At 63.4% G+C, this 456382-nt stretch carries 432 protein-coding genes and 5 pseudogenes; 206 read left to right on the top strand and 231 right to left on the bottom strand.

What is annotated here, in order from left to right:
* Window positions 1-138 precede the first annotated feature (138 nt).
* Complete coding sequence (thiD, locus tag N551_RS0109850) at window positions 139-939, bottom strand: bifunctional hydroxymethylpyrimidine kinase/phosphomethylpyrimidine kinase (protein WP_027566842.1); 801 nt, start codon at window positions 937-939, stop codon at window positions 139-141.
* 129 nt (window positions 940-1068) lie between these two features.
* Between thiD and N551_RS0109845 the strand changes: the two genes are divergently transcribed.
* Window positions 1069-1314, top strand: coding sequence for an Lrp/AsnC family transcriptional regulator (locus N551_RS0109845; RefSeq protein ID WP_007602021.1), 246 nt, complete (start codon window positions 1069-1071; stop codon window positions 1312-1314).
* 24 nt (window positions 1315-1338) lie between these two features.
* On the opposite strand, the gene N551_RS0109840 is transcribed toward N551_RS0109845, so the two are convergent.
* On the bottom strand, window positions 1339-2265 hold the full coding sequence (locus N551_RS0109840) for a cytochrome c (RefSeq protein WP_027566841.1): 927 nt from the start codon (window positions 2263-2265) through the stop codon (window positions 1339-1341).
* 155 nt (window positions 2266-2420) lie between these two features.
* On the opposite strand from N551_RS0109840, the gene N551_RS0109835 reads away from it, so the two are divergent.
* Entirely contained in the window at window positions 2421-2837 is a 417-nt protein-coding gene (locus N551_RS0109835) for a CHRD domain-containing protein (RefSeq protein ID WP_027566840.1), read from the top strand.
* A gap of 77 nt (window positions 2838-2914) precedes the next feature.
* On the opposite strand, the gene N551_RS0109830 is transcribed toward N551_RS0109835, so the two are convergent.
* From N551_RS0109830 to N551_RS39225, 10 genes and pseudogenes are all read right to left on the bottom strand, one after another.
* Window positions 2915-4210 (bottom strand): cystathionine gamma-synthase family protein, encoded by a 1296-nt coding sequence (locus N551_RS0109830; protein ID WP_027566839.1) that lies wholly within the window; start codon window positions 4208-4210, stop codon window positions 2915-2917.
* Between the two features lie 285 nt (window positions 4211-4495).
* The gene (locus N551_RS0109825; RefSeq protein WP_007602016.1) at window positions 4496-4942 is read right to left on the bottom strand and encodes a cytochrome c; all 447 of its coding nucleotides are present in this window, start codon (window positions 4940-4942) and stop codon (window positions 4496-4498) included.
* A gap of 121 nt (window positions 4943-5063) precedes the next feature.
* The gene (locus tag N551_RS0109820) at window positions 5064-7373 is read right to left on the bottom strand and encodes a xanthine dehydrogenase family protein molybdopterin-binding subunit (RefSeq protein ID WP_027566838.1); all 2310 of its coding nucleotides are present in this window, start codon (window positions 7371-7373) and stop codon (window positions 5064-5066) included.
* A gap of 277 nt (window positions 7374-7650) precedes the next feature.
* Window positions 7651-7908, bottom strand: a complete 258-nt coding sequence (locus N551_RS0109815) for a DUF1127 domain-containing protein (protein ID WP_245287753.1) — start codon at window positions 7906-7908, stop codon at window positions 7651-7653.
* Window positions 7909-8214: 306 nt separating this feature from the next.
* Entirely contained in the window at window positions 8215-8631 is a 417-nt protein-coding gene (locus tag N551_RS0109810) for an SRPBCC family protein (RefSeq protein ID WP_027566836.1), read from the bottom strand.
* A gap of 163 nt (window positions 8632-8794) precedes the next feature.
* A complete protein-coding gene (gene murJ / locus N551_RS0109805; RefSeq protein ID WP_027566835.1) occupies window positions 8795-10321 on the bottom strand; it encodes a murein biosynthesis integral membrane protein MurJ in 1527 nt (508 codons plus the stop codon).
* A 43-nt stretch (window positions 10322-10364) separates the two neighbouring features.
* Window positions 10365-11516 carry a DegT/DnrJ/EryC1/StrS aminotransferase family protein gene (locus N551_RS0109800; RefSeq protein ID WP_035961200.1) on the bottom strand — a complete coding sequence of 384 codons (1152 nt, stop codon included), beginning with the start codon at window positions 11514-11516 and terminating at the stop codon, window positions 10365-10367.
* Window positions 11517-11549: 33 nt separating this feature from the next.
* Window positions 11550-12554: a Gfo/Idh/MocA family protein gene (locus N551_RS0109795; RefSeq protein ID WP_027566833.1), complete on the bottom strand. Its 1005-nt coding sequence runs from the start codon at window positions 12552-12554 to the stop codon at window positions 11550-11552.
* 184 nt (window positions 12555-12738) lie between these two features.
* A complete protein-coding gene (locus N551_RS0109790; protein WP_027566832.1) occupies window positions 12739-14151 on the bottom strand; it encodes a mannose-1-phosphate guanylyltransferase/mannose-6-phosphate isomerase in 1413 nt (470 codons plus the stop codon).
* A 7-nt stretch (window positions 14152-14158) separates the two neighbouring features.
* A pseudogene (locus N551_RS39225) lies at window positions 14159-14436 on the bottom strand (UDP-glucuronate 5-epimerase); the annotation flags it as partial.
* Between N551_RS39225 and N551_RS38695 the strand changes: the two are divergent.
* From N551_RS38695 to N551_RS0109775, 3 genes are all read left to right on the top strand, one after another.
* Window positions 14344-14541, top strand: coding sequence for a hypothetical protein (locus N551_RS38695; RefSeq protein WP_197031117.1), 198 nt, complete (start codon window positions 14344-14346; stop codon window positions 14539-14541). The pseudogene N551_RS39225 and the gene N551_RS38695 overlap by 93 nt on opposite strands.
* 150 nt (window positions 14542-14691) lie before the next feature.
* On the top strand, window positions 14692-15651 hold the full coding sequence (locus N551_RS0109780) for a lysylphosphatidylglycerol synthase transmembrane domain-containing protein (protein WP_027566831.1): 960 nt from the start codon (window positions 14692-14694) through the stop codon (window positions 15649-15651).
* Window positions 15648-16667, top strand: a complete 1020-nt coding sequence (locus N551_RS0109775) for a glycosyltransferase family 4 protein (RefSeq protein WP_027566830.1) — start codon at window positions 15648-15650, stop codon at window positions 16665-16667. The genes N551_RS0109780 and N551_RS0109775 overlap by 4 nt, the downstream gene beginning before the upstream one ends.
* Here the strand turns inward: N551_RS0109775 and N551_RS0109770 are convergent.
* The 6 genes from N551_RS0109770 to rfaD all read right to left on the bottom strand — a co-directional run bounded on the left by N551_RS0109770 (window position 16655) and on the right by rfaD (window position 24632).
* Window positions 16655-17602 carry an NAD-dependent epimerase/dehydratase family protein gene (locus tag N551_RS0109770; protein ID WP_027566829.1) on the bottom strand — a complete coding sequence of 316 codons (948 nt, stop codon included), beginning with the start codon at window positions 17600-17602 and terminating at the stop codon, window positions 16655-16657. The two genes, N551_RS0109775 and N551_RS0109770, sit on opposite strands and share 13 nt — an antisense overlap.
* A complete protein-coding gene (locus tag N551_RS0109765) occupies window positions 17599-18819 on the bottom strand; it encodes a glycosyltransferase family 4 protein (protein ID WP_027566828.1) in 1221 nt (406 codons plus the stop codon). The genes N551_RS0109770 and N551_RS0109765 overlap by 4 nt, the downstream gene beginning before the upstream one ends.
* 2 nt (window positions 18820-18821) lie before the next feature.
* Entirely contained in the window at window positions 18822-20735 is a 1914-nt protein-coding gene (locus N551_RS0109760) for a nucleoside-diphosphate sugar epimerase/dehydratase (protein WP_027566827.1), read from the bottom strand.
* 137 nt (window positions 20736-20872) lie between these two features.
* On the bottom strand, window positions 20873-22159 hold the full coding sequence (locus tag N551_RS0109755) for an O-antigen ligase (RefSeq protein ID WP_027566826.1): 1287 nt from the start codon (window positions 22157-22159) through the stop codon (window positions 20873-20875).
* On the bottom strand, window positions 22156-23640 hold the full coding sequence (rfaE1, locus tag N551_RS0109750) for a D-glycero-beta-D-manno-heptose-7-phosphate kinase (protein WP_027566825.1): 1485 nt from the start codon (window positions 23638-23640) through the stop codon (window positions 22156-22158). Before rfaE1 ends, N551_RS0109755 begins: the two co-directional genes overlap by 4 nt.
* A gap of 11 nt (window positions 23641-23651) precedes the next feature.
* Window positions 23652-24632, bottom strand: coding sequence for an ADP-glyceromanno-heptose 6-epimerase (gene rfaD / locus N551_RS0109745; protein ID WP_027566824.1), 981 nt, complete (start codon window positions 24630-24632; stop codon window positions 23652-23654).
* Window positions 24633-24792: 160 nt separating this feature from the next.
* On the opposite strand from rfaD, the gene waaF reads away from it, so the two are divergent.
* Entirely contained in the window at window positions 24793-25863 is a 1071-nt protein-coding gene (waaF, locus tag N551_RS0109740; RefSeq protein ID WP_027566823.1) for a lipopolysaccharide heptosyltransferase II, read from the top strand.
* A 169-nt stretch (window positions 25864-26032) separates the two neighbouring features.
* Here waaF and N551_RS0109735 read toward each other — a convergent pair whose 3' ends face one another.
* A complete protein-coding gene (locus N551_RS0109735; protein ID WP_027566822.1) occupies window positions 26033-27070 on the bottom strand; it encodes a glycosyltransferase family 4 protein in 1038 nt (345 codons plus the stop codon).
* A gap of 125 nt (window positions 27071-27195) precedes the next feature.
* Between N551_RS0109735 and galE the strand changes: the two genes are divergently transcribed.
* The 3 genes from galE to N551_RS0109720 all read left to right on the top strand — a co-directional run bounded on the left by galE (window position 27196) and on the right by N551_RS0109720 (window position 30866).
* Window positions 27196-28209: a UDP-glucose 4-epimerase GalE gene (gene galE / locus N551_RS0109730; protein WP_007612473.1), complete on the top strand. Its 1014-nt coding sequence runs from the start codon at window positions 27196-27198 to the stop codon at window positions 28207-28209.
* Between the two features lie 117 nt (window positions 28210-28326).
* On the top strand, window positions 28327-30129 hold the full coding sequence (locus N551_RS0109725; RefSeq protein WP_027566821.1) for an ABC transporter ATP-binding protein: 1803 nt from the start codon (window positions 28327-28329) through the stop codon (window positions 30127-30129).
* Between the two features lie 35 nt (window positions 30130-30164).
* On the top strand, window positions 30165-30866 hold the full coding sequence (locus N551_RS0109720; RefSeq protein WP_027566820.1) for a fumarylacetoacetate hydrolase family protein: 702 nt from the start codon (window positions 30165-30167) through the stop codon (window positions 30864-30866).
* Window positions 30867-30943: 77 nt separating this feature from the next.
* Here the strand turns inward: N551_RS0109720 and N551_RS0109715 are convergent, their stop codons facing one another.
* A complete protein-coding gene (locus tag N551_RS0109715) occupies window positions 30944-31402 on the bottom strand; it encodes a nuclear transport factor 2 family protein (RefSeq protein ID WP_027566819.1) in 459 nt (152 codons plus the stop codon).
* 131 nt (window positions 31403-31533) lie between these two features.
* Between N551_RS0109715 and N551_RS0109710 the strand changes: the two genes are divergently transcribed.
* Both N551_RS0109710 and N551_RS0109705 read left to right on the top strand, forming a co-directional pair.
* Complete coding sequence (locus tag N551_RS0109710) at window positions 31534-32076, top strand: hypothetical protein (RefSeq protein ID WP_027566818.1); 543 nt, start codon at window positions 31534-31536, stop codon at window positions 32074-32076.
* A gap of 28 nt (window positions 32077-32104) precedes the next feature.
* Window positions 32105-32341, top strand: coding sequence for a hypothetical protein (locus tag N551_RS0109705; RefSeq protein ID WP_027566817.1), 237 nt, complete (start codon window positions 32105-32107; stop codon window positions 32339-32341).
* Between the two features lie 20 nt (window positions 32342-32361).
* Here N551_RS0109705 and N551_RS38690 read toward each other — a convergent pair whose 3' ends face one another.
* Both N551_RS38690 and N551_RS0109695 read right to left on the bottom strand, forming a co-directional pair.
* The gene (locus N551_RS38690) at window positions 32362-32517 is read right to left on the bottom strand and encodes a hypothetical protein (protein WP_007612486.1); all 156 of its coding nucleotides are present in this window, start codon (window positions 32515-32517) and stop codon (window positions 32362-32364) included.
* 146 nt (window positions 32518-32663) lie between these two features.
* Complete coding sequence (locus tag N551_RS0109695) at window positions 32664-33587, bottom strand: LysR family transcriptional regulator (protein ID WP_027566816.1); 924 nt, start codon at window positions 33585-33587, stop codon at window positions 32664-32666.
* A gap of 213 nt (window positions 33588-33800) precedes the next feature.
* Here N551_RS0109695 and N551_RS0109690 point away from each other — a divergent pair, with 213 nt between their 5' ends.
* Both N551_RS0109690 and N551_RS35295 read left to right on the top strand, forming a co-directional pair.
* Entirely contained in the window at window positions 33801-34511 is a 711-nt protein-coding gene (locus tag N551_RS0109690; RefSeq protein WP_027566815.1) for an SDR family NAD(P)-dependent oxidoreductase, read from the top strand.
* 31 nt (window positions 34512-34542) lie between these two features.
* A pseudogene (locus N551_RS35295) lies at window positions 34543-35780 on the top strand (YbfB/YjiJ family MFS transporter).
* Window positions 35781-35799: 19 nt separating this feature from the next.
* Here N551_RS35295 and N551_RS0109680 read toward each other — a convergent pair.
* From N551_RS0109680 to N551_RS0109655, 5 genes are all read right to left on the bottom strand, one after another.
* Window positions 35800-37266, bottom strand: a complete 1467-nt coding sequence (locus N551_RS0109680; protein WP_027566814.1) for an NAD(P)/FAD-dependent oxidoreductase — start codon at window positions 37264-37266, stop codon at window positions 35800-35802.
* A gap of 184 nt (window positions 37267-37450) precedes the next feature.
* Complete coding sequence (locus N551_RS0109675; RefSeq protein ID WP_155809577.1) at window positions 37451-38845, bottom strand: DUF6056 family protein; 1395 nt, start codon at window positions 38843-38845, stop codon at window positions 37451-37453.
* Window positions 38846-39189: 344 nt separating this feature from the next.
* A complete protein-coding gene (gene ahcY, locus N551_RS0109665; RefSeq protein ID WP_027566812.1) occupies window positions 39190-40611 on the bottom strand; it encodes an adenosylhomocysteinase in 1422 nt (473 codons plus the stop codon).
* A 120-nt stretch (window positions 40612-40731) separates the two neighbouring features.
* Window positions 40732-41928: a methionine adenosyltransferase gene (gene metK / locus N551_RS0109660; RefSeq protein WP_027566811.1), complete on the bottom strand. Its 1197-nt coding sequence runs from the start codon at window positions 41926-41928 to the stop codon at window positions 40732-40734.
* Between the two features lie 61 nt (window positions 41929-41989).
* Window positions 41990-43345 (bottom strand): hypothetical protein, encoded by a 1356-nt coding sequence (locus N551_RS0109655; protein ID WP_027519010.1) that lies wholly within the window; start codon window positions 43343-43345, stop codon window positions 41990-41992.
* Between the two features lie 175 nt (window positions 43346-43520).
* Between N551_RS0109655 and N551_RS0109650 the strand changes: the two genes are divergently transcribed.
* Window positions 43521-45239 carry a caspase family protein gene (locus tag N551_RS0109650; protein ID WP_027566810.1) on the top strand — a complete coding sequence of 573 codons (1719 nt, stop codon included), beginning with the start codon at window positions 43521-43523 and terminating at the stop codon, window positions 45237-45239.
* 141 nt (window positions 45240-45380) lie between these two features.
* Here N551_RS0109650 and N551_RS0109645 read toward each other — a convergent pair whose 3' ends face one another.
* The 6 genes from N551_RS0109645 to N551_RS0109620 all read right to left on the bottom strand — a co-directional run bounded on the left by N551_RS0109645 (window position 45381) and on the right by N551_RS0109620 (window position 51242).
* Window positions 45381-46499 carry a cobalamin-independent methionine synthase II family protein gene (locus N551_RS0109645; RefSeq protein ID WP_027566809.1) on the bottom strand — a complete coding sequence of 373 codons (1119 nt, stop codon included), beginning with the start codon at window positions 46497-46499 and terminating at the stop codon, window positions 45381-45383.
* Between the two features lie 19 nt (window positions 46500-46518).
* Window positions 46519-47235, bottom strand: coding sequence for an ABC transporter ATP-binding protein (locus tag N551_RS0109640; protein ID WP_027566808.1), 717 nt, complete (start codon window positions 47233-47235; stop codon window positions 46519-46521).
* Window positions 47228-47983: an ABC transporter ATP-binding protein gene (locus N551_RS0109635; protein ID WP_027566807.1), complete on the bottom strand. Its 756-nt coding sequence runs from the start codon at window positions 47981-47983 to the stop codon at window positions 47228-47230. The genes N551_RS0109640 and N551_RS0109635 overlap by 8 nt, the downstream gene beginning before the upstream one ends.
* The gene (locus tag N551_RS0109630) at window positions 47980-49008 is read right to left on the bottom strand and encodes a branched-chain amino acid ABC transporter permease (RefSeq protein ID WP_027566806.1); all 1029 of its coding nucleotides are present in this window, start codon (window positions 49006-49008) and stop codon (window positions 47980-47982) included. Before N551_RS0109630 ends, N551_RS0109635 begins: the two co-directional genes overlap by 4 nt.
* A gap of 8 nt (window positions 49009-49016) precedes the next feature.
* The gene (locus tag N551_RS0109625) at window positions 49017-49886 is read right to left on the bottom strand and encodes a branched-chain amino acid ABC transporter permease (RefSeq protein WP_027566805.1); all 870 of its coding nucleotides are present in this window, start codon (window positions 49884-49886) and stop codon (window positions 49017-49019) included.
* Window positions 49887-50051: 165 nt separating this feature from the next.
* A complete protein-coding gene (locus N551_RS0109620) occupies window positions 50052-51242 on the bottom strand; it encodes an ABC transporter substrate-binding protein (protein WP_027566804.1) in 1191 nt (396 codons plus the stop codon).
* Between the two features lie 518 nt (window positions 51243-51760).
* Between N551_RS0109620 and N551_RS0109615 the strand changes: the two genes are divergently transcribed.
* Complete coding sequence (locus N551_RS0109615; protein ID WP_027566803.1) at window positions 51761-52045, top strand: hypothetical protein; 285 nt, start codon at window positions 51761-51763, stop codon at window positions 52043-52045.
* Between the two features lie 37 nt (window positions 52046-52082).
* Here the strand turns inward: N551_RS0109615 and purU are convergent, their stop codons facing one another.
* Complete coding sequence (gene purU / locus N551_RS0109610) at window positions 52083-52946, bottom strand: formyltetrahydrofolate deformylase (protein WP_027566802.1); 864 nt, start codon at window positions 52944-52946, stop codon at window positions 52083-52085.
* A 141-nt stretch (window positions 52947-53087) separates the two neighbouring features.
* Between purU and N551_RS0109605 the strand changes: the two genes are divergently transcribed.
* Window positions 53088-53930 (top strand): uroporphyrinogen-III synthase, encoded by an 843-nt coding sequence (locus tag N551_RS0109605; RefSeq protein ID WP_027566801.1) that lies wholly within the window; start codon window positions 53088-53090, stop codon window positions 53928-53930.
* 123 nt (window positions 53931-54053) lie between these two features.
* Window positions 54054-55316: an MFS transporter gene (locus tag N551_RS0109600; protein ID WP_027566800.1), complete on the top strand. Its 1263-nt coding sequence runs from the start codon at window positions 54054-54056 to the stop codon at window positions 55314-55316.
* Here the strand turns inward: N551_RS0109600 and N551_RS0109595 are convergent.
* Window positions 55313-55987: a Crp/Fnr family transcriptional regulator gene (locus N551_RS0109595; protein ID WP_027566799.1), complete on the bottom strand. Its 675-nt coding sequence runs from the start codon at window positions 55985-55987 to the stop codon at window positions 55313-55315. The two genes, N551_RS0109600 and N551_RS0109595, sit on opposite strands and share 4 nt — an antisense overlap.
* A 333-nt stretch (window positions 55988-56320) precedes the next feature.
* Between N551_RS0109595 and N551_RS0109590 the strand changes: the two genes are divergently transcribed.
* From N551_RS0109590 to N551_RS0109565, 6 genes are all read left to right on the top strand, one after another.
* Window positions 56321-57142 carry an ABC transporter ATP-binding protein gene (locus N551_RS0109590; RefSeq protein ID WP_027566798.1) on the top strand — a complete coding sequence of 274 codons (822 nt, stop codon included), beginning with the start codon at window positions 56321-56323 and terminating at the stop codon, window positions 57140-57142.
* Window positions 57139-59070, top strand: coding sequence for a long-chain fatty acid--CoA ligase (locus tag N551_RS0109585; RefSeq protein WP_027566797.1), 1932 nt, complete (start codon window positions 57139-57141; stop codon window positions 59068-59070). The genes N551_RS0109590 and N551_RS0109585 overlap by 4 nt, the downstream gene beginning before the upstream one ends.
* Window positions 59071-59290: 220 nt before the next feature.
* The gene (locus tag N551_RS0109580) at window positions 59291-60184 is read left to right on the top strand and encodes a branched-chain amino acid ABC transporter permease (RefSeq protein ID WP_027519025.1); all 894 of its coding nucleotides are present in this window, start codon (window positions 59291-59293) and stop codon (window positions 60182-60184) included.
* Window positions 60185-60187: 3 nt separating this feature from the next.
* Window positions 60188-61261, top strand: a complete 1074-nt coding sequence (locus N551_RS0109575) for a branched-chain amino acid ABC transporter permease (protein ID WP_027519026.1) — start codon at window positions 60188-60190, stop codon at window positions 61259-61261.
* Between the two features lie 46 nt (window positions 61262-61307).
* Complete coding sequence (locus N551_RS0109570; protein WP_027566796.1) at window positions 61308-62591, top strand: ABC transporter substrate-binding protein; 1284 nt, start codon at window positions 61308-61310, stop codon at window positions 62589-62591.
* A 160-nt stretch (window positions 62592-62751) separates the two neighbouring features.
* Window positions 62752-63594: an ABC transporter ATP-binding protein gene (locus N551_RS0109565; RefSeq protein ID WP_027566795.1), complete on the top strand. Its 843-nt coding sequence runs from the start codon at window positions 62752-62754 to the stop codon at window positions 63592-63594.
* Here the strand turns inward: N551_RS0109565 and N551_RS0109560 are convergent.
* Window positions 63591-64745, bottom strand: coding sequence for an AGE family epimerase/isomerase (locus tag N551_RS0109560; RefSeq protein ID WP_027566794.1), 1155 nt, complete (start codon window positions 64743-64745; stop codon window positions 63591-63593). The genes N551_RS0109565 and N551_RS0109560 overlap by 4 nt on opposite strands.
* Window positions 64746-64830: 85 nt before the next feature.
* Here N551_RS0109560 and N551_RS0109555 point away from each other — a divergent pair, with 85 nt between their 5' ends.
* Window positions 64831-66054: a phenylacetate--CoA ligase family protein gene (locus N551_RS0109555; protein ID WP_027566793.1), complete on the top strand. Its 1224-nt coding sequence runs from the start codon at window positions 64831-64833 to the stop codon at window positions 66052-66054.
* A 153-nt stretch (window positions 66055-66207) separates the two neighbouring features.
* Here the strand turns inward: N551_RS0109555 and N551_RS36535 are convergent, their stop codons facing one another.
* From N551_RS36535 to N551_RS0109535, 4 genes are read right to left on the bottom strand one after another with little or no spacing between them, the layout of a single operon-like run.
* Window positions 66208-67440 carry a Gfo/Idh/MocA family protein gene (locus tag N551_RS36535; protein WP_027566792.1) on the bottom strand — a complete coding sequence of 411 codons (1233 nt, stop codon included), beginning with the start codon at window positions 67438-67440 and terminating at the stop codon, window positions 66208-66210.
* Between the two features lie 48 nt (window positions 67441-67488).
* A complete protein-coding gene (gene rfbG / locus N551_RS0109545) occupies window positions 67489-68586 on the bottom strand; it encodes a CDP-glucose 4,6-dehydratase (RefSeq protein WP_245287752.1) in 1098 nt (365 codons plus the stop codon).
* Window positions 68568-69341 (bottom strand): glucose-1-phosphate cytidylyltransferase, encoded by a 774-nt coding sequence (gene rfbF, locus N551_RS0109540; RefSeq protein WP_027566790.1) that lies wholly within the window; start codon window positions 69339-69341, stop codon window positions 68568-68570. The genes rfbG and rfbF overlap by 19 nt, the downstream gene beginning before the upstream one ends.
* A gap of 55 nt (window positions 69342-69396) precedes the next feature.
* A complete protein-coding gene (locus N551_RS0109535; RefSeq protein ID WP_027566789.1) occupies window positions 69397-70662 on the bottom strand; it encodes a class I SAM-dependent methyltransferase in 1266 nt (421 codons plus the stop codon).
* A 262-nt stretch (window positions 70663-70924) separates the two neighbouring features.
* Between N551_RS0109535 and N551_RS0109530 the strand changes: the two genes are divergently transcribed.
* The 32 genes from N551_RS0109530 (at window position 70925) to N551_RS0109375 (ending at window position 108440) form a co-directional block, all read left to right on the top strand.
* On the top strand, window positions 70925-71989 hold the full coding sequence (locus N551_RS0109530; RefSeq protein WP_027566788.1) for a glycosyltransferase family 2 protein: 1065 nt from the start codon (window positions 70925-70927) through the stop codon (window positions 71987-71989).
* Window positions 71986-72693 (top strand): class I SAM-dependent methyltransferase, encoded by a 708-nt coding sequence (locus tag N551_RS0109525; protein WP_027566787.1) that lies wholly within the window; start codon window positions 71986-71988, stop codon window positions 72691-72693. Before N551_RS0109530 ends, N551_RS0109525 begins: the two co-directional genes overlap by 4 nt.
* A gap of 112 nt (window positions 72694-72805) precedes the next feature.
* The gene (locus N551_RS0109520; protein ID WP_027566786.1) at window positions 72806-75673 is read left to right on the top strand and encodes a hypothetical protein; all 2868 of its coding nucleotides are present in this window, start codon (window positions 72806-72808) and stop codon (window positions 75671-75673) included.
* Between the two features lie 111 nt (window positions 75674-75784).
* Complete coding sequence (locus N551_RS0109515) at window positions 75785-77152, top strand: CBS domain-containing protein (protein ID WP_027566785.1); 1368 nt, start codon at window positions 75785-75787, stop codon at window positions 77150-77152.
* Between the two features lie 13 nt (window positions 77153-77165).
* Entirely contained in the window at window positions 77166-78020 is an 855-nt protein-coding gene (locus tag N551_RS0109510; RefSeq protein WP_197031116.1) for a bifunctional 2-polyprenyl-6-hydroxyphenol methylase/3-demethylubiquinol 3-O-methyltransferase UbiG, read from the top strand.
* 8 nt (window positions 78021-78028) lie between these two features.
* Window positions 78029-79942 carry an N-acetylneuraminate synthase family protein gene (locus N551_RS0109505; RefSeq protein WP_027566783.1) on the top strand — a complete coding sequence of 638 codons (1914 nt, stop codon included), beginning with the start codon at window positions 78029-78031 and terminating at the stop codon, window positions 79940-79942.
* The gene (locus tag N551_RS0109500) at window positions 79942-80631 is read left to right on the top strand and encodes an acylneuraminate cytidylyltransferase family protein (protein ID WP_027566782.1); all 690 of its coding nucleotides are present in this window, start codon (window positions 79942-79944) and stop codon (window positions 80629-80631) included. The genes N551_RS0109505 and N551_RS0109500 overlap by 1 nt, the downstream gene beginning before the upstream one ends.
* Entirely contained in the window at window positions 80624-81388 is a 765-nt protein-coding gene (locus N551_RS0109495) for an SDR family oxidoreductase (RefSeq protein WP_027566781.1), read from the top strand. Before N551_RS0109500 ends, N551_RS0109495 begins: the two co-directional genes overlap by 8 nt.
* A complete protein-coding gene (locus N551_RS0109490; protein ID WP_155809576.1) occupies window positions 81385-82233 on the top strand; it encodes a sugar phosphate isomerase/epimerase in 849 nt (282 codons plus the stop codon). The genes N551_RS0109495 and N551_RS0109490 overlap by 4 nt, the downstream gene beginning before the upstream one ends.
* Window positions 82230-82991 (top strand): SDR family NAD(P)-dependent oxidoreductase, encoded by a 762-nt coding sequence (locus N551_RS0109485; RefSeq protein WP_027566779.1) that lies wholly within the window; start codon window positions 82230-82232, stop codon window positions 82989-82991. The genes N551_RS0109490 and N551_RS0109485 overlap by 4 nt, the downstream gene beginning before the upstream one ends.
* Window positions 82992-83004: 13 nt before the next feature.
* Window positions 83005-83844, top strand: a complete 840-nt coding sequence (locus tag N551_RS0109480) for an SDR family oxidoreductase (RefSeq protein WP_027566778.1) — start codon at window positions 83005-83007, stop codon at window positions 83842-83844.
* A 351-nt stretch (window positions 83845-84195) separates the two neighbouring features.
* The gene (locus tag N551_RS0109475; RefSeq protein ID WP_155809575.1) at window positions 84196-85893 is read left to right on the top strand and encodes a hypothetical protein; all 1698 of its coding nucleotides are present in this window, start codon (window positions 84196-84198) and stop codon (window positions 85891-85893) included.
* A 274-nt stretch (window positions 85894-86167) separates the two neighbouring features.
* Window positions 86168-87037, top strand: coding sequence for a hypothetical protein (locus N551_RS0109470; protein ID WP_155809574.1), 870 nt, complete (start codon window positions 86168-86170; stop codon window positions 87035-87037).
* 75 nt (window positions 87038-87112) lie between these two features.
* Window positions 87113-88576, top strand: a complete 1464-nt coding sequence (locus tag N551_RS0109465; protein WP_027566775.1) for a DUF6418 domain-containing protein — start codon at window positions 87113-87115, stop codon at window positions 88574-88576.
* A gap of 74 nt (window positions 88577-88650) precedes the next feature.
* Window positions 88651-89853, top strand: coding sequence for an HAD-IIIA family hydrolase (locus tag N551_RS0109460; RefSeq protein WP_027566774.1), 1203 nt, complete (start codon window positions 88651-88653; stop codon window positions 89851-89853).
* A gap of 132 nt (window positions 89854-89985) precedes the next feature.
* Window positions 89986-91005: an NAD-dependent 4,6-dehydratase LegB gene (locus N551_RS0109455; RefSeq protein ID WP_027566773.1), complete on the top strand. Its 1020-nt coding sequence runs from the start codon at window positions 89986-89988 to the stop codon at window positions 91003-91005.
* Window positions 91006-91009: 4 nt separating this feature from the next.
* Window positions 91010-92209: a LegC family aminotransferase gene (locus N551_RS0109450; protein ID WP_027566772.1), complete on the top strand. Its 1200-nt coding sequence runs from the start codon at window positions 91010-91012 to the stop codon at window positions 92207-92209.
* A complete protein-coding gene (neuC, locus tag N551_RS0109445; protein ID WP_027566771.1) occupies window positions 92202-93371 on the top strand; it encodes a UDP-N-acetylglucosamine 2-epimerase in 1170 nt (389 codons plus the stop codon). The genes N551_RS0109450 and neuC overlap by 8 nt, the downstream gene beginning before the upstream one ends.
* Complete coding sequence (neuB, locus tag N551_RS0109440; protein WP_027566770.1) at window positions 93368-94435, top strand: N-acetylneuraminate synthase; 1068 nt, start codon at window positions 93368-93370, stop codon at window positions 94433-94435. The genes neuC and neuB overlap by 4 nt, the downstream gene beginning before the upstream one ends.
* Window positions 94432-95430: a methionyl-tRNA formyltransferase gene (locus N551_RS35285; protein ID WP_051462664.1), complete on the top strand. Its 999-nt coding sequence runs from the start codon at window positions 94432-94434 to the stop codon at window positions 95428-95430. The genes neuB and N551_RS35285 overlap by 4 nt, the downstream gene beginning before the upstream one ends.
* Window positions 95431-95514: 84 nt before the next feature.
* Window positions 95515-96561 (top strand): nucleotidyltransferase family protein, encoded by a 1047-nt coding sequence (locus N551_RS0109430; protein WP_027566769.1) that lies wholly within the window; start codon window positions 95515-95517, stop codon window positions 96559-96561.
* On the top strand, window positions 96558-97466 hold the full coding sequence (locus N551_RS0109425) for a Gfo/Idh/MocA family protein (protein ID WP_027566768.1): 909 nt from the start codon (window positions 96558-96560) through the stop codon (window positions 97464-97466). The genes N551_RS0109430 and N551_RS0109425 overlap by 4 nt, the downstream gene beginning before the upstream one ends.
* Complete coding sequence (locus N551_RS0109420) at window positions 97463-98179, top strand: cytidylyltransferase domain-containing protein (RefSeq protein ID WP_027566767.1); 717 nt, start codon at window positions 97463-97465, stop codon at window positions 98177-98179. The genes N551_RS0109425 and N551_RS0109420 overlap by 4 nt, the downstream gene beginning before the upstream one ends.
* Window positions 98176-98994 (top strand): SDR family oxidoreductase, encoded by an 819-nt coding sequence (locus N551_RS0109415; RefSeq protein ID WP_245287751.1) that lies wholly within the window; start codon window positions 98176-98178, stop codon window positions 98992-98994. Before N551_RS0109420 ends, N551_RS0109415 begins: the two co-directional genes overlap by 4 nt.
* A 12-nt stretch (window positions 98995-99006) precedes the next feature.
* Entirely contained in the window at window positions 99007-100530 is a 1524-nt protein-coding gene (locus N551_RS0109410; protein ID WP_027566765.1) for an oligosaccharide flippase family protein, read from the top strand.
* A 24-nt stretch (window positions 100531-100554) separates the two neighbouring features.
* A complete protein-coding gene (locus N551_RS0109405; protein WP_027566764.1) occupies window positions 100555-101439 on the top strand; it encodes a class I SAM-dependent methyltransferase in 885 nt (294 codons plus the stop codon).
* Complete coding sequence (locus N551_RS0109400) at window positions 101436-102368, top strand: hypothetical protein (RefSeq protein WP_051462662.1); 933 nt, start codon at window positions 101436-101438, stop codon at window positions 102366-102368. The genes N551_RS0109405 and N551_RS0109400 overlap by 4 nt, the downstream gene beginning before the upstream one ends.
* Window positions 102369-102393: 25 nt before the next feature.
* Window positions 102394-103788, top strand: a complete 1395-nt coding sequence (locus tag N551_RS0109395) for a surface carbohydrate biosynthesis protein (RefSeq protein ID WP_027566762.1) — start codon at window positions 102394-102396, stop codon at window positions 103786-103788.
* Window positions 103785-105188, top strand: coding sequence for a capsule biosynthesis protein (locus N551_RS0109390; protein ID WP_027566761.1), 1404 nt, complete (start codon window positions 103785-103787; stop codon window positions 105186-105188). The genes N551_RS0109395 and N551_RS0109390 overlap by 4 nt, the downstream gene beginning before the upstream one ends.
* An 8-nt stretch (window positions 105189-105196) precedes the next feature.
* Window positions 105197-105949 carry a glycosyltransferase family 2 protein gene (locus N551_RS0109385; protein ID WP_245287750.1) on the top strand — a complete coding sequence of 251 codons (753 nt, stop codon included), beginning with the start codon at window positions 105197-105199 and terminating at the stop codon, window positions 105947-105949.
* A gap of 157 nt (window positions 105950-106106) precedes the next feature.
* The gene (locus tag N551_RS0109380; protein WP_027566759.1) at window positions 106107-107069 is read left to right on the top strand and encodes a UDP-glucuronic acid decarboxylase family protein; all 963 of its coding nucleotides are present in this window, start codon (window positions 106107-106109) and stop codon (window positions 107067-107069) included.
* 42 nt (window positions 107070-107111) lie between these two features.
* Window positions 107112-108440: a hypothetical protein gene (locus N551_RS0109375; RefSeq protein WP_027566758.1), complete on the top strand. Its 1329-nt coding sequence runs from the start codon at window positions 107112-107114 to the stop codon at window positions 108438-108440.
* Between the two features lie 20 nt (window positions 108441-108460).
* Here the strand turns inward: N551_RS0109375 and N551_RS0109370 are convergent, their stop codons facing one another.
* The 10 genes from N551_RS0109370 to N551_RS0109325 all read right to left on the bottom strand — a co-directional run bounded on the left by N551_RS0109370 (window position 108461) and on the right by N551_RS0109325 (window position 119471).
* A complete protein-coding gene (locus N551_RS0109370; RefSeq protein ID WP_027566757.1) occupies window positions 108461-109564 on the bottom strand; it encodes a DegT/DnrJ/EryC1/StrS aminotransferase family protein in 1104 nt (367 codons plus the stop codon).
* A gap of 8 nt (window positions 109565-109572) precedes the next feature.
* Complete coding sequence (locus N551_RS0109365) at window positions 109573-110034, bottom strand: acyltransferase (protein ID WP_027566756.1); 462 nt, start codon at window positions 110032-110034, stop codon at window positions 109573-109575.
* Window positions 110031-111092, bottom strand: a complete 1062-nt coding sequence (locus tag N551_RS0109360) for a Gfo/Idh/MocA family protein (RefSeq protein ID WP_027566755.1) — start codon at window positions 111090-111092, stop codon at window positions 110031-110033. Before N551_RS0109360 ends, N551_RS0109365 begins: the two co-directional genes overlap by 4 nt.
* Before the next feature lie 144 nt (window positions 111093-111236).
* Complete coding sequence (locus N551_RS0109355) at window positions 111237-112433, bottom strand: glycosyltransferase family 1 protein (protein ID WP_027566754.1); 1197 nt, start codon at window positions 112431-112433, stop codon at window positions 111237-111239.
* A complete protein-coding gene (locus N551_RS0109350) occupies window positions 112426-113358 on the bottom strand; it encodes an NAD(P)-dependent oxidoreductase (protein ID WP_027566753.1) in 933 nt (310 codons plus the stop codon). The genes N551_RS0109355 and N551_RS0109350 overlap by 8 nt, the downstream gene beginning before the upstream one ends.
* A 76-nt stretch (window positions 113359-113434) precedes the next feature.
* A complete protein-coding gene (locus N551_RS0109345) occupies window positions 113435-114055 on the bottom strand; it encodes a DapH/DapD/GlmU-related protein (protein WP_027566752.1) in 621 nt (206 codons plus the stop codon).
* Between the two features lie 110 nt (window positions 114056-114165).
* Window positions 114166-115254: a glycosyltransferase gene (locus tag N551_RS0109340; protein ID WP_027566751.1), complete on the bottom strand. Its 1089-nt coding sequence runs from the start codon at window positions 115252-115254 to the stop codon at window positions 114166-114168.
* Between the two features lie 3 nt (window positions 115255-115257).
* Window positions 115258-117096, bottom strand: a complete 1839-nt coding sequence (gene asnB, locus N551_RS0109335; RefSeq protein ID WP_027566750.1) for an asparagine synthase (glutamine-hydrolyzing) — start codon at window positions 117094-117096, stop codon at window positions 115258-115260.
* Between the two features lie 3 nt (window positions 117097-117099).
* Window positions 117100-118653, bottom strand: a complete 1554-nt coding sequence (locus tag N551_RS0109330) for a lipopolysaccharide biosynthesis protein (protein WP_245287748.1) — start codon at window positions 118651-118653, stop codon at window positions 117100-117102.
* Window positions 118654-118856: 203 nt separating this feature from the next.
* Complete coding sequence (locus N551_RS0109325) at window positions 118857-119471, bottom strand: hypothetical protein (protein ID WP_245287747.1); 615 nt, start codon at window positions 119469-119471, stop codon at window positions 118857-118859.
* A gap of 394 nt (window positions 119472-119865) precedes the next feature.
* On the opposite strand from N551_RS0109325, the gene N551_RS0109320 reads away from it, so the two are divergent.
* Window positions 119866-123468 carry an autotransporter domain-containing protein gene (locus N551_RS0109320; RefSeq protein ID WP_027566747.1) on the top strand — a complete coding sequence of 1201 codons (3603 nt, stop codon included), beginning with the start codon at window positions 119866-119868 and terminating at the stop codon, window positions 123466-123468.
* Window positions 123469-123496: 28 nt separating this feature from the next.
* Here the strand turns inward: N551_RS0109320 and gspM are convergent, their stop codons facing one another.
* From gspM to N551_RS0109275, 9 genes are all read right to left on the bottom strand, one after another.
* Complete coding sequence (gene gspM, locus N551_RS0109315) at window positions 123497-124090, bottom strand: type II secretion system protein GspM (protein ID WP_245287746.1); 594 nt, start codon at window positions 124088-124090, stop codon at window positions 123497-123499.
* Entirely contained in the window at window positions 124087-125124 is a 1038-nt protein-coding gene (locus tag N551_RS0109310; RefSeq protein ID WP_027566745.1) for a PilN domain-containing protein, read from the bottom strand. The genes gspM and N551_RS0109310 overlap by 4 nt, the downstream gene beginning before the upstream one ends.
* Before the next feature lies 1 nt (window position 125125).
* Window positions 125126-126040 (bottom strand): general secretion pathway protein GspK, encoded by a 915-nt coding sequence (locus N551_RS0109305; RefSeq protein ID WP_027566744.1) that lies wholly within the window; start codon window positions 126038-126040, stop codon window positions 125126-125128.
* The gene (locus N551_RS0109300) at window positions 126037-126741 is read right to left on the bottom strand and encodes a hypothetical protein (RefSeq protein WP_027566743.1); all 705 of its coding nucleotides are present in this window, start codon (window positions 126739-126741) and stop codon (window positions 126037-126039) included. Before N551_RS0109300 ends, N551_RS0109305 begins: the two co-directional genes overlap by 4 nt.
* 11 nt (window positions 126742-126752) lie before the next feature.
* A complete protein-coding gene (locus N551_RS0109295) occupies window positions 126753-127148 on the bottom strand; it encodes a type II secretion system protein J (protein ID WP_027566742.1) in 396 nt (131 codons plus the stop codon).
* Window positions 127126-127620 carry a prepilin-type N-terminal cleavage/methylation domain-containing protein gene (locus N551_RS0109290; protein WP_027566741.1) on the bottom strand — a complete coding sequence of 165 codons (495 nt, stop codon included), beginning with the start codon at window positions 127618-127620 and terminating at the stop codon, window positions 127126-127128. Before N551_RS0109290 ends, N551_RS0109295 begins: the two co-directional genes overlap by 23 nt.
* On the bottom strand, window positions 127583-128038 hold the full coding sequence (gspG, locus tag N551_RS0109285) for a type II secretion system major pseudopilin GspG (RefSeq protein WP_051462659.1): 456 nt from the start codon (window positions 128036-128038) through the stop codon (window positions 127583-127585). Before gspG ends, N551_RS0109290 begins: the two co-directional genes overlap by 38 nt.
* A gap of 63 nt (window positions 128039-128101) precedes the next feature.
* On the bottom strand, window positions 128102-129313 hold the full coding sequence (locus N551_RS0109280) for a type II secretion system F family protein (protein WP_027566739.1): 1212 nt from the start codon (window positions 129311-129313) through the stop codon (window positions 128102-128104).
* A gap of 5 nt (window positions 129314-129318) precedes the next feature.
* A complete protein-coding gene (locus N551_RS0109275; protein WP_371180055.1) occupies window positions 129319-131019 on the bottom strand; it encodes a GspE/PulE family protein in 1701 nt (566 codons plus the stop codon).
* A gap of 139 nt (window positions 131020-131158) precedes the next feature.
* Between N551_RS0109275 and gspD the strand changes: the two genes are divergently transcribed.
* Window positions 131159-133534, top strand: coding sequence for a type II secretion system secretin GspD (gene gspD, locus N551_RS0109270; RefSeq protein WP_035961194.1), 2376 nt, complete (start codon window positions 131159-131161; stop codon window positions 133532-133534).
* A 4-nt stretch (window positions 133535-133538) separates the two neighbouring features.
* Window positions 133539-134135, top strand: coding sequence for an A24 family peptidase (locus tag N551_RS0109265; protein ID WP_027566736.1), 597 nt, complete (start codon window positions 133539-133541; stop codon window positions 134133-134135).
* Window positions 134136-134379: 244 nt separating this feature from the next.
* Here the strand turns inward: N551_RS0109265 and N551_RS0109260 are convergent, their stop codons facing one another.
* The 3 genes from N551_RS0109260 to N551_RS37815 all read right to left on the bottom strand — a co-directional run bounded on the left by N551_RS0109260 (window position 134380) and on the right by N551_RS37815 (window position 141134).
* Window positions 134380-134886, bottom strand: coding sequence for a tetratricopeptide repeat protein (locus N551_RS0109260; RefSeq protein ID WP_081747810.1), 507 nt, complete (start codon window positions 134884-134886; stop codon window positions 134380-134382).
* Window positions 134887-135012: 126 nt separating this feature from the next.
* On the bottom strand, window positions 135013-138276 hold the full coding sequence (locus N551_RS36530) for a S8 family serine peptidase (protein WP_081747809.1): 3264 nt from the start codon (window positions 138274-138276) through the stop codon (window positions 135013-135015).
* Between the two features lie 209 nt (window positions 138277-138485).
* Window positions 138486-141134, bottom strand: a complete 2649-nt coding sequence (locus tag N551_RS37815; protein ID WP_027566734.1) for a M10 family metallopeptidase C-terminal domain-containing protein — start codon at window positions 141132-141134, stop codon at window positions 138486-138488.
* 199 nt (window positions 141135-141333) lie between these two features.
* Between N551_RS37815 and N551_RS0109245 the strand changes: the two genes are divergently transcribed.
* The gene (locus N551_RS0109245; RefSeq protein WP_027566733.1) at window positions 141334-141648 is read left to right on the top strand and encodes a hypothetical protein; all 315 of its coding nucleotides are present in this window, start codon (window positions 141334-141336) and stop codon (window positions 141646-141648) included.
* A gap of 134 nt (window positions 141649-141782) precedes the next feature.
* A complete protein-coding gene (locus N551_RS0109240; protein WP_027566732.1) occupies window positions 141783-142976 on the top strand; it encodes a CaiB/BaiF CoA-transferase family protein in 1194 nt (397 codons plus the stop codon).
* A 167-nt stretch (window positions 142977-143143) separates the two neighbouring features.
* Here N551_RS0109240 and N551_RS0109235 read toward each other — a convergent pair whose 3' ends face one another.
* The 8 genes from N551_RS0109235 to N551_RS0109200 form a co-directional block, all read right to left on the bottom strand.
* Window positions 143144-144013, bottom strand: a complete 870-nt coding sequence (locus N551_RS0109235; protein WP_027566731.1) for an outer membrane protein — start codon at window positions 144011-144013, stop codon at window positions 143144-143146.
* 387 nt (window positions 144014-144400) lie between these two features.
* Entirely contained in the window at window positions 144401-145324 is a 924-nt protein-coding gene (locus N551_RS35270) for a right-handed parallel beta-helix repeat-containing protein (RefSeq protein WP_155809571.1), read from the bottom strand.
* 239 nt (window positions 145325-145563) lie between these two features.
* Complete coding sequence (locus tag N551_RS0109225) at window positions 145564-147075, bottom strand: tripartite tricarboxylate transporter permease (RefSeq protein WP_027566730.1); 1512 nt, start codon at window positions 147073-147075, stop codon at window positions 145564-145566.
* Window positions 147076-147087: 12 nt separating this feature from the next.
* Complete coding sequence (locus tag N551_RS0109220; protein WP_027566729.1) at window positions 147088-147630, bottom strand: tripartite tricarboxylate transporter TctB family protein; 543 nt, start codon at window positions 147628-147630, stop codon at window positions 147088-147090.
* A 176-nt stretch (window positions 147631-147806) separates the two neighbouring features.
* The gene (locus N551_RS0109215; protein WP_027566728.1) at window positions 147807-148781 is read right to left on the bottom strand and encodes a tripartite tricarboxylate transporter substrate binding protein; all 975 of its coding nucleotides are present in this window, start codon (window positions 148779-148781) and stop codon (window positions 147807-147809) included.
* A gap of 219 nt (window positions 148782-149000) precedes the next feature.
* A complete protein-coding gene (locus N551_RS0109210; RefSeq protein ID WP_051462652.1) occupies window positions 149001-152891 on the bottom strand; it encodes a VCBS domain-containing protein in 3891 nt (1296 codons plus the stop codon).
* 622 nt (window positions 152892-153513) lie between these two features.
* The gene (locus tag N551_RS0109205; RefSeq protein ID WP_027566726.1) at window positions 153514-154311 is read right to left on the bottom strand and encodes an enoyl-CoA hydratase/isomerase family protein; all 798 of its coding nucleotides are present in this window, start codon (window positions 154309-154311) and stop codon (window positions 153514-153516) included.
* A 44-nt stretch (window positions 154312-154355) separates the two neighbouring features.
* Window positions 154356-155555, bottom strand: a complete 1200-nt coding sequence (locus tag N551_RS0109200; protein ID WP_027566725.1) for an alanine--glyoxylate aminotransferase family protein — start codon at window positions 155553-155555, stop codon at window positions 154356-154358.
* A 231-nt stretch (window positions 155556-155786) separates the two neighbouring features.
* Between N551_RS0109200 and N551_RS0109195 the strand changes: the two genes are divergently transcribed.
* Entirely contained in the window at window positions 155787-158798 is a 3012-nt protein-coding gene (locus N551_RS0109195; RefSeq protein WP_051462649.1) for an FAD-binding and (Fe-S)-binding domain-containing protein, read from the top strand.
* Window positions 158791-159219 (top strand): heme-binding protein, encoded by a 429-nt coding sequence (locus N551_RS0109190; RefSeq protein ID WP_027566723.1) that lies wholly within the window; start codon window positions 158791-158793, stop codon window positions 159217-159219. Before N551_RS0109195 ends, N551_RS0109190 begins: the two co-directional genes overlap by 8 nt.
* A 195-nt stretch (window positions 159220-159414) precedes the next feature.
* Here the strand turns inward: N551_RS0109190 and N551_RS0109185 are convergent, their stop codons facing one another.
* Window positions 159415-160197, bottom strand: coding sequence for an enoyl-CoA hydratase/isomerase family protein (locus N551_RS0109185; protein ID WP_027566722.1), 783 nt, complete (start codon window positions 160195-160197; stop codon window positions 159415-159417).
* A 133-nt stretch (window positions 160198-160330) separates the two neighbouring features.
* On the bottom strand, window positions 160331-162421 hold the full coding sequence (locus tag N551_RS0109180) for a molybdopterin-dependent oxidoreductase (protein WP_027566721.1): 2091 nt from the start codon (window positions 162419-162421) through the stop codon (window positions 160331-160333).
* A gap of 252 nt (window positions 162422-162673) precedes the next feature.
* Between N551_RS0109180 and N551_RS0109175 the strand changes: the two genes are divergently transcribed.
* The 4 genes from N551_RS0109175 to N551_RS0109160 are packed head-to-tail and all read left to right on the top strand — an operon-like array spanning window position 162674 to window position 166943.
* On the top strand, window positions 162674-163630 hold the full coding sequence (locus N551_RS0109175; RefSeq protein WP_197031120.1) for a tripartite tricarboxylate transporter substrate binding protein: 957 nt from the start codon (window positions 162674-162676) through the stop codon (window positions 163628-163630).
* 15 nt (window positions 163631-163645) lie between these two features.
* Window positions 163646-164116: a (2Fe-2S)-binding protein gene (locus tag N551_RS0109170; RefSeq protein ID WP_027566719.1), complete on the top strand. Its 471-nt coding sequence runs from the start codon at window positions 163646-163648 to the stop codon at window positions 164114-164116.
* Window positions 164113-166248: a molybdopterin cofactor-binding domain-containing protein gene (locus tag N551_RS0109165; RefSeq protein ID WP_027566718.1), complete on the top strand. Its 2136-nt coding sequence runs from the start codon at window positions 164113-164115 to the stop codon at window positions 166246-166248. Before N551_RS0109170 ends, N551_RS0109165 begins: the two co-directional genes overlap by 4 nt.
* Window positions 166245-166943 (top strand): substrate-binding domain-containing protein, encoded by a 699-nt coding sequence (locus N551_RS0109160; RefSeq protein ID WP_027566717.1) that lies wholly within the window; start codon window positions 166245-166247, stop codon window positions 166941-166943. Before N551_RS0109165 ends, N551_RS0109160 begins: the two co-directional genes overlap by 4 nt.
* 9 nt (window positions 166944-166952) lie before the next feature.
* On the opposite strand, the gene N551_RS0109155 is transcribed toward N551_RS0109160, so the two are convergent.
* The 4 genes from N551_RS0109155 to N551_RS0109140 form a co-directional block, all read right to left on the bottom strand.
* Entirely contained in the window at window positions 166953-167759 is an 807-nt protein-coding gene (locus N551_RS0109155; protein ID WP_027566716.1) for an SDR family NAD(P)-dependent oxidoreductase, read from the bottom strand.
* A 24-nt stretch (window positions 167760-167783) separates the two neighbouring features.
* Window positions 167784-169076: a TRAP transporter large permease gene (locus N551_RS0109150; protein WP_027566715.1), complete on the bottom strand. Its 1293-nt coding sequence runs from the start codon at window positions 169074-169076 to the stop codon at window positions 167784-167786.
* The gene (locus N551_RS0109145; protein WP_027566714.1) at window positions 169067-169615 is read right to left on the bottom strand and encodes a TRAP transporter small permease; all 549 of its coding nucleotides are present in this window, start codon (window positions 169613-169615) and stop codon (window positions 169067-169069) included. Before N551_RS0109145 ends, N551_RS0109150 begins: the two co-directional genes overlap by 10 nt.
* Before the next feature lie 85 nt (window positions 169616-169700).
* Window positions 169701-170672: a TRAP transporter substrate-binding protein gene (locus N551_RS0109140; protein WP_027566713.1), complete on the bottom strand. Its 972-nt coding sequence runs from the start codon at window positions 170670-170672 to the stop codon at window positions 169701-169703.
* A gap of 322 nt (window positions 170673-170994) precedes the next feature.
* On the opposite strand from N551_RS0109140, the gene N551_RS0109135 reads away from it, so the two are divergent.
* Window positions 170995-171771 (top strand): cyclase family protein, encoded by a 777-nt coding sequence (locus N551_RS0109135; RefSeq protein WP_027566712.1) that lies wholly within the window; start codon window positions 170995-170997, stop codon window positions 171769-171771.
* Here N551_RS0109135 and N551_RS0109130 read toward each other — a convergent pair.
* Window positions 171768-172496, bottom strand: coding sequence for a Crp/Fnr family transcriptional regulator (locus N551_RS0109130; protein ID WP_027566711.1), 729 nt, complete (start codon window positions 172494-172496; stop codon window positions 171768-171770). The two genes, N551_RS0109135 and N551_RS0109130, sit on opposite strands and share 4 nt — an antisense overlap.
* 496 nt (window positions 172497-172992) lie before the next feature.
* Entirely contained in the window at window positions 172993-173703 is a 711-nt protein-coding gene (locus N551_RS0109120; RefSeq protein ID WP_027566710.1) for a helix-turn-helix domain-containing protein, read from the bottom strand.
* Between the two features lie 148 nt (window positions 173704-173851).
* Here N551_RS0109120 and N551_RS0109115 point away from each other — a divergent pair, with 148 nt between their 5' ends.
* Window positions 173852-174169 (top strand): c-type cytochrome, encoded by a 318-nt coding sequence (locus N551_RS0109115; protein ID WP_027566709.1) that lies wholly within the window; start codon window positions 173852-173854, stop codon window positions 174167-174169.
* Between the two features lie 6 nt (window positions 174170-174175).
* Here N551_RS0109115 and N551_RS0109110 read toward each other — a convergent pair whose 3' ends face one another.
* The 3 genes from N551_RS0109110 to N551_RS0109100 are packed head-to-tail and all read right to left on the bottom strand — an operon-like array spanning window position 174176 to window position 177189.
* Complete coding sequence (locus N551_RS0109110; protein ID WP_027566708.1) at window positions 174176-175279, bottom strand: ABC-type transport auxiliary lipoprotein family protein; 1104 nt, start codon at window positions 175277-175279, stop codon at window positions 174176-174178.
* A gap of 3 nt (window positions 175280-175282) precedes the next feature.
* Window positions 175283-176050 (bottom strand): ABC transporter ATP-binding protein, encoded by a 768-nt coding sequence (locus tag N551_RS0109105; RefSeq protein ID WP_027519252.1) that lies wholly within the window; start codon window positions 176048-176050, stop codon window positions 175283-175285.
* Window positions 176051-176052: 2 nt separating this feature from the next.
* Entirely contained in the window at window positions 176053-177189 is a 1137-nt protein-coding gene (locus N551_RS0109100) for an ABC transporter permease (protein ID WP_027566707.1), read from the bottom strand.
* 175 nt (window positions 177190-177364) lie between these two features.
* On the opposite strand from N551_RS0109100, the gene N551_RS0109095 reads away from it, so the two are divergent.
* Together N551_RS0109095 and N551_RS0109090 are read left to right on the top strand one after the other, a co-directional pair.
* Window positions 177365-177640 (top strand): hypothetical protein, encoded by a 276-nt coding sequence (locus tag N551_RS0109095; protein ID WP_027566706.1) that lies wholly within the window; start codon window positions 177365-177367, stop codon window positions 177638-177640.
* Window positions 177641-178129 carry a hypothetical protein gene (locus N551_RS0109090; RefSeq protein ID WP_027566705.1) on the top strand — a complete coding sequence of 163 codons (489 nt, stop codon included), beginning with the start codon at window positions 177641-177643 and terminating at the stop codon, window positions 178127-178129. It abuts the gene before it with no gap.
* Window positions 178130-178136: 7 nt separating this feature from the next.
* Here the strand turns inward: N551_RS0109090 and N551_RS0109085 are convergent, their stop codons facing one another.
* Together N551_RS0109085 and N551_RS0109080 are read right to left on the bottom strand one after the other, a co-directional pair.
* The gene (locus tag N551_RS0109085; protein WP_027566704.1) at window positions 178137-180830 is read right to left on the bottom strand and encodes a bifunctional acetate--CoA ligase family protein/GNAT family N-acetyltransferase; all 2694 of its coding nucleotides are present in this window, start codon (window positions 180828-180830) and stop codon (window positions 178137-178139) included.
* A gap of 70 nt (window positions 180831-180900) precedes the next feature.
* On the bottom strand, window positions 180901-181740 hold the full coding sequence (locus N551_RS0109080) for a universal stress protein (protein WP_027566703.1): 840 nt from the start codon (window positions 181738-181740) through the stop codon (window positions 180901-180903).
* A 193-nt stretch (window positions 181741-181933) separates the two neighbouring features.
* Here N551_RS0109080 and N551_RS0109075 point away from each other — a divergent pair, with 193 nt between their 5' ends.
* The gene (locus tag N551_RS0109075) at window positions 181934-183466 is read left to right on the top strand and encodes a bifunctional aminoglycoside phosphotransferase/ATP-binding protein (RefSeq protein WP_027566702.1); all 1533 of its coding nucleotides are present in this window, start codon (window positions 181934-181936) and stop codon (window positions 183464-183466) included.
* Window positions 183467-183478: 12 nt separating this feature from the next.
* Window positions 183479-184450: a CHAD domain-containing protein gene (locus N551_RS0109070; protein ID WP_027566701.1), complete on the top strand. Its 972-nt coding sequence runs from the start codon at window positions 183479-183481 to the stop codon at window positions 184448-184450.
* On the opposite strand, the gene N551_RS0109065 is transcribed toward N551_RS0109070, so the two are convergent.
* Window positions 184447-186294, bottom strand: a complete 1848-nt coding sequence (locus N551_RS0109065) for an alpha/beta hydrolase (protein ID WP_027566700.1) — start codon at window positions 186292-186294, stop codon at window positions 184447-184449. The two genes, N551_RS0109070 and N551_RS0109065, sit on opposite strands and share 4 nt — an antisense overlap.
* Window positions 186295-186484: 190 nt before the next feature.
* Here N551_RS0109065 and N551_RS0109060 point away from each other — a divergent pair, with 190 nt between their 5' ends.
* A complete protein-coding gene (locus N551_RS0109060) occupies window positions 186485-187213 on the top strand; it encodes a CBS domain-containing protein (RefSeq protein WP_027566699.1) in 729 nt (242 codons plus the stop codon).
* A 32-nt stretch (window positions 187214-187245) separates the two neighbouring features.
* Here N551_RS0109060 and N551_RS0109055 read toward each other — a convergent pair whose 3' ends face one another.
* From N551_RS0109055 to N551_RS0109045, 3 genes are all read right to left on the bottom strand, one after another.
* Window positions 187246-187704: a RidA family protein gene (locus tag N551_RS0109055; protein ID WP_027566698.1), complete on the bottom strand. Its 459-nt coding sequence runs from the start codon at window positions 187702-187704 to the stop codon at window positions 187246-187248.
* Between the two features lie 21 nt (window positions 187705-187725).
* A complete protein-coding gene (locus tag N551_RS0109050; RefSeq protein ID WP_027566697.1) occupies window positions 187726-189417 on the bottom strand; it encodes a benzoate-CoA ligase family protein in 1692 nt (563 codons plus the stop codon).
* A gap of 146 nt (window positions 189418-189563) precedes the next feature.
* Window positions 189564-190055 carry a MarR family winged helix-turn-helix transcriptional regulator gene (locus N551_RS0109045; RefSeq protein ID WP_027566696.1) on the bottom strand — a complete coding sequence of 164 codons (492 nt, stop codon included), beginning with the start codon at window positions 190053-190055 and terminating at the stop codon, window positions 189564-189566.
* Between the two features lie 277 nt (window positions 190056-190332).
* Here N551_RS0109045 and N551_RS0109040 point away from each other — a divergent pair, with 277 nt between their 5' ends.
* Window positions 190333-191508 carry an ABC transporter substrate-binding protein gene (locus N551_RS0109040; RefSeq protein WP_027566695.1) on the top strand — a complete coding sequence of 392 codons (1176 nt, stop codon included), beginning with the start codon at window positions 190333-190335 and terminating at the stop codon, window positions 191506-191508.
* A gap of 29 nt (window positions 191509-191537) precedes the next feature.
* On the top strand, window positions 191538-191993 hold the full coding sequence (locus N551_RS0109035; protein ID WP_027566694.1) for a cupin domain-containing protein: 456 nt from the start codon (window positions 191538-191540) through the stop codon (window positions 191991-191993).
* 9 nt (window positions 191994-192002) lie between these two features.
* Here the strand turns inward: N551_RS0109035 and N551_RS0109030 are convergent, their stop codons facing one another.
* From N551_RS0109030 to N551_RS0109015, 4 genes are all read right to left on the bottom strand, one after another.
* Window positions 192003-193253: a flavin-dependent oxidoreductase gene (locus N551_RS0109030; RefSeq protein ID WP_027566693.1), complete on the bottom strand. Its 1251-nt coding sequence runs from the start codon at window positions 193251-193253 to the stop codon at window positions 192003-192005.
* A gap of 55 nt (window positions 193254-193308) precedes the next feature.
* The gene (locus tag N551_RS0109025) at window positions 193309-195660 is read right to left on the bottom strand and encodes a bifunctional salicylyl-CoA 5-hydroxylase/oxidoreductase (protein WP_027566692.1); all 2352 of its coding nucleotides are present in this window, start codon (window positions 195658-195660) and stop codon (window positions 193309-193311) included.
* A 94-nt stretch (window positions 195661-195754) separates the two neighbouring features.
* Window positions 195755-196591: an enoyl-CoA hydratase family protein gene (locus tag N551_RS0109020; protein ID WP_027566691.1), complete on the bottom strand. Its 837-nt coding sequence runs from the start codon at window positions 196589-196591 to the stop codon at window positions 195755-195757.
* Window positions 196592-196634: 43 nt separating this feature from the next.
* Complete coding sequence (locus tag N551_RS0109015) at window positions 196635-197396, bottom strand: SDR family NAD(P)-dependent oxidoreductase (protein ID WP_027566690.1); 762 nt, start codon at window positions 197394-197396, stop codon at window positions 196635-196637.
* Window positions 197397-197612: 216 nt separating this feature from the next.
* On the opposite strand from N551_RS0109015, the gene N551_RS0109010 reads away from it, so the two are divergent.
* Genes N551_RS0109010 through N551_RS0108990 form a run of 5 tightly spaced genes read left to right on the top strand, consistent with a single transcriptional unit; the run spans window position 197613 to window position 203319 of the window.
* The gene (locus N551_RS0109010) at window positions 197613-198410 is read left to right on the top strand and encodes an alpha/beta fold hydrolase (RefSeq protein ID WP_051462646.1); all 798 of its coding nucleotides are present in this window, start codon (window positions 197613-197615) and stop codon (window positions 198408-198410) included.
* A 12-nt stretch (window positions 198411-198422) separates the two neighbouring features.
* Window positions 198423-199712, top strand: coding sequence for an acyl-CoA dehydrogenase family protein (locus tag N551_RS0109005; protein WP_027566688.1), 1290 nt, complete (start codon window positions 198423-198425; stop codon window positions 199710-199712).
* A 2-nt stretch (window positions 199713-199714) separates the two neighbouring features.
* On the top strand, window positions 199715-201238 hold the full coding sequence (locus tag N551_RS0109000) for a class I adenylate-forming enzyme family protein (protein ID WP_027566687.1): 1524 nt from the start codon (window positions 199715-199717) through the stop codon (window positions 201236-201238).
* Entirely contained in the window at window positions 201235-202323 is a 1089-nt protein-coding gene (locus N551_RS0108995) for an NAD/NADP-dependent octopine/nopaline dehydrogenase family protein (RefSeq protein WP_027566686.1), read from the top strand. Before N551_RS0109000 ends, N551_RS0108995 begins: the two co-directional genes overlap by 4 nt.
* Before the next feature lie 3 nt (window positions 202324-202326).
* Window positions 202327-203319: a 3-hydroxybutyryl-CoA dehydrogenase gene (locus N551_RS0108990; protein ID WP_027566685.1), complete on the top strand. Its 993-nt coding sequence runs from the start codon at window positions 202327-202329 to the stop codon at window positions 203317-203319.
* Here N551_RS0108990 and N551_RS0108985 read toward each other — a convergent pair.
* The 6 genes from N551_RS0108985 to N551_RS0108960 all read right to left on the bottom strand — a co-directional run bounded on the left by N551_RS0108985 (window position 203316) and on the right by N551_RS0108960 (window position 209667).
* A complete protein-coding gene (locus N551_RS0108985; protein WP_027566684.1) occupies window positions 203316-204362 on the bottom strand; it encodes a hypothetical protein in 1047 nt (348 codons plus the stop codon). The genes N551_RS0108990 and N551_RS0108985 overlap by 4 nt on opposite strands.
* Before the next feature lie 35 nt (window positions 204363-204397).
* Window positions 204398-205165 carry an ABC transporter permease gene (locus tag N551_RS0108980; protein WP_027519277.1) on the bottom strand — a complete coding sequence of 256 codons (768 nt, stop codon included), beginning with the start codon at window positions 205163-205165 and terminating at the stop codon, window positions 204398-204400.
* On the bottom strand, window positions 205162-205947 hold the full coding sequence (locus N551_RS0108975; RefSeq protein WP_027566683.1) for an ABC transporter permease: 786 nt from the start codon (window positions 205945-205947) through the stop codon (window positions 205162-205164). Before N551_RS0108975 ends, N551_RS0108980 begins: the two co-directional genes overlap by 4 nt.
* The gene (locus tag N551_RS0108970) at window positions 205944-206789 is read right to left on the bottom strand and encodes an ABC transporter ATP-binding protein (RefSeq protein ID WP_035961189.1); all 846 of its coding nucleotides are present in this window, start codon (window positions 206787-206789) and stop codon (window positions 205944-205946) included. Before N551_RS0108970 ends, N551_RS0108975 begins: the two co-directional genes overlap by 4 nt.
* Window positions 206790-206910: 121 nt before the next feature.
* Window positions 206911-208605, bottom strand: coding sequence for a dihydroxy-acid dehydratase (ilvD, locus tag N551_RS0108965; protein WP_027566681.1), 1695 nt, complete (start codon window positions 208603-208605; stop codon window positions 206911-206913).
* 78 nt (window positions 208606-208683) lie between these two features.
* Entirely contained in the window at window positions 208684-209667 is a 984-nt protein-coding gene (locus N551_RS0108960) for an ABC transporter substrate-binding protein (RefSeq protein ID WP_027566680.1), read from the bottom strand.
* Window positions 209668-209776: 109 nt separating this feature from the next.
* Here N551_RS0108960 and N551_RS0108955 point away from each other — a divergent pair, with 109 nt between their 5' ends.
* Window positions 209777-210760 (top strand): NAD(P)-dependent oxidoreductase, encoded by a 984-nt coding sequence (locus N551_RS0108955; protein WP_371180056.1) that lies wholly within the window; start codon window positions 209777-209779, stop codon window positions 210758-210760.
* Window positions 210761-210785: 25 nt separating this feature from the next.
* Here N551_RS0108955 and N551_RS0108950 read toward each other — a convergent pair whose 3' ends face one another.
* The 9 genes from N551_RS0108950 to N551_RS35260 form a co-directional block, all read right to left on the bottom strand.
* The gene (locus N551_RS0108950) at window positions 210786-211331 is read right to left on the bottom strand and encodes a flavin reductase family protein (protein WP_027566678.1); all 546 of its coding nucleotides are present in this window, start codon (window positions 211329-211331) and stop codon (window positions 210786-210788) included.
* A gap of 9 nt (window positions 211332-211340) precedes the next feature.
* Window positions 211341-212570, bottom strand: coding sequence for an acyl-CoA dehydrogenase family protein (locus tag N551_RS0108945; RefSeq protein ID WP_027566677.1), 1230 nt, complete (start codon window positions 212568-212570; stop codon window positions 211341-211343).
* A gap of 105 nt (window positions 212571-212675) precedes the next feature.
* Window positions 212676-213944, bottom strand: a complete 1269-nt coding sequence (locus N551_RS0108940) for a CaiB/BaiF CoA-transferase family protein (RefSeq protein ID WP_027566676.1) — start codon at window positions 213942-213944, stop codon at window positions 212676-212678.
* Window positions 213945-214181: 237 nt separating this feature from the next.
* Entirely contained in the window at window positions 214182-214610 is a 429-nt protein-coding gene (locus N551_RS0108935; protein ID WP_027566675.1) for a GNAT family N-acetyltransferase, read from the bottom strand.
* A gap of 48 nt (window positions 214611-214658) precedes the next feature.
* Entirely contained in the window at window positions 214659-214958 is a 300-nt protein-coding gene (locus tag N551_RS0108930; protein WP_027566674.1) for a hypothetical protein, read from the bottom strand.
* Entirely contained in the window at window positions 214955-215179 is a 225-nt protein-coding gene (locus N551_RS39220; protein WP_035961186.1) for a hypothetical protein, read from the bottom strand. The genes N551_RS0108930 and N551_RS39220 overlap by 4 nt, the downstream gene beginning before the upstream one ends.
* Window positions 215180-215339: 160 nt before the next feature.
* Window positions 215340-215582 (bottom strand): hypothetical protein, encoded by a 243-nt coding sequence (locus N551_RS0108920; protein WP_027566673.1) that lies wholly within the window; start codon window positions 215580-215582, stop codon window positions 215340-215342.
* Window positions 215582-215731: a hypothetical protein gene (locus tag N551_RS38685; RefSeq protein WP_197031115.1), complete on the bottom strand. Its 150-nt coding sequence runs from the start codon at window positions 215729-215731 to the stop codon at window positions 215582-215584. The genes N551_RS0108920 and N551_RS38685 overlap by 1 nt, the downstream gene beginning before the upstream one ends.
* Before the next feature lie 73 nt (window positions 215732-215804).
* Window positions 215805-216419 carry a hypothetical protein gene (locus tag N551_RS35260; RefSeq protein WP_245287744.1) on the bottom strand — a complete coding sequence of 205 codons (615 nt, stop codon included), beginning with the start codon at window positions 216417-216419 and terminating at the stop codon, window positions 215805-215807.
* Between the two features lie 63 nt (window positions 216420-216482).
* On the opposite strand from N551_RS35260, the gene N551_RS36875 reads away from it, so the two are divergent.
* Window positions 216483-217211 (top strand): FkbM family methyltransferase, encoded by a 729-nt coding sequence (locus N551_RS36875; RefSeq protein WP_081747808.1) that lies wholly within the window; start codon window positions 216483-216485, stop codon window positions 217209-217211.
* Here N551_RS36875 and N551_RS35255 read toward each other — a convergent pair.
* The 10 genes from N551_RS35255 to N551_RS37805 form a co-directional block, all read right to left on the bottom strand.
* On the bottom strand, window positions 217204-217962 hold the full coding sequence (locus tag N551_RS35255) for a phage tail protein (RefSeq protein WP_155809567.1): 759 nt from the start codon (window positions 217960-217962) through the stop codon (window positions 217204-217206). The genes N551_RS36875 and N551_RS35255 overlap by 8 nt on opposite strands.
* A gap of 303 nt (window positions 217963-218265) precedes the next feature.
* Window positions 218266-218481, bottom strand: coding sequence for a hypothetical protein (locus N551_RS0108895; protein ID WP_035961184.1), 216 nt, complete (start codon window positions 218479-218481; stop codon window positions 218266-218268).
* Window positions 218453-218941, bottom strand: a complete 489-nt coding sequence (locus N551_RS0108890; RefSeq protein ID WP_027566670.1) for a hypothetical protein — start codon at window positions 218939-218941, stop codon at window positions 218453-218455. The genes N551_RS0108895 and N551_RS0108890 overlap by 29 nt, the downstream gene beginning before the upstream one ends.
* On the bottom strand, window positions 218938-219639 hold the full coding sequence (locus N551_RS39215; RefSeq protein WP_245287743.1) for a hypothetical protein: 702 nt from the start codon (window positions 219637-219639) through the stop codon (window positions 218938-218940). Before N551_RS39215 ends, N551_RS0108890 begins: the two co-directional genes overlap by 4 nt.
* A 472-nt stretch (window positions 219640-220111) precedes the next feature.
* Window positions 220112-220570 (bottom strand): hypothetical protein, encoded by a 459-nt coding sequence (locus tag N551_RS0108875; protein ID WP_027566667.1) that lies wholly within the window; start codon window positions 220568-220570, stop codon window positions 220112-220114.
* 228 nt (window positions 220571-220798) lie between these two features.
* Entirely contained in the window at window positions 220799-221995 is a 1197-nt protein-coding gene (locus N551_RS0108870) for a hypothetical protein (protein ID WP_027566666.1), read from the bottom strand.
* Window positions 221996-221997: 2 nt separating this feature from the next.
* Entirely contained in the window at window positions 221998-222861 is an 864-nt protein-coding gene (locus N551_RS0108865) for a hypothetical protein (protein WP_027566665.1), read from the bottom strand.
* 79 nt (window positions 222862-222940) lie between these two features.
* Window positions 222941-223399 carry a hypothetical protein gene (locus tag N551_RS0108860; protein WP_245287742.1) on the bottom strand — a complete coding sequence of 153 codons (459 nt, stop codon included), beginning with the start codon at window positions 223397-223399 and terminating at the stop codon, window positions 222941-222943.
* Between the two features lie 606 nt (window positions 223400-224005).
* Window positions 224006-224440, bottom strand: coding sequence for a hypothetical protein (locus tag N551_RS0108850; protein ID WP_027566662.1), 435 nt, complete (start codon window positions 224438-224440; stop codon window positions 224006-224008).
* A 118-nt stretch (window positions 224441-224558) separates the two neighbouring features.
* Window positions 224559-225404 carry a hypothetical protein gene (locus tag N551_RS37805; RefSeq protein ID WP_210164561.1) on the bottom strand — a complete coding sequence of 282 codons (846 nt, stop codon included), beginning with the start codon at window positions 225402-225404 and terminating at the stop codon, window positions 224559-224561.
* A gap of 631 nt (window positions 225405-226035) precedes the next feature.
* Between N551_RS37805 and N551_RS37800 the strand changes: the two genes are divergently transcribed.
* A complete protein-coding gene (locus tag N551_RS37800; protein ID WP_155809565.1) occupies window positions 226036-226281 on the top strand; it encodes a hypothetical protein in 246 nt (81 codons plus the stop codon).
* Window positions 226282-226285: 4 nt separating this feature from the next.
* Here N551_RS37800 and N551_RS0108840 read toward each other — a convergent pair whose 3' ends face one another.
* The 15 genes from N551_RS0108840 to N551_RS37790 form a co-directional block, all read right to left on the bottom strand.
* Window positions 226286-227758 carry a hypothetical protein gene (locus tag N551_RS0108840; RefSeq protein WP_027566660.1) on the bottom strand — a complete coding sequence of 491 codons (1473 nt, stop codon included), beginning with the start codon at window positions 227756-227758 and terminating at the stop codon, window positions 226286-226288.
* Between the two features lie 16 nt (window positions 227759-227774).
* Entirely contained in the window at window positions 227775-228386 is a 612-nt protein-coding gene (locus N551_RS0108835) for a hypothetical protein (RefSeq protein ID WP_027566659.1), read from the bottom strand.
* A 3-nt stretch (window positions 228387-228389) separates the two neighbouring features.
* The gene (locus tag N551_RS0108830) at window positions 228390-228821 is read right to left on the bottom strand and encodes a hypothetical protein (RefSeq protein WP_027566658.1); all 432 of its coding nucleotides are present in this window, start codon (window positions 228819-228821) and stop codon (window positions 228390-228392) included.
* Window positions 228822-228832: 11 nt separating this feature from the next.
* On the bottom strand, window positions 228833-229666 hold the full coding sequence (locus N551_RS39210; protein WP_081747806.1) for a hypothetical protein: 834 nt from the start codon (window positions 229664-229666) through the stop codon (window positions 228833-228835).
* Between the two features lies 1 nt (window position 229667).
* Window positions 229668-230099 (bottom strand): hypothetical protein, encoded by a 432-nt coding sequence (locus tag N551_RS0108820; protein ID WP_027566657.1) that lies wholly within the window; start codon window positions 230097-230099, stop codon window positions 229668-229670.
* A gap of 20 nt (window positions 230100-230119) precedes the next feature.
* Complete coding sequence (locus N551_RS0108815; protein WP_027566656.1) at window positions 230120-230773, bottom strand: hypothetical protein; 654 nt, start codon at window positions 230771-230773, stop codon at window positions 230120-230122.
* Complete coding sequence (locus N551_RS0108810; RefSeq protein WP_027566655.1) at window positions 230770-231102, bottom strand: hypothetical protein; 333 nt, start codon at window positions 231100-231102, stop codon at window positions 230770-230772. The genes N551_RS0108815 and N551_RS0108810 overlap by 4 nt, the downstream gene beginning before the upstream one ends.
* Window positions 231102-231413: a hypothetical protein gene (locus N551_RS0108805; protein WP_027566654.1), complete on the bottom strand. Its 312-nt coding sequence runs from the start codon at window positions 231411-231413 to the stop codon at window positions 231102-231104. The genes N551_RS0108810 and N551_RS0108805 overlap by 1 nt, the downstream gene beginning before the upstream one ends.
* 1 nt (window position 231414) lies before the next feature.
* Window positions 231415-231777, bottom strand: coding sequence for a hypothetical protein (locus N551_RS0108800; RefSeq protein WP_027566653.1), 363 nt, complete (start codon window positions 231775-231777; stop codon window positions 231415-231417).
* 68 nt (window positions 231778-231845) lie between these two features.
* Window positions 231846-232742: a DUF5309 domain-containing protein gene (locus tag N551_RS0108795; RefSeq protein WP_245287741.1), complete on the bottom strand. Its 897-nt coding sequence runs from the start codon at window positions 232740-232742 to the stop codon at window positions 231846-231848.
* A gap of 261 nt (window positions 232743-233003) precedes the next feature.
* Entirely contained in the window at window positions 233004-233252 is a 249-nt protein-coding gene (locus N551_RS39640) for a M23 family metallopeptidase (protein WP_081747805.1), read from the bottom strand.
* Window positions 233253-233346: 94 nt separating this feature from the next.
* Window positions 233347-234450 carry a hypothetical protein gene (locus tag N551_RS0108790; protein ID WP_155809564.1) on the bottom strand — a complete coding sequence of 368 codons (1104 nt, stop codon included), beginning with the start codon at window positions 234448-234450 and terminating at the stop codon, window positions 233347-233349.
* A 70-nt stretch (window positions 234451-234520) separates the two neighbouring features.
* Complete coding sequence (locus tag N551_RS0108785) at window positions 234521-234820, bottom strand: hypothetical protein (protein WP_027566650.1); 300 nt, start codon at window positions 234818-234820, stop codon at window positions 234521-234523.
* On the bottom strand, window positions 234813-236489 hold the full coding sequence (locus tag N551_RS0108780) for a hypothetical protein (protein WP_027566649.1): 1677 nt from the start codon (window positions 236487-236489) through the stop codon (window positions 234813-234815). The genes N551_RS0108785 and N551_RS0108780 overlap by 8 nt, the downstream gene beginning before the upstream one ends.
* A gap of 56 nt (window positions 236490-236545) precedes the next feature.
* Window positions 236546-237232 carry a hypothetical protein gene (locus N551_RS37790; RefSeq protein WP_155809563.1) on the bottom strand — a complete coding sequence of 229 codons (687 nt, stop codon included), beginning with the start codon at window positions 237230-237232 and terminating at the stop codon, window positions 236546-236548.
* Between the two features lie 76 nt (window positions 237233-237308).
* Between N551_RS37790 and N551_RS0108775 the strand changes: the two genes are divergently transcribed.
* Window positions 237309-237707 carry a hypothetical protein gene (locus N551_RS0108775; protein ID WP_027566648.1) on the top strand — a complete coding sequence of 133 codons (399 nt, stop codon included), beginning with the start codon at window positions 237309-237311 and terminating at the stop codon, window positions 237705-237707.
* 1554 nt (window positions 237708-239261) lie between these two features.
* Here the strand turns inward: N551_RS0108775 and N551_RS0108760 are convergent.
* From N551_RS0108760 to N551_RS0108735, 5 genes are all read right to left on the bottom strand, one after another.
* The gene (locus N551_RS0108760; protein ID WP_027566645.1) at window positions 239262-239837 is read right to left on the bottom strand and encodes a hypothetical protein; all 576 of its coding nucleotides are present in this window, start codon (window positions 239835-239837) and stop codon (window positions 239262-239264) included.
* A 54-nt stretch (window positions 239838-239891) separates the two neighbouring features.
* Window positions 239892-240953 (bottom strand): hypothetical protein, encoded by a 1062-nt coding sequence (locus N551_RS35245; RefSeq protein WP_197031114.1) that lies wholly within the window; start codon window positions 240951-240953, stop codon window positions 239892-239894.
* A 123-nt stretch (window positions 240954-241076) separates the two neighbouring features.
* Entirely contained in the window at window positions 241077-241421 is a 345-nt protein-coding gene (locus N551_RS0108750) for a hypothetical protein (protein WP_027566644.1), read from the bottom strand.
* A 390-nt stretch (window positions 241422-241811) separates the two neighbouring features.
* A complete protein-coding gene (locus tag N551_RS0108740; RefSeq protein WP_027566642.1) occupies window positions 241812-243098 on the bottom strand; it encodes a PBSX family phage terminase large subunit in 1287 nt (428 codons plus the stop codon).
* Window positions 243099-243201: 103 nt separating this feature from the next.
* Complete coding sequence (locus N551_RS0108735) at window positions 243202-243546, bottom strand: hypothetical protein (RefSeq protein WP_027566641.1); 345 nt, start codon at window positions 243544-243546, stop codon at window positions 243202-243204.
* Window positions 243547-243990: 444 nt separating this feature from the next.
* Between N551_RS0108735 and N551_RS0108730 the strand changes: the two genes are divergently transcribed.
* From N551_RS0108730 to N551_RS0108715, 4 genes are all read left to right on the top strand, one after another.
* Window positions 243991-244191, top strand: a complete 201-nt coding sequence (locus N551_RS0108730; RefSeq protein ID WP_027566640.1) for a hypothetical protein — start codon at window positions 243991-243993, stop codon at window positions 244189-244191.
* A 141-nt stretch (window positions 244192-244332) separates the two neighbouring features.
* Complete coding sequence (locus N551_RS0108725) at window positions 244333-244677, top strand: response regulator (RefSeq protein WP_027566639.1); 345 nt, start codon at window positions 244333-244335, stop codon at window positions 244675-244677.
* Between the two features lie 260 nt (window positions 244678-244937).
* A complete protein-coding gene (locus N551_RS0108720; protein ID WP_027566638.1) occupies window positions 244938-246488 on the top strand; it encodes an FAD-dependent monooxygenase in 1551 nt (516 codons plus the stop codon).
* A gap of 156 nt (window positions 246489-246644) precedes the next feature.
* The gene (locus N551_RS0108715; protein ID WP_027566637.1) at window positions 246645-247091 is read left to right on the top strand and encodes a GNAT family N-acetyltransferase; all 447 of its coding nucleotides are present in this window, start codon (window positions 246645-246647) and stop codon (window positions 247089-247091) included.
* Between the two features lie 399 nt (window positions 247092-247490).
* Here N551_RS0108715 and N551_RS0108705 read toward each other — a convergent pair whose 3' ends face one another.
* Both N551_RS0108705 and N551_RS0108700 read right to left on the bottom strand, forming a co-directional pair.
* Window positions 247491-247838, bottom strand: coding sequence for a hypothetical protein (locus N551_RS0108705; protein WP_027566636.1), 348 nt, complete (start codon window positions 247836-247838; stop codon window positions 247491-247493).
* Between the two features lie 242 nt (window positions 247839-248080).
* Window positions 248081-248269 (bottom strand): DUF3606 domain-containing protein, encoded by a 189-nt coding sequence (locus N551_RS0108700; RefSeq protein WP_027566635.1) that lies wholly within the window; start codon window positions 248267-248269, stop codon window positions 248081-248083.
* A gap of 134 nt (window positions 248270-248403) precedes the next feature.
* On the opposite strand from N551_RS0108700, the gene ligD reads away from it, so the two are divergent.
* The 5 genes from ligD (at window position 248404) to N551_RS0108675 (ending at window position 251012) form a co-directional block, all read left to right on the top strand.
* A complete protein-coding gene (ligD, locus tag N551_RS0108695; protein ID WP_027566634.1) occupies window positions 248404-249327 on the top strand; it encodes a non-homologous end-joining DNA ligase in 924 nt (307 codons plus the stop codon).
* On the top strand, window positions 249327-249557 hold the full coding sequence (locus tag N551_RS0108690; RefSeq protein ID WP_027566633.1) for a hypothetical protein: 231 nt from the start codon (window positions 249327-249329) through the stop codon (window positions 249555-249557). Before ligD ends, N551_RS0108690 begins: the two co-directional genes overlap by 1 nt.
* Complete coding sequence (locus tag N551_RS0108685; protein ID WP_155809562.1) at window positions 249535-249783, top strand: hypothetical protein; 249 nt, start codon at window positions 249535-249537, stop codon at window positions 249781-249783. Before N551_RS0108690 ends, N551_RS0108685 begins: the two co-directional genes overlap by 23 nt.
* Before the next feature lie 107 nt (window positions 249784-249890).
* Window positions 249891-250304 carry a hypothetical protein gene (locus tag N551_RS0108680; protein WP_027566631.1) on the top strand — a complete coding sequence of 138 codons (414 nt, stop codon included), beginning with the start codon at window positions 249891-249893 and terminating at the stop codon, window positions 250302-250304.
* A 15-nt stretch (window positions 250305-250319) separates the two neighbouring features.
* On the top strand, window positions 250320-251012 hold the full coding sequence (locus tag N551_RS0108675; protein WP_027566630.1) for an SOS response-associated peptidase: 693 nt from the start codon (window positions 250320-250322) through the stop codon (window positions 251010-251012).
* A 6-nt stretch (window positions 251013-251018) separates the two neighbouring features.
* On the opposite strand, the gene N551_RS0108670 is transcribed toward N551_RS0108675, so the two are convergent.
* Complete coding sequence (locus tag N551_RS0108670) at window positions 251019-251795, bottom strand: DUF4261 domain-containing protein (RefSeq protein ID WP_027566629.1); 777 nt, start codon at window positions 251793-251795, stop codon at window positions 251019-251021.
* Window positions 251796-252298: 503 nt separating this feature from the next.
* On the opposite strand from N551_RS0108670, the gene N551_RS0108665 reads away from it, so the two are divergent.
* Both N551_RS0108665 and N551_RS0108660 read left to right on the top strand, forming a co-directional pair.
* Window positions 252299-252499 carry a hypothetical protein gene (locus N551_RS0108665; protein WP_027566628.1) on the top strand — a complete coding sequence of 67 codons (201 nt, stop codon included), beginning with the start codon at window positions 252299-252301 and terminating at the stop codon, window positions 252497-252499.
* Complete coding sequence (locus tag N551_RS0108660) at window positions 252496-252702, top strand: hypothetical protein (RefSeq protein WP_027566627.1); 207 nt, start codon at window positions 252496-252498, stop codon at window positions 252700-252702. The genes N551_RS0108665 and N551_RS0108660 overlap by 4 nt, the downstream gene beginning before the upstream one ends.
* On the opposite strand, the gene N551_RS0108655 is transcribed toward N551_RS0108660, so the two are convergent.
* Window positions 252696-252965, bottom strand: coding sequence for a hypothetical protein (locus tag N551_RS0108655; protein WP_027566626.1), 270 nt, complete (start codon window positions 252963-252965; stop codon window positions 252696-252698). The genes N551_RS0108660 and N551_RS0108655 overlap by 7 nt on opposite strands.
* A 322-nt stretch (window positions 252966-253287) precedes the next feature.
* Between N551_RS0108655 and N551_RS0108650 the strand changes: the two genes are divergently transcribed.
* A complete protein-coding gene (locus N551_RS0108650; protein ID WP_027566625.1) occupies window positions 253288-253848 on the top strand; it encodes a hypothetical protein in 561 nt (186 codons plus the stop codon).
* 128 nt (window positions 253849-253976) lie between these two features.
* Here N551_RS0108650 and N551_RS0108645 read toward each other — a convergent pair whose 3' ends face one another.
* Window positions 253977-254225: a hypothetical protein gene (locus N551_RS0108645; protein ID WP_027566624.1), complete on the bottom strand. Its 249-nt coding sequence runs from the start codon at window positions 254223-254225 to the stop codon at window positions 253977-253979.
* Window positions 254226-254859: 634 nt separating this feature from the next.
* Here N551_RS0108645 and N551_RS0108630 point away from each other — a divergent pair.
* Window positions 254860-255636, top strand: coding sequence for an EAL domain-containing protein (locus tag N551_RS0108630; protein ID WP_027566623.1), 777 nt, complete (start codon window positions 254860-254862; stop codon window positions 255634-255636).
* A gap of 19 nt (window positions 255637-255655) precedes the next feature.
* Here N551_RS0108630 and N551_RS38680 read toward each other — a convergent pair whose 3' ends face one another.
* Window positions 255656-255832: a hypothetical protein gene (locus tag N551_RS38680; RefSeq protein WP_197031113.1), complete on the bottom strand. Its 177-nt coding sequence runs from the start codon at window positions 255830-255832 to the stop codon at window positions 255656-255658.
* Between the two features lie 257 nt (window positions 255833-256089).
* Between N551_RS38680 and N551_RS0108620 the strand changes: the two genes are divergently transcribed.
* A complete protein-coding gene (locus N551_RS0108620; RefSeq protein ID WP_027566622.1) occupies window positions 256090-256293 on the top strand; it encodes a hypothetical protein in 204 nt (67 codons plus the stop codon).
* Between the two features lie 18 nt (window positions 256294-256311).
* Here N551_RS0108620 and N551_RS0108615 read toward each other — a convergent pair whose 3' ends face one another.
* The 3 genes from N551_RS0108615 to N551_RS0108605 form a co-directional block, all read right to left on the bottom strand.
* A complete protein-coding gene (locus N551_RS0108615; RefSeq protein ID WP_027566621.1) occupies window positions 256312-256515 on the bottom strand; it encodes a hypothetical protein in 204 nt (67 codons plus the stop codon).
* Window positions 256516-256651: 136 nt separating this feature from the next.
* Window positions 256652-256828, bottom strand: coding sequence for a hypothetical protein (locus N551_RS38675; protein ID WP_197031112.1), 177 nt, complete (start codon window positions 256826-256828; stop codon window positions 256652-256654).
* A 118-nt stretch (window positions 256829-256946) separates the two neighbouring features.
* The gene (locus N551_RS0108605) at window positions 256947-257210 is read right to left on the bottom strand and encodes a hypothetical protein (protein WP_027566620.1); all 264 of its coding nucleotides are present in this window, start codon (window positions 257208-257210) and stop codon (window positions 256947-256949) included.
* A 256-nt stretch (window positions 257211-257466) separates the two neighbouring features.
* Here N551_RS0108605 and N551_RS0108600 point away from each other — a divergent pair, with 256 nt between their 5' ends.
* Complete coding sequence (locus N551_RS0108600; protein WP_027566619.1) at window positions 257467-257652, top strand: hypothetical protein; 186 nt, start codon at window positions 257467-257469, stop codon at window positions 257650-257652.
* Window positions 257653-257935: 283 nt separating this feature from the next.
* A complete protein-coding gene (locus N551_RS0108595; protein ID WP_027566618.1) occupies window positions 257936-259222 on the top strand; it encodes an NRAMP family divalent metal transporter in 1287 nt (428 codons plus the stop codon).
* A gap of 143 nt (window positions 259223-259365) precedes the next feature.
* Here N551_RS0108595 and N551_RS0108585 read toward each other — a convergent pair whose 3' ends face one another.
* On the bottom strand, window positions 259366-259554 hold the full coding sequence (locus N551_RS0108585; RefSeq protein WP_027566617.1) for a hypothetical protein: 189 nt from the start codon (window positions 259552-259554) through the stop codon (window positions 259366-259368).
* Between the two features lie 174 nt (window positions 259555-259728).
* Here N551_RS0108585 and N551_RS0108580 point away from each other — a divergent pair, with 174 nt between their 5' ends.
* A complete protein-coding gene (locus tag N551_RS0108580; RefSeq protein ID WP_027566616.1) occupies window positions 259729-260943 on the top strand; it encodes a mandelate racemase/muconate lactonizing enzyme family protein in 1215 nt (404 codons plus the stop codon).
* 6 nt (window positions 260944-260949) lie between these two features.
* Here the strand turns inward: N551_RS0108580 and N551_RS0108575 are convergent, their stop codons facing one another.
* From N551_RS0108575 to rocF, 4 genes are all read right to left on the bottom strand, one after another.
* The gene (locus tag N551_RS0108575) at window positions 260950-261246 is read right to left on the bottom strand and encodes a hypothetical protein (RefSeq protein ID WP_035961179.1); all 297 of its coding nucleotides are present in this window, start codon (window positions 261244-261246) and stop codon (window positions 260950-260952) included.
* 97 nt (window positions 261247-261343) lie between these two features.
* Window positions 261344-261886 carry a c-type cytochrome gene (locus N551_RS0108570; protein WP_027566614.1) on the bottom strand — a complete coding sequence of 181 codons (543 nt, stop codon included), beginning with the start codon at window positions 261884-261886 and terminating at the stop codon, window positions 261344-261346.
* Window positions 261873-263144: a sulfite dehydrogenase gene (gene soxC, locus N551_RS0108565; RefSeq protein WP_027566613.1), complete on the bottom strand. Its 1272-nt coding sequence runs from the start codon at window positions 263142-263144 to the stop codon at window positions 261873-261875. Before soxC ends, N551_RS0108570 begins: the two co-directional genes overlap by 14 nt.
* 161 nt (window positions 263145-263305) lie before the next feature.
* Window positions 263306-264283 (bottom strand): arginase, encoded by a 978-nt coding sequence (gene rocF, locus N551_RS0108560; RefSeq protein WP_027566612.1) that lies wholly within the window; start codon window positions 264281-264283, stop codon window positions 263306-263308.
* A 243-nt stretch (window positions 264284-264526) separates the two neighbouring features.
* Here rocF and N551_RS0108555 point away from each other — a divergent pair, with 243 nt between their 5' ends.
* Window positions 264527-264811 (top strand): hypothetical protein, encoded by a 285-nt coding sequence (locus tag N551_RS0108555; protein ID WP_007612789.1) that lies wholly within the window; start codon window positions 264527-264529, stop codon window positions 264809-264811.
* A gap of 12 nt (window positions 264812-264823) precedes the next feature.
* On the opposite strand, the gene N551_RS0108550 is transcribed toward N551_RS0108555, so the two are convergent.
* On the bottom strand, window positions 264824-267565 hold the full coding sequence (locus tag N551_RS0108550; RefSeq protein ID WP_027566611.1) for an EAL domain-containing protein: 2742 nt from the start codon (window positions 267563-267565) through the stop codon (window positions 264824-264826).
* A gap of 59 nt (window positions 267566-267624) precedes the next feature.
* Window positions 267625-268905 (bottom strand): FecR domain-containing protein, encoded by a 1281-nt coding sequence (locus N551_RS0108545; RefSeq protein WP_027566610.1) that lies wholly within the window; start codon window positions 268903-268905, stop codon window positions 267625-267627.
* Window positions 268906-269034: 129 nt separating this feature from the next.
* Here N551_RS0108545 and N551_RS0108540 point away from each other — a divergent pair, with 129 nt between their 5' ends.
* The 3 genes from N551_RS0108540 to N551_RS0108530 all read left to right on the top strand — a co-directional run bounded on the left by N551_RS0108540 (window position 269035) and on the right by N551_RS0108530 (window position 272427).
* Entirely contained in the window at window positions 269035-270831 is a 1797-nt protein-coding gene (locus tag N551_RS0108540) for a ShlB/FhaC/HecB family hemolysin secretion/activation protein (protein WP_027566609.1), read from the top strand.
* Window positions 270832-270985: 154 nt separating this feature from the next.
* Window positions 270986-271816 (top strand): alpha/beta fold hydrolase, encoded by an 831-nt coding sequence (locus tag N551_RS0108535; protein WP_027519306.1) that lies wholly within the window; start codon window positions 270986-270988, stop codon window positions 271814-271816.
* A 293-nt stretch (window positions 271817-272109) separates the two neighbouring features.
* Window positions 272110-272427: a cytochrome c gene (locus N551_RS0108530; RefSeq protein ID WP_027566608.1), complete on the top strand. Its 318-nt coding sequence runs from the start codon at window positions 272110-272112 to the stop codon at window positions 272425-272427.
* Window positions 272428-272624: 197 nt separating this feature from the next.
* On the opposite strand, the gene N551_RS0108525 is transcribed toward N551_RS0108530, so the two are convergent.
* The 3 genes from N551_RS0108525 to N551_RS39525 form a co-directional block, all read right to left on the bottom strand.
* The gene (locus N551_RS0108525; protein ID WP_027519308.1) at window positions 272625-272966 is read right to left on the bottom strand and encodes a phasin; all 342 of its coding nucleotides are present in this window, start codon (window positions 272964-272966) and stop codon (window positions 272625-272627) included.
* 142 nt (window positions 272967-273108) lie between these two features.
* The gene (locus N551_RS38670; protein ID WP_027566607.1) at window positions 273109-273294 is read right to left on the bottom strand and encodes a hypothetical protein; all 186 of its coding nucleotides are present in this window, start codon (window positions 273292-273294) and stop codon (window positions 273109-273111) included.
* Between the two features lie 368 nt (window positions 273295-273662).
* On the bottom strand, window positions 273663-273794 hold the full coding sequence (locus N551_RS39525; RefSeq protein ID WP_256378960.1) for a hypothetical protein: 132 nt from the start codon (window positions 273792-273794) through the stop codon (window positions 273663-273665).
* Between the two features lie 243 nt (window positions 273795-274037).
* On the opposite strand from N551_RS39525, the gene N551_RS0108510 reads away from it, so the two are divergent.
* Window positions 274038-274394, top strand: coding sequence for a hypothetical protein (locus N551_RS0108510; protein ID WP_007612800.1), 357 nt, complete (start codon window positions 274038-274040; stop codon window positions 274392-274394).
* Between the two features lie 46 nt (window positions 274395-274440).
* On the opposite strand, the gene N551_RS0108505 is transcribed toward N551_RS0108510, so the two are convergent.
* Complete coding sequence (locus tag N551_RS0108505; protein ID WP_027566606.1) at window positions 274441-275016, bottom strand: hypothetical protein; 576 nt, start codon at window positions 275014-275016, stop codon at window positions 274441-274443.
* Window positions 275017-275062: 46 nt separating this feature from the next.
* A complete protein-coding gene (locus tag N551_RS0108500; RefSeq protein WP_027566605.1) occupies window positions 275063-275590 on the bottom strand; it encodes a GcrA family cell cycle regulator in 528 nt (175 codons plus the stop codon).
* A 166-nt stretch (window positions 275591-275756) separates the two neighbouring features.
* On the opposite strand from N551_RS0108500, the gene N551_RS0108495 reads away from it, so the two are divergent.
* Together N551_RS0108495 and N551_RS0108490 are read left to right on the top strand one after the other, a co-directional pair.
* On the top strand, window positions 275757-276365 hold the full coding sequence (locus N551_RS0108495; protein ID WP_007612810.1) for a S24 family peptidase: 609 nt from the start codon (window positions 275757-275759) through the stop codon (window positions 276363-276365).
* A gap of 96 nt (window positions 276366-276461) precedes the next feature.
* Complete coding sequence (locus tag N551_RS0108490) at window positions 276462-276737, top strand: hypothetical protein (protein ID WP_027566604.1); 276 nt, start codon at window positions 276462-276464, stop codon at window positions 276735-276737.
* A 39-nt stretch (window positions 276738-276776) separates the two neighbouring features.
* On the opposite strand, the gene N551_RS0108485 is transcribed toward N551_RS0108490, so the two are convergent.
* The gene (locus N551_RS0108485; protein ID WP_027566603.1) at window positions 276777-277751 is read right to left on the bottom strand and encodes a quinone oxidoreductase; all 975 of its coding nucleotides are present in this window, start codon (window positions 277749-277751) and stop codon (window positions 276777-276779) included.
* Window positions 277752-277975: 224 nt separating this feature from the next.
* Between N551_RS0108485 and N551_RS0108480 the strand changes: the two genes are divergently transcribed.
* The 3 genes from N551_RS0108480 to N551_RS0108470 all read left to right on the top strand — a co-directional run bounded on the left by N551_RS0108480 (window position 277976) and on the right by N551_RS0108470 (window position 280653).
* Complete coding sequence (locus N551_RS0108480; protein WP_027566602.1) at window positions 277976-278176, top strand: hypothetical protein; 201 nt, start codon at window positions 277976-277978, stop codon at window positions 278174-278176.
* A gap of 147 nt (window positions 278177-278323) precedes the next feature.
* Window positions 278324-279271, top strand: a complete 948-nt coding sequence (locus tag N551_RS0108475; protein WP_007601482.1) for a MoxR family ATPase — start codon at window positions 278324-278326, stop codon at window positions 279269-279271.
* 5 nt (window positions 279272-279276) lie between these two features.
* On the top strand, window positions 279277-280653 hold the full coding sequence (locus N551_RS0108470; RefSeq protein ID WP_027566601.1) for a VWA domain-containing protein: 1377 nt from the start codon (window positions 279277-279279) through the stop codon (window positions 280651-280653).
* 18 nt (window positions 280654-280671) lie between these two features.
* Here the strand turns inward: N551_RS0108470 and N551_RS0108465 are convergent, their stop codons facing one another.
* Window positions 280672-280854: a hypothetical protein gene (locus N551_RS0108465; protein ID WP_027519316.1), complete on the bottom strand. Its 183-nt coding sequence runs from the start codon at window positions 280852-280854 to the stop codon at window positions 280672-280674.
* A gap of 351 nt (window positions 280855-281205) precedes the next feature.
* Here N551_RS0108465 and N551_RS0108460 point away from each other — a divergent pair, with 351 nt between their 5' ends.
* Both N551_RS0108460 and N551_RS0108455 read left to right on the top strand, forming a co-directional pair.
* A complete protein-coding gene (locus N551_RS0108460) occupies window positions 281206-281427 on the top strand; it encodes a hypothetical protein (RefSeq protein WP_027566600.1) in 222 nt (73 codons plus the stop codon).
* A gap of 216 nt (window positions 281428-281643) precedes the next feature.
* Entirely contained in the window at window positions 281644-282963 is a 1320-nt protein-coding gene (locus N551_RS0108455; RefSeq protein WP_018456682.1) for a dicarboxylate/amino acid:cation symporter, read from the top strand.
* 10 nt (window positions 282964-282973) lie between these two features.
* Here N551_RS0108455 and N551_RS0108450 read toward each other — a convergent pair whose 3' ends face one another.
* Both N551_RS0108450 and N551_RS0108445 read right to left on the bottom strand, forming a co-directional pair.
* A complete protein-coding gene (locus N551_RS0108450) occupies window positions 282974-284344 on the bottom strand; it encodes a hypothetical protein (protein ID WP_027566599.1) in 1371 nt (456 codons plus the stop codon).
* A 97-nt stretch (window positions 284345-284441) separates the two neighbouring features.
* A complete protein-coding gene (locus N551_RS0108445; RefSeq protein ID WP_027566598.1) occupies window positions 284442-285701 on the bottom strand; it encodes an allantoate amidohydrolase in 1260 nt (419 codons plus the stop codon).
* A 403-nt stretch (window positions 285702-286104) separates the two neighbouring features.
* Between N551_RS0108445 and N551_RS0108440 the strand changes: the two genes are divergently transcribed.
* The 6 genes from N551_RS0108440 to N551_RS0108415 are packed head-to-tail and all read left to right on the top strand — an operon-like array spanning window position 286105 to window position 291977.
* The gene (locus N551_RS0108440) at window positions 286105-287217 is read left to right on the top strand and encodes a BMP family ABC transporter substrate-binding protein (protein WP_027566597.1); all 1113 of its coding nucleotides are present in this window, start codon (window positions 286105-286107) and stop codon (window positions 287215-287217) included.
* Window positions 287214-288326, top strand: coding sequence for an ABC transporter permease (locus tag N551_RS0108435; RefSeq protein ID WP_027566596.1), 1113 nt, complete (start codon window positions 287214-287216; stop codon window positions 288324-288326). Before N551_RS0108440 ends, N551_RS0108435 begins: the two co-directional genes overlap by 4 nt.
* 1 nt (window position 288327) lies before the next feature.
* On the top strand, window positions 288328-289254 hold the full coding sequence (locus tag N551_RS0108430; protein WP_027566595.1) for an ABC transporter permease: 927 nt from the start codon (window positions 288328-288330) through the stop codon (window positions 289252-289254).
* Between the two features lie 11 nt (window positions 289255-289265).
* On the top strand, window positions 289266-289949 hold the full coding sequence (locus tag N551_RS0108425; RefSeq protein WP_027566594.1) for a cysteine hydrolase family protein: 684 nt from the start codon (window positions 289266-289268) through the stop codon (window positions 289947-289949).
* The gene (locus N551_RS0108420; RefSeq protein ID WP_027566593.1) at window positions 289946-291478 is read left to right on the top strand and encodes an ABC transporter ATP-binding protein; all 1533 of its coding nucleotides are present in this window, start codon (window positions 289946-289948) and stop codon (window positions 291476-291478) included. Before N551_RS0108425 ends, N551_RS0108420 begins: the two co-directional genes overlap by 4 nt.
* A 13-nt stretch (window positions 291479-291491) precedes the next feature.
* Complete coding sequence (locus N551_RS0108415; RefSeq protein ID WP_027566592.1) at window positions 291492-291977, top strand: nucleoside deaminase; 486 nt, start codon at window positions 291492-291494, stop codon at window positions 291975-291977.
* Window positions 291978-292111: 134 nt separating this feature from the next.
* Here the strand turns inward: N551_RS0108415 and N551_RS0108410 are convergent, their stop codons facing one another.
* Window positions 292112-293221 (bottom strand): hypothetical protein, encoded by a 1110-nt coding sequence (locus N551_RS0108410; protein ID WP_027566591.1) that lies wholly within the window; start codon window positions 293219-293221, stop codon window positions 292112-292114.
* Between the two features lie 571 nt (window positions 293222-293792).
* Between N551_RS0108410 and N551_RS0108405 the strand changes: the two genes are divergently transcribed.
* The 4 genes from N551_RS0108405 (at window position 293793) to N551_RS0108390 (ending at window position 298497) form a co-directional block, all read left to right on the top strand.
* Window positions 293793-295364 carry an ABC transporter ATP-binding protein gene (locus N551_RS0108405; protein WP_027566590.1) on the top strand — a complete coding sequence of 524 codons (1572 nt, stop codon included), beginning with the start codon at window positions 293793-293795 and terminating at the stop codon, window positions 295362-295364.
* A complete protein-coding gene (locus tag N551_RS0108400; RefSeq protein ID WP_027566589.1) occupies window positions 295348-296439 on the top strand; it encodes an ABC transporter permease in 1092 nt (363 codons plus the stop codon). Before N551_RS0108405 ends, N551_RS0108400 begins: the two co-directional genes overlap by 17 nt.
* The gene (locus N551_RS0108395; protein WP_027566588.1) at window positions 296426-297343 is read left to right on the top strand and encodes an ABC transporter permease; all 918 of its coding nucleotides are present in this window, start codon (window positions 296426-296428) and stop codon (window positions 297341-297343) included. The genes N551_RS0108400 and N551_RS0108395 overlap by 14 nt, the downstream gene beginning before the upstream one ends.
* Window positions 297344-297420: 77 nt before the next feature.
* Window positions 297421-298497 carry a BMP family ABC transporter substrate-binding protein gene (locus N551_RS0108390; protein WP_027566587.1) on the top strand — a complete coding sequence of 359 codons (1077 nt, stop codon included), beginning with the start codon at window positions 297421-297423 and terminating at the stop codon, window positions 298495-298497.
* A gap of 112 nt (window positions 298498-298609) precedes the next feature.
* Here the strand turns inward: N551_RS0108390 and N551_RS0108385 are convergent, their stop codons facing one another.
* Window positions 298610-299959: an 8-oxoguanine deaminase gene (locus N551_RS0108385; RefSeq protein WP_027566586.1), complete on the bottom strand. Its 1350-nt coding sequence runs from the start codon at window positions 299957-299959 to the stop codon at window positions 298610-298612.
* Window positions 299960-300111: 152 nt separating this feature from the next.
* Between N551_RS0108385 and N551_RS0108380 the strand changes: the two genes are divergently transcribed.
* The 3 genes from N551_RS0108380 to N551_RS0108370 are packed head-to-tail and all read left to right on the top strand — an operon-like array spanning window position 300112 to window position 305079.
* The gene (locus tag N551_RS0108380; protein ID WP_027566585.1) at window positions 300112-300939 is read left to right on the top strand and encodes an FAD binding domain-containing protein; all 828 of its coding nucleotides are present in this window, start codon (window positions 300112-300114) and stop codon (window positions 300937-300939) included.
* Entirely contained in the window at window positions 300936-303659 is a 2724-nt protein-coding gene (locus N551_RS0108375) for a molybdopterin-dependent oxidoreductase (protein ID WP_027566584.1), read from the top strand. Before N551_RS0108380 ends, N551_RS0108375 begins: the two co-directional genes overlap by 4 nt.
* A 22-nt stretch (window positions 303660-303681) precedes the next feature.
* A complete protein-coding gene (locus tag N551_RS0108370) occupies window positions 303682-305079 on the top strand; it encodes a nucleobase:cation symporter-2 family protein (RefSeq protein WP_027566583.1) in 1398 nt (465 codons plus the stop codon).
* On the opposite strand, the gene uraD is transcribed toward N551_RS0108370, so the two are convergent.
* The 4 genes from uraD to N551_RS0108350 all read right to left on the bottom strand — a co-directional run bounded on the left by uraD (window position 305076) and on the right by N551_RS0108350 (window position 307696).
* Window positions 305076-305963, bottom strand: coding sequence for a 2-oxo-4-hydroxy-4-carboxy-5-ureidoimidazoline decarboxylase (uraD, locus tag N551_RS0108365; protein WP_027566582.1), 888 nt, complete (start codon window positions 305961-305963; stop codon window positions 305076-305078). The genes N551_RS0108370 and uraD overlap by 4 nt on opposite strands.
* Before the next feature lie 5 nt (window positions 305964-305968).
* Window positions 305969-306904, bottom strand: coding sequence for an allantoinase PuuE (gene puuE / locus N551_RS0108360; protein WP_027566581.1), 936 nt, complete (start codon window positions 306902-306904; stop codon window positions 305969-305971).
* Window positions 306905-307318: a DUF3830 family protein gene (locus tag N551_RS0108355; RefSeq protein ID WP_027566580.1), complete on the bottom strand. Its 414-nt coding sequence runs from the start codon at window positions 307316-307318 to the stop codon at window positions 306905-306907. It lies immediately after the preceding gene.
* A gap of 99 nt (window positions 307319-307417) precedes the next feature.
* Window positions 307418-307696 carry a hypothetical protein gene (locus N551_RS0108350; RefSeq protein ID WP_035961174.1) on the bottom strand — a complete coding sequence of 93 codons (279 nt, stop codon included), beginning with the start codon at window positions 307694-307696 and terminating at the stop codon, window positions 307418-307420.
* 228 nt (window positions 307697-307924) lie between these two features.
* Here N551_RS0108350 and N551_RS0108345 point away from each other — a divergent pair, with 228 nt between their 5' ends.
* Window positions 307925-308143, top strand: coding sequence for a hypothetical protein (locus N551_RS0108345; protein ID WP_027566578.1), 219 nt, complete (start codon window positions 307925-307927; stop codon window positions 308141-308143).
* Between the two features lie 923 nt (window positions 308144-309066).
* On the opposite strand, the gene N551_RS0108340 is transcribed toward N551_RS0108345, so the two are convergent.
* A complete protein-coding gene (locus tag N551_RS0108340) occupies window positions 309067-309456 on the bottom strand; it encodes a hypothetical protein (RefSeq protein WP_027566577.1) in 390 nt (129 codons plus the stop codon).
* A gap of 288 nt (window positions 309457-309744) precedes the next feature.
* On the opposite strand from N551_RS0108340, the gene N551_RS0108335 reads away from it, so the two are divergent.
* On the top strand, window positions 309745-310002 hold the full coding sequence (locus N551_RS0108335) for a DUF2798 domain-containing protein (protein WP_027566576.1): 258 nt from the start codon (window positions 309745-309747) through the stop codon (window positions 310000-310002).
* A 50-nt stretch (window positions 310003-310052) separates the two neighbouring features.
* Here N551_RS0108335 and N551_RS0108330 read toward each other — a convergent pair whose 3' ends face one another.
* From N551_RS0108330 to N551_RS0108320, 3 genes are all read right to left on the bottom strand, one after another.
* Window positions 310053-311840 (bottom strand): chloride channel protein, encoded by a 1788-nt coding sequence (locus tag N551_RS0108330; RefSeq protein ID WP_027566575.1) that lies wholly within the window; start codon window positions 311838-311840, stop codon window positions 310053-310055.
* A gap of 12 nt (window positions 311841-311852) precedes the next feature.
* The gene (locus tag N551_RS0108325) at window positions 311853-312506 is read right to left on the bottom strand and encodes a class II aldolase/adducin family protein (RefSeq protein ID WP_027566574.1); all 654 of its coding nucleotides are present in this window, start codon (window positions 312504-312506) and stop codon (window positions 311853-311855) included.
* Window positions 312507-312663: 157 nt separating this feature from the next.
* The gene (locus tag N551_RS0108320) at window positions 312664-313290 is read right to left on the bottom strand and encodes a MarC family protein (protein ID WP_027566573.1); all 627 of its coding nucleotides are present in this window, start codon (window positions 313288-313290) and stop codon (window positions 312664-312666) included.
* An 89-nt stretch (window positions 313291-313379) separates the two neighbouring features.
* Here N551_RS0108320 and N551_RS0108315 point away from each other — a divergent pair, with 89 nt between their 5' ends.
* The 5 genes from N551_RS0108315 (at window position 313380) to N551_RS38665 (ending at window position 317367) form a co-directional block, all read left to right on the top strand.
* Entirely contained in the window at window positions 313380-313586 is a 207-nt protein-coding gene (locus N551_RS0108315; RefSeq protein ID WP_027566572.1) for a hypothetical protein, read from the top strand.
* Between the two features lie 100 nt (window positions 313587-313686).
* Window positions 313687-314253: a ferritin-like domain-containing protein gene (locus N551_RS0108310; protein ID WP_027566571.1), complete on the top strand. Its 567-nt coding sequence runs from the start codon at window positions 313687-313689 to the stop codon at window positions 314251-314253.
* A gap of 155 nt (window positions 314254-314408) precedes the next feature.
* Window positions 314409-314792: an Hsp20/alpha crystallin family protein gene (locus tag N551_RS0108305; protein WP_007601432.1), complete on the top strand. Its 384-nt coding sequence runs from the start codon at window positions 314409-314411 to the stop codon at window positions 314790-314792.
* 8 nt (window positions 314793-314800) lie between these two features.
* Window positions 314801-317206, top strand: a complete 2406-nt coding sequence (gene lon / locus N551_RS0108300; RefSeq protein ID WP_027566570.1) for an endopeptidase La — start codon at window positions 314801-314803, stop codon at window positions 317204-317206.
* A 5-nt stretch (window positions 317207-317211) separates the two neighbouring features.
* Window positions 317212-317367 carry a hypothetical protein gene (locus N551_RS38665; protein ID WP_197031111.1) on the top strand — a complete coding sequence of 52 codons (156 nt, stop codon included), beginning with the start codon at window positions 317212-317214 and terminating at the stop codon, window positions 317365-317367.
* A gap of 71 nt (window positions 317368-317438) precedes the next feature.
* On the opposite strand, the gene N551_RS0108295 is transcribed toward N551_RS38665, so the two are convergent.
* From N551_RS0108295 to N551_RS0108250, 9 genes are all read right to left on the bottom strand, one after another.
* Window positions 317439-317741: an HU family DNA-binding protein gene (locus N551_RS0108295; RefSeq protein WP_007601427.1), complete on the bottom strand. Its 303-nt coding sequence runs from the start codon at window positions 317739-317741 to the stop codon at window positions 317439-317441.
* Window positions 317742-318096: 355 nt separating this feature from the next.
* On the bottom strand, window positions 318097-319329 hold the full coding sequence (locus N551_RS0108290; protein ID WP_027566569.1) for an acetyl-CoA C-acetyltransferase: 1233 nt from the start codon (window positions 319327-319329) through the stop codon (window positions 318097-318099).
* Between the two features lie 149 nt (window positions 319330-319478).
* Window positions 319479-320942: a GH1 family beta-glucosidase gene (locus N551_RS0108285; RefSeq protein ID WP_027566568.1), complete on the bottom strand. Its 1464-nt coding sequence runs from the start codon at window positions 320940-320942 to the stop codon at window positions 319479-319481.
* A gap of 699 nt (window positions 320943-321641) precedes the next feature.
* Window positions 321642-322049, bottom strand: coding sequence for a hypothetical protein (locus N551_RS0108275; RefSeq protein ID WP_027566567.1), 408 nt, complete (start codon window positions 322047-322049; stop codon window positions 321642-321644).
* A 59-nt stretch (window positions 322050-322108) separates the two neighbouring features.
* Window positions 322109-322276 (bottom strand): hypothetical protein, encoded by a 168-nt coding sequence (locus tag N551_RS38660; RefSeq protein ID WP_197031110.1) that lies wholly within the window; start codon window positions 322274-322276, stop codon window positions 322109-322111.
* A gap of 164 nt (window positions 322277-322440) precedes the next feature.
* Window positions 322441-322674, bottom strand: coding sequence for a hypothetical protein (locus tag N551_RS38655; RefSeq protein ID WP_027566566.1), 234 nt, complete (start codon window positions 322672-322674; stop codon window positions 322441-322443).
* Window positions 322671-322970, bottom strand: a complete 300-nt coding sequence (locus N551_RS38650) for a hypothetical protein (RefSeq protein WP_027566565.1) — start codon at window positions 322968-322970, stop codon at window positions 322671-322673. The genes N551_RS38655 and N551_RS38650 overlap by 4 nt, the downstream gene beginning before the upstream one ends.
* A 151-nt stretch (window positions 322971-323121) precedes the next feature.
* Window positions 323122-325632: a TonB-dependent receptor gene (locus N551_RS0108255; protein ID WP_027566564.1), complete on the bottom strand. Its 2511-nt coding sequence runs from the start codon at window positions 325630-325632 to the stop codon at window positions 323122-323124.
* A 153-nt stretch (window positions 325633-325785) separates the two neighbouring features.
* A complete protein-coding gene (locus tag N551_RS0108250) occupies window positions 325786-327144 on the bottom strand; it encodes a histidine kinase (RefSeq protein WP_027566563.1) in 1359 nt (452 codons plus the stop codon).
* 145 nt (window positions 327145-327289) lie between these two features.
* Between N551_RS0108250 and N551_RS0108245 the strand changes: the two genes are divergently transcribed.
* Complete coding sequence (locus N551_RS0108245; RefSeq protein WP_007612921.1) at window positions 327290-327910, top strand: response regulator transcription factor; 621 nt, start codon at window positions 327290-327292, stop codon at window positions 327908-327910.
* A 70-nt stretch (window positions 327911-327980) separates the two neighbouring features.
* The gene (gene fghA, locus N551_RS0108240; RefSeq protein ID WP_027566562.1) at window positions 327981-328826 is read left to right on the top strand and encodes an S-formylglutathione hydrolase; all 846 of its coding nucleotides are present in this window, start codon (window positions 327981-327983) and stop codon (window positions 328824-328826) included.
* Window positions 328827-328850: 24 nt separating this feature from the next.
* Here fghA and N551_RS0108235 read toward each other — a convergent pair whose 3' ends face one another.
* Window positions 328851-329423 carry a DUF3280 domain-containing protein gene (locus N551_RS0108235; RefSeq protein WP_027566561.1) on the bottom strand — a complete coding sequence of 191 codons (573 nt, stop codon included), beginning with the start codon at window positions 329421-329423 and terminating at the stop codon, window positions 328851-328853.
* A 59-nt stretch (window positions 329424-329482) separates the two neighbouring features.
* Here N551_RS0108235 and N551_RS0108230 point away from each other — a divergent pair, with 59 nt between their 5' ends.
* The 6 genes from N551_RS0108230 to N551_RS0108205 all read left to right on the top strand — a co-directional run bounded on the left by N551_RS0108230 (window position 329483) and on the right by N551_RS0108205 (window position 334337).
* Window positions 329483-330664: an ABC transporter substrate-binding protein gene (locus N551_RS0108230; protein ID WP_027566560.1), complete on the top strand. Its 1182-nt coding sequence runs from the start codon at window positions 329483-329485 to the stop codon at window positions 330662-330664.
* Window positions 330665-330672: 8 nt separating this feature from the next.
* The gene (locus tag N551_RS0108225; RefSeq protein ID WP_027566559.1) at window positions 330673-331641 is read left to right on the top strand and encodes a YVTN family beta-propeller repeat protein; all 969 of its coding nucleotides are present in this window, start codon (window positions 330673-330675) and stop codon (window positions 331639-331641) included.
* Window positions 331638-332444: an ABC transporter ATP-binding protein gene (locus N551_RS0108220; protein ID WP_027566558.1), complete on the top strand. Its 807-nt coding sequence runs from the start codon at window positions 331638-331640 to the stop codon at window positions 332442-332444. The genes N551_RS0108225 and N551_RS0108220 overlap by 4 nt, the downstream gene beginning before the upstream one ends.
* On the top strand, window positions 332441-333289 hold the full coding sequence (locus N551_RS0108215; RefSeq protein ID WP_027566557.1) for an ABC transporter permease: 849 nt from the start codon (window positions 332441-332443) through the stop codon (window positions 333287-333289). The genes N551_RS0108220 and N551_RS0108215 overlap by 4 nt, the downstream gene beginning before the upstream one ends.
* Window positions 333286-333900, top strand: coding sequence for a hypothetical protein (locus N551_RS0108210; protein WP_027566556.1), 615 nt, complete (start codon window positions 333286-333288; stop codon window positions 333898-333900). Before N551_RS0108215 ends, N551_RS0108210 begins: the two co-directional genes overlap by 4 nt.
* Window positions 333901-334037: 137 nt before the next feature.
* Window positions 334038-334337 (top strand): copper-binding protein, encoded by a 300-nt coding sequence (locus N551_RS0108205; RefSeq protein ID WP_027566555.1) that lies wholly within the window; start codon window positions 334038-334040, stop codon window positions 334335-334337.
* Between the two features lie 127 nt (window positions 334338-334464).
* Here the strand turns inward: N551_RS0108205 and N551_RS0108200 are convergent, their stop codons facing one another.
* Both N551_RS0108200 and N551_RS0108195 read right to left on the bottom strand, forming a co-directional pair.
* On the bottom strand, window positions 334465-335022 hold the full coding sequence (locus N551_RS0108200) for a PQQ-dependent catabolism-associated CXXCW motif protein (protein ID WP_027566554.1): 558 nt from the start codon (window positions 335020-335022) through the stop codon (window positions 334465-334467).
* A 10-nt stretch (window positions 335023-335032) separates the two neighbouring features.
* A complete protein-coding gene (locus N551_RS0108195; RefSeq protein ID WP_027566553.1) occupies window positions 335033-335914 on the bottom strand; it encodes a substrate-binding domain-containing protein in 882 nt (293 codons plus the stop codon).
* A gap of 129 nt (window positions 335915-336043) precedes the next feature.
* Here N551_RS0108195 and N551_RS0108190 point away from each other — a divergent pair, with 129 nt between their 5' ends.
* Together N551_RS0108190 and N551_RS0108185 are read left to right on the top strand one after the other, a co-directional pair.
* A complete protein-coding gene (locus N551_RS0108190) occupies window positions 336044-336970 on the top strand; it encodes a quinoprotein relay system zinc metallohydrolase 2 (protein ID WP_027566552.1) in 927 nt (308 codons plus the stop codon).
* Between the two features lie 50 nt (window positions 336971-337020).
* Window positions 337021-337839: a quinoprotein dehydrogenase-associated SoxYZ-like carrier gene (locus N551_RS0108185; protein WP_027566551.1), complete on the top strand. Its 819-nt coding sequence runs from the start codon at window positions 337021-337023 to the stop codon at window positions 337837-337839.
* Between the two features lie 67 nt (window positions 337840-337906).
* Here N551_RS0108185 and N551_RS0108180 read toward each other — a convergent pair whose 3' ends face one another.
* Window positions 337907-338266, bottom strand: a complete 360-nt coding sequence (locus tag N551_RS0108180; protein WP_027566550.1) for a hypothetical protein — start codon at window positions 338264-338266, stop codon at window positions 337907-337909.
* 87 nt (window positions 338267-338353) lie between these two features.
* On the opposite strand from N551_RS0108180, the gene N551_RS0108175 reads away from it, so the two are divergent.
* The 4 genes from N551_RS0108175 to N551_RS0108160 are packed head-to-tail and all read left to right on the top strand — an operon-like array spanning window position 338354 to window position 341174.
* Window positions 338354-339334, top strand: a complete 981-nt coding sequence (locus N551_RS0108175; RefSeq protein ID WP_035961171.1) for an ABC transporter substrate-binding protein — start codon at window positions 338354-338356, stop codon at window positions 339332-339334.
* A 1-nt stretch (window position 339335) separates the two neighbouring features.
* Window positions 339336-340073: an ABC transporter permease gene (locus N551_RS0108170; RefSeq protein WP_027566548.1), complete on the top strand. Its 738-nt coding sequence runs from the start codon at window positions 339336-339338 to the stop codon at window positions 340071-340073.
* Window positions 340063-340773 (top strand): ABC transporter ATP-binding protein, encoded by a 711-nt coding sequence (locus tag N551_RS0108165; protein ID WP_027566547.1) that lies wholly within the window; start codon window positions 340063-340065, stop codon window positions 340771-340773. Before N551_RS0108170 ends, N551_RS0108165 begins: the two co-directional genes overlap by 11 nt.
* Window positions 340774-340820: 47 nt before the next feature.
* Window positions 340821-341174: a hypothetical protein gene (locus N551_RS0108160; protein WP_027566546.1), complete on the top strand. Its 354-nt coding sequence runs from the start codon at window positions 340821-340823 to the stop codon at window positions 341172-341174.
* Between the two features lie 169 nt (window positions 341175-341343).
* Here N551_RS0108160 and N551_RS0108155 read toward each other — a convergent pair whose 3' ends face one another.
* The 4 genes from N551_RS0108155 to N551_RS0108140 form a co-directional block, all read right to left on the bottom strand.
* Complete coding sequence (locus N551_RS0108155; RefSeq protein WP_027566545.1) at window positions 341344-341553, bottom strand: hypothetical protein; 210 nt, start codon at window positions 341551-341553, stop codon at window positions 341344-341346.
* Between the two features lie 131 nt (window positions 341554-341684).
* Window positions 341685-342590, bottom strand: coding sequence for a hypothetical protein (locus N551_RS0108150; protein WP_027566544.1), 906 nt, complete (start codon window positions 342588-342590; stop codon window positions 341685-341687).
* A 32-nt stretch (window positions 342591-342622) separates the two neighbouring features.
* A complete protein-coding gene (gene pqqA / locus N551_RS35240) occupies window positions 342623-342703 on the bottom strand; it encodes a pyrroloquinoline quinone precursor peptide PqqA (protein ID WP_018460299.1) in 81 nt (26 codons plus the stop codon).
* A 171-nt stretch (window positions 342704-342874) separates the two neighbouring features.
* The gene (locus N551_RS0108140; protein WP_027566543.1) at window positions 342875-343267 is read right to left on the bottom strand and encodes an EF-hand domain-containing protein; all 393 of its coding nucleotides are present in this window, start codon (window positions 343265-343267) and stop codon (window positions 342875-342877) included.
* A 343-nt stretch (window positions 343268-343610) separates the two neighbouring features.
* Between N551_RS0108140 and N551_RS0108135 the strand changes: the two genes are divergently transcribed.
* The 6 genes from N551_RS0108135 to N551_RS0108110 all read left to right on the top strand — a co-directional run bounded on the left by N551_RS0108135 (window position 343611) and on the right by N551_RS0108110 (window position 349502).
* Window positions 343611-345275: a methanol/ethanol family PQQ-dependent dehydrogenase gene (locus tag N551_RS0108135; protein ID WP_027566542.1), complete on the top strand. Its 1665-nt coding sequence runs from the start codon at window positions 343611-343613 to the stop codon at window positions 345273-345275.
* A gap of 10 nt (window positions 345276-345285) precedes the next feature.
* On the top strand, window positions 345286-345642 hold the full coding sequence (locus N551_RS0108130; RefSeq protein WP_027566541.1) for a cytochrome c: 357 nt from the start codon (window positions 345286-345288) through the stop codon (window positions 345640-345642).
* Window positions 345639-346568, top strand: coding sequence for an ABC transporter substrate-binding protein (locus N551_RS0108125; protein WP_027566540.1), 930 nt, complete (start codon window positions 345639-345641; stop codon window positions 346566-346568). Before N551_RS0108130 ends, N551_RS0108125 begins: the two co-directional genes overlap by 4 nt.
* 261 nt (window positions 346569-346829) lie before the next feature.
* Window positions 346830-347846, top strand: a complete 1017-nt coding sequence (locus N551_RS0108120; protein ID WP_027566539.1) for an FUSC family protein — start codon at window positions 346830-346832, stop codon at window positions 347844-347846.
* 110 nt (window positions 347847-347956) lie between these two features.
* Window positions 347957-348946: a tripartite tricarboxylate transporter substrate binding protein gene (locus N551_RS0108115; protein ID WP_027566538.1), complete on the top strand. Its 990-nt coding sequence runs from the start codon at window positions 347957-347959 to the stop codon at window positions 348944-348946.
* A gap of 130 nt (window positions 348947-349076) precedes the next feature.
* Window positions 349077-349502, top strand: a complete 426-nt coding sequence (locus N551_RS0108110) for a hypothetical protein (protein WP_027566537.1) — start codon at window positions 349077-349079, stop codon at window positions 349500-349502.
* Between the two features lie 56 nt (window positions 349503-349558).
* On the opposite strand, the gene N551_RS0108105 is transcribed toward N551_RS0108110, so the two are convergent.
* Window positions 349559-350527, bottom strand: coding sequence for a helix-turn-helix domain-containing protein (locus N551_RS0108105; protein ID WP_027566536.1), 969 nt, complete (start codon window positions 350525-350527; stop codon window positions 349559-349561).
* 511 nt (window positions 350528-351038) lie between these two features.
* Here N551_RS0108105 and xoxF5 point away from each other — a divergent pair.
* The 7 genes from xoxF5 (at window position 351039) to N551_RS0108070 (ending at window position 358947) form a co-directional block, all read left to right on the top strand.
* On the top strand, window positions 351039-352844 hold the full coding sequence (xoxF5, locus tag N551_RS0108100; RefSeq protein ID WP_027566535.1) for a lanthanide-dependent methanol dehydrogenase XoxF5: 1806 nt from the start codon (window positions 351039-351041) through the stop codon (window positions 352842-352844).
* Window positions 352845-352953: 109 nt separating this feature from the next.
* Entirely contained in the window at window positions 352954-353442 is a 489-nt protein-coding gene (locus N551_RS0108095; protein WP_027566534.1) for a c-type cytochrome, methanol metabolism-related, read from the top strand.
* Between the two features lie 61 nt (window positions 353443-353503).
* Complete coding sequence (locus N551_RS0108090) at window positions 353504-354613, top strand: S-(hydroxymethyl)glutathione dehydrogenase/class III alcohol dehydrogenase (protein WP_027566533.1); 1110 nt, start codon at window positions 353504-353506, stop codon at window positions 354611-354613.
* A 33-nt stretch (window positions 354614-354646) separates the two neighbouring features.
* On the top strand, window positions 354647-355210 hold the full coding sequence (gene gfa, locus N551_RS0108085; protein WP_027519384.1) for an S-(hydroxymethyl)glutathione synthase: 564 nt from the start codon (window positions 354647-354649) through the stop codon (window positions 355208-355210).
* Window positions 355211-355862: 652 nt separating this feature from the next.
* Window positions 355863-356315: a (2Fe-2S)-binding protein gene (locus N551_RS0108080; RefSeq protein ID WP_007601363.1), complete on the top strand. Its 453-nt coding sequence runs from the start codon at window positions 355863-355865 to the stop codon at window positions 356313-356315.
* Window position 356316: 1 nt separating this feature from the next.
* Window positions 356317-358629: a molybdopterin cofactor-binding domain-containing protein gene (locus tag N551_RS0108075; protein ID WP_027566532.1), complete on the top strand. Its 2313-nt coding sequence runs from the start codon at window positions 356317-356319 to the stop codon at window positions 358627-358629.
* Window positions 358630-358686: 57 nt separating this feature from the next.
* Window positions 358687-358947, top strand: a complete 261-nt coding sequence (locus N551_RS0108070; protein ID WP_027566531.1) for a hypothetical protein — start codon at window positions 358687-358689, stop codon at window positions 358945-358947.
* 306 nt (window positions 358948-359253) lie between these two features.
* On the opposite strand, the gene N551_RS0108065 is transcribed toward N551_RS0108070, so the two are convergent.
* The 5 genes from N551_RS0108065 to N551_RS0108045 form a co-directional block, all read right to left on the bottom strand.
* Window positions 359254-360981 carry a methanol/ethanol family PQQ-dependent dehydrogenase gene (locus N551_RS0108065; protein ID WP_027566530.1) on the bottom strand — a complete coding sequence of 576 codons (1728 nt, stop codon included), beginning with the start codon at window positions 360979-360981 and terminating at the stop codon, window positions 359254-359256.
* 116 nt (window positions 360982-361097) lie between these two features.
* Entirely contained in the window at window positions 361098-361751 is a 654-nt protein-coding gene (locus tag N551_RS0108060; protein ID WP_027566529.1) for a ubiquinol-cytochrome c reductase iron-sulfur subunit, read from the bottom strand.
* Between the two features lie 265 nt (window positions 361752-362016).
* Window positions 362017-362481, bottom strand: coding sequence for a group III truncated hemoglobin (locus N551_RS0108055; protein WP_035961167.1), 465 nt, complete (start codon window positions 362479-362481; stop codon window positions 362017-362019).
* 135 nt (window positions 362482-362616) lie between these two features.
* Window positions 362617-363528, bottom strand: a complete 912-nt coding sequence (locus N551_RS0108050) for a 3-hydroxybutyryl-CoA dehydrogenase (RefSeq protein WP_155809552.1) — start codon at window positions 363526-363528, stop codon at window positions 362617-362619.
* A gap of 200 nt (window positions 363529-363728) precedes the next feature.
* Entirely contained in the window at window positions 363729-365207 is a 1479-nt protein-coding gene (locus N551_RS0108045) for an FAD-binding oxidoreductase (RefSeq protein ID WP_027566526.1), read from the bottom strand.
* Between the two features lie 225 nt (window positions 365208-365432).
* Between N551_RS0108045 and hisC the strand changes: the two genes are divergently transcribed.
* Together hisC and N551_RS0108035 are read left to right on the top strand one after the other, a co-directional pair.
* The gene (gene hisC, locus N551_RS0108040; RefSeq protein ID WP_027566525.1) at window positions 365433-366485 is read left to right on the top strand and encodes a histidinol-phosphate transaminase; all 1053 of its coding nucleotides are present in this window, start codon (window positions 365433-365435) and stop codon (window positions 366483-366485) included.
* 237 nt (window positions 366486-366722) lie between these two features.
* On the top strand, window positions 366723-367421 hold the full coding sequence (locus N551_RS0108035; protein WP_027566524.1) for an ABC transporter permease: 699 nt from the start codon (window positions 366723-366725) through the stop codon (window positions 367419-367421).
* Here N551_RS0108035 and N551_RS0108030 read toward each other — a convergent pair.
* Complete coding sequence (locus N551_RS0108030) at window positions 367395-368204, bottom strand: substrate-binding domain-containing protein (protein WP_027566523.1); 810 nt, start codon at window positions 368202-368204, stop codon at window positions 367395-367397. The genes N551_RS0108035 and N551_RS0108030 overlap by 27 nt on opposite strands.
* Before the next feature lie 173 nt (window positions 368205-368377).
* Here N551_RS0108030 and N551_RS0108025 point away from each other — a divergent pair, with 173 nt between their 5' ends.
* The 3 genes from N551_RS0108025 (at window position 368378) to N551_RS0108015 (ending at window position 370323) form a co-directional block, all read left to right on the top strand.
* Window positions 368378-368650 (top strand): hypothetical protein, encoded by a 273-nt coding sequence (locus N551_RS0108025; protein WP_027566522.1) that lies wholly within the window; start codon window positions 368378-368380, stop codon window positions 368648-368650.
* 299 nt (window positions 368651-368949) lie between these two features.
* Complete coding sequence (locus tag N551_RS0108020; protein WP_051462640.1) at window positions 368950-369987, top strand: hypothetical protein; 1038 nt, start codon at window positions 368950-368952, stop codon at window positions 369985-369987.
* Between the two features lie 63 nt (window positions 369988-370050).
* The gene (locus N551_RS0108015) at window positions 370051-370323 is read left to right on the top strand and encodes a TonB-dependent receptor plug domain-containing protein (protein ID WP_027566520.1); all 273 of its coding nucleotides are present in this window, start codon (window positions 370051-370053) and stop codon (window positions 370321-370323) included.
* A gap of 10 nt (window positions 370324-370333) precedes the next feature.
* Here the strand turns inward: N551_RS0108015 and N551_RS0108010 are convergent, their stop codons facing one another.
* On the bottom strand, window positions 370334-371650 hold the full coding sequence (locus N551_RS0108010; RefSeq protein WP_027566519.1) for an esterase family protein: 1317 nt from the start codon (window positions 371648-371650) through the stop codon (window positions 370334-370336).
* Window positions 371651-371928: 278 nt separating this feature from the next.
* Between N551_RS0108010 and blaBJP the strand changes: the two genes are divergently transcribed.
* Window positions 371929-372813, top strand: coding sequence for a BJP family subclass B3 metallo-beta-lactamase (gene blaBJP, locus N551_RS0108005; protein WP_027566518.1), 885 nt, complete (start codon window positions 371929-371931; stop codon window positions 372811-372813).
* 321 nt (window positions 372814-373134) lie between these two features.
* Window positions 373135-375144 carry a bifunctional diguanylate cyclase/phosphodiesterase gene (locus tag N551_RS0108000; protein ID WP_027566517.1) on the top strand — a complete coding sequence of 670 codons (2010 nt, stop codon included), beginning with the start codon at window positions 373135-373137 and terminating at the stop codon, window positions 375142-375144.
* Between the two features lie 2 nt (window positions 375145-375146).
* On the opposite strand, the gene N551_RS0107995 is transcribed toward N551_RS0108000, so the two are convergent.
* Genes N551_RS0107995 through N551_RS0107960 form a run of 8 tightly spaced genes read right to left on the bottom strand, consistent with a single transcriptional unit; the run spans window position 375147 to window position 383509 of the window.
* Window positions 375147-375866, bottom strand: coding sequence for an ABC transporter ATP-binding protein (locus N551_RS0107995; RefSeq protein ID WP_035961163.1), 720 nt, complete (start codon window positions 375864-375866; stop codon window positions 375147-375149).
* The gene (locus tag N551_RS0107990; RefSeq protein ID WP_027566515.1) at window positions 375859-376614 is read right to left on the bottom strand and encodes an ABC transporter ATP-binding protein; all 756 of its coding nucleotides are present in this window, start codon (window positions 376612-376614) and stop codon (window positions 375859-375861) included. Before N551_RS0107990 ends, N551_RS0107995 begins: the two co-directional genes overlap by 8 nt.
* Window positions 376611-377609, bottom strand: coding sequence for a branched-chain amino acid ABC transporter permease (locus N551_RS0107985; RefSeq protein WP_027566514.1), 999 nt, complete (start codon window positions 377607-377609; stop codon window positions 376611-376613). The genes N551_RS0107990 and N551_RS0107985 overlap by 4 nt, the downstream gene beginning before the upstream one ends.
* The gene (locus N551_RS0107980; RefSeq protein ID WP_027566513.1) at window positions 377606-378481 is read right to left on the bottom strand and encodes a branched-chain amino acid ABC transporter permease; all 876 of its coding nucleotides are present in this window, start codon (window positions 378479-378481) and stop codon (window positions 377606-377608) included. Before N551_RS0107980 ends, N551_RS0107985 begins: the two co-directional genes overlap by 4 nt.
* Window positions 378482-378491: 10 nt before the next feature.
* A complete protein-coding gene (locus tag N551_RS0107975; RefSeq protein WP_027566512.1) occupies window positions 378492-379733 on the bottom strand; it encodes an ABC transporter substrate-binding protein in 1242 nt (413 codons plus the stop codon).
* A gap of 22 nt (window positions 379734-379755) precedes the next feature.
* Window positions 379756-382131, bottom strand: a complete 2376-nt coding sequence (locus tag N551_RS0107970; RefSeq protein ID WP_027566511.1) for a xanthine dehydrogenase family protein molybdopterin-binding subunit — start codon at window positions 382129-382131, stop codon at window positions 379756-379758.
* Window positions 382128-382652 (bottom strand): (2Fe-2S)-binding protein, encoded by a 525-nt coding sequence (locus N551_RS0107965; RefSeq protein WP_027566510.1) that lies wholly within the window; start codon window positions 382650-382652, stop codon window positions 382128-382130. Before N551_RS0107965 ends, N551_RS0107970 begins: the two co-directional genes overlap by 4 nt.
* On the bottom strand, window positions 382649-383509 hold the full coding sequence (locus tag N551_RS0107960; RefSeq protein WP_027566509.1) for a xanthine dehydrogenase family protein subunit M: 861 nt from the start codon (window positions 383507-383509) through the stop codon (window positions 382649-382651). Before N551_RS0107960 ends, N551_RS0107965 begins: the two co-directional genes overlap by 4 nt.
* A gap of 254 nt (window positions 383510-383763) precedes the next feature.
* Here N551_RS0107960 and N551_RS0107955 point away from each other — a divergent pair, with 254 nt between their 5' ends.
* Entirely contained in the window at window positions 383764-384384 is a 621-nt protein-coding gene (locus tag N551_RS0107955) for a TetR/AcrR family transcriptional regulator (protein ID WP_027566508.1), read from the top strand.
* Window positions 384385-384390: 6 nt separating this feature from the next.
* Here the strand turns inward: N551_RS0107955 and hutU are convergent, their stop codons facing one another.
* Genes hutU through hutI form a run of 3 tightly spaced genes read right to left on the bottom strand, consistent with a single transcriptional unit; the run spans window position 384391 to window position 388845 of the window.
* Entirely contained in the window at window positions 384391-386061 is a 1671-nt protein-coding gene (hutU, locus tag N551_RS0107950) for a urocanate hydratase (protein WP_027566507.1), read from the bottom strand.
* Between the two features lie 13 nt (window positions 386062-386074).
* Window positions 386075-387634: a histidine ammonia-lyase gene (hutH, locus tag N551_RS0107945; RefSeq protein WP_027566506.1), complete on the bottom strand. Its 1560-nt coding sequence runs from the start codon at window positions 387632-387634 to the stop codon at window positions 386075-386077.
* A complete protein-coding gene (gene hutI / locus N551_RS0107940; protein WP_027566505.1) occupies window positions 387631-388845 on the bottom strand; it encodes an imidazolonepropionase in 1215 nt (404 codons plus the stop codon). Before hutI ends, hutH begins: the two co-directional genes overlap by 4 nt.
* 84 nt (window positions 388846-388929) lie before the next feature.
* Between hutI and N551_RS0107935 the strand changes: the two genes are divergently transcribed.
* The 7 genes from N551_RS0107935 to N551_RS0107905 all read left to right on the top strand — a co-directional run bounded on the left by N551_RS0107935 (window position 388930) and on the right by N551_RS0107905 (window position 397214).
* A complete protein-coding gene (locus N551_RS0107935; RefSeq protein ID WP_027566504.1) occupies window positions 388930-390288 on the top strand; it encodes a formimidoylglutamate deiminase in 1359 nt (452 codons plus the stop codon).
* Complete coding sequence (gene hutC / locus N551_RS0107930) at window positions 390285-391013, top strand: histidine utilization repressor (RefSeq protein WP_027566503.1); 729 nt, start codon at window positions 390285-390287, stop codon at window positions 391011-391013. Before N551_RS0107935 ends, hutC begins: the two co-directional genes overlap by 4 nt.
* Before the next feature lie 105 nt (window positions 391014-391118).
* Window positions 391119-392063 carry an ABC transporter substrate-binding protein gene (locus N551_RS0107925; RefSeq protein WP_027566502.1) on the top strand — a complete coding sequence of 315 codons (945 nt, stop codon included), beginning with the start codon at window positions 391119-391121 and terminating at the stop codon, window positions 392061-392063.
* 73 nt (window positions 392064-392136) lie between these two features.
* A complete protein-coding gene (locus N551_RS0107920; RefSeq protein ID WP_027566501.1) occupies window positions 392137-392910 on the top strand; it encodes an ABC transporter permease in 774 nt (257 codons plus the stop codon).
* Window positions 392907-393692: an ABC transporter ATP-binding protein gene (locus tag N551_RS0107915; protein ID WP_027566500.1), complete on the top strand. Its 786-nt coding sequence runs from the start codon at window positions 392907-392909 to the stop codon at window positions 393690-393692. The genes N551_RS0107920 and N551_RS0107915 overlap by 4 nt, the downstream gene beginning before the upstream one ends.
* The gene (locus N551_RS0107910) at window positions 393685-394917 is read left to right on the top strand and encodes a Zn-dependent hydrolase (RefSeq protein ID WP_027566499.1); all 1233 of its coding nucleotides are present in this window, start codon (window positions 393685-393687) and stop codon (window positions 394915-394917) included. Before N551_RS0107915 ends, N551_RS0107910 begins: the two co-directional genes overlap by 8 nt.
* A gap of 1157 nt (window positions 394918-396074) precedes the next feature.
* Entirely contained in the window at window positions 396075-397214 is a 1140-nt protein-coding gene (locus N551_RS0107905) for an MFS transporter (protein ID WP_027566498.1), read from the top strand.
* 6 nt (window positions 397215-397220) lie between these two features.
* Here N551_RS0107905 and N551_RS0107900 read toward each other — a convergent pair whose 3' ends face one another.
* Window positions 397221-398210, bottom strand: a complete 990-nt coding sequence (locus N551_RS0107900; RefSeq protein ID WP_027566497.1) for a tripartite tricarboxylate transporter substrate binding protein — start codon at window positions 398208-398210, stop codon at window positions 397221-397223.
* Window positions 398211-398506: 296 nt separating this feature from the next.
* On the opposite strand from N551_RS0107900, the gene N551_RS0107895 reads away from it, so the two are divergent.
* A complete protein-coding gene (locus tag N551_RS0107895; RefSeq protein WP_027566496.1) occupies window positions 398507-401347 on the top strand; it encodes a winged helix-turn-helix domain-containing protein in 2841 nt (946 codons plus the stop codon).
* A 23-nt stretch (window positions 401348-401370) separates the two neighbouring features.
* On the opposite strand, the gene N551_RS0107890 is transcribed toward N551_RS0107895, so the two are convergent.
* From N551_RS0107890 to N551_RS0107875, 3 genes are all read right to left on the bottom strand, one after another.
* Window positions 401371-402309 carry an aldo/keto reductase gene (locus N551_RS0107890; protein ID WP_027566495.1) on the bottom strand — a complete coding sequence of 313 codons (939 nt, stop codon included), beginning with the start codon at window positions 402307-402309 and terminating at the stop codon, window positions 401371-401373.
* Between the two features lie 93 nt (window positions 402310-402402).
* A complete protein-coding gene (locus tag N551_RS0107880; RefSeq protein WP_027566494.1) occupies window positions 402403-403899 on the bottom strand; it encodes an MDR family MFS transporter in 1497 nt (498 codons plus the stop codon).
* Window positions 403896-405041, bottom strand: a complete 1146-nt coding sequence (locus N551_RS0107875; protein WP_027566493.1) for an HlyD family secretion protein — start codon at window positions 405039-405041, stop codon at window positions 403896-403898. Before N551_RS0107875 ends, N551_RS0107880 begins: the two co-directional genes overlap by 4 nt.
* A 143-nt stretch (window positions 405042-405184) precedes the next feature.
* On the opposite strand from N551_RS0107875, the gene N551_RS0107870 reads away from it, so the two are divergent.
* The gene (locus N551_RS0107870) at window positions 405185-405817 is read left to right on the top strand and encodes a TetR/AcrR family transcriptional regulator (protein ID WP_027566492.1); all 633 of its coding nucleotides are present in this window, start codon (window positions 405185-405187) and stop codon (window positions 405815-405817) included.
* Between the two features lie 49 nt (window positions 405818-405866).
* On the opposite strand, the gene msrA is transcribed toward N551_RS0107870, so the two are convergent.
* From msrA to N551_RS0107835, 7 genes are all read right to left on the bottom strand, one after another.
* Window positions 405867-406382 (bottom strand): peptide-methionine (S)-S-oxide reductase MsrA, encoded by a 516-nt coding sequence (msrA, locus tag N551_RS0107865; RefSeq protein ID WP_027566491.1) that lies wholly within the window; start codon window positions 406380-406382, stop codon window positions 405867-405869.
* Between the two features lie 29 nt (window positions 406383-406411).
* Entirely contained in the window at window positions 406412-406852 is a 441-nt protein-coding gene (locus N551_RS0107860) for a cupin domain-containing protein (RefSeq protein ID WP_035961161.1), read from the bottom strand.
* 25 nt (window positions 406853-406877) lie between these two features.
* Window positions 406878-407300 carry an OsmC family protein gene (locus tag N551_RS0107855; RefSeq protein WP_027566489.1) on the bottom strand — a complete coding sequence of 141 codons (423 nt, stop codon included), beginning with the start codon at window positions 407298-407300 and terminating at the stop codon, window positions 406878-406880.
* 109 nt (window positions 407301-407409) lie between these two features.
* On the bottom strand, window positions 407410-408258 hold the full coding sequence (locus N551_RS0107850) for an enoyl-CoA hydratase/isomerase family protein (RefSeq protein ID WP_027566488.1): 849 nt from the start codon (window positions 408256-408258) through the stop codon (window positions 407410-407412).
* 61 nt (window positions 408259-408319) lie between these two features.
* Window positions 408320-409633 carry an epoxide hydrolase family protein gene (locus N551_RS0107845; RefSeq protein ID WP_027566487.1) on the bottom strand — a complete coding sequence of 438 codons (1314 nt, stop codon included), beginning with the start codon at window positions 409631-409633 and terminating at the stop codon, window positions 408320-408322.
* 259 nt (window positions 409634-409892) lie between these two features.
* Window positions 409893-410618 carry a VOC family protein gene (locus tag N551_RS0107840; RefSeq protein WP_027566486.1) on the bottom strand — a complete coding sequence of 242 codons (726 nt, stop codon included), beginning with the start codon at window positions 410616-410618 and terminating at the stop codon, window positions 409893-409895.
* Window positions 410619-410651: 33 nt separating this feature from the next.
* Complete coding sequence (locus N551_RS0107835) at window positions 410652-411323, bottom strand: sensor histidine kinase (protein WP_027566485.1); 672 nt, start codon at window positions 411321-411323, stop codon at window positions 410652-410654.
* Between the two features lie 335 nt (window positions 411324-411658).
* Between N551_RS0107835 and N551_RS35235 the strand changes: the two are divergent.
* From N551_RS35235 to N551_RS0107815, 4 genes and pseudogenes are all read left to right on the top strand, one after another.
* Window positions 411659-414494 (top strand): annotated as a pseudogene (locus tag N551_RS35235) (winged helix-turn-helix domain-containing protein).
* Between the two features lie 118 nt (window positions 414495-414612).
* Entirely contained in the window at window positions 414613-415320 is a 708-nt protein-coding gene (locus N551_RS0107825) for a hypothetical protein (protein ID WP_027566484.1), read from the top strand.
* A gap of 185 nt (window positions 415321-415505) precedes the next feature.
* Window positions 415506-416206, top strand: a pseudogene (locus N551_RS35230) (type 1 glutamine amidotransferase domain-containing protein).
* Between the two features lie 141 nt (window positions 416207-416347).
* Window positions 416348-417304 (top strand): alpha/beta fold hydrolase, encoded by a 957-nt coding sequence (locus N551_RS0107815; RefSeq protein ID WP_027566483.1) that lies wholly within the window; start codon window positions 416348-416350, stop codon window positions 417302-417304.
* A 50-nt stretch (window positions 417305-417354) separates the two neighbouring features.
* Here the strand turns inward: N551_RS0107815 and N551_RS0107810 are convergent, their stop codons facing one another.
* A complete protein-coding gene (locus tag N551_RS0107810; protein ID WP_027566482.1) occupies window positions 417355-420237 on the bottom strand; it encodes a winged helix-turn-helix domain-containing protein in 2883 nt (960 codons plus the stop codon).
* A 353-nt stretch (window positions 420238-420590) separates the two neighbouring features.
* Between N551_RS0107810 and N551_RS0107805 the strand changes: the two genes are divergently transcribed.
* A complete protein-coding gene (locus N551_RS0107805; RefSeq protein WP_027566481.1) occupies window positions 420591-421574 on the top strand; it encodes a helix-turn-helix domain-containing protein in 984 nt (327 codons plus the stop codon).
* 81 nt (window positions 421575-421655) lie between these two features.
* On the opposite strand, the gene N551_RS0107800 is transcribed toward N551_RS0107805, so the two are convergent.
* Complete coding sequence (locus N551_RS0107800) at window positions 421656-423977, bottom strand: molybdopterin guanine dinucleotide-containing S/N-oxide reductase (RefSeq protein ID WP_027566480.1); 2322 nt, start codon at window positions 423975-423977, stop codon at window positions 421656-421658.
* Between the two features lie 328 nt (window positions 423978-424305).
* On the opposite strand from N551_RS0107800, the gene N551_RS0107795 reads away from it, so the two are divergent.
* Window positions 424306-424656 carry a RidA family protein gene (locus N551_RS0107795; protein ID WP_027566479.1) on the top strand — a complete coding sequence of 117 codons (351 nt, stop codon included), beginning with the start codon at window positions 424306-424308 and terminating at the stop codon, window positions 424654-424656.
* Between the two features lie 69 nt (window positions 424657-424725).
* On the opposite strand, the gene N551_RS35225 is transcribed toward N551_RS0107795, so the two are convergent.
* From N551_RS35225 to N551_RS0107770, 4 genes are all read right to left on the bottom strand, one after another.
* Window positions 424726-425934, bottom strand: a complete 1209-nt coding sequence (locus N551_RS35225; RefSeq protein WP_051462638.1) for a multidrug effflux MFS transporter — start codon at window positions 425932-425934, stop codon at window positions 424726-424728.
* Between the two features lie 180 nt (window positions 425935-426114).
* The gene (locus N551_RS39205; protein WP_245287740.1) at window positions 426115-427290 is read right to left on the bottom strand and encodes a helix-turn-helix transcriptional regulator; all 1176 of its coding nucleotides are present in this window, start codon (window positions 427288-427290) and stop codon (window positions 426115-426117) included.
* Between the two features lie 412 nt (window positions 427291-427702).
* Window positions 427703-428461 carry a methanethiol S-methyltransferase gene (gene mddA / locus N551_RS0107775; RefSeq protein WP_027566476.1) on the bottom strand — a complete coding sequence of 253 codons (759 nt, stop codon included), beginning with the start codon at window positions 428459-428461 and terminating at the stop codon, window positions 427703-427705.
* Window positions 428462-428590: 129 nt separating this feature from the next.
* Window positions 428591-429493, bottom strand: a complete 903-nt coding sequence (locus N551_RS0107770; protein ID WP_245287739.1) for a class I SAM-dependent methyltransferase — start codon at window positions 429491-429493, stop codon at window positions 428591-428593.
* A gap of 209 nt (window positions 429494-429702) precedes the next feature.
* On the opposite strand from N551_RS0107770, the gene N551_RS0107765 reads away from it, so the two are divergent.
* Together N551_RS0107765 and N551_RS0107755 are read left to right on the top strand one after the other, a co-directional pair.
* Window positions 429703-430653: an AraC family transcriptional regulator gene (locus N551_RS0107765; RefSeq protein WP_027566474.1), complete on the top strand. Its 951-nt coding sequence runs from the start codon at window positions 429703-429705 to the stop codon at window positions 430651-430653.
* 640 nt (window positions 430654-431293) lie between these two features.
* On the top strand, window positions 431294-432076 hold the full coding sequence (locus tag N551_RS0107755) for a Crp/Fnr family transcriptional regulator (protein ID WP_027566473.1): 783 nt from the start codon (window positions 431294-431296) through the stop codon (window positions 432074-432076).
* On the opposite strand, the gene N551_RS0107750 is transcribed toward N551_RS0107755, so the two are convergent.
* Complete coding sequence (locus N551_RS0107750; RefSeq protein ID WP_245287738.1) at window positions 432051-433010, bottom strand: hypothetical protein; 960 nt, start codon at window positions 433008-433010, stop codon at window positions 432051-432053. The genes N551_RS0107755 and N551_RS0107750 overlap by 26 nt on opposite strands.
* A 12-nt stretch (window positions 433011-433022) precedes the next feature.
* Window positions 433023-433310, bottom strand: a complete 288-nt coding sequence (locus N551_RS0107745; RefSeq protein WP_027566471.1) for a hypothetical protein — start codon at window positions 433308-433310, stop codon at window positions 433023-433025.
* Between the two features lie 354 nt (window positions 433311-433664).
* Between N551_RS0107745 and N551_RS0107740 the strand changes: the two genes are divergently transcribed.
* The 15 genes from N551_RS0107740 to N551_RS0107670 all read left to right on the top strand — a co-directional run bounded on the left by N551_RS0107740 (window position 433665) and on the right by N551_RS0107670 (window position 449361).
* Window positions 433665-434765 (top strand): inositol-3-phosphate synthase, encoded by a 1101-nt coding sequence (locus N551_RS0107740; RefSeq protein ID WP_027566470.1) that lies wholly within the window; start codon window positions 433665-433667, stop codon window positions 434763-434765.
* Window positions 434765-435361, top strand: coding sequence for a histidine phosphatase family protein (locus N551_RS0107735; RefSeq protein WP_027566469.1), 597 nt, complete (start codon window positions 434765-434767; stop codon window positions 435359-435361). Before N551_RS0107740 ends, N551_RS0107735 begins: the two co-directional genes overlap by 1 nt.
* Window positions 435358-436461 carry a glycosyltransferase gene (locus N551_RS0107730; RefSeq protein WP_027566468.1) on the top strand — a complete coding sequence of 368 codons (1104 nt, stop codon included), beginning with the start codon at window positions 435358-435360 and terminating at the stop codon, window positions 436459-436461. Before N551_RS0107735 ends, N551_RS0107730 begins: the two co-directional genes overlap by 4 nt.
* Window positions 436462-436463: 2 nt before the next feature.
* Window positions 436464-437273: a nucleotidyltransferase family protein gene (locus N551_RS0107725; protein ID WP_027566467.1), complete on the top strand. Its 810-nt coding sequence runs from the start codon at window positions 436464-436466 to the stop codon at window positions 437271-437273.
* Window positions 437270-438037, top strand: a complete 768-nt coding sequence (locus N551_RS0107720; RefSeq protein WP_027566466.1) for a TIGR04290 family methyltransferase — start codon at window positions 437270-437272, stop codon at window positions 438035-438037. The genes N551_RS0107725 and N551_RS0107720 overlap by 4 nt, the downstream gene beginning before the upstream one ends.
* A complete protein-coding gene (locus N551_RS0107715) occupies window positions 438034-438987 on the top strand; it encodes a beta-xylosidase (protein ID WP_027566465.1) in 954 nt (317 codons plus the stop codon). Before N551_RS0107720 ends, N551_RS0107715 begins: the two co-directional genes overlap by 4 nt.
* The gene (locus tag N551_RS0107710) at window positions 438975-440180 is read left to right on the top strand and encodes a phosphopentomutase (protein ID WP_027566464.1); all 1206 of its coding nucleotides are present in this window, start codon (window positions 438975-438977) and stop codon (window positions 440178-440180) included. Before N551_RS0107715 ends, N551_RS0107710 begins: the two co-directional genes overlap by 13 nt.
* Before the next feature lie 209 nt (window positions 440181-440389).
* Window positions 440390-441502 carry an NAD-dependent epimerase/dehydratase family protein gene (locus tag N551_RS0107705; protein ID WP_027566463.1) on the top strand — a complete coding sequence of 371 codons (1113 nt, stop codon included), beginning with the start codon at window positions 440390-440392 and terminating at the stop codon, window positions 441500-441502.
* On the top strand, window positions 441502-442566 hold the full coding sequence (locus N551_RS0107700; RefSeq protein WP_027566462.1) for a GDP-mannose 4,6-dehydratase: 1065 nt from the start codon (window positions 441502-441504) through the stop codon (window positions 442564-442566). The genes N551_RS0107705 and N551_RS0107700 overlap by 1 nt, the downstream gene beginning before the upstream one ends.
* Window positions 442563-443849, top strand: coding sequence for a TIGR04295 family B12-binding domain-containing radical SAM protein (locus N551_RS0107695; protein WP_027566461.1), 1287 nt, complete (start codon window positions 442563-442565; stop codon window positions 443847-443849). Before N551_RS0107700 ends, N551_RS0107695 begins: the two co-directional genes overlap by 4 nt.
* Entirely contained in the window at window positions 443846-444949 is a 1104-nt protein-coding gene (locus N551_RS0107690) for a glycosyltransferase family 4 protein (RefSeq protein ID WP_027566460.1), read from the top strand. Before N551_RS0107695 ends, N551_RS0107690 begins: the two co-directional genes overlap by 4 nt.
* The gene (locus N551_RS0107685) at window positions 444946-446076 is read left to right on the top strand and encodes a glycosyltransferase (RefSeq protein ID WP_027566459.1); all 1131 of its coding nucleotides are present in this window, start codon (window positions 444946-444948) and stop codon (window positions 446074-446076) included. The genes N551_RS0107690 and N551_RS0107685 overlap by 4 nt, the downstream gene beginning before the upstream one ends.
* Window positions 446073-447161, top strand: a complete 1089-nt coding sequence (locus N551_RS0107680) for a glycosyltransferase (RefSeq protein ID WP_027566458.1) — start codon at window positions 446073-446075, stop codon at window positions 447159-447161. Before N551_RS0107685 ends, N551_RS0107680 begins: the two co-directional genes overlap by 4 nt.
* Complete coding sequence (locus tag N551_RS0107675; protein ID WP_027566457.1) at window positions 447158-448282, top strand: glycosyltransferase; 1125 nt, start codon at window positions 447158-447160, stop codon at window positions 448280-448282. Before N551_RS0107680 ends, N551_RS0107675 begins: the two co-directional genes overlap by 4 nt.
* 11 nt (window positions 448283-448293) lie before the next feature.
* Entirely contained in the window at window positions 448294-449361 is a 1068-nt protein-coding gene (locus N551_RS0107670) for a UDP-glucuronic acid decarboxylase family protein (protein ID WP_027566456.1), read from the top strand.
* A 24-nt stretch (window positions 449362-449385) separates the two neighbouring features.
* On the opposite strand, the gene N551_RS35220 is transcribed toward N551_RS0107670, so the two are convergent.
* Both N551_RS35220 and N551_RS0107655 read right to left on the bottom strand, forming a co-directional pair.
* Window positions 449386-449646, bottom strand: coding sequence for a hypothetical protein (locus tag N551_RS35220; RefSeq protein WP_027566455.1), 261 nt, complete (start codon window positions 449644-449646; stop codon window positions 449386-449388).
* Window positions 449647-449755: 109 nt separating this feature from the next.
* A complete protein-coding gene (locus N551_RS0107655) occupies window positions 449756-450253 on the bottom strand; it encodes a ferritin-like domain-containing protein (protein ID WP_026234016.1) in 498 nt (165 codons plus the stop codon).
* 228 nt (window positions 450254-450481) lie between these two features.
* Here N551_RS0107655 and N551_RS0107650 point away from each other — a divergent pair, with 228 nt between their 5' ends.
* From N551_RS0107650 to N551_RS0107635, 4 genes are all read left to right on the top strand, one after another.
* Window positions 450482-451069, top strand: coding sequence for an NADH-quinone oxidoreductase subunit B family protein (locus N551_RS0107650; protein WP_027566454.1), 588 nt, complete (start codon window positions 450482-450484; stop codon window positions 451067-451069).
* 29 nt (window positions 451070-451098) lie between these two features.
* A complete protein-coding gene (locus tag N551_RS0107645; RefSeq protein WP_027566453.1) occupies window positions 451099-451968 on the top strand; it encodes an MBL fold metallo-hydrolase in 870 nt (289 codons plus the stop codon).
* A gap of 73 nt (window positions 451969-452041) precedes the next feature.
* Window positions 452042-452395, top strand: coding sequence for a hypothetical protein (locus N551_RS38645; protein ID WP_197031109.1), 354 nt, complete (start codon window positions 452042-452044; stop codon window positions 452393-452395).
* 203 nt (window positions 452396-452598) lie between these two features.
* Entirely contained in the window at window positions 452599-453486 is an 888-nt protein-coding gene (locus N551_RS0107635) for a manganese catalase family protein (RefSeq protein ID WP_027566451.1), read from the top strand.
* 53 nt (window positions 453487-453539) lie between these two features.
* Here N551_RS0107635 and N551_RS0107630 read toward each other — a convergent pair whose 3' ends face one another.
* Window positions 453540-453773 (bottom strand): hypothetical protein, encoded by a 234-nt coding sequence (locus tag N551_RS0107630; protein WP_027566450.1) that lies wholly within the window; start codon window positions 453771-453773, stop codon window positions 453540-453542.
* Between the two features lie 26 nt (window positions 453774-453799).
* The gene (locus tag N551_RS0107625; RefSeq protein WP_027566449.1) at window positions 453800-454996 is read right to left on the bottom strand and encodes an NADH-quinone oxidoreductase subunit D; all 1197 of its coding nucleotides are present in this window, start codon (window positions 454994-454996) and stop codon (window positions 453800-453802) included.
* Window positions 454997-455157: 161 nt separating this feature from the next.
* Between N551_RS0107625 and N551_RS36830 the strand changes: the two genes are divergently transcribed.
* Window positions 455158-455394, top strand: a complete 237-nt coding sequence (locus N551_RS36830; protein ID WP_155809547.1) for a DUF3551 domain-containing protein — start codon at window positions 455158-455160, stop codon at window positions 455392-455394.
* Window positions 455395-455547: 153 nt separating this feature from the next.
* Here the strand turns inward: N551_RS36830 and N551_RS35210 are convergent.
* A pseudogene (locus N551_RS35210) lies at window positions 455548-456352 on the bottom strand (SIR2 family protein).
* Window positions 456353-456382: the final 30 nt, after the last annotated feature.

Raw genomic sequence — 456382 nt, 5'->3', positions numbered from 1 at the left:
CGAATCGCGCTTGCCTCGCCCACCCCGCGAATATCAGTCGCATGCGACAATCAGGCGACATCGCGTCGCAGCGCCCTCCGCAACAACCCGGAACTGCATGGGCTCGATGGGTTGACGGCGGCGCGCTCGCGAGCGGCGTCAGTAAAATTTGTGGAAGTGATGGATCGGGCCGTGGCCGTGGCCGACGCTGAAGCGGTCGGCGGCCGCGATCGCCGCGCTGATCCAGAACTTGGCGTTGCGCACGGCGCGCTCGAGATCCTCGCCTCTGGCGAGCCCGGCGGCGACCGCCGAGGACAGCGAGCAGCCGGTGCCATGGGTGTTGCGAGTGGCAACGCGCGGCGCGGCCAGCGCGATCGTGGTGCTGGCATCGACGAAATAGTCGATGCTCTCGGCGCCCTCGCCGTGCCCGCCCTTGATCAGGACCGCCCGGCAGCCGAGCGCCATCAGCCGGCGCCCCTGGCTCTCGATCTCGGCCTCGCTGGCCGCGACCGGTTCGCCGAGCAGAGCCGCGGCCTCTGGCAGATTGGGTGTGATCACCGAGGCCAGCGGCATCAGCTTGATGCGCAGGGCGTCGACCGCTTCGGAGGCGAGCAGGCGATCCCCCGATGTCGCCACCATCACGGGATCGAGCACGATATGCCGGGGCGCCCAGCGCGACAGCGCGGCCGCGATCGCATCGATGCTGGCGGCTTGCGCTACCATGCCGATCTTGACCGCGCCGACCTCGAGATCGGAAAACACCGCATCGATCTGCGCGGTGACGAATTCGGCGGGCACCGCATGAATGCCGGTGACGCCGCGGGTGTTCTGCGCGGTCAGCGCCGTGATGGCGGACGCGCCAAAAACGCCGAGCGCAGCAAAGGTCTTCAGGTCGGCCTGGATGCCGGCGCCGCCGCTCGAATCGGAGCCGGCAATGGTCAGCGCGACGGGCGTCGTCATGGGGCGATTTTCCGCGTTTTCGAAGCCATGGCCCGTCCTAGCGCGCCTCCCCCGGCCCAGCAAGTTCGCTTGCTAAATTCGGCCGGGTTTGGCCTATTAGCCGCCAGATATGCTTTCGGAGTGACCGCGATGGTTCCCTTTTTCGTCCAGATCAAATGCAAGCTCGGCCAATCCTATGTAGTCGCCAATGCGCTTGCCGAAGCCGAGATCGCCTCCGAGATCTATTCCACGGCCGGTCAATACGACCTGCTGGTGAAGTTCTACGTCGACAACGACACCGATATCGGCCACTTCGTCAATGAGAAGGTGCAGGTGTTGCCTGGCATCCAGGACACCCTCACCATCATCACCTTCAAGGCGTTTGGCGCGAGTTGACCGTCCGAAAAAGGGCGGGCCTGATCAGGCGCCGCCCTCCTTGCGCTTGGGGCGCGGCGGACCGTCCACCGGCGGCAGCGATTTGAGATAGTCCGCCATCGCCGCGAGATCGTCGTCCGGCAATTGCGAGGTGTTCTTGATCACCCGCGTCATCGCGCCGCCGACGCTGTCGCCGTCGGGCAATTCGCCGGTCTTCAGGAAATAGGCAATATCCTTCGCGCTCCACTCGCCGAGGCCCTTCTGGGTGATGTTGGGCACCCATCCCTCGCCTTCCGGATTCGGGCCTCCCGCGAAGCGTTGTCCGGCGATGATGCCGCCAAGCGCGTTGCGTGGGCTGTGGCACTCCGCGCAATGGCCAAAGCTGTTGACGAGATAGGCGCCGCGATTCCACTGCGGCGACTTCGCGCTGTCGGCGACGAAGGGCTTGCCGTCCAGAAATAAGAATTTCCAGATGCCGACGTTGCGCCTTATATTGAACGGAAAGCGCACGTCGTGGTCGCGCACCTTTCCTGCAACGGCCGGCAGCGTTTTCAGGTACGCAAAGAGATCGAGCACGTCCTCGCGCCTGGCATGCTGATAGGACGTGTAGGGAAAGGCCGGAAAGTAATGCTGCCCGTCCGGGGAGACCCCGTGCATCACCGCGTTGACGAATTCGGCCTCGCTCCATTTGCCGATGCCGTCGGTCGGGTCGGACGAGATGTTCGGCGCATAGAACGTTCCGAACGGCGACTTGATCGCAACGCCGCCGCCGAGCCTGAGACGATCGGGCTGGTCGGGGACGGCATGGCATGAGGCGCAGCCGCCGGCGTTGAATATCACCTGGCCATTGGCAAGATCAGGGGCGCGGGCGGGCGCGGTGCCGGCCGCCACCACCGGCGCGCTGAGCCACCAATAGACGCCGGCTGCGGCGAGTGCGGCGAGCAGCGCCACGGAGGTTGTTCGTCGCAACATGCGGTCCTTTCGTCGTCGCGGCGAAGCTTATGACCGATGCCCTCGCGGCTCCAGCCACGAAGAATTTAGCCCACCGCGGCCTGAAACGGGAATAAACTGAAATGCCGGCTGTTGGAAGTTTGGCGGCCCAAACGGGTTCAGCAGGGAGAAAAATCATGAACAAGATCGTCATTGCCATGTCAGTGCTTGGCGCCGTTGCTTTTGCGGGTTCGGCCAGCGCCGAAAAGCTGAAAGCAACGCTCGACGCCAAGTCCGAGGTCCCCGCAACGACCAGCAGCGGCACTGGAACGGCCGATCTGGATTACGACGCCGCCAGCAAGAAGCTGTCCTGGAAGGTCACCTATTCCGGCCTGTCCGGCCCCGCCACCGCCGCGCATTTCCACGGACCCGCCGAGGCCGGCAAGAACGCCGGCGTCGCGGTCGCGATTCCGAATGCGACGTCCAGCCCGGTCGAGGGCTCGGCGACATTGACCGACGCGCAGGCCGCCGATCTGCTCGGCGGCAAGCTCTACGTCAACATCCACACCGCGGCCAATCCGGGCGGCGAGATCCGCGGTCAGGTGACGAAGTAAACTTCGCACAGACCAGCAAAAAAGGGCGGCTGCCATCGCAGCCGCCCTTTTCGATTCCCGTAGCGCTGGCGCGGGCGTCACACCTCAGGTTCGGCTGCGTTCAGCGCCTGCGCGAGGTCGGCGATCAAATCCGACGGGTGTTCGATGCCGATCGACAGCCGGATCGTGGAATCGAGCACGCCGATCTTGCGGCGGATATCGGCGGGAACGCCGGAGTGGGTCATGGTGGCGGGCAGGCTCGCAAGCGACTCCGTTCCGCCGAGGCTCACCGCCAGTTTGAGGATCTGCAGCGCGTTGAGGAATTTCATGGCGGCGGCCTTGCCGCCGACGATGTCGAACGAGAACGTCGATCCCGCCCCTGTGCATTGCCGGGCGAACACAAGTCCGTCCGGCGACGCCGCCTCGTGATGACCGAGATAGTGCACCTTGGCCACTTTGGGATGATCGCGCAGATAGTCCGCCACGAGGCGCGCATTCGCATCGGCCTTTTCCATGCGCAGGCTCAGCGTCTCGAGCGACCGGTTGATCATCCAGCAGGAATGCGGATCGAGCTGGGTGCCGATGGCGCCCCGCAGCGCCTTGATGCCTTTCACGACCGCCTTCGCGCCGAGCGCGGCGCCCGCGATCAGGTCTGAATGACCGCCGACATATTTCGTGAGCGAGTACAGGGAAATATCGGCGCCGTGCTCGATCGGCCGCTGAAACACCGGCCCGAGCAGCGTATTGTCGCAGGCGATGATCGGAATATGGCCTTGGGTCTTTCCGATGGTCTCGGCGACGCGCCGCATCATCGCGACATCGACCAGCCCGTTGGTCGGGTTGGCCGGGGTTTCGATCAGGATCATCGAGACGCGGCCCTTGCGCATGGCCTCCTCCGCGGCCTGGCTGACCACGGCTTCGTCAACGCCATCGGCGAAGCCGACGGCGCCGATCGACAGACGCGCAAGCGTATTCGTCAGCAGGGTTTCCGTGCCGCCATAGAGCGGCTGGGAGTGCAGAATGACATCGCCGGGGCGGACGAACGCCAGGATCGTGGTCGCGATGGCCGCCATGCCCGACGAGAACAGCGCGCAGCTCTCGGTGCGCTCGTAGATCGCGAGCCTGTCCTCGACGATTTCGCTGTTGGGGTGATTGAAGCGTGAATAGACCAGGCCCGCGCCCATCCCTTCCGGCGGCTCGCGCCGGCCGGAGACGAAATCGAAGAAGTCCTGCCCGTCCTCGGCCGTCTTGAACACGAAGGTCGAGGTCAGGAACACCGGCGGCTTGACCGCGCCTTCCGACAATTGCGGATCGTAGCCATAGGTCAGCATCAGCGTTTCCGGATGCAGCATATGGTTGCCGATGTGCGTCTTCGACGGGAACGGTTTGACCATGGCTTGTCTCGCTGTTGCTGATTGAGCTGCTCGCCGCGGGTTGGAACTCCTGATGTCGCAACGCGGTCAGGAGCGAGATGCGTCGGCGTCAAAAGCTCACGCCAATGCCGCGGCGGCTGGAGCCAAGATAGCTGCTCCGGCAGCGATCCGTCAGGCCTTGCGGACAGAATCTCCAGTGCTGCGCGCCAACCTGAAAAAAGCGGCTGCTGTCGCAACCGCTTTTTCCCGATTCTCAGTAGCCGGATGGAGCGCAGCGCAATCCGGGCTACGAATCTTTTTCTTCCGTCAACCGTTCTTCACGCGAAACGTCTCGTGGCAGCCGCCGCATTCCTTGCCGACCGCGGGGAAATTCGCCTTGAGCGAGTCCAAATCCTTGATCTTGCCCTTGGCCTCGCCGACGACCTTGGCGAAGCTCGCGACCTTGGCATCGAAGCCGGCCTTGTCCTCCCACACCTTCGGCGAGGCGCTGTAGTCGCCCTCGGGCTTCATGCCCTTGGCGCTCGCCGGAAACAGGTTCGGCAGCTTCTTGGCGGTATCCTCGAACTGCGCCAGCGCGCTGTCCACCGTGGCCTGGTCGTAGGGCTTCTCGCCCTTGACCATCGCTGCCACTGCGCCGGCGTTCTTGCCATTGCCCTTCATCAGGGTCTGGACCTCCTTGACGGAGTCCTGTTGTGCCCAAACCGCGCCCATACCGAGCAGGAGCGCGCCCCCAACAACCAACACTCGCTTCATTCGCAAAGTCCCTTTCCTTGATGCAGGATTGCCTTGATGCAGGATCGCCGTGCTGCACGATCGTGCTGACCCCTCAATGGGGCCAACACCGCTCGGCAGACTTCATTCCCGTGGAAGATTGTCACAGGCTGTGACGGCGATGGTGCTCGTTGACGGCGATCCAGACCCGCTCCGGGGTCGCCGGCATGTCGATGTGGTCGATCTTGTACTCGCGCCAGAGCCCGTCGACGATGGCGTTGACGACGGCCGGGCAGGACCCGATCGCGCCGGCCTCGCCCGCGCCCTTCACCCCCAGCGGATTGGTCTTGCAGGGAACGTTGGCGGTCTCGAACACGAAGTCCGGCCCGTCCGCCGCGCGCGGCAACGCGTAGTCCATGAAGGTCGCGGTGACGAGCTGGCCGTCGCCCGCGCCATAGACGACCTGCTCCATCAACGCCTGGCCGATGCCCTGCATGGCGCCGCCATGGACCTGGCCGGCCAGCAGCAGCGGATTGAGCGTCATGCCGAAATCGTCGACGATCACGTAGTTGACGATTTTGATGATGCCGGTGGCCGGATCGATCTCGACCTCCGCGACATGGGTGCCGTTCGGATAGGTACCGTCGGCGCTGGCAAAGGTCGCGCTCGCATTGAGCTTCGACGGATCGACGCCGGGACGCTTGGCGAGGTCGGCGAACGAGATCGAACGGTCGGTGCCGGCGATGCGCACCAGGCCATCGGTGATCTCGAGGTCGCCGGCACTGGCTTCCAGCGCCTGCGCGGCGATCTCCTTGAGCCGCGCGCCGAGCTCGCGGGTCGCACGCTCGACGCTGACACCGCCTGACGGGATCGAAGCCGAGCCGCCGGTCCCGAGGCCGGTGGCGATCATGTCGGTGTCGCCCTGGTGGACGTGCACGCGCTCAGGCGCCACGCCGAACTGCTCGGCAACGATCTGCGCATAGGCGGTCTGATGGCCCTGCCCGCTCGACTGGGTGCCGATCAGGACAGTGATATCGCCATTGGGGTCCATCCGCACATTGGCGGTCTCCTCGCCCATGGTGCCGCAGACCTCGACATAGCTCGCAAGTCCGATGCCGCGGATCAGGCCATTCTTCTTGGCCGCCTTGGCGCGCTTGCCAAACTCTTTCCACTCGGCGATCTCCATCGCGCGCTTCAGATGCGCGGCGAAGTCGCCGGAATCGTAAACCTTGCCGGTCGCGGTCTTGTAGGGCAGCGCTTTCGGCTGAATGAAATTCTTGCGGCGGATGGCATCCACCGTCATGTCGAGTTTTCGCGCGCAGGCGTCCACGAGACGTTCGATAACGTAAGCCGCTTCGGGCCGCCCGGCGCCGCGATAGGCATCGACCGGCACGCTGTTGGTGAAGATGGTGCGCACCCGGCAGTGGAACGCCTGGATGTCGTAGAGGCCCGGCAGCATGCCGGCGCCGCCATGCGGGATATAGGGCCCGAAGGTCGACAGATAGGCGCCCATGTCGCCCATCAGGTCGCAATCCATCGCGAGGAACTTGCCGTCCTCGGCCAGCGCCATCTTCGCGGTGGTGACGTTGTCGCGGCCCTGCGCGTCGCCCATAAAGTGCTCGGTGCGGTCGGCCGCCCATTTCACCGCCTTCTTCAGCTTTCGCGCGGCGACCGCCAGGAGGGCGTATTCCCGATAGGGAAACAGCTTTGTGCCGAAGCCGCCGCCGACGTCGGGGCAGATCACCCGCATCTTGTCGGTCGGAATGTTGAGCACGTTTTGGCAGAGGATGTCGCGCAGGCGATGGCTGCCTTGGCTGCCGACCGTCAGCGTCAGATGGTCGCGCTTGGCGTCGTATTCGCACACCGCCGCGCGCGTCTCCATGAAGTTCGCCACGACGCGCGGATTGACGATCGAGATCTCGGCCACCGCATGCGCTTTGGCAAAGGCCGCTTCGGTCGCTTTCTTGTCGCCGATCGAGACGTCGAACAGCACGTTGCCGGGCTTGTCCGGCCAGACCAAGGCTGCGCCCTTCTTCACGGCGTTGACGACGCCGGTCACCGCCGGCAGCGGGCTCCATTTGACCTCGATCGCCTCGATCGCGTCGCGGGCCTGGTCGATGGTCTCGGCGACCGCGAAGGCGATGGAATCGCCGACATGGCGTACCTCGTCCTTGGCGAGGATCGGGTAAGGCGGCCCGGTGAAGGGATCGGTCTCGAGATTGAACAGGCAGGGCAGATTGCCGAGATCCCCAACGTCATCGGCGGTCAGGATCAGCGCGACGCCGGGAAGAGTGCGGGCTCGGCTCGCATCGATGGTGTATTTGGCATGCGCATGCGGCGAGCGCAGCATCAGGCAGCGAAGCGCGGCCTGCGGCGCATAATCGTCGGTATAGCGGCCCTTGCCGCGGATGAGCGCGTCATCCTCCTTGCGCAATACGCTTTGGCCAACGCCGAACTTGATGGGAGCCGCCATTTTCTCGTCCCGTTTCTCATGGTTGTTTTGCCGGCATATTGCCGTGGAAAAACTGGCAAGGCAAACGGGTTTAGCCATGCGAAAACCGTCCAGCGCCCTCACCTGTCAGAGCAGGATGGAACGGGAGCGCCGCAGCTCGGTCATTTCGCTGTGAGGATCGGTCCGCTTGATGGCATGATAGTTGCCGAACCCGCCTGCAGTGCACGCCTGAGAACAAGCAGCCGTGCCGACGGCTGCTTGCTCACAAAGCGCATCTCCGCTTCGGATGGCTCATCAGTTACATCCCCCCGCGGCTCCATAGATCTCTGGCGTGATCCCTCAGCCTATCGATAGCCCGTTCCGGCGAGATGTAGTCGACCTCGCCACGCGTTATGCCGATATCCATCAGCTCCCTGTCACTCAGGTCCTGCAAGGCGAGGTGTGGACCCTGCCGCCAGCGCCAGTCCTGGAGCGCACGCCAGTATTGCGCGAGCAAGCCTGGGATGCTCCAGGTCGAGGCAAGTTCGAGAGGGAGCCTCTCGGTCTCGGATGTCATGTTCGTCTGTTGGGGTGGCATCGGCTGCTCCTGCTTTTGTGCCGGCAGGAAGCGTGGCCAAACAAAAGGCCCCGTCCGATGCCGGCGGGGCCTGGTGAAAAGATGTCGTCGTCGAATTCCTAGCGCACGACTCCTTCCACGGCCCAGCCGAAGCGGGTCATGTGGTTGCGGTTGAGTTTGCGCGACGATTTGATCATTCGCTGCGATTACCACAGCAATCGCGCAAAATCAAGAGATGTGTAGAGGTTCGCTGCATCCTGGAGGCGAGTCCCTTACCCTGGCGCTTTCTTGCCTCTACACACGCCCTCAGGACTTCGTCTGCTTCGCTTCTACGTATCGTGCGAAGTTGTCGAGGATTGCCTGCCAACCGCCTTGCTGCTGCTCGACCGAATGCGTCGATTCGCCATCGAAGACCACGCGGACGAGAATGCCCTTTGGGCCGGGCACAAACTCGACTTCGGCTTTTCGCTCGCCGAACGCGTATTCGATCCGCTTTTGCTCGATGATTTTCGTGTAGGTACCGGCGAAGTCAAAGCCCATGCTGCCGTCCTTGGCCTCCATGCGCGATGAGAAGACACCGCCTTCTCGCAGGTCGACGGTCGCCTTGGTCGTATGCCAGTCGTCGGACGCGGCGTTCCACTTCATGATGTCGGCCGGCATCGTATAAGCGCGCCAGACCTGATCGATGGGGGCTGCTACGTTGGTTTCGACGGTGATCCTCATAAACAGTGCTCCTGGTTCGATTTTTGCCGGCTCAAGGTGACGGCATCACGTCAATTGTGCGGGGTCCATCCGCCGCACTTCCGAGATGTGTCGATCCAAGGACGATCGAGACTGGCCCATGCCGACAAGGTCGAGCTGTCAATGCGTTGAAAATATGAAAAATCTAGCCCCGCACCAGCGAGACCAGCCAGCGGCGGCCGAACAGGGCGAGGATGGCGAGCGCATAGACGATCGTCCCCCCGACGGCCAGCAGAAGCAGCGTCAATTCGTCCCGGAAGGGCATCGCGCCCAACGAAGGACCGCCAAAGCGCGCGATGAGCCAGAAGGCTGCCGCCAGGATGATCCCGGTCAGCAGGAATTTGGCGAGCGACAACAGCCAGGCGCGGTCCAGCACGAGAAAGCCTCGCCGCACCGCGAAGAACAGCACCAGCAGCAGGTTGGTCCACACGCCGACGGCAGTGGCCAGCGCAAGCCCGGTCTGGGCCAGCGATCCCATCAAGGCGACCTTGAGCGCGACGTTGACCGCGATGCCGGTCAGGGAGGCGCGAACCGGCGTTGCCGTGTCCTTGCGCGCATAGAAGGTCGCGACCGCGCTGCGGATCAACACGAAGGGGATCAGGCCGATGGCATAGGCCGCGAGCGTGGCGCCGGCGGCGGCGGCATCGGCTTTCGAGAACGCACCGCGAGCGAACAGCGCGCGCATGATCGCGTCGGGCACAGTGAGGAAGGCGGCGACGAACGGCACCGAGAACAACAACGTGAAATCGAAGGCGCGGCGCTGCGCCTTCATCGCGCCGTCATGGTCGTTGGCCGTGATCCGCCGCGACATCTCCGGCAGCAGCACCGTGCCGATGGCAATGCCGATCACGCCGATCGGGAGCTGGTTGAGGCGGTCGGCGTAATACAGCGCCGACAGCGCGCCCGCAGGCAGGAAGGTCGCGATGATGGTGTCGGCAAACAGCGCCAGCTGCGTGCCCATCGAGCCCAGCGTCGCAGGCCCGAGTGCCCTAAAGAATGCGCGGACGTCTTCGTCGAGCTTGAGTGGCGCAAAGCGCGGCAGGCCGCCATGGCGGGCGAGATCGCCGGCGAGCAAGAAATACTGCAAAAAGCCGGAGATCAGGACGCCCCAGGCGGCGGCGTAGCCCGCGCTGGGAAACCAGGCGGCAAGCGCCAGCGTCATCATCATCGAGACGTTGAGGAAGATCGACGCGGCTGCGGCGCTCGCGAAGCGCTGCATCACGTTGAGCATGCCGCCATAGAGCGTCACCAGCGTGATCAGCAGCAGATAGGGAAAGGTGATCCGGGTCAGCTCGATCGCGAGCTTGCGCTGCTCGGCGTCCTCGGAAAAGCCGGGGGCCAGAAGGCTCATGGCTTGCGGCATGAACAGCCAGGCGACGATCAGCAGCACCACCTGCGAGGCCAGCAGCAGCGTGAAGATGCGGTCGGCGAACAATCTTGCCGCCCCCTCCCCGCGCTCGCCATGGACGTGCGCATAGGCCGGCACCCAGGCCGCGTTGAAGGCGCCCTCGGCAAAGATCGCACGGAAATGGTTGGGCAGCCGCAGCGCCACGAAAAAGGCGTCGGCCACGGGGCCGGCGCCGAGAATCGCCGCAAGCATGATGTCGCGGGCAAATCCCGTCAGCCGCGAGAGCAGCGTGTAACCACCAACCGTGAAGATACGTCCGAGCATCGTTCCCTTCTAAAGGAAGAGCTCGCGCAGCAAAACGGCGAATTCAGGTTGAAAGCGCGCCGCGCACGGCCGCGATGATCCGCTCCTGATCGGCTTCGGTCAGGTAGGCGTGCATCGGCAGGCTGATGACGTCCTGCGACAGGCTCTCGCAGCCCGGCAGGCCGCCCTCGGCCACCGGGTACTGCTTGTAGGCCGTCTGCTGATGCATCGACTTGCCGTAATAGATCGCCGTCGGCACGCCCTGGGCCTTCAGCGCGGCGGCAAAGCCGTCGCGGTCGGTGCCCTCAGGGAGGCGGATCGTGTACTGCGCCCAGACCGAGGTGTTGCCGGGAGCAACGCGCGGCACGGTGACTACATTGCTGAGACCGCGCGCGTAGCGCTCGGCGACCTTGTTGCGGGCGGCGATCTCGTCGTCGAATATCTTCAGCTTCTCGATCAGGATCGCGGCCTGCATGGTATCGAGCCGGCCGGTCAGGCCGAGGCGGACGTTGTCGTATTTGTCGATGCCCTGCCCGTGCACGCGGATGCTGCGCAGCGTCGCCGCGAGCTCGTCGTCATCGGTGAAGATCGCGCCGCCGTCGCCGAAGCAGCCGAGCGGTTTTGCGGGAAAGAAGCTGGTCGCGGTGGCGAGCCCGAAGGTGCCGAGCCTGCGGCCCTTGTAGCTCGCGCCAAAGCCTTGGGCTGCGTCATCGAGCACAAACAGGCCTTCGGCCTTGGCGATCTCGGCGATGGCGTCGTGATCGGCCGGCTGGCCGAACAAATCGACCGGAATGATCGCGACCGGCTTGAGGCCGGCCTTGCGGGCGGTCGCGATGCCGCGCTTGAGCGATTCCGGGCTCATGTTGAAGGTGGCTTCGTCGACGTCGACATAAACCGGCGTCGCGCCGGTCCGCGCCACCGGCGAAGCCGTCGCGATGAAGGTGAAGGACGGACACAGCACGGCGTCGCCGGGCCCGACATTCTTCGCCATCATCACCATCAGGATCGCATCGGTGCCGCTGGCGCAGCCGATCACATGCTTGGCGCCGCAATATGCCGCAAGCTGCTTCTCGAGCTCGGCGACTTCAGGGCCGTTGACGAACTGACAATGGTCGAGAACGCGCTTCACGGCCACATCGAGCGCATCGCCGAGCCGGCGGCGCTGCGAGGCGACGTCGATGAAGGGAATGGGTTCGGAACGCAGATGCTGGTTCATGGCGCCTTCTTGGCTAGTCGACATGGAAAGAGTTCAACCGGCAACGCGGCGCGGACCCTTGCGGGCCGACGACGTGGCCGCGGGCCGCGACGGCGTTTCCAGGCACTGCGTCGCGATCTCGAGGCTGGCGACACCTTCGTCGCCGGTGACCGCCGGCGTCTCGCCGTTGCGCACGGCCTTGAGGAACGCGATCAGCTCGGCGCGGAGCGGCTCGTCATGGCCGACCGGCAGATGCCGCATCGAATAGCTGCCGTCAGGCTTGAAGCCGAAACATTCGGTGACCTGGCGCGTCAGGAGATCGCCCATCACGTATTTGCCGCGGGTCGCGACCGTGACGCTACGCGCCTTGAACGGCGTCAGCCAGTTGGTGTTGATGTGCGCGAGCACGCCGTTGGCGGTGCGGAACTGCAAGAGCGCGATGTCCTCGCGCTCGGCGACCGCACTCGACAATTGCGGCTGCACCTCGACGATGTCGGACTCGGTGAACCAGCGGATCAGATCGATGTCGTGCACGGCGAGATCGATGACGACGCCGACATTGGACATGCGCGGCGGAAACGGGCCGACGCGCGTGATCGCGATCGACAGAATATCCTCGCCCGCGATCGCCTGCTTGACGGCGGCGACCGCCGGATTGAAGCGCTCGACATGACCGACCATCAGCGTCACGCCGGCTTTTTGCGCAGCCGCGACGATCTCGCGGCCTTCCGCGACCGTGGACGCAATCGGCTTCTCGACCATCACGTGGATGTTCTTGGCGATGCAGGCGAGCGAGACCTCGTGATGCAGATGGGTCGGCGCCGCGATGGTGACGGCATCGACGCCTTCGGCCAGCAGCTGGTCGAGCGTCTCGAAGCTCGCGCAATTGGCAAGCTCCATCGCCCGGGTGCGATGCGCCGGCGAAGGATCGACGACGCCGACGAGGTTGACGCCGGGAAGACCCGCGAGCACGCGCGCGTGGTTGCTGCCCATCACGCCGGCGCCAATGACGCCGACGCGCAAGCCGGCCTTTGCCGGTGCCGATCCTGTGGAACTCATTTGAGCAAACCCCGATTCAACGCAAATCCCCGGGGCGCTTCTAGCACGGACGCCACATTTGTGGCGAATGCGGAGCTAGCGGTCCGGACACGATTTGATTCAAAAAGTTACACGTTTCCCGGGCCTTAAGCCTCTGAAAGACACCACTCTTTTGGCCCGGGTCGCGTGATTCGGAGTGTGCTGGTTACGACCTTTGATAGTCGTCTTCAATCCGGATGATGTCGTCTTCTCCGAGATAGCTTCCAGTCTGGACCTCGATCAGCTCCAGCATGATTTTACCGGGGTTCTCCATCCGGTGCACCGCGCCCATCGGAATGTAGATCGACTCGTTCTCGTGCACGCTTTTGACGGTCTCGTTGACGGTGACGCGGGCGGTGCCGCGGACCACGATCCAGTGCTCGGCGCGATGATGGTGCTTCTGCAGCGACAGACGCCCGCCGGGCTTGACCACGATGCGCTTGACCTGGTGGCGCTCGCCATTGTCGACCGACTGGTAGCTGCCCCAGGGCCGATGCACCTTGAGATGCTCCTCGGTGACCTTCGGTGCGACCGCCTTGAGTTTTGTGACCAGCCGCTTGAGCCCGTCGGCATCCTTCTGGCGCGAGACCAGCACCGCGTCCGCGGTCGCAACCACGATGAGATCGTCGACGCCTTCGAGGGCGACCAGCGCAGAGTCCGTGGTGACGTTGCAGTTGCGGGAATCCTCGAACACGGCGGCGCCATGCGAAGCATTGCCTTGCGCGTCCTTGTCCGATAATTCCCACACCGCGTGCCAGGAGCCGACGTCGGACCATCCGCACGACACCGGCACGACCGCGGCGCGCGCGGTCTTCTCCATCACCGCATAGTCGATCGAGATCGCCTTGGCCGCGCCGAACGCCTCGGGCTCCAGCGTCACGAAGCCGAGATCGCGGCCGGCATTGGTCACGGCATTGGAAATCGCCTCCACGCTCGCCGCATCGATCTTGCGGTATTCGTCGAGCAACACAGTGGCGGGGAACATGAAGTTGCCGCTGTTCCAGAGATAGCCGGAATTGACGTAGTCGGCGGCCTTCACCGCATCCGGCTTCTCGACGAAGCGCGCGACCGCGTGTACCTCGCCGGAGATGACCTCGCCCGGGCTGATATAGCCGTATTCGGTCGCCGGCCGCTCCGGCTTGACGCCGAAGGTGACGATGCGCCCGGTACTCGCGGCGGTGAGGCCCTGGCGGCCCGCGGCGACGAAGGCCGCATTGTCCTGCACGACGTGGTCGGCGGCGAGCGCGAGCACGATCGCCTCACTCGCGCGGTTCTGCGCGAACACCGCGCCGGCGGCGATCGCGGGGCCGGAATCGCGCCGCATCGGCTCGAGGATCACGTCGGCCTCGATGCCAATCTCGGCGAGTTGCTCCAGCACCATGAAGCGGTAGGACGCATTGGTGATGACGATCGGGCGATCGAACAGCGAGGCCTCCGAGACGCGCAACAGCGTGTCCTGGAAGGTCGAGCGGGTGCCGAACAACGGCAGGAATTGCTTGGGGCGCACCTCGCGCGAGGCCGGCCACAGCCGCGTTCCGGCACCGCCGCACATGATCAGGGGGATAATGCGTTTGTCCATCGTCATTTCAAACCTTGAGGTCGTTCCGATACCAGGTGACAAAATTACGAATTCCGTGCGCGATCGGCGTTGACGGTGCAAAGCCGGCGTCGCGCATCAGATCCTCGACATCCGCGAACGTTTCCAAAAGGTCTCTCGGCAGCAATTCTTTGATCGCCGTCCGACCCAGCCCCTGCTCCAGAATCCGACGACATGCATCAGCTCTTCCGGATGGTGGTTGCCGACATTGTAGACCTTAGACGGCGCATTTGCGGCAGCCGGGTCATCGGCGGGCATCAAGCCGATGAAATCGGCGGCGCCCGTGACCAAAATCGCCTGATCCCTCATCCTGTTCCCAAGGTCTGCTTCACCCGATCCGTGCTCGATCTTTCGCCCGCGGCGCCTCTTTAGCCTCCGCATCGACGGGGTCGCAATAGCTCCGCTGCCCCGCATGAGGGCTCTCGATCACCGCTATTGCAAGATCGACGCCAAAACCATACCAAAGCGGCCGAATTCGGCGCCTTGCGTCGGGTTGCTTCAACCCTTGTTCATGCGGGCGAAATGCGCCGAATCCTGCTGTCGACGGCCAAGATCCTGATTTCCGGAGCGCTTCTCTACCTGGCGCTGCGCAAGGTCGATCTGTCCGAACTGTTTTCGCGCTTCACCGTGACCAGCCTGTTCTGGATCGGCTTGGCGATCGCCGTCACGTTCCTGCAAATCTTCGTCGGCGTGTTGCGCTGGCGCGAGGTCAGCGCCGCATGCGGCGCCCCGCTCGAGCTCGGCCGGGCCATGCGCTACAACGTGATCGGATCTTTCTTCAACCAGACCCTGCCCTCGGCGATCGGCGGCGATGCGGTCCGGTTGTGGCTTGTCGCGCGCGCCGGCGCCGGCTGGCGCGCTGCGACCTACTCGATCTTCGTCGATCGCGCGATCGGTTTGATCGCGCTCGCGATCATGATCGTCGCGAGCCTGCCCTGGAGCTACAGCCTCATCGCCGATCCACACGGGCGCTCGGCGCTGCTGCTCGTCGACCTCGCGGCGCTCGCGGGTGGTCTCGGCTTCCTGGTCTTCGGCGCGCTGAAATGGCACTGGCTGAGAACCTGGTGGGCCACGCATCACATCCACGCCTGTGCCGTGATCGCCAACCGCGTGATCTTCAGCCGCTCGCGCGGACCAGCCGTCGTGATCCTGTCGCTCGCCGTGCATGTGCTGGCCGTCGTGGTCGCCTGGTGCGTCGTGCAGTCGATCGCGGCGCCGGTCGGCTTCAGCGACGTCTTTATGCTGGTGCCGCCGGTGATGCTGATCACGATGATGCCGATCTCGATCGCCGGCTGGGGCGTACGTGAAGCCACCATGAGCCTCGCGTTCGGCTTCGCGGGGCTGGCCGCCAACGAGGGGGTCAACGTCTCGCTGCTGTTCGGCGCCGTGTACTTCATCGTCGGCGCGATCGGCGGCCTGGTCTGGATCCTCAGCGCGGAGAAAGCCGCGCAGGGATCGGCGCCGCTCGGGGTACCGGAGTGAACGCGACCGTTGACGCGCTCGGCGCCGTACCCTCGCTGCTTGCCGTTGCGATTGCCGCGCTGGTGTCGGGCGTCATCACCTGGACCAGCCGTCCCCTGCTCCAGCGGTACGCATTGGCGCGGCCCAACGCGCGGTCCTCTCATCGCATCCCGACCCCGCAGGGTGCGGGCATCGCCGTGATATCAGCGACGCTGCTGGTCGCATCAGCCTGGGCAGCCTGGGCGAACATCGCGATTCCGCCGGCGCTGATCGCTGCAACGGTCTTGATCGCCGTGGTCGGATTTGCCGACGACATCAAGTCGCTGCCGGTGCTCGTGCGCCTCGTGCTGCAGGCGGCAGCTGTCGGTGCCGTCGTGTTCACCACGCCCGAGACCGCGCGCATCGTGCCGGCGCTGCCGCTCGCGCTGGAGCGCGGACTCATCCTGCTGGCGGGCGTGTGGTTCGTAAACCTCGTCAACTTCATGGACGGGCTCGACCTGATGACGGTGGCGGAAGTGGTGCCCGTCACCGCCGCGCTGCTGCTGCTGGGACTGCTCGGCGATTTGTCGTGGCCGGCCGCGCTGATCGCCGCGGCGCTGTGCGGCGCCATGCTCGGCTTTGCGCCGTTCAACAAGCCGGTCGCGAAAGTCTTCCTGGGCGATGTCGGCAGCCTGCCGATCGGCCTTTTGCTCGGCTGGTGCCTGCTCGAGCTCGCCTGGCGCGGGCAGCCCGCCGCGGCGCTGTTGCTGCCGGCCTATTACCTCGTGGATTCGACCATCACGCTGTTCCGGCGCATCGCAAGGCGCGAGCAATTCTGGTCGGCGCATCGCTCGCATTTCTACCAGCGTGCCACCGACCATGGCTTCACGGTCTCCCGCGTGATCGGGGAGGTGTTCGCGCTCAATCTCGTGCTCGCGGGGCTTGCCATCGTCACCGCTCGCGCCGGCTCGATGACGATCTCGCTGACCGCGCTGTCGGCGGGCGCAATCGCGATCGGCATCGTGCTGCGGCGGTTCTCCCGCCCTCAGGCGTCCTGAGCCACCAGCGCCAGCCGCAGCCCCTCGTCGAGAGACACCGGCGGCTGCCACCCGGTCGCGGTCGCCTTGGCGAGGTTGAGCTCGAGCGAGCCGATCAGGCTGTCATGCGTATCCTGCCGGCCCAACAGGCTCAGCAACGTCCCGAGCAGGTCCGGCGGCATGCCGAACAGCCGCGAGCTCTTGCCGGCAGCCTTGGCCAGCCGCTCGATGAACTCGGGCGTCGAGACCTGCTCCCTGTCGGCCACCAGGAAGATCTCGAAATTGCTCGCGGGATCTGGATGAGAGAGCCGGCGCAGGATGAACGACGACAGGTTCTGCACGGCAAGGAAGGCGCGGTGGTTGCGGATCGCGGCAAAGGGCAGCGGCAGCCCGAGGTTCACTGCACGCGTCAGCAGCGCGAAATTGCCCTTGGCGCCCGCACCATAGACCAGCGGCGGCCTGATCACCGAGACCTTCATGGCGCTGTCGCGCGCCAGCGTCTTCAAGCCCGCTTCGGCCGCGGCCTTGGACATGCCGTAGAGACCGCGCGGCGTCAGGACATCGTCCTCGCTGAACGGCCCGCGGCCCTCATTGCTGCGACCGTGCACGAGAACGGTGCTGATGAAAATGAACTGCCGCACGCCGGCCGTCGCCGCGCTGCGCGCCAGGTGCAGCGTGCCGGCAATGTTGACGTTGCGGTAGAGCTGGACCGCATGCTCTTCGTGCTTGTGATGCACCCGTGCGGCGAGATGAACGACGGCGTCGACGCCTTGAAGCGCGGCCTGCCAGTCGGTTTCGGGGCCGATCGTTTCGATCACGACCTCGTCGTCCATGCCTTCCGGTTTGCGGACCGCGCGGCGGATCGACCATCCCTCGCGCGCCAGTGCGGGCACGACGTGACGGCCGACGAAACCGCTCGCCCCCGTCACCAGCACGACTGGCTTGCGCTCGTTCATCGTTGCTCCGGCAGTTCGGGGTTGCGCAACAATTCGTCGGCCAGGGCAGCATAGGCGTTCATCGCGGTAACGCGATCGAATTTCGCCGCCGCCTTTACCGCGCGCTCCGCAATGGCGACACCGTCGGAGCGAGACGCCGCGCGGATCGCCTCGACTAGTTGATCGGCGCGGCCCGGCGTCACGACCCAGCCCAGCCCGTTCTCCACCACGGTCAACGCGGCCTCGGCCTCCGGTTCGGAGACCAGCACCACGGGACGGCCGACCGCCAGCAGATTGTAGAACCGGCTCGGCACCGACACCCCCGCAACGTCCTTCCGGTACGGAATGATCCAGAGATTGGCAGCCGCCAGGAATGGTTCGAGCTCGGCATCCTCGACCCGTCCCACGAAGGAGACATTGGGCAAGTTCGCCTCAGTCTGCAACTGCTTCAACCGTTCGAAGCCGATGCCCCAGCCGGAGAGCAGGAAATGGATGTCGGGCTCGTCACTCAAAAGACGCGCCGCCTCGAACACGATCTCCGGATCATGGGTGAAGCCGAGATTGCCCGACAGGCCGACAACGAAACCCGCCGAGAGCGCTTTGCGGAACGGATTATCCGCCGTCACCGGCCGGGGTGCGGCCACGAGCGTCGCCCAGTTCGGGATGAAGCGGATCTTGTTCCGCGTCATGCCGGAATAGCTCAGTAGCGGCCGTTCCGCATCGCGGCCGATGGTGATGACGGCGTTGAGCGCGCGGAACATCAGGCCGTTGGCGGCGCGCATCGTCATGGTGATGATCGAACCGGGCTTCAGCAGGCCCGCCATCACCAGCACGTCGGGGAAGAGGTCGTGCATGATCAGCGCCGAGCGCGCGCCCTTCAGCCTCGCCGCCGCCGCGACTGCGTAAGGCAGCATGAACGGTGCGGTGACGGTGAGCACGACGTCGCCTCGCCTCAACTCCCGTGTCAACGCCAGGAACGTGCGCACCGCGAACAGCAGCTCGGAGGCGCCGCGCCGCACCAGCGCCGCCTTGCCCGCCATCCGGTTCTTGACGGCGACGACCCGCGGCTTGCCCGGGCCGGTCTGCGAGGCCGGCAACGCGCCTGATGAGCCCGACAGCACCACGACCTCGTGATCCCCGGCGATGCGGCAGGCGATCTCGGCCATGATCGCCGCCGTCGTGCTCGGATCAGGCGGGTAGTGCTGGCTCGCCACGACGATCTTGCCTCGAGGCTGCATGATCAGGCCGCGGTGGACCCGAATTCCGGAATCGCGTCCTTCAGGATGGTCCTGATGGTGGCCCGATCGTCGCGCGCGATCGCCTGCTCCAGCGCCGCAATCCATTTGCGCAGCGTCTGCATCGGCGGCTCGTTCGGCTGCGCGGCCATGATGCCGGCGACGCCGATCTCGCGGGTCGGCTCCTCGGAGGCGAACAGGATTTCGTGCAGGCGTTCGCCGGGCCGCATGCCGGTGAACACGATTTCGATGTCGTAGCCGGGCTGCAGGCCCGAGAGACGGATCATGCGCTCGGCGAGATCGACGATCTTCACCGGCTGGCCCATGTTGAGCACGTAGACCGACACGTCCGAACGCTGCGTTCCCAGCGCATGCGTTGCCGCCGTGATGACGAGATCGCAGGCTTCGCGGATGGTCATGAAGTAGCGGACCATGTCGGGATGCGTGACCGTCACGGGACCGCCGGCATCGATCTGGGCCTTGAACTTCGGCACCACCGAGCCGTTCGACGCCAGCACGTTGCCGAACCGAACCGAGATCAGCCGCATCGACCGCCTGGCGCCGCCGTGACCCGCCGCAAGATCATGGTCGAGCGCCTGGCAATACATCTCGGCGAAGCGCTTGGTCAGGCCGAGCATCGACACCGGCTCGATCGCCTTGTCGGTCGAGATCATCACCATGGCTTCGGCGCCGGCATTGTGCGCGGCATCGGCAACGTTGATCGAGCCGAAGATGTTGGTCTTGACGCCCTCGCTCCAGTCGCGCTCGAGGATCGGCACATGCTTGAGCGCGGCGGCATGGAACACGATGTCCGGCTTGAACTCGGCCATCAGGCGCATGATGCGCTCACGGTCGCGGATGTCGGCGATCCGCCCTTCGATCGAAGCAGCGGTGCCGAGCGCCGCGAGCGTTTCCGTGATCGCGTAGAGCGCCGGCTCGGAATTTTCCACGATCAGAAGGCGCGCGGCGCCGAACGCGACGACACGTTCGCAGATCTCGGAACCGATCGAGCCGCCCCCGCCGGTGACGATCACCGCCTTGCCCTCGATCAGGGCCTCGAGCCGCGCATAGTCGATCTTTTCGCTCGGCCGCAGCAGCAGGTCCTCGACCGCGACGGCAGTGAGTCGTGGCGTATCGCCACTCTCGAGCGAGGGCATGCGGCTCACGATCACGCCGAGCTTGCGCGCCCGCATCAGGATCGATTCGGGGTGGGCCTCCGGCTCGAATGCCGTCGGCGTCATCACGACGCGCGCGATCCCCTTGCCGCGCTTGGTGAAGTCGGCGACGACATCCTCGATGTCGTCGACGCCGCCCAGGACAGGGACGTTGCGGATGGACTGGCCGCGATCGGAACTCGACGGCGAGAGCACACCGACCGGCCAGATGTGCTTGATCGCCCCGCTCTCGATTCCGCGCAACAGTACCTCGGCGTCCGCGGCGCGGCCGATCAGCAGTGTCGGCGCGGCATCTCCGGTGCGGGCGTGACGCCGAACCCGCGTATAGCGGAAATAGCGGTAGGCCATGCGCAACGCGCTGAGGAAGGAGATCTCGATGAACCAGTAGAGGACGATGGTCACCTTGCCGAGGAAGAAGGCGCCGCGAACGTTGGGGGCGACGAAGATGTAGTCGAGCACCAGGAGTGCAACCGTCAGCACGGTCGCGACGCGGATGATGTTCAGCGCGTCGGGCAGCGAAATGAAGCGCCATTTCGTCGTGGTCAGGTTGAAGACGAAGAACACGACCACGCTGAAGGCGAGGAAATAGGGCAAGATCTGGATCAGCAGCGGCAGGCGATCGAAGAAGCCGTCGCCGCCCTCGAAGCGCAGATAGAAGGCGGCGAACAGCGCCGCCGTGGTCGCCAGCAGGTCGTGGAGCGCGATCATGAAATTGCGCAAGGTGAGATGCGAAAGACGCGTCATCCGCTGACCGAAAATCCAGTTAAATGCAACCTGATCGCGCTGATAACCCATCTCGGCCGGACATGCCAGTCAAGGCTTGCCGGTCAAGGTTTGCCGGTCAAGGTTTGCCGGTCAACCTTTGCGATCCGGGCGGCCGTTCAGGAACCGGTTACTGTCGCCTTCGCTTCGGCCTGCTGGGCCCGGATCACCATGCCGCCGGCAACGCCGACACCGATGACGTACATCCAGCCCTCGTGGAAGTCGAACAGATGGGAGTTGAACAGCGAGGTGAAGACGTTCTGGACCACGACCAGGAGGCCGACCCAGTTTGCGAGCCCGTCGCCGCGAAACAACAGCAGATGCAGGATCCAGATGGCGTAGAGAACGGCGACGCCGATGAAGCCCCATTGCACGGCCACGTTCAGAGTCTGGTTATGCGGGTTGCCGATCACCTCGGCGGACGCAAGGTTCTGATCGCCGGGCGTCGCGGCCCGCTCGAACAATCCACGCGTCGAGCCGGTGCCGTGCCCCTTGACCGGCGCCTCCGCGAAGAAACCGAGGGATTTTCGCCAGAATTCGAGCCGCAACCCGGCCGAGGTCGCCGCGCCTTGTTCGACATAGCGTGTGTAGTCGCTGGCAAAGCTGTCGGCGGTCTTGCGCAATTGCGGCGAGGCCTGCCAGGCGAGAACCGCGCCCACGAGCAGGGCCGCGGAGATGATCGCGATGCTGCGCCATCTCAGATGAAGCAACGCAAACACGCCGAACAGGACCGGAATGGTGACAAGCGCAGTGCGCGACACCACCACGAAGGCCATATTGACGAAGAAGGCGAGCGCAAGCGCCGTGAGCAGCCCTGCGATCCAGTAGCGCTTCTGACGCAGCAACTGCACGATCGGATAGGCTAGCGCGACCGCGCAGAGCGCAAACTCCTGGCTCTGGTCGATGTAGTTCTTGACGAAGATGCCGCGCTCGACGCGGTCGGATTTGAGCGCGAGGTCGGGGTAGAAGGCGACCAGCCAGGACATCACCGACAGCAGCGCGCAGGACACCAGGAAGGCGACGAACACCCAATGTCCGCGCGGCGAGCGCGCAAAATGATAGAGCAGGACCGGCAGCACCAGCAGCTTGACGGTCGGATTGACCGCGTAGAAGCGCGCGCCCCAGGCCGCGTCCGACCACAGCGTCCCGACCAGCGCGAGCAGGACCAGCGCAATCGGCGCCGCACCGATCGGACGCTTGAGCGATTGCAGGAACTCACGGACGTCGAGGAACGGCACCATGCAGAGCAGCATCAGGACATTGAATATCGCCGCAAGCGACGTCGACCATGGCAACGAGGCCGCAGTCAGGATCGCGAACAGATCGACCGTCTCGGACCAGGCCGCCGGACTGCGCAGACGCCGCCACAGCACCTGGCCGGTCGTCTCCCCGGTGAGCGTCGTCACTTGCCCTCTCCCCGCGCGCGATGAACCAGCGCCGTCGTGCTGAAACCCTGGAGAATGTCGACCAGCACCACCGTCCCGCCCGCGGCCTCGACGACCTCATGGCCGACGACCTGCTCGCGGGTGTAATCGCCCCCCTTGATCAGCGCACTCGGCTTGATGCGGGTGATCAGGTCGATCGGCGTATCCTCATCGAAAATAACGACGAGATCGACGGCTTCGAGCGCCGCCAGCACTTCCGCACGCGCTCGCTCGTCCTGAACGGGGCGATCGGCGCCCTTCAGCCGCCGTACCGAAGCGTCGCTGTTCAGCCCCACGATCAGGCGGTCGCAGGCGGAGCGCGCCGCTGTCAGCACCTTGACGTGGCCGGGATGCAGGATGTCGAAGCAGCCATTGGTGAAGCCGACGCGCTGGCCTTGCTTCTTCCATTCCGCGAGCTGCGCGTCGAGCGCGCCGGGCTCGAGCACGATCTTCTCCTCGGCCGCGAGATAGGCATGCGGCAATATCTTTCGCTTCAGCTCGGCCGCACTCACGCTTGCGGTGCCCTGCTTGCCGACGGCGACGGCGGCCGCGGCACTGGCCATGCGTAGCGCCGTGTCCCAGTCCGCGCCCGTGGCGAGCGACACCGCGAGCGCCGCCGCAACGGTGTCGCCGGCGCCGGAGACGTCGCGCACCTTGACCGGGAACGCCGGAACGTGAACAGCCTCGCCGTTGCGCGGCACCAGCGTCATGCCGTGCTCGCCTTGCGTGACCAGGATTGCTTCGCAATCGGCGAGCCGCATCACGTCCTCGCTGGCATCGACGATGCTCTGCGGCGTGTCGGCGCGGCTTCGGGTCGCTTCCGAAAATTCCTTGCGATTGGGCGTGAGCAGCGTCGCGCCGCGATAGATCGCCCAGTTCAGGCTTTTGGGATCGACGATCACAGGCTTGCCGAGTTTTCGCGCGGCGTCGATGGTGTGGCGGATGACGCGGGCGGTCAGCACCCCCTTGGCGTAGTCGGACAGCAACACGATGTCGGCGCGCGCGATCTGCGGCAGGATCGCCTCGATCAGCTTGGTCTCGATCGTATCGGAAGCAGGCTGTGCCTGCTCCCAATCCGCACGCAGCATGTGCGTGGAAAAATGCTCGGAGACGAAACGCACTTTTCGAGTGGTCGGACGCGAGGGATCGCACACCAGCACGCTTTCGATTGCACCCTGCTCCGCAAGCGTCGAGGCGAGCTGCCTGCCCGCATCGTCCTCGCCGACGAGGCCGACGAAGATGCAGCGCGCGCCGAGCGCGGCGACGTTGCGCGCGACATTGCCGGCACCGCCGATATGGATCTCGCTGCGCTGTGCCGCGATGACAGGCGCCGGCGCTTCCGGCGAGATCCGCGACACCTCGCCATAGACGAACTCGTCCAGCATGATGTCGCCGATGCATAGCACCGTGCGGCCTGAGATGGCTTGCGCGAGGGCATCGAAATCGAGAATGGGCGTCGGCATGGTGATGGGCCTCAGCGGAAGCGGTCGGGCCGGTCGAGATAGTCGCCGACATAGGCCTTCACCGCGTCCTCGAGCGTGGTGAAACCACCATTATAGCCGGCGCGGTGGAGGCGATCGACCTCGCTCTGGGTGAAGTACTGGTAGCTGCCGCGGATCTGCTCGGGCATGTCGATGTATTCGATGTTGGGACTTGCGCCGAGCGCGGCATAAGCTGCCAGGATCAGATCCTTGAAGCTGCGTGCCTTGCCGGTGCCGACGTTGAAGATGCCGGACACCGAGGGCGTTGCCAGCAGCCACATGATCACGCGCACGACGTCGTCGACATAGATGAAATCGCGGCGCTGATCGCCATCGACGATGCCCTCGCGATGCGACTTGAACAATTGCACGACGCGGCCCGCTTTGACGTCGTCGAAGCGCCGCGCCAGCACGCTCATCATCGAGCCCTTGTGGTATTCGTTGGGGCCGAACACGTTGAAGAATTTCAGTCCGGCCCATTGCGGCGGCAGCTTCTCGCCCTTCGCTGCGCGCTCGGCGACGGCGAGATCGAACAGGTGCTTGCTCCAGCCGTAGAGGTTCATCGGCCGCAGTTTCTTCAACGCAGCGATCGAAGCATCGTCGTCAAATCCTGCCTCGCCGTCGCCATAGGTCGCCGCCGACGAGGCGTAGATCAGCGGCACCGCATTTGCGGTGCACCAGTCCAGGAGACGCATCGACAGGCGAAAGTTGGTCTCGAACACCAGGTCGCCGTCGGTCGCCGTGGTCGCGGAAATCGCCCCGAGATGGATCACGGCATCGAGCTTGCGGCCCTTGAGCCAGTCCGGCAACTCAGCCGGCGGCACGATATCCACAAGCTGCCGCTTGGCGAGGTTGCGCCATTTGCCCTCGGTGCCAAGGAAATCGCAGACGACGACGTCGCTGCGGCCGGCCTCATTCAGCGCGGCGACGACATTCGATCCGATAAAACCGGCCCCGCCGGTCACCAGCAACATTTCACCTAGCCTGCCCGATGTTTTGCGACCCGATCTTGCCCTAGCGCATGATCCTCCAAAGTGTAAGCGGTTTTGGGATGGCCGCTTTGCCGGCTTTACCTGCCGGCCCGGAGCGGCTAACCGAACCGCCACATCAGCGCGCCCCCGGCCTTATTAACGAATGAACCAAGATTCGCAACTTAGTGGAGACGCAGATCGGCGCGACACGCGCCCGATCCTGATCGTCCCCTACATGTGGATCGGTGATTTCGTCCGGAATCACACCGTCGTGCGAGTCCTGAACGAGCGCTGGCCGAACCGGCCGGTCGATCTGCTCACGACGTCGCTGTGCGCGCCCCTGGTCGATTACATGCCCGGCGTGCGCGATGCGATCGTCTGGGACCTGCCGCGCGGCCGGCTCGCAGTGGGCCGCCAGCTGGGCCTGGCGAAGCTCCTGCGCGAGCGGAACTACGGCACCGCCCTGGTGCTACCCCGGACCTGGAAGGCCGCCATCGCGCCCGCTTTGGCCGGGATTCCGGAAAGGGTCGGCTTCGTCGGCGAATTCCGGTTCGGCCTGCTCAACCGCTGGCGCTGGGGCGAGAAGAAGCTGCCCCGCTTCATCGACAAGAATGCCGCCCTCGCCCAGCCCGATGGCGCCCCGCTGCCGGCGGAATGGCCGGTGCCGCAGTTGCGGGTCCCGGCCGAGGACATCGTCCGCTGGCGGCAAGCCAATGGCCTCAGCGCAGGCGCTGCCGTAGCGCTCGCGCCCGGCTCGGTCGGGGCATCAAAACGCTGGACCTATTATCCCGAGGCCGCCCGCTTGCTCGCCGAGCGCGGCCTTGAGGTCTGGGTGGTCGGCGGCCCCGGGGAAAAGGGCCTGGCCCAGGAGATCGTCGCGGCCGGCGGCGCCGGGGTCCGGGACCTCACCGGCAATGATCTGCGCAACGGCGTGCTGGCCATGGCTGCAGCCGGCGTCGCGATCTCCAACGATTCCGGCCTGATGCACATCGCAGCTGCCCTGGGCACGCCGACCATGGGTATTTTCGGTCCGACCAGCCCCTACCTCTGGGCCCCCCTCAACGGCCTCGCCGCGACCGTGGTGCAGGACAAGAGCGTGCTATCCTGCCAACCCTGCCAGAGCACGATCTGCAAGATGAACGACCACCGCTGCATGCGAGATATCGCGGCGATCGAGGTGGTGGAGATTGCGCAGCGGGTGCTGGGTGAGGCGGGGGCAAGGGCGTCGACGTGAAGGCCGTCGAGGCTGCGCCGATGATGACATCATGCCGGTGTTTTGCCCGACGAGTCAAATTGAATTCGTAAAACCCGCAGCGTCGGGATGCCGGCCAAGCCATTGATTTCGTTGGCCCCGGCTACTGTGCATGGGGTTGTTTTCGCGGTTTTTGTTTTGGCGAGCGTATTCAAAGCAGCGGCCGATAGACCTCACCGATCCGCGCCGCCTCGGCATCGAGGCTGAACCGTTCAAGTACCCGTGCCCGCCCGCGTTCGCCCATCGCGGTTGCGACAGCAACATCGCGCATCAGCGGCTCCAGCGCTGCGACCAGCGCATCCACATCACCGGTCGGGACCAGCACGCCGGTCACGCCATCCTCCACCACCAGTTCGGCCGCGCCGGCGCGCGCGGCGACCAGCGCGCTGCCGGCCGCCATCGCTTCGATCAACGTCAAGCCAAAACCTTCGTTGCGCGAAGTGAAGGCGTAGATGGTCAGCCGCTGATACCAGCGCTGCACATCTTCGATCGGCAGCTCGCCAGTGATGACGATGCGCGATTGCAGACCGGCGGCCTCGATCCGTTTCTTCAGGTCGTTTGCAAAAGCGGCTTGCTCGGGTGTGACCTGGCCGACGATAACAGCGGTGAAATCCGGATAGCGCGGCAGCAGGCGGCACATCGCATCGACGAACACATCGGTGCCCTTCTGGGCGCGCACGCGGCCGAAGCAGCCGATCGCGTAGCGGCCCGGCAGCGCAGTTTCCGCGAAGACAGCAGTGCGATCCGCCGGCGGCGCATAGACGTCGGTGTCGACGCCGTGCGGAATCACGGTCGCCTTCACTTTCAGGAACGAGGCCGAAAGATCTGACGTCGCGATGATTGCGTCCATGCGCCGGATCAGCCAGCGCGTGATCCAGCTATGATGGCGTTGCGCCGCCGAAGTGAACACGAGCTTGAGCGGCCAACCGAGCGCGCGCAACAGCACGCCCGCGATCATCTCGTTGTTGCGGCGCGCGTGCCAGATCACCGACGCCTTGCGGCGCCACAATCTCAGGAGATCGGCACCGCCCAGGCGCGCGATCCCCTCCGGCGCGTCGGAACCGAACCACGCGGCGCGATAGAGCTTTGCCATCCGCGGCGCCACCATCCGGTTGGTCGCGGTGACCCCGGAATAGCGCCTGTGCAGATTTGGCACGATCACTTCGAGATCGCTTGGGGAATTCGCCACGCCACGCTCCGTTTCGAAAGTCCCTATACGCAACATTAAGCATAGTGACCAGTTCAGCCGCGCCGATACCCACTCTTCACCACGTAAACGTTAGCTTGGAGCGTTGATCGAAGACGGGTGAGATCATGACTGTGCTTGTCACCGGCGGTGCCGGCTATATCGGAAGCCACACGGTTCTGGCGCTGGCGGAAGCCGGCGAGGACGTCGTCGTGATCGACGATCTCTCCACCGGTTTCTCCGCCTATCTGCCCGAAGGCGTGCCGCTGTTCATTGGCGATGCCGGCGACGAGAACCTGCTCGAAGGCGTGATCGCCCAGCACAACATCGAGAGCATCATCCATTTCGCGGGGTCGGTGGTCGTGCCGGATTCGATGCGCGATCCGCTCGGCTATTACCGCAACAATTTCACGACCGCGCGCAACCTGCTCAACGTCGCGGTCAAGCGCGGCATCGACCGCTTCATCTTCTCCTCGACCGCGGCGGTCTACGGCGATCCGGACCAGGTGCCGGTGCCCGAGCATGCGCCAACACGGCCGCTGTCGCCCTACGGTTCGTCGAAGCTGATGACCGAGATCATGCTGCACGACGTCGCCGCCGCTTACGGCATGCAATACGTGACCCTGCGCTATTTCAACGTTGCGGGTGCCGATCCGCAGGCCCGCATCGGCCTCGCCACCGTCGGCGCCACGCACCTGCTCAAGATCGCGGTGGAAGCCGCCACCGGCCAGCGCGCCAAGATCGACGTGTTCGGCACCGACTATCCGACCCAGGACGGCAGCTGCATCCGCGACTTCATCCACGTCACGGACCTGTCGCAGGCGCATCGCTCGGCGCTCGCCTATTTGCGCAACGGCGGCGCCTCGACGACGCTCAATTGCGGCTATGGCCGCGGCTACTCGGTGCTGGAGACCATCGACGCGGTACGCCGTGTCTCGGGCCGCAGCTTCGCCGTGCAATACGCCCCGCGCCGGCCCGGCGACATCATGACCATGGTCGCCGACACCAGCCGTATCCGCGGCCTGCTCGACTGGAAGCCGCAATACGACGACCTCGAGACCATCGCGGCCCATGCGCTGGCCTGGGAGGACAAGCTGTTCCGCGAGCGTCACGGCGAGCTCCGCCACGCCGCCTCGGCCTAGATTCCATTCCAGCGCAAGCCCTTAATTGGGCTTGAAAAGCGCTGGCTTAGCGGGCACAGAGGCCATTCGATCCCTGACGCGCGGGCAGGCTTTTCCTGTGCCGTCAATGGACTGCGGATGGCTCAGTTTCCAAAGAAAATCACCGACGATCCCTATGCGGCTGCGGTGCTGATTCGCCGCCTGGTCACGGAACAGGGGATCATCTACTGGCGGCGCTACCTCGTCGCCTTCGCGCTGATGGCGCTTGCCGCCGGATCGACCGCGGGCGCGACCTACGTGCTCGGCCAGGTCATCAACCAGGCCTATGTCGACAAGAACATCCCGGGCATCGCGATGTTCTCGGGCATCACCGTGATCCTGCTCTTCATCAAGGGCGTGGCGACCTACGGCCACATGGTGATCCTGACCAAGATCTCCAACGCCATCCTCGCCACCAACCAGCGCCAGCTGTTCGCCAAGCTGATGCGCGAGAGCGTCGGATTCTTCTCCGAGCGGCATTCGTCGGAATTCCTGGCGCGGCTGACGGCCGGCGCAAAGTCCATCACCGACGTCCTCAACATGCTGGTCAATGCGGTCGGGCGCGACCTCATGATGCTGCTCGCCATGATCGGCGTGATGGTGTGGCAGGATCCGGTGATGTCGTTCATCGGCCTCGTTGCCGTGCCGCCGGCGATGCTGGTGCTGCGCAAGCTGGTCAAGCGCATCAAGGGGCTCGCCTACAACCAGTTCACCGGCACCGCCGACATCCTGGAGACGATGCAGGAATCGCTGCAGGGCATCCGCACGGTGAAAGCGTTCACGCTCGAAGACACCATGCAAAACCGCATCGACGAGAATATCGCGATCGTCGAGCGCAACGCCAACAAGATGGCCCGCGTCGCCAATCGCTCCAATCCGCTGATGGAGATGCTCGGCGGCTTCGCAGTCGCCGGCTGCCTGCTCTATGGCGGCTATAGCGTGGTCGCGCTCAACGCCACGCCCGGCGCGTTCTTTTCCTTCATGACGGCGTTCCTGATGGCGACCGAGCCGGCCAAGCGGCTGGCGCGGCTCAACATCGACCTCAACAGCCAGCTCGTCGGCGCCCGCATGCTGCTCGAAGTCGTCGACAGCCCTGCGAGCGAGCATTCCGACGACGACAAGCCGGCGCTGAAACTTTCGAACGCACGCATCGAGCTGCGCGACGTCAGCTTTTCCTATCGCAACGGTGAGACCGTCCTCAATCGCATGAGCTTTGTTGCCGAGCCCGGCAAGGTCACCGCGCTGGTCGGCCCCTCCGGCGGCGGCAAATCGACCGTGCTGGGGTTGCTGCTGCGCTTCTACGAGGTGACGCAAGGCGACATCGTGATCGACGGCCAGTCGATCGGCGCCGTCTCGCGAAAATCGCTGCGGGCTCAGACCGCCTATGTCGGCCAGGACGTCTATCTGTTCCGCGACACCATCCGCAACAACATCGCCTTCGGCCGCGCGGGCGCGACCGAAGACCAGATTATCGATGCTGCGAAAGCAGCCTGCGCGCATGATTTCATCATGGGCTTCCCGCTCGGCTACGACACGCCCGTCGGCGAGCACGGCACGCAGCTATCCGGCGGCCAGCGCCAGCGCATCGCGGTCGCGCGCGCTCTGATCAAGAACGCGCCGATCATCCTGCTCGACGAAGCCACCGCCGCGCTCGATTCGGAATCCGAACGGCAGGTGCAGGAGGCGATCGAGCATCTCTGCCAGAACCGCACCACGATCGTGATCGCGCATCGCCTGCACACCATCATGCACGCCGATGCGATCCTGGTGGTCGAGGGTGGCGAGATCGTCGAGCAGGGCCGGCATGACGAGCTGCTCCGCCGCGGCGGGCGCTACGCCTCGTTCTTCCGCTTGCAGCATCACGACGCCGGCGCTCTGGCGCCGATCAGCGCAACCGCATAGAGTTCCCTTCACCTCAAGAGCAGCGAGATCGCACCATGAACGCCGCCTCCTACGTCATCCCGCTTCCGACCCAGGCTTCGCTTCCCGTCGTCGGGGAAAGCGGCCGATATCCCGTGCGCCGCATCTGGTGCGTCGGTCGCAACTATCTCGAGCACATCCGTGAGATGGGCAATGACGAGCGCGCCCCGCCTTTCTTCTTCGCCAAGCACGCCGACATGCTGGTGCCCGACGGCGCCACCATTCCCTATCCGCCGCTGACCAAGGATCTCCATCACGAGGTCGAGCTGATCGTCGCAATGAAGAGCGGCGGCCTCAACATTCCCGCCGACAAGGCGCTCGACCATGTCTACGGCTATGCCGTCGGCATCGACTTGACCCGCCGCGACCTCCAGATCGCCTCGCGCAAGAAGGAGCGTCCGTGGGAGATCGGCAAGTCGTTCGACTATTCGGCACCCTGCTCCGCGGTGCAGCCGGCATCGAAGATCGGCCATCCCGCCAAAGGCAAGATCTGGCTCACGGTCAACGGCAAGGAAGCGCAGAAAGGCGATCTCACCGAGCTGATCTGGAACGTGCCCGAGATCATCTGGCAGCTCTCGCAGCAGGTGAAGCTCGCCGCCGGCGACATCATCATGACGGGCACGCCGGCCGGCGTGTCGCAGCTCCAGCCCGGCGACAAGCTCGAATGCGGCGTCGACGGCGTCGGCACGCTGAAGGTCTCGATCGGCCAACCCGAGTAAGGCTCACGGCGGCTCGAACTAAGAAGGCCTCGGGCATGTCCGGGGCCTTTTGCATTTCGCTAGCGGACGATGCCGATCTACCAAGCCTTCACCGGCCGATCGGCGTGGCTTGCCTGCGGCACACCCCGATTGAGCGACATGTGGGAATGCACGCACAGCCAACCATCGCCATGTCTTGAAAACACCATCGTGGCCCGGCCGGGGCGCGGAAACGCGCTGCCGTCGGGATGATAGCCTGTGCTCGTCCACGGCACGATCACGGTCGCCATCGTGCCATCAGACGATGCCAGGATCGAGGCCTGGTCGATGACGAAACGGAAGTCGGCCGTCTTGGGCCAGACGTTATCCCATTGCGTGGTGACCCATTGGTCGAGGCCGGGAATGACGTCGTTGTGCGTGCCGAAGGCCAGCACATCCGGATGGAAGAGCGGCCGCGCCGAAGCATAGTCGACCTCGCGGACATAACCTGCAAAGGTCTCCAGCCATTGGCGAAAGAACTGCGTGATCTCGGCATTCGCGGTCGGCAAGGAGGCCATCGCCTGCTCCATGTTCGGCAACTCAATCGCGGCAATCTTTGTTGCCATGAGGCGAACCGTCCAGCAAGATATGTGGAGAGCACCGGTGGAGATCGATCGACGAACCGGGCCGATTTCATGGAGCCAGACTCATGAGACGCCTTCTCCTGCTTGCGGCCACGCTTATCGTCTCGTGCAACGTTGCCAGCGCGCAGTCCGGTCAGCCCTATGCCGGCTTTGAGCAGCGCCCCATCAAGGCGCTGTCTCACCAGCAGATCGACGATCTTCGAGCCGGACGTGGCATGGGCCTGGCGCTTGCCGCCGAACTCAATGGATATCCCGGTCCGAGCCATGTTCTTGAGTTCGGTGACCGGCTTGACTTGACCGCGGATCAGCGCATCCGGGTTCAGCACCTGTTCGAGGCCATGAAGCAAGAGGCGGTCCCGCTGGGTAACAAGCTGGTCGAGCAGGAAACGGAGTTGGATCGGCTCTTCTCTGCCCGCGTCGCGACATCGGAGTCACTTAGGGCGACCCTCGTTGCCATTTCGGAAACCCAGGCCTTGCTCCGCGAAAGCCACCTCAAATATCATCTGTCGACGACCGCCTTGCTCGATCAGAACCAGATGCAGCGATACGCGGAGCTGCGAGGTTACCAACGCCCCGATAGCTCCGAAGGACACAAGCACCATCACTAGACGCGGTCATCGCAGCGCCGACAGCACGATGAGGCCGCGCTTCAGGTCAGCGGGCCGGCACCCGCCCTCGGGCTACAGCTTCAACCACATCAATCTCGGCGACAGCACTGAGAAGCTGATGGCGCAGTTCGGCGGCCCCTTCCATGTCGGGCCGAGCGGGCTAGAGAAGACCGATCTCGGGACCTATCACCCATGGCCCTTCTCATTCGAAGTGCAGGCGGACCGTGTCACGTCAATCCGGATCAACGATCCGACCGTTCAGTAATTGATTGTACGCGGCCCTAGTCACGCCCGTGACAGGGCCTGGAGACCCTTGAAGGTCAGGCGCTTGGGGTCGGTGACGCCGGCGAGATACAGGCGGCGGATGAACGCGATCACGGCGTCGCGGTCGCAATCGGTCAACGCGACGACGGCGTCGACCGCGATTCTCTGGGCTTCCATTGGGCTCACCTCGGCCTTGCAAGTAACCCCGGCCGAGACAGGCTAGGACTCCGCGGTTAATCCGACGTTAACCGTTCGGGCAGCATGGCTGATTCAGCCTAGCGGCCGTATACGCAAAACAACGCATTGCCCGTGCGCGCAGCGGCTCACCGCGCAGTGATGCTGTTCTTGAGCTGTGCAAACTGCTTCTTCAGCCGTGGCACCGCAAAGTCCGTGAAGGTCCGCACCTTCGGCACCGAGAGCCGGCCCTGCGGACAGATCAAATGCGCGGGCATCTCGGGATCCTCGTCGCCGGGCAGCACGATCTCGAGCTCGCCGCGCGCGACCTGCTCACCCACCTGGTACGAATACATTCGCGCCACACCGCGGCCGGCGACGGCCGAGGCCACCGCTGCATAGGTGCTGTTGACGACGAGCCGCGGCGTGAACTGCACCGTGCGGGCAGCCGACGAGCCGACCTGCGGCGCAAAGGTCCACGAATTGGGAAGGTGGGCCATCGCGACGATCTGGTGCTTGGCAAGATCGCCGGGCTCGGTGATGCGCGGGTGCTGCTTCAGATAGCGTGGTGATGCCACCACGACGCGGCTGATCTCGCCGACCCGCATCGCGACCATCGCTGAATCCGCGAGATGGCCGATGCGGAGCGCGACGTCGACCCCCTCCTCGATCAGATTGACCGCGCGATCGAACAGCAGGAGTTTTGCCGACACGGTCGGATAGGCATCGAGAAACGCATCGAGGATCGGCCGCAGCACCATCTCACCTGACACCACCGGGGCGGTGATCGTGAGCAGGCCGCGGGGCGCCGTGCGCGGCCCGGCCGCGATGCCGTCGGCCTCCTCCAGCTCGGTGAGCACGCGCCTGCAGACCGCGACATAGCGCTCGCCCTCCTCGCTCAGCTTGATGGAGCGTGTGGTCCGGTGCAGCAGCTCGGCACCGACCCGCTGCTCCAGGAAAGCAATGGCGCGGCTCACCGCCGCCGGCGAACGGCTGAGCTTGCGGCCCGCAGCGGCAAGGCTGCCCTCGTCCACCGCAAGGACAAACACCTTCATCGCATCCAGACGATCCATACGTTTCCCGCCAGCCCATCGAGGTCACACTGGAAGCTAGGCGTTCGCTCCCGCTGCGACAACCACCGGCGGCGCCGGTCCGGCATTCGTTCGCGCTGCGAAAGAGTGTCTGCCGGACAGCGCGTATTCGCAGCCGGCCCAACACGGCGTACTTCACCCGCCAAGCCAGCCGTTGCTGGCGCAGGTTCTGAAAGCCAACAACGGGAGCCCATCATGGGTATCGAACAGAAGGTTGCGATCATCACCGGTGCCTCGCAGGGCATCGGTGCGGCCCTAGTCCAGGGTTTTCGCGATCGAAACTATCACGTCGTCGCGACAGCGCGCTCCATCAAGCCGTCGGGCGATGACGATGTCCTCGCCATTGCCGGCGACATCGCCGACCGGAACACCGCCGAGCGGGTGGTCTCGCAAGCCGTCGCCCGCTTCGGCCGCGTCGACACGCTGGTCAACAACGCCGGCATCTTCGTCGCAAAGCCGTTCACGCAGTACACGGCGGAGGACTATGCGGCGGTGATGGGCACCAACGTCGCGGGCTTCTTCCACGTCACGCAGCTTGCCATCGCCGAGATGGAGAAGCAGGGGTCCGGGCACGTCGTCCAGATCACAACCACGCTGGTCGACCAGGCCAATTCGAACGTGCCCTCGGTGCTGGCCTCGCTGAGCAAGGGCGGGTTGAGCGCCGCGACCAAGTCGCTCGCGATCGAATATGCCAAGCGCGGTATCCGCGTGAACGCGGTGTCGCCCGGCATCATCAAGTCGCCGATGCATCCCGTCGCGACGCACGCCCAGCTCGATGGGCTGCATCCCGTCGGCCATATGGGCGAGATGTCCGACATCGTCGATGCCGTGCTCTATCTCGAGGGCGCCTCCTTCGTCACCGGCGAGATCCTGCATGTCGACGGCGGCCAGAGCGCCGGCCACTGAACGCTAGCGCCTTCGCGCGCACGAGGACGACATGACAGACGCAGATGCCAAGCAGCAAGTTCATCCCCGACCGCATCAGCGGTCGGGTTCGACATCAGAGATTTCTTCACAGCAAACCTGGCGATATGCGGTAGCCGGATTGTCAGCATCGCTGGTCGGACTCGGCCTCGCGCGCTTTTCCTATACGCCGCTGATCCCGGCCCTGATCGCCGCAAAATGGTTCGGGGCGTCCGACGTCGTCTATCTCGGTGCAGCGAACCTGGCCGGCTATCTCGCCGGCGCGCTCGCGGCGCGGACCGTGGCCGCGCGCATCGGCGCCGTTCGCACCTTGCGTGCGATGATGTTGCTCGCGACCCTCTCCTTTTTTGCCAGCTCAACCCCGGTGTCGTTCACCTGGTTCTTCGCCTGGCGCTTCCTGTCGTCGGGGCTCACCGGCGGAATCATCATGGTACTGGCGGCCTCCGTCATTCTGCCCCATACCTCGGCCGCAAAGCGCGGCATGGTCGGCGGCGTGATCTTTGCTGGTGTCGGGCTCGGTGTCGCCGCATCGGGCACGCTGGTGCCGCTATTGCTGCAGCAAGGCTTGCAACAGAGTTGGTATGGTCTTGGCGTGGTCTCGGGCACGCTCACGCTGGTGAGCTGGTGGAACTGGCCTGCCGAGGCCAAGACCGATACCGTGTCATCGCAGCGGGCGAAGCACGCTTCGCCCGCCGTTCGCGGCTTGCTCGTCCAATACGGCCTCAACGCGGTGGCGCTGGTGCCGCACATGGTCTTCATCGTCGATTTCGTCGCGCGCGGCCTCGGCCAGGGTATTGCCGCGGGATCGCACTACTGGGTGCTCTACGGCCTTGGCGCAATCGTCGGCCCCTGGTCACCGGTCACCTCGGCGATCGCGCCGGGTTTGGACCCGCGCTACGCGCCGCCTTCCTGATCGAAGCGGCCGCCGTGTTGCTCCCGACCGTCAGTACCGCGCCTCTCTCGCTGATCGTGTCGAGCGTGGTGGTCGGCGGCTTCACACCCGGCATCGTACCGCTCGTGCTCGGACGTATCCATGAGCTGGTCCCCCATTCTGCCGAGCAGCAGCGCAGGACGTGGAGCCATGCCACGACCAGCTTTGCGCTGTTCCAGGCGGCCGCGGCCTACGGCTTCTCCTGGATCTACGCGCAGACCGGCGGCGATTATCTCGTCCTGTTCGCGCTGGGCGGTGGCGCCGTGGTGCTCGCACTCGCGATTGATTTTGCCCTGCCGCTTACCACCCGTAAGGCTTAGAACACCGAGGTCGTCGCGATCAGGAATATTGCATCACGCCGTCGTCGATCCGGCCGAACCGCAAGGAGACGATGTCGAGCGCGTAGTTCTGGTAGAGCCGCCACGGCTGCTTCGAGCCTTGCTTCGGCATCTTTGCGACTGAGCGCTGCACATAACCCGAGGTGAAGTCGAGCGACGGCTGCGCGGTAATCGAGGGATCGTCATTGTGCGGCATGCACTGCCGGAAATTGTGCCGGTCCATGTAGTTGATGAGGCGGCAGACATATTCGCAGGTGAGGTCGCATTTCAGTGTCCATGATGCGTTGGTGTAGCCGAAGGCGGAGGCCATGTTGGGGACCTCGGCATACATCATGCCTTTGTAGGTCAGCGTATTGGCGAAATCGACGGTGCGGCCGTCGACACTGATGTCGAGACCGCCGACGACCTGGAGCACCAGTCCCGTCGCGGTCACGATGATGTCCGCCGCAAGCTCGCTGCCGTCCTTCAGGCGGATACCGCCATGGGTAAACATGTCGATCTCTTTGGTCACCACGGAGGCGCGCTGCTCGCGAATCGCCTTGAACAGGTCGCCATCCGGCACGAGGCAGAGCCGCTGGTCCCACGGATTGTAGCGCGGCGTGAAATGGGTCGTGACGTCGTAGTCGGGGCCGAGCGCCATCTGCACGCCCTTGAGAACCAGCTCCTTCACCTTCGCAGGGCGGCGCCGACTGAGCTGGAAGAAGAACATCCCCCACATCACGTTGCGCCAGCGGATCAGATGATAGGCAAGCCGCGTCGGCAGATTGCGCCGCAATTTGTTGGCGACGGGATCCTGTGCCGGGCGCGACACCACATAGGTCGGTGAGCGCTGCAGCATCGTGACCTGCGCGGCCGTCTTGGCGAGCTCCGGCACCAGCGTCACCGCGGTCGCGCCCGAGCCGATCACGACGACGCGCTTGCCCGCGCAGTCGATGTCGTCGGTCCATTTCTGCGGATGCACGATGCGGCCGGCGAAATCTGAGACGCCCGGAAACTCCGGCGTGTAGCCTGCCTCGTATTTGTAATAGCCCGAGCACATGAACAGGAAATTGCAGGTAAAGCGCACGGTTTCGGTGGCGTCCTCGCCGGTGATGCGCTCGGCCTCGACGGTCCAGCGCGCCTCACTCGTCGACCACGCCGCACGCTTGACACGATGGTGGAAGCGGATGTGCTTCTCGATGCCGTTCTCGACCGCGGTTTCGCGAACGTAGTTGAGGATTTGCGCGCCGTCGGCGATCGCCTTCGGATCGGTCCACGGCTTGAAGGAATAGCCGAGCGTGAACATGTCGCTGTCGGAGCGGACGCCGGGATAGCGAAACAGGTCCCAGGTGCCGCCGATGCAGTCGCGTCCCTCGAGGATGACGTAGCTCTTGCCCGGACATTTGGTCTGGAGATGATAGCCCGCGCCAATACCGGACAGGCCGGCACCGACGATCAGCACGTCGAAATGGTCTGACAGGCTGGTCATGATTCCCCTTCGCGCCGGGCCCAATTGAATCCGACTGCAAATCGGTGGCTATCCGCCCCGTCCCGAAGCAAACTGTAGGCGCCATCGAAATATACCACGGCTTGGCGTCTCGTGCGCGATGAAATGACTGCAGATTGTCACGTTTCTCACCGGGATTGTCGGCGCCAACAACCAGAATACTCCGCTAGCGCATGATGACTGATTTTTTCCCATAGTAGGCGGCGACGCAGTCGTTTGGGAGACGTGACGGATCGGCTGTCAGATCCTCTTGCATGAGGAGCGAGGGGCGCGCGGTTCGGGTTGGAACGATGATGTCGGCGTCCTGCGAGAGGCTGAGCGTCGCATGACGCTGGACGCTTTCAAGCCAGAAGGTGGCAAAGCTGCCGCGTTCCGTTCGGTAGAGCGTCATAGCTCTAGAGTTGATCAGCGGCAGGCAGAGCAGGGCACAAATGAGTATGCCGATGCTTCGCACATCGGAAGGCCGCGCCGGCAGGAACTGCGCAGCAAAGCGCGAGACTGCCAGAGTTGCGAATGTAAGGCTCATGATGATCATGACTTCGCTCTCATTGCGCGCCCGCAGGGCCAGCATCTCTCCGGTCGCGCCATAGGCCACGAACCATGTGATGAAGCTGCACGCAAGAAAGAGCGCGGGCGCTGCAACCGAGACTATAAGAACCTTGCGCGCGGTGATCGGCTTGGGTCCGATGACGAAGATCGAAGCGGAAGCGAGCAATGCGAGCCATGAGATCATGGTCGGCTGCTGGAGCAGAAGGCCCCAGTCGTAAGCGTACCACTGCGAAGCCCCATCAATGGCCGCCCATATCTTCCCGCCAGCCGGATAGGATGACATCCGAACCAGATTTCCGGGCGCTGCCAGAACGACCAGAAAGCCGGCCAACGTGCAGCCGGCGAGCGTGATGTGATTTCGGAATTGGCAGAAGTCGCGGACGGCGAATGAAGCCGCTATGGCGGCCATGAACCAGACGATTGTGAACTCGTTGCAAGTGGCGGCGAGGAAACAGAGCCCACCAAGGGCCACGGTTGCTCTTCTCGAAAGCGGGGTATCACCGATGGCGGTGGTGATCAGACAGGTGAAGACGATCATGAAGATGATCGCCGGCACCAAGTAGCAAGCCACACCTGGCATCCAAAGCAACATTTCCCGGAAGCTGAGCGCGTTGACGGCGATCGTGGCAGTTAGCGTGATGCCGAAAAAGAAGATCAGTGCTGCCGAGGCGGACGTCCAGAGTCTTGCGCAGACCCATAGTCCGCCGGCAGTGAGGGCGAGGAGGAACGCCACCATCGCTAAAGGGTAGACGACGAACATATCAAGCGGGATTGCCCGCGCAACCATCGCCGGCAGACACATGAGCACCATCGGCAGGACCCGGCCGATGACGCTTTTGTAGAAGAGTGCGACCGTACCGAGCAGCCCGTCATCGGCATAATGATACGAAAAACAGAAGTCGTCGGTCTCGGGCGATGCGTAAAGGGCAAGAGTTGCAAGTTGCAGAATGATGAACAGCGGGAGTAACGACGCCGCCATGAACAGAGCGTCGTGTAAACGTCTTTCTGTCACCAGTTGCCGCCCCGCTCTTCGAGGCCCGCGATGACCTGCGCCTCGTCCTTGGTGGTGGACGCCGGCCTGAAGACACGCGTGGGCGTGATTATCAGTTTTGAGAACATCTAAACCGCCTACCCGGTGCTATCGCGGCAACACCGGCCTTCTATCATCTCACCCCAAAAGCAATCAATGGTCGATCTCAACGCCCTTACGGCGGCGAACGACAACGTAAGCGGGAGAAGCGGCAGCCCACCGCAAAAGTGGCAGGCTCGTTTCTTCTCTACCAAGCGTAGTATGGAGAACGGCGACAAAAAAAGCCCCGGATCGCTCCGGGGCCTTTATGTCGCAACAGTGCGCGCTCAGTAGCGGTAATGGTCCGACTTGTACGGACCTTCCTGCTTGACGCCGATGTAGTCGGCCTGGTCCTTGCGCAGCTCGGTGAGCTTGACGCCGATCTTGGCGAGGTGCAGGCGCGCGACTTTTTCGTCGAGCGACTTCGGCAGCACGTAGACTTCCTTCTTGTACTTGCCGTCCTTGTTGTTGGCGAAGAGCTCGATCTGCGCCAGCGTCTGGTTGGTGAAGGATGCCGACATCACGAAGGACGGATGGCCCATCGCATTGCCGAGATTCACGAGGCGGCCTTCCGACAGCATGATGATGCGGTGCTTGTCGGGGAATTCGATCTCGTCGACCTGCGGCTTGATGTTGGTCCATTTCAGGTTACGCAGACCCGCGATCTGGATCTCGTTGTCGAAGTGACCGATGTTGCAGACGATGGCGCGGTCCTTCATCGCGCGCATGTGCTCGATCGTGATGATGTCCTTGTTGCCGGTCGCGGTGACGAAGATGTCGGCACGGGGCGCGGCGTCTTCCATGGTCACGACTTCATAGCCTTCCATCGCCGCCTGCAGCGCGCAGATCGGATCGACTTCGGAGACCAAGACGCGGCAGCCGGCCTGGCGCAGCGAGGCGGCCGAACCCTTGCCGACGTCGCCGAAGCCCGCGACCATCGCGACCTTGCCCGACATCATCACGTCGGTGCCGCGGCGGATGCCGTCGACCAGCGATTCACGGCAGCCATAGAGGTTGTCGAACTTCGACTTGGTGACGCTGTCGTTGACGTTGATGGCCGGCCATAGCAGCGTGCCGGCTTTCTGCATGTCATAGAGACGATGCACGCCCGTGGTGGTCTCTTCGGAAACGCCCTTGATGCTCTTGGCGATCTCGGCGAAGTAGCCCTTCGGCTTCTCCTTGAGCTGCTTCTTCAGAAGGGCGAAGAAGACTTCCTCTTCTTCCGAACCCGGCTTGTCCAGGAACTTGGTGTCGCCGTTCTCGGCGCGCAGGCCGAGATGGACGTACATGGTGGCGTCGCCGCCGTCGTCGAGGATCATGTTCGGGTGACCGCCGCCGTGCCAGTCGAACAGCTTGGCGGTGTAGTCCCAGTATTCGGTAAGGCTCTCACCCTTGACGGCGAACACCGGAATGCCGGCGGCTGCGATCGCCGCCGCAGCGTGATCCTGCGTCGAATAGATGTTGCAGGAGACCCAGCGGATGTCGGCGCCGAGCGCGGCCAGCGTCTCGATCAGCACGCCGGTCTGGATTGTCATGTGCAGCGAGCCGGCGATGCGCGCGCCCTTCAGCGGCTGCTTCGGGCCATACTCTTCGCGGGTGGCCATCAGGCCGGGCATCTCGGTCTCGGCGAGGGAGAGCTCCTTGCGGCCGAAATCGGCGAGTGAAATGTCCTTGACGATGTAATCGGTGAAGCCGGGCTTCGCGTTCATTGCGGGCGTCCTGTTGTTGAATTGGTCATTCCGGGCCGCCATGGAGAGGCGAGCCCGGAATCTCGATGGAAGAATTCCGGGTTCGCCGCTGTGGCGGCGCCCCGGGAATGACGTCGGTGATCAGACCGCGCGCTTGAGCGCTTCAACGAGATCGGTCTTCTCCCAGGAGAAGCCGCCCTCGTTGTCGGGGGTACGGCCGAAATGGCCATAGGCGGAGGTGCGCGCGTAGATCGGGCGGTTGAGATCGAGATGGCTGCGGATGCCACGCGGGGTGAGATCCATCGCCTTGGCGGCGGCCTTCTCGAGCTGATCCTCCGACACCTTACCGGTGCCGTGGGTGTCGATGTAGATCGACAGCGGACGCGCCACGCCGATGGCGTAGGCGAGCTGCAACGTGCAGCGGTCGGCAAGACCGGCCGCGACGATGTTCTTGGCGACATAGCGGGCCGCGTAAGCCGCGGAGCGGTCGACCTTGGTCGGATCCTTGCCGGAGAACGCGCCGCCGCCGTGCGGGGCCGCGCCACCATAGGTGTCGACGATGATCTTGCGGCCGGTCAGGCCGGAATCGCCGTCGGGACCGCCGATGTAGAACTTGCCGGTCGGGTTGATGTGCCAGATGGTCTTCGCCGTGATCCAGTCCTTCGGCAGCGCCTCGCGCACATAGGGCTCGACGATGTCGCGAATTTGCTTGGACGAGATGTCCTCGACCAGATGCTGATGCGACACCACGATCTCGCGCACGCCGACCGGTTTGCCGTTCTCGTACTGCACGGTGACCTGGCTCTTGGAGTCCGGGCCCAACACCTTCTCACGGCCGGAGTGGCGCGCTTCCGAGATGAGACGCAGGATCTTGTGGGCGTAGAAGATCGGTGCCGGCATCAGATCCGGCGTCTCGTTGGTGGCGTAGCCGAACATGATGCCCTGGTCGCCCGCGCCCTCTTCCTTGACTTCGCCCGGCTGCAGCGCATCCACGCCCTGCGCGATGTCGGCGGACTGCGGATGCAGCAGGATCTCGATCTCGGCCTTCTGCCAGTGGAAACCTTCCTGCTCGTAGCCGATGTCCTTGATCGCGGCGCGCACGACGCCTTCGATCTGCTCGTTGGTGACGGATGCAGGACCGCGGGTCTCACCGGCGATCACGACCTTGTTGGTGGTCGCGAGCGTTTCGCAGGCGGCGCGAATTTGCCAGGGATCGATGCCGGCTTTCGGTCCTTCGCGGTAGAACAGATCGACGATCTCGTCGGAGATCCGGTCGCACACCTTGTCCGGATGGCCTTCGGACACGGACTCGCTGGTGAAGAGATAGGACGCGCGCATCAGTAACCCCTTGTTCCGCCGCTAGCTGGCGGGCGTTTGCGATGTTTAGCTTTGAATGATGTCAATCACGCCGGCGCGAGATGACGTAGGATTCGTCGAGAAACCAGAGCCCATTATACTTTCGCAGCACGTCCCTGGCGGCATCCAGAGTGCGGCCGTTTTGAGTCATTTCCGTCAACCGGTCGTCCTCAATCTGAGCGACATACACCGCCGCATTCCAGGCTGCAAAGGCCGTCGAGGTTCCGATAGTGCCTGTCACCTCGTTGGGCAGCGCTTCCATATCATACCTGAAGATCGAGCGGTTATCTGCGTAAGCATTAAAATTTAGGTCGCGGCCCACCGAGCCGAGCTCATACTTCACCGCGCGCAATAGCTCATGACGGCTCACCGAGAAAGGATTTTCTCCGGGCCAGATCGCCTGGATCATCTCCATGCCCGGGTCCTGCCCGTGGGAGTGAATTCCGATCAGGCGGCCGCCTGCCCGCAAGGCCCGCGCCAGGGGCGCAATGATCCGTTTTGCCCGGAAATTGACCGAGGACAGCGCGCGGTATGGCTGGGATGCAATAACGAGGTCAAAATTGGCCTCGGCCTGGCCCGGCCGTGGAATGGTCGAATCGAGCAGAAACCGCTGATCTTCACGGTAGAGCACCAGCACGACAGGCCGCTCATAGAGCGGCATCCCCGTGCGCGGGCTGACCGCCGCGCGCCAGTTCTGCTCCAAAAACGGCTTCAACTCCGCGATTTGCGTCTCGAACTCGCCCGAGGAAGCCCCCCGCAGGGGAACCTCGTGCCAGACGGTCGCGGCGGCCGCCGCGGGCGATGCCGGCGTGAGCCAGGGCGCCTCCGCGTAAAGCATGTTGGTAAAAACGAACACCGAGGCCGGATGCTCGAAAATGCGATCCGGCACCTTGTCCAGCGTCAGGCGGAGGTCCTCGAGACTGAGCTCCTTGCCGGCGACATAGAACGGCATGTGCGGAAAGCGCTGGTGCATCGCGCGCAGCACGCGCGCCAGTACCGTGCCGTCGCCAACACCGGCATCGAACACGCGCAGCGCCGGGGGCCGCGGATGGATGCTGGCAAGCTCCAGCGCCACGCGCTCGGCGACCACCCGCTTCTCACTGCAAGTGTGGACGAACAGCAGGTATTTCTGGCGGTTCTCGAAGAAGCGGAAATTGCCGCGCGGATCGCGCTTTTCCGGCGGCACCTGAAGTCCCCGCGGGGGAGGCACGCCGCCGGCCATCGATGCGGCCATATAAGCCTGGATCCGGTCCAGCGTGTCGATCGTGATGCGCTTGCCCTCGCGCAGGCGATGCACAAGCTTCCCATCGTTCACCGCGCGCCGGCCAAACGTCGATTCCGCCATGTCGGCCTTGCGGCAGAACTCGGTGATTTGGCTCAGGATTTCGTCATTCTTCATGAAGTGGGACGCAGTGGGCAGAAGGATTGGGTAACGCCTCCTAGCAAAATCTGCCCACCGGGGGAATAGGGGATGGAGTTCGCCGCCGTTGCCGTGTGCACAACAGCGAGGCCGTGAACCACCAGGCCCTGCCGCGCAACCAACAGACGCCTCTCCTCTATGGGACCCATCTCCAATGCGTCGTCCGCTCGTCGCACTCTGCCTGCTCGCCGCAACCCTTTGGTCGGCGTCCGCATTTGCGCAGGCGCGCAACCAGCTTGGGCCGCTCTGCACCACCGACACCACGCCGGCGGACCAGATGATCGACGCCTGCAGCAAGATCATCGCGCTGAAGGTGTTCAAAGGCGAGCAGCTCGCAACGGTCTACTTCTGGCGCGCGGTGGGCTGGAACAAGAAGGGCGAATACCTAAGGGTCATCACCGACGCCACGGAAGCAATCCGGCTCCAGCCGAGCCAGGCAGTCTATAATCTCAGGGGATCGGCCTACTACGACAGAGGCGAGTACGAAATCGCGATTGCCGATTTCGATGACGCGCTGAAGCTAGGCCCGCCGAGCGGTACCATATTCCACAATCGCGGCAATGCCTGGCGCGGCAAGGGCGACTACGCCAAGGCCATTGCCGATTACGACATGTCGATCAAAACCGATCCCAGATCGGCATTCTCGTACCAGAACCGCGGCATCGCGAAGGAGGCGCTCGGCGACCTCGACGGCGCGCTCGCCGATATCAACCAGGCGATCCGGCTCGATCCGACGCTGCCGCAGCCGCTGATCAACCGGACCGCGATCTGGCGTGTCAGAGGCGATTACGATCGCGCGATTGCCGACAGCAGCGAAGCGATCCGGCTCGCGAAAGAGAAACCGCCCGTCAACATCATGACGCCGCCGAACAGCGTTCTGGTCTCGGGCTACACCCATCGCGCGCTGGCCTATGAGGCGAAAGGCGATTACGCGCACGCGAGGGACGACTACAAGGCGACGTTGGCAATCACGGCTTCCGATGCCGGCAGCAAGGCCAATCAGGCCACGGCAAAGGTGCGGCTGTCGCTGGTCACCGACGCTAGCGTGCCGATCCCGCGCGATGCGCCGTCACCGACGAGCGAGCCGGCAAAGGCACCGGCTCCCCAGCAGACGGGTGCCGCGCCGTCCCCCTCGCCTGCTCCGGCCGCGCGCGGCACGCGCATGGCGCTGATCATCGGCAATGGCGCCTATGCGCATGTCAAGGCACTGCCCAATCCGCCCAATGACGCGCGCGCCGTTGCGAAGAGCCTGCGCAACATCGGCTTCACTGTGTCAGAAGGCGTCGATCTCGACCGCGCGGCGATGCAAAAGATGACGCGTGACTTCTTGCGGGAGGCGGCGCGGGCGCAAATCGTGGTGGTCTACTATGCCGGCCACGGCGTGCAGGTCGAGGGTCGCAACTATCTCATTCCCGTCGACGTCGAGCTCAAGTCGGGCGCGAGGATGACGGACGCGATGATCGACATGGATACGATCATGGCCGGCCTCGACGACCAGGTCCGCACCAACATTTTGATCTTCGATGCCTGCCGCAATAATCCGATGGCACAGCAGGTTGCATCAGCTGGCACCAACCGCGCCATCGAAGCTGCCTCGGGCCTCGCAGCGCCAACGAGCCTGGGCGCCGGCGCGACGCTCGGCGCCGGCACGCTGATCGCTTTCGCCACTGCGCCGGGCCAGGTCGCGCTCGACGGTGAAGGCGCCAACTCGCCGTTCTCTGCCGCGCTCTCCCGCCATCTCGGCACGCCTGGCCTGGAAGTGCAGCAGATGCTGACGCGGGTGCGGGCCGAGGTGGTCTCGACCACGAAGAACAAGCAGGTGCCGTGGTCGAACTCGTCGCTGCTGGGCGAGGTTTATCTGGCGGAGAAATGAAGGGCGTGTGCCTCACCCTCAGCTGTCATCGCCCGGCTTGACCGGGCGATCCAGTACGCCGAGAAGTCAGCGATTCTCCGAGAAGCCGCGGCGTACTGGATTCCCCGCCTTCGCGGGGAATGACAGTGAGCGAGTGGAGCCCTATTGGCCCCACACTTCCTTTGCGATCTCCACGGCGAGGCTGAGCTTGGCCCACTGTTCCTCTTCGGAGAGGACGTTGCCCTCCTCCGTCGACGCAAAACCGCACTGCGGCGATAGTGCGAGCTGCTCCAGCGGGGCGAACTTGGCGGCTTCCTCGAGACGGCGCTTGATGTCATCCCTCTTCTCGAGCTCACCGAATTTCGAGGTGATGACGCCGACCACGACGACCTTGTTGCCCTTGGGCAGGAAGCGCAGCGGCTCGAAGCCACCCGCGCGGTCGCTGTCGTATTCGAGGAAATAGCCGTCGTAATTGGTGCCGGCGAGCATGGTCTCGGCAACCGGCTCGTAGCCGCCTGAAGAAATCCAGGTCGAACGGAAATTGCCGCGGCAGACATGCGTCGTCACCACCATGTCGGCGGGCTTCTCCGCCAGCGCGTAGTTGATGACGCGCGCATAGATCTGCTGGAGACCCTCGGGATTGTCGCCCCGCTCGCGCGCCTTCTGCAATTCGTCCGGCGAGCAGAGATAGGCCCACACGGTATCGTCGAACTGGAGATAGCGGCAGCCGGCGTCATAGAACGCCTTCACGGCCTTGCGATAGGTCTTGCCGAGGTCTTCGTAGAAGGCGTCGAGATCGGGATACACGTCCTTGGAGATCGCCTTGCGGCCGCCACGGAAGTGCAGCACCGCCGGCGACGGGATCGTCATCTTCGCGGTGACGTGGGCCTGGTCGGCGACCTTCTTCAGGAAGCGGAAGTGATCCAGCATCGGATGGTCATCGGGGAAATCGAGCTTGCCGATCACCCGCACCGCGTCATGCCGCGTCTCGACGCCCGCGAACTGGATGCCGGTGTCGGGGTGGAACATTTCGCAGCCGGTGAGCTTGGCCAGGAAGTCGAAATGCCACCAGGAGCGGCGGAATTCGCCGTCGGTTGCGAGCTTCAGGCCGAGCGAGGCCTGCTTATGCACGACCTTCTCGATCTCCATGTCCTCGATCTTGCGCAGATCGTCGGCCGAGATCTCGCCCTTCTCCAGCCTGGCGCGGGCTTCCTTGATCTTCGCGGGGCGCAGGAGGCTGCCGACCTCGTCGGCGCGGAAGGGGGCTTTGGTTCGCTGCATTTCTTACTCCCAGTTATTTTTAGTGGGCCGCCGCCCCTGCGACGCCGAGGTGGCGCTCGAGGACCGACGGGTCGGCCTTCAGCGCGGCGCTCGGGGCGTCGTGGACGATCGTTCCGCGCTCCAATATCACAACACGGTCGGCCAGCCCCAGAATCTTTTGGGCATTCTGCTCGACGATAATCGAGCAGATGCCGCCCGCCCGGGTGATGGTCCCGATCGCCTTCAAAAGCTCCTCGACGATGATGGGGGCAAGGCCCTCGGTCGGCTCGTCCAGGAGAAGCACTTTCGGATTGAGGGTCAGCGCGCGACCAATCGCCAGCATCTGCTGCTCGCCGCCGGAGAGCTGGTTGCCAAAATTGCTCCGCCGCTCCTTCAGCCGCGGGAACATCTCGTAGACCCTCTCGACCGTCCAGGGGCCGGGCTGGGCCACTGCGGACATGTTCTCCTCCACCGTGAGCGAGCGGAAGATGTTGCGCTCCTGCGGCACCCAGCCGATCCCGGCGCGCGCCCGCTGGTCCGGCCGCAAAGTCGTGACGTCGCTACCGGCCAGCCGGACATTGCCGGAGAAGCGACGGGTGACGCCGACGATCGAATTGATCAGCGTGGTCTTGCCGGTGCCGTTGCGCCCCAACAGTGCCAGCACCTGGCCTTCGGAGAGACGCAGGGACATGTTCGGCAGCACCACGGCCTCGCCGTAGCCGGCGCGAAGCGAGTCGATCGCGAGCAGGTCAGACATTGACCGCCTCCTCGCCGAGATAGACCGCCTTGACCTGCGGGTCGCGCGCGACCTGCTCGGGCGGTCCTTCGGTGAGCAGCGCACCGGAGACCAGGACAGAGATGCGGTCGGCGAAGGAGAACACGAGGTCCATGTCGTGCTCGATCAGCAGCACCGTGACGTCGCGCGGCAGGCTGCCAACGACGGCGAGAATGTCATGGCGCTCGCTCTCAGGCACGCCGGCGGCGGGCTCATCCAGCAGCAGCACGCGCGGCTTGGCGGCGATCGCGACCGCGATCTCGAGCAGGCGCTGCTTGCCGTAAGGCAGCGTCACCGTCTGCTCGTTCATGACGTCAAGCAGGTGGAAGCGTGTCAGGAGGTCGGCGATCTCGCCGTTGACGTCGCTGCGCGTACCCATCCGCCGCCACCAGTCACCGCCATGGCCGAGGCGCTCGGAGACAGCGAGACCGATGGTCTCGAGCGGGGTCAGGTCGGGATAGAGCTGGTTGATCTGGAAGGTACGCGACAAGCCGCGCAATACGCGCTTGTGCACGGGCAGATCGGTGATGTCCTGGCCTTCGAGCAGGATGCGGCCCGAGTTCGGCTTGAGCACGCCGGTGAGCTGGTTGATGACCGTGGTCTTGCCGGCGCCGTTCGGGCCGATCAGCGCGTGGCGGGCGCCTTGTTCGATTTTTAGCGACAAGTCGCGAGTGACGCGCAGACCACCGAACTGCTTTTCGAGATTCTGGGTTTCGAGCGCGATGATCATGCGTCGCTCTCCGGCACGGCGACGACGGCCTTGCGCCCGGCTATCTGCTTGATGACCAGATTGGGCACATACAGCATCCAGCGATGCAGGCGCTGCCGGCCGACCAGGACGATCACGACCAGCACGAGCCCGATCCAGAACTGCCAGTATTGCGGGGTGATGGTGGAGAACAACTCCTGCAGCATGCGGAACAGCACCGCGCCGATCAGGCCGCCATAGAGATAGCCGGTGCCGCCGATCACGAGCACCAGCATCAGGTCCGCCGAGCGCTCGAAGGCGAACACGTCGAGCGAGGCGATCGCGGTGGTCTGGGTGAACAGTGCGCCTGCGATGCCGGCATAGAACGCCGCGAGTGTGTAGATCGCAATCAGGCGGCGGTTGACGGGAATGCCGATCGCGGCCGCGCGCAGCGGATTGTTCTTGATCGCCCGCAACGACAGCCCGAACGGCGAATGCACGACGCGGCGGGCGAACAGGAACAACAGGAACAGAACGGCGAGCGAATAGAAGAAGCCGGTCTTGCCGAACATGTCGAACGGGATCTCACCGAAGATCGGCTGCATCTCGATACCCTGCAGGCCGTCGGTGCCGCCGGTGATGTTGGAGAAGCGTTCGGCCAGCGCCTCCAGCAACAACGCGATGCCGAGTGTCACCATCAGCCGCGTCAGGTCGACGCCTCGGATCACCAGGAAGCTGGTGGCGAAGCCGAGCACCATCGCGACAAGGCCTGCGACGACAAGCGCAAGCACGGGCTCGTTGATGATCCCATGCAGCGCGAGAAGCCCCGCCGCGTAAGCACCGGCGCCGAAGAAGGCTGCATGGCCGAGCGAGACGATGCCGGCGTAACCGAGGATCAGATCGAGCGACATCGCAAACAGCGCGAGCCGCAGGATGTCCGTCATGATCAAATAACGCGTGGGAAATACGAAGCCGCAGCCCAGCACGATCAGCCAGAAAGCGGCCTCGCCATAATGCCAGCGTGCCTGGCGCTGGGCGTGATAGCCGACGTCGGAGGAGGCGCTCATCGGCGAACTCAACGCGCGGCCGTGCGGCCGAACAGGCCGTTCGGGCGCCAGATCAGGATCACGATCATCATGGTGTAGATCACGAAAGGTCCCATCTTCGGGACGTAATATTTGCCGGCGACGTCGCCGATGCCGAGCAGCAGCGAGGCCAGAAACGGGCCGGTGATCGAGGACGAGCCGCCGACGGTGACCACAATCAGGAAGTAGATCATGAACTTCAGCGGAAAATACGGGTCGAGGCCGAGGATCTCGGCGCTCAGCGCGCCGCCGAGACCAGCCAGGCCGCAACCAAAAGCAAATGTGAAGGCGAACACCTGCGGCACGTTGATGCCGAGGCCGCTCGCGGCGCGGGGATCATCGACCGCGGCGCGTAGACGGCTGCCGAACCGCGTCTTCGCGAGCACCATCTGGAGAGCAATGGTGAGCAGCCCGCAGATCACGATGATCATCAGCCGGTAGCGGCCGACGCCGACGCCGAACACGTCGAACTGGCCCTGAAGCGCCGCCGGCAAATTGATGAAGACCCGCGACGAGCCCTGGATGTAGTCGACGGCCGCGACCGACATGAAGGTGAGGCCGATCGTGAACAGCACCTGGTCGAGATGGCTGCGCGCATAGAGGTGTCGGTACAGCGTGCGCTCGAGCACAATGCCGATCGCAGCAGAGGAGACGAAGGCAAGCGGCAATGCAGCGAAGAATGGCCAGCCCATCCGGTTGACCAGCACCATGCAGACATAGCCGCCGGCCATGGCGAAGGCGCCATGGGCGAGGTTGACGAAGTTCATCAAGCCGAGCGTGACCGCGAGCCCGCAAGCCAGCACGAACAGCAGCATGCCGTAGGCAACGCCATCGAACAGGTTGGTGAGGATTGAGGTCATCGTCTCAGCTTGGCGTTATCGTCATGACCGGGCTTGTCCCGGCCATCCACGTTCCTGGTTCGACTCTCGCGTGGATGCCCGGGTCAAGCCCGGGCATGACGAGAGTGGCGGGCGAGATCCCCGATGCGCGCTAATGCGCGCTCGGGGATGACGCGCTTTCGCGCGTCACTTCTTGGTCTTGCCGAGATCCTTGACGGCCTCGAAGGTCGCGAACTCGACGTTGTAGAGCTCGCCGTCGACCTTCTCGACCTTCCGGATGTAGATGTTCTGCACGATGTCGCGGGTCTCGGGGTCGATCGAGATCGGGCCGCGCGGGCTCTCCCACTTCTGGCCCTTCATGGCTTCGACCAGCTTGGTGCCGTCGGTGTCGCCATTGGTCTTCTTCAGTGCTTCGTAGATCAGATGAATGCCGTCATAGCCGCTCACCGCCATGAAGCCCGGCCGGTTTCCGTACGCCTTCTTGTAGGCCGCGACGAAATCCTTGTTCATCTGCGAGGGATGCGCCGCGGAATAAAGGTGTGCAGTGACCGTGCCCAGCACGGCGTCGCCCATGTTGTTGAGGAGGTCGTCGTCCGTCACGTCACCCGGTCCGATCACCTTGATGCCCGCCTTGTCGAGTCCGCGTTCGGCATACTGCTTCATGAAGTTGCCGCCCTGGCCGGCCGGCACGAACACGAAGATCGCGTCAGGCTTGGCATCCTTCATACGCTGGAGGAACGGTGCGAAATCGGGATTGGCAAGCGGCGTCTTCACCTCTTCGACCACCTCGCCGCCACCGGCGGTGAAGTTCTGCTTGAAGAAGTTGAGCGCGTCATTGCCCGGCGCGTAGTCCGAGGTCAGGGTCGCCACCTTCTTGATGCCGTTTTTCACCGCCCAGTCGGCGATGATGGTGGAGGACTGCGCCAGCGTGAAGCTGGTGCGCACGATATAGGGCGAGCGCTCGGTGATGATGGAGGTGCCGGCGGCCATCACGACTTCCGGGATCTTGGCTTGCGTGGCCAGCGGCGCCGCCGCGAGCGCGGCCGGCGTGACGCCGAAGCCGGCGATGAAATGGACCTTGTCGTTGACAATCAGCTCTTGCGCGGCGGTCTTGGTCTTGTCGGGAATCGCAGCATCGTCCTTGAGGATGATCTCGATTTTTTTGCCGGCGACGGTGTCGCCCTTCTGCTGCATGTAGAGCTTGATCGCGTTCTCGATCTGCTTGCCGGTCGAGGCCTGGCCGCCGGTCATCGGCAGGATCAGACCGACCTTGACGCTATCCTCGGCCTTGGCCGGAAGGACGGCCGTAAGGCCCACGATGGCGGCCGCTGCTGCGGCCCAGGCAGTCTTATGAGACAGTTTTTTGCGTTCGAACATCAGATGTCCCTCCCCTTCATTCCTGATCTCTTGTGCGCCGGACCGAGTGCCCGGTCCTTGCCTTAAATCGAGCTCACGCACGCGTGATGTCGCGCCACATGGCGTCTTTCGCGCCGTTATTGTCAATCGGACGTTTGGCGACCTTTCGGCGCAAGCCGAGCCTTCCGATTGCCAACGGCAGAAGCGATACCGGGTCACGTCCGGGTAACCCCGGTATCGTGATCGTGGTCGCCATCATTTGTACGATTGTACAAACAAAATGGACCTGTCAACGAAAAAGCCCCATCTCCGACCAAACCACTCTGTCGCGAGACGTTGCCGCAGTCTAGAAGCGCCGCCGGCCGGGTGCATGGAGGATTTGGTCTTTTGTTTGCAGAATTTGAACATCGGCAAGGTCTGAGTAGGTAGCCTCTGGTACCAAATTACCTACCTCGAATAAGTCTATTTTACCTGTTGAAGGCTACTCTCCCGACGACAGCCTGACCTGGCGTCCAACACGCTGACCTCGCCTCCGTACAATGCCCAGATCCGCCCGTTCCCTCCTGATCCTCCTCGCGCTCTCCGCGGGCCTGTCCGGCTGCGGCACCGTCAACGAAAAGCTCTCGTCCGGCATGGGCGACTACGTCCCGCAATGGGCCGGCGGCTTGCCGGCGGACGCCCCGCCGCGGGCGGGCACGCCGCAATACGATGCCTTCATGAAGGAGCGAGAGCGCAAGCGGCTGATGCCGGCAGCGGATCGCGAAAAGGAGGAGCAGGCGCAAAAGGGCGCAACGGGCTCAGCGTCCGGCGCTGCGTTGCGTTAAGTCATGCCCCTCTCGCCGCTTGCGGTGAGAGGTGAGTTCAATCCACGAACACCACGGTCTTGCGGCCGTTGAGGATGACGCGGTCGTTGAGATGGTAGCGGATCGCGCGCGCCAGCACGCGGCGCTCAATGTCGCGACCCTTTCGGACGAGATCCTCAGGCGTGTCGCGATGGCTGATGCGCTCGACGTCCTGGTCGATGATCGGGCCCTCGTCGAGGTCGCGCGTGACGTAGTGCGCGGTGGCGCCGATCAGCTTGACGCCACGCTCATGGGCCTGGTGATAGGGTTTTGCGCCCTTGAACCCCGGCAGGAACGAGTGGTGGATGTTGATGCAGCGTCCCGACAGATTAGCAGAGAGATCGTCCGACAATATCTGCATATAGCGGGCGAGCACGACGAGATCGGTCCCGGTCTTGGCGACGAGGTCGAGGATCTGCGCCTCCTGCTCGCGCTTGGTCTCTTTCGTAACAGGCAGATAGTGGAACGGAACCCCGCCGAAATCGAGCCCGTCATAGACCTCGCGCGGATGGTTGGAGACGATTGCGGCCAAAGTCATCGGCAGCTCGCCGGTCCGCCAGCGATAGAGGATGTCGACCAGGCAGTGATCGGACTTCGACACCAGCAGCATCACCTTGCGATGCGCGGCCCGATCGCGCATCTGCCATTCCATGCCGAAACGCTCGGCGATCGCGGTAAAGCCGGTCTGGAGCGCCGACAGCTCCACGGCGAGATCGGCGGCGGTGAACACCACCCGCATGAAGAACTTGTTGGTCTCGGTGTCGTCGAACTGTTGGGCGTCGAGGATGTTCTGTCCGGAATTCGCCAGGAAGGTCGACACCGCCGAGACGATGCCGGGACGATCCGGACAGGACAGGGTCAGGACATATTGATGATCTGGCATGGGCCTTGATGAAGGTTTGGGCAGCGGCTGCGGAACGCCCCGCGATTTGCGCCCTGCTCTATCACCGACCCCACCTTGCGCCAATCCCGACGGTGGAGTCAGGATGAACGTACGATTGCTTTGACTGACCGGAGTAGGCTCATGGCCGACCGCTTGAACGGCACCCGCATCCTGATCCTGGAAACGCGCGAGGAGGCGCAGTTTTCGAAGTTGCTGGCCGAGCAAGGCGCCGAGGTCGTGCAATGCCCGATGTTCACCATCCAGGATGCACCAGACCCCGCCCCGGTCGAGGCCTGGATCCGCCGCGCCATCGACAAGCCCTTCGACGACCTCGTGTTGATGACCGGCGAAGGGCTGCGGCGGATCATGAAGCTCGCCATCGCGCGAGGGCTCGACCAGGCTCTCGTGGCGGCGCTTGCCAGATCACGAAAGTTCACCCGCGGCCCCAAGCCTGGCAAGGCACTGCGCGAAATCGGACTCGAGGCGCAGCGGACCACAGAGAAGCCGACCACCGACGGCGTGATCGAGATGCTCGGCAAGCTCGATCTGAAGGGGCACCGCCTCGGCCTTCAGCTCTATCCCGACAAGGATCACAATGCGCTGACCGATGCGCTTGCCGCGCAAGGTGCCGAGGTCGATGCCGTGCTGCCTTATGCTTATGATTCCAAGGCGGCGGATGCCAACATCGTCACCGCGATCGACGAGATGGCCGCCGGGCGAATCGATTCGATCGCGCTGACCAATCTTGGCCAGGTGCGCCGCCTGATTGAGGCCGCGAAGGCACATGGCAGCGAGGCGAAGCTGCGCGCAGGCCTGGAGCGGACGCTGATCGCGTCAGTGGGACCTGCTGTCTCGGGCGAGCTCGCGGCGCACGGCCTGCGGACCGACGTCTCGCCTGCCGATGAAGCCTACTTCATGCGACCGCTGATCTCGGCGATGGCCACTGCGCTCCTGGAGCGGAAATCGAGAACCGCTGCGAGCTAGGAGCAGAGCGCGGGAGCGGCCTGCAGCTGCCCCCGATTGACACAAGCGTCACCGGCGCTACGGTCTCGCACAGAAGAAGAAACAACAAGGCAAGGGAATCGCCGTGATACGCGCCATCGCGCCTTGAGCACACCCGCACGCCCCTCCGCGCTCGCGCCATTTCGTATCCGCAATTATCGTTTCCAGTGGCCGTCCGACCTGCTCACCTCCTGGGCATTCGAGATCGAGACGCTGGTGCTCGGCTGGTACATCATGGTCGAGACCGGCTCGGTGCTGCTGCTCACCGTGCTCGCATCGCTCCAGTTCGTCGGGACATTGGTGGCGCCGGTGTTCGGCATGATCGGTGACCGCATGGGTCATCGCGATCTCCTGGTCGCGATGCGTCTTGCCTATATGGTGCTCGCGTCGACCATCATGACTCTGGCACTGACCGGTCATCTGACCCCGCCAGGCGTCATGATCATCGTCGCAATCATGGGCCTGATTCGCCCCTCGGATCTCGGCGTTCGCGGCGCGCTGCTTGCCGAGATCATGCCGAGCGAGCAACTGGTGGGCGCCATCAGCGTTGCGCGCACGACCCAGGACAGCGCGCGCATCGCCGGCGCGTTGACAGGCGCGGGGTTATTTGCCGTCCTCGGTATTGGCCTCGTTTACGTGGTGATCGTCTGCCTCTATTTCGTGGCCGCGCTGCTCATGCTCTGCCTGACCCGGCCGGAACGGACCATTGCCACAACTGACCTTCCGGCAGACAGCCGCGCCGTTTGGAGATTGCTGGGCGATCTGAAGGAAGGGATCGTCTACGCCTGGAATGGCGCGGGGATGCGCGCGGCGCTATGCGTCGCCTTCCTGGCCAACCTGACCGCCTTTCCCTTCACCGGCGGATTGCTGCCCTACATCGCGCGGGACATCTTTCATACCGACCAGACCGGCCTCGGTTATCTCTCCGCGAGCTTCGCCGTCGGCTCGCTGATCGGCTCCATCACGCTCAGCCTCGTCAGCGGAGTGCGCATTGCCCGGCTCCTGATCGGCGCGACGCTGGCCTGGTACGCCATGCTGCTGGTGTTCGTCGAGATCAGGACCATGCCGGTGGCGATGGCCTGCCTTGTGCTCGCCGGCATCGCCCAGAGCATGTCGATGATATCAGCTGCCGTGATCCTGATGCGGACGGCCAGCGCACATCTTCGCGGCCGCGTCATGGGCGTGCGCATGATGGTGATCTACGGCCTGCCGATTGGGCTCCTCGCGGCCGGCAGCCTGATCGACATCATCGGCTATACCGCGACGGGGTCGCTCTATGCCGTCTCGGGGTTCATCGCAATGACGGCGATCGCGGTGCGCTGGCGCGCTGACCTCTGGCCGGTGCACGCCCCCGCCAATGGGCGCTAATCCCCGTAACTGCGCAACCGCTCGATATCGAGGATCGTGACGCCGCCATACTCCAGCCGGAGCAAGCCCTCTTTCTCCAGCCGGTTCAGCGCGCGGTTGGCATTCTGGCGGGACATGCCGGAAAGCGCGCCGATCTCCTCCTGGGTGATCTCCAGATGCGCGGTGGATTCCGGATAGAGGATCGGATTGAACAGCGAGGCGATGCTGCGAGCAAGCCGCGCGGTGGCATCCAGCGTGCGGTTGACCTCGAGCATCCCGATGAACTGGCCGAGCCGCTCGTTGAGCTGCCGAACCAGGAAGCGGTTGAAGCCGACGCTGTTCTCGAACAGCCACATAAAGGCGCTGCGTTCCATCAGTGCGACGCGGCTGTTGCGCAGCGCGACGACGTCATAGCGGCGCGGCTCGTTCTTGAGCACGCTGCCCTCGCCGAACCAGGCCCCCGCCGTCAGCCCGGCAAGACTCGTCTCCTTGCCGTCGCGCGAGACCCCGCCCATCCGGGCAAGCCCAAAGACCATGCCGGCCCAATAGTCGAACGTGTCGCCGCGCATGAAGACGGTCTCGCCGGTGCCGTAGGACCGCTCCGTGATCCCGGCACGAGCGACCTCGATCTCCGCTTGCGTGAGCTCGCGCGACCAGGCAGCGACGCGCTTCAATTGATCCTCTGAAATCATGAACCCGAAGCCCGCCGCACCGTTCGTCACTCCTGTTCTGCTGCAATGCAGCATGATCGTCTCGGCTACCATCAGACGAAAGATGGAGGCTGCGAGCGCCCAAAAAACTTTGTCGCAGAATTGTCAGGCGGGAGACATTTCAAAATAGCGCTTTCCCCTATTGAGGACCACCTCGGGCGATGCGGCTTTTGATCCCAAACGGGAACGAGAGCGGCGCGGCTCCGGTCGAGACCATCTGCTGCATGGCCTCACCGGCACGGCCGTACTAGGATCGCCCGACAGAACGGACGAAGAGCGCCACTGAATGCGCCATCACCGGGAGGGATCTGTTTGGTGGCTACCAGTCTTGAAGTGCGCGGCGTGTCCTTGCGATTCGGCGGCGTTCGTGCGCTGACCGATGTCGGCTTCGCCATCAGGGAAGGCGAGCTGTTCTCGATTATTGGCCCCAATGGTGCCGGCAAGACCTCGATCGTGAACTGTATTTCCGGCCGCTACAAGCCGACCGAAGGCCAGCTGTTCTACCAGGGCCGCGACATCACCGGCCTGACGCCCAACGCGCGCGCTTCGCTCGGCATCGGCCGCACCTTTCAGAACCTGGCGCTGTTCCACCATATGAGCGTGCTCGACAACATCATGGTCGGCCGCCATCACCTCCTGAAGAACAATTTTCTCACGGGCTCGCTGTACTGGTTCACCGGCGCGCGCAAGGAAGAGCTCGAGCACCGCCGTAAGGTCGAGGAGATCATCGATTTCCTCGATCTCCAATCGGTGCGAAAGGCGCCGGCCGGCACCCTCTCCTATGGTCTGCGCAAGCGGGTGGAGCTCGCGCGCGCCATGGCACTGGAGCCACGCCTCATTCTCCTCGACGAGCCGATGGCCGGCATGAACTTCGAGGAGAAGGAGGACATGGCCCGCTACATCGTCGACCTCAACGAGGAGTTCGGCATGACCGTGGTGATGATTGAGCACGACATGGGCGTGGTAATGGACATCTCCCACCGCGTCATGGTGCTGGATTTCGGCCGCAAGATCGCCGAGGGCGATCCGGCCGCCGTGCTCGCCGATCCCCACGTCAGGCGCGCCTATCTCGGCGAAGAAGACGAGGTGCTGGTCGACCCTGACGATGCTCCGCCGGCGCAGGAGAGCGCGGCATGATGGATTACGCAGGCCGCGTCGCGCAGGCCGACACCTATCCGAAGATGCTCCGGCTCAATGCGAAGGAGTACGGCAACGAGATCGCGTTGCGCGAAAAGGATCTCGGGCTGTGGCGCCCGTTCACCTGGAACGCCTACCAGACGCGGGTGCGCGACTTCGCGCTCGGCCTGATCGAACTGGGCCTTGGGCGCGAAGATGTCGTCGGCATCATCGGCGACAACCGGCCGGACTGGGTCGCGGCGGAAATAGCAACCCACGCGATCGGAGGCTTGAGCCTCGGGCTATATCGTGACGTGCTCGACGAAGAAGCCTCTTATCTCCTCAATTATGGCGAGGCGCAGCTCGTTTTCGCCGAGGACGAGGAGCAGGTCGACAAGCTGCTTACGCTGGCCGACCGCGTCCCAAAGCTGAAGCACATCATCTATTCCGATCCGCGCGGCATGCGGAAATACGACGATCCGCGCTTGATGTCGGCGGAGACGTTTGCCGAACTCGGCCGGGCGCGGGCTACGCGCGAGCCGGAACTTTACGACCGGCTGGTGGACGCGACCAAGGGCGAGGACGTCGCGATCCTCTGCACGACATCAGGCACCACCTCGCATCCAAAGCTCGCGATGCTCGCGGCCGGCCACGTGCTCGGCCACTGCGCGACATACCTCGCTTTCGATCCGAAAGGGCCGGACGACGAATACGTGTCGGTGCTGCCGCTGCCCTGGATCATGGAGCAGGTCTATGTACTCGGCAAAGGCCTCTTGTGCCGGATGAAGATCAACTTCGTCGAAGAGCCCGAGACCATGATGAACGATCTGCGTGAGATCGCACCGACGTTCATCCTGTTTGCACCGCGCGTTTGGGAATCAATCGCCGCCGACGTCCGCGCCAGGGTGATGGACGCAACGCCGTTCAAGCAGCGCCTGTTCGACATCGGCATGAAGAGCGGGCTTGCCGCGCTCGAACAGGGCGAGCGTTCCGGCTTTGCCGACGCGATCCTGTTCCGTGCATTGCGCGACCGCCTCGGCTTCACCCGCCTGCGTTCAGCCGCAACCGGCGGCGCGGCACTCGGGCCCGAGACCTTCAAGTTCTTCCAGGCCATGGGCGTGCCGCTGCGCACGCTCTACGGCCAGACCGAGCTGCTGGGGGCCTACACGCTGCATCCCGCGGGCAAGGTCGACCCCGACACGACAGGCGTGCCGATGGCCGACAGCGTCGAAATCCGCATCGACAATGCCGACGTTCACGGCGTCGGCGAAATCGTGGTGCGGCATCCCAACATGTTCCTCGGCTACTACAAGAACCCGGAGGCGAGCGTCGCTGACCTCAGGGATGGCTGGATGCTGTCCGGCGACGCCGGCTATTTCAACGCGAATCGCCAGCTCGTGGTCATCGATCGCATCAAGGATCTCGCCGAGACCTCGCGCGGCGAGCGCTTCTCGCCACAATTCATCGAGAACAAGTTGAAGTTCTCGGCTTATATCGCGGAAGCCGTGGTGCTTGGTGCAGGCCGGGACGCGCTCGCCGCCATGATCTGCATCCGCTACTCCATCATCTCGAAATGGGCGGAGAAGAACCGGCTCTCGTTTACGACCTACAGCGACCTGGCCTCGCGGCCCGAGGTTTATGCGCTACTCAAGAAGGAAGTCGAGACCGTCAACGCGACTCTGCCGCCGGCACAGCGCATCTCCCGCTTCCTGCTGCTCTACAAGGAGCTCGACGCCGACGATGGCGAGCTCACCCGCACGCGGAAAGTGCGGCGCAGCGTCATCAACGAAAAATACGAAGGCATCATCGACGCGATCTACCGCGGCCAGGCCGACATCCCCGTGGACACCGTGATCCGCTTCCAGGACGGCACCACGCAAAGGGTGCGGACCACGCTGCGAGTGGTGGATCTCGGCGGACCGGGGCATTTGGCGGAGGCGGCGGAGTGAACTTCGTGGCAATCACAGGTGCAATGCGTATTGCTGCGCCCTCTCCCCTTGTGGGAGAGGGCATCTCCGCAGCCCGCCCCACCCTCACTTCGGTGAGGGGTCCTCTCTCCGCGCGTTCATTGCTGAGAGAACCCCTCACCCGTCTTCGCTTCGCGAAGCCACCCTCTCCCACAAGGGGAGAGGGGAAGAGCGCGCCGGATTTGTCAGCGAGCACCACTTCATGAACACCGCCTTCCTCATTCAGCTCCTGGTCAACGGCCTCGTGGTCGGCACGCTCTATGGCGTGGTCGCGATGTCGTTTGTGCTGATCTACAAGGCTAGCCAGGTCGTCAATTTCGCGCAGGGCGAGCTCTTGCTTGTCGGCGCCTGGGTGTGCTGGACTTTGCTCGCGAAATACCAGGTGCCGTTCTGGATCGGCATGCCGATGACGCTGGTGTTCATGTTCGTGTTCGGCATCGCGGTGCAGGTCCTGATCCTGCGACCGATGATCGGCGAACCCATCATCTCGGTCATCATGGTGACGATCGGCCTCTCCACCGTGCTGCAGGCCACGCTGAAATGGATGTTCGGCGTCAATCCGCAGCCGTTCCCGCGCGTGTTCGAGAGCCAGTCCGTCAGCCTGCTCGGGCTCCAGATCCAGACCGTCTATGTCATGAGCCTCGTTGTCTCGATCGCGATGATGATTGGCATGGCCTGGTTCTTCCGCGCGTCAAAGTACGGCCTTGCGATGCGCGCCACTGCGTTCAACCAACAGGTCGCGCAATCGCTCGGCATCTCCGTGAAAAGCGTGTTCGCGATGGCCTGGGCGATCTCCGCAACGGTGTCGGCGGTTGCAGGCGTCGTGGTCGCGGTCGTGAACGGCGTATCCTCGGGCCTTGCCGCCTATGGGATCAAAGTGTTTCCGGCTGCGATCCTCGGCGGGCTCGATTCCGTCGGCGGTGCCGTGCTCGGCGGCATCATCATCGGATTACTCGAGAACATCGCGCAATATGTCGACAGCGAATACCTTCACTGGGGCAATCTCTACGAGATCGCGCCGTTCTACGTCCTCATCATCGTGCTGATGATCAAGCCCTACGGCCTGTTCGGCACCCACGACATCGAACGGATCTGATCTATGGCCGGCCCCGCCCTCATCCCTGCTGGTGATTTCCGCACCTCTTACGCGGCCGACACCACGATCTTCCCGACCGCCACCAGCCGCAATTTTGCGATCGCCGGCGTGCTGGCGCTGTGTCTCGTGCCGCAATTCCTTGGCGGCTATTGGCTCAGCATCCTGATCCAGATCGGCATCTTCTCGATCGCTGCGCTGGGGCTGAACATCCTGGTCGGCTTCACCGGCCAGATCTCGATCGGCCATGCCGCTTTCTTCCTGCTCGGCGCCTTCACCTCGGCCTACATCTCCAACAGCACATCGATCCCGGTGTTCTTCGCGATCCCCCTCGCGGGCGTCGTCACTGCGCTGGTCGGGCTGATCTTCGGCATCCCGGCGGCGCGGCTGAAGGGGCTTTACCTCGTCATCGCGACGCTCGCAGCACAATACATCCTGCTCGACTTCTTCTCCCGCGCAGAGTGGTTCACCGGCGGCTCGGTGCCGGCCAGCGCCAATCCGTTCTCGATCTTCGGCTACACGCTGCGCGGCGACAGGCAATATTTCTATGTCGTACTCGCCTACGTAGTTGCAAGCTACGTCCTCGTCACCAATCTGATGCGCACCCGCGACGGCCGCGCGCTGGTGGCGATTCGCGACCATTATCTCTCCGCGGAGATCATGGGCATCAATCTCACCAAGTATCGCACGTTGTCATTTGGGCTCGCCGCCTTCTTCGCCGGCATCGCCGGCGCGCTCTACGCACACTACCAGCTCGTGGTGTCGCAAGAGGGCTTCGGCATCGAACGCTCGATCCTGTTCCTGGCCATGATCATCATCGGCGGCACCGGTTCGATCATGGGCACGCTGATGGGTACCGCGTTCGTGGTGCTGCTGCCCGAGACGATGGAGTTCCTCAGCGTGGCGCTGAAGGGCGGCGCGATCGACAAGGCGCTGTCGCTGAACAACAACATCACCTTCCTGCGCGAGATCGCGATCGGGGTGATCATCATCGCGTTCCTGATGTTCGAGCCGGATGGGCTCGCTCATCGCTGGCGGCAGATCAAGGCGTATTGGAAACTCTACCCGTTCTCGCATTGAGCGCGGGCAACTCGCAAACCAACAAATAAACAGGAGGAGGCAACCAATGAAAACTAAATCCCTTTTGAGCACCGCGTCACTTGCGCTGGCGATCGCCGCATTCTCGTCAGGCGCGCAGGCGCAGATCGCGATCGGGCATCTCGCCGATTATTCCGGCGGCACGTCCGACGTCGGCACGCCCTACGGCCAAGCCGTCGCCGACACCTTCGCCTGGGTCAACAAGAACGGCGGCGTCGGCGGCAAGCAGCTCAACGTCGACACCAACGACTATGGCTACCAGGTACCGCGCGCGATCGCGCTCTACAAGAAGTGGTCGGCGCCGGACTCCAAGGTCGCGGCGATCATGGGCTGGGGCACGGCAGACACCGAGGCGCTGACCGGCTTCCTCGCACAAGATAAAATTCCCGATCTCTCCGGCTCCTACGCCGCTGCCCTCACCGATCCCGAAGGTGTCAGCGGCAAGGCCAAGCCCGCGCCCTATAATTTCTTCTATGGTCCGAGCTATTCGGACTCGCTGCGCGCGATGCTGATGTGGGCAGCCGAAGACTGGAAGGCCAAGGGCAAGTCCGGCAAGCCGAAATTCGTCCACATGGGCGCCAACCACCCCTACCCGAACGCACCGAAGGCCGCCGGCGAAGCCATGGCGCAGGAGCTCGGCTTCGAGGTGCTGCCGCCGCTGGTGTTCGCGCTCGCGCCGGGTGACTACAGCGCGCAGTGCCTGAGCCTGAAATCCTCAGGCGCCAACTACGCCTATCTCGGCAACACCGCCGCGTCCAACATCTCGGTGATGAAGGCCTGCAAGACCGCCGGCGTCGACATCCAATTCATGGGCAATGTCTGGGGCATGGACGAGAACGCCGCCAAGACCGCAGGCGATGCCGCCGACGGCGTGATCTTCCCGCTGCGCACCGCGGTCAGCTGGGGCGGCGATGCGCCCGGCATGAAAACGGTGATGGAGATCTCGAAGATGTCCGACCCGACCGGCAAGGTCTATCGGCCGGTGCACTACATCGCGGCGGTGTGCTCGGCGCTCTACATGAAGGAGGCGATCGATTGGGCCGCCAAGAACGGCGGCGCCACCGGCGAGAACGTCGCCAAGGGCTTCTACCAGAAGAAGGACTGGGTGCCGGCCGGGATGGAGGGCGTCTGCAATCCCTCGACCTGGACCGACAAGGACCACCGCGGCACGCTGAAGGTCGACCTCTACCGCACCAAGATTGCGGGAGCGACCGACGGCGACCTCAACGACCTCATGGCCAAGGGCGCGATCAAGCTCGAGAAGGTCAAGACCGTCGAGCTCCCGCGCAAGCCGGACTTGCTGGGCTGGTGAGCTTAGCGCTCACCTCACACAGAAATGTCATCCCCCGCCTTGTGCGCAGCGCGCACTGGAGCGGGGGATTCAGTACGCCGGGGCCTCTCCGTGAGTCTCAGGCGTCTCTGGAATACTGGGTCGCCCGGTCAAGCCGGGCGACGACAGCGGAGTATGAGGCATGACCGAAATTCACGAAGCAGCAGCTCGTCCCTCCCCCGGCATCGTACCCGCACCGCCTCTCCTTGCCGTGCGCAACATCGAGGTCGTCTATGACGACGTCATCCTGGTGCTGCGCGGTCTCAGCCTCGACGTGCCCAAGGGCGCGATCGTGGCGCTGCTCGGCGCCAACGGCGCCGGCAAGTCGACGACGCTGAAGGCGATCTCCGGGCTGCTCAAGACCGAGGACGGCGAAGTCACGCGTGGCGAAATCTTGTTCGAAGGCGAGCGGATCAATGGCATCGACCCCGACAAGATCGTCCGCCGCGGCATCTTCCAGGTGATGGAGGGCCGGCGCATCGTCGCCGACATGACCTCGCTGGAAAATCTCAAGCTCGGCGCCTTCACCCGCAGGGACCGCGAGGTCGGCGCCGATCTCGATATGGTCTTCAACTATTTCCCGCGTCTGAAAGAGCGCACCGGGCTTGCCGGTTATCTCTCCGGCGGCGAACAGCAGATGCTCGCGATCGGCCGCGCACTGATGGCGCGCCCGAAGATGATCCTGATGGACGAGCCCTCGATGGGCCTGTCGCCTCTGCTGGTGAAAGAGGTGTTCTCGATCATCCACAAGATCAACCGTGACCTCGGCGTCACCATTCTCCTGGTCGAGCAGAACGCCCGCGCCGCGCTGTCGGTGGCAAGCCACGGCTACATCATGGAGCAGGGCAAGGTCGTGCTCGACGGCACCGCGGACGAATTGCGCGACAACGAGGACGTCAAGGAATTCTACCTCGGCGGCGCCGGCGACCAGCGCAAGAGCTTCAAGAACCTCAAAAGCTTCAAGCGGCGCAAGCGCTGGCTTTAACCTTCCAATACCTGTTCCGCTTCCGTGACTGCGCAGAGAACATGATAGAACGACGACGCAGGAATGGTGTCGATCAGCGATTTGCCGTCGCGCTCGAACTGGTCGTACCAGCCGCCCCGCACGGGATGGCTGAGATAATGCCGTTCGAGCCGCGCCAGCGCCATGCGCGCCTCGTCCGCCGCGCCCGCCTCGCCGGATTCGGCCTGCGCGATCCACGCCTTCGCAATCTCGGTCTGTGGCCACAGCCGACGCGTAGTGCGGCGAATGTTGCCGGCGTCGTCACCCTCGTCGATCAGGCAGCCGGTGGCCTCGTCGCGATAGCGCAGCGCGGTTTTCAGCAGCTCGGCGCGCCGCTGTCCGGTCGGGCAGCCCGTGATGCGTTCGAACCCCTTCAGCAACCAGACCCATTCCGCCTGGTGGCCGGGCTCGACGCTGACCGGCGCGATCTTCGACCAGTCCTCTTCGAAATATTCGCCGAGCGCGCGCGTCCGCTTGTCGTAGAGATTGGCGAGGAACAGCGCGAAGAACTCGCCGGCACGGTTCTGGAACGACAAATCGTGGGTTGCGTCGAAGCACGCGATCATCGCCTCGAACAGATGCATGTGCGGGTTCTGCCGGCGCGGCAGCGAGACCGGAAGGCCTTCGTGGACGCCGCCGTGCGGCGAGCGCAGATGGCCATCGAGGAAGGCGAGCAGCGCATCGATCTCGGTGCGAATTTGTGCGTCCTGGTCGAGCGCATAGACGGCCGCGAGCGCAAACAGGATGAAGGCGTGGTCGTAGGCGTCGCGGCGGGCGTCCAGCACCGCGCCCTCCGGCGTCAGCCGGTGCACGTAGCCGGGCCGGCCGTCGGGCGTCTTTGCCTTGGCGAGCAGATGCTCGAGGCCCTTCAGTGCGACGGCGCGCCCCTCAGGGTACCAGCCCATCTGCGCAGCCTTGGCGTAGCACCAGATCTGGCGGGCCTGCACGAACACCCGGCGCGGCGCGGTCACGTCCGCCGTGCCGTCACGATGCAGCCGATCGATGAAACCACCCGCGCCATGGTCCCAGCCGACCGTCGACCACAACGGCAGCGCCTCGTCGATCATGCGGCGCTTCAGGCGCGGCACGACGTCCGACGCCTCGTCCTCCGCACTGATTCCCTCGTCCGCCATCGCGTCCTCTTCAAACCTCGTCCAGGCCGTCTGATACCCATGCCGGCGGCGGCACGCAACGGATGCCAACACGGAAAGATCAGCCATGACCGCCCATTACGACGCCCTCGAGACGCGCGAGCAAGCCGCGCGCGAGGCCGATCTGTTCGCCCGCCTGCCCGGCGTGCTGCGCTCTGCGATGACCGCGCCCGCCTATGCTGATCGGCTGAAAGGCCTGGATCCGGCTACCGTGACCTCCAGGGCGGCATTGGCGGGCCTCCCAGTGCTGCGCAAGTCGGAACTGCCGGCCCTGCACAAGGCCTCCACGCCGTTCGGAGGGTTCGTCGCGGCGGCGCCCGGCTCCTTCGCCCGCCTCTTCACTTCCCCCGGCCCGATTTTCGAGCCGGAGGGGCGGCAGGCCGATCCGTGGCGCGGCGCACGGGCGCTGTTCGCGGCCGGGTTCCGTCCCGACGACATCGTGCTCAACACCTTCAGCTATCATCTCACTCCCGGCGGCTTCATCTTCGATGCGTCGGCCCGCGCGCTCGGATGCGCCGTGATCCCGGCCGGTCCAGGGAATACCGAGCAGCAATTCGAGCTGATCGAGGCCTACCGTCCCGTCGGCTACAGCGGCACGCCGGACTTCCTGAAGATCTTGCTCGATGCTGCCGCAAGCTCAGGACGCGACGTCTCCTCGATCAAGCGCGCGCTGGTCTCGGGCGCGGCCTTCCCGCCCTCGCTCCAGGCGGAGATCAAGGCGCGCGGCATCGACGCCTACCAGGCCTTCGGCACCGCCGATCTCGGCCTCATCGCCTTCGAGACCAGCGCGCGCGACGGCATGGTCGTGAACGAGGATCTGATCATGGAGATCGTCAAGCCCGGCACCGGCGATCCCGTGGCGTCCGGCGACGTCGGCGAGATCGTCGTGACTTCGCTCGACCCGCACCATCCCTGGGTCCGACTCGCTCTCGGCGACCTCACCGCGGCACTGCCGGGGACCAGCCCCTGCGGGCGCACCAACATGCGCATCAAGGGTTGGATGGGCCGCGCCGACCAGACCACCAAGGTCAAGGGCATGTTCGTCCGCCCGGAGCAGGTCGCCGAGATCGGCAACCGCCATCCCGCGCTCGGAAGATTACGCCTCGTCGTCACGCGCCAGGGCGAGGCCGATGCAATGACGCTGAAAGCGGAGACGGCGGTCGCAAACGACGCGTTGCGCGAGGAGATTGCAGGCACCTTGCGCGCAGTGACGAAGCTCGGAGGCGAGGTTGAATTGGTGAGCCCCGGCGCGCTGCCGAACGATGGCAAGGTGATCGCGGACGAGCGATGACGATGAAATCGGGCGAAACCGCGTTGGTGCCTGAAGCCTATCCGCGACATTTCGTGACTAAGCGTTCGCGCTTCAATCAAGAAACCGCAGCCCCGGCTTGGCCTTACGCAAACCTTCCTTACGCAAGCCTTGGCCTTACGCAAGCCGTGCCGCTCAAGCCAACCGGCTCTGCGTCAGATGCGCGAAGAAGTCCGATTGCTGTATCGTTGCGACCACGGGGCGCAGCCTGTCGTCGTGGACATGAGCCGTCAGGTCGACGGCTTCGATCGCATCGACGATAACGTCTGCAAGCTCCCGTCTCTGGTCGCTGGTACGCGGTTCCTGAATATCCAGGAGCGGGGCAACATTATCGATGATCCAGGCCGAGACATCGGGATCCTCCATCATATCCCCGCGCGCGAGACGGGCTGACACTGCCTTCGCCTCTTCTGCAACCAAGCGGGTCCGCACCGCTTCAGCCAGCTCGACGGCACCGATGCAACGAGACGCCAGTTGGGGCGATGACGAGAAGTCCCGACCCGCGCGAACGAGGTCTAAAAAACCAGCCAGCTCTGTCGCAAGCGGCCCGAGCTTGCCGCCGACATCCAGGCCGGGCAGTTCGACGCCATCGATGAAGATCCGGCCGGGCTCAATGGTGAAATCAAGCTCGGCCCTGCCGCCATCGCGTAGTTCGAGGCGGATCAATCGCTTGCGCGCCACAGCCCTCCGTCCGAACCGAAGCACGGCAAGCGAATGCCCCAAGCCCAGCTCAACCTCGACCGCTCCTTGCGGCAACGGCTTCACCTCGCGCAATTGCGGCTCGGCGCTGTTGTCGATCAGATGCAGCATCGACCAAAGATGAGGAATGATCTCGTCGACCTTATGCGTCGTGACGTTGGACAATTTGGCCATTCCGCGCCGGATCTCCTGCTCAGCATCCAGCCACTCCAATTCGATGGCAGCGACTTCATGCCCTGCGCACAAACCCAGGAAATGACGCAAGAACGGCGCACTGAGCAGATGCAGGCCAACAAGGAGCGGGATGTTGCGCCCAGCCGCCAGATCGACCAGACGCTTCGCACTGTCGATGCTCAGCGCAAGCGGCTTCTCGACCAGGGTTGGCACATCCCTGCGCAGCAAGCTCTCGGCAGTCCCGGCGTGATCGGCGGCAGGTGTCGCAACGATGGCGGCGTCGGGCCCCAAAGCCAGCGCTGCGTCAAGGCTTGCGAGCGGGGTGAACCGAGGGGGCGCTCCTGTGCGCTCAGCGAGAAACGCATTGAGGGCTTCGCTATTGTGGCGCGACACCCACAGCACACAACCGACACGGTCGGAAAGCTGTGCCAAGATGGAAGCGTGCGTACGCCCCCATCGCCCGCCACCGACCAAAGCTACCGTGAGCCCGCTCATTGAAACTTTCCTCACCTCCGCACGGAGTGAGCCGTCAGAAGCGTCCGGTCAGGTCGCGTGACAATAGTCTCGGATCTGACCGAGCGTAAAATCACGCATTGAGGAGGCCGAGCGTTCCAAATCGGCCTTGTACCAATCGACTGTCATTTTCAACGCGTTGTCAAATCCGAGCCGGGGCCGCCAGCCGAGCAATGTTCGCGCCTTCGAGGAGTCCAGCTTCAGGAAGGTCGCTTCGTGCAAATCGTCGCTGCCGACATGCTGCCATTGCGCACCATTGCCCCAAATTGTGGCCAGCGTGTCGGCGAGGCGTGATACCGGCTGCTCGCTCTCCGGCCCTGGGCCGAAGTTCCAGCCGTCCGCCACCGAGGCGCCTTGCCTGAAGGAAGCCTCGGCCAGGAGCAGATATCCGGCAAGAGGCTCAAGCACGTGTTGCCAGGGACGGATGGCTCGCGGGCGGCGCACCTCCAATGCGCGTTGCATCGCAAAGGCGCGGATCGCGTCCGGCACAATGCGATCCTTCGCCCAATCGCCACCGCCAATGACATTGCCCGCACGTCCCGAAGCCGCCGGCGGCTCCGCGAAGCTGCGATTATACGACGTCAGCAGCAGCTCAGCGCATCCCTTGCTCGTGCTATAGGGATCGTGGCCTCCCATCGCCTCGTTCTCGCGATAACCCCACACCCACTCGCGATTTTCATAGCACTTGTCGCTGGTGACGATGACGAACGAACGGACACCGTCACCCGTCCGCTCCGCCTTTGCCTTGAGATTGAACTGACGCACCGCCTCGAGCAGGTTCACCGTACCCATCACGTTGGTCGAGACAGTGCCGATCGGATCGACATAGGATTCGCGCAGGACGGATTGGGCGGCGAGGTGAAACACCACTTCAGGCTTGCTGGTCGCCAACGCATGCGACAATGCCCCGATATCCCTGATATCGCCGCGCGTGTCATCCACGACGGCCGCGACCTCTGCCCGGTCGAACAAGGACGGCGTGGTCGGGGGAGCTAGCGAGAAACCGAAAACCCGGGCGTTCATGGCGGATAGCCACAGGCTGAGCCAGGCGCCCTTGAAACCGGTGTGTCCCGTCACCAGAACACGCCGGCCACGCCAGAACTCAGGGTTTACGTCCACATACGCCACGGCGGGTTGTTCTCCTTCCAGAGCGCCTCAAGCAAATTGCGTTCTCGCAGCGTATCCATCGACCGCCAGAACCCTTCGTGGCGAAACACACGCAGTTCGCCGCTTTGGGCCAGTTGCTCGAGCGGCTGCCGCTCCCAGGTCGTGGAGTCATCGGCAATCAGCTCGGCGATGCGAGGATCGAGCACGAAGAACCCGCCATTGATCCATCCGCCGTCGCCGAGCGGCTTTTCGTTGAAACCCTTCACGACACTGTCGTCGAGTTCGAGACTGCCGAACCTGCCTGGTGGACGCACGCCGGTAACGGTCGCAAGCTTGCCGTGCGAGCGATGAAACGAGATCAGCTTCGCGATGTCGATATCGGCGACGCCATCGCCATAGGTCAGGCAGAACGCATCATCATCCTGCACAAAGGGCAGCGCCCTCTTGATGCGGCCGCCCGTCTCGGTCTCGGCGCCGGTGTCGACCAGCGTCACGCGCCACGGCTCCGACCGGCTGGCGTGAAAGTCGATCTGGTTGTTCTTGAGATCGATCGTGACGTCGGACGTGTGCAGCAGGTAGTGCGAGAAGTATTCCTTGATCAGGTAGCCCTTGTATCCCAGGCATATCACGAAGTCGTTGATGCCGAACGACGAGTAGATCTTCATGATGTGCCAGAGGATCGGATGACCGCCGATCTCGACCATCGGTTTCGGTCGGACGGAGGTTTCCTCGCTGAGGCGACTGCCGAGGCCTCCCGCCAGAATCATCGCTTTCATGACACCATTCCTACCGAGGGCGATCCGGCGCGCCGGCTTGACGTCCGGCCCACGCTCAATCCGGAAGTATGCGGACTTCGGGCAACGGCATGACCAGTTTCGACTTCAGTCCTCTTGCCCGCAATTGTTCGGCAATCGGCTGACCATAGTGCCAGGCGAGCAGCACCACGTAGTCGGGCTGTTCGCGGATCAGGCGCTCGTTGTCGACGATCGGAATCTGCTTTCCGGGCAAATGCAGGCCGAGCTTGAGCGAGGTGGGCTGCTCGCAGATATACGGCATCAGCGTACGATCGATGCCGACATAGTTCAGCAGCGTGCTGCAACGGCCAGGGCACGAATTGCCGACGAAGCTCAGGCCCTTCTTGTTGCAGTCGAGGGCGAGCTCGAGGAGGTCGCGCTTGACCTTTTCGGCGCGCGCACGGAAAGCCGCGTAGCATTCGGGGTTCGAGAGACCGAAATCATCCTCGGCCTTCAAGAGTTGAGCGAGCGCGGGCTTGACCGGACGCCCCCTGCCCTTCGCCACGTACACGCGGATATTGCCGCCATAACGGCTGACGCGCTGCGCGTCGACACACGTGAAATCGAAGAACTCGAACAGCTTGACGATCGACTTCAGCGAATAGGTGCGAAGGTGCTCGTGGTAGATCGTATCGAACTGCCCACCCTCGATGACGTCGAGCAGATAATGGTTTTCGAGGATGAAGACGCCGTCGGGCGCCAGCAGGCGCTCCAAGCCGCGGATAAAGCCACCGAGCTGGGCTACATGCGCGAAGACGTTGGTGGCGGTGGCGACCTTGGCATGGCCGTGCGTCTCCACCACCTTGCGGGCAGTTTCCTCGTCGAAGAACGCCTGCAGCGTGTCGATGCCCTGTTCCTGCGCGATGCGTCCGATGTTGGTCGGCTCGATGCCGAGAACGCGCATGCCGCGTCGCTTGAACCCTGAGAGCAGCGTTCCGTCGTTGGACCCGATGTCGACAACGAGTTCGTCCGGCTTGAGCCCGAGGTCTGCGACCGCATCCTGCACGAACGCGTCCTGATAGACCGCGAGCTCCTTGGTGATGCCAGAGCGGTACGGATATTCGGGGTGGAATACGACTTCCGGCGGAACGACGTAGTCGATCTGCGACAGCGAGCAATCGCGACACCACACCTGACGAAGCGGGTAGCTCGTTTCGGGACCGTCGAGCTGTGCCTTCGAGGGCAGCGAGTCGCACAGTGGTTGATGTCCAAGGTCGATGACAAGCTCAAGCCGCTCCGAGCCGCAGACCTGACAGCGCGTCAGCTTCCCGGTTGGGATCTCATGATATGAGGCGTGGGGCATTCGGAACCTTAATTGCAACAACGAGATACGGCGGATTTCCGGGAGGCGATTCTCCCAGGCGGTGGCGCGATACGGAACGCGCCGGGCGAGCCTTACTGGAAAGCCCCCCATTAATCAAGCATATGCCCTTCGGAATGCTGCGTAATTTGCCCGCGAGAGGCCCCGGCGGCTTTGCGCGATGCGCCGCATCTGATACTAGCATTTTTCAGCTGACAGCAACCCTTGACCAATACCGATACACACGGACAGGACAACAAACGAAATGCGCGGAAAGCCCGCCGACACGGAACGCAAGCTCATTTCCATTTTGATTCCTGTCTTCAATGAGGAAGGCAACATCCGCAGGGCCTATGACGCCGTTTGTCATGTCTTCGAACAAATGAATGATCGCTATACGTTCGAAATCATCTTCACGGACAACCACAGCACCGACAACTCGAGTGCTATTGTCACCGAGCTGGCAGCAGCCGATCCGCGCGTTCGCGCGGTACGATTTGCCCGAAACTTTGGCTTCCAGAGGTCCGTGCTCACGGCCTATCGTCTGGCCTCCGGAGACGCCGCCATCCAGATCGACTGCGACCTCCAGGATCCACCGACAGTATTCCCCAAGTTCCTGGAGCTGTGGGAGCAGGGTCACGACGTGGTGGTGGGTATCAGGCGCTTCCGGCAGGAAAGCAAGCTGCTGCAGTGGGCGCGACGGGTCTACTACCGGCTGCTCAGGCGACTATCCGACGATAATCTGATGCTCGACAGCGGCGATTTCAGGCTGATCGACCGCACCGTGCTGGATCAGCTCCATCTGATCAACGACGTCGCGCCTTATACGCGCGGCCTGACGTCGCTGCTCGCGACCAAGCAGATCGGAGTGGCCTACGACCGACACGCGCGGCAAGCCGGGGTCAGTAAATTTCCGCTCGGAAAGCTGATATCGCTGGCGGTCGACGGGTTGATCACGCACTCGATCTTCCCGCTTCGCCTCGCCGCCTTCATTGGCCTGGGAATCTCTGTACTGACCTGCCTCGCAAGCTTCTTCTACATCTTCTCGCGGCTATTCTTCGGTATCAACTGGCCGGCGGGTTTTGCCACGACAACAGTGCTGCTGCTGTTCGGGATCAGTCTCAATGCCATCTTTCTTGGCATTATCGGCGAGTATGTGGGACGCATCTACAATCAGGTACGCTCTCGGCCGACGACGGTCATCGAGTTCAGCGTCAATCTGCCGGATGTGTCCCTGGAACGTCTTGCACTACAAGCGCCGGCGGCGGCGGGCATCCGAAGAGCACCAGTCGAGATCTCCCGCCGAACCGGGACGGAGCAGTCATCATGACCGAATTCGACCAATATCGCGACGGCTACAGCACACAAATCGACAGCGCCATCGCCTTCAGCGGCCAGCCGCAGGATTTCTTCACGCGCGCGAAGGCACGCTACCTGCTTGATGCGTTCTCCAAATTCCGCGCGCAGAACGATATTTCATTGCGACCGGTCGATGTCCTGGATATCGGCTGCGGGCAGGGCTTGATTCATCCACATCTTAAGCCTGCGCAATCCGGCATCAAACTCACCGGAATCGACGTGGCCGGTACGGTCATCGAAGAAGCAAAAGCGACCAATCCGGATGTCCACTACGATGTCTATGAAGGCACGCGGCTTCCCTATCAGAATCGCAGCTTCGATATCGCCTACGCGATAGCCGTCATGCATCACGTTCCGCCTGACGATTGGGAGTCCTTTCTCGTCGAAGCGGCTCGCGTGGTCCGGCCGGGAGGCCTCGTCATCATCATCGAGCACAATCCGCTCAATCCGCTGACGCAGAAGATCGTCAGGAGTTGCCCGTTCGACCAGAACGCCGTGTTGCTCCGCTCCGGTCGGCTCGCCAAGCTGTTTCGCGCCGCCGGGATGGTCGATCTGGAACGGCAGTTCATTATATTTACCCCGTTCGACACCCCCTTCTTCCACAAGGTGGATGCCAGCTTCGGTTGGCTGCCGCTCGGCGCGCAATACTGCATGGCCGCTCGTGTGCCCTCGTGAGGCGCTTCACTCAAGCCTCGCACTGAACCAGCCCGCGTCGCCCAATGTCGCGGCGCAACGCGCTGTCCGTTACCCTCTCACCTTGCCTGCCTGAAGGCGCCGGAACGGTTCTATGAAATCAGCCACGCATGAGCATCGCTACGAGGCGGTGCGGCAACGATCGGGCGCATGGCTCGACGACGTGGCCCCGCTGCTGTCGAGCGCAGCTCTGACGTTGCTCGGCCTTCTGTTCGAAATCGCGCTTGCCAAGCAGTTGGGCATTGAACCCCGGCTGCGAACCATGCTGGTCTTCATCTCGGGCATTTCGGTCCTGCCTATATGTGCGGTGACGCTGCAGTATTGGCTCGACCGTCGTTTACCCACGGCGGGTCGTCTGCTGGAAGCCGCGAACGTGTGGTGCTCAGTCGCGGCGCTGGTGAGCCTTGCCCTCGTCGGCCTCGCTGCCTGGGCAAACAAGGGAGGCGTGGAATTCTGGCGCAGAGCCGCGCTGCACGTCGCGGAGGTCTCGGCTGTCGGGTATGTCGTGCTGATCGCGGGGCTGCTCTCCGCGTGCGGAAGAGAAGGATTCTTTGATCGGGCTCGCGCGTTCATTACGCGATGGAGTTCAAGGTCGACGCAAACGATTGCGCTCGTGTTCGCCTTTGCAGCCGCTCTGATCGTCCTCTTCAGGATCGAGCCGGGAAATCGCCATTTCAACCCGATCTTCAGCTTGTTCTTTCCGACGGTACGCGGAGGATTTCCGGATCAGTCGAGCCTGCTGCTCGCAACATTGAACGCAGGCCTCCTCGTGGCAGTCGGCGCATCCCTTCTGATGCTCGAGCGACGCCTTGCTGCGACCCATCCCGCCCGGCTTCGGTCGGCTCAGCGGGCCGCCCTCGCCCTCGCGCTCGTCGCCAGCACCGTCCTGAGCTTCGACTTCTCGCTTGCAGGCGACGCGTTTCACTACATGACTGTTGTTGGTCCCGCCTTGCACCTCCTGCACGGCGGCACGCTGATGGTCGACACTTTCTCTCAATACGGACCGGGGCCGGTCCTCGTCACCTATTTCGCGTTCCGGCTCGGGCCACCGTCCTTCGCAGTGGCCAATATCGCCATCCAGCTCTGCAACCTGGTCTTTTACGGACTCTTCGTCGTCGCGCTGTGGCAATCCAGCCGGACCCGGATGAGCGCAGTCTGGTTCGGACTGGTGTTCATCTTGTTTTGGCTATCCGGGTGGGACAACGGACAGGGCAACGTCAATACCGCGCCTTCGGTGCTGGGCGCCCGTTATCTTCCCATCCTGCTCATGGCCGTCGGACTCGGCGCACGAGGCGGCGTCAGACATTCCCCGCTCGTTTTGCTTGCTGGCTTTCTCTCGGGCCTCTGGAGCATCGAAGCATTCATCGGCGCGTTCGCCCTTTATGCCGGCTCGCGGACCCTACGCAATTTGCGCGACCGGAGCTACGCCGGGCTGGCGAAGGACCTGGCCATCGCAGCCCTGACCATGATTTCAGGACCTGCCGCACTGTCGCTGGGCACGCTGCTGACGGCGGGCAGTTGGCCAGCCTTCGATATCTATCTCAGCTTTCTGTCGAGCTATAATCCCCTTGCGCAGTTTTGGTCCGTACCATTCGATGCGGTCTTCTGGGGCTGGATCCCGATCCTGGCCGCGGTCACGATCGCCGTCGCCGGCTGTTGGCTGTTGGTGATCGACAACAAGCGCAGCTCGCTGCAGGCCACGAGCGACACCTGGCTGCGCCACGCGCTGCCTGCGGCAATACTCACGGCAATTACGGGCGCCTATTTCGCCGGCCGGTCGGTCGATTTCACCGTCATCATCGCGCTTTTGCCGTTCGCACTCCTGTTCTTACCCGCCACACTCTGGCTGGCTGGCCTTGCGCTTGGTGGGGATCGCGTTGCGGCGATATTGACCGCGTTGGCAACTGTCCTGGTGTTCTGGGCCTCGATCTTCTCCTGCCTCTATTTATTTCGGGCCGACTCACCTTATGCGCTGCTCCTGCATGAATGCAGGGATCACGACCGTTGTACTCCGGCTGCGTTGGTGCAGTCGTTGTCCGGGACGGTGAACAGCGAGATCGCGCTTCGTACCAGAAACAACCTCTGGTCCCTGGGCGACTACGATCGCCTGATCGTCGCGGAAGCAAAGAGCCTGATCGAGCGGTTCTCCGCAAATTCGACGAAGGTCACCGTATTGCTCGGGGAAAGCTCCGACGGTCAGCAGATGCTCAGCGACATCGCGCTGATGTACGCCAACAAGTGGCACACCTGGCCGCGATCCTTCACATTCTCCGATGAGCTCGTTCCGGCCCTCCTCGCACGCATCCTGGCGCATGAGGTGACGCTCGAGACCGGTGATGTGGTCGTCGTTCGGCGCGATGATGCAAGCCTGGGGACGCTCGAAAGGACGATCCTGGACCGGACCCGAAGGAGTGGCTCTTTCTGCGAGCTGCGCGGATCGACGCGAGAGGTTGTGGTCTACCGGTTCCAGAGGGCTGGCGACCCCCAATCCCCAGATGCTTGCCGCGAGCAGGACGTCAACGAGCAAGACGTTAAGATGACGAGTGATCTCGCTGACCGGTTGAGCGGATCAGTGGCAGAGCTCACTTCACTGATTGATGGACTTCGAGCAGCGCGCATCGCTCTCCCCGACGGTCCGCTTGACCTTCCCGCCCTGGAGCGCGCCGGCGTTGCAGTTCCTCCGAACCTGGTCAGCGGGCGGCGACTGGTATCTTTCTCAGGACCAATGTTCCTGATGAAGTCAGGATCTCGGCTGACGATCGATCTCTTTGCCTTCCCCAGAGCGGCGTGTCAGCAGCTTTTACAGCCCATCAGCGGTATCGCGGGGGTGCTGCGAATAGCTGTCACCGCGACTTTGGCCGACGAGCGAAGCGTCCCGCTTTCGCAGGCTCAAGCCCAGCCGTTGTGCGGCCAGAATACCCGACAATTGCGGATTATCGTGGACCTGCGGGATCGCACGTGATCCGTGCAGGAACGGCGAGAGCCATCCTTGCATCGCTGCATTGCCTAACGTATTACCGGGCTCATCTGCCCCTTCAAGGCCGGGGAACGGGCCTTTTCCGGACCCAAAATCGTGCTTGAGCCGACCCTCGTTACTATCGCTGAGACCGAGACAATTGAGGAGGCCTTTCGCCGCCTCAATGCCAACATGCTCGGTATCCTGTTTGCGCAGGATATTGGCGGGCGGATCGTCGGCACGGTGACCGACGGCGACATTCGCAGGCGGATGCTGACGGGCATCACGATCCACGACCAGGTCGCAACCTGCATCAATCGCAACTTCGTCTCGGCGCGGAGCGGCGGGCCGCGCGAGCAGATTCTCAAGCTGCTCGACCAGCGTGTGCATGTCGTACCGATTCTCGACGGTGAGGGACGGCTGGTCGACGTATTCAGCCGCGAGTTGTTCAACCTCTCGGAAGAGAGCGAGGTGTTTGCGCGTGCCCGCTCGCCGGTGCGTATCAGCTTCTCCGGCGGCGGCACTGATCTGACGCATTATTTCATGGCGAATGACGGCGGGTCGGTGATCAACGCGACGATCAAGATGTATGCCCATGCGACGTTGCGGCGTCGGAGCGATGTCCGGGTCCGGATCTATTCGCACGATTTTCGACGCACGGTCGAGGCGCACGATCTTTCCGAGCTCGGCACCGACGGCGATCTCGCACTGATCAAGTCGGTGGTGCGCCTCATCAAGCCGACTTACGGATTCGATCTCGAAGTCTCCGCGGACTTTCCGGTCGGGTCCGGCCTCGGCGGCTCTGCGGTCGTCTCGTCTGCCATCATCGGCTGCTTCAACGAATTCCGCTCAGATCAGTGGGATCGCCACGAGATTGCGGAGATGGCGTTCCAGGCCGAACGGCTGATGCTCAACATTCCCGGCGGCTGGCAGGACCAGTACGCGACCGTGTTTGGCGGCTTCAACCACATGGAATTCTCCTCCGACCAGAACATCATCGTGCCGCTGCGGCTCGACGCCAATATCATCGCGGAACTCGAGGAAAGCTTGGTGCTCTGCTACACCGGTTCGGGTCATGACTCCGGCGCGATTCATCGCGATCAGAAAGCCCAGCACGAGACGATCGACGCCGCGGCGGCCGCCGCCAAGCAGAAGGAAGTGACGCGGGAGATCCGTAGGCATCTCCTGCGCGGCCGGCTGCTGCAATGTGGACGCCTCATCGATGAAGCATGGCACGCCAAGCGCAAACTCAGCTCGAAGATCTCATCGAGCGAGCTCGACGCCATCTACGATTTCGCCAAGTCGCACGGCGCCGTCGGCGGAAAGCTGCTCGGCGCCGGTGGCGGCGGTTACTTCATGTTCTTCGTACGCCCGTTCGAGCGCTACCCGCTGATCTCGGCGCTGGAACAGCGAGGGCATGTCTGCTCGCGCATCATGTTCGAGGAGAACGGTCTTCGAACCTGGAAGTCGCGTTTCATTAACTGACTTGAGGCTGATAATGCTGAGCAGCGATGGAGCTTCGTTGGTAACCGCGGTTTCCGAAGGTCAGGCCGGATCTATATCTCGTGACGTTTGCCCGCTCTGCGGCTCGAAAGCACGATCTCCATTTCGCGCCGTCGAGCGCGGCGGATCGACCTATCACCTCGAACAATGCTCCGATTGTGGATTCGTGTACACCTCGACCGCACGTTTCGATACGGCGGATCACGGAGATCTGGCAAAACTCTATTGGCGTTTCCGCAACCGTCATCATCAGATCAGACGGTTGATCCACCTGCACTTGAAGCCGGGATCCCAGATTGTCGAGATCGGCTGCGGTCGGGGAGAACTCGGCTACCTCATGAAGGACGATCCTTACACGTATACTGGCTACGAGCCTGCCAGCGGCCTATCCCGTTTCGGTCAGCAGCACGGCGTGAATATCGTCCATGATTTCTTCAAACCGGAGACAGCGACGCCCGCCGACGCCATCGTCATCGACAACGTCCTCGAACATGTGCTCGATCCCCAGCAGCTGCTTGCGGACGCGGTCAAGACGCTGAACGGCGGAGGTCTAGCCGTTGTGATCGTCCCCAATCGCAACGATCTGCGGCAGATGGTGCCGAGCTGGCGCGATGCGAGACACTGGATTCCGCCCGACCACATCAATTACTTCTCCATGAGCGACGTCAAAAGGATGTTCGCCTACTGTGGCTTGCAGGCCACGCCGTTCGGATTCCACGCGTTGACCGTGCGTGACTATCGATATTTCGCGCGCGCGGTGCTCGAAACCGGAAAAATCTCGCTGCTCGGGCATAATGTCTACGCCGTGAAGCCAGAACCATTGGAAACAGGAGCCATGCTGGCGCGATGAATAGTGCCGTGATTCGGAATCCGCTGGCCGCAAAGATCGGAAGCCGCTCTGTCGGAGACGGCGCGCCTTGCTACGTCATCGCCGAGATCGGCAACAACCACAATGGCGACTTTGATCGCGCCATTGCGCTGGTCGATGCCGCGGTCGCGGCCGGTGCCGATTGCGCCAAATTCCAGATGCGCAAGCTCGACGAGGTCTATCGCGCTTCGAGCCTGTCCGGGAAGGACGACGACCTCGCCGTCGAATATACGCTCGATCTCCTGCGCCGCTTCGAACTCCCGACCGCACAGCAGAAGAAGATCGCCGAGTACTGCGCAGCAAAAGGTATCGAGTATCTCTGCACGCCCTGGGACGCAAAGAGCGTCGCCGTGCTCGAAGGGTTCGACGTCCAGGCCTACAAGGTCGCTTCCGCCGATCTCACCAATCTGCCGCTGCTCGCATGCCTTGCCGCCACCGGCAAGACCCTCATCGTCTCGACCGGCATGAGCACGACGGACGAAATCAAGACCGCGGCGAAATTCCTCGACGACCGCGATGCGAGCTACGTGCTGCTGCACTGCCAGAGCACCTATCCGGCCGCGCTCCACAACATCCATCTGCGTTTCATGGAAACGTTGCGCGAGATCCATCCGCTCGTCGGCTATTCGGGCCACGAGCGCGGCGTTGCCGTTTCGACGGCCGCGGTGGCGCTTGGCGCCGTCGTCATCGAACGCCACATCACGCTCGACCGCGGGATGGAAGGTCCGGACCACGCGGCGAGCCTCGAGCCGGAGGAATTCAAGACGCTGGTCTCGGGCATCCGCGAGGTTGAGGCGGCGCGCGGCGAGAAATTGGCAGAGCGCGCGCTGAGCCAGGGTGAGCTGATCAACCGTGAAAACCTTGCCAAGAGCCTGGTGGCCGCGCGCGACCTTCCGGCCGGCACCGTGATCTCCGACAGCGACATCGCCGTGAAGAGCCCGGGGCAAGGCCTGTCGCCGCTGAAGATGCCGGCCCTGCTCGGCCGCAAGCTGACGCGGACGATGGCGGCCGATGACTATTTCTTCCAGAGCGACCTCGACGAAGGCATCGCAAAAGCGCGGCGCTACCGCTTCGACCGGCCTTGGGGCGTGCCGGTGCGCTATCACGACACGGAGCGCTTTCTCGATATCTGCGAGCCAGATATCATCGAGTTCCATCTCAGCTACAGCGACATGGAACGCGATCCCGCGACGTATCTCTCCGGCACCTATGATCTCGGCTTCGTCGTTCATGCGCCGGAGCTGTTTGCCGGCTCCAAGCTGATGGACCTCGCAACCCCCGACGAGGCGCTGCGGCGATATTCGCTGGAGCAGACCCAGGCCGTGATCGACATCACCCGCGGCCTGAAGAAATTCTTTCCCAAGACGAAGCGCCCGCCCATCGTAGCCAATATCGGCGGTTTCACCATGGACGAGCCATTGCCGCCGGCGGAGAAGGCCGAGCGCTACCGCATCTTCGCCCAGAGCCTGAAGGAGCTCGACACGGACGGCGTCGAGCTGACGCCGCAAACGATGGCGCCGTTTCCCTGGCATTTCGGCGGCCAGCGCCACCAGAATATTTTCATCTTCCCGGAAGAATCGGCCGCGTTTTGCGCCAAGCATGATCTGCGGATGTGCGTCGACATCTCGCACACCAAGCTCGCCGCCAACCATTTCGGCTTCGACTTCGCACAAGGCCTGGCGCAGCTCGGGCCGCACACTGCGCATCTGCATTTCGGGGACGCCAAGGGGCTCGACGGCGAAGGGCTCCAGGTCGGCGAAGGCGAGATCGATTTCGACGAGATCGGACGGGTGCTGCGCAAGCATGCGCCGACCGCTTCCTTCATCCCCGAAATCTGGCAGGGCCACAAGAACATGGGTGAAGGCTTCTGGATCGCGCTCGAGCGTCTCGAGGGGCATATCTAATGACGCGCAAGACACTGGCTGTGATCGCTGCGCGCGGCGGCTCCAAGGGCATTCCGCACAAAAACCTGCTCGATCTCTGCGGCAAGCCGTTAATCGCGTGGACGGTCGAGCAGGCACGCGCGGCGCGCGGCGTCGACGTGGTGGCAGTCTCTTCCGACAGCGACAATATCCTTGCCGCGGCCGAAGCTGCCGGCGCCATCGGCGTGCGGCGCCCCGAAGACATTTCGGGTGACCTCGCCTCCTCCGAATCCGCTTGGCTGCACGCACTCAATGCGATCGACGAGCGAATTGGACGGTGCGAGCGGATCGTCGCCCTCCAGGCCACCTCGCCGATCCGCGAGACCAGCGACATCGAGAACGCGCTTGCGACCTTCGATCGCGACCATCTCGACAGCCTGCTCTCGGTCTGCGAGGTCGAGGATTATTTCAACTGGCGTATCGGCGCGAGCGGGCCGGAGCCGATCAATTACGACTATCACAATCGGCGCATGCGGCAACAGATCGAGAAACGCTATCTGGAGAACGGCTCCTTCTACGTCCTGATCCCATCACTCCTGCGCGAGCAGAACAATCGTCTCGGCGGCAAGATCGGTTTTCACGTGATGGATCGTCACAAGATGTTCCAGATCGATCGTCCCGAGGACGTCAAGCTTTGCGCCGCCATCATGCGTAGTTACGGCTATGCATGACCTCAGCGCCTTTTCTCTTGCCGGCAAGATCGCGGTCGTCACCGGCGCCTCCCGCGGTATTGGCGCTGCGATCGCGACCGGCCTGCAGGATGCGGGCGCCACGGTGTTCGGCCTCAGCCGTTCCGGGACCGCACCACGGGGCGTGAGCGCGATTGCCTGCGATCTCTCCGATGACGAGGCCATCGAAAGCGCATTCCGCACCGTGGCCGCACAAGCCGGACGCATCGACGCGCTCGTCAACGCCGCCGGTATCAGCCTGCCGGCCCAAAGCGCCGGGAGCGAGCTCGCGCGCTTCCGTGCCACGGTCGCAACCGACCTCACCGGCGTCTACGCCACCATCCTTGCCGCCCATCCGCTTCTGAAGAACGCGGGCTCTGCCGCGATCATCAACGTCACCAGCATCAATTCGGTCCGCGGCTTTCCCGGAAATCCCGGCTACGTGGCGGCGAAGGCCGGTCTTGCCGGGCTGACGCGTGCGCTCGCCGCCGACTATGCGCCCGATGGCATCCGCGTCAACGCGCTCGCGCCCGGGTATGTCGCGACCGAGATGACCGCGAAGAGTTTTGCCGATCCCGACATGCACGAGGCGAGGCGCCGCCACACGATGCTCGGCCGTTGGGGACAGCCCGCCGACATGGTGGGAGCGGCCGTCTTCCTGGCGTCGGAAGCCTCCGCCTATGTGACCGGACAGGAACTCTTCATCGACGGCGGTTGGACCACAAAGGGCCTCGCCATCAACTCGGACAAGCAACCGTGACCGCAACGCTCGAACGCATCGGCTTCATGCAAGGTAGGCTTTCGGCTCTCGTCGACGGCAAGATCCAGGCATTCCCCTGGGATCAGTGGCGCGAGGAATTCTCGCGTGCGAAGGAGCTCGGCCTGACGCGGATGGAATGGACCATCGATCAGGAACGGCTGCGCGAGAACCCGCTGACGACCGAGCCTGGCCAACAGGACATTCTGGCGCTGTCACGCGAGAACGGCGTGCGGATTCCGAGCCTGACCGGCGACTGCTTCATGCAGGCGCCGTTCTGGAAGGTCGATGCCGTCGTGCGCGACGCGCTCGTCGCCGACCTCGATCTGCTGATCGCCTCCTGTAGCCGCATCGGCATCGAATTCGTCGTGATCCCGCTGGTCGACAACGGCAAGATCGAGCGCGAGAGCGACAGCGATACGTTGAAGCGCGTGCTGCTCGCTCGCTCCGAGCAGCTTGCAAGACGGAACGTCAAGATCGTGTTCGAATCCGATCTGCCGCCGCGCGAGCTCGCCCAGTTCATGGAGGCCTATCCAGCCGACGTCTTCGGCATCAACTACGATAGCGGCAACAGCGCCTCGCTCGGTTATGACAGCGACGAGGAGATCGGCGCCTACGCGCCGCGCATCCTCAATGTGCACGTGAAAGACCGCGTTCGCGGCGGCACGACCGTGCCGCTCGGCACCGGCAACGCAGACCTTGCCAAGACGATCCGGCTGATCGAGCGATCCGGCTACAGGGGCCAATACATCCTGCAGACAGCGCGTGCCGCCGACGGCGACCACGCCGGCGCGCTGGCAAAATACCGCGACATGACGGTTCGCTGGATCGAGGACGCGGCGCGATGAAGCTCGAGCTGGACGATCGCGTCGCTCTGGTCACCGGCGCCAGCCGTGGGATCGGGCTTGCAATCGCGACAACGCTCGCGGCAGAAGGCGCCAAGGTTGCGCTTGCGGCGCGCGGCGCCGATGCGCTGAATGCCGCGCGCGCGACCGTCGGCGGGCGCAGCTCGATTCACGTCGCCGACGTCACCGATTCCGCCGCCGCCGCCGGCCTTGTTCAGGATGTCGAAAAGCAATGGGGCCGCCTCGACATCCTCGTCTGCAATGTCGGCAGCGGCGCGTCCGTGCCCCCGGGGCAGGAAACCGCGGCGGAGTGGTCGCGGGTGATGGATCTCAATCTCTTCGCCACCACCAACATGATCGAGGCGGCCCGGCCGCTGATGGCGCGTGGCAGCGGCGATCGCGCCGTCGTCTGTATTTCCTCGATCGCAGGCATGGCCGCACTCGGCGCGCCGGTCGCCTACCACGCCGCCAAAGCGGCACTGAATGCGACGGTGCGCGGTCTGGCGCGACCGCTGGCGCTGGAAGGCATCCGTATCAATGCAGTCGCGCCCGGAAACATCTTGAGCCCGGACGGTACCTGGGCGCGCAAGATCGCCGAGAACAAGCAGGCGGTCGACGACATGCTCCAGCGCGAGGTGGCGTTACGCCGGCTCGGCACTCCCGAGGAGATCGCCGACGTCGTCGCCTTCCTTGCTTCGCCCCGCGCCGCCTTTATCACCGGCAGCGTGATGGTGGCCGACGGCGGCCAGCTCAGAAGCTGAACAGGAGCCTTCGATGGCAAACCCCTCCTCCCGCTACGACCTGACCGGACGGACCGCGCTCGTGACCGGCGCCGGCGGCCTGTTGGGCAAGCAGCATGTTGCGGCGCTCAGCGAAGCCGGCGCGCGCGTGGTTGTCACCGATGTCGGCTTGGTGCAGGCCGAAGCCGCCGTCACCGCACTGAAACAGATCGCCGCTTCAGCCGATCTGATCGCGCTTGCGATCGACGTCACCTCGCTCGACTCGGTGCATGCTGCGAACGAGCAGCTCGCAGGCCGCGGCATCACCGTCGACATCCTCGTCAACAACGCCGCCATCGACCCGAAGGTGACGTCGAGTCCGGGCGTCATGCACTCCTCGCGCTTCGAGGCGTTCCCGGTGCCGCAATGGCAGACCGAGATCGCCGTCGGTCTGACGGGCGCGATGCTGTGCGCGCAGGTGTTCGGCGGCGACATGGCCAAACACGGGCGCGGCGTCATCCTCAACATCGCCTCCGATCTCGGCGTGATCGCGCCGGATCAGCGGCTCTATCGCCAGCCACAAGTGACGCGCGAAGAAGAACAGCCGGTGAAACCCGTGACCTACTCGGTGATCAAGCACGGCTTGATCGGGCTGACGAAATATCTGGCGACCTACTGGGCCGATCACGGCGTGCGCGTCAACGCGATCTCGCCGGGCGGCGTTTTCAACAACCAGGACCCCGCCTTCGTCGATCGGCTGACGCGCCTGATCCCCATGGGGCGCATGGCCGAGGTCGACGAATACCGCTCCGCCGTGCAGTTCCTCTGCTCGGATGCATCGAGCTACATGACCGGTCAGAACCTGGTCATAGACGGCGGCAGGAGTGTGTGGTGATGGATCCGGAGCCGTCGTCCAAAGTGTCTCTGAGCTTTCGCTAGATATTCATTCTAAGCAGAACGAAGAACAACACCTCGGTAGCGCTCGACGCCTTGCGATCGGTCGCGGCAAAAATGGTCTGTGTCGGACACGCTATTCTGATCAAAGCCAACCAACATAGCTACCAACCATGGCTAGCAGCTCGGTTGCTCAAGCGCTGCCCCCATGGTAATTCCCGAAAATAGGTGGCACGAGCCGAAGCCTGCCGAAACAAACGCCGTGTAGCGGCAAGTTCTTGAATCGACAGACGATAGGAAATATTGCTTGCACACAGCTCCGAGAGACCGACACGTCGAGGCGGAGAGTGGTTTGTTCTCAGGATCGAAGCAAAATCTGCACCTCAAATTCTGCTCTTTACTGGTGTTTGCGACCGTCGCTGCGTATTGGCCCATTGTCCTGATCAATGAACCGCTGTGGGACGACTGGGTGCTCAGGGCATATTCCGATGCCGGCACGCTGTGGGAGCTTTACCGGCAGGTAGGCGCGCGCGAATTGTTCTGGCTCGTAAAACCATTCGCTTCGACCGCACCCAGCGCCTGCGTCGCGACCGAACTGCTACTCTACGCCCTGCTCGGGCCGCTGATCTATACCATCGTCCGGAAGACCACTCTTTGGTCGCCGAGTGACGCGTTCTGGGCAGCGTTGTTGACGGTTCTCGTGCCGCTCAATCAGGCGCGCTTCGTCCTTTCGACGCTGCCTTATGCCTTCTCGTCCTTCTTTTTCGCGCTTTCCATCGTGCTCCTGCTGCGCGATCTGGAGAAGCCATCGATCATCGGACGCCTTTCGATCGCGATATGCCTGCTTGTCGCTTTCACGACCAATTCGTTTCTGGTCCTTGCCTGGCTGATGCCCCTGGTTGTTGCAATCGATGCTTGGCGGAGCGAAGCGTCGCCTACTTCCTCCGACAAGGCTGGGGAAGCGTTGCGGGCAATCTCGAGACGAGGCGAACTGTTGCTGCTGCCGGCCGTCTACTGGCTGGCAAAGAAAGTCTGCGAGCCGACCTACGGGCTCTATGCCGACTACAACAAGTTTCAGATGGGACTTGCGTCGGCGCTGAAGCAAACCGTGGTCGTGCTGGTTAGCCAGATCAAAGAGGCGACGACGCTCCTCCCGTCCTCGTCAGACGTTCCCGAGTTGTCGGTCGCTGCCGCAATCGTCATCGTCATCTTCTTGTTCGCTGCCCTGCGTTGGAAATTGCCGCTTGGCACATCGGACGAGCCCGCTCGTGGAACAGCCCGCACCCCCGACGCGCTCGCGATGGCAATCGGTCTGGCGCTCGCGGTCTGTTCACTTTTGCCTTACATACTGGTAGGCAAGCCACCTCGATTTCACGGGCTCTGGGAGACGCGGCATCAGACGACGTTGATGCTGGTCAGCGGCTTTCTGATTTACTCAGCGCTGCGATTGAGCGTGCCGCGGCGCGTGCTGCCGGCGGCGTCTGCCGCGTTGGCGGCGTTTTTTCTGATTCTCAATATTTCCGTGACGCACCGGCTTGTTCTCGATGTGCTCGAAACGCGCGAGATTTCCCGTCTGCTGAAAGCGCAGCCGCCGACTGCGGGCACGATGATGCTGGTCATGGAGGAGGACAGGAACTATCGCGCGCTTGGTCGATTTTTCGCTTTCTATGAGCTGTCCTACGTCCTCAATCCGGACGACCGCGAAGATCGCGTGTTGGCCGTGTCAAACCGGGAAATTCTCGATCCCTCGACCGGCACTTACGTGACCGGCAAAATTCCGGCCGCAGAGTCCACATTGATCCAATACTGCGAGAAATTTCGGTCTGCGCCGCAATATGGTTTTGGCGGTTTCGTGTCGAACGGCAATATCGAGACCCTCAGGCTCCTGTCGAACCGCGAGCCTCCGCGATTGTTCGAGGCTATCGGCGAAGGCATCCGCTCCGCTCTCGGGGCCGGTCCGGCCAGCACGTCGAGCCCCATGGTCCGCGTCGAGCGCACGACGTCCGCCATGGAGGGCGCGTGCCGATCTCCGTGCTGTGCTGGTGACTAGCGAGAATCCGCGGGAGCCAACCGTGGCGGCCGTGCGAGGACGACACCTCGACGCTGTCTCGCATTGCGAGAAATGCGAGCGCGGGCGGATATGAGCCCTGCTTGGCCAACCGTGACATTCACCCTGAAAATTGATGGTCTTCCATCAGCGAAACGGTTTACCGGAAAACGCCGGCCTCCCTAAGCTGCAAGGGACGGGTCGACCGGCATTGCCCCAGAGCCTGACCAAGGCTAGAAATTCGGGTAGGTGGGGCAACCAGTTCGACGGAAACATCGTGGACCAGAACGACACGGATTTGGCACCGGATGCGCGGAGTGTCGTCCAGTTCATTGCAAGGCGCGTCTGGGCCTTCAAATGGCTCATCGGATGCGCAGCGCTTGTTGTCGCCGCGCTGGTTTTTGCCTTCGACAGACCGTCCACGACGGAGGTCTGGACCGGCAAGTCAAAATTGACGATCGGAATGGCTCCGCCGCTCCCTTTCGTCTTGCAGAGGTCCGGGCCGCCGTTAGTCCCGCTTGAGGCTGCGCGGGGGCTGGTTGCGCGGATGTCAGCTCAGGACTTCAAGGACAAGGTCGTCAGTCGCGCGGCCTTCGATCCCAAAACGGCAAGCTCGTCCAAGGGCATGGTGGTCTCCAGCTTGCGCGGCATCGCTCTAGACAGCGGTCGCGACGTCGCCGTGGAACTTTCGGCGGGGTCGCCTGGAGACGTTCAGGCCGCGTTTGCGGCTCTTGCCGCCGAGATCGGCGAATTGCATGGCGAGCTTCTCAAGCGGTACCTGCAACCCCTGCGGGCCCAAATTGAGGACGCTAACGCACGGGTCGCGCTGATTGAGAAGGCCAACGAAAGTCTGAACGAACGCCTGCTGAGTGCCGAATCCAGTGACAGAAATCGTGCGGGGCTTGCCATCGTGACTCCGAGTATCACTGCGACACTCCCGGCCTGGGGGCAATTGAAAGATCTTATTCAAGTCGATGAGAATCTGTTACGTTTGACCGAACCTACGGTTGTATGGTCTGCTCCACCGATGGTGTCGATTGCCTCCCGCTCGGTCGGAACCTTGAGGCAGTCTCTCACGGCCGGTTTTCTTATGCTGGTCGCGATAGGCCTTCTTACCCTGGCCACAGGCCGGAGAGCAAAATCCTAAGCGTGGCGGGTTCTGACGATAATGGGATAGAGACTTCATTCGCAATGTTTCATCGGTCCCACCAGCAGACGCTCGATGCCGATTCCTGAACAGATCGCCGTAGCTTTGTCCGCAGGCGCCTTCTGCTTCTTGGTGCTTTTCCTGGCAGCCTGTCGGCCCGTCATTTTTCTGGGATTCTTCTTCATCCTGTTCACGCTCGTGTGGCGCACTGCGTCGATTGCCTTTATCGATCTGACCGGGCCCGTATGGTCGTCCCAGACCCATCGCTACATCGGGCCCGGCCTTGCGACCCCGCTGTACGTGCTGGCCTATTTTACGATCCTCGTGCCTTTTCTGATCGTGCTGCGGCCAAGTGCGATCAGGGCCTGGCCGGACGGGATCGATCGCCGGCAAGCCGCGCAGGGAATGCTGACGCTCTCGAGCTTGACCGTCGCCTTGTCGATGCTGTTTCTCGCCTATCTGTTTCTCGACATGTTGCGCCACGGCTCGATTCCGCTGTTCGCGCATATCGAGCGATATACCTACACGGCGGAACGCGCCGGCGCCGCTCACCGCTGGCTGACCAAATACGGCAGTTTCCTCGCATTCTGGTGGGGACTTATGTTTGCAGCGGAACGGCTGCGAAATGACAGGCTCGATCTCCGCTATCTGGGGCTGCTTGCGACCTTGCTTGGGTACATGTTTCTCGCCGGGAACCGGTTCTCCGCCTTCTATAGCCTGACGAGCTTTTTCATCATTCCGTTGGCGGCCGTCGTCGTACAGCAGGCGGCTGGGAGATCCGGCGCGCCGTTTCAATGGGTCGTGCGGATGTTTGGCAGGCGCGAAATTGCAATATTTGGCGCCGGCGCATTGCTCATTGTCGTGCTCGCCGCAAGCGCCATCTTCATCAATCTGGTCGGCGTGCGCGGGTACGAAGGCGACCAAGTCCTCTCCCAGTTCTGGGAACGCGTGCTGGTCCAGCCCAGCGAATTGGGCTGGATTTCCTACGAGCGCGTGTTCCTGCACGATCAATGGCATCCCGACACCGTCTATGACTTCCTGTTTCAGACCCCGCTAGATCCAAACAGGAACACAACGCCGCAATATCTGATGCTGCAAACCATCGGCGAGCCCCGCACATCCGAGCACTTGCGCGCTGGCGTCCAGCTTGCCGGAGGATTCCCGGAAATCTTTTTTGAATTGCTCGGCCCGATCTACGCATGGCCGTTTCTTCTGGGCTCAGGCTTCATCTCCGCCATGCTGACCGCGCTGATCGTGAAAGGCACGATCCAGGGGCGCTACACGTCGGCGTTTCTCGCGCTCTACGTGCTATTCGGTTTCGACGTGATGTATATCGGCGGCATGCTCAATTTCGTCATCGCGACGAGCTACTGGATCAAGATCGCGGCGCTTGCGATTGCGCTTCTCTTGGAAACGAGCCTAGCTGGTTCCGGACTACCTCTCCTGCCGTGGAGCATCGTTCCGATTCCTCGATCCGGCTGGCTTGTTGCCGCCTCCAGATCGATCCGATTGAGATTCCAACCCCAGCCAAGGCAATAGTCGTCTGAAATGACCGCAGCCCATCACGGATATCTCACGCCGGAGAAAGCCATTGTGTATCGCGGGGGCGCGACGTGTTGAGTCAGGCCGTCATCCTCGTCGGCGGGTTGGGGACACGGTTGGGCGATCGCACCAAGCTGGTGCCGAAGCCGATGCTGGATATCGGCGGACGCCCGTTTCTCGACACGCTGATCGACGAAATCGTACGCTATGGCGTTTTCGATGAAATTCTCCTGCTTGCGGGCCACAAGGCCGAGATCGTCGAGACGCACTACGCTGCGGCTGCCAAGGGCCCCGCGCGCATCATCGTATCACGCGAGACCGAGCCGCTCGGCACCGGTGGCGCGCTCGTGCATGCGCGCGATCTGCTGCACGACCAATTTCTGCTGCTCAACGGCGACTCGCTGTTCGACTTCAATCTGCTCGATCTGATCTCGCGCGCGCAGCATGGGCGTATTCACATGGCACTGCGCGACGGGGTCGTCGGGGATCGCTACGGGCGCGTCGTGCTCGAAGGTGACGTGGTGCGTGACTTCATCGCCCCGGGTGCGGGCGCGACGGGGCCGGTCAATGCGGGCATCTACGTCGTGGACAAGTCCGTTCTCGCCGACATCGCGACGCTTCCCGCCTCGCTCGAGCAGGACGTGTTCCCCGGCCTCGTCAAGTCCGGCGCACTGCGCGGCACGGCCTATCGCGGCTACTTCATCGACATCGGCGTTCCCGATGATTTCGCACGCGCCGATCGGGAATTGAGGGAGAAACTGCGCCGGCCAGCAGTGTTCTTCGACCGCGACGGCGTGCTCAACCACGATTCAGGATACACTTTCGAGACGCACAAGCTCGAATGGATCGAGGGCGCACGCGAGGCCGTGAAGGCCGTCAATGAGGCCGGCTACTTCGCCTTCGTCATCACCAATCAATCCGGCGTCGCACGCGGCTTCTACGAGGAGCGTCACGTCGTCACCCTGCACCGCTGGATGGCGGACCAGATGGCGCTGGTCGGCGCACATATCGACGCGTTCGAATATTGCCCCGATCACCCCGACGGCACCGTCGCGCACTATTGCCGCACGAGCGACCGGCGCAAGCCGGCGCCCGGTATGATCCACGACATCGCGCAGCGTTTCCCAATCGACATGACGCGCAGCATGGTGATCGGAGACAAGGACAGCGACATGGAGGCGGCGCAGGCCGCAGGCCTTGCGGGCCATCTGTTTTCCGGCGGGGATCTGGAAGCATTCGTGAAGCAGCGCCTGGTACCCGCCGGGAACGCCTAGAGCGGCGCCCAAAAGCGCTGCATCCCCGGGCATTTGACGGATATCGAACGGTGCTCTGTTGCACGCGACGGCCAGTGTGCTATAGCGCCATCTTGTTGCGAACACTGGCTTAATCGCCCTTTGGGGTCCGGCATGGCAGATCTGAGGGACGCCCGCGTCCTCGTTACCGGCAGCGATGGCTTCATCGGTTCGCATGTCGTCGAGGAACTGGTGAAAGCCGGTGCCCGCGTCAAGGCGATCGTCTATTACAACTCCTTCAATTCCTGGGGCTGGCTCGACACGGTGCCGGCCGACATCATGACGTCGGTGGAGGTCGTGGCCGGCGACATCCGCGATCCGCACTTCATGATCGCGGCCTCGAGCGGCTGCACCGACGTGCTGCATCTGGCGGCGTTGATCGCGATACCGTTCTCCTATGTCGCGCCCGACTCCTATGTCGAAACCAACGTGCGCGGCACCGTGAACGTGCTCCAGGCCGCGCGCATGGCCGGCGTGCGCCGCTTCGTGCAGACCTCGACCAGCGAGGTCTACGGCACGGCGCAGACCGTTCCAATCAAGGAGAGCCATCCGCTGGTCGGACAGTCGCCCTACTCCGCCTCGAAGATCGCCTCCGACCAGATGGCATTGTCATTCCAGGCTTCGTTCGGCATGCCCGTCGTGGTAATCCGCCCGTTCAACACCTTTGGCCCGCGGCAGTCGGCACGCGCGGTGATCCCGGCGATCATCAGCCAGATTGCGACCGGCAAGCGGAACATCCGCCTCGGTGCCGTCAGCCCGACGCGCGATTTCTCGTTCGTCACCGACACCGCGCGCGGCCTGATCGCGGGCCTTACGGCGCCTGCGGAGCAGGTCGTCGGCCAGACCATCAATCTCGGCAGCGGTTTTGAGATAGCGGTCGGCGCGACCGCGCAGATGATCGCCGATGTCATGGGGACAACCATCGAAATCGAGACCGACGAGGCGCGCCTGCGTCCCGCCAACAGCGAGGTCGAACGGCTTTGGGCCGACAATTCCAAGGCACGCCAGCAGCTTGGCTGGAGCCCTGAATTCGGCGGCGTCGACGGCATGCGCCGGGGGATGATCAAGACTGTCGAGTGGTTCACCAATCCTGCAAACCTCAGCCGCTACAAGGCTGACGTCTACAACGTCTGAGGCGATGGTGGACACTCCCGTAACCAGGTCAGACTTCGAACCCACGACCATCGTCGATGCCGTACGGCGCGCTGTGGGAACCCCCAACGGAATTCTCGGCCTGCACGAGCCGGTATTCGCGGGCAACGAGATCGCCTATCTCGAAGAGTGCATCAAGAGCACCTTCGTCTCCTCGGTCGGGCCGTTCGTCGATCGGTTCGAGCGCATGCTGGAGGAGGTCACCGGCGCCAAACGCGCGGTGGCCGTCGTCAACGGCACGGCCGCGCTGCATGCCTGCTTCCGCCTCGCCGGCGTCGAGCCCGGCGACGAGGTCATTTCGCCGGCGCTGACTTTCATCGCGACGACCAATGCGATAGTCTATTGCGGCGCGACGCCGCATTTCGTCGACAGCTCTCTCGTCACCCTGGGCATGGATGCTCGCGCACTCGCCACGCGGCTCGACGAGATCGCCCAGCGGACGGCCAAGGGCGCAGTCAATCGCGAAACCGGACGCCGCATCGCCGCGATCACGCCGATGCACACGTTCGGGCATCCGGTCGAGCTCGACGAGATTACCGCGACCGCCCGTGACTGGGGCATTGCGCTCGTGGAGGACGCCGCAGAATCGCTGGGCTCGACCTACAAGGGTCACGCGGTCGGATCGCAGACACGGCTCGCGGCACTGAGCTTCAACGGCAACAAGATCGTCACCACCGGCGGCGGCGGCGCTATCCTCACCAATGATGAGGAACTGGGGCGCCGCGCCAAGCATCTCACCACCACCGCGAAGCTGCCGCACAAATGGGCGTTCGTGCATGACGAGATCGGTTTCAACTACCGCCTGCCGAATTTGAATGCGGCGCTCGGCTGCGCCCAGCTCGAGCAGCTCGACGGTTTTTTGGCGAGCAAGCGCAAGCTTGCCTTGGCCTATGAACGCGCCTTCGCGGATACTCCCGGAATCCGCTTCTCGCGCGAGCCAAAGGACACCACGAGCAATTACTGGCTGAACGCAATCCTGCTCGACGAGGCCCATGCGGAGCGGCGCGACGAGGTCCTCGCCGCGCTCAACGACGCCGGTTTTGGCGCACGTCCGGCCTGGACGTTGATGCACAAGCTGCCGATGTTCGCGCAAAGTCCCCGCGGCGATCTCGGCACTGCCGAATCGATCGAGCGCCGCCTGATCAACCTTCCCTCCAGCGCCAGCATCCGGGCCCGCGATGAGTAAACCAAGCCGCAAGATCTGCTTCGTCACGGGCAGCCGGGCCGATTTCGGCCTCATCATCTGGCCGATGCGGGCGATCCGCGAAACAGCCGGACTGACGCTTCAGCTCATTGCCACCGGCATGCACCTGTCGCCCGAGTTCGGCTACACCATCGACAACATCCGCGATGAAGGATTCGACGTCGACGAGAGCGTCGAGACGCTGCTCTCGAGCGATTCCGGCGTCGGCGTCGCCAAGTCGGTCGGACTTGGCGTAATCGGATTTGCCGACGCCTTCGCTCGGCTGAAACCGGACCTTGTTGTCGTCCTCGGCGACCGATACGAGACCTTTGCGGCCGCCCAAGCGGCGATGTTCATGCGGCTGCCAATGGCGCATCTGTTCGGCGGCGACGTCACCGAAGGCGCCGTCGATGAATCCATCCGTCACGCCATCAGCAAGATGTCGCATCTGCATTTTGCGACCAACGCCGATTCGGCCCGGCGACTGACCCGCCTCGGCGAAGACCCGGCACGCGTCTTCACAGTCGGCTCGCCCGGTATCGATTCGATCAAGCGCCTCCAGCTGATGGATCGCGAGACCCTCGGCCGCGAGGTCGGGATGAAGCTTGGCAAGCGCAACGTGCTGGTCACGTTCCACCCCGTTACAGTCGAGATGGATCGCTCCGTCGGCGCGCTGGACGAATTGTTCGCGGCGCTCGCAGAACTCGATCCCGAATTCAGCCTGTTTTTCACGCTCGCCAATGCCGATGCGGAAGGCCGCGCGCTCAACGAACGCATCAAGGCCTTCGTCGCCGGCCGGCCGAACGCCATCGCGGTCGCCTCCCTCGGTCAGCTTCGCTACATCAGCCTGATGAACCAGGCGGATGTGGTCGTCGGCAACTCATCCAGCGGCATCTATGAAGCGCCGTCGCTCAACGTTCCGACCGTCGACATCGGCGACCGGCAGAAGGGACGCGAACGCGCCAGCTCCGTGTTCCACGCCGCGCCTGATCGCGCATCGATTTCAGCGGCAATCGCCGGTGCGCTCGCGCGCGGACGGCAGCCGACGATCAGCCCCTACGGCGACGGCGAGACCAGTCGCCGCGTCGCCGACAAGATCACCGCGATTCCCAACTTCAACGCACTGCTGAAGAAGGGCTTTTACGACGGCGAGGCCGCGACATGACGCGCACGCTCATCATCGCCGAAGCCGGCGTCAATCATTCCGGCAGCCTGGAGACTGCTCTTGCCCTCGTCGATGCGGCCGCTGATGCCGGCGCCGACATCGTCAAGTTCCAGACCTTCAACGCCAACTCGCTCGCAGGCCGGAGCGCACGCAAGGCCGACTATCAGCAGCGCACGACAGATGTTGCTGAGAGCCAGCGCGCGATGCTGAAGCGGCTCGAATTACCGCATTCGGCGCATCCGCCGCTGATCGCCCACGCCAAGGAACGCCGCATCGAATTTCTATCGACGCCGTTCGATCATCAATCGCTGAACTACCTGCTTACGCTCGGCCTGCCCCGGATCAAGATTGGTTCGGGCGATTTGACCAACGCGCCGCTGTTACATGCGATCGCGAGCGCCGACATGCCGCTGATCCTATCGACCGGCATGGCCACGCTGATCGAGGTCGAGGAGGCGCTCGGGGTGCTCGCGCATGGCTACAGCCGCAGCAATACGCCGCCTGGCGTTGCCGCCTTCCGTGCCGCCTGGCGCGACGCCGAAGCCCGCGCGCTATTGTCCGAGCGCGTCAGCCTGCTTCACTGCACGACCGAGTATCCCTGCCCGCCCGAGGACGTGAACCTTGATGCGATGCAGACGATGCGGACCGCCTTCCGCCTTCCGGTCGGTTATTCCGATCACACCGACGGCATCGAGATCTCGCTCGCGGCGGTGGCGATGGGCGCCTCGATCATCGAGAAGCATCTCACCCTCGACCGCAACGCGGAAGGGCCGGATCATGCCGCCTCCCTCGAGCCCGGCGATCTCAAGCGTATGGTCTCCGCCATCCGCCGGATCGAGCAGGCGCGCGGCGACGGCATCAAGACCCCGAGAAATTCCGAGATCAAGAACATCGACATCGCGCGCAAGAGCATCGTGGCCGCGCGCTCGTTGAAGAGCGGCGAGGTGCTGCGCCCCGAGGACCTCACCTGCAAGCGGCCAGGCTCCGGCCGGCCGCCGATCGAATATTGGTCGCTGCTTGGCACGACGACCACCCGTCCATTTGACGAGGAAGACCCGCTATGAGGATCGGCTATTTCGGCGACGGCGTCTGGGCACAGCGCGCCCTCGCCCGGCTGATCGACGATGCCCGCTACACCATCGTCTTCGTGGCGGTGCGCGCGTCCAGTCCCGACTCGACGCTTCTCGCGCTTGCAGAAGCTAGGGGCATTCCGGTGCTACGCCCGAAGGCCATCAACGCGCCGGAGAGCCTTGCCAAGATCGCAGAATTCGCGGCCGAACTTCACGTCTCGATGTCCTACGACCAGATTCTCCGCGAGCCAATTCTGGCGCTGCCGCCGCGCGGCACGCTCAATTGTCACGCCGGTGCGTTGCCGTTCTATCGCGGCCGCAATCCGTTGACCTGGGCGCTGATCAACGGCGAGACCGAATTCGGCATCACGGTTCACTGGGTCGATCTCGGCATCGATACCGGCGACATCGTACGGCAGATCAAGGTGCCGATCTCCGCGACCGACACCTATGCGACGCTGCTCAAGACCGCCGAGACGCTTTGCGCCGTCACGCTGGTCGAAGCGATCTCCGACGTCTCTGAACGCACTGACAAGCGCATCGTGCAGTCCTCGATCGATCCTGTCGGTCTTTATTGCTGCCGGCGCAGGGAGGGCGACGAGGAGATTGACTGGACCTCGAGCAGCGCCGCGCTCGAACGGTTCGTCCGTGCGCTGGTGCCGCCCGGCCCCGGCGCCCGCACGATCTGGAAAGATAAGTCCTACGCCCTCCTCACGGCCGAGTTGATACCCGGTGCCAGGTCCTATGTCGGCGTACCCGGCGAGGTGATCGGCAGGGACAGCGCGGGGATCCTGGTCAAGACCGGCGACAACCTCATCCGGATCACGCGCTGGGCGTTGGTCGGAACCGGCGGCGCCCTTGGCACCGCCCTGATTCCAGATGCCGCGCGCGGCAGCCGGCTCGGCCGCAATCTCAAGGCCGAACTGGCAAAGGCCGAAGCGAAATTGGCGGTTCTGGAGGCCAAATTGGGCCCCGACCGCGGGGATTGACGTCCCCCTTCGCACCCGCGATATAGCTGCTTTCTGATCGGGTGCGCGCCAGCACAGGCGCGGCCGCCCGCGAGGTCCACCATCATGAAGTCCTGGCAAAAAGCCGTCGTTGGAACAGAAGCCACGCTGAGCGAAGCCATTGCCGCCATCGAGAGCGGCAGCATCCAGATCGCGCTGGTCCTCGACGACGGCAGGCTCACCGGCATCGTCACTGACGGCGACATAAGGCGCGGGTTGTTGCGCGGCATCCCGCTGAGCGGCCGCGCGATCGACGTGATGAACCCGAGCCCGGTGTCGGCTTCCGTCACCCTGCCACGCGACGAGCGCTTGGGCCTGATGCGGCAGAAATCGATCAAGCAGCTTCCGCTGATCGATGCCAACGGCAAAGTCATCGGCGTCGAAACCTTCGACGAACTGCTCGAGGTCCCGCAATACGAAAATCCAGTGCTGATCATGGCCGGCGGGCTCGGCGAGCGCCTGGGTGTGCTGACGCGAGAGGTGCCGAAGCCGATGCTTCACGTCGGCGGCCGGCCGCTGCTCGAAACCATCGTGCGCAATTTCGTGCAGCAGGGCTTCCGCAACATCTTCATATCGGTGAACTATAAAGCCGAGATGATCCAGAATTATTTCGGTGACGGCGCCACCTTCGGCGCGACCATCCGCTACATCCACGAAACTGAGCGTCTCGGCACCGCGGGCGCGCTTGGTCTTTTTTCCTCGTCGCCTGATCTGCCCCTGGTCGTGACCAATGGCGACATTCTGACGACCATCAATTATGGCGCGCTGCTCGACTTCCACAACGCGACCCCGGCAGAAGCCACGATGGCCGTGCGCGAGCACAAGGTCCATGTTCCCTACGGCGTCGTGACCGCGTCGGAAGGATATCTCCAGGTCATCCGGGAAAAGCCGACCGAGAGCTGGTTCGTGAGCGCCGGCATCTACGTGATCGGCCCCAACGTGTTCCAGCTCGTCGACCGCGGCATCAAGATCGACATGCCGGCGGTTTTGGAACGTATCGTCGCGAGTGAGGGCCGCGTCGCGGTGTATCCGATCCGGGAGTACTGGCTCGACATCGGCCGGGTCGAGGATTTCGAGCAGGCGCACGCCGAGTTTCACGAGGTCTTCCAGTGAGCCCGGCCAGCGCAGTCGTTGTCGGTCTCGGCTCGATCGGAACGCGACATGCGCGAGTGCTCTGCGATCTCGGTCTCTCGGTAGCAACCGTCAGCCGCCGTGGCGGCGGAAATCACGGCAGCATTGGCGAAGCGCTTTCACGCGGGCAAGTCGACTATGTCGTCATCGCCACCGAAACCGCGCGGCATGTCGAGGCGCTGCGCGAACTTGCGAATGCTGACTTTCGTGGAACGGTTCTGGTGGAAAAGCCGATGCTAGCAAGGCCTGAGCCGCTGCCAGCCTTCCCTTTCGCAAAGCTGTTCGTCGCCTACAATCTGCGCTTCCATCCGGTGATGGCTGCGCTCGCGCGGCACCTTGAAGGACGCCCCGCGATCACCGTTTCGGCCTATGTCGGGCAGGATATTCGGGATTGGCGGCCCGGTCGTGACCATCGCGCCACCGCCTCATCGACGGTAGATGCCGGCGGCGGGGTGCTGCGCGACCTGAGCCACGAGCTCGACTATTTGCTCTGGCTGTTCGGACCGTGGCAACGCGTCGCTGCGCTCGGCGGGGCATCCGGAGCCCGCGATCTCGAGGTCGACGATCACCTTGCGCTGCTGATGGAGATGGCCCGAGCGCAGGTCGTGCAGGTTCATCTCGACTATCTCGACCGCGCGGGCCTGCGCCGGATTCGCATCAATCTTTCCGACGAGACGGTCGAAGCCGACCTCGTCGGCGGCAGCCTGTCCATCAATGGCGTCGCCACGCAATATGCGAATGAACGCGATGTGAGCTACCGGGCGATGCATCTGGCGGCTCTGAGTGGCAACGGTCCGGTCTGCTCGTTCACCGAAGGCATGGCCGTGATGGATTTGATTGACGCGAGCGAGCGCGCCCTGCATTCGAGGAGCTGGATTTCAGCATGAACCTGTTCTGTACGATGTGCGCGCGTGGCGGCTCCAAGGGCGTTGCGGGAAAGAACGGTCGCGATCTTCTCGGCAAGCCGCTGCTCGCCTGGAGCATCGCGCAGGCGCGCGAGACCGACCTGTTTTCGACCATCGCCTTCAGCAGCGATTCCGATGCGTTACTAGAGACGGCGATCCGCGCAGGCGCCGATCTGGCCGTCAAGCGTCCAGACGAGATGGCGACCGACGCGGCGCCGAAAATCCCCGCGATCCGTCACTGCCTCGAGCAGGCCATGGCACACACCGGGCAGACGCCCGACATCCTCGTCGACCTCGACGTGACCTCGCCTCTGCGGCTCGCCTCCGACATCGTCGGCGCCGTGGATTTGTTGCGCAGTTCCGGCGCGCCCAGCGTCATCACCGGCGCACCCGCCCGGCGCTCGCCCTATTTCAACTTGGTCGAGGAGCGCAAGGACGGCACCGTCGGCCTGTCAAAAGTTGCCGATCCGCCGATCGTACGACGGCAGGACAGCCCGCGCTGCTTCGACATGAACGCCTCGATCTACGTCTGGCGCGTCGCTCGATTCCTCGATGAGCCGGCGGTTTTCTATCCGGATACCCGACTGTTCGAGATGCCGGAAGAACGTTCAGTCGACATCGACTCCGAGGTCGACTTCACACTGGTTGAGCTCCTGCTCCGTCGACGGCAGGGGCTCCAGGGATCATCATCATGACGAGCTTCAAGGCGCTGTTCGATCTTACCGGCCGCACTGCTGTCGTCACCGGCGGCTGCGGCATCCTCGGCCGTCGCTTCGCCGAGGGCCTCGCCGAGTTCGGTGCCAATGTCGCGATTGTCGATCTCGACCAGGCCGCGACCGATGCGGCGGCGGCCGACGTCGCGTCACGCCATGCCGTCCGCGCCACGGGTTATGGCTGCGACATCACCCAGCCCGACGCGGTACGCAGCACCGCCGATGCGATCGAAGCCGACCTCGGACCGGTCTCGATCCTGCTCAACAATGCCGCGAGCAAGACCCGCGACATCGACGCTTTCTTCGCGCCCGTCGAGAAGTTTTCGTTGGAGACCTGGCGTGAGATCATGGCGGTCAATCTCGACGGCATGTTCAACATCGCCCAGGCCTTCGGCGGTCGAATGGCTGAACGCGGCTACGGGGCTATCGTGCAGACCGCCTCGATCTACGGCCTGATGGCGCCCGACCAGCGCATCTACGAAGGCTCCGAATATCTCGGCCGCGCCATCAACACGCCCGCCGTGTACACGGCGTCCAAGGCCGGCGTCATCGGACTGACCAAGCATCTGGCGACCTACTGGGCGGCGAAAGGCGTTCGCGTCAACACGCTCACCCCGGGCGGGGTCGAGAGCGGGCAAAACGAAACCTTCAAGGCGCGCTATGGTGCCCGCATTCCGCTCGGCCGGATGGCCCGCGCGGACGAGATGGTGGGCGCAATGCTGTTCCTGGTGTCCGATGCGGCATCCTACGTCACCGGACAGAACGTCGCCGTCGACGGCGGGTTGAGTTCCTGGTGATATAATACCGCAATGATCAAGCGCCTGATCCACAACACCCTGATCTCGATCATCGCCTTCGGCGGCGCCGCCGTGCTCGGCCTCGTCGTCATTCCCGTGATCCTCCGCACGTGGGGCGTGACCGAGTTCGGTCTCATAGTGCTCGCACGGCTGCTTCTGCCGACCGGAATGATGGCCGTGTTCGATCTCGGTCTTTCGGAGGTGGCCACTCAGACGGTCGCGCGGGGCCGGGAGCATCGCGATTGGGCCCTGGCTGCCCGGCAACTCACCTTTCTAAGCGTGGTCTCGATCTTGTTAGCGCTGAGTCTGAGCGCCGCGATCTGGATCGGAGTTCCGCATCTTGCAATGTTGATGAAGGTGGACGCCGCTCACTTCGAGGCGTTCGTCAGTATACTCCGCTTCACTGCACTCGGGAATCTGATCCTTATCCCGGCCCTGGTGTGGGAAGGGATCATCAAGGGTTTCGAACGCTACAATCTGTTGCGGGTGACGGAGGTTACTTCGACCGTCGCCTATGTGGGCCTGACAATATTGGCCTCCTATAGGTCTGTTGGCTTCGAGGTCGTCGCCTATATCTATCTCGCCACGCTTATCGGCCGCGCGCTCGTGGTGCTCCTCGGTGCCGCGATCGCGCTGGGGCGAAAGAACACGCGTTTCTCATCATGGACTTCCGACATTCGCCGCGACCTTCTGCACCGTTGTATGCTCCTTCTGCAGGGCCGGTTGATCGGCGGCATTTCCGGCCCCCTCCAACCATTGGTGGTCGGGTTCCTATTCGGCCCAACGGGCGTCGGCACTTACGATGCGCTGGTGCGGCTTTCGCGCGTATCCAGGACCGTGGTCAGCCTACTCACCTCGGCACTACTTCCGGTAGCGAGCCGTCTCGACGAGCGCGGCAGCTCGACAACGTTTCAAAGGCTGGGTGAACTCGGTCTTATTCTGCTGCCCATGTTTACGGTACCCCTCTTCGCAGCCGCCGCCATCCTGTCGCCGGACATCCTGCGAATTTGGATCGGTCCGCTTCTGACGCCCTACTCCACCTGGATGGGCGTGAGTTTCGTGGCTCCGATCTGTGCCCAATACATTGCGATTGGCAGCTTGATTTTTCTGACGCGCCCGGAGATCCAGGCACGGCTCAATATGCTCATGGGCCTTCAGCTGCTGATATGGGCGGTCGTATCTGCCGCAACGCTGCACCTGTTCGCCGAGCGGGCCTTGATTTTGGGCCAAGCCGTGGCCAACGTGTTGGTCCTGCCGCTGCAACTCAGCCAGCTGCGTAGTGCGCTTGATCTCAACCTAGAACGCTTTGCAAAAGCGATCGGAACTCAGGCGGCCATCATGGTCGTCGGCAGCGTTTGTCTTTGGATAATTGCAGGTTACATTCAGTTTGACAGCGTGCTAAGGCTCACCCTCGGTTCCGGGGTGTTCTGCATCATCGTATGGATCTTACAATATTTCCTGGTTCTCGAAAAACGCCACCGCACCATCTTTCTTGCCATGGGCCAATTGATGGGACTGGTGCCCAAGAGCATTTGAACGGACATTCGCCGGATCGATGGAATGAGCACGACGGGCGCAAACAACATCAGCCTGCAACGCTTCGCTAAGGCGTCCCTGGCGGACCGCGCGACGACTTATGCATTAGACGCGGTCAGGAGCATTGGTCGTCTTGTCATGCGACGCGTGAAGCGGACCGCCGATGTCGTCAATTCGGAATACAACCTGCTGATCTGGCAAAGGGTGCTTACGGCCAGAGCGTGGACCAAGACGAACGATCTGAGCGAGTTTCTGATTCCTCCAAATACGGCGCAAGAACTCCGCAAAGTCGACAATCAGATCTGCAGGATTGCGGCTCAAGACTATTATCGATATCGCGCAAAGGCGTTGGGCGAGCTGATCGCGCGACACGCGGACTCGAAGCGGATCGTCGAGCTTGGTACCGGCTACGGCTATAATCTTTTTTCACTCCATCTCGATCATCCGGAGTGGACCTTCAAGGGTTTTGACATTGCCCCGAACGGTATCGCCACCGGCCGCGAGGTCGCCGCGCATTTTGGCCTCTCGGACAAGGTCGCGCTCGATCGGATAGATCTGACGGATGCATCCGATATCAACTTCGCAGCAATCGAGGGCGAAGTTGTATTTACCTATTTCTGCATCGAGCAGATTCCCTATGACGTTCGCAAGGTGGTTGACAACATCATTGCCGCCAGGCCGAAGCGCGTCATCAACATTGAACCGACGACCGAGCTTCTCAACCTGGCCGACCCGCGGGATATCGTCAGCTTCCTCTATATCCGGTCAGTCGACTACCAGACGCAGCTGTTCTCCACGCTTGACGAATATGAGCGCCAGGGCCGCATCCGCATTCTGGCGCGCGAGCGGATGCCGTTCGCTCCGTCGATCCACAACGATGGCTTTTTGTTTTGCTGGGAGCCAACATGACAGTCGTGAACGCCACTACCAAGCGCCCTCTTCCCAACAAGCAGAAGATCAGCCAGTTCCGCCGCCTACTGTGGCACTTTAATCGGACTGATCTCGGCTGGGTTACCAAAGCGGCCCTGAGCAGCCTGCAACCGGGCGCGCGCGCCAAACGGGTCGCGCTCTTGAAACAGCTTCCCTCGAAGCCGGAATGGAGCGCGGCGAGCCGTCAGCTCGCAGAGGACGGCTATGTCGACGTATCCTCGCTGATGGAGCGCAGCCTTGCGGAAGCCGTCGCTGCGGTTTCGGAAAGCAAGGTGAGCCGGCTCAACGAACTCTCCGGCAAGCAGCAGCTTGGACACAAATCGTTCTGGGTTAGCCTCCTGGATGAGGATCTCGTCGACGGCGCGTTCGCGACCGACCATCCCTTTGTGCGCTATGCGCTACAGCCCGCGGCACTTCGCATCATCGGCGATTTCATGCACGATTTGCCGCAGCTCTCCGACGTGCTGCTGACCCTGTCACAGCCGACCCCAAGCCAGAGCCTGAGCTATTCGCAACTCTGGCACCTCGATCACGACGACAAGCGCGTCTGCAAGCTTTTCATCTATCTGACGGATGTCCGCGACACCGCCGACGGCCCGTTCACCTTCATTCCGGCAGGCCCTTCCAAACCGTTCCGCAACACGCTGAAGAGCCACATGAACGACCAACAGGTGTTCGCCAAGACCGGGCCCGATGCGGTGAAGGAGATGGTGGCGCCGCGCCTGTCGTCGTTCATCGTCAATACGGCCCGCTGTCTGCATATGGGCAGCCGGATTCAGTCCGATCGCAATCGCCTGCTCTATACCGCAACCTATATTCAGCAGCCGCGCATCTATCCCGAACCAGCTCCGCGCTTCCGGGCAGCCGGGCCGCTCACGGATATCGATCGCGCCGTGATGCGCCTCTGAATCGGGTCTGCCGGGAGCCACGATCTTGCGCATAGGCCTGGTGGTCGATCACCCCAAGCGTGACCTGCCGGGGGCAGTCATGCTCGGTTATCAACTCGCGCGGCGCGGCGCCTCCGTCGTGCTGGTGCCGATGTACGAGCAGGCGGTCGATGTGCCGCGGCTCGGGCTCGACGCCCTGGTCGTCAACTACGCACGCCCGGTCAATCTCGACCTGATGCGCAGCTTTGCCAAAGCCGGCCTCGCGCTGTACGTGCTCGACACCGAAGGCGGAGTGCTCGCAGAAAAGGGCGGCAACTCTCCGCCGGCGATGGCCGCGCACGTCAAGGACAGTGGCTACGCCGACATCCTGGCGGGCTATTTCTTCTGGGGCAGCCGGTTGTACGACGCGTTCCTGGCGGCCGGAACCATGCCGCCGGAGCAGCTTCACCTCACCGGTTGCCCGCGCTTCGATTTTGCAGCTTCACGCTGGCGCGCGCTGCTCGACGGCGAACCGCGCGGCTATCTGCTCGTCAACGCCAACTTCCCGCTGGTCAATTCGCGCTTCACCGGCAAGCCGGGCGGGGAGCGCGAGGCGATGGTGCGGTCCGGTTGGAACGGCGACTATGTCGATCGCTTCATCGCGGATTTGAAGCAGGTCTTCACGAACTATCTCTCCGAGATCGAGCGGCTCGCCGCAGCGCGGCCCGACCGCAAAATCCTGGTGCGTCCGCATCCCTTCGAGAGCGAGGACGTCTATCGCAACGCGCTCTCGCGCCATGCCAACGTCGTGATCGACGGCACCGGCAGCGTGCTCGACCGCATCCGCAACGCGGCCGCGATCATCCATCTCAACTGCGGGACGGCCGTCGAATCGGTATTGCTCGGAAAGCTGCCGCTCCAGCTCGAATATCTGAACACACCGATCACCGCTGGCCATGCCGGGCTGCCAGCTCGCGTGAGCCGTCAAGTGTCTTCGTTCGATGATCTGCTTGGCGCAATCGACCATCTCGAGCGCGAGACCGCGACCTTCGATTTCGCCCGAGTTCACGCCGCCGACATCGAGGCTTTCTTCCATCATAACGACGGACAGGCGGCCGATCGGGTCGCCGATGTCCTGATTCGCGTGCAAGGCTCGCGGCGACCCTACGTGTCTCTGCTTGCGACCGTGAAGGGCACGCGCGCCAAGCCGAGCTTCGGTCAGATCGTCAAGGGCGCCGCGAGCGCCGCGTTTGGCTCGGCCGTCACCGAGCGGCTGCGCAGCCGGTTCAATCCGGCCCGGCGCGACAAGCGGATCGAGCCCGCCTTCGTCAAAGCCTTGCTTCAGCGGATCGCAACTCATGATCGCGCGAGCCCGTTGCAATTCAGAGCGCGACGCGCGCGTTGCGCGACGACAGGCTTGCCGCTCGCGAGCGTTGCGATCGACCAGGCCCTAGAGCAATGACCACATCCGCAAAGACCGTTCTCATCACCACGCTCGCCGAATACCAGACCCGGTTCTGGATTCCGGTCGCGCAACGTTTGCGCGCGGCTGGCCATGATGTCGAATTGCTCGCCTTCGACGATCGCAGCGCGGAGATTTCGGCCGCTGCAGGCGTGCCGGTTACGAACATGTACCGCGAGGGCCTCAAGGCCGGGCCTGCACCCGACGACCGCAAGGCGTTCGATGCGCGCGTCGCTGCGTACGGACTCGACGGGACCAATTTCCTGTTCAGTCATGAACGTTTCACTTTCGGCATCCGCGATACGGCCGCGCTGCGCCGGCGGTTCATGATCTACGCCAACGCCATGGAGGCGCTGCTCGACCGGCTGGAGGCGCAAGGCACGCGCGCCGAACTGGTGCAGGAGCTCGGCGGCTTTCTCTCCGTCATCGCGAGCTTCTACGCCGCAAGACGCCGCAATATCCGCAACTGGTTCATCGAGCCGTCGTTCTTCCGCGGCCGCATGTATTTTACGCCCGACAGCCTCGCAGCGCCAGACGTGATGGCGACGCCGGCAGACACGGTGTCATCAGAGGTGCGCGCCTATCTGGACGACACGCTGACGCAGCGTGCCATCGTCATCCCCAAGAAGGACCAGCACCATTATTCGGCGGCCTTCAAGAAGGTCGTGAACCTGCGCAATGCCCACCGTCTCGTCGAAAAACTCTGGGACCAGTTTGCGCTCGGCAAGCACCAGGAGTTCGGGCACAATCTGCGCCACGCGCGTGTTCATGCGGCCATGGCGCTCAACGCGACACGACTGCGCAAGCTCTATCGTCCGGTTCCTGAAACGCCCTTCGTCTACTACCCTTTCCACGTCCCGGCCGACATGGCGCTGACGTTGCGCTCGCCGGATTATCTCGACCAGGTGGCCACGGTCGACTTCCTGCTGCGCACGATTCCGGATTCGCATGTGCTCGTGGTCAAGGAACATCCCGCCCAGATCGGCGCGATCGCAGCTTCGCGCCTGTTCGAGCTCGCGCGCCGGTTCGACAATTTCGTGCTGCTGCCGCCGCAGACCAACAACTACACCGTGCTCGATCGCGCTGACGCCGTCATCTCCGTCAACAGCAAGTCGGGCGCCGAAGCACTGCTGCTCGGCAAGCCGGTCGTGGTGATGGGCGATGCGTTCTACCGCTCCTGCCCGCTGGTGTATGCGGTCGACCGCCTGGCCGATGTGCCGGCACGACTGCGCGAAGCGCTCTCCGCCGGGCCATTCGATCCGGCCAGGGGTGCAGCCTATTTCGAGTCTGCCTGGCGCCGGTCTTATCCGGGCGAGCTTTATGTCGGCGATCCCAAGCTGCTCGACACGTTTGCCGCCTCCGTGTGCGCGGCAATCGCCGCGCCGGCCCGCGCGAACTGAACGGATCCATGATGCCGCTGGTCTCGATCATCACCCCCTCCTGGAACGTCGAAGGCCTGATCGAGGAAACGATCCGCTCGGTGCAGGACCAGACGTTCGCCGATTGGGAGCTCTTGATCGCCGACGACTGCTCGACCGACAGGACGCCGGCGATCATCGCAGCGATCGGCGAGCGCGATTCCCGCGTCAAGCTGATCCGGCAGGCCCGAAATGGCGGTCCGGCGCTCGCCCGCCAAGCCTCGATTGATGCCGCGCAGGGCCGCTATCTCGCCTTCCTCGACAGCGACGATCTGTGGCTGCCAGGCAAGCTCGAACGCCAGCTCGCCTTCGCCCGCGAGAAGCAGGCTGCCCTCAGCTACACCGCCTTCCGCCGCATCAACGAGAGCAACACGATCACCGGCCGCCTGATCGAGGTGCCGGCCTCGCTCACCTATGACCAGCTCCTTGAGAACACCGCGATCGCTACTCTGACTGCGATGGTCGACCGCGAGATCGCCGGACCCATCGTGATGAGGAACGAGGGCTACGATGATTTCTGCCTTTGGCTCTCGATCCTCAAGCGCGGCCATACCGCCTACGGCCTCAACGAGGACCTTGCGCGCTACCGCGTCAGGGGCTCTTCGGTCTCCAGCCGCCCGGCGCGTTCCGCCAAATGGGTCTGGCAGATCTACCGCAATGTCGAACAGCTCTCCCTGATCAGATCGGCCTGGTGCTTTGCCCATTGGAGTGCGCGCGCCTGGCTGAAACGGCGGCAGTTCTAGCCGGTGCCCTGCCAAGCGCCCCACAAAAACAGCGAAAACAACCCCATGCAAAGTACAGGTATTTAAATACCTGAGACCAAGTCATTTGGCTATTGGCGAGTCCGGCCGTTGCCGATACCACTCAGCGCGCTCCGTCGCGGACAATCTGGAACTGACCATGCCGTTTGAAAGCTACAAGAACAGCCGAATCCTCGTCACCGGTGGCGCCGGCTTCATCGGATCCCACCTCTGCGAGCGGCTGCTCGATACAGGGGCCGAGGTGGTGTCGGTCGACAATTACTTCACCGGCAGCCGGCGCAACATCGCCCATCTGATCGCAAATCCGCTGTTCGAGGCGGTCCGGCACGACGTCACTTTTCCGCTCTATATCGAGGTCGACGCCATCTTCAACTTGGCCTGCCCGGCCTCGCCGATCCACTATCAGCGCGATCCCGTGCAGACCACCAAGACCTCGGTGCACGGCGCCATCAACATGCTCGGCCTCGCCAAGCGGCTCAAGGCGCGCATCTTCCAGGCCTCCACCAGCGAGGTCTATGGCGATCCGCTGATCCATCCCCAAACCGAGGACTATTGGGGCAACGTCAACCCGATCGGCATTCGCTCCTGCTACGACGAAGGCAAGCGCTGCGCCGAAACGCTGTTCTTCGACTATTGGCGTCAGCACGGCCTGCCAATCAAGGTCGCGCGCATCTTCAACACTTACGGCCCGCGCATGCAGCCCAATGACGGGCGCGTGGTGTCGTCCTTCATCGTCCAGGCGCTCAAGGGCGAGCCGATCACCGTGTTCGGCGACGGCGGGCAGACCCGCTCGTTCTGCTATGTCGACGATCTCGTCGAAGCCATCATGCGGTTGATGGCCACCGGCGAGGACATCACCGGGCCGATCAACATCGGCAACAATTCGGAGTTCACCATCCGCGAGCTCGCCGAGAAGGTGATCAAGCTCACCGGCTCGCGCTCGCAACTCATCTTCCAGCCGCTGCCCCAGGACGATCCGCGCCAGCGCCAGCCCGACCTCACCAAGGCAAAGGCGGCACTGGACTGGGAGCCGAAGGTCGCGCTCGAGGACGGGCTGAAGGAGACGATCGCCTATTTCAAGCGAACGCTTGAAATTGCCTGATCCGGTTCCCAACTCCCCTCGCCCGCAGCGAGCCTGTTCATCATGAACGCATCGTCCGTCATCGGAGATCTGCGAGCCCGACTGGATTCGAAAACCGCGCTGGCGGTCCTGGTGCTGCTGCACAGCGCCGTCACCTGTCTGTCGCTGATCAAGGTCGCGGACCATCAATCCTATATCCACTTCAACCCCGAGCGCATCTGGTTCGCTGTCCTCGTCGCGATATCTTTCTCCATCATCTCGCTGCTGTTCGTCTTCGCCCGCTTCAGTTTCGGCTATTTCGTAGGTTTCTATTTCTATGCGATGATCTTGGGGTTTCTGTGGATCGACGTGTTCTCGGAATACAACTACCCGCATCTGTTCGCAGGCGTCTCGGCGGCGCTATCGCTCGTACTCCTTCTGGTGCCCGTGCTGTTCGTGAGGGCGCCGTTCCAACCGCTCTTCGTCCTGTCGAAGCCCCGTTTCGAGCACCTGCTCACGCTGATCATGGTGATCTCGGCCGGTACCATTGCCATAGCCTCGGCGTATAATTTCCGACTCGTCTCGATCGAGCGCATCTACGACTACCGCAATCTGATCGAGTTCCCGGGAACGGTGCGATATCTCATGGGCTGGATCTCCAGCACATTGCTGCCGTTTGCCTTCGCCTGCTACTGGCTGCTTGGATATCGCTCGCGAGCGGCATTCGTTATTGTCCTGCTGCTGCTTTTCTATCCCATCACCCTGACGAAATCGGCCTTTTTCACGCCGATCTGGCTCGCCACGCTGGCCGCAATTTCCAGCATCTGCAAAGCGAGAACATCCGCAATCCTTTCCCTTCTCATTCCAACGCTGGCGGGCGTCATCCTGATAATGATCAGCATCAGTTCCATCGAGCACACGGCCATTTATGCAATCATGGACGTGGCACGCATCCGGCTGTTCGATCTTGTCAACATCCGGATGATGGCGACGCCATCGAGCGCGCTCGACATCTACAACCATTTCTTCGCGAGTCACCCCCCGACCTGGTTTTGCCAGATATCGGGGCTCAAGCCGCTGATGCATTGTCCTTATCAGGAACAGCTGGCGATCGTAATGGAGAAGGCCTACGGCTTCGGCAACCTGAATGCCTCGTTGTTTGCAACCGAAGGCGTCGCCTCCGTCGGCCTCTTATTTGCGCCGCTGACCGCCTTTGCGTCGGGCGTCGTACTCGCGTTCGGCAATCGAACGTCCGCGGGGCTACCGTCCCGTTTCGTGCTGATCTCCGCCGGAGCGGTGCCTCATATTCTGCTCAACGTACCGCTCACGGTCGCGATGGTGACGCATGGCACCGCGCTCCTCTTCCTACTCTGGTATGTGACGCCCCGGAGCATTTTCGAAGAGAAGTCGTAGATTGCGCGTGGCCGAAACAGTCAGGCCGAGAACTCGCGCACCGCACGCACCACCTCTTGCTGCTGCAAAGTGGTGATATCGGCGAACATTGGTAACGACAGGATGCTCTGCTGGTCACCATAGGCATTCGGAAACTGCGCCGGACTGTGCTCCAAGCGTTGATAGGCTGGAAGCAGCGGCAGCGCCGTCGGGTAGTTGATCGCGGTCTGGATCCCCCTGAGGTTCAGATGCGCGGCAAGCTTGTCTCGTTTGGCATGCTTGATTGTATAGAGGTGATAGACGTGGCTTCGCCCGGGCGCCAATTGAGGGACCTGCACACCCTCGATCTGGTTCAGGGCGGCATCATAGAACCTCGCGGCTTCCTGGCGCGCCCGCGTCCAGCCCGTCAGATGCCGCAGCTTGGCTGACAGGATCGCCGCTTGCATGCCATCCAGGCGGCTGTTGATACCCTCGATCTGGTGCTGGTGCTTCACGATTCCCCCGTGACGGGCTAGCATCGCGACATGCTCGGCGAAGGCCGCATCGCCGGTGACGACGGCCCCGGCATCGCCCATCGCACCGAGATTCTTGCCCGGGTAGAAGGAATAGGTCGCGGCGTCGCCAAACGTTCCGACCATCCGGCCCTTGTAATCCGCCAGATGCGCCTGCGCGCAATCCTCAATCACCCACAACCCATGCTTCTTCGCGATCGACATGATCGCGTCCATGTCCGCGGGCTGCCCGTAAAGGTGCACCGGAATGATGCCAACGGTACGGGGGGTGATCGCTGCCTCGACTGCCGCGGGATCGATGGTGAAGGTCGAGCCGTCGGTGTCGCAGAACTTCACGGCTGCGCCAGCATGCGTAATCATCGCGGAAGTCGAAATCCAGGAATGTGCCGTCGTGATCACCTCGTCACCCGGCTTCACTTTCAGCGCGCTCATCGCGAGATACAGCGCATCGGTTCCGTTGGCACATGAGACGCAATGCTCCACGGACACAGCTTTGGCGAACTCCCGCTCGAACCTCTCGACGTAGGGGCCGCGGATGAAGGCGTTGTCGCGAATCACAGCGGCGATCGCGGAATCGATTTCGCCTTTGATGTTCTGATACTGGAGCTGAAGATCAGCGAAGGGAACCACCATGTGCGCCTCTACATCCGAAGCCGACGCGCGGGACTTCCGGCGTACACGCCGGCAACAGTGATGTCCTTGGTGACCACTGCACCTGCACCGATTACGACGTCGTCGACAATTTGCACCGGCATGATGGTCGCATTCGAGCCGATGGACACCCGATTACCGATCCTGGTCTCACACCACAACTCCTTGCGGCCACGTGCCGGACCGCCGCTCGCAAAAGTATCGTTGATGAACATCACACCATGGCCGATGAAACAATCCTCACCAACCGTGACGAGCTCGCAGATGAAACTGTGCGATTGCACGCGCGTGCGAGCGCCGATAACGACTCCTTTTTGGATCTCGTTGAACGGCCCGATGAAGCAGCCGTCCCCAATCGTGCAGCCATAGAGGTTGCAGGGCTCAACGACCTTCACGCCAGCGCCAAAGGCGACATCGCGGATTCCGACCTGACGCAGCTCCGGCCGGTTCACGAGGCGACACCCAGCCGGCTACGTCGCGGCACGAAGTGGAGCGACACCTCCTGCCCGGTCTCGATTGATTCGTAGAGCGCCGAGATCAACTCCAGGCTCTTGCGACCCTGCAATCCGTCGACCAGCGCCGCGCCGCGATCCGCGAGGCAATCGACGACATGCTGATAATAGGCCTGATGGCCGAAGCCGTACACGTTCGGCGGGTTGACCGAAAATTTCTCGATCACCTCCTTGTCCGACGGCAGCGGGTCGACGAAAAGCCAGTGCCGGATGTGGTTCATGGCGAAACCGCCGACCTCCACCGTTCCCTTCTCGCCCAGTATCGACAGCGAGCCTTCGAGATCGGCGGGACGCGTGGCCGTCGTCGCCTCGATGATGCCCAGCGCACCGCTGCGAAACTTCAGCGTCGCCACTGCCGTGTCCTCAGTCTCGATCTTCACGAGCGCGGTAGTGCTACGCGCATGAACGCTGACGACGTCGCCGAAAAACCACTCCAGCATGTCGATATGGTGACTGGCCTGGTTGGTGAGTACGCCGCCATCATAACCCCACGTACCGCGCCAGGAGTCCTGATCGTAATAGCTCTGGTCGCGGCACCAGCGCACGCGCACGGTGCCGAGGACGAGCTTGCCGAACCGGCCGGCATCGAGCGCCTCCCGCGCCTTCACGATCGGAACGTTGAAACGGTTCTGCTTGACGACGAAGAGTTTTACGCCCGCCTCGTCGCAGGCGCGGATCATGTCGTCGGCGTCCTGGAGACGTAGCGCCATCGGCTTTTCGACCACGACATGCTTGCCGGCGCGCGCGCAGGCGATCGCATGCTGAGGATGCAGCCCACTCGGCGTGAGCACCGCGACGGCGTCGATGTCGTCGCGCGCCAGCAACTCGTCGATGTCGTCATGCGCGGCGACGGCGAATTTGCTCGCGATCGCATCGGCGCGCGCTCGATCGGAATCGCAGACGGCAACGAGCTTGGCCCCCACGATGTGGTTACCGCCCAACAGGTCGGAATGACGCTTGGCAATGCGCCCGCATCCGAGCAGGCCGAATCTGATCATCGAGACTTCCCGCCGTCGTCAGAGCGAATGCTCTGGAGGGCTTGAAAGCCCCAAAATACGCATTTTCCGGTGAACCCGAACCTGTTTCTATCCGAACAACACGACAAATCAAGGCAGAAGAGGGGTCCTTTTGACCGGCTGAGACTAGCTCGTTTCTGCGCCGCGGGCCACTTCGGTGGCGAGGTGGACGAAATCCGCGACGAACGCACGAACCCGATCATCGAGATCCGGCTGCAACTGCCGAACGACTGCGTCCGGCGCGCTCTCTGCGGCATCCCGGATGTGATCGGCCAGTGCCTGGACATCGTCAACGCCGAAATATCGCGCTTTACCACCGGTCTGCTCGCGATGAACATCGAGGCCAGACAGAAGCATCGGGACACCGAATGACTTTGCTTCTTCGACCGTCGTACTCCACCCTTCGCAGCGCGACGGATTGATGAGGGCCGTCGACGCGCGCAGGAGGGCGTAGACGTGATCCAGCGGGATCATTCCGAGATGCTTGAAGTTCATCTCGAGACCGCGCGACCTGACCTCACTCATGGTCCGCTCAAAAAGTCCGGATTCACGGAAGTCCTGCGTACTGCCGGATGCCGCGACGACGACGTCCAGCCCCCGACATTTCAGCAGATCAAGCGCATCGACCACGATCTGATGGTTTTTGTGCCGCCAGAACTGGTTTGGCAGATAAAAATACCGTGACGGAAGACCATAATGCGCAACCACGTCGGACGGCTGCGTGGCGAGCAGACTGGCGGGCGGCTCGGTCGCAAACCGGACGACCGACACGCCGTTCGAATTGCCCGGATAGAACTTCTTGAGATCGCCGAGCGCCGTGGCGCTGCTCAACATGATGTGCCGGCCTGATGCGATCTGAACCCGAAAGCCGAGATCACGCCGCCAATATGCACTCCTGGAGAACAGGTGCGGGAGCAGTCGATGCTGGAAATCCGGGAACCATGCGACCGCCGGAAATGGCAGGCGCCAGCCAAAGAAGCGCGCAGATTCGAACACCATGTCGATCTTGCTGGCCGTGAACGCGGCCGCGGCGGGTGTGTCCAAACCAAAGACGATCGCGCGGGCAAGGTCCGTCGCGCGGGCAAGACCGGTCGCGGCGTGATCGAACACCGGCGAGCGCACGACCTCAACGCCGGGAATGCCGGCCAGCACCGCAATCTCATCGGGATCGTCCGCCGTTCCGGCGAACAGTACGGGGACCACCGTCCCCGGAGAATGCCGGTTGAGCACCTCGAACAGGTTGCGTTGATAGTTGTAGCCGCCCGCCCATAGTCGACGTGGGATATTGGTGAAAGCAATCCGCAGCGGCACCCGCTCAGGCACGAGCCTGGCTCCTGAACCATTCGACGTAGTCGGCCAGACCGCGCTCCAGCGGGATGCGCCAATCGAAATTCATATCGAGCACGCGCCCATTGTCCGCCAGCAAGCTCGTCGGGTCCCCTGGCCGCCCGACTCCGGAAAAGCGCACGACCGTTTTGCTGTCCCAATGCCTGATCAGTTCCTCGGCAATATCGGCCACGCTCACGCCGCGCCCTGAACCGCCATTGATCACGCCAAAATCGTCGCGCCACTCCGCCTCCGCGACGCGCGCCAGCAAGCGAACGACGTCGCGAACGTCGGTCCAATCCCTTATCTCGGTTCCCGTCCCTCCGAGATTCAGCGCTTCTACCTCGCTCCGCAGCCGAGAGCAGATATCCCAGAGCAGTTGCTTGCGAAGGTGGGGACCGTAGACAGAGAACAGTCGCACGACCATGCAGTGAATGCCGAAGCTCTGGACGTAACTTTGGCACAGCTGCTCCATGACCAGCTTGTGGTGTCCGTAGGGCGACATCGGCAGAAGCGCCGCGCTCTCGGGAATCGGACCCGTGTGATCGGCGCCGTAGACCGCAGCGCTCGACACCACGATCAGCCGGCTGCTGGGCGCAAAACTTCGAAGCCATTCGAGCAGTCGCGCCGTGCTCGTCACGGTCCGCGAAAAATCCTCGAACGGGCGCGCGATCGACAGCCCGACCGACGATCCGCCAGCCAGATGAAAGACTTGCGACGGCAGCCCGTGCAAGGCTGCGAGCGCGCTCAGATTGGCCGCGTCAACTTCGCCATTGATCCAGGTCTGCAAACCGAGGGTTTGTGCCTGGGCCGGATCGAGCGCACCGTGACCGACGCCATGGACCGCATGCCCGGCGCTCGCCAACTCGCGAACGAGATGACGTCCGATGAACCCATTTGCACCCGTGACCCAGCTGGACATCGAACTTTCTTATGCTCAACTAGCCGCATTCCGATCGCAAGCCGGATCGTAGCGATCTGACGCCTCACTGATTGCCTCATCGCTCATCCGAAGACAACTCCCTGACGAGGGTTGCGGGATTTCCAGCAACAATCGCGTAGGCCGGAACGTCCTTGGTGACGACCGCTCCCGCCGCTACGATGCCGCCCTCCCCAATCGTCACGCCGCGCATGACCATCGCGCCGGCCCCGATCCAAGCGTCATCACCTATTTTAATCGGACGGTCATCAAGAAATACCTTTCTGGGGTGGCCTGTCGAAAAAATCTGCCTAGCCTGCTCGTGCCGCTCGGCGGCTTTGATCGGATGCGAGAGATTGTCGAATATATTCACGGCGTGTGAGATCAGGACCCGGTTGCCGATTTGGATTGACGCTCCCGACCAAATCCGCGTCCCTACGCCCACGTAACACCATTCTCCAATGGAAATCCGGCCGCCGTGACCGAGGACCATCAATTCACCCCTGATATGCGAATAGGGACCGATAACGATCTGATCGCTATCGCCAAGCGCGTTTCGGATCCTTGCGCAGTGAGCCAGAAAAGCACGCTCTTGCAGGCGGCAGGTGGCACGCCCGATGAGCCGCTGGGCGAGCAAATGGAGATTAATCCCGTCTATGAATCTTGCGCCGTGGCGCGCAAGGCCGCCGAGGCTGGACATCAACGTTTCCTCCTATACGGCGCCGACACGTGCGCGCGAAAGTGCACACAATCGCCCCAAAAATACGCTCGATCTCCAATGGACGACGTTCGGCATGATGCGTCAAATGGCTAAAGACTCGCTGTGATAGCTTGAAAGAGGCTCCACTGACGTGCCTTGGTATGGATCTCATCAACCCGAATTCGCCCGTTCATTGCTATTTGCCGCACAGCGCTCCAGTCAGAGATAGCTCGCTCGATCTGTTCAAGGCAACTTTTCTCATCGCGATAGGCCAGCATCGTATCTTCAGCGATCATTCCCTCGGGATAGTTGCCAGCGTCTGAAACCAGCAGCGCACCACAACCCATGGCTTCGAAGCAACGCATATTACCCCGATCCTGACCTGCCATATCGATCGCGCCGTTGAGGACGATCTTGGATCGCCCGATCAACCCGTAGAGCTCTCTCCCAAAGACCGGCGGTTTGGCGATTGCCGCAACTATCCTCGGGCGCCGATATTTCTGGAGCGGCAGTAAGTGGCCGATTGAGCTCTCCGCGATCCTTGTCAACCGCGACGAGTCGAGACAATAGACGATCTTTCGGCTTCCAGCGAGGGCAGCAACCTTTTCGAGCGTTCTTGCACGCGCCGAATGATGCCGCGAGTAGCCGCCAACAAACAGCACGTCGATGGGGCGCTCATCCTGCACGTACTCGCTCATTACCGGATCAATCGCGGGAGAAAACCATTCCGCCCGGCACCCCTTGTCGCGCCAGGAATCCAGAATTGACGGGAAATTTCCGAGCACAGCTCCATAGGCAGTCAAGTCAGCGTTGCCCGACGGCGCCGCGCGCCAACATAGTGTCCTCCTCACACAGCCGGGCAGCCTGCGAACGAAGGAACTCGGAAATGCGACTGGATCCAGGTTGTAGAGCACTTCGGTTCGGTGATGCTCGATCTGTGCGAGCAAGATGTCTTCCGGCGTAGCTCCCCGGCGGACGCCATGCTCGCAGGCCCAGCGGCCTTGCAGACGACCATCGTTGGCGCAGGTCAGGAACGCACTCGCATCGCCTGCGAGCACAGGTTGTAGAAGGTGAAGTGCGCCGAAACGATCATCCAGAAACGTGTTACGCCGTTCCTGAAAGCTTAGGCCCTCCGGTGCAAGGCGATCCAGGCGCGCGAGGTAGGACGGAGTGAGACCGCAGTTCTGAAAAACCCGCATATTCTAGACGTACCCTGCCAGAGTCCACTTCATATTAAGATAGGGCCAGATCCGCCCGACCGACTCCCAATCCCAAGACTTCGACGCCGTCAAACGGCTGACTGCCGCGCGCAGACCCGCTTCATCCACCAGTTCCGCGAACGCCGGGACGTTCCTGTCCAGAAGGTCAGCCGTCCAGCCGGCCAGCGGCCCGTTCAACCATTCCGGCATTGGCGAATTGAAGCCGACCTTGCGGCGCGCGGTGCGAATGGACTCCGGCATCAAATTGGCCATCGCTCGCCGGGCAACAGCCTTGGTATAGCCGTCTGACGACTTGCTGCTGTCGGGAAGCGCCATCGTATAAGTCACCAGCCGCCAATCCATGAAGGGCATGCGAACTTCGACGCCGTGCGCCATCGAAAGCCGGTCGAAGTTGCGCAGGATGGTGGGCAGCACCGTGCTGTGAAACATCCGATAGAGGCGCTTGTTCAAGCCACCCCATTCACGCGGCAGCACATCGTCCTCCGCTATCAGCGGGAGCGGGGCGGGAAGTTTGCGCAGGCCACCGCGCAGAAAATACACGCCCTTCCGCTTGAGGGCCAACGCACGCAGGACATCCACACAGCGCCGGGCCAGTTTCGAACGTGACGCGAGGTCCTCAGCCGCGTTCCGTATTCGGAATGCGCCCACTCGTCCTTCCTGCAAATAGGCGCCCATCAGCTCGTCGGCCCCGTGACCGTCGAGTGACACCGTCACGCTGTTTCGCGTCAACTGCCGATAGAGCAACCAAACGGCGCTGGGCAACCCGATGTAGACGTCGTCGAGATCGTCGAGAATCTGATCGATATCCGTCAGCGCATCGGTCTGTCCGATTTCAAGAAAAGTAGGCGCGACATTGGCCCAGGCGGCAGCCTCCTCGGCCATCGGCCTCTCGTCGTTCAAGGCGCCGGGGAACGTCGCAACAAAGGCGTGACGCCATGCCGTGCTGTCGCGCGGCCCCATGCCTTCCTTCTCGTGCGCGGCCATGGCGCAAATCACGGCCGACGAATCGAAGCCACCGGACAGGCATGTTCCGATCGGGACATCGCTGCGCATGCGCAGGGCCACGGCATCCTGGAACAGCTCGCGAAAGCGCGCGACACGCTCGGCTTCGGTGGCCGGCACCGGGGGCAGATGATCCACGGTCCGCCACCAACGCTTTACACTGACCTTGCCCTGGCGAAGCCATATGGAGTGGCCACCCTGCAGGCGGCGAACCTGGCGAAACAGCGTCCGCTCGCTTCCTTCGATCCCGAACGCATCGAGCAGCAGCCGGCGTGCAACCTCCATGTCAACGGAAGTATCAATCAGTCCGCTCCGCACCAGCGCCCGCTGCTCGGAGGCGAAGATGAATCGTTCCGGCGACGCGGCATAGAGCAGCGGCTTGATGCCGAAGCGGTCGCGCGCAAGGAAAAGCTCGCGAGTGCTGGTGTCGAAGATCGCCAAGGCCCACATGCCATTGAACCGGGGCAGCATGTCTTCCCGCCAGGCCTGCCAGGCGGCCAGGATCACTTCGGTATCGGATTGGCTGCGGAACACCGCGCCCTGCGCCTCGAGCTCGCGGCGAAGCTCGAGGAAGTTGTAGATCTCGCCGTTGAACACAATCACATGGCGGCCGTCCGCAGACAGCATGGGCTGATAGCCGCCCTCGCCGGGATCGATGATCGCCAGGCGGCGGTGGCCGAATGCGAGGCTTCGGTCCGCGCTGAACCAGGTCCCCTCGCCAAACGGACCGCGGTGCGCGATCAGGCTGGTCAGCCGCGAGATGTCGGCCGGTTCGACCGCATTGCCACCCAGATTTACGATGCCTGCGATTCCGCACATGTCCTAGACAGCCTTGAGGGGCAAGAAGCGACCGACGATCGAACGAATATCTTGCCGGCAAGCCTTTCGATACGGACCCAATTGCGACGCCGCACCCGCGATTGCGAAAATGATCGCGGCCGTCACCGATGAAACAGCTCCCACCGACCACCAGGACGGCGCGGGTTGGAATGGCGCGCGGTCGAGACCATATCGCACCGCCAGCGCCGTCGCGATCCCGATGCCAAGCGGCATCAGCACGCAATGCACGATGCGCGACCACATGCCGGCGACGTCAAAACTACGGCGCACTAGGAAGACAATCGTCGCCATCTGCGCGATCATTCCGGCGCATGCGCTCCAGCCTGCGGCCTGCCATCCGAAGCGTGGCAATGCGATGGCGCTGGTCACGAGTGTGACGACACCCGTGATCAAGGCGATGAGCGCGTTGGAGCGCGACCGCCCGTGCGCCAGCAAGTAAAAGCCGAAGACGTTCGCGCTCGATCCGAGGATCCCGGCAATCGACAGGACGACGAGAACCTGTGCAGCCTCGCCCGCGACCTCGGCGCCGGTCCAAACATGCAGCAGCGGACCGGCCACGGGGATCAACCCGCCGAGCGCGCTTGCGGCCAGTACGTTGAGAATCCACGACGATCGGAACAGCAGATCGACCTTGCGGTCCTCGCTCTCCCCCTGCAGCGTGCTGAAGAAGGGAAACAGGATCTCGCCGACCTTCAGGATACCGATATAGGTCGCCTCCTGCAGGCGCTGCGCAACGCCGTAGAAACCGACGAACTGCGGTTGCAGCAGCGCGCCAAGCAGATATCGATCGGCTTGGCCCGCAAGCAGCGCACCGCCCTGTGCGGCAACCTGCCATCCGCCCAGTCGAACCAGCCTGCCGAGCGCCTCGCGATGCAATGCTGGAGGCGCCAGCCACTGACGCATTTGGCCGCGACACCAAGCCAGCGCCAGCAACAGGCCGATTGCCAACCCCAGCGCCTGGCAACCCAGGAATGTCGATGCGTAGGGCGCGGCGGGGATCAGGAAGAGCATCGAAAGAGTCGAGACCACGGTGCTGACGATGCCGATCGAGGCGATCCGACGATAGTCTTGCCGCGCGGCGAACAACGAAATGAAGACGGCCGATAGACATTGGCATAACCAGCCGGTGCCGGCCAACACAAACGCCAGCGCGAGATCCTCGGCGGCCGGACCGGCCAGATGAAATCCGAGACGCGCGAGCGGAGCCCCGGCTACCAAAAGGAAAATGGCGATCGGCCCGCCCGCGCCGACCGCGAGCATGACCGCGGTCGCGAACAGGCGTCGCGCGTCGTCGCGGTCGGATGGCTCCAGTCGCTGTGCAAGCTCGCGCGACGTCGATAGTCCGAGCGCGTTGCTGAACACCAATGCTGGCGCAATGCATGCAGTGACAAGACCCGCGACACCGAATGCCGGGAGGCCGAGATGGGTGATCACGAAAGGTAGGATGGCCAGGTTCAGCACCACGGCTACCACGAAGGCCATCGCATTCCACGCGGAATTCCCCAGTAGATCGGGCGGTGTTTTTCTCGACGTCATGCCAGCCACCCGGCCATCACCTCAGCAAGCCTTTGCCCACACTGATCGGGGTCCTTCCCAAGGCATCGCGAATTCGGGCTAGCAGTCAGTTCACGGAATGTCGATAGCCGGCAGGAACCGCAGCCGGCCCGGCTCGGCCGGACCCGTTCGACCGGTTTTTCAGGGCTCCGCCCGAAGCTTGCCGGGCTCCCGGGAAAGCACGCTCAGAGCCCGTCCGACTCGCCGTTCTTCGGCGTGGAGCGCGGCACGGAAGGCGAGAACGCCGGATCGACCGGACCTGGGGTCGTCGGCCTGCCGCCGGCATCCGCGGGCGGGCCCGCGGGAGCGGCTGCGTCCGGCCGCTGGAGCGCCAGCACCTCGCTGCGCTCGCCCTGCTTGAACGTCACCTCACGCGGCTGCACCGAGGTTAGCGACCAGCCGGCGAGCGATTCGCCCTGCCGCAGGCGTACCACCTTCTGATCGGTGCGGTTGACGAGAATGGCGATGGCGTCGCCCTCACCCACCACGGCCCCGACCAGCAACAGCGGTGGCGGTGCCTCGACCGATTTGGGCGGGGGTGCGGACATCTCTTCGACCGGCGATGCCGCGACCGCGCGCGGCGCCGGCCGGCGCGTGGCCGAGAAGATCGGGCGCTCCTGGGTCGCGGTCAGGGCCGAGAACGGCACCGACCACAGCGGATTGCCGCGGGGAACGGGTCTGGCGGGAGCCTGCTGCGCGGGGCGTGCGATCGGGCGGACGGTTCCAACCTCGACATTGTCGGCGGGGCTGGCCGCAGCATCGTCGGGCAGCATGTCGATGCGCGACGACGTTGCGGCCATGGTTCCGGCGGTGCCCAGAACCGCGCCTAGTAGGGCCAATCCTATCGGTCTCACCCACCGGGCCATCGACATTCCCTCAGACTACCGGCCGCTCGAACGAACCGCGAGGCGCCGCCGCCAAACTAGGTCCGATCAGGAGTGTCATCAACCCGCCGCGCTCCGCGAACCCTCCGGGCCCACATTCTATTGGCAAAATGCTGCGGTGCATCAATATGTTGCCCGCCGGCCACGATTTCTGAAAATGCAAGTCGGAACAGGAAGGAACCCGCGCAGATGGACATCCGTTCATTGCGGCACGCTGCAGCGCCATGGGATCATCGCATGGTGCGGGGGGCTCGCCACTTGCCGCTGTTGCACGTCTGCGATGATTTCTTTGCTGATTTGAGAAGACCGGATGGCTGGACGGACAAAGGCTGGTGAGCGGATCGGATACGGGCTGCGATCCGTCGTGCGCCACTCCTTGGCGACCCTGCTGGCGACCACTGCGCTCGGCGTCGTCGCTGCGCAAGCCGTCGACGGCACCTGGGTCGGCGGCACCAGCGAGTGGACCGATGGAGCGAACTGGACCACCACCCCGGACGTGCCAGACGGCATCGCGACCTTTTCGACGTCGGCCGACACCAACATCGCCAGCAGTGGCGTCGTCAATATCGGCAGCGTGATCTTCACCGCTTCGCCCGACGCCCCGGCCTACACGATCACGACCAGCGATATCTTCCTGGTAAACGGCGCGGGCATCTCGAACAATTCGACCAACGCCCAGACGTTCAACGTCGGCTCCATCATGGCCTTCACGAATTCGAGCAGCGCGAGCGGCGGCACCAATGTCGTCACCTTCAGCGTCGGCGGCGGCGGCGCGATGATCTTCAACGACACCAGCACCGCAGGCACGGCGAACATCACCAACAACGGCGACGTGGAATTCAACGGCAGCAGCAACGCCGGAACTGCAACGATCGCCAACAACTTGGTGATGAACTTCAGCGATTCGAGTTCGGCAGGCAGTGCCGCCATCACCAACACCGCCACCGGCTTCCTGGCCTTCATCAGCAACGCCACGGCAGACACGGCGACGATCAGCAATGACGGCTCGCTAAGCTTCGCCGGTTCCGCCACCGCTGGCAATTCTACGATTACCACGAACAATCTTGCCACCACGAGCTTCACCGGCACCGCGACCGGCGGCAATGCCCGCTTCATCACCAATACCGGCGGCACCTTTGACATGTCGGGCCTGACCAGCGCCGGCATGACCGCTGGCTCGATCGAAGGCGCCGGCAATTACGTGCTCGGCGCCAAGACCCTCACCACAGGCAGCCTCAACTCCTCGACCCAGGTCGACGGCGTGATCTCCGGCAACGGCGGCGGACTGACCAAGGTCGGCACCGGCACGATGACGCTGACCGGCCTCAACAGCTACACCGGCGCGACGACGATCTCGGCGGGAACGCTTGCGATCTCCGGCTTCGGCAGCATCGCGAGTTCCAGCGTCGTCACGGTGAACGCGACGTTCGATATCTCGGCGGTGTCATTCTCGTTCAATCCCATTACGACACTCGCCGGTAATTCTGCTGGTGTTGTCAACATGGGTGCCAACAGCCTCGTCATCACCAATGGTTCGACCGAATTCGCAGGCGTGATCCAGGGCACAGGCGGGCTTGAGGTTTTCGGCGGAACGCAGACGCTCTCGGGCGTGAACACCTACAGCAACGTCACGCAGATCGACTCGGGCGCGACGCTGGCGTTGAAGGGCAGCGGCTCGATCGCAAATTCCCTCTATGTCGCGTTCTCGGGCCCCGGTGCGACGCTCGATATCTCCCAGACCACGTCCGGGGCTTCGGTCACCCAGCTGTTCTCGTTCGGTGCCAGCGGCGTCGTCGCGCTAGGATCGAAGACGCTAACGATCACGAGCGGCAATTCCTTCGGCGGCGTGATCCAGGACGGTGGCATCGGTGGCGGTAACGCAGGCAATCTCGCGATCGCGAACGGAGCCGTGCAGCAGCTCTACGGCACCAACACCTATACCGGCACGACAACCATCGCGAGCGGCGGCGAACTGGATCTCATCAACGCCGCCGGCAGCGATGGCAGCATCGCGACCTCGAGCAACGTCATCGCCAACGGCTTCTTCGACATCTCGGCCCTGAGCGCCGGCACCTCGATCAAGTCGCTGGCGGGTTCCGGTAACGTCAACATCGGCGCCAACACGCTGACGATCACCAACGGCATCGGCAATTTCGCAGGCGTGATCGATGATGGCGGCGCGGGCGGCGGCCTGACGATCGCCGGCGGGAAGCAAACCTTGTCCGGCGCTAACACCTATAGCGGGCCCACCAACGTGAATGGCGGCACGCTGGTCGTCGATGGGTCGATCCTGAGCCCGACCACCGTCAACACGGGCGGCACACTCGCCGGAAGCGGCACGGTCGCCGGCGTTGCAGTCAATGGCGGCACGCTCGCCCCAGGCAGCACGGCGACCCCGTTCGGCCCGCTGACGATCAACGGCCCCCTGAGCTTCACAGCGGCCTCGACCTATCTCGTGCAGGTCTCCTCCAGCAATGCCAGCCTCGCCAATGTCAACGGCGCGGCCACGCTCGGCAACGCGACGGTGAGCGCGATGTTCGCCTCGGGCACGATCAAGAAGCAGTACACGATCCTGTCGGCGACCGGCGGTTTTGGCGGCACCTCCTTCAACGCAGCCGTCGTCTCCAACATGCCGACGATCAACGCGTCGCTGAGCTACGGCTCCAACAATGTGTTCCTCAACATCGGCGTCAACTTCGCGTCCAGCGGCGGCGGCCTCACCGTCAACCAGCAAAACGTTGCGAACACGCTGACCAACTTCTTCAACTCGACCGGCGGCATTCCGGCGGCCTTCGCTGCGCTGACGCCGGCCGGGCTGACGACGGCCTCGGGCGAACTCGGCACCGGCATCATCCAGTCCGCGATCAATGCCGACGGGCAGTTCCTCAATTTGATGCTCGACCCGACCGTCATCGGCCGCTCGGGCGGTTTCGCCAAGGCGGGCAGCGTCGCACAATTCGCCGAGAGCGACGACGCGGCCGCCTATGCGTCCATGCGCCCGGCCAACGCGCGCGAGCGCGAGGCTTATGCGATGGCGACCAAGGCGCCGCTGCTCGTCTCGCAGCCGGCCAGCCGCTGGAGCCTCTGGACTGCCGGCTATGGCGGATCGGCGCAAGTCGGCGGCAATGCGCCGGTCGGCTCGCAAGACCTGACCGCACGGGTCTGGGGCGGCGCAGCCGGCGCCGACTATCGGGTTTCGGTGGACACGCTGGTTGGCTTCGCGCTCGGCGGCGGTGGACTGAGCTACTCGCTCGCCAATGCGATGGGTTCGGGCTCGGCAGACCTGTTCCAGGCCGGCGTCTACGGCCGGCACAATTTCGGACCGGCCTATATCTCCGCCGCGCTCGCCTATGGCTGGCACGACGTCACCACCAACCGCACCGTGGCGCCCGGCGGCTTCGACCAGCTGCAGAGCCGCTTCAAGGCCGACACGTTCTCCGCCCGCTTCGAGGGCGGCTACCGCTTCGCGACGCCGATGATCGGCCTCACCCCCTATGCGGCGGCTCAGGTGACGAATTTCAACCTGCCCAACTACTCCGAAGTCAGCCTCAATGGCGGCGGACTGTTCGCGTTGAACTATGCCTCGCAATCGCTGACCGACACCCGCTCCGAGCTCGGCCTGCGCACCGACAAGTCGTACGCGATGCAGAACGGCGTCCTGACGCTGCGCGGTCGCGCCGCCTGGGCCCACGACTACAATCCGGGCCGCGCCGTCACCGCGCTGTTCCAGACCCTGCCGGGCACCAGCTTCGTCGTGAACGGCGCCCGGGTCGACGCCGACTCCGCGCTCGTCAGCGCCAGCGCCGAGATGAAATGGCTGAGCGGCTTCTCCATCGCCGGTACCTTCAACGGCGAGTTCTCGGGCAACGTCGCCAGCTATTCCGGCAAGGGCGTGTTCAAGTACGCTTGGTGAGCCGACGTCGTGAGTTGACGAGGCCGCCCTACTTCCCCGCCTGCCATTGGCCAGAGACGCCCAAAATCACCCTGACGCGGCCGGTGGCCGCATCACTCAGCGCCGTGGTCTGCGGCACCTGGACGTCGAGCTGGTCGACGAACAGGAACGGCATGCCGGCTTCGAGATCGTACAGAAGCCTCTGGAGCGCGGGCTGCTCCAGCTCGCAGCTGACGACCAGGCCGACGAAGCCGTCCTTGGTCTGCGCGCCCGTGACGTCGACCTGCGAGGACTGGACCGAGCCGCCGACATCGGCGACCGCGGCCGCAACCCGCTGCAACAGATTGGCGCCCGCGACCGTTACGGTCGGCCCCTCCAGAAACGGCGTGCCGGGATGCTCGGCCGAGAGAGCCGCGGCGCTCTTGGCGCCGCTCTTGCGGCCGCGCAACTGGTCGAGCAGGTCGGAGGTCTGCGCCAGCGCCTGGCGGTGGGCGATGACGTCGGCGATCGACAGCCCCGCCATCAGCAACAGCCCCCCGGTAACCGCGAGATAGAGCGTGACCGCAATCAGCGGCGAGCCGACGAGCGCCCGCTCAACCGCATTTCCGTTTGCGACCTTGGCGCCGCTCATGATGTTGTTCATGGCGCGTTCCTCGGCTCGATCTGCGCCTCGATGTGGAAGCGTTCGCCGGGATCGGATGGGCTACGCGTCGTCGGAGCGTAGAAGGTCGCGCGGGTGAAATGCTGGGACTGCTCGATCAAGGGGATCAGCGAGGGCGCATCGCGCGTGATGCCGCCGATCTGAACCTTGTTGCCGGCCAGATGCAGCTCGGTGACATAGGTGTGGTCCGGCAACAGCCGGCTCAGCGCTTCCAGCACGATCACACTCGCTGGCGTCTCGTACTTACGGCGCTCGAGCAGCGCGAGCGGCGAGCGCTCGCCGCTGTCGTTGCCGCGAAGTGCGGCGCGACGCTGGCTGATCTGGCGTTCGAGCTCGCTCTGCCGCGCGCTGAGGCTGTCGGCCAGGTAGCTTGCCGCGACCGATCCGATCACCGCTGCGACCGCCGCGAGAACCAGCACGGCTTGCAGCGTCCGGCCCAGCCGCACGGGGTCGATCGCCCCGCGCGATCTTTGCTCGAACACCTTGATGCGCCTGCCCTCGGGCGTTTCCGTCACGATCGCGATCGCCATCGGGTGGAAGGACGACACCGCCTCGACATAGGTCATCGCCAATTTGCGCGGTGCCGCCGCGATCTCCGTGGAGATGCTCTCGCTGCCATGCGCCACCGGAACGCTGCAACCGAATACGGCCTCGCTCGCGCTCCAGGGCGTCAGCCGGTCGATCTGCGCCCGCACGATGCCGTCCAGGAAATCGGCCGCGCGCGCCGGTAGCTCCAGTGGTCGGAACAGGAAACGGGTCGGCCGCAGCACGATCTCGATGCGGCTACCGCGGACGATCTGCGCAAGATCGGCACCGATGAACTTACCATCCTCGAACGCGATTTCCTTCGGGACGTTCTCCGCCTTCGCCGCATCCAGCGCGAACGCGCCGCTCTCGAGCTCGACCAGCCGCACCACGCGCGGCGACACCATCCGCTCCAGGCCGGCAACGACCGTGCCAGCCACGGTGCCGGTCCATGCATCGACGACGGCGCGAAGGGAATGGAGCGAACTCATCTCACAGAGACTTTCCGGCGGAGCCGTCATAGGCGTTGTGCCACGACAATACACGATACGGCTCATCGCCGTTTTCGAGAAGCAGGATGACAATCTCGGCCGAGCTGCGCCGATGTGAAGGCACCTCGACCGCGACCGTCAACCGGTACGCCCTCGAACCCTCGACCGTCGCGTTGGCGGTGCCGGCGAGACCGACCAGGGATCGCGGGTCAACGTTGGGGTCGGCGCGGTCGCGCAGCACCTGTTGCAGCATTCCGGGCGTCATGCCCGGCAGTGCTGCAACCACCTGCGGCGCGGCGTCGAGCACGTTCACGGTCCGCATGTTGCTGAACACCGTGACGAAGGGCAGCGCGCGTTCCACGACGGCGGCCGGAATGCCGCGCACCAGCCAGAGCTCGTCGCTGTGCGGAAAAGGCGCGTGGCGCGGCAGATAGGACGCGCCGAGCGTGCGATAGTAGGAATCCTCCGGATTGTCCTGGCCGGGCTCCGTCGAGGCTCGCCAGGCCAGGATCCGGTCGGCGTAAACGGGGGCGTCCGCCGCCGCGACGCCGAGCGCCGTCATCAGCCCTGCGAGCATCGGCTTCGGCGCCATGTTGAGATCGATGCGCGCGGCTTCCGACCGGAAGGTGACGCTGACACGTCCGGCGCCGACGCGGGCATCGAAGGTGCCGCTGGTCGGACGCGTGGCCTCGTTCTGCGCCGTCAACCGGTAGGCCGCGAGTTCGAGCCCGGCATTCACCAGCGCATCCGCCTGCAACCGGTCGGCGTTGACGGCGACCGTGACCGCGGTGTTGGTGACATAAGTCAGGTAGATCAGCGCCAGCGCAGCCAGCGCCGCCAGCATCCAGAGCACCGCAACGACGATGAAGCCGCGACCGTCACGAAGTCTCGCACGCTCGTGCCTCGCTCCGCTCACAGCTGCTGCTCCTCTTTCTCAGCCTGTTGCGGCCGCGGGCGTGCCGTCACGCAGGTCGTCGGATTTTTCGCCCGCGCACATTCGGCCGGGGCCGTGATGTGCGGGGTCACCGCGCCTGAGACCGAGAGGACCTGGCCGGTGGCACTGTTGCGCACCGTGATGCGGATGCGATCCGGCAGCCGTGTCTGGCCGCGCCAGGTCGGCAGCCACAGACCATCCGGCCCGGCATAGGTGAAGCTCACGCGGAACGGCGCGCGGATCAGCACGACCTGGTCGACGAAGCGGATCTGGCCGTCGGTCGGCATCGGCTGGAACGGTGCGCGCTCGCGCACCAGCGCGAGCCCCTGTGCGTCGGCCTTCTCGACCAGGCGGATGAATTCGAGCCCCGGGCGCGTGCTCGGGCCGAGCGCCGTGCGCAGGAAGGTCACCGACAATTCGGCGCCGTCGAACAGCGGCGCCCTGGCGTCGCCGTTGACCGTCATCTGCTCGGCAACCGACAGGTCGGCGACGATGCGGTCGAGGCCGGTTGCGAGACGCTCGGCCTGCTGCACGCGGGCGATGCCGCGATTCCAGTTCGGCAGCCATTGCGCCGTCACGGTCGCCAGCGCCGCCAGGATGACGGTCATCAGCAGCGTCGCGAGCAACACTTCGAGCAGGGTGAATCCCGCTTCGTCGGCCAGCGCGCGGCGCAGGCGCTTCATTGCCAGGCTCTTCATTGAGGAGGCCTCGGCACCAGCTTCACGGTGGTGATCTGGATCGCGCTGCCGTCGGCGCGCTGGAGGCGCAGATTGACGGCCAACGGCACGAAGCGGCCGGTGGCGGGATTTCCGCCCGCCACGTTCATTGGCGCGACGTCGACGCGCCAATGGCTGCCCGCCAGTTCGCCGCTCTGCCGGCCGGGTTTCAGCAAGGAGCGTGCGGGCAGGTCCGCAAGCAGGGTCTCAGCGGTGCCTGATAGCGCCAGATGCTGATCGATCGCACGCGTGCCTTTCACCGTCGTGGCAATGACCGAGCCGATCGTCCCGAGCACGACCGCGATGATCGCAAGCGCGACCAGCGCCTCGATCAAGGTGAAGCCGGCGGCGTCAGAGCAGCTTCTGCGGGACAATCTCGACGCCTCCGGTCAACCAGTTGACGCGCACCTCATAGCCCATGCCCGGGCGCGCCAGCGCGATGACCCCGCCGCACGACATCCCCGACGGAAAGAAATCGATCGACCGCCCCGCCGCGCGATCGGCACAGCGAGAGGCCAGCATCGCCTGCACGACCACGTCGCCCGGCAGGCGGATTGTCCGACCGGTGACGCCGGAACGGATCGAGCGCCCTTCCGCGTCAACTTGAGTCGCGATCCGCACTTGCCGGCGCAAAGCCGCGTTGCGGTCCGCTTTCAGCAGTGCCGCGGTCTCTACCGCGTAGCTCTCCAGCCTGGCGCGCGTCGTCGTGCGCGGAACGGCCGGAAGGATGATCGCCGCGAGCAGGCCGAGGATCGCGAGCACGCACAGGATCTCGATCAGCGCGAAGCCGCGCGCATCGCAGACGTCCTTAGCGCGCGCCGCTGACAATGTCGGCCGCCGTTCCACTGCCGCCTTCCTGACCGTCCGATCCGAGCGAGATGATCTCGTAGGGCGTGCCCGCGCCCGGCGAGCGATAGACATAGATGTGCCCCCAGGGATCGCTCGGCACCACGCCGCCGCGCAAATAAGGCCCGTTCCAGCCGGCCTGGCTGGTATTGCGGGCCAGCGCCGCGAGACCTTCATTGGATGTCGGATAGCGCCCGAGATCGAGATAATAAAGATCGAGCGCGCTGGAAAAACTCTCGATCTGGATCTTCGCCGCTTTCGCCTTGGACTCGCCGAGATAATTCAGGACCCGCGGACCGACCAGCGCCATGATCATCCCGATGATGGTGATGACGACCAGCATCTCGACAAGGGTGAAGCCCGCCTCCCCGCAGGCTCCGCGCCGCCGGTCGCGCCTCAGCGATGGATGTTTGGTCACTTCAAGCCTCTCCCGTTATCTAACAAAGTATGGCCTAACAGTATCCGTCCCAACAAATCCGGCCTAACCGACAATCTGGCTCACCGACATCAGCGCCGTCATCACCGACGTGATCAAACCGCCGACCACCACCGAGATCGCAATGATCGCCGCCGGTCCGGCGATGCCGACGGCGCGGTCGAGCGTGCGCTGCAACTTGACCTCGTAGAATTCCGCGACGCGTCCGGACAGCATCGGCAATTGTCCGGTCTCGTCGCCGAGCCGGAGCATGCGCACCGCCATCGCGGGCAGCGCCTGCGTCTCGGCAAGCGCGTCGGAGAGCTTCGAGCCATGCCGGACACGGTCAGCGGCATCGCTCCAGACCGCGGACGGGCCGGTTGTCGCCATCATGTCGATGAGGATGCGCATGGTGATGGTGAGATTGACGCCGCTGCCGAGCAGCAGGCCGAGATTGCGGCAGAACAGCGCGGTGCGATACGCGCTCATCACGTTGCGGATCGCCGGCAGCCGCGTGATCGCATTGGTGAGGCGGCGGCGGAAGCGCTCCTGTCGGAGCACGAGCCAAACCACAGCGATCGCAGCGGCGAGTCCGCCCAGCACCGCATCGGAATTGCCGCGCAGGAAGGTCGAGATGTTGAGGAAAATTCCGACGATAGGATCGACCTTGGCGCCGAAATCCTGCAACACGCTGGCAAACTGCGGCAGCACGAAGGTGAGGAAGAAGAGCAGCACGCAACCCGCCGCGCCCAGCACGAATAGAGGATAGCGGATCGCATCCGACAGCCGACGCCGCAACGCCTCGCTGCGCGCGCGTTCGCCGGCCAGCACCTCCAGAACCTGATCCAGCGAGCCCGAGGCCTCGCCGACCCGCACCAGCGCGATATACATCGGCGGAAACAGCCCCTCGTGGCGCGCCAGCGCCTCGGTAAAGCTCTCGCCCGACACGACGCGCGACCGGATGTCGGCGACGACCGGGCGCAGCCGGCCGAGATCGGGATCGGTCGCGAGCAGCTCCAATCCGTCGTTGATGCGAGCGCCGGCGCGCAGCAACAACGCGAGATCGCGGGTGAGGATGGTGACGTCTTCCGGCTTCGGCCTGTTGAAGAGGCTCAACACACTACCGGTCGCACCGCCCTCTTCCGGCGTGACGTTGTCGACCAGCACCAGGCCAAGGCGCTCGATCCGCTGCGCGACATCGCCGGGCGCGGGGGCGGCGATGGCGCCGGAGACCAGTTCGCCGTTGGCATTGAGCGCGCGGTAACGATAGTTCGGCATGATTTCTAGCGCACCGTCGTGACGCGGAAGACCTCGGGCACGGTCGTCATCCCGGCCCGGCATTTGGCGACCGCGTCCTCCAGCATCGTCGTCATGCCGCCGCGCATCGCGGCGGCATCGATGCTGTGGGAATCGGTCTGCGGGCCGATCAGCGCACGTACCTCGTCGGACATTTCCAGGATCTCGAACACGCCGTTGCGGCCCCGATAGCCGGTACCGCCGCAGCGTTCGCAGCCGCCGGCCTCATGCACGACCTCGCCGCACTTGAAACCGATCACGGCGAAGCGCGGGTCCCTGGCGAGATCGGCCTCAGTCAGCGCGTGCGGCACCTTGCAACGGTCGCAGAGCACGCGCACCAGGCGCTGCGCCACCACGGCGCGCAGCGTGGACTTCAACAAAAATCCCTCGATGCCGAGATCGATCAGGCGCGGTACTGCAGCCGCCGCGGTCTCGGTGTGCAGCGTCGTCAGGACGAGATGTCCGGTCAGCGCCGCGTGGATCGCGATATGCGCAGTCTCGGCGTCGCGGACCTCGCCGACCATGATCACGTCGGGGTCCTGGCGCACGAAGGCGCGCATCGCCGAGGCAAATGTCAGCCCGATCGACGGCTTGACCTGGGACTGGTTGATGCCGGCGATTTCGTACTCGACGGGATCCTCGATGGTCAGAATTTTGCGCGTCGGCTCGTTAAGGATCGACAGCATCGTCGCAAGCGTCGTGGTCTTGCCGCTGCCGGTCGGACCGGTGACCACGATCATGCCGTGGGGCATCGCGAGCAGCCGCGTCATCGCGCTCTCGTCGCGCGGCGCGAGCCCGAGCTTGCTCATCTCCAGCAGGCCGCGATCACGCGGCAACAGGCGGATGACGGCGCTCTCGCCATGCTGCGTCGGCATGGTCGCGACGCGGACGTCGAGCTCGTTGCGCCCGACCCGCACGCGCGCCGCGCCGTCCTGCGGCAGGCGTCGCTCGGCGATATTGAGGCTGGCGAGAATCTTGATGCGTGAGATCAGTGCCTGCGGCGGAATGCCGTGCGGCGATGGCAGCGCGCGCAGCAAACCGTCGACACGCATGCGCACCGCGAGTCCAGCGCGGAACGGCTCGACGTGAATGTCGCTGGCACGCAAGTCCACCGCGCGCTCCAGGAGATCGTTGAGCGCGCGCACCACCGGCGCGCCGCTGGCGAGATCGCGCAGGCTCTCGATGTCGTCGTCTGACTGCTGCGCAACGCTCCTGCCGCCTCGATCGGCATTTGCGTCGTCGGCCTCGGCGCGCTGATCGAGCACCGTCGTGATGTCCTCGTAGGACGCCACGACAACGTCGACCGGTGTTCCGAACACGATTTCGGCGGCGCGAATGGCCGCCGTGTCGGAGGGATCGGCAACAGCCAGCCGAAAAAAATCATTCGACGCGCTGAAGGGGAAGATGGTGGATTCGCGCAAAAAGCGGCGCGAAAACCCGTCGAGGCGCGGCGTGGCCGCGAGCAGCTGCGGGAGGCTCAGCCGCGGAAGGCCGAAATGAGCGGACACTTCGTCGGCGAACTCGGCTGCCGAAAGATCGGTGGCTTCCCACAATTCGCGCAAGGGCCGCGTGATCGCAGGATTGGCTGATTTGTCGGCATGAGATTGGGCGTGGGCATGCGCCCGCGGCGGCAATGAATATTTTTCCAGGAGGTGCTGCCGGAAGCTATCTGCGGAGCGGTCGCGCATCGCATTCACAGCGTTGACCTTGTTACCCGAATGCAACAACTTCGGCGGGTCAAGGCAGGCCCTTTCCCCTTGACTTATTTCTTAGCAAAAACATAATCGTGGCGCAAATTATTGCGCGTCCGAACCAAGGGGGGATCGGATGCCTATTTCACTTAGTATTGGTAGGCGTATTTTGTTTGAAGTGGTCCAGCCGCTTTTGCGCCTACGCTCAGCGTTGACTGGAACGCTCGTTCTGTCGTCGTCCGCCTTCCTGCTCGCGGCCTGCATCGTCACTGCCGACCAGTCTATCGAGGCGGACCCCAGGGATCCGCGTGCGCAGGACATCGCCGACAAGATCCGCTCCCTCGATCTTCAGCCGCGACAACCCGCCGATGCGGGGGCGAGCGGCCTTGCGCAGGCGAAGGCGTCGAGGCCCGCGATCTATCTCGGTGATGGTGCAGCGCCGCAAGGCGGCGCGATTGCCGAGCGCGATGACACCGGCGGCAGCGGCTACGACCTCAATTTCGAGAACGCGCCGGTCGCCACCGTCGCAAAGGTCATCCTTGGTGACGTACTCAACGTCGGCTACACCATCGATCCCCGCGTGCAGGGCACCGTCACGCTCGCCTCGGTGCGCCCGGTCCCCAAGGCAGACGCGATCTACGTGCTGGAGAACGCGTTGCGCATGTCCGGCGTGGCGCTGGTGCGCGACCGCACCGGCTACCGCCTGCTGCCGGCGCCGGAAGCCGGTCCCGGCGGCATCGATCGCTCCGCCAATGCCGCGGCCGGCCAGGGCATCACCGTGGTGCCGCTGCGCTATGTCTCGGCCCAGAACATCTTCAAGCTGCTCGATGCCTTCGGCGTGAAGGCCTCGACCATGCGTCCCGACGGTGCCCGCAACACGCTGATCGTCAGCGGCAGCGGCGCCGAGCGGGCGACCGCGGTCGACACCATCCTCTCCTTCGACGCCGACTGGATGCGCGGACAATCGGTCGGCATCTTCCCGGTCCGCAACTCCACGCCCGAGCCGCTCATCTCCGAGATGGAAAAGATCATGGATTCGGGCGAAGGCGGCCTGAGCCAGAGCGTGGTGAAGTTCCAGCCGATCGGCCGCCTCAACTCGATCCTGGTCGTCAGCCAGAAGCCGGAATATCTCAAGCGCGCGCAGACGTGGATCGCGCGGCTCGACCGCTCGGACACGGATGGCCTGAACCTGAAATCCTATCCCCTGCGCTATGGCAATTCCAAAGCGGTGGTGGCGCTGTTGAACGAGATCCTGTTCAGCCAGGGCGCAAGCGGCAGCTCCTCGCTCGACAATTCCGCGAGCCAGATTTCGCCTGGCTCGGGCACCGCGACGTCCTCGTCCGGGACCAGTCCGATCGCCTCGCTCAGCGCGCTTCCGACCGCGGCCGCAGGCGCTGCGACCCCGGTCACCGGTGCTCCCGGCTCGTCGCTGAGCGTGCGTCCCGCTCCCGCGGCGGCCGGTATGCCCGGCCAGGACAACGGCTCCGGCGCGCTGCTCGGCGCGGGCGCGAAAGCCTCCAACAACGCGGTCCTCCAGAACGTACGGATCACCGCCGACGTCACCAACAACGCGGTGCTGGTCTATGCCAACGCGGACTCGCAACGCGTCGTCGAGCAGACGATCCGGCAGATCGACCGGCCGCAACGCCAGATCGCGATCGAAGCGACGATTGCCGAGGTGACGCTGAACGATGCGTTGAACTACGGCGTCCAGTTCTTCATCGCCAGCAAGCAGGGTTCGGTTTCCAACACCATCTCCGGTGTCAGCAATTCGAGCGCGATCGGCAGCGTCGAGGGAACGAGCACCGCCGTCAACGCCGCGGCCGGCGCGCTGCTCGGACGCGTGCTGCCGGGCTTCAACTTCCTGATCGGCTCGGAGAACTCGCCGCGCGTCATTCTCGACGCGCTGCACGGCGTCACCAACGTCAAGGTGTTGTCGAACCCGTCACTGGTCGTGCTGGACAACCAGGCAGCGACCCTCCAGGTCGGCGACCAGGTTCCGTTCTCGACCGGCACCGCGACGGTGCTGACCGCCAACAACACCGTCGTCAACACCATCGACTACAAGAACACCGGCATCATCCTGCGGGTGCTGCCGCGCGCCAACGCCAACGGCAACGTCGTGCTCGACATCGAACAGGAGATCTCGAGCGTCGCCGCCGGCAGCTCCGGCTCGCTGACGCCGACGATCTCGCAGCGCAAGGTCAAGAGTTCGATCGCGGTCACGAGCGGCCAGACCGTGCTGCTCGCCGGCCTGATCAGCGAGACCGAGAACAGGCAGCGCCAAGGCATTCCGATCCTCGATTCCATTCCCGGCGTCGGCGATGCCTTCTCGCACCAGGGCAGCACGCGCGCCCGCACTGAACTGATCCTGTTCATTCGCCCGACCGTCATCAAGGACGGCGTCGATGCACATGTCATCGCCGAGGAGATGCGCAGCAAGATGAACAGCCGCCTGGTCGGCACCAGCAATCCCGTGGTCACCGTGAGCCCGCCCAAGGCGGCGCGCTGACGGCGTGACGGATCGGGGCGCGAATGACGGGCCGGGCCCTGCGCTCGCGCTCAGCCTCGCGCTGCTGCTGGGCGTGTTCGCAAGCCTGATCACCGCACAGGGCGCGGAAGGCCTGTACGGTGCGTCTCTCGCCGTCTTGATGGTCGCGATCGCTGCGAACGATGCCCGCCATTACCTCATTCCGAACGAGCTGACGGGCGCCGCGTTCGCGCTCGCCTTGCTCCGCGCCGGCGCCTTGACGCCGGAGACGGCGGCCGAGGCGCTGCTCTGGGCGGTCGTCCGCGCCGGTTCGGTCGCACTGCCGCTCCTGCTGCTGATGCTGCTCTACCGGCGCTGGCGCGGCCGTGACGGGCTCGGACTTGGCGACGTCAAGCTCGCCGCGGTCTGCGGGGCCTGGCTCGATCTTGCGACGGTGGCCGCGGTGATCGAGCTTGCGGCGCTGCTCGCGATCGGCGCCTATGTCGCCGGTGCCGCGCTGCGACGAGAGCGGCTCCGCGCCACGGCATTCCTGCCGTTCGGACTGTTCCTGGCGCCGGCGATCTGGATCGGCTGGCTGGGCGAGAGCTGGTACGCGAAGTGGCTCGGCGGCTGGCCGGGCTAGGATGATCCGGTCCATGGTCAATCCGGCAGCGCTCTCACCAAAAAAACGTGAAAACAACCCCATGCACAGTAGGCGGGCCCAGCGTTATCAATGACTTCACGACGGGCGGAAATGGCTTCGGATTTTACAAAGCTCTTTGACACGTCGGGCAAAACACTGGCATGATGTCACCATGGCGATAGCGGCTTCCCGCCGGAGCTAAGCGCCGTCGATCACGCACCATTTTCCGCGAAGGTGCCGCGGATCAGTGCTCGCGGCTCGGCGCCCATTCGAGCGCCCGCAGGCGGGCCTGGGCGATCTCACCGCGCGTCATCTTCGAAGTCACGGCATCGCGGATCCTGGCCCGCGCCTCGCGCGCTGGCGGGGGTGCCGCAGCCGTCGACAGATTGAGCCATTTGGAGGCCTCGACGATGTCCTGCGGCACGCCGTGGCCGCGATCGTACAGCAGGCCCAGCGAATATTGGGCACGGCTGTCGCCCTGCTCCGCCGCCCGCCGGTACCACATGGCGGCTTCCGTGTAGTTCTGCGGCACGCCGCGGCCGGTCTCGAACAGGAAGCCGAGATAGCTCTGCGCCGGCGCGTTGCCACGCTCGGCGAGCGGAATGAATATTCGCGAGGCCCTCACATAGTCCTGGCGCTGGAACGCCGAGACGCCTTGGCGCAACGACTGGGCGTGGGCTGGGGCAGCAAGCACAGGCGCGAGCGCGAGCATCGGCAGCGCCCAGAGTCCTCGTCGAGTCAAACCGCCCATCCGTCCCCGCAAAATCGCCGGGCGAAGCCCCCGATCGAGGTCTTCCTCTCGCCCGCTTGCTACCGGGTCGCCAGACTAGTGCAGGGAAACCGGAGAATCCAGAGCTGCAGTGCGAACGCGTATCGATCAGGTCAGGTGATAATCGCCCATATGGTGCTGTGCGGCGTCGGATACATTGTCGAATACGAAATGAGCATCCGTCGTGTCCGCCAATTGCTGAATCCCCGTCGCCAACGGTGGGACGAATTGCGTGAGTTGGCCATGATCGGCCCAGTGCGCTCCGCTGGGCACTGGCCCATTGCTCGTCTGGGATAGCACGAAGTTGTCGTGGGCATTCGTCGTTGTCTGCGCCGGCGGTGATGAAGCAGTTTGCGCTTGCGCTGCGGCCGGGCTGCTCGCGGCAGCCACCGTGACCTGCACCACGTTGTAGGCGTTGTTGGTCTCGCTGGTCTCGGCGAGGTGATTGTTATAGTCGGCAAGGCCCCCGATGTAGTACGTCCCCGGCGCCAGATTGCCGGGCAGCGTCACCGTGACAGTCTGATGATCGTAGTAACCGGGCTGGCTCACCGTTGCCAGCGTCGACGACGTCGAAATCGTCGTGAGCAGCGTGTCCGACGTCGTGATGGTCGCATCAGTCGAGATATAAATGCCGGCGGTCGTCGGAGACGCCGCCACCGCGTTGCCAAGGTTCATGTTGTAAGCGTCGACCGTCAAACTGTCGCCGGCCAAAACGGTCGTCTTGTTCACTGCGACGTATTCGGACAGATCAGGCTGCGCCGGCGCAGTCACCGTGACCTGAACGACGTTGTAGCTGTTGTTGGTCTCGTTGCTCTCGCTGAGGTGATTGTTGTAGTCGGAGAGTCCACCGACGTAATAGGTGCCTGGCGCCAGATTGCCGGGCAGCGTTACTGTAACCGTCTGATGATCGTAGTAACCAGGCTGGCTTACCGTCGCCAGCATGGTCGATGTCGAAATCGTCGTGAGCAGCGTATCCGACGTCGTAATCGTCGCGTCGGTTGAGAGATAAATTCCGGCGGTCGTCGGGGTCGCGTCCACGCCGTTGCCGAGGTTCATGTTGTAGGCATCAACTGTCAGGCCGCCGCCGGCGGCAACCGTCGTCTTGTTCAGAGCCACATATTCGGACAGATCGGGCGGCAGCGGTGCCGTCACCGTGATCTGTACCTCGTTGTAGGTGTTGTTGGTCTCGTCGCTCTCCGTGAGGTGGTTGCTGGAGTCGGCAATGCCACCGACGTAGTAGGCGCCCGGCGCCAGATTGCCCGGCAGCGTCACCGTAACCGTCTGGTGGTCGTAGTAGCCGGGCAAACTGACGGTCGCCAGCGTCGATGACGTCGTCAATGTGGTAAGCAGCGTGTCCGACGTGGTGATCGTCGCGTCGGTTGAGAGATAGATTCCGGCAGTCGTCGGGGTCGCGTCCACTCCTTTGCCGAGATTCATGTCGTAGGCATCGACCGTCAAACTGCTCCCGACGGCAGCGGTGGTCTTGTTCACGGCGACGTATTCAGCGAGATCCGGCAAAAGCAGTGCGACGGCCGCAGCGACGGCCGCATCGACGTTCACCAGCCCCGCACCACTGACAGCCGGATTGGACATCGGTGTCGCCGTTTCCTTCATGATCTGCTCGACTTGGGCAGGTGAGAGGTACGGGTTGGCCCCCAGGATCACGGCGGCCACGCCGGCCAGGCTCGCCGACGCGGCGGAGGTGCCGTAAAAATCGCTAAGTCCGCCCGCAACCGTCGTGGCGATATTGTCTACGCTCGAGACGTCAACTGGACTTATGAACTGGGGCGAAGGCAGCGCCGTCCCGTTGCTGTCATAAAGTAGTTGCGAGCCGGCACCTGACGATGAAAAGTTTTCGCTGACCGGCGTACTGAAGCCAAACGCCGGCGTGGTGGCGGTGCTGACGGCGCCCACCGTGATCGCGCCGGGAGTCAAGGCGTGTCCCATGACGGTACCGGAGTTCGCGCCGCTGATAGTCTCGGGCAGGCCGTTGCCGAACAGGATTTCCTTGATCAGGCCGGGATCCGGTCCGAAATTGTTGGAGATCACAATCTGGTAGGTGCCCGAGGCGGTAAACTCGAATGCGGTAAACGGATTGTTCGGCTCGCCGACGGAAGCATTGGTCGCTTGTCCAATCAGGCTTCCATTTTGGAAGACAAACATGTCGATATCGGGCGCCTGCCCGGAATTGAAATTTGCCTGCCCGTAAGCCTTGTTCCATTCAAGCAGCAGCGGAACCGGCTCGCTTGAGCTCGCGGTGATCGTGAGGGTCTGGGAAATGCTGCCGCCGAAGAGTTGGGCATCGGTAAAAAACAAGCCGTCGAAATATCCCGACCCAGGCGTCCAGGCCGCCTGATAGGCTGTGCTTGCATTGTTGCCGGCGGACGTAATGTAGGTGACGCCTTGCGCCTCGACGGTTTGAATTGCCTGCGCAATCACGCCTCCACCGAAGAACGGCTCGTCGAGATAGGTCACGTCATCGCAGATCACCTTGCAGCCGGCGGCCGCAAGCGCCAGGATTCCATTGGCGAACGCCTGCTCGCCCAGGTCGGCGGTGTAGAATGCGAGGTTGGCGTTAGGAGCGATATCGTGCACGATCTGCAACATCGCGCGGCCTTCGTCGCTGCCGCCTGACGAAATATCCTGGAGCACCTGAACGGTGGGCAATACTCCGCTTGCCTTGTCGTTGGCATAGCCTCCGAGATTGTTGAAACTATCGGAGAGCACGCCAACCTTGATTCCAGCACCGTTGGCGTTCGATGCACTCTCGTTCAGGGCCTGTTGCACCTGAGCGGCGGTGGCGCCGTGGGATCCTATGCCGGCATTCGTGACGACGTCTGACGATGTCGCCTGAGGGCCTGCCATGGTCGCTGCCGAAGGAGCGCCGTACACGGCCGCCCGCGGGCTGGTGAAGAACGCCTGATCATCTGTGTACGCTGCGGCCACGACGCCACCGTCGTGGCCGCCCCCAACCAGGTCTGGCAGAGGGGCAACAACGCGATCGATAGCCGAATGCATCGCGACGGGCAAAACTGACGTCCCTGTCGTAGTGACCGCCGGCACCGAGCTTTCGCCGTCAAAGGCGACCAGGGCTGCTTCGGGCGCGTGCCAAGAGAATCCTTCGTCAGTGACCTCCTCGTGGATCAGGCCAGCGACGTCGTCATTGGCGCCATCCCGCGCAACGGGGGACTCGACGGCGGGAGTCAGAGTCGCGCCGACCTGCGAAGCGACCGAAGGCGCGTGAGCAACGCCCGTTACGCTATCCCAGACCCACGGAAAGGAAACTGCATCCGCTGCGGCGTTGAAGAAATCGGCCGACCAGTCCCGCAGATCAGAGATGAACGGCGTTTCATCACTTATTCCCTTCCTCATGGTCAAAGTCCGAAATTTCCTAGAGAGAGAGCCGGCAGGCGGGCTGCAACCATTGCGATTGTAACCACCAAGATTGCACGTTTTCAACGGGCCCGGATAGCCCCAGGCCTCGATATGCAATGGCAAATGGCAAGGGCTGCTTCCGGATCGGCCTGCAGCGTCGGCATCTGGGAGGCGCTCCCAGCCTCAGCGGCCGGAGCACATCTTGATCAGACCAGATGATAGTCGCTGAGATGGTGCTGAGGGAGGTCGGCTAAATTGTCGAGCGCCGAGTGCGTGGGCACCGGCTCGGTCGCGGCGGCCAAGCTCTGGGCCGTAAACGCCGAAGCCCACTCTGCGGCTTGGGCATAATCCGCCCCGACCGTACCACCAGGTGACGGCGCGTTGGCCGCGGGAAGCAACGCAAAGTTATCGTGGACGGATGCTTGCGCTGCGGCCGGGCTGCTCGCGGCAGCCACCGTGACCTGCACCGCATTGTAGGCGTTGTTGGTCTCGCTGCTCTCGGCGAGGTGATTGTTATAGTCGGCAAGGCCGCCGATGTAGTACGTGCCCGGCGCCAGATTGCCCGGCAGCGTCACCGTGACCGTCTGGTGATCGAAGTAGCCGGGCTGGCTCACCGTTGCCAGCGTCGTTGACGTCGAAATCGTCGTGAGCAGCGTGTCCGACGTCGTGATGGTCGCATCAGTCGAGATATAAATGCCGGCCGTAGTCGGAGACGCCGCCACCCCGTTGCCGAGGTTCATGTTGTAAGCGTCGACCGTCAAACTGTCGCCCGCCAAAGCGGTCGTCTTGTTCACTGCAACATATTCGGACAGATCAGGCTGCGTCGGCGCAGTCACCGTGACCTGAACGACGTTGTAGGTGTTGTTGGTCTCGTTGCTCTCGCTGAGTAGATTGTTGTAGTCGGAAAGTCCCCCGATGTAATAGGTGCCGGGCGCAAGATTGCCGGGCAGCGTCACGGCGACCGTCTGATGATCGTAATAGCCGGGCAGACTGACGGTCGCCAGCGTCGTCGACGTCGCGACCGTCGTGAGCAGCGTATCCGATGTGGTGATCGTCGCGTCGGCGGAAATATAGATTCCAGCGGTCGTGGGCCCGGCCACGGCGTTGCCGAGGTTCATGTTGTAGGCATCGACTGTCACGCCGCTGCCGGCGGCAACCGTCGTCTTGTCCACGGCTACATATTCGGACAGGTCAGGATGACCTGCCGCCGTCACCGTGATCTGTGCCACATTATAGGTGTTATTGGTCTCGTCGCGCTCGCCAAGCTGGTTGTTGTAGTCGGCGATACCACCGATGTAGTAGGTGCCAGGCGCCAAATTGCCGGGAAGCGCGACCAGGATCGTCTGATGGTCGTAGTAGCCGGGTTGGTTCACCGTCGCGAGGGTCATTGAGGTCGACACGGTCGCGAGCAGGGTATCCGACGTGGTGATCGTCGCGTCGGTGGAGAGATAGATCCGCGCGGTGGACGGCCCCGCCACGTCATCGCCCAGATTCATGTTGTAGGCGTCAACCGTCAGGTTACCTCCGGCCGGAACCGAACTCTGGTTGACGGCGATGTACTCGGACAGATCGGGCCGAGGAGGCCCCATCAGGACGGAGCTTGCCGTCACACCATCGGCGAACTGGAAAGACTCGACACCGCTCACGGTGTCAGTTCCGTCGGGAGAACCGGATCGCTGATCAACCACAGTAAAGCTTTGCGTGATCGTGCTGTAGGTTATCGCGTAGTTCGCCTTGTTGCCCGAATACACCGAGGTATCGGTGCCCGAGCCGCCGGTGATGGTGTCGTTGCCGCCGCCGCCGGTCAGCGTATCGTTGCCGGAACCGCCGTTCAGTGCGTTGGCGATGGCATTGCCGACGATCGTGTCGTTGCCGGAGCCGCCGATGGCGTTGTCGATGTAGGAACGCGCGTCGTTGTTGTAGAGATAGGAATTGTAGACGTTACCCGACGCGTAGTGGCCGTTTCCGAGATTGGCGAGTTGAACCGACGAGAACACGGACGACGCACCTGGATTGAGATTGATGCTCAGGTTCGTCGTGTAGTTCGAAAGGTCATAGGTATCGACGCCGCCACCATCCCAGATCGTCTCGTAGATGCGATTGGCCGAGCCACCGGCACCGCCATTGTCGGCCGGCTGGCCAGCGCCGTTGATGAACTCCTGCCCAGTGGTGGAGCTCCATGAATAGACGGTGGTCCCGCTCTGGGTGGAGTAGTCCGCGCCGTACATCGTCTGCAGCGCGAGGATATCGTTGGCCATATAGGTCTGCGAATATCCATAGGCCTCGTTGGTGTAGCCGCTCGTGGTCGAAGCACCGACATAGCTGCGATAGCTCATGACGGTGTATTCGCTGTCGTCGTGCGCGCTCGGCACCGCGACATTGGCGGGGCCGCCTGCCTCCTGACTGTGCTTCAAGCCAAGGGCGTGCCCGAGTTCGTGCAACGCAGTCGCAAAATAATAATTGCCGAGCGCAGCCAGCGAATAGTTGTAGGCAGTTCCGAACCAGATGTCGCCGCCGGACGCGTAGTTGCCGGGGTAATAGGCATAGGAGGTCGGACTGGCGGCCGGCGACTGCGCGACCATGATGTCGGCGCCGTTCGTCCCGGCGTACTGGATGTTGGCGTTGGTGTAGCCGAGGATCAGTCCGATCGCGTAATTGATCGCCGCCTGCATCTGACTCGGCGCCGAGGCAAAACCCGAGGTCGTCGGCTCACTGCTGCCGCCGCTGTAGGGACTGGCGTAGTCGCTTGCAGCGTCCGGAAAGCTGTAGGTAATCGTGCCGGTCCATTTGTAGCCCGACAGCAGGCCGTCGATCTCGGCGTTGTTGGTGGCACTGACGTTGACGGCGGTAGCCAAGGGAATCTCCGAAGCAGCAAACCCCGTTCGATTCGGGGCGCGACAGGTGATTCTAGCTTGAGAGTTGAACGTTTGGTTTAATTTTGGCGAACCGGTCCAGACTCCTTCCGTAAGGCCGTGTTAGCCATCAAATCCCGTATTCATACGGGCCAGGGCAAGGACGTCGGTTCCGGCTAGCTGCCGTGTTGCGAGTGAAATCATGAAACCACGTTCTCTCTCGGCCGGTCTGTTCGGCGCCCTGGTGGCGCTCGCAGGGTCGGGCCAACAGCCCTTCGGAGGACTGCCTGACATGGTCGGAAAAGCCAACGCGGATGAGAGCGGCAAACAAGGCGGCACAGCGGGGCGCGCGCCCTCCGTTCCAATGGCCCGCGACCCCTCGGCTGCGGTCGCGGAGGAGTACGAATCCGCCCGTCGCACGGGAACGCGGGCGGCGTTCGAGCTGTTCATTGCGCGCCACGGCGATGACCCGCTGGCCGCGCAGGCGCGCACTGAGCTGAAGCGGCTGGCGCGCTGATCCTTCGCGGGCGCCCCTCAGGCATTGCATTTCGACAGGTGGCATCCGCGCGGCCCTGACCTGCCGCGTGACGTCTTGCTGCATGGTCTTTCGGCACTATGGTAGGGCCGCAATCTGTCCCGGAGCCCATCAAGATGCCCTTTCCGCATGCCTCGGAAGCCCTGTCACGCTTCACCGTGCTCGATCTGACCCGCGTCCGGTCCGGGCCCACCTGCGTGCGGCAGCTCGCGGATTGGGGCGCGAACGTGATCAAGATCGACGCGCTCACCGAGGATGCCGGCGGCGAACAGCCGGGCGGGCCGCGGCGGGGCTCCGACTTCCAGAACTTGCATCGCAACAAGCGGGCGATGACGCTGAACCTGAAGGACGAGCGCGGGCTCGCCGTGTTCAAGCGCCTCGCTGCCAAGGCCGACGTTGTGGTGGAGAATTTCCGGCCCGACGTGAAGAAGAAGCTCGGCATCGACTATGAAGGTCTCGCCAGGATCAACCCCCGCCTCGTCTACGGCAGCATCTCCGGCTTCGGCCAGGACGGGCCCTACCACAAGCGGCCGGGCTTCGATCAGATCGCGCAAGGCATGGGCGGACTGATGTCGATCACCGGCGCGCCGGGCGAAGGCCCGATGCGGGTCGGCATTCCGGTCGCCGACCTCACCGCCGGTCTGTTCTGTGCCATGGGCATCCTCACCGCACTGCTGGAGCGCGAGGTTTCGGGCAAGGGCCAGTGGGTGCAGACCTCGCTGCTGCAGGCCCAGATCTTCATGCTCGACTTCCAGGCCGCACGCTGGCTGATGGAAAAGGAAGTGGCCAAGCAGGCCGGCAACAACCACCCGACCAGCATTCCGACCGGCGTGTTCAAGACCTCGGACGGCTACATCAACATCGCCACCACGGGCGGCCGGATCTGGGAGCGCTGCGCGCAGGCGATCGGCGCGCCGGAACTCTACAGCCATCCCGACTATCTGACCGCGCCCGCCCGCTCCAAGAACCGCGACGCGCTCAATGCCGAGATCGAGAAGCGTACCTTGACGAAGTCCACCGAGACGTGGGTCCGTGAACTCAACGAGGCCGGCGTGCCCTGCGGGCCGATCTACGCTATCGACCAGATGTTCGAAGACGAGCAGGTCAGGCATCTCGGCATCGCGCAGGAGGTGCCGAATGAAGAGGGTCGCGAGATCCGCCTGGTCGGCCAGCCGGTGACGCTGTCGCGCACGCCGAGCAGGATGGTGGCGCGGCCGCCGGAATTCGGCGAGCAGACCGACGAAGTGCTGACGGAGTTCGGCTTCGGCACGGACGAGATTGCCAAGCTCAGGGACGCCAAAGTGGTGTGAGTGCTCATTAGACGTTGAGAGGTTGGCGAACGAATAAGCCCGGCGCTCGCCGGGCTTATTGACTCGCGGAGCAATGAGCAGGCAACGCGAGGTCGAATAACCATGCCCGAAACGACAAAGCCCGGCTTGAGCCGGGCTTCGCTTGTTCTTGACGGCCTCTGTTGATCTTAGTATCTGGCGACCACCGGGCCGCCAAACTGGTAGTTGATGCCGGCGCGCAGGATGTGGTCGGTGAAGCGCGACGATACGTTGGCACTGACCGTGGAGAGCGGCGCCAGCGTGAACGGACCGGACGAGAAGGTGCCGAGATCCATATAGAGATATTCGAGCTTGGCGCTCCAGTTCTGGGTGATCTTGCCCTCGACGCCCACGCCGGCAGTCCAGCCGGCGCGCGTCGTCGAATTCGAGCCGGCCGAGGCGATCGCGACACCCGCGGGCGTGAAGCCGGTCATGGTGCCCGTGGTCTTGATTTCGCCGAAGGCCAAACCGCCGGTGCCGTAGAACAGCACCTTGGGCGTCGCCAGGATGCCGACGCGGCCGCGCACCGTGCCGAACCACTGGAGATGCTGATCGACCGTCAGGGTGGTGGCAGTCCCGAGACCAGCGGGCGCGAAAGTCAAACCGGGAAGGCAGGCGCCGCCGGCAAGCGTGGCGATAACGCAGCTATAGCCGGCGCGGCCCTTCTCGCCCGACCATTGCAGGTCGCCCTCGATGCCGTAGACCCAGTTGGCGCTCTGCCAGTTGTAGCCGGCCTGACCGCCCGCGATGCCGCCGTTCATGTCGAACGACGCATTGGTGATGGAGCCGGCGGGCGGCACGATCGCAGCACCTGTTGCCGAATTGAAGTAGGAGACGTCGGTGCGCGAGCGGCCCCAGCTGTAGCCGCCATTGGCGCCGACGTAGAATCCGGTCCAGCTCCAGACCGGATCAACCATGACCGGCGCCTTGACGTAGGGCCTAGCGGCCAGATCGGCAGCCAGTGCGCCCGTCGCGAACAGCGACATCGCCGCCGCCATTCCAATCACAATCCGCTTCATGGCAATTCCTCCGCACAATTTTGTGATGAAGATATACGCCGAGGAGCGCCAAAGGGCTGTGCCGCGTCAGCAACAACCCGAAACAATCGCAGCGTCTAACGTCTAGGACCAGGACGACATCTCTTAAGCATTTGAATCCAGAGGAGATTCCGATCGTCGTCGCTCCACTTCCATTCCCAGCGACGATCCGACGCAGGCAGGGCACCACCCGACGGCTGGCAAGAAGCAGCAGTATGATCGCGAAGTTCGGATCGCCGGACCAAGTTAGCGTGGGAGTACCGGTCCGCCGGCGCCAATTTCTCGTTTCCCGCAAATAAAAGCCCCGGCGAGCCGGGGCTTTTCCGTCTTGCGTGAGCGACGACCTACGCGTCGCTGCGATCCAGATTGTTACTGCAACCCGGTCGGATTGGTCGTGCTGCCGATTGGCGTGATCGTCCCGCCGGCGCCGTTGCTGTCGAAGCGATTGTTCGAATGCGAGTTGACCGTACCCGACACACCGGTGGTGTTGAATGAAAGGTCGTTGTTGGACAGGTTGACCGATCCGCCCGCTTGCTTGACGCCGACCAAGTTGAAAGAAATCGTGGTCGCGTCCACGTTGATGCCGCCGCCCGAGATTGAAATACCGGCAACCGAATTACTCGACACGAGCGAATTGCTGAGATGAACGGCGGCTCCAGCGCCAACGGCGACGCCGCTGGCCGAATTGATCACCCTCACGTTGCTGAGCGTTGCCTTGATCAGACCCGCAGCCGCGCTTGCAATCGTAAAGCCGCTGCCTCCCATATCTCGAATCGTGGTGTTCACGACGTTCAGCGTTCCATTGGTGCGCTGATCGGCAATGCCCGTGCCAGGGGAGCCGAAATTGCCGTTGATCAGGCAGTCCTCGACGTTGACGAAGCTTCCGGCCCCCGCACCAATGATACGAATGCCGTTAAGGCCGGTGTCAGCTCCCTGCAAATTCAGGTTGCGGATGTTCACCGTCTTGCGGACATCGGTTCCTGCAAAAGAGTCGAATAGGATGTTGATGCCGTTCGTCGATGCATTGAGGATGGAGCCAAAGATCTCATGGCAATCGATCGTGATCGACTTCGTGATGCTGACGGCGCCGAAGCCGCCGGGATCGAGACAATTGATCTCGCCGTTCACCGCGGTCTTCGAAATAGCGCCGGCGAAGGTCTTGCAAGGCGCCGTACGGCTGCAGGGATTGACGTCATCGCCGACACCAGACACCCAAGTGCGGCTCGCTTGAGCACTGGCGGGGCTTGCCAGGACGGAGAGTGCAATCATCGCCCCTACGATCGCAAAAGACACACCAAGCAATCTCGGTAATCTCTTCATTTCCGGGCTCCAATCTAAAAAAATTGATGAGAATAAGTCTCACGGCTGCAATGAGCCGCGGACGCTCTATATCACATGATACAACTTTACGTGTTATCTAGCTCACACCGATCACGCCCGTCATAGGACAGGCTTGTTGCCGGATCCGGTAATCGAGCTAGCTGCTCGGCTATAAATCGCTGCTTCAAAGCAGGATTGGGTTGTCCTCTCGCTCACGATGGCTTGGATCCCTGCGTCAATCCGACACGGGCAAGCAAGGCGTCGATCACGGGCCAAAACAGCAGCACGATCGCCAAGGTCGTGATCGAGCCGACCAAGCCGTTCGACCAGAACACCTTGAGGTCGCCGCCGGCACCGATCATCGACAGACGGAAGGCATCCTCGGCGCGGTTGCCGAGCACGAGCGCCAGCGTGAACGGCGCGAGCGGAATGCCGATCTTCTTGAAGACGTAGCCGACGACGCCGAAGCCGAGCATCAGCCAGATATCGAACATCGCATTCTGGATCGCATAGGCGCCGATCGCGCATGACACCACGATCATCGGCGCCACCGCGGCGAACGGCACGCGCAGGATCGAGGCGAAGATCGGCACAGTCGTCAGCACCAGCACGAGGCCGACGACATTGCCGAGATACATCGAGGCGATCAGGCCCCAGACGAAATCCTTGTGCTCGACGAACAGCAACGGTCCCGGATTGAGCCCCCACACCATCAACCCGCCGAGCAGGATCGCGGCGGTGCCGGAGCCGGGAATGCCGAGCGCCAGCATCGGCAGCAGCGCCGCGGTGCCGGAGGCATGCGCCGCCGTCTCGGGCGCGAACACGCCCTCGATGCGGCCCTTGCCGAAGCTCTCGGGATCCTTGGAGAAACGCTTGGCGAGATTGTAGCCCATGAAAGAGGCCGCGATCGCGCCGCCCGGGGTAATGCCGAGCCAGCAGCCGATGAAGGAGGAGCGCAGCAGTGTCACCCAGTATTTCGGCAGGTCCTTCCACACAGCAAGCACGACGCGCAGCGAAATGCTCGCCGCGTGTCCGCGCAGGGCGAGGCGCTCCTCCATTGTCAGCAGGATCTCGCTGATGCCGAACAGTCCGATGACGGCGACGAGGAAGTTGATGCCGCGCAAAAGCTCGGACGAGCCGAAGGTCATGCGCAGATTGCCTGACACCGTGTCCATGCCGATGCCGGCGAGCAACAGCCCCAGCGACATCGAGATGACGGTCTTGTGCTTGGCCTCGCGCCCAAGACCGACGAAGGAGCAGAAGGTCAGCAGATACACCGCGAAGAACTCGGGAGGACCGAACTTCAGCGCAAAGGACGAGATCATCGGGGCGAGGAAGGTGATCAGGAGCACCGCGACCAGCGAGCCGATGAAGGAGGACGTGAACGCCGCCGTCAGCGCTTCCGCCGCCCTGCCCTGCTGCGCCATCGGATAGCCGTCGAAAGTGGTCGCGACCGACCAGGCCTCGCCCGGGATGTTGAACAGGATCGAGGTGATCGCGCCGCCGAACAGCGCGCCCCAATAGATGCAGGACAGCATCACGATCGCCGAGGTCGGATCCATCGTGAAGGTGAGCGGCAACAGGATCGCGACGCCGTTGGGTCCGCCGAGCCCGGGCAAGACGCCGACGAAGATGCCGAGCACCAGCCCGACCATCATCAGCGCAAGCGTCTTCCACGTCAGCAGGACGGCGAAGCCGTGAAGCAACAGGCCGAGAGCTTCCATCGCGGGCCCGCCTTAGTGGCCGAAGGCCGCTTCGAGCGGCCCTTTCGGCATGATGACGTCGAAGGCGACGTCGAAGGTAACGAACATGATCGCCGTGAATACGACAGCGGTGAGCAGCGACTTCCACAGCGCGATCTTGCCGACGAGACGCATGAAGCTGGCGATCAGCAGGAAGCTCGCGACATAGAGGCCGAGAAACTGCGTCGCCAGGCAGAACAGCAGCGTCGGCACGAACACCGCCATCACGCGGCGGGCTTGCGCGCGCGTGACGAAGGTCTCAGCTGCCGCGCGATGCGCGACCAGCGCCACGATCAGGCCGTAGAGGCTGGCGCCACCGAGAATGACGGAGAGGTAGAACGGGAAATAGCCGGGCTCCGGCCCGGTCGAATCCCAGGAGGCGCCGGTGCGCCAATTGTCGTAGCCGAGCGTGGCGGCCAGCGCGAGCAGCAGGAGGCAGACGAATATCTCGATCGTGCCGGAGGAGACGACGGAAGGCGAGTCGTCTTCGGGCGCGGTCGGATCATCGACGACGATTTCAAGATCGGTTTGGGGCATGAGCTGACAACAACCGCTACGGCTGATCCCCTCTCCCCGCTGCGGGGAGAGGGTTAGGGTGAGGGGAAGTCACGGCGGGGACGGTGAGAGTTGGACTCGCGAAGAGTCCCCCCTCCCCCGGATCGCATCTTCGATGCAATCCGACCTCTCCCCGCAAGCGGGGCGAGGTGAAGCAATCACTTCGCGACGAATCCGGCTTCCGTCATCAGCGACTTGTTGACTGCATCGTCCTCCTCGAGGAATTGCACCATGTCCTTGCCGGTCAGGAAGATCGGCTTCAGCGCCTGCTTTTCCATGTAGTCCTTGTATTCGGACGTCTGCGTCACCTTGTGGAACAGCTCGACATAGAACGCCTGCTGTTCGGCGGTGACCTTGCCGGGCAGGAACATCGCGCGCAGCATCAGATACTGGACATCGACGCCCTCCTCCTTGCAGGTCGGGATGTCGGCCCAGGACTGCGTGTCCGTCACCTTGCTGGTGTAGGAGATTCGTTCCTTGTCGAACACGCAGAGCGGACGCACCTGGCCCGCGCGCCAGACCTCGAGATTTTCGGATGGATTGTTGACGTTGGATTCGGTGTGGTTGCCGACGAGCTGGGTCGCGGCCTCGCCGCCGGACTTGTAGGGCAGATAGGAGAATTTCGCGCCGGTCTTCTGCTCGAGAAACACGGTCAGCACGTGATCCTCGCGCTTGGAGCCGGTGCCGCCCATCTTGAACGGCGCGCTTGCCGCCTTCGCGGCCGCGACGAACTCCTTCACCGTCCTGGGACCCGCGTTGTTGTCCCACAGCACAAACTGGTCGAGCGCGATCACCGAAACCGGGGTTAGCTCACGCCAGTTGAACGGGATCTTTGCCGACAGCGGCAGCATGTAGATCAGCGAATAGGCGATCAGCACCTTGTTGGGGTCGCCCTCGCTGGACTTCATGTACATCAGTGCTTCCGCGCCGGAAGCACCGCCCTTGAGCGAGACCACAATCGGCTGCTTCATCAGATTGTTCTTCTGGATGGCGGCCTGCATCATCCGCGCCATCTGGTCGGAGGCGCCGCCCGCGCCCGCCGCGACCACGATCTCGACCGGTTTGGTCGGCTCCCATCCCGCAAAGGCCGGCGTGCCGCAAAGCGCGGCCGCAAGCGTCATCGCGGCCCTCATTCCATGTCCCACGCGCGTCTTCCCCAAGTTATTGCCTATGTTCTTGTTCGGATTGGAAATTCAGAGGTGAATTCAGCGCCCATTGTGCTGGCGAATCCAGCCGAGTTCAAGCCATCCGACGTCATCCCCCTTATGACTTTGGACTGAGATGGGCAGAATGCAAAAAAGCGGGCCCCTTTCGGGGCCCGCACGTCGTTTTTCCAGCTCGTTGGCGGCGGCTTAAACCACCAATATGTCGTGCTGGTTGAGCATCACGCCGCTCTGGACGCTGACCACGGCAATCGCCGCGCCATCGGTGCCGTCGGCGCTGTAATAGAGCGTCTGGTTTCCCGTATCGAAATGGAATTGGGAGAAGCCCGAGAACACATTGTCGCCAGAAGTCTCGAACGTCACGTCAACGCCTGCCGCCAACCCGCCACCGAAACCGTTCGCGGAGACGGCGATATGGTCGTGCTCGGTGATGTTGTTGAAGTCGCTGACCACGCTCGGTCCGGACGGCTGGAGGAAGGCGAAGGTGTCGTTGCCGCCGCCACCGGTCATGACATTGCCGCTGCCCGCGGCGATCAGCACGTCGTTGCCGCCGCCGCCGCTCATCGTCTCGGTCCCGTTGGTGGCAATCAGGACGTCGTCGCCGCCGGTGCCGGTCAGCGTGGTCGCGTTGGCCGCGCTGTTGATCACGGTTGCGGTTGCGGTGTTGGACGAGGTCGTCGTCCCGTCGGAGGCCGCATAGCTGAACGAGCCGCCGGGCGTCGCGTCATCGGTAAAGAAGGCAAAGCCGGGCCCCGGCCCGGCGCTGCCGCCGGAGCTCGCCGCGATGCCGCCGAGCCCGAGGTGGTCTGTGGTGTCGGGATCCGTGTCGTTCAGCGCCAGCGCCCAGCCGGGGATGACGACCGAGCCATTGGCGCCGACATCGGTGATCACGGTCTCGCTGACCGCGGTCGGCGCGTCGTTGGTGCCGTTGATGGCGACCGAGATGTTCTGCACGTTGGAGGAGGCGCCGTTGCTGTCGAGGATGGTGACGGCGTAGGTCTGCACCAGCGTCTGGCCCTGCGCCAGGAACTGGATGTCGGCGTTGTCGACCGTGTAGTGCCAGGCGATTGATCCGCTTCCCGGCACCTCCGAGACCGGATCGAGCGAGAACGTGCCGACATAGCCGCCGTCCTGGGCCGTGAAGCTTGCCGTATGGGTATCCGCAGCCTCGGCGTCGGAGAACGAAATCGATCCGCCGGTGGTCTCCACCGCAGGTCCAGGCGTCGGCGAAACCGAGACGGCATCGAGCAACTGGCCGGCGCCGTCGGTAGAGAAGTTGAACTGCAGGGGTGTGGATCCACCTCCTCCGTCGCCAACGACGTCGAACGTGAATTTAGTGAACCCGAGGGCCTCCTGGGTCGCCCCGTGGATCTGCACGCCATCCCAGAAGACCGAGAACGAGGAGGATGTCGCTTCGGCATCGCCGGCAACCTCGAAGCTCAACGTGTAGTGCTGCCCGGCGACGGTGGCGACGTTCTGCTCCAGGAAGCCGTCGCTGAGCAGCGCGGAGTAGTCGCCATACTGGCCACCCAACAACAGGTGGTTGGCAAAGGCTCCCACCGCCGTCCAGCCACTCAGATTGCCGGCCTCGAAGCCGCCGTTGACGATGACCGCAGGGCCCGCGTCCTCGGTCAGTGTTCCCACCGAATTGGCCGCGGTAATCATCGGCGCGTCGTCGGCGCCGAACACGTTGAACGTCAGCGTCGTGTCGTGGCTCTCTCCGAGGCTATTGGTCACCGTGATCGTGAACTGTTCGGTCGCGTTGTCTCCGAGCTGGAGCTGATCGAGTGCCGGCGACGCCGTGTAGTGGTAGGTGCCGTCGGATGCGACCAACAGCGAGCCGTACGCAGCGGCGATCGACGTGCCGACATTGGCCGCTTGCCCGTTTACGGCGGTGATGCTGAGCGACAGACCGCCGTCACCAGGGCTGTCGGCCACGTCGTGGATGGCGTTGCCCACGGCAACGAAGCTTCCGGCGTCGGTGGACGACGAGTCGTTGATCGTCGCGGTGACCGGATTGACGATCACGGGGTCGGCCGCACCGGTCGCGGTGATCGTGACATGCTGGGTCGAGGTCGTCGTACCGTCGGTCACCGTGATGTCGTAGATTACCGTCAGCGTGTCGCTGATGCCCAGGAAGTCCAGATCCTGGTCGGGAAGACTAAAGCTCCAGTCGATGCCACCCGTGCCAAAACCCGTGGAATCGTGCAGCACCGTTGTGAGCGCCGACTGCAGAGCATTCAGCGTCTCACCGGGAACAAAAGACGGATCGGCCGACCACACCGCGGAGGTGAGCGACACGTCGACCGAGTGGACATCGGCCAGATCGACATCGGCAAAATTCAGCGTCTGCACCGCCGTTGTATCGGGCGTTGACGAATTGGCCTGGCCGGGTTGCTCGGACAGCGAAGCCGATTGCGGTCCACTGGTCATCGCCACCGCGTCGTTGGCGCCGGTGATGACGACGGAGACGGTCTGCGTCGAGCTGGTCGAACCGTCGGCCACCTTGATGTCGTAGTTCACCGTCAGCGTCTCGTTGAACGCGAGATAGTCGAGATCCTTGTCGGCAATCGCGAAATTCCAGTCGATGCTGCCGGTACCGGTGCCGGTGGAATCGTGCAGCGTCGTCGTCAGCGCGGCGGCGAGATCGGCCTGCGTCGTGGCCGGCGGCGTCGGCCCCGAGGTCGCGCCGAGCGTGACTGTCACAGCATGCGTGTCGCTGGTGTCCTGGTCGGTGAAGGCCAGCGTGCCCGCCGGAGTCGTCGGCGTCGTGTCCGGCACCGCCGAGCCTGTGGTGGCATCCTGCTCGGCCACGGTCGAGGATTCCGGACCGCTCGTGATCACGACGGGATGGTTGGTGCCGAGAATCGTGATGGTGACGTCCTGGGTGGTGGAGCCACCGTGACCGTCGTCGACCGCAACGTGATAGACGAGCTTGAGCGTCTCGCCGCCGTTGAGGAAATTGGTGGAGGAATTGGGAAACGCGAAATTCCAGTCGACCTCGCCGATCACGTGGCCGGTCGAATCCTGAAGCGCCGTGCCGAACGCAGCCAGGAGCTGAGCATTGGTCAGGGGTATCGAACCTCCGCCCGAGCGGGTCGCCGTGACCGTCGTCGAGACGGAATGCGCGTCGGCGAGATCGATGTCGGCGAAGACCAGACTGTCATGCGCGGTGAGATTGCCGGTCGGATCGACATTGTGATCCTCGACGAGCGCGGCCGATTCCGGGCACGACAGGAAGATCGGCTTGTCGTTGCTGCCGACCACGGTCACCTTGACCGTCTGGGTCGAAATTCCGCCGGCGTGGTCGTCGAGCTGCACCGTGTAGGTGATATCGAGGTGCTGGCCCGCCGCGAGATAGTCGAAGGCGAGATCGGGCGCCGCGAAGGTGGTGTTGATGGTGCCCGTCGAGGAGCCGGACGTCTTGACGACGTTGTCGACGTGGTAGAACGCCATCAGCTCGGCGTCGCCGAGCGAACCCGGCAACAGGCCTGCGGTGGCGCCGGAGGCGGATACGCCGATCACGGTCGCGGTATGACCGGTGTTGGTGAGATCGTCGTCAGTGAAGTTGAGCGCGACGTGAACCGTGTCGGGCGAAAGCGACAGCGTCTGGTTGGCCTGCTCGGTGACGGTCGCGACCGTCCCCATGTTGATGACGGGCTTGTCGTCGGTGCCGGTGATCGTGATCTTGACGGTCTGGATCGCGAAGCCGCCGTGGTTGTCGGAGACCTTGACGTCGTAGGTCAGGACCAGCGTCTGGTTCTTGGACAGGAAATCGAAATCCTGGTCCTGGTCGCTGAAGCTCCATTTGAGCTGGCCGTTGCCGTTTGAATCGCTCAGGATCTGCGAATGCATCGCAGCCTGGAAATGCGCAAGCGACGCCGCCGGGATGATCGTTCCGCTGGACAGCACCGCGGAATGCAGGGTCGCTGCCGTCGTATGGGTGTCGATCTTGTCGCTGTCCTTGAAGCTCATCGTCCCGGACAGCGTGTGCAGCGTGGTTGAATCGTTGAGATTGGCGAACTCGGTGAAGCTGCCCGTCGCGGATGACGAGGTGAAAATCGGCGTGTGATTGGTCATGGAAAAATCCCTGCCTGCGTTGTCATGAAGGCGCCGCCGCAGAGGGTGCGACGACGTGACTAATCGGTCTGAGAAATCAGACGAGACTCAAACGGTCTTGACTTGAAGAGTCTGGCTTAAGGGTCTCGGATTATAGATCTTGGATTATGGATCTTGGATTATCGGTATTGACTTAAGAGGGATGGCTTATTCGCAAGGCCGCGCCTGGCTTCGGGATGGTGAGCAGCAATGGAAATTCCGGCGCGGCTCGCGTTATTGAAACCTAGTCCACTGCTTTTTCAGTTCAATTTCAGTTCAATGACATCAGTTCGCGGCACGGTCGGTCAGAACGTTTCACGCAACTCACGTCACTCAATTCGACTGGACTCAAAATCACTTGCTGCCCGCCTGCCGGCCCGAAAAATGTGAGACGGCATCATGCAACCTCCACGATCTTATGCCCGAGCTTGGCGTGCCGTCAACGTGAACGCACAGGCACTCGCGCGCAATGGCGGTTCCGGAGGACGGAACCGTCTGAAAATCGGTGAAAACGGAGAGCGCATCGAACGGCTGACGGTGGAGTCAGCAATCGCTTCGCCTGTTGCGCCGCAGCTGGAGCGGCGCAACAAAGCAAGGGCTCGCGCTACCTGCCCTTCCAGTTCGGCGTGCGCTTGTTGAGGAAGGCGTCCATTCCCTCGCGGAAATCTTCGCTCATATAGGCCTTGAGGATCAGATCCTCGCCCTCTTCGCGCGACAGCGTGCGGCGGATGCGGCGGACTGCCTCCTTGGTCGCTTCAAGCGTCAGCGGGGCGTGGCTCGCCACGAGCCTGGCGGTCTCGTCGGCGCGGCGCTGCAGCGTCTCGACGTCGGGAACGATCTCGTTGAGAAGGCCGAGCGCCAGTGCTTCCGGCGCTTCGACGAGGCGTGCCTTGAAGATCAGATCCTTGGTGCGGGCGGGGCCGACCAGCGAGACGACGCGGCTGATGTTCGACATCGACAGGCAGTTGCCGAGCGTGCGCGCGATCGGAAACCCGATGCGCGTCGTTTCAGTCCCGATGCGCAGGTCGCAGCAAGCCGCAATTCCGGCGCCGCCGCCGGTGCATGCCCCCGCGATCGCCGCGATCACGGGCACGCGGCACTGCTCCAGCGTGCCGAGCACGCGGTCGATGCGGGCCTCATAGTCGAGCGCATCCTGCGCGGTTTTGAACGCACGGAATTGAGAAATGTCGGTGCCGGAGGCAAACGCCTTGTCGCCGGTGCCGGTCAGGATCAGCGCCTTGATCGAGCGGTCGGCGTTGATCTCCTGGCAGATCTCCGCCATGCGCTCGTACATGGCGAAGGTCAGTGCGTTGCGCGCCTGCGGGCGGTTGAAGGTGATCCGCGCGATGCCGTCCGTGACGGAGTAGAGCAGGTCTTCGTTGGCGGTCGTTGGTGCGTTCATCGCGCGCTCTCTTTTCTCTAGGTTAGTTCAGGCAACCTGGGCCTTCAGGCCACCTGAGCTTTGGTCATCGGCACCGCGTCGCGTCCCTTCAGGACGTCCATGGCCGCCAACACGCCGCCGCTCCGGTGCGGGATCTTTGCAAGATCGAGGCCCATCTCGACGCCGGCGAGCGTCCCCATCAGCATCAGGTCGTTGAAATGGCCGATATGGCCGATGCGGAACACCTTGCCCTTGACCTTGTTCAGGCCAGTGCCGAGCGACATGTCGAAGTTTTCCAGCACCACCTTGCGGAAGGCATCGGCGTCATGGCCATCAGGCACGCGCACGCCTGTCAGCGCCGGCGAATGCGCGGCAGGATCGGCGCACTGCGTCTCCAGGCCCCAGACCTTGATCGCGGCGCGCGTCGCCGCGCTATGGCGCTTGTGGCGGGTCCAGACGTTCTCGAGCCCCTCCTCTTCCAGCATCTTGATCGCCTCGCGCAGGCCGTAGAGCAAATTGGTGGCGGGCGTATAGGGGAAGGTGCCGAGCTTGTTGAAGGAGATGACCTCCTGCCAGTCCCAATAGGAGCGCATGCCGGGGTTGGCCTTGGCCACCGCGAGCGCTTTCTCCGAGACGGCGTTGAAGCCGAGGCCCGGCGGCAGCATCAGGCCCTTCTGCGAGCCGGCGACCGAGACGTCGATGCCCCAGGTATCGTGCTCGTACTCGATCGAGCCGAGGCCGGAGATGGTGTCGACCATCAGCAGCGCGGGATGCTTGACCCGGTCGAGCAGCTTGCGCACCTCCAGCGGCGGCGTCACGCAGCCGGTCGAGGTCTCGTTGTGGACGACGCAGACCGCCTTGATGGTGTGCTGCTTGTCGGCGGCGAGGCGCTTCTCGATCTCGGCGAGATCGGCGCCATGGCGCCAGTCGCTCGGGATGAAGTCGACGTCGAGCTTGAACTTGTCGGCGATGCCGCGCCACAGCACGGCGAACTGGCCGGTCTCGCACATCAGCACCTTGTCACCGGGCGCGAGCACGTTGACCATCGCGGCTTCCCAGGCGCCGGTGCCGGACGAGGGGAAGATGATCACGGGCTGCTTGGTGCGGAACACCCGCTGCATGCCGGCGAGGACGGCAAAACCGAGCTCTGCGAATTCCGGACCGCGATGGTCCAGCGTCGGCATGTCCATCGCCCGCAGCACCCGGTCGGGCACGTTGGTCGGTCCTGGAATCTGGAGAAAATGCCTTCCAGTATGCACGGTCATCGGCGTCCTTCCCGGTCTTTGAATCTGTCTTTTGCGTCTGTCTTGGCCTTGAGCCCAGCTTGACTTCCAGCCTTTTGGTCTCAAGGAGCTGCGCGAGCCGCTCGAATATCACTATTCGCCGGGCTTGTCCCTCGCCGGGCGGGGTCCGTCAATGCACAAGAAGCAGGGCTCGCCTTGCCAAGGGCCGTGACCGGAGGCAAGACGGGGGCGGCGAACAGGCAAGAGCGGACCATGGCGGCGGAAGTGCCCGGGAAATCACAGGAATCGGCCAAAAAGGACGGCCTCGCGGCACGTCTGGCCCGGGACGTGACCGGCGACGTCCTGTTCGACGCTTTCAGCCGCGGCCGCTACGCCACCGACGCTTCCTTCTACCAGATCATGCCCCATGGCGTGGTGGTGCCGCGCACCATGGACGAGGCCTTGCGGGCGCTGGCGATCGCGCGCGACGAGGGACTGAAGGTGACCCCGCGCGGCGGCGGCACCTCGCAATGCGGCCAGACCGTCAATGACGGTCTCGTGGTCGATCTCTCGAAGCACCTGAACCGGATCCTGTCGCTCGACGTCGAAGGAGGCACCTGCGTGGTCGAGCCGGGCATCGTGCTCGACGACCTCAACCGCCAGCTGAAGAAACACGGCCTCTGGTTTCCGGTCGACGTCTCTACGGCCTCGCGCGCCACAATCGGCGGCATGGCCGGCAACAATTCCTGCGGCGGCCGTAGCCTGCGCTACGGCACCATGCGCGACAACACACTGTCGATGGAGGCCGCGCTTGCCGACGGCACGCTGAGCCGCTTCGGCGAGGTCTCGCGCGATCTCTCCGATCTCGATGCGAACGACAGCGCCCGCGCCCTGTTCCGCGACATGCTCGATCTCGGCGCCCGCGAGGCCGGGGAGATTGCCGCACGCTTTCCAAAAGTGCAGCGCCGTGTCGGCGGCTACAATCTCGATGCGCTGGTGCCGCGCAATGCCCGCAACAACATGGCGCACCTTCTCGTCGGCTCCGAGGGGACCCTCGCCTTCACCACCAAGGTCGAGCTGAAGCTGTGGCCTGTGATCCGCAACAAGGCGCTCGGCATCTGCCATTTCGGCAGTTTTTACGAGGCGATGGACGCGGCCCAGCATCTGGTCAAGCTCAAGCCGATCGCGGTCGAGCTGGTCGACCGCACCATGCTCGCACTCGGCCGCGACATCGCGATGTTCCGACCCATCATCTCCACTGCGATCAAGGGCGATCCGGATGCGGTGCTCGTGGTCGAGTTCGCCGAGGAGGATCAGGCGGACAACCTCGTGCGCCTGAAGCAGCTTGGCGAGCTGATGGGCGATCTCGGCTTCGGCTGGAACAACGACAAGCGAAAATGGGGCGGCGTGGTGGACATCACCGAGCCCGCGCTCCAGAGCGGGATCGCCGATTTCCGCGCCGCCGGCCTCAACGTCATGATGTCGATGAAGCAGGAGGGCAAGCCGGTCTCCTTCGTCGAGGACTGCGCCGTGCCGTTGCCGCATCTCGCCGACTACACCGCACGGCTGAGCGAGGTGTTCGCCAAGCACGGCACCAGCGGCACGATGTATGCTCACGCCTCCGAAGGCTGCCTGCATGTGCGGCCCGTGCTGAATTTGAAGCTGGACAAGGACGTCAAGGCGATGCGGGCCATCGCCGAGGAAGCATTCGAACTGGTGCGCGAATACAAGGGCTCGCATTCCGGCGAGCACGGCGATGGCCTGGTGCGCTCCGAATTCCACGAAACGATGTTCGGCGAGCGCCTGGTCGCCGACTTCAGGGAAGTGAAGCAGCGCTTTGATCCCGAGGGCGTGCTCAACCCCGGCAAGATCGTCGACGCACCGAAGATGGACGATCGTTCGCTATTCCGCTTCAAGCCTGAGTATCGCGTCGCTGAGCTCAAGACAAAGCTCGACTGGTCCGCTTATCCCGGGGCCGGCGGCGGTTTTCAGGGCGCGGTCGAGATGTGCAACAACAACGGCGCCTGCCGCAAGCTCGAGGGCGGCGTGATGTGCCCCTCCTACCGCGCGACGCGCAACGAGAAGGACGTGACGCGAGGCCGCGCCAACACGCTGCGGCTCGCCATCTCCGGCCAGCTTGGCGCGGGCGCGCTCTCCTCCGACGAGATGATGGAGACGCTAAAGCTTTGCGTGTCCTGCAAGGCCTGCCGCCACGAATGCCCTGTTGGCATCGACATGGCCAAGATGAAGATCGAGGTGCTCGCCGCGCGCGCGGCCTCGCATGGCCTGACCTTGCGCGACCGATTGGTCGGCTACCTCCCGCGCTATGCCGGCCTCGCGTCGCGCTTCGCGCCGTTGGCGAATTTGCGCAACCGCAGCCCGCTGCTGCGAAAGCTGTTCGAACGCTTTGCCGGCATCAGCGCCCGCCGCGCGCTGCCCGCCTTCCGCAGCGACGTGTTCGTGCCGCCGGCCGAAGCGGTCGGGCCGGAGACCGGCCGCGAGGTCGTGCTGTTCGCCGACACCTTCAATCGCATCTATGAGCGCGAAAATCTCGAGGCCGCGCTGCGCGTGCTCGCGGCCGGCGGCTACCGCGTGCATCTGCCGAAACCCGCAAGCGGCAGCCGTCCGCTGTGCTGCGGCCGCACCTTCCTGTCAGCGGGCCTTGTCGACGAAGCCAGGTCAGAGCTCGATCGTCTCGTCGCCGCCTTCGCGCCCTTCGCCACGCGCGGCGTGCCGATCGTCGGTCTCGAGCCAAGCTGCCTTTTGACCTTGCGCGACGAGCTCGCCTCGCTGCGCAAGGACGATGAGGCCAAGGCCGTCGGCGCCCACGCGTTGACCTTCGAGGAATTCCTGGTGCGCGAGGCCGAGGCCGGCCGGCTGCAACTGCCGCTCGGCGCCGTTGCCGACAAAGCCCTGGTGCACGGCCATTGCCATCAAAAATCCTTCGGCGCGTTCAAGCCGGTCGAGCAGGTGCTGGGCCTCATTCCCAACCTTGAGGTCCAGACCATCGAGTCGAGCTGCTGCGGCATGGCCGGCGCCTTTGGTTATGGCGCAGACACCTACGATGCCTCGATCGAGATGGCCGAGCTCTCGCTGCTACCCGCCGTGCGGCGCGCGGACCAGAATACGCTCGTCGTTGCCGACGGCACCTCCTGCCGACACCAGATCCACGACGGCGCGGAGCGAGAGGCGCTTCACGTCGCGCGCGTGCTGGCGATGAGCCTCGATCGTGCCGAGATCCAATCCACAACCCCTCCCGTTGCAAAGGAAACCAATCATGGCTGACCTCACCCTCGACACCGCCCGCAAGATCCTCGACGCCGCCTTCGCGAAATCCACCGAGCTGAAGCTGAAGCCGCTGGTCGTCACCATCCTCGACGCCCGCGGCGTGCTCAAGATCGCCGCGGCGCAGGACGGCACAAGCCTGATGCGCGCCGAGATCGCGCACGGCAAGGCCTATGGCGCACTCGCATTGGGCATGGGCTCGCGCGCTCTCTTCCAGCGCGCGCAGGAGCAGGCCTATTTCATCGACGCCGTGAACACCATGGCCAAGGGCGCGCTGGTCCCGGTCCCCGGCGGCGTGCTGATCATGGACGGCACGACGCTGCTCGGCGCCGTCGGCGTCAGCGGAGACACATCCGACAATGACGAGGCGTGCGCGGTGGCGGGCATCCAGGCCGCGGGGTTGAAGGCCAACGCGGGCTAGCCCATCATTCTGGGGCGCCCCGCGCTTCACCATCACCGTCACCCTGAGGTGCCGCAGCGAAGCGGAGGCCTCGAAGGGCGACGGCCCGGCTGCATCGCGGCCGTGCATCCTTCGAGGCTCCCGATGGGGCGCGACGCGCCCCATCGCTCGCGCCTCAGGATGACGGGTCAACAAGTGGCCGAAAAGAATCCTGTCTCACCGTCCCGTCCACACCGGCTTGCGCTTCTCGCTGAACGCCTTCAGGCCTTCCTTGGCGTCCTCGGTCATCGCGAGCAGCGCGATCTGGCTTTCGGTGTAGGCGATGCTCTCGTCGAACGACATCGAGGCGATGGCGCGCATCGCGTATTTGCCGCGGCGGATCGCGGTCGGGGATTTATCGACGATGCGGCCGATCAGCCAGTCGACCTTGGCATCCAGCTCGGCCGTGGGCACGACGTAGTTCAGCAGGCCCGCTCCCTGCGCCGCTTTCGCGTCGAACGGCTCGCCGGTCAGCGCCCATTCGTTGACGAGGCGAGGTGGAGCAATGGACTGCAACAGGCTCAACACCTGCATCGGGAATACGCCGACCTTCACCTCCGGCAGGCCGAAGATGACGTGATCGGCGGCGACGGCCATGTCGGTCATGCAGAGCAGGCCCATGCCGCCGGCCATGCAGACGCCGCCGACGCGCGCGATCGCGGGCTTGGTCGCGTTCTGCGACAAGCGTAACAGATCGGCATAGTCGACATTCGGCTTCGAATGATCCATCGCGAAAGCCGCGCCGGAGTTCTGCAGGTCCGCACCGGCGCAGAACGCCTTGTCGCCCGCGCCGGTCAGCACGATGATGCGGACTTCCTTGTCGTCATGCGCGTCGCGATAGCCGCGTGCGATGCCGGCGATGACTTCGCCATTCAGCGCGTTGCGTTTCTCGGGCCGGTTGATGGTGATCCAGAGCGCCTGCCCGCGCTTCTCGGTGATCACGGCTGTGGTGTCGATCATGGCACGCTCGCTTCCTTGGGCTCCCGTTTAGCGGCCATTTGCGGCAGCTCGGGCGGAAGGTGCAAGGGCAATCTGCGGCGAGCCGACGCTTTAGCGCCTCGACACAAACTTGAAAGGCGATCGAAGCGTGCGCTCAGGCCGCGACCGCTTTCCTGATCCAGACCTTGTTGTCGTGGAAAGCGGCTCCGCCGATCGGCGCGATCGTGTCCGCGCCGGTCAACATGTTGATGCCGCGGTTGCCGATATGGTTCTTGTTGGGATGAACGGACTCCGCGATCAGCACGCCGCGCCGCACGCCCTCGAACAGCGTGGCAATCAGCGTGGTCTCGCCGCGGGTGTTGCCGAGCGTGACAGCGTCGCCATCGGCGATGTCGAGCGTGGCCGCATCCAGCGGATGGATCATCACGCTCGCCTTGCCCTCGCGCGCCTGCGAGGATGGCGTCTCGTTGAAGGTGGTGTTGAGGAAGCTGCGCGACGGGCTGGTGGCAAGCCGGAACGGATGGGCCTGGTCGGAATGCTCGATCACCGCCCAATGGTCCGGCAACGACGGCATCTTGTCGAAATCGCCCATCGTCTGGCCGAACGGCGGATGCGCCCAATCGGCCTTGAAGTGGAATTTCCTGTCCGCATGGGCAAAGCCGTCGAGATAATGCGAGGTGCGGAAGTCCGGTTGCAGGTCGCGCCAGAGATCGGCTTCGAGGCCGGCAATGTCGCCGTGGTCGCTCAGCTTCAGCGTCGCGTCGATCAACTCGCGCGGCGTCAGCTCAAATCCCGGATGCCTGGCGCCAAGCCGCGGCGCCAGCGCCAGCAGCACCTCGTGGTTGGAGCGGCATTCGCCGGGCGGATCGATCAGCTTCGGTCCGACCGAGATGTGCTGGTGGCCGCCGCCGTAATAGAGATCGTCATGCTCCATGAACATCGTCGCCGGCAGCACGATGTCGGCCATCTCGGCCGTCTCGGTCATGAACTGCTCGTGCACGGCGACGAACAAATCCTCACGCGCAAAACCCTGCCGCACCAGTGCCTGCTCCGGCGCCACCGTCATCGGGTTGGTGTTCTGGATCAGCATCGCCTTGACCGGACCCTTGCCGTGCAGGGCCTTGGAATCGCCGGTGAGGATGCGGCCGATCTGCGACTGGTCAAGCGCGCGGATAGTTGGGTCGATGGCGTCGTGACCTTCGATGATGGATTCGTTGAAGTGCCACAGCGCGTAATTGTTGAAGAAGGCGCCGCCGCCTTCATATTGCCAGGCGCCGGTCACCGCGGGAATGCAGTTCGCGGCATGCATCTGCGCCGCGCCGTTGCGCGACCGGGTGAAGCCGTAGCCGAGCCGGAAGAAGGCCCGCTTGGTCTCGCCGACCAGTTTGGCAAAAGCCTCGATCTCCGCTACCGGCACGCCGGAGATCGCGGAGGCCCATTCGGGCGTGCGCGTCTTCAGATGCGCCTCGAGCTCGCCAGGGCAATCGGTGTACTTGTCCATATAGGCGCGATCGGCATAGCCGTCGCGGAACAGGACATGCATCACGCCGCAGGCGAACGCGCCGTCGGTGCCGGGCCGCAGGATGATCTTGATATCCGCCTGCTTCATGGTCTCGTTGTCGTAAATGTCGACGGCTGCGATCTTGGCGCCACGCTCCTTGCGCGCACGCGCGGCGTGCGTCATCACGTTGACCTGCGTGTTGACGGGGTTGGTGCCCCAGATCACCACCAGGTCGGACAGCGCCATCTCGCGCGGATCGACGCCGGCGATCTTGCCGGTGCCGATCGCGAACCCGATGCGGCCGACATTGGCGCAGATGGTCTGGTAGAACCGCGAATATTTCTTCACATGCGTGAGCCGGTTGAGGCCGTCGCGCATCACCAGCCCCATCGTGCCGGCGTAATAATAGGGCCAGACCGATTCCGCACCGAACTCGCGCTCGGCCTGGTTGAAGCGATCCGCGATCTCGTCCAGCGCCTCGTCCCAGCTGATCCGGGCGAATTGGCCGGAGCCCTTCGCACCCGTGCGGCGCAGCGGATACATCAGCCGTTCAGGATGATGGATGCGCTCGGCATAACGGGCGACCTTGGCGCAGACCACGCCGGCCGTATAGGTCTGCTTTTTCGAACCGCGGACGCGACCGATGCTGCGTCCCTCGACCACCTCGATATCGAGCGCACAGGCCGACGGGCAATCATGCGGACAGGTCGAATGGCGGATTTCGATCTTGGCGTGCTGGTTCATGTCCAATTTGGTAACACCAAAATACCCCTCAGCCGAGGGGATTTATCCGGCAACGCCCATGCGATTTGCTCAGACCGTGTGCGCCGCCGGTTCCTGCCGCGACCGCGAAGAGCGGCGCCGCCACACCGAAAACCGCCCGATATTCCACGCACCATCGGTCTTGTGAGGCGTCGACAGTCCGCCTCCCCTGCCGCTACAGTGCCCAACAACAAGAACGACATCAGGGAGGTGGGTGTGACGGCCCGACAATTCATGCTGGCGCTGGCCGCCGGCCTGCTCAGCGCGTCCTCCGCAAGCCCGTCCCTGGCGCAGGACTATCCCAACCATTCGGTCCGAATCGTCGTGCCCTTCGGCGCCGGCGGGCCGGCCGATGTCGCGGCCCGGCAGATCGGCAACGCGCTCCAGGAGAGTTTTGGCCAACCCTTCGTGATCGAGAACCGCACCGGCGCGGGCGGTGTCATCGGCACGGTCGAAGCGGCGAAGTCGCCCGCCGACGGCTACACGCTGCTGATGATGTCCAACACCCAGACCGCGAACGAATCCCTGCTGACGCCGGATAAACGCAAATACGAGCTGATGCGCGACCTCGCGCCGATCGCACCGGTCAACTCTTCCGATCTCGTCATCGTGGTGAACCCGCAAGTCGCAGCGAGGACGCTGCAGGAGTTCGTCGCGCTCGCCAAGTCGCAGCCGGGCAAATTGAACTACGCCTCCTCCGGCCAGGGCACGCCCTATCACATGGCCGGCGAGCTGTTCAAAGCCATGGCCGGCATCGACCTCGTCCACGTGCCCTATCGCAACAGTGGCGAGGCGCGCAGCGGCGTGATCGGCGGGCAGGTGCAGATGATGATCGACGCCGTGCCGGCGATGGCGCCGAACATCGGCGAGAACCAGGTCCGCGCGCTCGCGACCACCGGCAAGCAACGCTCAGCGGTGCTGCCGAACGTGCCGACCGCGATCGAGGCGGGGGTCGCAGGCTACGAAGCCACGATCTGGCTCGGCCTGATGGCGCCGGCCGGCACGCCGAAACCCGTGATCGACAAGCTCAATGCCGCCGTGAACGCAATGGTGAAGCGGCCCGACATCATCAAGCTCTGGACTGCGCAGGGCGCGGCGCCCATGTCAATGACGCCGGAGGAATTCGACAAGTTCCTGCGCGGCGACATCGAAAAATGGGCCGACGTGGTCAAGAAGTTCGACAAGTCCTGAGGCTGTAGAGCGACAATGCCTACCATTCAATTCCAGCTCAACGGCACGGCCGCGGCCGTGGATGCCGATCCGGATCAGACGCTGCTCGACCTGCTGCGCAGCCGGCTCGGCGTTACAAGTCCGCATTTCGGCTGCGGGGCCGGCGAGTGCGGCGCCTGCCATGTCATGGTCGGCGACCGCGCGATGGCCTCGTGCGACCTGCCGATGTGGTCGGTCGCGGACAAGGACGTCGTCACGGTGGAAGGCCTCGGCACAGCGGAGGAGCCGCATCCGCTGCAACGCGCCTTTATCGCCGAGCAGGCGATGCAATGCGGCTATTGCGTCTCGGGGATTCTGATCAGCGCGGCGGCTTTGCTGAAGCGCAATCCGTCGCCGACGGAGGCGGAGGTGAGAACCGCGCTTGATCGCAATCTATGCCGCTGCGGATCGCATAACCGCATGATCCGCGCCGTGCTGCGGGCGGCGTCGGAGATGGCGGAAACATGAGTGCGCCGTCCCCTGCCCAAACACTACCGGTCAGCCTTGCGGCCAATCCCAAGCTGTCATCCTGGGTGAAGCTCATCGGCGAAGGCCGCGTGGCGATCTCGCCCGGCAAGGTCGAGATCGGCCAGGGCATCGTCACGGCCCTGGCGCAGATCGCAGCCGACGAGCTCGACGTCGATATTGGCCGCATCGAGATGATCCGCGCCTCCACGGCGGCAAGTCCGAACGAGGGCGTCACCTCGGGCAGCCTTTCGGTCCAGCAATCCGGCCGGGCGCTGCGCCACGCCTGTGCCGAAATCCGCCAGCGCTTCCTCCTCGCAGCATCGGAGCGTCTCGGTGTCGATGCGTCGCTGCTCGACATCCATGACGGCACGATCTCGGGCCCCGGCAATGTCAGGACCAGCTATTGGGAGTTGGCCGATGACGTCTCGCTCGACCACGACGCCAAAGCCGGTGCGACAGCGAAGATCGTCGCCAAACGCACTGTGGCCGGACATTCGGTCCAGCGCGTCGACATGCCCGACAAGGTGTTCGCACGGCCGCGCTTTATTCACGACTGTCCGCTGCCGGACTTGCTGCACGGACGCGTGCTGCGGCCGGACATCTCGGGCGCCAGGCTGATCGCGCTCGACGAGACCGCTACGCGAGCCGTTCCCGGCCTCGTCGCGATCGTCCGCGACGGCGGCTTTGCCGGCGTGGTTGCCGACAACGAGGCAGCGGCTGAAGCCGCGCTGAAAGCCTTGCGCAAGGGGGCGACATGGTCGGCCGGCGAGCCGCTGCCCGATGAAGATGATCTCGCCGGATTCCTGAAGAGCCAGCCGGTCGAGACCACTGTCATCGACACCAGGACCTCTGCAGCAACGATAAAGAAAGCTGCTCGCACCCTCCGCCGGCAATACATCCGTCCCTACATCGCGCATGCCTCGATCGCTCCGTCCTGTGCGATGGCACAATGGAGTGGCGATCGCGTCCATGTCTGGACGCACAGCCAGGGCGTCTATCTGCTGCGCGCCGACCTCGCGATCGTGCTCAAGCTGCCGATGGAGAGCATCGTCGTCGAGCACATGGAGGGCGCCGGCTGCTACGGACACAATGCCGCCGATGACGTCGCGCTCGATGCCGTGCTGCTGGCGAAAGCGGCCGGCGGCCGTCCGGTGCGGGTGCAATGGTCGCGCCACGACGAGATGGCTCACGCGCCGTTCGGCGCGGCGATGGCGATCGAGATCGAAGCCGACCTCGATGGGGACAACGAGATCGTCGGTTGGCGCCATGCGATCTGGAGCAACGGCCACGCGGCGCGGCCCGGGCGCGCAGCACAGCCCGCGCTGCTTGCCGCAACCGAGATTGCGACCCCCTACCCGCGCATGATCTCGACCAATCCGCCCGCGGCCAATGGCGGCGGCGGCGACCGCAACTCCGTTCCGCTCTACGACCTCCCGGCCTGGACGGTCACGAGCCACCGGCTGCTGACCATGCCGATGCGAACCTCGGCGCTGCGGACGCTCGGTGGACAAGGCAATGTGTTCGCGATCGAGTCCCTGCTCGACGAGATCGCCGCGCTGCGCGGCGAAGACCCGATCGCGTTCCGCCTGCGTCATCTGCGCGACGAACGGGCAAAGGAGGTCATTCGCGCGGCGGCACGACGCGCGCAATGGAAACCGCAAAAGAAGTCCGGCATCGGTCACGGCGTCGGCTTCGCCCGCTACAAGAACACCGGGGCCTATTGCGCCGCGATTGCGGAGATCGAGGGCACTGACAACATCCGCGTCAAGCGGCTGATGCTTGCGGTCGATGTCGGCGAGGCCATCAACCCGGACGGCGTCATCAACCAGATCGAGGGCGGCGCGATCCAGGCGACAAGCTGGGTTCTGAAGGAACGCGTCCGCTTCGACCGCACGCGCATCACATCGACGTCCTGGACCGACTATCCGATCCTCACCTTCAGCGAGGTGCCAATGGTGGATGTCGAGATCGTCCAGCGGCCGGAGATCGAGCCGGTCGGCGCCGGCGAGGCCGCCCACGGCCCGGTGACGGCGGCGATCGCGAATGCCGTTTACGATTGCCTCGGCGTGCGCGTGCGCGACCTGCCGATCACCCGCGACAAGATCATTGCAGCCATGGAGCAGGCGTCGTGACGACAGTGAGCATTTTGAGTGGAGGCGCGGCGCAAGGCCTGGTGCGCGGCCTCGGCGATCCCTTCAAGACGCAGACCGGCTTCGGCATCGACGGCGAGTTCGGCGCGGTCGGCATCATGGCGAACAAGCTGCGCGCGGGAACGGCGGCCGATCTCGTCATCCTGACGCAGGCGCTGCTTGCAAAGCTTGCCGAAGAGAAGCTCGTCGTCCCCTCCTCGATCTCGGATGTCGGGCGGGTCGAGACCGCGCTGGCGGTCCGCAGCCGCGATCCCAAGGTGACCGTGAAGACCGAGGCCGATTTGCGCGAGGTGCTGCGCAGCGCCGACGCGATCTACGTCCCTGATACGAAAGCCTCGACGGCGGGACAGCACGTCGCAAAGGTGCTGGATCAGCTCGGCATCGCCTACGAGGTCGCTTCGCGCCTCAAGATCTTTCCCAACGGCGCGACCGCGATGCGGGAGCTTGCGGCGTCCACCGCCGCGCATCCGATTGGCTGCACACAGGCCACCGAGATCATCGCGACCGACGGCATCGCGCTGTCAGGAGCGCTGCCGCCGGGCTGCGAGCTCGTGACGATGTACACGGCCGGCGTGACCACGCGGGCCGTACATCCACAAGAGGCGGCCGCGCTGATCGCGTTGCTGACCAGCGCAGACCGCAGGGATCTGCGCCAGCGCGCCGGCTTTGCAGGCTAGATAATCGCCCTATGTGTGCAACTGGGTGAGACCGGTCGGCGGACCGTCGACGGCGGTCCAGCCACCATCGACAAACAGTGTGCTGCCGCTGACATAGCTCGCGGCGTCCGAGGCGAGATAGGCGACGGCTGTCGCGACCTCGTCGGCGCTGCTCCAGCGGTTGAACACGGTATGGCCGGCGTAGAGATTGTAGATGTCGGGACGCTGCTTGAACGGGCCGGTCAGCGCGGTCTCGGCGATGCTCGGCGCGATCGCGTTGACGCGCACGCCGGAGCGTCCAACCTCGGAAGCAAAGCCCTTCACCAGCAGGCCGATGGCTGCCTTGGTCGAGCCATAGACGCCGAGGCCCGGCTCGATGGTCACCGCGCGCACCGAGGAGCAGGCGATGATGCTGCCGCCCTTCTGCTCGACCATGATGCGGCCGAAGGCCTGGAAGAACCAGACCGTGCCCTTGATGTTGAGGTTGAGGACGCGGTCGAGATCCTCCTCGGTGTAGTCGAGGATGGTCTTGCGGATGTTGAGCCCGGGCGTCGTCACCGCGATGTCGAGCCGCGAGAAGTTCTGCATCACGGTCTTGGCCAGTGCATTGACGTCCGCGGCGCTCGCCGCGTCGCACGCAGCCGCCTCGGCCCAGCCGCCCTTCTCACGAATGCCGGCGGCGGTTGCTTCAGCGCCTTCAAGCGCACGATCGGCGCAGACGACACGGGCGCCGAGCCCGGCCAGCGCCTCGGCCGACGACTTGCCGATTCCGGAGGCGGCGCCCAGCACCACGGCCGTCTTGCCGGTGAGATCGAAGAGCTTGCGATAGTCAGTCACGGATAGATTCTCCCTGCGTTGCTGCTAGCCCTTGTAGCCCATCAGCAGACGGGGCAGCCACAGCGAGAAGGCGGGGACGTAGGTCACGAACATCAGAGCTGCGATCAGGGCGGCGTAGAACGGCAGGATGGTGCGCATCACCGCGCCCACCGAGATGCCGCCGATGGCGCAGCCCACGAACTGTGTCGTCCCGACCGGCGGGGTGTTCAGCCCGAGCGCGCAGTTGATCAGCATCAGCATGCCGAACTGCACCGGATCCATGCCCGCCTTCATCGCGATCGGCAGGAAGATGGGCGTGCAGATCAGGATGGTCGCGGCCATGTCCATGAACGTGCCGAGCACGAACAGAATGACGTTGATGAGCAGGAAGATGACCCAGGGCTGGTTCGAGACCCTGCTCATCATCTCGCCGGCGAAGTCGGCCACCTCGTAAAGCCCCATTAAATACTGGAACATGGTGGAGACGCCGATCAGCAGCAGCACCACCCCCGTGGTCTTCACCGCCTTGGCCGCCGCGCGCAGGAAGTTCGGCAAGGTCATCGTGCGGTAGATGAAGAACGTCAGCAGGATCGTGTAGGTGACCGCGACGGCCGCGGATTCGGTCGCCGTGAACACGCCCGACAGGATGCCCGCCAGGATGATGCCGACGATCAGAAGGCCGGGCAGAGCGGCCGCGAACGAGCGAAAAACCGCGGGCCAGCCCGGGAACTTGCCGGCCGGATAGCCGCGCTTCACCGCGACCCCGTAAGCGGCGACCAGCATGCACACCATCAGCACCAGCGCCGGCAGCAGGCCGGCGGCGATCAGCGCGCCGATCGAGACCTTGCCGCCGGCGGCGAGCGCATAGATGATCATGTTGTGACTGGTCGGCATCAGCGCTCCGACCAGCGAAGCATGGGTTGTGACGTTGACGGCGTAGTCGGTGTCGAACCCTTCTTTCTTCATCATGGGGATCATCACCGCCCCCATCGCCGACACGTCGGCCACGGGCGAGCCGGACACGCCGCCGAACAGCGTGCAGGCGACCACGTTCGACATGCCGAGCCCGCCGCGGATGTGTCCGACGAGATTCTTGGCGAGTTGCACGATCTTGTCGGCGACGCCGCCATGCAGCATCAGCTCACCGCTGAAGACGAAGAACGGGATGGCGAGGAAGGAGAAGATGTTCATCCCCGACATCATCTGCTGGAAGATGACCGCGACCGGGAGGCCTTCGTAGAGGATGGTGCAAATCGCCGAGAGGCCGATCGCGAAGGCGACGGGGACGCCGAGGACGAGGAAGCCGAAGAAGCTGGCGCCGAGAATGATCAGTTCCATGAGGGGACGACCTCTTCGCCGCGCAGGAGAGCGATGATGTGCTCGATTGAAAAGGAGACGATCAGGACGCCGGAGGCGATCAGCGGCACGTAGCGGATGACCTCGGGCAGGCCGAGATTGGGGATTTTAACGGTTCCGACCGACGCTCCGAGGATCCAGCCGTTATAGGCCATCGCGACGCCGAACCCGGCCACCAGAACGTGGATCACAAGCTCGATTTTCTCCCGCGCGTGATCCGGCAGCATCACCAGCAAACTGTCCATGCCGATATGCCCGGCATCGCGCACGCCGACCGCGGCGCCGATCAACGTGACATACAGGATCAGAACCAACGCAAGGTTCTCCGTCCAGGTCGGGCTGGAATTGAGCACGTAGCGTCCGAACACCTGGTAGAAGACGATGGTGACGATGACGAGCAGTCCGGTCACCGACAGATACATCCCTAGCCGAGCGACGGGAGCATTGATCCGGGACAGCAAGCCGGTGGACGGGCGTCCGGCTACGTCCAGTTCGTGGTCTGCGACGTGAGGGTCTGTCATCCGGGTCTCCTTGCAAGTCTCCTTGCGCGCCTCCAACGCGTCGGTCCGGCGTCGCCAGTCGGCGCGCCGGACCAACGCTATGGTCTTACTTCGTGTCCTGGATACGCTTGACGAGGCCCTTCAGCTTCTCGTCACCGGCGAACTTGTCGTACACCGGCTTCATCGCGTCGACGAACTCCGCCTTGTTGGCGATCGTCACGACCTGAACGCCGGCCGCTTCAACGGTCTTGCGGGACGCCTGCTCGCGCTCGTCCCAGAGCTTGCGCATGACGGGAACCGATTCCTTCGCCGCCTTGCGGACCATCGCCTGGTCCTCCTTGCTCAGCGTGTCCCAGACCGTCTTCGACATCACGAGAACTTCGGGCGCCAGGGAGTGCTCGGTGACGTTGTAGAACTTGGCGGCCTCGAAATGGCGCGAGGACTCGTAAGAAGGCCAGTTGTTCTCGGCAGCGTCCACCAAACCGGTCTTGAGAGCGGTATAGACTTCGCCATACGGCATCGGGGTCGGATTGGCCCCGAGGCTCTGGATCATGCCGACCCACAGATCGGATTGCTGGACGCGAATTTTCAGACCCTTGACGTCCGCGAGCGACTTGATCGGTGCTTTGACGGTGTAGATGGACCGGGCGCCGCTGTCGTAATAGGCGAGGCCGATCAGGCCTGCGGGTGCCATGGCCGCCAGGATCTCGTCGCCGATCGGCCCGTCAAGAACGGTGCGCATGTGCTGCGTGTCCCGGAAGATGAAGGGCAGGCACAACGCGATCGTTTCCGGCACGAAGTTGTTCAAGGGCGATGCGTTGATCCGCATCATGTCGAGTGCGCCGATCTTGAGCTGCTCGATGGTGTCCTTCTCGGAGCCCAGCGCACCGTTGGGGAACACCTTCACGCCGAGCTTGCCGCCGCTCGCCGCTGCGAGCTGCTTGCCCATGAACTTGACGGCCTCGACGGTCGGATAATCGGCGGGATGGATGTCGGCGGAACGGAAATCGCGTGCGGTCGCCAAGGGGGCTGAGACCGCCAGCAGAGCGGCTGCGATGACGCCGGTAAGTATCTTCATCTGAGCTTCCTCCTGAGTTGATTATGTCGTTGGGCAGAGCTGCGGGCCGCCTTGGGTCGCTCCACTTCCGGTGTGAAGTCAAGCGCCATTGTCGTCCCTAGGGCGCGCGGCATTCTCTGTCCAAGCTAAATCCGGCATCGATCAATGCTAGAGTTGCATCGATGGATCAAGCCGGCTTTGGGCAGACAACCGGCCCATCGTCCAGTTTTTCCGAAATCATCTGGTCGTCCGGCGCGGGAAGCGTTCATGGGCGTTGCTTGACGACGCCGGTGCGGCCCCCTCAAGATGCTGCGAAACAAAACGACCATCCCGAGGAATGCCCATGCCGCGGAAGCTGATCGACATCTCCGTGCCGCTCAGAAACGACGTGACGGCCGATCCGCCGGGCAATCACCCGGCAATCCAGTACATAGATCACCAGCAGGGTCTGCCGCGGATGCTGCAGTTCTTCGAGGGCCTCACGGCACAGGACCTGCCGGACGGCCAGGGCTGGGCGGTCGAGCAGGTCTCGCTGTCGACTCATAACGGCACGCATCTCGATGCGCCCTGGCACTTCCATCCAACCATGAATCGCGGCGAGCGGTCATGGACGGTCGACGAGGTGCCGCTGGAATGGTGCTTTCAGCCCGGCGTGAAGCTCGACTTCCGTCATCTCCCCGACGGCTACGTGGCGAGCGCCGACGACGTCGAGAAGGAGTTGAGGCGGATCGGGCATGCGCTGTCGCCGCTGGAGATCGTCGTCGTCAACACCGCCGCCGGCGCCAGGTTCGGCCAAGCCGATTATGTCAGCTCGGGCTGCGGCATGGGCTATGAGGCCACCATGTATTTGCTCGAACGCGGCGTGCGGCTGACCGGCACCGACGGCTGGAGCTGGGACGCGCCTTTCGTCCATACCGCGAAGAAATACGCCGAAACGAAAGACGCCGGCCTGATCTGGGAGGGCCACAAGGCGGGGCGGCACATCGGCTATTGCCATCTCGAGAAGCTGCACAATCTCGACCAGCTGCCTTCGACCGGGTTCACCGTCTCGTGCTTTCCGGTGAAGATCGAGCGGGCCTCCGCAGGCTGGACCCGCGCCGTCGCGATCATCGACAGCTAGCTGTCGAGCCCGCTCTCGGCGAGTTCGCGCAAGGCATCCATATCGAGCACGACGATGGCGCCGTGCTCGAGGCGAACCCAGTTGCGGCCCGCCCAGGCGCGCAATTGCTTGTTGATGCTCTCGCGCGTCATCCCCACCATCTCGCTGATCTCCTGCTGCGTGATGACGAGCGTGCCGCTGCCGGAGTCGAACTTGCGCTCTTCGGTGAGCCCCAGCAGCGCGCTCGCAAGCCGGCCCGGCAGATTTTGCAGGATCACCTGCTCGACCTGCTGGCTGGTCCAGCGCAGGCGCGCGCAGAGCAGCTCGATGAATTTCATTGCGAGCGCCGGTTGGCTCTTCACGAACGGCAGGAAGTCCCGGCGATCGATGATGTAGAGCTCGCAATTGGTGTTGGCGGTCGCATCGGCCGACCTGGGGGCGCCGTCGAGCACCGCGATTTCGCCGAAGATCTCTCCGGGACCGATCAGATTGAGAATGGCGTTACGACCATCGGGCGATGAAGAGGAGATCTTCACCGTCCCCGTGATCACCGCAAACAGGTTGTTGCCGGGATCGCCCTTGGCGGCGATCGTCGCGCCGCGCTTCACCGTGGTGTGCTTGGCGTAACGGCAGAGCTGATCCAGCGCCTCCGGCCCCAGATCCGCAAAGATCGGGTGCTTGCGCAGGACCGATAATTTATTTCCCGCCGCTTGTCGGGGGTCGTCGCCGGTCTTGTCCTGAGGCACGCCACTGGGCTCCTAAGACTGCGAGGCACTGGGGTCCCTGCGTAGTCAGTGTAGCCCAGTTTTTCAACCGGAAAGCATGCTCCCTATTTGAGGCAAACGCGGCGAAAATGGCGCCGTCAGGCGTGAAGCCGGCAGCCGAAGGATGAGCCAATGCGTCCTAGGCGATGCAGAGTTGCAGGCGCCGCACGCCGCCTTGCGTTGAGGCGCTGCCAACCCTCCCGCACTCGCACGGCATCGCCCACGGCGCGGGCGCCGCAAATGCGACCGTGATCTCAGGAGCTTCGACGCTTGACGTCTGACTTGAGCGGGCCTGCGCTGGTTTGCCGGTCTGCCCAGGCCAGTGCCCCGGCGAATGTGACAAAGATTGCTACGACAATGATGCTCATAAGCAACGCGTCAGCCGGCATGATGCCCTCCCCTGTGGTTTCAGGCATTATTCGGGGCACGCGGCCGAATGCATTGATCCCGATCAAAATCGAGCCGCGCTGCGTCGGAATCAGGCTGCGGCCAAGGCCTCGACCTTCGCCGGATCGAGCAGGCTGATCCCGCCATGAATGATCTCGATCACGCCGTGGCGCTCCAGCTTGGTGAACGTGCGGCTGACGGTCTCGATGGTCAGGCCGAGGTAATCGGCGATGTCCTGGCGGCTCATCGGAAGCGGAACCGTGTCCGACGCCGCCTTCAGCGAAACCAGCCGCTCGCGCCAGCCGAGCAGAAAGGCCGCAACCTTTTCGTCCGCCGAACGGCGGCCGAGCAGGACCATGTGGTCCCGGGCCTGGTTCAGCTCGCGAATTGCCAGCTCGTTGATCCGCCTGAGGAGGTGCAGCCGGTCCTCGATGAAACGGCCGAAGGGTGCCTTCGCGAACTGGCATACGGTCACCGCGCCGATCGCATCGGCCGAAAAATTGTGCCTGCCCGAAATATTCATCCCCAGGAAATCGCCGGGCAAGGCAAAGCCCACGATCTGCCGGCGGCCGTCGGGCAGCAGCTTGTACAGCCGCATGACGCCCTCGAAGAGATTGTAGAACGAGGTCGTGATGTCCTCCTCGGAGAACACAGTCTCGCCCGAGGATAAATGGACGCGCCGGCCGAGATGCTCGAATTCCCGAAGCTCGACGGCGTCCAGCGACGAACAAACCGCTGATGAGCGGACGGCGCAATCGCTGCAGAGCTGCCAGTTCGGCTCAATCGTGACTACGGGCTTCATCGACCGCTCCAAGCGCCGGCTGCCCATCAGGCCCACCCCGTCGCGCGGATGCATTTTACTGCTCTGCGCCAAAGCCGGTTGACCCAGATCAATTTTGAAGGGAATCCCCGCCCTATTCTTCTCCCGGACTTAAACGGGGTCACTTTACATGCTGCAAGGAATGCTGCGTCACGGGTTGGTCGGGTTGCTTCTGATGACGCCTGCCCTGGCGGCCCCGACCGCCGAACAACGCGGCAAGGCCTTTGCGCGCGCCAATTGCGCGCGCTGCCACGCGATCGATCGTGCGTCGAACAGTCCGCTCAAGATCGCACCGCCGCTGCGAGCCCTGCACCAGCGCTATCCCATCGAGAGCCTTGGGGAGGCGCTGGCCGAGGGCATCAACACCGGCCACGCCGACATGCCGGCCTTCGAGCTCAGTCCGAACCAGATCCACGATCTCCTGTCCTACCTCAAGACCCTGGAATAGCCGCCCTCACACCGCCTGCACTGTCCAGCCGATCAGCTCCTTCGCGATGCGCGTGAAGGCCGTATCGAATGCTGCGACCGCCGCGGCCGGTTCGACCTTGTCGAGCTTTTCCCTGGTCTCGATGAGACGCGAGGCGACCACCTTGCCGTTCTTGTCGACGATCCGGGCCGACAGGCCGATCTCGACCCGTGTCTCTCCCTCGGTGGCAATGCGGAAGCGCCTGATGTCGATCAGCAGCTGATAGTCCGCCTGCCCGAGATCGGCCGTGCGCAACGGCGCATGGGCGATGTCGTAGTTCTCAAAACTGTCGATCAGCCGCGCCTGCACCAGCTTCGGAATGCTGTCGGCCCAGAGGAAGTCCGCAAAGCCCGGATTATCCCCGCCGGACGCGAACAGCATGCGCTGGGTCTGGAGCATGGCGACCGCCGTCGGCTCGGGAATGGCCAGTGACGCCGCGAGCGTCTTGGTCGCAGGACCGAGGTTCTGCGGCGTGAGCAGGTCATAGGTGACTTTCTGCGCCGGCGTTCCGCCGCCGGTCATCTTCTCCAGGCCCGCCAAAATGCCGTCAATCTTGCCGGTGTTGCGCGCAAGCCCGTCCGAGAAGGTCTTGAGATTGGCTATGGTGTCCTTCAGCGGGCCCGAATTGTCCTCCAGCACGGTATCGACCCGCCGCAGTGCATCACGCGCGGCCTGCGTCATGCTCTGCCCCGCTCCGGCCTCGGCAATCAGGGCCAGGGGCTCGCCGGATTTGGTGACGATGACGCCTCCCTCCAGCGTCACCACCGGCACGCCGGTCAACCCTTGGAAATCAAGCCCGACCTTGCTGTCGGCGCGCACCGGGGTGGTTGAAGCAACCGATATCGTCGCATTAACGAAGCGTGGATTGTCCGGCGCAAGCCCGAGCTGGGTGACCTCGCCGACGCGGATTCCGTTGAACAGCACGCCGGCGCCGACCAGAAGACCGGGCACCGGGCCCTGGAATTGCACGTGATAGCTCGTGCGCGGTCCGATGCCGCCGGTGTTGTTCAGCCAATAGACGAAGCCGAACACAGCGAGGATCGCCGCCAGGACGAAACTGCCGATCAGCACGTAGGGAGCGCGGGTTTCCATGTCTCATCTCATCTCGTGTTGCAGCATCTGCGAGCGCTTGCCGTGGAAATAGGCCCGCACCCAGGGATGCTCGGATTGCAGCAGCTCGCGCATCGGACCGATCGCCACGATCTTGCCGTCGGCGAGCGCGGCGACGCGATCGCAGACCGTGGTCAGGCTCGCCAGATCATGGGTGACCATGAACACGGTGAGGCCGAGGGTCTTTTGCAGGGTCCCGATCAGCGCGTCGAAATCGCCCGCCGCGATCGGATCGAGACCTGATGTCGGCTCATCCAGGAACAGGATCGGCGGATCAAGTGCGAGCGCGCGCGCCAGCGCGACGCGCTTGGTCATGCCGCCGGACAGCTCCGCCGGATATTTATCGGCGTCCTGCGCCCGCAGCCCGACCATTTCGAGCTTGGCGATCGCGATCTCGTCCATCAGCTCCTGCGACAGGACGAGATTTTCACGGAGCGGAAACTGGATGTTCTGCCGGACCGTCAGCGAGGAGAACAGCGCGCCCTGCTGGAACAGGATGCCCCATGTCGTGGCGGCGCCTTCGGTACGGCCGCCGATCGGCCGTCCCGTAACCTCGATGGTCCCGCCTTGGCGCGGGATGAGGCCGATGATGGTTCGCATCAACACCGACTTGCCACCACCGGACGCCCCCACGAGCCCGAGGATCTCACCCCGGCGCACGTCGAGGGACAGATGATCGAGCACGGTCTGCCGGCCGAAGCCGACCACGAGGTCGCGGACGCGGATCGCGAACTGCTCTTGCGATTCGCCCATGATCACATTCCGATCGAGGCGAAGAAGATCGCGAACAGGCCGTCGAGCACGATCACCAGGAAGATCGACTTGACCACCGACGTCGTGGTCTGTCGTCCCAGCGACTCGGCGCTGCCCTTCACGCGCAAGCCCTCGCTGCAGGCGACTACTCCGATCACCAGCGCCATGAACGGCGCCTTCAGGATGCCCACCTCGAAATGGGTGACCGAGATCGCCTCGTGCAGCCGCGCGATGTAGATCGCCGGCGCCATGCCGCCGTAGAACTGCGCGACCAAGCCGCCGCCATAGAGTGCGGCGATCGATCCGATGAAGGCAAGGATCGGCAGCGCAATCACCAGGGCCGCAACCCGCGGCAGGATCAGGACGTGGACGGGATCGAGGCCCATGGTCGAGAGCGCGTCGATCTCCTCGCGCATCTTCATCGAGCCGAGCTCGGCGGTGTAGGCGCTTCCCGAGCGGCCGGCGACCATGATGGCGACGATCAGCACGCCGAGCTCGCGCAGCACCAGGATGCCGACCATGTCGACGGTGTAGGACTCCGCGCCGAACCTGCGGAAATGGAAAAATCCCTGTTGGGCGATGATGGCGCCGATCAGGAAGGTGATCAGCACGACGATGGGGATGGCCTGCCAGCCGATGCGGTAGAGCTGGTAGATCAGCGATGTCAGTCGCAGCGAGCGCGGCCGGCGCAGCACGCCGATCAGGGCCATGAACAGCTCACCCAGCATTTGAAGAAAGATCGTGATGTCTTCGCGCGCGCCGACCGTGGACTTGCCGAGATCGTTCAGCCTGAGCAGAACAGGGTTGGGTGCAGGCGCCGGCGGCGGGGTGTGGCGGTTGACCTGGCGCACCTCGTCCATCAGGCCACTGAAATGGTCGGCGACACCGATAAACTCGGCCGATCTACCGGACGATGAAGCCCTGCGCGACAGCTTTTCCAGGACCCAGGCGCCAAGCGTGTCGAGCGCGCTGACGCCCGACATGTCCAAGGTCACGGCTCTGGATTGATCGACGTCCGCCCCAACCGACCGGGACAATGTCTCCAGCATCGACACGTTCGCGGCAATCCACGGCCCTTCCGGGCACAATTTCAGCTCTTCGCCGGAGGGCGTTGCCAGCAACAGCGGTTCGGAGTTCACGCTTCCACCTCATCGGGACAACCGGGTCCCCATTCAGCCGGTCATTCTAGGCCAGCATGTGGCAGCCGGTTTGACCTGTCTCAAGACCACGACGCGTCTGCCTTCTTGACGCAAATCAAGCCCGGTCGGGCCGGTGAGTCCTAGGTTTGTTTCCATTAACGGGGAAATCAGATCCATGTTCGACAGCGACAGGATGAGCGAAGAACTGCGCACGCTGAAGCTTGACGTCACACGCTTGCTGAGCACGGCCGGCGAGGAGATGTTCGACAGTTCGAAAGACCGCGCGGAGGCGCTTGCCGATCAGATCAGGGCCGCGCTCGCCGAGCTCGGCGAGACCGTCGACGAGGAGCAGCAGCAGCTTCAGGGCCTCATTGCGGACCGCCCGATCACATCACTTGCCTCGGCCTTCGCGCTCGGCGTGGTCGTCGGCTTTATGCTGCGGAGGCACTAGGTGAACACCGAAAATGTCGTCAAACATCTGCGTGTGCTCTGGCGTACCGACAGGATCATCGCGGACATCAGGCTGCGCCACCTGCTGATCGGCCTAGGCCTGCGCGCCTTTGCGGCGCTGATCGCCGCGTTCGGGCTCCTGATGCTGGAGCTGTCCGCCTATTTCGCACTGGTGCAGATGTGGAGTGCCATTGGCGCGGCGGCCATCCTCGGCGCCGTCAATTTTGCCATCGCCGCAATTCTCTTTGTGATTGCCGGCCGGCCTCCTGCAGGCCGCGACATCGAACTCGCCAACGAGATTCACGGCGCATCCATCGAAGCGCTTCAGCTCGAGGCACGCACATTCCAGGCCCAGGTGTCGGCGGCCGTGCACCATCCGCTCGGCACGATCGTGCCCGTGCTGGTGCCGCTGATTGCGGTCCTGGTCAAGACTTTGCGGAGAACGGCCAAGGACTCCGCCGCGGCAAATCCGGCCGAAGCGCGCTCATAGCGGGCGCTCAAAGTTTCAGCCTGACGTCGCAAATATCCGGCTCGGTCGGATCCGGCTTCACCTCGAAGCCGAGCTGCCGGCACATTTCGAGCATCGTGGTGTTCTCCCTGAGAACATCACCGGAGATCGCTTTGAGTCCCTCCGATCTCGCGTAGTCGATGATCAGCTGCATCAGGGCCCATCCCAGCCCCTTGCCCTTGAGATCCGACCGCAGCAGGATCGCATATTCACCGCTCTCGTAGATCGAGTCCGAATGGAGTCGGACCACGCCAACCATCTCACCTGTCGCCTCGTCGAACGCGATAAAGGCCATTGCGCGGGCGTAGTCGAGCTGGGTCAGGCGCGCGATGAACTCGTGGGTGAACTCCTTCATCGGCGCGAAGAAACGCAGGCGAAGGTCGTGCGCCGTGACATGACGCAGAAATGCGTGGATGGTCGGCTCGTCCTCCGGACGCAGCGGCCGCGCGAAGATCCGCCAGCCCTCTTTGAGCTTGAGGCGGCGCTCCCATTGCGACGGATAGGCCCGAACGGCGAAGTTGGCGGCGCCGGAGCCCGCAAACTTCCGTTGCGGTGGCCCGACCGCGACGCGAGCGTCGACCGCGGTCACGCCGGTTTCGTCCGCCAGCAGCGGATTGATGTCGAATTCACGGATCCCGGGAATGTCGGCGGCCATCTGCGCCAGCTTGACCAGGACCATGGCGACCGCGTCGGGCTTCACCGCCGGCACGTCCCGGTAAGCGCGAAGCAGCCGTGACACGCGCGTGCGGTCGATCAGGTCGCGGGCCAGCTGCAGATCGAGCGGCGGCAGCGCAAGCGCCTTGTCGTTTATGATCTCGACCGCGGTCCCGCCGCGGCCGAACACCACGACGGTGCCGAAGGTGGGATCGTCGGCGAGGCCCAAGATCAACTCGCGCGCCTTCGCCTTCACGACCATCGCCTGCACGATGACGCCCTCGATGCGAGCTTCGGGGCGCAGCTTCCCCGCCCGGGCGAGAATGTCGGTGGCGGCGGCGCGGACCGCCTCGACCGTCGTCAGATTGAGCACGACGCCGCCGACATCGGATTTGTGGACGATGTCGCGCGACATGATCTTCAGCACGACCGTGGCGCCTTGCGCAAGGATGTCTTTCGCGTAGGCCACCGCCTGCTCGACATCGGCCGCGGCGTATGTGGGCACCATCGCGATATCGTAGGCTTCGAGCAGGTGCTTGATCTCGACGGGTTCGAGCCATTGGCGGCCGTCGGCGATGGCAGCAGCTATGATCTGTTTTGCAGCACGCGCGTCCGGCACGAAAGTCTCGGGCATCGCCGGTGGAACCTGGCTCAGCTCCTCCACGACTTCGCGGTGCCTCACGAGGTACATGAAGCCGCGCACGGCGTCATCCTCGGTCGGATAGTTCGGGATGCCCCCACCGGACAGTGTTTCGATGATGTTCTGGTCTGCTCCGATCCACGAGGCGAGCACGGGCTTGGCCCGACTGCGGTGCTTCTCGCGATATGCCTTGACCCGTTCGGTCACCATCGTTGCGATATCGGCAGCCGAGGCGATCGCGGTCTGCACGTTGAGAACGAGGACCGCATCGTTGTCGGGATCGGCGAGCAACACCTCGAGCGCCGCCGCATAGCGCGACGCATCGGCGTCGCCCACGATGTCGACGGGATTTGCGCCGGACCAGGTCGGCGGCAGCGCGTCATCGAGTTTCTTGCGGGCGTCGGCCGAGATGGCTGCCGGAATGCCGCCGAGCTCGACCAATCGGTCAATGGCGAGGACGCCGATGCCGCCGCCATTGGTCAGGATGGCGAGGCGCTTTCCCGCCGGCGACTCGACGCGGCCGAGCGTCTCGGCGCAATCGAACAGCTCGCGCAGATCGGCGACCCGCAGGACGCCCGCGCGCCGGAACGCCGCGTCATAGACGGCGTCGGCGCCGGCGAGTGCACCGGTATGGGTGGCGGCCGCCTTCGCGCCCTGCGCCATTCGGCCGGACTTCACCACCACGACCGGCTTCACACGCGCCGCGGCTCGCGCGGCCGACATGAACTTGCGCGCGTCCTTGATGGCTTCGATGTAGAGCAGAATCGCGCGGGTCTTGTGATCCATCGCAAAATGGTCGAGCAGATCGGCAACATCGACGTCGATTTGATCGCCGATCGAGACGATGCCGGAGAAGCCGACGCCGCGCTGCGCGGCCCAATCGACCATGCCGGCCGCGATCGCGCCTGATTGCGAGATCAGCGCGAGATTCCCCGACCCCGGCATGTGCGCGGCAAAACTGGCATTGAGGCTTACGCCGGGCATCATGATGCCCAGGCAGTTCGGCCCGATCAGCCGCATGCCGTATCTGCGGGCCGCAGCGATGGCGGCTTCCTGCAGGGACCCCGGTCCGTGACCGAGCCCGGCCGAGACGATCAGGGCGCCCGCCGAGCCGCGTCGCCCGGCTTGATCGACGATGCCGGGAACCGCGCGCGCCGGCGCGGTGATGATCACGAGCTCGGGTACGAACGGCAATTTGTCGAGGCTGTCCACGGCCGCGACGCCGCCGATCTCGGCATGGCGCGGATTGACGAGGCCGAACTGTCCCGAGAATCCAGCCTTCTGAATGTTCTCCAGAACGGCGCGTCCAACGGACACCGGGCGGGCGCTCGCACCGACGAGCGCGACCGAACGCGGCGACAGCAGGTTCTTCAGACGATAGGTTGACATGAAAGCAAATGCGCCCGGTCGGTGGCGGTTCCGATGGTTGACGATCAAGCCCGATAAACTGGCGACCCGCCTAGTACGAGAGCATAACCCAGCACGGTGGCTCGCCAATGACGGTCTTTGTCACACCGCCCCAAACGATCTCGTTCAGGCGCGAATGATGGTAAGCGCCCATCACGATTGCATCGATGGCATGGGAATTCGCCCAGCTTCCGAGCACCTTGCCAATCGAGCTGCCGCTGCCCGTCGTGGTTTCGAACGAGGCGTAGACCCCATGTTCCCTCAAATGATCGACCAGAGCCGTCCCGGATTGCACGATCGCGTCTGACTTGTCGTCCGCCACGGTCACGACGCGGACCAGGGCTGCTGCCTGAAGGATAGGCAGCGCGTCGCCGACCGCACGCGCCGCACGCGCGGAGTGATCCCAGGCGATCATGACGTTCTCGAATCCCGGTCGCAGTTCGTCCACATGCTGCTCCGGGCAAAGCAGCACTGGCCGCCCGGATTCGAACAGGAGCGTCTCGATGATGTGCTCGGTTCGGCTGTCGTGCTGCTTCACGGGGAGCAGCGTGAGATCGCTGAAGCGTCCGTGCTCGGCCAGCACTGAGGCGATCTGGTCTGCCGGCACCTTGGCCGACCGGCTTTGAGCGCGAATGCCGGTGCGGGAGGTTGCGCGGGTGAACGCGCCCAGGAGATCCTGCGTGTCGCCCGCCCCAAGCGGCCCGTTTGCCTCGGCCGCATCGGAATCATCGGGGAGCATCACCTTCGGCCGCACGAAGACATCCTCCTCGAGGGCAAGCGCGGTGATCCTGGCGCCGAGGTCGGCGGCAACGGCCACGCATTTCTCGATCGCAGCAAGGGCCGGGCCGCGTGGCTGGCCTACGAGCGGCAGAAAGACGTCCTTGATCGGCATCGGGATTCTCCTCAGGCGCCAGAATAGGCTGGCTTTGGTCGGGACGCTTGATCCTCGTCAAGCCCGGGAACTTCGACCGGCCGGAAGGAAACAGGCGTTGACCGAAGTCAAGGACTGGCCGCGATCTGCTTCTATGGATTACCCTGATCGCGGGGCGAGCCGCCTTCCGACGCATCTGGACGTACCAGCTGGAATGACAGACGATTCTGCGACTCAGGGCCGGATCTTTGCGGCGCTCACCAATTCCGCGGATCATCCAAACGTGACGCGGATCGATACGCACGCCGCTTCAGTCTTCCTCGAAGGTAGACGCGCCCTGAAAATCAAGCGCGCCGTGAAATTTCCATTCCTCGATTATTCGACGCTCGAGAAGCGCAAGGCGGCGTGTGAGAAGGAGATCAGGATCAACCGGGCGCTGGCGCCGCAGATCTATCACCGCGTCGTGGCGATCACGGAACAGTCCGATGGATCGGTGAAGGTCGACGGAAGCGGCCGGCCGATCGAGTATGCAGTCGAGATGTTGCGCTTCGACGAAAGCCGGACGCTGGATCATCTGGCCAAGGCCGGAGCGCTGGATGACACTTTTGCTTCGGCTGTCGCCGACGCGATCGCCGCTTCGCATGCGCAGGCTGTTCGCGCCGACGGCAGCCCATGGGTTTCCTCCTTCCCCGGCCTGATCGATGGCAACAGCAATGGCCTGCGGACCGGCAATCATTTCGAAGGCGAAGAGATCGCGGGACTCGGCAGAGACTCGCACGCAATGTTCCTCCGCCTCCGGCCTTTGCTCGAAGAGCGCGGCCGTCAAGGCTTCGTCCGCCGCTGCCATGGCGACCTGCATCTTGCGAACATCGTGTCGATCGACGAGAAGCCGGTGCTGTTCGACGCCATCGAATTCGATGCGCAGATGGCAACCACCGACGTGCTCTACGATCTCGCATTCGGATTGATGGACCTGTTGCACCACGGTCAGGCACGCGCGGCCAACATCGTGCTGAACCGTTATCTCGCCGGGACTTCGGTCGAGAATCTCGACGCGCTCTCCGCACTGCCACTGTTCATGTCCATCCGGGCGGCGATCCGCGCCCAGGTCGCGCTGGCACGGCTGAAGCCGCCGCATTCCGATGATCCCAGCATTCTCGACGGGGCGCGACGCTATTTTGGCCTGGCCCGCGCGCTGATCCAGCCGCCGGCTCCCCGGCTAATTGCAGTCGGCGGATTGTCAGGCACCGGAAAGACGATCTTGGCACGCACGCTCGCGTTGGACGTTTCGCCGCAGCCGGGCGCAGTCGTGCTGCGCAGCGACCTCGCCCGCAAGCAGATGTTTGGGGTCGAGGACACGGACCGGCTGCCGGCATCCGCATACACGCCGGAGGTCACGGCCCGCGTTTACAACATGTTGGCTCGGCACGCCGGTCGGGTGCTGGAGCAAGGCCATTCAGCGATCATCGACGGCGTGTTCGCCCGTGAGGACGAACGAGACGCGGTTGCCGCACTGGCGCGCGAGCGTAACGTGCCGCTGAGCGGCCTGTTTCTGGTTGCGGACCTTGCGACCCGGCAGGCGCGGATCGGAGGCCGCCGGGGCGACGCATCCGACGCCACGCAAGAGGTTGCCGCGCTGCAAGAGCACTATAATATCGGCCATGTCGGTTGGGCGACCATCGATGCATCCGGGACGCAAGAGCAGACGCTCCAGAACTGCCGGGACGCGATCGCCGAGATCAAGTAAGGCAATCTGCAAATGGCGCGACCCAGCACGAGTTCGACGGCCGCGCGCGTCAAGCCTGCGGCAAGGCGCAATGCCCTGCCCGGCCGCCTCAGCCCCGGCATGGTCTGCGACACGGCGTTCCGGATCATCGCCCGCCGTCACCTCGCCGCCGTTCTCGCCCAGCATGACGGCACCTGCCGCGGCGATCCCGAGGCACTGCACCAGATCCGGATTGCACTGACGCATCTGCGCACCGCGATCCGCTTCTTCTCGCCGATGGTCGATGACGCCCTTCGGCCGGAGGTCTGGACCGAACTGAAATGGCTGAACAGCCAGCTCGGCATGGTGCGGGACCTCGACGTGGCAATCGAGCGGGTCATCGCCGAGAGTGGAGGCGAGTTGACGGTGATTGCCGAGCTCCAGCATTGGGACGAAAAGCGCGCCGAGAGCCATCGCCAGTTGGCGCGCGCGCTGCAATCCGCGCGGTATCGCCGTCTCGTCGAGCAGACGTCAGCCTGGATCGAGAGCGGCCCCTGGTCGACCCGGCGCAGCAAGGAAGCTATCAGGCTACGCCGCTGCACGCTCGCCGACCACGCAACAGCGAAACTCACGCAATGGGAAAAGACGCTGCTCAAGACAGCGCGCAAGCTCCGCAAGCTTGATGTCGAGAAACGGCACAAGCTGCGGCTTCTCAACAAGCGGCTGACCTATTCGATCGAGTCGCTCGAGGACCTGTTCGCCGACGAGTCGCTGACCAAGCAGAAGTCGATCCTCAAGCAATTGCGCAAGGCGCAAAAGTCCCTCGGACAACTGAACGACGATGCGCGAGGTCAGGCCTTGGCGGCGTCGTTGAACGAGGCCGTCCCCGAGGCGGGCATTCGCTTCCTCAATCGCAAGCGCGAAAGGAAACTGTTGCGGATCGCTTCGGACGCCTACCGGAAACTCGACAACGCCAAGCCGTTCCGCTCCGCCGACCTTGCGCCGAATGCGGGGTCTGAGGATTAGGTGTGGACGTAGTCTCCCGGCGCGTCGGGCAGACCGTCAAGGTCTCCGCCTCCGATTTGCGGCGGATCGCAGGGCGTCCCGGAGTGTGCGGCCAGCCACTCGGCCCATTCCGGCCACCACGATCCCTCGACGTGCGGTGCCAGCTTCAGCCATTCGTCCGGGCCGACATAGCGCGCATCGGCGGCCTTGATCAGCACCTGATAGCTGTGGCCGGGTTCGTCCGGCGGGGCGACGACGCCGGCATTGTGGCCGCCGCTGGTCAACACAAAGGTCACGTCGGCATCGACCTGATAGTGGATCTTGTAGACCGATCGCCACGGCGCCACGTGATCGGCGAGCGTGCCGACCACGAACATCGGCGCATGGATATCGGAAAGCGAGACGCTCTTGTCCTTGACACGATAGCGGCCCTCGGCGAGATCGTTGCCCAGGAATAGCTTTCGCAGATACTCCGAATGCATGCGATAAGGCAGCCGCGTGGCGTCGGCGTTCCAGGCCATCAGGTCGCTCGGTGGCGCGCCCTCGCCCATCAGATAGTCGTGCGACAGCCGCGACCAGATCAGTTCGTTGGAGCGCAACAACTGGAACGCGCCGGCCATCTGCGTCGTGTCCAGATAGCCCCGCTGCCACATCAGGTCCTCGAGAAAGGCGACCTGGCTCTCGTTGACGAAAAGCGTCAGCTCGCCGGCCTCGGTGAAATCCGTCTGTGCGGCAAGCAGGGTGGTCGTGCACAGTCGCTTGTCGCCATCGCGTGCCATCGCAGCCGCAGCGATCGACAGCAATGTGCCACCCAGGCAGTAGCCGAGCGCATGGGTCTTCCGGCCCGGCAGGATCCGGCCGATCATGTCAAACGCCGCCATGACACCCAGCTTGCGATAGTCGTCGAAGGCAACATCCCGGTCTTTGGCATCCGGATTTCGCCAGGAAATCGCGAATACGGTGAAGCCTTGGCCGGTCAGATACCTCACCAGAGAATTCTGCGGCGACAGATCGAGGATGTAGTACTTCATGATCCAGGCGGGCACGATCAGGATTGGCTCGGGTCGCACTTGAGCCGTCGTCGGATGGTACTGGATCAGCTCGATCAACGCATTGCGATAAACGACCTTGCCCGGCGAAGCTGCGACCGTCTTGCCGACGATGAACTGTTCGTCGCCCGCTGGCCTTGCGGCGGAGAGCAGGCGCATCAGGTCGCTGCACCAGTTCTGCCAGCCGAATACGAAATTCTCCCCGCCGCTCCGGAACGCCTTCTCCAGCACTTGCGGATTGGTCGCCGTGAAATTCGACGGCGCCAGCATGTCGAGCATCTGATGCATCGAGAATTCGACGATGGCTTCATTTGCGTGCGACACGCCGCGTACGCCGGTCGTGGCATCGTGCCACCAGCGCTCTCCGAGCAGGAACGCCTGCGCAAGCAGATTGAACGGTGCGGCTTCCCACTGCGGCCCCCTGAAGCGACGATCCCGTCCCTGCGGTGCAATCACGGACCACGGCTTTTGCGACGTCGCATGCGCGGCGGCTTCCAGGAACTGGCCCATGTCGCGAAGGACATTGCGCGACATCTCCACCTGACGCTGCGGCGCGGCAGCCAGATGAGAGCTCCAATCGAGCCAGGCGAGCAACAAGGCCAGCGGCGAAATCCCGCCCGTCAACCGCGCCAGCATCGCATGAAACGCGCGATCGAGAGGGTATGGCTCCGATACAGGCAGGGGATCTGCGGCGACGGGCATTCCAGCCGGCGTTTCGGGGCCGGTCGTAGAGGCTTCTGGCTCAACGATAGGATTGACGGAGAGAGCCTGCGCGGCCGGCCCTTCGGACCTTGGAAATATCTGCACGACGCTCATGGCTGAATGTTCCTGCCGGCTTCTTGGCTGCGTGGCAGCAGGATATGGCGAGGCTTGGGATGCGCGTTGAGCTGCATCAAGTCCGGGCATCGGAAAGAGCCCCGCTTCACCCCTTGACCTGCGTCAAGCCGCAGCACGACGCGAGAGTTAGGTTTTGCGCATCGACATCGACAAGCCAGCGGAGTCTGCCATGCGCGCCCATCAGATCATGACCCGGTCGGTCATCTCGGTTACGCCCGACACCAGCATCGTCGAGGCGGCAAACATCATGCTGAAGCGGCATGTCAGCGGTCTCACGGTCGTGGACAATGCCGGCAAGCTGGTCGGCGTGGTCTCGGAAGGCGACTTCATCCGCCGCAGCGAAATCGGCACGGGACGCAAGCGCGGGCGCTGGCTGCGGTTCATTCTCGGATCCGGCAAATCGGCCAGCGACTTCGTCCACGAGCACGGCCGCAAGGTCACGGAGGTGATGACCTCTTCACCGGTGACCATCACCGAGGATACGGCGCTTGCCGAGATCGTCGATCTCATGGAGCGGAACAACGTGAAGCGTCTCCCGGTAATCCGCGGCGACAAAATCGTCGGCATCGTGTCGCGCGCGAACCTGCTCCAGGCGGTGGCGGACCTCGCCCGAGACGTACCCGACCCGACCGCGGACGACGATCACATTCGCAGCCGCATCATCGATACCATGGAGAAGAACGACTGGTGCCCGTTCGGGCTGAACGTCATCGTCCGCGACGGCATCGTTCATCTCAGCGGCGTCATCACCGAGGAGCGCGTGCGACAGGCCGCGGTCGTCGCAGCGGAGAACGTCAACGGCGTGAAGAAGGTGCACGACCATCTCTGCTGGGTCGACACCATGTCAGGAATATACCTGAACTCGCCCGAAGACGATGACCTCGCCAAGGCGAGCTGACCAAGGCAAGCTGACCGCGCACCGATCGCAGTTCAGCGCGGAATGACGGCGGTGGCTTCGATTTCGACGCGCGCCGTCTTCTCGACGAGGCGGACGACCTGAACCAGCGCCATCGCCGGGTAGTGCGCGCCGAAGATGGTGCGGTAGGCCTTGCCGAGCTCTTTCAGGTTCGTCAGGTACTCGTCCATGTCGACGACGTACCAGGTCAGGCGCACCAGATGCTCGGGCTGCGCGCCGGCCTCCGCGAGGATCGCGGCGATGTTGCCTAGGGTTTGGCGCACCTGCGCGACAAAACCCTCCGCGAGACGCTCCTCGGCATCCCAGCCGATGACACCGCCAGTGACGACGATGCGTCCCTCGGCGGCCATGCCGTTGGCATAGCCTTTCGGCACCGGCCAACCGGACGGTTGGAGCACCTGCGCCCTGGCGCGGGTTTCGTCCTCAGCTGCTGTCGGCAGCACCGCAAGCTGCGGGCTTTTCGGCGTCGTCACGGACAATTCTCTATCCTTCTCTCATTCCGCCGCGACGCCGGAGGACGTCACCGCGGTCTGCGCCAGTTGCCGCAGGGCAAAGCGCTTTAACTTGCCGGTCTCGGTCTTCGGTAGTTGCGTCACGAACTCGATCGCGCGCGGATATTTGTACGGCGCGATCTCGCGTTTGACATGCTCCTGCAACGCAGCCACGAGCTCGGCATCCGGCGTTACGCCCGGCGCGGCAACGACATAGGCCTTCACGATCATGCCGCGCGCCTCGTCCGGCGCGCCGACGACCCCGCACTCCAGGACGGAGGGATGTGTAAGCAGCGCCGCCTCGACGTCCGTGCCTGCGATGTTGTAGCCGGCCGACACGATCATGTCGTCCGAGCGCGATTGGTACCAGAAATAGCCCTCGCTATCCATCAGATAGGTATCGCCCGTGATGTTCCAGCCGTTCTGGACGTATTTGCGCTGCCGCTCGTCGGCGAGATAGCGGCAACCTGTCGGCCCGCGTACCGCGAGCCTTCCCATCGTGCCCGGCGGAACGTCATTGCCAGAATCATCGACGATCTTCGCTTCATACCCCGGCACCGGCTTGCCCGTCGCACCGGGGCGGATCTCGTCCTCGGTCGCGCTGATGAAGATGTGCAGCAGCTCGGTCGAGCCGATGCCGTCCATCAGCTTGATGCCGGTCGCCTTCAGCCAGGCATCGAATGTCGGCTTGGGCAGCGTCTCTCCGGCGGACACGCATTTGCGAAGCGAGGAAATATCGCGGCCCGGAAGCTTGCCGATCATCGCCCGGTACGCGGTCGGCGCGGTGAAACAGACCGTGGTCTTGTACTGCTCGATCGCATTCAGAATGTCGTCGGGCGCCGTCTTCTCAAGAACGACGAACGAGGCGCCGATGTGCATTGGAAACAGCACGCCGCCGAAGCCAAACGTGAAGGCGAGCGGTGCCGAGCCGACGAAGCGATCCTTCTGCTCCGCGCGCAGGATGTTGCGCGCATAGCCATCGCAGACCGCCAGCATGTCACGGTGGAAATGCATGGTGCCCTTGGGATCGCCGGTCGTGCCCGACGTGAACGCAATCAGGCAGACGTCGTCGGAGGCGGTATCGACAGCCCTGAACTCCGGACTTGCATCCTCCATCAGCGATTCGAGCGAGTCGCTGCCGCCATTGCCCCAATAGACCACGCGCTCGAGGCCGGGGGCTGCGGCTTTCGCCTTCTCCATTTCGTCGGCGAGCTTGCCGTCGCAGAGCGCGAGCGTGATCTCGGCCTTCTGGATCGGATAGGACAGCTCCTTGGCACGCAACAGCGGCATCGTCGCGACGACGATGCCACCGGCCTTGATCACTGCCAGATAGGTCGCGACCATCATCGGATTGTTGGCCGAACGCAGCAGCACGCGTCCGCCGGTGACGAGACCAAGCTTGCCGACCAGCACATTGGCGATGCGGTTCACGACCGTTTGCAGCTCACGATAGGTGTAGCTGACGGCGGGGCTGATCACGCAAGGAGCGTCGCCATGTCCCTGCTCGACCCAGCGGTCGAGGAAATAGCTGACGCAGTTGAGGCGGGGCGGATACTGCAGTTCCGGTCGCGTGAAGATGAATTCCGGCCAGAGCTCGGCTGGCGGAAGATGCTGCCGCGCGAACGTATCGACATGGGCTGTCGCGGCGTTATCGTCACGCGAGCCCGAGACTTGAACCTTGGCGGCGTTGGCCATCGCACGCTCCTTTCAGCATGGAAAGCACCCGGCAGCACTCACTCGAAAACATTTTAGGCTTAAAGCAATTTCGTGCAATAGCGGATTTTGGGCATCCCGTGCTTTTTCCGGCGGCAAATGGGATTGGTGGGCGCGTCAGCCGCGCACTAGGCCCGGCGGCGACCGGCCGATTTCTGCGCAGATGCCTTGGTCTTGGCGAGCAGCCGCATCAATTCGCGCACATCCTTCGGCGTCAGGTCGGCGAAAAGATCGGCGATCCAGGTCTCGTGTTCCGCGGCCATTCTGCGAAACTCGGCGCGACCGAGTTTGGTCAGCCGGATCACCTGGACGCGGCGGTCGGTCTCCGACGTGCGGCGGTCGAGATGACCGGATTCCACGAGGCGCTCGACGAGACCGGTGACGTTGCCGTTCGACACCATCATGCGCTTGGAGACGTCGGACAGCGTCATGCCGTCGGGTGCCTTGTCGAGCTGCGCCATCAGGTCGAAACGGGGCAATGTGACGTCGAAGCGCTGCCGCAACCGGCCACGGACCTCGCCCTCGATCAGCGTCGTGCAGGTCAAGAGGCGCAGCCACAGCCGAAGCTCTTCGGCGTGATCCTCCGGAGTCTCGACGGCCTTGGTCTCGGAATCGAGCATGTTGATGCAGTCACTCACGGCCTAGCATTGGCGCCCGGCACGGATTCCCAACATTTCGAGCTTCAAATAAATCGAAGCCGGCTGCAAGCCTAAAGCCGCAACAATCGATCGCATCCCGATTTCTTTAGGCTTCAAATAATTGGCGCGCCGCTTGCATGCGCCGCTGTCCGCAGATGACGACGCTTTGAGCTCGCTTGCCGCGGCAGCAATCATCGGCATAAACTTGGATTGGAGTAGCGGCTTGCAGCGCAAGTCCTGTTGTCACGGGGGACAGATCATGAAGACGCAAATGACGTTGGCCGCAGCCGCCTGGCTGCTTGGCACCGCGGTGAGCCCTTCCCTCGCCCAGGAGAAAATCAAGCTGGGTGTGATCGTGACCCTGTCGGGACCCGCCGCCGCGCTCGGCCAACAGGTTCGCGACGGCTTTGCGCTCGGAATGAAGGATCTCGGCGGCAAGATGGGCGGCCGCGATGTCGAGGTCGTCGTGGTCGACGACGAATTGAAGCCGGACGCAGCGGTTACCAAGGTCAAGGGCCTTCTGGAGCGCGACAAGGTCGACTTCGTGGTCGGCCCGATCTTCTCCAACATCCTCCAGGCGATCCACCGGCCGGTCACGGAATCGAAAACCTTCCTGATCAGCCCCAATGCCGGCCCGTCCACGTTTGCCGGCAAGGATTGCAACCCGTTCTTCTATGTGACCTCGTATCAGAACGATCAGGTGCACGAAATCCTCGGCAAGGTCGCGCAGGATCGCGGATACAAGCGCATGTATCTGATGGTGCCGAATTATCAGGCCGGCAAGGACTCGGTGGCGGGCTTCAAGCTCGACTACAAGGGCGAGATCGTCGAAGAATCCTACATGCCGCTCAACACGCTGGACTTCCAGCCGGAGCTTTCCAAGATTTCATCGCAGAAGCCGGATGCGCTCTTCACGTTCATGCCTGGCGGCCTCGGGGTCAATCTCGTCAAGCAATACCGGCAGGCTGGCCTTGCCGACAGCATTCCGGTGCTCTCGGCTTTCACGGTGGATGAATCGACGTTGCCGGCGCAGCAGGACGCGGCCGTCGGCATGTTCGGCGGCGCGAACTGGGCGCCCAATCTCGACAATCCCCAGAACAAGAAGTTCGTCGCCGCCTACGAGGCCGCCTATAACGGCGTGCCCGGTACCTACGCCTTCCAGGCGTATGATGCCGCGATGCTGATCGACAGCGCCGTCAAGGCCGTGAAGGGCGACCTCTCCAACAAGGACGCGGTCGCGGCCGCTCTGAAAAAGGCCGACTTCACCTCGCTGCGCGGCGCCTTCAAGTTCAACACCAACGGTTATCCGATCCAGGATTTCTACCTGACCAAGGTCGCCAAGCGCGCGGACGGCAAGTTCCAGACCGAGATCGTCCAGAAAGTCTTTGAGAATTACGGCGACCGCTACGCCAAGGACTGCAAGGCGGCGAACTAAGCCGCACGTCGCGTCGAGGGAGGATCACGATGAAAAGCGAAATCACCGGCATCACACGGGCCAATGAGGGGATCCAGGGCATCTCCTGGAACATCCTCGGCCAGACCTATGTCCCGAAGAGCAACACGGAGCACAGCTTCTCCTGGCATGCGACGCTGCCGCCGGGCACGTTCGTGCCGCCGCACATTCATCCGGACCAGGATGAATATCTCTACATGCTGGAGGGCAAGCTCGATTTCATGCTCGGCAATTCCGAGTCGCAGGCGACCGCGGGCGACCTGATCCGGCTCGGCATGGGCGTGCCGCATGGCATCTTCAACAAATCGGATCAGACCGCGAAGGTGTTGTTCTGGGTGTCACCGACCCGCAAGCTGTTCGACCTGTTCTGGGGCCTTCACAACATGAAGGAACAGAAGCCCGAGGACGTGGTGGCGATGGCCGCCGAGTTCAACATCCACTTCCTGCCGCCGCCTCCCGGCGGCTAGCAGCGCATCTCAAGCCCGCACCGCCGCAAGTCCCGGCACTGCGGCGAAGCCGGCCTTGGTGGCATAGCCGCGCACGATCGCCTCGCGCTGGGAATAGCTCAGCACGTTGTCGACGTTGTCGAAACCATCAGGCGCGAGCTGCTCGACGGCGTCGATGACGCCCTCGGGGCCGCCGCGCCGGTTGGAGCGGACGATATCTGCGGTCATGGGCAGGCGCTTCTTCTCGTATTCAAGCAACGCCTGGCGCGGATGCTCGGCGCGCACCAGCGCGTCGGCAAGGCAGCGCGCGTCGAGGATGGCCTGCGAAGCGCCGTTGGAGCCAACCGGATACATCGGATGCGCGGCATCGCCGAGCAGCGTCACTCTGCCGGACGACCAATAGGGCAACGGATCGCGGTCGCAGGTCGGATATTCGTAGAACTCGGGCGTGGCCGAGATCAGGCTCTTCACGTCGACGTAAGGCACCGAAAAGCGCGCCACATGCGGCATCAGCTCCTCGCGACGGCCCGGCCGCGACCAGTCTTCCTTCCGCGGCGGCGGCGCGTTGCCCTCGCCGACCCTCACCAGCACCGCCCAATTGGTGAGACGGCTCGCCGGGCTCGATCCCTCCGCGATGGGATAGATCACCACCTTGGCGTTGAGCCCGCCGGCGACGATCATCGACTTGCCGGTAAGGAATAGCGGCCAATCCCGCGCACCGCGCCACAGCATCAGGCCGTTCCAGCATGGCGGCCCCTCGCTGGGGAACAGCGTGTCACGGACCCGCGAATGGATGCCGTCGGCACCAATCAGGATGTCGCCGCGCGCGGTATGGATGTGCGCGCCTGAGCGGTCGAAGAAGTAAGCGGTCACGCCGCCCTCGTCCTGCGTGAAGGCGCCGAGGCGGCAGCCGGTGTGGATGGCCTCCGGCCCGAGCCGCTCCTCGACGGCCCGATGGATGACGCCTTGAAGGCGGCCGCGGTGGATCGAGAATTGCGGCACATCGTGGCCGGCGTCGATGCCGCGGGCCTCGCGCCAGACTTCCTGGCCGTGACGGTTAAGGTAATAGAGCTGGTCGGTGCGGATCGCGACATCGTCAAGCTGCTGCAGCAGACCGAGGCCTGCCAGCTCACGCATGGCATGGGGCAGCGTGTTGATGCCGACGCCAAGCTCGCGGATGGTGTCGGACTGCTCGAAGATCTCGCAAGCGAGGCCCCGCGAGCGCAGCATCAATGCGGTGGTGAGACCACCGATACCGCCGCCGACGATAATCGCCTTCATCGCCCTCACTCCACTCGGTACACACCAGGCAATGCGGCCAAAGTCGCACGGGCGGTCACTCGGCCGCAAGCGGCTTTGTCGCCTCCGCCTTGAGCTCGGCCCGGGTCTTGGGCTTAGCCTTAATTCTCAGCTCCTCGAGATCCTGCCGGTCGCGCACGCTGTTGCGGAAAATCTGATCTTTTCCGGGAAGATATTGCGGCGGGCAGAACGCGTCGTCCGCCCCGTACCAGGCTGCCGCCCTCATGGTGAAGGAGGGATCGACCAGATGCGGCCGCCCGAGCGCGACGAGGTCAGCCCGGCCGGCAGCCAGGATGGTGTTGGCCTGGTCCGCCGTCGTGATGTTGCCGACGCACATCGTGGCCACGCGCGCCTCATTGCGGACCTGGTCGGAGAACGGGGTCTGGAACATGCGGCCATAGATCGGCTGCGCATCGCGCACTGTCTGCCCGGTCGAGACGTCGACGAGATCGACGCCCGCCTCGGCAAAAGCCCGCGCGATCGCCACTGCGTCATCGCCGCCGATGCCACCCTCGGCCCAGTCGGTCGCGGAAATGCGCACAGACATCGGCTTGTGCGACGGCCATATGGCCCGCAGCGCCTCGAAGATTTCGAGCGGGAAGCGCAGGCGGTTTTCGAGCGAGCCGCCATACTCATCCGCGCGTCTATTCGTCAGCGGCGAGATGAAGCTCGCAAGCAGATAGCCGTGGGCGCAGTGCAGTTCGAGCATGTCGAAGCCACAGCGTTCGCCGCGCTCGGCCGCCGCGACGAAAGCGTCCTTCACTGCATTCATGCCGGCGCGATCGAGCTCGCGCGGAACCTGGCTGTCGGGGAAATAGGGCAGCGGCGATGCCGAACACACCTCCCAGCCGCCCTCCTCGAGAGGACGGTCCATGCCGTCCCACATCAGCTTGGTCGCACCCTTGCGCCCGGCGTGCCCCAACTGCAGGCAGATTTTTGCGGCTGAATTGGTATGTACGAAATCAACGATGCGCCGCCATGCAGCCTCCTGCTCGTCATTCCACAGTCCTGCGCAGCCCGGCGTGATCCGCGCCTCACGGCTGACGCAGACCATCTCGCTGAAGATCAGGCCGGCGCCGCCGATCGCGCGCGATCCGTAATGCACCAGATGGAAATCGGTCGGCACGCCCTCCTTCGCCGAATACATGCACATCGGCGACACCACGGCGCGATTGGCGATCTCCATCTCACGCAGCCGGAAGGGCTGGAACAGCGGCACCATCGGCTTCTCGGTGTCGACTTCGAAACCGCTGTCACGAACACGCTTGGCAAACGATCTTTCGACCTCCGCCACGAAGTCAGGAGCGCGAAGCTTCAGATTATCGTAGGTGATCGCCTTCGAGCGCGTCATCACGCCGAAGGCAAACTGCACGGGATCGAAATCCCAGAAGCGGTCGACATGCTCGAACCAGACCAGCGAGACGTCCGCGGCGTGCTGCGTCTTCTCGACCTCCTCACGCCGCCCGTGCTCATAGACGTCCAGCGCCTCCTTGATGCTGGGCGCCTTCTCCATCGCCTCTGCCAGCGCAATCGCGTCTTCCATCGCGAGCTTGGTGCCCGAGCCGATCGAGAAATGCGCGCTCGCCTTGGCGTCGCCGAGCAGAACCATGTTGTCCTTGACCCAGCGCTTGCTGCGGATCATCGGGAAGTTGCGCCACGTCGAACGATTGGTGAGCAGTTGATGCCCATCGAGGAACCAGCCGAAGATCTCGGCCATTCGCGCAGCCGACTGGGTCTCGTTCAGCCCCGTCAGCCCGGCGCGTTCGAACGTCTCCGGATCGGTCTCGAAAATCCAGGTCGAGTGCCCGGCTTCATATTGATAGGCATGGGCGATGAACGGTCCCCACTCCGTCTCCTGGAAGATGAAGGTGAAGGCATCCAGCGGCCTGGTCGAACCCATCCAGGCGAACTTGTTGGCACGGAGATCGACTTCCGGCGCGAAATGATCGACATATTTGTCGCGGAAGCGGCTGTTGATGCCGTCTGCGACCAGGACCAGATCGGCGTCAGCGAAGCGGGATTCGTCCTCGACATCCGCCTCGAAGTTCAGGATGACGCCCAGTTCTCGCGCGCGCGCCTGCAGGATCAGGAGCAGCTTCTGCCGCGAGCAGCCACAAAAGCCGTTGCCGCCGACCCGATGGACCGTTCCGCGGAAGTGCACCGCGATGTCGTCCCAATAGGCGAATTCCTGGGTGATGCGGCGATAGCTCGGAGGGTCGTGCTTCTCGAAATTATCGAGCGTGGCGTCGGAGAACACCACGCCGAAGCCGAAGGTGTCGTCGGCGCGGTTGCGCTCGTACACCGCGATCTCGGCGCTCGGTCGCTGCTTCTTCAGCAGGATTGCAGCATATAGACCCGCAGGTCCGCCACCGATGATCGCGACTTTCATGGGAGCCTCGCCAATTCAACCCGGCGAAACTATTTTAAGCCTAAAATAATCTCGCGCAAGTCCCCATTGCGGCTGGCTGCCGGCAAAGGCCGGCCTAGTCGCCCCTGAAGACCGGCTTGACCTTGTTGGCAAAGGCCTCGAAGGCCCGCTCGAAATCGGCCGTTGTCATGCACAGCGCTTGAGCAACGGCTTCCGCCTCGATTGCCTCCTCCACCGACATCGCCCATTCCATGGCCAGCATCCGCTTGGTCATGGTGTTGGCGAAGGTCGGTCCCTCAGCAATCTGCTTGGCCAGTAGCTGCGCCTGGGGCAGCACCTGCTCCGACGTGACGATGCGGCTGAAGAAGCCCCAGCGCTCGCCCTCCTCCGCGGTCATGAACCGGCCGGTGTAGAGCAACTCGGAAGCGCGGGACTGTCCGATGATCCGCGGCAGGATCGCGCAGGCGCCCATGTCACAACCGGCAAGGCCCACCTTGTTGAAGAGGAAGGCAACCTTGGCCCCGCTCGCAGCAAGCCGCATGTCCGACGCCATGGCGATGATCGCGCCCGCGCCGGCGCAAATGCCTTCAACCGCGGCAACGATCGGCTGCGGACAGGCCCGCATCGCCTTGACGAGGTCACCGGTCATCCGCGTAAACGCCGTCAGCCCCTTGGTATCCATTTTCACGAGCGGCCCGATGATCTCGAACACGTCGCCGCCGGACGAAAAATTGGCACCAGCGCCGGTCACGACGATGGACTTGACCGCATCGTCGAACGCGCAGGCGCGAAAGAAATCGGTGAGTTCGCGATAGCTCTCGAAGGTCAGCGGATTCTTCCGTTCCGGACGATTGAGCGTCACGGTTGCAACACCATCGACGACGGCCAGCAGGAAATGCTGCGGCGAATAGTCCGCAAGCGGTAAGGTCACAGGATTGGCTGGTCTGCTCATACGATCTCCTTGGCTTTCTTGTTCCGTGCCGGTGCCATGCGCGCTAAATCTCACCACCGGCAACAGCGATCGCCTGCCCTGTGATTGCGCCGGCACCCTCGCCGCACAGCCAGAGCACGGTATCCGCGACCTGCTGAGGAGAGATCAATCGTCCCTGCGGATTATGCTTTGCGAGCTCGGCAATGGCCTGCTCGCGGCTACGCCTCGTCTTTTTCACGATGTTCTCGATGCTGCCGGCGACCAGATCGGTGTCGGTGAAACCGGGACACACCGCGTTGACGGTCACATTGCTGCCGGCCATTTCAATGGCGAGGGAACGCACGAGACCGACCACAGCGTGCTTGGCCGCGGTGTAGGCGCTGACATAGGCATATCCCTTGAGCCCCGCCGTCGACGCGATCGCGACGATACGGCCATAGGGACGATCCTTCATCCCGGGCAGCACAGCGCTGACAGCATGGACCACGCCCATGAAATTGACGTCCATCATGCGCGCGAACAGTGCGCTGTCGGATTTGGCGAACGGCGCGGACTCGGCGCTTCCCGCATTGGCGATCAGGATATCGATCGGCTGCCGCGCACTCGCTTGAGCGATGGCGACTTTCATTGAGGTTTCGTCCGAGACGTCGGCGACGGCCGCAAAATGCGCTGCCCCTGCGCTGACAGCATCTTCAAGCGTCGCAGCGTTCCGCCCAAGGACGGTCACGGTGGCACCGCCCCCGACGAGCGCTGCTGCGATGGCGCGACCGATGCCGCGACCGCCACCGGTCACCAGCGCGTGCGGCGAATGCGGTAATCCGGACATGCGCTGGCTTCCTTGCATTCTGCTGATCGCTCTTCTCGATATATTTTAACCTTCAAACTTTTGCAAACAAAGCTCGACTCCACCCCGTGAACGGTCGCAACGGAGAAGACGGCCTGAAAATTGCTTTAAGTATAAAATTATCTCTTCCCATCCCTCACAGGCCTGTTAGCATCGAAGGGCCAAGCAAAAGGATGTCGCGTGTCGCAGCCTGCGCCAATGATAACAAAGGACGGCCGCTTCGCCTATGAAGCAGCGGGCGATCCGGGCGGGACACCTCTGATTTTCCTGCATGGCATCGGCGGTGCGGCACGGGCCTGGCGGCAGCAGCTTGCGACATTCGGCGACCGCTTTCACGCGATTGCATGGGACATGCCGGGCTACGGCGGCTCGGCGCCGCTCGCCACCGTCAGCATCGCTGCCCTGGCGGATGCGCTTCAGCGATTCATCGAGCAGCTTGGGGCGAGCAAGCCAATTCTGGTCGGACATTCCATCGGCGGCATGATCGTCCAGAAATGGCTGGTGCAATCCCCAAAACTGGCGCGCGCGGTCGTGCTGGCGCAGACCAGCCCGGCGTTCGGCAAGGCCGACGGCGATTGGCAGAAATCGTTTATCGCCGCCCGGCTCGGGCCGCTCGATCGCGGCGAAACGATGAAGTCGCTGGCTCCCTCTCTGGTGAAGGAGCTGGTGGGCGACGATCCTGATCCCAGGGGAATGGAGCTTGCACGCGAGTGCATGGCAAGTGTGCCCGAGGCGAGCTATCGCGCCATGATGCTGGCCTTGATCGGCTTCGACCAACGCAGCACCCTCAAGGATATTTCCATCCCGACGCTGCTGCTGTCCGGCTCCAAGGACAACAACGCGCCAGCCCCAATGATGGCGAAGACGGCGACCTACATTCCTTCCGCGGAATATGTCGAGCTCGACGCTGTCGGCCATCTCGCCAACCTCGAACGCCCCGATGCCTTTAACGAGGCGCTCGGCCGATTCCTGAATTCTGTCGCGACGAAAACGTAGGATGACTGCGCAATGACCATGCAAGTCAGCAAGACCATCGGCGCGAGTGACAAGGTCGCGCTGGATGCGCCGATCTTCGATCCTGTCGCATTCCGACTGAGCGACGAGCAGGCCGGCATCATCGCGCGGGCGCGCGAGATCGGCCAGAGCGTGTTCGCCGGCCGCGCCGCGACTTACGACCGCGAGGCGATCTTCCCGTCTGAGAATTATCGCGACCTGCATCGCGTCGGCCTGCTCGGTATTGCCGTACCCAAGAAGCATGGCGGGCTCGGCGCGAATTATCAAACCTACGCACTGGCGGCAGCCGAAATCGGCCGCTATTGCGGCGCGACTGCGCTCACCTGGAACATGCATGTCTGCTCGACGCTGTGGTCGGGTCCGCTCGCCGACGATCTCGACATGGATGCTGAAACCCGCGCCGAGCACGAGCAGCGGCGTGCAGTCCACTACAAGCGCATCGTCGAGCATGGCGCGATCTATTCGCAGCCTTTTTCGGAAGGCGGTGCAGCTGCGGCAGGCGGTGTTGCTTTCGGCACGGAAGCGCGGCCGGTCGAGGGCGGCTGGATCGTCAACGGCAAGAAGATCTTTGCATCACTCTCCGGCCATGCGGACTATTACGGCGTTCTCTGCACGGAGATCGAGGAAGGCGAGAAGGCTTCGCGCCGCAATACGCTTTACCTCGCCATCCCCTCAAAATCGGAAGGCGTCTCGGTCGTCGGCGACTGGGACCCGCTCGGCATGCGCGGAACAGTCTCGCGCACGCTACTGTTCAAGGAGGTGTTCGTGCCGGCAGATTCGGCGCTGATGCCGCGCGGCGTCTATTTCCAGGCCGCGATGCGCTGGCCGCACATGTTCCTGACGCTGTCGCCGACCTATATGGGCCTTGCGCAAGCCGCCTATGACTTCACCGTGCGCTATCTGCGCGGCGAAGTACCGGGCATGCCGCCGGTCAAGCGCAGGATGTATCCGACCAAGCAAATTGCGGTCGCGCAGATGCAGATCAAGCTCGAGCAGATCAAGGCGATCTGGTTCCAGGCCGTCACCGAAGCGCGCGCCAATCCGAGTAAGGAGCAGGTGCTTCGCGCTTATGCCGCGCAATATTCGGTGATGGAGGGTGCCAATGAGCTCGCCGCGCTCGCGATCCGTACCTGCGGCGGTCAGGCCATGCTGCGCTCGTTGCCGCTGGAGCGGATCTATCGCGACAGCCGTTGCGGCTCGCTGATGCTGCCCTGGACAGCCGAGCTCTGCCTCGACCGGATCGGGCGCGAGGCGCTGTACGAGGCCGGCGAAACGGACGACTGACGGTGGATCTCTGCAGTCTGATCGATCGCAACGCGGCGTTCGCGCCAGACAAGACAGCCATCGCATTCGAGGGCGAACGGTTGAGCTATGCGGCATTCGCTGCGCGCATCGAGCGGACGGCGGCGACGTTGAAGCAGGAGCTCGGCGTAGGTCGCGGCGACCGCGTTGCGATCCTCAGCCTGAACCGGCCGGACTATCTGGTTCTGCTCTATGCCTGCGCGCGGCTCGGCGCGATGCTGGTGCCCCTGAACTGGCGGCTCGCTGTCGCCGAGCAGCTTTTCATCCTCAACGATGCCGGCGCCAAGGTCCTGGTGCTCGAGCAGGCATTTGAGGGGGTCCTTGCCGAGCTTGAGGGGACCGCAATCGTCGCGCTCGATTTCGAGCCGCCCCGCGGCATGACGTTCGAAAACCTGTTGGCTCGGAGCCGGGGCATCGGCCGCAACCCGCACACTGATCTCTCCTGTCCGCTCCTCATTGTCTACACATCGGGAACGACCGGACGGCCCAAAGGCGCGGTGCTGCGCCAGGAGGCGCTGTTCTGGAACGGCGTCATGAGCCAGCACATGCACAACATGACGTCCGATGACCATGTGCTGACGCTGCTACCGTTCTTCCACGTCGGTGGCCTCAACATCCAGACCACGGCGGCGCTCCAGCTGGGCGCGACGGTCACGGTTCACGCACGCTTCACGCCGGACACCGCGCTTGCAGCCATCGAACGGGAACGGCCGACCTTGACCGTGATGGTGCCGGCGATCATCCAGGCGGTGAGCGAGCATCCCGCCTGGCCCACGACCGACCTTTCGTCACTCAAAGCCGTCGCGACCGGCTCGACCATCGTGCCGCCGCATCTGATCGACCGCTTCGTGGCGCGCGGCGTACCCGTGCTTCAGGTCTACGGCTCGACGGAAACTTGTCCCATCGCAGTCTACACCCGGCTTGGTGGCGATCTCTCGCGCGCGGGATCGACCGGACTTGCCGGCCTGTGCTGCGAAGCGAAAGTGATCGATCAGGCCGGCAACGAGGTGCCGACGGGAGCGCCGGGGGAGATCGCAGTGCGCGGCCCCAACGTGTTCTTCGAATATTGGGGCAATGCGGACGCGACGCGCGATGCGCTGCACGACGGCTGGTATCGTACCGGCGATATCGGCCTGTGCGACGCGGACGGCTATTTCTGGGTGCGCGACCGCAAGAAGAACATGGTCATTTCCGGCGGCGAGAACATCTATCCGGCGGAGGTCGAACGCGTCCTGCTGGAACATCCCGACGTCAGCGAATGCGCCGTGATCGGCCGGCCCGATCCACGCTGGGACGAGGTGCCCATCGCCTACGTGATCCCGCGATCCGGCTGTCGGCTCGAAGCAGACGCGTTGAAAGCGCATCTTCAAGCCCAACTCGCCCGCTACAAGGTTCCGCGCGACATCGTTTTCGTCACCGACCTGCCGCGCACAGCGCTGGGCAAGGTCCAGCATTTCCTGCTGAAGCAGCTTGATGCGCAATCGCGCGCGCAAGGAGAAGCATCTTGAAGATTGCGGTTCTGGGTGGGGGAAACGGCTCTTTCGCGGCCGCGGGCGATTTTGCGCTGTCGGGACATGAGGTCCGGCTCTGGCGCCGCGACGCGGATCAGGTCGCAGCCCATCGCGCCGCCGGCTCGCGCATCCTGGTGAAGGATCATGACGGCCGTCACGACGTCAAGCTCGCGCTGGTCACCGCTGCCATCGCCGAAGCCGTCAACGGCGCAGAGCTGATCCTGTGCCCCGCCCCCGCCTTCGCGCAGCCTGATATTGCGCGCCTGCTTGCTCCACATCTGCGGGATGGACAGGTCGTGTTTCTGCCGCCGGCCACGTTCGGCTCGATGATCTTGGCCCAGGCTGCGCGGGATGCCGGCAACCGCGCCAAGGCGTGCTTTGCCGAAACCGGGACCTTGCCCTGGCTGGCCCGCAAGCACGGCCCGTTCGAGGTCGCGATCACCATCCGCGCCAAGCGACTGCCGGTCGGCGTTTTCCCGCTCGATCAGGCGCCGCGTGCGCTTGCGGTGATTGGACAGGCTTTCGCCGGCGCAATCGAGCCGTGCGGCGATGCTCTCTCCGGTGCGCTGATGAATGCAGGCCCGATTATCCATCCGCCGCTGATCGTGATGAATGCAGGCCCGATCGAGCATTTCGAGAAGTGGGACATCCACAAGGAAGGAACGCAAGCCGCGATCCGCCGTGTCACCGACGCGCTCGATGCCGAACGGATTGCCGTGCGTGAGGCGCTCGGATATGGCGCACCGCATTTTCCGCTCGCCCATCACTATGCCAAGGAAGGCGAGGTGTGGATGTATGGCCGCGGCTCGCACGACCGGCTGACCGATTCCGGCGACTGGCGCGAGCGGATCGTGCTGACCGAGCACCGCTACATGAGAGAAGATTTGCGGCTTGGGCTATCGCTGCTGGTCTCTGTCGCCGGCCTGGCGGGCGTGGCTACGCCGCTGGCCAAAGGATTTCTGGCCATCGGTGGCGCAATCTGCGGTGAGGATTTTACGCAGGGCGGCCGAACCGTCGAGACGCTGGGCCTCGGCAATCTCGACAAGGCCGCTTTGCAGACGCTTCTTCGCAAGGGATTTTGACCGATGACCAGCCGAGCCACAATCGCCTGTCTCGGGGCCGGCCGGATGGGCCGCGGCATCGCCGTCGCGTTCGCCTACGCGGGGCATATGGTCACGATGATCGACATCAAGGCCCGTTCAGCCGAAGATTTCGCCAGGCTGGAGGCAGATGCGCTCGGCGAAGTCAGGAAGACCTTTGCCAGCCTGGCGAAGCTAGGGCTACTGACCGAGGCGGATGTCGATCCGCTGATCGCGCGGGTCTCGGTGGTGCCGGCCAGCCAGAGCGATGCGGCACTGTCCGATGCGGGAATAGTCTTCGAAGGAGTCCCAGAGATCGTCGAGCTCAAGCGGGATGTGCTGGGGGCGGCCTCAAAACAAGTCGGCCCCGATACGATCATCGCATCGACGACGTCGACCATCCTTGTCGACGATCTCTCTGGCGCGATCGTGAATCCTCGCCGCTTCCTCAATGTGCACTGGCTCAATCCGGCCTATCTGATCCCGCTGGTCGAGGTTTCGCCGGGCAAGGCCACCGATCCCGCCATCATCGAGGCGGTCAAGGCGCTACTCGAAGGCATCGGCAAGGTCCCGGTGGTCTGCGCAGCGACACCTGGCTTCATCGTTCCGCGCATCCAGGCGCTGGCGATGAACGAGGCCGCGCGCATGGTCGAGGAAGGCGTCGCTAGCGCAGAAGACATCGACAAGGCGATCCGCTACGGCTTCGGCTTCCGCTATGCCGTGCTCGGGCTGCTCGAATTCATCGACTGGGGCGGCGGCGACATCCTCTACTACGCCAGTCGTTATCTTGAAAGCGCACTCGGCAGCGACCGCTATCGTGCACCCGAGGTCATTTCGCGGAACATGCACGAGGGCCGGATCGGCCTGCGAACGGGCGCAGGCTTTCTCGATTATTCAGGTATGGACATCGACGCCTATCGGGCAAAACGGCTTCAGGCCATGGTCGACCTGCTCCGTCACTTTGACCTGGCTCGCCCGCCGGTGCTCGATCGGAACTAGCCGAACACGTCCTGCAGCACCCCTTCACTCACCACGGCGGCACCATCGAGCTCGATCGTCGTCCCCATCATCGGCAGATCGAAATGGCCCGCCGTGTAACGGCCGGCGAATTCGTTGGCACCGGTCGAGAACAGGAAGTTGCCGGAGACGGCACGAATTTCCGTGCCGTTGGTGTCGCGCTGGTCATACATCGACAGCGCCTCGTAGCGCGCGCCGGGATTCATGCCGAAGCCGACATGCGACACCGCATAGGCTTCTCGATCGCCCCAGGCGGCAAGATAGGCACGCATCATTGCGGCATCCGTGCCCTCGCCTTCCAGCTCGACGACATAATCGTCCTTCAGTGTCATCTTCACCGGCGAGGTCAGGTAACGCTTGAAGGTCAGGTTGATGTCGCCGGGCGCCATCACCAGCGTGCCGTTGATCGTTCCGCTCTTGGGGAAGCTGACGACGATACCGCCGGGCCAATGCGCCAGCGTCCCGGGCTTGTCCGTCCAGCCCCACACGCCGACCGTGGATGCGCCGACCATATCGACGTCGAGCGCCGTGCCGGCCTTCGACGTCACCCGCATCCGCTTGGTCCCGCGCAGCATCTTCGCCGCCGCGCGAACGCGCTTCTCGAGCGCGGAATCCGGCACCATCCGCTCCAGCGCTTCGGGATGCTCATTGGAGATCACCAGGATGCGCGCGCCGGCTTTGAGGATCTCGGGTGTCTCCACCGCATGCATCAAGCCCTCTATGGTGCAATCCACCACAAAGCCGGCTTGTTGAAGCGCGGTAATGACCGGGCCGAGCCGCTGGATCGCCTCGCTCGCCCCTGTCGAGCGAACCGGAACGATATTCCGGTTACGCGGGGTCGGCATGACCACGTGAAACGGTCGGGCGCCCATCCGCAACAGCGCGAGCTCCGCCAGATGAACGTTCAACGCACGTGACTGGGTTTCCGAGAGGATCGCCGCGGTATCGCCGGCCTTGACGGCGCATCGCTCAAAAATCTCACAAAATGCGTCGATCCATTTTGCCTCAATGCGATCAGCCAGCATGTCTACTCCCGTCTTTCTGTTTCTTCTTCGTCAGTTCATGCTTCGGGGAAACCCCGCAGCAGATACGCGCGCACTGCCCCCAGCAGACCATTGAGGATCAGGCCCAGCAGCGAGATCGTGATCAGCGGCACGAACATGTCGACGGCCTGAAAGGTCCGGGCCGCCGTGACGAGCACATGTCCGAGCCCGTCGCTCGACGTGATCATCTCCGCCAGAAACACCACGATGCAGGAAATGACAAGGCCGATCCGGCAACCGGTCAGGATCGACGGCATCGCGGCCGGCAGCACCACCTTAAACAGGATCTCATAGCGCGGCGTTCCCGCCGCCATGGCCGACCAGATCAGCTTCTGCTCCACCGTCGACGCGCCGTAATAGGTAGACAACAGAATGGGAAAGAGTGCATCCGCCGCCACCAGCGTAATCTTCGATCCGTGACCGAAGCCGAGCAGCAGCAGCAATGCTGGATAGAGCGCGACCTTTGGCAAGGGTGCAAGCACGCGAACGATCGGCCGAACCACGGCGTTGATAGCGGGATTGGCGGCAGCGGCGATGCCGATGCTGACACCGAGCACGACCGCAATCGCGAAGCCGGCAAACAGCCGGATCAGAGTCGCCGCGATCTCCTGCTGAAACGTCCAGGTCAGGAGTTGCTGAAGCAGCCTGCTGAATACGTATCCCGGCGGCGGCAGCAAGACCGCAGGCGCAAAGCCAAATGATACAAGGCCTTGCCACAGCGCGATCACCAGCACGATCGGCGCGAGCCCGAGGATGATGCTGGTGGAGCGAAGCTGCGGCATCATGAGAAGCTCAGCGGCATGTCGAACTGCGGTTCGGACCAGCGCACCAGCCTTGCGCGGACCCGCTCGAAGATCGCATCCAGGCAGATTCCCATCGCGCCGACGATGATGATCATCGCAAAGACGGTGTCGTATTGGCCCATGTCGAGAGCGTTGAACAAGATGTTGCCGGCGCCGGACTGACGGGCGATCATCTCGCTGGTGATCATCGTGATCAGCGCCAGCACGAGTCCGGTGCGGCAACCGGTCAGAATTTCCGGCAGCGCCGCCGGCAGTACGATCCGGACCAGCCGTTGCGCAGGCGAAAGCCCCATCGCGGCACCCGACCATAGCATCTTCTCTTCCACCGCCTTGGCGCCCTCGAAGCTGTGATAGATCACGGGCAAGCTGACGCCGAGGAAGATCACCAGCGTCTTCGTGATGTCGCCGACGCCGAGCCACAGCATGATGATCGGCATCAAGGCGGCCTTCGGCACCGGGTAGATTACCATCAGGAGCGGATTGAAGAAGGCCGCGACGGCCCGGCTGCGGCCCATCAACAGGCCGAGCGGAATCGAAACCGATACCGCTATGCCAAACCCGACCGCCATGCGGCGGAGCGAGGCCAGGATGTTGATCAGCGATTCCTTGTCCCCGAGAATGTCCGGGATTGCACGAATTGCTTCGATCGCCGTCGGAAAGCTGTCATTCTTCAACGCGAGGGACGCCGCCTGCCAGATCGCGAGCAATCCGATGCAGGCAAGCACCGGGGCAGCCCGTCTCGCCAAAGCGGCGGGCGATATCATGACGGAGACCCGACAGGGTCGGTCTCGTCGAACATCCGCTCGATATCGACAACGTATTTCTGGTAGCGTGGATCGAGCAGCAACTCGCTGCGTCGGCGCGGCCGCGGCAGATCGATGTCGATGACCTCGCGGATGCGGCCGGGGGACTTCGACATCATCACAACCTTGTCTGAGAGGAAAACCGCTTCGTCCACCGAATGAGTGACGAACAGCACCGTCTTGCGATCACGCTCCCAGATATTCAACAGATCGTTCTGCAGCCGCGTTCTCGTGTGAGCATCGAGCGCGCCGAACGGCTCGTCCATCAACAGAACCTCAGGATGGTAAGCCAGCGTTCGAGCCAGCGCTACGCGCTGCTTCATGCCGCCGGACAGCTCCTTGGGATAGAAGTTCTCATAGCCCTTGAGCCCGACCATTTCGATCAAGGCCCGGCTCTGTGCTTCCGCCTCGGTGGTGCGCACGCCCTGCTGGCGAGGGCCATACATCACATTGCCCAGCACGGTCTTCCACGGAAACAATGCGAATTCCTGAAACACCGGGCCGCGATCCGGCCCTGGACCCGTGATCGTCCGTCCCTTGATCTTCGCTGAACCGCTGGTCGGGCTGACGAAGCCGCCGACGACGTAAAGCAGTGTCGACTTGCCGCAGCCGGACGGACCAAGGATGGAGACGAAGGCTCCTTCGTCGATCGCCAGCGAGATGTCCGATAGCGCTACATGATCCTTGCGCGCCGAGGTCTGAAATACCTGCGAGACGCTCTCGATCTCGATGATTGCAGAAGCCGGTTTTTGCGGCGTCACCGGTCTCACCCATTCGCTCGATCTCGAAGGCACTACCTTCATCCCGTCTCACTTCGTTCGCGCGACCCCTGCGCAACAGGCTTGCTGAACATCCTTCGTCAGCGACGCGAGCTTAGCAAGAAACTTGCCAGACGTTTGGCTGTTTTCGGGCAAGTGCGCCGCGTCATCCGAACCAGGGCCATTCCGCGGGCCCCTCATGCGTCACGGCCCCGCCCGGTGCCTGGCCAACCAATCGGGCATATTTCGCCAGCGCGCCGGCACGGTGACGAGGCGGACGCGGCTTCCAATCGTGCCGGCGAGCAGCGAGTTCCTGCTCGTCGACCAGCATATCCATCCGCCGGTTCGCAGCATCGATCCGGATCCTGTCGCCATCGCGAACCAGCGCCAGCGGACCGCCGACGAAGGCCTCGGGAGACACATAGCCGATGCACATTCCGCGCGTGGCGCCAGAGAAGCGTCCATCCGTGATCAGGGCCACCTTCTCGCCCATGCCCTGTCCATAGATCAGCGCCGTGACGCCGAGCATCTCGCGCATGCCGGGGCCGCCCACCGGCCCCTCGTTTCGGATCACGAGAACCTCGCCCGCCTGATAGGTGCGATCACGAACCGCAGCGACGCAGGCCTCCTCGTCTTCGAAAACGCGCGCCACGCCTTCAAAGAACTGACTCTTCAGGCCGGCGACCTTGATGACCGCGCCGTCGGGACAGAGGTTTCCCTTCAGCACAGCGACGCCGCCATCTGGCATGATCGGCGCGCCGGCCGCGTAAACGACCTCGCCGTCAGGTGCATTGGCGGCGCCGTATTCTTCGGCAAGTGTACGGCCTGTGACAGACAAGCAGCTGCCATCAATATGCCCGCTCTGGATCAGCTCCCGGATCACCACGGCGGCACCGCCGATATCGTAGACATCCTTCGCTGTATATTTGCCTCCAGGCCGCAGGTTTCCGATCAGCGGCGTCCTGGCAAAAACCTCGCCGACATCGTCGATCGTGAATGCGATCCCGGCCTCGTTTGCGATCGCCGGCAGATGTAGCGCAGCATTGGTCGAACCGCCCGTGGCGGCCACGATCGCCGCACCGTTTTCCAGGGATTTCCGCGTCACGACGTCGCGCGGCAACGGCCCGCCGCGTTCCAGCATCTCCATGATAAGGCGCCCGGCCCGCCTGGATATCTGCGCGCGCTCGGCATAGACACCTGGCACCATCGACACGTTGGGAATGGTGAGGCCCATCGCCTCCGACACCATCCCCATGGTGTTGGCAGTGAATTGGCCGGCGCACGCGCCGATGGTCGGCAGGCACGCCCGCTCAATCCGCTCGAGCGTGGCACTGTCGATCTCTCCGGTCATGAAGCTGCCAACAGCCTCATAGGAGTCGAGCACGGTGAGGGTCCGCCCGTCCATACGGCCCGGCAGCGCGCTGCCGCCATAGATGAAAATGGACGGGACGTTGCACCGGACCATGCCCATCATCACGCCGGGAAGCGTCTTGTCGCATCCGCCGTATCCGATCAGCGCATCGTAGGCGAGACCATGGACGACGGCTTCGATCGAGTCGGCGATCAGCTCCCGCGAAAACAGCGAGAACTTCATCCCCTCGTGATTCATGCTGATACCGTCGGAAACCGATACGGTAGAAAACTCGCGCGGCCTGCCGCCGGCCTCTTCGATTCCGGTCTTGGCCGCGGCGACCTGAAAGTCGTGCGTCATGTTGCAGGGCGTCTGTTCGCCCTTCATGCTGACGACGCCGACCATCGGCTTGGCAATTGCAACGTCGTCGAGCCCCATGGCGCGCATGAACGCGCGGTGCGGAGCCCGGTCGAGACCATCCGTCGTGATCCGAGATCGGAGCTTCTTCATACGTGCATCTTCTTCATGCAACGTCCCGGATCATCCCGGACGCCGCGACCTTCTCGCTCGGTTCATTCGCCCGATCGCCTATTGCAGCGGAGCGACAATTGTCGAATGCTTGAATTGCGCGACATCCAATTTTGGCAGCATCCCTGTCTCCGCGTAGATGTCCAGCATCTTCTGGATCGCGGGGAAATTCGGTGCCGCACCCGGATCGCGGCCAAAATCATTGTCCTTGAGCAGATAGGTCTCGAGAACCGGAATAGGTGCCTTCAGGACTTCGTTGACGACCTTCAACGTCTCTTCGCGGTTCGCCAGCGCTTTCTTCATGCCGGAGGTAATGTCACGCACGTAAGCCTTGACCAATTCCGGGTTCTTGTCGACGAAATCGGCACGGCAGGCTTCCAGGATGTGCACGATGTTCGGCATCGCCTGCGACAGCGAGAACAGTTTGCGCGTGCCGCCCTTTGCCTCCGCGCGCGCGGCAAACGGCTGGTTCATGTTGACCGCATCGACGCGGCCCTGCCGCAACGCATCTTCGGAGACGGCAAAGCCGACCTCGACCAGCTTGATGTCCTTGGCCGGATCGATGCCGTTCTGCTTCAGCAACAGATTGAACGGGCCTTGGGTGCCGCCGCCGATCACGGAGATTCCGACCGTCTTGCCTTTGAGATCGGCGATCGTCTTGATCGGGGAGTCGTCCATGACAGCCCAGTAAACCGAGAAACCACCGGCCTTCTCGAAGACGTGCTGCGCCACGATGTAGGCCTTGAGGTTGCCGCCAACCACGCCGTTGGCGAGCGACAGCGGCGCCTGCGTCGCGCAATCCAGCGCGCCGGCCGCCAAGGCCTGCGTCATCGGAGCGGTGCCCTGAAACTGGGTCCATTCGATGTTGTAGGCCTTGCCGATATTGGGAAACTCAGCCGGGCGGCGCATCATCCAGTACTTGGATTCTTCGGCCGGAATCGTCCAGCCGACGCGTATCGTCTGCTGCGCCCATGATGAGCCTGCGCTCGCGCTCACGGCCGCTGCCGCCCCCAAAGCCAGGATCCACTTCGAAACGGTTCGCATCGTGCCCACTCCGCTGCCCAGGCGCCGACCGGCGCCATCCAACCCGACCGCGGCAAATGTTTCATGGTTCAAACAATCAAGCAAGCCATGCAGGCCGGGCGGTTTCGTCGTGGGATACGCCCTATATGGTAGTGCAGCGTCGCGCAGCAGCAGATGGAGGCAACCTATGGCTGAGGCAAGCAAGACAAACCCGCAAGGCGTCGAGCGGCTCGGCTATCTCGGCCTTGGACTGATGGGGACACCGATGAGCCGGCGCCTGCTCAACGCCGGCCATCAGGTCACTGTCTGGAACCGTTCGGAAGGGAAGATGGCCGCGCTCGTCGAAGCCGGTGCCAGGCGCGCAGCCAGCCCACGCGACTTGATGGAGAGCTCGGACATCGTCTTCATGTGCGTGACGGATGCGGCCGCCGTGGAAGAGGTGATCTTCGGGCCCACGAGCATCTCAACAGCGCCCGGCGCGGGTAAGCTCGTGGTCGACTTCTCGTCGATCCATCCTGATGCCGCACGGGACATTGCAACACGATTGTTAGCTGCGAACGGCGCGGACTGGATCGATGCGCCGGTGTCTGGTGGCACCAAGGGCGCCGAGGAAGGCACGCTTGCCATCATGGCCGGCGGAAAAGCAGGCGATATCGATCGGGTCCGCCCCTACGTACTGGCCATGGCACGAAGGTTCACCCACATGGGCCCGACCGGCGCCGGCCAGACCACAAAGCTATGCAATCAGGTGATCGTCGGATGCGCGATGGCTGTTCTTGCGGAGGCAACACGCCTTGCCGTGAACGCCGGAATCGATGCCAACCGGTTGCCCGAAGCACTCGCCGGCGGCTTCGCGGACTCCATTCCGTTACAGCTGTTCGTGCCGCGAATGGTCCAGGGCATTCACTCACCGCCGCTTGGTCAAATCGCTACAATGCTCAAGGACCTCGATACCGTCGCCGATGTCGCGCAGACGACGTCGACCCCGGTGCCCATGGCCTCGCTCGCCGGACAACTTTTCAGGCTCGCCAAGGCCGCGCGAGGCGCGGATGCGGATGCGCTCGAAATCTACAAGCTTTCGGCAGGGAGCGCTGAATCATCGAGCGCGAACTGAAGCACGCTTGCTGTGACTGCTTGCGCTAGCTGTCGGCGAGAAATCGGCCGAATGCGCCGCGCGCGAAGAGCAGCGGCTCCTTCGCATTGTAAGTATAGGCCTCGACCGCACCGAGAAAGATCACGTGGTCGCCGCCGTAATAGCGATTGACCGAGCGGCATTGAAAATTGGCGACGCTCTCGGCGAGCACCGGCGCGTTGCCGAGGCCCGGCGTCCAGTCGACACCGGTGAACTTGTCATCAGACGACTTGGCGAATTTGCTCGCAAGCGCCTGTTGCGAAACGCCAAGAACGTTGACCGTGAAATGACTGGCGTTCTGGAAGATGGTCAGACTAGAGGAATAGACGACGAGGCTCCAAAGAACCAGCGGCGGATTCAGCGAGACCGAGGCAAACGAATTGCACGTCAGGCCATAGGGCTTGCCGTCAAGCGCAGCGGCTGTGATGATCGTCACCCCCGTGGCGTAGGTGCCTAGCGCACTGCGGAAATCACGGGGATCGATCGGCGAGTTGTCGCTCGCGAGTTCGTTGGCCGGATCGGGAACGGCCGGCTGCTTCGGCAGATCATTCATCGGCCGGCCTCACAGCGTGAGATTCTCGGACGGCAGGCCCAACGCCACGCGTCCATAGTTGGTCCCGGCTGCATCGAAATTGAACGCGAGATGCGAATTGATCGCGTGCGCATCGCGGAATTGCCGCTGCAACGCGCCCGTCGTGAACAGGCCCCGTGCTCCGCTCGCGGCAAACAGCATCGACACCGCATCCGTGCAGAAGTTTACTGAAAAGGCGCCGTCGCGCCGATATCTGGTCTTGGTCGCCATATCGGGGATATGACCCCGCCGCGCATCCTCCATGGCATTCAGACAGGCCGAGCGCATGATCAGGCGTGCAGCGTCGATTTTCGCCGAGGCCTCGGCGATCTTGATCTGGGTGCTTTGAAAGTCGCTCAGCCTGGCGTGGTTGTAGGTGGAAATGCGATGACGGACGACTTCCGCATAATCGTCGAGACACGCCTGCGCGTTCCCCAGCGCGACGCCGGAGAGGACGTAGGGAAACAGCGAGAACACCGGGAGCGCATACAGCGGGTTGGGATTGAGCTTGCTTCCCGGCGTCGGACCCCCGTCAAGATCGCCGACTGCAACCGTCATGTCCTCGCGCACGAAAGCGTCCCTGACCTCCACGTCGCAAGACCCCGTCCCGCGCAGCCCCGCGACATTCCAGGTGTCAAGGACCTTGTAGTCGGCTTTCGGCAGCAGAAATATCCGATACTCGATGCCGTCCGCCTCGTCGTCGGAGTAGACGACGCTTGCAAGCATGTTCCATGCGCAGGAGGCAACGCCCGAGGAGAACGGCCAGCCGCCATGGAGACGGTATCCGCCCTCCACTCTCGTGGCACGTCCGGCAGGAAAAATGAACGAGGACGCGATCAGTGCGTCCGGATCAAGGCCCCAGACCAGATCCTGCGCCGCCGGCTCGAACATGCCGAGCATCCAGTGATGGCTCGCCAGATTGGCCAGATTCCACGCCGCCGACGCGTCCGCCTGTCCGAGCAAATCCGCGCAGTCGATCAAGGCGACATAATCGAGTTCTGCGCCGCCAATGCGCTTGGGCTGAAGCATCCGGAACAGGCCCGCGTCGTGCAGATCCTTCTCCGTTTCGGGCGGCAAATGCCGCAACTCCTCCGTCCGCGCCGCCCGCTCTCGCAGCCGTGGGATGAGCGCGCGCGCCTTCGCGACCATTGCCGCATGGGCAGGTTCATCGAATTGCGCCCCTGCGGGCCGGCCCACGCTCGGCTCTTGACCAGGCGCCATTCGTATCCCTCGCTTTATGCATTTATGCGGCTGGAACATCGCCAAATCAAGCGGATGCAGCGCTAGGGCGCGATTTGCACGTCCCAAGGGAACGACCGCTCGGGTTCAGACCTGCTCCGATGGCTTGCCCGATCCAAAAGCCCCCTTTTGGTTGAACTCCGAGATCCGACGCTCGTCGTAACCGAGCGTATCACGCAAGACCTGCTCGGTGTGTTCGCCCAGCAATGGAGCAGCCACAGGATCAATCGGGCCGGTCAAGCTCATGGCAATCGGCGGCTCGATGTTAGGGACCCACTCTGCCGTACGATGCGGAATCCGGTTCAAGCGATGGCGCGCTCGCGCCTCCGGTGCATTGAACCCCTCCTCGACCGTCCGCAGATAGCCGACCGGGATATTGGCCAGCTTCATCTTGGTCATCCAGTTCTCGAGAGTATCGCTCGCGAAAACCTCCGCAATGGCTGCCCGCAGAAGCTCCTTGTTCTCGGAACGCGCCTTACGCGAGGCAAACTGCGGATCGGTGATCAGTTCCGGCCGGTTCAGCACCTCAACCACCAGCCGGCGATAGAGCCGGTCGTTCGCGCAGGCCATGTAAAGCGGTCCGTCGGAGGCCTCGTACACGCCGACGGTAGGAGAGCCACTCGGCGAATTACCAAACCGGCCGGGATTTTCGCCGTTGATCAGATAGGCCATGCCATAGAAACCGGTCATGCCCATCGCGACGTCGAACAGGGCGACCTCGACATGCTGACCGCGACCGAGCTGATCGCGCGCCAATAGCGCCATCAGGATGGCGTTGCAGGCAGACATCCCCGTCGCCATGTCTACGATCGGCGGGCCGGTGCGAACCGCCGGGCCATCAGCAAATCCGTTGAGCGACATGAAGCCGCTTTCCGCCTGCGTGATCGGATCAAAGCCGGGACGCGAGGCAAACGGTCCGGTGCGCCCGTAGGCGGAGATCGAGCAATAGACCAACCGCGGATTGAGCGGCGCAACCGTTTCATAGTCGAGGCCAAATTTCTTCATGACCCCGCTGGAGAAGTTCTCGACGACCACGTCGGCCTTGCGAATCAAATCCAGCGCGATCTCACGAGCCTCCGGCACGGTAAGGTCGAGCGTGATGCCACGCTTGTTGCGATTGAGGCTCAGATAGGCAGCGCTCTCTCCACCGATCTCGGCGTGTTCATACGCGCGCGTGTCATCGCCTCCGTCCGGATTCTCGATCTTGATGACGTGCGCGCCGAAATCAGCAAGCGTCTGCGTACAGGCCGGGCCGGCAACCACACGCGTGAAATCGACGACCAGCAGACCGTCGAGCGCGCTAGGCGCCCCCGTCGCGCGCGACGAACGTTCCGGCAATTGAGGCTTGGTGGGCATCGACGGCGCTCCCTTACATCGGCTTATGGTTGCCGAATTTCCCGCAGGAGCAAACTTAAAGCCCGGCACCGCTGACTTCGCAAGTCCTTCGCCCGCATCGCTTCAATACGCAAAAAGGGCCCGGCAGCTGTCAAGCTGCCGGGCCCTTGGACGTTCCGTGTTGCGCTTCATCTCGCGCGAACCATTTTCCGTAGCGGGAATCGCGTTCCGCACCACGGGAAACCTGGCTCCATTCGCTCAGCGAAGCCGCTTTCGCCAGTAAAGCGTATGGGCCCAGGCCCAGGGCACATGGGGTTCGAAGAGCCGATAGCCCGCCCGGATGAAATTATTGGCGGACACCGGATTGTCGGTCGTATCCGAGATGATGCTGTCCCATCCAGTACGCCGTGCCCTTGCCTCGATCACCCGCATCATCCTGCACTGGAGGTCACGTCCCCGGTGCCGCTGCAACACACCGACCCTGGAGAAATAACCGCCATTTCGAATGTGCGTTGACGGCACGACACCGGCGAAGGCTACCGGCTCATCGCCGTGATAGGCAAGCCACCACGCCCCTAACTCGAATTGTGGCAAGGGAGCCGCATCGAAGAACGTCGACTGATGCAGATCGGCCAATATATTGGCGATGTCGTCATCGGATGCATCGACGATGCGAATTCTGTACATGGGATGATCCATTGGGGTGGAGTGCAGTAACATCGTGCCGATTGAGGCTCACTTGCCCAGCACGACCTTGACACCTAGCCAGACCGCGCCCATCAGCCCGGTGGCGATCACCGTAATGACGGCTTTGAAGGTGTAGCTCTGCGCCTGCTCCACGCTCGTTCGCCATCGGCGCAGGTGCTGAAAATCGGCCCTCAGCTCCTTTCGGTCGTCATCTTCGATTCCGAAAGACGCCAGCACCGATGCCACCGTCCTCAATACGATGGCATCGATGTTCGCCTGCTGAAGCCTGTGTTGCGCAGCCAGCGTCTCGGCAACGATCGCCCTGATTTCGTCATCCGCCATCTTCACCGCTTGATGATCCTCGCAACATTCTCGAAGCCGCGCTTGGCGAAGTAGAAGGAGACAACCAGATTGGCTGTGATCGCGGCAAACCCCGCGAGGGCGTCCGTGGACCCAAAGCCGAGGACCTTGTCCCAGACCAGGAGTTTCGCGAAGTAAAGCGCGACGCAATAGCCCATCAATTTGTCCGGCTCCCACCCGTGCCCGATCTCCGCGATGCGGTACTGCATGACGGCTTTGGTTTCGGCCGTCTGCGACGCGATCTCGCTCGCCGCAAGATCCGCCGCGATCCTGGTGTGTCCACGTTTTCAGCCTTCAGCTTCGCGCTATAGGCATCGATCAGCGCCTTGACGACAGGGCCGCCGAGAAACGAGATGATCGTCATCCACATTAGCCGTTCCTCCGAAGAGTTCTCAGGCGTGCGATGATCGTCACGACGGAGATCACCAGCAGGATGCGCCCCGTCGTCTTGACATCGCCGATGGCCGCGCCGATCTGGTCCTTGACGCCGGGATCGCCCAGCGCGTCAGCGAGATCATCAATGATCGAAGCCAGCGCACCGGCGAGCGCGAGGCAATAGCTCCAGGCGATGGTCATGGAGTGCAGGCAGGCTGCTTTGATTCTCGCGAGCATCAGGGTGTGCTCCTCAGCGCTGCAAGTCTTGCCTCGAGCGACTTGATCAGGCTGTCGGTGCCGGTCACGAACCGAAGGGCTGGGTCCTTGCAGAACCAGCAGGTGCCAAAGCCCGCAGCGAAAAGCAGGATATCGAGGATCGTCCGCATGTTCATTTCCTTCCAAAAACCGCTCGGACCAAATCGATCACGAACGCGCCGATCGAGCCCTTCGACGGATTCGTCAGTGACGGCCTCGCCGCGTCGCCGGCCGCCGGGCTTTTTGCCTCTTTGCCACTGCAAAGCTGATCTCGGGATCGAGCTCCATCAGAGCGATCATGAGCGCCGCGCATCCCAGTTGAGGATCGACTTTGCTGGGATCGTAGACGCCGTCCCGGACGTACTTTCCCGCGCGGTATTGGTTGGTGCCCGACCACAGATAGGGCGACGGCACCCCCCGGGCCGCATAGCCAATGCCGTTGTAGGTCTCGAGCGCGGTCAACGCTGCCGCGATTGACCAGTCCTTGTGGCGCGCGAGGAAGGGCGGACACTTGACCAGCGCATCGATGGCAGCCGCCTCCCAAGACGAGAACGGGCCGCGCCCGGCCGGAACATGAACCGAGACCCGGTTCCAGGGATCTCCCTGGGCCAGCGAAGCCCTCCAGTCCTGGGAGGATTCCCGTTCGTGGATCACAGCAATAATCGGCCAGGGAACACCGGTGTCTCGCTCGACGGCCCGGTAACGTTGCCCAGCCTTGTAGAGCCGCAAAGCGGCGTGGGCGGCTTCGGCTTTCCGAGTCGGCTTGGCTTTCGACCAGCGATCGGCATTCGCCCGAGTGAGGGCGTTGAGGTCTACCATGGGTTGACTCGGTTGGGGGTTAAGGTGTTACGTTCACACTCAAATCAGCAACATTGCGAGACAATGAGCGAGCGCACTAGATTTCTTTGGCGTGCATTCCGGTCCAGATTCCGCGACCACAAGGCTGAGCTATCCGCCATACTCAGCTACATCCAGCAGGGTGATCTCGTTTGCGATGTAGGGGCAAACAAGAGAAGCTTCCTATATTGGCTTTCGAAATGGAGCGCTCATGGCCGTGTGGTCGCGTTCGAACCGCAGCGGGATCTTGCTGACTATCTAACAAGAATTTGCACAGATCTGCCGCTTCAAAATGTTACCATCGAACCGAAGGCAGTTTTCTCGGAAACAGGGAGCAGAGAGTTTTTCGTCCCAAAGGGACATAAGCCCGGAGCTTCTCTTTCCAGAGAAGGCTTATCCTATGCTGCCGTCGAAACAGTTCACGTCCCCATAGTCGCACTAGACGATTACTTCGGCGCGAATGAACGGATCTCTGTTCTTAAGATAGATGTAGAAGGCGCCGAGATTGGCGTGTTTAAAGGTGCGGAACGTATCCTTCGAAAGGACCTGCCCCTCTTGGTTTTCGAACGCGAGAGCAGGCATCTCGGAGGCCGACCCATCAGCGATGTCTTTCGTTATCTCGAAGGTTTGGGTTATCGCGGCTCCTTTATACAACGCGGCCATGTATTTCCCGTTTCTCAATTCCGAGAAGAAGTGCACCAGCACAACGACGGCCAATGGTTTTGGAAGCGTCCCGGGTACTGCTCGAACTTCGTGTTCACTCCCGCTAGATAATCCGAAGAAGCTTGTTGGCAATGACCGTCGGCGGCACGATCGCATGAGCGTTGCCACTGGTATTGTTTGACGCTACGGAGATCGAATTGCTGCCCGTGGAGGTGATTATTTTCCGCGAGCCTCCTAGAGTGGTAATGCCGAAAGTATTGCCGCTGGCAGGGTTGCGTCCGTCAGCCGCACCTTGCCACACATCGCTATCGGTTGAGTTGACGGAGATGGAATTGCTTCCATTTGAAGAGATCCCAGTCGGCAGTTCTGCGAGAGTAAGCGTATGTGACTGCGAGCCTCCAACCGCACCTAAAGATGTGGCACTTGTGCCGAAGTAGGCGCTCGTCAGACGGCTAGCCACGGAGCCACCCATGTCATCCTTGCCGGCAACCACCCGCCCTCTCAGATCGGGGATGTTGAAAGTTGTCGACCCATCGCCCGGGCCATAAGTGGTGCCCAGGAGCGAAAACAGCGTGGCATACGTCGTGCGAGAGATGGCCTGTCCATACATCAGCGCGAAGGTGCTGTTCGGCGCAGAAGAGCCCCAGAAATCCAGGCTGCCGCCGATGGGAATGTTGTATGGATTCCCGAAGATGTTTTGCAGAAGAAACAATCCAGTATTGTTATTGTAGAGCGCAACATAGGGTGTGCCCGCAACCAAGAGGCCAGCCGCCATTTCCGTAGTTGGGTCGGCTCGGATCGACTTCGCGCCGAGGCCGTCGACATTGAGAGTGACGTTGGGCGAACCTGCCGCGTTCGTCATTCAACTGCGAGAGCGACTGAAACACCTGATAGGTGTTGACCGCATAGGCCGTGCTGGTCCCGCCCGTCACGATCGCTCCGGTGACATCATCTCGGTATTTGGCCATCGCCGCCATCATCGCGCGCGCCGAGTCGTTGACGCAGGCGGGTGACTGGCCTTCCGCCCAGTTGATAGTGGAATCGGCAGTCGCGTCGGCGGACGCCGTTTGAGACCATTTGTAGAGAGTCATTCTGCATCCTCAGCTGGAAGAGCGGCGCCGTAGGGCGCCATCATGAGCTTCGAGAAAGTCGCCGCTGCGGCCCGTCAGGCGGGCGTTTTCGTCTCTCTGGCGCACAGCTCGATATACTGAGCGCACCGACAGGACGGGGCCCGGGCCGTCAGGAGGTTGCGGATCACGCCCGGCGGAACGCCGGGGCTCTCGCTTGCAATTTCGGCGACACGTGCATCGATGATCCCATCGATTTCGGCACGCAGCTCCTCGATCCGATCCTCAAGCCTCGCCGTGCGCTGCTGTTTCATTGCCATTGGTTCTTTCGTCCTTCGTTTGAGCCTCGAATGCCGCCAGCTGCTGGCGCGCGGATGCAGCATCGTTCTGCGTGCGCCGCAGCGCGCGTTCTCGCTGGGCTTGGTGCGAGGCCAGATGAACCTGCATGTCGTACGGTAGTGCGTCGAACCGTTGCTTGAACCGCCCGGGCCAGGACCGCGGCGGTGAAATGGCAGCAACTGCGCTCATCGCGCTCGCTGCCGTGCCGCCCAGCGTTGGATCCGCGAGGCCGAGCGCGACATGCATCCGCGATATGTCCACAACTGCCGGCCAGAGCCGGCTCATGCCGAGCGACGCGCAGTCGGTGACAAAACGCGCCACCGACGCAGGTGCCGCCGGACAGGCGGTCGCGCCGTTCAGCTCACACCATTTGACGAACATCGGCGCATCGCGCAGTCGTGCCTGCGCAAGCGCCGTCAACAGCGGATGGGTCATCGCTTTGCTTTGCGCAGCGCTTCATGAAAATCGCCCATGCGCCGGCGCAAATCCACCAGCTGAACGCGCTTTCGCAGGTTGTGGGGGCTTGAATCGATCTCGCCCCCAAGCTCGGCGTCAAATTTCTCGAGCGCTGCCGCGCGCTTCTTCAGTCCATAGAGCGCGAAGTTCTCCGCGATCCGATCCGGAGACATCGGCTCGCCATAGAAATTTCCACTGATGGATTCGGCCCGCTCGATAAGATTTTTTTCGTCTTCGCTCATGGTGCGCTTCCTGTCGTGAATTGACTTTGATCGGCTGGTCAGTACGGTGAGAAGAAGATCGGCGGAGGGATCCGATGCTCCGGTCTTTCGGCCGCCTGCGAGTGGTGTGCGCTGTGCTTCTGTGCCCACCTGGATTCCCGTTGCGGTAGGCGCGTTCATTTCGTCCGTTGGGTACCCCAGCGCCGCGTAGGGGTTGAGTTCATGGCGGATCTTGTGATCCGGCCAGGACCAGATGAATTTTCCACGCTCGTTCGGGCCGAGAAGAATTCCTGTCCCGTACCCCTCCGTCACGACGTCCTGATCGTCGCCTTTCTGGACGATCCTGCGGAAGACGTTGCCTGGATGGAGAACATGCTCAGGCATCGTGGTATTCACGATCGTCAATCGGTCGTCATCCACTTGCTGGCGAATAGGGCCCAAGCCTCGGACATCCATGACCGCTCCGTCGGCGCTGTTTTGATCGCCTTGAAAGGGTGTCGCGTGCCGTTTGAGTTCAAACGCCGATAGGGGCGTGTTTCCCTGCCTGGTGCTTCCGTCCCACTGTTCCGTTTGGTAATGGTGTGGCCCGCTTGGCACTGTGATCTGTCGGCCACCTGAAAAGGGAACTGCGTGTTGTATTGGCGATTGCATCGTGGGATCCACGCAAAATACTCCGCTTGCTTGCAATGAGGATCGAGCACCGCGCCTCTTGAGGCGCGCGAGTTTTGATGATCGAGATTGGAAGTCGGTTACGTAGGTCGCCCCGCAGGAAGAGCTGCCGCGACCTGAAAATTGGCTATGATGCGGGGTTCGCCTCAGGCTGACCGCGGGAGCGACACGCGACCAGCGAACATCAGAACGCGCGACCTCATGTCCGGAGGTTGAGCCTCCGAACCTCGGAAATTAAGGGTAAGCGCGAGAAGCCGGCTTAAGCGCTTGGCGCGGCTTCATCGACGCGCGCTCGCGGCTTGAGCCACCTGATCAGGCGGCCTACGGCGGCAACTGCGAGTAACGCAACGAGATTGGTTGCGGCCAGGACAAGAGCCAAGACAATGGGCCCGTCCGCGGTTCGCGGAATGTCGTTCGGACCGGGCCACATCAACACGACAAGGACACCGACAAACAAAATATTTGCGAGCGCCACGCTGGCCGTGAACCTCAGCATCGGCGACAATTGGACGCCAAGAAGCTCTGGCGCCACGACGAGAGTTGCCCCCAAGAAGAGACAGACGAAATGCGACAGCGATAGGGAGATGGCCGCCATTGCAAGCGAATCAACGGATATGAAGCCGTAGGTCACGAGCAGGCCCACGGCCGTCACAAACACGAACTTGATAAGGACATCGAGGACGATGATCGACAGCCACTGGGACGTCGAGAAATTCATCTATCTCCTCCAAAGACATGCTGATCAGAGATGATCTGAGCGCAGGCACTATTTCGATTGGGTATTTGAATATACAGGTGTCCCTAAGTGCCAACTATGTATGACTTGGTTACCCCGGCGGCGACACCATCGTAGATGGACAGACGTGCGGCCGGCTCCCGAAACTGACGGTCGCTGCGGTCGCAACATTGGAGCAGAACCTTTCAGCCTGAGTGCCACCGGGATTTGTCAATCTTTGCGCACTCTCCTTGCTTGGTATAGCGCAACCGCGTCCCTGAGATCGCCCGAGCTGGAAAGCCGGGCGCTCAACGTTCTCAGATCATGCTGCTCGCCCTCGCCCCGCCGCGCCGCCATACCCGGCCTCTGCACCGGCGGCATCGGCTTGGTCGTGACGGCGTCCCTCGCTTTCATCATCAACCGGTATTTGCCGGCGTCGTACATCATGCGCTGGAAAGTGGCATTGCGCATCAGCGGCTCGCTGTCGAAGAGGCGCCGCATTTCCTCCGGTTCGATGCCGCTGGCTTTGGCCGACGCCATGATTTCCTGCGCGACGGCCTGCCTGACGTCTTTCGATTCCTGCTTGAGCAACGTCTCAAGCCGGGCGTCCTCCGCCTTTGCATAGTTCAGAAAGCTGTGTCGCGAGGCATCCGCCGTCCGCCGCATTTCCTCACTCTGCCGGGCGCGCAATTGCTCGCTCGCCGCGACGATCGCCTGGATGCGCGACAGCTTTGCGGGGTCATGATGTGCTATTTGCGCGAGGGCTTCCGGAAGCCGCTCCGGCGCCAGCCCGGCCAATTCCGGAAACTGGCTGACAAAGCTCGCCTGCGCGATCTGCATGGCGGCATCAAGTCCTTCGGCATAACTCCGCCGTGCGCGCTCGACCTCGCCGACCTTTTCCTCGAGCGCCAGCCGCACCTTCGGATGCTGCAAGAGCTTATCTAGATCGGGCTCGAGCTCCGCGGAACGCTTCTCGCGATCGTTCGTCGCGTGTGACGAGGTTTCGATCTCGCCGTCAGGCCCATCGCGGCCCTTGGGCTGCTCAAAGCCGTAGAACTCGGGCGCATCGGGATCATTGGCAGCCACTTCCGCGCGAAGCGCATCGATCCTTTCCGCGAGCGCCTCCGAAGACTCGCCCTCGGCGATCTGCCTGTCGCCGGCCGTCGCGCTTGCGTAATCCCGCGCGGCGCGCGCGAGGGTTACAGCCTCGTTTGCGGCAGCGGGCTTGCCCTCTGCGTCCGTATATTGCCTGACGACAGTTTTTGGCTGTGAATCGGATCGCTGGTCGGCGGCATCACGCAACGATGCGCTGTCACTTTCGATCGAGTGGTGTTCGCTCTCCCTGTCCGGATCCGGCATTTCCGCATAACCAGCATTGACCAGGTCGAAAGCGGCGCCTGTCAGATCCCCGTCGGTTTGCACTGTCATATCTAGCCTCCCCATTTTCCCTTGAAGGGAGTAAGCAGGCTGTTGATGCCGCCAGCGATCGTCGCAAACTGATCGGCGCCGGATTTCTCCTGCGTTCCCGTCGTCGTGCTGTTGTTCTGAGTCCCGAGCTGCGCGATGGGCACGCCGATCTGCGCGAGCAGGCTCAACGCCTGCACGGGGATGCCGCGGCGCTGCGCTTCCTCCGCCAACGTAGCGTTGGCTCCATAGTTCTGCGCGTCAAGCGCCGATTGCGCCGCGGTGACGCCCTGGCCGCGATTGGTGAGGTCGCTCTGCTGCATCTGGGTCAGGGTGTTGGCCGTCGTGTTGCCGGCATTATACAGCGCATTTGTAGCGGCAAGCTGGTTCGCCACGTCCTGGTTATATTGCGCAGCGATCACCGGCGCTTCGGCCGCGGCAACGCCCCGTCCATAGGCCATCTGGTTGGCGCCGCTGAAATCACGGCCGGCGGCGGCGAACTGCGAGTTCACGTCGTTGCCGACATCCGATCGAATCTGCACGAGTTGCGCGGTAAGAGCCGGGTTATTGCCGATCATGCTGCCGTTCGCGTAGGGCGTCATCCAGTTGCGATTGGTTGCGAGATTGTCCTGGACGTTGCCCGCCTGCGCGGTGGCGCCGCCGCCATTGAGCAGCGACTGTGCATAGCCTGCGATCTGTCCCGTATAAGGATTGCCTGATGCAGCGTTGGTCTTCAGCGCGTCGAGCGCAGAGCTCTCCGCCGACGTCAGGCCGGTGTTGTTGAGCCCGGTACCGATCTGACCCAACATTGTTTGCAGCGCTGGCTGCGCGGCGACCCAGGGTGCCGACTGCGATTGTACGGTCTGTGTGGAGGTGGACTGTCCGCCCATGGACGATGTTTCCTTCTTAGCTAGTGTAATTGGTCGTTGCGAGAGACTACGATCCGCAATGCAGCAGGCGTCAACGAACCTATGGCAAGCGCTTGTCTATGATTGAATGTGTTTCCTCGTATCCTTCAAGAACGCGCGCCCAGCCTTTCCGGCCGAAGATGCGTACGCATCGACAGCCCTCCTTTGCGGCATAGGCCTCTATGCCGCGGATCAGGGCTAGCCAGCGCGTCATGCCGGCGCCGGCGCATGCCGTGACGACACAGACCTTGCCAGCCTCTGTCTGCTGGACGCTCGTCGATGCCACCGCCTCGATCGAGGAGCCGTTCCAGGCAACCCAAAGCAGCGCAATGCCAGAAAGAATGTCGCGCTCAATCGTAGTGAATGACGACAAGCCTGTCCTGACGATCGCCCCCTTAATTAAGGGAGCGACAAGGGGCCAGATCTCACGCACCCGTCCCGGATCGATGCAGACCAGTTGCGTTCTGTCGCGTTGATCCGGGCAAAAACCACCACGTGCTCGCGACGTCCGGCTAGTCATGCGCAATTCCGAAGGGCGAACGAAGAATGACATACGCGTTGCTCGGATCGCATGCGGGACGTAAACGCATCGTTCGCGAGGGCGCTCACATACATTGACTCGTGACAGATCTCCGCTGTCGCGGTCGATGACGCCGTATCGCGCCAAGGGCCGCGGATAGTGAGGCTATCCCAACCCTGCCTATCGCTGGAATCGTCGTGCGGAGTGGCCTGCAACGGCGCAAAGCGCGGCCGACTGCAACTTCGGTGAGGAGGCTCCCATCCGCGCCTTCCAGCACATATTCCGGCTGATCAAGTGCGCAGCGAAATCCACGACAACGTAGTCGCCCCGCCAGATGAGACCCTTCTTGGACTGCAAAATAACGAGGCCGCGCTGGAAGTCCCAGTTGCTCTGCAAGACGACGGGGGTGACGAGCACCAAGCATCGCGAGCTGAAATCTGAATGATCGTCCTCGGCGACCTCGCCGATTGGCTAGAGCGGAGGCGCATCGATGTCTGAATGCTGGTCGCTCATGGCAAGGCTCGGATCAGAGATGAGGAAAGGCGCGCCGATGCCGAAGAAACTTGAAGCAGGGCATTTTCTTTTCATAGGTCGCCGATCCTTCAGTTAGTGCCATGGATCAGGATCGCTGTACCCTTTGGGCACTTCTGCCATCGCTTGTTCATACTCGCGCGCCCTTCCGAGGTTCTTGAGGCACACTGCTCGGTTTAACCTGGCATCGTTGAGAAAGAACGCCTCGTCCATCGCCAGGGATAGCTCGATCACTTGGCGATAGGCTGCTTCGGCGTCGTTCCAATATTCCAGATCCCTCAGCCGAGAGGCCACCATATAAGAACCTGCCAGGGTCCAGCGCTGAGCTGCAGGATCTGATCCGATTTGTCCAACTTTGTTCCGCAGCGCCTCCTCCACTCCGAGCGATCGAGGAGTCTCGTCTGCAGTCAGAGCCCCTCGATGCTTGCGAAGAAGGACCTCGGCATCGTCGTACCGTTTCTCGAAAATCAAGAACACAAACTTCTCTGAAATCGAGTGCAGTGAAACCATTTTATTTGATCTTTTGGCTAGTGAACTCAGCCCATTCTAAACTCTGCCAGAATATACGTAAACTGCATACCTCACTCTTGCGATCGCACATCGGCGCATTCTCATAGCCGCTGCCCACTCATCCCCTAAATCTCCACTTGCCGGTACGCTTAAATTCCTCATATATCTCGTTTCTTTTGGCCTTCTCTTTTGCACTCTTCTCCTTTTTCTGTCGGACCAGCCGACGCCCAATTTCCTTCCTCTCCTCCGGCGGCGGCGGTCTTTCGTAATCATTCCCACCGCAATCTTCGGTGACAAATCCCGGCTTGCAATCGTTGACATCCCAAGGCTCGTTACTCGATTTTGGGACTGGGCCTGCTGGATAGTTGCTCTTCCATCGCTTGAAAATGTCACCAATAGTACCGTTCGCAAACGCATCACGACAGATCTCCTGCGCCCGGCTCCATTCCTTCCTGCATTCTTCGTCGGATTTACGACCACCGCCACCGCTTCCGCGGTTACCTCCATAGATGTTTCCTCCTCCGAAGCTGGCCGAGGGTAGATCAGTCAATTTTTTATCTAGCTTTGCGGGCTCTGGATTGGGTGGGCGCCGCAGAAACTCGGGAATGTCTAAGTAATCGTCAGGCAGCGGTGTCCCAGGTGTTCTGCGCGGCTTTTCTTCACCCGTTGGCTGGACTGAGTTCTCGCTTGCGATTTGATCTCCCTCAGAACCCACGAAGCGAGTCAAGCGCCTGAAGTCTGGATCAACGTGCGTCGCGGCCGACTTCTCTTGAGTGGTTGTCCCCGCTTCGCGTTCACGTCCTTCTTTGAATATTGCTGGACCGACGATCCAGGGAGGCTGACCGCCAGGACGGCGGGGCGGCTGCTCACGCGGATGTTCGGGTAGAGAAGTGCTATTCCGCCCTTCGGTGTTTTCATCCGTCTGTTCATTGCCGCGCAGTTGACCGCGCCACATCCTCGGCACGAGGGTCGCCGCAGTCCAGAAGTCTCGGGTGGATTGAGGAACGAGTCGTTCAAGGTGCGGGTCTGAAATCTCGACGGGCTCCGTGGGACCGAGCGGCCCCAATGGGAGACCGCGACGTCCAACGAAACTCCGCGGCAATGGTCCGCAAGTACCAACTGCTGTTCCTCCCGGCGGTGCGAGCGCCTGCACCCACCAGGGAACGCCAGATGATGGTGAAGCCAATCCACCGAGCACTCCGCCTGAGGGCGCATAACCTCCGTCTGCTGCGTAAGCCTCATGTGGTGAAGCATAAGCAGGTTGCGGTGGTGGCGCGGGCGGTACCGATGGCGTCGGTTCGGACGGATTGCCCAGCCCTCCATAGATCTGGAGAAACTGCTCGTACAGAGTCCGGATATCAGGCGTAGCCATTGAAATCTCTCACGACACTATTGTTGGAAATGCAGAGGAAAACACGCAGCAGTATTCGATCCGACTGCGCAGGAGCGACGCGTCCCAGGTGCAGCTCGATCTCTGAAGTGAAATGCTCGGTTGATTTAGATCAGCGTTGGTCGCACGCTCGTTGCATTGGAATCACCCCACCACCGCCCACAAAAACACCCGCCCCGCCGTCGCGGAGTTCGCATGCGTGATCGTGAACGCGCCATTCGCAACCGCGCTCACATACATCGTGCCGTTACCGATCTCCGCCGCAGCATTCGCCGACGCCGGCACCAGGATCGGCACCGATCCCGCCGCGCAATTCGCCGTCGTCACCGTCGTGCTCGATGCCCCTGTCGCCAAGGTCACGCTGCCCACCGCGTTCGATCTCCCCGCCGCGAGCTGCTGGATCGCGAGAACGATCTTCTTAAGATCGGTCTCGGTGATGCCGGGGACGTAAGCGGTCATAGCGTGCCGTTGGGTGTGAGATCGGGAACGATACCGGCGCAAAACGACCATGACGTCGCCGCAGGGATACGAACCTTGAAGCGGGAATAGCGGGTGTCGCGTCGGACGTCGCAGCGGCCGGTGCGGGAATTGACCAGAACTTCGGCACCCGGCACCGCCGCCGCGGATGGCGTGTCGCGCCATGACACCGAGCCGAACAGCGTCGCCGCGTCGGTCACCGGCCGGAAGCCGCGAATGGTGATGCGGTTTTCGTCGGTGCCCTGCTCGGGGCTCTCCAGCGTCGCCTCCAGACTGGGGCCGCGAAAGAAGCCGAGCACGTGGGCGTTGGAGAACTGCGCGATCTCCGGCTGCACGGCGGTCGCGTAGGCGTCGAGGCTCAGCGTCAACGCATCCAGCGATGATGAGATGCTGTCGAGGTTTTCCAGCGTCAGTCCCGTCTGCGAGATGCCGAGCAGATACTCGCCCGTCACAGACACCGGAAAGAAGCGATCGAGCAGGAAGTCATAACCAAGCAGCTTGTCGAAAGCACCGACCGTGCCGGACACCGATTTGTAGGCCCAGTAGACCCGCGTCGAGCGCGGGTCGGCGGCGCCCATGAAGAGCTGGAGGTTGCCCTTGTCGAGATCGGCGAGAAAACTGCGATCGACCTTCTCGCGCCCGATTTGCTGCGGCACGCTGCCCGGCTCGATCTTGTGAAAGCCCTGGCCGGCGTAGAAGAAGATGCGCTCGCCGGCACGGATGATCGAGTATGGCGCGTAGAGTCCCTTGTCCTGGGTGATGCGGTCGATCTGAAAGATGATCGGCGAGCCCGGCACATAGGACATGCGGCGGATCGCCTGGTCCTGGAAGATGACGCCGGATTCGCCGCCGGCCACACCGCGGACAATGCCGCCATCCGGGAAGTCCTGAAAGTCCGACGACTTGATGCCGCTGGTCCAGCTGTCCGAAGCGTTGAAATTATTCAGCCCGGACCACTGGATCCGGTACGGTGTCGACAGCAGTCCCGACAGCACCAGGAAGCGCCCGACCACGCTGATATAGGCGGCCTGCGGCGGCGTACCCAGCGCATCGGCAAACACCGTGGAGGATGACAGGTCGAAGATCTGGAGCACTGCATTGGCGTGCGTCGCAAAGACGAAATTCCCGGTCTGGGCGAACTGCCATTGCGCGGTACCGGAAAGCGCCGAATAGGACGCCCCGCCCTTCGAGACGTCGATCCAGGTGAAGTCGATGTTGTTGAGCCGGTACAGCTTTGTGCTCGTGCCGGCGAAGGTGATGACCGTGCCGTCCGACTTCAGCGCGTAGAATGCGCCCCTGCATGGCGCCGATAGCGCCGACGTGTAAGCCGAGAAGGATGGAAACGGTCCGTAACCGTCGCCGCGTGGAATCACGTTGAGCAGGTTACGCGTGGCCTGCCCTTCGTAGTCGCTGACGTCGGGGCGGTATTCGCCAAAGGAAAGAAGGGGCATCGTTCTGTCACCCGGTTTATTCAGTCGTCCATGACTCAGGTTGAATGGTCGCCGGCGTCCACGGACTGGATGGCTCGGCTTCCGTGGCCCAAGCGGCGGCGGAACGATCCTTCGGCGTCCAGGTTTCGGCTTCGGCGGCGGTACCGGTCCACTCGTCGAAATCGTATGGCCGTGGAAACCATGCTTCGAAATCCCTCGTGAAGGTCGAGGGATATCCACTGACGAGATAGGCTCCCGCGCCGAGGGACGCGGAGATGGCCATCGACATCGCGTTACCGGTGACCAGACAAGCGCCGGTCAGAGAAGGCGTTCGCATGGCGGTTGTGACGGGCAGCCCGTTCACCGCGTAACCGGCCGCACTAGCCGCAAGCGCCCGCTTGAACAGGGCTGCGCTTCCAGTTGTGACATAGCTGCCCGCCGCAGCAGACAGCAGCTGGCTGAAGATCGCCGCATTTCCGGAGATCCCACACAGGCCAGCGCTGCTGCCTCCCCCTGCCCGGAAGGCCGCGCTGTTTCCTGCAACCGCGTAGCTGCGCGTGACCGTGAGCAGCACCGTATTGGTCAGCCCAAGCGTCGGCACCTGCCCGAGCGCATGGCGCCCGACAGCATCAAACCCGAGAAGCGACATCGATCAGACCGGAATGCCGACTGCGGAGGCGATGGCGCGCGCACGGTCGTCCCCTAGCGCGGACGCCATGCCGGCCCAGCCTTGCCTGAATCGATCCGAGCCGACCGAAATCGGAGCTTCGCCCTGCCCAAGCAATGCCGACCACAATAGGCCCAGCGCAGCGCTCGTTGCGATCGCCGCATGGATTCTTGCGTAGTCGTCCGGCGTCAGTTGCGCCAGCATATCCCGGGCAACGAACCTTGCCTGCGATTGGAGTAGCACGGCCGTATCAACCGTCTCGATTTCCGCCAACGTCGGTTGGGCCACGTCCGCGCGTTCCCAGCGGGAGATGAAAGGCCCATCGCCGTGATCGGACACCTCAAAGTCGATGTTTGCCGCGAGACCGGGACGCAGGGTTAGCAGCGCGTGCACGAAGTCTTTGGGATCATATGCCATGTCTCAGTTACCTAGCTTGCGCGCCGAATGTAGGCTTGTGCCTGCACCGCATAGCCCCCCGCGCCGGTGTACCCGGCTTGAGCGCAGAGATAGTAGGTCGTCGTGCCCGCGACGGCGATACGAACCGAGGCAGATGTCAGCACGATCGACATGTCTCCGAGCGGAGACGCGCTGCTGATGCGCTCGTGGAGTTGTATGGCCTGGCTCGCGCTCACGGACGCACTGCTGGCGCCGAAGGCCAGATTCCAATCTGACGCCGCCGTCCCGCCGGGACCACCAAACATCCCCGAGATTGTCACGTCGTAGACGCCAGGTGCGACGCTTGTGCTTCCGACATTCCCGCTGACTGCGGAGCCCGTGAAAGAGAGTGAGGAGTTGATGGTGATAACCTCGCCGATATTTCCCGCCGACGGCTGCGTCGATCCGGTCGTTCCCGGAATTTGGCCGACGCCCGCAGCGCCGACGGCTGTCACGCCGATATTGCTTCGCGCCTGCGCCTGTTGCGCCGTCGTGAAGCCGTTGCTCTCCTCGACCGAGATCAGGTCTTCCTTGAGCGCGACGATGCTGACCTGCGGCGTCGTGGAAAAATTGATCTTCGAGGTGCCGCCGGACGAGTTGAACAGCACCGCCGTCCTCGCCAGGACGCCTGTCGAGGTGTTGTAGGCGCCCTCGCCGACCTCCCACTGGCTGAGGTCGGTGCTTTCGGCGCGATACTTGTAAAGCCGGCCATTGACCACACCGGCGGCGGCAGGGCTCTGATAGCCCGTGACAGCCGCAGAATAGGTCCAGTCGGTCGTGCCGCCGGCCGACGGCGAGAACCTGCAAACGTCGAGAAAGGCTGCCATGTCAGGTCATCGTCAAAATGCCGTTGGTCTGATCCAGATCAACGGTGAAGGTGTTGCCATTGGTGAGCGTGAGCGCAACGCCATAGTCCCACCATCCGATCAGCGGCTTGGTCGACGATGTCGAATTGTAGAGCACCGCATACTGAAACGGCCCGATTGAGCCCCCCGATGCGGTCCATGCCGGATCGGTTGCACCGACGAACTTGAACGTGCCCGTCGTCTGCGCACCGGTGATGGTGCCGACGCTGTTGCCGCCTGCGGTATATCCGTTACCGGCGGCGAGATCGGCCGGCGTGTTGTAGACCGTATTGGCCGCCACCGGCGCCGTGTTGGTCAGATAGACCTTGTAGACCTGCGCCGTACCGGTCTTCATGTCGTGCAGGGCGTTGGCGACATCCTGCACGAAGCAAAAGAACTTGTTGAAACTTGCCATGGCTGTTCTCCCAAGATGTCCTAGATGACCTGTCCAGAAATGCGCACCGTCATCGGCCCGGCATTGAATGTCGACGTCAGCCCGAGATTGTTCAGATCTGCGAGGGCTGAGGTGAACCCGAGCCCCCAAGTCTGGATGCGCCCGTCTTCCTTGATGTAGGGCGCAGACTCCAGCAGGGCGGCGTACAGATAGACATCGGGCGCCATGGTCAACAGCCAGTTGCTTCCGTTCGACGCGAGCCCCGGCACGTTCTGCCGGTAGACCATTTCGATCGTGTAGGCTGCGTCAGGGGTCGGTGCGAGTTCGAGCTCGTTGCCGAACACGGTGAAGTAGCGCGGCCGCGCGGCGACATCGGACGTCGCGAAGCGATATTCGTCCATCTGCGTCCCCGATTTGAACTCGAGGCATGGCTTTCCCGTCACGCTCGACAGCCGGACCCGACGCATGGATTGGAAATCTGAAGGCAGCGAAATGAACTCCGGCTCGTTCGATCCGAGATCGACCAGCGCGGTCGCCCGCTGCTCCATTTGCCGAACGAACAGCTGGCGGTTGAACTTGGCTTCCGCGAGCTGCACGAAGGTCGGGATACGCGCGATCAGCGTCATATCCTGGTCGCGCGCGAGATGTTCGATCACTGCGGCTTGCAGCGATGTGTAGTCGGTGATCTCAGTCATTTGAGCTCCGCTGACCAGCCGGCCTGCAGTTTCGGCCTATCGGTTCGCAAATACGCCCATTCGGGATCGTCGAGCTTCCGCTGCACGATCGCGTCGAATTCAGGCGTGAACAGCCGCAGCGAGGTATTGCCCCTCGCATGCTCCTCGTTGAGCCATTGAACGTAGATGACGTTGGGAATGCGGGCGACATGCCGCCCCCAGTCACCACATTGCTCGCCCTGGCGCGCCTGTCTGTTCCACTCCAGGATCGGCGCCACGTCCTGAACATGCTCAATCGCAAGCTCTCGGCCGTTGCTGGCGAGATGAGGCCTGATCAGGACGCCCTCCATCACGACATCTCCGTCACCCACAGGGTGCCGGCGGTCGCCGTGACCAGGCCATTGGTGGCGGCCTTCAGTGCGGCGATGCGCTGCCCCGGACTGACCGTCACGTATTCGACGACGTTGGCCGGCAGATAGGGATCCGAAATGGTGGCGGTCTGCGCGCCGTCGCCGATCCGGTAGCAGCAGCCGGAATTGGAGACGAGGCGGAGCTGATAGGTTTCCGAGCCGAAGGCATTGGTGGCACCGACGCTGCTGTCGTACGCGATCGTCTGGCTGGGACCGACGCGCGAGGAGTTTTGCTTGGAGTAGAACGGCATATCAGGCGGCCCTCACGGAGATCGAAAAGTGCATCGGGATCGTCGCACCGGAGGCGCCGGACGGCGTCAGCACAATCACGTCGTCCTCGTTGAGATAGGTCGGCGACGGCGGCACGGCCGAGAACAACTGGCCCGCAGCGGATCCCGCCTGCGTCACTGTGAAGGTCGCGAGCGTCGTTGCATTAGCCGCCGCGGTTACGGTGCCATCGGCCGTCGTGATTGCGCCGCCCAGAATGCCTCCGACTTTCAGCAACCGGCAGCGAAAGGGAACGCGGACATAGGCCGCGACGGGACTTGCGCCGCAAGACGGCGTGTAGGCCGTGAGATCGGCGGTATTGAGGGTGCGATTGCCGGGAAGCGGCATCTTGTGTCTCCAAATGAAAGGGGCGGTCCGAAGACCGCCCCGAATGAAAGATGGATGATCCTGATCGCTCAGGAGGTGGTGTTGTCGAACACGCCGCCGGAGGCCTTCTCGTTTCGCGAGACCAGCGCGTATTCGGCCAGGATCTGCCGGCGATCAGAGTCGCCGGTCTTGGCCAGCGGGATCGAGATCATGTTGCGGCCGTTGAGATAGGCGACCGCCCATTTGTCCAGCTCGAGCACCAAGACGTCGCGCGGGCGCTGGAAGCGGTTGGCAACCACCTTGAGCTTGCCGAAATCGGATTCGTAGGCGTCCACCGACGCGACGATCTTCTTCGACTTTGACTCTTCGATCGCGGTGGACCGGCCCGTGAAGGTCGAGAACACCTGCTTGTTGAAAGCGCCGGTCATGATGGTGCCGGGCTTGCCGCCATTGCTCCAGATCGAGGACAGCACGGTCTTCAGACGCACTTCGGTGAAGGCGAGCTGGGTGCCGTCCGTCCGCGTACCCGTGCCGTCGGCGGCGGCCGGATCTGCCGCGCCGCCTGCTGTTCCCTTCGAGGTATTCGAAACGACCCAGGAGAGGACGGAAGCGCTCTTGCGCGGCGTCGTGGTGTTGCCGGCGACCTTGGCCTGGTTGGTGCCGCACAGGATGGTTTCGAGGTCGCGCTTGAGCTCGAGACCCTTCAGCATCTCTTGATAGGCGAGCTCGTTGTCGCGGCCGGCATGGTCCACCGCTTGCTGCGTGCCCGAGACCCGCGCGACCTTGTAGGAGATCTGGCAGAGGTTGCCGAGCCGTATGGTTGGCGTGGTCGTGTTGGTGTTGGGATCGTCGCCCTCGAGCTGCGCGTTGGCGCTGTCGGCGGCGGCGAGAGCCTGCGTCTGCCATTCGTGATTGACCGCGGTCGCCTTCTCCTTGTCGACGCCGCTCATGAACGGCGTGTCGACCGGGTCGATGCGATAGATCATATCGCTGAGATCTTCGCGGTTTCCTACCGCGGAGTAGGTAACGAAAGTTGAGGTTGGTAGAGACATCGATGTTTCCTTGTAATGGCCGTGCCGTTTCAACAGCGCAGCCATAGAGCTGCGCCTCTCCTGGAAACTGCGGCCTGAGTTGCTGGCGGCTTCTGTTCTCGCTCACACGATGGCACGGAAATCTAGGTTTCCGGTTCGCGGATCCGCGAGACATCTCTGCCGGGCGCCTGCGCGTATCGCGCAGGGTCGGCCTAACTACGTTGGTTGACTTGATCGGCGTTGTTGCGCGACCTCAGCCTGGCTGACCCGTGTCAAACGCCGAACGGGGACGTGTGTCGGCAATAGTCGAGTATAGCCTGCCTCATTCCTCACGATGACGGTGTTGCCAAAGTTGTCGTTGAAGCCGGAGCAAACAACCTCACCAGGGGCTGCTGCCGGAATCGGAGTGCCGGCGCGGGCTGCGAAATCCTGGCCAGAGTGAAATTTTCCGAGCTCGCCCGTGATCGGATCTTTCGCCTGCCATAAGCCGAGGTGCGGCGAAACGGGGGCCCGGGATCGTAAGGATCACTCATTTAATAGCCTTTCCAAGATCCAGTATTCATCCGGCTTGACATGTGTCACTGCCCGAATCGGGACATTTGACGGGGTCCGTCAACCTCCATGACAGCAATGCCATAGCGGCTGATGGGGACACATACAGCCGAGGGCTGGTTTGACCGCCTGCCAGGGCAAACTCCTGGCGGAACAGCAAACGAAATGTATTGTCGCGAAGCTCCACCGCGTGTCGTGCGTAGGGCACCGATGAATCGTCGTCGGGCAGCTTTGGTCGATCGATGGGACCGACGATGCCAATCAATCCCTTGCCACCACCCGCGGCCTGCACAACGCGCTCCCTCAGCCGCACACATTGCCAATCCGCGATGCGGCATCTCACGAGAGGGCCGATGCCCTGAATTTCGTCCGACACGAGAAACAGAAACAGGGACTTCTGTTCGGCGTCGAACCACCCTGCGGTAACACCCGAATTCTTTCGAATCTTGCCTCCTCCGATCCTGTTGCCCTGCGCGTCCAGGACATCGATTGTATTGGAGTAAGCCACGAAGAACTTGGAGCTGTCGGGAGACCAAACGATCTTGTCGATGGGCTGCCCAGGCTTCGCGGGGAGGCTAATCGTGGGCAAGTGTCCAGCTTCGGCCGTCAACTGCAGCGGCTGGTTCGAAGCCACAATGTTCATGTCCGGGGAAAATCCTATAGCGATGCCACGTGATCGGCTGTCGAACGTCGCCAGGATCGCGCTCTTGCCGGTCTCGAGCTCGAACTTCCTCACACGCCCAGCATCCTCGGGAAAAACGATGTACTGGCCGTCCGCTCCGCATTGGACCCATCTGGACCCCGTAGGAGATGGGGCGGAGATCTTCGTGCTCCCATCGTATGCGTCGATATACTGACCATCCGTCGCAAGCAGATATCGCTCGCGATCCCCGCACCAGGCGATGAACTCGCCTTTCGGCATCGGCGTGTGCGGCAATTTCTCGAATGTCGGAACGGCTGGAGGCTTGGCCGGCGGAGCAGGCGAAACCCCTTCGGCGCGGCACGCAGCGGTCGTAACAAGCAACCCGAGCGTAGCCAAAAAGAACGAAGAACGCGCATCAATCAAACAGAACCGCATGCAATCACTCAATCCTTGGGTGAGGCCATCCATCCAGTGACCGATCACCGGCCTTGGAACAAACGCGGAACATTGTCCATCACTCTCTCTGGGGTTGCAACAACTAAATGATCCCGAACCGCTTCCGCCGCTCCGCCGTTTCCGCGAGCGCCTTCAACTCTGCCTGCGCCAGCCTGCCATTGGCGACAACGCCTGCGAGGTGGTCGCGCACCTTGCCCACGATGTTGATCGCGAGGAAAAGCTTTTCTCGGCCGGCGGCATCGTCAACCGTGGTGGCGCGCCAGGCCACGATGTAGCTCTTCTCGAGCGTGTCGAACGCCTCGTTCAGGATTTCATCGTCGAGCAATGCTTCAGCCCGAACTGCCCTTGCCGCCGCACGCTCCAAGGCGATCTCGTCAGACATTGCTTCCCTCCTCCTTATTCGGCCGCGCCTTCATCTCGTGATGTGCCGCGGATGCGGCGAGATCGAGCGCTGCTTCGGTCACATCCATCCGATGCTGCTCCTGCGCATGCTGGAGCTTCTGCTCGTGGCCAAGCGCCTTCAGATGCGCATCGAGCACGGCAATCTTCGCGTCCAGGCCGGCCCTGATCCTGGCGATCTCGATCTCGGCCTGCATCTTCACCTGCTGGTGAATCGCATCGGCCTGTGATTTCTCGCGTTCGATCTGCCCCTTGTGCACGGCGGCAAGCTGGTCAGCCTGAAGCCGCGCCTGCAGCGCCAGAAGTTTTGGGTCAGGCGGCGGTTGTGGCGGCGCCGGCGGCGGATACAATAGCTGCCCGGTCTGCGGATTGACGGCCATCGGATCGTTGAAGAACTGGTCGGGATTCCGGTGCCCCATGATCCGGGTCAGTTCGGCCGCCGTGTTGTAGAGCTGGCGGTCACCGACCAGGTTGATCTTGCCGCCGGCCAGCAGCTCCTTCTGCACGTTGGCGATCGCCATGGTCTGGGCGAATTGCTGCGCCTTGCCGCCGGCGCCGAGGCCGACATTGATGGTCATGTCGTCTCGGGTCTTCCAGTTGCGCGGGTTGACCTCGACCCAGGAATTGCGCAGGCGAACCGTCTCCTCGCGCTGACCATGCTTACGGATCGTGCCGTGGAGCAGCGCGAAGATGTCGCGCACGCCTTCGGCCATGATGCGCGCGATCAGCTTGATCCGCATCTGCGAGGCCGAGAACACCTGCGCGACCGCCGTCGCCGACTGGTTCTGCAACGCGTTGGCGTCGATGCCCTGCGTCGGCTTGCCAAGGCCGGTGCGGATCTCGAGCTCGGCGTCGATATATTGCAGCATGGGATAGATCGACGTGGTGATGTCAGGCACCACCTGCCAGTTCAGCCCGCCCGCCGTCTTGGTGCGAACCACACCACCGGGCCGCGACACCAGCAAATCGTCAAGCGTGTTCGGCCCGGCATTCTGCTCGGCGACCTCGACGCGCGGATTGTTGTGCAGATAGAGGTTGTCGAGCGCGCCGCGCTTGAGAGCCGTCTTCTCGCGTTGCAGCGGCATCACGAGATCGGCGATCGAGCGTCCGAAGAAGCGGTGGGTCACCGGCACCGGCGTCGTCGCCGCAAACGGCATCTCGTCGAACGGCGCGATGCAGTCTTTGCCGTCCTTGCGCAGGATCTCGGCCTGGTCGCCTCCGGTGATGACCTGGTAGAGGCAGGGACGGCCGGATCCTTCAAAATCCATCCGCACATAGTGCTCGGTGATACGCACCAGCCGCGCCGCCGAATTGGCGCTGCCACCACCGGCGGTCGCGGACAGATGCTCCTCCACCGTATCGCGCGCCAGCGTCTCGATCTCGGTCGTGCCGGTATGCGGCAGCAAGGCCCTGATCTGGCTGGCGTCAAAACCTTCTGCAATCAGCTGCGCCTCGGTCTTGGTGACGACCTCGTGGAAGCAATAATTGCAGTCGCGAATGCTGCGCGCGCCGCGCTCGATGCCGAATTCCTCCGGCGGCACCCCCATCACCCGCACCTGCGCGCGCTTGCGCGTGGTGACGATGGTGATGTCGTGCGTGATGAGAGACCCCGTCGGCGCAGGCTGCGCCGGGGCTAGCAACGGAATGGGCATGTGTCATGGCTTTCAGTTCGGTAGGCGAGCGCCCGAAGCGCGGACGAAAAGTCGCGCTAGTAGGCGTTGTTGCGCATATGGTCCTGGATCATCCCGAGCAATCCACCGGGTCCTTGTTCTACCTGTGATTGAGTACGTTCTTGCAAGGCGGGAAGGTCGGTCGAAGCTCTCCAATCTCCCATCCCGTCCCCGAGGGTTCGATCCCTCGGGCTCAAGTTGCTCACAGGCGGTGTGCTCACCGGACCAATTGTCCCGAGGCGAGACGTCAGAGTTCGGGAAATTGGTGATACTTCATCGATCGGTCCCATCGCGCGAGGCGCAAAGAACGTCTGTAGCCAACCGGCGATCTGATCCGGCGTCAGGGTCGTCGTGAATGAGGGGGACATATTAAATGTGCCGATCCCGGTACCGACGGACGTCACTCTGGGCATCGCGAGCGGTGGAAGCACACCGCCACCATTGGCAAACGTGGTATTCAAACTCACCGACGGAATGAGCGTCGAAACGTTTCCGCTGATGCCGGATCCAAGCGTATCGCGGCTGGTCATTCCGGGCGCGAGAAAGACGGCTTCCAATCCTGCTCCCGGGGCGCCCAGACTGCGATTTACGGTCCATCGCGGTGCGGTGGGGGAGCCGGGATTCCAGTAGTAGGTTCCACCGAATCTGCCGATCGGGAAGAACGGAGGCGTTGCCGAGAAGGAAAGTCCGTCCGGACCGCGATCGGGGTTGTAGCCTTCTGCCATCACACTCTCCTATGTTGACCGCCGTCCTGCTTTTGGCGATGCTTGAAGCAGTTTCACCATCCGAGCGATTTCCGACATGAGCTTCCCTGTGGCCCTTTTCGCTGTGATCTGGGTTTTGGGCCTTCTGCTTATTGCAGGCCTGTATCTCAACGATCTTCGCGTCGTGCTCAACAACGTGACCCCTGGCGCACAGATGTCGATGCTGCCTGCACATCCGACCTGGGTGAATAAGACTGCGGCAATCGTGTCGGTTGCCTGGTTGGAAGCTCTGCTTGTCGCCGCCGCATCACTCACGATTGGTCGATTGTTCAAACTCGACCGCCCGGCATCGGTGCTCATCTCCCGATGCGACCCCAGCTGCCTGACCGAAGCTGGCCGCCTTCATCTTGCGAATGCCGCGAGGCACGAGCGCTTCGCGCTCGCTTGGGTGATCGCTGGCATCGCGTCCATTATCGTGATCTGCTCCTTCTCCTAGCGTCGTGCCGGTATGCGGCAGCAAGACCCTGATCTGGCCAGTGTAAAAGCCTTCTGCGATCAGCTTCGCTTCGATCGCGCTGACGACCTCGTGGAGGCAATAGTTGCAGTCGCGGATGCGCACACCGCGCTCGAGGCTTCCGGCGGCCCCCTCATCACTCGCACCCGATTAAGCTTGCGCGTGGTCACGATGGTAACGTCATGCGTGACGAGAGGTCCCATCGGCGCAGGCAGCGCCGGGGCCAGCAAGGGAGTGGGCATGTTGGATTGAACTCTCAGTTGCGTGTGGCGCTAAAATGCGGCGACCTGCCAAGTTGGTAAGCGCTGCCGCGCTCATACGTCTGGACTTAGACCAGCTGTCCGTCTGCGCGCACCAAATCGGCGCCGTCATGGACTGGCCGAGACGTCCGCCTCATCTCAACGGTCCGAATACACCACCGAGGCCATTCCGATTGCCGAAACGATCAGAGAGGTCCCAAGGGGCAGTTCCCCGAGCCGGTAGCGAATTATCGGGCGCCTGCTGGGCCCGTGTCGCCCCATCCACAAAGGGAATCGGTGGATGCGTGGCACTCCAGCACCGAATTGTTTGACCTCCATGCATGCCGAGTGTCTGCACGTCTCTCGATAGACGATCGCAAGACCCGGGGTTCCGAGATTTCCTGAAAGCGCAGCCGCCCGAGGATCGAGGAGCATTCCATAAATCGGTGCGCGCGGTCTCGTCATCGCACGTTGCCACCAAGGCACAACACGGCCGCCGCTCCTCGAAGCTACGGCCTGGCCTTCGCGATTCGGCTTGCAGGAATCGGGCCGCGTTCGTTGCGGGCGCGATCAGTGAATAAAATAGAGAACCACAGCAAGCCCGGCGCAACAGATCACCAGGCCGATGAGGGCGGAAAGCGTGGCCTCGATTTCCAAACGCCCGCTTTCGTTACGCCTGAACCCCAGCCAGCCAAATCGGCTAGTATCGAGAGGGGTGCCGACCTGGACCTTCCCGAAGGATACAAGGGGCAGCACCAGTCGGGCCACGGAGTAACCGATGCCCCACCAAACCAGCTCCAGGATCCACCCGATTACCATCGAAATTGCCCGCCGAGGTAATTCATGTCGACCCCCGGTGTGGGGTATTGTTGATGACTTACGTCTGCAATGGCTGCGGAGTTGCATTATAGGGTTCGAGGTAGATCCTGCCGAATGAACCGGGCGGCAAGGCAGCACGCGCCACCGTGTAGCCGATTGGCTCTGTCAGCATTGACAATACCGACATCAGAAAACTCACGCAGAGGCAGAGACTATTCTTTTTAGAACAAAACAGGAACTACGTCAACCGTGGGTTAGATGGTCTCGGTTGTCTGAACAAAAAATCCGCGTCGATAAGTGGATTCTCTGCCGGGGTTAGGCCGCGCGGGGGTGGCCGGTATCCCACCCCCAGTCACCTGTTCACGGCGACTATCGCCGTTGTCAGGCAGAAATTCCACTTATCGTCTTGTTCAGATGTTCGGGACCGGCGCTGTCCGCCTCCCCCAAGAGCATGCGACAGCGAATCCCCTTGCTGTTCTCAGGACGCAGTCTGCGGCGTGACTTGCCGGGCGGCCATGTCATGCACCGTGTGCGCGACGATCTTCATCGCGCCGTTCGATTCCACGGCATCCTGGGCGAGCAGCGCGAACTGGTCGTCGGTCAGATCGTAGTAGGTCTCGCGGCTCTCCTCCTCGCGCTCTTCCCACCAGACCTTGACGATGCCGGCCTTCGACAGCAGCGCATCCTTGATAAAAGAATAGAGCACCATGAAGCCGCCGTTCTGCTGCATGAAGACGTGGTTGACGTAGTCCGTCTCCTGCTGCGCGGCGGCGACGTCCTCCGGACCGACCGGCTCGAAGCGCACGACTTCGTCGGAGCCTGCAAAGATGTCCATCAACGACGGCATCAGGCCTTCGACGGTGTCGGCGACGTCGGTCGACACCGCACGCGAGCGGCCGTCCTGCGCCGGCATGTCCTTGCGCATGTCGCCGAGGTAATAGTCCATCGCGTCGGCCCGCTCCTCGGCGAGCCGCGCCGCCGACATAGCAGCGAGTGCGTTGGCTTTCTCGGAGGCGAGCATCGCCTTTACTTCGGAGATCGACATTCTCGACATGAAATACCTTTCGGCCAGAGCTCGTTCACCGCGCTGTTCGGTGGACCGGCTTCATCAGCGTGGCATTATGAAGGGCTGGACCCAGCGGGCAAACCAGGCATCGTCATCGCCCTGCCCATCATTTCCTCGGTCATCCGTGCCCCAGATCGGCGGCGGGATCGAATGGCTCGGCTCTCCCGCGAACGCGCCGATTGGCCGGTTGCTTGGGGCGCCCCGATCATCAGAACGCGTGCCCCACTGACCGAATCGCTCGTTCAATCCCGGGGACGGCAGATACGGCACAGGCGAAGCACCCGACCTGAACACGTCCGTCGCGGAGGGAGCATCCTGCCGGGTCAAGCGGCGAACATCGCGGCGAGAGACAGCGGACGCATCACCGGTGGATTTCTCGGACGCGTTCGGCGCAGGCGCGCTGCCGCCCGGAGACGTAATCCAATTGCCAAACCGACCGGCAAACGTCGCGCCTTGATCCGCCCCCGCAGCTTCAGCATCGGCTGGGTACGGCGGCTCACCCGCCGCTGGACGGGAGCCTCCTTGTCCGGACAACGGGCGTCGCACGCGCTCCGAGGGCGTGTCGTATCCTCCGCCGACGAACGCATAGTCGCGCTGGATGCCGCGCAGCGTGTCGGGAATAGGAAGCCGGTGCTGGCTCATGACTTTCGCCTTCGGATCCCGCGCAAGTGTATCCGCGATATCAGAGAGATATTCATCATCAACCCGCGGAAGCGCATAGAGTCCCGCGTTCACGCCGGCGGCCTGCATGATGCGGTCAACGATCGTCGTACAAACGCGAGGATCGCGCTTCATGGCATTGTACCAGAGTCCCTCGCGCCCAATGAGACTGATCTCGGCGTGCGCGGACCTGGCCTGTTCCTCGGTGATCGGCACGGTGTAGGTCCGGTGATCGTCGCCGAACACGTTGGAAAAGTCCGAAGGCAGCGCTGTCGATCCCGTGGGTACGGTATGGACGTCAAATTTGCCTGGGCTGATCGGCGCATTGTGCCAACGCGGACCGAAGCCCGCATAGGTCTGCCCCGACGGATCAGTCAGAGTGACGGCCGCGTGTCCGACGCCATAGGGATTAAGTTGAACTGTGAGTGCGTGTCGACCCGGCATTGATCACTCCTGAACTTCGTGCCTCCATTGCGAAACATCGGCACGTTGGGACTTTGACGGACGTCGTATTCATTGCAAGCCGCCCAGACGAGGCAACCGTCTCGCAATCGACGCTCGCACGACCTATCGATCGTCCCCACGGGCTCGATCGAACCACCAATGGTCGATGCGGTTCAGCGTCGGCGCGACCCCGAGGACAGCCTTCTCAAGGATCCATCCGACCAAATAGGCGGCCGCCAAACTCAGCAGATACACCCCGACTTGAACGAAGAAATAGCCGTTGAGCAGCAGCCACTCCATCGTGGCTCCTGGCATGGCTCCCACGACGAGCCAGCCGGGAAGAGCGCTGAGCGCCATGAAAAATCCGCTCGTCTTACTGTCGCGGGCGAGATAGGCGGCTGCCAGCATGAACAGAACATAAGACGCGTAGAAGCCAACGCAGATCAGGCCGCCCCTATTGAACCTCACGTCCCTCTCCTCCCGTCATCCGGCATCGTGTTCGAACCTATATGCGCGCCGGAAGGCGATGTGGACGGCGAAGACAGCCGCAAGCAATACGATCGCGCAAATTCCAAATCCGATCCAAGCCGCAGCGGCTTGCCGCAGCTCGATCCGGCCTGTCGCATCGCGACGATACCACGGCCACTGCAATGGCTGCGGCGTTGCACTGAATGGTTCGACATAGATCCAGCCGAAGGAAAGGAATGGTAGGACGGCTCGCCACCGCGTATCCGATCAGGTCGACCAGTATTCTCAACGTCGACATCGCAAATCTCACGCAGCAGTAGACATTACACCTCCTAGAACATAACACGAACACGTGTCAACCGCAGGTTTCACCGCGGCCCATTGTGTCACTCACACCCACCCCTGCTCGGCATAGCGGATCGGCCGGTTGAACGCGGCTGCCCTGCCTGGCTGCTCATGGCAGATCGCCATCAATCCCAGCGCATCGGCGGCGTGGCTTGACCAGTCGTGCTCGGGGCCGAGCCCGATGTTGCGCGCCTCGTCCTTGCGCTCATGATAAAAGCCGAGCGCCTCGCGGCCGGGCTCCGTTGTGTCCTTGTTGAACCAAAGCTGCGGACCAAGTCGCCGCAATGCCTCGATCCGCATCATCGCGGCGCCCGGCCCCTGGTTCTTCACCGGAGGCTCGACCGTGAATCCGGCCTCGCGCAGATGATCCTCGTAGCGCTTTCCGGTGATGTTGTTGGCGGCGATGCCGTCATGCGGCAGGTAAAGAATGGCCTGGTCATAGCCGCGCGAGCGCAGCCAGTTGACGTGAAACGCCAGCACCTGGCCGACGCTCTCGTAATAATCCAGGACGCGAATTTCAGTGCCGACCCACTGCACGATCCAGATCGCGAAGGCATCCGCCGCGGCGCCAGCGCCGCCGATGTCGATGAAGGCGCGCAGTGGCAACAGCGGATCCGCCGCAACCTTTCCGATCCGTCCCTGCGCGCGCGCTTCCGACAGCAACGAAGCGAAATAGGCGCCTTCGAAGGCGCGCGCATATTCGCCCTCCCAGATGTGATCGTAGCGCTCCGGATAGAGCTTTTGATCGAGCAACCGTTCCTCCGTGAGCACGTGCGGAAACCAGGGATTGTCGCGCCAGTTCGCCTTGACGACGACAGCTCCCTCGGGTCGCCGCCCGCGCAAGAAATCGTCGATCGCATCGCTCTTGCGGCGTGGATTCCAGCTCGCCCACAGCTCGGAGTCTTTTGCGCGGATCGTCGGCCGCAGCAACGCAAGGCTACGCGCGCTCAACGACTGAGCCTCGTCAATCCAGGCGATGCGAAATCCTTCCAATGACTTGATCGAGTCGGCTGTGTGATCCTGAAGCCCGCGAAAGATGATCAACCCGTCGCCAGGCGTTTCGATTTTGTCGCTGAAGAACTTGAAGCCGTGTTCGAGACCAAGACTTGCGATCTTGCCCTCGATCAGCCGCTTGGAAGATTGCGCCAGCGTCCGCTGCGCTTCGCGGATGCAGACTGCGAGCGTGCCGCGCTCGGCCTGACAGGTCTCGACAAGAAGCTCGCCGAAAAAATGCGATTTGCCCGAGCCGCGTCCACCATAAACGCCCTTGTAGCGCGCGGGTTGCAGCAGTGGCTCGAAGATCTTGGCCGTCGGAATTTTCAGGATGGACAATGGATGCGCTCGCTCGCACTACGACAGGCCGGCACGCCTCCGCCACATCGCGGACCAGTCCTCGTTGCTCGGAGTGTCGGAACCGAATTCCAGATCGATCTTTTCACGGCTTAGGCGTCATCCCGGCATCCGCATCGCGCAGGCTTGCCGGATACACGATGATGCGCTCGATCCGGTGAATCAATTCCAGCACGCGATCCTCCCCGTTCTCGATCGGCTGCGCCGCCTTGCCCCAGCCGCGATCGAGGATTGCATTGGCGGCGGAGACACGGGCGGCCGGCGTTGCATCGTCGCTGCGCATGATGCCGACCAGCACCCTGAGCGCGGTTCTGGTGTGACTCCGTGCCAGCGAGCGGATTTCGGTCAGGGTGTGCGCGCTGGACGTCTTCCGTCGCGCAGGCGCGCGGACCGGCTCGCTCACGAGCGCAATTTCCATGTCCTCGCTCAAGACAACGTCTCCCACAGCGCGATTACAACCAGGCCCGCGAGTGCGAGCGATATCAGATAGGCTGTCATGACTTCTCCACAAAAAGAAATGCGCGGCAGATCGCGAGACGAAGCGCGATCGTTTCGGGCGCGAACCCTATCTCCGTTCCCGGAGGCCGCAGCGGCGCGAGCACTGGCCCAGCGCCGCGGGCCGGCACGTTCGCGCGTGCACGGCCAGCAATGGTACGGACGACGGCGCGCCGATCGGCGCTCCAGGTTTGACGAGTGCGTGGCCGCAATGCGCCGCCGCCGTCCGATCTCGATCGAGACGAAAAAACCCGCGGCGGATGCGTTCCGCGCGGGTCAACCAAACTCGTCTCGATGATGGCATTATGCCGGTGTTTTGCCCGACGTGTCAAACGAACGAATTCGCTCAAGCTGCGTTAGGCGATCAGGAGGCCGGCAGATGACGCTCAAGACTCCATCACAAGACACATCGCGAAATCTTCCAGGACGAAAGCGCGGCATCGACAAGGCGCGCGACACGCAAGAGACCGTCGTTGAAGACGCCGGCGACACGGACAACAACGACCGCGATCTGGTGCATGGCGAGGGCGGCACCATCGACCTCCCCACCAGCCCCGGCGATTTGTCGAAGGACGATTAGGCCGCTCCGCAGGCGGGCGCAGCACAACGTTGCTCTTCGGCCGCGCTCTGCGTGACGTGCAAAACATCTCTCATTCGATCACGCCGTGCGGAACTTACACCAAGGCGGGCGCGTTTATTCCTTCAGGAGGAACATTCTGCGATGAGCCACACCGTACTGGTTGTTGACGACGATCCCGGCGTGCTCGATGTCCTTGTGGGCATGCTGGAAGATCTCGGCTGCGGCGTCATCAGCGCCAATAGCGGCCCGGATGCGCTCGACCGGCTCAGGCAGAACCAGGACATCTCCATCCTCATCACCGACATCAACATGCCGGGCATGGACGGTCACGAACTCGCCGAGCTGGCCAGACGACGCCGCCCGGAACTGAAGATCCTGCAACTGTCGGGACGTGAACCCCGGCGCGACGGCCTTCCCATGATCAGAAAGCCGTTCTCGTTCGAGGAACTCGCCAGCACCATGCAGCGGACCACCGGCATCTGCTGAAGGTCGCAAGCCCGCAACGCCGGAAAGCTCAAACTCCAAAACAAAACCCGCGTCGGATCGCGTCCGCGCGGGTTGAACCAAACTCTTTTCGACGATGGCATTATGCCGGTGTTTTGCCCGACGTGTCAACGCGCCGAATGCGGACAAAGGATTTCCCTCTCCCCACTCAGATATGTGGTGTGCAACGGGCTTGCTTCAAGCCCCCGACCCTGCCGTAGAACCCTCGACCCGAACACCATCCAAACCCGAGGGGTCATCACATGCCTGTACTGCTTCCGACGTCCCGGACGCGCGGCCACAGCAAAGGGGCCGGCGCCCATCACGCACAAGACCATGTGAGAGACCACGCGCAAGACCACGCCGTCGTGATCGCCGGCGGTGGCCCGACCGGCTTGATGCTGGCCGCGGAGCTCGCGCTCGCGCATGTCGACGTCGCAATGGTCGAACGGCGCGCCGATCAGGAACTGGTCGGCACGCGCGCCGGCGGCTTGCACGCGCGCAGCATCGAGATCCTCGACCAGCGTGGCGTCGCGGATCGTTTCCTGCGCGAAGGACAGATCACCCAGCTCGCGGGCTTCGCCTGGACCAGGCTCGACATCAGCGACCTCCCCACCCGGCACGCTTACGGGCTCGCATTGCGGCAGAGCCACATCGAGCGCATCCTGGCCGACTGGGTCAGCGAGCTCGCGGTGCCGATCTATCGAAACCGCGAGGTGACGGGTTTTGCGCAGGACGAGACCGGCATCGACGTGACGCTGTCCGGCGGCGAGACCTTGCGCGCGAATTATCTGGTCGGCTGTGATGGCGGCCGCAGCCTGGTGCGCAAGGCCGCCGGCATCGACTTCGCAGGCTCCGAGCCGACGCTGAGCAATCTCATGGCTGAAGTCGAGATGCGCGACGAGCCCGCATGGGGTCTGCGCCACGACGCGCTCGGCTTTCACGGAATCAGCAAGACCGAGAGCGGACGCGTGCTGGTGGTCGTGACGGAAGCGACGCTCGATCGCACCGGCGCGCCTGGTCCGCGCGATCTCAGCGAAGCCCTCGTCGCCGTCTACGGCACCGATTTCGGTCTCCACAACCCGTCCTGGATCTCCCGCTTCACCGATGCGGCACGGCAGGCCGTGTCCTATCGCAAGGCTCGCGTGCTGCTCGCCGGCGATGCCGCGCATATCCATCACTCCGTCGGCGGGCAAGGCCTCAACATTGGCGTGCAGGACGCCGTCAATCTCGGCTGGAAGCTCGCGCAGGTGGTCAAGGGCCTGTCGCCCGAAACTCTGCTCGACAGCTACCACGCCGAGCGCCATCCCCTCGCCGCGAGGACCTTGCGCAACACCAAGGCGCAGATCGCCCTGCTCCGCCGCGGCGAGGACGGCCTCAAGGCCGCGCGCGACATCGTCGCCGAACTGCTCGCCATGGACGCGCCGCGCCAGCGTTTTGGCGCGATGATGAGCGGGCTCGACGTGCACTATGATCTCGGCCAAGGCCACGCGCTGCTCGGGCGCCGCATGCCCGATCTCGACCTGACGGTCGGAGGGCGTCCGCTGCGACTGTTCACGCTGCTGCACCGCGCGCGCGGCTTGCTGCTCGATTTTGGCGATGCCGGCGGCCTCGACACCGCGCCTTGGGCGGATCGCATCGATCTCGTCGAAGCGGGCTATCACGGTGCATGGGAGCTTCCGTCCATCGGACAGGTCGCTGCGCCCAAAACCGTGCTGGTGCGGCCCGACGGGCACGTGGCGTGGGTGGGAGACGGGAGCCAACACGGACTTGCAGAGGCAATGACGAGGTGGTTCGGAGCGGCCGCGGCGTAGGAGGACAAATCTATAAGTTCCGCTTCTTGGGGTAAAGCAGACCTAGGCTGACGACTTCGGCATTTCGCTTTTTGACCCATTGCAGACCTTTGAGCGACTCGGTGTCACTGGTTTATGATAGCATCGCGGCAAAGCCATCATGCTTGATAACAGTCCATGACCCCACCCGTTATCCGCTCTGCGGCCCTACGCGATTTGCCGGCGGTGTTGAGCCTATACCGGCACCTGCATCCGCACGAACCCGAGTTGGAAAGAGCTACTGCTGAGCGGGCGTGGTCCGCGTTGCTTACATCCAACTTCGTTACTGTGATTGTGGCGGAAGCAGGTGATATGCTCGTATCTTCGTGCACCCTCGCGATCGTACCCAACCTAACTAGAGGCGGTAGATCATATGGGGTGATCGAAAACGTAGTCACTCACGCCGACTACCGGCGGCGGGGGCTCGGGCGACAAGTTCTCGCTCATGCGCTCGATATTGCCTCGCAGGCCGATTGCTACAAAATACACTTGGCAACAGGCTCGAAGCGGGAAAGCACACTACGCTTCTACGAAAAAGCGGGGTTCGAACGGGAAGGCAAAACTTACTTCGAGGTGCGCCGTTGAGCCGCATCCATCTGCGATCGGGCCGCTGCTTTGCAGGTCCGGATTTGGCCCATAGCTGACCTACTATTGCGAGCTGAGCACGTCCGGTTTCGAAAACGAAGCGGACGTGGCTTGCGCCGCGGGCCAGCCGGATTTATGAGCCATCGGCCCAGCGGATCAAGTCTTCACAATACCCGGCTTAGGATTCGAATGTTGCGCCGGTCGGCGGCCTCTGCCGCGGTCGGCTTCGCGGGCGTGTTCGGCTCCACAGCCGGTTGCTCCGGTTTATATGCAAGCGCGTCCCGCAACCATCGGGGTAAACCGATCAGAGTCGCGTCCTCTTCCTGGAGATGCATATATTTAGACTCAGGTGGAGTCGCTGGCGATCGTGTTTTCATTGCAATTCCTTACTTGCGAAGCTTACGAAGCATCGGGTTCGCTGGTCTCATTGTTGATTATCGATGGATCGTCCGGATGTACGATGATGCGTTCGATCCGTTGCAGCAATTCGCGCGGCCGCGCGTCCGTAGCCAAGGGCTGCACCGGTTTGCCCCACCCACGATCGAGAATAGCGTTTGCGGCGGCCACCCGCGCAAAGGCATTCGCTGTCTCTCTAAACATGATGGCAGCAAGCACGTTGAGTGCGGCTTCGGTCTTGGTGCGTGCCAGGGTTTCGATATCGGCCAGCGTTGGTGCCCTGAAACCTTCAGTAGCCACATGCTGAGCAACAGGAAGATGCAGCTCGGTCCTTCTCCTAAATTTGGGCATTTGGAAATCCGTTTGTTAAATGACGAGTCTCCGCAAATAAAAAACCCGCGGCGGATTGCTCCGCGCGGGCATGATTTTCAATGATGCCATTCTGCCAGTGTTTTGCCCGACGTGTCAAACGGACGAAAACGACTCCGGCACAGAGATGGGGGCAGGTTGCGCCGGAGCCGCATTCCAGCCGGCAAGCAACGGTATGCCGGCAATAACCAACTCTGGCTGAAAACCGAAAGTTCCTTGCGCGGTCAGCGCGTCTTTAATTTACGCTCCACCTTCTTCCGGCTGCTCCCGACCTTCTTGACCGCCTTCTTCACGGCAGAAGCCGAGCGGCTCGTCTTCTTCGCTTCGTAGCTGACTTCATACTTCTGTCCGCCCGCCACGCGGGCACGGTCCTGCTTGCGACCGCGAGGGGTCTGCTTCTTCGCTTTAGCCATGTTGCAGCTCCTTGCACCTGTGAAACGCAAGAGGATTCAATCTGTTCCCACGTCCATCAGGGCGGCGGCGAATTCGCGGAACGAATCTGACCGTAAGGATTCGAATCAAGGTGTTCGTTGCGTGGAGTTTGTCAGTGGCGTTGCAGCGTCAGCGGAAGTCTCCGGTCGCCGGTGCTAAGGCGCCCTTCCCCGGCTTCATCGAACCGGCCTTGGCATCGGCGGTGGACCGGGTGCCATCCGGAGATCGGTGGATTCACGAAATCAAGTTCGACGGCTACCGAGTGCAAGTTCATTTGGCCAACGAGGCCGTCACCGTCTACACCCGGCGCGGCTACGACTGGACAAAACGCTTTAAGAAAGTCGCCGACGACGCCTGGCACATCAAGGCGGGATCGGCGGTCATCGATGGCGAGGTTGTCGTCCCTGCTGCCGATGGCAGCACCGATTTTTCCGTCCTTCAAAACGAGCTCAAGGGCACATCGTCCAAGATCGTGCTCGTGGCGTTCGATCTTCTTTATCTGAATGGGCGAGACCTGCGCGGCCTGCCGCTATTGCAGCGCAAGGCCGAGTTGAAGAAAATCATTTCCGGCACCGACGTGCAGTTCAGTGACAGCTTCGAAATCGATGGACGCGAGATGTTCGCGCATGCGTGCAAGGTTGGGCTTGAGGGCGTGGTCTCCAAGGTTCGCGACAGCATCTACAACAGTGGCCGCGGCAACAACTGGGTCAAGACAACTTGCGCGCAACGAGAGACGCTAACCATCGCAGGCTTCGCACTCGACGAAGGCAAATGGGATGGCATGTATCTAGGGCGCCATAAGGGAGATGATCTGATTTATGCGGGCAAGGTCGACCACGGATTCGACAAGACATCTGCCGCAGAACTGCAAAAACGATTGAAGCCGCTCATTCGCAAGACGCAGCCTTACGCCAAGCGCATTGCGCACAAGGGCATCTGGGTCGAGCCGAAGCTGCTTGCGGAAATCGAATACCGCGCCAAGTCGGCCGAGGGCAAGGTCCGGCATCCCTTCTTCAAAGGATTGAGAGAGGACCTCTGATGGATAGAACCTCCCGCATTCTTCAGGATCTATACGACAGTGAAATCAATTTCACGATCGCCACCTTTTGGAATGGCGGTTTTCAAATCAACCTCGGGCTCGGTGATGAGGTGAACGGCTTCGATGCCGAAGGGGAGGCCGACAATATCGTCGATGCTGTCGAGTGGCTTCGTGTCGAAGCTATCGAGAAATATCCGGAGAGTGTCTTTGCAAAAACTCATCGACGATGACTTGACACGTTCGGCGGGTGCAACAACTTCGATGGTGGTTTACTGCGCCCATAATTGTGACACCGAATTCGAGACCGAAGTTGAGGAACTCGAATGCGGCGCCGGCCAAATCGTCTGCCTGGAATGCATCGGGAGCGGACGCTGCCTGTTTCCTCCGGAGATGGTCGGTGGCGAACTGGCGTGCGTCGATTGCAAGGGGACGGGCCGCCAGTTGGTCAGCATTTGAGAGCGCTTTGGTTTTCCACAGCCACGACGGGCAGTAGCACATTGCCCTGCCTGACCACTAGGGATCGACAATTTGCCAACGCTGTTGGCGCATGACTTGGTTGCCCGATGACGACCAAGTCGCGCCAACATCTCTACGGCACTCAAATCAAGATATCGGCCGAACGCGCCAAGGAGGCGCGCAAGGAGGCCGACAAGCTTGCTTGCGCGGCGTGGAACTATCGAATGCTCGGCTATAGAGGTCCCGCCCAACCATCTCCGACGATCGGTGACGCCATCAATGCGGGCTTCCTATATCTCGAAGTTCGATGTCTGGGGTGCGACACCAACCAAACGGTTGCGCTCGACGTCATTCGACGCGCCAAGACGACGCCCGTCCATGAACTTGAACGCTACATGCGGTGCAAGGATTGTTCGGAAGTGCGGCGTTATCCCTACAAGCGAAGCGCACTTGTGGCATTGAGGCCAACGAAGATCTCAGTTGAGAATCCGGCATCGTACTGGTGGCCCGGCGAACGTTAAGGACCGACCGATTTCATGTGCAATCTCTATTCAATCACCACCAATCAGGCGGCCATTGCCGAACTCTTCCGGGTCGTCCGCCGCTATGAAGGCAATCTGGCGCCGATGCCCGGCGTGTTTCCGGATTACCCCGCGCCCGTCATCCGCGACGCAGCCGGCGAGCGGGAGATGGTGCTGATGCGCTGGGGCATGCCGCCGCCCCCCCGCACCGGCGGCCCGCCCGTCACGAACATTCGCAACACCTCGTCGCCGCACTGGCGCGCGTGGCTCAAGCCGGAGCACCGCTGCCTCGTGCCAGTCAACAGCTTTGCCGAATACGCACCGGAGCCCAACCCGGAGACGAAGAAGAAAGATATCGTGTGGTTTGCGCTCGCGGACGCTCGGCCGCTGTTCGCGTTCGCCGGGATCTGGACGACTTTCAATGGGGATCGCGGCACGAAGTCGAAGCCCGTTCCGGGGCCGCACCAGGTGTACGGTTTTCTTACCACGACGCCGAATGAGATCGTGGAGCCGATCCATCCGAAAGCAATGCCGGTGCTGCTGACTACAGCGGAAGAGCGAGATGTGTGGCTCCGAGCACCGTGGGATGAAGCCAAGGCGCTGCAACGGCCGTTACCTGACGAAAGCTTGAAGATTGTTGCGCGCGGCATCGAGAAGGAAGATGCGTTCACCACTGCTACAGCCGTAAGCTCGGGCGAGCTGGGTTAACGCTGATTATGCCGAGCCATCGGCACAGAAAAGAACGGGTAAGCCTTCAAATCGATCGGAGTCCTTGTAACGAGCCGAGAAGCGCTCGCGCGAGTCCCGACCAAACGTATCGCCGTCTTTGACCACGAGCCCGTGCTCAACCAGATAGACGGCAAGGCCGTCCACCTTGTTGACCAGCGTTGGAAGTGTCAGCTTGTGGGTCTCGAACTCGATTTCACGCTCAGCAAATGCCGACAGCCCCATCGTTACTGCTCCGATGCCTGTCTCTGATCGGAACGGCAATATGTCCACCCACAGTGAGGAAGGATAGTCTGGATACGGCGCAAACGATCGACTGGACATGTCCGACCATAGATCGGCGGATCGTGCGACCTTGCCATTCCATACAACGGCGCAACATTCCGGCACCGTCGCAATCAATGCGCCGATGACAGCAGTTGTCAGACGAGCGGCGGACAGCGGCTGCTGGCTTTGGCCTAGCACAGAGACGATCAGATGCCCTTGATGTCGCGCCGCGGCCGCCTTCGCCAGCGGCCATGTCGTGGAAGCGCGCGACCACAAGCCGGGATCGTCGGGAATGCGCGCCGGCATCGACATGACGGCAACAAGCTCGTTGCCACAGCGAATGAGCGGCGAGTTTGCCTCAGCCTGTTGCGCGTCTCCGTTCTCCGCAACATCAGTTGCCAGCTCCGGATGTCGCGCGCGGAGCGCCTTCGCAAGTGCCGACATGTCCGGCGTTGCAGGCGTGTCCAACAGGACCAAAGCGAGCAGTGAATTGCTCATCGGCTATCCCGCAGAAATTTTGGGAGCGAGACCAGATACATTTGCTCTTCGCCCAGAGGTTGAACTTTTACTTTGCTAGAACAAAACACGAACATTGTCAAGTCATCCTCTTCGCCAGCATCGGCTTGCGGGCCACACGCACGTTGTTCTGAAATCATCTCGCGCGTGATGATGTCATCGGCTTTGCTGCGCTGAGCTCGGCAGCGCTCGCGCCGGCGCAGAGATCTCACATCCCGCGCTGATCATCCGGCGCGTCCCTTCCCACGCGAGCTGAGCTGGCTTTGTTCAAAAGTGAACATTGGGTCGCAGGCACTCAAGTTGACCAAGTCCCTCAACTGGCTCAACCCGCTCTCGCAATTTAATCCGCCGACATATCATATGCTGTGTCTCTCCCTCAAACGCGGGGCGTAAGCTTTCTCCATCACCGCAAGGCAATTGGCGTCGACCGGTGATGAGAACGCCGAAAAGCGCTCCCACCCCGCACACGAACGAGGGAGACGTGCATGCCGACACGACGACGATTCAAGCAGACCACGACACTCACCGAACGGCTGGCCGAGGAGGCCGCCCGGCTGCGCGAGGAAGCGCGCACGCTGGCGCCGGGGCGCCGCCGCGAGATGCTGCTGCGCCGCGCGCGGCAGGACGAGACCGCCATGCACATCGACGCCTGGCTGCAATCGCCCGGGCTGAGGGCACCGTCATGATGCAGCAATATCGCGCCTATCTGGTCGGCGACAACGGCGTGTTCCGCTCCGCCGAAGCGTTCGAGGCGTCGTCGGATGCGTACGCCCTCACCTTCGCGCAGCGGTTCACGCGGCACGGCAAGGTGGAGGTCTGGCAGCTCGGCCGCAAGATCGCCGTGCTCGAGTCCGACTCCTACCCGCCGGAATTTCTCACGCGTCAATGATCGCGTGATGTCGAGGGCGGCCTGAAGGTCTCGATCGCGAACGAGAACTTGACCTGCATCACGGGACCTTTGGCATCGCGAACGTCGATCGCCATGGTCTGCCTGGCACCTGCGGGAGGCGCGGAGAGGATGGCATCGCGCGCCATGTCCGCGACCGACTTGGCGGCCTCCGCCTGAACGGCGCGCGCGCTGGCGAGCTCCAACCCTTCCTCGTCGAGCGCTACACCGGTGTCGTCGCGCAGGTCGAAATAATATCGGGGCATTGCAGCATCCTTTGCCCGTATTAGGTCCGAAGCGGACAAAGGGTTTCCGGCGGCCCCGAAAAAATCTGGTGGAATCAACAGGTTCCGGGAACCCGGCGTTTTCCCGACCTGCGCCTGCACTTCGCCTGCGTGTACCCATCCCAAGTCGATCCGGCAGGCAACGAGCGCCGGCCGCGCCGCCCCTCCCCCGTCATCTCTCATTCCAACGAAGGAGGATTTCGCCTGCTGTGTGCGCGGGGTCACGGATGCACGCGCCATGTCCGCCTATCACTCATCCCACGACGACGGCATGAGACAAAACAAACAACCAGACAGGTGGACCATGACGAAGACCCTGATGATCACGAAGATGGCGGCAGCGATCGTGTTGGCCAGTGTTGCGGCAGGCGTTGCGAGCAGCTCGGCTCAGGCCGGCTGGGGCGAGAACGGACAGTACGGCAACGCGCCGCAGGCGCGGCCCCAGTTCGGTCCCCATTTCAACGGCTATGGCGGCAACGGCGGCCAGCGCCCGGTCGTCTATCCCGGCCCGCGGCCGATGCCCCAGGTCGTCGTCTATCCGCGGCCCGCGCCGCCGGTCTATATCCCGCCGCAGGTCGTGGTCCGGCCGGTCCAGTATCCGGTTGTCGTGAACAGGCCGGTGTACGTTCCGACGCCGCAGGTGGTGGAGAAGACGGTGGTCGTGCAGCGGCCCGCCACCGTGGTTGCGGCACCGGTCGCGGCGGCTGCGCCCGCTCCGGTGGTCAACAACAACTGCAACTGCCTCGTGAAGGAATATCCGCAGGCCGGCGTCGTGGTGTTCAGGGATATCTGCACCAAGGAAAGCGCGACCTACACCAACCTGCCGCAGCAGACCACGCAGGCCGTGCTGCCGCCGACCCAGTAATCGCGGGAGCCGGGCTCAGGATACGATGACCAAATCGAACGCGGCAGCATCGCCTGCCGCGTTCGTGTCTCTTCTTGAAGCGAAAGCGACAGGTGCGAAGCGACAGGAGCGAAACGACATTCGGCCCTTCACTCCTCCGCAAGCTTCCCGACGATATAGGCATCCACCGTTTCGGCGAACGAGCGCTGCACGCCGACCGCGGTCCCATGCTGGTCGAGCGCGTCGCGCTGGAGCACGCGCAGGCCGCGGCCGCGCATGCAGATTGGCGCCGTGTTCAGATATTGATCGATGGCGCCCTTCGCGAGCGGGATGGCCTTCGGGTCGCCCCTTGCGATCAGAAGCCGCAAGAGGCTCTGGCATTCGGCCAAACCTGGCATGGGATCAGCGCCTCACGCGCGCGATTTCGCCGGCCGCTTGACCGGCTGGGTGTGGGTGCCGAACAGCGCCAGCAGAAACGCGACTTCTTCCTTCGAACCGACCTGGATCATGATGATCTCCTTTTCGCTAGGTTGGTCGGGCACAGCGGGCGGGGCGTTCGAGACAATCGGGTTTCAGCACTGTTTCAGGCGTGTTTCGTCGCGACGCGCGACCATCGTCGTCTGAAATAGGAACAGCTGTTCGGGCTAAAGGTTATCGGTGCGTCGGTCCGGATGCACGACCGGCTACCCCCCACGGCCTCAGCTCGCCCCCGGGCTGGGGCCGTTTCTTCCCCCGCGCAAATTCAACGCGAGCGCGCCTGGTTCTGGTCTCGCCTGGGCTTCTCCCAGGACAGCTTGTTGCAGGCGGAACACCGGAAGATGGCAATCGCCCCCTCGGGTGAGCTGACCGAGTCGATGAAGGTCATGGGCTTGTTGCACGCGGCGCACATCGGCCGCTGCCTGGTATCACGGTTCGCCATGCGCGCAAACGCGGGACAGAGCAGGAGGTTTCTATCGTTCTGCTCTTCGCTGTTCCTTAACGCCTGCGACCTAGTTTTTCCCGCGGCGCTTGAGAGGGCTTGGAGTTCGCGTGATGGCTGTGAAGTGTGCGGGATGTGCCGACGGGACCGAGCTCCCGTTCCAGTTCAAGATGGCGTTTCAGCCGATCGTCAACGTCGTCGAGCACCGCATCTGGGGCTATGAGGCCCTGGTGCGCGGTCCTAACGGCGAAAGTGCACATAGCGTCCTTAGCCAGCTCACCGACCAGCAGCTCTATCGCTTCGACCAGGCCGCACGCGTGCTGGCGATCGAAACCGCAGGCGCGCTGTTCGACGACCCGGAGGCGCGGCTCTCGATCAACTTCATGCCGAATGCGGTCTACGAGCCGCGCGCCTGCATCCAAAAATCGCTGGAGGCCGCGCGCCGCGCGCGCTTTCCGACCTCGAATTTGATGTTCGAATTCACCGAGAACGAGCGGATCAGCGATCCCGCCCATATCGAAAACATCGTCCGCGCCTACAAGGCCTTCGGGTTCTGGACCGCACTGGACGATTTCGGCGCGGGCTATGCCGGCCTCAGCCTGCTTGCGCGGTTGCAGCCGAACCTGATCAAGATCGACATGGAGCTCGTGCGAGACATCCAGCTCAGCCATCCCAAGCAGGTGATCGTCGCCGCTGTGGCCGCGATCGCGCGCGAGCTCGACATCACCGTGCTGGCCGAAGGCGTCGAGAGCGAGGCCGAGCTCACTTCCTTGCGCGCCGCCGGCATCGCGCTGTTCCAGGGTTACTATTTCGCCAAACCAGGCTTCATGTCGCTGCCGCAGGTTGCGGGACTCCAGCGGCTGGATGTCTCGATTGCAAGTGCCTCGTGAAGAACGGTGGACGAGGTCTCTATTGTTCTGGAGGCTCGGGATGCCAGATCTTCGGCACCTGGTGCTGAAGCAGCGCCATTGACGCCGCGATCTGCTCCCGGGAACGGCGCAGCATCTGCCGCGTCGTTTGGCTTCCATCAAGCTGATGCGTTTTCTGCCGGTCGAGATATGCCTCGAATTCCTTGCTGGCGAGCATGACAAGCTCCCGTCTTCCTGCTCGATGGGCAAAGTAGGTCAAGAGATGATTGCGGACAGTTCAGAAGTGAACTTAACGAGACCGGCGACCAGATACGGCAGCACGCGAGACCATGCATGTCTCCATCGACTTGGGCTGCTGTTTAACCCACGGCCATCGAAGGCATATTTGAAAAGCACATAATTTGTTCCGAGCAGGGAACTGAACTTACCGTTTTCAGTTTTGGAGTCGTCGTCAACAGCTCAGGAGCGTGCGTCGTGATCGGGCATCGCCGCAGAGTGAAGCATACTCGTTCCCTGGAAGAGCGACTGGCCGAACTGGCCGCCCAGTTCAAAGACCTGGCCAATCAATTACCCGCAGGCGCGGAGCGCGACAGTCTTCTCAGGCGGGCACGCCTGGCGGAGACGTCCGCGCACATCAGCGATTGGCTGAAGTCCCCAGGCTTGCAGGCGCCAAAGTAATGCCATCGGCCCGTTATGTCATGGGTGATCGGATCGTGCGCGCTTCTGCGTGACGAGGCGCAGCGCGATGCCGTGCTGCCAGGCTCGCACCCTCACGGCCGCTTCGCTGCGACCAAGCTCGCCGGCAATCTCGTCCGGCCGCCAGCCGGCTTCGGCCAGCGCCGTCAGCCGCTCGTGCTCTTCCGCTGTCCACTTCTTCAACAACGGGTAGCGTGATTGCATGGTCGGAAGCTGTCTCGCCTTGCGTGGTCGATGCAGACGAAAAGCGCGCGAAACAAGCGAAGTTCCTATGCGGCGTTCCTCTGCGACCCGCAAAAGGCCATCCTGCAGATTGGGCGGAAGCCGGGGACCCCCTCACTCAGATCCAGACGTCCTCGCGGCACGAGTCGCAGCGATAGATCAGGATCGAGCGATCGTGCCTCACGTCGAAGATCGAGGTCAGGCAGCGCGTGCCCCTCTCGCATTTGGGGCAGGCCGGCCCCGGCCTGAAATGCTGATCCGGCCTCGTTGCCGGGCCCTGCTGTTCGCTGCTCATCGCATCCCTCATTGGAGGACCGAGTTCCTAAGTGCCAAAGTGGACATTCGTTCCAATGGCGCGGGCGGTGCTTGTGATAGAAGCGAGGGCCTAGACGCCCCATGATCGCGCGCGCTGGTTATCGGCTTTGTCCTGAACCATCAAGCGGTTTGTCCTGAACGATCAAGCGGGCTTGCTGTTGGCGGGCTCCCCCCCCCCGCGCTTCGTCCAGGCTCTCGAGTGTGGTGATGCGCGCGGCGCGGCGCGCCAGCTCGTCGTAATTTTCCGCCACCTTGCGCAGCACGTCCCGCGTCTCGGGATATTCGCAATTGTCCGCCTTGGTGCGAAATTCTTCCGCCCGCATCCGCCAGTACCGCGGAGGGTGCATCCGCTCGGCGCCCATGGGCCACTCCCCTCAGTTGGTCCAATTGTTCATGTTCGTTAATGGAGAGCGCGTCCAACAGTTCCCGCGCAGATATTCCATTCCCGCTCGCACGTCCAGATTGCGCAGCAAACTGCAGCCGACGGCGGCATCCCGGGGGGACGGGTCAACTTTAGTTCAAATGCAGCAGGGTGAATTCGGCAGGATGCAATGGGTTCGCGCCATGCTGGAACATGTCCCTTGCGATAGACGCAACGGGGACAGCTCGGAGAGATCGATGTATTTCGTCGCCGCCGCATTGCTGGTGCTGTCCGGACTGTTCTACTCCGCGAGCCATCACGAGATCGGCTCGTTCGGCGTCACCATGTGCACCTATGGCAGTGCGTTCTGCGACAACCCGCTGATCATCTTTTCCGGCGCCGCGCTGGCCGGCGCCTGGGGCATGTTCGTCAGCATCAAATAATCGACCGCACTCTCTGCGGGACGAACACCTTGCTGGTGTCCGTAATACGGGGGTTGCGGAATGCGCGACAGCCGTCCATGGCCGCCCGGTTGCGCCCGGGGATGCGCGCCAAAGCGGGCACCGGGTATCCTCCGATGATGCACTTATACAGGTGTTTTGCCCGACGAGTCAAAGCCGATTAGCTTTATCCGAATCGGATGAGACGCCCGCTCACCTCCGGCGCGGGAACCTTGTTCCCTGATTAGCATTTGTGAAGGACGCGCCCGACCGAGGTCCTCCTGCCATGACCGACAGTGCCCTCACCGCTACGAAATCCGCGCCGACGCTGTTGCAGAGGCTGGGGCCGGGTCTCGTCACCGGGGCGGCGGACGATGATCCGTCCGGCATCGCCACCTATTCGCAGGCCGGCGCGCAATTCGGTTACGGACTGCTCTGGACGGTGTTTCTGACCACGCCGTTCATGATCGCCATCCAGCTCGTCAGCGCCCGGATCGGCCGCGTCACCGGCAAGGGGCTCGCCGCCAACGTCATGCAGATCGCGCCGCGCTGGGCGGTGCTGTCGCTGGTCGCCATGCTCGTCGCCGCCAACACCTTCAACATCGCCGCCGACATCGCGGCGATGGCGGAGGCGCTGTCGCTGGTGATCGGCGGCCTCAACCACGAGCACGCGCTGATCTTCGCGGCGGGCTCGACCCTGCTGCAGGTGTTCCTGCCCTATCGGCGCTATTCGCCGGTGCTGAAATTTCTCACCTTGGCGCTGTTCGCCTATGTCGCGACCGCCTTCACCGTCAAGATCCCGTGGAGCACGGCGCTGCTCGCGGCGGTGTGGCCGAAGACGAATGTCAGCGCCGACTATTTCATGATGGTCGTCGCCGTGCTCGGCACCACGATCAGCCCGTATCTGTTCTTCTGGCAGGCCTCGCAGGAGGTCGAGGAGATGAACCAGGGCAAGCGGGACAAGCCGCTGCGCGAGCTCAAGCGCGGCGGCAGTCCGGAGCTGGCACGCATCAGGTCCGACACCATCGCCGGCATGCTGCTCTCCAACGGCATCGCCTTCTTCATCATCCTCACCACCGCGTCGGTGCTGCACGCGAATGGCGTCACCAACATCAATTCGGCGACGGAGGCCGCCGAAGCGCTGCGGCCGCTCGCCGGCGACTTCACCTTCGCCCTGTTCGCGACCGGCATCATCGGCACCGGCCTGCTCGCAATTCCGGTGCTGGCGGGCTCGGCCGCTTACGGCGTGGCGGAGATCTTCGGATGGCGCGCGACGCTTGAGGCGAAGCCAGACGAGGCGGTCGGCTTCTACACCATCATCGCCGCGGCCACCATCATGGGCTTCGGACTCGGTTTCACCGGGATCGATTCGATCCACATGCTGGTCTGGAGCGCCGTGCTCAACGGCATCGTCGCCGTTCCGATCATGGCCATGATGATGCTGATCGTGTCGAGCAAGGCGATCATGGGTCGCTTCAAGGGCCGCTCATGGCTCGTCGCGCTGGGCTGGCTCGGCACCGCGCTGATGGCGCTGGCCGTGCTCGCTTTGCTCGGCTCGTCTGCGATCGGCTGACTAGCCTTGCGAGAGGGCTGCCGATATCTGCGAGGCGATGATGAAGGCCGCGAACAGGGCGGGCACGCTGATGAAGCGCAGGAATTGGTCGATCGAAAGCATCGCTGTCTCCCCCAAGACAAAAAGCATCTCCGCCCGCCGCGCTATTCCACCCCGTGCGCGACGTGCTGATCGGCCGTCAGAAACTGATCGGAAATGGCGGCTCCACCCATCGTGAGCAGCGCCAGGATCGAAATCACAGCCAGAAATTTCATGGCCGGAGGGTCGATCCCGATTGTGGCCAAAAACGTCAAAGCATGGTCCCTTTTCAGGACGATCCCGGGAAAGATCATGGCTGTCCCCACCGGATTCCCCGACCTTTCCCGCCGCAGAAAGGCGGCAAAGCGCCCCCGGCGCAGCTCCGCGGGCTTCACTGCGCAGGGCCATTAGCTTAACAGTTGCGGCTGGAGCGGGGCTTGCGAGCCGGCCAAACAAAAAAAGGACCCAGCCGGGTCACAGGGAGCGACATGACCAGATCATCAAAAGCAACGAGTCTCGAAATTCTCGCCTGCGACGCCGGCTGGCGAAACTACCACTTCGTCAAGCTGACGACCGAGGACGGCATCGTCGGATGGAGCGAGTTCGACGAGGGCTTCGGCTCGCCTGGCGTCGGCGCTGCGATCCAGCGCCTGTCCGCCCGCGTCGTCGGGCAGAACGTCTTCCGGCACGAGCGCATCTACGCAGAGCTGTTCGCGGCCACGCGTCCCGCCGCCGGCGGCGTGGTGGCGCAGGCGCTCGGCGCGATCGAGAATGCGCTGCTCGATGCCAAGGCGAAGTGTCTCGGTGTGCCCTGCTACGAACTGCTCGGCGGCAAGATCCGCGACCGTGTCAGGGTCTATTGGTCGCATTGCGCGACGTGGCGGATCAATCATCCGTCCTGGTACAAGCCGCCGATCGAGAACCTCGACGGCGTCAAGGCAATGGGACGCGAAGTGCGCGAGAACAAGTTCACCGCGCTCAAGACCAACATCTTCTCCTACGACGACGGCAAGCCAACCGGTTGGCGACCGGGCTTCGGCTCGCCCTTCGCCCCCGAGATCAACGTCGATCGCAAGATCCTGCGCGACCTGCGCATGCATCTGGAAGCGATCCGCGACGGTGCAGGCCCTGATGTCGACATCCTGCTTGACTGCAACTTCAACGCCAAGACCGAGGGTTATCTGGAGATCCTGCGCACCATTGCGGATTTCGACATGTTCTGGATCGAGATCGACAGCTTCAATCCGGAAGCACTCGGGTACATCCGCAGGCAAAGTCCGCATCCGATCTCGTCCTGCGAGACGCTATTGGGCTTGCGGGAATTCCTGCCCTATTTCCGCGAGCAAGCCATGGACGTCGCGATCATCGACACACCCTGGAACGGCGTCTGGCAGTCGATGAAGATCGCAGCCGCTGCGGAAGCGTTCGAAGTCAACGTTGCGCCACATAATTTCTACGGCCATCTCTGCTCGATGATGAACGCGCATTTCTGCGCCGCCGTGCCGAACCTGCGCATCATGGAGATCGACATCGATCGCCTGGCATGGGACCGCGAACTGTTCACGCATGAGCCCGAAATTCAGAACGGCCATCTGGTCATTCCGGACCGACCCGGCTGGGGCACCGATCCGAACGAGGAAGCCCTTCGCGCGCACCCGCCAAAGACCACCGGCGGACTGCTCAACTACGGCCGCAAGAGCTAGAGCGCCTTACGGCGTCACTGGATTGACGGTCGGGGACGTCTTGGGCCCCGGCCGCTCCGGCTCGAGCGGCGACTTCTGTTCGGTCGGGAGCACTGCGGCGCCTGCGGCGCGGGCGGCCTCGCCCGTGGTCGCATACATCGCAACGTGAGCAGGCTGCGTCTTGGCGCGATTCCATGGCCCATGATCGACGATGAGCATCGCAGCAATCGTGACCGCGGCCACAATCAACGCGATCACGCCGGGATGGCGAAGCGCTGAGGACATGGAATTTGCGAAGCGATCCGTTGCCATCGTGGAATCCATAGGTTTTTCCTCTCGCAGGTTAATGCAATCGGGTCCTGCGAGTTCCGCCCTTTGACAACGCAAGTTCCAAGCGGGGAACCTGAGCGCCACAAGGCAGTCAGTGTTTCACATCCGGCCGGGTATCGCCGACGAACCGGTCGCGGTTCGGCATTTTGACAGCCGCAAGCGATTTGGCATCGAGCGTCGCATCCGCTCCTACCAGTCCATTCAGGTTCAGGATGTACGCGGAGACCGCATAAACCTCCTCATCGCTTAACGATTGCGGCGCGTTCTGCGGCATCGCGCGGCGGATGTAGTCGAACAGCGTCGGCGCATACGGCCAATAGCTACCGACCGTGCGGATCGGCTTTGGCGTTGCGATCGTGCCCTGCCCACCGACGAGCCGGTCACCGAGCCCGCCCTCGCCTTTGTCGCCATGGCATGATGCACATTGCTGGGCGAACACCTCGCGCCCATGGCTGACCGAGCCACTTCCCTTCGGGAGATTGCTGCCGTCGCGTCCGATGTCGATATTCCAGCCCGCGATCTCCGCAGCCGTCGCGGGGCGTCCGAGGCCGTACAGGCTTTGTGCTTGCGCAACACTCGCGAACGCACACAGCACGATGACGACAGCAATGCCGCAAGTCTCACGCCAGCGCATTGGTCACCTCGCCGTCAGCCGCGATGCGCCACGGCCAGATCGCGTTGTTGTGGTAGAAATAGTTCTCGCCGCGCACCGCGAGCAACTCAGAGAGCGTCGGCTGCACATAACCGGTCTCATCGATGGCACGGCTCTGAATCACGGCAGGCTTGCCGTCCCATCGCCACGGCAAACGGAAGCGCGTGAGAGCGCGGGTCAGCACCGGCTCCTGCAATTGCGCGCTTTGCCAACTTTTTCCCTCGTCGACGGACACTTCGACGCGCGCGATCTTGCCATGCCCGCTCCAGGCGATGCCGGTGATCTCGTGGAAGCCGGGCGCGCCCAGGCGTTGGCCGCCGGAGGGCCTCGTGATGATCGACTTCGCCTCCATGTAGAACGAAAATTCACGCGCGGTGCCGTCCGGCAGCAGGTCTGTGTATTTCGAGGTCTCCTCGCGCGAGTAAACCGGCTCAGCCGTCACATGCAGGCGGCGCAGCCACTTCACGCTCATATTGCCCTCGAAGCCCGGCAGGAACAACCGCAGCGGATAGCCCTGCTGCGGGCGCAGCCGCTCGCCGTTCTGGCTGTAGACCAGCATGGCGTCCTCGAGGCATTTCTCGATCGGGATGCTGCGGGTCAGTGCAGCCGCGTCGGCGCCCTCGGCGACGACCCATTTGGCTTCCGGCTTCAGCCCGGCCTCTTGCAGCACCAGCTTGAGGCTGACGCCGGTCCATTCTGCACAACTCACCAGACCCACAAGGTCCGACGCTGTCTTGCCGTAAGGCTTGCTGTAGCCGGGATTGCCGGAGCATTCGAGAAAGTGGACGCGCGATTCCGACGGGAAACGCCTGAGATCGTCCATTGTGAAGATCAGCGGGCGCTCGAGCAGCCCGTGCAGCATCAGCCGGTGCTGGGCCGGATCGATGGTCGGAACGCCGCCGTGGTGACGCTCGTAGAACAGTCCATTCGGCGTGATGATGCCATCGAGCTCCTGCAACGGCGTCCGGCTGGAGGCCGAGATGTACTGTTTGAGAGTCTTCGAGATGTTCTTGACGACGCCCTTCTCGAACGGCGATGGCACGCCATAGGGCTGGCCCCCCGTCGGTTCGCCCGGCGCCTTCATCCATTCGGGAATGTTGGGTGGAAGGTTGTCGATCCCGGCGGCAACCGATGCGCCGGCGCCCAGGACAGTACCACCCGCAGCGGCAGCGCTGCCGCGCAGAAAGCGGCGGCGAGTCGTCCCCGCGGGTTTGTCGGCGGCGTCGAACGTGCGGCTCATTTGCGGATCCTCGGTTGAAGCGCGACCCGCATGAAACATTCTGCGACGAGCATTTGCAATTCGCAGCCATTTCAAAAACAGGCGATTTCGATCTGGACTGATCTAAATCCGGTGGCGGCGACGGCAATTCTCTTCTTCGCAACGCACAAACGGCTCGTCCGTCACTCGCCCGGCGCGATCGCATTGCTCGGGGTCGGCCGGTCGGCGATCTGCTGGCCGAACAGGCTGCCGATCAGTTCGACCGCGGTGCGCGCGGTGCGGCCACGCTCGTCGAGGAACGGATTGAGCTCGACGATGTCGAGTGAACCGACTACGCCGGAATCGTGCAGGAGCTCCATGATCAGATGCGCCTCGCGATAGGTCGCTCCACCCGGCACCGTCGTGCCCACGCCAGGTGCGACGCAGGGGTCGAGAAAATCGACGTCGAAGCTGACATGCAGTACGCCGTTGCTGGCCCTGACGCGCTCTATGACGCGGCGGATCAGCACGGCGACGCCGAATTCGTCAATCTGGCGCATGTCGACGACCCTGATCCGGCGCGAGCGCATCAACTCCTTTTCGAGCTTGTCGATCGAGCGCGCGCCGAACAGGTCGAGCCTGTTGGGATCGATCGAGGCGCGCGGATCATCGCCGAGCAATCCGTCGAGACCGGGTTCGCCGCACAGGAATGCCGCCGACATGCCGTGCATGTTGGCAGTGATCGTCGTCTCCGGCGTGTTGTAGTCGGCATGGGCATCGAGCCAGAGCACGAACAGTTCGCGTCCGCGCTCCTGCCAGTGACGGGCCATGGCATTCACCGATCCCATTGACAACGTGTGATCGCCGCCAAGAAAAATCGGCAGCGCGCCGGTTTTCGCGATCTCGTAGCCTCTGCGGCTCAGCACGCGCGTCCATCGCTGGATTTCGCGGTAGTGATTGGCTTTATCCGGGGGCCTGTCTGCGAGGTCCCGGAGCTCGGCCACCGAGAGATCGCCGTAATCGACCACCTCGAGATCCAGGCTCTCGAGCAAAGTCGCAAGGCCGGCGGTGCGGAGCGCCGCAGGGCCCATCAGGGTACCGCGCTGCGAAGCCCCCATGTCGATGGGAGCGCCGAGCAAGGCGATGCGCCGGGCTCGATCCGTCGTGGTCCGGTCGGTCACAGCTGTCTCCTGAGATCAGCAAGATTGAGCCAGCCTAACAGAGATTCGCATCCGTCGTTTCACGGGGGCGGTCCGCGCAGGGGCGCATCGTTTCGGAACAAAAGCCCGCCCGCCGAATTGCTTATTCAAGGCCGGTACCCGCCGTAAAAACCACGGCGCCTGTCGCGGATAGCCAAAGGTCATCTGACCCGCTGTTCAGAACGAGCGCTCGCGCGGATAGCCAAAGGTATCGGCCTCCGTCACATGATCAGCCCGGAGGTCGCGCACTTGAGCACGGAGATCCCGCAGTCCACCTCACATCCCGGCATGGCCGAGCGCGCCATCGATGCGGCGACGGACGTATCCCGCACCATCGGTGAAGTCGCGGGTGGCCTGCATGCAGCTGTCGACCGCATGACCTCCGCTATCGACGAAGCGCGAAAGCCGGGCCGGCCCCTCGCGACCGTCGCCGCGATCACGCGCGAAGCGCCGCTTGCCAGCCTGTTCGTTGCTTTCCTGTTCGGGGTCGCGGTCGCGCGGCGGCGCTAGAGCAACGTGTGTTCAGGCCGCACTGACGGCGGCGCACTCGGCTGCGAGGAACTGCCGCTCGAATGCTTCCGCCGGCATCGGACGGCCGAAGAAATAGCCCTGGCCTTCCTCGCATCCCATGCTCACCAGGAAGTCGGCCGTAGCGCGATTCTCGATGCCCTCGGCCACGACCGTCAGTCCGAGCTGTTTGCTGAGGCCGATGGTCGACCCGACGATCGCGGCATCGTCGGAATTCGCGAGCAGACCGAGCACGAACGACCGGTCGATCTTGAGCCCGTCGAGCGGAAACTTCTTCAGATAGCTTAGGCTCGCATAGCCAGTGCCGAAATCGTCGAACAGGACGCGGACGCCGAGCTGCTGGATGCGCTTGAACATGTCGAGCACGCGGGCTTCGTCGTGAAGCAGGATGTCCTCGGTGACCTCAATCTCGAGCAGCGACGGTGTGAGCCCCGTCGCTTCGAGCATCCCCGCAACCGAATGCGCGAGGTCGCCGGAGTGAAGCTGCGAGGGTGACAGGTTGATCGCGACGCGCACAGGGTCGCCTGACAATTCCCAGGCGCGTGCCTGGCGGCAGGCAGTCTCCATCACCCAGTTTCCGATCCGCTCGGACAGGGCTGAGCTGTTGACCACGGGCATGAACTCTCCGGGCGAAACGTAGCCGCGCACGGGATGGCGCCAGCGGATCAGCGCTTCGGCCCCGACCAGGCTGGCGTCGATCAGGCGAACCTGGGGCTGGTAGAACAGCTCGAACTCGCCGCGATCCGCGGCAAGCGCCAATTCGCTTTCCAGCGTCAGGCGGTTCTCCAGCTCCTGCCGGATCGCGCTCTCGAAGACCACATGACCGCCGCGCCGCGTCAGCTTTGCCTTGGTCAACGCAAGATGGCCGTTGCTCAGGAGATCGTCGGCGTTGTGTCCGCCTTCCGGATGGACCGCGACGCCGATGCTGATCCTGACGCGATGCTGCCGCGTGCCGGTCGCAAGCGGCGCTTCGAACGCGCGCGCGATGCGCTCAGCGAACTCTGCGATCCGCTCGTCGCCATCGGCGCCTTTGCGCGCAATGGCGAATTCGTCTCCGCTAAGCCGGGCAACGACAGCGCCGTCGCCTGCCTGGGCTTTCAGGCGACCCGCGACCGCCTGCAGCACGAGATCTCCGGCGGAATGACCCAGCATGTCGTTGATGCTCTGGAAGCCGTCGAGCCCGATCACGAGCAGCGCGACCTCGCAAGGACGCTGCGCTGCATTCGCGATCATGCCGACCAGTCCGGCATGCAGCGTGTTGCGGTTGACCAGACCGGTCAGCACGTCGTACTCGGCGAGATATCTGACGCGTTCGGCCTCGCGCTTGCGGACCGAAATGTCGCGCAGGATGGCTCCGTACTGGAAGCCGTCCGTTCCCTGCCAGCCCGAGAAGCTCGCCTCGACCGGGAAAGTTTCACCGTTCTTGCGCCGCCCTTCGAACTCGATCACGACCGCTCCGCCGGGTGCGAGGAGTGCCTGGCGCGCGGCGTCGCGCGTGGACGGCCTCGCCTCACCGTCTACCGGAACGGCACATAGCTTTTCAAATGGGCGGCCGATGATCTCGGCGGGCATATAGCCGAAGATGGCGCTGGCGCCGGGGTTCCACACGGTGATCAGCTGATCTTCGTCGGTGCAGACGAGGCCATCGCCGAGCGACATCGCGATACGATGAAAGCGGCTTTCGGCGATGCGCCCCAGCAGACCGCGGAAATCGATTTCGTCAAGGGCGATTGCCGTCAGATAAGCGACAATCGCGATGTGGAACAGCGATGTGTCGATGATGAAGGGCCATCTTGCCTGAACGAGGATCGCAACCAGCTCGAAGGCCGCCCCGGCCGAGATCAGGATTGCGACGCGAATTCCCGAAGCGAAGCGGCGCCACGAATACATCATCAGCAGGCAGATCACCGCGAGACCCAGGATCATGCCGGTATCGGAAGTCCAGCGCAGCATCCGGTTCTGGAGGATCGATTCCGCTGCCAGCGCCTGGAGGATGGGTCCGGAGATGATGCGGCCATTTGGAACGCTGAAGCGGTCGCCGAGTTCGAGCGCCGTCGCTCCAATGATGATCTTCTTGTCTCTCAGCCTGTCGAGAGCGGCGGCTTTGCCGCGGAGCACGTCGACATAGGAGACACTTGGAACGGAGCCCGCCCGAATGCTGAAATCGATCAGGAACGGCGGCCGCCGATTGGCGTCCTGCCCGGCCAGCACGACGGCCATCGAAGGCATCAGGGCATCGCCGAGCTTCTCGCCGAACGGATATCGGCGAACGAGCCCGTCGGATTCGATGGCGACATTGACCAGCGCGGGCCACGACTGGTTGCCGAACGGCTTCAGGGGGCGATTGATGTGAGCTGCGCCGCCATTCGGCGCCGGCTGCTTGAAGGACGGCAGGATGGTCGAGCCGCCTGCCTCACGCAGCGCGTTGACGAAAGCCTCGTCGGAGGCCGGATCGGATGGCGAGCTGAAATCGACGTCGAAAGCGACGTCCTGTGCCCCCGCAGCCTCTAACCTTTGCAACAGTTCCGCGTGCAGCCGGCGCGGCCAGGGCCATACCCCGATCTGGTCGATCGAGGGCGCGTCAATGGCCACCACGACGACGTTGCCGCTCGCGGCGCGCGATTGCCAGGCAAACCGTAGGTCGGTCAGCGCGTTGCGAAGCGCACCATGCCACCCCGTCGACAGCACGATCGCCAGCGCGGTCACGACTAGAATATGCGGACGATAGCGCTTCACTCCGGTCCTCCCGCGCACCCGCTTCTGCGGTTGCGCCCCCTCATCCCCAGGAAATCGCCTCAGTGCTTGTTGTGGCCAAAGGCATTGCCGTGGCCATTGCTGCCGTTGCCGCCGCCATTGCCATTGCCGTTGCCGTTGTTGCCCTTGCCGTTTCCGGTGGCACCGCTGTTGCCATTGCCGTTGCCGGAATTCCCATTGCCGGAATTGCCGTTACCAGAGTTGCCGTTGCCGGGGTTGGTCTTGCCACCGGAATTTCCGCTGCCGCCGCCAGAACCATCGCTGGACGCACCGGCCGTGGTCGCGGCTATTGTCGTGCTCGCAGCCGACGAGCTGGTGCTGCCAGCCGTCACGCCGCTGCTCGTGGTTACCGCAGTCTGGACGGTGCTGTTGGATGCGTTTGTGCCCGATTTCGAGTCGCTCCAGACCGTCTCCGTGCTGGCGTGCGCGTTGCGCACCTGTCCGGGGGCACCGCCGCCGTGGGCGAGCCCGTGCGTGACCTTGTGGACGTTCAGCTTGACCTCGCCGAGCGAGTTCGAGATGCGTACGACGCCGGGCTTTGCAGCACCGCCCTTGGCCGCGTGAGTTCCAGCCGCCTGTTGCGATGGCTTGAGCGCGCCAGCCGCCTTGGTGCCCTTATCGATCGGCCCGAGCGCATGGATCATGTGGCCATTCGCCCCGTTGCGCGGCGCCGGCAGGCCCGATTTCGGCACGGGCACGCGCTCGATGCTCGAGGCGCGTGGCTTGCCGTGCTCGATCGGATTGAAAGTCCCGGCGCCGCTCAGGCTGAGACCAGGCTTGCCATGCTCAAAGACGGTGGCGGCCTGCCCCGGCAGGACCTGGGCGATCTGTCCCGTCTTGAAGTCGGAGACCTCGACCTGGCCGCGAAGCACGCCGACCTTGGTGCTGCCCGCGGCCACGGTGACGCTGAACTGCGTTCCCTTGACGACAGCGGCGAGATAGGGCGTCTCGACCTCGAAATGCTTGACGTTGCGCTTCTCGACCTCGAGCAGGATCGAACCTGCCTGCTGGATGATGGTAGTCGAGAGGCCCTCCTTGCTCTCGGTCGGCAAGCCGACCACCGAGTTGGGAGAGATCAGGATCGTTTCCTCGCCGCGGACGAGCAGCACGCGGCCATTACGTCCGGTGCGAATGGTGTCGCCGGGCTTGAGCGCCTCCTGCTGATTCAACGAGACCTGCTGCGCGCCGCTGGTGGCGACCCAGACCTCGCCGGTGGCTTTGCCGACCGACCAGACGCCATCGTCGGCGGCGGATGCGCCGCAAGCCGTTCCCAGGATCAGCGCAGCCGCGAAGGCGCACCGCATTCCAATTTTGCTCAGCATGACGATCCTCAGTCCGCGTTACAGCCAGCCTGAGGGGTATCCGAAATCACTCAACATAGGATTAGCGGGAAGCGGCCAGCGGAGCGGTCGCGTTAACGGTTCATTGACCATAAAAAACTATGAAAAATCATGTGGCTAACGAACCCTTATCGCACCAGGGGCACATCTCCGTCGAACTACGGGGGCAGGCGCATTGCGCGCGTCGGGAAGCGGCATCTCATTACCGCATTGGCGCTGTTAGCCCCTTTTTTCACGGGAGTTCCTCAGGCTTTCGCACAACAGGCGAACCAGCCGGGCTTCGATCCGCGCCAGCCTGAGAAATATTTTGAAAACCAAACCGAGCGGGAATCGCTGACCCGCCCTCCGGTCAGGCTGCCGACAGTCGGCCAGCCCAACACCGGCGGCGATACCAAGCCTCAATTCGTGCTGCGCGGCGTCGATATCAGCGGAGCCCGGGCCGTATCCCCCGATCGCATCGCCGCGGTCTACCAGCCCTATGTCGGCAAGAAGGTTTCGCAGGCGGATCTCGCCGCGATCGCAGGCGCGATCAGCGATCTCTACCGTGCCGATGGTTTTCACTTGAGCCGTGCGATCGTGCCGCCGCAGGATATTGGGGACGGACGCGTCCGGATCCAGGTGGTCGAAGGCGCCATCTTGGAGGCCGAGCTGAAAGGCGACGGCGCCGAGCAGTTCGGCGTGAGACCGATGCTTGGGCCGGTTCTGGCTGAGCAACCGTCGCGCCTGGCAACGCTGGAACGTCAGCTCTTTCTCGTCAACGGCAGACCTGGCGTCCGGATCACCGATACCGCACTGGAGGAGATCGGCGGCGCAACCGGCCGATTCCGCCTCATCGTCTATTTGAAGACCTGGCACGTCTTCTCGTCGTTCGGTCTGGACAATCTCGGCTCATCATCAGTTGGTCCGTGGCAGACCTATGCGACCGGCGCGTTCAACTCCTATCTCACGCCCGGCGACACGCTGGCGGTCAATCTGTCGACCATCGCCAACGACCCCCGCCAGCTTGGCTTCGCACGGCTGTCCTACGATGCACCGGTCGGTGTCGACGGTGTGCGTCTCGGCGGGTCCGTCCTGTACAGCGCGGTTAGACCGGGCGATGCACGCCGCCTCGACAGCGACATCACCACGACCGAGGCGTTCGAACTGCGTGCCAGCATCGTCCCATTGCAGTCGCAATCCTCCTCGCTGACCCTGACCGCGGCGACGACCTTCAGCAACGTGTCCGAGCATGACCTTTACGGCCCCTGGTACAACGACCACATCAGGACCGCGAGCCTGACCGCTGATTACCGGCTTCAGGACCATTTCGGCGGCACCAATTTCGCGACGCTGACCTACCGCCAGGGCCTCGACATCTTCGGTGCCTCGCATTTCGACGACGATCTTTTGTCGCGCGATGGCGCGTCATCGAACTTCTCGGTGCTAAACCTCTGGTTCACGCGCTACCAGACGCTCAACGACGTCTGGTCGCTCAAGCTTTCCGCTGCGAGCCAGACGGCGTCACGGCCGCTGTTCACCTCGCAGCAATTCTATCTCGGTGGCGCTGCCTTCGGGCGCGGCTATGGCGCAGCAGAGATCAGCGGGGACAACGGTCTTGCCGGCTCTCTCGAACTGCGCTTCGACCAGAAACTCAACTACCGCTACTGGACCGGCTATCAGCTCTATGCCTTCGGCGACGCCGGCGCCGTCTGGAACGACGGTTACCGCCTGAGCGACGGCCTGTCGCTGACCTCGGCCGGAGCTGGCGTGCGGTTCTTCCTGCCGGACGATTTCCAGGCCGATCTCGGCGTGGCCGTCCCCCTGAGCTACCGGGCGCCCGACAACGACCGCCGCAGCCCCCGCTTCCTGTTTACTCTGTCCAGCGCGCTGCGGCTCTGCTCCGAACGCGGCAAGGGCGGCTGTCTTTAAACCCTCGCCCTTCGCGTTATGGCCCCGGGCATGCGGCTCTTTTTGGGGCGCGGCTCACAGACTTGCCTAAATTTAATCCCGTAACCTGCTCACGATCGCTCGATCCGGGAGTTCCCAATGGCCATGTTCAGTCAAAAGTGATTGAGACGGAACCATGAAAAAGGTTTTTGCTGTTCTGGCGTTTCTCTGCGTCCTCGGCGTCGGCCAGTATTTCGTCGTCAGCCGGTTCGCGATCCGCCATGAGGTTTTGACCCTGTTCGACGCCGCGCGCCAGCGGCCGATTGCGGTCGAAATCGCCGTACGACGCGATTACGAGACCAAGGCTAATCTCGGCCTCTGGAAGCTCCCGCTCGCCATCATCAGCAACGGCAATACCGTCAAGGCCACCGAATATTCCTTCCTCGCCAACGTGCTCGCCGCACGCGGTTATCTCGTCGCCAGCATCCAGCAGGATCTGCCGAGCGACCCGCCGCTGATGACCAAGGCCGGCCAGCAATATGTCGGCCGGCGCGAGGTCTATATCCGCTGCGAGGCCAACATCCTCTTCACCTTGGGCGAGTTGAAGCGGCGGCAGGAGAACGCCGACTACGACCACATCACGCTCGTCGGGCATTCCAACGGTGGCGACGTTTCGATGTATGTCGCCCATCAGCACCCGGAGCTGGTGTCGAAAGTGATCACGCTGGACAATCTGCGAGTGCCTTTCGTGCTTAGCGACAACATGAAGATCCTGTCGTTCCGCTCGAAGGATCCGCATTTCGTAACCGATCCCGGCGTGCTGCCGACGCCGGAAGAGGCCAAGGCGCGCGGCATCGACATTGTCCACACCGGTGCGCAGCATACCGAGATGAGCGATCGCGGTCCCGATGCGGTCAAGGAGAAGATCCAGGCGACACTCGACCGCTTCCTGCGCGACAGCGCCAGCAGCGCGCTCGCGCCGGCCGATACACGAAGCCCGATGATCATGAACCCCGGCGACTATTAGTCCAGCACCTTTGCGGCAGATCAAGGCTGCGGCGAGCCGGCCACGCTAGAAAGGGCCTTGCCATCTCGGAGAGACACCGTGTCGCACTCCATCGAAAGCCTTGGTACGAAAAGACTCGCTGCGACAAGCTTTGTCCTGCCTGCGGCAAGGACGCCGAGATTCGCCCGGCATCTCTATCGTTTGGCCCGCAAGCTGCTGCGGTCGATCATCGCCCGCATCGACCTCTCGCAGTTTCCGGGTTCGTGTTGCGGATGAGGACGGCGTCGCTAGCCAACAACACACAGGGTTGCCCTATGCACCGGCATTTGAGACGAATCTGTCTGCTGGTTGCAGTGGCCTCGAGCGTGTGCGCGTCGCCCGCTCTCGCCGCCGATGCAGATCACGGCGCCGACCTTGCGAGGCGCTGGTGCGCCAGCTGCCATGTCGTGGCGAACGGCCAGATCCAGGCGAGCGCCGACGTCCCCTCCTTCGCGTCCGTTGCGCGCAGGCCTGACTTCAGTTCGGAAAGGCTCGCCTTTTTCCTGCTAGAACCGCACCCGAAGATGCCGAATTTCCCTTTGAGCCGGATCGAAGCCGGCGATATCGCGGCCTACATCGCATCGCTGCGCTAGCAGAGCCACCGATCGGTCAAGACACCCGCGACAAATGCTTATCCCTGCCTGAGAACCGACAGGGATCAGCAGAAGGGATGATGGGCGGCGAATGAGGTCCATTCGACGGCCCAGCATGGACCGGTACCCGCATCGACGTGCGGACAATCACGCCCGGGCAAGTCCAATCTCTGGACGCGCCAGGAACACACCGAGAATCAGGACTTGCCCTTCCCTGGCTGCATGAGACTGCCGGTCATCTGGCGCATGTGGTCTCCGGCATTGGTGAACTGGCTGCGCAGGAAATCCGATTGAATTCGCATCGCCTCCTGAAGGTCGGTCGCATGGACGAGCTTGCGAGCATGCTCGAACGCCGACTTCATGTTCTGCTCGGTGAATGCGAGCGCCTGCTTCGAGACGTCCGTCCCCGCACCCGGAACGGTCGTCATCGATTTGGTGGCGGCTTCGAAAAACATGCCGAATGCTTTTTCCGCCTGGTCAATCGTCTTCTCGGCCAGGTCGCGCAGTTCGGCCGGAACTTCGAGCTTCGGTTCGATCATGGTCGCACTCCTCCCGCTTTCAGAACTGAATACCACACTTGCCGGATCGCCTGCCAGCGTCCAGGCCGGGGAAGACGTCGCCCGGCGGCCGGCTCTGGCAGGAAAACGAAGGGCAAGGGGTAAGGCCAGCGCGCAGGCCGGCTCAGGACAGGGGGTGTTCGGGAAGGGATTCTTCGGTGACGAGGTCTTCGACGAGCTTGATGACTTCGAAACGCTGCCGGGGCGCGAGCTTCAGAAAGGCGCGGAGCAGGCGCAGGCTTTCGACAGTACCGCTTGCAGGCGCGCCGAGCTTGAGGTGCAGCTCAGCTGCGAAATTGAGGTTCTTCATCTCGCACCTATAACAAGCATCGGACTTCGTGATCCAACATCGAGGTCCCAACTAAGAACCGAACGCCACAACCGGATGCCACAACCGGATGCTATGGCGATGGCGCGCTTTCGTCCGGGGGAAGCCCGGTGTGTTCGCACGCCGAGGTACATGTGCAAGCGGGCCCACTTGAACAGGTTGCAACTATGTCAAGAAACAACCCCTCCGGCAAGCCTAACAGTTGACCCAGCGATGCTTCGTCTGCATCGCGCCACGGCAATTCCGGATAACAGGAATATGACCAGCCGTCACCCACCTGCGTCAAGAAGCGTCATCGATCAGGCATGCAGCTTCGATCGCCGTCAATCGACGCCTTGTTTCGTCTTGTTTCAGATGTGAATGGACATTGGTGGATCCGACCAGTGCTTCTTCAGCGTATGCACGTAATTGTTGAGTCCGGCGTCGGCGGTTGTATCGTCCACGAAATAGATGTCGATCTCGGGCCATGGATCGGCAGCCACAGAGCGGCCTTCTGAACCAAGAGACAGACTATGGCGTTTGGATTCATCTAAACCCGCCCCATCGAGCTCTTGGACTTGGACTCGCCTCTTCGCATCAGAATTCATCGGGCCGCATTTGTTTCCGGCGGTGAACCGTTTTTGAGGAGCAAACGACAAAGCGGTGGCGAAACAGCCACGCAGATCACGGGCGCCATGGCCGATGCATTGATCGATTCGGCGCCCCAGAAACCAAAGGACGACGGCATGCTTTCTCGCTGCGATCTCATCAAGGGCGCCGCAGTCGCGCTTCTCACCTTCTCGATACAAGGCGCATGGGCGCAGGAGACCAGGATGAACCTGTTCAAGATCGTCACCATCAAGGACGAAATCGTCGTCGGATTGTCGACGGAGGAGCTTCAGGCGCTCGGCGGCAATGATGCCAGCGCCGTTGCACATGCTCTGGCACAGAAGGGCGATCTCACCGTCTGGCAATACAACGTGCATCGCGGTCCGAACGGCGAATTGCAGCAAGCGCCGACCGCCAGAATCGGGCTTTTGGCCAACGCGTCGCTCCGGGTCGAGCCGTATACCACGACCTACCAGATCCTACCGCATCCCTAAGCAGCAGACCGGCGCGCCCGCGACCGAGGTCGCGGGCGCGCCCTTGTCATCTGCGTTGCCCTGCACGCCGTGCCCCCGTTTCCGTCGCAAAGCCGTAGATCAGTGCCAACCGGTCCAGGCATTCACGAAAACGTCGAGAAAAATAGTCGGTCCAGCGTTGCGTACGAACGGCGCGACGCTGGCCGATCTCGTCCATGGTCAGGCCCAGCACCAACACGTCGTGCACTAGCGCGGCACCGTCAGTGCCGAGTTCGCGCTCAATCCGGTTCAGCCGCAGCACCGCCTGACGTTGGCTCTCGGTAACCGGCTCGCGCGTGCGCGCGCCATCGACATATTCGCGGGTCGGGTCCATCGCCTGAGGGCCACGCTCGGCCCTCTCCCAATCGTTCTGGAAGGCGCGCCCGCCGCGATACTGCGCCTCGTCGATCTGATGGTGCGCGTGCAGCCGGCCGAGCGGATCGCTGCGGATCGACCGCACGGCCATGATCTTCTCGCCGGGGTCGAGCGCCAGCGGATTGTCCACCTCGACTTCCGCGATCTCCGCATTGAACGGTATCTCACGCGAGCGTCGATCGTAGACATCCGCCAGTTTGTAAGACCTGTTGCGTCGGACACGTGCCACTCGGATACTCCTTGCGAAATTGACGATTGAACGGGCGGTCGTCAGGTCAGGCGGCAGAGACCAGCCTCAGCACGACGGGGCCGGCGACGCGAGCGGATCCAGCTCCGGCGCGGCGCGTCAGGCGCGCATGCGGCGTGCAATAGCTCGAGCCCGGCTCGCGCGGATGGCCGCAGAAGGTGATCTCCTCCCCGTCCTTGTCGCCGCCATAGGGATAGCGACAGTCCTCGCCAGCGAGTTCGACCAACGGGACCAGGCGCGGCTGGACGCCGACGCAGCGCAATTTGACCTGCGCGGCAGGCTTCATCGCAGATTTCGGCGGCAGGCTCAGCACCGTAGGGCGGTGCGGCAGGACAAGACAGCCCCCAGACGGCAACACTGGGACGATCGACGGGCTCGCCGTCCGCACCTGCACGACCAGCCCGAGCCGCTTGGCGCGGCCGACCACCGCGTTGCGCGTGTAAGACGTTCCAAACCTTGCGTTAATCTGTCTTCCGATCTCCGCATAAGACATTCCCTTGAGAAAATAGTCGCGAAGCGCGTCGGAGTGCTCCGACGGCCAATGGCCCGGTTCCATGCTGCTGTCCTGTGATGCGCCTCCTCCGATCGCACGATCGCGAGGCGAAGCGCACATTCCGGTATTCCGAAGTCAGAGTCAAGCGATAATTCTGATATTCATAATTGCATCAATTCCGAATTTCGGATTACAAGAGGCGGAACGATGGACAATCGAGGGAATCACCATGTTGGACGCTGCAATGATCGAACGGGGCCTGGAAAAGACAGGCAAGAGCAAGGGCGGCCTGGCGGCTGCCATGGGCGTACGGCCCGGCGCGGTCTCGGAGATCCTCGGCGGTGAACGCCTGGTGAAGGCTTCGGAAATCATTCCGATCATGGAATATCTCGAGCTCAATCTCGCGCCGATCATGGGCCGCGTCGGCGCCGGTGCCGTGATCGAGCCGGATTATGAGCAGGTTCCACCGGAAGGCCTAGGCGACATCGCGCTGCCCTTTCCGATCATGGAGGAGACCATCGCATTCGAGATCGTAGGCGATTCGATGCTGCCCAAATACGAGAGCGGCGACGTCATCGTGGTCTACAAGGACCAGCGCCATCCCCTGTCGAGCTTCTACGGCGAGGAGGCCGTGGTGCGGCTCAAGACCGGCGAGCGCTATCTAAAGACGATCGAGCGGGGCAAATCCCCCTCCGTCGTCAATCTCAGCAGCTTCAATGCCAAGCAGATCGTCGGCGTGAAACTGGAGTGGGTCGGCGAGATCTGCCTCTCCATGCCCAAGGGGCAGCTGGAGCGGCTGCGCGCCAAGTCGGCGCGCCCTCGCAAGAGGAGCAAGTAGGCTGGAATTTCCGTTTTTGCGAAATGCGCCTTGACTTGATTCCGTTTTTCGGAAATACTCTGCCGTGCCCGACATGGGGCACGGCAGGATCGTTTCATGCAGTATTTTGTCGTGATGATCGATTATGGGCGCCGCGGCCGCGAGGCGGTCGTCGACCCTGAAATCACCAGGCGTGAGGTCATTTCCCGCGTTGCCTCAGGTGAATATGGGAACATCTCGTTCATCCACGAGATCGCGGAGAGCTCGGTCGAGGACATTACCGAGGCCATCCTCGCCGAGGCGGCCCTCCCGGAGATCCAGCCCGAAGAAGTCGACTTACAGGCTATCCGCCTCGATCACGCCCAGGATCTGCGTAAGCACGAGCCGACGTGACGCAAGGCCAAGCGGCCTGCGCCACAGCCCGATCGGAGATCACACCGTGAGGACGGTCGATCCCGTGGTCTTGCGCGCGGCGAGATCGGCATGCGCCTTGGCGGCATCCTTCAGCGGATAGGTCTGGTGCACCTCGATCTTGACCGCGCCGGACTTGACGACGTCGAACAGCTCGCCTGCCATCGCGACCAGGCTCTCACGCTTGGCGGCGTAGGTGAACAACGTCGGCCGGGTGACGTAGAGCGAGCCCTTCTGCGCTAGCAAACCGAGATTGAGCGGCTCGACGGCGCCGGACGACGCACCGAACAGCGCGGCGACGCCGAGCGGCGCGAGGCAGTCGAGCGACTTCAGGAACGTATCCTTGCCGACGGAGTCATAGACCACCGGCACCTTCTTGCCACCAGTGATCTCATCCACGCGCTTCACGAAATCCTCGCGGCTATAGATGATGACATGGTCGCAGCCATGCGCCTTGGCGAGCTTGGCCTTTTCGTCATTGCTGACGGTGCCGATCACGGTCGCGCCGAGATGCTTGGCCCACTGGGAGAGAATCAGGCCGACACCACCGGCTGCCGCATGGAGCAGGATAGTGTCGCCGGCTTTCACACGATAGGTCTGCCGGATCAGATATTGCGTGGTGAGCCCCTTCAGCATCATCGCCGCCGCGGTCTTGTCGTCGACACCGTCCGGCAGCTTCAGCAGTCGGTCGGCCGGGATCAGCCGCGCCTCGGAATAGGCGCCGAGCGGCGAGGCGCCGTAGGCGACGCGATCGCCCGGCTTCAGATCGGTGACACCGGGCCCGACCTCCTCAACGACACCAGCGGCCTCGCTGCCAAGCCCGCTCGGCAGTTGCGCCGGGTAAAGGCCCGAACGGTTGTAGATGTCCACGAAGTTGAGACCGACGGCGGTATGGCGGATTCGTGCCTCGCCCGGTCCGGGCTTGCCGACACTGACCTCCTCCCAGACCAGCACTTCCGGACCACCAGTCTTGTGAAAGCGAATGGCATGCGTCATGGGCGTTGCTCCCTTATCGTTGAGGTCAAAATCCGAATACCGGATCGGGCTTTTGAAATAGGTATTTGGTCCGCCCGTCACAGTACAGAGACGTAACAAGAATGTCACAGCGAACGACAAACCTCCGCCGTTCCGCCTCTGTTCGAAAGAGTTGATGTCGGCCTTGCGCCAGCCGGCAGTAGCCTTCGCGCGGGTTTGGAGGTCGTCTGCGAAGGAGAGCCGAGATGCCAGCTTATGTACAGCATCATCAGGATATCGAGATCGCGCCTGTGATTTGCCCTGCTTGCACGGGGTTCCTTCCAATGTATGTGCGCGAGGTCGAACCGCATTGGAGGCTTGCCAAGATCGACTTCGTCTATGAATGCGCCGATTGCGGCGCCGAGGTCAGACAGACGATCCGCAAGCCGGAGTTGCTGCGGCACTGATCGCGCGGCTGGTGGCTGCTCGACTATTTGCGCTGAGCGGAAAAAACGCCCATTCGCGCGGGTCTGGGCTCTCCCAAACGAGGCTTGTTCTTTGCCGTGAACGCAGGCAGAACAAGCCTCAATCAAGACCTTTGGGAGCGCCTTTTCGTGGCTGAACAGAAGCCCTCGACAGCGATCGAGGCAGTGGAGAGCGGCCTCGCCGCGCAAGGCTACATCGCGAGCCGGCAGATCGCGACCGCCGTGTATTTGTCGCAACAGATCGAGAAGCCGATCCTGGTCGAAGGCCCCGCGGGCGTCGGCAAGACCGAGCTTGCCAAGGCGATCGCGGCCTGGCGCGGCCTGAAGATGATCCGCCTGCAATGCTATGAAGGCCTCGACGAGGCCAAGGCGCTCTATGAATGGAAATACGCCAAGCAGCTTCTCTACACGCAGATCCTCAAGGACAAGCTCGGCGAAGTCCTGGGCGGCGCGCAGACTTTGCACGCTGCACTTAATCAGCTCCACGATTTCGGCGACGTGTTCTTCTCCAAGGAGTTCGTCGAGCCGCGGCCGCTGCTGCAAGCGCTGGAGCAGCCGGGCGGCTGCGTGCTCCTGATCGACGAGATCGACAAGTCGGATGCGGAATTCGAATCGCTGCTGCTGGAAATTCTCTCCGACTTCCAGGTCACGATTCCGGAACTCGGCACCGTCTCCGCGATCACGCCGCCAACGGTGATCCTCACCTCGAACAGCGAGCGCGATCTCGGCGACGCCCTGAAACGGCGCTGCCTGCATCTGCACATCGGCTTTCCCGAGCAGCGGCTCGAGGAGCGCATCGTCGAGAGCCGCGTCCCCAACATTTCGCAGACGCTGCGGCGGCAGATGGTCGGCTTCATCCACGAAATCCGCTCGCTCGACCTGAAGAAGCTGCCTTCGGTCAGCGAGACCATCGACTGGGCACGCGTGCTGGTGCTCTTGCAGGCCTCGGAGCTCGACACCGAGATCGTCAAGGACACGCTCAACGTGCTTCTGAAATACGAGGCCGACATCGAGGCGGCTCAGCCTCAGATTACGACCTTCATTGCCAAGGCAGCACGATCCAACGTCTTCGGTTGACGCCGATGCGCGAGAATATTCATCGCTTCTTCCGTGCGGCACGGGGCGCCGGGGTCCATGTCTCGCCGGCCGAAAGCATCGATGCGATGCGTGCGGTCGCGCAGGTCGGCGTTTCCGACCGGACCATTCTGCGCGATGCGCTCCTTCTGACGCTCGCCAAGTCGCAGGACGAAAAGCTTGCGCTTGGTGACTGCTTCGATCTGTTCTTCAGCCAGCCGGAGCCGCGGCAGGAACAGCCTGAAGCCGACAGCAACGATGTTTCGGAGGACGCAGATCAATCTCCGTCATCCGGCGAGGCCAGCGATGCGAGCGGCGGTTCGCCTCCCGCAGAATTGGGCCCCCTCGCGCAGATGCTGCTGTCGCAGGATCGCAACGCGATCACCGCCGCGATCGCCAGCGCCTCAGGTGCGGCCTCCCTGTCCGACATCCGCTACTCCACCCAGCGCGGCATCTTCTCCAGCCGCATCCTCGACGCCATGGGGCTCCAGCGGCTACGCGACGATCTCGACGAGCTGACCGCGACCAATCCGGCACTGGCCGAGCGGCTTCGCGCCGCGCTCGATGGCTTGCGCGACGCCGTTCGCGACACTGTCGCGCAGGGGCTTGCGCTCTATGCCCGCGAGGAGGCTGAAAACCTCCGCAACGAGATTCTGCGCAACGCGCCGCTTGCCCGCATCGAGCGGCGCCATGTCGCGGAAATGCGCGCTCTCATCCGCCAGATCGCGCGGCGCCTGCGCGAGCGCTATTCGAAGCCACGCAAGCGCCAGCGGCGCGGTCATCTCGACGTCCGCCGCACGCTGCGCCGCAACGCCGCCTGGGGCGGCATCCCCTTTCTCACGGCCTGGAAGCGCAAGCATCGCGACCGGCCGAAGATCGTGGCGCTCTGCGACGTCTCGGGCTCGGTCGCGCAGGTCTCGGATTTCTTCCTGCTCCTGATCCACTCGCTGCACGAGGTGGTCGACGACGTCCATTCCTTCGCCTTCTCCTCGCATCTGATCGAAGTCAGCGACGTCCTGGAATCGAAACCACCGGAAGAGGCGATGGCCGAGATCATGTCCAAGGTCGGCTTCGGCTCCTCCGACTACGGCTCTTCGCTGGCCGATTTCGACAAGGAGTTTATGAGCACGCTGACGCCGCAGACCACGGTGATCGTGCTGGGCGATGCCCGCAGCAACAATCTCGATCCGCGCGCCGACATCCTGCGCCGCATCTCTGAGCGCTCGAAGCGACTGGTGTGGCTCAATCCCGAAGGACGTCTCGCCTGGGGCTTTGGCGATTCCGAGATGCCGCGTTATGCGACCTTCTGCAGCGTGGTGCGCCAGTGCGCCACCGCGCAGCAGCTCGAGCGCGCGGTGTCCGATATTGTGGCGACTTATCAGTAGGCCTTACCCAAGCGGACGTCAGTTTCGCATCAGCTCCGTCTGAGCCACATTGCACTCCCGGAAATGATAGGCGATCTCGTCAAGCGCGCGCTGCTCCCATTCCTGAGCTTGCGCAAGCCAGAAAACCCGGCGCTGGAAATCAAGCGCGGCGCGCTCCCGGCACAGGGATTCCTGACTACGAATTTCGACCAGTCTGTTCATGCACTCCACTCCTGCCGTGTGAAGCCATTCCCCGTGAATCAGCGTAACAGAATCCCGGACCCTTCGTCTCATGATTTCTGTGCATATTGCGACGCAGAATGGGACAGCAGCGCTTCCCGTGCAGTGCGGTGGTTCGCCGACCAATATGAAGCCCACATCATCAATATGTGATCGAGGCTCCGGACGGTCCTCGTGATCGAGCGGTCTTAACGCTTGTGGCGCAATGGCGTGCAGCAATTTGTGAAGAGGAGTTCTAAACACCTCACCGAATTCCCGACTCATTGTCGTCGCACGGTCTTCATGCAGCGCCTCTAACAGAGGCGCACGAACGGCACTACGGCTTGAGGCAACATGAGCAACGACATCGACTTCGATCTTTCGCCGGACCAATGGGAGGTTCTGAAGGCGCTTCGCAACCCGGTGTCGAACGGTCGCTTTTCCAAGGCCTATCTCATCGAGAGCCTCGTCAAGCTCGGTCTTGTCGTCGTCTGCGACGGTGTGCCGGTCATGACGCCGAATGGACGCAAGGTGCTGGTACGCGGATCGTGTCGGCTGCTGGATCTGGCGGCGTGACACGGCCACCCGCGTGCGGAACATGACGGTACGACCGCAAAATCGCCTGTCCATGTGACCGATGGCAGCTCGAACGGTGGCCCGGTGCCGATGCGGATGCCCAGTCGCACCGCAAAAGCGACCAAATAGACCTCCTCCTCAGCGGAAACCGCGACAATCTGGCACGCTAGTTGCTCCTTTCGACGATCGAGACGTCGTCAAAACGGGGGAGTCACCATGTCGACCATTGCCGCGGCCCCGGCTGCCGAGCCAAAGCCGCTCTATACATCGCTGTTCGTCCAGGTCCTGGCCGCGCTGATCCTCGGCATCATTCTCGGCGTGGCCGCGCCGGATTTTGCCATCTCGCTCAAGATTCTGAGCGACGCCTTCCTGAAGCTGATTTCGATGATCGTGGCGCCGATCGTGTTCTGCGTCGTCGTGCACGGCATTGCCGGTGCGGGCGACCTCAAGAAGGTCGGACGGGTCGGCGTCAAGGCGCTGGTCTATTTCGAGGTGATGACCACAGTCGCGCTCGTGGTCGGTCTCATCCTGGCCTACACTTTCGGCCCCGGCCACGGCATGAACATCGACCCTTCGACGCTGGACGCCAAGGCCCTCAATACCTATGCCGACAACGCCCACAAGCTTCAGGGCGGCGGCATCGGCTCCTTCCTCCTCAACGTGATCCCGAGCACCTCGTTCGACGCGTTGTCGCGCAACGACGTGCTCCAGGTGCTGTTCTTCGCCGTGCTGTTCGGCGTAGGCCTCGCACTGGTCGGCGGTGAGAAAGGCAAGCTCGTCACCTCGATGATCGATGCCGCCTCAACCGTGCTGTTCCGCGTCATGGGGCTTATCGTCCGCGTCGCTCCACTTGGCGTGCTCGGCGCAGTCGCCTACACCGTCGGCAAATACGGCGTCGGCTCGCTCAAGCAGCTCGTCTCACTGGTGGCGCTGTTCTACGTCTCGGTCGGCATCTTCGTGCTGGGCGTGCTCGGCGGCGTCATGGCGCTCGCCGGCATCAACATCCTCAAATTCCTCGCCTACCTGCGCGAGGAGTTGACCATCGTGCTCGCGACCGCCTCGTCGGACGCCGTGCTGCCGCAGATCATGAAGAAGCTGGAGCGGATGGGCGTAAAGGATTCCGTGGTCGGCCTGGTGATCCCGACCGGATATTCCTTTAATCTCGACGCGTTCTCGATCTACCTGACGCTTGCGGTCGTCTTCATCGCGCAGGCGACCAACACGCCGCTGTCATTCGGCGACCTCCTGCTGGTGCTCGGCGTCTCCCTGATCACCTCGAAGGGCGCGCATGGCGTACCGGGCTCCGCGATCGTGATTCTGGCGGCGACGCTGAACGCGGTGCCGAGCATCCCCGCGATCGGCCTCGTGCTGGTCTTGTCGGTCGACTGGTTCATCGGCATGGCTCGCGCGGTCGGCAACCTCACCGGCAACTGCGTTGCCACCGTGGTGGTGGCCGCCTGGGAAGGCGACCTCGACCGCGCCAAGGCGGCGAAGGTCCTCGACGGCGGCGAGCTCGTGGACGTAACGGCGGGGTAACGACCGCCGTTCAGTCATTCCACTGGAGGAGCGGCGTTCCATGCGCCCTCCTCCAGACGGAGAGGAAACGCGGAAACCAGGAGTGGGCTACGGCGCCCTTGTAGGCCCAGGTGCGATATTTCAGGCCCTGCTCCGAGATCAGCTCCTGATAGCCGCCGTGGACTTCGGTCGCGGTGCGAATGTCCTTCAGAATTCCCCGGGCGCAGGAACGGTAAGTATTGCTCCCCGAGAATTCGTCGTAGTCCAGCATGCGATCCGCGAACTCGACGTTAAACGTCGGCCAGGAGGACCGTCCCTGGTAGGCGGGAGCCGCGATCTTGTGGATCATCTTGTTACGCGGATTATCCGCCGACACCAGGAAGTGGAATGTGCCGGGGATGCGAAAGCGCGGCTCCGCAATGATCAGACCCGCCGTGGCCGCGAACAGCGCGCGCTCGCTTTCCTCGCTCATATCCCAGAAGCCGCGATGCACACCGACGAAATCCAGCGCGACCGAGGACACTGGCGAGCCCGTGGCGCCATCAAGAGAATGCCTGATATAGCCGCCCTTGCCGAACAGGTGGAGCAGGTCCCTCTTGTACTGCGCCAGGTCGCGTCCGAGCCGCTTCAGCTCGTTCTCGTTGACGATTCCGAGCTGCACGCCCCACACGAACGTCGTGTAGACGCAGGCATTGGTGACGAAACGCCTGCGCTCGGCGCGCGTGTCGGTTGCTGCGGAGCGCGGAGCACTGGCGTCGCACAGCAAATAGGTGGAGCCATCATCATTGAACGGTTCGAGCTCGCTTGCGAGCTGGAGGATCGCGCGCTTCAGATCACCGCAATATTCGGCCAGCAGCAGGCGGCCGGCATGCGCGCATTGCGACATCGCCAGATAGGATGACCCTCTCTCCTCGGCAGAGATCATCTGCCGCAGGCCGGCCAGAATGCCGAGCAGCGTATCCGAGGGGCGCGAGAAATAGTTCACGCCAAGATACCTGGCGCGCCCAGCCGGGACGATGGTCGTCGTGACGACGTTGGCGCGAACCGCTTCCAGCAGCAGGCGGACGCTCTTGTCGAGCAGACGAGCCCGCCGCACCGCATCCTGCGAATCCATGATGGTGTCGGGGTCGAGGACGTCGGGATAGAACCAGGCAAAGTCGCGCGGATAATACGCAGAGGCGTGCGGCGCGCCCGTGACGAGAAAGGACTCAGTCACCGCAAAGGCGCTGTCCATCGAGTGCCGGTAAAGGTCTTCGATGGCCGTGAACGGATGATGTGACTGCCTCAGGAATCGATCACCGAGAAAGTTCACGGCTTGGAGCGCGTTGGCGACGAAGGTCGCCGCCACACCTTGGTAAAATCGGTTTTCGCGATGGGATGGAAAAGAGATGCCGCTGTTCATAGGCGCCGTCGAATGGTGTCTCGTGGTTCGGCGGGAGGCCGTCGCGGCTCTAGACCTGTATGATTCGTGTCTCCATCCCGTGACTTGCGGGTTCAGTTTACCCTTTCCGCGGCCTAAAATCCTCGATCAGCCGCAGCAGCACCCGGGCGCCGGCGTCGGCATCGGCGAACTCGACATGCTCGTCCGGGTGATGGCTGATGCCGCCGCGGCAGCGGACGAAGATCATGCCGACATCGGCAATATCGATCATGGCCATGCCGTCATGCCCGGCCCCGCTCGGCAGCTCGAACACGGAAAAACCCTCCGCCTTGATTGCCTGCGCGATCTGGTCCTTCAGCCAGGGCGCGCACGGCGCGGTGCGGTTCTCGTGGGTGACGTCGAGCTGAAGCGACAGTTGACGGCGCTTTGCGATGGCTTCGATCTGCCTGACGACATCGGCGACCGCGCGCTTGCGGTGCATGTCCGTCGGTGCCCGCATGTCGATGGTGAACGACACCTCGCCCGGAATGACGTTGGTCGCGCCGGGCCTCGCCTGGATGTAGCCGACGGTGCCGACGAGTCCGTCCTCGTCGGTGCGGCAAAACTGTTCGATCGCGCCGATACATTCGGCCGCGCCCGCCAACGCATCGCGCCTGAGCGCCATCGGCACCGTGCCTGCGTGCCCCGCCATGCCGGTCAGCCGCGCGGCAAGCCGTGTCGCGCCCGCAATCGCGGTGACCACGCCGACGGGCAGGTTTTGTGCTTCCAGCACCGGCCCTTGCTCGATGTGCAGCTCGAGATAGGCAAGCAGCTCGCGCCGGGCTCGCGCGGCCGCGCCAATATGATCGGGGTCGAGCCCGAACTGCACCAGCGCGTCGCGCATGGACACGCCATCGCGGTCGCGTGTGTTGAGGGCGCTCTCGTCAAAGGTGCCGGCGACCGCGCGGCTGCCGAGCAAGGTCGAAGCAAAGCGCACCCCTTCCTCATCAGCAAAACCGACGATTTCGATCGCGAACGGGAGGCGCTTGCCGCGGCGGTTGAGATCGGCGACGCAGGCGATCGCCGTGATCACGCCCAACGGCCCGTCCCATTTGCCGGCATCGCGCACGGTGTCGTAGTGCGAGCCGAGAATCAGGCAGGGCGCGCCCGGCCGCTCGCCTTCATAGCGCCCGCAGACATTGCCGATCGCGTCGAGACGCGCACTCATGCCGGCGTCGCGCATCCAGCTCAGGAGGAGGTCCGCCGCCTTGCGCAGCTCGCTGGTCAGATAGATGCGGGTGAGCTTGTCGCCTTCTTCCGAGATCGCCGCGAGCTCATTGATCCCTCGCACGATCTCTTCGCCGAGCGAACCGGTGTGAACGGCGTTACCAGCAGCCATCTCGGCGAGCTTTCCATCTCTTGGGACCGCGGCGACGGCGATCCTGGCGCAATCGATTCAAGTTCGGTGCCAGCGAAATCACGCGGCCGACACCGTTCCAATCAGCGCGTGGTTAGCATGAATGCGGTCGCCGGCAGACCACCCGGCCCTCGTCATGCACATGTCCAGGTCGGTTAAGACTGCTTAACTCAATTGCATACAACTATAAAATATTGCCTATAATTTCATCTGCTGCTTTCCTGATCAAGCTCGAATTGCCGAAAATACCTAATTAATTTCAACGGCTTAATCAAAAATTCTCTCTCGGCAACCTCTGGCACGAAGCTTGCGACAATTGATCCCGGGCTCCGCCAGACCGGCGCAGCGCGAGATGAGGCGGTGCATCCGCCAAGGGGAGCAAGCAATGGAATTTGGCAGGATCTCACGACGTCATTTGTTGCAGGGCAGTGCGGCTCTCACGCTCGGCGCGGCGGCCGGCGCCCGCCCGTCCTTTGCGGCCGAGACGACGATCGGTTTCATCTATGTCGGCTCGCGCGACGACTACGGCTACAATCAGGCGCATGCGCAGGGCGCGGCGGCGCTGAAGAAGATTCCCGGCCTCAAGGTCGTGGAAGAAGAGAAGGTGCCGGAGACCGACGCGGTCGAGAAGACGATCGAGTCGATGATCAATCTCGACGGTGCCACCCTGCTCTTCCCGACCTCGTTCGGTTACTACAATCCGCACATGGTCAAGATGGCCAACAAATTCCCGAAGCTGCACTTCGAGCACTGCGGCGGCCTGTGGAGCGACAAGGACCCAAAGAACGCCGGCAGCTATTTCGGCTATATCGATGAAGCCCAATATATCTCGGGCATCGTCGCCGGCTATAGCTCCAAGAGCGGCAAACTCGGCTTCGTCGCCGCCAAGCCGATCCCGCAGGTGCTGCGCAACATCAACGCCTTCGCGCTCGGCGCGAGGCTTGCCAATCCCAAGGCCACCACGCAGGTCATCTTCACCGGTGACTGGTCGATGCCGGTCAAGGAAGCCGAGGCCACCAACAGCCTGATCGATCAGGGCGTCGACGTCCTCACCTGCCATGTCGATGGTCCGAAGACCATGGTCGAGAACGCCGCGCGCCGGGGCGCCATGGTGTGCGGCTATCACGTCAACCAGTCGCCGCTCGCGCCGAAGGCGTATCTCACGGGAGCCGAGTGGAACTGGGAAGCGCTGTACCCCAAGTTCGTCAAGATGATCGCCGCCGGCGAGAGCATCCCGAACTTCTATCGCGGCGGCCTCAAGGAAGAGATCGTCAAGACCTCGCCCTATGGCGAAGCGGTCTCGGCCGAGGCACGCAAGCACGCCGACGACGTCAAGGCTAAGTTCTTGTCCGGCGACGGCTACGCCATCTTCAAGGGAGGGCTGGTCGACAACAAGGGCAAGACGGTGATCGCAGCCGGCACCGATCGCGGCCAGAAGGATCCCGAGCTCGAGAAGATGGACTATCTCGTGGAGGGCGTGGTCGGGGCGACTTCGTGACGACGAAAGCTGCAGATCTCGTTGAAGCGGTCGGGACGGTTGCCCCGGCCGCCGATCCGGGATTCCTCCAACGTCACGGCGGAGCGATCGAATATATCCTGATCCCGGGCGCGGCGCTGGCCGGCGCGCTCGGGGTCTTCGGTATCTTCGTCGCGATGTTCGGCAAGAGCCCGCTCGACCTCTATTTCTACATGTACTACGGCGCGTTCGGCACCTGGTTCTCGTGGCAGAACACGTTGACGCGCGCGGCGCCGCTGATCCTTACCGCACTCTGCACGGCGCTGCCCGCCCAACTCGGCATGGTCATCATCGGCGGCGAAGGCGCACTCCTGATCGGCGCGCTGTCGGCAACCAGCGCGGCACTGGTGCTTCAGGGCATGCCGCCGCTCGTCGTGCAGATCGCCATGGTCATCGCCGGCGTGATCGGCGGCGGCCTCTGGGTCATGCTCTCGGGCGCGCTGCGGCAATATCGCGGCGTCAACGAGACGATCTCGAGCCTGCTGCTCGTTTACATCGCGCTCGCGGTCCTCAACCATCTCGTCGAAGGCGTGATGCGCGACCCCGCGAGCCTCAACAAGCCGTCAACCCGCGAGATCGGCGCGGCCAACATGATCGGATCGATCCCCGGCACCGACGTGCATTGGGGTCTCGTGTTCGGCCTGATCGCCGCGATCGCCGCCTATATCCTGATCTATCACACCGTGTTCGGCTTCGCCGCGCGTGTTGCCGGCGGCAACATCCGCGCTGCGAAGATCGTCGGCCTCAATGTCAGCAAGCTGATCCTGACCATCTGCTTCCTCGCCGGCGGCGCCGCGGGCCTTGCCGGCATGGTCGAGGTCGCCGCCGTGCAGGGGCGCACCAACGCCAACCTCGCCGCGGGCTACGGCTTTACAGGGATTCTCGTCGCCTTCCTGGCGCGACAAAATCCGCTCGCCATTATCCCCGTCGCGATCCTGCTCGGTGGTATCAGCGCCAGCGGCGGGCTGTTGCAGCGCCGCCTCGGATTACCGGATGCATCCGTGCTGGTGCTGCAAGGCATCATCTTCGTCTTCGTGCTGGCCAGCGATGCGCTTTACGGCCGCATCGGGTTTCTGAAGGGAAAGTCCTGAGATGGCAGACGGCTCGATCGGACTCTGGACCGTCCCGCTCGCCGTGCTCGGCGGCGCCATTCGCGTCTCGACCCCGTTCCTGTTCGTGAGCCTGGGCGAATGCATCACCGAGCGCTCAGGCCGCATCAATCTCGGCCTCGAAGGCACGCTGGTGATGGGCGCGATGAGCGCATATGGCATTTCCTATCTCACGGGATCGCCGTGGCTGGGCGTGCTCGCCGCTGGCATCACCGGTGCGCTTCTGGGCGCGCTGCATGCCGGCATCTGCTCGCTGCCGCGCGTCAACGACGTCGCGGTCGGCATCGCGCTGATGTTGTTCGGCACCGGACTAGCTTTCTACCTCGGCAAACCGTTGATCGAGCCGACGGCACCTCGACTGCCCGCAATCGATTTCGGCTGGTGGAGCGATATTCCGCAGGTGCGCGCGGCCCTACGGGTCAACGTGCTGTTCCTGATCGGCGTCACGCTCGCCCCAATTCTCTACTGGGCCTTCCGGACTACGCGCTGGGGCCTCCTGATCCGCACCGCCGGCGAGAGTTCGGACGCCGCGCGTGCGATGGGCCACTCCGTGCTGCTGATCCGCCTGCGCGCGACAATGGTCGGCGGCTTCCTCGCCGGCATCGGTGGCTCCTTCCTGTCGCTGTTCTATCCCGGAAGCTGGAACGAAGGCCTGTCCTCGGGCCAGGGCATCACGGCCGTGGCGCTCGTGATCTTCGCGCGCTGGGACCCCTTGTTGTGTCTGTGGGCCTCGCTCGCCTTCGGCGGCGCCGCGGCGCTGGGCCCGGCGCTGCAATCGGTCGGCGTCACCTCCGGCTACCACCTCTTCAACGCTGCCCCCTACATCCTGACGCTGGCGATCATGATCATCACCTGCTCGCCGAAGCGCACGCTGACCGGAGCACCGGCCGAGTTGTCGATCACCCGCTAGGAAGCGAAATCATGCCCGAGCGCACCATCAAGTCCGAGCCCTATGCCTGGCCGTACAACGGCGATCTCCGCCCCGAGAATACCGCGCTCATCATCATCGACATGCAGACAGATTTCTGCGGCGTCGGCGGCTACGTCGACAAGATGGGCTATGACCTCTCATTGACGCGGGCGCCGATCGAGCCGATCAAGAAAGTGCTGACGGCAATGCGCGCCCAAGGCTTTCACATCATCCACACCCGCGAAGGCCACCGTCCCGATCTCTCGGATTTGCCCGCCAACAAGCGCTGGCGCTCCCGGCAGATCGGCGCCGGCATCGGCGATCCCGGCCCCTGCGGCCGCATCCTAGTGCGCGGAGAGGCCGGGTGGGACATCATCCCGGAGCTCGCGCCGCTGCCCGGCGAACCCATCATCGACAAGCCCGGTAAGGGCTCGTTCTGCGCCACCGATCTGGAGCTGATCCTGCGCGTGCGCGGCATCGAGAACATCGTGCTCACTGGGATCACTACCGACGTCTGCGTTCACACCACCATGCGCGAGGCCAACGACCGCGGCTTCGAATGCGTGCTGTTGCATGATTGCTGCGGCGCGACCGACAAGAGCAACCATGACCACGCGCTGAAGATGATCAAGATGCAGGGCGGCGTGTTCGGCGCGGTCTCGACGTCCGACGCTTTCATCGGAGCGATTTCGTGATCGTCGGCGAAACGCCGCCGCCATCGGGCGCCTTCGGCGTCGATGCCATCGCCATGACCATGCGCTTCGGTGATTTCCTGGCGCTGGACAATGTCGCGCTGAAAGTGCGGCCGGGTTCGTTCCATGCGCTGCTCGGCGAGAACGGCGCCGGCAAGTCGACCCTGGTCAAATGCATCATGGGCTACTATCACGCCACCGAAGGCGACATCCTCGTCGGGGGCCGCGAACAGGCGATCGGCAATCCAAAGGACGCCCACGCCCTCGGCCTCGGCATGGTTTACCAGCATTTCACGCTGGTGCCGGCGATGACGGTCGCCGAAAATCTGGTGCTGGCGCGCGATGACGTGCCGGCTGTCGTGAGCTGGCCGAAAGAGATGAAGGAGCTCGAGGCCTTTCTCGCGCGCATGCCATTCAAGGTACCGCTCAGCTCGAAAGTCGCCGACATCTCCGCGGGCGAGCGGCAGAAATGCGAGATCCTCAAGCAGCTCTACCTGAAGCGCCGCTTCCTGATCCTGGACGAGCCGACTTCGGTGCTGACCCCGGCGGAAGCCGACGAGGTGCTCGGCATGCTCCGCGACATGGTGGTCAAGGGCGAGCTGACCATCCTGATGATCACGCACAAGTTCCGCGAGGTTATGGCCTTCGCCGACGACGTCACGATCCTGCGCCGCGGCAAGCTCGCCGGTGCTGGCAAGGTGTCCGAACTGACGCCGGACGCGATGGCGCGCACCATGATCGGCGCCGAGGAGCTGACGGTGCAGCCGCCCCGCTCCGGAGAGGCCGGCAAGGCGAGGCTGGAGCTGGCGAAGATGCGCGCGCGCGACGACGCCGGCGCCATCGCCGTTCATGATGTCTCCCTCACGGTCCGCGCCGGCGAGATCGTCGGCATCGCCGGCGTCTCCGGCAACGGCCAACGCCAGCTCGTCGAGGTGCTGGCCGGCCAGCGCGAAGCCGAGAGTGGCGAGATCCGCGTCGCCGGCGATCCTTATCACGCCAGCCGCGAGGAGATGCGGCGGCACAACATGTCACTCCTGCCGGAGGAGCCGCTGAAGAACGCATGTGTCGGCGGCATGAGCGTCGCCGACAACATCGCCTTTCGCGAGTTCGACCGCGCGCCTTTCGCTAGCTTCGGCTGGTGGCTCAACCGCGGTGCCTTCCGCGTCGACGCCAGGAAGAAGATCGCCCAGTACAAGATCAAGACCCGCACGCCCGACACGCCGATCTCGGCACTGTCGGGCGGCAACGTCCAGCGCGCCGTGCTGGCCCGCGAACTCGGCGGCGCCGTCGAGGTGCTGATCGCAGCCAATCCCTGTTTCGGGCTCGATTTCGCAGCGGTGGCGCAAATCCATGCCGAGATCATGGCCGCGCGCAACCGCGGCGCCGCGGTGCTGCTGGTCAGCGAGGACCTCGACGAACTCCTTGAACTCTCCGATCGGCTGGTGGTGATGTTCCACGGCGAATTCGTGTATGAAGCACGGACCAGCGAAGCCGATCTCACCGTTGTCGGCCGGCATATGGCGGGGCATTGACCAGGGGAGAGCGATGAGCGGCGGGTCCGAGCGCGACGAGCACTTCCTCCGCCTTTCCTTTGCGGTCGCCCGCCGTTCCCTCACCCACGGCAACCATCCTTTCGGCTGCATCGTCGTCGATGCTGAAGGCAAGGTCCTGATCGAGGCAGAGAACGGTTACATGCCGGATCACGACGGCACCGCGCATGCCGAGCGCCTCGCCGCCACACTGGTCTGCCGCACGCTCGGCCGCGAGGTGTTGGCGAAGGCCACGCTCTATTCCTCCGCCGAGCCCTGCGCGATGTGCGCCGGCGCGATCTACTGGGCCGGCATCGGCCGAGTCGTCTATGGCCTCAGCGAACACCGCCTGCGCAGCATTACCGGCGATCATCCGGAGAATCCGACGCTAGACCTGCCCTGCCGCGAGGTCTTTGCCAGTGGCCAGAGGCCGACAGACGTTGCGGGGCCGTTGCTCGAAGACGAGGCCGAAGCGCTGCACGATGGCGTGTGGACGAAGTAGACGCCGCCGAGCGGGCCTTGCCCCGCGCTCATTGAAGGGCTGCCTGACGGTACCCAGCCCATCCCCCAAACGAAGATGACGCCGCGGAGGTTTGACGCGGCGTCATCGTCATTCACCTGAAGAGTGTCAGGTGGTCAGAACTTCACAGTGATACCGGAGTAGAGCGAGGACTCGGTGCAGGATCCGGTGCTCACCTTCGTACCACCGACGAAGGTGGTGCAAGCAAAGGCATTGTTGTGATCGAGGCCGAACTTGTTCTGCCAGTAGCGATAGGCGACCCAGACGTCGACGAAGTGCGAGTACTTGTCGCCCCAAATCGCTTTCGAGGCATCGAGGGTCAGGCGGATTGGCTCGGAGTTGAACTCGACCTTGGTGGGATAGACGCCGTTGGCGACGCTGGCGGGAAGCGGCTCGGTGTCGGTGCCCTTCTTGCCGTACCACGCCGCGCGGCCGCTGATCGAGAAATACTGCATGTTCTGCGGCAGGAAGCCGAGGTCCATATAGTAGTTGGTTTCGATCGCCCAGGTCGGCTTGAACGACGTGTTGCCGTCGGCAATACACGGAGCGGACCAACCGGCGCCGCACTGCGAGAAGGAGTTGTGGTTGGCGAACTCCCAGTACACCAGCGGCGCGACGTTGAAGTAGCCCTTATAGGGAAGATCGAAGGCGAACTGCAGACCCGCGACAACGTCGCGCTTGGCGGCGCCGAAATACCGGTTCTCCGTGTTGGCATCCATACCAACCTCGAACGAGATGTTGTGCAGGGGGCCTTGCGTGAAGGCCTTGGTGTTGAAGATCTCGTTCCAGCCGAAGGTCGAGCGGAAAAGGCCGTAGATTTCTGTCGCGCCGGCACAGCTCGTCGGCGTCGCAGCGAAGCCCGCAGCCGGCGAAACGACCACGCCTGTGGCGGTGCAGGGGCCTGCCGGATCGTTGTGGTCCGACTTGAACATCGAGATGGTGAAGAAGTTGGTGCCGTAAGTCCAGGCATCGAAGTGGGTGAAGGAGTAGACCTGCTTCGTCGTCTTGGCGTTGATCACGCCGTTGGTGTTGGTGAACGCACCGGGCTGCGAGGCATTGAAGATGTAGGAGAAGGTGACGCGGTCGTCGATCACCAGGAAGAACGGAAGGTCGGCCGCCTTCTTGGCAGCCTTGACCGGCAAGTCGGCTGCCTGAGCCATGCCACCGGTAGCGAGCGTAGCAAGTGACAGCGCCGCCGCCGCAACTGCCTTCATACGAAACGACATCGAATACCCCCAAGTTTGGACACGTAAAAATGAACGTCCCTTGGGTGCGACACTTGCGCCGATCTCCCGGAGTGAGAAGCCTCAACTTGTTTCAAGGCATGCCGCTTGTTTGCACAGGGTGCTGCGTTTCACTGGCGGATTTGGAAAGCCAAGCCTCACCGCCACACGTCGGGCGAGAGCGGCCATTGCCGGATATTCCCGTTTGATTTCGCTCGCCTTTTCATGTCGAGCGGACGAGGCAGACAAGATGGGCGGGAGTTACTGTTGCGGTGTCCGCAAATGCATACGCGTGATGGCGCGTCTCTGCTTAACTTCACGCCAAGCCTGCATAGCGGGTTCCGATTTGGCTTGAGCCGTCACAAATTTGCAACACGCGTCGCACGCAAGTCGGGACTGCAAAGGCTGCTCGGCAGGCATTTGAGGACGATCGCCTCCCGGCGACAGCCGCGACTCGCCGACACCACTTCCCTGCCGAAGCGTTGAGCAAGGGATGACGCTTTTTCACACCTTACGCGGCGGTTCAAACTAGCCCAGTATTGAGGCACTTCACCCCATGCAAGCGCATCAGCGAATGTTGGATCCCACGGCTAAGAGTCTGCATTCCGGCGAGTCCCCGCTCCTCAGGACGGTCGGGCTCACCAAGCGCTATGGCGATTTCCTCGCCAACGATGCCATCGACATCGATATCTGGCCAACGGAAATCCACGCGCTGCTGGGCGAGAACGGCGCCGGCAAGTCGACGCTGGTCAAGGCGATCTACGGGCTGATCCAGCCCAGCGCTGGCCAGATTTTCTGGCAGGGCCAGCCGATCGTGCTGTCCGGCCCCTCGGAAGCGCGCAGCCGCGGCATCGGCATGGTGTTCCAGCATTTCTCGTTGTTTGACAATCTCACCGTCGCCGAGAACGTCGCGCTCGGCCTCGACGGGAAAGAATCCTTCAAGGACATGTCGGCGCGGCTTGAGCAGGTGTCGAAGACTTATGGATTGCCGCTCGATCCCAAACGCGAGGTCTGGCAATTGTCGGTCGGCGAACGCCAGCGCATCGAGATCGTTCGCGCGCTCATGCAGGATCCACAATTCCTGATCCTTGACGAGCCCACCGCGGTGCTGACGCCACAGGAAGCCGACCAGCTCTTCATCGTGCTGGAGCGGCTCAAGGCCGAAGGCCGGGCGATCCTCTATATCAGCCACAAGCTCGAAGAGGTGAAGCGCCTGTGCGACACGGCAACGATCCTGCGCGGCGGCAAGAAGGTGGAGACCTGCAATCCCAGGCTTGAGACCGCCGCTTCGCTCGCGCGCATGATGGTCGGCGGCGAGATCAAGGAAGTGAAGGCGGCCGCCGGCCGGCAGACCACGGTGCCGCGCCTCGTCGTCAACGATCTCTCGCTCGCCCCCGGCGAGGCGCATGGCGTGCGGCTCGAGCACATCTCGTTCGAGCTGAAAGGCGGCGAGATCCTCGGCATCGCCGGGGTTGCCGGCAACGGCCAAGACGAATTGTTCGCCGCGCTCTCCGGCGAACGCCTGTCGAAAGATCCCGGCACGATCGTGATCGAAGGCCTTGCTGCCGGCCATCTCTCGATCACGCAGCGCCGCAAGCTCGGCGCGGCCTTCGTTCCCGAGGAGCGGCTCGGCCACGGCACCGCGCCCCGCATGAAGCTTTCGGAGAATGCGCTTCTCACCGGGCATGCCGCCAGCGGCATGGTCCATCACGGCTTCATCGATACTGCGGCCACTCTGAAGACGGTCGACCGCGCAACCGAGACGTTCGACGTCCGCAAGGCCAAGCGCGATCCGGAAGCAGCATCCCTCTCCGGCGGCAATTTGCAGAAGTTCATTGTGGGACGCGAGATCCTGCGCAATCCCGCGGTGCTGGTGGTGAGCCAGCCGACCTGGGGCGTCGACGCCGGCGCTGCCGCCGTCATCCGCCAGGCGCTGCTTGATCTCGCAACCGCAGGCGCCGCCGTGCTCGTCACCAGCCAGGACCTCGACGAGCTCGCGGAAATCGCCGACCGCATCGCCGTGATGTTCCATGGCCATCTGTCTGCACCGCTCGCCACCAGCGAGGCGACGCGCGAAAAACTCGGCCTGTTGATGGGCGGCAGCACGCTGGAGCCGAAGGAGGCCGCGCATGCAGTTGGTGCTTGAGAAGCGCGCCGAGCGCTCCAACACGATCGCGCTGATCTCTCCGCTGATCGCGATCGGCCTCACGATCGTGACCATGGTCATCCTGTTCGCGATCCTCGGCAAGAATCCGCTGCTCGCCCTGCACGCCTATTTCATCGCGCCTTTGACCGACAGCTATTCGCTCCAGGAAATCGCGGTGAAGGCAACTCCGCTGGTGATGATCGCGATCGGACTATCGCTCTGCTATCTCGCCAATGCCTGGAACATCGGGGCCGAAGGGCAGTTCCTGATTGGTGCAGTCGCCGGAAGCTGGATTGCGGTGAAGACGCAGGGCACCGACGCCGGCGTCTGGGTGCTGCCGGTCATGCTCGTGCTCGCCGCCGCGGCGGGCGCGCTCTACGCACTGATCCCGGCAATCTGCAAGGTGAAGTTCGGCGCCAGCGAAATCCTGACCAGCCTGATGCTGGTCTATGTCGCCGATCTCTTCCTCGACTATCTCGTGCGCGGCCCCTGGCGCGATCCACACGGTTTCAACTTCCCGACCACCGCCGAGTTCGATCCGGTCGCAACGGTGCCGCTCCTGATCGAAGGCGGCCGGCTGCATCTCGGCTCCATCATCGCCCTTCTCGTCGTCGCGGCGGTGGCGATCCTGCTCGGGCGCACCATAAAGGGATTCGAGATTCGCGTGGTCGGTGCGGCGCCTCGCGCCGCGCGGTTCGGCGGCTTCAATTCCAACCAGTTGATCATCCTGACCTTCGCCGTCTCGGGCGCGCTGGCCGGCCTCGCCGGTATCATCGAGGTCGCGGGTCCGGTCGGACATCTCCAGCCCGGCATCTCGCCGGGTTACGGTTTTACGGCGATCATCGTGGCCTTTCTCGGCCGGTTGAACCCCCTTGGAATATTAATTGCAGGCCTTTTTCTCGCGTTGACCTTTATCGGCGGCGAGCAGGCGCAGATCGCGATGAAGATCCCGTTGGACGTCGCCAAGGTTTTTCAAGGCATCCTGCTGTTCTACGTGCTCGCCTGCGATTCCCTCATTCTCTACCGCTTCAAGCTGGTCTTCCCGAACCGACAGGTGGCTCGTGGAGCTCATTGAAGCCATCATTCTCGCAGTGCTCGCCGCTTCGACGCCGCTCCTGATCGCGGCGACCGGCGAGCTCGTGACCGAGCGCTCCGGCGTGCTCAATCTCGGCGTCGAGGGCATGATGATCGTCGGCGCCGCATGTGGCTTTGCAGGTGCGTGGCTGACCGGCTCGATCTTCATTGGCGCACTGTTTGGCATCGTCGCCGGCACGCTGATGTCACTGGTCTTCGCACTGATGGCGCTCGGACTTGCGGTCAACCAGGTTGCAACGGGTCTTGCGCTGACCATCCTGGGCGTCGGACTCTCCGGCCTGATCGGCGCCGGTTTCGTCGGCGAGCGCATCACCCCGGCGCTGCATCTCAACATTCCCGGTCTCACGGATATTCCGCTGGTCGGTCGCGTGTTGTTCGGCGAGGACGCCTTTGTCTATTTCTCGCTGGCGCTGGTCGTCGGCGTCTGGTGGTTCCTGTACCGCACGCGGCCAGGATTGATCCTGCGCGCCTGCGGCGACAACCATGTCTCCGCGCATGCGCTCGGCTATCCCGTGCTGCGCATCCGCACCCTAGCGGTGATGTTCGGCGGCGCCTGCGCCGGACTTGCCGGTGCCTATCTGCCGCTCGCCTATACGCCGTTCTTCATTCCGGGCATGACCGCGGGACGCGGCTGGATCGCGCTGGCGCTGGTGGTGTTCTCGTCCTGGCGGCCGGGCCGCCTCGTGGTCGGCGCCTATCTGTTCGGCGCGGTGACGATCCTGCAGCTGCACGCGCAGGGCTGGGGCGTCGGCATTCCCTCGCAGTTGATGTCGGCGCTGCCTTATCTTGCGACTGTCGTCGTCCTGGTCCTGCTCTCCCGCGCGCGCACGGGTGGATCGACCGCACCGGCTGCGCTTGGCACCGTGTTCGTGCCTGACCGCTGAGTTTCATTTCCACACCGTGCGCGATGGGGCGCGCACGTTGCGGATCGTGGCTTTCCCCTGACATTTGGAGATTGATGATGAGGAAATCACTTCTTGCGCTGGCCGCCGGGCTCTTGCTTGCCGGGAGCGTCAGTGCAGCCTCCGCCGCCGACAAGCTGAAAGTCGGATTTATCTACCTCGGCCCGGTCGGTGACCTCGGCTGGACCTATCAGCATGAACTGGCACGTCAGGCGCTGGTGAAGGAGCTCGGCGACAAGATCGAAACCACCTTTCTCGAAAACGTGCCTGAAGGCCCCGATGCCGAGCGCTCGATCGAGCAGCTCGTCCGCGCCGGCAACAAGCTGATCTTCACCACCTCGTTCGGCTACATGGATCCGACGCTGAAGGTCGCGAAGAAATATCCGAACGTGCATTTCGAGCACGCGACCGGCTACAAGCGCAACCCGAACATGTCGACCTATTCGGCTAAATGGTATCAGGGCCGCTACATCCAGGGCCTAATCGCGGCCAAGATGTCGAAGTCCGGCGTGCTCGGCTATATCGGCTCGTTCCCGATTCCCGAGGTTGTCTCCGGCATCAACGCGACAATCCTCGCCGCGCAGACCATCAACCCGAACATCAAGGTCAAGATCATCTGGGCCAACACCTGGTTCGACCCGGGCAAGGAAGCCGACGCCGCCAAGGCGCTAATCGACCAGGGTGCCGACGTGATCATGCAGCATACGGATTCGCCGGCGGCAATGCAGATCGCCAGCGAACGCGGCAAGCTCGCCTTCGGCCAGGATTCCGAGATGATCAAGTTCGGACCGAAGACCCAGCTGACCTCGATCCTCGATACCTGGGGTCCCTACTACATCGCCCGGGTCAAGGCCGAGCTCGACGGAACCTGGAAATCCGAGGACAGCTGGGGCGGCCTCGACAGCCACATGTTCGCGATGGCGCCCTACACCAACATGCCTGACGACGTGAAGAAGATTGCCGAGGATGCCCAGGCCGCGATCACCGCGGGCAAGTTGCATCCGTTCAAGTGCCCGGTCCTTGGGCAGGACGGCAAGCCGGTCGAGTGCAAGGGCGGCGCCAATCTCGACGACGGCCAGATCCTCGGCATGAATTTCTATGTCAAAGGGATCGACGACAAGCTGCCGGGCAAGTAGCACGCTTCTTGCATCGCCTAAATCACCTGCTCCTCCCGGAGGAGGTTCGGAGGGGGTGGCCAGAAGCACCCGGCACTTGTGGTCGCCCCCTCTTTCTATCTTCGCCTGGATACTATGCCGCCTGCATGGCCCGCGCCGCCGAACTGTGGCGGTGGATGAGGTCTGCCACATCTAGGCCGGGGACCGCGCCGTCGATCACGGCCCATTTTCCTGCCACCATCACCCTATCGGCCCGATGCGCCCCGCACAGCACCAGTGCCGCCAGGGGATCGCCATGGCCGGAGAAGCGTAGCTCGTCGAGCCTGAACAGCGCGAGATCGGCCGCCTTACCGAGCGCGATCTCCCCGAGTTCCGGCCGACCGACGCAGGCCGCCGAGCCCTTGGTGGCCCAGCGTAGCGCATCCTTGTGACTGACCTTCGTCACCCCGTAGCGCGCCCGTTGCAGCAGGAACGCGGCCCGCACCTCCTGCATCAGGTTCGATGCGTCGTTCGAGGCCGATCCGTCGACACCAAGCCCGATGCCAACGCCGGCCTCCTCCATCTCGCAGACGGGACAGCAGCCGGAGGCCAGGAGTTGATTGCTGCAGGCGCAATGACTGATCGTCGTCTTCGCCTTGCCGAGCCGCTTCATCTCGTCTGCGTTGAAGAAGATGCAATGAGCGAGCCACGTCCGCGCATTAAGCCAGCCGCATTGTTCGAGATAGTCGAGCGGACGGCAGCCATACATCTCCTGGCAGAATTTGTTCTCGTCCTCGGTCTCGGCAAGATGGGTATGCAGGCGCACGTCGAGCTTCTTGGCCAGATCGGCGGTGGCGCGCATCAGGGACGTCGTCACCGAGAACGGCGAGCAAGGTGCGAGTGCGATCTGCACCATGGCATCCGCGCCGCGCTGGTGGTGGCTGGCGACCACGCGCGCGCTGTCCGCGAGGATGGTGTCCTCGTCCTGCACGACACTGTCAGGGGGCAGGCCGCCATCGCGCTGCGACAGGTTCATCGAGCCGCGTGTGAGCAGCACGCGCACGCCGAGCCGCCTGGCCACCCCCACCTCGATATCGACGGCGTCTTCGAGCCCTGCCGGAAATACGTAGTGATGATCCGTCGTGGTGGTGCAGCCCGACAGCAGCAGTTCGGACATCGCCACGGTGACGCCGAGTTCGAGCGCATCCGGCGTCAGCTTCGCCCACACCGGATAGAGCGCCTGGAGCCAGGGAAACAGCTCGCGGTCCATCGCCGCGGGTAGCGCCCGTGTCAGCGTCTGGTAGAAGTGATGATGGGTGTTGATGAGGCCGGGCAGCACGACATGCTCGCTTGCGTCGAACACCGCGACGTCAGCGGTTGCGGGCGCAGCGCCGGCCGGCACCAGCTCGACGATCCGGCCGCCTTTCACCACGATCCCGCGCTCGGCGCCATCGGCGAGGATAGCCAGGGGATCCCTGATCCAGATCGGCTTTGCGTCGCTCATGAATCTGCTCCTCGTAACATCCGCTGACGACAGGCCTGCAAGGCAGAAGCCGGCCCGATTGCACTTTTGCTGCGACTTGTTGTTGCGACTTGGCGCTCGTCTTGCAAGACTTTCTCCTGGTTCGATTCAATCGTTGGAAGCCTGGCGTCGCCATGGACTTGAATACCATCACAACGGTCACCCATCCGCAAACGCGCGCGCAACTGCCCGTTTGGACGCCAGGTGATGCTTGGCTCGCGGGCGGCACCTGGCTGTTCTCGGAGCCGCAAGTTCACCTGACTCGGCTCATCGATCTCACCGACCTCAAATGGCCGGCGCTGACGGTCACCGAGAGCCATTTCAGCATCGCGGCCACCTGTACCGTTGCGCAGCTCGATGGATTCGTCTGCCCACTCGACTGGTTCGCGGCGCCACTGATCAACCAGTGCTGCCGCGCCTTCCTTGCTTCGTTCAAGATCTGGAAGACGGCGACCGTCGGCGGCAATCTCTGCATGTCGCTTCCGGCGGGACCGATGATCTCGCTCACCGCTGCGCTGGAGGGCGTCTGCACCATCTGGAAGGCCGGCGGCGGCGAACAGATGATGCCCGTCGTCGACTTCGTCACCGGCAACCAGCTCAACCTTCTGGCGCCGGGGGACCTGCTCCGGCAGATCGATATCCCGATTGCCGCGCTGAAGCGTCGTACGGTCTTTCGCCAGATCTCGCTGGCGCCGGTCGGCCGCTCGGCGGCGCTGGTGATCGGCAGTCTGGATGCCGATGGCACGTTGACGCTCACGGTCACCGCCTCGACCGTGCGGCCGATTCGGCTGTCCTTTCGCGAGGCCCCCGACGCGACAGCGCTCCGCGACGCCATCGCGCAGCAGATCACCGACGATCTCTACCACACCGACATCCACGGCAAGCCGCTGTGGCGCAAGCACATGACACTGCGGCTTGCCGAAGAGATCCGCGACGAACTCCTCGGAGCACCGTCGTCATGAGCTTCGAGGTCAACGGCACGACGTTTGCGCAGGAGCCACGCGCCGGCCAGTGCCTGCGCACGTTCCTGCGCGAGCTCGGCCATTTCGGCGTGAAGAAGGGCTGCGACGCCGGCGATTGCGGCGCCTGCACCGTGCTGCTGGACGGCGAGCCGGTGCATAGCTGCCTGATCCCGGCCTTCCGTGCCGAGGGGCGCGCCGTCACCACGATCGAAGGTCTCGGCGGAGACAGCGGCGCGCACCCGATGCAGCAGGCTTTCCTCGATGCGCAGGGCTTTCAATGCGGCTTCTGCACCGCCGGCATGATCCTGACCTGCGCCTCGCTGAACCAGGCGCAGCGCACCGATCTCGGCGTCGCGCTGAAGGGCAATATCTGCCGCTGCACCGGGTATCGTTCGATCGAGGATGCGTTGATCGGCAAGACCAATATCGAGGAGAACGTCGAGGCCGGCGCCGCATTCGGCCGCAGCCTGCCGGCGCCAGCTGGCCCCGATGTCGTGCGCGGCAAGGCGCGCTACACGTTCGACACGCAGATTGACGGCTTGCTGCATATCAAGCTGCTCCGGTCACCGCACGCCCACGCGAGAATCGTCGTGATCGACAAGTCGGAAGCCTTGAGCGTTCCCGGCGTGCACGCGGTGCTGACGCATGAGGATGCGCCAACCACTCTGATGTCGACCGCGCGGCATGAGAAGGACTGGATGGATCCCGAGGACACTCGTGTTCTCGACGACATCGTCCGCTTCATCGGCCAGAAGGTCGCAGCCGTCGTTGCAGACAGCGAAGCCGCCGCCGAGGACGCTTGCCGCCGGCTGAAGGTCAGTTACGAGATTTTGCCCGCGCTGGTCGATCCGGAGCAGGCGATGGCGTCCGGCGCCCCCATCATTCATCGCGATCGCACCACCGCGAACCGCGTTGCCGACGCCCAGCGCAACCTCGCCGCGGAGACGCATGGCGAATTCGGCGACGTGGCGGCTGCGCTCGCGACATCCGCAGTCACCTTCGAGGGCACCTTCCACAGTCACCGTGTGCAGCATGCCGCTTTGGAAACCCACGGCGGCCTCGCCTGGCTCGATGCTTCCGGCGTGCTCAATGTCCGCACCTCGACGCAGGTGCCGTTCCTGACCAGGCGCGCGCTGTCTGATATCTTCGAACTTCCCATGGACAAGGTCCGCGTCTTCTGCGAGCGCGTCGGCGGCGGCTTTGGCGGCAAGCAGGAGATGTTCGTCGAGGACATTCTGGCGCTCGCCTCGCTCAAGACCGGCCGGCCGGTGAAGCTGGAGCTCACCCGCGAGGAGCAGTTCGTCGCGACGTCGACGCGGCATCCGATGCGGGTCCACGTCAAGGCCGGTGCAGACGCGGACGGCAAGCTCACCGCGCTCCAGCTCGACGTGCTCTCCAATACCGGCGCCTACGGCAATCACGCCGGCCCCGTGATGTTCCACTCGCTGGCCGAATCCATCAGCGTCTACAATTGCCCGAACAAGCGTGTCGACGGCTGCGCCGTCTACACCAATACGGTGCCGGCAGGCGCGTTTCGCGGATATGGCTTGCCGCAAACGCTGATCGCGGTCGAAGCCGCGATCGACGAACTGGCCAAGCGGCTCGGCATCAGCCCTTACGAGATGCGCCGGCGCAACGTCGTCAAGCCCGGCGACCCCATGCTGTCGCCGCCGCCGTCGGAATTTCACGACGTGCACTACGGCTCCTACGGGCTCGACCAGTGTCTCGACCTCGTCGAGCGCGCGATGCAGGCTGATGGTCCGCAGCCGGACCTGTCGCCGGAGTGGCTGATCGGCGACGGCATCGCGCTGACTATGATCGACACGGTGCCTCCGGCAGGCCATCTCGCGGATGCGAGGATCGCACTCAACGACGACGCCGGCTTCGATCTCACCGTCGGCACCGCCGAATTCGGCAACGGCACCAGCACCGTGCACCGGCAGATCGCGGCGACGACGCTTGCGACCACCGTCGACCGCATCCGCCTGCGCCAGTCGGACACCGCCCATGGCGGCCACGACACCGGCGCCTATGGCAGCGCCGGCATGTTCGTTGCCGGCAAGGCGACGCATGCGGCAGCCATGCAGCTCGCGACTGAGCTGAAGGCGGCCGCCGCCGGCGCATGGCTCTGCGACGTCGGGAGCTGCGCGCTCGAGAACGAGGCCGTCGTCAGTGGCGTGCGGCGGATGTCCTTTGTGGAGCTGGCCAAGCTCGCGCGCGAACGCGGACAGCCGTTCGCAGGCGCCGGCAATTCCGGTGGCACGCCGCGTTCGGTCGGCTTTAACGTGCAAGGCTTTCGCGTCGCCGTGAGCAAGGGCACCGGCGAGCTCCGGATTCTCAGGAGCGTGCATGCGGCGGACGCCGGCGTCGTCGCCAATCCCATGCAGTGCCGCGGTCAGGTCGAAGGCGGTGTCGCGCAGGCACTCGGTGCCGCGCTCTACGAGGAGATGGTGATCGATGCGGACGGCCGCGTCGTCAACCCCAAATTCCGCGACTACCATCTTCCCTCCTTCGCGGATGTGCCCCGCACCGAAGTCTTCTTCGCCGCGACCTCCGACACGATCGGCCCGCTGGGGGCTAAGTCGATGAGCGAGAGTCCGTACAATCCGGTCGCCGCCGCCCTCGGCAACGCGATTGCCGATGCCACCGGCATCCGCTTCACGGCGCCGCCCTTCAAGCCGGACAGGCTGTTTCCGGCGCTGCACGATAAGTTTGGGTAGGCATATTTCGGGGGATTGATCCATGAGCAGCGAAGTCCATCCCGTCGACGAGGTCTTGCCGGTCCCGCGCCTGCTGGCGCTCGGGTTGCAGCATGTGCTGGTGATGTATGCCGGCGCGGTCGCGGTGCCCCTGATCATCGGGCGCGCGCTGAAACTGCCGCCGGAGGATGTCGCTTTCCTGATCAGCGCCGACCTGTTCGCCTGCGGACTCGCGACGCTGCTGCAATGCCTTGGTTTTCCCGGCGTCGGCATCCGCCTGCCCGTGATGATGGGCGTGACCTTCGCATCCGTCGGTCCGATGCTGTCGATGGTGGCTTCACCTGACATCGGCCTGCTCGGCATCTACGGTTCGGTGATCGCCGCCGGCCTGTTTGGCGTTGTCGCAGCGCCGTTCGTCAGCCGGCTGTTGCCGCTATTTCCGCCCGTCGTCACCGGCAGCATCATTCTCGTCATTGGAATCTCCTTGATGCGGGTCGGCATCAACTGGGCCGGCGGCGGCCTGCCGACGCTGACCAGGATGGTGGACGGCGTCGCCGGCAGCTTTCCCAATCCGGCTTACGGACAGTTGCAGGGACTCGGCATCTCGCTGTTCGTGCTGCTCTTCATTCTCGGCCTGATCAAATGGGGCACCGGCTTTCTCGCCAACGTCTCCGTGCTGCTTGGCATCATCGCCGGCGCCGTGCTCGCGAGCATTCTGGGCGTGATGCATTTCGACAAGGTCGCTGCGGCCTCCTGGGGCGCCATCGTGATCCCGTTCCGCTTCGGCATGCCGCAATTCCATCTGGTACCTGTTATCACCATGTGCGTCGTCATGGTCGTCGTGATGATCGAATCGCTCGGCATGTTCCTCGCGCTCGGCGACATCACCGGCAAGACGGTCGATCGCGATGCCCTGAGCCGAGGCCTGCGCGCCGACGGCGTCGGCACGCTGCTCGGCGGCATCTTCAACACCTTCCCGTACACGTCGTTCTCGCAGAATGTCGGCCTCGTCTCGGTCACCGGCGTGCGCTCGCGCTGGGTGACGGTCACGGGCGGCTTCATCATGCTCGTGCTCGGCCTGTTGCCGAAGCTCGCCGCGCTGGTCGAGGCCGTGCCGCTGGTCGTGCTCGGCGGCGCCGGCCTCGTGATGTTCGGCATGGTCGCCGCGACAGGCGCACGCATCCTCACCTCGGTCGACTTCCGCAACAATCGCTACAATCTCTTCATCGTTGCGATCTCGATCGGCTTCGGCCTGATCCCGCTCGCCGCACCCGGCTTCTTCAGGAATTTACCGCACGATCTCCAGCCGCTGCTGGAGTCAGGCATTCTGCTCTGTGCGATCGTTTCCGTGCTGCTCAACGCCTTCTTCAACGGATTGAGCGGCGGCGCAGCCGCGGAAGCGGATGCAGCAGCGGTCGCCTCATCCGCGCAACATGTTTAACTACCGCGATAGGTCGAATAGCTCCACGGCGTGACGAGCAACGGCACGTGGTAGTGGCTCTCCGGCTCGCTGATCGCGAAACGAAGCGGGATTTCGTCGAGAAACGGCGGGTCAGAGAGCTGCACGTTGCGCTCGGCGTAATATTTGGCCACGCTGAAGCGAAGCTCGTAGCGGCCGATCGGAAGCGGACGGCCGCCGATCAACGGCTGGTCGGTGCGGCCGTCCGCATTGGTCACCGCGCGCGCTATCACGCGGCTCTCGCCGAGGTTCGCGAGCTCGATCAGTTCGACCGGAATGCCTGGCGCAGGTTTGCCGACGTGGTTGTCCAGCACATGGGTCGAGAGCCGGCCGTGGACCTTGAGCTTGTCATCGGCTGCGACGAGTTGATCGAGCCGCAAAGCCGAGATGCGGCCAATCTCCTCGATCGCACGCCTCGTCTCGGTCTTGGCGATATTGCGCAACCGCGTCTCGAAATCGCGCAGCACGGAATCTTTGGTGTGACGGCGCACGCAGACGATATAGGGGATGTCGAACTTCTCGCGATAGGCATTGTTGACGCGCTCGAACGCCGCGTATTCGGCATCCGACAGCCGGTCGAGGCCGGCGCTGTTCTGCTCCTCGGTCGATTCCGCGGTGAGCCCCGCCGCGCGCTGGGTCTCGTTGGCGAGGTCCGGATGCGCCCGGATCAGCGCCAATTGCACGTCGGGTTCGGCACTCTGGATCGCCGCCATCAGCGCGGCGTGCAACTGGTTGATGCCGGCGAACGGTCGCTTCGCGGCCAGTTGCCCGGCGATCCACGGCGAGTATTCAACGACGTTGGCGAGCGCGGCAACGAAATCGGCTTCATCGGCGGCATTGAGATCGGACAGCGATATCTGCGACATCGTCCTCACCCGATCTCGAATGCATCGGCCGCAAGGTGCGCGAGCTTGTCGTGCCAATGCTGGGCGATCTGCAACCGTGTCGGCACCCAGACGCGGTCGTGCTTGCCGATGTAGTCGAGGAAGCGGATCAGCCCCGCCGCACGGCCGGGGCGACCGGCGAGACGACAGTGCAGGCCGACCGACATCATCCTCGGCGCGCTCTCGCCTTCGGCATAGAGCACGTCGAAGGCATCCTTCAAATAGGTGAAGAACTGCTCGCCTTCGGCAAATCCTTGCGGGTTGATGAAGCGCATGTCGTTGGCGTCGAGCGTATAGGGAATGACGAGCTGCTTGCCGCTCGCGCCCTTGATCCAATAGGGCAGATCATCGGCATAGGAATCGCTGAGATAGAGGAAGCCGCCCTCCTCCATCAACAGACGGTTGGTGTTGATCGAGGAGCGTCCGGTATACCAGCCGAGCGGACGCGAGCCTGTCGCGGCGGTGTGGACGCGGATCGCTTCCGCGATCTCCGCCCGCTCCTGCGCCTCGGTCATGTCCCTGTGCTCGATCCACTTCAGGCTGTGGCTGGCGATGTCCCAGCCCGCCTCCTTCATGGCAGCAACGATTTCCGGATTGCGCTTCAGCGCTGTGGCGACACCGAACACGGTGGTCGGCCACTTCCGCTCGCCGAACATCCGCCACAGCCGCCAGAAGCCGGCGCGCGAGCCATATTCGAACATCGATTCGATATTGGCGTGGCGCTGGCCGGGCCAAGGCTGAGCGCCGAGCACGTCGGACAGGAATGCTTCCGAGGCCGGGTCGCCATGCAGGATGTTGTTTTCGCTGCCCTCCTCGAAATTGACGACGAACTGCACCGCGACCCGCGCGTTGCCGGGCCATTGCGGATGCGGCGGGTTGCGGCCGTAACCGCGGAGATCGCGCGGGTAGCGGGTACCAGTCACTCAGACTTCCTCGAAGCGGATCGGCAGCGCGCCCTTCCACAGCACGCTCTTGCCGAGCGTCGCCAAATTCTCCAGGCCGGAGGTCAGCGTGATGAAATGGTTGCCGGCGAGCTGCCCCATCTTGCTCGCGAAGTGCACGCCGCCATAGGCCATCAGGATCTCGGTCTCGCTGATGCCGCCGGGATAGAGGATGATCTGGCCGGGCGCGGGATAGCTGGTGTGGTTCTCGTAGCCGACACCGAAATCGAGGTCGCCGAGCGGCATCCACACGCCCTCGCCGCTCCAGCGCACGTGGATGATGTGGCTTTCGAACGGCAGCGCCTTGCGGAACGCGGCGACAGTCTTGGGCGCCGCTTGCTCCTCGAAACGGGCATCGAAGGTGAAGTCGCCGGCACGGATAACGAGTTTGCTCATCTCATCTCTCTGGATCGGGGGCGGTGGCCCCACGGGGAATTTTCAGGCAAAGAGCATTCCATCGGGCTTCGCGCAAGGGGCGCGGCAAGTCACCTCAAGTTACCTGCGGTCGTAGGACCAGCCGAAAACGCCACTCCGCCGCGTCTCGGGCTCCGGCTCGGCGGCGGGCTGCGGCGCCTCCCTCAGTTCCGCCTGCGGCGGCGGAGGCGGCACCGGCAAATTCTCGCATTTCATGGAATAGACCAGCTTGCCGTCCGCGGTATGCCCGATCGGCGCGCAGGGGTCCGGATGCGCCACCGATTTTTTTGGGGTCAGCTTGACCTGCGCCACCGCTGGCGCAGCGATCAGCAGAAGGACCAGCAGATATTTCGACATCATTGTCGCCTGAAAACCAGATCTGGCCCATTGAACCGGATTGGAGGGAGCAAGTCCACCGGTGCAACGGGCGCGATTGCCGAATATTTAGCCGAGGCTAGAAAATTGGCTCGCCCCAATGTGATGTCGCGAGCGCTGATATCGGCTGGGCGCGTCGCCATGTCAGCCGCGACGGCGAGCACACAAACACACAATCTCACAGCCGGGCTGTCGTCACGGGAGAAAGAAACAATGCAAAAGACTTTCATCATTCTCGGCGCGACGCTGATTGCCGCCGCCACGATCCAAATCGCCGCGGCGAACGACCGCCGTCATGTCCGCAAGGCGCAGCCCCATCCCATCACCCAGTCGGTGCGCGACTCCAACGCCGCGCTCTGGCCATCACAACGGACCGAGCCCGACTGGTCGCGCTATTCCAACGGCGCGATGTCTGCACCAGCGGGACGGTGATGCGGGAAGCCTAGCGCGATCAAGCGAAACTGCCTCCACGTCGCCATTGCGAGGAGCTCTTGCGACGAAGCAATCCAGACATTCTCCCCGGATGCATTTCTGGATTGCTTCGCTGCGCTCGCAATGACGAAGTATGAGGCGGCAGCGCCGCGCTTCCAGCTCGCATTTTTGAAGCAGACACAGCTTCGCAGCCTCGCGGCTGATTTCGCCCGAGCTTTGCTTCGTCGCTTCACCCTCTTGTCCAAGAGGGCGCAGGGAAGGCCGGGTGCCGGCTGGCACCCGCGGTCCGCTGCGCGAAAAGCACACGCAGGAAAACCGCACAGCAGCATACAGGTGTAGCCAATCACTCGGCCTTCCCTGCGCGATGATTGGACGGCTTATGCCGTGCTCTCCCGGGAGCCGAGTTCCTTTTGGCCTCCCTCACCCTCGCGAAATTCACCGACACCACGCCGGTTGACGCAAGTGCCGCATCCGCCAGAGCTTGACCGTAGCAACGACGGCCAGGACCACACGGTTTTGCCGTACGCACGGCCCGCCATTTCGTCACCGGTTTCGACGACGTTGTGCACGTTGCCGCCGACCTGATGACGAGACGAAGCCTAGCAGCGCCGCTCGTCGGAACGAAGCCTTGGGCTCACGGAGAGCAATCCGCCCTGCCCCACGCCTCGCACCCGAACGCTGCCGCGTCCACCGCAAGCCCGGCTCGCGAACGTGACGACCACAAGATCGCCCCTCAAGGATGAGCCGGGATGGGCGACACATACGCCATTTCCGAATTTCGGTAAAGTGGAATATTTTTCCCGAAGGGGATTGACGCGCCCGCGACACAGGCCGCGCAATGACACGCCTCGCGTAGAAGCAACAAGGGGCGGTGCAAAACACCGCCCCTTTGGCGCAATCAAGACTGCGGCGAGGACAGGCGCCTAATACGGCTGATAATAGCCACGCGGACCATAATAGGGACCGCCGCCGTAATATCCCTGGCCGCCGTAGTAAGGACGGGGTCCGTAATTATAGCGGTCCTCGTAGTACTCTTGGCGTCTGCTCTCTGCGATCGCGCCGCCGATCAGACCTGCCGCCACGCCCATGAAGGCGAGACCTGCAGCGTTCGGACCTCGTCGATAATAGCGGTGGCGGCGAGCGGCGCTGAAATCGGTGGCAGCCGGAGCGGCCGGGCCCGCGGCAGCGGCCTTGGTGGGCGCGGGCGAGTCGGCAGCCGAAGGCGTGATAGAGGCCGTAATCAGAGCGAGACTTGCGAAAACCGCCAACACAACGTTGCGGCCGGCTGCAGAAATCATCGGTCCTTTATTCATCGTGACCTTCCCTGTTCTCGCTCAAAGCGACATAATCAAACAAGACCTAATGCACAAACCACTGAAATGGTTTCGTGATCGCGGCAATCTGCCACGCTTTGAACGATTGTAAACCGAACGTCCACATCCAGCTTGAACCATCCAACATGAGCGGATAATGAACGGACGCACCGTTTTTCGGTCGCCGTAAGCGTTTTACGTGAACCAACGCATCAACCGACGTCGTCGGGATCGATGCCATTTTTGGGTTCACCGTGACTGACGCGTCCTATTCCAAAGAGAAATCAGATGATTGCGGTTCGCAAACTGCCGGCGCGCTATGCGCCGATCGTGATGCCATTCGTGCTGTCCATCCTCATGACGGCCGTGGTGTCGGTCATTTCCACGCTTCGAAGCCTCGGCGCAACGCCGGCGTTTCTCGCGACCTGGCCGGGCGCCTGGGCGCTGTCATGGCTCGTCGCGTTTCCGACGCTGCTGATGGTGCTGCCGCTGGTCCGCCGGATCGTGGCTAGCGTCGTTGCCGTTCCCTCCCAATCGGGTCGATAGCGGGCGCGGACGGCGGCGCATGATGCACGCCGTCCCGCTTCCGCATGACCTTACGACAGCGCCCCGAGCACGCCGCGCGTCGCCTTGTCGATCTCCTCGACATAGCGGCGCCGGACGAAGGTCTCAGTGAGGAAGCCGACCACCTTGCGGCTGTCGGTGGAATCGACCACCGCCAGCATTTCGGCCTCCGCCTCGTCGAACACCGCCATCGCCGATTTCACGTTCATTTCCGGGATCAGCACGATCTCGGTCAGGCGCGCGAGCTCGATCACCTGGATCTCGTCGGCGATGCTGTCGAGGTCGCCGGAGAACAGGTCGGGCAGCAGGACGAGGCCGACATATTCGTCCGCATTGTTGACGATGACGATCCCGGGCCGCGAGCCCAGCGCGAATTCACGGCGGACCGCGGCGATCGTCGTGGTCGACGGCACCTTGCCGACATCGGAGCGCATCAGCCGCTCGACGGTGAGGTTGCGCAGCCAGCCGACGTCGTTGGCGCTGCGGATGGTCTCGCCGCGCAGATGCAGGCGCCAGGTCGAGAAGGAGTGTCCGAACATGAAGCGGACGCAGATCGAGGTGACGATGCAGCCGGCCAGCACCACGGCGGTGACGTCGACGTTGCGGGTCATCTCGAGCACGAGGAACGACATGGTCAAGGGACCGCCGACGATGGCGACACCGAGCGTCGCCATGCCCGTCAGCATCGCGACCAGCGGATCGATCACGAAGTTCGGGCTGATCAAGACCAGCACCGCGGCAAAGAACTTTCCGATCAGGCTCCCGACGAACAGCGAGGCAAAGAACAGCCCGCCGCGGAAGCCGGAGGCGAGCGAGATCAGGCAGGCCGTCACCTTCAAGGCGATGATCAGCGCGATCAGGCCGATCGTCATGTCGTGAAAGAGATCGAGCACCATCGCGCCGTGGCCGGCCGCCAGCACCTGCGGCGTGACAATCGCAAAGCCGCCGACGATGAGGCCGCCGATCACCGGGCGCAGCCAGACCGGCAGCCATTTGAACAGGCGCTCGAACATCGAGGACGAGCGCATCACGGCGATGCCGACGCCGCTGGTGACGAGGGCGAGCCCGATCAGCGCCAGATATTGCTCGACGCCGACGGCGCTGACCTTGGGGATTTCGAGCGAGTATGGCGCGCCGCCGAGCCATTGCGCGGTCAGCGCACCGGCGAGCGAGGCGGCGAGGATCGGCGCGGCGCTGCCGACCGAATAGACGCCAACGATGAGCTCGCAGGCGTAGAAGGCGCCCGTGATCGGTGCACCGAAGGCCGCCGCGATCGCCGCAGCGGCGCCGCAGCCGACGATCAAGCGCAGATCGTTGCGGCGTAGATTGAAGAACTTGCCGAGCAGCGAGGCGATGCCCGAGCCGATCTGGGTATAGCCCGCCTCGAGGCCGACAGAGGCGCCGCAACCGTTCGAGATCAAGGTCTGGCTCGACACCACCACGCTGTCGCGCATCGACAGATTGCCGCCACGCAGCGCGTTCGCCTCGATCGGATCGACCGCGCTGGAGAGCTTGAGCCGTCGCCGCCACCACTCCATGATACCAAGCACCAACCCGCCCAGCGCGGGCGCAATCAGCGCGGCCCAGGGACTGACGCTGGTATTGGCGGACAGGCGGACGTCGATGGGAATGCCGTAGATCACCATATGGGCAATCTGCGCAATCTCGGCCATCAGCGTCACGATGGCGCCGGCAAGCGTGCCGATCACCAGCGCCAGCGGGATCAGATAGAATTCGTTGCTGCGCAGCAGCGCCCGCAGCCGAACCATGACGCGGTTCGTCCCCTTGCGGTCGGCGAGATGTCTGATCCGCAGGAACACTTTCTGTCCGCCCTACCCTTCCGACATGCCGTAGCCGGACATGCGCTGGCGGACCCGCTCGATCTCGGCGCTCGACAGCAGCGGCGGTTCTCCGATCTGGAGACAGCCGTGATATTGCCGCGCCAGCGTCTCGACCTCGACGGCGAGCCACATCGCCTTGTCCACCGACTTGCCGATTGCGATCATGCCGTGATGGTCGAGCAGGCAGGCAAGCCGGCCCTCCAGCGCCCGCACCGCATGTTCGGACAGCTCCGCCGTTCCGAAGGTGGCATAGGGCGCGCAGCGGATGCTGTCGCCGCCGGCGGCTGCGATCATGTAGTGCACGGGCGGGATCTCCCGGCCCATGATCGCCAGAATGGTGCAATAGGTCGGATGGACGTGGACGACGGCGTTGATTTCGGGCCGGGCCTTCAGGATGTCGCGGTGGAAGCGCCACTCGCTGGACGGCTTCTGAGTGGGCGCGTGCGAGCCGTCCATCGCCATGAACACGATCTGGTCCGGCGTCATGGCGTCGTAGGGCACGCTGGTCGGCGTGACCAGAAGCCCGTCCACATGCCGGACGCTGATATTGCCCGAGGTGCCTTGGTTGATGCCGAGCGCGTTCATGCGGCGGCAGGCGCCGATGATGGCCAGTCTCTTGTCGAGCTCGTCCGCTGTCATCGACATCTCGATTCCTGACGATGGGCGCCTGTCAGACGGGGAGTACGTCAAGCAATATGGCAGCGCAAGAGAAAGCGGGCCGGATCGCGCGCGAGCCCGCCAGCCGCCGCGTGGCATCATGAAATAAACATGAAAATCAACGCATTAACAGATTGTCGCAGCTCTACGGCAAGCTCGCCCGGACCGCTGCGATCCCATTGATCACGAACTGCACCGAATAGGCCGCGAGCAGCATGCCGAGCACGCGCGAGAGGACGGCGTTGCCGGTGCGTCCAAGGCTCCGCGCGATCATGTTCGCGAAGATAAAACAGAGCGTGCAGAGCAGGCACACCGAGAGCACGACCGCGATGATGATCGCGAGCCTCGGACCGTAGCCGGCATCGCCCGTCAGGAGCAGCGTGGTCGCGATCGCGCCAGGACCGGCCATCATCGGGATCGCCAGCGGGAATACCGCGACGTCGGAGGCATGTTCGGAGCTTGCCTTGTCGGCCTCGCGAGCCTCGCGATGCGGACGGTCGCCGAAGATCATCTGGTAGGACACGCCGAACAGCAGCAGTCCGCCGGCGATCTGGAAGGCGGGGATGCCGATCCCGAGCTGGCGCAGCAGCCAGTTTCCGATCAGGGCGATCACCACCAGGATCGACGCCGCAATCAGCGGCGCGCGTAGCGCGATGGTGCGCTTGGTCTTGTCGGGCATACCTCCGGTCGCGGCAAGGAAGGCCGGCGCAAGGCCCACGGGATCGACCACAAGCAGCAGCGTCACGAACGCAGATAAGGTGAAGTCGATCATGTCTCGGTGGGCTCCCTGGACGCAGGAACGATGGCCGTCGGAGTGACTTAGCCCGACAGAACCGCTTTGAAAATCACCGGAGATGCACAATGAGCGACAGTGGAATTGGAATGTTGCTGGGCCAGCTTTCGGGCAACCTGCTCTGGCTCTGGTTCATCGGAGCCTTCGTGCTGGGTGCGGTCCTCGTCTACGGCGTGGCGAAGGCGGGGCGCCTGCGGCGCCACGAGCGCGCGCAGCTTGACCGCAACACCGAGGCGCGGCAGCGGCAGGAAGATCCCTACAAGCGTCCGACCTGAGCGCAGGTTGCCGTTTGGAACTTTCGTTCTCCGAAAGCTTTTGATCGCCTGAGGATTGCGGAAGGCGATGCCTTCGCGTGTCACCTCAAGAGGAGGATGTATGGCCAAGAAAGCAAAGAAGCGCACAACCAAGAAATCGTCGACGGGCCGTGCCCGTCAGGCGCCGAAGATGTTGAGCGACCTATTCCTGGAAACGCTCAAGGACATCTATTTCGCCGAGAACAAGATCATCAAGACCTTGCCCAAGATGGCCAAGGCTGCCAACTCGAAGGAGCTCGCGGCGGCTTTCAACAAGCATCTGCGCGAAACGCAGGGCCAGGTCAAACGTCTGGACCAGATCTTCAAAATGCTAGGCAAGCCGGCCCGCGGCAAGCCTTGCGAAGCGATCAACGGCATCACCGACGAAGGCGCCGAGATCATGAAGGAGTTCAAGAACGCGCCTGCGCTCGACGCCGGCCTGCTCGCAGCCGCGCAGGCGGTCGAGCATTACGAAATCTCCCGCTACGGCACCTTGCGCACCTGGGCTGAGGAGCTCGGCATGCAGGACGCCGCAAGGCTGCTGCAGGCGACGCTGGACGAGGAAGAGGCGACCGATCACGCGCTGACCGAGCTCGCCACCTCCGTGATCAACCTCGAGGCGGAAGAGGAATACCGCCAGGCGGCCTGAGCCGCACATCGCGTGACAACGGAGCGCCGCGGTCTGGAAGGCCGCGGCGCTTGTCTTTTCGGATCGCAGGATCCGCATGGCACCTCCGCGCTGCCGGGCTGGAATTCTTGGGAACCGGCCCCATATTCAGCGTTCCCCACCGCCGAGCCTGCATCATGCAACCCAAAAATCCCCTCGACTGGATGCTGTCCGAAGCCCTGGACTCGCTGACCCGCGCCGAACGGCTGCGCCAGCAGTTCGGCCGCCAGGAAGCCTGCTGGGAGCCTCCCATCGACGTGCTCGAAACCGAGCATGAGCTCCTGATCCTGGTCGCGCTTCCCGGCGTCAATCCCGACAATGTCGAGACTGTCATCCATGACGGCGTGCTCGTCATCTCCGGCCAGCGCACCCTTCCGCCGGAGCTTCGCAACGCCCGCATCCACCGGCTCGAGCTGCCGCAGGGGCGTTTTGAGCGCCGCATTGCATTGCCCGTTGGTCGCTACGCCATCAGCCGCTTCGTGATGGACGGCTGCGTCGCGCTGCGCCTCGCCAAATCCTGAGGTCGATCATGGCCACCGAACCAATGAATACCGCACCGACCAATCCCCAGAGCAATTCCGACGTGAAGATTCCCGAAGACGCGCTGATCATCATTCCCGTGCGCGAGATGGTGCTGTTCCCCGGCGCCATCGCGCCGATCGCGATCGCGCGGCCGAAGTCGGTCGCCGCCGCGCAACAGGCGCTGCGCGAGCAGCGGCCGGTCGGCATCGTCCTGCAACGCAGCCCCGAGACCGAGGAGCCCGGACCGGACGACCTCTATCGGGTCGCGACCATCGCCAACATCGTGCGCTACATCACCGCGCCCGACGGCACCCATCACATCGTCTGCCAAGGCGTGCAGCGCGCGCGCATCCTCGACTTCCTGCCGGGGACGCCGTTCCCGGCCGCGCGGATCCAGCAGATTCCGGAGCCGACCACGAGCACGCCCGAGATCGAGGCCCGCGGGCTGAACCTGCAGCGCCAGGCCATCGAGGCGATCGAGCTGCTGCCGCAGGCACCGCCCGAACTGATCGCGATGTTCCAGGGCACCACCGCGCCCGGCGCGCTGGCGGACCTGGCGACCTCGTTCATGGACATCAAGCCGCAGGACAAGCAGGAGGTGCTGGAGACCATCGACCTCGCTCTGCGTGTCGAGAAGGTGTCGAAGCATCTGGCCGAACGGCTGGAGGTGCTGCGCATCAGCAACGAGATCGGCCAGCAGACCCGCGCCAGCTTCGACGAGCGGCAGCGCGAAGCGATCCTGCGCGAGCAGATGGCGACCATCCAGCGCCAGCTCGGCGAAGGCGACGGCAAGGCGGCCGAGGTCGCCGAGCTGACCGCTGCCATAGCCAAGGCCAACATGCCGCCCGAGGCGGACGCTCATGCGAAGAAGGAGCTGCGCCGCTACGAGCGCATGCCGGAGGCCGCCGGCGAGGCCGGCATGGTCCGCACTTACCTGGACTGGCTGATCGAGCTGCCGTGGGCGCTGCCCGCGGAGAAGCCGATCGACATCAAGGAAGCGCGCCGCATCCTCGATGCCGATCACTTTGGCCTGGAGAAGATTAAGAGCCGGATCATCGAATATCTGGCGGTGCGCAAGCTGGCGCCGCAGGGCAAGGCGCCGATCCTGTGCTTCGTCGGACCGCCCGGCGTCGGCAAGACCTCGCTCGGCCAATCCATCGCACGCGCGATGGATCGTCCCTTCGTGCGCGTCAGCCTCGGCGGCGTGCATGACGAGGCCGAGATCCGCGGCCATCGGCGCACCTATATCGGCGCGCTGCCCGGCAACATCATCCAGGGCATCAAGAAGGCCGGCACCCGGAACTGCGTCATGATGCTGGACGAGATCGACAAGATGGGCCGCGGCGTGCAGGGCGATCCTTCCGCAGCGATGCTGGAGGTGCTCGACCCCGAGCAGAACGGGACGTTCCGGGATAATTACCTGGGCGTGCCCTTCGACCTGTCGCGCGTGGTGTTCATCGCGACCGCCAACATGCTGGACCAGATCCCGGGTCCGTTGCTGGACCGCATGGAGCTGATCAGCCTCACCGGCTACACCCAGGAAGAGAAGCTGGAGATCGCGAAGCGCTATCTGGTGCGGCGGCAGCTCGAGGCCAATGGCTTGACGCCGGAGCAAGCGGAGATCGAGCCGGAGGCGCTGCAGCTGGTGGTCAAGGGCTACACCCGCGAAGCCGGCGTGCGTAACCTCGAGCGCGAGATCGGCAAGCTGTTCCGCCATGCTGCCGTGCAGGTCGCCGAAGGCACGGCTGCCAAGGTCGTCGTGGCGCCGAAGGATATCGGCACCGTGCTCGGCCAGCCGCGCTTCGAAGGCGAGATCGCGCAGCGCACCAGCATCCCAGGCGTGGCCACCGGCCTTGCCTGGACGCCGGTCGGCGGCGACATCCTGTTCATCGAGGCCTCGCGGGTATCCGGTCGCGGCGGGATGATCCTGACCGGCCAGCTCGGCGAGGTCATGCGCGAGAGCGTGCAGGCTGCGATGACGCTAGTGAAGAGCAAGGCCACGCAGCTCGGCATCGATCCGCAGCTGTTCGAAAAGAGCGACATCCACGTTCACGTGCCCGCAGGCGCGACCCCGAAGGACGGGCCGAGCGCGGGCGTTGCGATGTTCACGGCGCTGACGTCCCTGCTCACCAACCGCACGGTGCGCAGCGACACCGCCATGACCGGCGAGATCTCGCTGCGCGGCCTGGTGCTGCCGGTCGGCGGCATCAAGGAGAAGGTGGTGGCGGCTGCGGCCGCGGGCCTGAAGCGGGTGATGCTGCCGGCGCGCAACAAGCGAGACTATGACGACATCCCGCAGAGCGCGCGGGATAACCTCGAATTCATCTGGCTTGAGCGCGTCGACGAAGCCATCGCCGCGGCGCTCGAGCCGGCCGAGGCCAAGATCGAGGCCAAGGTCGAAGCGGCGGAGTGAATGCGATGAAAAAACTGCTGGAAAGAGCGAAGCGATCGCGGACAACGCAACGGCTGCGCCAGTTGCTTGATCGCACCATCGACGGGATTCGCGATGCGCTGGCGGCATCAGGACCGCGGCTTCAGCCGGCCCCGGTCCGGGCGAAGCGCCGCAAGGGTTGAGCCCTCCGTCTCAAGTCCTCGCGACAGCCCCGAACAAAAGGCCCCCTCCACGCGAGGGGGCCTTTGCGTTGTTAGCCCACGGCGTCCTTGGCGGCCTTGACCGGGCGGGCGCGGACGATCTTCCGGGCCGGCTTGGCCTTGAACATCATCTCTTCGCCCGTGAACGGGTTGGTGCCCTTGCGCGCCTTGGTCGCGGGCTTCTTGATGACCACGAACTTGGCGAAGCCCGGCACCAGGAACAGGCCGTTCTTCTTGAGCTCCTTGTGACCGACGTCGGTCAGCGTCTCCATGACGCTCTTGACGTCACGCTTGGAAAGCTCGGTGGTGGTCGCGATCTTTTCGATCAGCTGCGATTTCGACATTTGGGTGGCCATCGTGTCTCCTCTGATTCGTTGACGGCTGCATATTAGACCAACCGGTGAAGGCCTATAGCCTTCTGCACAGTTTTGTCGGGGTTTTACGGGCTTTTTTGGCCCTCTGTGGCAAAAAACCCTGCTTTTTAGCCACTTCCGGAGCGGGAGAAGCCTCAGGCAGCGGATTTTACCTTGTTTCAAAGGCCCGCACGCAGCCTTGCTAAAGCTGATTCGATGCTTTCGACAAGCGACGACCGGCCTCTTTGTGAAAGGCCGGTCGCGATTCACCCTGGAAAATAAGGCTAGACCGTCGTGATGCGGCGATCGCGGGTACTTTCTCTCCCTTATTTCTAAGGAGCGCGGCGCTTCGCTCGCGCTAGATACGTTCGATGATGACGGCCGGGGCCATGCCACCGGCCGCGCACATGGTGACGAGACCGCGCTTCAAGTCGCGCCGTTCGAGCTCGTCGAGCACGGTGCCGATCAGGATCGAGCCGGTGGCGCCGATGGGATGGCCGAGTGCGATCGAGCCGCCATTGACGTTGACCCTGGCGCGGTCGAGCTTGAGGTCGCGGATGTATTTTTCCGCAACCACGGCAAAGGCCTCGTTGATCTCGAACAGGTCGATGTCGTCCACGGTCAGCCCCGCCTTCGCCAGCACCTTGCGCGTCGCCGGCACCGGCGCGTTCAGCATCAAGGTCGGCGAGTCCCCCATGTTGGCCATCGCGACCACGCGCGCGCGCGGCTTCAGGCCATGCGCCTTGGCATAAGCTGGCGACGCCAGCAGGATCGCAGCCGCGCCGTCGACCACGCCGGACGAGTTGCCGGCGTGGTGCATGAAGTCGATCTCGAGCTCGGGGTACTTCTGCAGGATCAGGCCGCGATAGGTCGTGCCCTTGTCGTCGAGCGCATAGTCGGCGACCGCGGGGAATGCGGGCTTCAACGCGCTCAACCCTTCCATCGTGGTCTGCGGCCGCGGATATTCTTCATGGTCGAGCGCGAGGCTGCCGTCCTCGCGATGCACCGGCACGAGACTCTTCTTGAAGTGGCCGTTCGCGATCGCGAAGGCTGCGCGCTTCTGGCTTTCGAGGCCGAGCGCGTCCACGTCCCTTCGCGTGATGCCTTCCATGGTCGCGATCGCGTCGGCGCAGACGCCCTGATGCGACTGCGGATGCCGCGCACGCAGGCGCAGATTGCCGTTGTCCATCATCATCGGGCCGCCGCCGCGACGTCCTTCCATCGACATCATCTCGCAGCCGCCGGCGACGACGAGGTCCTCCGCGCCCGCCATGATCGAGCTTGCGGCCATGTTGACGCTGGTGATGCCGGAGCCGCAGAAGCGGTCGAGCGTCACGGCACTCGCCCGCACGTCGTAGCCGGCGTCTAGCGCCGACATGCGGCCGAGATCGCCGCCTTGCGTTGCGACCTGCGCGCTGCAGCCCCAGATGATGTCGTCGACATCGGCGGTGTCGATGCCGGTGCGCGTCGCGAGCGCGCGCAGCACGGTTGCTCCCAGCTGCTGCGGATGAATGCCCGAGAGTGCCCCCTTGCCAGCCTTGCCGACGCCTCGCGGGGTCCGGCAGGCATCTATGATGAGTGCGTCGGTCATTGGCGTTATCCTCTATTTTGAATGGTTGAAGGCGTTTTGAATCAGGGACCGAAGGGAGTCAATGCGCGTCGGCGGAACCGCCTCACCCCACCCTCTCAGCGCAAGCCAAGCTCGTCGCGCCTCCGCAAGAACGGGGAGAGGGAGAGCAATCACGCCCCCGCCGCGTTCTTCGCGATCACGTTGCGATAGAAGCTGGCACTGAGTTTTGGCGTACGCACCTGCGTGTCGAAATTGACGTGGTAGAGCCCAAAGCGCTTGTTGAGCCCGAACACCCATTCAAAATTGTCCATCAGGCTCCAGAGGAAGTAGCCGCGCACCGGCACGCCTTCGGCGGTGGCGCGCTGGAGCTGAGCGAGGTAGTTGCGCAGATACATGATGCGGTCGGTGTCGTAGATCTTGCCATCGGGCGTCACGACGTCGTCGCCGGAGGTGCCGTTCTCGCTGATATAGATCGCGTCCGTCTTCCATATCTTCGCCGCCAGCTTCGGCACCCAGTAGATCGTCTCGGGGCCGACGCGCAGCCAGTCCGAATTCATGTGCGGGAACGATTTCGGGATCGGCAGCGGCATGAAGCCCGCGCCCTGGTCGGACGCCACCACATAGTTCTGCGGCGCGTAGATGTTGAGGCCGAGGAAATCGACGGGCGAAGAGATGATCTTCAGCTCCGCATCGGTGTATTTCGGCGCGTCGCGCCCGGCGAACTTCAAGAAGGCGTCGGTGTACTGGCCCGTCATGATGACGTTGAGATAGCCGGCGTTCATCTCGCGCAGCGCGATCTCGGCGGCACGGACGTTCTCCGGCGTGTCGATCGCGGGGGCGCAGGCATCGATGTTCTCGGCCGGCCCCACCCTGGTGCCGCGGCGGCCGTGGGCGCGGACCGCCTGCACCGCGAGCCCGTGCGCGAGTGCGCTGTTGTGCCTGATCTGGTTGACCTCGGCTTGTGGCAGTGTCACGCCGGGGGCGTCGATGCCGATGCCGTAGCCGAAATGGACGAAGCGACCGCTCTCGTTCAATGTGAACACGTTCTTGACGCGATCGGTCAGATGCTGGGCGACGTAGGCCGCGTAATCACCGAAAATCTTGCAGGTCTCCGTCGACCGCCAGCCGCCAAACCGGTCCTGGAGCGATTGCGGCAGGTCCCAATGATAGAGCGTCAGCCACGGCTCGATGCCGTTCTTGAGGAGTTCGTCGACCAGGCGGTTGTAGAAGTCGAGCCCCTTCGGGTTGGGTTTGCCATCGCCGTCCGGAAACAGCCGCGGCCAGGCCACCGAGAAGCGATAGGCCTTGCAGCCGAGCTCCCTGATGAGCGCGATGTCTTCCTTGTAGCGGTGATAGTGCTCGTTGGCGCGGTCGCCGGTGCTGCCGTCCTCGATCTTGCCGGGGATGCGGACGAACTTGTCCCAGATCGAGGCCCCTCGCCCGTCCTCGTTGACCGCGCCCTCGACCTGATAGGACGAGGTCGCCGTGCCCCAGACAAAGCCCGCCGGAAAGCCGTCCACGCTCCGCGGGGACGATGCGGGCTTGGCATCCGCGACCTCAAGAGGATTGGCGATTCCGGCTGCGGACAATCCCGCCAGCGTGGCGAACTGGCGGCGCGAGACCTTGTCCGACATTGATAGTGCTCCGGGTGATGCTCTTTGGGCGGCACCATGGCGAATCGCGGGTCGTTTGAGAAGCGGGCGAGCCGAGGGCCGAGGATGCAGGATTGCGGAATGCGACAAAGTCGTCCGAAAGGGACTAGGGCGATTGTCGGCAGAGCTACCCCAAAGCCGAAATACCAGCCCAATCCGGCGAGGAAGTTGTCAGTTCCCCTCGATAAGAGGGCCCGTAGGCTCACAGAATGCCCTAAACCGCTCGGAAATTACGACCAAAGTTCGAAAATATGGCGTATGGTGCAACCATCGCCGCTCCGCTCTGGGCGATTGTCTGTCTGCACCGGTCAAGCAAGAGAACGACTGAATTAGGACGCGGTTTGACCGCATGAGACTGTGGTCACCTCTTCCGCTTGACCAAGCGCCTGTCCCGCCAGGGATACATCGACTGACCCCGCGTCAGAGCCACTGTGAATTCGAGGTAGATATATGTCGTATGCCTACAAGCTGAATGAAGACGTTCGCCACCAGCCCCAAGGCCCACAAGGACGTGCCGCAACTGAGCCGCCGATGATTTACACCATCGTCCAGCATATGCCCATCGAGTCCGATGGACGTCTCCGATACCGCATCAAGTGCAAGTCGGAGAAAATCGAGCGAGTCGTCACGGAAGATCAGCTTTCGTATTCGCAGTGAACTGCTTGACGACGGCTTCCGCGATCAGCGTGAGCGCTTCGGCAATTTTGGCATCTTGTCGGGATTGAACGGCGGTATCTGCCGGGCTCGTTCGGGTGCGGGGGTCTGCTGTTCCGTCAGAATCAGCGTACCCTGTAGGACCATTCCCGGCACCTGCGCTGCCGTCGCCGTGTAAGTCGCGACCTTGCCCGGGCAGTTTCCCTCGATATCCAGCGTGAGCTCATCGTCGACGCCGAACACCGTTGCGCGTCCGTCGGTATGGCGCCTCGTCGACACGGTGGCGGTGAAGCGATCGCCGTCGACCTTGCAAGAGCCGTGATAGGTCATCAGGCTATCGCAGCCCCAAATCTGTCCGTCTGCGACATGGACGATCCCGGTCCCCTGATCGAGCGGCGTCTTGTACCAGGCGGCGTAGGTGCCGTCCTTCAACATGGGAGCAGTCTCCCGGTATTCCCTCGCGCATCATCGACACGATCAGCGCTAACAAAGCGTTAATCGCGCGGCCTGTGCCAATCCGGGCTATCCCTGCGCAGTTCGGCCTCCAGGTCTTCAATGATGCTGTGAAGCAGGCAGGCGGCAAGTGGATCGGTCACTTCGCGCTCCAAATGCCGGTAACGCGCGATTTGGAATTCCTGCTCTCTCAACTGGTGCTCTGTCATCGGACGGGCCCTCCGACGAAACGACGCAGAGACAGCCGAACAGTTTCGTTACAATTTTAGGATCATTCGCTATGGTTTCTGATCGGTAAAACAACGCAGGCCAGGCTTTGCCGACGCGCGGACCATGGGGCGTCAAAAGGTCGATACGCTGACACGTACCGCTGTCACGGCACCTCGCCGTTGTTGCGACTTCCGCCGATGCTGTGCGGCTTGTTGAGGAAGAACTCCCGGTTACCGAGAGCCGCCTCCGCGTACTGGTCGATCGCGACCTGGATGGCCTCGATGTGCATGCGGCACCAGCCCTCGAGGCAGGACAGGCGCCGCGCATGATGGAGAGCCTTCAGAAATTCCGGGGGCTCCGGCATGTCGGAGAAGTAGGTCGGCCTCTCCCCCTTCATGCCCGTGCCAACTCTCGCGGCGGAACAAGGCGGTGCGTCTCAACGCCGACGCGCGATGGCATCGGTCGCCGGCGGGGAACGAAGAGGCTGGCGACAATGATCGGGTCGGTGTCTCCGAGCCCGGCCCTCTCCTGAACGAGGCCGCTCATCACCGTGCGCATCTTCATGACTTCCCCCGCAACGAAGCTGCAGTCCTCGTCCCTGTTGATCTGCTCATGCATGATCGCCTCTGCCTCACGCATGCTGACGCGTAACGCTCTGATGATCCTGCGGATTTCGTTGATGCGGTTGTCCATGGCTCGCTCCCTTGGCTGGACGAGCATCATAAGAACAAAACATGAACAATGAGTCAATCGGCTTGAGGTAGAACACACCCATGCCGGCACGCCGCGCCGGCGAAGACCAGGCTCCTGATCATCCCATATGAGCCGGAGCTTGCGAGCCAGATCAGAACGTCACCCGCATCCCCGCATAGAATGCACGCGGCCTTGCCGGGCTGAGCGAGCGCGGGTCGTTGAAGTCGGCTGCGCCGTTGGTGAAGTTTGGCAAGGCTCCTGTGTCGAAGAACTGTCCATAGGTCGCGTAGCGCTTGTCGAAGATGTTGTCGATCTTGCCGTAGAGCTGGAAGTTCTTGGTCACCTGGTAGGACGTGTGCAGGTTGAACACGGTGTAGGACGGCAGCTTCGCATATTGGTTGGACTCGTCGCCGACCAGATATTGGCTGGAGACGAACAGCGCGTTGCCGCCGACCTTCCAGACGTCGGTGACGGCATAGTCGACACCGACCTTGACGCGATGGCGCGGGATCGCGGGGAGCTGGTTGCCGGGCAGCACCTGAATGGTCTCGGTGGCAATATCCCTGAACGGGCTTTCGGAACCGAGCGCGAAAGCATCGAGATAGCGTGCGTCGACGAACGCGTAGCTCGCCTGAAACTGAAGCGTGGGCGACTTGATGTTGACCTCGGCTTCGAGCCCCTGACGCCTGGTCCGGCCGACGTTGGAGAAATAACCGAACCCGGTGCGGCCGACTGCGGGAACGGCGACGATGTCGTCGTAATTGGTGGCGCGGAAGCCGCCGATTTTCCAACCGAGCGTGCCGATGTTGAGCTCCCTGCTGCCGCGCAGGCCCGCTTCCACGGTCTTGGACACGACCTGTTTCAGCGGTGGATCGGAGACGAGAAACGCGGCAATGAGACAGGGACGGGCGGGATCGGAGCAGCCGAGCTCGAGCGGCGTCGGAACGCGGTTGGCCTCGGAATAGCCGGCATAGGCCGTCAGCTCCGGTGTAATTTTGTATGTGCCGCCGATCACCGGATTGAAGCGGGTGAAGGTGTGATCGCCGTTAAGATCGGTCCCGAGCTGATCCTCCAGCGTGATGCGCGCCACGTTGAAACGGCCGCCGCCGGTGACGGCGAAGGCGTCCGTGATATTGAACGTGTCCATTGCGTAGAGGCCGTTATACTGGTTGACGGTCCGCAGCGAGACAGGGCCGGCAACGGTTTCAGGTACGCCGGTCGGCCCCAGGAAGAGACTGCTGCCGCTGACGACGTAGTTTTCTCCGATCGTGCCGATTTCGGCGGTGGCGTTGTAGCGCGTGACGCTGGCATCATAGGTCGTACCCATCACGAAGCGGTTGTCGTGGCCGAACAGTTGATCGGTGTTGGTGGCCTGCCCCGACACGCCGAAGGTGGTCGAGCGTATCGAGCTGCGGTCGATCTCGCCGAGGATGGTCCCGGACGCGAAAGGATTGGCAAGCGGCAGGCCGTTCACGCCGTTTGCCGGTGTGGCGCCGTCGCCGAAGCAAAGAAGGCCGGTGAGCCCCGGATCGGTGCATTCCTGCGCGTCGGTCGGATTGCCGTCGACGAGCTTCTGCTCGTAGCGGCGCACATGGGCCGTGCCTTCGAGCGTCCAGGTCGGCGTCGCATCGACCTTGCCGGTCAGGTTGAGATAGCCGACGCGATTGGAGGTGGTCTGCGGTGTCGTGTAGGTCGCACCCCAATATTTGTCGAGCAGCTCGGCGGGAACGGTGGCGCTGGCGCCGAAATCGTTCTTGGCGACGCCCATGTTGGCGTGGAATTCGCTGTCGCCGGCCTTGTAGCCGACATCGCCGTAGAAGCGCCGCACGTCCGATTGGGAGAAATTGCGGAAGCCGCTGTCGTGCAGGCCTTCGAGCGCGGCATAGACGCCGTAGTTCTTGTCGACCGTCTTCCCCCATTGCGCCGAGCCCTGGATGCGGCCGAACGAGCCGCCCATGAGATCAAGCTCCGCACCCTGATAGGTGAAACCATCCTTCATTTGCAAATTGATCGCGCCACCCAGCGCGTTGAGGCCGAAGGCGGGGTTGTTGGTCACGAGCGTGACCGACCGGATCGCCGCGGTCGGGATCAGGTCCCAATTGACGGCGTCGGAGAAGGCTTCGTTGATGCGGACGCCGTTCTGATACACGGCGAGGCCTTGCGGAGTGCCCGTCACGGGCGAGGCAACGAAGCCGCGGAATTCGACATCCGGCTGAAACGGATTGCCGGTGACCTCACTGATGTTGACGCCGGCAATGTTGTCGCGAAGCGCGTCGGTGATGTTGAGCGAGCCGGTGCGCCTGATCTGGCCGGCATCAACGGCGTTGATCGCCGACGGGACCTTGTCGACGTCGAGACCTCTGCCGGTACCCGGCGCGGTCGGATAGACGTAGAGGCGCGTCCTGGGGCTGGCGGATGACGGTGCCCCGACGTGCGCGACCGGACGCGACGATGCGGTGCGCCGCGCCGTCGACGGCGGTGGCGCCGTCACCTCGACCGGCGGCAGGTTCTGGACGTTGGTTTCCTCGTCCTGCGCGGCCCCCGCGGGGATCGCGAAGATCAACCCCGACACCAGCCCGGTCGAAACCGAGGCCATCACCAAACGACGCTTGAACCCAAGAGGCTTGAACCCAAAACGCTTGAACCGAACACGATCGCCCATCCCAGCCTTCCCATCCGTGACCACCGGCTGTTTTGATTTTCGCCGGTTGGTCGAGACGAGTGTAATCGGCAGAGATGCGTGCGCCACCCACAAAAGGTCGGGCCGTATCCGCACCAATTTTCCCCACAAAATCGGGAATTTTTCCCGACGCGATCAGACCGCCACCGTCGGAACCAGTGCTTCGACGGTCAGACCGCCATCACCGGAAACGACGTTGAGCGTGCCGCCCAGCGCCAGGATCCGCTCGCGCATGCCGACGAGCCCGAAGCCGAGCTTCTGGCCTGGCTCCATGCCGCGGCCGTTGTCGCTGACCCGTACCCGGGCACAGCCGCGGCCATCGCTTGCCGCCTGCGCCACCGGCTCGATGACGACATTGACCGAGGTCGCGCCGGCGTGGCGGAACACGTTGGTGAGCGCCTCCTGCACGATGCGGTAGATGGTGAGGTCGGCGGTCTCCCCGGTGACGCCAAGCGCCGGCGAGATCGCGGTCTCGATGGTGACATCGGGATGCGACTCCCGCCACAGCCGCGACAGCGATTCCAGCGCCTGGCGCAGGCCGAGCTCGGCAAGGCCGACGGGCCGGAGGCGTTCCAGCACCCGGCGATTGAACTGCTGAAGCGCGTTGATCTGCTCCAGCATGGCGCTGCCGTGTTTTCGTACGGCCTCCGCACTGGGGGCGCGTCCGTCCGCCTGCTTCGCCAGCGCGCTGGCATGCGCACGCAGCGAGAACAGGTATGGCCCGAACTCGTCATGGAGCTCGCGCGCGATCTCCTTGCGCTCGACGTCCTGGAGCGACACCGTTCGCTCGGCGAGGCGCCGCTTGTCCTCGATCGCCTCGCTGAGCGTTGCCGCAAGATGGTTGAGCTTGGTGCAGATCGCGGCGAGCTCCGGTGCGCCGCCCGGCGCGACGCGCGCCTGATAGCGCCCGTCTTCGAGCTCGGCCATCACATCCGCAAGGGATTGGAGCGGCGCCAGTGCCCGGCCGATCACATTCATCATCACCAGAAACAGCGCCAGCGCGATCACCGAGCCGACCTCGAGCTGGGTCACGATGGCATCCCAGATCTCGGCGATCTCGTCATCGGGATGGGAGGTGATCAGCAGCGAACCCGGCTTGCCATGGATCGAGACGGGTACGCTCACCGCGGTCTGCTCGGGATGGACCAGGCTGACGAACCAGGCCGGCGGCGCGCGGGTGTCGTCGTCGGCGTCGGTCCGGGGCTGCGTCAGCGGACTGCCCGCTTCGTCCCGAATCGCAATGCTGACATGGCGCAGGCGGCTGAGGTCGCGTGCGATCTGGTTCAGCCTGGCGTCCGGATCGGGCGCCTCGTTGAGATCCGCCACGATCATTTCGATGAATTCGCGCGCGAGCCGGATCACGCTCTGGTCCTCGGCCTGCACGCGCGGCCCGGCTTCCGCGACCTGGCGGCCGATATTGACGGCGAGCCCCAGCGCCAGCAGCAGCGCCAGCAGCAGGTTGATGCGCCCACGCAAGGATAGATTTTGCCACATTGGTATCGCCCGTGCCCCCGCGAAGGATTGGCCTGCGCCTGTCCGATAACGTTGACAGAGGCGAAGCGCCCGATATCTAATCGAAAGCGTACAGCAATCCCGGCCGGGCGCGAAACAGGCCAAGACGCTGTCGCGAGGAACGCCTATGCGCATTTTGATCGTCGACGATCATCCCATCGTCGCCTCCGGCTGCCGTGCCGTGCTGGCCGACGAGGGCGAGATCGAGATTTTGGAGGCCGCCGACGCCGAAGACGGCGAGTGCGTCTTCATCGTCGAGCGCCCTGACCTCTCGATCATCGACATCAACCTGCCGACCGTGTCCGGCTTCGAGCTGGCGCGCCGCATTCTGGAGCGCGCGCCCGAGGCCCGAATCATCATGTTCAGCATGAACGACGACCCTGCGTTTGCCGCGCGTGCGATCGAGTGCGGCGCCAAGGGCTACGTCTCAAAGACCGGCGACCCCGACGATCTCGTCGAGGCGATCCGCACCGTCGGCAGCGGCGGTACCTATTTGCCGAGCGCGATCGCGCGCAGCATCGCCTTTGCAGGACCCGCGCTGGCGCAAAGCCCGCTGTCGAAGCTGAACGCGCGCGAGATGGAGATCTTGCGGCTGCTCAGCGCGGGAAAGAGCCTTTCCGAGATCGCCTGGCTGGTGCAGTCGTCCTACAAGACTGTCGCCAACACCTCGTCCATCATGCGCCAGAAGCTCGGGGTGAAAACCTCTGTCGAGCTGGTGCGGCTCGCGATCGACAGCGGCGTGGCCTGAAGCCCGCCACGAATTCGGTCACACAAGCGTTGCAATCCTGATGTGGCTTGATGCCACGGAGCATAACGGCATGACGATCCAGACTGTCTCGACCAATACATCCTATGGCGGCGTGCAGGGCGTGTATCGCCATGCCAGCCAGGCGACCGGAACCGACATGACGTTCTCGGTCTATGTTCCCCCGCACGCGCAGGCCGCCAAGCTGCCCGTGGTCTGGTATCTCTCCGGCCTCACCTGCACGCACGCCAACGTGACCGAGAAGGGCGAATTCCGCAAAGCCTGCGCCGAGCTCGGCTTGATCTTCGTCGCGCCCGACACCAGCCCGCGCGGCCCCGACGTGCCGGGCGATGCGAACAATGCCTATGATTTCGGCCTCGGCGCCGGCTTCTATGTCGACGCGACGGAAGCGCCGTTTTCACGCAATTATCGGATGTGGAGCTACGTCACCGACGAACTGCCGAAACTCGTGGCGGAGAATTTTCCAGTCGACGCGAAGCGCCAATCGGTGATGGGCCATTCGATGGGCGGCCACGGCGCACTGACGGTCGCGCTGCGCAACCCGCACCGTTTTCGCGCGGCCAGCGCCTTTGCGCCGATCGTGGCGCCGTCGCTCGTGCCCTGGGGCATCAAGGCGCTGACCGGCTATCTCGGGCCGAACAAGGACAATTGGCGCAGCCACGACACGGTGGCGCTGATCGAGGACGGCGCGAAATTTTCAGGCTTCCTGGTCGACGTCGGCGAGGCCGATAATTTCCTGAAGGAGCAGCTTCGTCCTGAACTGCTGCAAGCCGCCTGCACCACAGCCAACATTCCGCTGACGCTGCGGCGGCAGGCGGCCTACGACCACAGCTATTATTTCATCTCGACCTTCATGGGCGACCATCTGCACTGGCATGCGGAGAGATTGAAAGGGTGATGGCTTCTTCTCTCTTGGAAGAACCTACTCCGGCTTGCCGTAGTTCGGTGCCAGCAACCGGTTGCGGATCAGATAGCTCATCGTGCGCGTCCAGGATTCATCCGTGTTGCCGCGCATGTCGGCGCTGGCGGCCGTGATCATATTGCCGGTCTTCACGTCGCGCAGGTAGATGTTCAGATTTATGATCAGGTTCGAAACCTTCTGCACCATGCCGGTGATTTCCAAATCGGCACCCAACTGCCCGGCAAGCTTGAGGTCGCAATTGCCGCAGGCCTGCAAATTGCTGTGACGCGCCGCATCCCGGATCGGCGCGATATCGAGCAGCTGGAACCTGCCTGACTCGACCAGTGCCTTGCGCAACTGCTCGCTGATGAGATCGAGCCGCGCCTCCTCGGGCTTGGATCCGTAGAACTCGCCGGGCAGGCTGGTGTCGATCAGTTCGAAATCGAACACGGCGAGTTTCGGCGGATCGGCGAATGCGACCGAGCCCGTCAACAGCAAAGCTGCGAAACCTATCAGCGCTCGCATGATCGTGATTCCCGGCCTCACGCGCGCGAGGACGAAATGCGGGGTTGCATGGCCTGACAAATCGGTCATGCTTTAGCATGAGACAATTCTCCATCGGCGGTCAAGCCGGGGAGTTGTACGGAGGAAACATGATCCGATGGTTGGTCGGCCTGATCGGCCTGGGACTTGCTGCGACGAGCGCGCTCGCGGCCGATCCCGTCATGATCGGCATCGGCTATCTCGGAGTCGCCGGCACCAGATCGACGCTGTCGCTGGTCGAGCAGCCCGCGGAGAATGACGGCGTCGCCGGCGCACGCCTCGCCATCGAGGACAACAACACCACCGGCAAGTTCCTCAACCAGCGTTTTGCGCTGGAGGAGCGGCGCATCAAGGAGGGCGAGGATGCCGTGCAGGCCGCGACCGACCTCGCCGCACGCAACGGCTTCATCATCGCCGACCTGCCGGCCGACGCGCTGCTGAAAGTGGCCGACGCCCTGCGCGAGCGCGGCACGTTGCTGTTCAACGCCGGCGCGATCGACGAGCGGCTGCGCGAGGCCGATTGCCGTGCCAACGTCATCCACACCGCGCCGACGCGCGCGATGCTGGCCGATGCGCTCGGCCAATATCTGGTGTGGAAGCAGTGGAAGCGCTGGCTGCTCGTGGTCGGCTCGCATGACGAGGACAAACTGTTCGCCGATGCGCTCCGGCGCACCGCGACGCGGTTCGGCGCCAAGATCGTGCAGGAGCGCAGCTTCGAAGACAAAGGCGGCGCGCGCCGCACCGACTCGGGCGTGACGCTGATCCAGCGCCAGATGCCGGTGTTCACGCAACAGGCTCCGGCCTACGACGTGCTGCTCGCGGCCGACGAGAGCGAGGTATTCGGCGCTTACCTGCCCTATCGCACCTGGGATCCGCGGCCTGTCGCGGGCTCTGCCGGCCTCGTGCCGCGGAGCTGGGACGCCGCGCAGGACCAGTGGGGCGCGATCCAGATGCAGAACCGCTTCGTCAAGCTGAACGCGCGGCGGATGACCGCGCTCGACATGCAGGCCTGGACGGCCGTGCGCATGATCGGAGAGGCCACCTCGCGCACCAATTCCGGCGACATCAAGAAGGTCACCGATTTCATCAAGGGTCCGGAGTTCTCGGTCGCCGCCTTCAAGGGAACGAAGCTGACCCTGCGCGACTGGAACCTACAGCTGCGCCAGCCGATCCTGCTGGTCGACGGCCGCATGGTGGTGTCGGTGTCGCCGCAGGAAGGTTTCCTGCACCAGGTCTCCGAGCTCGACACGCTCGGCTATGACCGCCCGGAGAGCAAATGCAAGCTGAAATGAGGAAGAAGATGTTGCGCTTGTGGCGTGTGGGACTGCTGTCCGGGCTGGCGCTGACGGCAGCGCCCGCGCATGCGTTCATCGCCTATGTCTCGAACGAGAAGAGCAACACCGTGTCGGTGATCGACACCGACAACTGGACGGTGACCAGGACCATCAAGGTCGGGCAGCGCCCGCGCGGCATCGACTTCACGCGCGACGGCAAGTTCGTGATGGTCGCGGTCGGCGACGACGACACCATCCAGATGATCGACGTCAAGACGCAAACCGTGGTGGACAGCCTGCCCTCCGGGCCCGACCCTGAACTGTTCGCCCAGGATGCCGCCGGCAAGGTCCTCTATGTCGCCAACGAGAACGACAACACAGTGACGGTGATCGACCTCGAGAAGCGCGCCCGCCTTGGCGACATCCAGGTCGGCGTCGAGCCCGAGGGCATGACCATCAGCCCGGACGGCAAGACGCTGATCAACACGTCCGAGACCACCAACATGGCGCATTTCATCGACACGTCGTCGCGCCAGATCGTCGCCAACGTGCTGGTCGATGCGCGGCCGCGCTTTGCCGAATTCAAGCACGACGCTTCCGAATTATGGGTGTCCTCGGAGATCGGCGGCACCGTCTCGATCATCGACCCCGGAAAGCACGAGGTGACCGGCAAGATCAATTTCGAGATTCCGGGGTTGAGGAAGGAGGCCATCCAGCCCGTCGGCATCGGCATGACCCGGGACGACAAGACCGCCTTCATCGCGCTCGGGCCCGCCAACCGCATCGCCGTGGTCGATACCGCCACGCGCAAGGTGACGAAATATCTGCTGGTGGGACAACGGGTCTGGCACATGGCCTTCACGCCGGACGAAAAATACCTGCTCACCACCAATGGCGTCTCGAACGACGTCTCCGTCATCGACGTCGCCGCGCAAAAGGTGATCAAGACCATTCAGGTGGGCGAACTGCCCTGGGGTATCACGATCGCGCCATGACCAACCCTGCTCCCATCGCCGAACAACGCGAAACACCAAGGCCCGATCCGACGGCGGTGCCCGCGCTGTCGATCGACGGCGTCAGCCACGCCTATGGACCGCGCCGCGCGCTGATGGACGTGTCCTTCAACGTGCAGCCCGCGAGCTTTACGGCCCTGCTCGGCCTCAACGGTGCGGGCAAGAGCACGCTGTTCTCGCTGATCACACGGCTGTTCGGCATCCAATCCGGCCGCGTCGGCATTTTCGGCCATGACGTCGGCAAAAGCCCCGGCGAAGCGCTGCGGTTGCTCGGCGTTGTGTTCCAGCCGCGCACGCTCGATCTCGATCTGTCGCTGACGCAGAACCTGCTCTATCACGCCGCACTCCACGGCATCAGCCGCCGCGAGGCCCGCGCGCGAGCCGCCGAGCTGCTCGGCCGCATCGGGCTTACAGAGCGCGCCGGCAGCAAGGTGCGCGATCTCTCGGGCGGGCAGATGCGGCGGCTGGAAATCGCCCGTGCGCTGCTGCACCGGCCGCGCCTGCTGTTGCTGGACGAGCCGACCGTCGGCCTCGACGTCAAGGCGCGCGCCGACATCATCAGCCATGTGCGCCAGCTCGTGAGCGAGCAAGGCATCGGCGTGCTCTGGGCCACGCATCTGTTCGACGAGATCATGGCCGGTGACAATCTCGTGGTGCTGCACCAGGGCAAGGTGCTGGCGCAGGGGCCGATGAGCCGCGTCGTCGCGGAAGCCGGCGCGCAGGACGTCAACACCGCCTTCATGCGTCTGACCGGCGCGCAGACCCTGCCGGGAGGCGGCGCATGAGCAGCATCGCCACCCGCGATGCCCCACGCGGCTTCTCGGCCGCCGAATACATCACCTGCCTCACGGGCATCGTCTGGCGCGAAGGCCTGCGCTTCCTGCACCAGCGCGAGCGTTTCGTCTCGGCACTGGTGCGGCCGCTGGTGTGGTTGTTCATCTTCGCCGCCGGTTTCCGCCAGGTGCTCGGCATCTCCATCATCCCGCCCTACGAAACCTACATCCTCTACGAGGTCTTCATCGCGCCGGGGCTGATGGCCATGATCCAGCTCTTCAACGGCATGCAGTCCTCGCTCTCGATGGTCTATGACCGCGAGATGGGGAACATGCGCACGCTGCTGGTAAGCCCACTGCCGCGCGGCTACCTGTTGTTCTGCAAGCTGCTCGCGGGCACCGCGGTGTCGCTGCTCCAGGTCTATGCGTTCCTGCTGATCGCCTGGTTCTGGGACATCACCCCTCCTCTGTCAGGCTATCTCACGGTGCTGCCGGCACTGATCCTGTCCGGACTGATGCTGGGCTCGCTCGGCATGCTGATCTCCTCCGGCATCAAGCAGCTGGAGAACTTTGCCGGCGTGATGAATTTCGTCATTTTCCCGATGTTCTTCGCTTCATCGGCGCTCTACCCGCTCTGGCGCGTGCAGGAGGGCAGCCCCTATCTCTACTACGTTTGCGAGGCCAATCCGTTCACCCATGCGGTCGAGCTCATACGTTTTGCATTCTACGGGCAAATCAACTGGATCTCGCTGGCGGTGGTCGCGACCTGCACAATCGTCTTCATGATCGGCGCGATCTATGCCTATGATCCCTCGCGCGGGCTGGCGCGACGGGGCCCTGCGGGAGGCGAAGGATGACGGTTCGGGTTCTGGCCATGGCCGCTCTGATGCTCGCAACCGCGAGCACGGCGGCACGCGCGGCCGATCCGCGCTATCCGGACTGGCCCTGCACGCAGGCCAAAGTGCCGGACATTTCGCTCGCGGCCGTCTGGGCCGGTCCTTCGCTCGACGACGTGCAGAACAAGTGGAAGGACGACGCCAAAGTCAGCGCGCTGGTCGCGAAACTGTCGGCACGCAAGACGCCGCTGGACGAAGCCGAGAAGTTGGTGAGGGAGTTTTTGGCGGGCTCCGCGGCCGACAAGACCGCGAATGCGAAACTGCTGTTCGCAGGCTTGTTCGACACGCTCAACGCTCAGCGCTCGCAGGTCATGAGCGGACTGGAACGCGTCAGCCGCAAGCAGCGCGAAGCCGCCGACAAGATCCGTGAGGAGAGTGTGCAGCTCCAGGCGCTCCAGGGCGCCACGCCGCGCGACGAGGCCAAGGTCGATGCGCTCAGCAACGAGCTGATCTGGAAGACCCGCATTTTCGAGGACCGCTATAAGGTGGTACGGTTCGTCTGCGAGGTTCCCACCACAATCGACCAGCGGCTGTTTGCGCTCGGACGCGTGATCCAACAGGAAATGGAATAGCGTCAGCCTCATTGACCGCTTGCGGCAGGTTCCCGCGCCCCCATTGCGATGATTAACCTGTCGCCGCGCTATATGCCGGAACCAAATCGATCCAGGATGTCTTGTCGATGGGTAATCCAAGGCATCGGGAGGCCTCGATGGGAACCACGAAATTCATCCTCGCAGGCGCTGCGGCCATCAGCATGCTCGCAAGCAGCGCATTCGCTGACGATTTGACCGGAATGGTCACCCGGATAGATCGGCTCAACAGCACGATTTCGATCCAGCAGACACAGAGGGGCACAGTCGGCGGCAGCGCAGGCGGCGCCGGCGCGCTCCAGGAGTACAAGGCCAAGGATGCCGCGATGCTTGACGCCGTCCACGCCGGCGACAGGGTGAGCTACTCTGCGACCGACAATAACGGCACGGGCACGCTGACGAAATTGCAGAAGCAGTAGGCTTTCCTCGCCTCTTCCCACGTGCGACAGGGCGTCATGGCCGGGCTTGTCCCGGCCCTCCACGCATAGCCACGCGGCACCAAGAACGTGGATGCCCGGGACAAGCCCGGGCATGATGATCTCTTGCCTACTGCTCCGGCCGCGGCTCCGGCTGCGCCTCCTCGGTCGGAAGTTTGGCGCGCTTCCAGCCGTCGGTACCATCGGGATACCAAGCGATGTTGGAGTAGCCGTACGCGAGCGCTCGCTTGGCGGCGTTCCAGGACATCCAGCAATCGGCCAGGCAATAGATCACGAGCAGCGCGGTCTTGTCGCCGTGTGATGCACGCGCGAGGCCGCGCTGGAAATAATCGTCCATGGCGGGCGGCAGCGTGCCGTAGCCGGTATCCGGCAACCAGATGCTGCCCGGAATGTTCTTGCGCGGCGGCTCGCGCCAGACGGTACCCGCTGGAAGGTTCTTCGGCTTCGGCGCGCGCGGCAGCACGTCGATGAAGGCGCCGCTCTTCGCGTGCCAGATCGTCTCGGCTTCTGACGTCGACAGCACGCGCGCGCCGCCCAGCGTCGCCGGCACAGGCGCGCGGTAGTTGTCGGTGCGATAGCCCTCGGGCTCGAACGGCTCCTGCTGCTGCGCAACGCCCGGCGCCACCAGCATGGCGGCGACCAGCGCAACGGCAAGGTGCCGCCTCATGGCGTCTGCCTCATGGCGTCTTTTTGGCCGTCTCCGCGCCGAGCGGCCGATCGTTCTCGTCCAGCAGCGGAACGCCGAAGTCGAGCAGGATCTTGTTGATCTCGCCCTGGTTCTCCTGGATCAGCTTGTTGAGCTGCCGCTTCCAGTTCTGGTCGGCGCCACGCACGCCCATGCCGATGCGATAGACCAGTTTTGGCCCGGTGGTTTCCTTGACCAGCGGGGTGACATGAAGCGAGCCCGCCTTCTTCGCGTAGAACCCCGCCATCGGTCCCCACAGCACGCCGGCGTCAATCTTGCCCGCCGTGAGATCATTGATCATTGCCTGCGCTGAATTGTCGTAGCGCGTGTCGATCATCAGCGGATAGGGCTTTGCATCACCCATCAGTCCCGCGATGGCCATGTTGGTGGCAGGCGGCGTGCCGGCGACGATGCCGACATGCTTGCCCTTCAGCCTGGCATCCTCGAGCGTGTCGACCTCCTCCAGCCCGCTGCCTGCTTTCGCGACCAGGGCATAGCTCGTGCGGTAATAGGGATTGGTGCCTTGCACGAGGTCATCGCCTTGGGGGAAGCCCATGATGACGTCGCAGCGATGCGAGCCGAGCGTCATGCGCACGAAGCCCGTGGCTTGCGGAAAAAAGACATAGTCGAGCTTCTTCTGGAGCTTGTCCGCAAACAGCTCCGCAAGCTTGTTCTCGAACCCCTCGCCCTTCTCGTTCGAGAACGGCAGATTGCGCGGGTCGGAACAGACGCGCAGCACCTTGGGGTCGACCAGCTCGAAGGAGAGGTCGCCCGTCTCGTTGGTCTGCGCGATGGCGACGTCGCTGAACGCGCAAGACGCAACCAGGATACTCAGTGAAAACAACCAGCGACGATGTCGTCCGGCCTCCGTCATCGCGCTTCCTCCTGGGCTTGTTTGAATGCTAGCCATGCAACGCATGACGCGCCATGTTTTGCTAGATTGTGTGCTGGCTTTTCTTTATTGCAGTGCAATGCGCGCAACCCTTTGAACTGAGGCGGAAAAGTGTCTCGCATCGCTCTCGTGATCGCAGCCTTGTCCCTGCTGGTGACAGCGACGCTAGCATGCGCCGCAGCGGCCGAATTGCCTGTGAGCGAAGTCGCACCGGGAATATTCGTACACTCCGGGACCATCGCCCTGATGACCCGCGAGAACGAGGGTGACATCGCCAATGTCGGCTTCATCGTGGGCGAGGATGCGGTGGCTGTGATTGATACCGGCGGTAGCGTTCGCGAGGGCGAGGCGCTGCTGGCGGCGGTGCGGGCCCGAACCAGCAAGCCGATCCGCTACGTCATCAATACCCACGGCCATCCCGACCATGTTTTCGGGAATGCGGCCTTCGCAGTCGGAGACACCATTTTCGTCGGTCACAGCAGGCTGCCGCGGGCGCTGGCTGCGCGCGGCCCGTACTATCTCGATAATTTTAGACGGATCATGGGCGACGAACTGATCTCTCCTGTGAAAATCGTGCCGCCCACAATGCTCGTCACGGACACAATGACGCTCGATCTCGGCGCACGCCGCCTGACCTTGCGGGCCTGGCCGGCCGGGCACAGCGACAATGATTTGACCGTGTTCGATGAGATGACGAAGACGCTGTTGACTGGCGACCTCGTCTTCCTCCGCCATATTCCGGTGATGGACGGCAGCATTCGCGGCTGGCTCGGCACCCTCGGGGAACTCGAGAGCATTCCGGCGCAGCGCGTCGTTCCCGGTCACGGGCCCGTGAGCGAATGGCCTGCGGCGCTGTCCGATGAGCGGCGCTATCTGATGGCACTGCTGGCGGACGTCCGGGCATCGAACAAGAAGGGCGAGCCGATCCGGACCGCCGCAGACAAGGCCGCCGCCTCCGAACGGCCGCACTGGGAGCTGTTCGACGACTACAATGCCCGCAACGCAACCGCAGCATTTTCGGAAATTGAATGGGAGTAGCGGACGCGCTACGATGTCCGTAACGTTGCTTCGTCCGCGAGACCATGACCATGATGGGATGCACGCGCCGCCTGCCTCTGATCGCCCTGCTCCTCGGCATTGCATTCGCCGTGCCGGCGCAGGCGGAAGACGCTTACGATCCCTGGCCGGGCCTGGTGCAGGACATCTTCAGCAACCGCCCGATGAATGACGGCGGCAATGTCATTGGCATCGAGATGCCGTATCGTGCCGAGGACGCGGCCATCGTGCCGGTCACTCTGCGCAGCAAGCTCTCGCCTGGCGATGCCCGCCGCATCCGTTCGATCACGCTGGTGATCGATCGTAATCCCGCGCCGATGGCGGCGAAGTTCGAACTCGGACCGGATGCCAACGTCACCGAAATCTCGACGCGCGTGCGCGTCAACAATTACACCGACGTCCATGCGGTGGCCGAGCTCAGCGACGGCCAGCTCTATGTCTCGAAGGTCTATGTAAAGGCTTCCGGCGGTTGCTCGGCCCCGGCAGGAAAGAATGCGGAGGAAGCCCAGAACCGGCTCGGGCAGATGCGTTACCGGCAATTCGCGCGCCAGGAGGCACCGGCGAGCCGCATGCGGGAGGCTCAGATCATGATCGGCCATCCCAATAATTCCGGGCTGCAGATGGACCAGGTCACGCAGCTCTATATTCCCGCCTTCTTCGTCAACCAGCTCAAGCTGACGCAGGACGACAGCCCCGTACTCTCGATGGAAGGCGGCATCTCGATCTCGGAAGATCCCAATCTGCGCTTCACCTATGTGTCCAACGGCGCCAGGCGTTTTCGCGCGGAAGCCAAGGACACGGACGGACACGTGTTCCGCAACGAGTGGGATGTGGAGAAGCCGGGGACGTAGGTCTCCTGGTCGTCATGGCCGGACTTGTCCCGGCCGCATGACGACCACTACAGGCGCCGCGAAGCGGTCAGAAACACCTCACCTCGGCTTCCGCCTGCGCTCGCCTCAAATCATTCACGGCCGAGTTCGCCTGCTCCGAGGTGCGGAACTGGACGCCGAGATTGCCGCGGACCTGGGACATGCTGAGCGCGGTTTCTGCGGTAACGTAGCGCTCATAGGATACGATCGAGGCCACCACGTCGATCGAACAGGAACATTGCTCGATCGCTTGCCGGCTCTCGCCATTGGCCTTCATGCAGCCATAGACATACTCGGCACGCGCCGACGTCGGATAATCATTGGCCTCTTCAGCCTGCGCGGCGAGCGCGGTCGCAGCCCACACCGCCAATGCGGCGACAATCGGTCGTAGCTGTCCGGCCAGATTCATGCGCGTCCTCCCGCTGGTTGCGACGGAAGTTATGCTATGCCTATTGTCCTGAAAAGCACTCTGTCTGAGGAAACGGCTCACAAGGTGATGAGAGCAATTGGTCGATCATTGGCACTTGCGGTGACGCTGGCGCTGACACTAGCCGGGCCCGGCCGCGCCGCGGATACAATCCGCCTTGCGGTGCAGAAGACCGGAACATTCTCTTGGGAGCTGGCCGCGATCCGCGCCGGCGGCCTCGACAAGGAGGCCGACCTGTCGCTCGACGTCACCGAGCTTGCGAGCCCCGAGGCCGGTAAGATCGCGTTGCGTGCGGGTAACGCCGACATCATCCTGTCCGACTGGCTGTGGGTGTCTCGCGAGCGCACGCTGGGCGCCAAGCTCACCTTCTATCCCTATTCCAGCGCGCTCGGCGCGGTGATGGTGCCGGCTTCCTCGCCGATCAGGTCGCTCGCCGATTTGAAGGGCCGCAAGCTCGCGGTCGGCGGTGGTCCCATCGACAAGAGCTGGCTGCTGCTCCAGGCGCGCTTGAAGCAGGACGGCATCGACCTGAAATCGGAGGCAACTATCGTCTATGGGGCTCCGCCCCTGATCGCCGCCAAGGCGCTCGACGGCGAGATGGATGCAAGCCTCAACTTCTGGAATTTCTGCGCACAGCTGGAGGCGAAGGGCTTTAGACGCCTCGCCGGCATCGAGGACATTTTGCCGAAGCTCGGCGCCAAGGGCGCCGTCTCCGCAGTCGGCTATGTCTTCGACGAGAGCTGGGCGGCGAGCCATCGCGAGGCCGTGGCGCGCTTCATCGTGATGACCCGCAAGGCCAAGCAACTGCTGGTGACCTCGGACACGGCCTGGGACAAGATCGCACCGCTCACCGGCACGAGCGATGCCACCCTGCTCAAGACCTATCGCGAGCGCTATCGCGACGGCATTCCGCGCCGGAGCATCGCTGACGAAGAAAAGGACGCGCGCGTGCTCTACCGCGTGCTGGCCGAGACCGGCGGACGCGACCTCGTTGGCTCGGCCGCTGAACTCGAGCCCGGCACGTTCTATCACGCAGTTCCCGGAGACTGAGGTGCTGCGTCTTCTGTCGTTTGCCCTGTTGCTCGCGATCTGGTGGACAGCCGCGCTGTTCGTCGGCGCCGCAAAGCTGCCCTCCCCGCCCGCCGTGCTCGACGTCGTCATCGCGGAAGCATCGAGCGGCGCGCTGTTCCTGCATCTCGGCGCCACGCTTGCCCGCGTAAGCCTCGCCTTCGTGCTGGCGATGTCGCTCGGCAGCGCCATCGGCTATCTGATGGGACGAGTGAAGCTCGCCGACCGGCTCGGCGATCCCTGGCTGATCCTACTCCTGAACCTGCCCGCGCTGGTCGTGATCGTGCTCGCCTATATCTGGGCCGGGCTCACGGAGGCCGCAGCGATCGCGGCGATCGCCATCAACAAGCTGCCGACCGCCATCGTCACCCTGCGCGAGGGCGCGCGCGCGCTCGACCGCTCGCTCGACGAGATGGCGAGCGTGTTCGCGATGCGGCGCTTGCGCGCCTTTCGCCACGTCGTGCTGCCGCAACTGGCGCCCTATATCGCAGCCTCAGCCCGTTCCGGATTGTCGCTGGTGTGGAAGATCGTACTGGTCGCCGAACTCCTGGGCCGGCCGAACGGCGTCGGCTTCGAGATCGGCGTCGCTTTCCAACTGTTCGACACGCCGCGGCTGCTGGCCTATTCACTGACCTTCGCCGCCGTCGTGCTCGTGATCGAGACCGCGCTGGTGCAACCGTTCGAAGCCCGCGCAACACGATGGCGACCCCGTGCGGCTTGAGGTCGATATCACAGGCAAGACGTTCAGGAGTGCCGCGGGCGGAACGCAGGAGGTGCTCGCGCCGATCAGCTTCGCGCTGCAATCCGGCGAGGTCGGCGTGCTGATCGGTCCGTCCGGCTGCGGTAAGAGCACGATGCTGCGCATCATCCTCGGGCTCGACCGCGATTTCGAGGGACGCGTCTCGCGCCCGCCGGAAGCGCGGATCGGCATGGTTTTCCAGGAGCCGCGGCTGCTGCCATGGCGCTCGGTCGAGCAGAATGTGCGGCTTGCGGCACCCGACGTCACTGATGCCAAGCTCGCCGAGCTGTTCAGGATCCTGGAGCTGGAGGCGCATCGCAGCCATTTTCCCGGCGAATTGTCACTCGGCCTCGCCCGGCGCGTCGCGCTCGCCCGCGCCTTTGCGGTGGAGCCCGACCTGCTCGTGCTCGACGAACCCCTCGCCTCGCTCGACGACGCACTCGCCGGCCGTTTGCGCGACGAGATCGCGACGCTGGTGGCGCGCCGTCCGGTGATGACGCTGCTCGTCACCCACAGCCTGGATGACGCGATCCGGCTCGGCGACCGCCTGTTCTTGCTGTCGCCGCGACCGGCGCGCATCATGCGGGAGGTGCCGATTGCCATCCCGCGCGCGGAGCGCAGCGAGGCCGAGCTCGGTAGGATCAAGGCCGAGCTCGCGGCGTTGCAGCTTGAATCAAAATGAGAAGTCATGGTCAACTGGACCAACGAGATTTTCGCGGGAGGTTCACCATGCGGCGCACGCTGATTGCGATCGGCATCCTGTTGGTTGCGATGCCGGGCGCGGCGCTCGCGCAGGCCAAGGGCAAGGGTATCCGGCTCTGGAATCTGACGACGGAGACGATCTCCGGCTTCCAGCTCTCGCCGGCCGGGAAGACCGAGTGGGGGCCGAACCAGTGCCTGAACGACAAGGACAAGGAGGTCGACCACGACGAGCGGCTGCGCATCACCGGCGTCGAGCCCGGCCGCTACGACGCCAAGGTCAGCTATCCCAATGCGCGGCAGTGCATCGTGCGCGACATCGAGATCAAGGCGGATGCGGTGTTCTCGATCGCCGACAAGGATCTGAAGGATTGCAGCAAGTAACGCGGGCTGCGTTACGAGCGTTTTCCCCTCATGGTGAGGAGCGCGGAACGCGCGTCTCGAACCATGCAGGCCCGTCTGTCGCCTGCGGCCATCCTTCGAGACGCTTGCTTCGCAAGCTCCTCAGGATGAGGACCTAAGCCAGTCGCGACCGGCAACGCAGCTCAGGGCTTCACGCCTTGTCGTTCGGGTGCGGATATTCGCAGCGCCACCGCACCGCCTGCCACTTCGGATGGTCGCCGACCCATTGCGCGATATAGGGCGGCGCAGCCATCGCGCATTGCGTCGGCGACCCCGCATAGTTGAACACCAGATGCTGCTCCTCGCAGGTCGCAGGCGAGAGCACCGCACACACAGTCACCACCAGGTCGATCGGGTTCATGCCGGGATCCTCGCAGAGGCGATGAAGTTAGCACAAAAGATTACGTTCCGAGGAGCGGGAAGTTTCAATCCGGCCGCGCGAAATCGAGCGGGAATCGCCCGTCGCCTGTCCCCGCAACCGGTGCGCGAGCGCTAGAAATTGACCCCAAACACCAGCCTCGCCTGATGGCGCTCAAAATTGACGAGGTCAAGATTGCCGCCCGATCCGGCCGGACGGCCCCAGGCCTGCATGCTCCAGCTCATGGTTAGGCGCGAGCGCTCCGAAAGCTGGAAATAGGCGGTCGGACCGACGAAGAGGGCCTGGCCTGCGAACTCGCCGAGGCCGATGCCTTCGTACTGCCGGAAGTAGCGCACCTCACCGCCGAGCAGCACATCGGGCCGCACGCGCACGAGGCCGGCGAACGCCGCGCCGATGGTCGAGCTCTTTTCGGACAGCCCCGTCATCTCGAAGCGCGCCCATTCCGGCTGATAGATCAGGTTGAGCGCCCCGATAGCAAAGTTCGGGATCAGCTCGCGATCGAAAGCGAGCGTGAAATCGGTACCGTACATCCGCCCTTTTGCGCCGGAGGTCTCGTCGATGCGGTCGCCATGGAGTTCGGCGGCAACAGTTAACCCGAATGGCGCGCGCTCGCGATCGAGCAGGCGATAGCGCAGGTCGAGCGAAGCGCCCTGGAAATTGAACTGGCGACGGTCGCCGATATCGGGGACGCCGGTGATGTCGTGCAGGGTGGCAGTGCCGCCGACCTCGACGCGGAAGTTCGGCAGCGGCACGACCTCGATTTCGACCTCCTGCGACAGCGCGCGATAGGTCCCGCCGCCTTTGCCGAATCGACCTGTCGTCTGGGTCTGGAATTCGCGCTCGCCGGGATTGCCGACATCGGTGCCGATCATGAAGCCGAAGATGTGCTCGGTATCGAAGCCCTCTTCGGCGCTGACGCATGCCGGCGCGAGCGCGACGGTGCAGGCGACTATGGTCCAGAATGTATGGGCTCTCGCTCGCATCCCCGACACTACCACGGCTTCGACGGTGTTTGCCATCGAAGCCGCGGCAGGTCGTCAGTCTTGCAGTCTTACTTGCGCAAAGCGCAGGCGTACATGTTGATTTCCATGCCGACCGGCACTTCCACGATCTTCGGAGCTTTCCAGGCCATTCGGGGACTCCCAAGGGATTGAGCGCGACATCGCGCCGGCCAAAACCTAGGGCTGCGTCAGGCACAGCGCAAGTCTGGAATCGCGCCGTTGACACAGCGAACTGTCGCATCGCGCTTGCAAATTTCTCTCTCGGGCAACTCGCCTTCGCTCTCAGTCAAGCGGCGCGGTTCTCACCGCAACAAGCGCAGCAGCGCGCGGCCGGCGCGCGAGTTCATCTCCTTCGCATCCAGCGTTCCGTCCTTGTCGGGATTCGCTGCGTTGAAGCGCTGCTCCACCACCGAGAGATATTCGTCGAGCGTGAGAGTCCCGTCGCGATCGGGATCGGCGGCGGCGAGTTCTTTCGCCGTTAACCGTCCGCGCAACTCGCGGGCGTCGAGCGTGCCGTCGTGATCGGGATCGAGCTTGGCGAACAACGCGGCCGCCGCCTTCTTCACCTCGGCGAGATCGAGCGTGCCGTCATTGTCGGTATCGAACGTCTTGACCGCATTGCCGGAGGCCGACCATGCCGGACCGGACAGCAGTGCAATCGTGAGCGCAAGTGCAACAGAGCGACGCGATATCATGAAAACCTCCCAGACCAAGAGCTCCGATTCGAGCCAGATCGACGACATAAGTCCCCAAGCGAGCCTCGGTTCAAGCCCCGAATTGCAGCCTGCGCCCGTACAACTTGCGGAACCCGTCGGCCCGACCATTGCCGTGGCGCACGCGCTCCTGCTCCGTGTCGCGGAATTTCTTCAGCGCCTGCGCACAAGTGAGAGTTGCTTGTCAGCTCTCCGTCAGATGACCGGCATCCCGCGCCGCCCACCATATCGGCATCGCAATTACGACTTTCGTATTGACGCGTTTTGCATTCGGGCGGAGTGTTGCTGTCGCAGCGTCAATAGGCGCGCATATTGGGAGGAACGGATGAAACGCTTTGCGATGGCCGCGAGCCTCGTCATGCTTGCATCGACTTGGGCAAATGCACAAACCAGCGAGCAGCTGGTCAAGGGCGCGACCGATACATCGAACGTTCTCAATTACGGGATGGGCTACAATCTCCAGCGTTTCTCGACGCTGAACCAGATCAACAAGGACAGCGTCAAGAACCTTGTCCCGGTCTGGAACTACTCTTTCAACGACGATCGCAGCGAGGAATCGCAGCCGCTGGTGTACCAGGGCGTGATCTACGTGACGTCGCACAACGCGACCATGGCGGTCGACGCCAAGACCGGCAAGCAGATCTGGAAATCCAAGGTCGAGTATCCTGCCGAAACGCCGCGCATCGTCTGCTGCGGCATCATCAATCGCGGCGCAGCACTCTATGACGGCAAGGTGTTCCGCACCACGCTCGACGCCAACGTGATCGCGCTCGACGCCAAGGACGGCAAGGAGCTGTGGCGGCAGAAGGCGGCCGATATCAAGGAGGGATATTCGATGACGGTGGCGCCGCTGGTCGCCGACGGCATCGTGATCACTGGCATCTCCGGCGCCGAGTTCGGCACCCGCGGCTTCATCGACGGCTGGGATCCCGCAACGGGCAAGCATTTGTGGCGCACCCATTCGATCCCCTCCCCCGACGAGCCCGGCGGCGACACCTGGAAGGGCGATACCTGGAAGCTCGGCGGTGGCTCGACCTGGATTACGGGCTCCTATGACCCCGAGCTGAACACGGTCTATTGGGGTATCGGCAATCCCGGACCGTTCAACTCGGCGGTTCGCCCGGGCGACAACCTCTACACCTGCTCCGTGCTGGCGATGGATCCCAAGACCGGCAAGATCAAGTGGCACTACCAGTTCTCGCCCAACAATCCATTCGACTATGACAGCGTGGCCGAGATGGTCCTCGCCGACATGAACGTCGAGGGCAAGCCGACCAAAGTGTTGATGGACGCCAACCGCAACGGCTTCTTCTACGTGCTCGACCGCACCAACGGAAAGCTGCTCGCGGCCAATCCCTACGTGAAGGTCAACTGGGCGACAGGAATCGACATGAAGACCGGACGTCCCATCGAGACCGACGTCTCGAAGGACGCGCGTGAGGGCAAGAAGGTGACAGTTTATCCGTCGATCCTCGGCGGCAAGAACTGGGAGCCGATGTCGTTCAATCCGCAGACCGGCCTCGCTTACGCCAACACGCTAGCCTTCGGCGGCAGGTACAAGACCGAACCCGCCACCTTCAAGCAGGGTGAATGGTATCTCGGCATGGACCTTACCGATCTCTGGGAATGGGGTGATGGCCCGCGCGGTCATCTGAAGGCGATCGATCCCATGACCGGCAAGGCGAAGTGGGAAGCACCAAGCGACATCCCGCGCTTCTCCGGCGTGTTGTCGACTGCGGGCGGCGTCGTGTTCTCGGGCGCGCTGACCGGCGAGTTCGAGGCCTTCGATGCCGACACCGGCAAGAAGCTCTGGCAGTTCCAGACCGGCTCGGGCATCGAAGGACAACCGGTGACCTGGCAGCAGGACGGCGTGCAATATGTCGCGGTGACGAGCGGCTACGGTGGCGTCTACTCGCTGTTCTCCGGCGACGAACGGCTGGCCAAAGTCCCGCCCGGCGGCTCGCTTTGGGTTTTTGCGGTCAAGCAATAACCACGGCACGATGCTGAGAAAGCTATCTCACAAGACGGTGGCGATCCTCGCCACCGTCGCGGTGCTGACGGTCGCGCTTGCGGCGACCGTTCGTGCCGCGGATGATTCAACCGGCAATCCCGTGCAGGCACAGATCGACCACGGCAAGTCGACTTATGCCGAGAAATGCTCGCACTGCCACGGTCCCAACATGATGAACCCCGGCACCATCACGCCGGACCTGCGCGCCTTCCCCGACGACAAGACGCGCTTCGTCACCACCGTGAAGAACGGCAAGAACAACAAGATGCCGCCCTGGGCCGATATTCTCAGCGACGAGGAGATCGGGAATCTCTGGGCCTTCATCTCGAGCCGGAGAAAACCATGAGGCGCTGGCTGGCCGCTTGGAGCATTGCCGCGATCCTCGCGGTGGCGGCCGCGGCTGCACGCGCGGCCGACGATCCGCTCAAGATTTGTCTCGACGAGGAAAGGCCGCCGCTCTCGGTGCATCACAAGGGCAAGCCGGGCTCGGGCTTCGACGTGCTGCTGGCGCAAGCGATCGCCGATCGGCTCCGACGGCCGCTGACGATCCAGTGGTTCGAGAGCAAGCTGGACGAGGATTCGAGCCCGCAGCTCGAGGCCAATGCGCTGCTGTCCGACGGCCGCTGCTCGCTCGTCGGCGGCTACGCGCTGACGACGGACTCCCTCGTCAAGCCCGGCATGAAAACGGCGCGCCTGCCGGATTTTGCCGGCGCCACGCGCGACGACCGGCGCCGCCGCGTCGCGCTCGGCGTGCTCGCGCCGAGCCAGCCCTATGTCTACTCGCCGATGACGGTCGTGCTCGGACCGAAGGCGCGGGGTCGCAAGATCGGCGATATCGGCGATCTCGCGGGCCTGCGCCTCGTCATCGAGAGCGGCTCGCTCGGCGATGCGATCCTCATGACCTTCGGCAAGGGGCGCCTGATCGACGACATCACCCATCTCGTCCCCGGCCGCGATGATCTCCTCGGTGCACTTGCCCGCGGCGACTATGACGCGACGCTGATCGACCTCGGCCGCCTCGACGCCCATCGCGCCGCGCACCCCGATACAGCGATCACCGCGTCCGGCTACTACTATCCGATCGGGGCGAATCGCGGCTATGTCGGGCTCGCCAGCGATCCCGCGCTGACCGACGCCGTCAACAAGGCGCTGACCGGGCTTGCTGCCGAGGGCAAGATCGCCGAATTCGGCAGGCAGGCGGGGCTGACCTATCTGCCGCCGCGTGAGCCCGCGATCCTCGGCGACGTCTGGATGAAGATCATTCAGCGGTGACGGAAGACGCTCTCGTGTCCCGCTGTGTCCGGGCTCGAGACTTAAGTCTTCGCCCGCAACTGCATGAACATCGTCATTGCGAGCGTAGCGAACCAATCCAGAGTCCCTCCAGAGAAAGACTGGATTGCTTCGCTACGCTCGCAATGACGGAGTGTGGAGCGGCGGCGGCGCACCTCTTGAATCAGCCCGACGGCATCGACTCGCTTAGTGGCGCCCCGCACCGTATGATGTCTGCATTCTCATTCGCCCTTTTGGTGCGCCGTGAATTTCCCGCCCACTAGTGCCAACCTGCGCGATCTCCTCTCGCGCGAAATCAAGACCGGCGAGCTGGTGCGGACGCTGATCGTCGTCGGCCCGATGGTCGCCGCCTATTTCATCGCGCGCGAGACGGCGCTGCTGAATCTCGGGTTGGTCGCGGTCTCGTTGCTCATTCCCGCACTCAGGCTGCACCTGCCGCCGAAAGTCGTCGCGTGGCATTATCTCGCCATCCTCCTCACCTTTGCCGCGCTGTTCCTCGCGAACCCGATCAAGCCGCTATTCGCAGTGCTGACGGCGCTCGCCGGATTCCTTGCGGTCGCAGTGACGCGCCACGGCGAACATTTCCGCACGCTCGGGAATTGGGTGTTCATCCCCGCCGTGTATCTTGCCTGCGAGGTGCGGGAGGGCGTGAGCGCCTCGGAAGCCCTGCGCCATGCCGGCATGATCATCGTGTCCTCTCCGATCGCGCTGGCTCTGGTCTGCGCCATCCGGATTTACGACCAGCGACGGTGCGGCGATGCCGCGACCTCGTTCGGAGCGCCCGCGGCCGAATGGTTTGTGCCCGCGGCGGCAACCGCCCTTGCGGTGTTCGCTGCGGCGGCTCTGGTCGAGATCCTCGATCTCGCGCAGGGCCAATGGGTGATGTGGTCGGCCGCAAGCGTCGTGGTCGGCGATCTCGCCGCTTCGACCGGCAAGCTGAAGCAGCGGGCGATCGGCGCCGTCGCCGGCGTGCCGCTCGGTTTCCTCGCCGGCATGGTGCTGCCGCAAAGCCGGGTCGGCTATACGCTCGCGGTTCTCGCGGCCACCCTCACGCTGATCTCGTTCTACCGCTACATCATCGGCTTCGGCCTGCGCTGCTTCTTCATCGCGCTGGCCGCCTCTTTCGCCGGCAGCGCCAGCGGCATCGCGGAGGAGCGCATCCTCAACGTGCTGATCGGCGGCACCTTTGGCTTGCTTGCAGTAGCCCTGACCGAAATCGTCTGGTTGCGGGTCATGCGAAAAGTGCGATTGTCCGGATGACGCCCGAATAGGCACAGCGCGGCCCTTCGAATGCGCCAATCTGTCTCGCCTGCCACCCATGGCAGAGGCGACCCGATGCAGTACCGTCGGCGACAACCCGGGAGAGAATCATGTCCCCAAAACTCGATCGCCGCCGCTTCATTGCCGCCGGCACCGCCACACTCGCGACGCCCTTCGTCTCGCGCAACGCCTCGGCGCAGGCTGCGTGGCCATCGCGGCAGATCCGCATGATTTGCAGCTATCCCGCCGGCGGACAGACTGACCTGCTCGCACGCGCCTATGGCGAATTCATTGCCAAGCAGGTCGGAAAGACCGTCGTCGTCGAGAACAAGCCGGGTGCCGCGGGCGCGATCGGGACGGCGGAGGTCGCCCGCGCGGAGCCCGACGGCCACACCATCCTGTGCTCGATCTCGACCACCTACATCATGAACCGGGTGGTGATGAAGACTCCGGGCTACGACATGGACAAGGATTTGACGCTCGTCAGCGTCATTCCGGGCGCCGGCCTGTTGCTGGTGGCGAACCCGAAAACCGGCGTCAAGACGCTGGAGGATTTCGTCGCCTTTGCGCGCAAGAGCGGCAAGGTCAACTTCGGCACGTATAGCGCGGGCTCGGCCCCGCATATGACGGTCCACGAGCTCAACAAGCAGTATGGCCTTGCCATCGAGCCGATCCACTATCGCGGCGAAGCCCCGATGTGGACGGGCATGCTGGAAGGTACGCTCGATGTCGCCATGGGCAGCTACACGGCAGCGCAATCGGTTTTGCAGAGCGATCGCGGCACAGTGTTCGCGGTTCATTCGAAGAAGGTCGACGCCATCCCCGATATCAAGACCCTCCCCGAGCAGGGCGCGACGTCGAAATTCTTCACCGTCAGCGGCTTCTCCGGCTGGGCCGTGCCAAAGGCGACACCGCAACCGGTCGTCGACCGCCTGGCGGAGCTTTGCGTTGCTGCCAACAACGATCCGAAGGTGAAGGAGGTTCTCAACACGTTCGTGCTCGAACCCGCGATCGGCTTCAAGGACACCAACGCGCTGTATCAGCGCGAGCTGCCGATCTGGATCGATAGCGCGCGGTCGCTCGGCCTCGAGCCCTCCTGAACCGCGAGACAAGACGCCCTTCGCGGCGCAGCATTCGACCAAAGCCTAGTGCCGGAAACGTATTTTCCCGCTATGATTGTGCGACGCTGCCGGGAAGCTCTCACCGGCGCGGACGAGAAAGGCCGATCCCATGACACCGGATGGCGTTGCCGTAGCCGTCATGATCATCCTGCTCTTTCCGATGGGCTATTTCACGTTGGCGTCTCCGGCCTTCCTGCTGGTGAAGCTGGATATCCAGCCCGTCGCCCAGCTTTTGCGCGGAATGTTCAATGCGCATTTTCTGGTGATGCGCGTTGCCGGACTCATCGGAGCGGTCGCTTTCCTGCTCGACGGTCGTCTGGTCGCCGCGATGGGCGTTGGCCTTCTTGCAGCCTTGGCGATCTACGGACGCCGCTGGTTCATGCAACGGATGGACGAACAGCTCAGCGCCAGGGACGCCGGCGATGCCGAGGCCCCGCGCCGGCTACGCCGACTACATTGGAGTGGAATGCTCGGCAATGCGGTGCTGCTCGCCGCTCTCCTGACCAGCATTCCCTACATCGCCATATCGGCGTGAGAGACATCGCGGGCGCGCGACGGTCAACCGTCGTCGTCGCCGAACCTGGCATTTGCCTAATGCTCGTCCGCGGCAACCGCGCCCTGTTGCGCCTTGTGGATCGAGGACGGCACTACGCCAAAATATTTCCGGAACACCCGGCTGAAATGCGATGAGCTGGAGAAGCCCCAGGAGAACGCGACGTCGGTGATGGTCTTGCCGGCGTGGGCCTCGAGCTCCTGGCGGCAATTCTGAAGACGCGCCTGCCAGATGTAGTCGCTCACCGTGGTGCCGCGCTCCGAGAACAGCATGTGCAGATAACGCTTGGAGCAGCCGAGCTCGCCGGAGATCTGGTCGATGCACAGATCCGGATCGCGCAAATGCTCGCGGATGAAGAACTGCGCGCGCACATAGGTCGCTTCGGGACCGACGCGATCGAGCATCGTGTCCGCCTCGCGCAGCGGCAGCAGCAAGAGGTCGATCAGCGAATCGGCGACGCCGACCGCACTATTCGCCGACAGCTTGGCCGCCTCGTCGAAGGTCGCATGGACGAAATCGTGGGCGATCCGCCCCGTTCCCGTGCGTGAGGTCAATTTGCAGGCCGGCATTCGCTGCGACGGGAACCCGCGGTCGCGCAGCAGCGCCTTGGGTACGATCACCACGTCGTGGCGCGTGAAAGCAGGGCTGATGATCGAATGCGGACAGGAGACGTCATAGGCGATGATGTCGCCCGGGTTGATCTCGATGTGGCGGCCTTCCTGCTCGAAATAGGACACGCCGTAAGTCTGGAAGTGGATCTTGATATATGGGTGTTCGTTGGCCTTGGCGCGCGCCAGTGTGTGCGCGATGCGATGCTGGCTGACCTCGATCTGGCAGAGCTTCAGGCGCGAGACGCTGGTGTAGTCGATGCGGCCTTCGAGCGAAGACGCTTCCAGCGGATCGACGTCGAAATGCCCACACAGGCTCGTCAGCCCGTCAATCCAGCTCTGGATCTGCCGCTTCGGCGTCATTCCCGTCGTCGAGAGCGTGTGAATTGTGTCGGACATTAATCCAGCCACTGGTTTGATCCGGAGATTTTGACGCGAATCGCGAGCCGCGCTGCCGGAGCCCTGAACCGTGATTGCGTGACGTTTACCTCGATTTTGAGCGATCTTCTGGAACGAGCGCCATCGTTCCATTGCCACCCTTGGAAGTTAATCCTCCGCCTTAGTTGCAGCGCCGTCAAGGGGAACCTAAGCGTGGAAGACAGTCCCAAAGCGCTGCGGAAGCCGCTGAATTCGCTACTGCAAAATCAAAATCTTCGCGGCCGTGCGCTGTCAAGCAAACCAGCTTCTCTCTTGGGCAAGTTTCCCGATGGCGAAGTCGCTACGGATGCATCAGGAACAACAAAAACGGGCCGCTCCTGCACGTGGACCCGTAGCTCTCATCAGGAGGAGAAAGCACCCAGCATCGTTTCTGGTCCCAAATGTGACCGCCCTGCACGAGCAGACACCGGACGAGAAGCCCGGTGATTGAGCAATGCTTCGGAAAAATAAACGAGACAACGGAGGAATGACTATGCGCAAGGTACTACTGGCGACCTTTCTTGGGTCCGCTGCGGCTCTCGCCGTAGGCAGCGCGTCAGCCAATGACGAGCTGAACAAGATGGCGCAGAACCCGAAAGACTGGGTGATGCCGGCGGGCGACTATGCCAATACCCGCTATTCCAAGCTCAACCAGATCAATGCTCAAAACGTCGGCAAGCTCCAGGTCGCCTGGACCTTCTCGACCGGCGTGCTGCGCGGCCATGAAGGCGGCCCGCTGATCATCGGCAACATGATGTACGTCCACACACCGTTCCCGAACAAGGTCTACGCTATTGACCTTTCGAACGAGAACAAGATCGTCTGGAAGTATGAGCCGAAGCAGGACCCGAACGTCATCCCCGTGATGTGCTGCGACACAGTCAACCGCGGCGTATCTTACGGCGACGGCAAGATCTTCCTGCATCAGGCTGACACCACCCTGGTCGCGCTCGATGCCAAGACCGGTCAGGTTGCATGGACCGCCAAGAATGGCGATCCCGGCAAGGGCGAGACCGGCACCTCGGCGCCGCTCGTCGTCAAGGACAAGGTGCTGATCGGCATTTCCGGCGGTGAGTTCGGTGTTCAGGCGCATATGAGCGCCTACGACATCAAGACCGGCAAGCTGGCTTGGCGCGGCTACTCTGAAGGACCGGATGATCAAATCCTGGTCGACGCCGAGAAGACCACCGCACTCGGCAAGCCGGTCGGCAAGGACTCCAGCCTGAAGACCTGGCAAGGCGATCAGTGGAAGATCGGCGGCGGCGCCACCTGGGGCTGGATCTCCTACGACCCCGAGCTGAACCTCGTCTACTACGGATCGGGCAATCCCTCGACCTGGAATCCGAAGCAGCGTCCCGGCGACAACAAATGGTCGATGACAATCTGGGCTCGCAACCCTGACACCGGCCAGGCCAAGTGGGTTTATCAGATGACGCCCCACGACGAGTGGGACTATGACGGCGTCAACGAAATGATCCTCTCGGACCAGCAGATCAACGGCCAGCCGCGCAAGCTGCTGACGCACTTCGATCGTAACGGCCTCGGCTACACGCTCGATCGTGCCACCGGTGAGCTCCTGGTCGCCGAAAAGTACGATCCGAAGGTGAACTGGACCTCTGGCGTCGACATGGACAAGAACTCGCCGACCTACGGCCGCCCGAAGGTGCTCGACGCAGCTTCGACCGACAAGGCGGGCGAGGACCACAACGTGAAGGGCATCTGCCCGGCCGCGCTCGGCACCAAGGACGAGCAGCCGGCAGCCTACTCGCCGGACACGCAGCTGTTCTACGTCCCGACCAACCACGTCTGCATGGACTATGAACCGTTCAAGGTGAGCTACACCGCGGGCCAGCCCTATGTGGGTGCGACGCTCTCGATGTATCCGCCGCAGGGTGAAACCCACATGGGTAACTTCATCGCCTGGGACGGCAAGACCGGCAAGATCGTCTGGTCGAACAAGGAGCAGTTCTCGGTCTGGTCGGGTGCGCTCGCAACCGCAGGCAACGTGGTGTTCTACGGAACGCTCGAAGGCTACCTGAAGGCAGTCGACGCCAAGACCGGCAAGGAGCTCTACAAGTTCAAGACTCCTTCCGGCATCATCGGCAACGTCACCACCTATGAGAACGGCGGCAAGCAGTATGTCGCAGTGCTCTCCGGCGTGGGCGGCTGGGCTGGCATCGGTCTGGCGGCAGGTCTGACCGATCCGACCGCCGGTCTCGGCGCAGTCGGTGGCTACGCGGCGCTCAGCAACTACACGGCTCTCGGCGGTACGCTGACCGTGTTCTCGCTGCCCAACTAGGCCTCTCAGCATCGCTCCGGCGCGTGGATCAACTCCACGCGCCGGCTCGTCTCACCGAATGCCTTCCGAGGAAAATCTCTTGCGTAAAATCTGCTCTGCCATTGCCGCGATGTTCTTGATCGCGTCCGGGGGAATTGCCGTCGCGGACGGCTCAGGTGACCCGACTGCCGTCAAGCAGAACGAAACCGGCGAATGGTCCGACAAGGAAGGCAACCCAACCTACAAGATCACCGACGGCTCCGTCGACTGGTATACCTATTCCGGATACCGCCGCTATCACTCGGACTGCCATGTGTGTCACGGCCCGGATGGCATGGGCTCGACCTACGCCCCGGCGCTCAAGGATTCGCTGAAGACGATGAGCTATGCCGATTTTCTCGGCGTCGTCGCCTCCGGCCGCAAGAACATCTCGACTGCCGCAGAGAATGTGATGCCGGCCTTCGGCGATAACCCGAACGTCGCCTGCTACATGGACGATCTCTACGTCTATCTGCGCGCCCGCTCCAACGAGGCCTGGGGCCGCACCAGACCTGGCAAGCACGACGACAAGAACGACGCCTATACCAAGAACGAAGATTCGTGCATGGGCAAGAAGTGAACGTGCGGAGCCCGACCAGGACCTGGTTCTTGGCGCCCTGCCGGAATTTGAGGAGCTTAAGATGAAGACACGTGCCGCCGTCGCTTTCGAAGCCAAGAAGCCGCTCGAGATCGTCGAAGTCGATCTGGAAGGACCGAAGGTCGGCGAAGTCCTGGTCGAGATCAAGGCGACGGGCATCTGCCATACCGACGCTTACACGCTCGACGGCTTCGACAGCGAAGGAATCTTCCCGTCGATCCTGGGCCATGAGGGCGCGGGCATCATCCGCGAGATCGGCCCTGGCGTGACCTCGGTGAAGCCGGGCGACCATGTCATCCCGCTCTACACGCCGGAATGCCGGCAATGCAAAAGCTGCCTCAGCCAGAAGACCAATCTCTGCACCGCGATCCGCGCGACGCAGGGCAAGGGCGTGATGCCTGATGGCACAAGCCGCTTCTCCTACAAGGGCAAGCCGATCTACCACTACATGGGCTGTTCGACCTTCTCGAACTTCACCGTGCTGCCGGAGATCGCGGTCGCCAAGATCCGTGAGGACGCGCCGTTCGACAAGAGCTGCTACATCGGCTGCGGCGTCACCACCGGCGTCGGTGCCGTCGTCAACACCGCAAAGGTCGAACCGGGCTCCAACGTGGTCGTGTTCGGCCTCGGCGGCATCGGCCTCAACGTGATCCAGGGCGCCAAGATGGCTGGCGCGGACAAGATCATCGGCGTCGACATCAACGACTCCAAGGAGGAATGGGGACGCCGGTTCGGCATGACCGATTTCGTCAATCCCAAGAAGATCACGGGCGACATCGTCCCGCATCTCGTGACCCTGACGGACGGAGGCGCCGACTACACCTTCGACTGCACCGGCAATACCACAGTGATGCGCCAGGCGCTGGAAGCCTGCCATCGTGGCTGGGGCACCTCGATCATCATCGGCGTTGCCGAATCCGGCAAGGAGATCGCGACCCGCCCGTTCCAGCTCGTCACCGGGCGAAACTGGCGCGGCACCGCCTTCGGCGGCGCGCGGGGCCGCACCGACGTGCCGAAGATTGTCGACTGGTACATGAACGGAAAGATCCAGATCGACCCGATGATTACCCACACGCTCAAGCTCGAAGACATCAACAAAGGCTTCGACCTGATGCATGAGGGCAAATCGATCCGTTCAGTCGTCGTGTTCTAACTCGAAAAGCGTCACCCCAAGGAGGATCGACCAATGACTGTTGCACTCCATCCCTCGATCGATAACGGCATCAAACAGGGCAGCGGCAGCTTCGCCGGCGGCACGCTCGCATGTAAATGCAGCGACCATCAGGTCAAGGTCGCCGTCAAGGGCGACGTCGCGCATAACCATGCCTGTGGCTGCACCAAGTGCTGGAAACCGCAGGGCGCGAATTTCTCCGTCGTCGCCGTGGTGCCCCGCCAGAACGTCACCGTGCTCGAGAACGGCGACAAGCTCCAGATCGTCGATCCATCGGCGGTGATCCAGCGCTACGCCTGCAAGGCCTGCGGCACGCACATGTACGGCCGCATCGAGAACAAGGGTCACCCGTTCTACGGCCTCGACTTCATTCACCCCGAACTGTTCCAGGAACAGGGTTCGCAGGCGCCGCAATTCGCCGCCTTCGTTTCGTCGGTGATCGAATCGGGCGTGAAGCCGGAGCAGATGGGCGGAATACGGGCTCGGTTCAAGGAGCTTGGTCTCGAGCCCTATGACTGCCTGTCGCCGGCGCTGATGGACGCCATCGCGACCCACGTGGCGAAGGCCAAGGCCGCCTAAGTAAAGGCCGCTTAAGCAAAGGCCGCCCGAGCAAAGGCCGCCTGACGTTTGCCGCGCCCGCCCGCTCGCTGGTTCCACCACACCCAGCGAGCGGACGGAGCCGACCCGGGACAATCGCGGCGATGCCGCCGCTTCTCGACTGCACTTGTGTGGGACCGTCAGCTCCCTCAGTCCTGGTCTCTGAATGACTGCGCAGGACCGCCGGCTTCCTGCTTGAGGTCCGCGGCCCCTGCGTTTCTCCCTCCCTCGACTGAGGCATCCTGCTTCGTCCGCACAGATCTTCTGGCGGACGAAGCTTTTTTTTATTGTGCCCATCTCAAGAGGCGCGTGGCGTGATGCGGCGCCCTGCTTTTGACAAACCTTCGTTGCAATCTTTTCCCATCGAGAACAGCTGACGAGAGAACACTTGGCTGTGACCGGACCGAAGCGATCCCACTAAGATCGCGTCGTGACGATGCCGCGCAAAATTCAATAATCAAGAACACGACGGGAGGTATCGAGCACATCCGGACATGAATTGGCATTCCTGAGTCCTGCCGGGATCTGCCCGCGCGGGATGACCGCAGGAATGCGACGCCGCGCAGCGGACATTGCACCGACCGGCATCTGGAAAATCTGAAATCAACAAGCTTATGAAGAGCGAGGGACGATCATGATCAAGGTGAAGATCAACGGCCAGGAACAGAGCTGGGACGGCGACCCGGATCTCCCACTACTCTGGTTCCTGCGCGACGAGGCCGGACTGACCGGCACCAAGTTCGGCTGTGGCCAGGCCCTGTGCGGCGCCTGCACCGTCATCGTCGACAAGGAAGCTGTGCGCGCCTGCATCACGTCGATCAACGACGTCGCCGGCCGCGAGATCACGACGATCGAGGGACTGCATCCGAACGGCGATCACCCGGTGCAGAAGGCCTGGCGGCAGGTCAACGTCCCCCAATGCGGCTTCTGCCAGGCAGGCCAGATCATGCAGGCCGCTGCGCTGCTAATGGACAATCCAAAGCCGTCGCACGACCAGATCCGCGAAGCGATGTCCGGCAACATCTGCCGCTGCGGCTGCTACCAGCGCATCGAGAATGCGGTCCATCTCGCATCGACGGGAGTGTGACATGAATTTCATCGACAATCCGAGGAAGCTTCGTGGCTTCGAGAAGAACATCAGGGTCGAAAAGGTCTCGCGCCGTAGCATCTTGAAGGGGCTCGGCATCACCGGCGGCTTTGTGCTCGCTGCTCCCGTGATGTCGCGCCAGGCGTTCGCCTACGAGACCGGCGCCGGCAAGATGCCGCACGGCGTCGTGGTCGATCCGCGCGTGTTCGTCGCGGTCGCACCCGACGGCACCGTCACCATCCTCGCCCACCGCGCCGAGATGGGCACGGGCGTGCGCACCAGCCTGCCGCTGATCGTGGCTGAGGAGATGGAAGCCGACTGGTCGCGGGTCAAGGTGGAACAGGCCCATGGCGACGAGGTCAAGTTCGGCAACCAGGACACCGACGGCTCGCGCAGCACGCGGCATTATTTGATGCCGATGCGCCAGATCGGTGCCTCCGCACGCACCATGCTCGAGCAAGCCGCCGCGAAACGCTGGGGTGTGCCGGCAACCGAGGTCAAGGCCGTCAATCACGAGGTCGTCCACAGCGCGACGAGCCGCAAGCTCGGCTTCGGCGAGCTCGCAGCCGACGCCGCCAAGGAATCGGTGCCGAGCATCGAAGGGCTCAAGCTGAAGGACCCCAAGGACTTCCGCTATCTCGGCAAGGGCCAGATCGGCATCGTCGATCTCCATGACATCACCACCGGCAAGGCGCGTTACGGCGCCGACGTGCGGCTGCCAGGCATGAAGTATGCCGTGATCGCGCGCCCGCCGGTGACCGGCGGCAAGCTGGTCAAGTTCGATCCGGACGCGGCGTTGAAGGTCCCCGGCGTCGAGAAGGTGATGCAGGTGCGCGGATGGCCGTGGCCGTCGAAATTCCAGCCGCTCGGCGGCGTTGCCGTGATCGCGCGCAACACCGGCGCGGCGATCAAGGGCCGCGACGCGCTGAAGCTGACCTGGGACGACGGCGCCAACGGCAAATACGACTCCGTCGCCTACCGCAAGGAGCTCGAGGAGGCCTCGCGCAAGCCGGGCCTTGTCGTGCGCCAGGAAGGCGACGCCGAGGCTGCTCTGAAGGGCGCCGACAAGATCGTTGTCGGCGAATATTATCTGCCGCACCTTGCCCATGTCAGCATGGAGCCGCCGGTGGCGGTCGCCGACGTCAAGGGTGACAAAGCGGAGATCTGGGCGCCGGTGCAAAGCCCGGGCGGCACGCGCGAGGACGTCGCGAAGACGCTCGGCATTCCCGAGGGCAATGTCACGGTCAACGTCACGCTGCTCGGCGGCGGTTTCGGCCGCAAGTCGAAATGCGACTTCGCGCTCGAGGCCGCGCTGCTGTCGAAGGAGCTCGGCGTGCCCGTCAAGGTGCAGTGGACGCGTGAGGACGACGTCCGCCACGATTTCCTGCACACGGTCTCCGTGGAACGGATCGAGGCGGGGCTCGACAAGAGCGGCAAGGTGATCGCCTGGCGCCATCGCAGCGTGGCCCCGAGCATCGCCTCGACGTTCGCGGCGGGTGCAAAGCATGAGGCGCCCTTCGAGCTCGGCATGGGCCTCGTCGACATGCCCTTCGAGATCGCCAACATCTCCTGCGAGAACCCGGAGGCCGCGGCGTTCACCCGCATCGGCTGGTTCCGCTCGGTCTCGAACATCCCGCGCGCCTTCGCGGTGCAGTCGATGGTGGGTGAGATCGCCCATGCAACCGGCCGCGACCAGAAGGAGACGCTGCTCGCGCTGATCGGCAGCCCGCGCATCGTCAAGCCTGCTGTGAAGGACATGTGGAACTACGGCGAGCCCTTGGACAGCTATCCGATCGACACCGCGCGCCTGCGCAAGGTGGTCGAGCTGGTCGCCGAGAAGGGCGAATGGGGCCGACAGGTGCCTAAGGGCCATGGCCTCGGCATCGCCGTGCACCGCAGCTTCGTCAGCTATATCGCGACCATCGTCGAGGTGGCCGTCGACGACAAGGGCAAGCTGACGGTGCCGCGGGTGGACACCGCCATCGACTGCGGCACCTATGTCAACCCCGAGCGCATCGCCTCGCAGATCGAGGGCGCGGCGATCATGGGGCTCAGTCTCGCGAAATACGGCGAGATCACCTTCAAGGACGGCAAGGTGCAGCAGAAGAACTTCGACGACTTCCAGGTCCTCAGGATCGACGAATCCCCTGCGGTGACCAACGTCTACATCGTGCCGCCCGGACCCGACACGCCGCCGAGCGGCGTGGGCGAGCCCGGCGTCCCGCCATTCGCGCCAGCGCTGATGAATGCCATCTTCGCTGCGACCGGAAAGCGCATCCGCAGCCTTCCGCTCGGCAAGCAATTGGAAGCGTAAAGGCGGGAACACAAGGCGGCCTCGCGCCGTTTGCATCGATCTGACAGGAGCAGATCGATGACCCATATCTCAAAGGCGCTCGCAGTCTCATTGCTGTCGAGCGCCTTTCTTTTGACGGCCACTGGCGCATACGCCCAGAGCAACACCACGCCGCCGACAACGGCGACGCGCCCCAGTACGCCGGACCAGAACTCTGTGCCCAACGCCAATGCCACGCCGCCCTCGACCACCCAGACCACCGGGCAGCACAATCCAGATCCCAAGGTTCGCGAGATGAACCAGAAGGAAAAGGACAAGGTCGAGCGCGAGGGGAAGTAGCGATCTGCGCATTGGCGTTTTGACGTCGTGATTATCGGCTCTACTTCTTCGCCGAACCGCATCGTTGTGCCCTCTCCCCTTGCAGGAGAGGGCAGCGACGCCGGTTGCCACGATCACGCTGGGTGAGGGGTATGCCTGCGCGAGCCTCGCACGTTGAGATGCGCGGATGGAACCCCTCATCCGGCGCTTCGCGCCACCTTCTTCCGCAAGGAGCGAAGGGAAGACGCCAACGCAAAATGCGGCGGACGTTGCCGTCCGCCGCATTTGCCCCCTGACACTCCGCTTCTTTCGATCCGCCAGCGGAGCTTATTTCTTGAGCGCGAACACCCAGATCACGCCGCCTTGCGGCACGTTGGCTTCGATGCCGATATTGTTGGTCACGAGTGCATCCTGGATGCGCTGCGCATCCACGCCCCATCCCGACTGGATTGCGATGTATTGCGTGCCGTCGATCTCATAAGACACCGGCATGCCCATGATGCCGGAGTTGGTCTTCTGCTCCCACAGCAGCTCGCCGGACTTCGCGTTGAAGGCGCGGAAGTTGCGGTCGTTGGTGCCGCCCACGAAGACGAGATCGCCCGCGGTCGCCGTCACCGAGCCGAACAGCTGCGATTTCGGGAAGTTGTGTTGCCACATCTTCTTGCCCGTAACGGGATCCCAGGCCTGGAGCTCGCCGAAATGATCCGCCCCGGGCTTCGTCTTCAGCCCGATGTCCTCCGGCTTGGTGCCGAGCCAGAGCTCGCCGGGCTTGAGCGGAACCTTCTCGCCGGTGAACCCGCCGCAGAAATTCTCGTTGGCGGGTACGTAGACGAGGCCGGTCTTCTGGCTGTAGGCCGCCGACGGCCAATCCTTGCCGCCCCACAGCGACGGACAGAACTCCACGCGCTTGCCGACCATCGGCTTGTGCGCGGGGTCGACGATCGGCCTGCCGCTCTCGGCGTCGATGCCCTTCCAGACGTCAGTGGAGACGAACGGCCAACCGGCGACGTAGTTGATCTTGGTCGGCGTGCGCTCGAGTATCCAGAAGATCGCATCGCGTCCCGGATGGACCAGGCTCTTGATGTTGCGACCGTCACGTTGCAGGTCGATCAACATCGGCGCTTCGACCTCGTCCCAATCCCAGGAATCGTTCTGGTGGTACTGGTGATAAGTCTTGATCTTGCCGGTGTTCGGATCGAGCGCGAGTACCGAGGAGGTATAGAGATTGTCGCCGGGATGCATCTCGCCGGGCCACGGCGCGGCGTTGCCGACGCCCCAATAGATCGTCTTGGTGTCCTTGTCATAATTGCCGGTCATCCAGGCCGAGCCGCCGCCGTTCTTCCAGTCCTCGCCCTGCCAGGTGTCGTGGCCGGGTTCGCCTTCGCCCGGAATCGTATAAGTCCTCCACAACTCCTTGCCGTCCTTGGCATCATAGGCGGCGACATAGCCGCGCACGCCGAACTCGCCACCGGAGCCGCCAACGATGACCTTGCCGTCGACGATCAGCGGCATCAGGGTCATGTACTGGCCCTTCTTGTAGTCCTGCACCTTGGTGTCCCACACCACCTTGCCGGTCTTGGCGTCGAGCGCGACGACATGGTCGTCGGTGGTGGCGAGATAGAGCTTGTCCTCCCAGAGGCCGACGCCGCGGCTGGTCGGATGCAGCTGGAACAGATCGTCGGGGAGCTGCCGCTTGTAGCGCCAATATTCGTCGCCGGTCTTGGCGTTCAGCGCAATCACCTGCCCCATCGGGGTTGCCACGAACATCACGCCGTTGTTGACGATCGGCGGCGCCTCGTGGCCTTCGACGACGCCGGTCGCGAAGGTCCAGACCGGGGTGAGGTTCTTCACATTCGAGGTGTTGATCTGGTCTAGCGGGCTGTAGCCCTGCCCGTCATAGGTCCGCCGGTACAGCATCCAGTTGGAGGGCTCCGGGTTTTCCAACCGCTGCGCGGTGACCGGCGCGTAGTTCTCGACCGGGCCTGATACGGCGGCGGTCGACGCAAGACACGTGAAGGCGACGAAGCCGGACAGTAACCACTGCTTCCTGGTCATGGACGTTCCCCTTTTTCATCCGTTTGAATTCTTGTTTTGAATTCTTGTCGTTCGTCCCGTCGTCCGCCCATCGGCGGATGCGGCCTCTCGTGACGCGGGCACAACCCGCACGTCCATCATCCCGGCTGCGCGCCACCTACCTTTCCGACGAAGTTTCCGGCGACGGTGAGCGAGCCGTCAGCCAGCGCCAGCGGCAGCGCAGCGAGCCGTCGCGGCGCCGGCCCGAACACGACCTGCGCGGCCGCGCGAGGATCGTATTCGGAGTTGTGGCACATGCATTTGAGCACTTCCTTGTCGCCGACATCGCTCTTCACCCAGGCCGTGACAGGACAGCCGGCATGCGAGCAGATTGCCGAATAGGCGAGGATGCCGTCGACAGCGCGCGCTTTCGTCTGCTCGTCGAGCTCGGCGGGGTCGAGGCGGATGATCAGAATCTCGTTGAGGCGCGAGGCGCTGCGCACGACCGACGTCTTCGGGTCTTTCGGCCAGGCATGCACCGGCGGGCCGCCGGCCGACAGATCGGCCGCGGTCACGGGCTTTCCCTCCTGATCGCCTTCGGAGAACACGAGCAGATCGCCCTTCTGAGGCCGCTCGTCGGAGCCGGGCGCATCCTCGCCCGCGTGGACCTGCGTGGAACAGGCGAGGCACGCCGTGGTGGCCAGCGCACTCATCAATAGCGCCCGCCGGGTTTGCCCCGTGCAGGCGTCAGCGTCGGATTCCGCTGTGTTGTCGGAGGATGAAGAGGATGTATCGAACGATGCACGCGACATGTCTGCAAGCAGGCGCTGGAACTCTGCCGAAAAAAAGGCAAAGATTTTTTACTGCAGTGCATCACACGGTTTTGCTCGCGCTGATTGAACGCGAACACGCGCGTTTATGCGCATTTTTTTAATTGCAACGTCACGCTACGCGACCGGCATGATGATTTTGCAGATCAGGTAAATGCTAGCGGTATTGGTGCAATGCGCCGACGCGCGGCGCGATCGTAGCGCCATCAGTGCCGCCTGCGCATTTCTCAGGCAGGCATTCTGTATTCTAGGAGCGGAGCAGGTGACGCGGCGAAGCGATGCGACCGGCCAAGGTTGCCGACGCCATCTCAAAGCTGTCGGCGATGCGGCGCGCCCTGTCGATGAACAGCGCGGCGGCCTGCGGCGGGCAGACCTCGCGCGCGGTCTGTTCGAACAAATCGAGCCAGCGGTCGAAATGATCTCCGATCAGGTTCAGTGGCATATGCGCCCGCATCGGCGAACCCTGGTAACGGCCGCTCATCAGCACGACCCACGACCAGAAATCCCGGAGCTTGGCCAGATGCTCGTCCCAATTCTGCACGACCGCGAACACCGGCCCCAACAGCTCATCCTCGCGCACGCGCCCGTAGAAGCGGGTGACGAGTTCCCCGATCATCTCTTCGGTGATCCCGGTGCGCTCGATTGCATCCAGGGTCAGCAAATTCCGCCGCACGGCCGCAGCCTCGCGCTCGGCCTTCAGTCGATCCGACATGTCCCTTGTTATCCGTTCCGTTGTTCCCGCAGGCCGCCCATTCGACATTGTCGGGCCGATTGCGCGCGGCGTCTTTGTCGCAGCGCAAATCGCGGGGTCCGGCGGCGAGCACTCAACGCCCGCCGCGCGCCGTTGTCAGGCGCTGTAGGTGTAAAAGCCCTGCCCCGTCTTGCGGCCGAGATGGCCGGCGTCGACCATTTCCTTGAGCAAGGGGGCTGGACGGTATTTGGGGTCGTTGAAGCCTTTGTAAAAGACCTCCATCACCGACAACATGGTGTCGAGCCCGACAAGATCGGCGAGCGCCAACGGCCCGATCGGATGGTTGCAGCCGAGCTTCATGCCGGCATCGATCTCTTCCGCCGTCGCAATCCCCTCCTGCAGCGCGAAGATCGCCTCGTTGATCATCGGACACAGGATGCGGTTGACGGCAAAGCCCGGGCTGTTCTTGGCCGTGATCGCCACCTTGCCGACGCGCTTGGCGAAATCGAGCGCCTTGGCATGGGTGTCGTCGGAGGTCTGCAGGCCGCGGATGAGCTCCAGCAGCGCCATGACCGGAACCGGATTGAAGAAGTGCATGCCGATAAAGCGGTCGGGGCGGTCGGTCGCCGCAGCGAGCTTCGTGATCGAGATCGACGAGGTGTTCGTGGCGAGCAGCGTGCGTGGCGACAGCGTCGCACAGAGATCCTTCAGGATCTTGACCTTGAGTTCCTCGTTCTCGGTCGCGGCCTCGATGACGAGATCGCAATCGACGAGCTTGGCGCGGTCGGTGGTGCCGGTGATGCGCTTGAGCGTGGCGTCGCGATCGCCCGCCGACATCTTCTCCTTTTTGACCAGGCGCTCGAGGCTGCCGCCGACCGTCGAAATCCCGCGGTTCACCGCCGCATCGGAAATATCGACCATCACGACCGAAAGTCCGGCCGCGGCACAAATCTGCGCGATGCCGTTCCCCATGGTGCCTGCCCCGATGATGCCAACGGTTTGGATCATTGCCTCAAATCCTTCATCCTTGCGGACGTGCCATACCGGCCCGCCCCTTTGTTCCTGCATCAGGGTCTAGCACCGCCCCCGGGCGGGTGCGACCTGATCCTCTCCCTTCCTTAAAGCATCCAAGGCGGGAATAAAGCCGCCTTTCGGCCGCCAAACGGCGTGATTTGGTGCCCCGGCCTGTTTGGCCCGGCCTATCTGCGGCATCCCGTCCCCGGAGGGCGCGATTGTGCGGGGAGCACCGGGCTCGAGGCGGTAGCGGCTTAACCGAGACGAAGCACCTTGCCCGGATTCATGATGTTCTTGGGATCGAGCGCCCGCTTGATCGTGCGCATGATGTCGAGCTCGGTCCGGGAACGGTAGTGCTGGAGCTCGTCGAGTTTCTCGATGCCGATGCCATGTTCCGCCGAGATCGAACCGCCCATGGAGGTGACGAGGTCGTTGACGGCCCGTGTGATCGCCGCGGAATACTGGGAGAGCGTATCGCGGTCCATGCCCTTCGGGCCCATGAAGGAGAAGTGCACATTGCCGTCTCCGATGTGGCCGAGCGGATAGGGGCGGATCGTCGGCAAAATGGCGAGCACGGCCTCGAGACCGCTGTCGATAAACTCGGGAATCCTGGAGACCGCAACCGACACATCGTAGCTCAAGCCCGGACCTTCGGTGCGCGATGCCTCGGCCACGCTCTCGCGAATCCGCCACATGTTGCGCGACTGCGCTTCGGTTTGCGCGATCACAGCATCCAGCACACGGCCCGCCTCGAGTTGGTCCGCCAGGAACTGCTCCATCCTGTCCGACATGCCCGTGCCACCGTCCTGCCGGGGCCGGGCCGACGACCATTCGAGAAGGAGGTACCATTCGGTCTCAGCCTTGAGAGGATCCTGAGTGCCGGGAAGGTGGCGCAGCACCATGTCGGTGCACGCACGGCTGATGAGCTCACAGGAGCCGACATTGTCATCGGAAGCGGCATGCGCTTCCGACAGAAGGTCGATGGCAGCCTTGGGATCGCGAATTGCGAGCCATGCCGTGCACACGTCTTTCGGCGCCGGCCAGAGTTTCAGCACCGCCTTGGTGATGATGCCGAGCGTCCCTTCGGCGCCCATGAACAGATGCTTGAGGTCATAGCCGGTGTTGTCCTTCTTGAGTGCACGCAGGCCGTCCCAGACATCGCCGTTAGCCAGCACGACCTCGAGACCCAGCACCAGATTTCGCGCGTTGCCATAACGCAGCACCTGCACGCCGCCGGCATTGGTGGACAGATTACCTCCGATCATGCAGGAGCCCTGAGCACCCAGGCTAAGCGGAAACAGGCGGTCGTGGCGCGCGGCTGTGTCCTGAAGCGTCTCGAGGATGCAGCCTGCCTCCACAGTCATGGCGTAGCCGACGGGATCGACGTTCAACACCTGGTTCATGCGACCGAGCGACAGCACGATGCCGCGGTGCATGGGCCACGGCGTGGCGCCGCCCATCAACCCGGTGTTGCCCCCTTGCGGAACGATGGCAATGCCGTTGTCATAGCAGAGCTTGACGACAGCGGAGACTTCCGCGGTGCTGGCCGGACGCACGACCGCCGCGGCCTGCCCCGCCAGTTCGCCGCGCCAGTCGGTCACGAAGGGCCGCTTGTCGTGCTCGTCCAGGATCAGGCCTTTGTCGCCGACGATGGCCCGCAAGCGGTCGAGAACGGCTGAGGTCACGGGTGCGGTCGGAATCGAGGGAGCGATGGGAAGGGCTGCACCCGGCATGTGTTCCTCTCTTTTTTCGGCCGTTCAGCGCCTTGGGGCGCGCAAGGCTTCGTTCTTGTTTTCATTCTGGGCGGTGGTGCAACGACCCTAGCATAGGGGGCGCGGTTGCGGGAACGTCCCCGGCAGTAAGCCTCGTGCGGATTTGCGTGGAATGCTGAATGCAGGCGCACTTCCGCCGAGGTCCCGCATACCCTACTGTGCCCCGATCAATTCGGATTGGAGCTCATGAGCCGTTTCTGGAGTCCGGTCGTCCACACGCTTTCCCCCTATGTCCCCGGCGAGCAGCCCAAGCAGGACGGCATCGTCAAGCTCAATACCAACGAGAATCCCTACCCGCCCTCGCCGCGCGTGCTGGCGGCGATCGCATCGGCCGCGGAGCGGCTGCGCCTTTATCCCGATCCGCGCGCAACGCGCCTGCGCGAGGCGATCGCGGCCCATTGCAATGTGGCGCCCGAACAGGTGTTCGTCGGTAACGGCTCCGACGAGGTTCTGGCCCACACCTTCCAGGCCCTTCTGAAGCACGACACGCCGCTTCTGTTCCCCGACGTCACCTACAGCTTCTACCCCGTCTATTGCAGCCTCTACGGAATAACGCATGACAAGGTGCCGCTCGATGCTGCGATGAGGATCGATATCTCCAACTACAGTCGACCATCGAGCGCCATCCTGCTCTGCAATCCGAACGCTCCGACCGGTATCGCCCTTCAGCGCGACGCAATCGCATCCCTGCTGGCCGAACGGCCGGACCGGCTGGTGGTGGTGGACGAGGCCTATGTCGATTTCGGCGCCGAGAGCGCCGTGCCGCTGGTTGCACGCCACGACAATTTGCTGGTCATCCAGACCTTCTCGAAGTCGCGCTCACTGGCTGGCCTACGGGTTGGTTTTGCCATCGGCCAACGACCGCTGATCGAAGCGCTGGAACGGGTGAAGGACAGTTTCAACTCCTATCCCGTCGATTGCTTCGCGATCGCCGGCGCTGTCGCCGCGATCAAGGACGAGGGCTGGTTCAGAGACACCCGTGCTCGTATCATCGCAAGCCGCGAAACCTTGGCCCGAGACCTTGGACGACTTGGCTTCGAGGTGTTGCCGTCGCTCGCCAACTTCGTCTTCGCGCGCCATCGAAGCCGGAGCGGAGCAGATCTCGCGGCGGCGCTTCGCCAGCGTGGCGTTCTGGTGCGGCATTTCGGAAAGCCGCGCATCGAGGACTTCCTGCGCGTCACGGTCGGAACGGAGGCGGAGTGTGCCCGGCTTGTTGAGGTGCTGCGTGGGTTGATCTGAGCCCCGACAGTCCCTGCATCGGCCAGCATCAAACGATGAGCCCAAACGCGGCATCGTGCCATGCCACCCGCGGCTTTGATTTCCGGCCAAATTCGGGTTACCAAACCTGCCTGCGGAGCGCGACCGCGCCGCTGCTTTACCCGACGATACCCTCAGGGAAATATACGTGAAACACCTCCGCAGTCCTGAAATCGACGCACCCAAGACGTCGTGGCGGGCGCCGAAGCTCGGGCACGGATGAACGACTTTGCGCGATCCATCGGCGCCGCATTCACGCTGATCGGCGAGGCCGATGCAGAGCTTCTGGGCATCGTCGGACTGTCGGTGCGCGTCAGCCTGACCGCCAGCATCCTCGCGCTTCTGATCGGGGCGCCGTTCGGGGTCCTGCTTGCGATCACCCGGTTCCGCGGGCGGCAGGTCATCATCGTCCTGACCAATGCCTTGCTTGGTCTTCCACCAGTCGTGGTCGGGCTCGCGCTTTATCTTCTGCTGTCGCGGTCCGGGCCGCTCGGGGCCGCCGGCCTGTTGTTCACGCCGGCGGCCATGGTGGTCGCGCAGACGCTGCTCGCCACACCGATCGTGGTCGCACTGGTGCACCGGCCGGCGAGCCTGCTGTGGGCGGAGTATGGCGACCTGGCGCGGATCGATGGGCTGTCAACACTACGCAGCATCGGCTTGCTGTTCGCGCTGGGCCGGACCTCGCTGCTGACGGCCTTTCTCGCGGCCTTCGGCCGCGCGATTGCGGAGGTTGGCGCCATCCTCATCGTCGGTGGCAACATCCGCGGTTTCACGCGCACGATGACGACGGCGATCGCTCTGGAGACCAGCAAGGGCGACCTGCCGCTGGCGCTCGGACTCGGGCTGATCCTGCTCGCACTCAGCGTCGCAGTGTCGACCGTCGCCTTCCTGCTAGTGGGACGCGTTGGGGAAAAATAGCTGCTCGCCCCCGACCTTGTAGCCGGCGATGGCCTCCTGCCCTTTCGAAGAGATCAGCCAGTCAATGAAGGCTTGCCCGTCCTGCGCCTTCGCGTTCGCATGCTTGGCCGGATTGACCAGCATGACGCCGTACTGGTTGAACAGCCGCTTGTCGCCTTCGGTCAGGACGGCGAGTTCGCCGCGGTTCTTGAATGACAACCAGGTGCCGCGATCCGACAGCAGATAAGCATTCGACGACGACGCCATGTTCAGGGCCGGACCCATGCCCTGGCCGATCTCGCGATACCAGCCGTCCTTGGCGGCACCGAGGTCGACGCCAGCCTCCTTCCAAAGCCGCAATTCGGCCGCGTGCGTGCCGGACTTGTCGCCGCGCGAAATGAACGGCGCCTTCGCGGCCGCGATCTTGCGAAGCGCCTCGGCCACGTCCTTGCCGCCGGCGATCTTCGCGGGATCGCTCTTCGGCCCGACAATGACGAAGTCGTTGTACATGACGTCGAAGCGCTTCACGCCCTCCCCTTCGGACATGAACTTGTCCTCGGCTGGCCTGTCATGGACGAACACGACGTCTGCATCGCCGCGCCGCCCGATGTCGAGTGCCTGGCCCGTGCCAACGGCAACGACCTTCACGTCGATGCCCGCGGCCTTCGAGAATAGCGGCAGCAGATAGCCAAACAGCCCCGACTGTTCCGTCGACGTCGTCGAGGCCACGGTGATGGCGCGCTCCTGCGCGAATGCGATCGTGGACCAGAGCAGAATCGCTCCGAGAGTCATTATCCTTTTCATGCCTCGTCCTTACACCAGATGCCGGATGTTCCAAACTCTACCGTCGACAGAGACGCACAGGGAACCCCAACAAGCGCCGCAACGCGCTTGGTCATGATCGTCGCGACGCTCCCCTGTGAGGAACGTCCGCTCCGCGCGCAAGTTGTCATCAAGTCAACCCAGGAGGAAACCAGATGAAGAAGATCATTTTGGCATCCGCGTGCATCATGGCGCTGGCGACCGGCGGCGCCTTCGCGCAGACACAGCCCGCCCCAGGCGCATCCGGTCAGGGCGACGTCGGGCCCTCGTCCCGAGGCCCCGCGACCAAGGGCATGACGACCGGCACGTCGTCGAATATGCAGAACGAGGCCGCCGACAGCAAAGGCAAGCAGGCTCCGAGCGCCGGTGGCAGTAACACCAATAACATGGGCAGCCAAGCCGGCGGCGGCGCGGGCTCCGGGAAGTAGGCCGGCATCGATCGGAAATCTGGAGAGGGGGCGGGCGATCGTCCCCTCTCCCAGATGTCTTAATGCCGTCAAAAGCTTGTCGACGTCATCCGCAAAGGTGTTGGTGTCGGACAAAGCGTATTGGCGAAGCTGCACCTTGATTGCAGTCACGCCAGCGAAACCGCAGCTTCGCGCTCTGAAAGCGTGGATGTTCTGCAATTGGTCCCACCTACATTGACATCAGTGTGACAGCCGGGGATTTTTACATTGCTGGCGAATCAGCGATGGCCTCAAGCCGAGTACCTCTTGGATAACTCCCAGTGCTTTCGAGACTGATATCGTTGCTGCGCCGCATCCCCGCGGTGAAATGGGCGTTCAACCGGCTCCGGCCCGCGCCGCACGGCGGCAGCATCGACGTCGCAGCTGATGCCGCGGACGCCTCGCCCGCCCTCGTTGCCGAGATTTTAGAAGCCGCTCCGGCTCTGGACACCAGCATCAGCGCGGATACGTCAAACTGCGACGTTGCGGCCGCCGCTTCAGCCGCCGAAGACGGGACCGCCAGACCCGTCATCGCGGAGAGCCCGTCGGAAGCGCCAGCCGATGTTAGCGGCAGCGACGATTCATTCCGGGAGACGGCGGCGGAAGTCGAGCTGGTCGTCGTGGAGGAAGCTTCGGTCGCGACCATCGATGTCGAGCGTGAGACGGTCGACGTCTCCGAACTCACCATCAACAGCGATCCATCTCCCGAACTCGCGGACGACGTTGAGCCCGTTGTCGTGGAGAAGGCCTCCTCCGTCGAGGTCGAGCTCGTCCCGGTTGATGCCCCCGCTCTCGCCATCAACGACGAGCATTCCTCCGCCGTCGACGTGGATACTTGCTCAACTCTCGACGACACGCGGGTCGCGCTTGCCTCCAGCGCGGCGGAAGTCGTCGCCAGCACGCCGAGCGTCGTCACGGATGTTGCGTCGGAGCCAGCCCTCGAGGCTCCCGCTGCGGAGATCACCAGCGCGCCGAAGATTCGTGCAAAGATCGCAGAACCCGCCGACCGCGCCGCGCTGATCCGGCAGCGTTGGACGGAGACCGGGAGCAGGATGTGGAATCCGCGCGTCCATGGCGCCGGTGATGCCACGCTGAACATCCAGGGAAGCGTCGGGCTGCTGCCGCCCGCGCCTGGCGAGACGATGCCGCGCTACGACAAGCTGGAATTCAGGCTGCTCGGCGGACAGATCGTCTGCGAAGCCGTGATCGTCGAAGCACCCGCGCATGCGAGCCAGCGCAGTTTTACGCGGCTCGCGGAGCCGGGGAAACCGGATCGGGTCCGCGAACCAATGCGGGAACGCCAGGCCGCTCTCGCCTGACCCTTTATTTCCTGCGACGACCAGCCCATACGATAGGCTAACGCCTTGAATTTGGGAGATCGCATGCCCACAAAATCATTGCGACTGGTTGTGATCGCCGCCCTCTGTGTCTCGCAGACATCGTTTGCAGAGGCCGGCAAGCTGCCGCGCCATGCGCCCGCGACCGATCAGGCGTCACCCTACAAAGCCGACCGCCTCTCCTTTTCGCGCGGAGAGACGATCCTCAACACGCCCGGCCAGACCACCGTGATGACGCGAGAGGTCCTCGACGACAAGAACGCGACGAGCCTCAAAGATGCCATGCGCTCGACCGCCGGCGTGACGATCGGACGCTAGGCCACTTCGCTCAGGGGAGCGGATAGCCCTTCCAGACCCACTCCAGCGCCGACGGCAGCGTCTGCGCGATCGTGGGCCGGTCGACGTGCTTGGCGTTGCGTACGAACAGAAACTGATAGTGGTAGCCCTTCTCCGCCAGCACCTTGGCCATCAGCGCGTTGGAGAGGGTCCAGTCGTGCATGCCGTCGGGGATGGTGGGGTTCGGATAGAACAGGTCCTGGTCGCCGCCGAAGAACCAGAAGCGGATCGGCTTGGTCGGCGCAGCGACGATCAGCGGCACGCCGGGCCGCTCGGCCGGCGTGAGCACGCCCGCCTTGGAGATGAGATTGGGTGTGGCCGGCCCCGGCCATGCGCTGTGATATTCCCAGGCGCCACCGCGCAGCGACGGGTCATACGGCCATTGCTGGTTGACCATGGTCGGCGAGAACGCCAGCACGCGGTGATAGAGATCGGGATAGAACCACGCCATCGTGAAGGCCGCCACGCCGCTCGAACTCAGCCCCATGGTCGCACGCCCATCGGGATTTTTGGTCAGCCTGACCTCGGCGTTCTTTTCGACCAGCGGCAGCACTTCACGCTCGACGAATTGCGCGTAGGCGCCTGACACCGCGTCATATTCGCGGCCGCGCTGACTGCCCTGCGCGTCCTGCCCGCCATTGCCGATCTGGATCGCGATCATCGGCGGCACGCGGCGCTGCGCGATCAGATTGTCGAGCGTGACGGCGAGATCCTTGTAGGCGTTGGAGCCACCGTCGCCGACCACGATGAACGGCGCCTCGCTGCCGCGCACATATTGCGCCGGCACATAGACGTCGATGGTGCGCGACCAGACGCCGGGATGGCTGGTGGTGACGATCATATGCGACTTGTCGTCCGGCGCCGTGACGGTCGTCATGATCGAGGAATTGGTGCAACCAGCAAGATCGTCGCGGATCAGACCCGGATTGTAGATGGTGCTCTCCTTCGACGACAACGTGAAGGACTTTGTCGTCCCACGCGGCACGCCCTCCTTCGCGATCGTCTCCGGCGCAGGATTGTGGGTGGGACCGATGATGAAATTGCCCTCGGCATCCGGTGGCGGCAGCGTTCCGTCAGGAAGCTCCGTGGCGCGTGGATAATTGGGATTGGAGGGATCACGCGTCGGAGGCGCCGTCTTGAAGTCGAGATCCGTCGTATCGATGAAGAACGGGCCCGCCTTGTCGGTGCTGTTGGCCCCAGGCGGCACCACCATGTTCTGGGTGACGCAGGCCGGCTGCGACAAGGCAATCGACGTGAAGGAGACGAGGGAAATCAGAGTCCCCGCAAGGACGGACAACGAATTGGTCATTTCAGCTCCCGATGCCGACGAGTCTTTCTGGCTCGCCTTGGCGCAAAGTATGACGAGCCGCCTGCGCGTGGTCAAATCCCGCCCGGCCGCGTTACCGCAATGGCCGCCATGCTCAAAACGGACAGACACCGCTATTCCGCGCATGCCACGAACTTTTTCAGACACGTGGCCGTTGCTGCCGCACCTCGCACGACGTAGCTTGCCGGTCGGCCGCGCGAAGGCCGCGCCCGATCAAGACGACAAGAACAATCTGCAAGAACAATCCCGGGAGACAAACCATGAAGAAGCTCACGGCCGCGCTGTGCGCGCTGGCGTTCCTCGCAACCGGCGCGCAGGCGCAGACCGTCAAGGACTTCCTGGCGGTGGTCACCAAGAAATGGACCACGCCGTTCGAGCCGTTCCAGCTCATCGGCAACATCTACTATATCGGCACTGACGGCATCGCCGTCTACATCATCAAGACCTCACAAGGCCTGATCCTGATGGATACGGCGCTTCCGGAATCCACCGGCATGATCAAGGACAACATTGCCAAGCTCGGTCTCAAGGTCTCCGACATCAAGATCATCCTCAACACGCACGCGCATTTCGACCACACCGGCGGTTTCGCCGAAATCAAGAAGGAGACCGGCGCGCAGCTAATCGCCGGCGACCGCGACAAGCCGCTGCTGGAAGGCGGCTATTATCCTGGCGACGAGAAGAACGAGGACCTCGCCTTCCCCGCAGTGAAGGTCGATCGCGCCGTGAAGGAAGGCGACAAGATCACGCTCGGCGACACCACGCTGACGGCTCACGCCACCCCCGGCCATTCGCCCGGCTGCACGAGTTGGGAGATGACCGTCAAGGACGGCAATCAGGACCGCGAGGTGCTGTTCTTCTGTAGCGGCACGGTGGCGTTGAACCGGCTGGTCGGCCAGCCGACCCACGCCGGAATCGTCGACGACTACCGTGCGACCTACGCCAAAGTGAAGGCGATGAAGATCGACGTGCTGCTCGGGCCGCATCCGGAGGTCTATGGCATGCAGGCCAAGCGCGCCGAAATGAAGGACGGCGCACCGAACCCGTTCGTCAAGCCGGGTGAACTCGCAGCCTACTCGACAACCCTATCGGAAGATTTCGACAAGCAGCTCGCCAAGCAGACCGCCGCGCTCGAGAAGAAATAGCGATCGTCTCGCGCTATCTTCACCTCTCCTTCTCTCCGGGGGAGAGGTGGAGCCGGCATGCCGGCTCGCACTGTGTCGATGCGACAATACGCTCCGCTGGCGCATATGGTTAGCAGAGCGTAGCCGCAATTTATGCAAGCTCTCTTTCAGCCAATCCCCGCACTTCCGCCGCCGGATATCGTTAACGCGGCCTCACCGGTGCGCGGATCGAGAAGGTCCGCGGCGCGTCGAACCTCTCGCGAGGACTCCAATCTAACGCCCCCTTTACCGCCGCCGTGCAAGATCGCCCGCGTTTTGAGGAAATTCAGGGCTGATATTGCAATGCCTGTCACCAATTTGAAGTCACATCTAGCTGCCGTTGCAGAGCTGTTTCGGGTGCCGGCCGACAATCCGGAGCTGATGCGCGCGCAATTCGACGCCTTCTCGAAACAGATCCCGCTGCTCTATTTCATCCTGATCACAAACACGATCGCGGTGGCTTATACCTATGTGCCGCTGGCACCGGCCTCGCTCAGTATGATCGTGCCGGCCGTGTTGATCGCGGTGACAGGCTTTCGCACATTCTGGTGGCTGCGCCAGCGCGGTGTCGTCCGCAACGATGCCGACATCCTGCGCAACCTGCGCCTCACCAATTGGATTGCAGCGCCGATCGCAGCGGGTTTTACTCTCTGGTCGTTTGCCCTGTATCCCTACGGCGACGCTTTCGCCAAGAGTCAGGTTGCCTTCTATATGGCGGTGACCGTGATCGGCTGCATCTTCTCGCTGATGCATCTGCGCTCGGCAGCGCTGATCGTGACGCTGGTCGTCGACGTGCCTTACGTGCTGTTCTACTTCGCCACGGGCGAACCGACGCTGGAGGCGATGGCCGTCAACAATCTGCTGGTCACCGGTGCGATGGTGACGGTGCTGTTCATCTATTATCGCGACTTCGCCGACCTCGTCGCCAGCCGCAAATCGCTGCTGGCGCAGCAGGCGGCCACCCAAGCCCTATCGGACGAGAACTTCCGCCTCGCCAACCTCGATTCCCTGACCGAACTACCGAACCGCCGCCGCTTCTTCGCCGAGCTGTCGAGCGCGTTCACCGATGCCGAGCGCAGAAACGTTCGCGTCGCGGTCGGGATCATCGACCTCGATGGCTTCAAGCCGATCAACGACAATTACGGCCATTCGGTTGGCGACCGCGTTCTGATCGAGGCGGGCCGGCGCATCCGCGAGGTCTGCGAGGGCTTCGGCCCGCAGCGGGTGGAATTCGCCAGGCTCGGCGGCGACGAGTTCGGCCTCGTCGTGTGCGGCGACCCTGACGATGCGGATTTGATGCGGCTCGGCGAACGGGTTGGTGACCAGGTCAAGCTGCCCTACCAGCTCGACACCGCCCATACCGGGCTGTCCTGTTCGATCGGTTTCGCGCTGTTCCCGCAATCGGCAACGACGGCAGAAGCGCTCTATGAATGCGCCGACTATTCGCTTTATCACGCCAAGCGCCATCTGCGCGGCCGCACCGTGATCTTCTCGAGCGAGCTCGAGGCCGAGATCCGCAGCCGCGGCGTCATCGAGAATTTGCTGCGCACTGCCGATTTCAGCACCGAGATGGACCTGGTGTACCAGCCGATCGTGGACGCCATGAGCGAGCATACCGCCGGCTTCGAGGTCCTGGCGCGCTGGCACAGCTCCCGCCTCGGCCTGGTTTCGCCGGCCGATTTCATTCCGGCCGCCGAGCGCATTGGCCTGATCCGGCCGCTGACGCAGGCGCTCCTGGTACGCGCGCTCGCGACGGCCAGGACCTGGCCCGACCACATCCGCCTGTCGTTCAACCTGTCCGCCCACGACGTCTGCTCGCCCGAGGGCATCCTGCCGCTGATCACCATCGTGGAGAAGAGCGGGCTGCCGCCGCACCGGATCGACTTCGAGATCACCGAGACCGCCGTCACCTTCGATTTCGTACGCGCACAACAGTCGATCGCGGCATTGAAGGCGATGGGCTGCGGCATTTCGCTGGACGATTTCGGCACCGGGTACTCCTCGCTGAGCCACGTGCACTGGCTGCCGCTCGACAAAATCAAGATCGACCGCAGCTTCATCGCCGACGTCAACGACAATCCAGTGAGCCACAAGATCATCAAGTCCCTCACGGGCCTCTGTGACGACATGGAGATCGCCTGCGTCGCCGAGGGCGTCGAGACCCGCGCTCAGCTCGACACCCTGCGCCGGCTGGGATGCGACTTCATCCAGGGCTACTACTTCGCCAAGCCCATGCATGGCGACGCCATCGACGAGTATCTCGCCAGGGAACGCCAGCGCCTCGGCGGCGCCGTATCCAGGGTCGTGGCCTAAAGTCAGACCGCGCAGTAGCGCTCCTGGATGTCCTTGTCCGCCAGCAGCGCCGCGGCGCTGCTTTGATGCACGACTTCACCCTGATCGATGATCACGGCACGGTCAGCGAGCCGCAGCGCCCATTCGACGTTCTGCTCGACCAGGAGCAGCGTCTTGCCTTCGTCGCGCAGGCGACGGAACAGCACGCCCATCTCCTCGACCAGGACAGGCATGATGCCCTCCGACGGCTCGTCGAGCAGAAGCATCTTGGGCTTTGCGATCAAGGCGCGTGCAATCGCCAGCATCTGCTGCTCGCCGCCTGACAGCGTGACACCCTCCTGGTCGAGGCGCTCCTTCAGGCGCGGAAAGGTCTCGGCGATCTCGTCGATCGCGACTCGCTCATCGATGTCGCTTCCTGCCGCGACGAGGCCGAGACGAAGGTTCTCGCGCACGGAGAGACCGGGGACGATGCGGCGCTCCTCGGGGACGTAAGCAAGGCCGAGATGGAAGCGCTGATGGGCGCGCAGCTGCAGAAGCTCCCGGCCCGCAAACCGCACGCGACCCGTCGCCTTCGGCATCAGGCCCATCATCGACCGCAGCGTGGTGGTCTTCCCGGCCCCGTTGCGGCCGACAAGGGCAACGACCTCGCCGGGCTGCACACGCAAGGAAATGCCGTGAAGGACGTGGCTCGCGCCATACCAGGCGTGGAGATCCCTGATTTCGAGCAGTGCAGTCTCAGCCATAGCCTTCACTCTGTCCGAGATAGACCCGGCGGACCTCCGGATTGCTCCTGATCTCATCGGGCGCGCCGTCCGCAAGCAGGCGGCCATGATGCAGCACCACGACGCGCTTGGATAGGCCCAGCACCATCTTCATCTTATGTTCGACGAGAAGCACGGTGCGCTTCTCGGCGAGCCGTTCGAGCAGCGCGACCATGTCCTTGGTCTCCTCCGGCCCCATACCGGCGGTCGGCTCGTCGAGCAGAAGCAATTCCGGCTCCGAAACCAACGCAATCGCGATCTCCAGCGCGCGCTGCTGGCCATGCGACAGGAACTTCGCCAGTTCGGCGCGCCTGCCAGATAGCCCGACTGCGTCGAGTGCAGCATCGGCGCGGGCATTGAGCTCTGTAAGTCGGGCGCGGTTACGCCAAATGTCGTAACTCACGGTCAATGCCTGCGCCGCCACGCGGACGTTCTCGTGCACCGACAGGTCCGGGAAGATGTTTGTGATCTGATAAGAGCGCGAGATGCCCTGATGCACGAACCGATGCTGCGGAAGGCCGTTCAGCTCGCGTCCTCTGAAATGCAGCTTGCCTGACGTCGGTGTCAGCGCGCCGGAGAGGATGTTGAAGAACGTGCTCTTGCCAGCGCCATTCGGCCCGATGATCGAGGTGAGCTGTCCGGCCGCAAAAGACACGGTGATGCCTTCGAGCGCGACGAAGCCGCCGAAGTGCTTGCCTATCCCCTCGGCACGAAGCAATTCGTCGCTCATGGCCGCGCCTTTCCGACACCCAATGTGTCGAGCAGCGTGCCCCAGATGCCCTTGGGCAGGAACAGCACGAACAGGACAAAGATCGCGCCGACGAAGAGCTGCCAGTGCGGGGTCCAGACCGAGATGACGTCCTCCAGAATCAGGAACGCCGCCGCGCCAACGAACGGCCCGAAGAAGCTGCGCGCGCCGCCGAGCAGCACCATCATCACGATCATGCCCGAGGTCTGGTAGTGCAGGATGTCGAGCGGCACGATCGACAGATGTAGCGCCAGCATGCAGCCACCGAGCGAGGAGATCGCGCCTGACAGCATGAACACGATCAGCTTGCTGCGCTCGACGTCATAGCCGCAGGCCCGCGCCCGCTGCTCGTTCTCGCGGATGGCCTCGATCACGGCGCCGAAGGGCGAGTTCAGGATGCGCGACTGGAACCACATCGCCAATGCGGCGAAGGCCATCAGCACATAATATTTGTTGACGGGGTCGAGGAAATTGACGGGGAAGCCGAACAGGCTGATGCGATCGACGGTAAAGCCGCGCAGGCCATTCTCGCCACCGGTGAAGGACGAGGCCTGGAGCGCCACGTAATAAACGAGCTGAGCCAGCGCAAGCGTCACCATGGAGAAATAGATGCCGCGCGTGCGCGTCGAGACGATGCCGATCGCGGCGGCGAGGCCTGTGCTGAGGAGGACTGCGATCGGGACCGCGGCGAACCAGGGCACGCCGTAACGGCCGATCGCAATGCCGGTGAAGTAGGCGCCCGCACCGAAGAACGCGGCTTGGCCGAACGACAACAACCCCGTGTAGCCGAACAGCAGATTGTAGCCCATCACCACGACGCCGTAGATCAGGACGTTGACGGCCAGCGCGTGGGACGGCAACAGCCAAGGCAACACAGCCAGCACCCCGATCGAGAGCAACACGCGTTGGTCGAGAAGCCGGCCGAGCCCGACGGACGAGAGTTTGGCGACCGCTTCGCCGCTCGATGGTGAGGTCACGCGGTCCTCCCTCTGATGCCGAACAAGCCCTGCGGGCGGATCAGCAGCAGCACGGCCATCAGTGCGAACATGACGATGGTCGCCATCTCCGGCGCGAACAGCGCGACCAGGCTGATCGAGATGCCGACCATGAGGCCTGCGACGACAGCCCCGACGATCGACCCGAGACCGCCGATCACGGTCACCACGAAGGCTTCCGCCAGCACCAGCGATCCCATCTCCGGATTGACGCTGCGCATAGGACCCGCGAGCACGCCGCCGAGCGCGGCCAGCCCGACGCCTAGCCCGAAGATCGCGAGCCAGACCCGGCCGATGTCGACACCGAGCACCTGCATGATGGTGGGATCGCGGGCGCCCGCACGCACGATCAAGCCGATCCGCGTCTTCTCCAGCGTCAGCCAGAGCACCAAGAGCACCACCGCCACCAGCGCAATGACGAACAGGCGGTAGCGCGGGAAGAAGCCGATGCCGAGATCGAGCACGCCGATCAGCTGCGGCGGGGTCGGAAACGGGATGCCGTCGCTGCCGAACACGATCCGGACGCCCTCGACCAGGATGTAGCTGAGGCCGAAAGTGAGGAGCAGTGGATCGTCGATCGAGCGCCCATAGAGCCTTCGGATCAGGACGAACTCGATCAGCATGCCGAAGGCGCCGATCAGGATGGGCGCCAGCAGCAATCCCCACCAGAAGCTTCCGGTGAGAGACGCCAGATACAGCCCCGTATAGGCCCCGATCATGAACAGCGCGCCATGAGCGAAATTGACCACCCCGAGCATGCCGAACACGATCGTCAGTCCAAGCGCAGTGATTACCAGGACCGCCCCAAGAGCGATCCCGGAAAGAAGCTGCATGATGATCAGCGACAGGTCCATTGCCCGGGCTTCAGGTCGCGTGGCCCAACTCGCTGCAACTGCGCAGCATGTCGTCGGAGCCAGTGTCGTTGGCGAGAATGGCGAACAGATCGTTGTCGTTGGCCATGGCGGACTTCTTCTTGGACTCCAGCACCAGCACCGGCTGCACCGATTGGTGATCGCATTTGCGGTAATGCTGCGGACCCTTGGTCAGGTCGTATTGCAGCTTCTCCAGCGCATCGACCACCTTGTCGGTATCGGTGCCACCCGCGGTTTGCATGGCCGCCAGCAGCGACCCGACGCCGGCATAACCGTAGGCGCCGTAGTCGGTCGGGATGGCGCCGCCATTGGCTGCCTTGAAGGCGGCGTTGAAAGCGGCGGCGGACTTGCTCTGCGTCTCCAGGCCCCAGTAATAGTTGGCGCCGCCAACCACGCCCTCGAACACGTCGGGGCCGACCGCGAGCCGCTGGTTGTGCAGGATCACCGGCACGACGATCTTCATCTGCTGCTTGACGCCGAAGTCCACCGCTTGCTTGATCGCATTGGCCTGGTCACGGCCGAAATTGGAGATGCAGAGCACGTCGGGCCGCAGCGACATCAGGCGCGGCATGAAGGTGGAATAGTCGGCAGCGCCGAACGGATGCAGGATCTCGCCGACGCTATCCGCGCCGATCGCCGCCTGCGCGCGCTTGAAGCCGCGCAGCATCTCATGCCCGTACGCGTAATCTGCGACGAGATGGGCAACCTTCATGCCCTTCTTCAGGGTCTGCCGTGCCACGGCGGCGGTCGTCATGTGCGGGTTCAGCGCCTCGTGGAAGGTGTATTTGCTGAAATCCTTGACCTCGTTGATGGTGTCGGACTGACTGATCGAAACATAGATCACGCCGCGGGCGCGGGTGACTTCGTTGACCGCGAGCTGCACGGCGCTGGAGAGCGCGCCGACCACGGCGTGAACCTTGTCCTTCTCGATCAGCTCCAGCGTACGGGTCGCGGCCTCGCCGGCATTGAGCTTATCGTCGCGCACCAACAGCTCGACCTTGCGGCCGCCGATGCCGCCCTTGTCGTTGGCGAGCTTGACCGCGAGCTCGGCGCATTTGACCTGGTCGCGCGCCTCCGCAGCGAACGGGCCGGTCAGCGGGGTCGGAAAGCCGATGCGGATCGTTTCGTCGGCAGCGCGCCCGAGCCGCGGCATGGCGAGCAGTGCCGCGCTTGCCGAGAGACCGGCGAGCGCGGTGCGGCGGGATATTTTCGAGGTGGAAGCGGACTTGGGCATGATTTCCTCCAATTATCTTTTTCTAGAATCGCTTCAGGGCTTTCAGGATTTTTGTAGGCGTGATCGGGATGGAATTGATCGTTGCATCGAACGGTGCGAGCGCGTCGTTGACGGCGTTCAGCACACAGGCCGACGCCGCCGCGGTGCCCGCCTCACCGCATCCCTTGGCGCCAAGCTCGGTGTCGGCGGTCGGTGTCTCGACATGGGCGATGACGATGTCAGGCATCTCCATCGGCATCGGGACGAGGTAGTCGGCGAGCGAGCCGTTCACGAGCTGGCCGGTCTCGCTGTAGCGACACTCCTCGAACAGCGCCGCGCCCAATCCCTGCACGATGCCACCGCGGAGCTGCTCGTCTACCAGCATCGGATTGATGACCCGGCCACAATCCTCGACGATGAAATGCTTCAACATCTTGATGAAGCCAGTCTCGACGTCCACCTCCAGCGAACAGCCCTGGATGCCGTTGGTGAAGGCGAACGGATAGCCCTGTGGCGCGAAGTGATGGCTCACGGTGAGCTGGGCCTGCGTGCCCGGCGGTAGCGTATCGGAACGGAAATAGGCAATGCGCGCGATCTCGGAGATCGGCATCCGCTGGTTTCGCGTGCCAGCATCGACGACCTCGCCATCGATGATGTCGAGTGCCGATGGCTGCTCCTGGAGGATGAGCGCGGCGATTTCCAGGATATTGCGCCTGAGCGCGCGCGTGGCCTGGAGCGCAGTCTCGCCGCCGATGCCGGCGCCGCGGCAGGCCCAGGTCGCACCGCCATGCGGCGTCACCTCGGTATCACCGGTAATGACCTTGACGTGCTCCTGCGCGAGGCCGAGCTGGTCTGCCACAATCTGGCTGATGATCGCCTCGGTGCCTTGCCCCTGCTCCGTGACCGAGATCAGGCAGCGCACTTCGCCTGATGGCGTCAGGCTGATGATCGCACCGTCCTGCGAGGAGATACGAGCTCCGCCAACGCCATAGAACGCGGGACTTGGATTAGTGATCTCGACAAAGGCCGCGATGCCGATCCCGCGATAGATGCCGCCCTTGCGCAACTCCGCCTGCTCGGCGCGCAGCGCGTCATAATCCATCATCTCGTGCAGCCGCTTCAGGCAGGCCTGATGCGACAACGCCTCGAAACGGTAGCCGGTCGGCGAGGTCTGCGGATAGGCATCATCGGCGATGACATTCTGCGCTCGGATCGCGAAGGGATCGAGACCGAGCTTCGCCGCGGCCATGTCGACCAGCCGCTCGGTGACGGCGCAGGCGATGGGATGGCCGACCGCGCGATACTGGCTGGTCTGCACCTTGTTCTGGAAGAGGACTTCGAGCGTCGCGCGGTAGTTCTTGAAGCGATAGGGCGCGCCGATCAGGCGGATGACCTGGTTGCCCTCCACCACGCTTGTACGCGGATAGGTCGAAAACGCCCCGATTGCGGTCAGGTCCATCACGTCCATCGCAAGGATCTCGCCCTTGGCATCAAGCGCCATCCGGGCGCGGACGCGGTGGTCGCGGGCATGGATGTCGGAGACGAACGATTCGATGCGGTCGGCGACGTATTTGACGGGACGGCCGAGCAGGATCGAGAGGCCGACCACGGCCATGTCCTCATGATAGACATGCAGCTTCATCCCGAAGGAGCCGCCGATGTCGGTCGCGATCACGCGAACGCGGGCCTCCGGAATGCCGAAGTGGCGCGAATAGAGATCCTGGAACTGATACGGCGTCTGTGTCGCGTGATGCACGGTGAGCATCTCGGCCGAAGGATCGTAATCGGAAACGATGGCGCGCGGCTCCAGCGTTACCGCGGTATGGCGGCCGAAGGACAACTCCTCCTCCACCACATGGGCCGCATGCGCGAAGGCGTCGTCGACGCTGCCGTTGTCGAGCTGGCTGCGGAAGCAGACATTGTTGGCACTGCCAGGATTGATCAGCGGCCCGCCGCCCTCACGCGCGCTGTCGACATCGGCGACGATCGGAAGGTCTTCGTAGTCGATCTCCATCAGTTCCAGCGCATCCTCGGCGATCGCACGGCTCTCGGCAACGACTGCAACCACCGCCTGCCCGGCCCAGACCACGCGGTCGAGCGGCAGCGGTAATTGCGGTGCCGAGGTCATCCCCTTGAAATGGTCGAGCGTGCCGGTCCAGGGCGTGCAGATCTTGGCGAGATCGGCACCGGTCGCAACAAGATGCACGCCTTCGAGCGCGCTCGCCCGCCCGGCATCGATCGAGATGATCTTCGCATGCGCATGCGGGCTGCGCAGGAACGCGGCATACAGCATCCGCGGCAGCCTGAGATCGCTGACATAACGCCCGCGCCCGGCGAGCAGCCGCTTGGCGTTCGGGCGCGGCACGGAGCGGCCGATATAGGAATTCGGGCGATCCAGTGAGATCAGCGGCGCGCTCATGTCACGCCTCCGCTTTCGCTGCGGGCTTTTGCCACCGCGTCGATGGCATCTACGATCGCTTCATAGCCGGTGCAGCGGCAGTAATTGCCCGACAGCGCGTCACGAATGTCCTTGCGGCTTGGCCGCGTCACCTGCGAGAGGAGTTCGTGCGCGTTGACCAGCATGCCCGGCGTGCAAAAGCCGCATTGCAGAGCGTTGCGGCGGTGGAATTCGGCCTGGAGGTCGGCGATCACGCCGCTCTCCGTGAGACCTTCGATCGTATCGATCGTGGCGCCGTCAGCCTGCACCGCGAACATCAGACAGGCGTGCACGGCTTTGCCGTCGAGCTGGACGAGACACGCGCCGCAGGCGCCCATCTCGCAGCCGGCATGCGTACCTGTCAGCTCGAGCGCGTTGCGCAGGCAATCGACCAGCGTCTCGCGCGGCGCGACCTCACAGGCCACCTTGCGGCCGTTGACGGTGAAGCGAACGCGCACGGTCTCGTCCGCATCATCCAGGAGGGATCCGTCGAAGCCGCTCATCCGCCCGCTCCCAGACGTCCGAGCATGCGTCCGAGCAATACGCGGGCGAGATGCAGCCGCATCGCCGGCGGCACCTCGTCGCTATCCGGTGGCGTCAGATCACCTTCTAGCGCAGCTTGCGCTGCGGCGATGCGTTCGGTGCCAAGGCTCGAGCCGATGAGCGTAGCCTCCGTTCCCTTCACCCGCGTCGGCGTATTGCCGACAGAAAAGAACGAGATCCTTATGTCATCGATGCGCTCGCCGGTGCAGGTTGCGAGCATGCCGCAACCGACCAGGGCATAGTCCCCGCGCCGCCGGGCCAATTCGTCAAACGCAAAGCGCTGATCGGCCTTGAACAGCGGGACGAAGACCGCGGTGATCAGCTCGCCGGGCTGCAAAGCCGTCTCGAACAGGTCGACGAAGAAGTCGTCGGCCTTGACGCGCCGGCTGCCCGAAGGGCCGACAATCTCGATCTCGGCATCGAGCGCCAGCGTCATCGCCGGAAATTCGGAAGCCGGGTCGGCCTGCGCGACACTGCCGCCGAACGTGCCGCGGTTGCGGATCGCGGGATGGGCGACGAAGGGCGCAGCCGCATGCAACAGCGGCGCGAATTCGGCGATCAGCGGCTCGCTCAGCATCTCGCAATGGCGCGTCAACGCACCGATGCGCAAATATCCGCCCTCACGCCTGACGCCACGCAGCTCGGAGATATGAGTGATGTCGATCAGCAGCCGCGGCGCCTGCAGCCGCAGCGACAACGCCGGCACGAGGCTCTGGCCGCCGGCAATGAAACGCGCATCGTCGCGGGCGCGCGCGTGAGCATCCAACGCCTGGTCGATCGTCGCAGCGCGAAAATAGCTGAAAGCCCTCGCCTTCACCGCCGTTTCCTCGGATTCCTCGGCTCATCAGCCGGGACGCCAGATTTGTAACCATCTGGTCTCAAAATCCTGACACGCCATCGGAAGTCGGTCAACAGGAGATGACCGTTTGGTTACAAATGCGCGTTGGGCTATGAAGACGACGGGACGTGCGATTCAGCGACGAAATGGCCCGCAAAGCGCAGAAAACGGCGAAGCGACCGGTCCGGAAGCGGTCCGAGACAGGCAGCAAGTCCGCGCCAAAGCGCCGCAACATGCGTGCGGCCGACCGCGAGCGCGCCATCCTGGACGAGGCAATCCGATTCTTTGCCGAGCGCGGCTTCGAGGGGCAGACGCGCGAGCTCGCCAAGCGCCTGGGAATCACGCATTCGGCGATCTACCGCCACTTCCCGAGCAAGGAAGCGCTGATCGAGCGTGTCTACCAAGAGGTTTATCTCAGCCGCTGGTCGCCCGATTGGGGTCCGATGATCCGCGACCGCTCGCTATCGCTCGAGGCCCGGCTGACGCGCTTTTATCTCGACTATGTCGAACGCGTGTTCGAATACAATTGGGTGCGGATCTTCGTCTTCTCAGGCATGAAGTCGTTCGGCATCACCGGCCGCTATCTCGACATCATCAGGCGCGAGATCATCGAGCCGGCGGCCGGCGAACTGCGCCACGACCTGAAACTGCCCGAAGCAAAGACACTTCCGCTCGGCGAGCGCGAGACTGAGCTGTTCTGGGGCCTGCACGGCCGGATTTTCTATCTCGCCATCCGCAAATTCATCTACGCGACGCCAATCCCGGCAGATCTCGACGCGATCGTTCGCGATGCCGTCCAGACCTTCATGGATGGCGCGAAGACCACAATGCCGAGGCTCCTGGCGCGCGACTGAGCCTGGCTACGTCGCCCGACTCGGCAGATTGAGCCCTTTGTCGCGGGCGCATTCGATCGCGGTCTCGTAACCCGCGTCGGCGTGGCGCATGACGCCGCTGGCAGGGTCGTTCCAGAGCACGCGCGCGATCCGCTTCGCCGCTTCCGGCGTACCGTCGGCGACGATCACCATGCCGGCATGCTGGGAATAGCCGATGCCGACGCCGCCGCCGTGATGCAGCGACACCCAGGTCGCGCCGCTGGCGCAATTGAGCAGCGCGTTGAGCAAGGGCCAGTCGGACACAGGGTCCGAACCGTCCTTCATCGCTTCGGTTTCGCGGTTGGGGCTCGCCACCGAGCCGCTGTCGAGATGGTCGCGGCCGATCACGATTGGTGCCTTCAATTCGCCACGCGCCACCATCTCGTTGAAGGCAAGGCCCAGGCGATCGCGATCGCCGAGCCCGACCCAGCAGATCCGCGCCGGCAGGCCCTGGAACTTGATGCGCTCCCTGGCCATGTCGAGCCAATTGTGCAGGTGCTTGTCGTCAGGCATCAGCTCCTTGACCTTGGCGTCGGTCTTGAAGATGTCCTCGGGATCGCCCGACAGCGCGGCCCAGCGGAACGGCCCGACGCCGCGGCAGAACAAGGGACGGATATAGGCGGGGACGAAGCCGGGAAAATCGAAGGCGTTCTTCAGGCCCATGTCCTGCGCCATCTGGCGAATGTTGTTGCCATAGTCGAGCGTCGGAATGCCCTGCGCATGGAAATCCAGCATGGCCTGGACGTGCTCGACCATCGAGGTCTTCGAGGCGCGCTCCACGGCCTTGGGGTCGGCGGCGCGCTTGGTTTCCCACTCGGCGAGTGTCCAGCCCTTCGGCAAATAGCCGTTGATCGGATCGTGCGCGCTGGTCTGATCGGTGACGATGTCGGGCCTGACACCGCGGCGGACCAGCTCGGGAAAAATCTCCGCGGCGTTGCCGAGCAGGCCGACCGAGATGGCCTTCATCGTCTTCGTCGCCTCCGCCATGATCGCAAGCGCCTCGTCGAGCGTCGCGGCCTGGCGATCGAGATAACCGGTGCGCAGACGCATCTCGATGCGGCTCGGCTGGCATTCGACCGCCAGCATCGAAGCCCCGGCCATGGTCGCAGCCAACGGCTGCGCGCCGCCCATGCCGCCGAGACCGGCGGTCAGAATCCATTTGCCGGCAAGGCTGCCGCCATAGTGGCGGCGGCCAACTTCAACGAAGGTTTCGTAGGTGCCCTGCACAATGCCCTGGCTGCCGATATAGATCCAGGAACCGGCCGTCATCTGGCCGTACATCATCAGGCCCTTTCGATCGAGCTCGTTGAAATGGTCGAGCGTCGCCCAGTGCGGCACAATGTTGGAGTTGGCGATCAGGACACGCGGCGCGTCGGCATGGGTGCGGAACACACCGACCGGCTTGCCGGACTGGACCAGCAGCGTCTGGTCATCTTCGAGCTCGCGCAGCGAAGCAACGATCCGGTCAAAGCTCTCCCAGTCGCGCGCAGCGCGGCCGATGCCGCCATAGACCACGAGCTCGCTCGGACGTTCTGCAACGTCGGGATCGAGATTGTTCATGAGCATGCGCAGGGGCGCTTCCGTCAACCAGCTCTTGGCGCTGATTTCGCTGCCGCGGGGTGCGCGAATGGTGCGGTCATTGTCCAGTCGGCGGTTCATGCGGAACACCTCGTCAGGCAAGTGTCGGAAACGGGTCGGTTGAAAGCACGGCGAGCGCCGCAGCCGGCAGCGCGTCGGCCTCGACCAGCGCTGCAGCCTTGGAGAGATCGCCGGCCATGTAGCGGTCGGCGCCGAGCGGCGGCACCTTCTCGCGAAGTGTGGCGATGACGGCAGCGAGCGGCGCGCTGGTTGCGTGCGGCGCGCGCAGCGTGATGCCCTGGGCGGCGACCAGCAGCTCGATGCCCAGGATGGTGGCGAGATTGTCGGCCATGTCCGACAGCCTCCGCGCAGCATGCGCGGCCATCGAGACATGGTCTTCCTGGTTGGCACTGGTCGGGGTCGAGTCGATCGAGCAGGCGGCGGCGCGCTGCTTGTTCTCGGCATAGAGCGCGGCCGCCGTCACTTCGGCGATCATGAATCCGGAATTGATACCGGGATCGGGAGTGAGGAACGGCGGCAGGCCGAAATTGAGCGCGGGATCGACCAGCGTCGCGATGCGCCGCTCGCTGATAGCACCGATTTCCGACAGCGCGAGCGCGATGGTATCCGCGGCAAAAGCCACCGGTTCGGCATGGAAGTTGCCGCCGGAGACGATCTCGCCGGTCTCGACCAGCACGAGCGGATTGTCGGTGACGGCATTGGCCTCGACGACAAGCGTCCGCGCCGCCTGCACGATCAGGTCGAGCGCCGCGCCCGCAACCTGCGGCTGGCAGCGCAGGCAATAGGGATCCTGCACGCGCTCGTCGCCTTCGAGATGCGACAGGCGGATGTCGCTGCCGTCGAGCAGCGCCATCAGGGTTGCCGCAGCCGCGGCCTGTCCGGAATGGCCGCGCAGCGACTGGATCTCGGGGCGGAACGGCGCAGTCGAGGCCATCGCCGCATCGACCGACAGCGCGCCGGTGACCAGCGCAGCGCGAGCCATGCGAAATGCGCGCAGCACGCCGGAGACGGCGTAGGCGGTGGAGAATTGCGTGCCGTTGATCAGCGCGAGCCCTTCCTTGGGACCGAGCGTCAGTGGCGGCAGGCCGGCGGCCGCGAGCGCCTCGCTGCCCGACACTGTCTTGCCGTCGACGATCGCCTGCCCTTCGCCGATCATCACAGCGGTCATATGCGCGAGCGGCGCGAGATCGCCGGAAGCACCGACCGAACCTTGCTGCGGCACCAGCGGTGAGACGCGCCGCGCCAGCATGGCCTGCAGCTGCTCGATCACCCCGCGGCGCACGCCGGAGGCGCCGCGCCCGAGGGAGATGATCTTCAGCGCCATCATCAGGCGGACGATCGGTTCGGGCGTCGCCGCACCGACGCCGCAGCAATGCGAGACGATAAGATTGCGCTGGAGCAGCGCGGTCTGATCGGGCGGGATGCGCTTCGACGCCAGCTTCCCGAAGCCGGTGTTGATGCCGTAGACGGGAGCATCCGCTCGCGCGGCCCTTGCTACGATCTCCGCGGCCGCGTCGACGCGCGGCCAGAACGAGGGATCGAGAACGACAGATGCGCCTTCGAGCACGCGCGCGAGATCATCGAGGCTGACCGTTCCCGGCTTGACAACGATCGGCGCGCGCGGCTCCGTCACTGTCCCCTCCACACCCGGCGGTGCAGCGGATTGAAGCCGATGCGGTAGACCAGCTCGGCAGGGCGCTCGATGTGCCAGATCGCAAGGTCGCACCATTTGCCGGCCTCGAGGGTGCCGATATCATGGAGCACGCCGAGCGCTCGCGCGCCTTCGCGAGTGACACCGGCAAGGCACTCGGTCACATTCATCCGGAACAGCGTCGCGCCCATGTTCATGGCGAGCAGGAGCGATGTCAGCGGCGAGCTGCCCGGATTGCAGTCGGTCGCCAGCGCCATGGCAACGCCGTGCTTGCGGAACGCCTCGACCGGCGGTTTTTGCGTCTCGCGGATGAAGTAGAAGGCGCCGGGCAGCAGCACGGCCACCGTTTTAGCTTTTGCCATCGCCGCTGCACCGGCTTCGTCGGTGTGCTCAAGGTGATCGGCCGAGAGCGCCGAGAATTTTGCGGCGAGCGCAGCGCCGCCGAGGTTCGAGAGCTGGTCGGCATGCAGCTTGACCGGCAGGCCAAGCCGCCTCGCTGCCTCGAACACCCGCGTCGTCTGCTCGCCGGAAAATGCGATCCCCTCCATGAAGGCATCGACGGCATCGGCCAAACCCGCCTTCGCGACCGCCGGCAACATCTCCCTGCAGACGAGATCGATGTAGCGATCCTTGTCGCCATCGGCCTCCGGCGGCAGGGCATGCGCACCGAGAAACGAGGTTCGGATCGCGACCGACCGCTGACGACCCAGGCTTCGCGCGGCGGCCAGCTGCCGCATCTCGGTCTCGGTGTCCAAGCCGTAGCCGGATTTGATCTCGACCGTGGTGGCGCCCTCGCCAATCAGCGCATCGAGCCGCGGCAGCGCGAGTGCTACGAGCTCGGCCTCGCTTGCCTTGCGCGTCGCGGCCACTGTCGAGACGATACCGCCGCCGGCCCGCGCGATCTCCTCGTAGCTCGCGCCCTTCAGGCGCAGCTCGAATTCATGAGCGCGGTTGCCGCCATAGACCAGATGCGTGTGGCAATCGACGAGACCGGGCGTGATCCAACGCCCTTCGCAATCGATGCGTTCGGCTGTATCGGCATTCGCCGGAAAATCGGCCTGCGCACCCGCATAGACGATACGGCCGGCGCGCGAGGCGATCACGCCGTGCTCGATTTCGCCGAGATCGGGACGATCGGCCCGCATCGTGGCGAGCCGGGCGTTATGCCAGATCCGGTCGAAGCGTTCTGCCATGCAACTGTCCCTTCGCGTGGGATGCTTGACTTATATGTCTAGACATATAATCGTGTCGCGGTTCTGTCCAGCCGGCATGGAAACATGACACGACTGCATTTCGCCTCCGCGCTCCTGCCTTCGGGCTGGGCCAATGACGTGCAGGTGGTGATCACCGCCGGCGCGATCGCCGAGGTGACGCCGGGCGTGGCCCCGGCCACCGGCGACGAACGCCACCAAATCGCGCTTCCGGGACTTGCGAGCCTGCACAGCCACGCCTTCCAGCGCGGCATGGCGGGTCTCGCAGAACTGCGCGGCGATAGCACCGACACTTTCTGGACCTGGCGCGAGACGATGTATCGCTTTGCGCTGGCGATGACGCCTGACGACGTCGCAGCGGTCGCGACACTGCTTTATGTCGAGATGTTGGAGCAGGGTTTTACCCGCGTCGGCGAATTCCATTATCTGCATCACGATCGCGACGGCTCGCCATACGCCGACATCGGCGAAATGGCCGCACGCATCGCGCAGGCCGCCGAAGCCTCGGGTATTGCGCTGACGTTGCTGCCGAGTTTTTATGCGCATGGCTCATTTGGCGGCGCAGCACCGCATGCCGGCCAGCGCCGCTTCATCTGCACGGTTGATCAGTTCGCCGCGCTGGTGAGCGCCTCGCGCAAGGCGCTCGCAACATTGCCGGGTGCCAACATCGGCGTCGCGCCGCACAGTTTGCGCGCTGTGACGCCGGCCGAGCTTGCGGCAATCCTTCCGCTCGCGGACGGCGGCCCGGTCCATATTCATGCCGCCGAGCAGGTGAAGGAAGTCGAGGATTGCCTGGCCTGGTCCGGACGACGTCCGGTGCAATGGTTGCTGGAGCACGCGCCCGTCGATCAACGCTGGTGCCTCATTCACGCCACCCATACCACGGCCGAGGAAGTCTGCGCCTTCGCCAAAGCCGGCGCGGTCGCCGGCCTCTGCCCCGTTACCGAGGCGAGCCTTGGCGATGGCATTTTCCCGGCTCGCGAATTCGTCGGTGCCGGCGGTGCCTTTGGCATCGGCACGGATTCCAACGTGCTGGTCGGCGTCGCCGACGAGCTGCGCCAGTTGGAATATGGCCAACGGCTCAAGCACCGCGAGCGCAACGTGCTCTCCCCCGGCGCGGGGCGCTCGACGGGACGCACGCTGTTCGATCATGCGCTTGCAGGCGGCGCGCGGGCACTGGCACAGATGTCAGTCGGTCTCACACCCGGTGCGCGCGCCGACATCGTCACGCTCGACACCACGCATCCCTCGCTGGCGGGGCGCGCGCGCGACGCCGTCATCGACGGCTGGATCTTTGCCGCGGGCAGCGGTGCGATCGATTGCGTTTGGGCCGGCGGCGACAAGGTCGTCGAGGGCGGCCGGCACAGACTGCGCCAGGCCGCGCGCGAACACTTCAACACATCGGTGCGGAGGCTCGTTGCATGAGTCTCGCCACTGATACACCGGACCAGCCGACGCTCTACAAACGGATTCGCGCTGATATCGAGAAGCGCATTCTGACAGGCGAGTGGCCGCCCGGGCATCGCATCCCGTTCGAGCACGAGCTGGTGGCGCGTTACGGCTGCTCGCGCATGACCGTGAACAAGGCGCTGTCGGAGCTCGCGCAAGCCGACCTGATCGAGCGACGGCGACGTGCCGGCTCCTTCGTCCGCCGGCCGCAACATCAGTCTGCCGTGCTCAAGATCGCCGACATGCGCGCCGAGATCACCGCGCTCGGGCGCGCTTACGGTTACGAGCTGATCGGTCGCAAGCTCCGCGCCGCGACCGCGGCCGACCGTGACCGCCTCGGTGTCAAGAAGGCCGGCAGGGTGGTCGCGATCACCTGCCGCCACAGCGCCGACGACGTACCTTTCGCCGTCGAGGACAGGTTGATCGATCTCGCGTCGGTGCCGGATGCAGCGACCGCGGATTTTTCGCGTGAGCCACCCGGCTCGTGGCTGCTTCACCATGTTCCATGGACAGAGGCCGAGCATACGATCAGCGCTATCGTCGCGGACGATCGCACGGCGGAGGCGCTCGACATCGCCGTCGGCGCACCCTGCCTCGTGATCGACCGCTATACCTGGCGCAGCGCGCGCACGATTACCGCGGTGCGGCTGCTCTATCCCGGTGACTCTCACCGCCTTGTCGCCCGATTCAAGGGAGGCTGAGAGGACGTGTCGGCACAAATCGTGCAACGCTTCGGGCAACGGTCCATGAGGACCGACCGAGATCAACAGGACGTCAATCCATCGATCGGCAAGAGGACGACAATCATGCGTAGTTCGAAAGTATTTGCGACAATCATTGCCCTCACAGCTTCCACGCCGGCGCTCGCCGACGACGTCAAGGTCGGCGTCGGCATCTCCGGATGGACCGGCTTCGCGCCGTTGACGCTGGCGAAGGAAGCCGGCATCTTCAAGAAGAACGGCCTCGACGTCACCATCAAGAAGATTCCGCAGAAGGATCGCCATCTCGCAATCGCCTCCGGCGACGTCCAGTGCGCGGCAACGACCGTGGAGACCTGGATCTCCTGGAACGCCAACGGCGTCGCGACCAAGCAGATCTTCCAGCTCGACAAGAGCTACGGCGCCGACGGCATGGCCGTGCGCAACGAGCTCGCCGCGATCAAGGATCTGAAGGGCAAGACGGTTGCGGCTTCCGCGCCCGGCACCTCGCCCTATTTCGCGCTGGCCTGGATGCTGAAGAAGAACGGCTTGTCGGTGAAGGACGTCACCGTCGTCAACCTCGAGCCGGCCGCGGCCGCGCAGGCCTTCGTCTCCGGCCAGAACGATGCCGCGATGACCTATGAGCCGTATCTGTCGACGGTTCGTGCCGCCCCCGACAAGGGCAAGATCATCGCGACCACGCTCGACTATCCGATGGTCATGGACACGTTCGGCTGCACGCCGAAATTCCTCACCGAGAACCCGAAGGCCGCCAAGGCGCTCGCCGACAGCTATTTCGAGGCCCTCGACATGATCGCCAAGGACCATGCCAAGGCCTACGAGATCATGGGTGCCGACGTGAAGCAGACCGGCGAGGCGTTCGGCAACTCGGCGAAGTATCTGCGCTGGCAGGACAAGGCCGCGAACCAGAAATTCTTCGCCGGCGACTTCCTGACCTTCAACAAGGAGGCCGCCGACCTCCTGCTCGAGATCGGCATCATCAAGGCCGCGCCGAAGGTCGAGGATCTCTTCGACGCCAGCTACATCAAGTAAATCTCCTAGCAGCCGCCGGCCCCGTCTCGCGGCGGGGCCGGTAAACTTGTTCACCGCTCGGATAGACAGTTTGATGCGTCCCCTCGATCCCGTGACGTCAAGGCAGCGCGTGGCTTACGGCCTTGCGTTCTTCGTAGTGTTCGTTGCCCTTTGGTCCTGGGCGACCTTCGGCGGCCACGTGTCGAAGGTGTTCCTCGCCAACCCGCTCACCATGGTGCAGGAAGGCGTCGATCTGATCATCAAACAGGGCTTCCTGTTCGACATCGGCATGACGATCTTGCGCGTCGTCGGCGGCTTCGTGCTGGCCGCACTCATCGCGGTGCCGTTCGGCGTGCTGATGGGCGCGTACAAGCCGGTCGAGGCGTTCCTCGAACCGTTCGTCTCCTTTGCGCGCTATCTGCCAGCCTCCGCCTTCATTCCCCTCCTGATCCTGTGGGCCGGCATCGGCGAGCTGCAGAAGCTGCTCGTCATCTTCATCGGCTCGGTGTTCCAGATCATCCTGATGATCGCGGTCACCGTCGGCACGACGCGGCGCGACCTGGTCGAGGCGGCCTATACACTGGGGGCCAGCGACCGCGGCATCATCCGCCGCGTCCTGTTGCCCTCCTCCGCGCCTGAGATCGCCGAGATCCTGCGGCTGGTGCTGGGCTGGGCTTGGACCTATGTCATCGTCGCTGAACTGATCGGCTCCTCCTCCGGCATCGGCCACATGATCACCGACAGCCAGGCGCTGCTCAACACCGGCCAGATCATCTTCGGCATCATCGTGATCGGGCTGATCGGCCTGGTCTCGGACTTCCTGTTCAAGGCGTTCAACGCTTGGCTGTTTCCCTGGAGGCTCGCATGACGATCCTCAAGATCGAACAGGTCTCGCGAACCTTTCCCGCGCGCCACGGCAACGCCCCGACCAGGGCGCTGGAGCCGACCGATCTTGTGATCGGCAACAACGACTTCGTCACCATCCTCGGCCCTTCCGGCTGCGGCAAGTCCACGCTGCTTCGCATCGTCGCCGGCCTCGATCGCCCGACCGGCGGACGCGTGGTGCTCGATGGACGCGTGGTGACTGGCCCGGGCGCCGATCGCGGCATGGTGTTCCAGTCCTACACGTTGTTTCCCTGGCTGACGGTACGCGAGAACATCGCCTTCGGCCTGCGCGAGCGTGGCGTATCCGAGGCGGAGCGAAACAAGATCGCCGACGCCTTCATCCGCCAGGTCGGCCTGTCCGGCTTCGAGAACCATTGGCCGAAACAGCTCTCCGGCGGCATGCAGCAGCGCACCGCGATCGCGCGCGCGCTCGCCAATGATCCCAAGATCCTGCTGCTCGATGAGCCCTTCGGCGCGCTCGACAACCAGACACGCGCCCTGATGCAGGAAATGCTGCTCGGCATCTGGGAGCGCGACCAGAAGACCGTGCTGTTCGTGACCCACGACATCGAGGAAGCGATCTTCCTCGGCAGCCGCGTCATCGTCATGAGCGCACGTCCCGGCCGCATCAAAGCCGAGATCAACGTGGACCTGCCGCATCCGCGCTCCTACAAGATCAAGACCACGCCCGAATTCGTCCAGTTGAAGGAACGGCTGGTCGAGGAGATCCGCACCGAGGCGTTGAAGGTTGCCGAACATGCCTGACACCTTTTCACGCGCAAACGGCGAGCGCGTTCTCGCCGATCTCAATGCGCTCCGTGCCATCGGCGCCTACAAGACCGGCGTGCACAAACCGACCTTCTCCGAACCGCACAAGCTTTCGCTGGATTGGCTGGTGCGGAAGCTGCCCGACGCGGGCCTCTCCGCCGCGATCGACGGCATCGGCAATGTCTTCGGCACCAGCGCAAAGGCGGGACCCAAGCTGCTCGCGGGATCGCATCTCGAAAGCCAGAACTACGCCGGCTGGCTCGACGGCCCGCTCGGTGTCGTCTACGCGCTCGAAGCGGCGCGCGTGCTCAATGCCGATCCCTCGCTCGAAGGCGCGGTCGAGATTGCCGCCTGGTGCGACGAGGAAGGACACTTTGGGCACTTCCTCGGTTCGCGCTCCTATGTCGGGCAAGTGAGCGAGGCCGACATTGATGCCGCACGCGACCGGACCAGCGGCCGCACCATGCGGGACGCACTCGCCGACATGGGGCTCGCAGGACGACCGCGCATCACCGCCGAGCCGGGCCGGCACGTCGGATATCTGGAAGCCCATATCGAGCAGGGCGACACGCTCGAAAGCGGTCGCCTTGCGGTCGGCGTCGTCACCTCCATCGTCGGCATCTGGCAATACCAGATCAATTTCGTCGGTGAGCAGAATCACGCCGGCACCACCCGCATGGCTGCACGGAAGGATGCCGGGCTGGCGCTGGCAAAGTTCTGCGTCGCCATCGACGAGCGTTTTCCCGAGAGCTGCGGTCCGCGCACGGTCTGGACCACCGGCCGCATCACGCTCGATCCGGGCGCGCCGAGCATCATTCCGGGTGGCGCCGAAATGCTGTTCCAGATCCGCGACGACGATCCTTCCGTCATCGCCCGGTTGGAAGAGCTGCTGCGGAGCATGGCGGACGAGGCCAGTGCGAAGGGTCCCTGCACCGTCACCGTGGAAAAACTGCGCACCGGCGCGCCGGCCATGATGAAGGCAGACATCCAGGACGCGATCGAAGCCGCGAGCAAGACTCTGGCCGGCGGACGATCCATTCGCATGCCCAGCGGTGCCGGCCATGATGCGCAGATGCTGGCGACAATCATGCCCGCGGGCATGCTGTTCGTACCGTCGATCGGCGGCATCAGCCATCACTGGACCGAGAACACCGCCGACGTCGACATCGTCACCGGCGCCCAGGTGTTCGTCGAAGCTTGCCGGAGGATACTTAGCGGCTAGAACGCCGCCCCACTCTCGTGTCCCGGAAGCGCTGCAACGCACCGTCGAAGAGACGCTGCGCTGCGTCCGGCACGAGAACGGAGTGTGGCGCACACTCTCTCCACATCGTCATGGCGAGCGCCGCGACTTGTCCGCCGAAGCTTTAGCGAAGGCGGAAGCAATCCAGAATCCCTTCGCGGCGGCAGACTGGATTGCTTCGCTGCGCTCGCAATGACGGAGCATGAGGCGGCAGCGGCACTCTTCCAGCTCGCATTTTAATTGTAGACATGCCTTCGCGTTCTCGGCGCGTTTCGCCCGAGCTTTGCTTCGTCGCTTCACCCTCTTGTCCAAGAGGGCGCAGGGAAGGCCGGGTGCCGGCTGGCACCCGCGGTCCGCTGCGCGAAAAGCACACGCAGGAAAACCGCACAGCAGCATACAGGTGTAGCCAATCACTCGGCCTTCCCTGCGCGATGGTTGGACGGCTTATGCCGTGCTCTCCCGGGAGCCGAGTTCCTTTTGGCCTCCCTCACCCCAACGAAATTCACCGACACCACGCCGGTTGACGCAGATGCCGCATTCGCCAGAGCTTGACCGTAGCAACGACGGCCAGGACCACACGGTTTTGCCGTACGCACGGCCCGCCATTTCGCCGCAGTTTTCCCAGCCCTGTCGACAAAGCCGGAAACTTACAGACGAGACGAAGCCTAGCAGCGCCGCTCGTCGGAACGAAGCCTCGGGCTCACGGAGAGCAATCCGCCCTGCCCTTGGCCTCTCGTACCCGAACGCTGCCGCGTCCACCGCAAGCCCGGCTCGCGAACATGACGACCACAAGATCGCCCCTCAAGGATGAGCCGGGATGGGCGACACATACGCCAAAACCGAATTTCGGTAAAGTGGAATATTTTTGCGCGGTGGGATTGACAGGAGGGCGACACAGAGGCGGTCGTGTAGCCCGGATGGAGCGCAAGCGTAATCCGGGACGGTGCCGAATGCGCGCAAGCGGCTCCGGATTGCGCTGCGCTCCATCCGGGCTACGAAGCCTCACTCCTTTGTTCGCACTGGCGTTCCGTCCGCCCAGGGCCGCCTGCGACAAATTCGAGTCCGCCGCGGACATAAAGACGCAACAATTGCGAGGCTTGTCGATCGCCCCCGCCCTAATTCCTCTCCCCGGAGTTCCCATGTCTTCTGCCGACAAGCCGGCGACACGCCTTGCGACCAGGCTTGCCTTCCTCGTCGCGGGCTTCGGCATCGCGTGCTGGGCACCGCTGGTGCCGTTCGCGAGGGCGCGGCTCGCCGTCGACGACGGCATCCTCGGACTGCTCCTGCTCAGCCTTGGCATCGGCTCGGTCATCGCGATGGTTCTGACCGGCGTGCTGAGCGCGCGCTATGGCAGCAAGCCGATCATCATTGCGGGCGGGCTCGGTCTTGCCTTGGTCCTGCCTCTGCTGACAATCGCGAGCTCGCCGGCGACGCTGGCGCTGGCACTTCTCGCATTCGGCGCCGCGCTCGGTTCCATCGACGTCGCCATGAACATCCACGCGGTGGAGGTGGAGCGCGCCGCGGGACGTCCGCTGATGTCCGGCTTCCACGCGCTGTTCAGCATCGGCGGCTTCGCCGGGGCCGCACTCATGACCGCACTGCTCTCGCTGCAACTCGGCGCGCTCGCTTGCACGCTGATCTGCTCCGTCCTGATGCTGATCGCGATGCTGGTGGCCTGGCCGCGGCTGCTTCGCTCCGTGCAGGTGCAGGAGGGACCGCTGTTCGTGCTGCCGCATGGCGCCGTGCTCCTGCTCGCACTGCTTTGCGCCATCACCTTCCTGGTCGAAGGCGCGATGCTCGATTGGGGCGCGTTGCTCGTCATCGGCGCGGGCCTCGTCTCCGAAGCGCAAGGCGGGATTGGCTATATCGTGTTCTCGGTCGCGATGACGATCGGGCGGCTCGGCGGCGACGCCGTCGTCGCGCGCATCGGAGACCGCACCACATTGTTCTGGGGCAGCCTGATTGCGATCGCGGGTTTCGTGGTCCTGCTCACGGCTCCCGTCGTGGCGGTGGCTGTGGCCGGCTTCCTGCTCATCGGCCTCGGCGCATCGAACCTCGTGCCGGTGCTGTTCCGCCGGGCGGCGAGACAGACGGTGATGCCCACGGGGCTCGCCGTCGCCGCGATCACGACCGCCGGCTACGCCGGCGTTCTCGTCGGCCCCGCCGGTGTCGGCTTCGTCGCACGTCTTGGCGGATTGCCGGTCGCGTTCTGGCTCCTGGCCGCGCTGATGGGCCTCGTCACGCTGACGGCGCGCATTGTTACGCGCGCCGACGGCTGAGCGGCCTCACAAATTGCTCAGCCCGATCGATTTGATCAGGGGCGCGAGGCTTGCGGATGTGGCCTCGACGATGCGCTGGAATTTGTCCGGGCTTGAATCGTTGTCCGGCTCCATGCCCTGGGCGCGATAGCTCGCCAGAAGCGCCGAATCGGCCATGGCGAGCCGCGTCGCCTGCGCGATCCGGTCGATGATCGCATCGCCGGTGTCCTTGGGTGCGAACAGACCGAACCAGCCCTCATACCGGATGCCGGGCATGCCGGATTCGACGGCGGTCGGGATCTCGGGCGCGCCGCTCAGCCGCGTTTCGGTGGTGACCGCCAGCAGTCTGACTTTCCCCGCTTGAGCCAACTGCTGCAATTGAACGGACATGACGGCAATGACGAGCGATATCTGGCCGCTGACGAGATCGTTGGTCGCCTGCGCGATGCCCCGATAGGGCACGTGGACGATGTCCAGCGCACCGGCCTGCTGCTTGAAGGACTCGCCGACCAGATGGTTTCCGGTGGCGATCCCCGGCGTGCCATAGGACAGCTTTCCCGGATTGGCTTTCGCATAGGTGATCAATTCGCGCAGGTTTGCGGCGGGCACCGAAGGATTGATGGCAAAAACCAGCGCGCTGTTGATCAGGCGGTAGATGGCGCGGAAATCGCCGACGGAATATCCGGGATTCGCCGACGTCATGGGAATGATGACCTGCGTGCTGCCGTTGCCGAGCAGCAGCGAATAGCCGTCGGGCTCCTCGCGCGCGACCGCCGCGGTCCCGATGGCGCCGCCCGCGCCGCCGATATATTCGACGAAGGTCGGCCCCAGCAGCGACGGCATCCTGTCCACCCAGGGGCGCGCGATCTGGTCGCCCGATCCGCCGGCTCCGTAGGGAATCACCAGGCGAATGGGACGAGACGGATAGTCGGCGGCTTGTCCGCTTCGGGGAAGCGCGGCGAGCGCCGCCGCGCTTGTCAACGCGTGCACGAATTGTCGCCGCGTGAAAGAGGCCATGCTGGAAATTCCGGAAGTCGGCAGTCAATGTGGTGGCGGGACCGGCTCCCGGACCATGCCATCGCAGCAATCCGGCACCACAGTCAATGCTCCATCCGGACGAACCCCGGTGTTATCGCATTGTCACGTCGGCCTAACTCTTTACTTTCCAAGCATAATTTCGCGAGCGAGCCGACCCAAGCCGTCCACGCAGGGCTGCCAGCCCTGCCCACTGCTTTCGGCCAGTTTACTGTACGCCTCGTTCTGGTAGACCAAAAAGTAATACCTTTTGACTCCCTTCGAGGGGGCGATGGCGCGTGCCAGATCGTAGCGAAGACTCGGCCATTTCCTTTGGGCCATTTCGACTGTTTCCGAAGTCCCGGCTCTTGGAGAAGGAGGGCTCGCCGCTTCATGTCGGCGGCCGCGCGCTCGACATTCTCATCTTCCTTGCCGGACGCCCCGGAGAAGTCGTCGACAAGAGAGAGCTGGTCAAGCGCATCTGGGCCGGCGTCAATGTCGACGAGGGCAGCCTGCGCTTCCACGTCGCGGCGCTGCGCAAGGCGCTCGGCGACACCGGCAAGTCGGCCCGTTACGTCGTCAACGTGCCGGGCCGAGGCTATTGTTTTGTCGCCTCGTTCGTTCAAGCAGCTCTGCCGGCCGCCCCGCTCCCGGCCGAAACCGCCCCTCCCCGCTCCCTGCCCGCTCAGCTCACAAGGATGGTCGGCCGGGAAGATGTCATCGAGAAGATCTCGAACGGACTTTCGCTCTATCGCTTCATGACCGTCGTCGGCCCGGGCGGCATCGGCAAGACCTCGGTCGCCGTCACCGTCGGGCATCGCCGTTCCCAGGATTTCGACGGGCGAGTCTTCTTCGTCGATTTCGGTCCGCTGAGGGATGCCAGCCACATCGCGACCACCATTGCTTCGGCGCTCGGACTGACCATCAGCGCGGAGGATCCGACGCCGGCTCTGCTGACGTTTCTGAAGACCGGCCCGGCCCTGCTGATCTTCGACAGTTGCGAACATGTGTTGGATCAATTGGCGCCGCTGGTCGAGCACATCGTTCGCGAGGCACCGCAGCTTCGTGTTCTCGCAACCAGCCGCGAATCGTTCCGCAGCGAAGGCGAGCGGATTTTCCGGCTGTTCCCGCTGGATTGTCCGCCCGAGCGCGAAGGGCTTGCTGTCGACGAGGTCCTTGCCTATCCCGCGGCTCAACTCTTTGTGGACCGCATTGCGCAGAGCTCGGGCCCGTTCCAACTCAGTGCAGAGGAGGCGCCCCTCGTCGCGAGCATCTGCCGGCGCCTCGACGGCATCGCGCTGGCGATCGAGCTCGCGGCGGGCCGCGTCAATGCTTACGGCATCGCCGGCACGGCATCCCTGCTCGACAGCCGCTTTTCGCTGCAATGGCGGGGCCGGCGTACCGCCGTGCCGCGGCACCAGACGCTCGCTGCGGCTCTCGACTGGAGCTACGACCTTCTGCCTCCCGTGGAGAGCGCCACGCTGCGACGCCTGTCGGTCTTTGCCGGGCCTTTCGCGCCGGAGGCGGCTGCCGCGGTCGCGTCCGGTGACGGACTCAATGCATCCGAGACTCTCGAAGCAATCGACAGCCTGGTGACCAAGTCGCTTATTTCGCCGTCCGGCTCGCGCACGCTGCGCTACCGGCTGCTCGACACCACGCGCACCTATGCATACGGAAAACTCAACGAGCTCGGCGAAGCCAGGCAGTTCGCGCGGCGTCATGCCGAGCATTTTCGCGATTTATTCCAGCGCGCGGAGGCGGATATTTCGACGCCGCTGCCCGAATGGCTGAGCATCTATGGCGCGGAGCTGGACAATGTGCGTGCGGCGTTGGACTGGGCCTTCGGCCCCGACGGCGAGCCGAGACTCGGTATCGCGCTGACGGCGGCCGCGGTCACGCTGTGGGTGCGTCTTTCGCTGTTCGCGGAGTGCCGTGAGCGCAGCAGAACGGCGCTCGCGGCGCTCGGAGACACCGCCGACGATAACCGCATCCGCATGCAGCTCCTGTCGGCGCTCGGCTGGTCGCTGATGTATGGCGAGGGCCGCGCGCGCGAGGCGCGGCCGATCCTCGAGACGACCCTTGAGCTTGCTGACAGGCTCGACGACAAGGATTTCCGGCTGCGCGCGCTCTGGGGCTTGTGCATCGACCAGTTCAACAACGGACAGTTCGGCAAGGCCCGTGCGCTCGCCGATCGCTTTGCGAACGCGGCCGCGAACTCGCCCGACAAGACCGATGTCATGCTGAGTGACCGGCTGATGGCCGTGGCGCTGCACTATCTCGGGGATCAGAACGAGGCTCGGCTGCGCATCGAGCGGGTCAATGCATCGCTGCATGTGTTGGCGGAGAAACCGAAAATCTTTCCGCTCGATCTGAGAATCTCGACGCAATATTTTCGGGCTCGCATCCTGTGGCTTCAGGGCCTGGCCGATCAGGCTCAGGCCCTTACCGCCAGAAACATCGAGGAAGGCCGGGCCAACGGCCACGCGCTGACCTTCTGCAGCGTGCTTGGACAAGCCGCCTGCCCGATCGCCTTCTGGTCCGGCGATTTCGACGCTGCGGAGCGTCACGGCGCCGAGCTGCTCGAACACACCGAGCGCCACGCGATCCGGCTGTGGGGCCTGTGGGCGCGGGCCTTCAATGCCGCGGTCATGGTCAAGCGCGGCGACGTCACGATCGGGTTGCCGCTGCTGCGCGAGGAGCTCAACCGCGCCGGCGATGCGCGCTTCCTGCCGCGCTTTCTGCCCCTGCTCGGCGAGCTCGCCGCGTGTTCCGGAGAGGCCGACCAGGTCGATCGTGGGCTCGACGTGATCGAGGATGTCCTGACCCGCTGCAACGACCGGCAGGAGCTCTGGTATCTGCCGGAGCTGATCCGCATCAAGGGAGAGTTGATGCTCAGGAGCACTCGGCATTCGGAAGACGCCGAGGCGCACTTTCGCGAGGCCACGGACATTGCCGTCCAGCAAGGCGCGCGCTTCTGGGAGCTGCGAAGCGCGGTCAGCCTGGCGCGGTTCATGATTGGGGCTGGCCAGACCACGGAAGCCTTGGCAATTCTGGAACGCGCATGCGGGCCTTTCAAAGAGGGCGCCGGCATCGCCGAGATCCGCAGCGCCCACGATTTGATCGAGCAGCTCCGGGCTTGACGAGTCGGCTGACCGGCACTGATTCATCCAGCCCGCGGGATGAATCCGGGCACGCCGGTCTCGACGACCGTGTTGAACCTGATGTTTGTCGTGATCTGGTCCCTCATCTCTCGCATGGCGTCTTCGGGCAAGGCTGAAATATCGAAGTTTTCCTGGATGCGCCGGGGATTGGTCGAAGTCGTCAGGAAAGCGGTGCCGCGCTGGACGGCCCACGCCAGCGCAATTTGAGCCGGTGTCTTGTGCAAACGCTCCGCGATGGCAGTGATCACCGGATCAGCCAGGACGTTCGGCTTCATCGCGTGTCCCAGCGCTGCAAACGCCTGCAGCACAATTCCGTGCTCTCGACAGAAGTCGAGCAGGTCCCATTCGGGGAGATACGGATGCGATTCGACTTGCACCATGGCGGGCCTGATCCGCGCGACCGAAACGATCTCGCGCAGCTTGTCCAGGGTGATGTCCGACAGGCCGATCGACTTGCAGTGCCCCTCGTCGACAAGGCGTTCCAGCGCCCCCCACGTTTCGGCCAGCGTAACCCCAGAATCATAGATGACCCGACCGTGCTCATCCCTCGGGTCCTGCTCGTCGCCGGGTTGAAAGGCAAAGGGCGTATGGATGATGTAGCAATCGATCTCGTCGAGCTGCAGCCGTCGGCGACTGGCGTCGAAGGCAGGCCTGACCCGTTCCGGCCGATGATTGGTGTTCCATAGCTTCGTCGTAACGAACAGGTCCTTGCGCTGAAGCGTCCCCGCCTTGAAGGTCTCCTGCAGCGCGTCGCCGACCGCTTCCTCGTTGCGATAGCGCTCCGCGCAATCAAGATGTCGAAATCCGGCCTCCAACGCAGCCTTGGTGGCCCGCCTGGTCACGAGCGGATCCGGAATCAGCGTGCCAAATCCCACCGCGGGAATCGTTCCGGATTGATGAGTTGGAATTCTCGTATAACGAAGCGTATCTGACGAAGTCATGCTGATGCTCCTTTGCTTGTCCACGGCTCCCTCAAAAGTGAGGGACGAGGTATTCGGAATTGACGATGCGATGTCGTTCCACGGCTCCAGGCGTTAACCGGTAGGCCGCGGCTTACGGAGAAAAAACACGAGCGGAATCACGACGAGCATGGCGAACATCAGGATCTCGAACTGGTCGATGACCGCGACGGTCGCCGCCTGACGCGTGACCATGCCGTTGAGGGCCGCAAGGCCCGGCTTGCCGACCGAACCCCCGACATAAGCGGCGACACGATAGGGCGTGAGATTCTTTGCGAGTGCGGCGTGCACAGCCTGCGTGTTGGCGTAGAAGAAGAGCTGGACGACCGCGATGCCAATGGTGCTGCCATAGAGGCGTGACAGATTGATCAACGCGCTGCCTTCCGGGCGGAGCTTCGGGTCGAGCGTACCGAACGCGGCCCTGGCGAGCGCGGGCAGCAACATGCCGAGACCCGCTCCCTGGAGCAGGCCGGCCTCGACCACCGGCCGCCAATTCATCGCCGGCGAATAGCCTAGCATCAGCCAGTTGGCATAGACCACCAGCGTCATTCCACCCACGAGGAACGGCCGGTAGTCGATCTGCGCGGGGACCAGGCTCGTCAGCACCAGCGCTCCCACCAGTGCGACGCCGCGCGGAACAGTCATGTATCCGGTGGTGTCGACGGGGTAGTTGAGCAATTCCTCCAGCATCGGGGACGTCAGGGCCAGGGTCGGCAGCAGCACGAAGCCAAGCGCGAAGGAGATGACCGTCGAGAGCACGAGATTGCGGTCCCTGAACAGCGCCGTGCGGAGAAAGTGCTCCTTTGTCGTCATGACGTGCACGATGAAGAGATAGAAGCCGAGCACGGAGGCGCCCGCCTCGATCCAGATTTCCGTCGAGGCAAACCATTCGAGGCGCTCCCCGCGGTCGAGCAACATCTGCAACCCGATCACGCCGACGGAGAACGTCGTCAGGCCGAAGAAGTCGAAGGGCTGGCTCCGCTCGGCCCGCTTCTCGCCGAGCAGCTGAGCCATCGTCAGGAAAATGAAGCCCGTCATCGGCAGGCTGAAATAGAAGATCGCGGGCCAGCCGTAATATTCACTGAGCCAACCGCCAATGGCTGGGCCGCTGCTGATGCCGAGCAGGGAGCAGACGGTCCACGCCAGGCTCATGCGCGCATGTCGCACCGGCGATGTCGCCTCGAGCAGGATCGCCAGCGAGAGCGGCGCCAGCGGTCCGCTCGCCGCGCCCTGGAGGATTCGCGCCAGCACGAACTGGATCGAGGTCGTCGCCAGTGTATCGAGGGCGAGACCCAACACGAAAATCGTGACGGCGGCCTGATAGACCACTTTCCGGCCGTAGCGTCCCGCCAGCCATTGCGTGATCGACATTGTCACGGCGCTCGCAGCGATATAAGAGGAAAACACCCAGCCGACCTCGTCATTGGCCATCGAGAGCGTCGCCTGAATATGAGGTAGCGCCGCGTTCGGTATCGAAATGTTGACGGCCTGCATGTAGGTCGCCATGAGGGCGGCCGCGGCGATCGCGTGACGACCACCGGGCGCCGTGGTCGATGGAAGGGGCGTACTCATTTTCCCTCCGTTGCGCGCGCGGGTTGGAGCAGATGTGCCCAGCTGCGGCGATGGCCGGTATCAACCCGCGCCGTCACGCTGATGCCCGAGAACAGCGGCCGGCTTGGATCGAGATCGTCGAGTTCCAGGCGCACCGCCAATCGCTGGACGACCTTGACCCAGTTTCCCGTCGCATTCTCGGGCGGCAGGAGCGAGAAGTCCGATCCGGTGCCGGGACTCATGCTGACGATATGCGCCCTGAACTTGCGATCCGGATAGGCATCGACGTCGATCGTCGCCTCCTGCCCTGGACGCATATGATTGAGACCGGTCTCGCGAAAATTCGCCTCGACCCAGACGTGCCGGCTCGACAGCAGCGAGAACGTCGGTGCCCCGGCATTGACGAAGCCGCCGATCTGGAGATCGTCCACCTTGGTCACGATGCCGTCCTCGGGCGCCGTCACGGTGGCATAGGAGAGATCGAGCCGCGCACGGTCGAGCTGTGCCCTGGCCGCGCGAACGGTCGGATGGCGATCGATGTCGATGTCGGCATCGCCATTGAGGGCAACGATTGTATTGGCGACCTGCTGTTCGATCGACACCATGCGGTGGCGAGCGACCTTCATGTCCGTCTCGGCCCGCTCGTAGACCGCGCGCGGCGTGAAGTCGGAGGCAACCAGCATCTTCTTGCGATCGAACTCGCGCTCGTCGAAGGCAGCAGATTCTTTGGCCGATTGCAGCTCCGCCAGCTGCTGACGATGGGTCGCCTTGAGGGATTCGATCTGGAGCCGCGCACTTCCGAGGCGCGCCTCGGCCTCGTCGACGGCAATTTCATAAGGCTCCGGGTCGATGCGAAACAGCACCTGGCCCCGCCGGACGCGCTGATTGTCACGCACGGCGATCTCGACCGCCTGGCCGGAAACCCGGGCATTGATGGTCACCTTGGCGGCGCGAACGAATGCGTCGTCGGTCGAGACATATTGCTCCTGCGCCAGATAGATGAAGGCGCCGACCACGGCCACCGCCATCGGCAGCGCGAGCATCAGCGGCCGTCGCAGCCGCTTGCCGAGCCCTGTCCCGAACCATTGCGCGGCGGCCTCGCTCGGGCGGAAGCTGTTGCGATCACCAAGCCCGCCGGCGATTGGCGCAAAATCGAAACGCATCGGAATATCCTCGGGTTCAACTCATTTAATAACAATCGTTACAAATATTGTACTCCGACGTGGCGATCAAGGGCGCGACCTTGATTTTTATAACGGTCCATACAAATATATGTGTGGAACGTGGCAACCGGGATTCTGACGACATGGCACGGAAAAAGAGCGAAACGAGCCCGGCCCGCCGGGGACGGCCACCGGCCTACGACGCAGAGACGGCCTTGAAGCGGGCAACGGAAACGTTCTGGAGGACGGGCTATTCCGGTACCTCCCTGGACAAGGTCGCTGCGGCGACCGGCATGAGTCCGCCGAGCCTCTACGCAGTGTTCGGCAACAAGCATGCGCTCTATCTCGAGGCGCTCGCGCGTTATTGGGAGATCAGCCTGGCCGCGACGCGTGAGGCTCTCGCCGGGGACCATCCCTTGGACGAAGCGCTGATGCTGGCCTATGACGCGGCGCTGTCGATCTATTTTTCCGGCAAGGGAGCCGCGCGCGGCTGCTTCGTGGTGGGGACGGCGGTGACCGAAGTCGCAGAAGATGCCGCGATCCGGAGCAGCGTCGCGGCGGGACTGCGCATGATAGATGCCGATTTCGAAGCCCGCTTCCGCCTCGCGCAGGACAAGGGCGAGCTGAAGCGCGACGCCGATCCGGCGGCGCTTGCCATTCTCGCTTCAGCCACGATGCACACCATTGCCATTCGCGCCCGTGCCGGCGCCCGCCGCTCCGAGCTGAGGGAGATGGCCCGAAAAGCGGTCGATGTGCTCTGCGGATCCCGGCGATGATCTCGCGGTTTTCGAGCATGGCTCTCCCCGGCAATAACGACGACCAGCTTTAGCCTGCCGCTGCAGCCCCGCGCCGCGGCAGCTTCCAGTCGGGGCGGAGGAAGTGGCAAGTGTAGCCGTCCGGATAACGTTCGAGATAATCCTGATGCTCCGGCTCGGCTTCCCAGAACTCGCCGGCGGGCGCGACCTCGGTCACGACCTTGCCAGGCCAGAGACCGGACGCCTCGACGTCTGCAATCGTGTCCTTTGCGATCCGCTTCTGTTCGTCGCTCGTATAGAAGATCGCCGAGCGATAGCTCGTGCCCAAATCATTGCCCTGGCGGTTGAGCGTGGTCGGATCGTGGATCTGGAAGAAGAACTCCAGCATGGTCCGGAAGCTGGTCTTGGCGGGATCGAAGGTGATCTCGATCGCTTCAGCATGACCTTCATGATTGCGGTAGGTGGCATTCTTCACCGTGCCGCCGGTGTAGCCGACACGGGTGGAGATCACGCCCGGCTGCTTGCGGATCAAATCCTGCATGCCCCAGAAGCAGCCTCCGGCCAGAATTGCGCGTTCCGTTGTCATTCGATGCTCCATCCGTTTAGCTAAGATGCTTACCGCTGTTCTGCGATGGCACGCAGGCGCGGGTCATCATGATCGTCGTGATACTCCAGGCCCAATGGGCCGATGGCTGAAACCTGCGTGACGTATTCGCCGGACTTCGCCCAATGAAAATGCCAGGTCTCGCCGGGCAGCACGATAACACTGCCCGGCGGATAAGCCTTCACTTTGTCGCCATCAAAGCTTTCGCCGAGCCCGATGTAGAACACACCCGACATGACTGTGTAGATGCGGTCCTCCGGATGCTTGTGCGGCATCAGCCTGGTGCCGCCGGGCACTTTCACCCGGACTACGTAAGGCCCGGGTTCACTGGGGTCGCCAACCATGACGGCCTGCCGCGCGCCCGGCGGGAATGCCGGAAACGGCTGCCATGCGATATCCTCGGGCAGGATCGCCCGGAACCTGTCTTCGTCCGGCTGATGTTGGCGGGGCATGACAGCAGTCCTGGTGTGTGCTGAGCTAGATGAGCTTGGCGTCGAGCGTGATCGCGGCATTGAGCACCTTCGACACCGGACAGTTCTTCTCGGCTTCGCCGGCGATCTTGGCGAAACCTGCGTCATCGAGGTTCGGCACCTTGGCACGCAACGTCAGCGCCGATTTGCTGATCTTGAAACCCTTGCCTTCAGGTTCGAGCGTGACCGCGGCTTCTGTCGAGAGTTCGTCCGGCGTGAAGCCGGCCAGTTGCAGGCCGAAGGCCAGTGCCATGGTGAAGCAACCGGCATGGGCCGCAGCGATCAACTCCTCGGGATTGGTGCCCTTCTCGTTCTCAAAGCGGGTCTTGAACGAATAAGGCGTCGCGGCGAGCACGCCGGATTCGCTCGACAGTTGACCAGTGCCATCGCGACCGGTGCCTTTCCAGACTGCTGTTGCCTTGCGGATCATCTCAATTCTCCATGTTTGATTTCAGCACCGGGGCTCGGTACCGGACGAAAGCGACATTGGCACGACCACCTGTCGCCGTTCCGCCCGGCCGAACGCCGCAGCGGTTCCGTTAGGCGCCGATCTGTCCGACGTGGAAGCCGAGCCGGTTCTCGACGTCACCGGCGCGGTGGAAGCCGCGCGACATCAGCGCCTTGATGCGGGTCTGACTCGCGGGGCGGCGGAGCGAGGCCAGAAACGCGTCCCATTCCGGCTTGATCTCGACATCCGGCGGCAGGCTCGCGACGTCGACGAGGCGCTTGGTCTCGGCAATCGCCTCCTTGTCGAAGGACGCGACACGCATAGCCAGCGCCTCGACGAAGCCGTCGAGCTCGGCATCCGGCAGCGACCGGTTCACATAGCCGTAACGTTCGGCGAGATCGCCGTGGATATCATCGGCGCCGAGCAGAACTTCGAGCGCGCGGCCGCGGCCCATCAGGCGCGGCAACCGCGCCATCGGCCCGCCGCCGGGCACCAGGCCCGCACCGACTTCCCATTGCGACAGAATCGCCTTTTCGCGGCTGGCAAAGCGCATGTCGCTCGCGAGCGCCAGCTCGCTGCCGACGCCGGTCGCGCGGCCCCGGATCGAGGCAATCGAGACGACCGGCGCGCGGCTGAGACGCACCAGCATGTCGGGCAGCGCCTGCAGGCCGGTCGGCCCGGGCGGGATACGAAGCGAATCCTCCAGCGGCGCGAGGAAGTCGTAATGCGTGATGAAGAAGCCTTCGACGGCGCTGTCGAACACCACGACCTTCACCTCAGGATCGGTCTCGATCGCCGTGACGACGTCGTCGAGAAGCGGAAGCTGCTTGGGGCCGAAGATATTCACCGGGGGCATGTCGAAGGTGACGCGCCAGTACGACGGCAGGCGACGTTCCAAGCGGATTTGGTCCGTCGTGAAAGTGCGTTCGGGGCGGTTCATGATTGCATTCCTGTCTGTGGGGAAAGAAGGGAACGCGCGGAAGTGCGCGTCCCCGCAGTTCTCAGATCGACTGACGCAGTGGTCGGAAGGCGGTGCGCATTTCCGCGGAGAACAATGCGGGCTGCTCCCAGGCGGCGAAGTGGCCGCCCTTGTCGAGGCGGTTGTAGTGCATCAGCTTCGGATAGGCCTTCTCGGTCCAGCTGCGCGGCGCGGCGTAGATCTCGTCCGGGAAGACGCTGACGGCGACCGGGATCTTGATGTGCTTGGGCTCGAAGAATGCCAGCTTGTTCTCCCAGTACAGCCGCGCCGAGGACACCGCGGTGTTGGTGAACCAGTAGAGCGTGATGTTGTCGATCACGTCGTCCCGCGACAGCCCTTCCGTCTTGCCCGCGAACACCCGGGCGATCATCGCGGTGCTGCGCGCATCATGATCGAGCATCCAGGACGCGAGACCCGCCGGCGAATCCACCAGGCCATAGAGGGTCTGCGGCCGGTTGGACATCTCGATCGCGTAGCCGAGACCGTGCTTGTAGAAGTCATCGAGCTGATCGTAAGCGTAGCGCTCGTCGGCCGAGAGGTTCGACGGCCGCGATCCGCCGGGCTGAAGCGCCTTGGCGATGTCGTCCGGAACGGTCGCGGGCATGTTGGTGTGGATGCCGAGCAGTTCCGGCGGCGCGATCACCGCCATCTGCTCCGTCACGGCATTGCCCCAATCGCCGCCTTGCGCGACATAGCGGTTGTAGCCGAGCCGTTTCATCAGCACGATCCAGGCGCGCGCGACGCGCTGAGGGTCCCAGCCCAGCTCCGTCGGCTTGCCGGAGAAACCGTGGCCCGGGAGCGAAGGGATCACGAGATCAAAAGCGTCCGCCGCCTTCGCGCCATGTGCGGTGGGGTCGGTGAGCGGGCCAACGATCTTCATCTGCTCGATGATCGAACCGGGCCAGCCATGCGTGACGATCATCGGCAGCGCGTTTTCGTGACGCGAGCGAACGTGAATGAAGTGGATGTCGACGCCGTCAATCTCCGTGACGAATTGCGGCAAGGCATTCAGCCGCGCCTCCATCTTGCGCCAATCGTAGTCGTTCTGCCAGTAGATCACGAGCTGCAGCACCGTCGCCAGCTGCACGCCCTGTGATTGATCGGCGACCATCTCGCGATCGGGCCAGCGCGTCGCCGCGAGACGGCGGCGGAGATCTAGCAAATCCTGCTCGGGCACGCTGACGTGGAACGGGCGAACCGCCCCGCTCACGCCCGCCTTCGCGGAATGCAGCGGCAGCAGGCTCGATACGCTTGCGGCAACCGCGGTCATCGCGGCCTGGCCGAGCAGTTGACGGCGGTCTGGATTGAGAATGTCGATACGTGCTTGCGTTGTCATGTTCGATCTCCCTGGCTTTGGTCGGTGACGTTGACCGAATTCGACATCAACGCCTCGGCTCGTCATGCACAGAGATTGGCGCAGGCCCTGGCAATTTGCTCGTTATGGGTTGTTAGACCGCGTTAGCCGTTGCGAGCCGCGCCGAGCAGGGCAAGCGGCGATCCGCGATGCGCACCGCCAAAGCAACACGGCGCGCGATGAGCTCAGTCATCGCGCGCCGTGTCGGCTTGCATCAGTCGAAGAATCTGTGCTGTCCAGCTCAGGATGGCAGCGGCTGGCCCGCCTGCTCGCGGACGATGTAATCGGCGTACCAATCGGCCCAGTTCTCGTCGTGCCCGCCGGTCCGCTTCTCGTGCTCGCCATGTGCCGCCGCCGCGCGGCGCAGTGCTGCGGCCAGCGCAGTCTGCGAAGCGAATGTCGTGCCGCCGCCCGCGATCCGTCCCGGCACTCGCGTCGTGACCTCCTGGAACAACCAGCCATTGCCGTCGGGATCGCTGAACGACGCATATGAGCCGTAGCTGCCGCGCTTCGGGTCAGCACCGCTCACCCGAACGCTGCCGGAGAGATAAGGCTCGTCGGTCCCGGCGTGAACATCGCCGGCACTGTGGAATGGAGCGCTGACCTCGACGCCGCGGTCGAGCAGATCCGTTCGCGCCGCCTCCAGATCGGAGACGATCAGGTACAAGCCTCGCGCCGAGCCCGGCGCTGCCGCCGTCACGTTCCTGCCGAAGATCACCGAGCAGGCCGAACCCGGCGGCGTGAACTGGATCACGCGCCAGTCATCGCCGGAGGCAAAATCGGCGTCCAGTCGCCAACCGAGACGCGCGTAGAAGGCCTTGGCGCGATCGACATCGGACACCGGGATCACGATCACCTCGAGCCGCTGATCGACGCTAGGCGATGTCGAAGGCGTCTTCGCAGACTTGTTGGAAGGCTTGTTGGAAAGCTTGGCCGCGGCGTCGCGGTCGATTTCGGTAGTGGCCATGTCGAACTCCCTGGGTTGGATCTAAGACGAGCTTCAAGCAGCTGTGATCGGCATCAGGATGGTTACGCGTGTGCCGTCTTCTCCGGCCTCGCCCTGCAGCCGGGCGTGAATGCTGCGTGCGAGTCCTTCGAGAATCCGGCTGCCGGTGCCCTGAAGCGGCCCGGTCGCGCCGATCCCGTTATCTGTTACGGTGCAGAACCAGGCGCCGTCGCGATTGGCCAAGTCGATGCGGATCAGTGCGTCGTTCCTGTTCGGGAAGGCGTGCTTGGCCGCGTTCGTCACCAGCTCCGTCAGCATCAGCGCAAGCCGATGGCATTGCGACGCCGGCAGCGTCCCGCTTTCGATCGCAGCCTCGCAGCGGATGCCTGCCGGCTCCAGCACGGCCTCGGAAATCGCTCCGCACAGGTTTTCGAAGAAGGCCGCGACCGGGATCGCCGTATGGTCGTCATTGTCGGACAAGAGCTGATAGAGCCTGCCGAAGGCGACGATGCGCCGCTCGAGCCGGTCCGCTGCAAGCGACACGTCCCTGGTACCCGTTCTGGTGAAATCGCGGCGGACTGACGCACCGAGTATCGTCAGCGTGTTCTTCATCCGATGGTGGGATTCCCGCAGCACGAGCTCCCAGTCACGCGACTGATCGTCAAGACTAGCCACAAATTGAGATCGAACGACGTGGTCATTCGGCCGAGCATCGATACCGGACATCGTAGCCTCCCCGTTGGAATTAACGCCAAACTCGGAACGGATACTGGATGCAGTTCGTGCGCATTGCTCGTTAGACGTTGCAAGATTCTGTTATGATAGCGGTACGACGACGGGCACTCCGAGCGTGAGCTGGTCGGTCAAGCACGCTGCCGGGTTGTCCCGATCGCTTCGCAAGATGCTCGCGTTTGAGTACAATTTGCGACGGATCGTCGCGCGCGACCGGCCAATTGCCGGCACCCTCCACGCGATTTCGCCACTTTCGACCAGTTTACTCAGGGTTCCCTTCTGGTAGATCAAAGTGCAGAGTTCAGCTCTTTCACTGGAATGATTGGCACGTGCCGGACACCAACGACCAGGATTCGGCCATTGCTTTCGGGCCATTCCGGCTGTTCGCAAAGACGCGGCTGCTCGAGAAGGACGGCGCCCCTGTTCACCTCGGCGGCCGCGCACTCGATATCCTCGTTTTTCTCGCCGAGCGCGCCGGCGAGGTCGTGGACAAGCGTGAGTTGATCCGGCGGGTCTGGGCCGACGTGAACGTGGACGAAGGCAGCCTGCGCTTTCACATCACGACGCTGCGCAAGGCCTTGGGCGATCCGGGCGAAGGCTCCCGCTACGTCGTCAACGTCCCCGGACGAGGTTATTGCTTCACGGCCGCGCTGCTCCAGGCCGCCCCGTCGGAGAGCCGGACCCGCCTGCCCGTTGCTGCGCCGCGCTCGCTGCCCTCGCCGCTGGCGAGGATGATCGGGCGGGACGATGCAGTCGAGAGAATTTCCGCCGAGCTTGCCTTGCATCGCTTCGTCACGATCGTCGGCCCCGGCGGAATCGGCAAGACTTCGGTGGCACTGGCGGTCGCGCATCGCGAGCTCCAGGCCTTCGACGGCCAGGTGTGTTTTGTCGATTTCGGCGCACTGAGGGAGACCCGGCTCGTTACGGGAACGATTGCGGCCGCGCTGGGCCTGACAGTCAATTCCGACGACCCGATGCCGGGGTTGCTGACATTCCTGCGCAGCCGGCGGATGCTGCTGGTCTTCGACAGTTGCGAGCACATCCTCGACGATCTCGCCCCTCTGGCCGAGCGCATCGTCCGGGAAGGGGGCGAGCTGCATATTCTCGCCACCAGCCGCGAATCTTTCCGCGCCGAAGGTGAGCGTGTCCATCGGCTATTTCCATTGGATTGCCCGCCACAGCGCGACGGGCTCGGCATCGCCGACATCCTTGCCTATCCTGCAACTCAGCTCTTCGTGGAACGCATCGCAGAGAGCCTGAGCGAGTTCGAGCTCAGCGAAGAGGATGCGCCGCTCGTCGCCGATATCTGCCGTCGGCTGGACGGCATCGCGCTCGCCATCGAGCTCGCCGCCGGGCGTGTGAATGCCTATGGCATCGCCGGGACCGCCTCTCTGCTCGACAGCCGTTTCTCGCTGCTGTGGCGCGGGCGGCGCACCGCTGTGCCGCGGCACCACACCCTGAGTGCGGCACTCGCCTGGAGCTATGATTTGCTGCCGGCAACCGAAAGCGCAACGCTGCGCGGATTGTCGGCATTCGTCGGGCCATTCACCCTGGAAGCCGCGCTTGCGGTCGCATCCTGTCAGGGCATTGGCGAAGCAGAAGCCGCCGAGGCGATCTCCAATCTGCTTTCCAAATCGCTGATCGCGACCTCGCCTGCGGAGCGGCGGCTGCGCTATCGCCTGCTCGACACCACACGTGCCTTCGTCGCGGAGAAGCTCGTCGAGAACGGCGAAGCGGACCGCGTCGCACGCGCCCACGCCGAGTATTTTCGCGACTTCCTGCGCGACATCGCGCTCCAATCCACGGGCATGCAGAGTGCCGGCGGCTTTCTTCCCTATGCCGACCACCTGCCCAATGTCCGGGCCGCGCTGAACTGGAGCTTTTCGGACGGCGGGGACCGAACGATCGGCGTGGATCTGGCGGCGTCAGCGGCCCAGTTCTTCCTTGAGCTGACATTGCTGACGGAATGCTACCGCTGGACCCAGCAGGCGCTGGCGTCCCTCGACGCGAGCGCGGAGGATGGCCGCAATGAAATGATCTTGCAGGCCGCGCTCGGCGTCTCCGCGATGTTCACGCAAGGCAATACCGAAGCGGTCCGCTCGGCATTCACGCGCAGTCTCCAGCTTGCGCGGGAGCTCCAGGATTTGCACTGGCAGCTCTGGCTGCTGCGCGATCTACCTCACCAGGGTCGGGGATTTTCACGGAGCACTCGGAATCGGTGAACAGGGCGAAAGCGTCGCGCGGAAGCTGAACGATCCCGCCAGCACGCTGAACGTCGAATGGATGTTGGGGGTCGCCCATCATTTAATCGGCAACCAGGACAAGGCAGTGCAGCTCTGCGAGAGCGCGATGTTGCATAATCCCGGCTCGCAGCGGCTGAATATCGGGCATCTCGGCTATGACGACCGCATCGTCGCACTGGTGGCGCTGGCACGCGGGCTTTGGCTCACCGGCCGGCCCGATCGTGCGATCGAGGCGTCGCGATACACCATTCGCGAAGCCGAGCTGCTCGAACAGCCGCTTACTCTCGGTATTTCCTTGATCTGGACCATCTACGTGTTCCTGTGGGTCGGCGATCTGGCCAATGCGGAAATCCTGATCGAGCGGCTGATCGATCATTCCGCGCGGCACTTCCTCGGGCCCTATCACGCGGTCGGCATCGGCCAGAAGGGTGAGCTGCTGCTTCGCCGCGGCGACATCGCCGCCGGCATCGAGCACCTCCGCCGCAGCCAGGCCACGCTGTACGCGACGCGACACCGGATCATGACGACGGTGTTTGCGACTGCGCTCGCTGAGGGTCTCGCCTTCCAGAACCAGGCCGGCGAAGCCTTGCAGACCGTCAATGATGCCATCGCCGAGATTCCCGATCATGGCGAATCCTTCGACATGCCGGAGATGCTCAGGGTCAAGGGCGACATCCTCGCCCGGTCGGGCAAGGCCGCGGAGGCCGAAAGCTGCTTCCGGGACTCGCTCGATCTGTCACGTCGCCAATGCGCGCTCGGCTGGGAGCTGCGGGGGGCCATCAGTCTCGGTCGGGTCTGGCGCCAAGCTGGTAAAGCCCGAGACGCCCGCGCCCTGCTCGCTCCGCTCGTCGCACGATACCAGGAGGGCCTCCAGACCCGTGATCTCGTCGCCGCCAGGGAGCTCCTTACGGCGCTGAATTGAGAGTATCTTCAATGGGATACCGCAAGGCTATCCGCTCGCAACTCCTAACAAATTCTAACACGCCAAGCCGCATCCGCCCCGCCATGGTGGTGACGCTTCATGGTGGATATGGCGGGACATGGCGCTTCTTGACGATGTAATTGATGCCAGCGGCGGAATGGCCCGCTGGAATAGCTTGAGCCGGTTCACGCTTCACCTCTCCGTCGCCGGAACGCTGTTCTCCAGCACCGGACATGCCAGCGAATTCAAGGACGTGACGGCGGAGGGCTCGACCCGCACGCAGTCGGTCCGCTTCACCGGCATCACCGGAGGCGAACACTCTGGCTCTTTTCAACCTGACGCGATCACGATCGAAAGCCTCGAGGGTGAGATCCTCAGGACCTGGCCCAATCCGAGCCTTGCGTTCACCGAGACCGGTTCGCCCGCGCTCGCGGACGAACTGCATCTCGTCTTCTTCTGCGGCGTCGCGATCTGGAATTATCTGACCAATCCATTCCTGCTCGCCCATCCCGACGTGGTGGTGGAGGAACTGCCGCCGTGGCAGGAGAACAACGAGTCATGGCGGCGGTTGCGGGCGCAGTTCCCGCCGGGCCTGATCACGCTCGCGCCCGAGCAGACCTTCTATTTCGACGACAACGCGTTGCAGCGGCGGACCGATCACGATCTGTTCGGCATGAAAGTCGCGCATTACTCCTGGGCCCATGACAGCTTCGGCGGCATCGTGGTGCCGACGCTCCGACGCGCGCAGACGCTGCGGCCCGACGGAACCGTGGTCGCCAAGCCCGTGCTGATGGACGTCGAGATCTTTGACGCCGTCTTCGAGTAGCGGCACGCGCGACATCTCCGTGCTCTCAACGTCTAACAATACATAACGCGCCAACAGCCGGCCTTGAGTGCAGATTGGGATCGCGAGCAACGAACGACGTGACGTGCTCGGACGAGATTCAGCTCGGCGCATCTCCACCGCAATGGAGTGCGTCATCGCCGCAAACGCACTCAAGGAGAACGGTCATGAAAATATTGATGGTCATCACTTCGCACGACCAGCTCGGCAACACCGGGCGCAAGACGGGCTTCTGGCTCGAGGAGCTCGCCGCCCCTTATTTCGTCTTTAAGGATTCCGGGGCCGAGATCACCCTCGCCTCGCCGAAGGGTGGCCGTCCGCCGCTCGACCCCAAGAGCAACGAGCCCGAATTTCGCACCGACCTGACGCCGCGCTTCGAAGCCGACGCCGACGCGGAAGCCCAGCTCGACAGGACGGTTCGCCTCGACAGCGTCAAGCAGGAAGATTTCGACACCGTCTTCTACCCAGGCGGTCACGGCCCGATGTGGGACCTCGCCGAGGACAAGGACTCGGTCAAGCTCATCGAATCCTTCCTTGCCGCCGGCAAGACAGTCGCGTCGTGTGCCACTCGACTGGCGCGCTGCGCCACGTCAAGGCGCCCGACGGCAAGCCACTGGTCCAGGACAAGGAGGTGACCGGTTTCACCAACGGTGAAGAGGAGGACGTCGGCCTCACCAAGGTGGTGCCTTTCCTGGTCGAAGATGAAATGCTGAAGCTCGGCGCAGTCTTCTCGAAAACGGCAAACTGGGGCGTTCACGTCGTCACCGACGACCTCTTGATCACGGGCCAGAACCCGCACTCCTCGGGTCCAGCCGCGCAGGCCCTGCTGGCCGCCCTGAAGGGCAAGCCGCTGGCACGCGCTTCGTAGTTCCCGGATGCGGCACATCACGAGAGGTGCCCGCAATCGGGCCTCTCGACGCCGACAGGCCGGAGGCATGCCCCGCAGCAAGCGCAATGTCCCGCACTTGCGACACATCTTCACGCCACATGCTGGATTCGGAGCGATGACATGAACATCCCAATCACTCTTGCCCTATCAGCCGCTTTGGCCTGCGCGACCGTGCAGGTCTCGGCGCAGGATCTGCGATCGAGCCGGCGCTCGATCAGCTATCACAAGGTCGACATCCGCGGCCTCGAGATCTTCTACCGCGAGGCCGGGCCCGCCGACGCTCCGACGGTGCTGCTGCTTCACGGGTTTCCCTCGTCGTCGCGGATGTGGGAATCTCTGATGCCGCTGCTCGCCGACAAATATCATCTGATCGCGCCGGACTATCCCGGTTTCGGCAACAGCAGCGCGCCGCTGCCGTCCGATTTCAACTATACGTTCGACAACATCGCCGCCGCAATGGGCGAGCTCACAACGAAGTTCGGCCTCACGGGCTACGTCTTGTTCATGCAGGACTATGGAGGTCCTGTCGGCTTCCGCATGGCGCTGGCGCATCCCGAACGCGTTCGCGCCATCATCATCCAGAACGCGGTTTCGCACGAGCAGGGGCTGAGCCCGCTGTGGAATGCGCGCAGGAAGTACTGGGCCGATCCGGCACGCGAGCTCGAGGCGCTCAAGGCCAACTTCACATCCCTGGAGGCGACGCGTCAGCGGCATCTCGGCTCCAGTCCGCGTCCCGAGCGCTACGACCCCGACGCCTGGATCGACGAATACGCGTTCCTGACGCGTCCCGGCCAGGCCGAGATTCAGACCACGCTGTTCCTGGATTACCGGACCAACGTCGCCTCCTATTCGAAGTGGCAGGCTTGGTTGCGCCAGACGCGGCCACCGACGCTGGTGGTCTGGGGCAAATACGATCCGTCCTTCACTGTCGCAGGCGCGACGTCCTATCGCGACGATGTGCCGGATGCCGAGGTTCACATCCTCGAAGCCGGCCACTTCGCGCTAGATGAAGCCACCGACGAGATCGCTACGCTTGTCCGCGACTTCCTGGCGCGGCTGGGTGGACACAAGGGTTGAGCACTGGTGGCGCGCTCAGCAGCGAGAAGGGCACGGTCGTGTCGACCTGGTCAGGCCGCCGGCCCGTTCAGCATATGCCGTGCTGCAATGAGATCGGCGGTCTCGAAACCTTCGGAGAACCGGGCATAGGTTTGAGCGAGCTGTGCGAGCGGATTTTGTACATGCTGCCGGATTCGAAGCCGCGCCAGCGACATTTCGGCTCGCAGCCGCCAGGACAAGGCGCCCTGCTGTTCGGCAAGCGAGATCGAGGCGACAAGATCCGCCTCGGCCGCGTCGGGATTGCCGCCAAGGATCTCCAGCTCTCCGCGCAGGCGGAGCAGCTCGGGCAGGTCGAAGGCGCCGCCTTCCTGTTCGACCCGAGCAATGGATTCGTGAAGAACCTGAATGCCTTCCGTCAATTGTCCCAACGTGACCAAACCTTGGGACAGATCCGCGGCGAACGCCGAGGCATAGAGTTCGTAGCGATCGGCATGCAGGCGTGGAAGCGCACTCCGCATTAGGTCGACGCCGCCGGCCACCTCGCCCCGGGCGATCATGCTCTGTGCCCGAAAACCCGTCGCGACGGCTTCGTAGGGCACGAGTCCGTGCATGCTCGCATGCGCCGCCAGGCGATCGGTCATGGCCTCGACTGACGACCAGTCGCCGAGCCAGCCGAACACCGAAGCGGACCAGCATAATGCGATACAATGCATGACCACGTCATGCGGCGCCGAAGCGCCGACGAGCGGCCGGACGCATTCGAGCGCGCGATCGGGAAAGCCGCGCAGCCATAGGACGCGCGCGAGCGGAATCTGCGGTGTGCGTGAATAGGCGAAATGCCCAGGTTGCGTCCCGCGGAGCGCAGCGTCGTCGCGCAGGCCCTGGTCGAGATGGGCTTGCGCCTCGGCCTGGTCTCCGGCGAGGTGATATGACACGCCGAGCAGCGCTTTGCTCCCGGCGATGCCCGCGGTATCGCCGATCAGACGGGCAATCCGCTCGGCGTGAAGCGCAGTCGGCACCAGATGCCGATAGCGACCGGTCCGGCGGTAGAACATGTTGAGCCGGGACAACAGCCTGAATGTGTTGGCGTGATCGGAAAGCGCTTCCGCTATCTCCAGCCCGCGCCTGAGCGCCGATTCCGCCTGCTCGCTGTTGCGCTCGGTGAACATGAAGGCGTGACCGAGCGTCGACTGAAGTTCGAGCTCCCATGCGCCGCCCCGGTCGGCCTCGTCCAGCATTGCGAGTGCGCGATCGGACCAGATGCGGGCCTCGTTCAGCAAATTGAGTTCGACGAACAGCCTTGTGCAGCTGCCGGCGAGCGGCACGCGCAAGCCGGCGCCGTCGTCGTTGGCATAAGCCCATTGCAGCGCAGCGCGGGCATCGGCGAGCAGGCTCGCGCGTTCCTGCAAACGTGACGCATGATCGCTGCCCTCCTTGTCCCTCATGCCCGCTTCGAGCGTGCATTGAACATAGAGAGCATGACGATGCGCGATCTGCGCCAGCTGTCCGCCGTCGGCCAGTTTCTGCAGGGCATAGGCACGCGTTGCGTCGAGCAGGCGATAGCGCCGCGATGCGCCGTCCGGCTGGGTCGAAACCAGCGACTTCACCACGAGTTGCTCCAGGGCCTCGACGACGCGATCCTCCGCCATCTCCGCCCCGGCCGCGACTGCTATCGCGCCCTTCAACGTGAAGTGACCTGCGAAGACGGCGAGGCGCTGAAATACGATCCGCTCGCTCTCGCCGATCAGACCGAAACTCCAGTCGAGCGTAGCGCCGAGCGTCTGCTGCCGCGGCGGCGCCGTCCGCCGCCCGCGCCATTCGAGCTGCAGCCGGTTGTCGAGCAGCGCCGCCATCTCGCGCAGTCCATAGAGACCGACACGTGCGGCAGCCAGCTCGATCGCCAGCGCGATGCCGTCGAGCTTGCCGCAAATCCGGGCCAGGACTTCGGCATCCTCGTCGGTGATGTCGTCGCGATGCCCCGCCGCGACGGCGCGATCGACGAACAGGCGCACGGCGGGATAGGCCAGCACCTCGCCGGCACTGAGACGGGTGCCCTGCGGCGGACCAGGGAGCGAAACGAGCTCGAAAATCTGCTCGCCTTCCACCAGCAGCGACTCGCGGCTGGTTGCGAGGATGACGATGCCGGGCGCCTCCCGGTAGATGTTTTCTGCAAGGCGCGCGACCTCCTCGATGACGTGCTCGCAGCTGTCGAGCACGAGAAGCAGCCGGCGGCCGCGCAGGAAATTGACGATGCTGGCCGAGGGGTCCTCGTGGTGCACGACGAGGCCCAACGCGGCTGCAACCGTGCTCGCGACCAGCGCTCCGTCCTTGAGCGGACCGAATTCGAGGAAATGGACCTTGCCGTCGAAGCTATCGCACATCTCGTGCGCGAGCGCGGTCGCAACGGTGGTCTTTCCGATGCCGCCCGGCCCTCGCAGCGTGACGAAGCGATCGCGGAGCAAGCGCGCTGCCAACTCGGCCACGGCGTCCTCCCGCCCGACCATCCGGTCCAATCGGCGCGGTAGCGACGGTGGCGGCGCGGCCCTTTCAGGCACACGCGACGCCGGTGTAGCCACCTCCGCGCGCCCGCCACGCCGCACGGGCGCGACAAAGCAATAGCCCCGGCCCGGGATGTTGGTGATGTAGCGGGCACCATCCTTTCCGTCGCCGAGCACCTTGCGCAGCTCCGCGACATGGACGCGCAGGCTGACCTCCTCGACGGAAAGTCCGGACCACGCATAGCCGAGAATTTCGTTCTTCGGGACCACTTCGCCGGCGCGACTGACCAGCAGGCGCAAAATATCCGTCGCGCGGCTGCCGAGCCTGACCGGCAAGCCATCCTTCTCCAGCAGCCGCGACCGAAGCGAAAATGGCCCGAACGCGACGGCATCGAGATCCAGAATCGTTGCGGCGTCGCTGCCGCGGGGGCCATGTCCTGCCGAGAGCTCGGTCATTTCTGACTCATCCTGACGTTCGCTCCTTCGAAATGCGGCGCGACTATACCCGGCACCGATGCGAGGTCCAGCGAGGGCAACGCATGGAACTCACACCGCCGCATCGATCTCCTCGCGACGTCCGGCGCTCTCCTGAGTCGGATCGAGAATGCGCAAATATCTGATAAATTGTACAAAAAGGACGCTTCCTGAGACGGGATGCCGCACCTGATGCGCTCCCACAAAAACTAACACATCCTAATCACCACTAACGAGCTTGCAGGTCAGCTCACGCCTATCCTCTCAACATGGAAAGCAGGGCTTTGCACGTTTGCTGGTTGCAAACAGCGGAGAACGCCCGGAGAGGACGAACGATGTTAACCAATTTGCAGGCAGGTGATGCCTGGATTGAATTTCCGGGCGCGTCGGGGGATTGCGAGCTCCCCCGGGCAACACAGGCGATCATTCGCGAGCATCAATGGCGTCAGGTCGATCCGCGCACGGGCGCGGTGGCAGAGGACATCGCGATCTCGCGATGGGAAGACCCGCGGAGCACCTCGTCGCACCAAGCGACGACGCCTGAGGATCGCTATTTCGTCGGCATCGCCCTCAAGACCACGCGGGCGAAACTGACCCGGGATCGCCAAGTCATTTTCGACGGGACCATGCCCGCGGGCACACTGTATCTCACCGCGCCGTCGAAGCCCCTTGCCGTGCAATTCCAGTCGCCATGCGCCTTCCTGCACATTCACATTTCCGCGGACCAATTTCCGGCACAATTTTCCGGGACCGAGGGATTGAATGATCTCGTCCTGTTGCGCGATCCGCTCGCAGCCGAGCTTGCCAAGGCGCTAATCGAACTTGGCGACGCCGCGGACCACGATTTTACGCGCTGCATCGGTCAAACCCTTGCGATGCATCTGGCGCGCCTGGAATTGCCACGCGCCAGGGTCAATGCCTTGCCGAAATGGCGACTGCGGCGCGTCGAGCAATATGTCGCCGATCATTTCCACCGCTGCATCAGCCTGTCCGAACTCGCCAACGTCGCCGGCCTGTCCAGAATGCACTTTGCGGCGCAGTTCCGCGTCGCGACCGGTTACCGGCCCCGCGAATATCTTCTCAATCACCGGATCGAGCATGCCAAGATGCTGCTGGCAACCACCGACCGGCCGTTGGCGGAGATCGCGCTTGCGGTCGGCTTCAGCACGCAGGCGCATTTTTCGACCGTGTTCAAGCGCATCAGCGATCAATCGCCGGCACGCTGGCGCCTCGCCAGCAAGGGCGAACGGCGAGAGGTGCAAGCACTCCCGCCGCGTCGTCCTTCTACGGAGAGAGACTGGATCAGCGCAGCCGCGTGAACATTCGCTCGCGCCCTCATCCTCCCGGGCCTGCGAGCCACTCGGGGCTGTCCCTGCACCCACAGGGCGGCCCCTTTTTTTCTACACCGGATCGAAAGCCCGGATCGGCGGCAGATTGCCGGTGAACTTCTCGACCTCGACTGTCGTGAGCTGGCCGGTGCAGCCCTGCGCGAAGGACGAGGTGCCGACGTCACGTGTGAGCACGTTCGGGTTGCCGTGCACGCAGAGCGGCGCGTCGTCTTCGGGGTCCATCGGGTCGTACCAGGCGCCGGTCGGGAGCTGAACCACGCCGGGCGCGATACCGTCGGTGACGTGAACCGCGGCGAGACAGGCGCCGCGCGCGTTGAACAGCCGAATGATGTCGCCGTGCTTGATTCCGCGTGCGTCTGCGTCCTGCGGGTTCATGCGCGCGACCTCTCGGCCGCGATGTTTGCTTTGAAGCGAATGTCCACCGAAATCGAGCTGACTGTGCAGACGCGTCACCGGCTGGTTGGCGACCAGGAAGCATGGCGCCCCCGGCTTCGGCATGTCGGACTTCTCCAGCCAGACCGGATGGCCCGGGCAATCCGCATCGCCATGACCCGCGATCTTGGCAGAGAATATTTCGATGCGACCGCTCGGCGTCGGCAAAGCGTGGTTGACGGGATCGTCGCGGAAGCGGCGCAGCCGGCCGCCGTCGTCGGGCTGTTGCGGCACCACCAGGCTGCCCCGCCGCCAGAACTCTTCAAAGCTCGGCGCCTCCAGGCCGCGCGCTTCGAGCGAGGCGCGGGTCGGCTCATAAAGATATTCCAGCCACTGCCGTGACGTCCGGCCCTCGGTAAAGGGTTCGCGCGCGCCGAGACGGTCGGCGAGATCGGCAAAGATCTCGTAGTCGTCGCGCGCAAGGCCGAACGGCACGGCGATCCGGTGCATCGCGACCATCAGCGGATCGTTGCTGGAATAGCCGATGTCTTCGCGTTCGAGCGTCATCGTCGAGGGCAGCACGATGTCGGCATGCCGGGCCGTGGCAGTCCATGCGAGCTCGTGCACGACCAGTGTGTCGACTTTCGCAAACGCCTTGCGCAAGCGATTGATGTCCTGGTGGTGATGGAAAGGATTGCCGCCGGCCCAGTAAACGAGGTGGATATCCGGATAGGTGCGCGTCTCGCCATTGTAGCGATAGGTACTGCCGGGATTGAGCAGCATGTCGGCGATGCGCGCCACTGGAATGAAATCGCGGACGGCGTTGCGGCCCTGCCCCAGTGTCGGCCCCGGCACGTCGTTGACGCGGCGGCCGTAATAGCCGATCGCCCCCAACGAATAGGCGTAGCCGCCGCCGGAGAGGCCGATCTGGCCGAGCGCTGCCGCCAGCACCATGCCCATCCACACCGGCTGCTCGCCATGCTCGGCGCGCTGCAGCGAATGAGAGACGGTGATGAGCGCACGCTTGCCGGCGAGCCGGCGCGCCAGCTTGCGGATTGTATTCGCGTCGACGCCGCAGATCGCGGCGGCCCATTCGGCGTGCTTGGGTTGGCCATCGCTCTCGCCGGTGAGATAGCGCAGGAAGACCGGCCATCCCTCGGTGTAGCGATCGAGGAAAGCCTGGTCGTGCAGGTTTTCCGCGACCAGCGTATGAACGATGCCGAGCATCAGCGCTGTGTCGGTGCCGGGCACGCATATCATCCATTCGGCGCCGGCCTCGACCGGCAGGTCTTCGCGCAACGGGCTGACCAGGATGAACTCGCAGCCGCGGCGGCGCGCGGCTTCCATCGCGCCGCGCTCGACGTGCTTGCTGATCGAGCCGCCTGCGACCATCGAGTTCTTCAGCGCCATGCCGCCGAACGCCAACACGACGTCGGTATCAGCCGCGATCTGCTCCCAGGTGACGTTGCGCTTGGTGATGTCCTCGTAACCGCAGAGGATCTGCGGCAGCAGCACCGAGGACGCACCGGAGGAATAGGAGTTCACCGAGCGCACATAGCCGCCCAAGGCGACGTTGAGGAAGCGATGCACCTGGCTTTGGGCGTGGTGGAAGCGGCCCGCGCTCGACCAGCCATAGGAGCCGCCGAACACCGCGCCGGGGCCGCGCGTGTCACGGATGCGTGCCAGCTCGTCGCCGAGCAGATCGAGCGCCTTTTCCCAGCTGACGGAGACGAATTCGTCGCGGCCGCGGCGATCGTCCGGACCGGGACCGCGTTCGAGCCAGCCGCGGCGGATCGCGGGTTGGGTGATGCGCGCCTGATGACGCAGCGCGCCGGGAAAATTGTCGATGATGCCGTTCGGATCGGGATCGCCCGCATAGGCCCTGACCTCGAGCCCGGCCTCGCCTTGACGTGCCGAGAACACGCCCCAATGCGAGGTGTGCGGCTTGAAACCGTCGGAGAGGTCGAGGCCGGGGTCGGGGAAGCCAATCGTATCGTCCATCGTCGCATTCCTTGTTCCGGTCGGCGCGGTCCCGGCCGTACCGATGTCATCCGGATAGCAGTATAGCGATCCGCTCTTCGATGTCGTCGAGTCTGGGCCGGCGAAAATGCCGGGCGCTCGTGCAAAGACAGATTGGCGAACATTTGCATGGACGACCGGCGGCGATTTTTCGACCAATTTGTACTTTTATTTTCAACGCGTTAGCCGTCTGCATTCAGAGCTGTGCAGGTCCGTCTTCCGACAAGACCTGGCGCGAGATCTCTTGCGACGACACTGACATTGAAATGTGCGATATCCCGGCCCGTCACACAGCAACATCGGTCCCATCATGATCAAGCGCGTCTTGCCCTACGAAGGTCTGCTCCACGAAGTGGTCGAGCATCATGGCGTGCTTTACATCGGTGGCATCGTCCCCGAGGACACGAGCCTCGACATGTCGGGCCAGGCAAACGACGTCCTCGGGCAGTTGGCGCAGTTGCTCAAGACCCTCGGATCCGATCTGAGCAACGTCTTGCAGGTGACCATCTATATGACCAGCCTCAGGGAGAAGGCAGAGTTCAATGCGGCCTGGAAGGCGCATTTTGCACAAGCTCATCTGCCGGCGCGCGCCGCAATCGGCGTGGCCGATCTCGGTCCCGGTGTCAAACTCGAGATCACAGCCGTCGCCGCTCGACCATAGTGGCATGCCAAGGCGCCGCAAAGAACCTCACACCAAACCCATTTTGTTCTCGGCAGGATCCACCTCAGATTAGCGCCGCTTGTGAAGGATAACCGCCACCAGCGACGTTGCTGTCAGCACGATTCCTAGCCCGACGGCCGGATCGCTGGCGACAATCGCCGCGAGAGAGGCACCGCATGCAGCGCCCGCCATTTGCGAGAATCCGAACAGGGCTGCGGCGATACCGGCCTTGCTGCCAAACGGCGACAGCGCTGCCGCGCTCGACAGCGGGCTCACCACTCCGACGCCGAACAGAAAGACGGAAGCCGCTAACAGAAATGGCAGCAGCGCGCCGTTCGCGAGCAGCACCGCGCAAAGCAGCCCGACGCCTCCGAGGACGGTTAATCCCAAACCGACCGACGTCGCACGGCAGGTACCAACCCGCGCCGAAAGCCTAGGCGCCAGCATGCCGGCCGCAAACACCAGGAAGACGACGCCCGCAAATAGCTGACCAAGTGTGATTGGCGAGAATCCAAACAATTCGAGCAGCACCCGCGGCGCGCTGGAGAAAATCGCGAATAGACCGGCCATCACCAGTCCAGCGGTTCTAGCAGGCGCAACGAACCGGCGATCCCGAACAAGCTCCAGATAGGCCCCGGCAATTTTGAGCGGGTTCAGAGAACGACGCGCGCCGTCATTGGTTTCGCCGACGAAGGTCGCATAGGCCAAAGCCGTGCAGAGCGCGAAGGCCGCGACAAAGGCAAATTCCGAGCGCCAGCCAAAGAATAGATCGAGCACACTCCCCAGCAGCGGTGAAAAGCCTGGGGCGGCCGCGGTTGCCATTGTGATCGACGCCATGACCTTTGCAAGTGCCTGGCCATCGAACAGATCCCGGGCGATCGCACGTGAAAGCACCGAAGCCGCACATGCGCCGCAAGCCTGCATCGATCGGCCGATCAGCAGGCTCGATAGATCGCGCGCGAAAGCGCACCAGATCGTACCGGCGATGAAAATTCCGAGTCCTATCAGGATCGGCATGCGTCGCCCGAACCGGTCCGACAGCGGGCCGGCGATCAATTGCCCTATGGCGAAAATCGCCAGAAAGATCGTGAAGGCCGACGTGACCGCCGCGCTGGATACATGCAAATCGGCCGCGATGACCGGCAGCGAAGGCAAGAAGATGTTGGTTGCAAGAATGCCTGTCGCCGCCAGGGCACAAATCACTATTCTGCGCGCCGCCGCCCCTGCTTTACGCCCATGCCCCGCCGCAGAAACCGTGCCCTCGACGTCAATGGACATGCTGCGCTCCCAACTCCTGTCCAGATGCGGCGAGGCAGGGACGCCTGATCACCTACCCCACTGCGTGCCGGCGGGACGCATGCCATCCTGAACAACCGCTGCTTGGGTGTCGTCCTGCGAACGTGGGAGGAGCGCGCAAATATTTGCTGCTTCTGGGTGCTGCAACGAGCGACCTCTCTCCTATTCGGCCAGCGGCGTCGTATAGCCTGCAACCAGCTTGACGAGATCCGCCTGGCGCGCGGCACCTGTTTTTTCAAACAACCGGCTGACATGCGTCCTAACCGTGCTATCCGCGACCCCGAACGCCATAGCAACCTCGGGAATGCCACCGACCTCGACGACGGCCAGCAACACGCGAAGCTCGGTCGGCGTCAGCTTGAACGCGCTGCCGATGGCTCCGGGAACAGAAGCGACGGCCAGCGACGCCTTGCGAACGAAGAAGGCCACCGTGGCGGTGTAAACAATACCGGCCCGCCGACGCGCGCCTGACGTGAGCGGCAAAGCATGGGCCACATAGCGGTCACCCTCCCTGCCGGTCAGCGGCACCGCGATGCCCCTTATACCAAGTGCGGCATCGCCCTGCCCCGCGGTGGCGAAGACATCTCGTAGGGTGCGATCGATCTGCGGATCGCTGGCGACCAGCCGCCCACCCACCGAACTCAAAATATCGCGGGCGTCGAGAATGGCATTCCCGGCCGTATTGGCGTGAATGAGACGTCCACCGGGATCGACGAGATACATGCCGGCACCGAGCCCGTCCAACGTGTCAACGAACGTCGCGAGTTCAGCGGCCTTGAACTCGAACATCTTCCCGATCACGACGGCACGCCTGACATGCGGCGCTATCAGCCTCATTTGCCGGCGCGCCTGCTCGTCTACGATCCCATTTCGCCGGTGGCGGAAGACCCCAAAAATGGCTGTGCTGACCGTGGTTCTGTCGACAACCGCGCTGACGAAATCGACAAGCCCCTGGGGCTCGGCCCACTGCCGGTATAGTTCACTCTGGGTGAGTGCTGCGAAGGACATCAAATCGGTCGTCGCGACCGGCTGTTCGAGGTCACCGAGAAAGTGACCCTCCGCGGAGGAATAAATCTGCCGAAAAAGTTCGACCCGCAACGGCACGTCAAATCCGAAGCGATGGGGCACCGTGGCGTGTTGAACACCAATGTCTTTGCAGAACAGCCCGCCTCCCGCGCCGCCAACGAATTGCACGATGCTGACGATGGCGTCTTCCCAACGAGAGGGATCGATTGCGGCATCGTAGATGACGCTGATCAGGTCGCTCAGTTGCTGCTGATCATCTGAATTGTCTTGCGACGATTCCGAAGCCGACCGCGGATGTGAAACCCTGTTCATTCGACGACGCGCCCCGGTATGAGGATAGCTATGAAACAACTTTAAGCTTTTCCGCTGATATCGAGCCGGTGTCGCGCTCAAATCATTTTGATCGTGTCCCAGCGGGGCCGCGGGGAATATCGGCCATCCTTCAAATGGAGGATGATCAGTGCGATCGGTGACATCTTGGCCGGACGCTTCAGGTTGAAAATGAGTTGATCAGAACGCGATGCGCACGCCGCCCCGCCCGTGTCGATACGGCTGCGAACGGACAACGCGCCGCCCTGGAACCCCGCCAAATAGCGCGACACTTGGCGCGGACGCGGCAATCAAGGCCTGCCCGGCAAGTGCCAGTCGCGCATAGCTTGTGCCCAGGCTCTTTCAATCCACCCTGCTTGCTGACTGATTGGCCTGTCTTGACGAGCGTCTTGGGTCAGATGTCGGCGTCCTCGGAAGCAGCGAATCTTCGGCCTGGAAGCGGGACGAGCATGGCCGCATGACGGCGGTAGCGGCGATACCGGTCGCCGAACTGCTGGATCAGGTCGTGCTCTTCCAACTGAATGCCGATCAGAATGTAGGCGGTGATGCCAAGCGAATAGAGCAGATGACCGATCGTCATCGCAGGCGTGGCCCAGACTGCGAGCAGGACGCCGAGATAGATCGGATGGCGGACATACCGGTAGAGCAACGGCGTGCGGAAGCTGGCTTCGGACGGTTGTTTACCGAACAGGCGCATGAACACCTGGCTTAGGCCGAACAACTCGAAATGATTGAGAAGAAACGTGCTGGCCACCAGCACGACCCAACCCAGCCAGAAGATGGCGTCGATTGCCCCCGCCGCGACCGGGTGGCTCACGGTCCAGACCGGCGTGGGGATCGGCTGCCACTGCCAGTACAGCAACAGCAGTGCAAAGCTGGCGAACAGCACGTAGGTGCTGCGCTCGACCGAAGCCGGCACGATTCGCATCCACCAGCGCTTGAAGCCCCGACGCGCCATCACGCTGTGCTGGATCGCGAACAGTCCGATTAGCAGCACATCGATAACAATGCTTGGCAGAACCGGACCAATGGCCCCGGAATCGACAGACTTTGGAACGACCAGGTTCCCGGTGAAGCCAATGAGATAGAGCAACGCGATCAGCGTCACCCCGTAAGCGGCAGTGCCGTAGAGGACCGCAACTAGACCCGCCATCAATCTTCTCCCAGAGAGTTCAATTTTTTTGCATCGATTCGTCAGATCGCGGCGGCTGCGGCGGTGCTTACAATGGAGAGATTTCGAGCAGCGACCGGCGCGGGTACGTCACCCCCGGGGCCGCTGCGGTTATCCCGGATTCTGCGCGGTGACCATCCAAGAGCTTGAATTCATCATCACGCCTTCAGGGCGGACGAATTGTTTCAACTCGTCCTTCAAGGCCGCCACCAGCGTATCAAACAGGCGAGCAGCCTTCGGGCCGGCTTCGCGATAGACTTCTCCTGCGGGACCGATCGCGAGCTGAAACGCGACCGCTTCGTCAAGATCTCGCCCAACCAGGACTTCGGCATCGATCCGTTCGAACCTGATGCCGCTGTAGCCGGCAATCATCAATTGCCGAGTCACGGCCTCGGGATCGGTCATGGAAAACGGTCCGGGGCCGCAGGTTGCGGCGTCTTTCCTGACGGGGGGCAGGTAACGAAGCAGAACCTCCTTCGACAGTGTAAGCCACGGATTGTCCGCCCGTTCGCGCCAGACGACCATCGTCATCAGTCCACCCGGCTTGAGCGCAAATCGCATGTTGCTCAAGCCAGCCGTTGGGTTTTCGAAGAACTGGGTTCCAAAGCGAGAGAAGCAAAAATCATGTACCGGCTCGAACGGATGGGTCTGAACATCCGCTTCGAGAAAGCTGAGATTGGTCACCCCTGCCTCCTTCGCATCTGCTCGGCCGACGTCGAGGAAGGCATTGCAGCAATCGAGGCCGAGGACGGATCCGGCCGGTCCGACGCGCCGCGCAAGTTCAATTGCGGTGTCGCCCCAGCCACATCCCACATCCAGGACCCTGCCGCCGGCTCTGATCGGCAGCGACGGGAATACTTTAGCGCTATGCAGGTGAAGGCCGCCGGCGAGGATGTGCCGCCACGCATTGAATTTCGGAGCCAGTATTGCGTTCCAGAAATCGATATACGGAGTGACGGTTGCGTTAGCCTGCGCGATGCTCATGATCGAGATGTCCGTCTGCTTGGTTGCCATCCGGAACCCCGTCGTGGCGTCCCGCTTTTCCGTTCTTCCGCAACCGGTTCCGCGTCCGCCTGACCGTCTGGACAGCGTCTCAAGGAAACGTGGAGGAATCGGTTGCTTGGCAGTTCATTCATGAGCCCCGTATAAGCGCGGGGACCGCCACGGTGAATGATCGCCCAGCCGGATCAGTTGACCGATCGTCCAAATCTGAGATTAGCCTAATGATCGATCCGCTATCGGAAGTGCTTCGATCGGTTCGCCTGACTGGCGGGATTTTTCTGGATGCGCGTTTCACCGCGCCGTGGAGCGTGCATACCCAGATCGTCGCTGAGGACTGCGGGACTTTCGCAGTCAAACCGTCGCTGTTGATCGCTTACCACTTCGTCATCGCGGGAAAATTATTGCTCAGCGTCGATGGTGAACCCACCATTGAAGTGCGGGCCGGGGAAATCGTACTGCTGCCGCGAAACGATGTTCATACGCTGGCCAGCGACGCGGGTCTGGTACCGACAAGCGCGCGTCATCTCATTCAACCCTCAGTGGATGGAGGGCTGGCAAAAATTCTGCACGGCGGAGGCGGTGAGCCGGCGCAAATCGTGTGCGGGTTTCTCGGCAGCGAGGAAACCTATAATCCGTTGATCGCGGCCCTGCCAAGAGTGCTGAAGCTCGACATTCGCGAGGGCGTCGCACGCGACTGGATCGAGGCTTCAGTGCGATATGCAGCCGGCGAACTGACGGCCGGCAGGTTCGCCTCGTCAAACCTGATGTCTCGGCTTTCCGAACTGCTGTTCGTAGAGGCGATGCGCCAGTATTCCGTGACATACACCGATCAAGATGGGGGATGGCTGAAGGGGATTGCCGATCCGCAAATCGGACGCGCGCTCGCCTCCATTCATCATAACGTCGGGCTGCCGTGGTCCGCGGAGTCCCTCGCGAGAGAAGTCTCGATGTCGCGGAGCGCCTTCGTCGATCGCTTCACAACCCTGATCGGGGTGCCACCAATCCGGTATCTGACCATCTGGCGGCTTCAGGCAGCCAAGGTGAGCCTACGAGAAACACGCAAGCCCATCGACCAAATCGCAGAGGAAGTGGGTTACGGATCCGGAGAAGCATTCAGCCGGGCGTTTAGGCGTGAATTCGGCCTGGCGCCAGCGCGATGGCGGCAACGCTGACAACCCAATTGATTGCACACGCGTCAAGTTTCAGAACGAGCCTCCATAGGGGACGATCAGGAAATGATGCGTCGCCGTCGCGGCGAGAGCCGTGGCGGGTCAAAACCGCCATGGACGGTCGGAATCGCACCTCTTGTCTACCTCGCACAGCGGAGCATGTGACCAGCTGATAGGCACGCCCAGTGCCCTCGGCGTGGACCTGGAGTAGGGGACGCGTCCCGCACGCCGATTTCGGTGCGCACAAACACGCGTAATATCGGCGATGGGTCGAGATCGGCGAAGGCACTCACATGGTTCTACTGGAGAAGAACCGGTTGCAGGCGTTCGACGCGATCAATCAGTTTCTCTCGAAACAGTATGAGCATGACTAGCGCGATCTCCGCGGATCCCGCCGCGAAATCGCTGGGGCTTCGCCTGAGCGCTCCTCGCGCTTCCGGTTCCCGAATCGTCCGATCCTTGAGGACGATCGCATGCGCCGTCTACTGTTCCGGAACCATTTAGACCGATAGTTCCTCCGACTTCCGGGCGCATGCTGGGCAGACAAACAATGACCTGCATGGAGTGAAACTATCAAAGTTTAATGCGCTCTGTCGTTCTCATCGATCAGATTGGGGACGGGTTCTGAGTTGTTAGGCGACCAATGCAGGCAGGATTTGCGTTCTCCAAGCTCGCCGACCGGTTGGCGAGCCTCACTCCCGTAACGGCCGACGATCTCCACCTGCTCGCGGACATGGCAAGCACAATCGCGCATCTAAGTTCGCGTCAGGCCGTTTTGCGGCATGGCGATGATGCCAGCCAGTGCTGTCTGCTCCTTCAGGGATATCTGTCCTGGCAGGATGCAGAGAGTGCGGACGGGCAGATCACGTCAATCCATGTTCCCGGTGACATCGCCGATCTGCACACACTTTATCGTCCTCGCGTTGACGGCAATTTGATCGCGCTCGGGCCTGCCATCGTCGCTCTCGTGCCCCACCGCTTCTTCCACGATTTGTCCGCGCGTTCGCCCGCGATGTCTCGCGCATTGCTGCTGATGCTGCTCACCAGCCACGCCATTCAGCGCAACTGGACAGTGAACCTGGGTAGCCGTGATGCATTGACGCGCGTGGCGCATCTGCTGTGCGAGATCACCACCCGCCTGCAAAGCGTCGGCCTGGCGAGAGATCTCAGGCTGCCGTCGCCCTTTACCCAATCGGACCTTGCGGCAGCATGCAGTATCTCCCCGGTCCACGCCAACCGCACGATTCAGGAGCTGCGACGATGCAACCTCCTGCAATGGCAGGGTAAGACGGTAACGGTCACGGACTGGCCGGGACTCGTGCGGCTCGCAAGATTCGATCCGACTTACCTGGGCATTCAGTCCAGCCGCGACGATGCGTCGTCCTCGCGTCTCAGGCCACTTACGGCGGACCTTGCGCTCGCCTGAGCTCGCTTGAGCCGTTTCGGGCGACACCTTGGAGGCTTGCGGAGCGCGCAATCAGGGCCTCCCGCGCCTCTCCAAGGACATCATCCCAATTGCCCGGTGTCCTCTGATGAAACAGCCGCAGGCTCGGATACCAAAGGGAATGGGACTCGGATGACGGCCAGCGCCAGTCGCAATCCGCATGCAACAAGACCCACGCGTCACAGCCGAGTGCTCCCGCGAGATGAGCCACCATGGTGTCGACGCAAATGAGGAGATCGAGTTGCTGGAGGAGATAACCGAGAACCGTAATGTCAGGCGTACTGACGTCACTTGCGCCGATCTTGGCAAGTTCGCACGTTCCGGCCCCGCGTTGCAGGGAGCAGAGCGTCACGCCGGGAACGGCAAGTTGCCCTAGCAGGGACGGCGGGATGGTCCTTCGCTTGTCCCAGTTGCCGACTTCCCAAACCAGGCCGACGGCAAGAGCTCCAACTTCAAGACCTCGGACTTGCTCGACCGCCGGCGGCAGCGATACGTAAGATGCACGCATCTCGACGTGCTCCCGCCTCGCCCTTATGGCATGCGGCACCTCCATGATCTCGATATCGACCTCGAAGTCGATCTCAGGTGCACCATCATGGAGCGCAAAAGCCCGATCGACGCCTGCCGCTCGCTCGACCAGCGGCAGAAGCTCGCCCTGGCACCAGACCGTGACGCGGCGCGCGACGTCACGAAGCGGCCGCATGAAGCGCAGGAACTGGATGGTGTCGCCGAGCCCGTGGTAACAGCGGACCAGTACATCCTTGCCCCTCAGCTCCTCGCCGCGCCAGATGCGCTGGAGGTGACGAGGCCCGGTATGCTTGGGTGGATACGCAAACGTTGCCAGATCGCGGTCGCTGATCGCCCAGGCGCGTTCGAACTCGCCTGCCCGCATCGCCTCGGTCCAGCTGCCGGACACGTGGTGATCCAGCTAGCGCCGCACGAATTTGTGAAAGCGGCTCGGCTTACCGTCCTTGGTGTGGTCCTGGTGGAGGAAGGCAATGCCGGCCTCGTCGAACTTGGCGAAGAATTCGTCCCAGCTGATCCGGTCGAGACCGTCGTCGGGCGGATCGAAATCGATGCGCAGGATACCGGCGTGTCCGTCCTCCTCCGTGGCCTTGACCGTCGCGGGCTTTCCGCCGCGCTCCTCCGCCCATTTCCGGATGACGTTGTGGCTGGTGGTCTGCTGGGCTTCGCTGGTTTGTGATTTGGATGACATGTGACACCTCGATTCCTGACAAGGAGCGAGCGACGGATCGGCCCTCGCGTCAGACTGTTTCGCCGTGAACGCCGGACGCGAGGATTTGTTCTTTCGCAGGCCGGACTCTCTCAAGCCATCATCTTCTTCATCTTCATCATGAAGCGTTTCGTTCCCGCCAAACTGCCGGGGATTTTATCCCAGGTTAAGCGCGTGAAATTTTTTCGGCCGAAATCCGACGTGAGGCGGACATAGTGCCGTGAGTTCAGGAACGAACATACGTTCCTCACGTTCGCCGACGTACTTACGTCAACACTGCATCTCTTCAACACTGCATGCCTTAGCGCTGCAATGCCTTCCGGAGGGCCTAGATCCATGCATTCTCGTCTTCAGGACAGGCGGCGCGTGCGCGTCGGCATCGTCGGTGTCGGCAATTGTGCGAGCTCCTTCGTTCAGGGGCTTTCCTATTACCGGGACGCCAAATCGAATGAGCCGGTGCCTGGGCTGATGAACGCCGATCTCGGCGGCTACCACATCAGCGACATTCAGGTCGCGTCGGCCTTTGACGTCCATGCCGGCAAGGTCGGACGCGACGTGGCCGAAGCGATCTTCGCAACGCCGAACAACACGCACCGCTTTTCCGACGTCGCGCCCACCGGCGTCGTGGTCCACCGCGGGCCGGTCATGGACGGCGTCGGCCAATATCTCAAGGACGACGTTCCGATCGCGGATGTTCCGGAAGCCGACGTCTCCGAAGTGCTCGCGACGTCGCGCACGGACGTGCTTGTGTCCTATCTTCCGGTCGGTTCGCAGCGCGCGAGCGAATTTTACGCCGCGCGCGCGATCGAGGCCGGTTGCGGCTACGTCAATTGCATCCCGGTCTTTATTGCCTCGAATCCCGACTGGCGGCGGCGATTCGAGGATGCAGGCCTGCCGATCGTCGGCGACGACATCAAGAGCCAGGTCGGCGCCACCATTCTGCACCGTGTGCTCGCCAATCTCTTCCGCGAACGCGGCGTGCGGCTGGACAGAACCTACCAGCTCAACGTCGGCGGCAACACCGATTTCAAGAACATGCTCGAGCGCGAGCGGCTGACATCAAAGAAGATCTCCAAAACCCAGGCCGTGACCAGCCAGTTCGACGTGCCCATGGATGCCGATAATATCCATGTCGGCCCGAGCGACCATGTGCCGTGGCTGACCGACCGCAAGCTGGCCTTTATCCGCCTGGAGGGCACGACGTTCGGCGGTGTTCCCTTGAGCGCGGAAGTCAAGCTCGAGGTCTGGGACTCTCCAAACTCGGCGGGCGTCGTGATCGACGCGGTCCGCTGCGCCAAGCTTGCCATGGACCGCGGGCAAGCCGGCGCGCTGACGGGCCCCTCGAGCTATTTCATGAAGTCGCCGCCTCAGCAGTTCACGGACGAGGAAGCCGGACGGCGAACGCGCGCCTTCATCGACGACAAGGCGTACACCTGATGGCGAAGATCATTCATCTGATCCGCCACGGGCATCATGCCCTGCTCGGCCGCACGCTCTGTGGCCGGATGAAAGGCGTAGAGCTCGATGATCTCGGCTGCGAGGAAATCGCGCGATGTGCCGATACCTTCACGCCGCCGCCGAACATGGTTCAGTCGAGCCCGCAGCGGCGCTGCATGCAGTCGGCCTGCATCCTGGCCGCACGCTTCGGCTTGCCGGTGGAGATCGTGCCGGCACTCGACGAGCTCGACTACGGCGAATGGACCGGACTGTCGTTCGAGGCACTCGCCCGAGACCCCCGATGGTCGCGCTGGAACGAACAACGCGGAACGAGCCGCCCGCCGTGCGGCGAAAGCATGCGGTCGCTCCAGAAGCGCGTCGTCGCCCATCTGGAGCAGCTGCGCAATGATCATGGTAGCGGCACCGTCGTCGCCGTCAGCCATGCCGAGCCGATCCGCGCGGCGCTGCTGCATTATTCCCGGAAAGAGCTCGACGACTTCCTCTCAATCGAGATCGACCCCGGCAGCGTCAGCACCCTCAGCGTGGACAATCGCGGACTCAAGATCACCGGGATCAATCAGCGGGTGCCAGCGTGAAGATCGTGATTTTCGGCCTGACAATTTCCTCATCCTGGGGCAACGGTCACGCCACCTTGTGGCGAGGGCTTTGCAAGCATCTCGCGCGAGCCGGCCACAGCGTCGTCTTTTTCGAGCGCGACGTTCCCTATTACGCCGGCGCGCGGGATTTGCACGAAGTGCCCGGCGGCCAATTGCGCCTGTTCTCGAACTGGGACGATGTACTTCCTTTGGCGCGCAGCGACATTCGTGATGCCGATGTCGCGATCGTGACCTCCTATTGTCCCGACGCGATCGCCGCGACGGAACTTGCCCTGTCCGAGGGCCACGCGGTGCCCGTGTTCTACGACCTCGACACGCCGGTCACGCTGGCGAAGCTCATGGCCGGCGAGGCCGTTCCCTATATCGGGCCGCGGGGCCTGCGGGATTTCGCCCTGGTCCTGAGCTTCACCGGCGGTCCACGCATCTGCAACGAATTTCGCGACAGGCTCGGCGCCGGCAATGTCCGCCCGCTCTACGGCCATGTCGATACGGACACCCATCGACCGGTGTCGTCGCAGCCGCATTACCGTGCGGATCTGTCCTATCTCGGCACATATTCGCAGGATCGCCAGCGCGCGCTCGAGGCTCTGTTCGTCGAACCCGCACGCAACAGGCAGGATCGGCGTTTCCTGATCGGGGGTGCACAGTACCCGGAAGATTTTCCCTGGTCGCCAAACATCTACTTCGTGCAGCACTTGCCGCCGTCTGAGCACGCGTCGTTCTTTGCGTCGTCCCGGCTGACGCTCAACGTCACGCGCCGCGCCATGGCGGAGATGGGCTGGTGTCCCTCCGGCCGCCTGTTCGAAGCCGCTGCCTGCAAGGCCCCGCTCCTCAGCGACGACTGGCCGGGACTCGATGAATTCTTTGTACCCGGCCAGGAAATCCTGATCGCACACGATGCGAAGGACACGCTTGCTGCGTTGACGATGGCCGACGCCGACCTTCAGCACATCGCCGGGCGCGCATATGAGCGGACCATGGATCAGCACACATCCGACAAGCGCGCTGCCGAACTGATTTCGCTGCTCGAGCAGACGGCATCCCTCGGCGCGCGCCGACAGCAACCCGAGGAGGCCTGATCATGTGGGGCATCGTTCCGGCCGCGGGCCGCGGCAGCCGCATCCAGCCGCTCGCCTTCTCCAAGGAGTTGCTTCCGGTCGGAAGCCAACGGGACGACGGCATCGATCGTCCATGCGCCGTCTCCGAATATCTGCTGGAGCGGCTGATCCTTGGGGGTGCCGACAAGATCTGCTTCGTGATTTCCCCCGGCAAATCGGACATCCTCGAATATTTCGGCGATCATTACGGCAGCGCTCAACTCGCCTATGTCGTGCAGCCCGATGCGTCGGGGCTGTGCGATGCCGTGTTCAGGGCGGGCACGGTGGTTGGCCACAACGAAGACATCCTGGTCGGACTTCCGGATACCGTCTGGTTCCCAAAGGCCGCCCTGCAGGCGTTGCCGGCCGCTGACCTGTCGTTTCTGCTGTTTCCGGTCGAACACCCCGAGTTCTTCGATGCCGTCGTGCTCGACGGGGATCGCGTCACGGAGATCCAGGTCAAGCAGCCGGATGCGGCGTCGAAATGGATATGGGGCGCCTTCAAGATGTCCGGCAACGGATTTCGCGAGCTACAGTCGCTGTGGACGAAGCGCGAGCGCCGGGATGAATATTTCGGGACGCTCGTCAACGCCTACATCGCGGCCGGCGGCCAGGGTCTCGGCGTCAAGGCCGGCGAATCCTATGTCGACGTCGGCACCATCGACGGCTACCGGACGGCAATGGCGTTGCTCGCCGAAAGCTCCGTCGGGAACGGACGCTCTCGACTGCTGGCCGGCGGTTCGCCGGAGGCGGCCCGCCCGGCCCACGCAATGAACAATGGAGTGACCGCATGAGCAGAGGCGCCCTCTCCCGCGAGGAAATCCGCCAGCGCGTCGATGCGCTCGGGCCATGGTTTCACAATCTGGACCTGAATGGCGTGCCGACTGCGCCTTCACACTTTCTCGGTGACTATCCCAACGTGAAATGGCGCCGCTTCTCCGGGATCATCCCGGACCGCCTCGAAGGCAAGACCGTGCTCGATATCGGCTGCAATGCCGGGTTCTACGCGATGGAGATGAAGCGGCGCGGCGCTGAGCGCGTCCTCGGCCTGGACACTGACGACGAATATCTCGCACAAGCCCGCTTCGCGGCCGAGGTGAACGGGCTCAGGATCGAATTCCGCAAGATGTCAGCCTACGACGTCGGACAGCTGCGCGAAAAGTTCGATCTCGTGATCTTCATGGGCGTGCTCTACCACCTCCGGCACCCTCTGCTGGCACTCGATCTGATCCACGAGCACGTGGCCGGCGATCTCCTGCTGTTCCAGTCGATGCAGCGCGGCGACAGCCGCGTGGATTGCGTCGACGAGAACTACGACTTCTGGACAACCGATCAGTTCGATTCTCCGGGCTATCCAAAGCTGCACTTCATCGAGAACAAATATGCCGACGACCCCACCAATTGGTGGGTGCCGAACCGCGCCTGCGCCGAAGCCATGCTGCGCAGCGCCGGCTTTGCGATCGCGGCGCATCCGGAAGACGAAGTCTATCTATGCAAGCGGGTAGCAAGGCCGCAGGCGGAAGGTCCGGTCTATCCGTCGCGGGAGACCGGCCGATGATCGAAGCCGCCAAGATCTGGAACGAGCCCAACAACAAGTCGCACTGGGACATCCTGATCGATCCGGATTGGAGCATGTTCGCGAGCCTGGCGCTCGCTGCGGGAAAGGCGATCCGCAGCGCGCATCCCACACTCCCGCGCGTGCTTGGCGGTATATCGCCTATCGATCCGTCCTTCATCCGCAACATGCAGGCGCGCGGCGTGCTCGATCATGTCGATGCCGTGGCCGTGCACGGCTTTCCGCTGGACTGGAACCTGTGGCAGATCGCGGAATGGCCGGCCAAGATCGACGAGATCAAGGCCGTCACTTCCCTGCCGGTGTGGGTAAGCGAGGTGGGAGTCTCGTCCTTCGGTGCCGAGGAGGTGCAGGCCTGGGGACTGACGCGGACCGCCGAGCTGTTGACTGGCCGGGCGCCGCGGATTCACTGGTACAGCCTCTACGATCTTCCTTCGAGTTGGGAGGCGACGACGCGGCACAAGGAAGCTGAAGGTTCCTCCTACTATCGGCATTTCCACATGGGGCTGCTGCGCGAGGACGGCACGCCGAAAGCTGCCGCGGGCCTGTTCAGCCAATATGCACCTGCGATGGGCCTGTGCCAGTGGTTTCACTTCGAGGACCACCGCCTCGATGACGCCGTGCGCTGGATGCGCCGGCTCGGCGTGCAGCATCTCAGAACTGGCCTGTCCTGGGCCGACAGCTTCCGTCCCAATGCGCTCGCCTGGTTCGATCGGCAGATGGACGCGCTAGCCGAGTTTCAGGTCACCGTGACCTTCTGCTTCACCCCCGAACATCGAGGTATCGAGCCTCATCACACCAGCCCGCCGCTCGACGTCAACGAGTTCGCGGATTTCTGCGCACAGATGGTCGAACGCTATTGCGCGAAAACCGGACTCGCGCCGTCCGCAGCGTCTTCGCGCCCGGCCATCTCGGAGCCGACATGCGTGCCCTGATTCTGGTGATGGACTCCGTCGGGATCGGCGCCGCGCCCGACGCCATCAATTACGGCGACGAGGGCGCCGATACTGTCGGCCACATTGCCGAGATGTGCATGGCCGGCAATACCGACGGACCACGCCGGGAGGGGCCGCTTCGGCTACCCAATCTGGTTGCGCTCGGACTTGGCGAGGCTTGCCGTCTCGCCACCGGGCGCGTGCCGCCGGGGCTCGATGGCCGTCCTGAGCATGCGCGATTTGGCTGTGCGAGCGAGATCTCCAAAGGCAAGGACACACCATCCGGTCATTGGGAGATCGCCGGCGTTCCGGTGCCATTCGAGTGGGGCTATTTTCCAAGAACCACGCCGTGCTTCCCGTGCGACCTGATGGAGCGCCTGTGCGAACAGGCGCGATTGCCCGGCATCCTCGGGAACTGTCACGCCTCCGGCACAGAGATCATCGCCGAATTCGGCGAGCATCACATCAGAACGAGCGAACCGATCTGCTATACATCGGCCGACAGCGTGTTTCAGATCGCAGCGCACGAGGAGACGTTCGGACTCGAACGCCTCTATGAGGTCTGCCGCATTGCCCGCGGACTGGTCGATCCCCTCAACATCGGGCGCGTCATCGCACGTCCCTTCATCGGTACGTCGGCAGGTGGCTTCAAGCGGACATCGCACAGGAAGGACTTTTCCGTCCCGCCGCCGGAGCGGACGATCCTCGATCTTGCCGAAAGCGCAGGCCGTGACATCGTCACGATCGGAAAGATCGACGACATCTTCGCTCATCGCGGGACCGGGAGGAACCTGCGCGGCGATGGCAACCAGGCGCTGTTCGATGCCACGCTCAATGGGCTGGCCTCTCTCGCAGAGGGCGGGATGTTGTTTGCCAACTTCATCGATTTCGACACTCTGTACGGCCATCGGCGCGACGTCGCGGGCTATGCAGCGGCGCTCGAAACATTCGATGCGCGCGTTCCGGATCTGCTGAACCGCCTGCGCGACGATGATTTCCTGATCATCACGGCCGATCATGGTTGCGACCCGACCTGGAGCGGTACCGACCACACGCGGGAACAAGTGCCGATTTTGGCATGGAGCCCGCGCTCAACTTCTTCGATCGGCAAGCGCGCCGGATTTGCGGACATCGGCGCAGCGGTCGCTAGGCATCTTGAACTGCGGGCGCCGGGTCACGGCGTGCATTTCTAGCCCGCTGCACCCGGCAGATTCACCTGGGTTATTGATCCAGGTTAGAGAAATATTCGTTTGTAGGTTTCGCAGGAACGAACATTCCTTGCATCGCTTCTACTCCCAAATGTGACTGGCGCGCCGGTCGCCCGACCAGAACAGCAGCGCGCTTTCATTCTCATCACGGATTGATCCCGCAGGATCGATCTCACGGCGGCACGGAGCGGTGAATGACGCGAGTATTGATCACTGGAGGTGCGGGATTCATCGGATCGCATGCGGCCGACGCGCTGCTGGCGGCCGGCTATGAAGTCCGCCTGCTCGACAATCTCTCGCCGCAGGTCCACGGAGGCAACCGCCAGCGTCCCGCTTATCTTGCCAAAGACGCGGAGCTCGTCGTCGGTGACGTCACCGACGCTCTCGCAGTCGATCATGCGTTGCGCGGCACCGACATGGTCCTGCATCTCGCATCAGCAGTCGGCGTCGGCCAGAGCATGTACGACATCGAACCTTATGTCAGGACCAACGAGCTCGGCACCGCCGTGCTGTTGCAGACATTGTCCAAGCGCCCGGTCGCGCGGCTCGTGGTGGCCTCGTCCATGAGTATTTACGGCGAGGGCCTCTACCGGAGCGCCGATCAGAGCGTGGTTGCCTGCGAGGAGCGGGCGGTCGAGCAGCTTCGCCGCGGCGATTGGGAGCTGCGCGATGCAGCCGGCAAACCGCTCGATCCCGTCCCTACGCCGGAGACAAAGCAGCCTTCGCTGAGCTCAATCTATGCGCTCAATAAATATGCGCAGGAGCGCATGTGCCTGATCACAGGCAAGGCTTATGGCATCCCGACGGTGGCGCTACGCTTCTTCAATGCGTTCGGGCCGCGTCAGGCGCTGTCCAATCCGTATACCGGCGTGCTGGCCATCTTTGCCGCCCGGCTGCTCAACGGCCGCCCTCCCCTCGTCTTCGAGGACGGCCGGCAGCGCCGCGACTTCGTCCATGTCCATGACGTCGCCCGCGCCTGCCGGATGGCGCTGGAGGCGGAGCACGCGCAGGACGTCTTCAACGTCGGCTCTGGCCAGAGTCGCACCATTCTATCGGTCGCGGAGGATCTAGCCGAAGTCATGGGGCGCCGCGACATTGCGCCCGAGCTGACGCGGAAGTATCGCGCCGGGGATATCCGGCACTGCTTCGCCGACATGGGAAAATCCCGCGACGTGCTCGGCTTCGAGCCTCGCGTCGCATTCAGGGATGGGCTCGAAGAGCTGGCGGAATATCTCGCCGACCAGATCGCCGACGATCAGGCGGAGCGGGCCACCAAGGAGCTGCAGCAACGAGGATTGGTCGCGTGATGAGTGAACGAGACAACAGACCCGTCCTGATCACCGGCGGCTGCGGGTTTATCGGGTGCAACCTTGCCGACCGCCTCGCGGAGCGCGGCGAGCCGGTGCTGATCCTGGATAACCTCGCCCGCGCCGGCGTGCGGGAGAATGCGCAGTGGCTGAAGTCCCGGCATGGCGACCGGGTCACAATTACCGTGGCCGACATTCGCGAGCCGATCCCGGTGATCGACGCCGTACGCGAAGCCCGCGCCGTGCTGCACCTGGCCGCCCAGGTCGCCGTCACCGACAGCGTGAGCGATCCGGCCGCCGATTTCGAGATCAACGCGCGGGGCACATTGAACGTGCTCGAAGCCGTGCGCCTCCACAACAACGCCGCGCCGGTGGTGTTCGCCTCGACTAACAAGGTCTACGGACGCCTGATCGACGATGGCGAGATCGCGCTCACCGGCCGCCGCTACACGCCGACAAGCGGCCTGCTCGCCGCCGGCATCTCGGAAAATGCGCCGCTCGACTTCTACAGTCCCTATGGATGCTCCAAGGGAACGGCGGATCAATACGTCCACGACTATGCGCGGGTCTACGGCCTGCAGACCGTGGTGATGCGCATGAGCTGCATCTATGGGCCCCGTCAATTCGGCACCGAGGATCAGGGCTGGATCGCGCATTTCCTGCTGAGCACCATCCGCAGCAAAGAGCTGACGATCTATGGCGACGGCCATCAGGTCCGCGATGCGCTTCACGTCTCCGACGCGGTCTCGGCCTGGCTCGCCGTGCTCGATGGCATCGCGCTCGCCCGTGGACGCGTCTTCAATCTCGGCGGCGGTCCGGCTAACGCGATCAGTCTGCTGGAATTGATCGACCGCATCACCGATCTGACCGGCCGCAAGGTGGCCTATCGCTTCGCCGATTGGAGGCCCGGGGATCAGCCCTGGTACGTGACCGACACGCGCGCGCTCTCCAGCGCGCTCGGCTGGGCGCCTCAGGTTTCGTTCGCAGACGGCCTCCGATCCCTTCACACCTGGCTGGACGGCCGGTTCGGATCGTCACAAGGCAACCGCGAGGCGCTGGCATGACGCGTGTTGCCCTCATCAACCCGAATTGGGATTTTGGCGGCAGCATCTATTTCGGCTGCCGATCCCCTCACCTTCCGCTCGAACTCGGGATCTCCGAGCATTATTTGAAGGCGGCCGGGCACAAGACGCTGCTGCTCGACGCCCACATGTTTGACCTTTCTCTCGCCGATATCGAAGCCGAGCTGCGCGCGTTCGGCCCCGACCAGATCGTCATCACGACGGCACCGACCTATCTGTTCTGGCGCTGTGCCCCTCCCGAGCTCCGCGTCCCGCAGGAGCTTGCGAGGGCGGTGCGCGATCTGGCTCCGATCCTTATCGCGGTGGGCCCCCATGGCTCGACCGTGCCAAAAGCGGCGCTTCGAAAGCTCGGCACCGACATCGTCGTGATGGGCGAGTGCGAGGCCTCCTTATTGCGTCTCGCCAATGGCGAACGGGACTTTCCGGGCCTGTGCTTTGCCGATGGCGCCTCGCTCCGCGTCAATGGCGGCCCGCAGGCGGTCGCATTCAAGGATCAGCCGCCGCTTGACTGGCCGGAGGAGATGATCCGGCGGCACCACCATCACCACCACCGTTTCGAAGCCGGGCCGCAGGCGCCGGGCGCTGAGGTCGAGGCGTCCAGGGGATGTCCGTACAACTGCACGTTCTGCGCCAAGGAGAACTTCCGCAACGCCTACCGCAAGCGGCCTGCCACCATCGTTCTCGAAGAGGTCGAGGGCCTGCGCCGTCAAGGCATCGAATATGTCTATTTCATCGACGAGATATTTCTTCCGAACGAGGAACTGCTGGAAGGGCTGGCCACACGCGGGCTGAAATTCGGGGTGCAGACCCGCATCGACCTCTGGAAGCCGGACATGCTGGCTCTGCTCGGCCGCGCCGGCTGCGTCTCGATTGAAGCCGGCATCGAGAGCCTCACGGTCGAGGGCCGCGCCGCGCTCGCCAAGAACTGCAAGATGACGACCGACCAGCTTGCCGAACGGCTGGTCGAAGCGCGCCGTCACGTCCCCTTCGTGCAGGCCAATTTGATCGAAGTCCCCGAGGACGATGACCCCATCGTGCAGCGCTGGCGCCGCACCATGCAGGATGCCGGCATCTGGGCCAACGATCCGGTCCCGCTGTATCCCTATCCAGGCTCGCCGGATTATCGGAAGCTGTGGGGCGAGCCCGACGATTTCGCCTGGGAGCGCGCGCACCGGCACTATCTCGCGATGTTCGACCAGTTCAGCGACGTGCAGAACGATCGCCCGATCCCGCTCGAGACTCTCGAACTGCAGGTGGCGTCATGAGCCGCGGCTCGCAGCTCCGGATCCTGATGACGACCGATACCGTCGGAGGCGTCTGGACCTATTCGTCATCTCTTGCGTCGTCCCTTGCAGCGAAGGGCGCCGACGTCACCCTGGTGACGATGGGTCCGCGCGCGCGGGCCGGCCAGCTTAAGATGCTCCGTGGCTCGCGGGTCCGCCTGATCGAAACGGACCTTGCACTCGAATGGCAGGATCCGGAAGGACAAGATCTGTCCCAGGCCAGGCGCGTCCTTGCGAAGCTCGAAGCCAGAATCCGGCCTGACGTCGTTCACCTCAACAGCTTTCGCGAAGCGAACTTCGCCTGGCGCGCTCCAGTGGTGGTCGTCGCGCATTCCTGCGTCAACTCCTGGGGGCTCGCGTGCCGCGATACGAGCTGGCTCGGCGAACCGAAATGGCGCGGCTACACCGAACGGGTGACGGCCGCATTCGACACGGCACAGGCGTGGGTTTGTCCCAGCCAGTCCTTCCACGATGACATTGCGGAAATCTATCGGCCTCGCTCGCGCGGCATCGTGATCTGGAATGGAATTGACCCTCAGGGCCTCGCGGGACGGAAGCAAGACATGATCTTTGCAGCGGGCCGGCTCTGGGACCGCGCCAAGAACATCGAGGTCCTGGCGGCCGCGGCGCCTGGACTGGACTGGCCCGTTCAGGTCGCCGGGCCGGCGGATGAGTGCCCTTCGGCTTCCGTCACCTGGCTCGGGCAGTTGTCTCACGAAGCCATGCGCGCGCACTTGCAGCACGCTGCCATCTTCGCCAGCCCCGCGCTCTATGAGCCGTTCGGCCTCTCCGTTCTGGAAGCCGCGGCCGCGGGATGTGCCCTCGTCCTGTCCGACATTCCGACCTTCAAGGAATTATGGAGTGGGGCCGCGCTGTTCGTCGATCCCACCGACAGCAAGGCGCTGCATCGAGCGCTCGCAGGTCTGTGCACCGACGATCGCGAGCGGGTGCGGCTGCAACGTGCCGCCTTCGAGCATTCCCTGACCTACTCGCTGACCCGAACCACGAGCGCCTATCTCAGCCTGTACGAGGAGCTGCTTGCCGTCCATCACGCGCCCGCCCCCATGGAGGTCCGCGCATGAAATGCGTTCTGTTCTACCACGCGTTCACCTCCTGCTGGAACAACGGCAATGCCCATTTCCTGCGCGGTTATGCCCGCGAACTTCACGCGCTCGGTCATGAGGTCGTCGTGTTCGAGCCGATCGACGGCTGGAGCCGGTTGAATGCGATCCGCGAGGGTGGCAATCAGACCATGGAGGATATTCCAACGCTGTTTCCCGGCATCGGCATCCGCCGCTACGATGCCTCCCTTAATCTCGATGAGGCGCTGCACGGCGCCGATCTCGTCGTCGTCCACGAATGGAATTCACCTGATCTGATCGCAGACATCGGATCGAGACGGGCTCACGGCGCTCCGTTTACGTTGCTGTTCCACGACACCCATCATCGCGCCGTCAGCGCACCGGACGAACTTGCGCAGTTCGACCTCGACGGATTCGACGGTGTGCTCGCCTTTGGCGAGGTGCTTCGCCAAATCTATCTGAAGCTCGGCTGGGCCGACCGGGCCTTTACTTGGCACGAGGCGGCCGATGTCGCCCTGTATCATCCGCTGCCACATATCGAGCGCACCGACGATGTCGTCTGGATCGGCAATTGGGGCGACGGCGAACGCAGTGCCGAGCTCAACGAATTTCTGGTCGAACCCGTGGCCGAGCTGAAGCTGCGCGCGGGGGTCTATGGCGTCCGCTATTCGGACCCAGCCCTCGCCACCATTCAGGCCGCAGGTATTCGGTATGGCGGCTGGCTGCCGGCACACTGGGCTCCCATTGCTTTCGCCGGCGCGCGCGCGACTGTCCACGTCCCCCGCGGCCCCTATGTCCGCTTGCTTCCGGGCATTCCGACCATTCGCGTCTTCGAGGCGATGGCGTGCGGCATTCCACTGGTCTCGGCCCCCTGGTCAGACGCGGAAGGACTGTTCCCGGAAGGTGCCTATCTCAGCGCTTCCGACGGCGCAGAAATGAAGCGGGCGCTTCGTGCGCTGCTCGACGACCGGGACTTATGGTCCGCCACCGTGGAGACCGGATTCCGGACGATCAAGGAGCGTCACACATGCCGTCACCGGGCGGAGCAGCTTGTCGGCATCGTGCAGAACCTCCGGGCCTCACGCCACTCCACACCGCCCCTGCGATATATCGGAGCCTCCGCATGAAGATCTGCTTCTTCGGATCCAGCCTCGTCTCATCCTACTGGAACGGTGCCGCCACCTATTACCGCGGCATGTTGAAGGAGATCGCGGCGCTCGGCCACGACGTCACATTCTTCGAGCCCGATGCCTTCGAGCGCCAGGCCCATCGCGACATCGACGATCCGGACTGGGCGAAGGTGGTGGTCTATGCCGCGACGCCCGACGGTTGGCGAAGCTCGCTTGAGGAAGCCGCCCGCTCGGCCGACATGCTGGTCAAGGCCAGCGGCGTCGGCGTCTTCGATCAGGAGCTGGAGAACGCGGTCGCCGACATCCCATCGAATGCAATGCGCATCTACTGGGACGTCGATGCCCCCGCGACGCTGGAGTCGGTGGCGGACAATCCAGACCATCATCTGCGCCATGCGATCCGGTCCTACGACATGGTTCTGACCTATGGCGGCGGCGATGCCGTCGTATCCGCTTATCGCGGCATCGGCGCGCGAGACTGCGTACCGATCTACAATGCGCTCGACCCCGCCACGCACTTTCCGGCGCCGCCCAATACGCACTTCACTTGCGATCTGAGCTTGCTGGCAAACCGCCTGCCCGATCGCGAGCAGCGCGTCGAGCGGTTCTTCATCGATGTCGCACGCCAATTGCCCGACAAAACGTTCGTGCTCGGTGGATCGGGGTGGGATTCCAAAGACACGCCAGCTAATCTGCACAAGGTCGGGCATGTCGGGACCGGCGACCACAACGCGTTTTTCGGCTCCGGTCTCGCTACGCTGAACGTCAATCGCGACAGCATGGCGCGCTACGGCTTCTCGCCGCCAACGCGCGTGTTCGAGGCCATCGGTGCCGGAGCTTGCCTGATCACCGACCAGTGGGACGGCATCGATCATTTTCTCGAGCCAGATCGCGAGGTGCTGGTGGCCGCGAGCGGGGCGGAGGTCGCCGAGCATCTTGCCGCACTGCGCCCCGACCGGGCTCGGGCCATCGCAGCGCGCGCTCGTGCGCGCATTCTGAGCCATCACACCTACCGGCAGCGCGCGCGCAAGTTCAACGATCTCTTTGCCGCAAGCAGTTCGCGAATCGAGGCAGCAGAATGAACCTCACCATCGTCGTCGTCGGTCTTTCGGTTACTTCGTCCTGGGGCAATGGCCATGCCACGACCTACCGCGCCCTGATCGAAGCCCTGGCACGACGAGGTCACCACGTCACATTTCTCGAACGCGACGCCCCCTGGTATCGCGAGCATCGTGATCTTGCCAAGCCTTCCGCTTGGGCCGTCGAGCTTTATCAATCCTTGAAGGACATCCCGCAGCGTTTCGGCAAGATGATCCGAGATGCCGACCTGGTGGTCATCGGCTCCTACGTGCCCGACGGCATCGCGATCGCCGAATGGATTACGACCCACGCCCGGGGGATTACCGCCTTCTACGACATCGACACGCCGGTCACGCTTGCGAAGCTCGAGCAGGGCCTGGACTACCTTTCCGCGGCGATGATCCCGCGCTTCGACCTCTACCTGTCCTTTGCCGGCGGCCCGGTGCCCGGCATGGTCGAGGAGAACTATGGCAGTCCGCTGGCTCGAGTGCTGTATTGCAGTGCCGATACCGACATCTACGCGCCGCAACGCGCGGAGAAGAAGTGGGCACTGGGCTATCTCGGAACCTACAGCGAGGACCGGCAACCGGTTCTGGACCAGTTGCTGCTCGCACCCGCTCGCACTCTGTCACGCGAGCAATTCGTCGTCGCCGGCGCGCAATATCCCGGTGAGGTGGTCTGGCCCGCCAATGTCGCCCGGATCGAGCACCTCACGCCCAGACATCATCCGGGATTTTACGCAGAGCAACGCTTTACGCTAAATGCCACCCGCGCCGACATGCGTGCGCTCGGCTTCTCGCCCAGCGTTCGGCTGTTCGAAGCGGCCGCGTGCGGCACGCCCGTCATCTCGGACCGGTGGCCTGGAATCGAGACCGTCTTCGAGCCTTCGCGGGAAATCCTGCTCGCATCGAGCCCACGCGACGTCGTGGAGATCCTGCGCGACATGCCCGAGGAGCAAAGGCGCACGATCGCGGAAAACGCAAGGCGCCGCGTTCTGGCCGACCACACCTCCGACCATCGCGCCCGGCAAGTGGAGACCTACTACGCCGAGGCGTCGGTACGTCGCCGCCGGAAAGCACCGCAACTTCCCGCCTCGCGTCCCATGCAGGTCGCTCAAATCTGAAAGGCAGCACCATGACAGTTCAGACCCGCATCAACGCGTCCCGCCGCTCTCCCACCGTTCTGGTGGCCGGAGGCGCCGGCTTCATCGGATCCCACCTCTGCGACGCGCTTTTGCAGCGCGGCCACACCGTGATCTGCCTCGACAACCTGTTTACGGGAAGGATCGACAACATCCGGCCGCTGCTCAATCATCCGAACTTTCGCTTCATCGAACATGACGTACGCGATCCCGTCGAGATCGAGGGCGACATCGACCGGATCTACAGCCTCGCCTGCCCGGCGTCACCCCGTCATTATCAGAAAGATCCGGTCGGCACGATGAAGACCTGCGTGCTCGGCACTATCAACATGCTGGAGCTCGCGCAGCGGAAAGGCGCACGGGTCCTGCAGGCATCGACCAGCGAAATCTACGGTGATCCCGAAGTGCATCCGCAGCCGGAATCCTATCTCGGCAACGTCAATCCGATCGGACCCCGGGCCTGCTACGACGAGGGCAAGCGGGCCGCGGAAACGCTGATGTTTGATTACCATCGCATGTACGGGGTCGAAATCAAGGTCGCGCGCATCTTCAACACCTACGGACCCCGGATGCTGGAGAACGACGGGCGCGTGGTCTCCAACTTCATCGTGCAGGCGCTTCGCGGAGAGCCGATCACGATCTATGGAGGTGGTACGCAGACCAGGAGCTTCTGCTTCGTCGACGATCTCGTGCGTGGCCTCCAGTTGCTCATGGAGAGCCCATCGTCAGTCACCGGACCGTGCAACCTCGGTAATCCGCACGAGGTTACGATCGAGGCGATCGCGCGCGACGTGCTGGCGTATACGGAATCAGCCTCCCCGCTCCGGTTCGAGGAGCTGCCGAAAGACGATCCGAAGCGCCGCAAGCCCGTCATTGACACGGCCGTGAAGGCGTTGGGGTGGCGCCCGCGCGTGGCGCTCAAGGATGGTCTTCGCGCGACGATTGCTTATTTCGCCATGCGCATGGCCGGCGAAGCGCCGGCACTGGTCCCGGCCATTGCACCGCGGAGGAGCGGACGTACCGGGGCACGCGGCCAGCTCACGATCGCAGATCGGCAGTAACAGCCCACGAACCCGCGCGAGCCCTCAAGCGCGTGAAGCAGCCGCGCCACGGGCCGGCTTGCAGAGTTTCTCGAGATGGTACTGGTATTCGGAGATCGCGCGATTGGCCATCCGAATTCGGTTTGCCTGCCCTTCCTCGACCATCATGGTGATGCGTTGAGCCAGAAACACGCACGCCTCGAACTCATCGTGGATCGCCCCACTGCGGGCCAGAAAGTCCCATGCGATCTCATAGGCCTGTTCGGCAGCAGGATTGCGGTAGTCGCTGAAGATGATATGCGCCATTGCAGCAAAACGCGGATGAGAGGGTTTCGGTCGTGCGAGCCCATATGAGAACGCAGGCGGACTCAGCGACCGAAGCCGCTGGCCTCGCCCCTGCGGGTGTGATGTTCGATCAGGCCGCCTGGCGCTGATGCGCCAGATACTCCATCGTCACCTTCTCGACGTTTGAGTCGATCCAGGCGGCCATGCGCTGCTCCTCCTTCAGTGATGTCTCGAGCGGCTCCTTGGCCTCCGCGAAACCAGCGGCGCCGCAGAGGGCGAGCAGAGACTTGTAGGCAGCGATCTCGAAATTCTCGAAGGCATTGTTGGCGAAAGTGTTCTTGAGAATCTCGTCGCCAGCCACCGAGTGTGCCATGGCTTGCATGTTCGCCATCATGGATTGCGTCGTATCCTTGAGGCTGGAGGTACTCTCCCCGCAGGCTTCCAGGCATCTCTCCAGCCGCTTCAGTTGCTCGTTGGTCTCCTGAAGGTGAGCGGCGACCTTGGCCTTGACCTCGGGATATTCGTCCAGTCGTTCCGACTGACGTTCCATCAACTCTCGCGCCTGCACTTCCATCGCATGCGCATTGCGTAGTCCAACCACGAATGTATCGCGGGCTGCGTTCGTCATTTCATGTTCTCCATTCCACGGGGCCCTGTCGCCGCCAACCGCAGTTTCGATGGATCGTTCCTAGGGTGATCCACGACGCCAACGCCGGGTTCCGGCCGTCGGACCCGAAGCTAACCTGCGATAACAGAACGCAAATCCTCCTCCCGCCGCAGGAACGCCGCATGCAAATCACTGTTTCCCGGAGCGGGTGGTCGCATCGCCAAACGGCCGCAGCGCTCAGGGACACGAATGACAAACAATTTTCCGCACGTCGGCAGCTCAGGCCCTTCGCTTGACCGGCCTGGATCTGGGCGGCCGGGCGAGGGACGGCCGGACAACACTTCCGATCCGTTCTTCATGACGATCCGCGACGATCTTGCGGACAAGGGCTTCTTCACGGCGACGGCGGAGGAGCTGATCACCTGGGCGCGGACCGGCTCGCTGATGTGGATGACGTTCGGGCTCGCCTGCTGCGCGGTCGAGATGATGCAGATGTCGATGCCGCGTTACGACGCCGAACGCTTCGGATTCGCGCCACGCGCATCACCGCGCCAGTCGGACGTGATCATCGTCGCGGGCACGCTCACCAACAAGATGGCGCCGGCGTTTCGCAAGATCTACGACCAGATGCCCGAGCCGCGCTACGTGATCTCAATGGGGTCCTGTGCCAACGGCGGAGGCTATTATCACTATTCCTACTCGGTCGTGCGCGGCTGTGATCGCGTCGTGCCGGTCGACATCTACGTGCCCGGCTGCCCCCCGACCGCAGAGGCGCTGCTATACGGCGTGATGCTGCTTCAGAAGAAGATCCGGCGCATGGGTACGATTGAGCGCTAGAGAATTGATTACATCGGACCCGAATGAACATGACGCAGATCTCGCTTCCCTCTTCCGCCGACGCGGAGCACCCGCAATCCGACCTCGACCGCAATGACAACACGCGGCAGATCGTCACTGACGTAGCCTATCGTCAGCTTGCGATTGTCAACGTCATCTTCGTTGGCTTCGAGAACGCCGGCGACGGCAATTGGGTGCTGGTGGACGCCGGCATCCCCGGATCGGCTGGCGCCATCCGCTCTGCCGCCAAGGCCAGATTCGGAGGAAACGGCCGGCCCGCCTGCATCATCATGACGCATGGGCACTTCGATCACGTCGGCGTTCTCGAAACGCTGGCGAATGAATGGGAGGTGCCGGTCTATGCCCATGCGGCCGAGCATCCCTATCTTGACCGAAGCCAATCCTATCCGTCGGCCGATCCCGGCGTCGGTGGCGGGCTGCTCGCCCGGCTTTCTCCGCTCTTCCCGACAAGACCGGTGAACGTCGGATCGCGCCTCTATGATCTTCCCTTTGATCATAGCGTACCCTTCATGCCGGAATGGCAGTGGATCCATACGCCCGGCCATACCCCAGGGCATATCTCGCTCTGGCGCGAACGCGATCGCGTGCTGATCGCCGGCGACGCCTTCATCACGACGCGGCAGGAATCCGTTTACGCCGCGGTGACGCAAACACCGGAGATGCACGGGCCGCCGATGTATTTCACGCCCGATTGGGAAAGCGCGAAGACATCGGTGCGCGCACTTGCCGCGCTCGCTCCAGAGATCGTCGTCACCGGGCACGGCGCGGCCATGCAAGGGCCGCAGATGCGCGCGGCTCTCGATGCTCTCGCCGAACGGTTCGACGAAGTTGCCGTGCCTTCGCAATATCGACGCGGAGTCGTCGAGGACAGAGCTTGATCGCGCTGCACGGCTAGGAACGGTGGATGCTTCACATGATTGGTCCGACATCGAAACCTCAAGGAGAAGACAGATGCGTAAGACGATCCTGACGATCTTTACGGCAGCAATGCTTGCAGGCGCTTCAGTCGGCGCAGCGTTCGCGCAAGGTGCAGGCGGTGGCGCTGGTGGTGGCGCAGGCGGCGCAGGCGGTGGTGCGGGTGGCGCCGGAGGTGGCGCGGGCGGCGGCGCGGGCGCCGGGGCCGGCGGTGCGGGCGGCGGTGCTGGAGCTGGCGCTGGCGGTGCAGGAGCCGGCTCGGGCGGAGCCGGCGGCTCCGGTGGCGGCGGCATCACCCATGTCGAGCGGGGCGGACAAGGTGCTTCCAGTCCTCCCGGCATGCGCAACGAGACGACCCCACCGTCCAACGGCACCATGCCGCGGCGCTAACGGTTCGCGGTTCGCAACTTTCTAACGCGCGCTCCCTGCTGTTGCGCGCCTGAGAGCGGCCTCGGCGAGATCCTCTCCTCGCCGGGGCCGCATCGCGTTCACGTCGCAATTTAAAGGCTTTCAAAGTCGTCGCTAGAAACTTCATAGGAACGCAACCCGACAGCACTCATTGCGCAATAGCGTGAACACAAAAGGAGCTGCGCATGTACTACTTCGACAAACGACTGCAATATCCGGTCAGGGTCGAGAAGCCCGATCCGATCTTCGCCCGCCAGCTGCAGCAAGCCATCGGCGGCGTCGAAGGCGAGATCCGCGTCTGCCTTCAGTATTTCTTCCAGGCCTGGGGCGCACGGGGGCCGGCCAAATATCGCGACGTCCTGCTCAATACCGCGACCGAAGAGATCAGCCACATCGAGATGCTCGCGACCGCGGTCGCGTTAAACCTGGAGAATGCGCCGGCAACGATGCAGGAGACCAGCCTGCAGGCCAATCCGGTCGTCGGCGCGGTGATGAACGGCGGCGAGCGGCCGCGGCACGTGATCGAGGGCATGCTGCACCGGCATCTGCTCTCGACCGGCATGGCTGCCTTCCCTGCCAATTGCGACGGCGTTCCCTTCGATTGTTCGCATGTCTATGCCAGCGGCAATCTGGCCGCCGACATGTATTGCAACGTCGCGGCTGAATCCACCGGCCGGACCCTCGCCGTGCGTCTCTTCAACTCCACCAGCGATCCCGGCATGCAGGACATGCTGAGCTACCTGATTGCGCGCGACACCATGCATCAACAGCAATGGCTCGCGGTGATCGAGGAGATGGGCGCGGACGCCGCCCTGCCTATTCCGAACAGCTTCGACCGCAGCAAGGAGGCGACCGAGTTCAGCTACATGTTCATGGGCACCGAACGCAACGCGGCGCCGCTGCAGCCGGGGCGCTACTGCGAAGGTCCTTCGCTCGACGGCCAGGGGTCGTTCAGCTTCCGCGCCGGGTTCGAGCCTTTGGGCGAGGAGCCTGTGCTCGGACCGGCGCGGCCGGATAGCGGCGCACAGGTGGAGCAGATGAACGAGCCGCCGGTGACGAACGCGTTGGCCTGATTTTCGTGCAACGGCCGGGGTCGTCCGATGAAAGGGACGGCCTTGGCCGACGTCTAGCGACGCCGAGCCACCAGAACGCCCAGCAGAAACGCCGCAAAGACCGTTTGCAGCGGCGCTGCCTTGGTCATCTTCCGCAGTTGGTCGGCCAATTGCGCCGAGAGCGCCTGGGAAGGCGTGTCGGCTCCTGTTCCCGCATCGCTGTGCGGCTCATGCGACGTCCGCGCAATGAACTGATCGTCCACGAGGCCGGACGCTTCGGTCATGGCGGAGCTTTCCCTGATATCCATCCTGATCCTCCAATGCGGTTTTCCAGTCAGCGATCGACCTCGCCGAAGACAATGTCCAGCGACCCGAGGATCGCCGAGACGTCCGCGAGCAAATGCCCTTTGCAGAGAAAGTCCATCGCTTGCAGGTGGGCGAACCCCGGCGACCTGATCTTGCACTTGTAAGGGCGGTTCGTGCCGTCCGCGATGAGGAACACACCGAACTCGCCCTTCGGAGCCTCAACGGCGACATAGACCTCGCCGGCGGGAACGTGGAGGCCCTCCGTGTAGAGCTTGAAGTGGTGAATCAGCGCCTCCATGGAACGCTTCATCTCGCCACGTCGCGGCGGCGCGACCTTGTTGTCCTGCACGAGCACCGGGCCTTGGCCGTCCGCAGACTTCAGCTTCTCGATGCACTGCTTCATGATGCGCACGGATTGCCGCATCTCCTCCATGCGAATGAGATAGCGATCATAGCAGTCGCCGTTCCTGCCGACGGGGATGTCGAAGTCCATCTCGGCATAGCAGTCGTAGGGCTGTGCCTTTCGCAAGTCCCAAGCCGCGCCCGAGCCCCGCACCATCACGCCGGAGAAGCCCCACGCCCAAGCCTGATCGAGTGTCACCCGGCCTATATCAACGTTTCGTGCCTTGAAGATGCGGTTGAGCGAGAGCAGCCGATCCAGATCGTCGACGACGCGCAGGAACGGATCGCACCAGGCTTCGATATCATCGATCAGTTTGGGGGGAAGGTCCTGGTGCACGCCGCCGGGACGATAAAAGTTGGCATGCATCCGGCTGCCGGACGCACGCTCGTAGAACACCATGAGCTTCTCGCGCTCTTCGAAGCCCCAAAGGGGTGGCGTCAAGGCCCCCACGTCCATCGCTTGCGTCGTGACGTTCAGAAGATGAGACAAGATGCGGCTGATCTCGTGATAGAGTACCGTGATCAGCTGCCCTCGCCGCGGAACTTCAAGCCCGATCAGTTTCTCTATCGCCAGGCAAAATGCGTGCTCCTGCGTCAAAGGAGCGACATAGTCGAGCCGGTCGAAATAGGGGATCGCCTGAAGATAGGTCTTGGCCTCGATCAATTTTTCGGTGCCCCGATGCAGAAGACCAATGTGCGGATCGACCCGTGCGACGACTTCGCCGTCAAGTTCGAGCACGAGCCTGAGCACGCCATGAGCGGCGGGATGCTGTGGACCGAAATTGATGGTGAAATTTCTAAGGCTGGGAGATTGGTCAGGCATACGGCTTCCGATCGAGGACATCCGTCACCTTAATCGCGATCGGCATCGAACGGCTTCACACAGGTTAACGATTCGCGTCGAACCCGAGAAAGGAGCGATCAACGTTGCACTTTGGAACGCCGCTTCACGAGGGACGTTCAATGTTGAAATTGGAGATATTCATGAAACATCGATTGCTCCTGGCTGCCGCGTCTCTCGCGCTTGTGATGGGCTTCGGCTCCTCGACGGCCGCCGTCGCACAAGACCGCTACTGCCTTCAGGGCCGCGTTTGGGGCTATCCGGGCAACTGCCAGTTCGCCAGTTACGCTCAGTGCATGGCGACTGCATCGGGAACGAACGCCTATTGCGGCGTCAATCCTCGCTATGCCTATGCCCGGCGATATAGGGGATATCGGTGACCAGTCCCGCTTGCGGACTGGCAATCGAGCCCCGTTCTGACCGATCCCGCCGCTGAGCCGAGCGCCCCATGGCAGCAGAGCAAATGCTCACGGCTATCGTGTTCGCCGGTGGTCTTGGTCTGGGCGCGCATCGTGGCGGCGCAGTTGAGGCACTCACTTCTTTCGGTCAATACGTTGGCGGATGTCCAGCAAGAACCGGGTAACACCATCATCCGGGCTGACGCCATCGGGCGGCGCGATGGTGGTGATGCCCCAGTTCGCCAATACCGCTTCCTGCACCGGATTGCGCTGCGTGACGAAAGCGAAGGACCTCGGTCGGTCCTGGCGGTGCCCGGACTCCTCCCAACTCTGCCAAATCCGGTGCAGCAGGAGCCGAATGTTGGGATCGGACATGCTGTATCCGATGAAAAGCAACGTGCTTCCCAAGGCATCGGCGCGAAACCGATATCGAGTGGCGAGTCGAACGCGAGCCGGTTGAGGAATTCGGTCTCGGTCAGGACGAGCGAGGCATCGTCGTCGAAGTCGCCATGGAATTTGATGATGTGTGTGACGCCGGAACGGGCGCCCGCAATATCCTTTGCGTTGCTGATCTTGGCGTAGGGCTTTTCCAGGACGTCGAAGGCTGTCTCGAGGTTGCGGTCGTAGTTCGTGGTGTAAATGGTCGGAAAATCGAGCTCCACGATCAGCTTGTGGAGCCGCGAGGCCGCGATCCTGTCCGGGTCGACGCGCCAGTTGCGGTCGAGCCAGCTGCGGAGCGGGCCAATTCCGCCGCGCTTAAGCCGGTAGTACTCAGCCAGCATCTGATAGCCGCCGTGCATTCCATCGATCACGTTGCGCTCAAGTCCAAGGTCATCCAGCAGGTGGTCGATCAGAGACTGCCAGACGGCAGGCCGACAGCCATCGAGACGCCGGCACCGACGAACAGGATGGCGCAGCGCCGCTTGATCGCAGCGGCCAGGACCTCATGAGGCGGTCGCTCCTCGAATGC

The organism is Bradyrhizobium sp. URHA0013 (assembly GCF_000518345.1).
In the GTDB taxonomy this organism is placed as follows: Bacteria; Pseudomonadota; Alphaproteobacteria; order Rhizobiales; family Xanthobacteraceae; genus Bradyrhizobium.
This window is presented reverse-complemented; position numbering and strand designations above follow the sequence as displayed.

Bases quoted from the DNA above. Each gene is read 5' to 3' on its own strand.
- N551_RS36875 (WP_081747808.1), top strand. From the start codon at position 216,483: ATGAGCGAGCGCACTAGATTTCTTTGGCGTGCATTCCGGTCCAGATTC.
- N551_RS0109165 (WP_027566718.1), top strand. From the start codon at position 164,113: ATGAGTGCGCCGTCCCCTGCCCAAACACTACCGGTCAGCCTTGCGGCC.
- N551_RS0109010 (WP_051462646.1), top strand. From the start codon at position 197,613: ATGATAACAAAGGACGGCCGCTTCGCCTATGAAGCAGCGGGCGATCCG.
- N551_RS0109835 (WP_027566840.1), top strand. From the start codon at position 2,421: ATGAACAAGATCGTCATTGCCATGTCAGTGCTTGGCGCCGTTGCTTTT.
- N551_RS0107675 (WP_027566457.1), top strand. From the start codon at position 447,158: ATGAACCTCACCATCGTCGTCGTCGGTCTTTCGGTTACTTCGTCCTGG.
- N551_RS0109405 (WP_027566764.1), top strand. From the start codon at position 100,555: ATGAGCACGACGGGCGCAAACAACATCAGCCTGCAACGCTTCGCTAAG.
- N551_RS0108705 (WP_027566636.1), bottom strand. From the start codon at position 247,838: ATGCCCAAATTTAGGAGAAGGACCGAGCTGCATCTTCCTGTTGCTCAG.
- N551_RS0108245 (WP_007612921.1), top strand. From the start codon at position 327,290: ATGCGCATTTTGATCGTCGACGATCATCCCATCGTCGCCTCCGGCTGC.
- N551_RS0108210 (WP_027566556.1), top strand. From the start codon at position 333,286: ATGACGGTTCGGGTTCTGGCCATGGCCGCTCTGATGCTCGCAACCGCG.
- N551_RS0109070 (WP_027566701.1), top strand. From the start codon at position 183,479: ATGGCGCGACCCAGCACGAGTTCGACGGCCGCGCGCGTCAAGCCTGCG.
- N551_RS0107650 (WP_027566454.1), top strand. From the start codon at position 450,482: ATGACAAACAATTTTCCGCACGTCGGCAGCTCAGGCCCTTCGCTTGAC.
- N551_RS0108135 (WP_027566542.1), top strand. From the start codon at position 343,611: ATGAAACGCTTTGCGATGGCCGCGAGCCTCGTCATGCTTGCATCGACT.
- N551_RS0107715 (WP_027566465.1), top strand. From the start codon at position 438,034: ATGATCGAAGCCGCCAAGATCTGGAACGAGCCCAACAACAAGTCGCAC.
- N551_RS0108555 (WP_007612789.1), top strand. From the start codon at position 264,527: ATGATCAGCCCGGAGGTCGCGCACTTGAGCACGGAGATCCCGCAGTCC.
- N551_RS0109800 (WP_035961200.1), bottom strand. From the start codon at position 11,516: ATGAACCAGCATCTGCGTTCCGAACCCATTCCCTTCATCGACGTCGCC.
- N551_RS0109280 (WP_027566739.1), bottom strand. From the start codon at position 129,313: ATGCCGAACTATCGTTACCGCGCGCTCAATGCCAACGGCGAACTGGTC.
- N551_RS0109215 (WP_027566728.1), bottom strand. From the start codon at position 148,781: ATGAGGGCCGCGATGACGCTTGCGGCCGCGCTTTGCGGCACGCCGGCC.
- N551_RS0107765 (WP_027566474.1), top strand. From the start codon at position 429,703: ATGATCGATCCGCTATCGGAAGTGCTTCGATCGGTTCGCCTGACTGGC.
- N551_RS0109840 (WP_027566841.1), bottom strand. From the start codon at position 2,265: ATGTTGCGACGAACAACCTCCGTGGCGCTGCTCGCCGCACTCGCCGCA.
- N551_RS0109565 (WP_027566795.1), top strand. From the start codon at position 62,752: ATGACCGAAATTCACGAAGCAGCAGCTCGTCCCTCCCCCGGCATCGTA.
- N551_RS0109625 (WP_027566805.1), bottom strand. From the start codon at position 49,886: ATGACCTCAATCCTCACCAACCTGTTCGATGGCGTTGCCTACGGCATG.
- N551_RS0107745 (WP_027566471.1), bottom strand. From the start codon at position 433,310: ATGTCATCCAAATCACAAACCAGCGAAGCCCAGCAGACCACCAGCCAC.
- N551_RS0109760 (WP_027566827.1), bottom strand. From the start codon at position 20,735: ATGACGCGTCTTTCGCATCTCACCTTGCGCAATTTCATGATCGCGCTC.
- N551_RS0109495 (WP_027566781.1), top strand. From the start codon at position 80,624: ATGCATGACCTCAGCGCCTTTTCTCTTGCCGGCAAGATCGCGGTCGTC.
- N551_RS0109845 (WP_007602021.1), top strand. From the start codon at position 1,069: ATGGTTCCCTTTTTCGTCCAGATCAAATGCAAGCTCGGCCAATCCTAT.
- N551_RS0108510 (WP_007612800.1), top strand. From the start codon at position 274,038: ATGCTTTCTCGCTGCGATCTCATCAAGGGCGCCGCAGTCGCGCTTCTC.
- N551_RS0108460 (WP_027566600.1), top strand. From the start codon at position 281,206: ATGAGCAACGACATCGACTTCGATCTTTCGCCGGACCAATGGGAGGTT.
- N551_RS0107920 (WP_027566501.1), top strand. From the start codon at position 392,137: ATGCGTCCCCTCGATCCCGTGACGTCAAGGCAGCGCGTGGCTTACGGC.
- N551_RS0109140 (WP_027566713.1), bottom strand. From the start codon at position 170,672: ATGAAGATACTTACCGGCGTCATCGCAGCCGCTCTGCTGGCGGTCTCA.
- N551_RS0108175 (WP_035961171.1), top strand. From the start codon at position 338,354: ATGAGAGCAATTGGTCGATCATTGGCACTTGCGGTGACGCTGGCGCTG.
- fghA (WP_027566562.1), top strand. From the start codon at position 327,981: ATGACGATCCAGACTGTCTCGACCAATACATCCTATGGCGGCGTGCAG.
- N551_RS0108370 (WP_027566583.1), top strand. From the start codon at position 303,682: ATGAGCAGCGAAGTCCATCCCGTCGACGAGGTCTTGCCGGTCCCGCGC.
- rfaD (WP_027566824.1), bottom strand. From the start codon at position 24,632: ATGTTGCTGGTGACCGGCGGGGCCGGTTTTATCGGATCGAATGTCGTC.
- N551_RS0108495 (WP_007612810.1), top strand. From the start codon at position 275,757: ATGTTGGACGCTGCAATGATCGAACGGGGCCTGGAAAAGACAGGCAAG.
- N551_RS0108385 (WP_027566586.1), bottom strand. From the start codon at position 299,959: ATGAGCGACGCAAAGCCGATCTGGATCAGGGATCCCCTGGCTATCCTC.
- N551_RS0109020 (WP_027566691.1), bottom strand. From the start codon at position 196,591: ATGAGCAGACCAGCCAATCCTGTGACCTTACCGCTTGCGGACTATTCG.
- N551_RS0108105 (WP_027566536.1), bottom strand. From the start codon at position 350,527: ATGTCCGACACAATTCACACGCTCTCGACGACGGGAATGACGCCGAAG.
- N551_RS0108675 (WP_027566630.1), top strand. From the start codon at position 250,320: ATGTGCAATCTCTATTCAATCACCACCAATCAGGCGGCCATTGCCGAA.
- N551_RS0108670 (WP_027566629.1), bottom strand. From the start codon at position 251,795: ATGAGCAATTCACTGCTCGCTTTGGTCCTGTTGGACACGCCTGCAACG.
- N551_RS0108275 (WP_027566567.1), bottom strand. From the start codon at position 322,049: ATGTTGAAGGACGGCACCTACGCCGCCTGGTACAAGACGCCGCTCGAT.
- N551_RS0108600 (WP_027566619.1), top strand. From the start codon at position 257,467: ATGTATTTCGTCGCCGCCGCATTGCTGGTGCTGTCCGGACTGTTCTAC.
- N551_RS38650 (WP_027566565.1), bottom strand. From the start codon at position 322,970: ATGGACAACCGCATCAACGAAATCCGCAGGATCATCAGAGCGTTACGC.
- N551_RS0108490 (WP_027566604.1), top strand. From the start codon at position 276,462: ATGCAGTATTTTGTCGTGATGATCGATTATGGGCGCCGCGGCCGCGAG.
- N551_RS0108935 (WP_027566675.1), bottom strand. From the start codon at position 214,610: ATGTACAGAATTCGCATCGTCGATGCATCCGATGACGACATCGCCAAT.
- N551_RS0108920 (WP_027566673.1), bottom strand. From the start codon at position 215,582: ATGCTCGCGAGAATCAAAGCAGCCTGCCTGCACTCCATGACCATCGCC.
- N551_RS0108850 (WP_027566662.1), bottom strand. From the start codon at position 224,440: ATGGTTTCACTGCACTCGATTTCAGAGAAGTTTGTGTTCTTGATTTTC.
- N551_RS0107635 (WP_027566451.1), top strand. From the start codon at position 452,599: ATGTACTACTTCGACAAACGACTGCAATATCCGGTCAGGGTCGAGAAG.
- hutI (WP_027566505.1), bottom strand. From the start codon at position 388,845: ATGGCAGAACGCTTCGACCGGATCTGGCATAACGCCCGGCTCGCCACG.
- N551_RS0108650 (WP_027566625.1), top strand. From the start codon at position 253,288: ATGACGAAGACCCTGATGATCACGAAGATGGCGGCAGCGATCGTGTTG.
- N551_RS0107705 (WP_027566463.1), top strand. From the start codon at position 440,390: ATGACGCGAGTATTGATCACTGGAGGTGCGGGATTCATCGGATCGCAT.
- uraD (WP_027566582.1), bottom strand. From the start codon at position 305,963: ATGTCGCAGATATCGCTGTCCGATCTCAATGCCGCCGATGAAGCCGAT.
- N551_RS0108960 (WP_027566680.1), bottom strand. From the start codon at position 209,667: ATGCGAACCGTTTCGAAGTGGATCCTGGCTTTGGGGGCGGCAGCGGCC.
- N551_RS0107670 (WP_027566456.1), top strand. From the start codon at position 448,294: ATGACAGTTCAGACCCGCATCAACGCGTCCCGCCGCTCTCCCACCGTT.
- thiD (WP_027566842.1), bottom strand. From the start codon at position 939: ATGACGACGCCCGTCGCGCTGACCATTGCCGGCTCCGATTCGAGCGGC.
- N551_RS0108700 (WP_027566635.1), bottom strand. From the start codon at position 248,269: ATGGCTAAAGCGAAGAAGCAGACCCCTCGCGGTCGCAAGCAGGACCGT.
- ilvD (WP_027566681.1), bottom strand. From the start codon at position 208,605: ATGAAGAAGCTCCGATCTCGGATCACGACGGATGGTCTCGACCGGGCT.
- N551_RS0108840 (WP_027566660.1), bottom strand. From the start codon at position 227,758: ATGCCCCTTCTTTCCTTTGGCGAATACCGCCCCGACGTCAGCGACTAC.
- N551_RS0109345 (WP_027566752.1), bottom strand. From the start codon at position 114,055: ATGTCCAGCCTCGGCGGCCTTGCGCGCCACGGCGCAAGATTCATAGAC.
- N551_RS0109510 (WP_197031116.1), top strand. From the start codon at position 77,166: ATGCTGAGCAGCGATGGAGCTTCGTTGGTAACCGCGGTTTCCGAAGGT.
- N551_RS0109575 (WP_027519026.1), top strand. From the start codon at position 60,188: ATGGCCGGCCCCGCCCTCATCCCTGCTGGTGATTTCCGCACCTCTTAC.
- N551_RS36830 (WP_155809547.1), top strand. From the start codon at position 455,158: ATGAAACATCGATTGCTCCTGGCTGCCGCGTCTCTCGCGCTTGTGATG.
- N551_RS0109795 (WP_027566833.1), bottom strand. From the start codon at position 12,554: ATGAGTTCCACAGGATCGGCACCGGCAAAGGCCGGCTTGCGCGTCGGC.
- N551_RS0108325 (WP_027566574.1), bottom strand. From the start codon at position 312,506: ATGTCGATGACAGCGGACGAGCTCGACAAGAGACTGGCCATCATCGGC.
- N551_RS0109150 (WP_027566715.1), bottom strand. From the start codon at position 169,076: ATGGAACTGATCATTCTCGGCGCCAGCTTCTTCGGCTTCCTCGTCCTC.
- N551_RS39215 (WP_245287743.1), bottom strand. From the start codon at position 219,639: ATGGATGTCCGAGGCTTGGGCCCTATTCGCCAGCAAGTGGATGACGAC.
- N551_RS0108580 (WP_027566616.1), top strand. From the start codon at position 259,729: ATGACCAGATCATCAAAAGCAACGAGTCTCGAAATTCTCGCCTGCGAC.
- N551_RS0108720 (WP_027566638.1), top strand. From the start codon at position 244,938: ATGCCTGTACTGCTTCCGACGTCCCGGACGCGCGGCCACAGCAAAGGG.
- N551_RS0109595 (WP_027566799.1), bottom strand. From the start codon at position 55,987: ATGATTTCAGAGGATCAATTGAAGCGCGTCGCTGCCTGGTCGCGCGAG.
- N551_RS0108000 (WP_027566517.1), top strand. From the start codon at position 373,135: ATGCCTGTCACCAATTTGAAGTCACATCTAGCTGCCGTTGCAGAGCTG.
- neuB (WP_027566770.1), top strand. From the start codon at position 93,368: ATGACGCGCACGCTCATCATCGCCGAAGCCGGCGTCAATCATTCCGGC.
- N551_RS0108335 (WP_027566576.1), top strand. From the start codon at position 309,745: ATGATTGCGGTTCGCAAACTGCCGGCGCGCTATGCGCCGATCGTGATG.
- N551_RS0108035 (WP_027566524.1), top strand. From the start codon at position 366,723: ATGAACGACTTTGCGCGATCCATCGGCGCCGCATTCACGCTGATCGGC.
- N551_RS0108950 (WP_027566678.1), bottom strand. From the start codon at position 211,331: ATGAATGATCTGCCGAAGCAGCCGGCCGTTCCCGATCCGGCCAACGAA.
- N551_RS0108895 (WP_035961184.1), bottom strand. From the start codon at position 218,481: ATGAAACAGCAGCGCACGGCGAGGCTTGAGGATCGGATCGAGGAGCTG.
- N551_RS0109200 (WP_027566725.1), bottom strand. From the start codon at position 155,555: ATGACCGTGCATACTGGAAGGCATTTTCTCCAGATTCCAGGACCGACC.
- N551_RS0109825 (WP_007602016.1), bottom strand. From the start codon at position 4,942: ATGAAGCGAGTGTTGGTTGTTGGGGGCGCGCTCCTGCTCGGTATGGGC.
- N551_RS0108155 (WP_027566545.1), bottom strand. From the start codon at position 341,553: ATGAACCCGATCGACCTGGTGGTGACTGTGTGTGCGGTGCTCTCGCCT.
- rfaE1 (WP_027566825.1), bottom strand. From the start codon at position 23,640: ATGCCGACGCCCATTCTCGATTTCGATGCCCTCGCGCAAGCCATCTCA.
- N551_RS0107680 (WP_027566458.1), top strand. From the start codon at position 446,073: ATGAAGATCTGCTTCTTCGGATCCAGCCTCGTCTCATCCTACTGGAAC.
- N551_RS0109815 (WP_245287753.1), bottom strand. From the start codon at position 7,908: ATGACATCCGAGACCGAGAGGCTCCCTCTCGAACTTGCCTCGACCTGG.
- N551_RS0109680 (WP_027566814.1), bottom strand. From the start codon at position 37,266: ATGACCAGCCTGTCAGACCATTTCGACGTGCTGATCGTCGGTGCCGGC.
- N551_RS0109640 (WP_027566808.1), bottom strand. From the start codon at position 47,235: ATGTCTGACCTGCTCGCGATCGACTCGCTTCGCGCCGGCTACGGCGAG.
- N551_RS0109030 (WP_027566693.1), bottom strand. From the start codon at position 193,253: ATGAAGGCGATTATCGTCGGCGGCGGTATCGGTGGTCTCACCACCGCA.
- N551_RS38670 (WP_027566607.1), bottom strand. From the start codon at position 273,294: ATGAAGAACCTCAATTTCGCAGCTGAGCTGCACCTCAAGCTCGGCGCG.
- N551_RS0108065 (WP_027566530.1), bottom strand. From the start codon at position 360,981: ATGACCAGGAAGCAGTGGTTACTGTCCGGCTTCGTCGCCTTCACGTGT.
- N551_RS0109105 (WP_027519252.1), bottom strand. From the start codon at position 176,050: ATGGGCGAATCGCAAGAGCAGTTCGCGATCCGCGTCCGCGACCTCGTG.
- N551_RS0109705 (WP_027566817.1), top strand. From the start codon at position 32,105: ATGAGGCCGCGCTTCAGGTCAGCGGGCCGGCACCCGCCCTCGGGCTAC.
- N551_RS0107875 (WP_027566493.1), bottom strand. From the start codon at position 405,041: ATGCGTTTCGATTTTGCGCCAATCGCCGGCGGGCTTGGTGATCGCAAC.
- N551_RS0109145 (WP_027566714.1), bottom strand. From the start codon at position 169,615: ATGACAGACCCTCACGTCGCAGACCACGAACTGGACGTAGCCGGACGC.
- N551_RS0109380 (WP_027566759.1), top strand. From the start codon at position 106,107: ATGCCGTTTGAAAGCTACAAGAACAGCCGAATCCTCGTCACCGGTGGC.
- N551_RS0108595 (WP_027566618.1), top strand. From the start codon at position 257,936: ATGACCGACAGTGCCCTCACCGCTACGAAATCCGCGCCGACGCTGTTG.
- N551_RS35245 (WP_197031114.1), bottom strand. From the start codon at position 240,953: ATGCCGGGTCGACACGCACTCACAGTTCAACTTAATCCCTATGGCGTC.
- N551_RS0109810 (WP_027566836.1), bottom strand. From the start codon at position 8,631: ATGAGGATCACCGTCGAAACCAACGTAGCAGCCCCCATCGATCAGGTC.
- N551_RS0108440 (WP_027566597.1), top strand. From the start codon at position 286,105: ATGGAATTTGGCAGGATCTCACGACGTCATTTGTTGCAGGGCAGTGCG.
- N551_RS0107770 (WP_245287739.1), bottom strand. From the start codon at position 429,493: ATGGCAACCAAGCAGACGGACATCTCGATCATGAGCATCGCGCAGGCT.
- N551_RS0109605 (WP_027566801.1), top strand. From the start codon at position 53,088: ATGGCCGACCGCTTGAACGGCACCCGCATCCTGATCCTGGAAACGCGC.
- N551_RS39220 (WP_035961186.1), bottom strand. From the start codon at position 215,179: ATGCAGTACCGCATCGCGGAGATCGGGCACGGGTGGGAGCCGGACAAA.
- N551_RS0108530 (WP_027566608.1), top strand. From the start codon at position 272,110: ATGCACCGGCATTTGAGACGAATCTGTCTGCTGGTTGCAGTGGCCTCG.
- N551_RS0108980 (WP_027519277.1), bottom strand. From the start codon at position 205,165: ATGATGCCGCAGCTTCGCTCCACCAGCATCATCCTCGGGCTCGCGCCG.
- N551_RS0108405 (WP_027566590.1), top strand. From the start codon at position 293,793: ATGTTGGATCCCACGGCTAAGAGTCTGCATTCCGGCGAGTCCCCGCTC.
- N551_RS0108255 (WP_027566564.1), bottom strand. From the start codon at position 325,632: ATGGGCGATCGTGTTCGGTTCAAGCGTTTTGGGTTCAAGCCTCTTGGG.
- xoxF5 (WP_027566535.1), top strand. From the start codon at position 351,039: ATGCGCAAGGTACTACTGGCGACCTTTCTTGGGTCCGCTGCGGCTCTC.
- N551_RS0109045 (WP_027566696.1), bottom strand. From the start codon at position 190,055: ATGCTCGATTCCGAGACCAAGGCCGTCGAGACTCCGGAGGATCACGCC.
- N551_RS0109275 (WP_371180055.1), bottom strand. From the start codon at position 131,019: ATGCGCGACCGCTCCGCAGATAGCTTCCGGCAGCACCTCCTGGAAAAA.
- N551_RS0109720 (WP_027566820.1), top strand. From the start codon at position 30,165: ATGAACGCCGCCTCCTACGTCATCCCGCTTCCGACCCAGGCTTCGCTT.
- N551_RS0107735 (WP_027566469.1), top strand. From the start codon at position 434,765: ATGGCGAAGATCATTCATCTGATCCGCCACGGGCATCATGCCCTGCTC.
- N551_RS0108160 (WP_027566546.1), top strand. From the start codon at position 340,821: ATGCGGCGCACGCTGATTGCGATCGGCATCCTGTTGGTTGCGATGCCG.
- N551_RS0108200 (WP_027566554.1), bottom strand. From the start codon at position 335,022: ATGAGGCGGCACCTTGCCGTTGCGCTGGTCGCCGCCATGCTGGTGGCG.
- N551_RS0107805 (WP_027566481.1), top strand. From the start codon at position 420,591: ATGTTAACCAATTTGCAGGCAGGTGATGCCTGGATTGAATTTCCGGGC.
- N551_RS0108380 (WP_027566585.1), top strand. From the start codon at position 300,112: ATGGACTTGAATACCATCACAACGGTCACCCATCCGCAAACGCGCGCG.
- N551_RS38695 (WP_197031117.1), top strand. From the start codon at position 14,344: ATGCATCAGCTCTTCCGGATGGTGGTTGCCGACATTGTAGACCTTAGA.
- N551_RS38645 (WP_197031109.1), top strand. From the start codon at position 452,042: ATGCGTAAGACGATCCTGACGATCTTTACGGCAGCAATGCTTGCAGGC.
- N551_RS0108875 (WP_027566667.1), bottom strand. From the start codon at position 220,570: ATGAATTTCTCGACGTCCCAGTGGCTGTCGATCATCGTCCTCGATGTC.
- N551_RS0108585 (WP_027566617.1), bottom strand. From the start codon at position 259,554: ATGATCTTTCCCGGGATCGTCCTGAAAAGGGACCATGCTTTGACGTTT.
- N551_RS0107970 (WP_027566511.1), bottom strand. From the start codon at position 382,131: ATGAGCGCGCCGCTGATCTCACTGGATCGCCCGAATTCCTATATCGGC.
- N551_RS0108055 (WP_035961167.1), bottom strand. From the start codon at position 362,481: ATGTCGGATCGACTGAAGGCCGAGCGCGAGGCTGCGGCCGTGCGGCGG.
- murJ (WP_027566835.1), bottom strand. From the start codon at position 10,321: ATGCTCGGACGTATCTTCACGGTTGGTGGTTACACGCTGCTCTCGCGG.
- N551_RS0109485 (WP_027566779.1), top strand. From the start codon at position 82,230: ATGAAGCTCGAGCTGGACGATCGCGTCGCTCTGGTCACCGGCGCCAGC.
- N551_RS0108790 (WP_155809564.1), bottom strand. From the start codon at position 234,450: ATGGATGGCCTCACCCAAGGATTGAGTGATTGCATGCGGTTCTGTTTG.
- N551_RS0107880 (WP_027566494.1), bottom strand. From the start codon at position 403,899: ATGAGTACGCCCCTTCCATCGACCACGGCGCCCGGTGGTCGTCACGCG.
- N551_RS0108285 (WP_027566568.1), bottom strand. From the start codon at position 320,942: ATGTCGGACAAGGTCTCGCGCCGCCAGTTCGCCACGCTGGCGGGATTG.
- N551_RS0107695 (WP_027566461.1), top strand. From the start codon at position 442,563: ATGACGCGTGTTGCCCTCATCAACCCGAATTGGGATTTTGGCGGCAGC.
- N551_RS0108195 (WP_027566553.1), bottom strand. From the start codon at position 335,914: ATGACGGAGGCCGGACGACATCGTCGCTGGTTGTTTTCACTGAGTATC.
- N551_RS0109530 (WP_027566788.1), top strand. From the start codon at position 70,925: ATGCGCGGAAAGCCCGCCGACACGGAACGCAAGCTCATTTCCATTTTG.
- N551_RS35255 (WP_155809567.1), bottom strand. From the start codon at position 217,962: ATGACGAACGCGGCAGGTTCGCCCAACGTCACTCTCAATGTCGACGGC.
- N551_RS0108180 (WP_027566550.1), bottom strand. From the start codon at position 338,266: ATGAATCTGGCCGGACAGCTACGACCGATTGTCGCCGCATTGGCGGTG.
- N551_RS0108985 (WP_027566684.1), bottom strand. From the start codon at position 204,362: ATGCTGGCTGATCGCATTGAGGCAAAATGGATCGACGCATTTTGTGAG.
- N551_RS0108445 (WP_027566598.1), bottom strand. From the start codon at position 285,701: ATGGCTGCTGGTAACGCCGTTCACACCGGTTCGCTCGGCGAAGAGATC.
- N551_RS0108400 (WP_027566589.1), top strand. From the start codon at position 295,348: ATGCAGTTGGTGCTTGAGAAGCGCGCCGAGCGCTCCAACACGATCGCG.
- N551_RS0109790 (WP_027566832.1), bottom strand. From the start codon at position 14,151: ATGGACAAACGCATTATCCCCCTGATCATGTGCGGCGGTGCCGGAACG.
- N551_RS0109060 (WP_027566699.1), top strand. From the start codon at position 186,485: ATGCGCGCCCATCAGATCATGACCCGGTCGGTCATCTCGGTTACGCCC.
- N551_RS0109205 (WP_027566726.1), bottom strand. From the start codon at position 154,311: ATGAACGCACCAACGACCGCCAACGAAGACCTGCTCTACTCCGTCACG.
- N551_RS0108450 (WP_027566599.1), bottom strand. From the start codon at position 284,344: ATGAACAGCGGCATCTCTTTTCCATCCCATCGCGAAAACCGATTTTAC.
- N551_RS38685 (WP_197031115.1), bottom strand. From the start codon at position 215,731: ATGCGGACGATCCTCGATATCCTGCTTTTCGCTGCGGGCTTTGGCACC.
- N551_RS0109450 (WP_027566772.1), top strand. From the start codon at position 91,010: ATGGTGGACACTCCCGTAACCAGGTCAGACTTCGAACCCACGACCATC.
- N551_RS0108215 (WP_027566557.1), top strand. From the start codon at position 332,441: ATGAGCAGCATCGCCACCCGCGATGCCCCACGCGGCTTCTCGGCCGCC.
- N551_RS0108480 (WP_027566602.1), top strand. From the start codon at position 277,976: ATGCCAGCTTATGTACAGCATCATCAGGATATCGAGATCGCGCCTGTG.
- N551_RS0109050 (WP_027566697.1), bottom strand. From the start codon at position 189,417: ATGGCCAACGCCGCCAAGGTTCAAGTCTCGGGCTCGCGTGACGATAAC.
- N551_RS38680 (WP_197031113.1), bottom strand. From the start codon at position 255,832: ATGCTCGCCAGCAAGGAATTCGAGGCATATCTCGACCGGCAGAAAACG.
- N551_RS0108345 (WP_027566578.1), top strand. From the start codon at position 307,925: ATGCAAAAGACTTTCATCATTCTCGGCGCGACGCTGATTGCCGCCGCC.
- N551_RS35225 (WP_051462638.1), bottom strand. From the start codon at position 425,934: ATGTCCATTGACGTCGAGGGCACGGTTTCTGCGGCGGGGCATGGGCGT.
- N551_RS0108140 (WP_027566543.1), bottom strand. From the start codon at position 343,267: ATGATATCGCGTCGCTCTGTTGCACTTGCGCTCACGATTGCACTGCTG.
- N551_RS0108540 (WP_027566609.1), top strand. From the start codon at position 269,035: ATGTGGCTAACGAACCCTTATCGCACCAGGGGCACATCTCCGTCGAAC.
- N551_RS0107690 (WP_027566460.1), top strand. From the start codon at position 443,846: ATGAGCCGCGGCTCGCAGCTCCGGATCCTGATGACGACCGATACCGTC.
- N551_RS0107835 (WP_027566485.1), bottom strand. From the start codon at position 411,323: ATGTCCGGTATCGATGCTCGGCCGAATGACCACGTCGTTCGATCTCAA.
- N551_RS0109695 (WP_027566816.1), bottom strand. From the start codon at position 33,587: ATGGATCGTCTGGATGCGATGAAGGTGTTTGTCCTTGCGGTGGACGAG.
- N551_RS0109525 (WP_027566787.1), top strand. From the start codon at position 71,986: ATGACCGAATTCGACCAATATCGCGACGGCTACAGCACACAAATCGAC.
- N551_RS0109830 (WP_027566839.1), bottom strand. From the start codon at position 4,210: ATGGTCAAACCGTTCCCGTCGAAGACGCACATCGGCAACCATATGCTG.
- N551_RS0107825 (WP_027566484.1), top strand. From the start codon at position 414,613: ATGGCGCTTCTTGACGATGTAATTGATGCCAGCGGCGGAATGGCCCGC.
- N551_RS0108990 (WP_027566685.1), top strand. From the start codon at position 202,327: ATGACCAGCCGAGCCACAATCGCCTGTCTCGGGGCCGGCCGGATGGGC.
- N551_RS0108605 (WP_027566620.1), bottom strand. From the start codon at position 257,210: ATGGGCGCCGAGCGGATGCACCCTCCGCGGTACTGGCGGATGCGGGCG.
- N551_RS0107645 (WP_027566453.1), top strand. From the start codon at position 451,099: ATGACGCAGATCTCGCTTCCCTCTTCCGCCGACGCGGAGCACCCGCAA.
- lon (WP_027566570.1), top strand. From the start codon at position 314,801: ATGGCCACCGAACCAATGAATACCGCACCGACCAATCCCCAGAGCAAT.
- N551_RS0107910 (WP_027566499.1), top strand. From the start codon at position 393,685: ATGCCTGACACCTTTTCACGCGCAAACGGCGAGCGCGTTCTCGCCGAT.
- N551_RS36535 (WP_027566792.1), bottom strand. From the start codon at position 67,440: ATGAGCGGGCTCACGGTAGCTTTGGTCGGTGGCGGGCGATGGGGGCGT.
- N551_RS0108390 (WP_027566587.1), top strand. From the start codon at position 297,421: ATGAGGAAATCACTTCTTGCGCTGGCCGCCGGGCTCTTGCTTGCCGGG.
- N551_RS0108500 (WP_027566605.1), bottom strand. From the start codon at position 275,590: ATGGAACCGGGCCATTGGCCGTCGGAGCACTCCGACGCGCTTCGCGAC.
- N551_RS37790 (WP_155809563.1), bottom strand. From the start codon at position 237,232: ATGGCAGAAGGCTACAACCCCGATCGCGGTCCGGACGGACTTTCCTTC.
- mddA (WP_027566476.1), bottom strand. From the start codon at position 428,461: ATGGCGGGTCTAGTTGCGGTCCTCTACGGCACTGCCGCTTACGGGGTG.
- N551_RS36530 (WP_081747809.1), bottom strand. From the start codon at position 138,276: ATGAGGAAGGGAATAAGTGATGAAACGCCGTTCATCTCTGATCTGCGG.
- N551_RS0107850 (WP_027566488.1), bottom strand. From the start codon at position 408,258: ATGAACCGCCCCGAACGCACTTTCACGACGGACCAAATCCGCTTGGAA.
- N551_RS0108305 (WP_007601432.1), top strand. From the start codon at position 314,409: ATGCAACCCAAAAATCCCCTCGACTGGATGCTGTCCGAAGCCCTGGAC.
- N551_RS0109080 (WP_027566703.1), bottom strand. From the start codon at position 181,740: ATGCCGATCAAGGACGTCTTTCTGCCGCTCGTAGGCCAGCCACGCGGC.
- N551_RS0107630 (WP_027566450.1), bottom strand. From the start codon at position 453,773: ATGGATATCAGGGAAAGCTCCGCCATGACCGAAGCGTCCGGCCTCGTG.
- N551_RS0109455 (WP_027566773.1), top strand. From the start codon at position 89,986: ATGGCAGATCTGAGGGACGCCCGCGTCCTCGTTACCGGCAGCGATGGC.
- N551_RS0109655 (WP_027519010.1), bottom strand. From the start codon at position 43,345: ATGAAGAATGACGAAATCCTGAGCCAAATCACCGAGTTCTGCCGCAAG.
- N551_RS0107870 (WP_027566492.1), top strand. From the start codon at position 405,185: ATGGCACGGAAAAAGAGCGAAACGAGCCCGGCCCGCCGGGGACGGCCA.
- N551_RS0109095 (WP_027566706.1), top strand. From the start codon at position 177,365: ATGTTCGACAGCGACAGGATGAGCGAAGAACTGCGCACGCTGAAGCTT.
- ahcY (WP_027566812.1), bottom strand. From the start codon at position 40,611: ATGAACGCGAAGCCCGGCTTCACCGATTACATCGTCAAGGACATTTCA.
- N551_RS0109300 (WP_027566743.1), bottom strand. From the start codon at position 126,741: ATGAAGCGCCTGCGCCGCGCGCTGGCCGACGAAGCGGGATTCACCCTG.
- N551_RS0109075 (WP_027566702.1), top strand. From the start codon at position 181,934: ATGACAGACGATTCTGCGACTCAGGGCCGGATCTTTGCGGCGCTCACC.
- gfa (WP_027519384.1), top strand. From the start codon at position 354,647: ATGACTGTTGCACTCCATCCCTCGATCGATAACGGCATCAAACAGGGC.
- N551_RS0107855 (WP_027566489.1), bottom strand. From the start codon at position 407,300: ATGATCCGCAAGGCAACAGCAGTCTGGAAAGGCACCGGTCGCGATGGC.
- N551_RS0108465 (WP_027519316.1), bottom strand. From the start codon at position 280,854: ATGAACAGACTGGTCGAAATTCGTAGTCAGGAATCCCTGTGCCGGGAG.
- N551_RS0109115 (WP_027566709.1), top strand. From the start codon at position 173,852: ATGCTGCAAGGAATGCTGCGTCACGGGTTGGTCGGGTTGCTTCTGATG.
- N551_RS0107740 (WP_027566470.1), top strand. From the start codon at position 433,665: ATGCATTCTCGTCTTCAGGACAGGCGGCGCGTGCGCGTCGGCATCGTC.
- N551_RS0108010 (WP_027566519.1), bottom strand. From the start codon at position 371,650: ATGACCAATTCGTTGTCCGTCCTTGCGGGGACTCTGATTTCCCTCGTC.
- N551_RS0109225 (WP_027566730.1), bottom strand. From the start codon at position 147,075: ATGGAAGCTCTCGGCCTGTTGCTTCACGGCTTCGCCGTCCTGCTGACG.
- N551_RS0109630 (WP_027566806.1), bottom strand. From the start codon at position 49,008: ATGAGCGCCTCCTCCGACGTCGGCTATCACGCCCAGCGCCAGGCACGC.
- N551_RS0107995 (WP_035961163.1), bottom strand. From the start codon at position 375,866: ATGGCTGAGACTGCACTGCTCGAAATCAGGGATCTCCACGCCTGGTAT.
- N551_RS0108725 (WP_027566639.1), top strand. From the start codon at position 244,333: ATGAGCCACACCGTACTGGTTGTTGACGACGATCCCGGCGTGCTCGAT.
- N551_RS0108485 (WP_027566603.1), bottom strand. From the start codon at position 277,751: ATGACGCATGCCATTCGCTTTCACAAGACTGGTGGTCCGGAAGTGCTG.
- N551_RS0109465 (WP_027566775.1), top strand. From the start codon at position 87,113: ATGCCGATTCCTGAACAGATCGCCGTAGCTTTGTCCGCAGGCGCCTTC.
- N551_RS0108830 (WP_027566658.1), bottom strand. From the start codon at position 228,821: ATGGCATATGATCCCAAAGACTTCGTGCACGCGCTGCTAACCCTGCGT.
- N551_RS0108050 (WP_155809552.1), bottom strand. From the start codon at position 363,528: ATGCAGGAACAAAGGGGCGGGCCGGTATGGCACGTCCGCAAGGATGAA.
- N551_RS0108115 (WP_027566538.1), top strand. From the start codon at position 347,957: ATGTCCCCAAAACTCGATCGCCGCCGCTTCATTGCCGCCGGCACCGCC.
- N551_RS0108535 (WP_027519306.1), top strand. From the start codon at position 270,986: ATGAAAAAGGTTTTTGCTGTTCTGGCGTTTCTCTGCGTCCTCGGCGTC.
- N551_RS0109325 (WP_245287747.1), bottom strand. From the start codon at position 119,471: ATGGCCGCAACGTCGTCGCGCATCGACATGCTGCCCGACGATGCTGCG.
- N551_RS0108970 (WP_035961189.1), bottom strand. From the start codon at position 206,789: ATGAAGGTAGTGCCTTCGAGATCGAGCGAATGGGTGAGACCGGTGACG.
- N551_RS0107840 (WP_027566486.1), bottom strand. From the start codon at position 410,618: ATGGCCACTACCGAAATCGACCGCGACGCCGCGGCCAAGCTTTCCAAC.
- N551_RS0108835 (WP_027566659.1), bottom strand. From the start codon at position 228,386: ATGTCGCTTCTCGGGTTTGATGCTGTCGGGCGCCATGCGCTCGGGCAG.
- gspD (WP_035961194.1), top strand. From the start codon at position 131,159: ATGCCTATTTCACTTAGTATTGGTAGGCGTATTTTGTTTGAAGTGGTC.
- N551_RS0109065 (WP_027566700.1), bottom strand. From the start codon at position 186,294: ATGAGCGTCGTGCAGATATTTCCAAGGTCCGAAGGGCCGGCCGCGCAG.
- N551_RS0109210 (WP_051462652.1), bottom strand. From the start codon at position 152,891: ATGACCAATCACACGCCGATTTTCACCTCGTCATCCGCGACGGGCAGC.
- soxC (WP_027566613.1), bottom strand. From the start codon at position 263,144: ATGAGCCGCACGTTCGACGCCGCCGACAAACCCGCGGGGACGACTCGC.
- N551_RS0107890 (WP_027566495.1), bottom strand. From the start codon at position 402,309: ATGACTTCGTCAGATACGCTTCGTTATACGAGAATTCCAACTCATCAA.
- N551_RS0108525 (WP_027519308.1), bottom strand. From the start codon at position 272,966: ATGATCGAACCGAAGCTCGAAGTTCCGGCCGAACTGCGCGACCTGGCC.
- N551_RS0108125 (WP_027566540.1), top strand. From the start codon at position 345,639: ATGAGGCGCTGGCTGGCCGCTTGGAGCATTGCCGCGATCCTCGCGGTG.
- N551_RS0108800 (WP_027566653.1), bottom strand. From the start codon at position 231,777: ATGCCGCTTCCCGGCAATCGCACCCTCAATACCGCCGATCTCACGGCC.
- N551_RS0109765 (WP_027566828.1), bottom strand. From the start codon at position 18,819: ATGCAGCCTCGAGGCAAGATCGTCGTGGCGAGCCAGCACTACCCGCCT.
- metK (WP_027566811.1), bottom strand. From the start codon at position 41,928: ATGCGCGCGTCCTATCTCTTCACCAGCGAGTCCGTGTCCGAAGGCCAT.
- N551_RS0109120 (WP_027566710.1), bottom strand. From the start codon at position 173,703: ATGAAGCCCGTAGTCACGATTGAGCCGAACTGGCAGCTCTGCAGCGAT.
- N551_RS0108060 (WP_027566529.1), bottom strand. From the start codon at position 361,751: ATGTCGCGTGCATCGTTCGATACATCCTCTTCATCCTCCGACAACACA.
- N551_RS0107655 (WP_026234016.1), bottom strand. From the start codon at position 450,253: ATGACGAACGCAGCCCGCGATACATTCGTGGTTGGACTACGCAATGCG.
- N551_RS0109350 (WP_027566753.1), bottom strand. From the start codon at position 113,358: ATGTCCAGCTGGGTCACGGGTGCAAATGGGTTCATCGGACGTCATCTC.
- N551_RS0108350 (WP_035961174.1), bottom strand. From the start codon at position 307,696: ATGATGTCGAAATATCTGCTGGTCCTTCTGCTGATCGCTGCGCCAGCG.
- N551_RS0107795 (WP_027566479.1), top strand. From the start codon at position 424,306: ATGATCAAGCGCGTCTTGCCCTACGAAGGTCTGCTCCACGAAGTGGTC.
- N551_RS0108045 (WP_027566526.1), bottom strand. From the start codon at position 365,207: ATGCCGGGTGCAGCCCTTCCCATCGCTCCCTCGATTCCGACCGCACCC.
- N551_RS0107845 (WP_027566487.1), bottom strand. From the start codon at position 409,633: ATGACAACGCAAGCACGTATCGACATTCTCAATCCAGACCGCCGTCAA.
- N551_RS0109385 (WP_245287750.1), top strand. From the start codon at position 105,197: ATGATGCCGCTGGTCTCGATCATCACCCCCTCCTGGAACGTCGAAGGC.
- N551_RS0108075 (WP_027566532.1), top strand. From the start codon at position 356,317: ATGAATTTCATCGACAATCCGAGGAAGCTTCGTGGCTTCGAGAAGAAC.
- N551_RS38690 (WP_007612486.1), bottom strand. From the start codon at position 32,517: ATGGAAGCCCAGAGAATCGCGGTCGACGCCGTCGTCGCGTTGACCGAT.
- N551_RS0107710 (WP_027566464.1), top strand. From the start codon at position 438,975: ATGCGTGCCCTGATTCTGGTGATGGACTCCGTCGGGATCGGCGCCGCG.
- N551_RS0107685 (WP_027566459.1), top strand. From the start codon at position 444,946: ATGAAATGCGTTCTGTTCTACCACGCGTTCACCTCCTGCTGGAACAAC.
- N551_RS0109390 (WP_027566761.1), top strand. From the start codon at position 103,785: ATGACCACATCCGCAAAGACCGTTCTCATCACCACGCTCGCCGAATAC.
- N551_RS35220 (WP_027566455.1), bottom strand. From the start codon at position 449,646: ATGGCGCATATCATCTTCAGCGACTACCGCAATCCTGCTGCCGAACAG.
- N551_RS0108545 (WP_027566610.1), bottom strand. From the start codon at position 268,905: ATGCTGAGCAAAATTGGAATGCGGTGCGCCTTCGCGGCTGCGCTGATC.
- pqqA (WP_018460299.1), bottom strand. From the start codon at position 342,703: ATGGCCTGGAAAGCTCCGAAGATCGTGGAAGTGCCGGTCGGCATGGAA.
- N551_RS0109570 (WP_027566796.1), top strand. From the start codon at position 61,308: ATGAAAACTAAATCCCTTTTGAGCACCGCGTCACTTGCGCTGGCGATC.
- N551_RS0109235 (WP_027566731.1), bottom strand. From the start codon at position 144,013: ATGAAGCGGATTGTGATTGGAATGGCGGCGGCGATGTCGCTGTTCGCG.
- N551_RS0108015 (WP_027566520.1), top strand. From the start codon at position 370,051: ATGCCCACAAAATCATTGCGACTGGTTGTGATCGCCGCCCTCTGTGTC.
- N551_RS0109400 (WP_051462662.1), top strand. From the start codon at position 101,436: ATGACAGTCGTGAACGCCACTACCAAGCGCCCTCTTCCCAACAAGCAG.
- N551_RS0107755 (WP_027566473.1), top strand. From the start codon at position 431,294: ATGCAGGCAGGATTTGCGTTCTCCAAGCTCGCCGACCGGTTGGCGAGC.
- N551_RS0108320 (WP_027566573.1), bottom strand. From the start codon at position 313,290: ATGATCGACTTCACCTTATCTGCGTTCGTGACGCTGCTGCTTGTGGTC.
- N551_RS0109770 (WP_027566829.1), bottom strand. From the start codon at position 17,602: ATGAACGAGCGCAAGCCAGTCGTGCTGGTGACGGGGGCGAGCGGTTTC.
- N551_RS0109520 (WP_027566786.1), top strand. From the start codon at position 72,806: ATGAAATCAGCCACGCATGAGCATCGCTACGAGGCGGTGCGGCAACGA.
- N551_RS0109500 (WP_027566782.1), top strand. From the start codon at position 79,942: ATGACGCGCAAGACACTGGCTGTGATCGCTGCGCGCGGCGGCTCCAAG.
- N551_RS0107935 (WP_027566504.1), top strand. From the start codon at position 388,930: ATGACACGACTGCATTTCGCCTCCGCGCTCCTGCCTTCGGGCTGGGCC.
- N551_RS0109710 (WP_027566818.1), top strand. From the start codon at position 31,534: ATGAGACGCCTTCTCCTGCTTGCGGCCACGCTTATCGTCTCGTGCAAC.
- N551_RS0108205 (WP_027566555.1), top strand. From the start codon at position 334,038: ATGGGAACCACGAAATTCATCCTCGCAGGCGCTGCGGCCATCAGCATG.
- rfbF (WP_027566790.1), bottom strand. From the start codon at position 69,341: ATGAAAGCGATGATTCTGGCGGGAGGCCTCGGCAGTCGCCTCAGCGAG.
- N551_RS0109220 (WP_027566729.1), bottom strand. From the start codon at position 147,630: ATGCCCCAAACCGATCTTGAAATCGTCGTCGATGATCCGACCGCGCCC.
- N551_RS0108415 (WP_027566592.1), top strand. From the start codon at position 291,492: ATGAGCGGCGGGTCCGAGCGCGACGAGCACTTCCTCCGCCTTTCCTTT.
- N551_RS0109190 (WP_027566723.1), top strand. From the start codon at position 158,791: ATGGCTGACCTCACCCTCGACACCGCCCGCAAGATCCTCGACGCCGCC.
- N551_RS0108455 (WP_018456682.1), top strand. From the start codon at position 281,644: ATGTCGACCATTGCCGCGGCCCCGGCTGCCGAGCCAAAGCCGCTCTAT.
- N551_RS0109240 (WP_027566732.1), top strand. From the start codon at position 141,783: ATGCCCTTTCCGCATGCCTCGGAAGCCCTGTCACGCTTCACCGTGCTC.
- waaF (WP_027566823.1), top strand. From the start codon at position 24,793: ATGAACCAAGATTCGCAACTTAGTGGAGACGCAGATCGGCGCGACACG.
- N551_RS0109415 (WP_245287751.1), top strand. From the start codon at position 98,176: ATGACGAGCTTCAAGGCGCTGTTCGATCTTACCGGCCGCACTGCTGTC.
- N551_RS0107625 (WP_027566449.1), bottom strand. From the start codon at position 454,996: ATGCCTGACCAATCTCCCAGCCTTAGAAATTTCACCATCAATTTCGGT.
- N551_RS0108235 (WP_027566561.1), bottom strand. From the start codon at position 329,423: ATGACCGATTTGTCAGGCCATGCAACCCCGCATTTCGTCCTCGCGCGC.
- N551_RS0108150 (WP_027566544.1), bottom strand. From the start codon at position 342,590: ATGGCAAACACCGTCGAAGCCGTGGTAGTGTCGGGGATGCGAGCGAGA.
- N551_RS0108775 (WP_027566648.1), top strand. From the start codon at position 237,309: ATGAGCTTCCCTGTGGCCCTTTTCGCTGTGATCTGGGTTTTGGGCCTT.
- N551_RS0108470 (WP_027566601.1), top strand. From the start codon at position 279,277: ATGCGCGAGAATATTCATCGCTTCTTCCGTGCGGCACGGGGCGCCGGG.
- hutU (WP_027566507.1), bottom strand. From the start codon at position 386,061: ATGAACCGCCGACTGGACAATGACCGCACCATTCGCGCACCCCGCGGC.
- N551_RS0109330 (WP_245287748.1), bottom strand. From the start codon at position 118,653: ATGACGTCGAGAAAAACACCGCCCGATCTACTGGGGAATTCCGCGTGG.
- N551_RS0107900 (WP_027566497.1), bottom strand. From the start codon at position 398,210: ATGGCCTCTTTCACGCGGCGACAATTCGTGCACGCGTTGACAAGCGCG.
- N551_RS0109615 (WP_027566803.1), top strand. From the start codon at position 51,761: ATGCCCAGATCCGCCCGTTCCCTCCTGATCCTCCTCGCGCTCTCCGCG.
- N551_RS0107975 (WP_027566512.1), bottom strand. From the start codon at position 379,733: ATGCCCAAGTCCGCTTCCACCTCGAAAATATCCCGCCGCACCGCGCTC.
- N551_RS0107925 (WP_027566502.1), top strand. From the start codon at position 391,119: ATGCGTAGTTCGAAAGTATTTGCGACAATCATTGCCCTCACAGCTTCC.
- N551_RS0107990 (WP_027566515.1), bottom strand. From the start codon at position 376,614: ATGAGCGACGAATTGCTTCGTGCCGAGGGGATAGGCAAGCACTTCGGC.
- N551_RS35260 (WP_245287744.1), bottom strand. From the start codon at position 216,419: ATGGTAGACCTCAACGCCCTCACTCGGGCGAATGCCGATCGCTGGTCG.
- N551_RS0109170 (WP_027566719.1), top strand. From the start codon at position 163,646: ATGCCTACCATTCAATTCCAGCTCAACGGCACGGCCGCGGCCGTGGAT.
- N551_RS0108230 (WP_027566560.1), top strand. From the start codon at position 329,483: ATGATCCGATGGTTGGTCGGCCTGATCGGCCTGGGACTTGCTGCGACG.
- N551_RS0109420 (WP_027566767.1), top strand. From the start codon at position 97,463: ATGAACCTGTTCTGTACGATGTGCGCGCGTGGCGGCTCCAAGGGCGTT.
- neuC (WP_027566771.1), top strand. From the start codon at position 92,202: ATGAGTAAACCAAGCCGCAAGATCTGCTTCGTCACGGGCAGCCGGGCC.
- N551_RS0107915 (WP_027566500.1), top strand. From the start codon at position 392,907: ATGACGATCCTCAAGATCGAACAGGTCTCGCGAACCTTTCCCGCGCGC.
- N551_RS0108690 (WP_027566633.1), top strand. From the start codon at position 249,327: ATGGATAGAACCTCCCGCATTCTTCAGGATCTATACGACAGTGAAATC.
- N551_RS0109175 (WP_197031120.1), top strand. From the start codon at position 162,674: ATGCTGGCGCTGGCCGCCGGCCTGCTCAGCGCGTCCTCCGCAAGCCCG.
- N551_RS0109035 (WP_027566694.1), top strand. From the start codon at position 191,538: ATGAAAAGCGAAATCACCGGCATCACACGGGCCAATGAGGGGATCCAG.
- N551_RS0109085 (WP_027566704.1), bottom strand. From the start codon at position 180,830: ATGTCAACCTATCGTCTGAAGAACCTGCTGTCGCCGCGTTCGGTCGCG.
- N551_RS0109135 (WP_027566712.1), top strand. From the start codon at position 170,995: ATGCCGCGGAAGCTGATCGACATCTCCGTGCCGCTCAGAAACGACGTG.
- N551_RS0108820 (WP_027566657.1), bottom strand. From the start codon at position 230,099: ATGGCAAGTTTCAACAAGTTCTTTTGCTTCGTGCAGGATGTCGCCAAC.
- gspM (WP_245287746.1), bottom strand. From the start codon at position 124,090: ATGAACAACATCATGAGCGGCGCCAAGGTCGCAAACGGAAATGCGGTT.
- N551_RS0109690 (WP_027566815.1), top strand. From the start codon at position 33,801: ATGGGTATCGAACAGAAGGTTGCGATCATCACCGGTGCCTCGCAGGGC.
- N551_RS35285 (WP_051462664.1), top strand. From the start codon at position 94,432: ATGAGGATCGGCTATTTCGGCGACGGCGTCTGGGCACAGCGCGCCCTC.
- N551_RS0109780 (WP_027566831.1), top strand. From the start codon at position 14,692: ATGCGCCGAATCCTGCTGTCGACGGCCAAGATCCTGATTTCCGGAGCG.
- N551_RS0108945 (WP_027566677.1), bottom strand. From the start codon at position 212,570: ATGGCGCCTGGTCAAGAGCCGAGCGTGGGCCGGCCCGCAGGGGCGCAA.
- N551_RS0109715 (WP_027566819.1), bottom strand. From the start codon at position 31,402: ATGGCCTCCTTGCCGACCGCGAATGCCGAGATCACGCAGTTCTTTCGC.
- N551_RS0109005 (WP_027566688.1), top strand. From the start codon at position 198,423: ATGACCATGCAAGTCAGCAAGACCATCGGCGCGAGTGACAAGGTCGCG.
- N551_RS0108430 (WP_027566595.1), top strand. From the start codon at position 288,328: ATGGCAGACGGCTCGATCGGACTCTGGACCGTCCCGCTCGCCGTGCTC.
- N551_RS0109650 (WP_027566810.1), top strand. From the start codon at position 43,521: ATGCGTCGTCCGCTCGTCGCACTCTGCCTGCTCGCCGCAACCCTTTGG.
- N551_RS0109820 (WP_027566838.1), bottom strand. From the start codon at position 7,373: ATGGCGGCTCCCATCAAGTTCGGCGTTGGCCAAAGCGTATTGCGCAAG.
- N551_RS0108975 (WP_027566683.1), bottom strand. From the start codon at position 205,947: ATGATATCGCCCGCCGCTTTGGCGAGACGGGCTGCCCCGGTGCTTGCC.
- N551_RS0107800 (WP_027566480.1), bottom strand. From the start codon at position 423,977: ATGGACGATACGATTGGCTTCCCCGACCCCGGCCTCGACCTCTCCGAC.
- N551_RS0109110 (WP_027566708.1), bottom strand. From the start codon at position 175,279: ATGGAAACCCGCGCTCCCTACGTGCTGATCGGCAGTTTCGTCCTGGCG.
- N551_RS0108340 (WP_027566577.1), bottom strand. From the start codon at position 309,456: ATGAATAAAGGACCGATGATTTCTGCAGCCGGCCGCAACGTTGTGTTG.
- N551_RS0109310 (WP_027566745.1), bottom strand. From the start codon at position 125,124: ATGAGTTCGCTCCATTCCCTTCGCGCCGTCGTCGATGCATGGACCGGC.
- N551_RS0109320 (WP_027566747.1), top strand. From the start codon at position 119,866: ATGGCTGGACGGACAAAGGCTGGTGAGCGGATCGGATACGGGCTGCGA.
- N551_RS0109245 (WP_027566733.1), top strand. From the start codon at position 141,334: ATGAAACCACGTTCTCTCTCGGCCGGTCTGTTCGGCGCCCTGGTGGCG.
- N551_RS0108080 (WP_007601363.1), top strand. From the start codon at position 355,863: ATGATCAAGGTGAAGATCAACGGCCAGGAACAGAGCTGGGACGGCGAC.
- N551_RS0108795 (WP_245287741.1), bottom strand. From the start codon at position 232,742: ATGATCTATCGCATCGACCCGGTCGACACGCCGTTCATGAGCGGCGTC.
- N551_RS0109560 (WP_027566794.1), bottom strand. From the start codon at position 64,745: ATGGCGGACGAGGGAATCAGTGCGGAGGACGAGGCGTCGGACGTCGTG.
- galE (WP_007612473.1), top strand. From the start codon at position 27,196: ATGACTGTGCTTGTCACCGGCGGTGCCGGCTATATCGGAAGCCACACG.
- N551_RS0108815 (WP_027566656.1), bottom strand. From the start codon at position 230,773: ATGACTGAGATCACCGACTACACATCGCTGCAAGCCGCAGTGATCGAA.
- N551_RS0107860 (WP_035961161.1), bottom strand. From the start codon at position 406,852: ATGCCCCGCCAACATCAGCCGGACGAAGACAGGTTCCGGGCGATCCTG.
- N551_RS0107810 (WP_027566482.1), bottom strand. From the start codon at position 420,237: ATGACCGAGCTCTCGGCAGGACATGGCCCCCGCGGCAGCGACGCCGCA.
- N551_RS0108375 (WP_027566584.1), top strand. From the start codon at position 300,936: ATGAGCTTCGAGGTCAACGGCACGACGTTTGCGCAGGAGCCACGCGCC.
- N551_RS0108730 (WP_027566640.1), top strand. From the start codon at position 243,991: ATGACGCTCAAGACTCCATCACAAGACACATCGCGAAATCTTCCAGGA.
- N551_RS0108225 (WP_027566559.1), top strand. From the start codon at position 330,673: ATGTTGCGCTTGTGGCGTGTGGGACTGCTGTCCGGGCTGGCGCTGACG.
- N551_RS0108025 (WP_027566522.1), top strand. From the start codon at position 368,378: ATGAAGAAGATCATTTTGGCATCCGCGTGCATCATGGCGCTGGCGACC.
- N551_RS0107725 (WP_027566467.1), top strand. From the start codon at position 436,464: ATGTGGGGCATCGTTCCGGCCGCGGGCCGCGGCAGCCGCATCCAGCCG.
- N551_RS0108425 (WP_027566594.1), top strand. From the start codon at position 289,266: ATGCCCGAGCGCACCATCAAGTCCGAGCCCTATGCCTGGCCGTACAAC.
- N551_RS0108810 (WP_027566655.1), bottom strand. From the start codon at position 231,102: ATGGAGGGCGTCCTGATCAGGCCTCATCTCGCCAGCAACGGCCGAGAG.
- N551_RS0108570 (WP_027566614.1), bottom strand. From the start codon at position 261,886: ATGCGCTGGCGTGAGACTTGCGGCATTGCTGTCGTCATCGTGCTGTGT.
- N551_RS0107965 (WP_027566510.1), bottom strand. From the start codon at position 382,652: ATGAGCGGCTTCGACGGATCCCTCCTGGATGATGCGGACGAGACCGTG.
- N551_RS0108805 (WP_027566654.1), bottom strand. From the start codon at position 231,413: ATGCCGTTCTACTCCAAGCAAAACTCCTCGCGCGTCGGTCCCAGCCAG.
- purU (WP_027566802.1), bottom strand. From the start codon at position 52,946: ATGCCAGATCATCAATATGTCCTGACCCTGTCCTGTCCGGATCGTCCC.
- N551_RS0109725 (WP_027566821.1), top strand. From the start codon at position 28,327: ATGGCTCAGTTTCCAAAGAAAATCACCGACGATCCCTATGCGGCTGCG.
- N551_RS0108030 (WP_027566523.1), bottom strand. From the start codon at position 368,204: ATGAAAAGGATAATGACTCTCGGAGCGATTCTGCTCTGGTCCACGATC.
- N551_RS0108890 (WP_027566670.1), bottom strand. From the start codon at position 218,941: ATGACCCATCCGCTGTTGACGGCGCTTGCGCAGGCACGACTGCGCGAT.
- N551_RS0108865 (WP_027566665.1), bottom strand. From the start codon at position 222,861: ATGGGCGGACAGTCCACCTCCACACAGACCGTACAATCGCAGTCGGCA.
- N551_RS0108095 (WP_027566534.1), top strand. From the start codon at position 352,954: ATGTTCTTGATCGCGTCCGGGGGAATTGCCGTCGCGGACGGCTCAGGT.
- N551_RS0108355 (WP_027566580.1), bottom strand. From the start codon at position 307,318: ATGAGCAAACTCGTTATCCGTGCCGGCGACTTCACCTTCGATGCCCGT.
- N551_RS0107905 (WP_027566498.1), top strand. From the start codon at position 396,075: ATGTCTTCTGCCGACAAGCCGGCGACACGCCTTGCGACCAGGCTTGCC.
- N551_RS0108290 (WP_027566569.1), bottom strand. From the start codon at position 319,329: ATGACCGACGCACTCATCATAGATGCCTGCCGGACCCCGCGAGGCGTC.
- N551_RS0108680 (WP_027566631.1), top strand. From the start codon at position 249,891: ATGACGACCAAGTCGCGCCAACATCTCTACGGCACTCAAATCAAGATA.
- N551_RS0109410 (WP_027566765.1), top strand. From the start codon at position 99,007: ATGATCAAGCGCCTGATCCACAACACCCTGATCTCGATCATCGCCTTC.
- N551_RS39210 (WP_081747806.1), bottom strand. From the start codon at position 229,666: ATGGCAGCCTTTCTCGACGTTTGCAGGTTCTCGCCGTCGGCCGGCGGC.
- N551_RS0109015 (WP_027566690.1), bottom strand. From the start codon at position 197,396: ATGTCCGGATTACCGCATTCGCCGCACGCGCTGGTGACCGGTGGCGGT.
- N551_RS0108185 (WP_027566551.1), top strand. From the start codon at position 337,021: ATGATGGGATGCACGCGCCGCCTGCCTCTGATCGCCCTGCTCCTCGGC.
- N551_RS38665 (WP_197031111.1), top strand. From the start codon at position 317,212: ATGAAAAAACTGCTGGAAAGAGCGAAGCGATCGCGGACAACGCAACGG.
- N551_RS0108295 (WP_007601427.1), bottom strand. From the start codon at position 317,741: ATGGCCACCCAAATGTCGAAATCGCAGCTGATCGAAAAGATCGCGACC.
- N551_RS0107720 (WP_027566466.1), top strand. From the start codon at position 437,270: ATGAGCAGAGGCGCCCTCTCCCGCGAGGAAATCCGCCAGCGCGTCGAT.
- N551_RS0108615 (WP_027566621.1), bottom strand. From the start codon at position 256,515: ATGCAATCACGCTACCCGTTGTTGAAGAAGTGGACAGCGGAAGAGCAC.
- N551_RS0109360 (WP_027566755.1), bottom strand. From the start codon at position 111,092: ATGATCAGATTCGGCCTGCTCGGATGCGGGCGCATTGCCAAGCGTCAT.
- N551_RS0107980 (WP_027566513.1), bottom strand. From the start codon at position 378,481: ATGGACCTGTCGCTGATCATCATGCAGCTTCTTTCCGGGATCGCTCTT.
- N551_RS0108130 (WP_027566541.1), top strand. From the start codon at position 345,286: ATGCTGAGAAAGCTATCTCACAAGACGGTGGCGATCCTCGCCACCGTC.
- N551_RS0108860 (WP_245287742.1), bottom strand. From the start codon at position 223,399: ATGACTAGCCGGACGTCGCGAGCACGTGGTGGTTTTTGCCCGGATCAA.
- N551_RS0109370 (WP_027566757.1), bottom strand. From the start codon at position 109,564: ATGGTGGTTCCCTTCGCTGATCTTCAGCTCCAGTATCAGAACATCAAA.
- N551_RS0108760 (WP_027566645.1), bottom strand. From the start codon at position 239,837: ATGTCGAGAATGTCGATCTCCGAAGTAAAGGCGATGCTCGCCTCCGAG.
- N551_RS0109480 (WP_027566778.1), top strand. From the start codon at position 83,005: ATGGCAAACCCCTCCTCCCGCTACGACCTGACCGGACGGACCGCGCTC.
- N551_RS0108250 (WP_027566563.1), bottom strand. From the start codon at position 327,144: ATGTGGCAAAATCTATCCTTGCGTGGGCGCATCAACCTGCTGCTGGCG.
- N551_RS0109180 (WP_027566721.1), bottom strand. From the start codon at position 162,421: ATGAACCAGCACGCCAAGATCGAAATCCGCCATTCGACCTGTCCGCAT.
- N551_RS0109195 (WP_051462649.1), top strand. From the start codon at position 155,787: ATGGCGGCGGAAGTGCCCGGGAAATCACAGGAATCGGCCAAAAAGGAC.
- N551_RS0108780 (WP_027566649.1), bottom strand. From the start codon at position 236,489: ATGCCCATTCCGTTGCTAGCCCCGGCGCAGCCTGCGCCGACGGGGTCT.
- N551_RS0108310 (WP_027566571.1), top strand. From the start codon at position 313,687: ATGGCCAAGAAAGCAAAGAAGCGCACAACCAAGAAATCGTCGACGGGC.
- N551_RS0109585 (WP_027566797.1), top strand. From the start codon at position 57,139: ATGATGGATTACGCAGGCCGCGTCGCGCAGGCCGACACCTATCCGAAG.
- N551_RS0108645 (WP_027566624.1), bottom strand. From the start codon at position 254,225: ATGCCAGGTTTGGCCGAATGCCAGAGCCTCTTGCGGCTTCTGATCGCA.
- asnB (WP_027566750.1), bottom strand. From the start codon at position 117,096: ATGTGCGGAATCGCAGGCATCGTAAATCTGGGTGGCAATGCGGTCGAA.
- N551_RS0107955 (WP_027566508.1), top strand. From the start codon at position 383,764: ATGCGTGCGGCCGACCGCGAGCGCGCCATCCTGGACGAGGCAATCCGA.
- N551_RS0107815 (WP_027566483.1), top strand. From the start codon at position 416,348: ATGAACATCCCAATCACTCTTGCCCTATCAGCCGCTTTGGCCTGCGCG.
- N551_RS0108655 (WP_027566626.1), bottom strand. From the start codon at position 252,965: ATGCCCCGATATTATTTCGACCTGCGCGACGACACCGGTGTAGCGCTC.
- N551_RS0108220 (WP_027566558.1), top strand. From the start codon at position 331,638: ATGACCAACCCTGCTCCCATCGCCGAACAACGCGAAACACCAAGGCCC.
- N551_RS0108870 (WP_027566666.1), bottom strand. From the start codon at position 221,995: ATGACAGTGCAAACCGACGGGGATCTGACAGGCGCCGCTTTCGACCTG.
- N551_RS0108940 (WP_027566676.1), bottom strand. From the start codon at position 213,944: ATGCCCACCAAGCCTCAATTGCCGGAACGTTCGTCGCGCGCGACGGGG.
- hisC (WP_027566525.1), top strand. From the start codon at position 365,433: ATGAGCCGTTTCTGGAGTCCGGTCGTCCACACGCTTTCCCCCTATGTC.
- N551_RS0109555 (WP_027566793.1), top strand. From the start codon at position 64,831: ATGACCGCCCATTACGACGCCCTCGAGACGCGCGAGCAAGCCGCGCGC.
- N551_RS0108715 (WP_027566637.1), top strand. From the start codon at position 246,645: ATGACCCCACCCGTTATCCGCTCTGCGGCCCTACGCGATTTGCCGGCG.
- N551_RS0109635 (WP_027566807.1), bottom strand. From the start codon at position 47,983: ATGATCATCGCGCTCGAAACCCAGAATCTCGAAAAGCAGTTCGGTGGT.
- hutC (WP_027566503.1), top strand. From the start codon at position 390,285: ATGAGTCTCGCCACTGATACACCGGACCAGCCGACGCTCTACAAACGG.
- N551_RS0108110 (WP_027566537.1), top strand. From the start codon at position 349,077: ATGACACCGGATGGCGTTGCCGTAGCCGTCATGATCATCCTGCTCTTT.
- N551_RS0107700 (WP_027566462.1), top strand. From the start codon at position 441,502: ATGAGTGAACGAGACAACAGACCCGTCCTGATCACCGGCGGCTGCGGG.
- N551_RS0109375 (WP_027566758.1), top strand. From the start codon at position 107,112: ATGAACGCATCGTCCGTCATCGGAGATCTGCGAGCCCGACTGGATTCG.
- N551_RS0109260 (WP_081747810.1), bottom strand. From the start codon at position 134,886: ATGGGCGGTTTGACTCGACGAGGACTCTGGGCGCTGCCGATGCTCGCG.
- N551_RS39205 (WP_245287740.1), bottom strand. From the start codon at position 427,290: ATGAACAGGGTTTCACATCCGCGGTCGGCTTCGGAATCGTCGCAAGAC.
- N551_RS0108575 (WP_035961179.1), bottom strand. From the start codon at position 261,246: ATGGATTCCACGATGGCAACGGATCGCTTCGCAAATTCCATGTCCTCA.
- N551_RS0108630 (WP_027566623.1), top strand. From the start codon at position 254,860: ATGGCTGTGAAGTGTGCGGGATGTGCCGACGGGACCGAGCTCCCGTTC.
- N551_RS0109340 (WP_027566751.1), bottom strand. From the start codon at position 115,254: ATGCGGGTTTTTCAGAACTGCGGTCTCACTCCGTCCTACCTCGCGCGC.
- N551_RS38655 (WP_027566566.1), bottom strand. From the start codon at position 322,674: ATGAAGGGGGAGAGGCCGACCTACTTCTCCGACATGCCGGAGCCCCCG.
- N551_RS0108660 (WP_027566627.1), top strand. From the start codon at position 252,496: ATGATGCAGCAATATCGCGCCTATCTGGTCGGCGACAACGGCGTGTTC.
- N551_RS0109430 (WP_027566769.1), top strand. From the start codon at position 95,515: ATGAAGTCCTGGCAAAAAGCCGTCGTTGGAACAGAAGCCACGCTGAGC.
- N551_RS0109580 (WP_027519025.1), top strand. From the start codon at position 59,291: ATGAACACCGCCTTCCTCATTCAGCTCCTGGTCAACGGCCTCGTGGTC.
- N551_RS0108070 (WP_027566531.1), top strand. From the start codon at position 358,687: ATGACCCATATCTCAAAGGCGCTCGCAGTCTCATTGCTGTCGAGCGCC.
- N551_RS0108315 (WP_027566572.1), top strand. From the start codon at position 313,380: ATGAGCGACAGTGGAATTGGAATGTTGCTGGGCCAGCTTTCGGGCAAC.
- N551_RS0109535 (WP_027566789.1), bottom strand. From the start codon at position 70,662: ATGCCCCACGCCTCATATCATGAGATCCCAACCGGGAAGCTGACGCGC.
- N551_RS0109025 (WP_027566692.1), bottom strand. From the start codon at position 195,660: ATGAAAGTCGCGATCATCGGTGGCGGACCTGCGGGTCTATATGCTGCA.
- N551_RS38660 (WP_197031110.1), bottom strand. From the start codon at position 322,276: ATGACAGAGCACCAGTTGAGAGAGCAGGAATTCCAAATCGCGCGTTAC.
- N551_RS38675 (WP_197031112.1), bottom strand. From the start codon at position 256,828: ATGAGCAGCGAACAGCAGGGCCCGGCAACGAGGCCGGATCAGCATTTC.
- msrA (WP_027566491.1), bottom strand. From the start codon at position 406,382: ATGACAACGGAACGCGCAATTCTGGCCGGAGGCTGCTTCTGGGGCATG.
- N551_RS0108665 (WP_027566628.1), top strand. From the start codon at position 252,299: ATGCCGACACGACGACGATTCAAGCAGACCACGACACTCACCGAACGG.
- blaBJP (WP_027566518.1), top strand. From the start codon at position 371,929: ATGAAGAAGCTCACGGCCGCGCTGTGCGCGCTGGCGTTCCTCGCAACC.
- N551_RS0109040 (WP_027566695.1), top strand. From the start codon at position 190,333: ATGAAGACGCAAATGACGTTGGCCGCAGCCGCCTGGCTGCTTGGCACC.
- N551_RS0109645 (WP_027566809.1), bottom strand. From the start codon at position 46,499: ATGCAGCGAACCAAAGCCCCCTTCCGCGCCGACGAGGTCGGCAGCCTC.
- N551_RS0108410 (WP_027566591.1), bottom strand. From the start codon at position 293,221: ATGTCGTTTCGTATGAAGGCAGTTGCGGCGGCGGCGCTGTCACTTGCT.
- N551_RS0108785 (WP_027566650.1), bottom strand. From the start codon at position 234,820: ATGTCTGACGAGATCGCCTTGGAGCGTGCGGCGGCAAGGGCAGTTCGG.
- N551_RS0109620 (WP_027566804.1), bottom strand. From the start codon at position 51,242: ATGTTCGAACGCAAAAAACTGTCTCATAAGACTGCCTGGGCCGCAGCA.
- N551_RS0109185 (WP_027566722.1), bottom strand. From the start codon at position 160,197: ATGATCGACACCACAGCCGTGATCACCGAGAAGCGCGGGCAGGCGCTC.
- N551_RS0108090 (WP_027566533.1), top strand. From the start codon at position 353,504: ATGAAGACACGTGCCGCCGTCGCTTTCGAAGCCAAGAAGCCGCTCGAG.